This window comes from Haloferax sp. SDI50 (assembly GCF_059802635.1).
The window spans coordinates 115344-466683 of the sequence record NZ_JBPULL010000002.1; the positions used below are offsets into that span (position 1 = coordinate 115344).

At 65.1% G+C, this 351340-nt stretch carries 294 protein-coding genes and 12 pseudogenes (1 of these 306 running past the window's edge); 142 read left to right on the top strand and 164 right to left on the bottom strand.

Features of this window, described 5'->3' with window-relative positions; genetic code table 11:
* The 3 genes from ACSR87_RS15470 to ACSR87_RS15480 form a co-directional block, all read left to right on the top strand.
* Positions 1–1023: the 3' portion of an S-methyl thiohydantoin desulfurase family protein gene (locus ACSR87_RS15470; protein ID WP_498531154.1), read on the top strand. Its footprint begins 66 nt before the window's first position; only the last 1023 of its 1089 coding nucleotides appear in the window; the start codon falls outside the window, past its left edge; the stop codon is at positions 1021–1023.
* Positions 1020–2135: an S-methyl thiohydantoin desulfurase family protein gene (locus ACSR87_RS15475; protein WP_498531155.1), complete on the top strand. Its 1116-nt coding sequence runs from the start codon at positions 1020–1022 to the stop codon at positions 2133–2135. Before ACSR87_RS15470 ends, ACSR87_RS15475 begins: the two co-directional genes overlap by 4 nt.
* 212 nt (positions 2136–2347) lie before the next feature.
* Positions 2348–2878 (top strand): Lrp/AsnC family transcriptional regulator, encoded by a 531-nt coding sequence (locus ACSR87_RS15480; protein WP_498531156.1) that lies wholly within the window; start codon positions 2348–2350, stop codon positions 2876–2878.
* A gap of 33 nt (positions 2879–2911) precedes the next feature.
* On the opposite strand, the gene ACSR87_RS15485 is transcribed toward ACSR87_RS15480, so the two are convergent.
* Positions 2912–4222 carry an aspartate aminotransferase family protein gene (locus ACSR87_RS15485; RefSeq protein ID WP_498531157.1) on the bottom strand — a complete coding sequence of 437 codons (1311 nt, stop codon included), beginning with the start codon at positions 4220–4222 and terminating at the stop codon, positions 2912–2914.
* A gap of 258 nt (positions 4223–4480) precedes the next feature.
* Here ACSR87_RS15485 and ACSR87_RS15490 point away from each other — a divergent pair, with 258 nt between their 5' ends.
* Both ACSR87_RS15490 and ACSR87_RS15495 read left to right on the top strand, forming a co-directional pair.
* Entirely contained in the window at positions 4481–5860 is a 1380-nt protein-coding gene (locus tag ACSR87_RS15490; protein WP_498531158.1) for an NAD-dependent succinate-semialdehyde dehydrogenase, read from the top strand.
* Positions 5861–6124: 264 nt separating this feature from the next.
* The gene (locus tag ACSR87_RS15495; RefSeq protein WP_498531159.1) at positions 6125–7537 is read left to right on the top strand and encodes an APC family permease; all 1413 of its coding nucleotides are present in this window, start codon (positions 6125–6127) and stop codon (positions 7535–7537) included.
* Between the two features lie 69 nt (positions 7538–7606).
* On the opposite strand, the gene ACSR87_RS15500 is transcribed toward ACSR87_RS15495, so the two are convergent.
* From ACSR87_RS15500 to ACSR87_RS15515, 4 genes are all read right to left on the bottom strand, one after another.
* Positions 7607–8101, bottom strand: coding sequence for an Lrp/AsnC family transcriptional regulator (locus tag ACSR87_RS15500; RefSeq protein WP_004041088.1), 495 nt, complete (start codon positions 8099–8101; stop codon positions 7607–7609).
* Between the two features lie 124 nt (positions 8102–8225).
* Positions 8226–8567: a (2Fe-2S) ferredoxin domain-containing protein gene (locus ACSR87_RS15505; protein ID WP_004061738.1), complete on the bottom strand. Its 342-nt coding sequence runs from the start codon at positions 8565–8567 to the stop codon at positions 8226–8228.
* Positions 8567–9403, bottom strand: a complete 837-nt coding sequence (locus tag ACSR87_RS15510; protein WP_498531160.1) for a CbtA family protein — start codon at positions 9401–9403, stop codon at positions 8567–8569. The genes ACSR87_RS15505 and ACSR87_RS15510 overlap by 1 nt, the downstream gene beginning before the upstream one ends.
* 2 nt (positions 9404–9405) lie before the next feature.
* Positions 9406–9591 (bottom strand): CbtB domain-containing protein, encoded by a 186-nt coding sequence (locus ACSR87_RS15515; protein ID WP_498531161.1) that lies wholly within the window; start codon positions 9589–9591, stop codon positions 9406–9408.
* 169 nt (positions 9592–9760) lie between these two features.
* Here ACSR87_RS15515 and cbiT point away from each other — a divergent pair, with 169 nt between their 5' ends.
* The 11 genes from cbiT to ACSR87_RS15570 are packed head-to-tail and all read left to right on the top strand — an operon-like array spanning position 9761 to position 18472.
* Positions 9761–10315 (top strand): precorrin-6Y C5,15-methyltransferase (decarboxylating) subunit CbiT, encoded by a 555-nt coding sequence (cbiT, locus tag ACSR87_RS15520; protein ID WP_498531162.1) that lies wholly within the window; start codon positions 9761–9763, stop codon positions 10313–10315.
* Entirely contained in the window at positions 10312–11019 is a 708-nt protein-coding gene (locus ACSR87_RS15525) for a cobalt-factor II C(20)-methyltransferase (protein WP_004041093.1), read from the top strand. The genes cbiT and ACSR87_RS15525 overlap by 4 nt, the downstream gene beginning before the upstream one ends.
* Positions 11016–11855 carry a precorrin-4 C(11)-methyltransferase gene (cobM, locus tag ACSR87_RS15530; protein ID WP_498531163.1) on the top strand — a complete coding sequence of 280 codons (840 nt, stop codon included), beginning with the start codon at positions 11016–11018 and terminating at the stop codon, positions 11853–11855. Before ACSR87_RS15525 ends, cobM begins: the two co-directional genes overlap by 4 nt.
* A complete protein-coding gene (gene cbiG, locus ACSR87_RS15535) occupies positions 11848–12828 on the top strand; it encodes a cobalt-precorrin 5A hydrolase (protein WP_498531164.1) in 981 nt (326 codons plus the stop codon). Before cobM ends, cbiG begins: the two co-directional genes overlap by 8 nt.
* Positions 12825–13697 carry a precorrin-3B C(17)-methyltransferase gene (locus ACSR87_RS15540; protein ID WP_008573118.1) on the top strand — a complete coding sequence of 291 codons (873 nt, stop codon included), beginning with the start codon at positions 12825–12827 and terminating at the stop codon, positions 13695–13697. The genes cbiG and ACSR87_RS15540 overlap by 4 nt, the downstream gene beginning before the upstream one ends.
* Before the next feature lie 3 nt (positions 13698–13700).
* Positions 13701–14696: a precorrin-3B C(17)-methyltransferase gene (gene cobJ, locus ACSR87_RS15545; RefSeq protein ID WP_498531165.1), complete on the top strand. Its 996-nt coding sequence runs from the start codon at positions 13701–13703 to the stop codon at positions 14694–14696.
* 1 nt (position 14697) lies between these two features.
* Positions 14698–14952, top strand: coding sequence for a ferredoxin (locus tag ACSR87_RS15550; protein WP_405310787.1), 255 nt, complete (start codon positions 14698–14700; stop codon positions 14950–14952).
* Positions 14949–15626: a cobalamin biosynthesis protein gene (locus ACSR87_RS15555; RefSeq protein WP_498531166.1), complete on the top strand. Its 678-nt coding sequence runs from the start codon at positions 14949–14951 to the stop codon at positions 15624–15626. Before ACSR87_RS15550 ends, ACSR87_RS15555 begins: the two co-directional genes overlap by 4 nt.
* Positions 15623–16843: a CbiX/SirB N-terminal domain-containing protein gene (locus tag ACSR87_RS15560; protein ID WP_498531167.1), complete on the top strand. Its 1221-nt coding sequence runs from the start codon at positions 15623–15625 to the stop codon at positions 16841–16843. Before ACSR87_RS15555 ends, ACSR87_RS15560 begins: the two co-directional genes overlap by 4 nt.
* A gap of 2 nt (positions 16844–16845) precedes the next feature.
* Entirely contained in the window at positions 16846–17229 is a 384-nt protein-coding gene (locus tag ACSR87_RS15565) for a DUF3209 family protein (protein WP_498531168.1), read from the top strand.
* A gap of 4 nt (positions 17230–17233) precedes the next feature.
* Positions 17234–18472 carry an outer membrane protein assembly factor BamB family protein gene (locus tag ACSR87_RS15570; protein ID WP_498531169.1) on the top strand — a complete coding sequence of 413 codons (1239 nt, stop codon included), beginning with the start codon at positions 17234–17236 and terminating at the stop codon, positions 18470–18472.
* A 35-nt stretch (positions 18473–18507) separates the two neighbouring features.
* Here ACSR87_RS15570 and ACSR87_RS15575 read toward each other — a convergent pair whose 3' ends face one another.
* Entirely contained in the window at positions 18508–20640 is a 2133-nt protein-coding gene (locus tag ACSR87_RS15575; RefSeq protein WP_498531170.1) for a VWA domain-containing protein, read from the bottom strand.
* 44 nt (positions 20641–20684) lie between these two features.
* Between ACSR87_RS15575 and cobN the strand changes: the two genes are divergently transcribed.
* From cobN to xacR, 11 genes are all read left to right on the top strand, one after another.
* On the top strand, positions 20685–24545 hold the full coding sequence (cobN, locus tag ACSR87_RS15580) for a cobaltochelatase subunit CobN (protein ID WP_498531171.1): 3861 nt from the start codon (positions 20685–20687) through the stop codon (positions 24543–24545).
* Complete coding sequence (locus tag ACSR87_RS15585; protein WP_008573100.1) at positions 24538–25218, top strand: precorrin-8X methylmutase; 681 nt, start codon at positions 24538–24540, stop codon at positions 25216–25218. Before cobN ends, ACSR87_RS15585 begins: the two co-directional genes overlap by 8 nt.
* The gene (locus ACSR87_RS15590) at positions 25211–25999 is read left to right on the top strand and encodes a cobalt-precorrin-7 (C(5))-methyltransferase (protein WP_498531172.1); all 789 of its coding nucleotides are present in this window, start codon (positions 25211–25213) and stop codon (positions 25997–25999) included. Before ACSR87_RS15585 ends, ACSR87_RS15590 begins: the two co-directional genes overlap by 8 nt.
* An 88-nt stretch (positions 26000–26087) precedes the next feature.
* Positions 26088–27302 (top strand): ABC transporter substrate-binding protein, encoded by a 1215-nt coding sequence (locus ACSR87_RS15595; RefSeq protein WP_498531173.1) that lies wholly within the window; start codon positions 26088–26090, stop codon positions 27300–27302.
* A gap of 454 nt (positions 27303–27756) precedes the next feature.
* Complete coding sequence (locus ACSR87_RS15600; RefSeq protein ID WP_498531174.1) at positions 27757–29136, top strand: diaminobutyrate--2-oxoglutarate transaminase; 1380 nt, start codon at positions 27757–27759, stop codon at positions 29134–29136.
* Positions 29133–30689 carry a pyridoxal phosphate-dependent decarboxylase family protein gene (locus ACSR87_RS15605; RefSeq protein WP_498531175.1) on the top strand — a complete coding sequence of 519 codons (1557 nt, stop codon included), beginning with the start codon at positions 29133–29135 and terminating at the stop codon, positions 30687–30689. The genes ACSR87_RS15600 and ACSR87_RS15605 overlap by 4 nt, the downstream gene beginning before the upstream one ends.
* On the top strand, positions 30686–32467 hold the full coding sequence (locus ACSR87_RS15610; protein WP_498531176.1) for an IucA/IucC family protein: 1782 nt from the start codon (positions 30686–30688) through the stop codon (positions 32465–32467). Before ACSR87_RS15605 ends, ACSR87_RS15610 begins: the two co-directional genes overlap by 4 nt.
* Positions 32464–33105 carry a GNAT family N-acetyltransferase gene (locus ACSR87_RS15615; RefSeq protein ID WP_498531177.1) on the top strand — a complete coding sequence of 214 codons (642 nt, stop codon included), beginning with the start codon at positions 32464–32466 and terminating at the stop codon, positions 33103–33105. Before ACSR87_RS15610 ends, ACSR87_RS15615 begins: the two co-directional genes overlap by 4 nt.
* The gene (locus ACSR87_RS15620) at positions 33102–34475 is read left to right on the top strand and encodes a lysine N(6)-hydroxylase/L-ornithine N(5)-oxygenase family protein (RefSeq protein ID WP_498531178.1); all 1374 of its coding nucleotides are present in this window, start codon (positions 33102–33104) and stop codon (positions 34473–34475) included. Before ACSR87_RS15615 ends, ACSR87_RS15620 begins: the two co-directional genes overlap by 4 nt.
* A gap of 8 nt (positions 34476–34483) precedes the next feature.
* Positions 34484–36322 (top strand): IucA/IucC family protein, encoded by a 1839-nt coding sequence (locus tag ACSR87_RS15625; RefSeq protein WP_498531179.1) that lies wholly within the window; start codon positions 34484–34486, stop codon positions 36320–36322.
* A gap of 605 nt (positions 36323–36927) precedes the next feature.
* Positions 36928–37683 (top strand): HTH-type transcriptional regulator XacR, encoded by a 756-nt coding sequence (gene xacR / locus ACSR87_RS15630; protein WP_367996855.1) that lies wholly within the window; start codon positions 36928–36930, stop codon positions 37681–37683.
* Between the two features lie 291 nt (positions 37684–37974).
* Here xacR and xacF (ACSR87_RS15635) read toward each other — a convergent pair whose 3' ends face one another.
* The gene (gene xacF, locus ACSR87_RS15635) at positions 37975–39423 is read right to left on the bottom strand and encodes a 2,5-dioxovalerate dehydrogenase (protein ID WP_115861463.1); all 1449 of its coding nucleotides are present in this window, start codon (positions 39421–39423) and stop codon (positions 37975–37977) included.
* Between the two features lie 156 nt (positions 39424–39579).
* Here xacF (ACSR87_RS15635) and ACSR87_RS15640 point away from each other — a divergent pair, with 156 nt between their 5' ends.
* On the top strand, positions 39580–40818 hold the full coding sequence (locus tag ACSR87_RS15640) for a xylonate dehydratase (RefSeq protein WP_004972176.1): 1239 nt from the start codon (positions 39580–39582) through the stop codon (positions 40816–40818).
* Between the two features lie 261 nt (positions 40819–41079).
* On the opposite strand, the gene xacK is transcribed toward ACSR87_RS15640, so the two are convergent.
* From xacK to ACSR87_RS15670, 6 genes are all read right to left on the bottom strand, one after another.
* Positions 41080–42231 (bottom strand): xylose/arabinose ABC transporter ATP-binding protein XacK, encoded by a 1152-nt coding sequence (xacK, locus tag ACSR87_RS15645; RefSeq protein ID WP_498531180.1) that lies wholly within the window; start codon positions 42229–42231, stop codon positions 41080–41082.
* A gap of 2 nt (positions 42232–42233) precedes the next feature.
* On the bottom strand, positions 42234–43397 hold the full coding sequence (locus ACSR87_RS15650; protein WP_498531181.1) for an ABC transporter ATP-binding protein: 1164 nt from the start codon (positions 43395–43397) through the stop codon (positions 42234–42236).
* Between the two features lie 3 nt (positions 43398–43400).
* Positions 43401–44330, bottom strand: coding sequence for a xylose/arabinose ABC transporter permease XacI (gene xacI, locus ACSR87_RS15655; RefSeq protein ID WP_004061770.1), 930 nt, complete (start codon positions 44328–44330; stop codon positions 43401–43403).
* A 2-nt stretch (positions 44331–44332) separates the two neighbouring features.
* Positions 44333–45286 carry a xylose/arabinose ABC transporter permease XacH gene (gene xacH / locus ACSR87_RS15660; RefSeq protein WP_004061772.1) on the bottom strand — a complete coding sequence of 318 codons (954 nt, stop codon included), beginning with the start codon at positions 45284–45286 and terminating at the stop codon, positions 44333–44335.
* Between the two features lie 54 nt (positions 45287–45340).
* Positions 45341–46657 carry an ABC transporter substrate-binding protein gene (locus ACSR87_RS15665; RefSeq protein ID WP_498531182.1) on the bottom strand — a complete coding sequence of 439 codons (1317 nt, stop codon included), beginning with the start codon at positions 46655–46657 and terminating at the stop codon, positions 45341–45343.
* A gap of 318 nt (positions 46658–46975) precedes the next feature.
* On the bottom strand, positions 46976–47740 hold the full coding sequence (locus ACSR87_RS15670) for an NAD-dependent epimerase/dehydratase family protein (protein WP_498531183.1): 765 nt from the start codon (positions 47738–47740) through the stop codon (positions 46976–46978).
* 99 nt (positions 47741–47839) lie between these two features.
* Here ACSR87_RS15670 and ACSR87_RS15675 point away from each other — a divergent pair, with 99 nt between their 5' ends.
* Complete coding sequence (locus ACSR87_RS15675) at positions 47840–48601, top strand: SDR family oxidoreductase (RefSeq protein WP_498531184.1); 762 nt, start codon at positions 47840–47842, stop codon at positions 48599–48601.
* 143 nt (positions 48602–48744) lie between these two features.
* Entirely contained in the window at positions 48745–49620 is an 876-nt protein-coding gene (gene xacC, locus ACSR87_RS15680) for a pentonolactonase XacC (RefSeq protein ID WP_498531185.1), read from the top strand.
* Between the two features lie 24 nt (positions 49621–49644).
* Here the strand turns inward: xacC and ACSR87_RS15685 are convergent, their stop codons facing one another.
* From ACSR87_RS15685 to ACSR87_RS15700, 4 genes are all read right to left on the bottom strand, one after another.
* Positions 49645–50622, bottom strand: a complete 978-nt coding sequence (locus ACSR87_RS15685) for a D-xylose 1-dehydrogenase (RefSeq protein WP_498531186.1) — start codon at positions 50620–50622, stop codon at positions 49645–49647.
* A gap of 60 nt (positions 50623–50682) precedes the next feature.
* The gene (locus ACSR87_RS15690; protein WP_498531187.1) at positions 50683–51843 is read right to left on the bottom strand and encodes a D-xylose 1-dehydrogenase; all 1161 of its coding nucleotides are present in this window, start codon (positions 51841–51843) and stop codon (positions 50683–50685) included.
* On the bottom strand, positions 51840–52709 hold the full coding sequence (locus tag ACSR87_RS15695; protein WP_004061785.1) for a fumarylacetoacetate hydrolase family protein: 870 nt from the start codon (positions 52707–52709) through the stop codon (positions 51840–51842). Before ACSR87_RS15695 ends, ACSR87_RS15690 begins: the two co-directional genes overlap by 4 nt.
* A gap of 772 nt (positions 52710–53481) precedes the next feature.
* On the bottom strand, positions 53482–54255 hold the full coding sequence (locus ACSR87_RS15700) for an SDR family NAD(P)-dependent oxidoreductase (RefSeq protein WP_498531188.1): 774 nt from the start codon (positions 54253–54255) through the stop codon (positions 53482–53484).
* A gap of 98 nt (positions 54256–54353) precedes the next feature.
* Between ACSR87_RS15700 and ACSR87_RS15705 the strand changes: the two genes are divergently transcribed.
* Entirely contained in the window at positions 54354–55394 is a 1041-nt protein-coding gene (locus ACSR87_RS15705) for a zinc-dependent alcohol dehydrogenase (RefSeq protein ID WP_008573060.1), read from the top strand.
* Positions 55395–55788: 394 nt separating this feature from the next.
* Here the strand turns inward: ACSR87_RS15705 and ACSR87_RS15710 are convergent, their stop codons facing one another.
* The 6 genes from ACSR87_RS15710 to ACSR87_RS15735 form a co-directional block, all read right to left on the bottom strand.
* Positions 55789–57903, bottom strand: a complete 2115-nt coding sequence (locus ACSR87_RS15710; RefSeq protein WP_498531189.1) for a dipeptide ABC transporter ATP-binding protein — start codon at positions 57901–57903, stop codon at positions 55789–55791.
* Entirely contained in the window at positions 57900–58820 is a 921-nt protein-coding gene (locus ACSR87_RS15715; protein ID WP_498531190.1) for an ABC transporter permease, read from the bottom strand. The genes ACSR87_RS15710 and ACSR87_RS15715 overlap by 4 nt, the downstream gene beginning before the upstream one ends.
* Entirely contained in the window at positions 58817–59812 is a 996-nt protein-coding gene (locus tag ACSR87_RS15720; protein WP_498531191.1) for an ABC transporter permease, read from the bottom strand. The genes ACSR87_RS15715 and ACSR87_RS15720 overlap by 4 nt, the downstream gene beginning before the upstream one ends.
* Positions 59813–59863: 51 nt before the next feature.
* Positions 59864–61732, bottom strand: coding sequence for an ABC transporter substrate-binding protein (locus ACSR87_RS15725; protein ID WP_498531192.1), 1869 nt, complete (start codon positions 61730–61732; stop codon positions 59864–59866).
* Between the two features lie 183 nt (positions 61733–61915).
* Complete coding sequence (locus ACSR87_RS15730) at positions 61916–62569, bottom strand: helix-turn-helix domain-containing protein (RefSeq protein WP_498531193.1); 654 nt, start codon at positions 62567–62569, stop codon at positions 61916–61918.
* 158 nt (positions 62570–62727) lie between these two features.
* Positions 62728–64098 carry an SLC13 family permease gene (locus ACSR87_RS15735; protein WP_498531392.1) on the bottom strand — a complete coding sequence of 457 codons (1371 nt, stop codon included), beginning with the start codon at positions 64096–64098 and terminating at the stop codon, positions 62728–62730.
* A gap of 263 nt (positions 64099–64361) precedes the next feature.
* On the opposite strand from ACSR87_RS15735, the gene ACSR87_RS15740 reads away from it, so the two are divergent.
* The 4 genes from ACSR87_RS15740 to ACSR87_RS15755 all read left to right on the top strand — a co-directional run bounded on the left by ACSR87_RS15740 (position 64362) and on the right by ACSR87_RS15755 (position 66405).
* Positions 64362–65225, top strand: a complete 864-nt coding sequence (locus tag ACSR87_RS15740) for a ParA family protein (RefSeq protein ID WP_008573046.1) — start codon at positions 64362–64364, stop codon at positions 65223–65225.
* Positions 65222–65644, top strand: a complete 423-nt coding sequence (locus tag ACSR87_RS15745) for a DUF7970 domain-containing protein (protein ID WP_498531194.1) — start codon at positions 65222–65224, stop codon at positions 65642–65644. The genes ACSR87_RS15740 and ACSR87_RS15745 overlap by 4 nt, the downstream gene beginning before the upstream one ends.
* A 155-nt stretch (positions 65645–65799) precedes the next feature.
* Positions 65800–66030 (top strand): AbrB/MazE/SpoVT family DNA-binding domain-containing protein, encoded by a 231-nt coding sequence (locus tag ACSR87_RS15750; protein WP_004968458.1) that lies wholly within the window; start codon positions 65800–65802, stop codon positions 66028–66030.
* Positions 66031–66405: a type II toxin-antitoxin system VapC family toxin gene (locus tag ACSR87_RS15755; RefSeq protein WP_188424261.1), complete on the top strand. Its 375-nt coding sequence runs from the start codon at positions 66031–66033 to the stop codon at positions 66403–66405.
* 173 nt (positions 66406–66578) lie between these two features.
* Here ACSR87_RS15755 and ACSR87_RS15760 read toward each other — a convergent pair whose 3' ends face one another.
* The 4 genes from ACSR87_RS15760 to solA form a co-directional block, all read right to left on the bottom strand.
* Entirely contained in the window at positions 66579–69092 is a 2514-nt protein-coding gene (locus ACSR87_RS15760) for a GcvT family protein (protein WP_498531195.1), read from the bottom strand.
* Between the two features lie 213 nt (positions 69093–69305).
* Positions 69306–69464 carry a hypothetical protein gene (locus ACSR87_RS15765; RefSeq protein WP_008573039.1) on the bottom strand — a complete coding sequence of 53 codons (159 nt, stop codon included), beginning with the start codon at positions 69462–69464 and terminating at the stop codon, positions 69306–69308.
* Positions 69465–69500: 36 nt separating this feature from the next.
* A complete protein-coding gene (locus ACSR87_RS15770; protein WP_498531196.1) occupies positions 69501–71255 on the bottom strand; it encodes a BCCT family transporter in 1755 nt (584 codons plus the stop codon).
* A 290-nt stretch (positions 71256–71545) separates the two neighbouring features.
* Positions 71546–72688, bottom strand: coding sequence for an N-methyl-L-tryptophan oxidase (solA, locus tag ACSR87_RS15775; protein WP_498531197.1), 1143 nt, complete (start codon positions 72686–72688; stop codon positions 71546–71548).
* A gap of 197 nt (positions 72689–72885) precedes the next feature.
* Between solA and ACSR87_RS15780 the strand changes: the two genes are divergently transcribed.
* A complete protein-coding gene (locus tag ACSR87_RS15780; protein ID WP_498531198.1) occupies positions 72886–74028 on the top strand; it encodes an aromatic ring-hydroxylating oxygenase subunit alpha in 1143 nt (380 codons plus the stop codon).
* Positions 74021–74395 (top strand): hypothetical protein, encoded by a 375-nt coding sequence (locus tag ACSR87_RS15785; protein WP_498531199.1) that lies wholly within the window; start codon positions 74021–74023, stop codon positions 74393–74395. The genes ACSR87_RS15780 and ACSR87_RS15785 overlap by 8 nt, the downstream gene beginning before the upstream one ends.
* A gap of 29 nt (positions 74396–74424) precedes the next feature.
* Here the strand turns inward: ACSR87_RS15785 and ACSR87_RS15790 are convergent, their stop codons facing one another.
* On the bottom strand, positions 74425–75075 hold the full coding sequence (locus ACSR87_RS15790; protein ID WP_004061817.1) for a helix-turn-helix domain-containing protein: 651 nt from the start codon (positions 75073–75075) through the stop codon (positions 74425–74427).
* A 242-nt stretch (positions 75076–75317) separates the two neighbouring features.
* Between ACSR87_RS15790 and ACSR87_RS15795 the strand changes: the two genes are divergently transcribed.
* Entirely contained in the window at positions 75318–76196 is an 879-nt protein-coding gene (locus tag ACSR87_RS15795) for a DUF8073 domain-containing protein (RefSeq protein ID WP_498531200.1), read from the top strand.
* A 154-nt stretch (positions 76197–76350) separates the two neighbouring features.
* Here the strand turns inward: ACSR87_RS15795 and ilvA (ACSR87_RS15800) are convergent, their stop codons facing one another.
* Positions 76351–77592 (bottom strand): threonine ammonia-lyase, encoded by a 1242-nt coding sequence (gene ilvA, locus ACSR87_RS15800; RefSeq protein WP_498531201.1) that lies wholly within the window; start codon positions 77590–77592, stop codon positions 76351–76353.
* Between the two features lie 368 nt (positions 77593–77960).
* On the opposite strand from ilvA (ACSR87_RS15800), the gene glyA reads away from it, so the two are divergent.
* The gene (gene glyA / locus ACSR87_RS15805; protein ID WP_498531202.1) at positions 77961–79208 is read left to right on the top strand and encodes a serine hydroxymethyltransferase; all 1248 of its coding nucleotides are present in this window, start codon (positions 77961–77963) and stop codon (positions 79206–79208) included.
* A gap of 234 nt (positions 79209–79442) precedes the next feature.
* Complete coding sequence (locus ACSR87_RS15810) at positions 79443–79862, top strand: GlcG/HbpS family heme-binding protein (protein ID WP_008573024.1); 420 nt, start codon at positions 79443–79445, stop codon at positions 79860–79862.
* Between the two features lie 47 nt (positions 79863–79909).
* On the opposite strand, the gene ACSR87_RS15815 is transcribed toward ACSR87_RS15810, so the two are convergent.
* The 3 genes from ACSR87_RS15815 to ACSR87_RS15825 all read right to left on the bottom strand — a co-directional run bounded on the left by ACSR87_RS15815 (position 79910) and on the right by ACSR87_RS15825 (position 83786).
* On the bottom strand, positions 79910–81067 hold the full coding sequence (locus ACSR87_RS15815; RefSeq protein ID WP_498531203.1) for a M20 family metallopeptidase: 1158 nt from the start codon (positions 81065–81067) through the stop codon (positions 79910–79912).
* Positions 81068–81188: 121 nt separating this feature from the next.
* Positions 81189–82421, bottom strand: coding sequence for a Cdc6/Cdc18 family protein (locus ACSR87_RS15820; RefSeq protein ID WP_004041152.1), 1233 nt, complete (start codon positions 82419–82421; stop codon positions 81189–81191).
* Positions 82422–83219: 798 nt separating this feature from the next.
* Positions 83220–83786, bottom strand: coding sequence for a TATA-box-binding protein (locus tag ACSR87_RS15825; protein WP_498531204.1), 567 nt, complete (start codon positions 83784–83786; stop codon positions 83220–83222).
* Between the two features lie 284 nt (positions 83787–84070).
* Between ACSR87_RS15825 and tenA the strand changes: the two genes are divergently transcribed.
* Genes tenA through ACSR87_RS15840 form a run of 3 tightly spaced genes read left to right on the top strand, consistent with a single transcriptional unit; the run spans position 84071 to position 87041 of the window.
* Positions 84071–84736: a thiaminase II gene (gene tenA, locus ACSR87_RS15830; protein WP_498531205.1), complete on the top strand. Its 666-nt coding sequence runs from the start codon at positions 84071–84073 to the stop codon at positions 84734–84736.
* Positions 84733–85518 carry a TenA family protein gene (locus tag ACSR87_RS15835; RefSeq protein WP_498531206.1) on the top strand — a complete coding sequence of 262 codons (786 nt, stop codon included), beginning with the start codon at positions 84733–84735 and terminating at the stop codon, positions 85516–85518. Before tenA ends, ACSR87_RS15835 begins: the two co-directional genes overlap by 4 nt.
* The gene (locus tag ACSR87_RS15840) at positions 85512–87041 is read left to right on the top strand and encodes a sodium:solute symporter family transporter (protein ID WP_498531207.1); all 1530 of its coding nucleotides are present in this window, start codon (positions 85512–85514) and stop codon (positions 87039–87041) included. Before ACSR87_RS15835 ends, ACSR87_RS15840 begins: the two co-directional genes overlap by 7 nt.
* 43 nt (positions 87042–87084) lie before the next feature.
* On the opposite strand, the gene ACSR87_RS15845 is transcribed toward ACSR87_RS15840, so the two are convergent.
* Positions 87085–87477: a pyridoxamine 5'-phosphate oxidase family protein gene (locus tag ACSR87_RS15845; RefSeq protein WP_498531208.1), complete on the bottom strand. Its 393-nt coding sequence runs from the start codon at positions 87475–87477 to the stop codon at positions 87085–87087.
* 260 nt (positions 87478–87737) lie between these two features.
* Between ACSR87_RS15845 and ACSR87_RS15850 the strand changes: the two genes are divergently transcribed.
* Positions 87738–88757, top strand: a complete 1020-nt coding sequence (locus tag ACSR87_RS15850; protein WP_498531209.1) for a lipid II:glycine glycyltransferase FemX — start codon at positions 87738–87740, stop codon at positions 88755–88757.
* A gap of 18 nt (positions 88758–88775) precedes the next feature.
* Here ACSR87_RS15850 and ACSR87_RS15855 read toward each other — a convergent pair whose 3' ends face one another.
* From ACSR87_RS15855 to ACSR87_RS15865, 3 genes are all read right to left on the bottom strand, one after another.
* Positions 88776–89786: an aldo/keto reductase gene (locus ACSR87_RS15855; RefSeq protein ID WP_498531210.1), complete on the bottom strand. Its 1011-nt coding sequence runs from the start codon at positions 89784–89786 to the stop codon at positions 88776–88778.
* Between the two features lie 81 nt (positions 89787–89867).
* Positions 89868–90605 carry a sporulation protein gene (locus ACSR87_RS15860; protein ID WP_498531211.1) on the bottom strand — a complete coding sequence of 246 codons (738 nt, stop codon included), beginning with the start codon at positions 90603–90605 and terminating at the stop codon, positions 89868–89870.
* A 633-nt stretch (positions 90606–91238) separates the two neighbouring features.
* Complete coding sequence (locus tag ACSR87_RS15865; RefSeq protein ID WP_004061830.1) at positions 91239–91433, bottom strand: hypothetical protein; 195 nt, start codon at positions 91431–91433, stop codon at positions 91239–91241.
* 211 nt (positions 91434–91644) lie between these two features.
* Between ACSR87_RS15865 and ACSR87_RS15870 the strand changes: the two genes are divergently transcribed.
* On the top strand, positions 91645–93135 hold the full coding sequence (locus ACSR87_RS15870; protein WP_498531212.1) for an aldehyde dehydrogenase family protein: 1491 nt from the start codon (positions 91645–91647) through the stop codon (positions 93133–93135).
* 67 nt (positions 93136–93202) lie between these two features.
* Here ACSR87_RS15870 and ACSR87_RS15875 read toward each other — a convergent pair whose 3' ends face one another.
* The 11 genes from ACSR87_RS15875 to dmsR form a co-directional block, all read right to left on the bottom strand.
* The gene (locus ACSR87_RS15875) at positions 93203–93604 is read right to left on the bottom strand and encodes a MaoC/PaaZ C-terminal domain-containing protein (protein WP_498531213.1); all 402 of its coding nucleotides are present in this window, start codon (positions 93602–93604) and stop codon (positions 93203–93205) included.
* Positions 93605–93671: 67 nt separating this feature from the next.
* Positions 93672–94481: a molybdate ABC transporter permease subunit gene (locus ACSR87_RS15880; protein WP_498531214.1), complete on the bottom strand. Its 810-nt coding sequence runs from the start codon at positions 94479–94481 to the stop codon at positions 93672–93674.
* The gene (locus tag ACSR87_RS15885; RefSeq protein WP_498531215.1) at positions 94462–95379 is read right to left on the bottom strand and encodes an extracellular solute-binding protein; all 918 of its coding nucleotides are present in this window, start codon (positions 95377–95379) and stop codon (positions 94462–94464) included. Before ACSR87_RS15885 ends, ACSR87_RS15880 begins: the two co-directional genes overlap by 20 nt.
* Complete coding sequence (gene mobA / locus ACSR87_RS15890; RefSeq protein ID WP_498531216.1) at positions 95376–96122, bottom strand: molybdenum cofactor guanylyltransferase; 747 nt, start codon at positions 96120–96122, stop codon at positions 95376–95378. Before mobA ends, ACSR87_RS15885 begins: the two co-directional genes overlap by 4 nt.
* A 4-nt stretch (positions 96123–96126) precedes the next feature.
* Entirely contained in the window at positions 96127–96600 is a 474-nt protein-coding gene (locus ACSR87_RS15895; protein WP_498531217.1) for a molybdopterin-dependent oxidoreductase, read from the bottom strand.
* Between the two features lie 151 nt (positions 96601–96751).
* Positions 96752–97345, bottom strand: coding sequence for a TorD/DmsD family molecular chaperone (locus ACSR87_RS15900; protein ID WP_498531218.1), 594 nt, complete (start codon positions 97343–97345; stop codon positions 96752–96754).
* Positions 97342–98655, bottom strand: coding sequence for an NrfD/PsrC family molybdoenzyme membrane anchor subunit (gene nrfD / locus ACSR87_RS15905; protein WP_498531219.1), 1314 nt, complete (start codon positions 98653–98655; stop codon positions 97342–97344). Before nrfD ends, ACSR87_RS15900 begins: the two co-directional genes overlap by 4 nt.
* Positions 98655–99476, bottom strand: a complete 822-nt coding sequence (gene dsrO, locus ACSR87_RS15910) for a sulfate reduction electron transfer complex DsrMKJOP subunit DsrO (RefSeq protein WP_008572989.1) — start codon at positions 99474–99476, stop codon at positions 98655–98657. The genes nrfD and dsrO overlap by 1 nt, the downstream gene beginning before the upstream one ends.
* Before the next feature lie 2 nt (positions 99477–99478).
* The gene (locus ACSR87_RS15915; RefSeq protein WP_498531220.1) at positions 99479–102010 is read right to left on the bottom strand and encodes a molybdopterin-dependent oxidoreductase; all 2532 of its coding nucleotides are present in this window, start codon (positions 102008–102010) and stop codon (positions 99479–99481) included.
* On the bottom strand, positions 102003–102242 hold the full coding sequence (locus tag ACSR87_RS15920) for a 4Fe-4S ferredoxin N-terminal domain-containing protein (RefSeq protein ID WP_004041173.1): 240 nt from the start codon (positions 102240–102242) through the stop codon (positions 102003–102005). The genes ACSR87_RS15915 and ACSR87_RS15920 overlap by 8 nt, the downstream gene beginning before the upstream one ends.
* Positions 102243–102374: 132 nt before the next feature.
* The gene (gene dmsR, locus ACSR87_RS15925; protein ID WP_498531221.1) at positions 102375–103016 is read right to left on the bottom strand and encodes a dimethyl sulfoxide reductase transcriptional activator DmsR; all 642 of its coding nucleotides are present in this window, start codon (positions 103014–103016) and stop codon (positions 102375–102377) included.
* 158 nt (positions 103017–103174) lie between these two features.
* Between dmsR and ACSR87_RS15930 the strand changes: the two genes are divergently transcribed.
* From ACSR87_RS15930 to ACSR87_RS15960, 7 genes are all read left to right on the top strand, one after another.
* Positions 103175–104437, top strand: a complete 1263-nt coding sequence (locus tag ACSR87_RS15930; RefSeq protein ID WP_498531222.1) for a glycosyltransferase family 2 protein — start codon at positions 103175–103177, stop codon at positions 104435–104437.
* Positions 104438–104696: 259 nt separating this feature from the next.
* Positions 104697–105863 carry an aspartate-alanine antiporter-like transporter gene (locus ACSR87_RS15935; RefSeq protein WP_498531223.1) on the top strand — a complete coding sequence of 389 codons (1167 nt, stop codon included), beginning with the start codon at positions 104697–104699 and terminating at the stop codon, positions 105861–105863.
* A gap of 164 nt (positions 105864–106027) precedes the next feature.
* Positions 106028–106753: a hypothetical protein gene (locus tag ACSR87_RS15940; RefSeq protein WP_004041177.1), complete on the top strand. Its 726-nt coding sequence runs from the start codon at positions 106028–106030 to the stop codon at positions 106751–106753.
* A gap of 69 nt (positions 106754–106822) precedes the next feature.
* On the top strand, positions 106823–108649 hold the full coding sequence (locus tag ACSR87_RS15945) for a spermidine synthase (protein ID WP_498531224.1): 1827 nt from the start codon (positions 106823–106825) through the stop codon (positions 108647–108649).
* A gap of 6 nt (positions 108650–108655) precedes the next feature.
* Entirely contained in the window at positions 108656–109180 is a 525-nt protein-coding gene (locus ACSR87_RS15950) for a DUF2617 family protein (RefSeq protein WP_498531225.1), read from the top strand.
* Positions 109181–109222: 42 nt separating this feature from the next.
* Positions 109223–110194 (top strand): DUF8108 domain-containing protein, encoded by a 972-nt coding sequence (locus ACSR87_RS15955; protein ID WP_498531226.1) that lies wholly within the window; start codon positions 109223–109225, stop codon positions 110192–110194.
* 237 nt (positions 110195–110431) lie between these two features.
* Positions 110432–112735, top strand: a complete 2304-nt coding sequence (locus ACSR87_RS15960) for a pentapeptide repeat-containing protein (RefSeq protein WP_498531227.1) — start codon at positions 110432–110434, stop codon at positions 112733–112735.
* A gap of 21 nt (positions 112736–112756) precedes the next feature.
* Here ACSR87_RS15960 and ACSR87_RS15965 read toward each other — a convergent pair whose 3' ends face one another.
* Positions 112757–113581 carry a carbon-nitrogen hydrolase family protein gene (locus tag ACSR87_RS15965; RefSeq protein ID WP_498531228.1) on the bottom strand — a complete coding sequence of 275 codons (825 nt, stop codon included), beginning with the start codon at positions 113579–113581 and terminating at the stop codon, positions 112757–112759.
* 42 nt (positions 113582–113623) lie between these two features.
* Entirely contained in the window at positions 113624–113977 is a 354-nt protein-coding gene (locus ACSR87_RS15970) for a cupin domain-containing protein (RefSeq protein WP_498531229.1), read from the bottom strand.
* A 254-nt stretch (positions 113978–114231) separates the two neighbouring features.
* Here ACSR87_RS15970 and ACSR87_RS15975 point away from each other — a divergent pair, with 254 nt between their 5' ends.
* The gene (locus tag ACSR87_RS15975; RefSeq protein WP_498531230.1) at positions 114232–114657 is read left to right on the top strand and encodes a DUF5518 domain-containing protein; all 426 of its coding nucleotides are present in this window, start codon (positions 114232–114234) and stop codon (positions 114655–114657) included.
* Between the two features lie 200 nt (positions 114658–114857).
* Here ACSR87_RS15975 and ACSR87_RS15980 read toward each other — a convergent pair whose 3' ends face one another.
* The 3 genes from ACSR87_RS15980 to ACSR87_RS15990 form a co-directional block, all read right to left on the bottom strand.
* Positions 114858–115580 (bottom strand): ThuA domain-containing protein, encoded by a 723-nt coding sequence (locus ACSR87_RS15980; protein WP_004041191.1) that lies wholly within the window; start codon positions 115578–115580, stop codon positions 114858–114860.
* 486 nt (positions 115581–116066) lie between these two features.
* Positions 116067–118016, bottom strand: coding sequence for a DUF8034 domain-containing protein (locus ACSR87_RS15985; protein ID WP_498531231.1), 1950 nt, complete (start codon positions 118014–118016; stop codon positions 116067–116069).
* A 214-nt stretch (positions 118017–118230) separates the two neighbouring features.
* On the bottom strand, positions 118231–119169 hold the full coding sequence (locus tag ACSR87_RS15990; protein ID WP_498531232.1) for a dihydrodipicolinate synthase family protein: 939 nt from the start codon (positions 119167–119169) through the stop codon (positions 118231–118233).
* 114 nt (positions 119170–119283) lie between these two features.
* Between ACSR87_RS15990 and ACSR87_RS15995 the strand changes: the two genes are divergently transcribed.
* The 6 genes from ACSR87_RS15995 to ACSR87_RS16020 all read left to right on the top strand — a co-directional run bounded on the left by ACSR87_RS15995 (position 119284) and on the right by ACSR87_RS16020 (position 126148).
* Positions 119284–120336, top strand: coding sequence for a Gfo/Idh/MocA family protein (locus tag ACSR87_RS15995; RefSeq protein WP_498531233.1), 1053 nt, complete (start codon positions 119284–119286; stop codon positions 120334–120336).
* Between the two features lie 93 nt (positions 120337–120429).
* A complete protein-coding gene (locus tag ACSR87_RS16000) occupies positions 120430–121668 on the top strand; it encodes a mandelate racemase/muconate lactonizing enzyme family protein (RefSeq protein WP_498531234.1) in 1239 nt (412 codons plus the stop codon).
* Between the two features lie 98 nt (positions 121669–121766).
* Positions 121767–122903, top strand: coding sequence for a mandelate racemase/muconate lactonizing enzyme family protein (locus ACSR87_RS16005; protein WP_498531235.1), 1137 nt, complete (start codon positions 121767–121769; stop codon positions 122901–122903).
* Between the two features lie 132 nt (positions 122904–123035).
* Positions 123036–123485 (top strand): universal stress protein, encoded by a 450-nt coding sequence (locus tag ACSR87_RS16010; RefSeq protein ID WP_498531393.1) that lies wholly within the window; start codon positions 123036–123038, stop codon positions 123483–123485.
* Between the two features lie 63 nt (positions 123486–123548).
* Positions 123549–124982, top strand: coding sequence for a family 4 glycosyl hydrolase (locus ACSR87_RS16015; RefSeq protein WP_498531236.1), 1434 nt, complete (start codon positions 123549–123551; stop codon positions 124980–124982).
* A gap of 83 nt (positions 124983–125065) precedes the next feature.
* Positions 125066–126148 carry an LLM class flavin-dependent oxidoreductase gene (locus tag ACSR87_RS16020; RefSeq protein WP_498531237.1) on the top strand — a complete coding sequence of 361 codons (1083 nt, stop codon included), beginning with the start codon at positions 125066–125068 and terminating at the stop codon, positions 126146–126148.
* 57 nt (positions 126149–126205) lie between these two features.
* Here the strand turns inward: ACSR87_RS16020 and ACSR87_RS16025 are convergent, their stop codons facing one another.
* The 3 genes from ACSR87_RS16025 to ACSR87_RS16035 form a co-directional block, all read right to left on the bottom strand.
* Entirely contained in the window at positions 126206–126451 is a 246-nt protein-coding gene (locus tag ACSR87_RS16025; RefSeq protein WP_498531238.1) for a DUF8074 family membrane protein, read from the bottom strand.
* A 70-nt stretch (positions 126452–126521) separates the two neighbouring features.
* Positions 126522–127175, bottom strand: a complete 654-nt coding sequence (locus ACSR87_RS16030) for a ThuA domain-containing protein (RefSeq protein WP_498531239.1) — start codon at positions 127173–127175, stop codon at positions 126522–126524.
* A gap of 103 nt (positions 127176–127278) precedes the next feature.
* Complete coding sequence (locus tag ACSR87_RS16035) at positions 127279–127962, bottom strand: carbohydrate-binding family 9-like protein (protein WP_498531240.1); 684 nt, start codon at positions 127960–127962, stop codon at positions 127279–127281.
* An 86-nt stretch (positions 127963–128048) separates the two neighbouring features.
* Between ACSR87_RS16035 and ACSR87_RS16040 the strand changes: the two genes are divergently transcribed.
* The 6 genes from ACSR87_RS16040 to ACSR87_RS16065 all read left to right on the top strand — a co-directional run bounded on the left by ACSR87_RS16040 (position 128049) and on the right by ACSR87_RS16065 (position 134458).
* Positions 128049–129239: a UxaA family hydrolase gene (locus tag ACSR87_RS16040; protein WP_498531241.1), complete on the top strand. Its 1191-nt coding sequence runs from the start codon at positions 128049–128051 to the stop codon at positions 129237–129239.
* On the top strand, positions 129236–129547 hold the full coding sequence (locus ACSR87_RS16045; RefSeq protein ID WP_498531242.1) for a UxaA family hydrolase: 312 nt from the start codon (positions 129236–129238) through the stop codon (positions 129545–129547). Before ACSR87_RS16040 ends, ACSR87_RS16045 begins: the two co-directional genes overlap by 4 nt.
* Positions 129544–130767, top strand: coding sequence for a UxaA family hydrolase (locus ACSR87_RS16050; RefSeq protein WP_498531243.1), 1224 nt, complete (start codon positions 129544–129546; stop codon positions 130765–130767). The genes ACSR87_RS16045 and ACSR87_RS16050 overlap by 4 nt, the downstream gene beginning before the upstream one ends.
* Before the next feature lie 147 nt (positions 130768–130914).
* Complete coding sequence (locus ACSR87_RS16055) at positions 130915–132099, top strand: MFS transporter (protein WP_498531394.1); 1185 nt, start codon at positions 130915–130917, stop codon at positions 132097–132099.
* A 124-nt stretch (positions 132100–132223) separates the two neighbouring features.
* Positions 132224–133258: a Gfo/Idh/MocA family protein gene (locus tag ACSR87_RS16060; protein ID WP_498531244.1), complete on the top strand. Its 1035-nt coding sequence runs from the start codon at positions 132224–132226 to the stop codon at positions 133256–133258.
* A gap of 78 nt (positions 133259–133336) precedes the next feature.
* Entirely contained in the window at positions 133337–134458 is a 1122-nt protein-coding gene (locus tag ACSR87_RS16065) for a Gfo/Idh/MocA family protein (protein ID WP_498531245.1), read from the top strand.
* A 132-nt stretch (positions 134459–134590) separates the two neighbouring features.
* Here the strand turns inward: ACSR87_RS16065 and ACSR87_RS16070 are convergent, their stop codons facing one another.
* Entirely contained in the window at positions 134591–135706 is a 1116-nt protein-coding gene (locus ACSR87_RS16070) for an ABC transporter ATP-binding protein (RefSeq protein ID WP_498531246.1), read from the bottom strand.
* A complete protein-coding gene (locus ACSR87_RS16075) occupies positions 135703–136764 on the bottom strand; it encodes an ABC transporter ATP-binding protein (RefSeq protein ID WP_498531247.1) in 1062 nt (353 codons plus the stop codon). Before ACSR87_RS16075 ends, ACSR87_RS16070 begins: the two co-directional genes overlap by 4 nt.
* 215 nt (positions 136765–136979) lie before the next feature.
* Here ACSR87_RS16075 and ACSR87_RS16080 point away from each other — a divergent pair, with 215 nt between their 5' ends.
* Complete coding sequence (locus ACSR87_RS16080) at positions 136980–137198, top strand: hypothetical protein (RefSeq protein ID WP_498531248.1); 219 nt, start codon at positions 136980–136982, stop codon at positions 137196–137198.
* A 233-nt stretch (positions 137199–137431) separates the two neighbouring features.
* Here the strand turns inward: ACSR87_RS16080 and ACSR87_RS16085 are convergent, their stop codons facing one another.
* Positions 137432–139558 (bottom strand): ABC transporter permease subunit, encoded by a 2127-nt coding sequence (locus ACSR87_RS16085; protein ID WP_498531249.1) that lies wholly within the window; start codon positions 139556–139558, stop codon positions 137432–137434.
* Between the two features lie 206 nt (positions 139559–139764).
* Positions 139765–141858, bottom strand: a complete 2094-nt coding sequence (locus ACSR87_RS16090) for an ABC transporter substrate-binding protein (protein ID WP_498531395.1) — start codon at positions 141856–141858, stop codon at positions 139765–139767.
* Between the two features lie 159 nt (positions 141859–142017).
* Here ACSR87_RS16090 and ACSR87_RS16095 point away from each other — a divergent pair, with 159 nt between their 5' ends.
* The 3 genes from ACSR87_RS16095 to ACSR87_RS16105 all read left to right on the top strand — a co-directional run bounded on the left by ACSR87_RS16095 (position 142018) and on the right by ACSR87_RS16105 (position 145537).
* Positions 142018–142260: a hypothetical protein gene (locus ACSR87_RS16095; RefSeq protein WP_229722663.1), complete on the top strand. Its 243-nt coding sequence runs from the start codon at positions 142018–142020 to the stop codon at positions 142258–142260.
* A 565-nt stretch (positions 142261–142825) separates the two neighbouring features.
* Positions 142826–143890, top strand: coding sequence for an alpha/beta hydrolase family protein (locus ACSR87_RS16100; protein ID WP_498531250.1), 1065 nt, complete (start codon positions 142826–142828; stop codon positions 143888–143890).
* A 96-nt stretch (positions 143891–143986) separates the two neighbouring features.
* Positions 143987–145537, top strand: coding sequence for a glycoside hydrolase family 28 protein (locus ACSR87_RS16105; RefSeq protein ID WP_498531251.1), 1551 nt, complete (start codon positions 143987–143989; stop codon positions 145535–145537).
* Positions 145538–145583: 46 nt separating this feature from the next.
* Here ACSR87_RS16105 and ACSR87_RS16110 read toward each other — a convergent pair whose 3' ends face one another.
* Together ACSR87_RS16110 and ACSR87_RS16115 are read right to left on the bottom strand one after the other, a co-directional pair.
* Complete coding sequence (locus ACSR87_RS16110) at positions 145584–146933, bottom strand: nickel pincer cofactor-dependent isomerase, group 22 (RefSeq protein ID WP_498531252.1); 1350 nt, start codon at positions 146931–146933, stop codon at positions 145584–145586.
* Positions 146934–146982: 49 nt separating this feature from the next.
* Positions 146983–148131 carry a Gfo/Idh/MocA family protein gene (locus ACSR87_RS16115; RefSeq protein ID WP_498531253.1) on the bottom strand — a complete coding sequence of 383 codons (1149 nt, stop codon included), beginning with the start codon at positions 148129–148131 and terminating at the stop codon, positions 146983–146985.
* A 377-nt stretch (positions 148132–148508) separates the two neighbouring features.
* Here ACSR87_RS16115 and ACSR87_RS16120 point away from each other — a divergent pair, with 377 nt between their 5' ends.
* The 5 genes from ACSR87_RS16120 to ACSR87_RS16140 all read left to right on the top strand — a co-directional run bounded on the left by ACSR87_RS16120 (position 148509) and on the right by ACSR87_RS16140 (position 154068).
* Entirely contained in the window at positions 148509–150623 is a 2115-nt protein-coding gene (locus ACSR87_RS16120) for a pectate lyase (protein WP_498531254.1), read from the top strand.
* Between the two features lie 84 nt (positions 150624–150707).
* Entirely contained in the window at positions 150708–151814 is a 1107-nt protein-coding gene (locus ACSR87_RS16125) for a Gfo/Idh/MocA family protein (RefSeq protein WP_498531255.1), read from the top strand.
* Between the two features lie 109 nt (positions 151815–151923).
* Complete coding sequence (locus ACSR87_RS16130) at positions 151924–152691, top strand: IclR family transcriptional regulator (RefSeq protein ID WP_498531256.1); 768 nt, start codon at positions 151924–151926, stop codon at positions 152689–152691.
* 677 nt (positions 152692–153368) lie between these two features.
* A complete protein-coding gene (locus ACSR87_RS16135; protein ID WP_498531257.1) occupies positions 153369–153554 on the top strand; it encodes a hypothetical protein in 186 nt (61 codons plus the stop codon).
* Positions 153555–153666: 112 nt separating this feature from the next.
* Positions 153667–154068 (top strand): avidin-fold protein, encoded by a 402-nt coding sequence (locus ACSR87_RS16140; protein WP_498531258.1) that lies wholly within the window; start codon positions 153667–153669, stop codon positions 154066–154068.
* Between the two features lie 42 nt (positions 154069–154110).
* Here ACSR87_RS16140 and ACSR87_RS16145 read toward each other — a convergent pair whose 3' ends face one another.
* From ACSR87_RS16145 to ACSR87_RS16170, 6 genes are all read right to left on the bottom strand, one after another.
* The gene (locus ACSR87_RS16145) at positions 154111–155244 is read right to left on the bottom strand and encodes an ABC transporter ATP-binding protein (protein ID WP_498531259.1); all 1134 of its coding nucleotides are present in this window, start codon (positions 155242–155244) and stop codon (positions 154111–154113) included.
* A gap of 10 nt (positions 155245–155254) precedes the next feature.
* Entirely contained in the window at positions 155255–156121 is an 867-nt protein-coding gene (locus ACSR87_RS16150) for a carbohydrate ABC transporter permease (RefSeq protein ID WP_498531260.1), read from the bottom strand.
* Positions 156122–156125: 4 nt separating this feature from the next.
* Positions 156126–157019, bottom strand: a complete 894-nt coding sequence (locus ACSR87_RS16155; RefSeq protein ID WP_008572876.1) for a carbohydrate ABC transporter permease — start codon at positions 157017–157019, stop codon at positions 156126–156128.
* A 22-nt stretch (positions 157020–157041) separates the two neighbouring features.
* Complete coding sequence (locus ACSR87_RS16160; RefSeq protein WP_498531261.1) at positions 157042–158523, bottom strand: ABC transporter substrate-binding protein; 1482 nt, start codon at positions 158521–158523, stop codon at positions 157042–157044.
* 218 nt (positions 158524–158741) lie between these two features.
* Positions 158742–159800: a biotin synthase BioB gene (gene bioB / locus ACSR87_RS16165; protein WP_008572874.1), complete on the bottom strand. Its 1059-nt coding sequence runs from the start codon at positions 159798–159800 to the stop codon at positions 158742–158744.
* 141 nt (positions 159801–159941) lie between these two features.
* Positions 159942–160139: a hypothetical protein gene (locus ACSR87_RS16170; RefSeq protein ID WP_498531262.1), complete on the bottom strand. Its 198-nt coding sequence runs from the start codon at positions 160137–160139 to the stop codon at positions 159942–159944.
* Positions 160140–160289: 150 nt separating this feature from the next.
* Here ACSR87_RS16170 and ACSR87_RS16175 point away from each other — a divergent pair, with 150 nt between their 5' ends.
* Complete coding sequence (locus ACSR87_RS16175; protein WP_498531263.1) at positions 160290–160802, top strand: TRAM domain-containing protein; 513 nt, start codon at positions 160290–160292, stop codon at positions 160800–160802.
* 93 nt (positions 160803–160895) lie between these two features.
* Positions 160896–161339, top strand: coding sequence for a hypothetical protein (locus ACSR87_RS16180; RefSeq protein WP_498531264.1), 444 nt, complete (start codon positions 160896–160898; stop codon positions 161337–161339).
* Between the two features lie 139 nt (positions 161340–161478).
* Here the strand turns inward: ACSR87_RS16180 and ACSR87_RS16185 are convergent, their stop codons facing one another.
* The 4 genes from ACSR87_RS16185 to ACSR87_RS16200 all read right to left on the bottom strand — a co-directional run bounded on the left by ACSR87_RS16185 (position 161479) and on the right by ACSR87_RS16200 (position 165562).
* Positions 161479–162513: a transcription initiation factor IIB gene (locus tag ACSR87_RS16185; RefSeq protein ID WP_498531265.1), complete on the bottom strand. Its 1035-nt coding sequence runs from the start codon at positions 162511–162513 to the stop codon at positions 161479–161481.
* A gap of 170 nt (positions 162514–162683) precedes the next feature.
* A complete protein-coding gene (yciH, locus tag ACSR87_RS16190) occupies positions 162684–162986 on the bottom strand; it encodes a stress response translation initiation inhibitor YciH (protein WP_004041255.1) in 303 nt (100 codons plus the stop codon).
* 99 nt (positions 162987–163085) lie between these two features.
* Positions 163086–163859: a helix-turn-helix domain-containing protein gene (locus ACSR87_RS16195; protein WP_498531266.1), complete on the bottom strand. Its 774-nt coding sequence runs from the start codon at positions 163857–163859 to the stop codon at positions 163086–163088.
* 113 nt (positions 163860–163972) lie between these two features.
* A complete protein-coding gene (locus tag ACSR87_RS16200) occupies positions 163973–165562 on the bottom strand; it encodes a helix-turn-helix transcriptional regulator (protein WP_498531267.1) in 1590 nt (529 codons plus the stop codon).
* Positions 165563–165983: 421 nt separating this feature from the next.
* Here ACSR87_RS16200 and ACSR87_RS16205 point away from each other — a divergent pair, with 421 nt between their 5' ends.
* The 3 genes from ACSR87_RS16205 (at position 165984) to ACSR87_RS16215 (ending at position 167557) form a co-directional block, all read left to right on the top strand.
* The gene (locus tag ACSR87_RS16205) at positions 165984–166394 is read left to right on the top strand and encodes a hypothetical protein (RefSeq protein WP_498531268.1); all 411 of its coding nucleotides are present in this window, start codon (positions 165984–165986) and stop codon (positions 166392–166394) included.
* 316 nt (positions 166395–166710) lie between these two features.
* The gene (locus ACSR87_RS16210) at positions 166711–167328 is read left to right on the top strand and encodes a class I SAM-dependent methyltransferase (RefSeq protein WP_004061895.1); all 618 of its coding nucleotides are present in this window, start codon (positions 166711–166713) and stop codon (positions 167326–167328) included.
* 67 nt (positions 167329–167395) lie between these two features.
* Positions 167396–167557, top strand: a complete 162-nt coding sequence (locus ACSR87_RS16215) for a hypothetical protein (protein ID WP_004041260.1) — start codon at positions 167396–167398, stop codon at positions 167555–167557.
* A 99-nt stretch (positions 167558–167656) separates the two neighbouring features.
* Here ACSR87_RS16215 and ACSR87_RS16220 read toward each other — a convergent pair whose 3' ends face one another.
* Positions 167657–168445, bottom strand: coding sequence for a helix-turn-helix transcriptional regulator (locus ACSR87_RS16220; RefSeq protein ID WP_498531269.1), 789 nt, complete (start codon positions 168443–168445; stop codon positions 167657–167659).
* 199 nt (positions 168446–168644) lie between these two features.
* Here ACSR87_RS16220 and ACSR87_RS16225 point away from each other — a divergent pair, with 199 nt between their 5' ends.
* Positions 168645–169616 (top strand): DMT family transporter, encoded by a 972-nt coding sequence (locus tag ACSR87_RS16225; RefSeq protein WP_498531270.1) that lies wholly within the window; start codon positions 168645–168647, stop codon positions 169614–169616.
* A gap of 257 nt (positions 169617–169873) precedes the next feature.
* Here ACSR87_RS16225 and ACSR87_RS16230 read toward each other — a convergent pair whose 3' ends face one another.
* From ACSR87_RS16230 to ACSR87_RS16240, 3 genes are read right to left on the bottom strand one after another with little or no spacing between them, the layout of a single operon-like run.
* A complete protein-coding gene (locus ACSR87_RS16230; RefSeq protein WP_498531271.1) occupies positions 169874–170272 on the bottom strand; it encodes a hypothetical protein in 399 nt (132 codons plus the stop codon).
* Positions 170269–170634 (bottom strand): DUF8064 family membrane protein, encoded by a 366-nt coding sequence (locus ACSR87_RS16235; protein ID WP_498531272.1) that lies wholly within the window; start codon positions 170632–170634, stop codon positions 170269–170271. Before ACSR87_RS16235 ends, ACSR87_RS16230 begins: the two co-directional genes overlap by 4 nt.
* Before the next feature lie 57 nt (positions 170635–170691).
* Positions 170692–172398, bottom strand: a complete 1707-nt coding sequence (locus tag ACSR87_RS16240; protein ID WP_498531273.1) for a sensor histidine kinase — start codon at positions 172396–172398, stop codon at positions 170692–170694.
* A gap of 253 nt (positions 172399–172651) precedes the next feature.
* Between ACSR87_RS16240 and ACSR87_RS16245 the strand changes: the two genes are divergently transcribed.
* The 5 genes from ACSR87_RS16245 (at position 172652) to ACSR87_RS16265 (ending at position 179970) form a co-directional block, all read left to right on the top strand.
* On the top strand, positions 172652–174640 hold the full coding sequence (locus ACSR87_RS16245; protein ID WP_498531274.1) for a helix-turn-helix domain-containing protein: 1989 nt from the start codon (positions 172652–172654) through the stop codon (positions 174638–174640).
* A 198-nt stretch (positions 174641–174838) separates the two neighbouring features.
* A complete protein-coding gene (locus ACSR87_RS16250) occupies positions 174839–175471 on the top strand; it encodes a TasA family protein (RefSeq protein WP_498531275.1) in 633 nt (210 codons plus the stop codon).
* A gap of 176 nt (positions 175472–175647) precedes the next feature.
* Positions 175648–177357 (top strand): TasA family protein, encoded by a 1710-nt coding sequence (locus tag ACSR87_RS16255; RefSeq protein WP_498531276.1) that lies wholly within the window; start codon positions 175648–175650, stop codon positions 177355–177357.
* Positions 177354–178109 carry a signal peptidase I gene (locus ACSR87_RS16260; RefSeq protein ID WP_498531277.1) on the top strand — a complete coding sequence of 252 codons (756 nt, stop codon included), beginning with the start codon at positions 177354–177356 and terminating at the stop codon, positions 178107–178109. Before ACSR87_RS16255 ends, ACSR87_RS16260 begins: the two co-directional genes overlap by 4 nt.
* 7 nt (positions 178110–178116) lie before the next feature.
* Entirely contained in the window at positions 178117–179970 is a 1854-nt protein-coding gene (locus tag ACSR87_RS16265) for a hypothetical protein (RefSeq protein ID WP_498531278.1), read from the top strand.
* A gap of 34 nt (positions 179971–180004) precedes the next feature.
* Here ACSR87_RS16265 and ACSR87_RS16270 read toward each other — a convergent pair whose 3' ends face one another.
* Together ACSR87_RS16270 and ACSR87_RS16275 are read right to left on the bottom strand one after the other, a co-directional pair.
* Entirely contained in the window at positions 180005–180361 is a 357-nt protein-coding gene (locus tag ACSR87_RS16270; RefSeq protein WP_498531279.1) for a DUF5658 family protein, read from the bottom strand.
* Between the two features lie 65 nt (positions 180362–180426).
* Entirely contained in the window at positions 180427–181449 is a 1023-nt protein-coding gene (locus ACSR87_RS16275; RefSeq protein ID WP_498531280.1) for an LLM class flavin-dependent oxidoreductase, read from the bottom strand.
* 356 nt (positions 181450–181805) lie between these two features.
* Here ACSR87_RS16275 and ACSR87_RS16280 point away from each other — a divergent pair, with 356 nt between their 5' ends.
* Both ACSR87_RS16280 and gdhB read left to right on the top strand, forming a co-directional pair.
* A complete protein-coding gene (locus ACSR87_RS16280) occupies positions 181806–182984 on the top strand; it encodes a M24 family metallopeptidase (protein ID WP_498531281.1) in 1179 nt (392 codons plus the stop codon).
* A gap of 29 nt (positions 182985–183013) precedes the next feature.
* Positions 183014–184318 carry a glutamate dehydrogenase GdhB gene (gene gdhB, locus ACSR87_RS16285; protein WP_008572848.1) on the top strand — a complete coding sequence of 435 codons (1305 nt, stop codon included), beginning with the start codon at positions 183014–183016 and terminating at the stop codon, positions 184316–184318.
* Between the two features lie 86 nt (positions 184319–184404).
* Here gdhB and ACSR87_RS16290 read toward each other — a convergent pair whose 3' ends face one another.
* Both ACSR87_RS16290 and ACSR87_RS16295 read right to left on the bottom strand, forming a co-directional pair.
* Positions 184405–187563, bottom strand: coding sequence for an FAD-binding and (Fe-S)-binding domain-containing protein (locus ACSR87_RS16290; protein WP_498531282.1), 3159 nt, complete (start codon positions 187561–187563; stop codon positions 184405–184407).
* Between the two features lie 6 nt (positions 187564–187569).
* Positions 187570–188538: a D-2-hydroxyacid dehydrogenase gene (locus ACSR87_RS16295; RefSeq protein ID WP_498531283.1), complete on the bottom strand. Its 969-nt coding sequence runs from the start codon at positions 188536–188538 to the stop codon at positions 187570–187572.
* A gap of 129 nt (positions 188539–188667) precedes the next feature.
* Here ACSR87_RS16295 and ACSR87_RS16300 point away from each other — a divergent pair, with 129 nt between their 5' ends.
* The gene (locus ACSR87_RS16300) at positions 188668–189975 is read left to right on the top strand and encodes an amidohydrolase (RefSeq protein ID WP_498531284.1); all 1308 of its coding nucleotides are present in this window, start codon (positions 188668–188670) and stop codon (positions 189973–189975) included.
* Positions 189972–191275 (top strand): annotated as a pseudogene (ilvA, locus tag ACSR87_RS16305) (threonine ammonia-lyase). Before ACSR87_RS16300 ends, ilvA (ACSR87_RS16305) begins: the two are co-directional and overlap by 4 nt.
* A gap of 72 nt (positions 191276–191347) precedes the next feature.
* Here ilvA (ACSR87_RS16305) and ACSR87_RS16310 read toward each other — a convergent pair.
* Positions 191348–192706: an aminotransferase class III-fold pyridoxal phosphate-dependent enzyme gene (locus ACSR87_RS16310; protein ID WP_498531285.1), complete on the bottom strand. Its 1359-nt coding sequence runs from the start codon at positions 192704–192706 to the stop codon at positions 191348–191350.
* Between the two features lie 224 nt (positions 192707–192930).
* Positions 192931–194565: a BCCT family transporter gene (locus ACSR87_RS16315; RefSeq protein ID WP_498531286.1), complete on the bottom strand. Its 1635-nt coding sequence runs from the start codon at positions 194563–194565 to the stop codon at positions 192931–192933.
* 459 nt (positions 194566–195024) lie between these two features.
* On the opposite strand from ACSR87_RS16315, the gene ACSR87_RS16320 reads away from it, so the two are divergent.
* Positions 195025–195678 carry a DUF8102 family protein gene (locus ACSR87_RS16320; RefSeq protein ID WP_004041279.1) on the top strand — a complete coding sequence of 218 codons (654 nt, stop codon included), beginning with the start codon at positions 195025–195027 and terminating at the stop codon, positions 195676–195678.
* 75 nt (positions 195679–195753) lie between these two features.
* Here ACSR87_RS16320 and ACSR87_RS16325 read toward each other — a convergent pair whose 3' ends face one another.
* Together ACSR87_RS16325 and ACSR87_RS16330 are read right to left on the bottom strand one after the other, a co-directional pair.
* Positions 195754–196140 carry a Rid family detoxifying hydrolase gene (locus tag ACSR87_RS16325; RefSeq protein ID WP_498531287.1) on the bottom strand — a complete coding sequence of 129 codons (387 nt, stop codon included), beginning with the start codon at positions 196138–196140 and terminating at the stop codon, positions 195754–195756.
* Between the two features lie 15 nt (positions 196141–196155).
* A complete protein-coding gene (locus ACSR87_RS16330; protein WP_498531288.1) occupies positions 196156–197535 on the bottom strand; it encodes an aspartate aminotransferase family protein in 1380 nt (459 codons plus the stop codon).
* A gap of 158 nt (positions 197536–197693) precedes the next feature.
* Here ACSR87_RS16330 and ACSR87_RS16335 point away from each other — a divergent pair, with 158 nt between their 5' ends.
* Positions 197694–199361 carry an aldehyde ferredoxin oxidoreductase family protein gene (locus tag ACSR87_RS16335; RefSeq protein WP_498531289.1) on the top strand — a complete coding sequence of 556 codons (1668 nt, stop codon included), beginning with the start codon at positions 197694–197696 and terminating at the stop codon, positions 199359–199361.
* Positions 199362–199412: 51 nt separating this feature from the next.
* On the opposite strand, the gene ACSR87_RS16340 is transcribed toward ACSR87_RS16335, so the two are convergent.
* From ACSR87_RS16340 to ACSR87_RS16355, 4 genes are all read right to left on the bottom strand, one after another.
* Positions 199413–200210 carry an IclR family transcriptional regulator gene (locus tag ACSR87_RS16340; RefSeq protein ID WP_498531290.1) on the bottom strand — a complete coding sequence of 266 codons (798 nt, stop codon included), beginning with the start codon at positions 200208–200210 and terminating at the stop codon, positions 199413–199415.
* Positions 200211–200898: 688 nt separating this feature from the next.
* Entirely contained in the window at positions 200899–201702 is an 804-nt protein-coding gene (locus tag ACSR87_RS16345) for an inositol monophosphatase family protein (RefSeq protein ID WP_498531291.1), read from the bottom strand.
* A 562-nt stretch (positions 201703–202264) separates the two neighbouring features.
* The gene (locus tag ACSR87_RS16350; protein ID WP_498531292.1) at positions 202265–202765 is read right to left on the bottom strand and encodes a hypothetical protein; all 501 of its coding nucleotides are present in this window, start codon (positions 202763–202765) and stop codon (positions 202265–202267) included.
* 471 nt (positions 202766–203236) lie between these two features.
* Positions 203237–204001: an SDR family oxidoreductase gene (locus ACSR87_RS16355; RefSeq protein ID WP_498531293.1), complete on the bottom strand. Its 765-nt coding sequence runs from the start codon at positions 203999–204001 to the stop codon at positions 203237–203239.
* Positions 204002–205121: 1120 nt separating this feature from the next.
* Here ACSR87_RS16355 and ACSR87_RS16360 point away from each other — a divergent pair.
* Positions 205122–205733 carry a molybdenum cofactor guanylyltransferase gene (locus ACSR87_RS16360; RefSeq protein WP_498531294.1) on the top strand — a complete coding sequence of 204 codons (612 nt, stop codon included), beginning with the start codon at positions 205122–205124 and terminating at the stop codon, positions 205731–205733.
* Here the strand turns inward: ACSR87_RS16360 and yqeC are convergent.
* Together yqeC and ACSR87_RS16370 are read right to left on the bottom strand one after the other, a co-directional pair.
* Positions 205730–206461, bottom strand: coding sequence for a selenium cofactor biosynthesis protein YqeC (gene yqeC, locus ACSR87_RS16365; protein ID WP_498531295.1), 732 nt, complete (start codon positions 206459–206461; stop codon positions 205730–205732). The two genes, ACSR87_RS16360 and yqeC, sit on opposite strands and share 4 nt — an antisense overlap.
* Before the next feature lie 51 nt (positions 206462–206512).
* Positions 206513–208273: an aldehyde ferredoxin oxidoreductase family protein gene (locus tag ACSR87_RS16370; RefSeq protein WP_498531296.1), complete on the bottom strand. Its 1761-nt coding sequence runs from the start codon at positions 208271–208273 to the stop codon at positions 206513–206515.
* A gap of 278 nt (positions 208274–208551) precedes the next feature.
* On the opposite strand from ACSR87_RS16370, the gene ACSR87_RS16375 reads away from it, so the two are divergent.
* On the top strand, positions 208552–209685 hold the full coding sequence (locus ACSR87_RS16375) for a CobW family GTP-binding protein (protein WP_498531297.1): 1134 nt from the start codon (positions 208552–208554) through the stop codon (positions 209683–209685).
* Here ACSR87_RS16375 and ACSR87_RS16380 read toward each other — a convergent pair whose 3' ends face one another.
* Together ACSR87_RS16380 and ACSR87_RS16385 are read right to left on the bottom strand one after the other, a co-directional pair.
* A complete protein-coding gene (locus ACSR87_RS16380; RefSeq protein ID WP_498531298.1) occupies positions 209686–209847 on the bottom strand; it encodes a hypothetical protein in 162 nt (53 codons plus the stop codon).
* Positions 209848–209921: 74 nt separating this feature from the next.
* The gene (locus ACSR87_RS16385) at positions 209922–211079 is read right to left on the bottom strand and encodes a glutathione-independent formaldehyde dehydrogenase (RefSeq protein WP_498531396.1); all 1158 of its coding nucleotides are present in this window, start codon (positions 211077–211079) and stop codon (positions 209922–209924) included.
* 395 nt (positions 211080–211474) lie between these two features.
* Here ACSR87_RS16385 and ACSR87_RS16390 point away from each other — a divergent pair, with 395 nt between their 5' ends.
* The gene (locus tag ACSR87_RS16390; protein ID WP_008572820.1) at positions 211475–211855 is read left to right on the top strand and encodes a Rid family detoxifying hydrolase; all 381 of its coding nucleotides are present in this window, start codon (positions 211475–211477) and stop codon (positions 211853–211855) included.
* Positions 211856–211972: 117 nt separating this feature from the next.
* Here ACSR87_RS16390 and ACSR87_RS16395 read toward each other — a convergent pair whose 3' ends face one another.
* Complete coding sequence (locus tag ACSR87_RS16395; RefSeq protein WP_498531299.1) at positions 211973–212248, bottom strand: DUF8113 family protein; 276 nt, start codon at positions 212246–212248, stop codon at positions 211973–211975.
* A gap of 271 nt (positions 212249–212519) precedes the next feature.
* Here ACSR87_RS16395 and ACSR87_RS16400 point away from each other — a divergent pair, with 271 nt between their 5' ends.
* The 5 genes from ACSR87_RS16400 to ACSR87_RS16420 all read left to right on the top strand — a co-directional run bounded on the left by ACSR87_RS16400 (position 212520) and on the right by ACSR87_RS16420 (position 222493).
* On the top strand, positions 212520–213959 hold the full coding sequence (locus ACSR87_RS16400; protein WP_498531397.1) for an NADH-ubiquinone oxidoreductase-F iron-sulfur binding region domain-containing protein: 1440 nt from the start codon (positions 212520–212522) through the stop codon (positions 213957–213959).
* Positions 213956–217291 carry a formate dehydrogenase subunit alpha gene (fdhF, locus tag ACSR87_RS16405; protein ID WP_498531300.1) on the top strand — a complete coding sequence of 1112 codons (3336 nt, stop codon included), beginning with the start codon at positions 213956–213958 and terminating at the stop codon, positions 217289–217291. Before ACSR87_RS16400 ends, fdhF begins: the two co-directional genes overlap by 4 nt.
* 604 nt (positions 217292–217895) lie before the next feature.
* Complete coding sequence (locus ACSR87_RS16410; RefSeq protein ID WP_498531301.1) at positions 217896–218099, top strand: hypothetical protein; 204 nt, start codon at positions 217896–217898, stop codon at positions 218097–218099.
* Between the two features lie 1445 nt (positions 218100–219544).
* Positions 219545–221080 carry an alpha-N-arabinofuranosidase gene (locus ACSR87_RS16415; protein WP_498531302.1) on the top strand — a complete coding sequence of 512 codons (1536 nt, stop codon included), beginning with the start codon at positions 219545–219547 and terminating at the stop codon, positions 221078–221080.
* 78 nt (positions 221081–221158) lie between these two features.
* Entirely contained in the window at positions 221159–222493 is a 1335-nt protein-coding gene (locus tag ACSR87_RS16420) for a sialidase family protein (protein ID WP_498531303.1), read from the top strand.
* A 2-nt stretch (positions 222494–222495) separates the two neighbouring features.
* On the opposite strand, the gene ACSR87_RS16425 is transcribed toward ACSR87_RS16420, so the two are convergent.
* The 4 genes from ACSR87_RS16425 to ACSR87_RS16440 all read right to left on the bottom strand — a co-directional run bounded on the left by ACSR87_RS16425 (position 222496) and on the right by ACSR87_RS16440 (position 226398).
* A complete protein-coding gene (locus ACSR87_RS16425) occupies positions 222496–223215 on the bottom strand; it encodes a hypothetical protein (RefSeq protein WP_498531304.1) in 720 nt (239 codons plus the stop codon).
* A complete protein-coding gene (locus ACSR87_RS16430; RefSeq protein WP_008572806.1) occupies positions 223212–224087 on the bottom strand; it encodes a carbohydrate ABC transporter permease in 876 nt (291 codons plus the stop codon). Before ACSR87_RS16430 ends, ACSR87_RS16425 begins: the two co-directional genes overlap by 4 nt.
* On the bottom strand, positions 224080–224955 hold the full coding sequence (locus ACSR87_RS16435) for a carbohydrate ABC transporter permease (protein WP_006600104.1): 876 nt from the start codon (positions 224953–224955) through the stop codon (positions 224080–224082). Before ACSR87_RS16435 ends, ACSR87_RS16430 begins: the two co-directional genes overlap by 8 nt.
* A gap of 63 nt (positions 224956–225018) precedes the next feature.
* On the bottom strand, positions 225019–226398 hold the full coding sequence (locus ACSR87_RS16440) for an ABC transporter substrate-binding protein (RefSeq protein WP_498531305.1): 1380 nt from the start codon (positions 226396–226398) through the stop codon (positions 225019–225021).
* Between the two features lie 210 nt (positions 226399–226608).
* On the opposite strand from ACSR87_RS16440, the gene ACSR87_RS16445 reads away from it, so the two are divergent.
* From ACSR87_RS16445 to ACSR87_RS16460, 4 genes are all read left to right on the top strand, one after another.
* A complete protein-coding gene (locus ACSR87_RS16445; RefSeq protein ID WP_498531306.1) occupies positions 226609–227748 on the top strand; it encodes an ABC transporter ATP-binding protein in 1140 nt (379 codons plus the stop codon).
* A gap of 1485 nt (positions 227749–229233) precedes the next feature.
* Positions 229234–230187, top strand: a complete 954-nt coding sequence (locus ACSR87_RS16450) for an AEC family transporter (RefSeq protein WP_006600105.1) — start codon at positions 229234–229236, stop codon at positions 230185–230187.
* 929 nt (positions 230188–231116) lie between these two features.
* Positions 231117–231527 (top strand): cupin domain-containing protein, encoded by a 411-nt coding sequence (locus ACSR87_RS16455; protein WP_498531307.1) that lies wholly within the window; start codon positions 231117–231119, stop codon positions 231525–231527.
* Between the two features lie 119 nt (positions 231528–231646).
* Positions 231647–232480, top strand: a complete 834-nt coding sequence (locus ACSR87_RS16460; RefSeq protein WP_004041312.1) for a phosphoenolpyruvate hydrolase family protein — start codon at positions 231647–231649, stop codon at positions 232478–232480.
* A gap of 63 nt (positions 232481–232543) precedes the next feature.
* Here ACSR87_RS16460 and ACSR87_RS16465 read toward each other — a convergent pair whose 3' ends face one another.
* The 7 genes from ACSR87_RS16465 to ACSR87_RS16495 form a co-directional block, all read right to left on the bottom strand.
* Positions 232544–233803, bottom strand: a complete 1260-nt coding sequence (locus ACSR87_RS16465) for an outer membrane protein assembly factor BamB family protein (protein ID WP_498531308.1) — start codon at positions 233801–233803, stop codon at positions 232544–232546.
* A gap of 222 nt (positions 233804–234025) precedes the next feature.
* On the bottom strand, positions 234026–234769 hold the full coding sequence (locus tag ACSR87_RS16470; RefSeq protein WP_006600107.1) for an ABC transporter ATP-binding protein: 744 nt from the start codon (positions 234767–234769) through the stop codon (positions 234026–234028).
* The gene (locus ACSR87_RS16475; RefSeq protein WP_006600108.1) at positions 234766–235524 is read right to left on the bottom strand and encodes an ABC transporter ATP-binding protein; all 759 of its coding nucleotides are present in this window, start codon (positions 235522–235524) and stop codon (positions 234766–234768) included. The genes ACSR87_RS16470 and ACSR87_RS16475 overlap by 4 nt, the downstream gene beginning before the upstream one ends.
* Complete coding sequence (locus ACSR87_RS16480; protein WP_498531309.1) at positions 235524–236678, bottom strand: branched-chain amino acid ABC transporter permease; 1155 nt, start codon at positions 236676–236678, stop codon at positions 235524–235526. Before ACSR87_RS16480 ends, ACSR87_RS16475 begins: the two co-directional genes overlap by 1 nt.
* Positions 236675–237616, bottom strand: a complete 942-nt coding sequence (locus ACSR87_RS16485; RefSeq protein WP_004041317.1) for a branched-chain amino acid ABC transporter permease — start codon at positions 237614–237616, stop codon at positions 236675–236677. Before ACSR87_RS16485 ends, ACSR87_RS16480 begins: the two co-directional genes overlap by 4 nt.
* A gap of 283 nt (positions 237617–237899) precedes the next feature.
* Entirely contained in the window at positions 237900–239330 is a 1431-nt protein-coding gene (locus ACSR87_RS16490) for a substrate-binding protein (protein WP_498531310.1), read from the bottom strand.
* A 207-nt stretch (positions 239331–239537) separates the two neighbouring features.
* Positions 239538–240749, bottom strand: a complete 1212-nt coding sequence (locus tag ACSR87_RS16495) for a Tm-1-like ATP-binding domain-containing protein (protein WP_498531311.1) — start codon at positions 240747–240749, stop codon at positions 239538–239540.
* Positions 240750–241199: 450 nt separating this feature from the next.
* Here ACSR87_RS16495 and ACSR87_RS16500 point away from each other — a divergent pair, with 450 nt between their 5' ends.
* On the top strand, positions 241200–246422 hold the full coding sequence (locus tag ACSR87_RS16500; protein WP_498531312.1) for a PVC-type heme-binding CxxCH protein: 5223 nt from the start codon (positions 241200–241202) through the stop codon (positions 246420–246422).
* Between the two features lie 117 nt (positions 246423–246539).
* Here ACSR87_RS16500 and ACSR87_RS16505 read toward each other — a convergent pair whose 3' ends face one another.
* From ACSR87_RS16505 to ACSR87_RS16515, 3 genes are all read right to left on the bottom strand, one after another.
* A complete protein-coding gene (locus ACSR87_RS16505; protein ID WP_498531313.1) occupies positions 246540–247940 on the bottom strand; it encodes an alkaline phosphatase family protein in 1401 nt (466 codons plus the stop codon).
* The gene (locus ACSR87_RS16510) at positions 247937–249133 is read right to left on the bottom strand and encodes an inositol-3-phosphate synthase (RefSeq protein ID WP_498531314.1); all 1197 of its coding nucleotides are present in this window, start codon (positions 249131–249133) and stop codon (positions 247937–247939) included. Before ACSR87_RS16510 ends, ACSR87_RS16505 begins: the two co-directional genes overlap by 4 nt.
* A gap of 79 nt (positions 249134–249212) precedes the next feature.
* Positions 249213–249422: a hydrogenase expression protein HypA/HybF gene (locus ACSR87_RS16515; protein ID WP_498531315.1), complete on the bottom strand. Its 210-nt coding sequence runs from the start codon at positions 249420–249422 to the stop codon at positions 249213–249215.
* Positions 249423–249604: 182 nt separating this feature from the next.
* Between ACSR87_RS16515 and ACSR87_RS16520 the strand changes: the two genes are divergently transcribed.
* From ACSR87_RS16520 to ACSR87_RS16545, 6 genes and pseudogenes are all read left to right on the top strand, one after another.
* Positions 249605–250384 (top strand): TatD family hydrolase, encoded by a 780-nt coding sequence (locus ACSR87_RS16520; RefSeq protein WP_498531398.1) that lies wholly within the window; start codon positions 249605–249607, stop codon positions 250382–250384.
* Between the two features lie 3 nt (positions 250385–250387).
* Complete coding sequence (locus ACSR87_RS16525; RefSeq protein ID WP_498531316.1) at positions 250388–251263, top strand: sugar phosphate isomerase/epimerase family protein; 876 nt, start codon at positions 250388–250390, stop codon at positions 251261–251263.
* A 45-nt stretch (positions 251264–251308) separates the two neighbouring features.
* Complete coding sequence (locus ACSR87_RS16530) at positions 251309–252271, top strand: UbiA family prenyltransferase (RefSeq protein ID WP_498531317.1); 963 nt, start codon at positions 251309–251311, stop codon at positions 252269–252271.
* Positions 252272–252366: 95 nt separating this feature from the next.
* Positions 252367–253218: a sugar phosphate isomerase/epimerase family protein gene (locus ACSR87_RS16535; RefSeq protein WP_498531318.1), complete on the top strand. Its 852-nt coding sequence runs from the start codon at positions 252367–252369 to the stop codon at positions 253216–253218.
* Positions 253219–253749: 531 nt separating this feature from the next.
* Positions 253750–254499 (top strand): annotated as a pseudogene (locus ACSR87_RS16540) (PGF-CTERM sorting domain-containing protein); the annotation flags it as partial.
* Between the two features lie 219 nt (positions 254500–254718).
* The gene (locus ACSR87_RS16545; protein WP_498531399.1) at positions 254719–256374 is read left to right on the top strand and encodes a multicopper oxidase family protein; all 1656 of its coding nucleotides are present in this window, start codon (positions 254719–254721) and stop codon (positions 256372–256374) included.
* Between the two features lie 16 nt (positions 256375–256390).
* On the opposite strand, the gene ACSR87_RS16550 is transcribed toward ACSR87_RS16545, so the two are convergent.
* Positions 256391–256996 (bottom strand): YqaA family protein, encoded by a 606-nt coding sequence (locus tag ACSR87_RS16550; protein WP_405310869.1) that lies wholly within the window; start codon positions 256994–256996, stop codon positions 256391–256393.
* Positions 256997–257194: 198 nt separating this feature from the next.
* On the bottom strand, positions 257195–260221 hold the full coding sequence (locus ACSR87_RS16555; protein WP_498531319.1) for an FAD-binding and (Fe-S)-binding domain-containing protein: 3027 nt from the start codon (positions 260219–260221) through the stop codon (positions 257195–257197).
* 153 nt (positions 260222–260374) lie between these two features.
* Between ACSR87_RS16555 and ACSR87_RS16560 the strand changes: the two genes are divergently transcribed.
* On the top strand, positions 260375–261256 hold the full coding sequence (locus ACSR87_RS16560; RefSeq protein WP_498531400.1) for a GAF domain-containing protein: 882 nt from the start codon (positions 260375–260377) through the stop codon (positions 261254–261256).
* Positions 261257–261438: 182 nt separating this feature from the next.
* Positions 261439–262203, top strand: a complete 765-nt coding sequence (locus ACSR87_RS16565; RefSeq protein WP_498531320.1) for an IclR family transcriptional regulator — start codon at positions 261439–261441, stop codon at positions 262201–262203.
* An 87-nt stretch (positions 262204–262290) separates the two neighbouring features.
* Here ACSR87_RS16565 and aceB read toward each other — a convergent pair whose 3' ends face one another.
* Complete coding sequence (gene aceB, locus ACSR87_RS16570; RefSeq protein ID WP_498531321.1) at positions 262291–263601, bottom strand: malate synthase AceB; 1311 nt, start codon at positions 263599–263601, stop codon at positions 262291–262293.
* An 847-nt stretch (positions 263602–264448) separates the two neighbouring features.
* Positions 264449–264910 (bottom strand): nucleoside deaminase, encoded by a 462-nt coding sequence (locus tag ACSR87_RS16575; protein WP_498531322.1) that lies wholly within the window; start codon positions 264908–264910, stop codon positions 264449–264451.
* 1158 nt (positions 264911–266068) lie between these two features.
* Between ACSR87_RS16575 and ACSR87_RS16580 the strand changes: the two genes are divergently transcribed.
* A complete protein-coding gene (locus ACSR87_RS16580; protein ID WP_498531323.1) occupies positions 266069–267265 on the top strand; it encodes an ABC transporter substrate-binding protein in 1197 nt (398 codons plus the stop codon).
* 6 nt (positions 267266–267271) lie between these two features.
* The gene (locus ACSR87_RS16585; protein ID WP_498531324.1) at positions 267272–268384 is read left to right on the top strand and encodes a FecCD family ABC transporter permease; all 1113 of its coding nucleotides are present in this window, start codon (positions 267272–267274) and stop codon (positions 268382–268384) included.
* Positions 268385–268429: 45 nt separating this feature from the next.
* On the opposite strand, the gene ACSR87_RS16590 is transcribed toward ACSR87_RS16585, so the two are convergent.
* A complete protein-coding gene (locus ACSR87_RS16590) occupies positions 268430–269992 on the bottom strand; it encodes a PAS domain-containing sensor histidine kinase (protein ID WP_498531325.1) in 1563 nt (520 codons plus the stop codon).
* A 586-nt stretch (positions 269993–270578) separates the two neighbouring features.
* Between ACSR87_RS16590 and ACSR87_RS16595 the strand changes: the two genes are divergently transcribed.
* The 3 genes from ACSR87_RS16595 (at position 270579) to ACSR87_RS16605 (ending at position 272803) form a co-directional block, all read left to right on the top strand.
* Positions 270579–271766: a LolA family protein gene (locus ACSR87_RS16595; protein ID WP_498531326.1), complete on the top strand. Its 1188-nt coding sequence runs from the start codon at positions 270579–270581 to the stop codon at positions 271764–271766.
* Between the two features lie 352 nt (positions 271767–272118).
* Entirely contained in the window at positions 272119–272490 is a 372-nt protein-coding gene (locus ACSR87_RS16600; RefSeq protein WP_008572748.1) for an ArsR/SmtB family transcription factor, read from the top strand.
* Position 272491: 1 nt separating this feature from the next.
* A complete protein-coding gene (locus tag ACSR87_RS16605; RefSeq protein WP_008572747.1) occupies positions 272492–272803 on the top strand; it encodes a DUF7521 family protein in 312 nt (103 codons plus the stop codon).
* Between the two features lie 110 nt (positions 272804–272913).
* Here the strand turns inward: ACSR87_RS16605 and ACSR87_RS16610 are convergent, their stop codons facing one another.
* Complete coding sequence (locus ACSR87_RS16610) at positions 272914–274341, bottom strand: DUF6498-containing protein (RefSeq protein WP_498531327.1); 1428 nt, start codon at positions 274339–274341, stop codon at positions 272914–272916.
* Between the two features lie 73 nt (positions 274342–274414).
* Positions 274415–274762, bottom strand: a complete 348-nt coding sequence (locus ACSR87_RS16615; RefSeq protein ID WP_498531328.1) for a DUF8153 family protein — start codon at positions 274760–274762, stop codon at positions 274415–274417.
* 122 nt (positions 274763–274884) lie between these two features.
* Here ACSR87_RS16615 and ACSR87_RS16620 point away from each other — a divergent pair, with 122 nt between their 5' ends.
* Positions 274885–276198, top strand: a complete 1314-nt coding sequence (locus ACSR87_RS16620) for a DUF6498-containing protein (RefSeq protein WP_498531329.1) — start codon at positions 274885–274887, stop codon at positions 276196–276198.
* On the opposite strand, the gene ACSR87_RS16625 is transcribed toward ACSR87_RS16620, so the two are convergent.
* From ACSR87_RS16625 to ACSR87_RS16650, 6 genes are all read right to left on the bottom strand, one after another.
* A complete protein-coding gene (locus ACSR87_RS16625) occupies positions 276120–276860 on the bottom strand; it encodes an ABC transporter ATP-binding protein (RefSeq protein WP_498531330.1) in 741 nt (246 codons plus the stop codon). The genes ACSR87_RS16620 and ACSR87_RS16625 overlap by 79 nt on opposite strands.
* Positions 276860–277741 carry an ABC transporter permease gene (locus ACSR87_RS16630; protein ID WP_498531331.1) on the bottom strand — a complete coding sequence of 294 codons (882 nt, stop codon included), beginning with the start codon at positions 277739–277741 and terminating at the stop codon, positions 276860–276862. Before ACSR87_RS16630 ends, ACSR87_RS16625 begins: the two co-directional genes overlap by 1 nt.
* Positions 277738–278676, bottom strand: a complete 939-nt coding sequence (locus ACSR87_RS16635) for an ABC transporter permease (protein ID WP_498531332.1) — start codon at positions 278674–278676, stop codon at positions 277738–277740. Before ACSR87_RS16635 ends, ACSR87_RS16630 begins: the two co-directional genes overlap by 4 nt.
* A 2-nt stretch (positions 278677–278678) precedes the next feature.
* Positions 278679–279782, bottom strand: coding sequence for an extracellular solute-binding protein (locus tag ACSR87_RS16640; protein ID WP_498531401.1), 1104 nt, complete (start codon positions 279780–279782; stop codon positions 278679–278681).
* A gap of 168 nt (positions 279783–279950) precedes the next feature.
* Complete coding sequence (locus ACSR87_RS16645) at positions 279951–280925, bottom strand: deoxyhypusine synthase (RefSeq protein ID WP_498531333.1); 975 nt, start codon at positions 280923–280925, stop codon at positions 279951–279953.
* 97 nt (positions 280926–281022) lie between these two features.
* Positions 281023–281466 (bottom strand): DoxX family protein, encoded by a 444-nt coding sequence (locus ACSR87_RS16650; protein ID WP_498531334.1) that lies wholly within the window; start codon positions 281464–281466, stop codon positions 281023–281025.
* Positions 281467–282145: 679 nt separating this feature from the next.
* Between ACSR87_RS16650 and ACSR87_RS16655 the strand changes: the two genes are divergently transcribed.
* From ACSR87_RS16655 to ACSR87_RS16690, 8 genes are all read left to right on the top strand, one after another.
* The gene (locus ACSR87_RS16655; RefSeq protein WP_498531335.1) at positions 282146–282883 is read left to right on the top strand and encodes a 2-phosphosulfolactate phosphatase; all 738 of its coding nucleotides are present in this window, start codon (positions 282146–282148) and stop codon (positions 282881–282883) included.
* Positions 282876–283673: a sugar phosphate isomerase/epimerase family protein gene (locus tag ACSR87_RS16660; RefSeq protein WP_498531336.1), complete on the top strand. Its 798-nt coding sequence runs from the start codon at positions 282876–282878 to the stop codon at positions 283671–283673. Before ACSR87_RS16655 ends, ACSR87_RS16660 begins: the two co-directional genes overlap by 8 nt.
* 275 nt (positions 283674–283948) lie before the next feature.
* Positions 283949–284812: a DUF8171 family membrane protein gene (locus ACSR87_RS16665; RefSeq protein WP_498531337.1), complete on the top strand. Its 864-nt coding sequence runs from the start codon at positions 283949–283951 to the stop codon at positions 284810–284812.
* A 19-nt stretch (positions 284813–284831) separates the two neighbouring features.
* Entirely contained in the window at positions 284832–286673 is a 1842-nt protein-coding gene (locus tag ACSR87_RS16670; protein ID WP_498531338.1) for an ABC transporter ATP-binding protein, read from the top strand.
* Positions 286670–287629 carry an energy-coupling factor transporter transmembrane component T gene (locus tag ACSR87_RS16675; protein WP_498531339.1) on the top strand — a complete coding sequence of 320 codons (960 nt, stop codon included), beginning with the start codon at positions 286670–286672 and terminating at the stop codon, positions 287627–287629. The genes ACSR87_RS16670 and ACSR87_RS16675 overlap by 4 nt, the downstream gene beginning before the upstream one ends.
* Before the next feature lie 199 nt (positions 287630–287828).
* The gene (locus ACSR87_RS16680) at positions 287829–289094 is read left to right on the top strand and encodes a sensor histidine kinase (RefSeq protein ID WP_498531340.1); all 1266 of its coding nucleotides are present in this window, start codon (positions 287829–287831) and stop codon (positions 289092–289094) included.
* 120 nt (positions 289095–289214) lie between these two features.
* The gene (gene rdfA / locus ACSR87_RS16685) at positions 289215–289856 is read left to right on the top strand and encodes a rod-determining factor RdfA (protein WP_498531341.1); all 642 of its coding nucleotides are present in this window, start codon (positions 289215–289217) and stop codon (positions 289854–289856) included.
* A gap of 361 nt (positions 289857–290217) precedes the next feature.
* Positions 290218–292200 carry an archaea-specific SMC-related protein gene (locus ACSR87_RS16690; RefSeq protein WP_498531342.1) on the top strand — a complete coding sequence of 661 codons (1983 nt, stop codon included), beginning with the start codon at positions 290218–290220 and terminating at the stop codon, positions 292198–292200.
* A gap of 139 nt (positions 292201–292339) precedes the next feature.
* Here the strand turns inward: ACSR87_RS16690 and ACSR87_RS16695 are convergent, their stop codons facing one another.
* Positions 292340–292600 (bottom strand): Zn-dependent oxidoreductase/NADPH2:quinone reductase, encoded by a 261-nt coding sequence (locus tag ACSR87_RS16695; RefSeq protein WP_498531343.1) that lies wholly within the window; start codon positions 292598–292600, stop codon positions 292340–292342.
* Between the two features lie 586 nt (positions 292601–293186).
* Here ACSR87_RS16695 and ACSR87_RS16700 point away from each other — a divergent pair.
* On the top strand, positions 293187–294404 hold the full coding sequence (locus ACSR87_RS16700) for an inorganic phosphate transporter (protein ID WP_498531344.1): 1218 nt from the start codon (positions 293187–293189) through the stop codon (positions 294402–294404).
* On the opposite strand, the gene ACSR87_RS16705 is transcribed toward ACSR87_RS16700, so the two are convergent.
* The 12 genes from ACSR87_RS16705 to ACSR87_RS16760 all read right to left on the bottom strand — a co-directional run bounded on the left by ACSR87_RS16705 (position 294405) and on the right by ACSR87_RS16760 (position 306698).
* Entirely contained in the window at positions 294405–294728 is a 324-nt protein-coding gene (locus tag ACSR87_RS16705) for a hypothetical protein (protein ID WP_498531345.1), read from the bottom strand.
* A 395-nt stretch (positions 294729–295123) separates the two neighbouring features.
* Positions 295124–296422, bottom strand: a complete 1299-nt coding sequence (locus ACSR87_RS16710; protein WP_498531346.1) for a P-loop NTPase — start codon at positions 296420–296422, stop codon at positions 295124–295126.
* 2 nt (positions 296423–296424) lie between these two features.
* Positions 296425–297255, bottom strand: coding sequence for a HEAT repeat domain-containing protein (locus tag ACSR87_RS16715; protein ID WP_498531347.1), 831 nt, complete (start codon positions 297253–297255; stop codon positions 296425–296427).
* The gene (locus ACSR87_RS16720) at positions 297252–298151 is read right to left on the bottom strand and encodes a DUF8068 family protein (RefSeq protein ID WP_498531348.1); all 900 of its coding nucleotides are present in this window, start codon (positions 298149–298151) and stop codon (positions 297252–297254) included. The genes ACSR87_RS16715 and ACSR87_RS16720 overlap by 4 nt, the downstream gene beginning before the upstream one ends.
* The gene (locus ACSR87_RS16725; protein ID WP_498531349.1) at positions 298148–298918 is read right to left on the bottom strand and encodes a molecular chaperone TorD family protein; all 771 of its coding nucleotides are present in this window, start codon (positions 298916–298918) and stop codon (positions 298148–298150) included. The genes ACSR87_RS16720 and ACSR87_RS16725 overlap by 4 nt, the downstream gene beginning before the upstream one ends.
* Before the next feature lie 10 nt (positions 298919–298928).
* Positions 298929–299744, bottom strand: coding sequence for an ethylbenzene dehydrogenase-related protein (locus tag ACSR87_RS16730; protein WP_498531350.1), 816 nt, complete (start codon positions 299742–299744; stop codon positions 298929–298931).
* A 57-nt stretch (positions 299745–299801) separates the two neighbouring features.
* Positions 299802–300872 carry a nitrate reductase subunit beta gene (narH, locus tag ACSR87_RS16735; RefSeq protein WP_498531351.1) on the bottom strand — a complete coding sequence of 357 codons (1071 nt, stop codon included), beginning with the start codon at positions 300870–300872 and terminating at the stop codon, positions 299802–299804.
* The gene (gene narG / locus ACSR87_RS16740; protein WP_498531352.1) at positions 300869–303820 is read right to left on the bottom strand and encodes a nitrate reductase subunit alpha; all 2952 of its coding nucleotides are present in this window, start codon (positions 303818–303820) and stop codon (positions 300869–300871) included. Before narG ends, narH begins: the two co-directional genes overlap by 4 nt.
* A complete protein-coding gene (locus ACSR87_RS16745) occupies positions 303817–304029 on the bottom strand; it encodes a DUF8120 family protein (RefSeq protein WP_008572696.1) in 213 nt (70 codons plus the stop codon). The genes narG and ACSR87_RS16745 overlap by 4 nt, the downstream gene beginning before the upstream one ends.
* On the bottom strand, positions 304022–305470 hold the full coding sequence (locus ACSR87_RS16750; RefSeq protein ID WP_498531353.1) for a cytochrome b: 1449 nt from the start codon (positions 305468–305470) through the stop codon (positions 304022–304024). Before ACSR87_RS16750 ends, ACSR87_RS16745 begins: the two co-directional genes overlap by 8 nt.
* Positions 305470–306123, bottom strand: a complete 654-nt coding sequence (locus ACSR87_RS16755) for a QcrA and Rieske domain-containing protein (protein WP_498531354.1) — start codon at positions 306121–306123, stop codon at positions 305470–305472. Before ACSR87_RS16755 ends, ACSR87_RS16750 begins: the two co-directional genes overlap by 1 nt.
* Positions 306123–306698 (bottom strand): hypothetical protein, encoded by a 576-nt coding sequence (locus ACSR87_RS16760; RefSeq protein WP_498531355.1) that lies wholly within the window; start codon positions 306696–306698, stop codon positions 306123–306125. The genes ACSR87_RS16755 and ACSR87_RS16760 overlap by 1 nt, the downstream gene beginning before the upstream one ends.
* 264 nt (positions 306699–306962) lie before the next feature.
* Here ACSR87_RS16760 and narO point away from each other — a divergent pair, with 264 nt between their 5' ends.
* From narO to ACSR87_RS16775, 3 genes are all read left to right on the top strand, one after another.
* Complete coding sequence (gene narO / locus ACSR87_RS16765; RefSeq protein ID WP_498531356.1) at positions 306963–307598, top strand: transcriptional regulator NarO; 636 nt, start codon at positions 306963–306965, stop codon at positions 307596–307598.
* Between the two features lie 82 nt (positions 307599–307680).
* Positions 307681–307833 carry a DUF7560 family zinc ribbon protein gene (locus ACSR87_RS16770; RefSeq protein WP_163488315.1) on the top strand — a complete coding sequence of 51 codons (153 nt, stop codon included), beginning with the start codon at positions 307681–307683 and terminating at the stop codon, positions 307831–307833.
* Positions 307834–308982: 1149 nt separating this feature from the next.
* Entirely contained in the window at positions 308983–309669 is a 687-nt protein-coding gene (locus tag ACSR87_RS16775) for a hypothetical protein (protein WP_498531357.1), read from the top strand.
* A gap of 6 nt (positions 309670–309675) precedes the next feature.
* Here the strand turns inward: ACSR87_RS16775 and ACSR87_RS16780 are convergent, their stop codons facing one another.
* The gene (locus ACSR87_RS16780; protein ID WP_498531358.1) at positions 309676–310434 is read right to left on the bottom strand and encodes a DUF8170 family protein; all 759 of its coding nucleotides are present in this window, start codon (positions 310432–310434) and stop codon (positions 309676–309678) included.
* 121 nt (positions 310435–310555) lie between these two features.
* Between ACSR87_RS16780 and ACSR87_RS16785 the strand changes: the two genes are divergently transcribed.
* Positions 310556–311671 (top strand): hypothetical protein, encoded by a 1116-nt coding sequence (locus ACSR87_RS16785; RefSeq protein WP_498531359.1) that lies wholly within the window; start codon positions 310556–310558, stop codon positions 311669–311671.
* An 896-nt stretch (positions 311672–312567) separates the two neighbouring features.
* On the top strand, positions 312568–313173 hold the full coding sequence (locus ACSR87_RS16790; RefSeq protein ID WP_498531360.1) for a hypothetical protein: 606 nt from the start codon (positions 312568–312570) through the stop codon (positions 313171–313173).
* A gap of 98 nt (positions 313174–313271) precedes the next feature.
* Here the strand turns inward: ACSR87_RS16790 and ACSR87_RS16795 are convergent.
* The 10 genes and pseudogenes from ACSR87_RS16795 to ACSR87_RS16840 all read right to left on the bottom strand — a co-directional run bounded on the left by ACSR87_RS16795 (position 313272) and on the right by ACSR87_RS16840 (position 324919).
* Positions 313272–314558 (bottom strand): annotated as a pseudogene (locus ACSR87_RS16795) (tyrosine-type recombinase/integrase).
* Positions 314559–314953: 395 nt separating this feature from the next.
* Positions 314954–315214 (bottom strand): annotated as a pseudogene (locus ACSR87_RS16800) (transposase); the annotation flags it as partial.
* A gap of 774 nt (positions 315215–315988) precedes the next feature.
* Positions 315989–317632 carry a BCCT family transporter gene (locus tag ACSR87_RS16805; RefSeq protein WP_498531361.1) on the bottom strand — a complete coding sequence of 548 codons (1644 nt, stop codon included), beginning with the start codon at positions 317630–317632 and terminating at the stop codon, positions 315989–315991.
* A 226-nt stretch (positions 317633–317858) separates the two neighbouring features.
* Complete coding sequence (locus ACSR87_RS16810; RefSeq protein WP_498531362.1) at positions 317859–318617, bottom strand: HpcH/HpaI aldolase family protein; 759 nt, start codon at positions 318615–318617, stop codon at positions 317859–317861.
* Positions 318618–318768: 151 nt separating this feature from the next.
* A complete protein-coding gene (locus ACSR87_RS16815) occupies positions 318769–319533 on the bottom strand; it encodes an IclR family transcriptional regulator (RefSeq protein WP_498531363.1) in 765 nt (254 codons plus the stop codon).
* Positions 319534–319896: 363 nt separating this feature from the next.
* A complete protein-coding gene (gene xacF / locus ACSR87_RS16820; protein ID WP_498531364.1) occupies positions 319897–321345 on the bottom strand; it encodes a 2,5-dioxovalerate dehydrogenase in 1449 nt (482 codons plus the stop codon).
* Between the two features lie 124 nt (positions 321346–321469).
* A complete protein-coding gene (locus tag ACSR87_RS16825; RefSeq protein WP_089780658.1) occupies positions 321470–321916 on the bottom strand; it encodes a universal stress protein in 447 nt (148 codons plus the stop codon).
* A gap of 59 nt (positions 321917–321975) precedes the next feature.
* Positions 321976–322386, bottom strand: a complete 411-nt coding sequence (locus ACSR87_RS16830) for an EamA family transporter (RefSeq protein ID WP_042662600.1) — start codon at positions 322384–322386, stop codon at positions 321976–321978.
* A 341-nt stretch (positions 322387–322727) separates the two neighbouring features.
* Positions 322728–323975, bottom strand: a complete 1248-nt coding sequence (locus ACSR87_RS16835) for a saccharopine dehydrogenase family protein (RefSeq protein ID WP_498531365.1) — start codon at positions 323973–323975, stop codon at positions 322728–322730.
* Between the two features lie 137 nt (positions 323976–324112).
* A complete protein-coding gene (locus tag ACSR87_RS16840) occupies positions 324113–324919 on the bottom strand; it encodes an aldo/keto reductase (RefSeq protein WP_498531402.1) in 807 nt (268 codons plus the stop codon).
* A gap of 137 nt (positions 324920–325056) precedes the next feature.
* On the opposite strand from ACSR87_RS16840, the gene ACSR87_RS16845 reads away from it, so the two are divergent.
* Positions 325057–325401 carry a hypothetical protein gene (locus ACSR87_RS16845; RefSeq protein ID WP_498531366.1) on the top strand — a complete coding sequence of 115 codons (345 nt, stop codon included), beginning with the start codon at positions 325057–325059 and terminating at the stop codon, positions 325399–325401.
* A gap of 202 nt (positions 325402–325603) precedes the next feature.
* Complete coding sequence (locus tag ACSR87_RS16850) at positions 325604–326785, top strand: MFS transporter (RefSeq protein ID WP_498531367.1); 1182 nt, start codon at positions 325604–325606, stop codon at positions 326783–326785.
* 101 nt (positions 326786–326886) lie between these two features.
* On the opposite strand, the gene ACSR87_RS16855 is transcribed toward ACSR87_RS16850, so the two are convergent.
* From ACSR87_RS16855 to ACSR87_RS16895, 9 genes are all read right to left on the bottom strand, one after another.
* A complete protein-coding gene (locus ACSR87_RS16855; RefSeq protein WP_498531368.1) occupies positions 326887–327558 on the bottom strand; it encodes an ABC transporter permease in 672 nt (223 codons plus the stop codon).
* Positions 327551–328588, bottom strand: a complete 1038-nt coding sequence (locus ACSR87_RS16860; RefSeq protein WP_498531369.1) for an ABC transporter ATP-binding protein — start codon at positions 328586–328588, stop codon at positions 327551–327553. The genes ACSR87_RS16855 and ACSR87_RS16860 overlap by 8 nt, the downstream gene beginning before the upstream one ends.
* Entirely contained in the window at positions 328585–329334 is a 750-nt protein-coding gene (locus ACSR87_RS16865; RefSeq protein WP_498531370.1) for an ABC transporter permease, read from the bottom strand. The genes ACSR87_RS16860 and ACSR87_RS16865 overlap by 4 nt, the downstream gene beginning before the upstream one ends.
* A gap of 1 nt (position 329335) precedes the next feature.
* On the bottom strand, positions 329336–330277 hold the full coding sequence (locus tag ACSR87_RS16870; RefSeq protein ID WP_498531371.1) for a glycine betaine ABC transporter substrate-binding protein: 942 nt from the start codon (positions 330275–330277) through the stop codon (positions 329336–329338).
* A 342-nt stretch (positions 330278–330619) separates the two neighbouring features.
* The gene (locus tag ACSR87_RS16875) at positions 330620–331306 is read right to left on the bottom strand and encodes an RraA family protein (RefSeq protein ID WP_498531372.1); all 687 of its coding nucleotides are present in this window, start codon (positions 331304–331306) and stop codon (positions 330620–330622) included.
* 50 nt (positions 331307–331356) lie between these two features.
* Positions 331357–331755, bottom strand: a complete 399-nt coding sequence (locus ACSR87_RS16880; RefSeq protein WP_498531373.1) for a Rieske (2Fe-2S) protein — start codon at positions 331753–331755, stop codon at positions 331357–331359.
* Entirely contained in the window at positions 331752–332912 is a 1161-nt protein-coding gene (locus ACSR87_RS16885) for an amidohydrolase family protein (RefSeq protein ID WP_498531374.1), read from the bottom strand. Before ACSR87_RS16885 ends, ACSR87_RS16880 begins: the two co-directional genes overlap by 4 nt.
* 105 nt (positions 332913–333017) lie before the next feature.
* Positions 333018–333791, bottom strand: coding sequence for an IclR family transcriptional regulator (locus ACSR87_RS16890; protein WP_498531375.1), 774 nt, complete (start codon positions 333789–333791; stop codon positions 333018–333020).
* Between the two features lie 1411 nt (positions 333792–335202).
* Positions 335203–335649, bottom strand: coding sequence for a universal stress protein (locus ACSR87_RS16895; protein ID WP_498531376.1), 447 nt, complete (start codon positions 335647–335649; stop codon positions 335203–335205).
* Positions 335650–335802: 153 nt separating this feature from the next.
* On the opposite strand from ACSR87_RS16895, the gene ACSR87_RS16900 reads away from it, so the two are divergent.
* Positions 335803–337197 carry a GntP family permease gene (locus ACSR87_RS16900; RefSeq protein ID WP_498531377.1) on the top strand — a complete coding sequence of 465 codons (1395 nt, stop codon included), beginning with the start codon at positions 335803–335805 and terminating at the stop codon, positions 337195–337197.
* 209 nt (positions 337198–337406) lie between these two features.
* Here ACSR87_RS16900 and ACSR87_RS16905 read toward each other — a convergent pair whose 3' ends face one another.
* Positions 337407–338834 (bottom strand): family 43 glycosylhydrolase, encoded by a 1428-nt coding sequence (locus ACSR87_RS16905; RefSeq protein WP_498531403.1) that lies wholly within the window; start codon positions 338832–338834, stop codon positions 337407–337409.
* 414 nt (positions 338835–339248) lie between these two features.
* Between ACSR87_RS16905 and ACSR87_RS16910 the strand changes: the two genes are divergently transcribed.
* Both ACSR87_RS16910 and ACSR87_RS16915 read left to right on the top strand, forming a co-directional pair.
* Entirely contained in the window at positions 339249–340802 is a 1554-nt protein-coding gene (locus tag ACSR87_RS16910) for a family 43 glycosylhydrolase (RefSeq protein WP_498531378.1), read from the top strand.
* A gap of 414 nt (positions 340803–341216) precedes the next feature.
* Positions 341217–341654: pseudogene (locus ACSR87_RS16915) on the top strand (DDE-type integrase/transposase/recombinase); the annotation flags it as partial.
* 567 nt (positions 341655–342221) lie between these two features.
* Here ACSR87_RS16915 and ACSR87_RS16920 read toward each other — a convergent pair.
* Together ACSR87_RS16920 and ACSR87_RS16925 are read right to left on the bottom strand one after the other, a co-directional pair.
* Positions 342222–342534, bottom strand: a pseudogene (locus tag ACSR87_RS16920) (HD domain-containing protein); the annotation flags it as partial.
* A gap of 353 nt (positions 342535–342887) precedes the next feature.
* Positions 342888–343097 (bottom strand): annotated as a pseudogene (locus ACSR87_RS16925) (IS5/IS1182 family transposase); the annotation flags it as partial.
* Positions 343098–343235: 138 nt separating this feature from the next.
* Between ACSR87_RS16925 and ACSR87_RS16930 the strand changes: the two are divergent.
* A pseudogene (locus ACSR87_RS16930) lies at positions 343236–344056 on the top strand (IS5 family transposase).
* A gap of 13 nt (positions 344057–344069) precedes the next feature.
* On the opposite strand, the gene ACSR87_RS16935 reads toward ACSR87_RS16930, so the two are convergent.
* Complete coding sequence (locus tag ACSR87_RS16935; RefSeq protein WP_498531379.1) at positions 344070–344579, bottom strand: hypothetical protein; 510 nt, start codon at positions 344577–344579, stop codon at positions 344070–344072.
* A gap of 950 nt (positions 344580–345529) precedes the next feature.
* Here ACSR87_RS16935 and ACSR87_RS16940 point away from each other — a divergent pair.
* The gene (locus tag ACSR87_RS16940; protein ID WP_498531380.1) at positions 345530–345904 is read left to right on the top strand and encodes a hypothetical protein; all 375 of its coding nucleotides are present in this window, start codon (positions 345530–345532) and stop codon (positions 345902–345904) included.
* 146 nt (positions 345905–346050) lie between these two features.
* Here ACSR87_RS16940 and ACSR87_RS16945 read toward each other — a convergent pair.
* From ACSR87_RS16945 to ACSR87_RS16980, 8 genes and pseudogenes are all read right to left on the bottom strand, one after another.
* Positions 346051–346164, bottom strand: a pseudogene (locus ACSR87_RS16945) (DUF955 domain-containing protein); the annotation flags it as partial.
* A 74-nt stretch (positions 346165–346238) separates the two neighbouring features.
* A complete protein-coding gene (locus ACSR87_RS16950; RefSeq protein WP_498531381.1) occupies positions 346239–346577 on the bottom strand; it encodes a DUF8013 domain-containing protein in 339 nt (112 codons plus the stop codon).
* 98 nt (positions 346578–346675) lie between these two features.
* The gene (locus tag ACSR87_RS16955; protein ID WP_498531382.1) at positions 346676–347071 is read right to left on the bottom strand and encodes a DUF7567 family protein; all 396 of its coding nucleotides are present in this window, start codon (positions 347069–347071) and stop codon (positions 346676–346678) included.
* Positions 347072–347226: 155 nt separating this feature from the next.
* Positions 347227–347487 carry a hypothetical protein gene (locus ACSR87_RS16960; RefSeq protein WP_498531383.1) on the bottom strand — a complete coding sequence of 87 codons (261 nt, stop codon included), beginning with the start codon at positions 347485–347487 and terminating at the stop codon, positions 347227–347229.
* A 16-nt stretch (positions 347488–347503) separates the two neighbouring features.
* On the bottom strand, positions 347504–347995 hold the full coding sequence (locus ACSR87_RS16965) for a DUF7995 family protein (protein WP_498531384.1): 492 nt from the start codon (positions 347993–347995) through the stop codon (positions 347504–347506).
* A 96-nt stretch (positions 347996–348091) separates the two neighbouring features.
* Positions 348092–348532: pseudogene (locus tag ACSR87_RS16970) on the bottom strand (DUF8025 family protein).
* 168 nt (positions 348533–348700) lie between these two features.
* On the bottom strand, positions 348701–349150 hold the full coding sequence (locus tag ACSR87_RS16975) for a VOC family protein (RefSeq protein ID WP_498531385.1): 450 nt from the start codon (positions 349148–349150) through the stop codon (positions 348701–348703).
* A 122-nt stretch (positions 349151–349272) separates the two neighbouring features.
* A pseudogene (locus tag ACSR87_RS16980) lies at positions 349273–349452 on the bottom strand (hypothetical protein); the annotation flags it as partial.
* An 86-nt stretch (positions 349453–349538) separates the two neighbouring features.
* Here ACSR87_RS16980 and ACSR87_RS16985 point away from each other — a divergent pair.
* The 3 genes and pseudogenes from ACSR87_RS16985 to ACSR87_RS16995 all read left to right on the top strand — a co-directional run.
* Positions 349539–349697 (top strand): annotated as a pseudogene (locus tag ACSR87_RS16985) (Cdc6/Cdc18 family protein); the annotation flags it as partial.
* 474 nt (positions 349698–350171) lie between these two features.
* On the top strand, positions 350172–350993 hold the full coding sequence (locus tag ACSR87_RS16990) for a hypothetical protein (protein ID WP_498531386.1): 822 nt from the start codon (positions 350172–350174) through the stop codon (positions 350991–350993).
* Positions 350994–351099: 106 nt separating this feature from the next.
* Positions 351100–351340: hypothetical protein (locus ACSR87_RS16995; RefSeq protein WP_498531387.1), on the top strand; the 241-nt coding region annotated here is incomplete at its 3' end.

The window sequence follows — 351340 nt, forward strand, 5'->3', positions numbered from 1 at the left end:
GGCGGCGGGGGCGACCCCCACGTCGGCAAACTCGTCGCGAAGCAGGCCATCGAGGAGTTCGGCCCCGTCGAACTCGTCTCTCCGGACGAACTGGACGCCGAGGACTTCGTCGTCCCGACCGCCCAGATGGGCGCGCCGACCGTCTCGGTCGAAAAGCTCCCGAGCGGGCGGGAGGCCGTCACCTCGATGGAGCGCGTCGAGCGCGAACTCGGAAAAACCGCCGACGCGACGATGCCAATCGAGTGCGGCGGCATCAACTCGACGTTCCCCTTCGCCGTCGCGGCCCGACGCGGACTTCCCGTGGTCGACGCCGACGGCATGGGCCGGGCGTTCCCCGAACTCCAACACGAGACGTTCAACATCTACGGCGTCAGCGGGACGCCCGCGGCCGTCAGCGACGAGCGGGGAAACACCTGTCTCATCGAGACGGACGACAACGACCAGTTGGAGTGGCTGGCCCGCGGCGTCACGGTCAGGATGGGCGGCGTCGGCTACGTCTCCGACTACCCGATGACCGGCGCGCAGGTCAAAGAGACGGCCATTCCGGGCACGATGTCGCTCGCCCGCGACCTCGGCCGCGCGCTCCGGGTCGCCGAGGACGACGCGATGGACGCCGTCCGCGAGGTGACCCGCGAGTCGATTTACGGCGAGGCGCGGTCGCTGTTCGAGGGGAAAATCGTCGACGTACAGCGCCGCACCGAACGCGGCTTCGTCTTCGGCCACGTCGATATCGACGGCCTCGACGAAGACGCGGAGTCGGAGATGCGCATCGAGTTCCAAAACGAGAACCTCGGCGCGACCGTCGACGGGAGCTACGTGGCGACCGTCCCCGACCTCATCACCGTCCTCGACCGCGAGACGGGCGGGCCGATTCCGACCGAGAGCCTCCGGTACGGGGCGCGGGTCCGCGTCCTCGGCATCCGGACGCCCGAGATAATGCGGACGCCCGCCGCCCTCGACGTGTGGGGGCCGGCGTCGTTCGGCCTCGACGCGACCTACGAACCACTCGCGGACCTCCCATGAGTTTCGACATCCCACACCTGACGGAGATAACGCTCGACGACCTCGAAGCGCTCGGCATCGGCGCGGGCATCCTCGGCACGGGCGGCGGTGGCAACCCCCGTCTCGGCCGACTGCGCCTGCAAACGCTCCTCGAAGACGACGCCTACCCCGACGCGGTCGAACTGGTCGACCCGCGGGACCTGCCGGCCGACGCCACCGTGGCGAGCGTCGGCGGGATGGGCGCGCCCACCATCAGCGTCGAGAAGTTCGCCGGCGGCGACGAGGAGGTGCAGTCGCTCCGCGCCATCGAAGACCTCTCCGGCGAGACGGTCGACGCGCTCATCCCCGGCGAAATCGGCGGCGCGAACAGCATGGCCCCGCTGTGCGTGGCGGCGATGACCGACCTCCCCGTGGTCGACGCCGACGGCATGGGTCGGGCGTTCCCCGAACTCCAGATGGACACGTTCTTCATCTACGGCACGCCCGTGAACTACGCGGCGACGACCGACGAGCGCGGGAATCAGGTCATCTACCGGGACATCGACTCGGCCAAGCGCCTCGAAGACCTCGCGCGGGCCATCACCGTCCAGATGGGCGGCCGCTCGGGCTACGCCTTCCCGCTCATGGCCGGCGAGTTCGTCTCGGAGTACGCCGTTCCCCACACCGTCTCGCTCGCCACCGAACTCGGCCGGGAGGTCGAACGCGCCCGCGACGCCGGCACCGACCCCGTCGACGCCGGCCGCGAACTGCTCGGCGGCGAGGAACTGTTCGCCGGGAAAATCGTGGACGTCCACCGCCGCAACCGCGACGGCTTCGCCCTCGGGAGCGTCACGCTCGCCGGGGTGGACGAGGACGCGACCCTCGAAATCGAGTTCCAAAACGAGTTCCTCGTCGCGCGGGACGACGATGGCGAGCTTCTCACGACCGTCCCCGACCTCATCTGCCTCGTCGACACCGACACCGGCGCGCCGGTCATGACCGACGCCCTGCGGTACGGCCAGCGCGTCCGCGTCCTCGGCGTGCCCGCGCCCGAACTGCTCACGACGCCCGAGGCGCTCGACGTCATCGGCCCCGAAGCGTTCGGGTACGAGGTTCCGTACGACCCGCTGCCGCGGGACGAGACGGGGTGGTGACCGGGTGGTGACGCCTCGGCCGCGTCGGTGGCCTCGCCGCTGAACTTCCCTCGACGCCGCGTTTCGCGCGGCGTCCCACGACCCAATCGCTCGCCACCCACCACCCACCCACCGCAAGCCGCGGACTAGCCAATTCGGCACAACTGTTGTGTCGTTTTGGTTCGTTTACGCCACCCGCAGTTTCAAATCGAACCCCACCAATACATCCGACCATGGAAAACCCCGACCTCACGTCCGCCGACGCGCCGCCCGACCCGAACACGCCGGAGGCGGTCCTCGAAAACTACCTCGACGAGCACGACTACGAGATATTCCGCGCGCTCAACGAGAACGGCCGCATCTCCGACACCGAACTCGCAGAGCGCGTCGGACTCTCTCGGACCGCGGTCCGTCGCCGCCGCGAGAAGCTTCAAGAGAGCGACGTGCTCGAAATCCTCGCGGTCATCGTCCTCCAGGAGGCCGACCTCGCCGACGCGCAGATACTCGTCTCGTTCAACCAGCACGTCTCCTCCGAGGTGCGGACCGAGTTCATCACGATGCTCATCGACGAGGGACTCGTCTACAACGCGAGTTCCTGTCTCGGCGAGTACGACCTCGTGTTCAGCGCGTGGCACACCGACCTGAACACCCTGAAAGAGTACGTCTGGGACCTCTTCGACGGCGAGGAAATCGTCGACGACTACACCATCATCCCGCTTCTGAAGACGTGGAAGGCGTGGGACAAAGAGCTGGACCGTCCCTAAGTCGGTCGGTAGCGCGGTACGGAGGACTCCCGTTCAGGCCAAGTCGTCCAGCGCGATTCGGAGCGCGTCGACGGCCTCGCCGAGTTGCGCCTGCGAAATCGTCAGCGGGGGCTGGAACCGCATGACGTTCTTGTAGTAGCCGCCGACGCCCATGACGACGTTGGACTCCTCGCGGAGGTGCTCGCCGACCGCGGCCGCGAGTTCCTTGTCCGGGGCGGGCGCGACGTGCTGCGGGCCGGTCGTCTCGGGGTCCACGAGTTCGATGCCCTGCATCAGCCCGAGGCCGCGGGCCTCACCGACCACGTCGTAGTCGGATTCGAGCGTGGCGAGTTCGGCCGAGAGCCACTCGCCGTTCTCGCGGGCGTTGTCGACGATGCCGTTCTGGAGTTCCTCGATGGTCGCCAGCGCAGCTGCGCAAGCGACGGGGTTGCCGCCGAACGTCGAGAGGTGGTCGCCGGAGCCGAACGCGTCCGCGATGTCCGCGGGGGCCGTGAACGCGCCGAGCGGCAGGCCGTTGGCGATGCCTTTCGCCTGCGTCAGGATGTCGGGTTCGACGCCGAACTGCTCGCTGGCGAACAGTTCGCCGGTGCGGCCGTAGCCGGTCTGGACCTCGTCGGCGATGAGGAGCGCGCCGTGATCGTGGGCGATGTCCCGCACGCGCTTGAGCCACGCCTCCGAGGGGACGATGATGCCGGCCTCGCCCATGACGGGTTCGACGACGACCGCCGCGAGGTCGCCGCTGGTGTGCGACCCGATGACTCGTTCGAGCGCGTCGGCGCAGTCCGCGCCGCAGGTGTCGCCCTCACAGCGAGGACACCGGTAGGCGTACGGCGGCGCGGTGTGCGCCACGTCGTTGATGGTCGGGGCCATGTCCTGCTTGTAGGCCCGGTTGCCGGTGAGCGCGAGGCTGCCGAGGGTGCGGCCGTGGAAGCCCATCTCCAGCGAGATAACCTCCTTCGAGCCGGTGTACTTCCGGGCGAGTTTGATAGCGCCCTCGACGGCCTCCGTGCCGGAGTTACAGAAGAAGGTCTTCTGGAGGTCGCCCGGCGTCACCTCGGCGATGGTTTCTGCGAGGTCGGCCACCGGCCGGTTCGGGTGGACGTACGAACAGCCGTGGACGAACTCCTCCAACTGCTCCGCGGCGGCCTCGACGACCGCCTCGTTGTTGTGACCGACGTTCGTCACCGAGATGCCCGAGAACACGTCGAGATACTCGTTGCCGTCGAAGTCTTCGAGGGTACAGCCGGACGCCCGCGCGACCGGGACGTTCAGCGATTTCCAAATCGGCATGAGGTAGTCGTCGTACGCCGCCTCGACCGACGAGTTCGTCGTCCGTTCTCTCATGGGCACAAGTTCTAAACTGAATCCTAATAAATTATCCTATGTAGAACATCATCCAGAACACTGCGAGTGTGTCGGGACAAGAGCGGTCGTTCCAGACTCGAACGCGGCTGGGAGCCCCGTACTCGACTGCGTTCGTCACCGACGTATTTTGAACACAGTCCGAATATTCTGATGAGTCTGGAACATTTATCAACATATGGGACGACAGTGGGCCCAAGCGGGAGCGACGAGCGACCGCCGCGCTCCCGAGAGCCGACCATGAAATCCATCAACCCCGCGACCGAGGAGGTCATCGAGACGCACGAGGAACACGACGAAGCGACGGTCGACGCGCGCTTGGACGCCGCGTGGGACCGGTTCGAATCGTGGCGCGAGACGCCGATGTCCCGGCGCGAGAAGTTGCTCTCGTCCGCGGCCGACGTGCTGCGCGAGCACAGCGAGGAGTACGCGAGCCTGATGACCGAGGAGATGGGCAAACCCGTCGAACAGGCGGTCTCCGAGGTCGAAAAGTGCGCGTGGGTCTGCGACTACTACGCCGAACACGCGTCGGAGTTCCTGCAGGACGAGCACATCGGCACCGTGCCGGGGTCGAAAACGTACGTCTCCTACGAGCCCATCGGCCCGGTGCTCGCGGTGATGCCGTGGAACTTCCCGTTTTGGCAGGTGTTCCGGTTCGCCGCCCCGCACATCACCGCGGGTAACGTCGCCGTGCTCAAACACGCGCCGAACGTCTTCGGCTGCGCCGACGCCATCGCCTCCGTCTTCGAGCGGGCGGGCTATCCGGACGACGTATTCACGTCGTTGCAGATTCACGCCGAGCGCGTCGCCGGCGTCATCGAAGACGACCGAGTTCGGGGCGTCAGCCTGACGGGGAGCACCCGCGCCGGGCGGGCCGTCGCGGAGACGAGCGGGCGCGAACTCAAGCCGACGGTGCTCGAACTCGGCGGGAGCGACCCCTTTGTCGTCCTCGACGACGCGCCGCTCGAAGCGACCGCAAAGCAGGCCGCGCAGGCCCGAACGCAGAACAACGGCCAGTCGTGTATCGCCGCGAAGCGTTTTCTCGTCCACGAGGCCGTCTACGACGAGTTCGTCGAGCGCTTCACCGAGGAGATGCGGTCGCTGACCGTCGGCGACCCCACCGACCCCGAGACCGACGTGGGGCCGCAGGCGCGGGCGGACCTCATGGAGACGCTCCACGAGCAGGTCACGGCGTCCGTCGAGGCCGGCGCGACGCTCCGCCTCGGCGGCGAACCGCTGGACCGACCCGGCCACTACTACCCGCCGACGGTGCTTACCGACGTGCCGGAAGACGCGCCCGCCAGAACCGAGGAACTGTTCGGCCCCGTCGCCACCGTCGTCGAAGTCGAAGACGAGGCGGAGGCGGTCCGCGTGGCGAACGACACGCCCTACGGCCTCGGCGCGAGCGTCTGGACGGCCGACGCCGAACGCGGTGAGGCGCTCACGACGAAGCTCACCGCGGGTAACGTCGCGGTCAATCACGTCGTCGCGTCTGACCCGCGGGTCCCGTTCAGCGGGACGAAGGACTCGGGCTACGGGACCGAACTCTCCCGGCACGGGATTCGGGAGTTCGTCAACACGAAGACGGTCTGGGTCGAGGACGTACCCGCCGACGAGTAAGCGCGACGACGCCCGGCCCAGCACCCGGAGCGACACCCAACGCGACGCCCGCGACGACGCCCGGAACGCGAATCGAGCGCGGACGCCGTTTCTTTCTGCTCGACGGGTTGACTACTATTCGAACCGGCGGCCGTTTGGCGATTTTCCGGTGAATCGCCGCTCGATTTGTCGTCCCAGATGACGGATTACTATTGAACTGTGTTCCTAATAGAGACTAAAAATTGAACACAGTAAGATATATAGTGGGTAAGTTAGAATGTGGTGATGTCACTCATAACCATGACAGGAGAACTCTCACGCGTCCTCTCGAAGCGCGACGTGTTCGTGCTCGCACTCGGAGCGATGATCGGATGGGGTTGGATCGTGCAGACGGGGTATTTCATCGACCAAAGCGGCGTCACCGGCGCTATCTCGGCGTTCGTCCTCGGCGGGTTCATGGTGACCGTCGTCTCGCTCATCTACGGCGAACTCGCCTCCGCGATGCCGTTCGTCGGCGGCGAGCACGTTTACAGCATGCGGGCGTTGGGGCCGGCCGGCTCGTTCGCCTGTACGTGGGCGATAATCTTCGGCTACATCAGCGTCGTCGCGTTCGAGGCGGTCGCGCTGCCGAGCGCCCTCGCGTACATCGTCCCCGGCTTCAACGTGTTCGAACTCTGGACGGTCGCCGGACAGCCGGTCTACGGCACGTGGGTCGCGACGGGCGTCATCGGCTCCGTGGTTATCACGTACCTCAATTATCGGGGTGTCCGGCCGGCCGCGCAGTTCCAGGCGATTCTCGCGCTCGTCATCACGCTGTCCGGCCTGACGCTCCTCCTCGGCGCGCTGTTCAACGGCACGTCGCCGTCGTCGCCGCCGCTCGCGGGAGCCGGCATCGGCGGCGTGTTCACGGTCGCCATCATGACGCCGTTCATGTTCGTCGGCTTCGACGTGATTCCGCAGGCCGCCGGCGAGGCCGACGTGTCGCCGAAGCTCCTCGGCGGCCTCATCGGGCTCTCGGTCGCCTGCGCCGCCGCGTTCTACATCGCCGTCATCTGGGCGGCCGGGCAGGTCGCTACGGGCGCGACGCTCGTCGAGAGCTCGCTCCCCGCCGCGACGGCGATGGAGATTGCGTTCGATAGCGTGACCATCGGCCGCATCATGGCGCTGGCGGGTCTCGCGGGTATCCTCACGAGTTGGAACGGCTTCGTCCTCGGAGCCAGCCGCGCGATTTACGCGATGGCCGACTCGAACATGCTCCCCGAGCGGCTCGCGACGATTCACGACGACCACGACACGCCGTCGACCGCAATCGTGCTCGTCGGCGGGCTCGCGGCGCTCGCGCCCCTGTTCGGCGAGCAGATGCTCGTGTGGGTCGTCAACGCCGGCGGGCTCGGCATGGTGACGGCGTGGCTTCTCGTCGTCGTTTCGTTCCTCGTGCTCCGCTACCGCGACCCCGACTTCGACCGGCCGTTCAAGCTGCCGGCGGGCTACGCGGTCGGCGCGCTCGGGCTGCTGTTGACCGTGTTCTTCGTCGGCCTCTACCTCCCCGGCTCGCCATCGGCGCTGGCGTGGCCCTACGAGTGGGCGATGGTCGGCGGCTGGTGTCTGCTCGGCGTCGTCCTGCTGGCCGTCGCCGGCGGGCTGCCGACCCGGACGGAAGCGAAGGCGCACCTGAGCGCCCAGCAGCTCGAAGACTAATCGGCTTCCGTCCTTCCGGCGGTCGAAGCGCGGTGCGGCGGGATTCGTGCGGATACGGCACGGGCCGCGTTACGACACGTCGGGGAGAAGCGCCGCTTTCAGTTCTTCGAGTTCGTAGTCGTTCAGCGGGTTCGGCTCGTCCTTGATTGTCGTGATGACGAACGTCGAACTCGTCCGCGAAATCTCGTCTATCTCCTCGAACTCGGAGATGAGGTCCTCGACCATCGAGCGCGAGGCGAGATGCGAAATCAGGACGAAGTCGGTGTCGCCGAGCGTGAAGTAGACCTCGTTGACGCCGGGCACCTCCCCGAGTTTGTCGCCGACCTCCTTGTGGTACTCCGAGCCGTACTCGGCCCAGACCTCGGTGATGAGCGTGAGGTTCAGCCCGGCCTTCTCGAAGTCGATATCGAAGATGTCGTTTTTGATGATGCCCTGTTCTTGGAGCCGTTCGAGGCGGTAGTGAACGGTCGACTTCGGGATGCCCGTCTCCTCGGTTATCCGGTCGGGGCTCCCCGATTCGAGCGTCCCGATGGCCTTGAGGATTCGAAGGTCCTTCTCGTCCATGGACCGTAATCAGGTGTGCACCGATATTATTGTTCTGCGTTCAACCCCGTCCGCGTCGGGGAGGGAACGACAAGAGGCGGTGAGAACGGCGCGGTGCAGACACCGGCGGTCGTCCCCGAGACGGTCAGTCGCGGGGTCGAACGCCGAGGTTCGACGCGTCTGGGCCGAACTCCTCGGCCAACAGCGCCGGCACGTCGTCCGGGCGAACGTCCGAGTACCACCGGTTCCGGGGGTGGATGGCGACCGCGGCCCCGTCCGCACTACAGAGGCCGAGACAGCTCGTTTCTGCAACGTGGACCCGCGACCAGAAGACGCCACGGTCGCGCAACCACGAGGTCACCGCGTCGTACACCGCCGGGCCGTCGGCCTCGGCGCAGTCGGCGTACTCGGACTCGCGGCTGTTCGTACAGACCAACACGTGGTCCGTAAAGCCGTGCTCGCGGACCTCGTCGGTTCGGTCACGCATCAGTCGGCCGCGGGAGCCGAGTCCCGGCCGGCGGTCGGAATCCCCGGTTCGGACTCGGACTCACTCGACGGCCGGAACCGCGCGTGCGCCGCCGCGAGGACCAGCCACAGGAGGACCTGTCCGAACGCGAACAGGCCGATGAGCCCGGTTTCGAGCGCCGGCGACAGCGCCCCGTGAACCGCGTTTTCGGGGGCGACGACGGCCAGCACCGCGAGCAGGCCGAACGGGACGGCCGCGCCGACGAGAGCCGCACCGAGGCCCCGCGACTCGCGCAGGCGGGTGTAGACGTAGCCGGCCGAGAGGCAGGCGAGCGCCCCGGCGAGCATCATCCCGGCGTAGAGCGGGAGCCGCGTCGCCGTCGAGAGCGACTGTTCAGCCCCCGGCGCGACCGGCGGGAGGACCAGCCACGGCGCGCCCGAAACGGTGACGAATCCCGCGAGTCCCATCAGATAGCTCTTCGCGGCGTCGGGGCCGGGAATCGCCGGTTCGAGGAAGAAAAAGGCGACCCCGAAGAACGCGCCGCCGAGCACGACGCCCCACAGCCCGCCGGCCGCGACGCTCACGGCTTTCGTGACCGCCATCGACACCGCGGTGTCGTGATGGCCGCCGCTCTCGCTGGCGTGGGAGTCACCGGACTCGTGGCTGTGAGCGCCCTCGGAGTCGTGACTGTGGGCGCTTTCGGCCTCGTGACTGTGCCCGCTCTCCTCGACTGTCGCGTGGTTCAAGTCGTCCGCGTAGCCGACGAGCGGGTTGGCGACGACGGCCATGAACAGTCCGAACACCAGTCCGGCGACGACCCCCGCCTTCACTCCTCGCGTCAGGTACTCCCCGAACATCGTCAGTGGCAGGCGATGCCGGCCGCGTGGCGGAAGTTGTGCAGCGAGTCGTGGACGAGCGGGTCCTGCACGAACAGGAGCGTAAAGCCCAGCGCGACGATAAAGAGGGAACCGGCAGCCATCTGCGCGGGAGTCAGCTCCGTTCGTGCGCGTTCGATGCGACCGTTGACGGTGTTCGACGTAGCCATGGTAAACTCGGATTGATGAAAACCAAGCACAGTTGTAAAACTTTCGAGAACAAGCAAGGTTGTGTTTCAGCAATCTCGATTTAATAACTCGGAGGCGGATTTTGTGAAACCTTGTTTGTGGTACAACAAGCACAATTGTTTTCAAACCGCGCCGGGATTGTCGAGTCGAATGTCACAGGTAACGCTCCCGCACGACGCCAAGGCGGGACCCACGAAACCGGAGGTAAGAGCGGTCACGCTCGATAAACTCGGCTTGCGGCCGACGGACCACTTCGTCGACGTCGGCTCCTGTACCGGCTCGGTCACCATCGAGGCGGCCCGGCGGGTCGAGCGCGTGACCGCCGTCGAGCGCAAGCCGGACCGACTGGACGTGACGCGGAAGAACCTCGCGGCGAACGACTACGACGCCGACGTGACGCTCCGCGAGGCGGAGGCTCCCGACGGCCTCCCGTCCGACGCCGACGCGATGTTCGTCGGTGGGAGTCGGAACTTCGAGGCCGTGTTGGACCACGCCGTCGAGACCGGCGTCGATCGAATCGTCATGAACGTCTCGCGGGTCGAACCCGCCGGCGACGCCATCGAGGCGTTCCGCGAGCGCGACCTGCTCTCGGCGGTCGTCCAGATGCAGGTGAGCCACGGCTACGAACTCGCCGGCGCGACGAGTTTCCGGTCGAACAACCCGGTGTACGTCGTCGTCGGCCGACGCGACGCGGAGGGGCTATGACCGTCTACGGCATCGGTCTCGGCCCGGGCGAGGCCGACCTCGTGACGGTCAAGGGGAAACGCCTGCTCGAATCGGCGGCGGTGGTTTACTCGCCCGGCCGCCTCTCGCGGACGGTCGCGCTGAACCACGTCCCCGAGGAGCGCATCGGAGACCTCGACTTCCCGATGACGCGCGACCCCGACGAACTCCGCCGCGCGTGGAAGGAGGCCGCCGCCGAGGTGGCCGCCCGCGCCGACTCCGAGGACGTGGCGTTCGTGACCCTCGGCGACCCCAACGTCTACTCGACGTTCGGCCACCTCCGCCGCACCCTCGACGCGTTCCACCCCGAGGTCGACCTCGAAGTCGTCCCCGGCGTGAGCGCGATGACGGCCTTCACGACCGCGCTCGGCGTCGAAATCGAGTCCGGAACCGGGCTGGCGCTCCGCGAGGCCGCCAACGGTGCCGCGCCGACCGGCCCCGACCGCATGGTGCTGTTCAAGGTCACCGACGCGCCGGCGACCCACGAGAAACTGACCGAGGCGGGCTACGACGTTCGCTTCGGCCGCCGCCTGTTCATGGAGCAGGGCGAGACGGTCGTCACCGACGACCCCGACGAACTCGCGGAGCGCGACTACTACACGCTGGCCTACGCCGAGCGCGAGGGCGTCGAGCGCGACGTGGCGACCGCCGAGTTCGACGGCGTCGAATCGGGGGGGTCGGCGTGAGCGCGGACGGCGAGGCGGACACCGGCTTCACCGACGAGGAGGGAATCCCCTTCGTCGGCGCGGGCCCGGGCGACCCGGACCTGCTCACCGTCGCCGGGCGAAAGCTCGTCGAGGACGCCGACCTCGTGGTGCACGCGGGGTCGCTCGTCAACAGCGAGCTCTTAGAGGAGTTCTGCGCCGACGCCGAGCAGGTCAACAGCGTCGGCAAGGACCTCGAAGAGCTGATTCCGCTGATGACCGACGCCTACGAGTCGGGTCGGACCGTCGTCAGACTCCACAGCGGCGACCCGGCGATTTACGGGGCCGCCTTGGAGCAGATGGACGCGCTGGCCGAGGCTGGCGTGCCGAGCTACCTCGTTCCCGGCGTCACCTCGGCGTTCGCCGCGAGCGCGACGCTCCGCACCCAGTTGACGCTCAACGAGGTCTCGAATCACGTCGTCTTCACCCGGCCGCAGGGCCGGACGCTCTCGGCCGAGGAGGACCACATCAGCGACTTCGTCGGCTTCGGTGACACCACGGTCTGTATCTACCTCGGCACCCACGCCGTCTCGGAGACGATGGACCGACTGCTGGACGAGGGCCACGACCCCGACACGCCCGTGGCGGTCGTCTACCACGCCTCGTGGCCGGACGAAGACGTCATCGAGGGCACCATCGAGACCATCGGCGAGAAGGTCGAGGACGCGGGCTACCGAGCCTCGGCGCTCGTCATCATCGGCGAGGCGGTGAACGGCTCGAACTACGAGCGGTCGTTCCTCTACGGCGACTGGGCCCGCGGCGGCGACGCACCGAACGACGAACCCGACACCGAAACACAGGAGCCAGACAATGAGTGACACAGACTCCAACTCGGACACCGACTCCGGAAGCGGCCACTGTCAAACGCCAGACAGCGACGGCGAGGTCGCCGACGAAATCGCCATCGTCAGTTTCGAGCGAAAGCTCGACACGGCCGAGAAAATCAAGCGCGACCTCGCGGACGACTACGACCGGATAGACATCCTCACCTACCACGGCGACGTGTTCGCCGACCACTGGGGCGAGTACGACTGCTTCGTCGGCCTGATGGCCAGCGGTATCGCCATGCGGAAGACCGCCGGCCTCCTCGACGACAAGTGGGAGGACCCGGCGGTCGTCGTCGTCGACGAGGAACTGACGTGGGCGATTCCGCTCACCGGCGGCCACCACGGCGCGAATCAGGTCGCCCACGACCTCTCGAAGCTCGGGGCCGTCCCGGCGATGACGACCGCTTCGGAGGCCGCGGGCAAACAGGGCGTCGAGAGCAAGGCGAAGGCGCTCGACACTCACGTCGTCAACGGCGATTCGACCGTGGCGACGAACCTCGCCGTCCTCAACGACGAACTCGGTCCCGTCGCCCGACTCGACGGCCCGAAGGCGGTCCTCGTCGGCGACGACGTGACCGTCCTGAAGCGCAACAGCGACGACGGCGTCGTCCTCGGGACAGGAAGCGTCTCCGGCGCGAAGAAAACACAGTTCCTGACCGCGTGGGAGCAAGCGCTCGACGACGCCGACTGCGACTTCGACGACGTGGAGTTCGTCGCCACCGGCACGCGAAAGGCGGACGAACCCGGCATGCTCGACGCCGCCGAGGAAATCGGCGCGGGCGTCGTCTACTTCGAAAAGGAGACGCTGACCGAGTTCGAAGGGCCGACCCCCTCGCGGTCGAAGGAACTCATCGGCTGGCCCGGCATCGCCGAGGCGAGCGCCATCGCCGGCGGCCGCGACCACGAACTCGTCGTCGAAAAGCAACGCTACGACGACGCCGTGACCGTGGCGGTGGGACGATGAGCGACGGTCGCGAGCCGACCGAACCGGCGGCCGGCTCCAGCGGCCGCGACCGCGACGAGGTCCCGGACGACTACGGGACGCTCTACGTCGTCGGCATCGGTCCCGGCCTCCCCGACCACATGACGAAGCGGGCGAAGGAACTCATTTCCACCTCGGACTGCGTGGTCGCCTCGAACCTCTATCAGGAGTTCCTCCGCGACGACGGAACCCTCCCGCCCGAAGAGAGCGACGAGGGGCCGGAGGTCGTCCGCTCGTCGATGGGACAGCAGGTCGAACTGACCCGCGAGGCGTTCGAGCGCGTCCGAGACGGCGAGGACGTGGTCCACGTCTCCGGCGGCGACCCCAACGTCTACGGGAAGTCCGACCTCGTGTTCACGATGGCGAAAGGCGACGCGGCCACCGACGTGCCGATAGAAATCGTCCCCGGCGTCACCGCGGCGCTCGGCGGCGCGGCCATGATGGGCGCGCCGCTGTCGAACGACTTCTGTACGGTTTCGCTGTCCGACAAGTGGCGCGGCTGGGACGAAATCGAGGAGAAACTGCGCGCGGCCGCCATCAGCGGCTTCGTCATCGTCCTGTACAACTGCTGGCGCAACTACGAACGCGCCATCGACGTGGTCCGCGAGGAGCGGGCCGACGACGTGCCGGTCGGCATCTTCAACGACGCCGGCCGCGGCGAGGCCGGCCGGAATCTGGACGACGAGACGTTCTCGGTGACGACCCTCGGCGACGCGAAGGCCCACGACGACGACGTGGGCGGGATGGGAACCTCGATTCTCATCGGCACCCACGAGACCGAACCCTGGAGCAACGACTACCAAACGTACCTCGTCACGCCCCGCGGCGGGCGCGACGTCGACGACTTCTAACCCATGAGCGACTCAGACACGACGACCGAATCGAACTGCGGCGGAGCGACGACCGAATCGAAATCGGAATCGAAATCGAAGTGCGGCGGGACGAAGACGGAGGCCGAGTCGGACACGTCCTCGAACTGCGGCGCGTCGTCCTCGAAGTGCGGCGGCAGTTCGAGCGAATCGAAGAAGGAACAGACCGCCGAGAAGGTCGAAGCGACCATCGAGGACTTCGACGGCGAACCGGGGCAACTCGTCGCCGTCGGACTCGGACCGGGTCGCGCGAGCGAGATGACCACGCTGGCGAAAGACACGCTGCGGGAGGCCGACCACATCGTCGGCTACACGACCTACATCGAACTCCTCCCCGACGATATCGTCGAAGACGCCGAGGACATCTACTCGACGCCGATGTGCGGCGAGGTCTCCCGGACCGAGGAGGCGGTCGACCGGGCGCTCGCCGGCAACGACGTGGCCATCGTCGGCAGCGGCGACCCCAACGTCTACGCGCTGGCCGGCCTCGCGCTCGAAATCCTCGAATCGAAGGGCGCGACCGCGAGCATGGTCGATTTCGACGTAGTCGCGGGCGTCCCGGCGGCGCAGTCCTGCGCGGCACGGTTGGGCGCGCCGCTCGTCAACGACACCGTGACCATCAGCCTCTCGGACCACCTGACCTCGATGCCGACCATCGAGTCGCGCCTCCACGCGGCCGCCAAGGAGGGCTTCACCATCGCCATCTACAACCCGTGGAGCCGCAAGCGCCGGTCGAACTACGAGAAGTGCTGCGAGATTCTCCTCGAACACCGCGCGCCCGACACGCCGGTCGGCATCGTCCACGGCGCGGGCCGCGAGGACGAGGAGGTCGAAATCGTCGAACTCGGTGACCTGCCCGACCTCGGTGAGACCGACCTCGTGGACATGACGACGACGCTGCTCGTCGGCAACGAGGAGACGTACGTCTGGGACGACCGGATGGTGACCCCGCGGGGCTACGAGCAGAAGTACGAGTACTGAGATGTTCGAAATCGAAATCGACCGAGACGCCTGCGACGGCATCTTCGCCTGCCTCGCCCGCGACGGGCGGTTCGTCGAGGACGACGACGGACTCGCCACAATCGACCCCGACGCGGCCGGCGTCGTGCGCGTCGAGCGAACCGATGAGCGCGTCGTCGCCGTCCTCGAAGGCGACGCGGAGTCGGACGACGACGCGACGCTCGCGGCCCAAGCCTGCCCGCCGGGCGCGATTTCGGTCCGGGAGGTGGACGCGTGAGCGACGCGAACGCCGGCGTCGCCCCTGCGGACGACCTCCTCGAAAGCGCGCCCGAGACGGCCTATCTCTGGGGCCACGTCGCCGGCGGCGGCCAAATCGAACGAGCGCAGTTCACCGTCTCGACGGGCGACGAGACCTGCGCGAACCGCCTCGCGGTCATCGCCGGCGGCGGCGACATCGACCGCCGGGAGACGGCGCGGGAGTACGCCCACAACACCGCCGTCACCCGCGTCAAAGACGAGTACCGCGTGACGGTCGACGGCGACGTGGTACGAAGCGCGAGCGCCGCGTTCGGCCTCCCGGTCGGCGACGACGCCGGCGGCTACCGCTTCGACGTGTTCGAAGACCGGCGAAAACAGCTCCTCCGCGGACTGCTCGAATCCTGCGGGACGGTCTGTTTCAAATCCTCGTCGGGGACGGTCGGCATCTCGTTCGTCCACGACGACCGGGCGCTCCTCGAAACCGTTGACCGACTGCTCGACGCCTGCCCGGTGAACGCGCCGACCGGCGAGATTGGAGAGACCTCGTCGGGTGGCTACTGGTTCGGCGTCGACGACGACGCGGCCGCCGGCTTCGGCGAGTGGGTTTACGAGGGGAGCGACGAGACGAACCTGTTCGCGCCGACGCGGCGTCGAAAGCTCGTCCGCAGCCTCGAAGAGGCCGAGAACGCATGAGCCTCGAACGGTCCGACCCGGCGCTCGACGACGACGCGGTGCTCCTCGTCGGCCACGGTTCGCGCCGCGAGGAGTCCAACGAGCAGGTACGGACGCTCGCCGCGAAGCTGGAATCGCGGCTGTCGGTCCCGGTGGACGCGGCGTACATCGAACTCGCCGAGCCGTCGATAGACGACGCAATCGAGTCGATGGCACCGACCTGCCGGACGATGACCGTCGTTCCCCTCTCGCTTTTCGCCGCGAGCCACGTCAAAAACGACGTGCCGCTGGCGGTCCAGCGGGCCCGTGCGACCCACGACGACACCGAGTTTCGGTTCGGGTCGCACCTCGGCATCCACCCGTCGCTCGTCGACCTGCTGGACGAGCGGACACGGGCGGTCGAGTCCGACCTCGGCGTCGACCGCGAGGACGACGACGTGGCGGTCGTACTCTGCGCCCGCGGGTCGAGCGACCCCGACTCGAACGGCGACGTGCACAAACTGGCGCGCCTGCTGTACGAGGGCCGGGAGTTTACCCGCGTCGAATCGGCGTTCATCGGCGTCACCACGCCCCGACTGGAGGAGACGCTCCACACGGTTGCTAAGGACCGCCCGGACGCCGTCGTCGTCCTCCCGTACATGCTCGGTGACGGCGTGCTGACGGGGCGAATCGTGGACACCGCCGAGACGTTCGACGAGGAGTACCCCTACGTCGACGCCGGCGCATCGGGACCGCTCGGCACGGACGACCGGGTGGTCGAGACGCTGGCCGACCGCTATCAAGAGGCGCGGTCGGGGAGCGTCGAGATGTCCTGTGACACCTGCAAGTACAAGGTCGAACTCGCCGGCTACGAGGACGACGAGGGCGGCGCTCGGGCGATGCTCCGCTCGCTCGTCCACCAGGCCGAACACGCAGACCGGAGCGACGTGGACGACGACCCGCACGTCCACGACGCCCCCGAGAAGCACGTCGCGGTCTGTACGAACCAGACCTGCGCCGCGAGCGGCGCGGCGACCGTCCTCGAACAACTCAGACAGGGCGTGCGCGACGCCGACGACTGCGACGTGCACGTCTCGCGGAGTTCGTGTCTCGGCCAGTGCGGCGACGGCCCAATCGTCGCCGTCTACCCCGACAGCGTCTGGTACGGCGGCGTGACGCCCGACGACACCGACCGCATCGTCTCGTCCCACCTCGAACGGGACCGCATCGTCTCGAACCTCGTCCACCAATCACTCTAATCATGGCCTGTGCAGAACTCGAAGCGCTCCGACTGGCGCTGTTGAACATCACCGGAACGACCGACGAACACGCGAAGCGACACGCCGAAGCCGAACTCGAAGACTACCTCGGTGACGCCGACCCCGGCCCGATTCAGGCGCTCGCGAACGCGACCACCCTCGACGAGGCCCAGCGGCATCTCGACGCCGCGCTCGTGGACCTCGAAGAAGAGGCCACGCAAATCGACGATGACGACCCGCAATCGGGCTATCTTCGGGGACGGCTCGTCGCCGTCCGCGACGCCGAGCGGTCGCTTCGCCGCCTCCGCGAAGGCACGGACGCGCTGCTCGACGACCTCGGAGAGGCCCACCACACGCTTCACGACGCCTTCCCCGTCGAGGACTGAACCGATGCCATCGGCTCCACCCTCGGCCCGCCGCGACCTCGGGTCGGTCGACCCCGCGAGCAGTCGCCACAACTGGACGCGCTCGGCGGTCGCCGCGACCGACGACGCCGTCTTCGTCGGAACCGCGGCCGGCCGCGTCGTCGCGCTGGAATCCGCTGCCGACTCCGGGCCCGACTCCGACGACCGGTGGGAGGCGCGCGGCGACAACCCCGTCGTGTCGATGGCCGCCACCGACGACTTCCTCGTCGTCGGCGAGCGCGGCGGCGACGGACTCGTTCGCGTCCTCGACGCCGAGACGGGCGACGTGCGCTGGACGTACGCGACGACCGACGACGTGGGCACCGCGGCGAGAGATTCGCTGTTCTTCCGGCCCTACGTTGTCGACCTCGCGGTGACGGGCGACAGAGTCGTCGTCGCCGCCCGGCGGTACGAACGCGACGGCGACGAGCGAGTCTGGCGGAGCGTCGTCCTCGGGTTCGACCGCGACGGCCGGGTCGCGTGGCGCAGACGCGTCCACGCCTCGCCCATCGCGATCGCCGCCGAGGGAGACCGCGTCGCCGTCGCGTACAACCGCTGTCCGAACCCCGAACAGGACGGCCTCGTGCTCCTCGACGCCCACACCGGAGGGCGAGTCGCGTCGTGGGACCCCGGCACCGACGGCGACCGGCGGGTCGGGGACGTGGCCTTCGCGGGCGACGCGCTGGCCGTCGCCAGCCACGGCGACAAACGCGGCTACCTCCTCGATTTCGAGGGGGACGAACGGTGGCGACTCGACCTCGCCACCGAGCGCCGCGTCGGCGACGAGACCGTCTACGCCTATCCGACCCACGTCTGCGTCGCCGACGGAACCGCCGTCTTCGTCACGGGGAACACGTTCGCGGAGTCGACCCGTGACCCGGACGCGCGACATCCCGACGAACACACCGCGGTCGGCGTCTCGGTCGATGGGGGCGAGCGCCTGTGGACCCGCGACACCGGCGGGTTCGCGCGCTCGGCCGTCGCGGCCGGCTCGCGGGTGTTCGTGCCGTCCGCCCAGCACTTCCGGGAGCGAGAGGCCGAGCGCCACGGCGTCCACGCGTTCGAGTCGGCAGGAGGGCACGTCCGGACCGACAGCCTCCCCGGCATTCCGACCGCGGTCGCCGCCGGCGGGGGCGTCCTCGCGGTGGTCGAAGAGCCGGTCGAGTACCACGACGAGGGCGTCACGCGCGGAGCCTACCGACTCCGCACGCGACCGATTCGATAGAAGAAACCATGCGACACGAGACGAGCGACACCCCGCTACTGCCCGTCCGCGAAGCGCTCGGCCTCAGCGACCCGCTCGGCCGACAGGTCGGAAAGCGGGATGCGCCGCGCGCCCGTCTCGGAGACGAGGATGTCGGTCACGCCGATGCCGTCGTCGCCGGCGTCGACGACGACGACCGACGCGTCGGCGGTGGCGAGGCTCCGCGCCGCCGACCGGGTCTGTCCGGTGGGGCTGCCGTCAGCGACGGTAACCCGGCCGTCGGTGACGATGACAACGAGCGCGCTGTCGGCGTCCGAGCGGTCGATGACCCGGCGAGCGGCGTCCAACCCGGAGGGAAGCGGCGTCCGGTCGCCCGTCGGAAGCTCCTTCAGGTGCCGCGCCGCCAGCGTGACGCTGTCGGTCGGCGGGAGCAACACCTCGGCGTCGTCGCCGGCGACCGCGACGAACGCGACCTCGTCGCGTTGCTCGTAGGCGTCTTCGAGGAGCGACAGCACGGTTCCCTTCGCCTGCCGCATCGCGGCGCGCATCGACGCGCTCGCGTCCACGACGAACACGACGAGCGTCGCGGCCGACCCGCGGGAAACCGCGGTTCTGAGGTCCGACCGGGTGACGCGGGACCGACCGGCCGAGGCGGCGGCCCGGACCGACGCCGGCACGTCGATGTCGTCGGTCTCGGTCGCCGGTTCGGTTCGCACCCGCGAGCCTCGCCCCTGCCGCGACTCCCGCACCGCGGCGCGGCTGCCGTCACCCGGCGTCTCCGCGTCGAGGGCGGCGTCCTCGACCGGCGGGCGCTCGGAGTCACCGATAGCGGCCCGGCTCTGTCCGGGGAGAAGCGGCGTGGCCTCGTCGGGGCCGTCGCCGGAGTCGTCGGTATCACCGTCTTCGGAAGTTCCGTCTTCCGAATCGCCGTCCTCGGGTCCACTCTCGTCGGCTCCGCCGACTCCACCGTCTCGGTCGTCGCCGCCGGTATCGTCGCTTCCGGCGTCGGAATCGGGAGCCCCTCCCGTGGCGTCAGAGTCGTTTGCGTCGTCGGCATCGTCGTCTCCCTCGGCGCGTTCGCCGTCGTCTCCGCCGTCGCCACCGTCGCTATCGCCGTCGTCAGCACCTCCCGCATCGTCGCCGTCGTCAGCATCCTCGCCCTCATCCCGGTCTTCGTCCTCGTCGAAGTGGTCGTCGAGCACGTCGTCGAGGTCGGGGTCGTCGTCGAACGGGCGGCTCCGGAGTCGGTGGGGGAGCGCGAGCGCGGCCGCTTCGCGCACGTCGCTTTCGAGCACTTTCGTTCGGCCGTCGAGCGCCGCGAGGGTGCGGGCCGCGCGGGCGATGGCGATGTCGGCGCGGTGGCCCTCGACGCCGGCGTCGACGCAGAGTTCGGCGATGTCGCGCTTGAACTCGGTCGGGAGGGCGACCGAGTCGAGGCGGGCCGTCGCCTCGCGGAGCGCGGTTTCGAGTGCTGCGGTCTCCTCGCGGTGGGCGTCGGCGACCGTCGCCGGGTCGTCGCCGTCTCCAAGCGCCCGGTCGATAATCTCCACGCGGTCGTCGATGTCGCGGCTGCCGACGACGGTCGCCTGGAGGGCGAAGCGGTCCCGGAGTTGAGGGCGGAGGTCGCCTTCCTCGGGGTTCATCGTCCCGACGAGAGTGAACTCGGCGGGGTGTTCGACGCTCACCCCGTCGCGCTCGACGCGGTTGACGCCGCTCGCGGCCGCGTCCAAAAGCAGGTCGACGAGGTGGTCGTCGAGGAGGTTCACCTCGTCTACGTAGAGGATGCCGCGGTTCGCGCGGGCCAAGAGCCCGGGGTCGAACGACGCCTCGCCGTCGAGCGCGTCGGCAACGGAGAGCGTGCCCGCGACCCGGTCGCGGGTCGCGCCGAGCGGGAGCGTCACGAGCGGGACCGACCGGTGTTCGACCTCGTGGTCGTCGCGGGCGCGACACGAGTCGCACTGGCGGGCCGGGTCGTCCGGTTCGGGCGGGCAGCCGTACGGACAGTCCGCGACGACCGCCTGTTCGGGCAGGAGGTCCGAAAGCGCGCGGACCGCGGTCGACTTCGCGGTGCCCTTCTCGCCGCGGACGAGCAGGCCGTCGAGGTCGTCGTCGGCCCCGACGGCCAACAACGCCCGTTTCAGTTCGTCTTGGCCGACGATAGCCGAGAACGGAAGCGTCTGAGTCGTCATCGAATACGAAAACGTAGTTGCAGTAAGACAATAACACTTTATCAATGACACCGACAATCGGACTGTACACAGCGACCGAAAACGAGTTGGGCGCGGTCCAGCGGGCCGCGCGCCGACTCGACGGAATCGACCTCGTCGTCCGCTCCGCGAGCGATTTGGACGACGTGACCGACGCGGACGCCTTCGTCGACGAGTTGGAGTCGGCGACGGCGGCCGTCTTCTGGCTCCACGGGGCCGAAGACAGCATGCCCGGCTACGACCACGCGGTCGAACGACTCGAAGCCGCGGGCGTACCGCTCGTCGTCAAAGCCACCGGCGACGCCTTCGCGCGGCAGGACACGACTGTCACCGACGCGGACCGCGGGCGCGTCTGCGAGTATCTCGACCGCGGCGGCGCGGTGAACGTCGAGAACCTCTGTCGGTTCCTCGCCGCCGAGTACGCCGGCGTCGAGACCGAGGTCGACGACCCGGTCGAACTCCCGACCGAGGGCGTCTACCACCCGGACTACCCCGGCGTCGAGTACGACGAACTGCTCGACACGCACGACCCCGACAAGCCGACCATCGGCGTCTGGTTCTACGAGTCCCACTGGACGCACGCGAACACCCGATATGTGGACGCGCTCGTGGAGCGCCTCGAATCGCTCGGCGCGAACGTTCTGCCCGCGTTCTGCAACCCCGCGACCGACGAGGAGGGACAAGAAAACGCCGAGTGGGTGGCGCGAAACTGGTTTTCGGACGACGACGGTCCCGTCGTGGACGCCGTCGTCAGCTCCTTCATGTTCTCGCTGTCGATGAGCGAGCGGGGCCGCGACGCCGACGACGAGGGGTCGGCCGCCGAAGACGTGTTCCTCACCGAACTCGGCGTCCCCGTCTTACAGGCTATCACGACCATGCGCTCTCGAAGCCGGTACGAGTCGAGTGACACGGGCGTGATGGGCTTCGAACTCGCGCTGTCGGTCGCACTCCCCGAGTTCGACGGCAACGTCATCACCCACCCGATAAGCGGGAAAGAGCGGATGGAAGACGAAGCCGGCGTCGGGAGCGCGCCGAAGCAGCACTTCCCCATCGAGGACCGCGTGGACCACGTCGCCCGGCTCGCGGTCAACTGGGCGCGGCTCCGCCACCTGCCGAACGACGAGAAGAACGTCGCGGTCGTCCTCCACAACTACCCGCCGAGCGACGACGGCATCGGGACCGCCTTCGGGATGGACAGCCCCGAAAGCACGGTCAACCTCCTGTCCGAACTCCGGGAGCGGGGCTACGCCGTCGGTGACCTCCCCGCGGACGGGCAGGCGCTCATCGACGACCTCACCTCGCAGTTGACCCTCGACGACCGCTGGGTCGCCCCCGAGGACGTGCGGGACCTGAGCGTCGACGTGGTGTCGCCCGACCAGTACGCCGACTGGTTCGCTGACGCCGACGACCGCTTCCGCGACAACGTCGTCGAGGAGTGGGGCGACCCGCCCGAGCGACCCTTTGCCATTCCGGGCGTCGAGTTCGAGAACGTCCTCGTGACCGTCCAGCCCCCGCGCGGCTTCGGGATGGACCCCTCGAAGGTGTACCACGATTCGGACCTCCAGCCGCCGCACGACTACGTGGCGTTCTACGCGTGGCTCCGCGAGTCGTTCGAGGCCGACGCCGTGGTCCACCTCGGCACCCACGGGAGTCTCGAATGGCTCCCCGGCAAGACCGTCGGGCTGAACGGCGAGAGCGCGCCGGACCAACTAGTTTCTGACCTCCCGAACGTCTACCCGTACATCATCAACAACCCCGGCGAGGGGACGCAGGCCAAACGCCGGTCGTACGCGGCCATCGTGGACTACCTCACGCCGGTCATGCGCACCGCGGGAACCTACGACGACCTCGCGGACCTCGAAGAACTCGCCCGCGAGTACCGCGAGGCGGGCATGGACGAGGCCCGCCCCGAGCGCGGCGACCAACTCCGCGAACTCCTCCTCGACGCGGTCGATGACCTCGACCTCGCGGTCGAACTCGGGTTCGACGACACCGACGCAATCGACGGTGCGGATTCCGGTTCCGGCGTCGATGCCGACGCCGTCGAGTTCGACGAACTCGTCGAGCGCGTCCACGAGTACCTGACCGACGTGAAGACGACGCAGATTCGGATGGGCCTCCACACGATGGGCGAACCGCCCGAGCAGGACCGACTCGTGGAGTACCTCGTCGCGCTCACCCGACTCCCGAACGCGGACACGCCGAGCCTCCGCGAGAGCGTCGCGGGCGTCATGGGCGTCGACTACGACCGGATGCGCGACGAGCCGGGGACGTACGACGACGACCTCGGGATGTATCTCTCGGAGGCCGCAGACCGCGTCTACGACCAGTGCGTCGAACTGGTGTCGGCTCTCGCGGAACGCGACTTCGACGTGCCCGAGTCGGAGGCCGCCGCCGGCCCCGACGACGAGGTGAACATGAACCTGCTCGTGGTCGATATCGACCAACTCGGAGACGCGCGGGCCAAGCGCGGCGCGCACGACGACCTCCGCGAGGTGCTGGCGTTCATCTGCGACGAGGCGGCCCCGCGAATCGCGGCCGCCGAGGACGAGATTCCGCAGACTGCGGACGCCCTCGACGGCGAGTACGTCCGACCCGGCGGCTCCGGCGCGCCGACCCGCGGCGGGGTGGACCTGCTGCCGACCGGGCGGAACTTCTACACGCTCGACCCGCGGAAAGTCCCGGCCAAACCGGCGTGGAGCGTCGGCGAGCGCGTCGCTGAGGGTGTCCTCAACCGCCACTACGACGACCACGGCGAGTACCCCGAGGAGTTCGGAGTCGTCGCGTGGGGGACGCCGACGGTCCGAACCCGCGGCGAGACCATCGCGCAGGTGCTCGCGTTCATGGGCGTCGAACCGGTGTGGACCGACGCGGGCCGCGTCGACGACGTGGAGCCGATTCCGCTGGAGGAACTCGACCGGCCGCGAATCGACGTGACCACCCGCGTCTCGGGGCTGTTCCGCGACGCGTTCCCGCAGGCCGCGAGCGTCGTCAACGACGCCGTCGACGCGGTGGTCGAACTCGACGAACCCCACGAGCTGAACTACGTGAAAAAGCACGTCGAGGAGGATGTCGCCGAGTTCGAATCGGAGGGCGTCGACCCCGACGAGGCCGAGACACTGGCCAAACACCGCGTGTTCACGACGACGCCCGGCGGTTACGGCGCGGGGACGAACAAGGCCGTCGACGAGGGCGAGTGGGACGACCGGAGCGACCTCGCGGACGTGTTCGTCCAGTGGGGCGGCTACGCCCTCGGGAGCCGCGGGAAGGTGACCGAGGCCCACGACGCCTTCGAGCGCCGCTTGAGCGGCGTCGAGGCGACCGTGAAAATCGAAGACACCGCCGAGCAAGACGAGTTCGACTCCTCCGACTGGTACGCCTTCCACGGCGGGTTCGTCTCCGCGGTCGGTGAGATTTCCGGGAGCGACCCGGCGTCGTACGTCGGTGACTCCAGCGACCCCGACAACGTCAGCGTCTACACGAACGAGGAGAAGGTCCGCAAGGCGATGCGGGCGCGCGTCCTCAACCCCGACTGGCTCGACAGCATGGAAGAACACGGCTACAAGGGCGCGGGAGACCTCTCCACGACGGTCGACGTCGCGCTCGGCTGGGACGCGACCACGGGCGTCGTCAGCGACACGCTCTGGGAGAGTCTCGCGGACGCCTACGCCTTCGACGAGGACCGACAGGAGTGGATGCGCGACGTGAACCCGTGGGCGCTCGAAAGCATCACCGCGACGTTCCTCGAAGCCATCGACCGCGACCTGTGGGACGCCGACGACGACGTGCGAGAGCGGTTGCAGGACATCAACCTCTCGGTCGAAGGCGACCTCGAAGCGAACACGACGAACGCCATGACGCAGACCCAAACCCAATCCGATGACTGAACGAGACGCCTACGCCGACCTCGGCGCGACGACGCAGGAAGCGATGGATATCGCGGAGACGAGCATGGACATCGTCCGGACGTTCGTCCCCGACGAGACGCTGACCGACCGACTGCGACAGAAAGCCGTGCACTCGACCGGCGACATCGAGTTCCAACACCTCATCCGGTGTCAGAACGACCCGGTCGTCGCGGGCGCGAGGGCCGTCATCGACGAGCGCCCCATCGTGACCGACATCACGATGGCGAAAGCCGGCATCACCGGCCGCGGCCACGACTGCCCGGTGCGGAAGGCAATCGGCAACGGCGCCGAACTCGCCGCCGAGACCGGCATGACCCGGACCGCGGCCGCGGTGCTCGAACTCGACAAGGAGGGCGTCTACGACGGCGCTATCGCGGTCGTCGGCAACGCGCCGACCGCCGCGTTGGCGCTCTGCGACTGCATCGAAAACGGCACTCGCCCGGCGGCCGTCGTGGCGACGCCCGTCGGCTTCGTGAAGGCCGAAGAAAGCAGAAAGCGCGTCCGCGACGTAGCCGACGAGTACGGCGTGCCCGCGGTGACGAACGTCGGGAAACGCGGCGGGAGCGGTCTCGCGGCCGCGCTCACGAACGAACTGATTCACGTCGCCAGCGACGTGCGCAACGGCGACGTGGACCTCGCGGACCATGAGTGAGGACGACCCGTACGACCTCGATTCGGGGCCGGACCCCGCGACGTTCGCCGCGGCCGCGCCCGAGCAGGGCATGGATAAAGACACCGACGCACCGGTCTACGCGGTCGGCGTCGGCCCCGGCAACCCGGAGTACCTCACGCCCCGCGGGAAGCGGGCGATTCGGGAGGCCGACGTGGTCGTCGGCTTCGAGACGGTCGTCGACTTCGTCGCCGACGAGACCGACGCCGACCTGCTCACCTGCGGCTACGCCGACGAGGCCGACGCGCTGGCCGAGTTTGGGCGGCGCGTCGCGGCCGGCGACCGGGGGACGGCGGTGCTCATGGGTGACCCGAACCACTCGGGGTACCAGTTCCTCGGGAAGGTCGAGCGGGCCGTCGACCGGCCGGTGCGGGTGATTCCGGGCATCTCGTCGCTCCAGATAGCCGCGAGTCGCGCCCGGACGCCGATGGAGGATACGCGGTTCGTCACGCTCCACAAAAGCGGGTCGCTCGACGCCGACCTCGACCGATTGGCCGAGGTGGCCGGCGAGCGCCACCTGCTCGTCCTGCCGCGGCCGTTCGACTGGATGCCGGGCGACATCGCCGAGTTCCTCCTCGATGCGGGCGCGGACCCCTCGCTGGACGCGCTCGTGCTCGAACGACTGACCCACGACGACGAGCGAATCACCCGAACGACGCTCGGAAACCTGCGCGACTCGGCCGGCGGGAGCGGCCCCGACTCGACGCCGTACTCGGACCTCTCGGTGCTCGCCGTCAGAGCGCCCGTCGACGCGGCGGACTGAGCCGCCTCCTTCCCCCGTCCCGCGCGAAGGTAGTTAGGCTCGCCTAAATTCCGAAGACGTTTTAACCATTTAGGGAGGCCTAAAAGACATGGCAAACGACGGACAAAGCGGACGGGAATCGACGCGGCGCGAGTACCTCCAGTACGGCGGGGCGGTCATCGCAGGCGGCCTGCTCGCCGGCTGTACCGGCGGGGGCGGGTCGGGGACGACGACGACGGCGTCCGAGTCCGGGACGACCACGGCCGCGACGACCGAGGCGGCGACGGAGACCGAAACCGAGACAGAGACAGAGACGACGACCGAGGCGGCGGAGTCCTACTCGGTGTCGATAGAGCCGGTCGGCGAGGTCACTTTCGACTCGGTCCCCGAGACGTGGATTGCGAACAACGGCAGTTGGGCCGACATGGGCGTCGCGCTCGGGCTCGACGCGCCGGTGGGCGTTTGGCTCCCCGGCCGGTACCACACGCAGTACTACGACGAGATTCCGGACGTGAGCGTCGACAAGTCGTCCATCCGCCAGCTGTGGGGCGACAGCGGCGTCGGCAAAGAGCAGTTCTACGAGCTGAACGCGGACGTGCACATCGCCGACCCGAACTTCCTCCTGAACCGCGGCCAGTGGAGCGAGGCCGACATCGAGGAGATCAGCACGCAGGTCGGGCCGTTCTTCGGCAACAGCATCTTCTCGCGCGGCTACGCGTGGCACGAGGACTACCGCTACTACACCCTCTACGAGGCGTTCGAGAAGTTCGCGCAGGTGTTCCAGCGCGAGGACCGCTTCGAGGCGTTCGAACAGGTCCACGAGGAGTTCCAGTCGAACCTCGCGCCGGTCGTCCCCGCGCAGGGCGAGCGACCCTCGGCCGCCGTCGTCTGGGCCGGAGGCGACGAGCCAGAGGAGTTCTACCCCTACGTCATCGACGAGGGGACGAGCTTCAAGCATCTCAACGACCTGAAAGTCAACGACGCGCTCGCGACGACCGAGGTGCGGGACTTCTACAGCAACCGCGGCGCGGTCGACTTCGAGACGCTGCTTGAGGTCGACCCCGAAGTGCTCCTCGTGCGCGGACAGGAAGCCAAGACACGCGAGGAGTTCCAGAACACCGTGGTCTCGTTCATGGAAAACCACGAGGTGGCGGGCGAACTCACCGCCGTCCAGAACGACGACATCTACCGCGCCGGCGCGCTCTATCAGGGCCCCATCACGAACCTCGTCGTGACGGACCGCCTCGCGCGGACGCTGTACGACGCCGACGAACGCCTGTTCGACGCCCAGCGCGTCGCGGACATCGCCAACGGGAATCTGTAACTCGCTCCGAGCTCGCGGCCCCGCTTTCTCTCTTCGCCCAACCGTCGAGCGGTGCGTCCCGCCAGAACGCTTATCATATTTTAGGCTAGCCTAAAAACATGGCAGTGAGACAAGATGTGGGCGTGTCCCCGGTGGTCACCGCAGCGTGGCTCACCGAGGGAGAACCCCCGCTCATGGAGGTGTTCAGCCGAGCGAAAGCGAGATGAGTCAGCGGCGGGGCGGGGGGCGGACCCCGGCACGCGACCGACCACCGGCCTCGTCCGTCGAAAGAGCACCCAACTGGACCGTGGGACCGGTCGCCGCGAGTCGGCCGTCGCGGCCGACGAGCGGTTGCGCTGTCCCGAAATTTTCACTGAAAATCTGATTGCAGTAAACCTTTTGTGTTTTTAGGCCGGCCTAAATAATGCATGCTCGACAGCGATAGACTGACGACGAATCAACGGAGGGAAGCGCGATGACCGACCCGACAGCCGGCAACGAGGCGTTGCTCGAACAGCAGGCCGCCCGCGAGTCGAGCGCGCGGACCTATCCTCGGCACCTCCCGCACGCGATACGGGAGGCCTCGGGCGTCACCGTCACCGACATGGACGGCGAGGAGTACTACGACTGCCTCGCGGGGGCCGGCACGCTCGCGCTCGGACACAACCACCCGAGAGTGGTCGAGGCGATGGAACGCGTCCTCGCGGAGGACCGCCCGCTCCACACCCTCGACATCACGACGCCCGTCAAAGAGCGGTTCGTCGACACGCTGTTCGACAGCCTCCCCGACGAGTTCGCTGACAGCGCGCGGGTGCAGTTTTGTAGCCCCGCCGGGACCGACGCCGTCGAGGCCGCGCTCAAACTCGTCAAAACCGCGACGGGCAACCGGAGCGTTCTCGGGTTCCAGGGCGGCTACCACGGCATGACCAACGGCGCGCTGAGCCTGATGGGCGACACCGACCCGAAGGAGGACGTGCCCGGCCTGATGCCCGACGTACACCACCTTCCGTATCCGTACGAGTATCGGTGTCCGTTCGGCGTCGGCGGCGACGAGTGCCACGAACTCGCCGCCCGGTACGTCGAACGCACGCTCGACGACCCCGAAAGCGGCATCACCGAGCCCGCGGGGATGGTGGTCGAACTCGTGCAGGGCGAGGGCGGCGCGATTCCCGCGCCCGACGACTGGACCCGCGAGATTCGGCGGATGACCCGCGAGCGCGACATCCCGCTGGTCGTCGACGAGATTCAGACCGGTCTCGGCCGGACCGGCGAGCTGTACGCCTTCGAGCACGCCGACATCGTCCCGGACGCGGTCACGCTCTCGAAGGCCATCGGCGGGTCGCTCCCGCTTTCGGTCGTCGTCTACGACGAGTCGCTCGACGTCTGGGAACCGGGCGCGCACGCCGGCACCTTCCGGGGGAACCAGCTGGCGATGGCCGCCGGCATCGCCACCATCGAGCATGTGCTCGAACACGACCTCGACGACCACGCCGCGCGCATGGGCGAGCGGCTCCGTGGTCACCTCGACGCGACCGAGCGCGCCCACGACGCCGTCGGAGACGTGCGCGGTCGCGGGCTGATGCTCGGCGTCGAACTCGTCGACCCCGCGGGTGAACCCGACGCCTGCGGGCGCTACCCGGCGCATCCGGACCTCGCTGACGCCGTCCGCGAGGCGTGTTTCGACCGCGGTCTCATCGTCGAACTCGGCGGCCGCCACGGGAGCGTCGTCCGGTTCCTCCCGCCGCTCGTCGTCAGTCCGAGCGACGTGGACGCCATCGGGAGCATCTTCGCGGACGCCGTGGAAGCCGCAATCGAGGACGTCGACGCCGACGGCCGCCGGGAGGTCGCCGCATGAACGGCGTCGGCGATGTCGACGGCGTCGGCGAGCGCCGCGACCCGCGACCGGACGCCGCGAAGTGGTTCCTGAGCGGCGACGACGACGACCGGGCGCGCTACCGCGACGCGATGCGGCGGGCGTGCGACCTCGTCCTCGACGAGTTCGCCGCGGAGGCGACGCCGTACTCGGGGGCGACGCCCGAAGAACTCGACGACGCGCTCGCTCGGTTCGAGATGCTGCCCCACGAGGGCGACGGCGTGGCCGCGGCGCTCGACCGTACCGAGCCGATTCTGCGAAACTCGGTCGGCGTCTCCGACCCGACCTGCATCGCGCACCTCCAGTGTCCGCCGACGATTCCGGCGCTCGCGGCCGAGGTGCTCCTGACGGCGACGAACCAGTCGATGGACTCGTGGGACCAGAGCCCCGCCGCGACGCAGCTCGAACGGCGGTTCGTCGGGGAGTTGTGCGACCTGTTCGGCTACGAAGACGGCGACGGCGTGTTCACGAGCGGCGGCACGCAGTCGAACTTCGTCGGCCTGCTCCTCGCCCGCAACAAGGTCGTTTTGGAGGAGTACGGCGTCGACGTCCAGCGCGAGGGGCTGCCGCCGGAGGCGCGGGACCTGCGTATCCTCTGTTCGGCCGACGCCCACTTCACCGCCACGCAGGCCGCTTCGCACCTCGGCCTCGGTGAGAACGCCGTCGTCACCGTCCCGACCGACGACGACCGCCGCCTGTCGATGGCGGCGTTCGACGAGACGGTGGCGTCCCTCCGCGAGCGCGGCAAACGCCCGTTCGCAATCGTCGCCACCGCGGGGACGACGGACTTCGGCAGCATCGACCCGTTAGGCCCGCTGGCCGACCGCGCGGCCGAGCTCGACTGCTGGTACCACGTCGACGCCGCGTGGGGCGGCGCGCTCGCCCTGAGCGACGACCACGCCGACAAACTCGCCGGTATCGAGGCCGCGGACTCCGTCGCAGTGGACTTCCACAAGCTGTTCTACCAGCCGATTAGCTGCGGCGCGGTGCTCGTCCGCGACGCGTCGGCGTACGACCTCATCGACCGCAACGCAGCCTATCTGAACCCGGAGCGCGACGACGACGCGGGCGTGCCGAACCTCGTCTCGAAGTCGGTCCAGACCACCCGGCGGTTCGACGCGCTCAAACCCTTCGTGACGATGCAGGCGCTCGGCCGCGAGGGGTTGGCGTCGATGGTCGAGTACACCATCGACCTCGCCGACGACGCCGCGAGGCTCGTCGCGGCCGACCCCGACCTGCGGCTCGTCCACGACTCCGACCTGAACGTCGTCGTCTTCCGGTACGTCCCCGACCGGGAGCAGGGGGACGACCCGGCCGGCGGTTCGAGCGCCGACGACCTGAACGAGGCCATCCGCGACTCCCTCCTCGACGACGGCGAGGCCGTGGTGGCCCGCACCACCGTCGACGGCGAGACGTGCCTGAAGCTGACGCTCCTGAACCCCCGAACGACGCGCGAGGACCTCCGAGACCTCCTGCGCGAGATTTCGGCCCGCGGAACCGCTCTCGAACCGACGACCGACGACCGATACGCATGAATCCGAACGACACAGCCGAGTCAGCGACGATACACAGCTTCCTGAACTGCTACCTCCGGGAGACCGGCGACTACGCCGTCGTCCCAGCCGGGGACGTGCCGGTCGAGGCGGACGCCGAGGTAGTCGTCCACGCGCCGCTCTCTCAGCAGGGCGTGGACCTCTACGTCCCGCTTTCGTACCGCTCGCCGACGGGTCGCCACCAGTTCGACCTGCCCGGCGTCTACCGACTCCCTCACGGCGAGACGCTTCCCCTCGACTACACGGTGCTCGTGACCCTCGTCACGACCGAACTCAGACTCGACCGCGACGACACCGGCGCGGCCGACGAACTGCTCCTGCGGGTCGTCAAGAGCTGCCAGAACATCGAGCGGTTCGTCGAGGCCCGGCGCGGCGACGAGGAGCGACTGTACGGCTTCGACACCACCTTCCGCGACGCCGAACAGTCGCTCGTCTTCGGCCACCCGCTCCACCCGACGCCGAAGAGCAGACAGGGAATCCCGGCCCACGAGTCGCGGAGCTACGCGCCCGAACTCCGGGGGTCGTTCCCGCTCGCGTACTTCAGCGCCGACCCCGAGTTCGTCTCGCAGGACTCCACTCGCGAGGAGTCGGCGGCCGAGTGGGTCAAGTCGGCCCTCCGCGCGGACGACTCGGTCCCCGAGTCGTTCGTCACCGAACACGTCGAGGGCGACGAGGTGTTGCTTCCCGTCCACCCGTGGCAGGCGGACTACCTCCGCTCGCAACCCGAGGTGCGGGCGCACCTCGGCGACGGCCTCGAATACGTCGGCCAAGTCGGCCGGGAGTTCTACCCCACCTCGTCGGTGCGGACGCTGTACGCCCCGGACGCGCCGTTCATGGTCAAGGGGTCGCTGAACGTCAAAATCACCAACTCCGAGCGGACGAACAAGCGCCCGGAACTGGAGCGCGGCGTCGCCATCACGGAACTGCTGGACACCGAACTCGGCGGCGACCTCGAATCCCGCTTCCCGGCGTTCGACATCGTCCGCGACCCGGCGTATCTGACGGTCGACCTCGACGACGGCGAGTCCGGCTTCGAGACGGTCCTGCGCGAGAACCCCTTCCGCGGCAACGCGGCGGCGAACGCGACGCCCGTGGTCGGCCTCTGTCAGGACCACCTCGGAGACGGGTCGTCGCGGCTGGCGACGCTCGTGGAGGGCATCGCCGACCACGAGGGACGGGCCACTCCGGCGGTCGCAGAAGACTGGTTCAGACAGTATCTCGAACTGTCGGTGCGGCCGGTGTTGTGGCTCTATCTCGAACGCGGGCTAGGCGTCGAAGCCCACCAGCAGAACAGCGTGCTGACCCTCGACGGCGGCTATCCCGAGACGTTCCGCTACCGCGACAATCAGGGCTACTACCTCCCCGAGTCGATGTACGACGAGGTGGACGCGCTCCTGCCCGGCATCGGCGAGCGCGCCGACACGGTCTGTCCGGACGCCGTCGCCGACGAGCGCATCCGGTACTACGTCGTCATCAACAACGTCTTCGGCCTCGTCAACGCCTTCGGGACGGCCGGACTGGTGGACGAGCGACGCCTCCTGAGCGTCCTCCGCGACGAACTCGAATCGCTTCGTCGGTACGACCGGCCGTCGTCGTCGCTGCTCGACGACCTCCTCACCAACCCGACGATTCCGTGCAAGGCGAACCTGCTCACGCGGTTCCACGACATGGACGAACTGGAGGGGTCGCTGGCGAACCAGTCGGTGTACGCCGACATCGACAACCCGCTCGTCACGGAACTGGAGGTGCCAGCGCCATGACCGACGCACCGGCGACCGCGACCGCGAACGCGGCGACTGCCGACGCGGGCCGCGAGTACGCCTACCGCGTCCGCGACGAGTCCATCGACCGGACCATCGCCTTCGCGGAAGTCGACCCGGCGCTGGACGGCGACCGCCTCCACGCGTGGCTCGGCTCGGACCACGTGAAGCCGTACTGGCAACTCGACCTTCCGAAGCCGGCGTTTCGGGCGAAACTCGACGAGAAGCTGACCGATGACCATCTCACCCCGTACGTCGGCCTGCTCGATCACACGCCGATGAGCTACTGGGAGACGTACCGCGCGGCCGACGACGTGGTCGCAGACTGCTACGACGCCGCCCCCGAAGACCGCGGGGTCCACCTGCTCATCGGGCCGCCGGAGTATCTCGGACACGGCTACTCGATACCGCTCTTGCGGGCGATTACGGCGTTTCAGTTCCGCGCGACCGACGCGACTCGCGTCGTCAGCGAACCGGACGTGCGAAACGAGCGGGTCATCCACGTCTTCGAGCGATGCGGCTACGAGCCGCAGCGACGCATCGACCTCCCGGACAAGGAGGCCCTGCTGATGCACTGCGAGCGCGACCGGTTCTTCGACACGGTGGCCGAGAATGCGGAGACGGAGGTGGGCCGATGAGCGAGCCCCGCGTCCACGACGTGGTCGGAATCGGTCTCGGCCCGTTCAATCTCGGGCTGGCGGCCCTGCTCGACGGCGCGCCCGAGGACGTGGACGCGGCGTTCCTCGAACGGGACGCCGAGTTCGCGTGGCACGAAGGGATGCTCATCGAGGGGACGACCCTCGAAGTCCCGTTCCTCGCGGACCTCGTGACGCTGGCCGACCCGACGAACCCCCACAGCTACCTCAACTACCTGCGGGAGACCGGCCGCATCTACGAGTTCTACTTCTACGAGACGTTCCAGATTCCCCGGCGGGAGTACAACGACTACCTCCGGTGGGTGGTCGACCGACTCGACGCCTGCCGGTTCGAACGCGAAGTGACCGAGGTTCGCTGGGACGACCGCGAGGAGTGGTACGCGGTCACCGCGCGGAATCCGGACACCGGCGACCGCTTCGAGTATCGCGCCGAGAACCTCGCGCTCGGCATCGGCTCCCGGCCGCATGTTCCCGAACACCTCCGTGGACACCCGACCGAAGACGTGTTCCACACGGCGCGGTATCGTGGTTCCCGCGAGCGCGTCGTGGAGGCGGACACGGTCACCGTCGTCGGGTCCGGGCAGAGCGCCGCCGAGGTGTTTCAGGACCTCCTGGAGCGCCAGCCCGACCACGGCTACCGGCTCGATTGGCTGACTCGCTCTGACGGGTTTTTCCCCATGGAGTACTCGAAGCTCGGCCTCCAGCACTTCACCCCCGAGTACGAGCGGTACGTCTACGACCTGCCGCAGGCGGTGAAAGACGACCTCATCCCGAATCAGGACCTACTGTACAAGGGCATCGACCCGGAGACGAGCGCCGAGATTTACGACCTGCTCTACCGGCGCTCTGTCGGTGGCCGCGACCCCGACGTGGGGCTGTTTGCGATGACCGAAGTCCGCGACATCGAGGCCGTCAACGACGCGTACGCCCTCGACTGTCACCAGTGGCAGGCCGAGGAGTCGTTCGTCCACGAGAGCGAGGTCGTGATTCTCGGGACGGGCTACGAGCGACCGATTCCAGCGTTCCTCGAACCGCTGGAAGACGCCATCGACTGGGACGAACAGGACCGGTTCGGCGTGACCGAAGACCACCGGCTCGCGGTCGACGCGCCGGGTGACGTGTTCCTCCAGAACGCCGAGGTCCACACCCACGGCGTCGGAGTTCCGGACCTCGGGCTCGGGTGCTACCGGAACGCGAAGTTCGTCAACCGACTCGTCGGCCGCGAGGTGTATCCCGACGACGTCGACACCGTCTTTCAGGACTTCTCGGTGGCGCAGTTCCTCGACCACGCACCGAACGCTTCCCGCGCCGAGGGAGGCGAGACACCACCCACGCCGACGCAGGACGACTAACGATACCGATGAATCCGAACGACACCACGCTACGGGACGCACTGGACGCAGACGTCTGGGAGACGGTCGAACGCCGCCTCCTGACGAAGATGCTCGAAGAGTTCGCCTACGAGGAGATAATCGAGCCGCGGAAGGTCGACGCCGGCGACGACCGCCACGGCTACCGGTTCGACCTCGGCGAGGTGAGCTACCGGTTCGAGGCCGCCGACCGGCTGATGGACAGCCTCCACGTCTACGGCGACACGGTCGAGCGGCGGGCCGACGGGACGTGGGAGTCGCTCCGCGACCCCCTTCGACTGCTTCGCGACCTCGGAGAGACGACCGACCTCGACGGCCTGACCGAAGGGAACCTCGTCCGCGAGTACAAGCGGACGCTGCTCGCGGACGCCCACATCGAGTCGCGAAAGCGGGACCGGGAGGACTTCGACCCGACGGACCTCGACTACGCCCGCCTCGAAGGCGAGATGGAGGGCCACCCGTGGATTACGTACAACAAGGGGCGACTCGGCTGGGGCTACGACGACTACAAGCGGTACGCGCCCGAGCGCAAAGCGCCGGTGACGCTCTCGTGGGTGGCGGTCCGCAAGGAACACGCGACGTTCGTCGGGACCGAGGCGGTCGACCACGACTCGCTCGTCAGCGGCGAACTCGGTGATCACTACGAGCGCTTCCGAAGCCGTCTCGACGCGAAGGGGTACGACCCGGACGCCTACTTCTTCATGCCGGTGCACGACTGGCAGTGGGAACACACCGTCGTCCCGCTGTTTCCCGACCACATCGCGGCCGGCGATATCGTCCCGCTCGGTGACGGGCCGGACGAGTACCTCCCGCAACAGTCGGTCCGGACCTTCGTCAACGTCGACGACGCCGAGAAACACCACGTGAAGGTTCCGATGCGGATTCTCAACACGCTCGTCTGGCGGGGGCTTCCCGGCGAGCGGACCGAACTCGCGCCGACGGTCACGGAGTACATCAAAGGCATCTACGAGCGAGACGACTTCCTCCAAGAACAGGGGTTGATTCTCCCCGGCGAGATTGCGGGGCTCAACTACGACCACGCGGACTTCACCGACATCGACGGGTCGCCGTACCAGTACCACGAACTGCTGGGCGCGGTCTGGCGGGAGTCCATCTACACGTTCCTCGAAGACGACGAACGGGCGATTACGCTCTCGTCGCTGATGCACGTCGACGGCGCGGGCGAGCCCTTCGTCTCGCGGCTGGTCGAGCGGTCGGGGCTCAGCCTCGACGAGTGGCTGGGCGAGTTCTTCGACACCGTCTTGCCGCCGCTGTTGCACTTCCTCTATCGCTACGGAACGGTGTTCTCCCCGCACGGCCAAAACACCATCCTCGTCGTCGAAGACGGCGTCCCCACGCGACTCGCGGTCAAGGACTTCGCGGACGACGTGAACGTGAGCGACCAGTCGCTCCCGGAGTTGGAATCGCTCCCCGACGACGTGCACGACGTGCTTCGGAAAGAGCCGCCCGAAGGGCTCTGTCAGTTTATCTTCTCCGGGCTGTTCGTCTGCGTCCTCCGGTACGTCGCCGACGTGCTCGAAGAACACGAGTCATACCCCGAACGGGAGTTCTGGACGCACGCGCGACGCGCGATTCTCGACTATCAAGCGCAGTTCCCCGAACTCCAATCGCGGTTCGACCTGTTCGACCTGCTCCGACCGGAGTTCACGAAGCTCAGTCTCAACCGGAACCGCATCTTCGACTACGGCTACGACGACTCCCCCGGTCGTCCGCACGCTTCCGAACACGGAACGGTGACGAACGCGCTCTACGAAGTCACGGACGAGCGACCGGACGGCGCGAGTCAGACGGGCACGGCGGACGACTGACCCCCTGAGCGGGCCTCGAAACGTCGGCTCCGCCGACTGCCCTCTCCACTACCGAGTCACCACCGCGGAGCCAACCGTTCGTCCTCGACTACGGGTCACGACGAACGAGGGCCGTGGAACTGAACAATGGGGGCAAACCGATTCGAAAATGTCCATTAGACACACGATTACAGCATGAGACGGCATCTGCGTCCGCTAGTCGCGGCCACATATCCGAGACGAAAACAGCGCACGCAGGCACAAAAATAGACACCGGCAAGGACTGACAGAACCTCAACCCGGTGGTTACGGAAGATTCGAACAGCACCGGGAATTGTTTCGTCCGAGAAAGGGCAGAGAACAAGTGACGAGAGACAATCGTGAAATGAGGTGAGACCGACAATTGACCACAAGTAATATTGTGGTATGAGAGAATTATACTCGGGAGAGTAGTTGGTGGACAGACAGTAGTGACGTGATGAACCCCCGTTTCGAGAGACGGGTGACAACGGGAGGCGGTCGACCGGAGCACCCAGACCGGGGAGCCTCTAGAGAAACGTCCGCGTTCACCGCACCACCGTTCTCCCGACCAGAACACTTATTCAGATACTTGATAACGAATAATCATGGACGCCAAACACCCGGTTCGAACCACCGAGAAGACGCTGGCACTGGTCGAGGAGTTGATGCAGAAAGGACCCTGCGGGGTCACGGAACTGGCCGGCGACCTCGACATGGGAAAGAGCGCGGTCCACAACCACCTGACGACGCTCCAGAAACACGGGTACGTCCTCAAGGACGGCGACGACTACCGCGTCGGGTTGAAGTTTCTCGAAGTCGGCGGCCACAGTCGGAAGTCGATGGAAGTATATCAGGTCGCCGAGCCAGAGGTCAAATCGCTCGCCGCCGACACGGGCGAACTCGCCAACCTCCTCGTCGAAGAACAGGGGATGGGCGTCTACCTGATGCGAGCGAAAGGCGACGACGCCGTGGACCTCGACACCTACGCGGGCCTTCGGACGCACCTGCACACGACGGCCCTCGGGAAGGCGATTCTCGCGAACCTCCCGGAGTCGCGGGTGGACGAGATAATCGAGCGTCACGGGCTCGAACAGAAGACGCCGAAGAGCATCGGCACGCGGCAAGAGCTGTTTCAGGTGCTCGAAGGAGTTCGCGAGCGAGGCTACGCCATCGACGACGGCGAGCGTCTCGAAGGCCTGCGCTGTCTCGCCGCACCCATCAAATCGTCTTCCGGCGAAGTGCTCGGAGCCATCAGCGTCTCCGCTCCGGCTAGCCGCGTCAGCGACGAAGACCTCCACGGGGCGCTTCCCGAACGCGTCCTGAGCGCGGCGAACGTCGTCGAACTCAACATCAACTACTGACGCCCCTCGTTCGCTATCTCGGAACAGCAGCAGCCCCGCACGAATCATCGACGCAGGACCGTATTAACGTAGTTCCCGACGGACGATGACGATAGATGATTACACGAGTACGCTTGTAATTTTCACGACAATAGTTCTGTCCATGCTATTCTGATATAGAGAATAGGAAGGTGTCGAGCCGGAACGACAGCATCGGCGGGGGTGGGACACGAAGGAAGAGAGGAGAGGAGAGGAGGGAGCAAAATAACGAGGTGATGGCAGACGGTCGCCGTCGGTGACCGGGTGGGACGCTCAGTAGCTGTCGTAGACGGTCTTTTCGATGGTGTAGAAGTCGAGACCGGCGTCGCCCTGCTCGCGCCACGTCTCGGACGAGGAGCGCTTGAACCCGCCGAAGGGGACGTGGAGTTCGAGGCCGGTCGTCTTGTCGTTGACCTTCACCACGCCGGCTTCGACCTCGTCGACGAAGCGGTTCGCCTCGGTGTGGTCGTCGGTGACGATACTGGCCGACAGGCCGTAGTCGACGTCGTTCGCGACCGCCAGCCCCTCGTCGAAGTCACTCACTTCGATGACGGCGACGACCGGGCCGAAGACCTCCTCCTGTGCGATGCGCATGTCGGGGTCCACGTCGGTGAACACCGTCGGCTCGACGAAATGACCCGTCTCGACTGCCTCGCCCTCGGGGACGCCGCCGCCGGCGACGAGCGTCGCGCCCTCGGCCTCGGCGATGTCGATGTATTCGAGCGTCGAGGAGAGTTCGGACTCGCTGACCTGCGGACCCATCTCGTGGTCGGTACCGGGGCCGACGTCGAGGGACTCCGCGCGGTCGACGAGCTCGGCCACGAAGTCGTCGTACACGTCCTCGTGGACGATGGCACGGGAACAGGCCGTACACGACTGGCCGGTGGTTCCGAACCCGCCGTTGGCGACGATGTCGGCGGCTTCGGCGGGGTCCGCGGAGTCCGCGACGAGCGTCGGGTTCTTCCCGCCGAGTTCGGTCTGGACGCGCTTGCCGGCGTCTGTGGCCTGCTCGTACACCATCTCACCGACTTGACTGCTGCCGGTGAAGGAGACGAGGTCCGTGCCCTCGTTGCCGATGAACTCGCTGCCGACCGAGCTACCGGGTCCGGTGACGACGTTGAGGACGCCGTCCGGGAGGCCGGCCTCGTCGAGCGCGCGGGCGATTTCGATGACGACGCCGGGCGCGATGGAGGCGGGCTTGAGGACGACGGTGTTGCCGGCGGCGAGCGCCGGGGCGAGCTTCCACGCCGGAATCGCAATCGGGTAGTTCCACGGCGTGATGAGCGCCGCGACACCCACCGGCTCCTGCCGCGTGTAGAGGTTCGTGTTCGGCCCGCTCGCACCCTTCTTCGTACCGCCGAGGTCGGCCGCCTTCGACGAGAAGTAGTGGAAGATGTCGATGGCGCGCTGTACCTCGCCCGCCGCTTCGGGCCGCGCCTTCCCCTCCTCGGCGATGAGAATCTCCGTCAGTTCGTCCTTCCGCTGGGCGAGGAGCGTCCCCGCCTCGCGGAGGATGCGCCCGCGCTCGGGGCCGGGCGTGTTTCGCCACTCGTCTTCCGCCGCGACGGCGGCGTCAACGGCCGCCGCGGCGTCGTTCTCGTTCGAGTGCTGATACGCCGCGACCACTTCGCTCGGATTCGCGGGGTTCGTCACCTCGGTCGTCTCGCCGGTCTCCGAGGTCACCCATTCACCGTTGACGTAGTTTTTACTAGGGTCCGTCATCGGGTACACGTTCTGTCTTCCGACATACAACTCTTGCGAAGCTGTCACTATTTGTTGGCTGTCGACGACGGGGCGAGTTCGGGAGCGCGCGTCGGGGTGAGCGACGGACTACCGACCCACACACTTTTGTAGTGGCTTTCGAGATATACGTGCGCAATGGTTGAGCAAGCGAAGCTTAGCGACCCGAACGCGGAGTACACGATGCGCGACCTGTCCGCGGAGACGATGGATATCACGAATCCGCGAGGCGGCGTCCGCGACGCCGAAATCACGGACGTACAGACGACGATGGTCGACGGGAACTACCCGTGGATTCTCGTCCGCGTCTACACCGACGCGGGCGTCGTCGGCACCGGCGAGGCCTACTGGGGCGGCGGCGACACCGCCATCATCGAGCGGATGAAACCGTTCCTCGTCGGCGAGAACCCCCTCGACATCGACCGCCTCTACGAGCACCTCGTCCAGAAGATGTCCGGCGAAGGCTCCGTCTCGGGCAAGGTCATCTCCGCCATCTCGGGCATCGAAATCGCGCTCCACGACGTCGCCGGAAAGCTCCTCGACGTGCCCGCCTATCAGCTCGTCGGCGGGAAGTACCGCGACGAGGTGCGCGTCTACTGCGACCTCCACACCGAAGACGAAGCCAACCCGCAGGCCTGCGCCGAGGAGGGCGTCCGCGTGGTCGAGGAACTCGGCTACGACGCTATCAAGTTCGACCTCGACGTGCCCTCGGGCCACGAGAAGGACCGCGCGAACCGCCACCTCCGCAACCCCGAAATCGACCACAAGGTCGAAATCGTCGAGGCCGTCACCGAGGCCGTCGGCGACCGCGCGGACGTGGCGTTCGACTGCCACTGGTCCTTTACCGGCGGGAGCGCCAAGCGCCTCGCGTCCGAGCTGGAAGACTACGACGTGTGGTGGCTCGAAGACCCCGTGCCGCCGGAGAACCACGACGTGCAGAAGCTCGTGACACAGTCCACGACGACGCCCATCGCGGTCGGTGAGAACGTCTACCGGAAGTTCGGCCAGCGGACGCTGCTCGAACCGCAGGCGGTGGACATCATCGCGCCCGACCTGCCCCGCGTCGGCGGCATGCGCGAGACGCGGAAGATTGCCGACCTCGCGGACATGTACTACATCCCCGTGGCGATGCACAACGTCTCGTCGCCCATCGGGACGATGGCCTCCGCGCAGGTCGCCGCGGCCATCCCGAACTCGCTGGCCCTCGAATACCACTCCTACCAGCTCGGCTGGTGGGAGGACCTCGTCGAGGAAGACGACCTGATTCAGAACGGTCGCATGGAGATTCCCGAGAAGCCCGGCCTCGGGCTGACGCTCGACCTCGACGCCGTCGGAGAACACATGGTCGAAGGAGAGACGCTCTTCGACGAGGAGTAACGCGACACCGAGAGCGAGACTGTCCCACAGCGGCCGCGACAGCCTGACATACCACACCCATAACCCGGACGCACCACCGCGGGCGAGAACCGTGAGCATCTCTCGCCCCGCGGCGCGCCCGCCGCGGCCGCTTTTTCACTCGCCGGAGTTCGAGACCGGAGCGACGCGACTCGCAGTTGCAGTCGCGACGCTGACGGCAGATAACCTGACGGCTGACAGCGGCGCGCGAACCGCGGACGAAAAGGAAACCGCGGTGACCGGTCAGTTCGAGACGAACGCGTCGATGGCGCGGTTCGACGGGAGCTCTCGGTTCTTCAGCGCGTCGCCGGTCTCCCCGTCGAACAGGTGAATCGCGTCTTCGGGGAACGAGACGGTCGTGCGGTCGCCCGCTTCGACTCTCGACTGTCCGGTGGTGGTCGCGGTGAACTGGGTCCCCTCGTCCCCGTCGACGAATCGCAGGTGGACGGTGTTCTCGTTCCCCTGCGGCTCGACGACGACGACTTCGGCGTCGAAGGTGCGCTGGCCGGAGCGCCGCTCGCCAACGGTAACGTCCTCGGGTCGGATGCCGAGCGTGAGGCCGCTCGCGCCGCCGAGTTGGTCTCTGGTCGCGCCCGAAAGCGGGTAGTCGAAGCCGTCGCCGCGGAAGGTGTCGCCCGAAAGCGACCCGTCGAAGAAATTCATCGACGGCTCGCCGATGAAGCCCGCGACGAACAGGTTGTTCGGCCGATGATAGCAGTCCAGCGGCGTGCCGACCTGCTGGAGTTCGCCGTCGTCGAGGACGGCGACGCGGTCGCCCATCGTCATCGCCTCGGTCTGGTCGTGGGTGACGTAGACGGTCGTCACGCCGAGTTCGCCTTGCAGGCGCTGGAGTTCGGTCCGCATCTCCGCCCGCAGTTTGGCGTCCAAGTTGGACAACGGCTCGTCCATCAGGAACACCTCGGGGTCGCGAACGATGGCACGCCCGAGTGCGACCCGCTGCTGCTGACCGCCCGAAAGCTGTCCGGGTTTGCGGTCGAGCAAGTCGCTGATGCCGAGCATGTCGGTCGTCTCCTCGACCCGCTGGCGTATCTCGTCGTCCGGCAGGTCGGTCGACTCTTCGAGGCCGAACGACATGTTCCCGCGGACGCTCTTGTGCGGGTACAGCGCGTACGACTGGAACACCATCGCGATGTCCCGGTCCTGCGCGGACACGCCGTTGAGGACGCGGTCTTCGAGTCTGAGTTCGCCCTCGGTGACGGTTTCGAGCCCCGCCATCATCCGGAGCGTCGTCGATTTGCCGCAGCCCGAGGGCCCGACGAGCACGAGGAACTCCCCGTCGTCGATGTCGAGCGATATCTCTTCGACGGCGACGATGTCGCCGCCGCCCTCGTCGGTGTAAACCTTCGTTACGTCGTCGAGTGTCAATCGTGCCATGGCTACTGTTCGAGTTCTGTGAGGTCGGCTTCCTGGTCGTGTCGGCGGTTGTGCACCGCGGTTCCGGTCTCCGCGTCGAACACGTGAATCTTGTCCGGCGGAATCGTCACCGTGACGCGGTCGCCCCGCGTGACGAGGTGCATCCCCGCCGTGACCGCTTGCAGGGCGTCGTCGGCGGAGGGCTGGTCCGGGTGCGAGAGGTGGAGGACGTTCTGGTCGCCGTGGGGCTCCACGACGGTCACGTCCATCCGGAGTTCGTGGTCGCCCAGCGCGTCGTCGGCGGCGGTATCGTCGGTCGTCGCGTCAACGACCTCGATGTCTTCGGGGCGAATCCCCAAGACGAGGTCCTCGCGGCCGCCGACGGACTCCAGCACGTCCGCGTCGAGCGGGTACGAGAAATGCTCGCCGACGAACGTCGACTCCGAGCGCGTCCCGCGGATGAGGTTTATCATCGGCTCGCCGATGAACTCCGCGACGAACAGATTGTTCGGCTCGTGGTAGCACTCGAAGGGCGAGGCCACCTGCTGGAGTTCGCCGTCGTCCATGACGGCGATACGGTCGGCCATCGTCATCGCCTCCGTCTGGTTGTGGGTGACGTAGACGGTCGTGACCGCGAGTTGGTCTTGCAGGTTCTGGAGTTCGGTCCGCATCTCCGCCCGCAGTTTGGCGTCCAAGTTGGACAGCGGTTCGTCCATCAGGAACACCTCGGGGTCGCGCACGATAGCACGTCCGAGGGCGACCCGCTGTTGCTGGCCGCCCGAGAGTTCGTCGGGTTTGCGGTCGAGCAGGTCGGCGATGCCGAGCGTCTCCGCGACCTCGACGACGCGCTCGTCGCGTTCTTCAGACGTGTATCCCTCCTCTTCTTCCAGCCCGAACCGGATGTTCTGCCGGACGGTCATGTGGGGGTACAGCGCGTAGTCCTGAAACACCATCGCGATGTCGCGGTTCTGCGGGACGCGGTAGTTCATGTGGTCCCCGCCGATGTAGATGTCCCCGCTGGTCGGGGTCTCCAAGCCGGCGAGCATCCGGAGCGTCGTGGATTTGCCGCACCCCGAGGGACCGACGAGCACGAGGAACTCCTCGTCGTCGATGTCGAGCGAGAGGTCGTCGACGGCGACCGTGTCGCCGAAGCGCTTCGTCAGGTCGGTGAGTCGAATCTGTCCCATAGCTTAGGCCTCCGTGCGAAGTCCCTTCGCGAACTGTTCGGCGAACGCGACGTACAGGATGAGCGTCGGAACCGCCGCGAGGAACGCCGCGGACATCCTGATACCGAAGTCGATGCCGGAGGTCGACGCCCCGATTGCGGGCAGCACCAGCGTGACCGGTGCCGCGGGCGCGTCGGACCCGGTGACGAGCGTGAACGCGAAGAGGAACTCGTTGTAAATCTGCGTGAACTGGTAGATGAACACGACGCCGAACATCGGCTTCGAGATGGGCAGGATGACGCGCCGGTAAATCTTCGTGATGCTCGCGCCGTCGATTTTTCCGGCCTCCACGAGCGAGTTCGGGAGGCTCTGGTAGTACGACCGGAACAGTATCGTACAGATGGGAATTCCGTAGGCGATGTGGGTGATGACGAGCGGCACGAGTTCGGCGTGGTACCCCTGGAAGAAGGGTATCGACGCCACCATCGGCTCTAGCATCCGCGCGAGCGGGAAGATGTTGTTCCAGAAGCGCGCGAGCGGGACCAACACGGCCTGATAGGGGACGAAGACGCCGACGACGAACAGCATCAGCATACCCATCTGCGCCCGCCAGTTGACCATCGTGAGGCCGTAGGCGGCCATGCTCCCGAACAGGACGCTCCCGATGGTCGCCGGAATCGACATGATAAGCGAGTTGAAGAACGACCCCGAGAGCTGTTCGAGGGCGAACTGGATGTTCCCGAGGGTGAAGCCCTCACCGACCGGCGGGGCGAAGGGAAGCGAGCGAGCGACCGACTCGTTCGTCTTGATGGCGGTCATGATTCCCGTCTCCAGCGGGACGAGGAAGAACCCGAGGAAGAACACGACGAGCGCGTACTGGGCGACGCGCCGGAGGTTCACGTCCTCGACGAGCGATGCGACGTCGAAGCTGCCTGTGGATGACGACTGTGACATGGTCAGAGACTCCCCTGTTTGTACTGGTAGTAGAGGTACGGTCCGATGACGCCGAGCGCCATGATGAGAAGCATGGTCGCGATGGCGGCCGAGTAGGCCCACTCACCGAACTTGAACGCGCGGCGAACCATGAGCGTCGCCAGGATGTCCGTCCCGTTCGGCGGGCGGTAGCGGCCGACGAGGGCGTACAGGAAGGTGAAGGCCTTCAGCGCGAACACCATCAGCACGACGGCCGCGCTGACGGACGCCTCCTTCAGTTGCGGGACGATGATGCGGAGGTAGGTCCGGGTGATGCTCGCGCCGTCGACGCGGGCCGCCTCGAACTGGTCGTCGGGAATCGACTGGAGCCCCGCGAGGTAGACGACCATCGTGTACCCGCTGAACTGCCAGATGAGGGCGAATATCACCGCGCCGAGCGCGATTGATGGATTCCCCAGCCAGTCCACCGGATTGAACCCGAGTGTCGTCACCACGAGGTTGAGGATGCCGCTTTCGACGTTGAACATCCAGAGCCACAGTTGCGCGGTGACGACGAACGAGAGGCTCATCGGGAGGAGATAGACCGTCTGGAACTTCTCGGAAAACCGGATGCCGTGGTCCAACAGGATTGCGAGGAACAGGCCGAGTACCAGACAGATAGTCGTAAAGCCTACGAGGAGGACCAGATTGTTCTGCGCGGCGGCGATGAACGCGTCGCTCGACAGCGCCTGTGCGTACATCTCCAAGTCGAGCGTGGAGTAATCGGGAGTCCCGAGGCCCTCGTAGTCCGTAAACGAGATGGCGAAGTTGTAGCCGATGCCACCGTAGACGGCGATGCTCATGAGGACGAACGGTATTCCCCAGTACGGCGCGGAGCGGACGAAGTCGCTGTTGAGGAAATACCGGAGCTTCGACTCCCACCCGACCGCCTCGTCGGTCGCGTCAGAAACGTGCTCCGTGTTATCGTGTGTAGCCATGAATATACCTATATTTTATTTGTGTATACTGAGGGTGAAGTTTCAGCCGAGGTCTTACTCGGAGACCGCTGCGATGAGCGCGTCGGCGGTGGCTTCGACCTTGAACGGCCCCATGAAGTTATCGCCGAAGGCGGTCTTACACGCGCCCATCGTCTTGGGCGTGACGGCGAGACCGTGGGCGATGGTCGGCGGGTACGCCTCCGAGTCGGTGAGGTCCTCGTAGGTCATCGCGAGGAAGTCGGTCAGTTCGCTCGGGTCGATGTCGGTGCGGAGCGGAACCGACCCCTTGGGGTTGTTGAAGGCGATTTGCGCCTCCTTCGTGCCGACGAACTTCTGCCACGCGATGGTCTCCTCGCGGCTCGGGTTGTTGCTCGGTGCGACGATTGAGTCGACGTGGTAGAAGTAGATACCTTCCGTTCCCGGGAACGGTATCCAGTCCCACTGCTCTTTGTAGTTGAAGCTGTCGTCGGCGCGGAACATGCCGTACACCCAGTTGCCCTGATGGATGGTCGCCGCGTTCCCCGAGATGACCTTCTGGCCCGCCGTCGTGAAGCTGATGGACGAGGCGTCGGCGGTGATGTAGTTCTCGTTGATGGTCTTCAGCGCTTCGAGCGCCTCGACGACGGCCGCCCTGTCGGGGTTGCCCTCGATGAAGTTCGTGTACGCCTCGACGCCGCTCTGGCTCGTCAGAATCTGCGCCCAGAGCTGGAGGTTCGTCCACGGCGCGACCATCGCCTGCGCCATCGGTGTCACGTCCGTGTTCTGGTCGATGGCTTCGAGCGCGTCGAGGAGCGCGTCGACGCTGTCGAGGCTCGACGCGTCGATGCCGGCCTCCTCGAACACGGCGGTGTTGTAAAACAGGTTGTTCATCCGATGGGAGCCGATTGGGACCGCCGGCATCTGGTCGTTGAACTTACACAGTTCGACCGCGCGGGCCTGCATGGTGTCTTTGAACCCTTCGGCGTCCCACACGTCGGCTTCGAGGTCCATGAGCGCGCCCGAGTACCGTTCGAGGTTCTTGCCCGGCCAGTTGGCGAACGAACTCATCGGATTGTTGTTCGCGAGTCGCCGGAGAATCGTCGCGTTGAGGTTCACGTTCGCGCTCGCGCCGACCGCCTGGAAGTTCGTATCCATCTCGGGATGCTCCTCCTCGAAGGCCTCGATGAGCGCGGTGACCGCCGCCTCGCCGTCGCCGCCGGCCCAGCCGTGAAGCACTTCGAGCTGCGAATCCCACGAGCCACCGGAACTGCTCCCGCTCGTCTCGGTGTCGTCGGTGGAACCGCCGGAACCGTTCCCGTTTCCGCTCTCGGTGCTCTCCGTCTCGGTTCCGCCACCGCCGGTACACCCCGCGATGCCAGCGGCCGCACCCACGGTCAGGGCCTTCAAATATTTTCGGCGGTTTACACTTTCATCGCTACTATCATGCTCGACCATGTAGTACCCATGTTAGCTACCCACATATATAGGTTGTGGATAGCAGATAATGATATAAAAACGCTGGGTCCCAGCAACGCGCTGCGCGAGGAATTCGCCCCGAAAACTACCGAGCGAGAACCTGAACGGTCCTTCGAGAGGCGAACGAGACGCCGTTCGGGGTCGTGCGTCGTCGCCCGCGACACCGACTCGCAGTAGCAGTGCGTCGGCATCGACGAACGTCACTCCACGGTCGCTCAGCCACCTCCCTCTCGCTCACTCCACGACGGTCGCCGAGTTGTCTCGCGGGCGGTAGCCGATGGCGCGCATCGTCTCCGTGAGCGAGAGATATCGGTCGTCGTTCGCCGAGATGAGGTTGACCGCGAGCGGCGAATCGGGAAGCGACGCCTCGACGGCCCGGCGCATCCCCTGTTCGCAGTCGCCGGGGCTGAGCCACATCGCGCGGACGTAGCGCGCGACCGACTCCTCTTCGTCCATCTTCTCGCGGACCTCGTCGGCCGTCAGGAGCCATCCGATGCGGAGATTGAGCACTTCCAGTCCGTGTCGGTCCGCGTAGTAGTTGCCAAGCGCCTCACCGAACACCTTGCTCACGCCGTAGTACGAGTCGGGGCGCGGCGGGTCCGACACGCCGACCGCCTCGGCGTCGGCCGTTAGCGTCTCCGGTCGGGTCGCGTCCGCGATGTTGTACATCTGGTGGACGTGGTTCGTGCTGGCGAAGACGAGTCGGTCGATATCGGCCGCCAGCGCCGCCTCGTAGACGTTGTACGTGCCGCCGATGTTGACCTCGTAGACGCTGTCCCACGCCGCGTCGGGGTTCGGGTTGGCCGCGAGGTGGACGACGATGTCGTGGCCCTCGAACGCCTCGGTCAGCGCGTCTTCGTCGCGCACGTCGAGGATGACGCTGTCGAGTCCCTCGCGCTCGCGATGCGTGATAGGCGTCACGTCGTGGTCCGACGCCAGCGCTTCGACCGTGACTCTCCCGACGTTACCAGCCGCTCCGGTGACCGCAATACGTGCCATACGATGACAATCGACGGAAGTCTAATAAACGTGTTCCAAGCGGCCGTCACCAGATTCCCATGGGGAAACACGTATGCGGCAGGGTCACAATCACGGCGTATGGTCGACCGACCAACCGCCTTGGAAGACCCGCTCGACGGCCGGACGGCGCTCGTCACGGGTGCGAGTTCGGGAATCGGTGCGGCGACGGCGCGCGTGCTCGCCGAGGACGGCGCGGACGTGTGTCTCGCCGCCCGCAGAGTCGAACGACTGGAATCGCTCGCGGACGAGATTCGTGACGCCACGGACGCCGCCGTGAGCGTCGTGCCGACGGACGTGACCGACCCCGACGCGGTCCGGGCGCTCGTCGACGCGACCGTCGAGCGGTTCGGTTCGCTCGATATCGTCGTCTGCAACGCCGGCCTCGGCATCGACAAGCCGGTCGCGGAGCTGACCGACGAGGAGTACCGCCTGATGACCGGCGTCAACGTCGACGGGATGTTCTACACGGCCAGAGAGGCGCTTCCGCACCTCGAAGCGTCCGAGGGCAACCTCGTCTTCCTCGGGAGCATGTCGGGGAACCACCCGCGGCCGCACAACCCGGTGTACGCCGCGACGAAGTGGTGGGTCCGCGGGTTCGCGTCGAGCCTCCAAGGGGCCGTCGGTGAGGAGAACGTCGGCGTGACCTGCGTCAATCCGACCGAGGTTCGGACCGAGTTCGGCTCCGAGAGCGGCGAGACGCTCGAAGCGTCGTTCGAGGAGGGCGAAGTGACGGAGGCGATAGAGGTGGCCGACGCCGTCGCCTACGCGGTCCGCCAGCGGTCACCGAACACGGTGCTGTCGCTCGACCTCTATCGGCGCGACAAGCTCTCGCACTTCTGAGCGGCGAGAGCGCGGGGGTTCGGGGGTGCGACGGCACGGCGACACGGGGCGCGGTGGCGTAGCAGCACGGCGGCGCAGTGTCGGCGTGCCGCGCCTCGAAGACGAGGGAAGCGTATTTTGCGGTCGATTCCGAACGGTTGCTCATGACCGTCACGAAAGTGGTCGACACGTCGTGCCGACTCGGCGAGGGTCCGGTCTGGCATCCCGACGAAAAGCGGCTGTACTGGGTAGACATCGAATCCGGGCGACTCCACCGCTACGACCCCGAGACCGGGGCGCACGACTGTCCGGTCGAAACGTCGGTCATCGCCGGCGTGACGATACAGCGCGACGGGTCGCTCCTAGCGTTCATGGACCACGGGCGCGTCGGGCGCGTCGTCGACGGCGAACTCACGGGAGTGACCGAAATCGTCGACTCACCGACCCGGTTCAACGACGTCATCGCCGACCCCGCCGGGCGGGTGTTCTGCGGGACGATGCCGTCAGATACGGCGGGCGGGCGGCTGTTCCGCCTCGACACCGACGGAACGGTGACGACGGTCGAAACCGGCGTCGGAATCCCCAACGGGATGGGTTTCACCCGCGACCGCGAGCGGTTCTACTTCACGGAGACCGAGGCACACACCGTCTATCGGTACGCCTACGACGAAGAGACGGGAGCCGTCTCGGCCCGCGAGCGGTTCGTCGAATCGCCGGGGACGCCGGGGCTACCGGACGGCATGACGGTCGATTCGGCGGGGCACATCTGGTCGGCCCGCTGGGAGGGCGGCTGTGTGGTCGAGTACGACGCCGACGGCACCGAAATCGACCGGTTCGACGTGCCGACGGAGAAGGTGACGAGCGTCGCCTTCGGCGGGGCCGACCTCGATTCGCTCTACGTGACGACCGCCGGCGGCGACGGGGACGGGAGCGCTGGCGAGGGCGACGAGAGCACCGGCGACGATGCGGGCGCGTTGTTCCGCCTCGACGTGGCGGCGACCGGGCGGCCCGAGTTCCGCTCCGACGTTCGGTTGGGATGAGTCGAAACGGACAGCGGCGGGCGGTCAGTCCAACTCGACTGCGGCCCCGGTCTCGGCGCTCTCGTAAATCGCGTCGATGGTCCGCATGACCGACACGGATTCCTCGCGGTCGACGCGCGGCGTCTCGCCGGTCTCGACGGCGCGGGCGAACGCCTCGACCTCGCGGCGGTAGCTGTCTGTCGGGTCGAACGTCTCCGTGACGACGCGGCCGTCGGTCGCGTAAGTGAGTTCGGCCGCGGCCGTCGGGTCGACGTTGAACGCGGGGTTCGCCTCCAGCCAGCCGTCGGTGGTCTGGACGCGGTAGTACTGCGTCTCGGGCGTGTCGAACGACGATTCGACGCGGGCGGTCGCGCCGGAGTCGTACTCCAAGACGCCCGACATCCGGGTGTCGACGCCGCAGTCGCGCGTGTCGGTCGTGGTCGCGTACACCCGGTCGGGCGTCCCGAGGAAGAGTCGCGCCGCGCTGACGGCGTAGCAGCCCACGTCTATGACGCTCCCGCCGGCGAGGTCGGGGTCGATGCGGATGTCGTCGGCCCCCTCGGGCAGGCGGAACGAGAAGTTCGACGTGACAGAGACGACCGCGCCGAGCTCCGACGCGACGAGTTCCGCGGCCCGCTCGGTCAGCGGGTGGAAGCGGTACATGAACGCCTCCATCAGCGTGACGCCCGCGTCCTCGCAGTAGTCGAAGACGGCGGCCGTCTCGTCGGCGCTGGCGGTCAGCGGCTTCTCGCAGAGGACGTGCAGCCCGCGGTCGGCGGCCGCGCGAACCCAGTCGGCGTGGAGGCCGTTGGGGAGCGGGATGTAAACCGCGTCGAGGGAGTCGTCGGCCAACAGCGCCTCGTAGCTGCCGTAGGCGGTGGGGATGCCGAGTTCGTCGGCGACGGCGCTCGCCCGCGCCTCGTCGCGGGACGCGATGGCGGCCGCCTCGTGTTCGCTCGCCTGCACCGCGGGGATGATCGATTTGACGCCGATGCCTGCCGTGCCGAGGATGCCGAACTTCATGCGGGGAACTGCGGGAAACCCGATAATAAAACTGCGGGCGACGACGCGCCGAATCGAGTCCTACGTCCCGTCGGAATCGGGGTCGGCGTCGTGGTTGGCAGCGGCAGCGTCGGCGGAGTCGGAGTCGGCGGCGGCGTCGACGGCGACATCGGTCCCTCGCTCCGCCGCGGCGTAAATCGCGTCCATCGCGCGCATGTCCACGAGCGCGTGGTCGCCGTCGGGCGTGAGGTCGGCATCCGTCAGGAGCCGGGATGCGAAGTAGTCGAACTCCTCCGTCATCTGGTTCACCTGCTCGAAGTCGTAGTCGGCGGACTGGTCCCCCCACGACAGCCGGAATCCCCGCTTTTGGCGGTTGTAGAACGCGGGCTCGATTTCGAGTTCGCCCTCGGTGCCGGTCACCCGGAGGTGGCTCGACTGGTAAGCCGACTGGCTGGCGGTGCAGACCGCGAGCGTGCCGTCGTCGAAGTCGACGCCGAAACTGACGTGCTCGTCGCCGACGGCCTCGAACGCCTCGTCGTCGACGCGGGCGGTCGCCCTGACGCGGACGGGGTCGGCGTCGAGGACGAACCGGGCGGTGTTCAGCGGGTAGAGCCCGATGTCCATGACGGTCGCGCCGCCGGAGAGTTCGGGGTCGAGCCGCCACTGGTCGGGGTCGGGGACGACCTCGTCGAGCAGGCGCTGGGACATGTGGCCGTGGAGGAACACCGGCTCGCCGATGACGCCGGCCTCGACGAGTTCGCGGGCGCGCCGGACGGCCGGCTCGGTCTGCATCCGATAGGCGACCATCAGGGGCACGTCGGCGCGGTCGCAGGCGGCGACGAGCTTTTCGGCCCGCTCGACCGACGCTTCCAGCGGTTTCTCGCAGAGGACCGCCTTCCCCAACTCGGCCGCGGTCTCGACGTACGGGAGATGCAGACCGTTCGGCGTAACGACGTACACCGCGTCGTAGGCGTCGGCGGCGACCCCCTCGTGGAACTCGTCGTAGGTGAGGCCGTGGGTTATCGACTCGGTCAACGCCGTCGCGCCCTCGGCTTTCTCCTTCGAACTGCTGACGACGACCGTCGTCTCGCAGAACTCGGACGCCTCGACCGCGGGAATCGCCTCGTCGCGGGTCCACCAGCCGAGGCCGATCATGGCGACACGCACGGTGCCCGTCACGTCGTCTCCCTGCCAGTCGCGGCGCGTGAACTCCTCGACGATGTCGGTGGGGGCGGGGCTCATACGGTGGTGACGGAGTTCGAGAGGGTGCCGATACCTTCGATAGTGATGTCGACGTGGTCACCCTCTTGAAGGTCGAACGGCTGTTCGGGGACGAGCGACGTGCCCGTCAGGATGACCGCCAGTTCGGGCACCGTGTTGTGTCGCGTGAAGTACGACACGAGTTCGTCGCAGCTGCGGACCATCTCGCTGGTGTTCGTGGCGTCGTCGTAGATGACTTCGCCGTCGCGCTCGATAGTCATGCTCATCTCCAACTCGTGGGGGTCCTCCACGTCTTCGGGCGTAACCACACACGGGCCGATGGAACAACAGCGGTCGTACACTTTCGCCTGTGGGAGATACAGCGGGTTTTCGCCCTCTATCGACCGACTACTCACGTCGTTGCCGACGGTGTAGCCGACGATTTCCCCCCGGCGAAGCACGATACCCAGTTCGGGCTCCGGCACGTCCCATTCGGAGTCGCCTCTGACGCCGATGGCGTCGCCCGGTTCGACGGTCCGAGACGGCGTGGCCTTGAAGAAAACCTCCGGCCGGTCGGCGTCGTACACGTCGAAGTACATGTCCGGCATGGAACTCTCCTCCTCGCGCGCTTGCTCGCTTATCTGGTAGGTGACGCCCGCGGCCCAGATTTCCTCGGCGTCGACGGGGACCGTCGCGTGCCGGTCGACGAACGCGTCGTCGACTACGTCGGCGTCCTCGGTCAGTTCGGCGGCGAGTCGGTCGACCGAGGTCCGGGCGATACTCGCCACCCGAGCCAAGTCACCGAACGTCCGAAGGTCCGCGTCGGCGCTCGTGAGGTCGTACGTCGTGGAGTCGCGGCTTGCCGTGAGACGGCGCTCTCCCGACACCGCTAGCTGGTGGTAGTGCATTCAGTATCCTCATTACCAGCGATTGTAATAAAAGTACGTCCCGGTATGAGCGGCGCGGGGCAATGCAGAAAGCCTCGAGACGTCGGCGGGTTCGGTCCCGAACTCCCGGCCGGGTGTAGTTCGCTCGCCCGTTGGCGACGAGCGCCGACGAGCGCGAGATGACAGGCAGAGGAGGCGACGCGAGCCCGACGCGTGTGACGTAGAGAGACACACGAATTCCCAGTAACAGAACACACCGAGTCGGCGGGGCGAATCGGCAACGCGGCGACGAGACGGCCGTGTCGGAGCCCACGAGCGTGAGCTGACGACCCACATCGGTGTCGTCGAAAACGACCACCGAAAGAGACAAGTCGACCGCCAGGGCTCGTCTCGGCCGATAATCAGGAACGAGTGGATCGAGAGCTCGCCGGATACTCTCGTTTTCTATCACAGAATGCAATCACAGCACGCACGGACGGGAGAGTCCGGGAACAGCCCACGCGACGTGCGGTGCGTCGGTTTTAGATTACACGCGTATGCTTGTAATTCAGACGGCCGACGCCGGGAAGCGGGGCGGGTTCCCGAGAGGCCGGGGCAAGAGCGAACGCGGGGGACGGGTCACTCGACCTCGCCCCTCCGTTCCCTATCACAGAACGATTGTCCAGCAGTCTCCGGCGTCTACCGGCGGCAAGCTCGCCGGGAGCGACATCGAAGACTCCCGTCCGGAGGGGCTAGCGCGCGCTCACGAGAGCACGTCGATGGCGAAACGGGAGACGAGAGACGAAAGACGGGGTTAGAACGCGCTGTCCGCGAACCCGCCGTCGACGGTGACGACCTCACCAGTCACGAACGAGGCGGCGTCGCTCGCGAGGAAGACCGCCGCGCCGACGATTTCCTCCCGTTCCGCGACTCGGCCGAGCGGCGTTCGCTCGTCGATTCGCTCGCGCTTTTCGGTCCCCTCGGCGTAGGTGTCGGCGTTCTGCGGCGTGATGACGAAGCCCGGTGCGATGGCGTTGACGCGTATCTCGGGTGCGAGTTCCTTCGCGGACGCGCGGGTGAACGCCTCGACGCCGCCCTTCGCCGCCGAGTAGGCGGGGAGGTTCGCCATCGAGAGCCGCGCGGCCAACGAGGAGATGTTGATAATCGACCCGCCGTCGGCGACGGCCGGGGCCAGCTCCTGCGTCACGCGGCGGACGCCCCCGAGCGCGATGTCGGTGACGTGGTCCCACGCGTCGTCGTCGATGTCGCGGACCGTCTCGCGGGATATCGCGCCCTGCGAGGCGACGACCACGTCGACGCCGCCGAACTCCTCGACGGCGCGCTCGCGGACGCGTTCGAGCGAGGCCGGGTCTGTCACGTCGCAGGTCTCCCGAACCGCGTTCGCTCCCAAGTCCTCGATTGCATCGGCCGTCTCGTCGACCGCCGACTCGCGTCGGCTGGTGGCGAGGACGTCCGCGCCCTCGCTGGCGAATCCGAGGGCGATTGCCTGACCGATACCGCTCGTCCCGCCGACGACGACGACGCGCTTGTCACTGACGGAGACTGGCGTGTGCTCGTATGCGACCATGGTCTCAGTCCGCACGGTGCCGACATGATAGTTGCGGAACGCGCGACGGGAGTGCCGCATGCAATACGTTTTTACCGACCCGTGCCACATGTGCTCTCATGCGAGGACTTGCCAAAGTAGAGCGTAGCTCCGGCGCTATGGAGTTCGTCGAGCGACAGAAACCGGAACCGGGCGCCGGAGAGGTGCTCGTGGAGGTCGACTACGCCGGCCTCTGCGGAAGCGACGCGGGCATCTACGAGTTCGAATCCGCCTTCGAGCGGATGGAGCTGCCGACGGTCATCGGCCACGAGTACGCCGGGCGCGTGGTCGAAGTCGGCGACGGCGTGACGGAGTTCGGCGTCGGCGACCGCGTGGTCGAACGACCGATTCGGGGCTGCGGCGAGTGTTATCAGTGTCGCATCGGCGAGGAGAACGTCTGTCAGGACGCGGTCATCACCGGCGTCGACCACGACGGCGCGTACGAGCGGTTCATCGCCGTCCCGGAGCGCGCCCTCCACCCGATTCCCGACGACGTGAAACAGCAGCACGCCGCGGTCGCGGAGCCGACGAGCATCGCCGCGCGCGCCGTCATCGAGAACTCCCGGGTCGGCGCGGGCGACCGCGTGTTGGTCGAGGGGCCCGGGCCAATCGGTCTGCTCACGGCCCAAGTCGCGGCCGCGCAGGGCGGCACCGTCGTCGTTTCCGGCGTGGGACAGGACGCCGACTACCGGCTCCCGCTCGCGGAGGAACTCGGCTTCGAGACGGTCAACGTCGCCGACGACGATACCGAGGCGCGCCGCGAGCGCCACACCGGCGGCGTCGGCTACGACGTGGTGTTCGACACGACCGGACACCCCTCGGGACTCACGACGGCCGTCGACGAGGTCCGCAAGGGCGGCCAAATCGTCCTCGTCGGCCAGACCGGTGAGACTTCGATGCCCTACTCCCCGCTCGTCCGCGCGGAAATCGACCTCCAGTGTTCGTACGCCTCCATGTACGAGGACTTCGAGCGCTCGTTCCGACTGATTCGCGACGGCGACGTGGACTGCGAGACGTTCGTCGACACCCGGTTTTCGCTGTTCGAAGCCGACGAAGCCTTCGAGACGTTCATCGAGGGCGGGACGTGCAAGCCGGTGTTCGATATCTCGGAGTTGGCGTAATGGGGCCTTCGAACGGTCGTAACCCAAACCGAGATAGTAAATCAAAATAAGAACAATACTATATACGAGATAGATCAGAGAGAAGTCCCTAAATAAGCACATATTCCCCGCATATCTGCTTTTTAAACCAACTCTCATCAGCTATAAGTAGTTATTTCGAATGAAAGAGCAATTATGTCCAATAGAACAGGAAGTCATTCAGATATAGTCACTTTAGACCGCTAAAACAGAGAAATTTAGCCAATAGATTAGAAACTAGCCAATAGATTTTCTCGGTGATATTTTTTATTTCTCACAATCCTACTGCGGCGGACCAGACCTCGAATCCGAATCGAGACACAGCGCTACCGGGAGGTTGCCAAAGAGACGAAGCGAGGAGAGTCGAAGGGCGGCGTCAGTCGCTCACCGAATCGCCACTAGCCGGCGACGAGAACTCGGGGTCCCCGTATGTGCCGGAGCGGTCGTCGGCGAGGTCGTCCGCGGCGGGGGTCTCCCCGTCAGGGAAGTAGCACGCGGCGCGGTGGTCGCCGCTTCGGACGGTGTCGAGTCCGGGTTCGCTCTCTCGGCACTCGTCTTCGGCCTTCGGGCACCGCGGGGCGAAGACGCACCCCGACGGGAGGTCGACCGGGTTCGGAGGCTCGCCGTCGAGCAGGACGCGGTCGCGGTCGACCGTCGGGTCCTTTTCGGGGGCGGCCGCGAGGAGCGAGGTGGTGTACGGGTGTTTCGGCTCGGCTGCGACGGACTCGACGTCGCCCTCCTCGATGATCCGCCCGAGGTACATAATCGCGAGCCGGTCCGACACCTGCACCAGACTGGCGAGGTCGTGAGAGATGTAGACGATGCCGATGTCCTCCGTGTCCGCGAGTTCTCGAAGGAGGTTCAGCAGGTTCACCTTCAGCGACACGTCGAGCATCGACGCCGGTTCGTCGCAGATGAGGAAGTCGGGGTCGAGGACGAGCGCCTTGGCCACCGCGACGCGCTGACGTTGGCCCCCCGATAGCTGGTGCGGGTACTGGTCGAGGAACTTCCGCGCGGGCGTGAGCCCGACTTTCTCCAGCGTCTCGACGACGGCCCGTTCGCGCTCGTCGGTCCGGTAGTCGTGGATAGTGAGCGGTTCGCCGACCAACTGCCGAACCGTCTGTCTCGGGTTGAGCGAGTCGAAGGGGTCCTGGAAGATTATCTGCACCTTCCGGCGGAACTCGCGCATGTTCCCGTCGGCGTAGTGCTCGTAGGACTCGCCGTCGAAGACGAACTCGCCGCCGGTGGGCTGTTTGAGAAGCGCGATGGTCTCGCCGAGCGTCGACTTCCCACAGCCGGACTCGCCGGCGACGCCGAGGATTTCTGACCGCCGGACCCGCAGGGAGACGCCGTCGACGGCGCGGACGTAGTTCGGATCGTTGCCCCTGAGTTTCTCCAAGAGCGGCTGGCTCTGCTCGTAGTACTTCTCGAGGCCGTCGGTTTCGAGAAGCACCTCGCCGCGGTCCGATTCGTCGTGGCTGTCGGGGATGCCCCACGTCTCCGGGTCGGTGGCGTCACGCCGCATCTGGGCGGCTTTGGTGACGTGGTGGCACGCCGAGCGGTGGTTGCGGTTCGGCAGGTCGACGAGGTCCGGATGGGACGCCTCGCACTCTTCGGTGGCAAACGGACACCGGTCCTTGAACACACAGGCGCTGGGTTCCTCGCTCAGGTTCGGCGGCGACCCCGGAATCGAGACGGGGTCCTGGTCGCCCTCCTCAATCTCGGGGAAGGAGTTCTTCAGCCCCATCGTGTAGGGGTTCGTGGGGTTGACGAGGACGTTGTCGACGCTTCCCTGCTCCATCGCCTTCCCGCCGTAGAGGATGGACAACTCGTCGCACGTCTCGGCGATGACGCCGATTTCGTGGGTGATGAGCAGCAGCGAACTGTCCATCCGGTCCTGTATCTCCAGAATCTTGTCGATAATCTTGTCCTGGACGATGACGTCGAGCCCCGTGGTCGGCTCGTCGGCGATGATGAGGTCCGGTTCGAGCGCGAGTGCCATGGCGATGGTCACGCGCTGGCGCATCCCCCCGGAGAACTCGTGGGGATAGTCGTCGATGCGGTCGGGGTCGAGCCCGACGATTTCGAACAGTTCTCTGACCCGCGAACGCGCCTTGTCGTCGGTGACGTTCCGATGAGTCTGAATCGCCTGTCGAATCTGCGCGCCGGTGGACATCACCGGGTCGAGCGAGTCCATCGCGCTCTGGGGGATATAGGCGATGTCCTCCCAGAGCACGTCGCGGCGCTCGCGCTCGTTGAGGCCGGTCAGGTCGCGGCCCTGGAATTCGATGCTGCCGGATTCGACGGAGCCGTTGCTCGGGAGGAGACCGAGAACCGCCTCGGCCAGCGTCGATTTCCCCGAGCCGGATTCGCCGGCGAGGCCGTAGTTGACGCCCTCGTCGATGCTGAACGACACGTCGTTGACGGCGTGGACGGTTCCGCTGTCGGTCGAGTACGTGACCGTAAGGTCCGTGATGTCGAGGAGGCTCATTGTTCGGTCTGAATCTCCGGGTTGATGACTTCTTCGTAGGCGCGTCCGATGAGGAACACCGAGGTGGTGATGGCCGCGATGCCGAGTGCGGGCGGGAGCACCCACCACCAAGCGACGCGCATGTTGCCCGATTCGAACACCTGTCGGAGCATCCGGCCCCAACTGGTGACGGTCGGGTCGCCGAATCCGAGGAACGCCAGGCTGGCCTGCGCGGCGATGGCCCAGGCGATGCCGTAGGCCGTGTAGAGAAAGCCGATGGGAAGCACGTTCGGCGCGACGTGGTAGAGCATCGTCCGCAGGTCGCTCGCACCGCTGGCGCGCGCCGACTTCACGAAGGTGCGCTCCCTGACGGAGAGGACCTCGGAACGGACGACGCGCGCGGGCATCTTCCAGAGGAACGCGACGATGATTCCCGTCATGAGCCAGACGCTCGGCGTCACGAACGTCAGGAGCAACAGCGCCATCGGCGTGAACGGCAGGGAGAACGTGAGGTCCGTGAGGCGCATGAGGACCTCGTCGACCCAGCCGCCGTAGTACCCGCTGACGAGCCCCACGAGGAAGCCGAGCGCACCGGTCCCGATGCCGCCGAACAGCCCGACGATGAACGTCGGTTGCGCGCCGGCGAGGAACTGGCTCAGAACGTCTTTACCGTAGGCGGTCGTCCCGAATGGGGCCGCGCCGGTCGGTTCAGACAGCCGCAGCATCGAGCCCGCATCGTCGCGGACGGTGTGCTCGATGGGGTCGTGCGGGGCGAGCGCGGGGCCGAGGAGGCCGAGGAAGACGAACGCCGCGACGATGACGACGCCAGCGAACGCGAGGCGGTCGCGTCGCAGGAACGTGAACTGGTCGCGGAGCGTCTCCGCGAGCCCCTCGACCCGCTTTTTCAGTTCGGCTTCGGGCTTCGTCTCGGTGCTCACGCGGCACCACCTCCGCTGGTCGAGACGGTCGGGTCGAAGTAGGCGTACAGCACGTCGGCGACGAGGTTCGCCACGATGACCGCGAGCGCCATGATGAACACGGCCGCCTGCACCAGCGGGTAGTCCTGCTGTTGGATGGCGAGCACGAGTTCGCGGCCGATGCCGGGCCAGCCGAAGACGACTTCGAGCAGGATGAGTCCCTGGAATATCATCCCGAGACGCAGCGCGAAGTAGGTCAGAATCGGTAGCATGGAGTTCCGACCCGCCCGCGCGAGTTGCTGCATCTCCGAGAGCCCCTTCGCGCGGTGGAGCTTGAGGAACTCAGAGCCCCGCTTTTCGACGACGCCGTTACGCGCCAACAGCAGGAAGTCGCCGCTGTAGTACAGCACCGACACCGTAAACGGCAGGATGTAGTGGTGCAGGAAGTCGAGCGAGGCGAACGTCTCGACGTAGCCCTCCGGCGAGGCGCTGATAGAGCGCATCCCGAAGGCGGGCACCAGTTCGAGGTTGTACGCGAAGACGATGACGAACAGGATGCCCGTGATGAACACCGGCGTCGACCGGAGGAACGTCGTGGCGATGATGCTGAGCTTCTCCAGTTTACTCCCGCGGTTCCAACCGACGTACATCCCGAGCAGGGAACTCAGGACCGCCGTCGTCACTAACGCGGGGACGAGCAGGATGAGCGTGTTGACGAGCCGTGGGGCCAGTACCCCCCAGACGGGCTGGCTCCGCAGGATGGAGTAGCCGAACTGGAACAGCAGGATACTCTGGAGGTAGCTGAGGTACTGCCGCCACATCGGCTGGTCGAGGCCGTACATCGCTCGAATCTCGGAGATTTGCTGCTGGCTCAGGTTGCCCGCGGTGACGAGCGACTCGAACGGGCTCCCGGGAAGCAGCCGCAGGACGACGAAGATGACCGAGACGGCCACGAGGGTGAGCACGAAGGAGATGGCGAGTCGCTTCGCGAGAAAGCGCTGGAACTCGCTCATGGTCGGTCCCCCCGTCGGCGCGAATGGGTAGTGTTCGACATAGTGGTCACCTTACGAGAAGTCCGCCTGTCCGAGTTCGTCGCGGCGTTGGTGCATGTTTCCGGGCTGGATGCGCTCGACGAAGGCGGCCCACGCGTCCCCGTTGGGGAACCGGAGATTTCCGTCGTCGTCCCACGTGTAGCCGGCCTGTTCGAGGTTCGATTTCGCCCCGTCGATGTCGAACTCGTAGTGCGTCGTGTCCGACGTGTGCCACGGCGTGAGGTCCGAAATCGGGTTCTCCCCGCTCGGGACGGTCGCGCGGTCCTGCAGCACGTCGGCGGCGAAGCCCTCGGTGTCGACCGACTTGGCGAGGGCGACGCGGAACTCCTTGTCGCGAACGAGCGGACAGGAGAACATCAGCTTCGTGTCGAGCGGCGCGAAGTTGCCCGAGGTCATCTTCTCGACGCCGGCGGTGCTCGCGGCGCGGTCGGCCTGCGAGTTCGAGAGCGTCGTTCCGATGGCGTCGATTTCGCCGCCCTGCAGCGAGCCGATCATGGAGTCGATGTTGCCGACGTTTATCCAGATGACGCGGTCGACGCCCTCGCCGGTCGTGGCCTGGTCGCCGAGCACGTCTGCCCGCCAGTCGTCGTCGAACATCCAGTGGCCCTCGTTTTTCGACACCTCGAAGCGGGTTCCCTGCTCCCAGTTCTCGTGCGTGAACGGCCCCGTGCCGACGGGCGACTCGGGGTTGTGCTGGGACGGGTTCTCCACGTCCTCCCACTTGTGCTTGGGGATGATGACGCTGCGAACGACGCGCTGGGTCATGAACGCCGCGTCGGGGCCCTTCAGATTGAACCGAACCTCGTGGTCGCCGAGCACTTCGACCGACTCGACCGGCTCGTAGAACGGCGTCTGGCTGGTCGAGGAGTGTTCCTTGTACAGTTCGACGGTGAACTTCACGTCCTCCGCGGTGAACGGCTCGCCGTCGTGCCACTCGACGCCTTCGCGAAGAGTGAGTTCGACGGTGGTGTCGTCGACGAATCCGCCACCGGTCGCCAGCGCGGGGACGACTTCGAGGTCCGGCGTGGCGTCGAAGAGGCCGTCGTAGATGAACGTCAGTCGCTTCGCCTCCGCGCCCCCGGCGGCCCACGGGAGGTTCAGCGAGTTCATCGAGGTGGTCACACCCTTGATGTAAGTCCGGTCGTCGGTCTGGGGTTGCAGGTTCACCTCTGACCAGACGAACGAGTCCTTCGTCGGCCCGTTGCCCGGCGTCTGGACGTAGCCGCTCCAGCGCTCCGTGTTGACCGCGGTGATGATATCGGGGAACAGCGTGATGAGCGCGCCCACGTCCTCGCTGAAGATGCGCTGGGCCTCGGCGACGAGCTCCTCTCGCTCGGCGCGCTCGGTCGCCTGACTCTGTTCCGTCAGCACCTCCTGCAGGTCGGGGTGGTAGTAGTTGTCGTAGTTCGAGAGGCTCGTCTCGGTCCGCCGCATCAAAAGCGGGTTCGGGTCCAGTCCGCGTTGCGGGTCCGGACCGTGGGTACTCATCGAGATGATTGCTTCGAGTCCCTTCGTGTCCCAACTCTGGGCGTACAGTTGGTTCAGCGGCCGGTCGTTGAGTTGCGTCCCGATGCCGAGGGCGTCAAGCCCGCGCTGGACCATGAGCGCGTGTTCCCGCATCCACGGGTCGTCCTCGCTCGAAAATTCGAGCGGGACGGGGTCCAACACCGCGCCTGCGGTCGCGCTGTAATCGAGCGGCGGTTCGTCGGCGTCGATGGTCTCCCACTCGCGCCAGTACTTCGTCTCGACCGTCTCCGGGGTCCCGGAGGGGACATCGGGGGTGAGACTCGACCCGCCGTCGCTCCCGCCGCTCCCGCTGCCGCCGCCACCGGTACACCCCGCGAGTCCGGTCACGCCGAGGGCGGTCGCAGTCGCCGCCACGTAGTCGCGTCGCGTAAGGCCAGTTCCACGTTCGACACCCGAACTATCACGATTTTTCTTCGACATTGCGACCGCTTGTTATGGAGTATCTTCCATGGTGCTAATCCCGATAGGAGCCGATATTTATCGCTCTTTATATACTGTATCGGTGGAAGGCGGCAATATTATCCAACACGGTGGGAGCTACTCCTGTCGCGGACCGTAGATGAGTTCGAGCAGATTTCGCTCCGCGGTCCGGAGTCGTTCGCTCAGCGTGGACTGAGCGATACCCAGCTCCTCGGCGAGTTCGGTCTCAGAGGTCTCTCGCGGAATGTGGAAGTAGCCGTGATTGAATGCCGTCTCCAGAACCGCGAGCTGGTCGTCGGTCAGCTTGGAGATTAACACCTCCTTTAATCGGCCGCTATCGAGCGGTTCGCCGGGGGTTTCGTCCTGCGTCACGGAGCGGAGTTCGAACTCCCCGAGCGTCTCCTGAATCTCGTCGGCGAGTTCCCTGAAGTGGTCCCAGTCCTGTGCGGTGGCGACGACCTCGAAGACGCCGTCTTGGAGGACGATGCGGTTCGGAATCGTCTCCTGTCTGAGCACCAGTCCGAGGATGAACGGGTAGGACTCGTTGGCGAGAATCGTCACTCGGCGTATCTGCACGTCGGTCGAGGCGGTCGGAATCTCCTCGTCGTAGAAGACGGTCACGCCCGAGATTTCGGCGAGGAGGGACTCCACGTCGAAAGAGTCGTTCGAGGCGATGGTGAGCGACTCGATCCACGTCCCGTCCTCGACGTAAAACGCGTTGTCCAACTCGATGCTCCGGGCGTCTCGCAGACGGCGGTCTATCTTCGACATGACGCCGGTCGGAGCCGTCGTAAACTCAACACGTAAGATGCGAACTCACCCGTACCGGGCAGATACCGTTCACCTACAAATAGCCCGGTGGTTGTCGCAACGAGTGGCGGAACCGGAGTCCGGGTTCGCGCGGACGACCGCCCGTCGGCGTCGCTGATTCAGGCGACGAGCGGCCAGTAGAAGAGCCACGAGAGGGTCACGACGACGAGTGACAGGCCCATCGTCACGAACCCGAACAGCGTCACGTCCCGATTCGTCAGCGGGCCGCGGTCGAGCGAGACGAGCACGGCGGTCGTATTGAACGGGAGAATCGTGGTCGACCCCACCACCAGGAGGACCGCGAGTCCGAGATAGAGCCGCGTCACGCCGAACGTCTCCGCGAACCGCAGCACGATGGGGAGAATCACCACGATGGCGGCCGACCCGGTCGAAAAGAGCACGCGAACGGCGACCGCGAACCCGAGGAGCAGTCCGACGAGTTGCCAGTGGCTAAACGCCTCGAACGGGACGAACCGCGCGAGGAGGTCGACGACGAGCGCGATGGTTTGGGTCGCTTCCAAGGCGTCCAGAATCGACAGCGTCGCGCCGATGAGAAAGAGGACGCCCCAGCTGAGTCCCTTGACATCGTCGGCGTCGATGACGTCGACGCCCGGGAGCGCGAGGACGGTGACCGCGACGACCGCCGGGAGAATCTCGGGGAGGCCGACGAACGACCCGACGACCCACGCGAGGACGGTCCCGGCCATCACCGCCGCGACGAATCCCTGCTCGCGAGTCAACTCGCCGTCGGCGGACGCGTCCGCAATCCCCGGCTTGTCGGGGTCGACAGTCGAGTCGGCATCGACGGCGTTGAAGAGACCGGCGGCCACGGCGGCGAGTACGTAGAGAACCACTGTCGGCGGAATCATCAAGACGGCCCACTCGACCCACGAGAGCGGTCGGACGCTCGTCGCGAGGATGCCCGAGGTGACGAGCGCCATCCCGCCGCCGGTCATGAGCGCCATCGACGCGATGGGGTTGATGTGACCCAAGAGGAGGAACGACGCGCGCTCGAATCCGCTTCCCGACGGGAGGTCGAACTCCTCGGTCACCTCCTCGACGATGGGGATGAACGCGACCGCACGGGCCATCGCGGACGGCATGAACAGCGCCAGTACGAGCACGTTCCGGGTGATGGAACGAAACGCCCCACGAGGGGTGCTGTCCGGGGACAGCAGTCGGTTCGCTAACCGGGTATCCAACCCCACCGACCGGACCGCATTGCCGAGGAGTAACAACACGAGGAGGAAATACACGAGCGAGGAGGTGAAGCCGCTCACCGCGGCCTCGAAGGAGTCCACGACGCCGAGGGCGTACAACAGGGAGACGCAGGCCAGACTCGAAATCGCGTACGGAACCGGTTTGGTCAACCAAAGTAGGAGCGCGACGACGAAAACCGAAAGCGCGTACTGCGACCGGACCGGAAGGACGGAGACGGGGTGGAGCCCGACGACTGCGAGGAGCAAGGCGGCGGCGACCGCGAGCGTCACCGTCTGCGACGAGAGTTCCGGGGCGCGCAGCCCTCGACCGGGCAACCAATCTGTCACGAACGTACCTGCACACAACGGGTCCAAATAGCTACTGCCGGTGACAATTCGGGCCGCCAGTCGAGGTAAGAGCGCGAATCGAGTCGATAAAATAGCTATTTTAGATTATTTGAGATACTTAGATAATTTGGGTTGTCCAAAAGGCCGGAGTAACCATAATTATTTCAACTACGGCGAGAATCTCGATAGTACGGATATCCCCCATCATGTCACGTGCAGTCAGCGTCTGTCTCCTCAAAGGCGGTATCGGCAAGTCGACGACCTCCATCAACCTCGCCCGCGAGCTCGCACACCGGGGAAGCGACGTGCTGCTCGTGGACCTCGACCCGAACGGACACACCACGACGGGCCTCGGGTTCGGAGAAGAGTTCTACTCGGAGGCACATCTCGGAGACGTGCTCCTCGACGACGCCGAGTTGGAGCCGCGAGAGCTCATCTTGGAGACCGGGTTCGAAATCGACCTCCTCCCGTCGAACGACCGCATCGAACAGGTCGAATCCGACCTCGGCGGCGTGATGATGGGGTCGGCGCGGCTCAAACAGCGCGTCATCGACCCGCTTCTCGGGGACGACTACGACTACGTCGTCGTGGACTGCCCCGCGGCGCGCGGGAAGCTCAACGACAACGCGCTGTACGCCACGCAGAACCTCGTGTTGCCGATGCGCCCCGAGTCGGGCGCGCTGTCGGGGCTCGAAAAGACCGTCAAGCGACTCATCACACCCGCGCGCGAGCACTTCGACCTTGAAATCCTCGCGGTCGTGCCGACCGACCTGCGGGACCGAATCGACCACGACCGCCCGACGAGACGGCTCGTGGAGGCGCTCGTCTCGAAGCCGAACATCGCCTCGAAGCTCCCGAACTTCGCGTACACCGACCCTGACGTGTTCGAGGCCATCGACAACGGCGAGTGGGACGACGACCTGCCGAAGCCGGGGATTCGGCACCGCTCGGCCATCGACGCGTCGATTCGCGAGCACATGCCGCTGCGGGACTACGACAGCACCTGCGACCAGTTAGCGTGCTACGACGAACTCGCGCAAATCGTCGAAGAAGGCGAGGTGGCCCGATGAGCGAAGACCCCTTCGGTGACCTCGACGCCGCGATGGGGAGCGGCGAGACCGACTCTGGGCCGGAGCCGGAACCCGAACCGGCGGACGAAGACGCCGGGACCGACGACGCGGTCGAATCGGACGACGAGTCAGCGTCGGAATCCGCGTCCGCAGAGCCACTCGACCCCCGCGAACGCCCCGCCTTCGAGTTCGACGAAACCGTCCACAAGGCGCTGTACGTGCTCGAAGCGGTCGCCGACGAGTTCGACGACATCATCACCTACGACGTGGAGCGCGAACTGACCCGCGACCACGGGCTCAAGGGCGTCACGAAAAGCGAACTCCACAACGCCGCGCTCGCCGTGGCGACCGAACACCCCGAAGAAATCGTCGAACGCGTCCTCGAACAGCGCGGCGTCGGCGACGAGGATTCCGAATAACTCGAATAATCCGAAACCGTCGAAACTCGTAGCGCCGGACAGAAGGCGAGTGACACCGACAGCGGGAGCGTCCGGGAGCGGGAGGGTTCTATCCGAGTGGGTCGTGAATCGAGGTATGGGGAAAACTCTTCAGTCTACCCATCGTAGGAGGGCGTATGTCCGAAGCGACGCTGGACGGTCGCGGACGCCTCACGCTCCCCAAAGAGGTCAGAGAGCGGTACGGTGAACACTACCGCATCGTCCAACTGCACGACGGTATCAAGCTGATACCAATCGAGGACGACCCGCTCGATGCGCTCCGCACCGAGTTCGCGGACGTCGAGAAGACGGCCGAAGAACTCCGCCACGGAGCCCGGAACGCTGCGATAGACGAGGCCGGCCGCTGAATGTACGCCGAGACGGACTTCCTGCTGGCGCTCATCAAGGACGAAGACTGGCTCGGCGACGCCGCAGAGGCGGTCTACCGAGACCACCGAGACGAACTGTGGACGTCGCAGTTCACGCTCATCGAACTCCTCATGGTCGCGTACCGAGAAGAGCGGGACACGGAGCGGGTCGTCGCGAACGTCGCCGCGCTGTTAGAAGTGCGCGGAGACGTGGATACGGTTCTCACGGCCGCGACCTACGTGGAAGACCACGGCTTTACGCCCTTCGATGCGCTCCATCTCGTCGAGTCCGACGGCGACACCATCGTGTCGAGCGACGAGACGTACGAGTCGTTTGCCCCGCGGCTCGACCTGAAGGCCGTCGAAGACGAGTGACAGCGGTAGGCCAGTTATTCTTCAGACAGTCCCATTCACGACAAATCTGCCGAGTTCAGCACGGCCTCGACGGACTATCATCGACTGCGATTCGACAGCGCCGATAAACTGAGGCGGAGGCAGAGGCTGAAGCGGAAGCGAAGATGGTGACGGTGACGCGAGGGAGCCGGCAGTCACCGAATCATCTTGTCGCGGTCGGGGTCGAAAAGCGGTCCCGACCGGACTGTCGCGGGATGGGCGTCACCCTCGTACCGGATTTCGACATCCTGCCCGGAGTTAGCGTACTCCTCGGGGAGATACGCGTACGCGATGCCGGCGTCGATTGTGTAGCCGTAGTCGGCCCGACAGCAGTAGCCGACGAGGTCGCCGTCAGCGAACACCGGATGGCCCGCGTCGACGACGGCCTCCTCCTCGTCGAGCGTTATCGGGACGATGCGGTCGCTCGGGCTGTCGTCGTTTTTGTCCTCCACGAGCGCCGCTTTCCCGACGAAGTCGGTGTCGAGGTCGACCGCGAAGCCGATGCCGGCCTCGTACGGGTTGTGTTCGGGCGTGAGGTCCGTCCCCCAGAGGCGGAAGCCCTTCTCCATGCTCGTCGAGTCGAGGGCGGCCCAGCCGACGGGCGCGATGTCGTACTCCTCGCCGGCCTCGCGAATCGCGTCCCAGAGCTGGCTCCCGTACTCGGTCGGAGCGTAGATTTCCCAGCCGAGTTCGCCGGCGTACGAGAGTCGGAGCATCGTCACGGGGATGCTGCCGAGGTAGGTCTCCTGTGCCGAGTAGAACGGGAACTCGTCGTTCGCGAGGTCGGCCTCGACGAGGTCCGAAAGCACCTTCCGGGAGTCTGGGCCGAAGACGCCGATACCGGTCCGACTGGAGACGTGGGCGGTCACGTCGACGGAGCCGTCGTCGGGCGCGTGCTCTGTGACCCACCGCGAGTGGAGCGTCGCCGAGCTTCCGCCTCCGGTGAACAGCACGAACCGGTCGTCGTCGAACCGAGCGACCGTCAGGTCGGCGAGTACGCCGCCATCCTCGTTGAGCATCGCGGAGTAGCGCATCCGGCCCGGCGTGACATCCATGTCGTTCGTCAGGAGCCCTTGCAGGAACTCCAGCGCGCCCGAGCCCGACACTTCGATGGGCGTGAACGTCGTCATGTCGACCATGCCGACCTTCTCGCGGAGGTGCTGGTGTTCCGCGCCCTGGACCTTCGACCAGTTCTGCGAGAGCCAGTCGGGGCGGTCCGGCACGTCGTACGTTTCGAGGAGCGTCTCGTTGGACTCGTACCACTGCGGGACCTCCCAGCCGTCGCTGTCGTAGAACTCCGCGCCGAGGTCGGCCTGCCGGTCGTAAAACGGGCTCCGGCGGAGCGCGCGCTGTCCGTCCGGCTGTTCGCGCGGGTGGATGAGTTGGTACACCTCGCGGTACTGTTGCGCGCCGCGCCCGTAGGTGTACTCTCGGCTGCCCGCGTGCGACTGGAACCGGGAGACGTGCGCGCCGGAGGCGTTGACGCGGGAGCCGTCGAGCCGCGGCGTCCCGTCTTCCATCCAGCTGGCGACGATGTCGCCCGCGCCGCCGGACTGCGTGACCCAGACGGCGAGCGCCCACCAGAGTCCCTCGGTGTCCTCGTCCGGCCCGAGGATGGGCATGCCGTCGGGCGTGAACGAGAACATGCCGTTGATGGCGGAGGTCCACTCGCAGTCCTCGAAGCCGGGGACGAGTTCGCTGGCGGCGTCGAACGCCGACCGGTCGTGGTCCGGGTGAGTGTTCTCGTAGAAGTGCTCCTCCGTGAACTCTCGGAGCGACGGGTATTCGAGCCCGAGGTCGTCGAGCTTATCGGGACCGTAGATGTCCGCCGGGTCGACCAGCAGCGATTCGTGGTTGTACGAGCCGATGCCGTAGCGCTCGCCGTGCTGGCGGTAGTACAGCGAGTGGTCCTGATGCCGGAGCAGCGGCTGTTCGATTTCGCGCTCTGCACCTTCGAGTTCGTCCAGTTCGTCGGAGACGAGATACTGGTGCGCGCAGGGGACGAGCGGGATGTCCGTGCCGACCATCTCGCCGAACAGCGGCCCCCAGATGTTCGTGGCGACGAGCACCTCGTCGGCCTCGATTCGGCCGTGTTCGGTGTCGACCGCGTCGATGCTGCCGTCGGTAGTGTCGATGTCCGTGACCTCGGTGTGGCCGTAGAACTCGACGCCGGCCTCGCGCGCCTCCTCCGCCATCGACTCGGCGGCGCTGACGGCGTCAGCCTTCCCGTCCGACGGGACGTAGTAGCCGCCGTAGATGACATCGGCGTTTATTTGCGGGACGCGCGCTTCGACCTCCTCGGGCGTGAGCAGTTCGCCCTCGTCGATGCCGTAGGACTGGCCCCACTCGCGCTTGCGTTTGAGGAAGTCCCAGCGGTCTTCGGTGTAGGCGACTTCGATGCCGCCGCACGTCCGGAAGTCGCCGAACCCGTCGTAGAGGTCGCGCGTGTACGACGCCATCTCCGTCATCAGCTTGTTCCCGGCCGTCTGGAACACGAGTCCGGGGGCGTGAGAGGTCGACCCCCCGGTCTCGAACAGCGGACCCCGGTCGAGGACGACGACATCTTCGCGACCCGACTCGGCGAGGTGATACGCCGCGCTACAACCGACACAGCCGGCCCCGACGACGACCGTTTCGGCGCGTTCGGGAAACGTAGACCATGTGTGCATGTACCAAACAGTAGTGACTGCGGCCTTCGGATATCTCTCCGGGTCCACTATCTGAGGTGTATAGATACCGGGGGGTGACGAGGGAGGGGTCTCATCACGGGTGCGTCGCGTGGTTCGACGAGAATCAGAGTCGGAGAGCGACGAGTACACGCGCGGCGACGAAAGCCGTGCGCCGACGAGGAGCGCACTGACCGGAGTCGTCCGCCGACGAGGTCACTTGCCGACGAGGTGCTTCTCTCTGAGGTAGATGACGAGACTGGCGCTCAGGAACGCGAGGCCCGCGCCCCGTAGCTCACCGACCGTCATCGCGAACAGTGCAACGACGAAAAGGAAGACCGCGAACGCCGCCGAAACGACAGCGAGCGCGTTCATCGATAGCGTCGAGTCATCGGTTCGGTGGCTCCGCGGTCAGTCGTCCGTCGTGCCGGGGTTCTGCCGGATGTTGGTCACGACTGACGTCCGAGAGCGACCGACGTCGATGTCGATGTCCTCGTCCGCCAAGTCCTCGATTCGCTCAGCGAACTCCTCGGATTGCAGGAGTTCGTACTCCTTGTCGAGGCCGAGATAGACCGTGTAGCACATGATGACGAGGACGACGGCGAACGGGAACCCCGTCGCGATGGCCGCCGTCTGGAGCGCGCCGAGGCCCCCGCCGTAGAGGAGAAGCGACGCGACGAGGCCCTCGATGACCGCCCAGAAGATGCGTTGGGTCCGCGGCACGTTGTGCTTGCCGCCCGACGTGAGATGGTCGACGACGAGCGACCCCGAGTCCGAGGAGGTCACGAAGAACGTGACGATGAGCGTCACGGCGAGCAGCCCCGAAACGGCGCTGAACGGGAACTGTTCGAGGAGCGCGAACATGGCGACCGTCTGGCCGGCCTCGTTGTAGGTCGCGAGGACCGCGCCGTTACCCTGAAGGGAGTTGAACAGCGCGCTCCCGCCGAACGCCGAGAGCCAGACCGTCGAGAACAAAGACGGCAGGACGAACACGCCGAAGACGAACTCGCGGACCGTCCGCCCCTTCGAGATGCGCGCGACGAACATCCCGACGAACGGCGACCAAGCAATCCACCACGCCCAGTAGAACACCGTCCAGGCGTTGACGGTGGACGCGCCGTCGCCGAGCGTCCCGGTGAAGAACGCGAGCGAGAGGAAGTCGCTGAAGTAGTTCCCGAGGCCCTGCACCCACGCGCCGAAGATGCTCATCGTCGCGCCGGCGGCGAGCACGAACGTCAACAGCACGAACATCAGAAAGACGTTCACCGTGCTCAGACGCCGGATGCCGCCTTCGAGGCCGGCCGCGACGGAGGCGGTCGCGATGAGTGTAATCACGGCGATGAGCGCGATTTGCATTCCGGTGTTGTTCGGAACGCTCAGGACGCCGAGCATGCTCCCGCCGAGGATGTACGACAGCCCGGTGTTTATCTGTGCGACCCCGAGGCCGAGCGACGTGGCGAGGCCGAACAGCGTCGCGAACACCGCCACGAGGTCGATGAGGTGGCCCGGCCAGCCGTAGATTCGCTTGCCGAGGAGCGGCCAGAAAATCGACCGGAACGTGAGCGGCAGCCCCCGATTGAACGAAAAGAACGCGAGTCCCAAGCCGACGAGGCCGTAGATGGCCCACGGGTGGAACCCCCAATGGAAGAACGTCTGCGTCATCGCGGCGATACCCGCACCGCCGGACCCAGCCTCGGCGTCGAAGAAGCCAGGGACGTTACTGAAGTAGTACAGCGGCTCCGAGACGCTGTAAAACATGAGCCCGATACCCATGCCCGCGCTGAACAGCATCGCCATCCACGAGAAGTCGCTGAACTCCGTTTCGGCCTCGACGCCGCCGAGGGTTATCTTTCCGTACTTACTCAGCGCGAAGTACGCCAAGACCACGATAAAGAGGTTTACCGACAGGAGGAAGAACCACCCGAAGTTCCCCTCGAAAAAGCCCCTGATACCCGAATAGACGCTCGCCGCCTGCTCGCCGAGAATGAGCGTCGCCGCGACGAAGACGCCGATTATCAAGAGCGCGGCCGGGAAGACGACGGGATGGATGTCGAACCCCAACCCCTGGATGTTTCTGTCACCGGGTTCGCGCTCCATATCGGGATAAAACAGGTCTTCCTGTAACTCGCTCGTCGACCGACCGGTCGAGTCGTTGCTATTCGCCATTCGATACAGCCTCCATTGACGACCGCCAGATGAATTCGTGTTCGGTCATATCGTTGTCCCCGCTTTGGGGCCACCCACTGTCACCGTCGAGAGACGACCCGCGTCGGATTCGACGCGTCCGCTCCGACCGTGACACGAGTCCACACCCCTCACGATTCAACCAACCCATTGGTGTTACACATCATAACAAGTCGGCTTCGATAATAGTGGCATTTATACGGAAATGAAGAAAACTTACGGAAGTTATATCGTCAAATCGGTTGACGAGCGGCAAGCGCGACCGCCCGTCGTCACTCGAACCGGTCGAGCGAGAACATGTCGAGCGGCAGGTCGCTTTCGCCGTCGACGGCGAGGTCAGCGAGGATTTCGCCGATGACGCTGGCGAACTTGAAGCCGTGTCCCGAAAAGCCCGCGCCGACGGCGACCTGCGGGTGGTCCGGCAGCGTGTCGAGGATGAAGTGCTCGTCCGGCGAGTTCGTGAACATGCACGTCGCGAGCGACATCGTCGGCCCCGCGGCCTCCGGGAAGTACTTCTCCGTGACATCACGGAGTATCGCCTCGTCGGCGCGGTTCGGCTCGCGGTCGAAGTCGTCGGGGTCGACCTCCTCGTCGCGGTGGTGGTACTTGCCGAGCTTGAACCCCGGCACGTCGTGGACCGGGAAGCCGTAGAACCGACCCTCGGGGACGCTGAGGTTCCAGACGGGGAACTCCTCGGGCGCGAACGTCGCCGGCGACTCGGGTTGGAACCACGCGAGCGCCTGTCGCTCGGGAATTGCGAGGCCGTCGAGCGCGTCAGCGAGTTTGTAGTTCCACGCGCCCGCGGCGAGCACGAGCGCGTCCGCGACGTACACACCGCGGTCGGTGCGGACGCGCACGCCGCCGTCGTTCGTCTCCGCCCAGTCATCGACCTGTTCGCGGGCGCGGATTTCGGCACCCCGGGCCTGTGCCGCTTCGGTATAGCCGATAATCGACTGCTCGGGGACAACGAACCCGCCGTCTTCCTGATAGACCGCGCGGTAGTCCTCGGGGAGTTCGTAGCCGGGGAATCGTTCGTTGACCTCCGCGCCGGTCAGCACCTCGTGCGGGATGTCGTGTTCCTCACAGGAGCGTTTCGAACCCGCGAACACGTCGTTGTCGACGGGGCCGGCGTCGATGGAGCCGGTTCGGTGGATGATATCGCGGCCGGTCTCGTCGGCGAGGTCGTCCCAGAGGTCGTACGCCCGCTCGATGAGCGGGACGTACGACGGGTGTTCGTAGTACGCGCGGCGGATGATGCGGGTGATGCCGTGGGACGACCCCTGCGAGTGAGGGATGTCGTAGCGTTCGAGACCGACGACGTCGAGGCCGCGGTCGGCGAGGTGGTACGCGGTCGCGCTCCCCATCCCGCCGACCCCGACGACGGCGACATCGTATCGGTCGTCGCGGACACTCATTGTGCCCGGCGGTTCGGAACGTCCCCCCTTCACTCTTGACCTGTATCACGGAGCCCCTTTTTCCGAGGAACGATGCTCGGCCCGCTGAGAGCGGCGCTCGCGGCCGGACGGCGGCCGCTCGCGGATATCCACCGCCACTTATACGGGTCCACTATTTCCGACGAATCCTTTTCCACAGATGTGTGTTTCTTCCTCCCATGACACGGTGGAACAACAATCGTGACGAAATCGGTGCGGTGAGTGCCGACATCACCGCGGAAACGAACGCGCTGCCGGCGAGGTACTTCACCGACCCGGAAGTCCACGAGATGGAAAAGGAGAAAGTGTTCGGTCGGTACTGGGTCTACGCGGGCCACGAGACCCACATCCCGGACGCGGGCGACTACTTCACGCGAACCATCGGTGACAAGCAGATAATCGTCACCCGCGACGGCGAGGGCGACGTGCGGGCGTTCTACAACGTCTGTGCCCACCGCGGGTCGAAGATGCTCGACGACACGCCGATGACCGACCCCGGCAGCCTCAACCGCATCACCTGCCCGTACCACCTCTGGGCGTACGAACTCGACGGGTCGCTCCAGAGCACCCCCAAGAGCTTCGAGGAGGCGAGTCTGAACCCCGACCTCGACGACGACGCCGTCAGCGAACTCGACCCCGAAGAAAACGGCCTCATGGAGGTCAACACCGACGCCATCGGGCCGCTCGTGTTCGTCAACTTCGAGGACGAACCGAGCCTCTCGCTTGCCGAACAGGCCGGGAAGATGAAGACGGAACTCGAAGACCTGCCGCTCGGTGAGTACGAACACGCCCGGCGCTACGTCTCCGAAGTCGAGTGCAACTGGAAGACGTTCAGCGGGAACTACTCGGAGTGCGACCACTGTCAGGCGAACCACCAAGACTGGGTGCAGGGACTCGAACTCATGGAGTCCGAACTCGAAGTCAACGACTACCACTGGGTGCTTCACTACAAGCACAAAGAGGACGTCGACGACGAGATGCGCATCCACCCCGAACACGAGGCCAAGTTCTACTACTTCTGGCCGAACTTCACGGTCAACATGTACGGCACCGCCGACGGCTACGGCACGTACATCATCGACCCCATCGACGAGGGGCGCTTCCAGCTCATCGCGGACTACTACTTCCGCGACTCCGAGCTGTCGGAAGAAGAAGAGAACTTCGTCCAGACGAGCCGGCAGCTCCAAGAAGAGGACTTCGAACTCGTCGAACGCCAGTACGAGGGGCTCACGTCCGGCGCGCTCGGGCAGGCACAGCTCGGTCCGAACGAACACACCGTCCACAAACTGCACCGCCTCGCACAGGACGCGTACAATGCCTGACGACGAGAGTGCCAAACTAGCCGAAAAACCACGCGCCGGCGTCGTCACCTGCCCGGCGTGCGACCTCCACGTCTCCGTCACGGAGCCGAACGACGCCGTCGACCTGTACCGGCGACACGCGAACGTCACCGGCCACGACGTCGAGTGGGAGCGCGTCGCGTTCGACGTCGACGTCGAGAGCGACGACGTGAAAACGGCGCTCACCGACCTCGGTGAGGACCACCCCGACGGCGTCGAACTCGGGCGGCTCGCCGCGGCGCTCGCGGACAACGGCGTCGCCATCGGCGAAACGCTCGACGCCGTCCGCAACCTGCGGATGAGCGGCGAAATCTACGAACCGCAGGACGACTACGTCCTCGCGGTCTGACTCCCGCCTTTCTTCGGGGGGTTATTCCGTCACTCGTCGAGGAGAATCGACTCGACCAGCTCCGCGGTCCCCCGCCTGATGCGTCCGCTGACGGCCGTCGGCGAGATGTCGAGTACTTCGGAGAGGTCGTCTAGCGCCGCCTCTCGCGGCTCCTCGAAGTAGCCGTGTTCGTAGGCGGCGACGAGCGCGTCGCGCTGGGCGTCGGTCAGCTTGCTCGGCTCGCCGTTCATCCAGCCGTCCTGTCGGAACATCCGGTTCAGCTCGAAGGAGATGTCGTTCGCCTCGCAGTACTCCCACACCTCCGAGAGCGCCTCGCGGTCCGAAAGCTGGAGCCGGACCCGCCACCCCGCCGTGTCGTTGCTGCACGCGTCGAGCATGAGCCCGCCGAGTTCCGTGATGATAGGCGAGAGGAGAATCGTATCGGGCGTGTGTCCGATGCGATACACCGCCGACTCCTCCCGCTCGGAGACGAGCTGCCAGTCGCTGACCGTGTGGTCGACCTCCAGCGCCGCTTCGAACGCCGAGACGTCCGCGCCCTTCACGACGAAAAAAAACAGGCCGGTCTCGGGGTCGGTCGCGGATTGAGAGATGACGTCTATCTCGCTCGCGGCCTCCGACTGAATCGTCGGCGTCAGCGCGAGGTCGTCGTGCGCGATGTCGGCAACGGTTATCAGACTCATCGTGTCTTCACCTCGTGGATACAGAGATTCGACACCGGGGAAACCGGACTGCCGGTTCGGTTGAAGGTCGCGAACTCGCGTCGACGCTCGCGACAGAAGCGTTTCTCGTGGGCACGATATAGTAATGTGAACATTAGATTTTTGTTTATAGTTTTCGCCGCATATTCTGTGGGGTTATATAAACTGACTCAGTATTCCACACCGCTTTTCAGGGAGTCCCGGCGCGTCCGTCGAAACGAACAATGAGCGTGGGTACATCGCTTCGGCGACTGGGCGAATTCCTCGAAGAGTGCGAGCGGACGGACGCCGCGAGCGTCCGCAAGTCGTCCGTGACGGTCACGGACTCGGGCGCGTCCGCGGATGTCGAGTTCGCGCTCTCGTCGGACGCCGACGGCGACATTCCCGTTCGAATCCGAGGGGCGTCGCTCGACTCCGACGGGTCGATCGGGCTCACGCTCGGCGTCGACGACGTGCTGCCGAGCGACCGCGAGCACGTCGCCGTCGACGCCGCGGACGTCTCGCTCGACGGCGACCCGGCGGTCGTCGTCACGGTCGCGACCGATGCGCCGACGACGAGTGCAACCGAGACAGCCGACGACGACGCCGATGCCGAACCGCCCGGAGCCGTTCGGAACCCGAACGTGCCGGCGTTCGAAGACACGACGTACCTCGAAGCCGTGTACGCGCGGTACGAGACGTTCGAGCGGATGGCCGACGCCTTCGAGATGGACGTGACGGACGAGACGGTCCGCAGGTACATGATCGACCAAGGCGTCCACGAACCGTCGTCGTACGAAACGTCGCTCGCCGGCGACCCGACGGGCGTCGAGCGACCACCGGCACCCGCGACGGACGGCGACGGGTCGCCCGAGGCGCTCGCCGACGGCATCGGCCTCCCCGAGTCCGTCACAATCGACCAACTAGCCGACGCCGCCAACGACGCCAAGACCGTCTACGAGTTCGGTAAGGCGCTCGACCTCGAACGCATGGACGCGCTCGACCTGCTCCAAGACCTCGACCTACTCGAATTCGTGATGGGCCGACTCACGACCGACGACGACCCGGACGTGAGTCGGGAAGACGTCGTGGCGCGCATCCGGCAGTCGGCCGGAGAGACGTAGCGGACGCTTCGTCGGTATCGGTGAGTCGCTTCGCGGAGAGGACATCAGCGCGTTCGTCGTTCAAGCCGCGTCCCGCCGCGTCTCACACGTCGTGTCAAATTGAGAGGCATTCGAGATTCGGCTTCGAGAACGGTCGAGACCGGGGAACCGGGCGCTAGCTCGGCTCCGAAACGTCGTCGACCGCGTAGCCCGCGTCCTCTATCGTGTCCACGACGGCCGCCGCGTGTTCGGCCCCCTTGGTCTCGATGCGGAACAGGAGGTGGGCCTCGCCGACGTCGAGGGTGTCGACGGCGCGGACGTGGCGAACGTCGTGAATGTTCGCGTCGCGGTCGGCGATAAGCCGGGAGAGTCGCGCCATCTCGCCGGGTTCGTCCCGGATTCGAACCCGGAGACGGAGCGTCTGGCGACGGCTGGTCAGCGCGTGGACGAGCACCGTCTGGAGCATCGTCATGTCCAGATTGCCCCCGCAGAGAAGCGGCATAACGGTCTCGCCCTCGACGTCGAGGTCGTCGCTCAGCACGGCGGCGACGGAAGCCGCACCAGCACCCTCCACGACCTGCTTGGCGCGTTCGAGCAAGAGGAGGATAGCCTCCGCGATTTCCCCGTCGGAGACCGTGACGACCTCGTCGACGTGTTCCTCGATGGTTCGGAGCGTCAACTCGGAGATGCCGCCGGTGGCGATGCCGTCCGCGATGGTGTTGGTGTCGTCGAGCGTGACGGGAACACCCTTGTCGAGGCTCTCGTGGACCGTCTCCGCGCCCTCAGCCTGCACGCCGACGACGCGAATCTCGGGGTCGTGGTGCTTGATTGCGGTGGCGATGCCCGAGATGAGCCCGCCGCCGCCGATGGGGATGACCACGGTGTCCATCTCGGGGAGGTCGCGGTACATCTCGACGCCGAGCGTTCCCTGTCCGGCGACGATGTCGCAGTCGTCGTACGCGTGGACGAACTCGGCGTCCGATTCCTCGGCGAGCGACTGGGCGTACGCCATCGTCTCCTGGAAGTCCTCGCCGACGAGTTCGACTTCCGCGCCGTAGTCGCGCGTCGCGTCGATTTTCGTCTGCGGAGCGTTCTCCGGCATCACGACCGTGGAGTCGGCCCCGCACTCGGTTGCCGCGAGCGCGACGCCCTGCGCGTGGTTGCCGGCGCTCGCGGCCACGAACTCGTCGATGCCGCGGTCGGTATCCTGTCGAATCTTGTTGTACGCGCCCCGCGTCTTGAACGACCCCGTCCACTGGAGGTGTTCCATCTTCAGGTAGACGTCCGCGCCGACGAGGTCACCGAGCGAGGTGCTCCGCTCTATCGGCGTCCGCTTGACGACGCGGTCGTTTTCGAGTCGCTCGCTCGCGCGCTCGATGTCGCTGTACTGCACCGGGAGGGACTCGACCTCACTCATCGGCGGCTCACCTCGGCGGTCGGCCGAACGGCTCGCCGGGGCGGGCGCGTGTCCCCTCGGTTCCGGGGCGTTCCGTAGTCTGTGATAGTTCTTAGCACGGTATGTGAGAGACGTGACGAAGTTCCAATATAGAGCTATCGCCGGTGGGTACTCGTCTCGGTGAGAACTGAACACGTAATACGTCGATTTCGGCCGTGAACGAACCCAATTCAGGGTATCTTTCGAAGATATCCAAGCGGCACTCACCGCGCTCATCGACCCGAACACAGAACGTGCGCGTCCTGTCACGTTGTGGTTCTGGTGCGGCGTGCCGCCCTCGTCTCGGGGGACGGCGAAGCGTTATACCGCAGAGTCGAGATGCACCCACGATGCCTTACGACACCGTTCGAGAGACCGACCCGGCCGTCGCCGACGCGCTGGCGGGCGAACGCGATCGACAGAACGACACGCTCGCCATGATAGCGAGCGAGAACCACGTCAGCGAGGCGGTCATGGAGGCCCAAAGCTCGGAACTGACGAACAACTACGCCGAGGGCTACCCGGGAAGCCGGTACTACGGCGGCTGTGAGTACGCCGACGAGGTCGAACAGCTCGCCATCGACCGCGCCAAGGAGCTTTGGGGCGCCGACCACGTCAACGTCCAACCACACTCGGGCTCGCAGGCGAACATGGGCGTGTTCCTCGCCGTGCTCGAACCCGGTGACAAGATTCTCTCGCTGGATTTGACCCACGGCGGCCACCTGAGCCACGGCCACCCGGTGAACGTCGCGGGGAAGACGTACGAGGTCGAACAGTACGAGGTCGACGCCGAGACCGGCTACGTCGACTACGACCAACTCGCCGCGAAAGCCGAGGAGTTCGACCCGGACATCATCATCTCGGGCTACTCCGCGTACCCGCGAGAGGTCGAGTGGGAGCGCGTACAGGCCGCGGCCGACTCGGTCGACGCGTACCACCTCGCCGACATCGCCCACATCACGGGCCTCGTCGCCGCGGGCGAACACTCGTCGCCCGTCGGCACCGCGGACTTCGTCACCGGCTCGACCCACAAGACGATTCGGTCGGGTCGCGGCGGCATCATCATGTGCGACGAGGAACACGCCGACGACGTCGATTCCGCGGTCTTCCCCGGCCTCCAAGGCGGACCGATACTGCACAACGTCGCCGGGAAAGCCGTCGGCTTCGGAGAGGCGCTGACCCCCGAGTTCGAGGAGTACGCCTCGCAGGTCGTCGATAACGCCGCCGCCCTCGGCGAGCGGTTACAGGAACGCGGCCTCGAACTCGTCTCCGGGGGGACTGACACGCACTTAGTTCTTGTCGACCTCCGGCCGTCGCACCCGGACACGACGGGCAAGGACGTGGAAGCGGCGCTCGAAGAGGTCGGTATCGTCCTCAACGCCAACACGGTTCCCGGCGAGAGTCGTTCGGCGTTCAACCCGAGCGGGATTCGCGCCGGCACGCCCGCGTTGACGACCCGCGGCTTCGACGAGGAGGCCTGCCGGACCGTCGCGGACCTCATCTACGAAATCGTCGACGCGCCGCACGACGAGTCGGTCAAGGGGTTCGTCGACCAGAAGGTCGACGAACTGACCGCCGAGTACCCGCTGTACGACTGACCGGCTACCGGGTCGGTTCGCCTCGAACCGACCGTCTTCTCGATGCGTCTTCGACCCGATTCCGAGGGTTGACAAGAAGTGTAAGAAAACCAATATTTGTTGTTCTCTCGTCAGCGTCGTTCGAGGGTCACTCAGACGCCCGAAATCGGGAGAGAGGAGCGAAATCGGCAGCTCGTCCGAGACCCGCGGCGCACGTATAAGTAGGGCCGTCGAGACCGGTTTCGACGAAGCGATATGTCCGATACAATCAATCTCGAGACGGCGAAGACACTCATCGAAGCGGCGGAAGCGGAAGCCGAGTCGATGGGGCTGCGAATGGTGATTACGGTCGCGAACCCGGAGGGTAACCTCATCGCACAGCACCGAATGGACGACGCGTGGCTGGCGAGCGTCAACATCTCGCGAAACAAGGCGTACACGGCGGCCGCGCTGCAGATGCCCACGCACGAACTTGCCGAGGGGAGCCAGCCCGGCGAGTCGCTGTGGGGCCTCCAGACGACGGACGAGAATCGACTCGTCGTCTTCGGCGGCGGCTATCCGCTCGAAGTCGACGGCGAACTCGTCGGGACCGTCGGCGTCAGCGGCGGCGAAGTGTCCGAAGACATGGCGGTCGCGAGCGCCGCAGTCGAGCGGTTCGAAGAACTCGTCGAATAGCCGAACGCGGCGTCATGTTTTTTCAGCCCGTCAGCCGACAGTCGGTGTCAGTCTCCGCCGGCCTCGAACAGCCCGCGGAGCGCCGTGCGGAGGATGTCGTACCCCGCTTCGACCTCCGACAGTTCGATGTACTCGTCGTAGGCGTGGGCCTGCGCCATCGACCCCGGACCCCACGTAATCGCGTCCATCCCGGCGTCGTTGACGAGGTTCCGAACGTCGGTCGCCGCCCGAATCCCCCACGGTTCGGGGTCGATATCCGCCCGCTCGGCGGCCGCGTCCCGAAAGCGCGCCGCGATGTCGCTGTCGGTCGGAACCGCCGCCGATTCGTAGACTCGCGTTCGCGTCCACTCGACGTTCAGGTCGTGTTCGGCCGCCACGTCGGAGAGCAGCGCATCGATTTCGGCGTCGACTTCCTCGACGGTCTCCGCGGGGACGAACCGCCTGTCGACCGTTATCGTCGCGCCCTCCGGGACGACGTTCTCCTTCGTGCCCGCCTCGAACCGCGTGACGGTCGCGGTCGGATGACCGACGAGCGAGTCGGCGCGCGCCCGAATCTCCTCGTCGTACGCTTCGAGCGCGTCGAGAACGGGCCGGGCGTTCCCAATCGCGTTGTCCCCCTCGTCGGGCCGACTCGCGTGCGACGGGTCGCCGCCGACGGAGATTTCGTACCACCCGAGCCCCTTGGCGCTCGTCGCGGTCCGCAGCGCCGTCGGTTCGAGCACGACGCCGTAGGTGCCGTCGTAGCCGCGTTCGAGGAGCGTCTTCGTCCCCGGTTCGGCCGTCTCCTCGCCGACGGCGGCGTGGAACACGAGCGAGCCGTCGAGAGCCCCGGACTCGAACGCGTCGGCGAACTCGACCGTCGCGAGCATCGCGAGGGCGACGCCGCACTTCATGTCCGCGCTCCCGCGACCGTACAGTCTGCCGTCTCTGACGGTCGGGTCGTACGGTGGATGGGTCCACTGGTCTCGGTCGCCCGCCGGGACCACGTCGAGGTGGCCGTTGAGGACGACTGAGGGTTCGCCGTCGCCGACGCGGGCCGCGACCTGCGGTCGGTCGGGGAACGGTTCCTCGACGAGCGTCGCCGAGACGCCTCGGGAGTCGAGCCAGTCGGACACGAACTGCGCCGCCGTCGCCTCGTCCCCCGGCGGGTTCTCGGTCTCGATTTCGACGAGACTCGTAAGCAACGAGCGTAACTCTTCGTCCATGGTTTCGGTCGTCTATCGACAGAGACGGATGTGTGTTAAGGATTCGTGCGGTAGCTTTTTTCCGACGCGGCCGTCAGCATCGGAGACCTGTGCGGACGCAGGCGTCGCGTGCCGTGCGTCGCTATTCGAGCGTGGAGATACGGCTGTCCCGGAGGAGCACTCGCTTGACGATGTCCGGGTCTTCGAGCAGGCGGTGGGTCCCGTGGACGCCCTGTCCGCGGCCGCGCCCGCGGACCTCCGACTGGATGACGTTGAGGAAGTCGAGTTCTTGCAGGAGTTCCTGCACGCGGCGCTCGGAGAGTTGGTCCATGTCGAGGTCGTCGGCGACGGTGAGATACTGTCGGTAAATCTTGTTCGTCGTAATCTCGGCGGTCTTCCGGCCGCCGGTCTGGAGGACGAGCGAGTAGAGGACGGCCTTCGACTGCGTGGCGGTCCCTTCGAGGAGTTCGCTGAAGCGGTCGGCCTCGCTTTTCTCCTTGGCCGCCCGCACGTGGTCGTCGGTGACGGTCTCGGCGCTCTCGTTGCGCGCGATTCGGCCGGCGTTGCGCAGGATGTCGATGGCCTTCCGGGCGTCGCCGTGTTCCTGGGCGGCGAGCGCGCTCGCGAGGGGAATCACGTCGTCGGTGAGGACGCCGGGCTTGAACGCGTCCTTCCGGTTTTCGAGGATTTCGCGGAGTTGGTTCGCGTCGTACGACGGGAAGACGAGTTCGTCGTGGGCAAAACTCGACTTGACGCGCTCCGTGAGTTCCTCGGGGTAGTCGATTTTGTTCGAGATGCCGATAATGCCGATGCGCGAGTCGACTATCTTTTGATTCTCGCCCGCGCGCGAGAGCTTTCGGAGCACCTCGTCGTCGCGGAGCATATCGATTTCGTCGAGGATGACGATGGTCACGTCGGAGCAGGTGTCGAGCACCTGCCACAGGCGGTTGTAGTAGTCGCCGGTCGACAGCCCGCGCTCGGGAATCGTCATCCCGCTTTTCGACGGGTCGTTGACCTGCGAGGCGAGCGTCTTGATGACCGACGCCTCGGTGTGCTGTTCGCCGCAGTCGATGACGGCGATGCGGACGTCGACGTCCTCGCGGACCGCCTCGTGTTGGAGTCGCTCGCTCACGAGGCGAGCGGTGAGCGTCTTTCCCGACCCGGTCTTGCCGAAGATGAACAGATGGGTCGGTTCGCGTCCGAAGATGGCGGGGTTGAGCGCCTGTGCGACTTTCGACATATGCTCGTCGCGGCCGACAATCTTGTCGGGACCGGGGAGATGAGAGATTTTGAGGATATCCTCGTTCGCGAAGATGGGTTGGTCGTAGCGGAACAACGGGTCGCGAGTCCCACCCTCGCTCTCGTCCGATGTCATGTGAGTTCGGTATTCATACTCACCCGTAATAAATGTGAAGGGGTGGACTCGCGTTTGTAACAGCGACAAATACGGCCGTTTGAACGGCACTTCGGACCCAGTTTTGGATTCGACGATCAACGGGTAGTATCGCGCAAGTAAGACCGTCAGACACCACCCTCGCGTTTGTAACGGCCGAGGCGGTCACGAGGAAGACGCAGTCGGTGGGGGGTACACTCGCGTTTGTAACTCGGCCTCCGAGAGACCACCCTCGCGTTTGTAATCGAACGGGGGAGTACCGTCGCGTTTGTAACGTCGAGTGGTGAAAGCGGCAGTGCAGACACACCACCCTCGCGAATGTAACGCGAATCGGCGTGGGGGTAGGTCAGCGGGTGAGGTGTTGTCGGTTACTTTTGCCCCTAGATTTACAAACGCGAGGGGGGTGTGTCGAATCTCCCTAGGGACTGGCGTAGCCGTTACAAACGCGAGGGTGGTGTGTGTGTGTTCCCGAGGGTAGATGGTCTACTCGTGAGTGACACCCGGTCCTCGAAGAGTAGTCGAAGAGTAGTCATGGTATCTCGACATCACACTATCACTAGTAGCTAGACTACTAGTTCTACTACTCAATACAATGAAACAACAACAAAATAACACAACAACAACAACAACAACAACAACAACAACAACAAAACCCAATAACAAACAACGAACAACGAATCCGTGACTGATTTGCCGACTTCTAGTTCACTGCCCTCCAACGACGCCAACACGTCAGACGACACCCCGTCACTCACCGCCGACCGAGTACCCGACGAGTGCTCACCCGAGTAGTCCGAGTTCGCGAACGTCATCGTCGACGGTTTCGAGGGCCGTTTCGGCGTCGCTAACCCGCTTCGCCCCCGTAATCACGATTTTCCCGCTCCCGAACATGAGGACGACGACGCTCGGTTCGTCGAGGCGGTAGACGAGTCCGGGGAACTGCTCGGGTTCGTACTCGACGGCTTCGAGACCGAGACCGATGGCTAATGCGTTCAGGTTGAGCGCCGCCCCGAGGTCGGCGCTCGAAACGATGTTTTGGACGATGATATCCGGGTCGTCGGGAATCGGGATTCCGAGTTCGGTGAACTCGTCGAACAGCGTTTCGATGGCGGTACTCACGTCGTCGACGCTGTCCGCGCCGGTGCAGACGACTTTGCCCGACCGGAAGACGAGACACGCCGACTTGGGATTCCGAGTCCGATACACGAGTCCGGGGAAGTTCTCGGGGTCGTAATCGGTCCCGTTCATGTCGAGCGAGAGTCGTTCGAGGTCGAGTTCGACCGGAACTTCCGTCGAAGCGACGACGTTCTGAATCTCGATGGACCCGATGGCGTTCACCTGCGACATCTTGTGAAATCGTTGACACCCGTTCGCCTTAAACTACGGGGTCGTTTCTCCCGTTAACCACCGGACAGCTGGACAACCGGGCGACTAATCGACAGTCGACCGGACAACAGTCAAAACTGGACAACAGCCCGGATTTGGAAGTCCGGACTTAGAAACAGTCGAACGGTGGCGAACCCGCTGAACACATCCGATACGATGGTCCGAGACGCCCGCTCTCCCGCGCGAATAACTAATGAATACTACCCCATCATAATTCTTTTCAGCGTCTTCTTCGATTACTCGCTATGGCGTTCACAGACACGATTCACGACGAGGCCGACGAGTTCTGGTCGGCCATCCTCGACCATCCGATGGTCGTCCGACTCGGGGAGGGGAGCCTCGACGAGGAGCCGTTCCGCTACTGGGTGCGGCAGGACTACGTCTACCTCGTCGAGTACAGTCGCCTCTTCGCGCTCGGTGCCGCGAAGGCCCCGACGCTCGACTCGATGGGGACGTTCGCGAGCCTCCTCGAATCGACCGTCAACGAGGAGATGGACCTCCACCGGAGCTACGCCGCCGAGTTCGGCATCGACACCGACGAACTCGAAGCCACGACGCCGTCGCCGACGACCCGCGCATACACGGATTTCCTCGTTCGCACCGCGACGCTCGGGTCGTTCGGTGATATCGTCGCCGCCTTGCTCCCCTGTATGTGGGGGTTCAACGAGACGGGACGCCGCCTCGCGGACGCGGGGGTTCCGGATCACGACCAGTACGCCGCGTGGGTCGAGATGTACGCCGGCGACGAGTTCACCGAACTCACCGACTGGTGTAAGGCGCTCATGGACGACGTGGCCGCGAGCGCTACCGAGTCGGACCGCGAGCGCTACCGGAATCTGTTCCGCACGTCGGCGCAGTACGAGTACCTGTTTTGGGACGCCGCGTGGCGGCAAGAGGAGTGGCCGCTATGACCGACGGCGACCCGTCGGACTCGGTCGGCTCGCCCGGTGAGAGCCAGCCGGCCCCCGAGACGTACGACGACTTCGCCGCGTCGCGGTCGGACCCGCGCTTTACCGACTGGCTCCGCGAGCGCGCGGGCGAGTCGTGGGACGACGCGACCGCGCACCGACTGACGCGGGAACTCGCCGCCGACGAACTCGCGGACGACGTGTTCAGGCAGTATCTCGTGCAGGACTACGCCTTCGTGGAGACGCTCGTCGGCGTCTTCGGTCACGCCGTCGGCACCGCGCCGACTATGGCGTCGAAGTCCGAACTCGTCTCGTTTCTCGGCGTCCTGACCGACGACGAGGACGACTACTTCCTGCGGGCGTTCGACGCCCTCGACGTGCCCGAATCGGTCTACTCGGACCCGAAGACGACGCCGACGACGCGCGCCTTCATCGACCTCCTCGAACGCGCCGCGGGGCAGGGCGGGTACGCCGAGACGCTGGCGGTGCTCGTCCCCGCCGAGTGGGTCTACCTGTCGTGGGCGACCGCCGCGGCCGACGCTGACGACTCCCCGTCTCGATTTTACCTCTCCGAGTGGGTCGACCTCCACGCCATCGACGACTTCGCGTCGTTCGTCGAGTGGCTCCGGACCGAACTCGACCGCGAGGGCGCGGCCGCCTCCCCGCGTCGGCAACGGCGGCTCGAACAGCTGTTCCGTCGCACGGTCGAACTGGAGGTCACGTTCTTCGACGAGGCGTACGAACTGGGCCGAGGTTCGCCCCAACCGGGTGACGACCGATGGTGAGTTCGACCGTCGCGCTCGGGCTGACCGTCGCCACGCTCGTCGCGTTTACCGGCGTCGGCGTGTGGTTCTCCCGCGGCCGCGTCGGCTCCGTCGAGGACCTCATCAGCGCCCGCGACTCCGCGGGAAGCCGGCGGACGACGGCGACGCTCGTCGCGTCCGTCATGGGCGTCTGGGTGCTGTTTTCGGCCCCCGAAGCGGGCGCGAGCTTCGGTATCGCGGCCGTCGTCGGCTACGCGGTCGGCGAGGCCGTCCCGATGCTCGTCTACGCCCGCCTCGGCCCGCGAATCCGGGAGCTCATCCCCGAGGGACACTCGCTGACCGAGTACGCCCACGCCCGATACGGGACCGCGATGTACGCCTTCGTCCTCGTCGTGAGCGCGCTCTACATGTTCATCTTCCTCGCCGCCGAACTGACCGGCATCGCTGGCGCGCTCTCGCTCGTCGCCGGCGTCCCGCAGTGGCAGACCGCGCTCCTCGTCGGCGGCTTCGTCCTGCTCTACACGAGTTACGGCGGCCTCCGGGCCAGCATCGCGACCGACGCGGTCCAAGCGGTCGTCGTCATCCCGCTCCTCTTGCTCGCGTTCGCCGGCGCGCTCGTCGCGCTCGGCGGTCCCGCCGCCGCCATCGACGGTATCACGGCGACGAACCCCGCGCTCCTCGACCTCGGGGCGGTCGCCGGCCTCCAGTTCGGCCTCGCGCTCGCGTTCGCCATCCTCGGCGCGGAACTCATCAACCAGACGTGGTGGCAACGCATCTACGCGGCCGACTCGTCGGAGACGGTCGGGCGGAGCTTTCGAACCGCGGCGCTCGCCAACGGTGCCATCGTGTTCGTCACCGCCTTCTTCGGCGTCGTCGCGGTCGGCAACGCCGCCGTCGTCACCGACCCCGCGAGCGCGGGCTACAACGCCGACGCCGCCTTCTTCGTCCTCCTCGGCGAGGCGTTCCCCGAGTGGCTCGTCCTCGCGGCGGTCCTCCTCGCGCTCCTGCTCGTGATGAGCTCCATCGACACGCTGTTCAACGCGCTTTCGAGCCTCGTGACCGCGGACCTCGCCCGCCTGCTCGCGGAACCGAGCGACCGCCGCCTCGCCCTCGGGTCGCGGGCGCTCACCATCGTCGTCGCGGCCGCCGCGATTTACGTCAGCCTCCGTGCTCAGAGCGTCCTCCGACTGTTCTTCTTCGCTGACCTGCTCGGCGCGGCCGTCGCCTTCCCGCTCGTCTACGGGCTGTACTCGACGCGAATCACCGGGCTCGGCGCGCTCGCGAGCAGTCTCACCGGGCTCGCCGTCGGCCTCGCGTTCTTCCCCGACCTCCGCGGCGTCATCACGTCGATTCCGGTCGTCGGCGGCCTGCTCCCCGCCGCCGACCCGCTGTATCTCACCTCCTTCGGCGGCGCGTTCGTGGTGTCGACCGCGGCGGCGCTCGTCGCCGCCCGACTCACGGACGCCGGCTTCGACCTCGGCCGGCTCTCGCGGGAGATTCGTCGATTCGACGACGGCCGAACCGACGCGCGGTCGTCCGACTGAGACACCGTCGTCCCACTGACGCAGGCCCTTCCGGCTGTCCGCCTCAGTACTCGCTGACCGTCGCGGTTCCCACCGAGATGCGGACCAACTCGTTTTCGGGCCACGCCGACTCCTCGGCCCCGTATTTCCGGTTGATTCGCCGCGTGGCGTCTCGCAGGGCGTCGTCGTCGGTGACGACGGTGGCCGTCCCGAGAACCGTCACGTTCCACTGCGCCTGTCCGTTCTCGTCTTTCTGGATGGAGAGCGCGACGCGCGGGTTCTCGCGGATGTTAGCGAGCTTTCGGCCCGTGGTGAGCACTTCGATTACCCCGCGGTCGGCCGCGTAGTCGAACCAGACGGGCGCGACGTGGGGGTGGTCGTCGACGCTGGTCGCGAGGTGCGCCATGAGCGGTTCGCTCGTGACGAGCGACGCGGCGCGTTCGGAGAGGCCGGCCATAGTCGAAGTTCGGTCTCACCGCGTAAAACGGTGGCTTCGACCCGGCGTTACAAACGCGAGGGTAGTCCCCGCTTTGACGGTTTCCTCCCGACTCGTCGGCTTCCGACCGGCGAACGTTTGCACCTTCGTCGGGTTCTTATCAGAAATTTGCTGTTAACGACTGCCGTGATGCGGTTGTGAGCCGTCCAAAGCGGGTCAAATCACCCGCATAACGGGCGCATAACAAAGAGGTGTGACGCGACAGTTCAGGCACCTTACTCATGAGTATCGAGGTTCGGCGGGCGACTGGAGACGACGTCCGCGGTTGGGACGCGTTCGTCGAACAGTCACCGCACGGCAACGCGTTCCATCAGTACGACGCGCTGGAGATTCAGGCGGCGCACGCCGGCGCGGAGTTGGTTCCCCTCGTCGGACGAAAAGGCGAGGAGGTCGTCGGACTGTTTCCGGTGTTCCGAATCAACAAGGGGCCGATAGCGACGGTGTTTTCGCCGCCGCCGGAGCTTCGCGTCGCGTACCTCGGCCCGGTCCTGTTGAACATGGACCACATGAAACAGCGAAAGCGCGAGGGACGACACCACGAGTTCATCGACGGCTGTCTCGCATGGGTCCGCGACGAGATTCGGCCGCGCTACGCCCACATCCGACTCGACGGCCGGTACGACGACCTCAGGGCGTTCTCGTGGAACGACTACGCGATAACGCCGCAGTACACCTACCACGTCGACCTCTCGCCCGGCGTCGACGACGTGTTCATGAGCTTCAGCAGCGACGCCCGGTCGAACATCCGGAACGCGCCCGACGACGCGTACTCCATCGAGGAGGGCGGCCCCGAAGCAATCGAGCGCATCGTCGAACAGGTCGCCTCGCGCTACGAATCGCAGGGCATCTCCTATCGGTCGTCGCCGGAGTTCGTCAGGGACCTCTACGCCACCCTTCCCGAGGGACAGATTCGCCCCTACGTCCTCCGAATCGACGGCGAGTTCGCCGGCGGAATCCTCGCCGTCGACTACAAGGAGACGGTGTCGCGGTGGCAGGGCGGCGTCCGGGCCGACGTGGGCTCAGACCTCGCCATCAACGACCTGCTGGACTGGCGCATCATGCGCGATGCGATGGACCGCGGGCGGACGACTTACGACCTCGTCGGCGCGAACAACCGCCGTATCAACCGATACAAGGCGAAGTTCAACCCCGAACTTCACCCCTTCTATTCCCTCGAACGGAACGCGCCGGGGATGAAGACGCTCGCGCACCTCTACAAGACGATTCGCGAGGGGGTGTAACACTCCCCGGAAAGACCCTTAGAGCCCCGCGTAGGGGTCGGGCTTCGCCTCGGTCAGGCGGTCGACCTGCTCGTCGGTGAGGTCGATGGTCGCGGCTTCGAGGTTCTCGGTCAGCTGTTCGACCGTGCGAGCGCCGACGATGGGCGCGGTGACGCCGTCGCGGTGCATGAGCCACGCGAGCGCCGTCTGCGCGGGCGTCGCGTCGACTTCCTCGGCGACCGCATCGAGTTCGTCGTGCACGTCGAAGTTCTCCTCGGTCAGATACGACTCCTCGAACCGGCTGGACTCCGCGGCGCGGGACTCGCCGGTGAGACCGTCCTCGCGGGTGTACTTTCCGGTGAGAAAACCCTGTCCGAGCGGGCTCCACGGGCAGACCGCGATGCCGTACGAGCGGGTCATCTCGAGGTAGTCTCCCTCGATTTCGCGGTCGACGAGGTTGTACCGCGGCTGGGCGACGGTGAACGGCTCCCAGCCCTCGGCGCGGGCGATTTCGTTCGCCTTCGCTACCTTCCACGCGTTCGGTCGGAGGGTCGACGCACCGAGGTAGTGGACCTTCCCGTCTTCGACGAGGCCGTTGAGCGTCTTCATCATCTCGCGGGTGGGCGTCTCGTCGTCCCAGCGGTGGATGTAGAGTACGTCCACGTAGTCGGTGTCGAGGCGGTCGAGCAGGGCGTCGATGCGGTGGCGGACGTTCTTCCGGTTCGTCCCGCGGCTGTTCGGGTCGCCGTCGCGAATCTGCCAGTAGATTTTGGACGCGATGGTGAACCGCTCTCGGTCTCGGTCTTCGAGCCAGTCTCCGATCCAACGTTCGCTCGCGCCGCCGCCGTAGATGTCTGCGGTGTCGATGAAGCGTCCGCCGGCCGCCTCGTAAGCGTCGAGCAGTTCGTGCGCGCGCTCCTCACCGATTTCGACGTTCCCCTGTTCGGTCTCCTTGCCGAACCGCCACGTCCCGAACTGGAGTTCGCTCGTCTGGAGGCCCGTCTCGCCGAGCGGGACGAAGTCCAGGTCGATGTCTTCGAGTGTCGTCATGCCGGCAGAGATACGCCGAATCGACGCAAAAACGTTGGGTCGCCGGAAGCGAGTCGGGGTAATTCGCCCCGTGCGCCGCCGTCAGGCGTTGGCGCGAATCAGCGACTCCAGCTCGTCGCGCACTTCGCTCACGTCGGTGGTCCGAACCGTCGTCTGGACGGTCCGCTCGTCCAAGTCGCTGAGTTCGCTCAGCACGCCGCCGCGGCGGTCGACTTCGAGGAACAGTTCGAGCCCGTTTTCGCCCGGCCGCGGCACGACTTCGAGCTCGTCTACATCGCCGGCGAACGGTCCCGACGTGGGTCGGAACTCGAACTCTTGGACGAAGCGCCGCGACGAGGTGAACACGCCGTGGGGGTCGGCCTCGCACTCGGCGGTGTGCAGCGAGAAGCCGAGGTCGTCGAGCGCGTCGAAGACGGCTTGCAGCCGCGGCGTCGGCTGGACGTTCAGGTAGTCTTTGTCTTCGGGGTCGACGGCCAGTTCGATGTCGAGTTCGGTCTCGACCCACACGTCGACGTTCCCGAGTGTGACGGGCGTCCCGTGGGGAATGTCGAGTGACACGTCCCGTGTCTCTTGTTCGTCCGGTTGGATAGTGAGGCTTTCCGCGAGGGTGTACTGTGTGATATCGACCTCTCGGTAGCCGTCGTCGGTTCGGTAGCGGGTCTCCAGCTCGAACCGAACCCTCCCGATTTCCTGTTCCGCCGACCCGCCTTCGATGCGAACCTCGGCGTCGACCGTTTCGCCGGGGTGGACGGTGTCGGAGGGGAGGACGGTATCGACGGTTGCGTTGCCGATTCCGATTCGTGCGAGGACCTTCTTCATGATGCACCCCGCACGTCTCGCTCGCGGTGTAAGTATCTCGTGGCTCCTCTCGATTCTCGTGACGGATATGTGCGTCTCACGAGTCGCACGGGTGCTATATAGCCGAAAATCTTCGCGTGTCACAGGATAGTCGCACCCGACTCCCGCGAGCGGGTCGCGGTCGGCGCGGCCTCGCACTTCGTCGCGTCCGGTTCGGTGGTCCGCCTCCGCGTCCGGTCAGGCCGGCGCGGCAGCGCTCACGTCACGAACACGTCGCCTTCGACTTCGTAGAGATAGCCCTTGTTCAGGAGTTCGTCGACGGCTGCGGGGTCTTCACCCGCCGAGCGAACTCGTTGGCGGGCGTCCGCCACGGGCATCCCGGCATCGCGGTCAGCGACAAGGGGCCGAAGGTGCTCGAACGCTCGCGTCGCGCGAGGTGAAAGCGGTGTGTGTCCACCCTGTTTCGGTGTCATCGAGTCCTCTGTTCGCGACCACGGAACGCTCCGTAAAGAAGGTGGGTGTCGGTTCGGATGTTTCGCGGAACGGCGACTCGCCGTCGAGTGGGCAAACTTGAGGCGTACGGATGACGCCTCGCACTCGGCGGACGATTCTGATTCGTGACGCAGTACAGCACGCACCCTGAGCGGAATGCGCTCACCTCTCGGCGGACAGTTCGTCTCTTTTGACGAGCAGAACGACCGCAATAATCGCTGCGAATATCGTATGTGACTGCCGCAGCGTGCTGGTTTCGACGACAGCCGAAAACTGAGTTACCACGATTACGAACGCGGCAGCGTAGAGCAGACACGGAACGATGAGATACATCGTCAGCGCTCTGGTTCGCCTCATGGGAACTCATTTCTGTTAAAAAACATATATTTATCGACGGTCTGTCGTCTCCTCGTCGTCGTAGCTGTGGGCGACTCTCTCATTCGACACGTAAATACTGTCACCGCGCATCGCGCGTCGCAGGGACAGAGGCTTTTGAGGTTGTTGTAACGCGAGCAGTTCTCCCCATTACGGCCCCATTTATCCCGCCGTCCCCAACTCACGACTGCATATGGTCGACGACATCGCCACCGACGCCGATTGGAACGCGCTATACATCGACGGCGAGTGGACCGAAAGTGAGAGCGGCGAGAGCATCGCGGTCGAGGACCCGTCGACCCGCGAGACGGTCGCGCACGTCCCTCGCGGGACGGAGGCCGACGTGGACGCCGCCTACGAGGCGGCCGCCGAAGCCCAACAGTCGTGGGCCGAAGCGCCGCCCGCGCGGCGGCAGGAGGTCGTCGAGCAGTTCCTCCAGAAGCTGCGTGAGTACGAAGACGAGATTATCGACCTCCTCGCACACGAGGTCGGCGGCTCGCGCATCATGGGTGAGACCTCCATCCAAATCGCCTCCGACCACGCGAGCGAGGCCGCGACGCTGCCCCGTCGGATGCGGGGCGAGCACGTCGCCTCCAACATCCCCGGCAAGGAGAACATCGTGCAGAAGAACCCGAAGGGCGTGGTGACGGTTATCTCGCCCTGGAACTTCCCGCTGAATCTGTCGATGCGGGCGGTCGCGCCCGCCGTCGCCGCGGGGAACGCGGTCGTACTGAAGCCCTCGACCAACTCCCCAATCACGGGCGGGCTGCTGTTCGCCAAACTGTTCGAGGAGACCGACCTCCCCGACGGCGTCGTCAACGTCGTCACCGGCCGCGGCTCGGAAATCGGTGACCGCGTCGCCGGCCACCCCGAGAGCGACGTGGTGGCGTTCACCGGCTCCACCGAGGTCGGCAAGCGCGTCTCGGGTATCGCCGGCGAAAACCTCGCCGTGCCCGCCATGGAACTCGGCGGCAACAACGCCCACATCGTGACCGAGGACGCTGACGTCGACCGTGCGGTCGACGCCGCGGTCTTCGGGAGCTTCGTCCACCAGGGACAGGTCTGTATCTCCATCAACCGCCACATCGTCCACGAGTCGGTCTACGACGAGTACGTCGAGAAGCTGACCGCGCGGGCCGAGGAACTGCCCGTCGGCTCCGCCCACGAGGACGACACGGTCGTCGGCCCCATCATCGACGAGTCCCAGCGCGACGAGATGTTGGGCTACGTCGAGGAGACGGTCGACGCCGGCGCGACGCTGGAAACCGGCGGCTCGACGGCCGACCTCGACGGCGTCGACGACTCGCTTGTCGTCCGGCCGACCGTCCTCTCGGGCGTGACGAACGACATGGCCGCGGCCTGCAACGAGCACTTCGGTCCCATCGCGCCCGTCATCCCCTTCTCGGACGTCGACGAGGCGGTCGAACTCGCCAACGCGACCGAGTACGGCCTCTCCGGGTCGGTCCACGCCGGCAACCTCGCCGCCGGCAAGGAAATCGCCCTCCGGATGGAGACCGGCAACGTCCACGTCAACGACCAACCCATCAACGACGAGGCGCACGTCCCGTTCAGCGGTATCGGGGCGTCCGGCGTCGGCACCTACAACAGCGACGCCTTCCTCGACGAAATCACCGAGGACAAGTGGATTTCGCTCCAGCACGAACCCCGCGACTACCCGCTGTAAGCGGGACGACGCCGGTCTGAGAGCGAACCGCGATCGGTGGTCCGACTCCTCTTTTCGTTCCTTCCTCTCACGCCCCGTCGTGCGCTAGCGACAACACGACGGTCTCGCCGGAGACGACCGTCTCGTCGCCCGCGCTCGCGGTCGTCTCGACGGCGAGTCGGTCGCCGCCGAGCGACTCGACCACGGCCACCTCGGCGACCACCGTGTCACCGGGGCGGACCGGCCCCTCGAAGGACAGGTCCTGCGAGAGGTAGACAATATCGCCCGGAAGCCGCGCGAGCGCGGCGCTGACGACCGATGCGGCGAGCATCCCGTGGGCGATGCGCCCGCCGAACGTCGTCTCGGCGGCGTACTCCGCGTCAAGGTGAATCGGGTTCTCGTCGCCCGATACCTCGGCGAATCGGTCGATTGTCTCCTCGGTCACTGCGCGCTCCGCTTCCGCGCGGTCGCCGACGGTCGCGACTGGCATACGGTCGCTTCGACGGCCGCCGAACTCAATCCTCGGGTGCGGCGTGACGCCGATGTCTCGCCCGCTCTCACTCCCACGGGTTCGTCCCCAGCGCGTGGACCAGCAGAATCGCCCCGACGGCGATGCCGACGAGGACGAGCGCGACCGGGAACGCGGCGTCGAGGCCGGTCGAGAGATACGACACCCAGATTTGCACCGGGAGCGTCCGCGGGTAGTACGCCAGCATGAGCGTCGCGCCGAACTCGCCTATCGCCCGCGCGAACGTCAGGGTCACGCCGGCGAGGATGCCCTGCTTCGCCAGCGGGAGCGTCACGCGCCGGACGCTCCCGACGCGGTCCTCACCGAGCGAGCGGGCCGCCGCTTCGAGTTGCCTGTCCACGCCGTCGAAGGCCGTCTTCGCGGTCACGACCAGAAACGGCGAGGCGACGTAGGTCTGGGCGAGGACGACGCCGAAAAGCGAGCGCGTCAGCGGGACGCTCGTCAGTTGGCCGAGGCCGGCGGGGCCGACGAGTCTGAGCAGTAACATCCCGCTGACGACCGGCGGGAGGACGAGCGGGAGCATCACCAGCGCCAGAATCACGTCGCGGCCGCGGAACGACGTGCGCGAGAGCCAGTAGGCCAAGGGAACGCCGAAGGCGACGGCGACCAGCGTGCTGAGCGTCGCCGCGACGACGGAGTTGGTGGCGGCGGTCAGGACGACCTCGCTCGTCACGTCGGTGGCCAGCGACGCCGGCGACTGCGCGAAGACGAGCGCGCCGATTGGAAGCAGGTAGTAGAGGAGAAGCACCCCCGCGAGAAGCAGCGTCAGGCCTCGCCACGTCTCGGGCAGGAGTCGCGTGACGCCGCGCTCGCGGCGGTTAGGCTGTCGGTGGGACATCTCCGAAGTAGTGTGGGTGGCTCTCGCGCACGGTGAACCCGGAGGGTTCGAGGAAGTCGCCGGCGGTCCCGACGAGCGCCTCGAACACCGACTTCGCCGCCGCCGTGTCGGTGCGGCGCGTCGCGGCGTACCGAATCGGGCCGCCGCGGACGGTGACGCCGTCCGGGAGCGTGTAGGTGACTGTCGCGTACGCCGACGCGTGGTCGGGGTCGCTCAGGTTGATTGCCGCCGGGAGTTCGAGGTACGGGTAGTCGCGCTCGACGGCCATGCTCCGGTAGACGAACGCCGCGTCGACGCCGCCGGCGTCGAACTGCGCGAGCAGTTGCGTCTCGGGGTATATCTGGTCGCGGCGGAGCAGGTCCGCTGTGAGCGCCGGCCGGTCGTAGTGGTCGGCGGCGAGGGCGAGCGCGAACCGCGTCCGGTAGCCCAGCGGGTCGAGGTCGGGGTCGGTTCGGCCGAGGCTGACGGCGTCGTCGAGGAGGGCGTCGGGCCACGACGCGGCCTCGGTGACCCGCGCCCCGCCGTCGGTCTGGGGGTTGTACGCGACGACGAGCGCGTTGTTGGCGAACGTCGCGTACCACGGGACCGAAAGCGGTGCGTCGAACAGCGCCGGGTCCGCGAGCGCGACGATGTCGGGGTCGCGTTGGTCGTCGTCGACCATCCGGGCCACGCGCGCTGAGCCGTGGGCCTCGACCTCGACGCGGGTCCCTTCCGGCGCGTCGAACTCGGTGGTGAGCGCCCGCTGGAGGCTTCCGGCGGCGAGAATCGACACGGTCGGTGTTGCCCCCGCCCGACCGAGACAGCCCGCTGTCGCGGTGAGGCCGCCGGCCGCGACTCCGCCGACGGCCGCGAGGAACGCCCGCCTGCTCGACCGACCCGCGGCCGCGTCGGGGTTCATCGCCGCACCTCGTCCCCGGCGGCGACCCGCGCCAACTCCGTGCGCGTGTTCACGTTCGTCACCGACCGGTCGACGCTCTCGGGAAGCGCGTCGAATCCGACGTACTCGACGCCGTCGAGTCGGTCCAAAAGCGCCCCGAGGCCGTCGTCGGGAGCGAGTTCGGAGACGTGGTTTCGGACCGCAGACCGACGGTACAGGGCGTGAAGCGGTTCGTGGCCGTGCTCGGAGACGGGGACGACGGCTGGTGGGTCGAGTCGGTAGCCGTCTGCGGTGGCGGACCGACCGGGGTCGCCGTCTCGCCGCGCGGCGCACTCGAACAGCGCCGCCACCGCGTGCGGTTCGAGAAGCGGCATATCACAGCCGGCGACGAACAACCACGAAGTGGTGACTGTGTCGGCGGCCGCGGTGACGCCCGCGAGCGGCCCCGACAGACCCGGGTCGTCGCGGACGAACCGCGCGTCCCAGTCCCTCGGGAGCGCCGCGGCGAGGCGCTCGCGCTGGTCTGCGGTCCGAACCGCGACTATCGGGGGGTGGCCCGTCACGGCCCGGAGTGTCCCGACGACGCGCCGAATCAGCGGCTCCCCGTCGAGCGTCGCGAGAGCCTTGTGTCCGGGCCCGAAGCGGGTGCTCTCGCCGCCGGCGAGGACGACGGCTGTCGCGTCCGGCGCGGGCCGTGGACTCGGCGCGGCCGCCGCTGTCGGCGCGTCCGTCCGGCCCGGTCGGTTCTGTCTCTCTCGCGTCATCTGGTCAGGGCTTCTTGAAGATGTCTTCGAGCGATTCGGGGTCGGTGGCGGGGTCGAGCGCGAGCGCCTCGACGGCACGGACGCCTTTCACCGTCCGCGACCCGTCGACGTCGGGCGCGATAAAGCGCGTCTCGTAGTCGTGTTCTTCGCCTATCGGTGTCCCGTCGCGGGCGTAGGCGACGACCGCGTCGAGGGCGGCGTACACGTCGATGCAGACCCGATAGCCGTCGGCGCTCTCGACTAGGAGGTGCGTCGTCTCGTCGTCGAGGCCGGCGTCGGCAAAGAGGTCGAGGACCGGAACCCCGGTCCACGTCGCGGTGTGTCGCGTCCCCGACGCGCACGCGACCGTCACCGTTCGGTCCTCGGCGGGCAACCTGCGTAGCTCCGGGCCAGACAGCGACACCCTACTGTCGCCGCGGACGAGAATCGGCTCGGAGAGGGGGGTCACCGGCCGCGACCGGTCGTGTTGTGCGTGCATGCGTACTCACTAGTCCGATATTGGTTGACTCTAACGGTGTATATAACCGCTGATAATTAAGGCCTTTTAAAGAGTCCGGAAACCGAGTCGGCTCGGTACGAGAGCGAACTGGTGGTTCTATTCGGTTCGGTGGTTCAAACGCGGCTGAGTGTCAGTTCTTGACCACCTCCCGCGTCGTCCGGGCAAGCGCCGCGTAGAACGGCGACCGCGTCTCGGCTTCGACTCGGTCACAGAGGTCGTCGACCCACTGCGTGAGGTGTTCGTCGCGGAACTGGTCGAGGCGGTCGTCGCGGCCGTGTTCGGCGAGGTGCGCGCAGAACTCCAGTTCCGTCGCGACGTGGTCCGGCAGGTCGCGCTGCTCGGGTCGGTGCTCGACGCCGAACGCCTGATACCAGCGCTCGACGGCCGTCGTCGCCGGTCCCAGTACCTCTCCGAACTCGTCGTCGTCCGTCTTGTCGCGGTAGACGCTCTCGTAGGGCGGACACGGCGGGCCGGCCGGGCCGATGAACAGCCGGGCGTACTCGCTTCGCAGCGCGTGGAGTTCGAGCGACTCCAGCGGGCCGAAAAGCGCCGACAGTTCGCCGTCGTTTGCGACTTCGACCAGCCGCTCAGTCGGTTCGCGCCAGCAGGCCGCGAGGACCGCGTACGTCGCCGTCCGAGCCGATTCGAAGGCGTCGCCGGCCGCCGCGTGCTCCTCGTGCTTCTTGTCCCCCTCGCTCGGGCTTTGGGCGGCGGGTTCGCTCATCGGTTTTCCCTCCGCGTCTCGCCGCCGTCGGTCGCGACGGCGGTCGATTCGGGCTCCGCCTGAATCGGGACGTACCGGAGTCCGAGGGTGACGATGAGCGCGCCGATGGCGATGACGCCCGCGGTGACCGCAATCTCGACGAGCGTGGGCGTGTACGACCCCGCACTCGCCCAGATGTCGGTCGTCACGCCGGCGTACTCGCCGCCGACGGAGATGCCGGGCGCGGCGTCGATGTTGGCCGCGTCGTAGCCGGTGAAGACCAGTCGAACCCCCTCGAACGTCGTCCCGAACACCGCGAGGGCGCTGGCGGTGAAGATGACCGACACGCGCTTGCGGAACGACGGGAGCGCGAGCATGACAAGCGGGACCGCTCCGCCGACGACCGTCCAGAGCCAGAAGTACGCCGACTCACCGATGAGGAAGCTTTCGGTGATGGCCCAGAACCCGAAGTGGTCGGCCCACGCGTGCGGGAGGCGCTCGGCCGCGAGCAGGTAGACGACGTGGAACGCGAGGAAGATGCCGAGCACCTTCCCGAGACTCGTCAGCTCCTCGCGGTCGACGCTGAAGCGGGTGAACCGCGAGACGAGGATGGACACGACCAACAGCAGACCGAGCCCGGAGACGAGCGCCTTGGCGATGAACACCGGCGCGACGAGCGGGCTGAACCAGTCGCCGCGGCCGATTTGCGTCGCGAAAATCCACCCGGTGACCGAGTGGAGCGCGACCGCGGTCGGCAGCGCGACGGCGGCGGTCCAGAACATGAGCGTCCGGTCGCGCTCGCGGCCGGCGTCCGTGTCCTCGACGCCGAGCGCCAGCCGCGACCCGCGGGCCGCGAGGTCGCGGCGGGTCAGGAGCCAGAGATACCAGAGGTTCAGCGCGCCGTAGAGGATGACGATGCCGAAGTCCCACACCATCGGCGACCGGAAGTCCGGCGAGGTGAAAAACTGGTAGAGACGCTCGGGGCGGCCGATGTCGGGCAGGATGAGCAGCCCGGCGACGGTGATGCACGCGAGGCTCACCAGCACCCCGAGGCGCGCGAACCCCTCGTAGCGGTGCGAGTGGAAGAACTTCGGCGCGCTGGAGATGATGAGCCCGCCGGCCGACAGCCCGACGAACAGGACGAACATCATGATGTATAGCCCCCACGAGAACACGTTGCGCATCCCCGTGACGACGAGGCCGGTGGTGAGCTGGTAGGCCCACGCCGCGACGCCCACTAAGACGACGGCGGCGAGAAAGCCCACCCAGAGCTTCCCGGCGCTTCCGAACTCGGGGACGACGAACCGCGAGGTGGCGGTCTCTCTCGACATCAGTCGTCACCTCCCTCGAACGCGGGGACGTGCGGAAGCGCGTCGTTCGACAGCGAGCCGTGCGACCCGCCGCCGCCGCTTCCGCCGCTTTCCTCGACCGGACCGTTGTCCTTCGGCTCCGACCAGACCGACACGTCGTCGAGTTCGCTCTCCATCTTGTCGGAGGTCTGCGGGCGACCCGGACTCATCTCGCCGCGGATGTAGTACGTCTTCGGGTCGGTGCCGCGGTCTTCGAGCAGTCGCGTCGTCTGGTACTTCTTGATGTACTTCGAGACGGTGCTTTCCTCGTTGTCGAGGTCACCGAAGATGCGGGCGTCCGCCGGACAGTTCACGACGCAGGCGGGGTCGAGCCCCTCCTCGACGCGGTGTGAACAGAACGTACATTTCTCGACGACACCCTGCGGCCGGGCCGGCACGTCGCCGGTCCCGTCTTCGGGGACCGTCTGCGGTTCGTCCCAGTTGAACACGCGGGCGTTGTACGGGCAGGCGGCCATGCAGTAGCGACAGCCGATACACTTGTCGTAGTCGATTTCGACGATGCCGTCCTCGCGGGTGTAGGTCGCGTTGACCGGACACACCTTCACGCACGGCGCGTTGTCGCAGTGCTGGCAGGCCGTCGGCTGGTAGGACATCTCCAGCGTGCCGTCCTCGCCGTTCTCCGGGTACGTCCCGGCCGGCGTGTCCATCTTGTCGCCGCCCTCGGTGAGCACGCGGTTCCAGTACTGGCCGAGGCCGACGTTGTTCTCCTGTTTACACGTCACGGCGCAGGCGTGACAGCCGATACACCGCTCTTGGTCGATTACTAAGCCGTAGTTAGTCATGTTCAGTCACCTCCTGCCCCGGCGCTGGTCGCGCCCGAACCGGTCGGCTGGTCGCTCGTGTACTTGCTCGTGTCGACGTCGCTCGGTGCCGGTTCGACCTCGACTCTGGTGTCGTAGAACGCGAAGTTCCCCGTCACCTCACACACGTCCGTGTGGGTCAGGTCGTTGTGGTGGCCGCGGACGTAGTCGCTTCCCCACCAGCCCTGGTCGGTGTTCACCAGCCCGGGCTGCATCCCGTCGTTCACTTTCGCCTTTACGACCATCTCGCCGCGCTCGTTGTGGACGCGGACGTAGTCGCCGTCTTCGATGCCGCGGGCCGCGGCGTCCTTCGGGTTGATGTCCAACTGCGGCTCGTTGTTTATCTCCCGCAGCCAGTTTTGGTACTCGTACTGCGAGTGGATGCGCCACTTCGAGTGCTTCTGGATGAACATCAGCGGATACTCCTCCGCCGTGTCCCAGTCGTCGGCCGTCCGGCTCTCGATGTGCTTCGGCAGTTCCAGCGTGACGCCGCCTTCGGTCGGCGCGTCCTCGTCGTACAGTTCCAGCCGGCCCGACGGGGTGTTGAACTCCCCGGTGAACTTGACGACCGGCGTGCTCACCTTCACCGTTCCCTGTTCTTTCAGCGTCTCGTAGTCCACCTCGTCGTCGTTGGCGAGCAGTTCTCGGAGCGTCGCCGACTTGTCGCGGTTGAAGTAGTCGCCGAAGCCGAGGCGCTCGGCCAGCCTGACCAGCATCCAGTGGTCGGACTTCGACTCCCACAGCGGGTCGTGGGCCGGCTGGCGGTACATGATGTGCGGGTGGCCGCCCCACGTGTCGACGACGTCCTCGCGTTCGAACCAGTGGGACGCGGGCAGGATGATGTCCGCGTGCTGGACCGACGGCGTGTGGTGCATGTCGGCGACGGCGATGAGGTCGAGGTTCTTCGACGCCTCCAGCCACCGCTGCCTGTCCGGCATCTGGTTGGCGATGAAGTTCGACTCCTGTGAGTACATCACCTTTAGCTGGTAGGGGTCGCCGGACTCTATCGCGGTGAGGATGTCCGTCTGCGGGAGCGATGTGGTTCCGGGTCCGTCCTCGGGGGCGTCGTACCCGCCGTTGTCGTACGACCCGCCGAGCGGGTGGCTCCCCTGAATGCTCCCGTGGCGACCGAAGTCGCCGGTCAGCCCGAGGAGGATGGCGTACGCCTGCCCGAAGGTGTGGCCGTACTTGTAGCGGTCGACGCCGTAGCCGGAGGCGATGCCGCCGGGGCCGCGCGTTGCGAGCCAGCGCACCGCGGTCCGGATGTTGTCGGCGTTGATGCCGACCTCGGCGGCGACGGCGTCGGGGTCGTAGTCGGAGACGTGTTCTTCGAGGAGCGAAAGCGCCGTGTGGCAGTCGACGCCAGCGACGGTGTACTCACCGAACAGCGCGTACTCGCCGTACGTCTCCGGTTCGAGCGCGACCGGTTCGCCCGTCGATTCGTCGACCGCGACGGGCAGGTCCTCGGTCACGTCGTCGAACACGTCGCTCGCGTCGAGCAGTTCGCCCGTGTCGTCGCGGACGAGCGCCGGCCCGAGCGTCCGCTTCCGGAGGAACTCGGTGTCGTAGGTCTCGTCGTCGAGGACCGTCTTAATCATCGACAGGGTCAGGAGCGTGTCCTTCCCCGGCTTGATGGGGAGCCAGAGGTCGGCCTTCGCCGCGGTGTTCGTGAACACCGGGTCGACGCAGACGAGTTTCGCGCCGTTTTCGACCGCGTCGAGGAGCTTCGAGGCGTCCTGTTGGAGGTTGCTGGCGAAGATGTCGGACCCCCAGACGATGACCGTGTTCGCGTTCCGCCAGTCGACGACCTCGTTGGTCGGTACGTTGAAGAAGCCGGCCCCGGCGAGCCGACTGAATCCGAGGCCGACGTTGATGTCGATGGACCACGATTTTTGGGTCCCGCCGAACAGCGACGACAGCCGGCTCTGGATGGTGCCGCTGATGCCGTTGTTCCCCGACCCCGTCTCGAAGTAGACGCTCTCGGGACCGTAGTCGTCGCGGACGCGCTCCATCTCCGCGGCGATGTAGTCGAGCGCCTCGTCCCACGTGACGCGCTCGAACTCGGCGTCGTCGCCGCGGCCCTCGGGGTTCGGACTCCCCGGTTTCCAGCTGACGCGCTTCATCGGGTACTTGAGCCGCGTCGCGTTGTAGATGCGCTGGGTGTGCGACAGCCCGAGGGTACAGGCGCGTTTGTACCGCTCGTCTTCGGGAATCTGCGGCTCGATTTTCCTGACGCGCCCGTCGCGGACGTGCGCTTCGAGCGGGCATTTCCCGCGGCAGTTCGGCGCGCACGCCGTTCTGATAATCTCGTCCTGCCCGACGTAGCTCTCGATGCCGGGGTTCTGTCTCGACGCCGCCTCGTCGCCGGCCTCGGTCAGCGCGGAGGCGTAGCCGCCGCCCCCGAGTCCGAGCGCGACGGCCGCGGCCCCGCTGGCTTTCAGCACGTCGCGTCTGAACACGCCGTCGCCGTTGCCGTCGCCACCACCTCCCGTCGAGCCGCGTCCGTCGTCACTCATCGAACCCCTCCGGTTCGGTCGGGCGGGCGTCCTCACCGAACTCCGCGACGACCGCCTCGTGGTACTTCTCGTGGAACGCTTCGTCTGAGAGTTCGCCGTTCGAGACCCGAATCGCGTCGCGAGCCATCCGCAGTCCCAACTCGGCGTCGTAATCGCCCCCGTCGAGGATGTTCGCCGCTTCCGTCTCCCACTCGTCGAGCGGAGTCAGTCGCGGCTGTTGTGGGTCGTTCATGGTTACACACGTACCGAGGGTGGCGGCCTCGGTAGGCCACCCGCTGGATAATGAAGCGATTTATATACTCGACGTCGTACCGAGCCGTCTCGAACGTCAGCTGTCTGCCGTTTTTTCGGGGTGGTCGTGGGATTACTCGGAGTCGAACACCGCCGTCGCGAGCTTGGCTTCCACGGCGTTCAACCGCTGGGAGAGCGCCGACTTCGAGATGCCGAGCGCCTCGGCGAGCGTCGCCAACTCCGTCCGTCGCGGCGTCTCGTAGTAGCCGTGGTGGACGGCGATGAGCGCCGCCTCGCGCTGTTTCGCCGTGAGCGACGAGAGGTCGATAGTCGCCGTCTTCGACTCGGCCGAATCGCCGCGTCCGTCGGAGGTGAGTCGCCTGAGACAGACGCGCTCGGTCAGCTCGTCGAGCCGCTCCACGAGGTCGGCGATGACCGCGCGGTCCGAGAGATACGTCTCGACGACGATACACTCGCTGTCGGCGCGGCGGATTCGCGGTACGCACTCGAACTCGGCGAACGCCCGGCAGAGACAGTCGTCGCCGACGTTCGTCGTCGCGTGGACCACTTTCGAGGCGTCTCCGTCGTCGACGGTCACCTCGGCGTAACAGACGTCACCGTCGAGCTGCGTGTGGACGTCTTCGACCGCCGAGTCGGGGCCGGCTAACGGGCACGAACAGCGCTTTGCGGGCTCGATTTCCAGCAGGAGCTGGAGGTGTTGTTCCCGCAGTGTGTCGGCTTTCGTCTCCGCGACGCCGCTCGTGGAATCAGCCATCGGTAGTCAGTCGGTCAACACGGGGGAAGTGGGTTGTGCTGGTTCTCAGATTCCGGCACTGCTCTGTCTCGTCGCGGGCGACGGCTCTCGGCCCGCACCGAGTCGGTCGATTCCGTAGTCCGTACATTCATTACTCCAAAAATGTATATCTAATCTACATGTTCGAAGTCCAGTCCGAGCTGGCGATATTCGTCCTCCTGATGCTCGTCTGGACCGTCTTCGCGCTCTACTCGGCGTCGGTCTTCACGTGGTTCGTCGAGGTGCTCGTCCTCGCGTGGCGACAGACCGTCGCCGCCGACGACGTCGCCTACGGCTACGACGACATCCAAGTCCGTATCATCACCATCGACGCGGCGGGCATCGTCCAATCGACGGTCAACGCGGTCCCCGACGACCTCGCGGACGTTCGGGTCGTCGCTGAGAAGCCGATTTCGGTGGACGGTGCGTCGGTCCACGTCGTCCCCGAGGAGTTCACCTGTACGGCGACCCACAAGGGCCGGGCGCTCGAATGGGCGCGCCGCGAGATTCCCTGCGACAAGGAGTTCGTCCTTTATCTCGACGAGGACACGCTGATGGCGAACTTCGAGGGGTTGCCGGAGGGCGACATCGTCCAGATTACGGAACTCCCGCTGTACACCGGGTCGTGGGTGACGTATCTCTCGGAGGTGTTCCGCATCGGCTATCAGCGCGAGCAGCGGGCGTTCGGCCGGTTCAGATTCCCGCTGTACGCGTGGGGCGGCGGCATCGCGATTCGGACGCGCCTCGAAAACGACATCACGTGGGATTCCAAGACCATCACCGAGGACACGGACTTCGCGTGGCGCGCCGCTAGCGCGACGAACCTCGAGTTCAATGTGCTGGACTGCAAGTTCCGCAATCAGGCCCCACCGTCGGTGATGACGATGCTCAAACAGCGCCGTCGGTGGTTCTCGGGGACGCGACAGGATTCTGACCTCCTGCCGCTACATTATCAGGTGTTCCTCCAGTTCCGCCTCGTCGCGTGGGGCTTTTCGCCGCTCATCCCGCTGATAACGCTCCTCACGTTTCTCGTCCCCGGCGCGCTCCCCAACCTGTTGCTCTACCGAGTCGGCTCGCTCGTCGAGTTCGCCACCCTGTTCGTCGTGACGGGCGTCGGCGTCGCGAGCTACTGGTCCGAGTCGAAACTCACGCTCCTCGCGGTTCCGTGGACGCCGATTCTCGTCGTCCTGAACACCGCGGGCGCGCTCTGGGGGTTCGTCTCGCCGGTCGAACAGTTCACCGTCACGACCAAGGTGCCACTGGAGACGGTCGAAAAGCGCAACCCTGCGTTCGAACCCGGTTCGCTCACGGGACACGACGGCCGGAACGACCTGCCGGAGCGTCTGAACGTGGACCGGCTCGCGAGCGAACTCCGCGAATCATTTCACATAGATGATGATTGACAGTCTCCCGTCCGTGCCGCGTCGCTCCCGAAGTCGCGCCCGATAAGACCCCGACAAATACAGCGTGTTTCGCGGTATCGTACAGCGATTCTCGGTCGTCACCAGCCCGTGGGAATCGAATCAAGCCTTATCCGCCGTATCTGCGAACTTTCACGTGTATGTCACCGATAAGTCAAGTATGTCAGTACCCGTCACGCCGTTCGGCCGGGGGCGGCCCGACAACCCGCGTGTCCCGTCTCGGTATCGGTGGTGATGGCTCGTGGCGGTAGTCGAGTCGCTCGTCGGTAACGGGCTGTTCGTCCTGTTCCTCGCGGTGCTCGTCGGGATGGGACTCGGGAAGATTAGCTTCCGCGGCGTCAAGTTCGGCGTCGCGGGCCCGCTGTTCGCGGGGCTGGTGCTCGGCCACTTCGGCTTCACCGTCCCCGACGCGTACAGCGGCCTCACGCTGGCGCTGTTCGTCGCCGCGGTCGGCCTCATCGCGGCCCACGAAATCGAAGGAACCGTCAAGGCGTACGGGCTCAACTTCGTCGCCGTCGCGGTGCTGATGCCGAGCGTCGCGCTGGCGCTCACCTACGTCTGGACGCAGTTCGTCTTCCCCAACGCGTCGACGCCGCTCATCATGGGGTCGTTCTCGGGCGCGCTGACGAGCAGTCCGGGGCTGGGGTCGGCCATCGAGGCGCTTCCCGCGGCCGCCCGGCAGGACTACCAAATCGGCCACTCGGTCGGCTACGTCGTCGGCGTGCTCGTCATCGTCGTGTTCCAGCAGTTGTACCCCGTCATCGCCCGCCTCGACCTCGACGAGGAGAAACGCGGCTTCGACGAGGCCATCGGCGGGAGCGACGACGAGGACTCGGGGTCGTCGGTCACCGAAGTGACGTTCAGCGTGATGGGCTACGCGCTCGTCATCGTCGCCGGCGCGGTCGTCGGGTCGATTCCGATTCCGATGGGACCGTTCGGCACGCCCTCGCTCGGGACGACCGGCGGCGTCCTCGTCGCCGCGCTCGTCTTCGGCTACTTCGGCCGGGTGGGTCCCGTGCCGACGCGCATGGACACCGGCATCCTCTCGGAGATTCGGGCGTTCACGCTCGCGATGTTCCTCGCGGTCGTCGGCATCGGCGCCGGCGGCGGCTTCCTCGCCACCATCTCCGAGTACGGCCTCCAAATCGTGGCGGCCTCGGCGCTGACGAGCTTTATCGCCATCCTCGCCGGGCTCGCGCTCACTCGCTACGTCTGGGGCATGGACTGGATTAGCGCCGCCGGCGGTATCACGGGCGGCCACACCGACACGAAGGGTCTCGCGGCCGCCGTCGACGCCACCGGAGCCGACGAGGTCGCGGCGGGATACGGTAACACCTACCCCTTCGCGCTCCTGTTCATGGTCGTCTACGCGAAGCTCCTCGTTATCATCATCCCGCTGGCCGCGTAGCCGCTCGTGTGCGTTCGCCGCGACACGAGGCGGTCGGCGCGGTCGCGGGCCCACCGCGGCCCCGTTCCGAGACACGCAGCGACCGGCGCGATTTTCTCACGCCGAACGTATCGAACCACAAGACTGTTATCCTAGTTTTCTGATTGACAGAGACGAGAGTCCCCATGAAGCGCCGCACGTTCCTCCAACTGACCGGTCTCGGGGCCGCCGGCGGACTCGCCGGCTGTCTCGGCTCGAACTCCCCTCCCCCGCGAAAGTCCAGCGTCGTCTCCGACTTCGAGGTGTCCGACGGCTCGCTCGTCGTCGACCTCGCCGACCAGACGTGGGTGATGTCCCGCTACGAAGCCGCCGACCAGTCGTCGCTGTCGGGGTTCGACCCGCAGTCGCTCGCCGCTCTCAGCCCCGTCGGGGTCGCGAGCGCGAAAGGAAAGGGTGGCGGCGGTGGCGGCCGCGGTGCGACCGGTCGCGGCACGGGCGGCTACGCCTCCGCTCCGCGGACGGTTCACGGCCACGCGTGGTACCACGGCGGCGACTACGCCGACGACTGGTACGAGAACAACGCCGGCAAAGTGAGCCGGTTCCCGGTCGGCGTCGCCGCGCTCGGCATCGCCTACCTCGGGTCGACCGCGGCGATGCGCGACGACGCGCCCGACGCCGGCCCGGTGCCGTGGGACCGCGAGATACAGGACCCGAGCGGCACCGCCGAGTACGACATGTCCGACGGGAGCCAACTGGGTCGCGACGGCTGGTACCGCGTCGGCGCGCACATCGTTGGCGACGACGTGAACCACGACTTCCGCTGGGAGTGTTACGACCTCGAAGTCACCGACGGCATCGGTGACGCGGGGTACTCCATCGAGGAAGAGTGGAAAGTATCCCCGCGCATCTGAGCGGGACGAACCACGACGACCGCCGCGGCGACATCGTCGCGTCCGCCGCGACCGACTCGCCTTCCATCGATGTCTAACACACGAACCGACACGGCGACGCTCCTGACGCTCACCTTCGTGGTGTCCTTTTGTAGCTTCGCTTACGAGTTCGTCTACTCGGAGCTGCTGACGGTGATGTACGGCGGAACGGTCACCCAGTACGTCATCACGGTCGGGCTGTACTTCTTCAGCCTCGGCATCGGCGCGGCGCTTTCGGACGACCTCGACGGCGAGACCCTCGGCGGGAACTTCTTCCGCACCGAGGTGCTCTTGGCCGCGGCCGCACCCGCGGGCTTCCTGCTCATCGTCGGCCTCAACAGCGTCCGCATCCCGCAGGCGGTGCCCGCGGAACTCGTCTGGACCGTCGCCCGCCTGCCGGTCGTCGTCGTCGGGTTCCTCTCCGGGTTCGAACTCCCGCTTTTGACCCGCATGTTCGACGACCTCGACGACGACGGGTCAGCGACGCCCTCGTGGCTCCGAACCGCGGGCACGCGAATCCACGACCTCGTCGTGGCCGCCGTCGGCACTCTCTGGACCGTCGAGCGGACCGAGGGCCGCAGAAGCGGCCTCTCTGTCATCCTCGCGATGGACTACGTCGGCGGCCTCGCCGGTGCCGTCGTCTACGCCCGCGTCCTCTACCCGGGTCTCGGCCTCATCCCGACGATATTCGTGCTGGCGCTCCTCAACGGGGTCGCCGCGCTCGTCTTCGTCGCCCACTTCGGCGCGTGGTCGTGGTGGCCCCTCGGCGGCGACGAGGCGTCCGCCAGCGCCGGCACCGGCGGGAACGCGGCCGCCAGCGCCAGAACGGACGGCTCCGACCGCTCGCTTTCGGCCGCCCGCGTCTCGAAGACGCTCCTCGTGGTCTGCCTCCTCTTGACGGCGACCTACGCGGGCGTCGTCGCCAAACACGACGCCGCCGACGAGCGCCTGTCGCAGCTCTACCTCGAACAGCAGATAGAAAACGAGTATCCGCCGGGCGCGATGCGCGCGACGGTCACCTCACAGGGGACGACCGCCTACCAGCACGTCATCCGGTACGACCGAACCTGGACCGGCACCGGCCCGAACCCGCACTTCGACGGGCGGACAGAGCAGTGTCTCCGCCTCGGCGCGGCCGTCCAACTCTGCGAGAGTTGGGCCGACAGCTACCACGAGGGGCTGGTCGACGTGCCGATGTCGCTGGTCGACCCCGGCCCCGACACCAAGGTGCTCGTCGTCGGCGGCGGCGACTGGATCGCAATCGACCACCTGCGGGAGTACGGCGTCACCGTCGACCACGTCGATCTCGACGGCGAGTTCATGCGCGACGCGAAGACGGACCCGTTTTTCGCCCGCTGGCACGACGACGCCTACGAGTACGACCGACTGAACACGACGGTCTCAGACGGCTACCGCTATCTGCAAAAGACGAACGAGACGTACGACCTCGTGTTGCTCGACATCCCCGGCGCGACCGACGACGACCTGCTCACCCTCTACTCGACGGAGTTCTACCGCTCCGTCCGAACCCACCTCTCCGAGGACGGCGTCGCGGTGACGTGGGGCTACTCGCCCGACGCCTACCCCGAACACCACAAGGCGTTCGTCAACACCGTCGGGGCCGCGGGCTTCTCCCAAGAGCTTTCCTACTGGGTGCGCGAGGACCTCGACGACGACGGCGAGACCGAGCGCGTCGAGCAGTTCTACGTGCTCGCCCCCGGCGACCGCCCTCGACTCACCGGCGACGGCGCGACCCGGTACGTCCGCGCCCGCGAGGAACACTACGGCGCAGTCGAGTGGCACGCGGTCCCGCACTACCGCGGCGTCCGCGAGAACTCCATCTTCCACCCGAACTACGACATCCTCGTCGACACCTGACTCCCCATGCCCTCCCACCCACCTTCCACGACCGAATCGCCTTCCTCCGCCGACCCGTCGCCGCCGGCCGAGACACCGACGGAACTGTACTTCGGTTACAGCGCCGATGTCCCCGACCTGACGACCGTGGACGTGAAGACGGTCGCCCCGGCGACGCTCGCGGGCGAACCGGCGGTCCTCACCGTCATCGGCGAGTCCCACTACGTCGGCCTGCCGGCGTTCGACTTCCACGAACTGTGTTCGTGCAAGCCGCTACCGCACGAGCGGACGCACCGGACGCCGCTGTCCGCCGGCGCGGAACGCGAGTTCAGCTTCGAGAGCGACCGACTCGACGCCCGAACGGTCGTGGAGGGTCGGCCGCTCGACGCCTTCCCCGGCCCGGACGACGCGACGGTCGCCTACCGGTTCGACCCGGAGGCGTGGACCACCATCCGCATCGCAGACGGCGGTTACGAGACGTACCACACCTACCCGGAGTACGACCTCGCGCTGCACACGGAGACGACGATGAGACCCAAAACTCAGCGATGACGTCCGAACGAGCAACTCAGCGATGACGCCCAACACCCACCGATGACCCGAAACGCTTCCACCTACGACGGCGACGTGACGCTCAACGGCTCCGAACGACCCCCGGTCGAACTCCGCGACCCCGCGGACGTGTTCGTCGGCGGCGCGAGCGTCGCCGGCGACCTCGCGGTGCAGAACGCCGAGTACGTTTTCACCCACGCGCCGGTGACCGACGACGCGGCCGTCGGCGATGGAACGGGCGGCGACGCGGCCGTCGAGACCGAAATCCGCGGCAGTCTCGAAGACGGCTACGTCCAGTCGGTCGCCGGCGACGTGCTTCTCGGCGACGCCGAAGACGTGTTCATCGCCGCGGACGCCGCCGACGGAGCGGTTTCGGCACCCGGCGCGGAGAACGTCTACGCGGGCGAGGCAACGCCCGCGGCCGCTCCCGACGGCTACGACGTGTCCACCTTCGGCTGGAAGCAGTCGGGGAGCGCGACCGACCCGGACACGGGCGTCTACGCGGTCGGCATGGCCCACGATATCGACCTCACCAAAGTCACCTCCGACGTGGAGCTCTACCTCGTCGGCCACGGCCACGAGGTGCGGGTCGAGGGCCGAGGCGCGGCGGTTTCGATTCACTTCGTCGGCTACGACAACACCGTCAGCGTCGGCCCGTACCTCGCGTCGAGCGTCGAGACCGACACCGGCTTCGACAACGCGGTCGATTCCGACCCGTACCCCGCCGAGGACCTCGTCGAGATGTCCAGAAGCGAGGCCTACTCGAACGCCGGATTCGGCCGTCGGAAGGTGACGTTCCAAGAGCCGGCCGACGGCGACGAGTGGTGTCCGAACTGCGGCAAGCCCGCGGAGGCCATCATCGAGCGCCACCAGATGGAGGCGTTCTTCCTCTTCGGGTGGCCGCTTTGGACCTTCGAGCAGAGCACCAACCCCGCCCGCGAGTGCGAACACTGCTCGCCCAACGCGATTCACGCCGAACTCTCGGCGTCCGAGCGCCGCGAGATATTCGACTGACGCCGGCGGCGGTCCGAAGATATATATCAACACGCCGGACAATGTTGCACATACGACCGTCAGCGCGGTCGAGCGTCGCCCCGACGCCCGAGCGCGCTCGCCGCACCCGGTTCGGCCGCCGGACTCGCGGCATCCGCCACGCCCGCCGTCCTCAGCGCGTCCACCGCAGCCATCCGCCCCTCCCCAGCCATCCGCCCCTTCCCAGCCATGTCGAGAAATGAGTCCACGCCGGCGCTGATGTCCTCTTCGTCGTGTCGGTACACGTTCGACCCGTCGGTGCAGACCGACGCACACCTCCAGACGACGTGGGAGTGTCCGCACGAAGCCCACCCCGAAAGCGAGTTCTGCGTGTTCCACATGAGCCGCGACGAGCGCGCATCGCTCGACGTGACTGGCGACGACATCGTCGACGAACTCCGGGCGAACCTCCAGTCGCCCGACACCCGCGTCAACGAGTACGTCGGCGCGGACCTCCCGCATCTCTCGCTCACCTATCAGGACATCAACGGCGCGACGAACCACGTCCTCAACTTCCAGCACGCCGATATCGAGGGGTTGGACCTCACGCACGGCCGCCTCGACCAAGGGTTGATTCTCCGCGAGGCGACGGTCGACCGCCTCAAACTCGACGAGGCGGTCGTCACCGGCGACGTGGACGCCCGGGAAGTCACCGTGACCGGCGCGGTGACGGCCGACGAGGCGACGTTCGAACAGGACGTTCGCTTCTCGGGGGCGACCTTCCGCGGCGAGGTCCGGTGCGACGAGACGGTGTTTCAGGGCGACACGAGCTTCGTGGACGCCACGTTCCACGGCACGGCGCGCTTCCGCAACGTCGAGACCAGCGGGAGCAGTCACGTTCTGGAGGACCACATCACCTTCGCGGACGCGACGTTCCGCGACGACGCGAGCTTCAGACAGGCTATCTTCGACTACGTGACGTTCGAGGGCGCGCGGTTCACCGCCGGCTCGGACTTCGAACACGTCGAGTTCGAGGGCGACGCGCGGTTCGACGGCGTCCGCTTCGACGAGATGGCCGACTTCGACGAGGCGCGGTTCGACGACGACGCGAGCTTCGCAAACGCCCGATTCATGCAGTTGGCCGAGTTCCGCGGCGTCGAGTTCAACGGCGGCAGCCGGACGACCCACGACGACGTGACGTTCGAGGGCGCGACGTTCGAGGGCGAAGCCGACTACAAACTCGCTCGATTCCGCTATTCGGACTTCAAAGACGCCGTGTTTAAGGGCGCGGTCAGCTTCGACCGCGCGACGTTCACCGCCCGCACCGACTGCTATCGCCTCCGCGTCGACGGCGCGTTCGACCTCTCTTTGGCGTCGTTCGGCGGGCAAGCGAACTTCGACGACAGCGAGTTCCACGACGCCGTCGTCGCCGAGGAGGCCACGTTCGGCTCCGATGCCTCGTTCGAGGCGGTCGAGTTCCAATCGAACGCCCGGTTCGGTGAGGCCCGATTCGAAGAGGACGTGAGATTCAACGCCGCCACGTTCCACGGCCTCGCGTCCTTCCGCGGGGCGTTCTTCCAGGGCGAACTGCAACATCTCGAAGCCAACGCCTCGTTCAACGAGGCGACCTTCGAGGCCGGCGCGGAGTTCGAGGCCGCGAACTTCACGAGCGCGTCGTTCTGGGAGACGACGTTCCACGACCGGGCGGACTTCCGGCAGTCGGACTTCGAGACGGCGCGCTTCCGCGTGCTCGTCGGCGACCGCGACACCTACCTCGACTTCACCGACGCGACGCTCGACGGCGGCACGATTTCGCAGGGCTCCGGCGAGCCGACGCCGTACGATCTCACCCGCGCGACCATCGGCGACCTGACGCTGGAGGGCGACGGCAACGAACACCAGCTTTTGGACCACTTCCGCTTTTGCCTCACCGAGTTCGACTGCTTCGACTTCAGCGACCACCACGGCTATCTCGAACGCAACGACTGGACCATCCACGACTTCGTCGGCAACGGCGCGACCGGCCAGTTCGCCGTCGAGCTAACGCCCGATATCATCGAAGAAACGTACCGCAAAGCGCAGGACAGCGCCAACGCGGTCGGCGACACCCCCGCGAGCCGCGAGTTCGAGTTCAAGCGTTACTACTACAACCGACAGAAGAACTTCGACATCATCCTCAACGAGTACTCGCTGAACACGTGGGCCCGCGGCAAGAAGGTCGCCAGCGTGGGGCTGAACACGCTCATGCAGGTTACCTGCGGCTACGGCAACCGACTCCCGCGAATCGCGGCGTTTACGTTCCTCCTCCCGGCGCTGTTCGGACTGTGTTACGCCCTCGGTGGGCCGTTCCTGACGCAGGCGGGGAGCGTCTTCGACCCCGCCGCCGTCGACAAAACGACGATGGAAGTGCTTTTCGACAACGTCTATTACAGCTACATCAGCTTCAGCACGGTCGGCTACGGCGATATCAACCCGCTCGGGCCGGCGGCGCGCGTGCTCGCGGCGAGTCAGGGGATGTTGAACGGGCTGTTTTTCACCCTGCTCACGTTCACGCTGTTCAAGCGTGTCCTCGGCGGGAGCTAATTGCGCCGGGCGTCGTTGTCGTCATCGGCGCTCGTACACGTCCGGTCGCGCGTGCTGGAGCGTCTGCATGTCGCGGCGAATCTCGTCCAGATGCGACAGGTCGATGGTCGCCGTGACGACTTCCTCGCGGTCTCGCGCCTTCGAAATCACGTTCCCCCACGGGTCGACGACGAGCGTGCGGCCGTAGGTCTCGACCCACGACGGCTTGTCGCCGATTTGGCCGGGCGCGATGACGTACGCCTGATTCTCGATGGCGCGGGCGCGAAGGAGCGGTTCCCAGTGGTCTTTTCCGGTGTGCATCGTGAACGCCGACGGGACGAGCAGGACGTTCGCGCCCGACTGCGCCATCGTCCGGTAGAGCCCCGGGAACCGGAGGTCGTAACAGATAGAGAGGCCGAACGACGCGAGGTCGGTATCGACCGTCACCGGCCTATCGCCGGGGGCGACGTAGTCGGATTCGCGGTGTTCGACGCTGCCGTCGAGTTCGATGTCGAACAGGTGGACCTTCCGGTAGGTGTCGAGCACCTCGCCGCTCGGGCCGATGAGCGCCGACGTGTTGTAGACGCGGTCGCTGTCCGGAATCCGCTCGAAGAAACTGCCCGTGTGGACGAAGACGCCGTGCTCGCGGGCCTTCTCCGAGAACCGTTGTATCGTCGGGCCATCCAGCGCCTCCGCGACCTCTGCGAACCGCTCTTCCGGGCCGATGAAGGTCGTCATCTCCGGGAACGCCACGAAGTCAGCGCCGTCGGCCGCGGCCTCGTCAAGGAGGCCGAGCGCCCGCTCCACGTTCGCCGCCTTGTCGTCTCGCGAGTCTAGCTGGCACGCGGCCGCCACGAATCGGGACATCTCGTCGGAACGCTACGCGGACCGACGGTATGGTAGTCACGGTTACTTGCTCGGGTCGAACTCCAGATAGACGAGTCGCTCGTCTCCGACCGTCCAGCCGTGGTGCTCCGGCGGGATGGTCGCGGTACAGCCGGCGGTAATCTCCGTCCGTGTCCCGTCGTCCAGTTCGAGACCGAGCGTTCCCGAAACGACGTAGATGTCGTGTGCGTTCTGACAGTAGTCGGGTTCCGCGCTCCCGCGGTTGCCGTCGGTTCCCCACACCGGTTCTAGCGTCGCTCGCGTGACCGTCACGCCGTGCAGTTCGACGGACTCCGTACGGCCGGCTTCGAGCACCGTCGGCTTCGTGTCGGAAAGCTTCGTGACGACCAGTTCGTCAACTTCTGTACTGTCTGCCATAGAACACGTTCTGCGGGCATCGTAGTAGCTCTTGCGTCGGAACCGAAACCCCCCGATTACAATATATCAAAATACTTTATGAATTCTATTCATCTACTACTTATGATACTTATTGCTCCGAGGGTACTGTCGTCATCGCCGGCCCCACAGTCTGCGAACAGTACCACGAACGGCCTAGACGCCGAGTACAGTTCGAACCCCGCGGTCAAACCCCGCCAAATATATGACTTCTTAGCCGTCTTACATACGTACGTATGGTCTCGATTCCCCGCTTCAGTGCCCTCTCTCCGGAATGGAACGCCGCGCTCGTCGGGGCGATAGCCTCGCTCCCCATCAGTGCCGTGGTGAACTGGTTCCCGAACTCGGAGGCGACCGTCGGTGCTGGGATGATGATATTCGGGTCGGTCATCGCGGGAGCCGTCGCCGCGGTCCGCTCGGTGGATTCGGACGCCGCCGGACTCTGCGCCGGTTTTCTTGGCGGCGTTCTAGAACTGGGCATATTCGCGGTGACGACGGGAACGACGGTGGCGTGGCCGCTGTCCAGAGTCGCGTTCTTCGTATTCGCCGGCGGAGTCGTCCTCTGTCTCGCCTCCATGTTCGGTCTGGGGTGCGGTCGAATCGGCGGATGGCTGATGCGGACTGTCGGCTCACGGTGGAACCCCACCGCGAGCACGCCGTAGCCTCTTGTTGATGTTCTATGTTGAATTACCAATATCCAAATATATATCCAAATATGGTATGTGTGGCCACCCGCTGCTAGATTCGAGGTCGAACACCCTCCCAGTTCTCCCAGTGACGAAAGAGCGAATTCGTTCAGCAGCAGTTGTGGTCGTCGTTCTTCAGTGGGGAACAGTCTCCGCGCCGACGCGCGCCGCTCCGCTCACTCCTCGACGTGCTCGAGCGGGTCGGTCTTCCCCCACCGCGCCGACGCGCCCTCGGTCGGTGTCGCCCACTCGACGGCGTTGTCGATGACGCGTTTGACTTCGTCTTGGTGGAAGATGGGGTACTCCTCGTGGCCCGGTCGGAAGGCGAAGATTCGCCCGCGGCCGCGGCGGTAGCAGACGCCCGAGCGGAACACGTCGCCGCCTTCGAACCACGAGATGAAGACGGTTCTATCGGGTTCAGGGATGTCGTAGGGCTCGCCGTACGTCTCCGTCGCCGGGATGACGAACTGCTCGTCGAGGCCGTCGGCGATGGGGTGGCCGGGGTCCGCGACCCACACCCGCTCGCGCTCGCCGCCGTGGCGGTATTTGATGTTGCAGGTCGTCCCCATCAGTCGCGTGAACGGCTTCGAGTTCTTCCCCGAGTGCAGCGGGATGAAGCCCATCCCCTCGTGAACGCGGTCGACGACGCGCTCCGCGACGGCGTCTGTCACCTCGTCGTTGGCGCAGTGGGACCACCAGACTAACACGTCCGTCGCGTCCAGCGTCGCCTCGTCTAAGCCGTGTTCGGGTTCCTGTAACGTCGCCGTTCGTACCTCGCGGTCCGGCCCCTCCAAGTGCGCCGCGATGGTTCCGTGGATTCCCGTCGGATACCGCTCCGCAACGGCCGGTTCCTCCCGTTCGTGGACGTTCTCGTTCCAGACGGTGACTCGTGTGGGCATGCGCCATAGTGTTCGCCCCCGGTGATAAATTCTCTCACCACTCGTGACTGCGTTCCTCGTTCACGCGCAACATCCGTTCCCTCAAAGGGAACAATATGTTCTATCGAAGAAGAACGGCTATCAGCGACGAATCAGCCACTTCTGCGTTCGGAGCCGACGCACCACGAGATGCTGCCCCGATTTCCCGACTCACTTTCGTTACAGACATACGGGTGTAATCTATGTCTAATAGCTCCTCCCACGGCCCTCACTCCGGACTCGTAGAATATACTTCGATTAATAATTCCCAACACGGGAACACCGTTCCTCTCGGTGTCTCCGTCGTAGGACGACTTGGTAGCTAATCATCGGTTTCGGGACTTCTCAGTCGCTCTCTCGAATACTAAGATGCCACGCGACGAAACTGCCGTTCCCGTGACGGGAACGAATCGACGATTTTCGAGTCCTCGTACGCACCTCCCGAACCCGGCGCGGTCGGCGTGTCGCTTACGGCTCCGTCTCCGACCACGGGTGGTCGTAACTCGGGTCGTCGACGAAGCGGTCGAGGCCGGCGCGAATCGACATCCGGCTTCCGGCGGGGAGTCGGGCTCGGAGCGCATCCGCGCTGTTGTCCTCCCCGTCGCTCGCGCTCCCGGAGTCGTCCGCGCCGTCGTCGACACCGCGCTCCGCGCCGTCGGTCTCGACCGCGGTGAACCGGTGTTCGCCGTACGCGCCGGCTTGGACGACGACTTCCTCCCGCCTCGCGCCGGTGTTGACGAGCGTCAGTTCGAGTCCGTCGCTCGTCACCGACTCGACGAGCGCGGCGACGCCGGACGGGAGTCCCGGCCGCTCCCTGCGGGCGTCGAAGTGGCGCACCTGCGCCATCACGAGGCCGCCGTAGTAGACGGGCTGTGGCGCGCCCATCGTGAGTTGGAGGAGCGCCTTGTGGAACGCCGGGTTCCGGTCCCTGAGGTAGTCCTCGTCCACGGTCGTCGGTTCGTTCCCCTCGGCGTCGAACAGCCGCAGTCGTTCGTCGACGTGCTCGCGCGTCGCGTCGAGGATTCGGTCCGGGTAGTCCGGGAACTCCCCGTCCAGGTAGGCGAGCCACGCGTACTCGTGGCCGTCGCCGTGTTTCGTCTTCGCCCGCGGGTCGACGCGTCGCCAGTCCTGCGTCCCCCAGTCGCGGAGCCGACGAATCCGGTCTCGGTCCTCGTCGCGCATGGACATATACCAGAGGTGGACCGCGTAGGGGTCGTCCGTGTGCGGCTGGAACTCGTACCAGCCGTCCCGCCACAGTACCTCCCCGTCGTCCTCCGTGAGGACGCCCGACGCGTCGTAGTGGTAGTCGCCCTCGCCGCCGTACTTGTGCGGGATGTAGAGCGTGCTGTGTACGTCGTCTTCGGCCACCTCGATGCCGTTCTCCACGAGAACGTCGAGTTGCGACCGTGGGAAGTCGAGATACTCCCGGTCGCCTTCGAGCAGGACCGCGTTCTCGGCGGCGACCGTCGGCCCGATGCCGACGTAGTGCCACCCGCCCCACGACCAACCGTAGTAGCCGCCGTACCACGAGCCGTCGGTGTACTCACCGATTTCGCCGGAGCGCCCGACGTTGTCGGGGATGATGCCGCCGTTCTCGGCCGTCCGCTCCCGCCACGCGCCGAGGTAGTCGGTCACCCACTCGCGGTAGCGTTCCTCTCCGGTGTGGAGGTAGGCGTTCGTCATCAGGCTCGTGATGTTGAGGTTCAGCGGGATGTCGCCCTTCGCGCAGCGCTCGTTCAACACCTCGAACAGGCGCTCTTCGTTCGCCGGGTCGAGGAGGTCCGCGGCCTCGTCGAACTCCAAGTCTCGCCACGGGAGGCCGTGTCTGGCCCAGCGGTAGTCCGCGCCGTAGGGGTGGTGTTCGTAGGCGGAGAAGTCGCAGAACTCCGGGCCCATGCTCCCGTTCATCGGCCCGCGAACCACCCGCTCGTCGGCGTCGTAGTTTCCCGTCTCCGAGTTGGCGGTGTAGAGCTCCGCGAACTTCTTCGCCCGGTCGACGACCGCCTCGTCGTCGGGCGCGGCGAGGCCCATGTTGTACGTGTAGAGATTGCCCTCCCCGAGGTGGAACCAGTCGCGGCACTGTTCGAACCCGTCGACGACCATCGGATGGCCGAACGGCGTCTCGGTCGCCGCGCCGCGTTCGAGCGCGGCTTCGTACACGCGGCGGGCGTGGTCGAGCAGGCTTTCCTCGCCGCCCATCGCGTACAACAGCGGCCAGTTGGAGAACCCTTCGACCACGTCGTCGAAGCCGTCGACGCCCACGTGGTCGGCCGGCGGCCAGAACGGCTCCCTGTCGGGTCCGGTGTAGTCGTCGACGAAGCGGTCGACCGCGTCGGCCATCAGGTCGAACAGCACTCTTTGTTTGTGCGCCCACGTCGGCGGCTGAGTCGGCTCGGCGGTCGCTTCGAACTCGCGCATGCCAACATACCCCGCGTCTCGGGTGATGAATATTTGGGTCGCGCGAGATACTGGTAGCTGTCCGGTCCGGCCCGCGGTGCGCAGGCCGGCCGTCTCGTCGCTGAACCGTCGGTTCAGTCGTCACTCCCCGCGACGACACCACGACGCGACTCGACCTCGTCCGTGGCCGTCGCTCTCGCCGCTGTCGGTCGTCGGCGTCTTCTGTCGTCCCCACTCAGTCGATGAGACGTTCGATGTCGTCGTCGAGTTGGTCGTACAGTTCCTCGGCGCGGCGCTCGTCGTCGGCCGACAGCGACCGAATCGGCTCGCGGACTTCCCCGCCGCGCAGGCCGGCCAGTTCGAGCCCCTTCTTCACCGCTGGGACGCTAATAGCGCCGTTGAGGCTGTTGTTCTGCCCGGTCTGGTCGCGGAAGTTCTGGTAGGGCAGACAGATGTTCCGAAGCTCGCGGGCGCGCCCCCAGTTCTCCTCGGTGAGCGCCTCGAACAGCGCGAGGCCGACTTCCGGACGGAAGTTGCTCACGCCGGCGGAGAACCCCTCGATGCCCTCGTTCCAAAACGAGACGGCGAAGGGCTCCGCGAGGCCGTCCACCCAGACCACGTCGTCGCCGGTGGTGCTGGCGGCCGCGCCGAGTTTTACGGCGTCTTCGATGGCGTACTTGATGCCGACCACGCCGTCGAGTCCCGCGAGGTCACGGAGGTAGCCGATAGAGGGGTCGAACCCCTTGACGTACGGCACCAGCGGGGCCGTCGAGGCCTCGGCGAGCTTCTCGTAGTAGCGAAGCAGGCCGCGCTCGTGGACGTAGGTGTGGTCCGGCGGCATTATCATCATCCCGTCGACGCCGATGCGGTCGTAGGCGTCGATGAGTTCGCGCGCGCTCGCCGTGCTCCCGCCGACGCCGGCGAGGACGCACACGTCTGACGGGAGCGCGTCGACCGCCGTTTCCGTCACACCAACGCGTTCCTGCTGGGTCAGCGAGTGGTACTCGCTGATGTTCGCCGACGCGAGGAACGTGCGGATTCCCTCGTCGTAGAGCGTCGTCGCGTTCGCTGCCAGTTCGTCGTGTTCGATGTCGAGGTCGTCGTCGAACGGGGTGAGGAGCCCGGCGGCGACGCCGCGCAGGTGCTCGCGCACACCGCTCTCTGCGAGTGGCATACCCGAACCACCGGGCACTCGCGGATAAAATCTTCGGACAGGGGGGTCGCGCGCGGCGTCGAGCGCCTGATGACCGTCACAACAGTTATCTGCCCTATCTCTGTAATCGCATCCATGCCGCGTCAGACAGACCCGTCTCCAATCGCCGTCGGCGTCGTCGGCCTCGGTAGCCTCGGTCGTCGGCTCTGCCAACAGTTCGTCGAACTCCCCCGGTCGGACCTCGTCGCCATCTCCGACGTGGACTCCGACGGCCTCACCGAGGTCGGTGACTCCTTCGACGTTCCCGAGGCGCACCGCTACCGGTCGTTCGAGGCGTTCCTCGACTCGGCCCCGATGGACGCCGTCGCCGTCGCGACGCCCAACGGCCTCCACTACGAACAGACCTCGGCCGTGTTGGACCGCGGCCTGCACGTCCTCTGCGAGAAGCCGCTCGCGACCGACGCCGAGGAGGCCTACGAACTCACGACCCGCGCCGAGGCGAGCGACCAAACCGTGATGGTCGGCTACCAGCGACACTTCAATCCGGCCTACAAGCGCGCCCGCGACGAGTGGGCCGACGGCGACCGCGTCCCGCGGTTTATCACCGGCGAGGTGACCCACGACTGGCAGTCCTACTACGAACAGGAAGACGACTGGCGGATGAGCCCCGAGTTGAGCGGCGGCGGCCACCTCCTGAACGTCGGCACGCACGTCATCGACGCCATCCTCTGGACGACCGGCCTCACGCCCACGCACGTCAACGCCTACGTCGATTTCCACGACGACGAGCAGGTGTTCGACCGCCAGTCCTCCATCATCATCGAGTTCGCGGAGGGCGCGGTGGCGAACGTCTCGGACACGGGCGTCGTCGCGCGGACCCGCGAGCACGTCCACATCTGGGACGACGAGGGCGCGATATACCTCGAAGGCCACGAGTGGGACGACCGCACCGGATACGTCATCGACGACGAGGGGACCGAACACCACCCCTACGACGGCTACGAGCGGTGGCTGAGCAAGGGCACCGCGTTCCTCGACGCCATCGAGACCGGCGAGACGCCGCCTGCGACCGCCCGCGACGGCCTCAAGGCGGTGCTCATCACCATGGCGGCCTACGAGTCGGGCCGGCGCAACGAGCGCGTCGCCCTCGACGACCTCTACCCGTTCGCCGCCGACCTCTTCCAGTAGCGCGCTCGTTTCTCCCGCTTCTCTCGGCCGTCTCCTTCCCGTGTCTCCTGTTCCGAAGCGGAGTTTTATCGTGATGGCCGAGTCTGTTGAGATATGCGAATCGCGACTATCAGCGGCTACGCTCTCTCGTCACCCATCGAACCGCCGCAGGACCGCCCCTTCCACGGCGGCACCCGTCGCCTGCTCAAACGCGACGTGGTGCTCGTCGTCGTCGAATCGGTCGACGGCATCCGCGGCATCGCCACCGCGGGCGCGAGCAGTTCCGCGATGCGGGAGTACTTCGAGGGCGACTCGCAGGGGACCTTCGCGGACGTGGTAAACGGCGCGGTCGCCGACGCGCTCGAAGGCGAGTCAATCGAGGAAGTCGAAGACGCGCACGCGATGCTCCGCGACACCGACCTCCCCGACCGGCTCCGCCATCAGGCCATCTCGGCGCTCGACGTGGCGCTGTACGACATCCGCGGGAAGGAGGTCGGCGCGCCCATCTACGAACTCCTCGCCGACGACTACGGCACCGACCCGACGACGGAGATGCCCCTGTACGCCAGCGCCGGGATGTACATGGAACCCGAGGGCTACGCCGAACAGGCGGCGTCCATCCGCGACCTCGGCTTCTTCGGCTACAAGTACCGACCGGGAATCGGCCCCGACGGGGACCGCCGGACCATCGAACTGCTCTCCGATGTCGCGGGCGAGATGGAAGTGATGCTCGACGTGCACACGTGGTGGAAGATTCGCGACGGCTACGACCGCGAGACGGTCGAGGACCTCGTCACCTTCGCCGCCGAGCGGGACTGCTACTGGGTCGAAGAGCCGGTCTCGCCGGACGACCACGCGGGCTACGTCGACCTCGCGGCGACGGGCGCGCCGCTGGCCGGCGGCGAGAGCGAACCGACGCCAGACGGACTCGTCGCGCTCGGTGAGACGGGTGCGGTGGACTTCCTCCAGGGCGACGTTCGACACCACTGCGGTTACACTGGCTGTCGCCCTGCAGTCGAGTTCTGCGTCGGCCGCGACGTGGAGTTCGTCCCGCACAACTTCGGGACGTGGGTCGGCCTGCTCGCCAACGCGCACCTCGTCGCGGCCGCGCCCGAGGTGTCGCTCCTCGAATACCCGGTGTTCGAGGACGACCCGCTCCTCGACGCCGAGACCGACCCCGGGATGTACCCCTTCGACCTCGCGTTCGACATCATCGAGGGCCAACCCGCCATCGAGGACGGCGTCCTCTCGCTGTCCGACGAACCGGGACTGGGCGTCGAGGCGAACCTCGACGCGCTCGACGACTACCCCTTCGAGGAGGGGCCGTGGACCGAGTTCCACTACGACGACTGAGTCGGCGGTTCGGAACGCCTCGCCCTCTTCGTTCCGTCCGTCTCGCCGCGTTCGCCGTCTGCACAAGCTATAATGCGTCTCTCCGTGGTACACTTTTCATGCACGTAACCGACATCGAAGTCATCCCGATATCGCACCGCCTGCCCGACGGGCAGGGTCTCGGCGACGCGCGCGGGTTCGGCCACGACAGGGCGACGACGCTCATCCGCGTCGACACCGACACCGGCGACGTCGGCTGGGGCGAGGCGTTCGCGCCGGGGAGCGTCGTCGCGCCCGTCGTCGACGAGTTCTTCCGCGACGACGTGGTCGGCATGGACCCCTTCGACGTGCGGCGGCTCGCCGAGGAGTCGTACACGGACCCGTACCACTTCGGCGGGAGCGTCTTCGTCCAGAGCGCCCTCAGCGGCATCGACGTGGCGCTGTGGGACCTCGTCGGCAAGGCGACCGGGAAACCCGTCCACCGACTCCTCGGCGGGACGCCCCGCGAGACGCTCACGGCCTACGCCTCGACGATGTACTTCACCGAGGAAGACCGCGACATCGCCGACCCGATTCGCGACGCCGTCGACGAGGGCTTCTCGGCGGCCAAGATAAAAATCGGCAACGGCACGGACTCCGACGTGGAGCGGGTGCGGACCGCCCGCCAACTCCTCGGCGACGACGCGCGACTGATGGTCGACATCAACGGGAACTACCGGCCCCGACAGGCGATTCGCACCGCGAAGGCCATCGAGGAGTTCGACATCACGTGGATGGAAGAGCCGGTCCCGCCGGAGAACCTTTCGGGCTACCGAGAGGTCAAACGCGGCGTCGACGTACCCCTCGCGGCCGGCGAGGCGCACTACGGCCGCTTCGAGTTCAAGCGCCTCGTGGACGACCGGACGGTCGACGTGGTCCAGCCGAACCTCGGTCGGTGCGGCGGGCTCTCGGAGGCGAGCCGCATCGCCGACCTCGCCAGCACCGAGAACGTGGCGGTCCGGCCCCACATCTGGAACAGCGCTGTCGGCCTCGCCGCGGCGGTCCAGTTCGCGGCGTCGGTCTCGGACTACCCGCACACGCGGCACGTCCCGGACCCGATGATGGTCGAGTTCGACCGGAGCGAGAACCCGCTCCGCGACGAGCTTCTGACAACCCCGTTCGACCCGACCGGCGGCGAGGTGGACGTACCGCAGAAACCGGGGCTGGGCGTCGAAATCGACGAGGACGCGGTCGAGCGGTACCGAGCCGACAGCTGAGCGCGGGTCGCACGTTCGTCTCCCTCGCTCGTCCCCCTCGGTCACCGCGCCGCCGAATCGACGCCTCCACCCCGTCTCGCGGGATAGTTTTATGCGTCAAAGCACCGTGGCACCGGTATGCAGTCATCGTTAGTGGTAGTCGACAGTACGGACTCCAACGAGCGCCTCCTCGTCGAGGCGGGGCAAATCGCGGCCGGCACCGACACGCCGCTCGTGCTCCTCACGCGAATCACCGAGGACGAAATCGTCGAGAACGCCGAGACGTTGCAGGCGATGAGCGACGCCGCCAACACGCCGCTGGAGTCGAACTCCGCGCGGGAGGTCGCCACCCGATTCGCGTCGCAGGCGGCGGACGAGGCGTTCGAGTCGGTGGACGGAACCGTCGAGTACGACGCCGTCACCGTCGTGGCCGAGGAGGGCGAGTTCGCGGACGAGGTGATTCGCGTCGCTGCCGAGCGCGGCTGTGACCACGTCTATGTCGCCGGCCGACAGCGCTCGCCGACCGGGAAGGCGCTGTTCGGGGACACCGCACAGCGCGTCGTCCTCAACTTCGACGGACCGGTCACCATCCTGACCGAGTGACGGAGCATCCGGACCCCCCGAAACGACAGCTATTTGCGACCCTGTCTCGTCATATGTTATCACATGTATCAGCTGTCGGAGCAAGCGGAGCCTGTACCGTCGGGTTCGTCCCGAACCATCGACATCGGCTACATCGGCGGCGGGAGTCAGGGGTGGGCCCACACGCTCATCAACGACCTCGCGCAGTGTCCTGACCTCGCGGGGAGCGTCACGCTGTACGACGTGAACTACGAGATGGCGTCGAAGAACGCCCTCCTCGGCAACCGCGTGATGGACCGCGAGGAGGCGGTCGGCGACTGGTCGTTCGAGGCGACCCGGAGCATGGACAAGGCGCTCGACGGGGCCGACTTCGTCATCTGTTCGATTCAGGACCCGCCGGGCGAGACGTTCGTCCACGACATCGACGTGCCACAGGAGTACGGCATCTATCAGACGGTCGCCGACACCGTCGGTCCCGGCGGGGCGATTCGGGCGCTGCGCGCGATTCCGCAGTACCGCGACATCGCCGCGACGGTCCGCGAGCGCTGCCCGGACGCGTGGGTCATCAACTACACCAACCCGATGACGGTCTGCACGCGGGCGCTCTACGAGGAGTTCCCCGACATCAACGCCATCGGGCTCTGCCACGAGGTGTTCAAGACGCAGGAGCTGTTTGCCGACATGGCGGAGCGCTACATCGACGAGGCCGAGGACGTCGCCCGCGACGAGATTCGAGTGAACGTCAAGGGCGTCAACCACTTCACCTGGGTAGACGAGGCGCGGTGGCGCGACCGCGACGTGTTCCAGTACCTCGACGAGGAACTCGACCGCCGGAAGCCGCTTTTCGACCGCGAACCGGGCGACCTCGACGGCGAGTCCTACTGGGTGAACAACGAGGCGGTCGCCTTCGACCTCTACGACCGCTTCGGCGTCCTCGGCGCGGCCGGCGACCGTCACCTCGTGGAGTTCGTTCCGTGGTATCTGAGCATCGACGACCCCGAGGAAATCCAGCGGTACGGTATCCGGCTCACGCCGAGTTCGGCCCGCGTCTCCGACGACGAGGGCCCCGACGAGATGGAGCGCTACCTCGAAGGCGACGCGGCGTTCGAGTTCCGCGAGTCCGGTGAGGAGGCGGTCGACATCATGCGGGCGCTCGCCGGCGAGGGGACGTTCGTCACGCATCTCAACTACCCCAACGAGGGGCAGGTCGACGGCCTCCCCGAGGGCGCGGTCGTGGAGACGAACGCGCTCCTCTCCGGCGACGACGTGACGCCTCTCTGTGCGGGCGGCCTGCCCGACGAGGTCGAGAGCATGGTCCAAACCCACGTCACGAATCAGGAGACGCTCGTCCGCGCGGGCTTCGAGGGCGACCTCGACCTCGCGTTTCAGGCGTTCCTCAACGAACCGCTCGTCACCGTCTCGCGCGACGAGGCACAGGAGTTGTTCGCGAAACTCGTCGAACTGGAACGGGAGTACTTCACCGCCTACGACTTCGACGCGTCGGTCCTGCGGGCGTAAGTCGGCGTTTCGACCTCCCGCGAACACGTCACTTCCCGCTTTCGGGGGCAGCTATTTATCCCGCCGTTCAGTCGGTACACGCGATGTCGAGCACACCGAGCCGCGGCTTGAGCTTCGGCTGTCAAGTCGTCAGCTACGGAAACGTCGAGGAAACCATCGAGCGAGCGGTCAGAGCCGAGACGGCCGGGTTCGACACCGTCACCGTCCCGGACCACCTGTTTCACCCGACCGGCTCCGAGGAGTATCTGGTGGACCCGCCGTGGGAGGCGTTCTCCGTCCTCGGGGCGATAGCCCAGCGTACCGAGGAGGTGACGCTCATGCCCGGCGTCGCGGACTCGGTGCGCCGCCACCCGACCGAACTCGCGCACGTCACGGCCACGCTGGACCGGATGACCGACGGCCGCGCCGGTCTCGGCATCGGGGCCGGCGAGGCGTTCAACTTCGCGCCGATTGCGGACATCGACTGGGACGACCCGTACACCCGGTTCAGAGAGTGCGTCGCCGTCATCGACGGCCTGTGGAACTCGACGGCCGACGAGCCGTTTTCCTTCGCGGGCGACTACTTCGACCTCGACGACGCGCATCTGGGGCTGAAGCCCGCGCAGGAGCCGCGGCCGCCGCTCTGGATAGGCGGCTATGGCGAGAGTATGCGCGGCCTGACGGGCGCGGTCGCGGACGGTTGGTTCCCGTGGATTTACTCGCCCGACGAGTACGCGGCCGACCTGCGGAAGGTCCTCGACGTGGCCGCGGACCGCGGCCGCAACCCCGATGCCATCGACCGCGCCGTCATGGTCCCGACGACGGTCTCCGACGACGGCGACGAGGCCCGCGCGGCCGGTATCGAGCGCAACCGCGTGAACCTCGCGCTCCGGCCGCCGCTCCTCGCCGACATGGGCTACGAGGACATCGCGGCGTCGACGCCGGTTATGTGGCAGATGGCGTTCGACGAGGAACAGGAACGCCAGCTATCGGCGGCGGCCGAGCGCATCCCCGACGAGGCCGTCGACGAGGTCTGCGTCGCCGGCGACCCCGAGCGCGCCATCGAGCGCATCGAGGCGTTCCGCGAGGCGGGCGTCGACAACCTCGTTCTCATCCCCGTCGGTGACTACGAGACGACGATGCGCCACTACGAAGACGAGATTATCCCGTACTTCAGCGAGCGATAGCGGGCGGAGCGGCATCCGAGAACGCTGTTTTCCGGCGGTGGGACTCGGTGAGGTCGGTCACTCCCCCGCGCCGTCGCCGGCACCAGCCTCCTGTCGGTCGGTCTCGTCGTCCGCTCTGCTCGCGTCGATTCGCGGTTCCACGCCGAACCGGTAGTAGACGGTCCAGACGGCCGCGACGACGGCGACGATGGCGAACAGCATCGGCGACCACTGCATGCCGAACTGCTGGGCCAGCCACATCCCCGAGAGCAGGACGCCGAGGACGAACACGAACACGGTCAGGTCGGCGGCTCGAAGGTTCATGCCCCGACGTTCGGAATCGACCGGGATAAACGTTCACACGGTGACGCCGGCGACGCCGCGGCCGACCCGCTCAGTCGCGGACCAGCCAGCCGACGACGTTGCGGAGCAGTCGGCGGTAGTCCTCGTTCTCGAAGGCCTCGGCGGTGTGGCCGAGCGACGCGTAACCGACTCGGCCCGAACCGTACTCGCGGACCCACGCGACCGGGTAGTCGGTGAGGTCGGGGTGGGCCATGCGCGCGAGCACGGTCACGTCGTCGTCCACGTCGACCTGATACGGCTCGTCGAACACCTCGAAGCCGCCGACGCCGTCTGTCACGGCGTGGTCGGAGACGATTTCGACGCCGAACGTCGAGCGCTCGGGGTGGGTGAGGAAGTGACCGCCGAGGAGGTCGCGGAACTCGGGAAACGGCTCGTCGCGCGTGTCGAGGCCGCCGTCGCCGTCGTGGACGTTGATGAGGTCGGCTGCGCAGTGGAGACCGAGGTACGCCCCGCCGTCGCGGACGAACCCGAGGAGGCCGTCCAACTGCTCGTCTGTCAGGGTCGCGTCGGTCAGATAGTCCACGACGAGGTCGTAGTCCCCGAGGGCGGCGAGGGCGTCCTTGTCGGTCGTCGCGGTCACCGCGGCGGCGTCGCCGATGGCGGACTCGATGTGCGGTCGCATCTCCTCGAAGTCGTGGAACGAGAAGGTCGTCTCTCCGATGACTAGCGCTGACGGCTGTCGCATAGGCTGCCGTTCGCGACCCGCGCGAAAAGCCGTTTCGGTGACGGTGCCGCCCACCACGGCTTGCGCGGGATACCCGCCCGCCTCGCCAACTGGCGACGACCGCTCACTCGAACTCGATGCGCCCGAAGAACTCCGGCGAGTGGTACGTCGGCTTCGGCAGGTCGATGCGGTTCCACGTCCCCTTCTGCGCGTCGGGGAGGCCGCTCCGGTAGAAGTTCCCGCGCCAGACTGTCCCCGAGTCGAGTTCGAGCGGGAGGCCGGTCAGCGGCCGGAGCGTCGAAAGCGGGAGCCGCGCCGCGAGCCACCAGGAGTCGTCGTCCGGGGACGCGGTCTTCGTCGGGCCGGGAACTGATGTCTCGACCTCGACGGCCGCCGCGTCGGTCGGTGCGACGAGGTCGCGGCCGATGCCGCGCTCGCGCCAGTTCGGCTCCTGCCACGCGAGTTTGAACGCGCCGCAGCAGTTCGCCTCGAAGTTGAAGTACCGCCCCGGCGAGCCGTCGTCTGGCGGTTCTGGCGTGGCGAACAGTTCGACCGAACTGTCCTCGAACGTCGGCCCGTTCAGCTCCGTCACGTCGGCGGTTATCTCGCCGTCCTCGACGTGGAACTGGAGGTAGAGCGCCGCCGGGTCGAACAGCGCCCTGACCGTCGTCTCCGGGCCGGGTTCGTCGCCCCACGCGTACTCGTCCAGCCGGGCGACGCTCGCCCGCTCCCACACCGTCCCGTCGACCGCGCCGGTCAGCGGGACCGCTCTGGTCGCGTCGATGCGGCTGACTTCGTAGGTTCGCATACGACTCACTCACTCGACCCGCCCGCAAGAGCGTTCCGCCCGCGCCCGACGAAACCACTTTGTCGGGCGCTACCGAATCGCGTGGTATGAGACGAGAGTTCACCGGCTACCGCCGGGAGAGCGGCCGCATCGGGGTCAGAAACCACGTCGCCGTCCTTCCGACCTCGGTCGCGTCGTCCTGCGTCGCACGCGGCGTCGCGGCCGAAGCGGGGGCGTGGGCGCGCGCGACGCCGCACCAGATGGGAGCGAGCCAACCGGACGCGGCGCGGAAACAGACCGAGCGGGTGCTGGTCGGCGTCGGACGCAACCCGAACGTCGGCGCGGCGCTCGTCGTCGAGTTCGGAACCGAGGACATCGACGCCGACGACATCGCGGACCGAATCGCCCGAGGCGGAACGCCGGTCGAGACGCTGTCGGTCCGCGAGGTCGGCGGGACGGCCGCGGCCCTTCAGCGCGGACGTACCGCCCTCGACTCGTTGAACGAGGCGGCCGCGGACGCCCGCCGCGAGTCGGCCGACGCGAGCGAACTCGTCGTCGGCGTCGAGTGCGGCGGCAGCGACGCCACCTCGGGCATCGCCGCTAACCCCGCCGTCGGCGACGCCTGCGACCGCCTCGTCGCGGCCGGCGGGACGGCCTCGTTCAGCGAGACGCCGGAGTTCATCGGCGCGGAGCACGTCCTCGCGGAGCGGTGCGCCGACGAGGAGACCCGCCGCAGACTGCTCGACCGCGTCGAGCGCCGCGAGGCGACCGCCGACCTGATGGGCGTCGACCTCCGGGGCGCACAGCCCTCGCCCGGCAATCAGGAGGGCGGCCTCACGACCATCGAGGAAAAGAGCCTCGGAGCCATCTCGAAGGGCGGGACGACCCCCGTGCGCGGCATCGTCGACTACGCAGAGTGCCTGCCGGTCGGCGGCGGCCTCGTCCTGATGGACACGCCGGGCTACGACGTGGAGAGCGTCGTCGGCAAGGTCGCCGGCGGGGCGCAGGTTATCGTCTTCACGACCGGGCGCGGGAGCACCACCGGAAACCCCGTCGCGCCCGTGGTGAAGGTCACGGGCAACCCCCGGACGTGGGAGCGAATGCGGGCGAATATGGACGTGAACGCCGGGGCGGTGGTCGAGGGCGACGCGACGATTGCCGAGGCGGGCGAGCGCGTCTTCGACGAGGTGCTCGCCGTCGCCGACGGGAAGCGAACCGGGGCCGAGACGCGCCGGATGGAGGAGTTCGCCATCACCGAGGTCCACCCGCGCGAACTCGCGGAGGTGCGGGGCGCGTGAAGGGCCGCGTCCTCGACGGGGCCGCCCTCGTGCTGGCCGACGGCGACAGCGTGGCGACGGCGCTCGGAGACCTCGACGCCGGGCGCGAGGTCCGCGACGGAGACCGGACGGTGACGCTCGCGGACGACGTTCCGTTCGGCCACAAGTTCGCCCTCGAACCGCTGTCGGCGGGCGAGACGGTCCGCAAGTACGGCGAGGTCATCGGGCGGGCCACGGAGGCGGTCGCGGCCGGAGAATGGGTCCACACGCACAACTGCGAGAGCACCCGCGGCCGCGGCGACGTGGCGGCGACGGAGGCGGAGCGATGACCGAGAACCGCCTCACTGACCGACCCGACCGACCCGACCGAATCGGCCGCGACTCGTTCGCGGGCTACCGTCGCCCCGACGGCCGCCTCGGAATTCGAAACTGGGTGCTTGTCCTCCCGTCGGTCATCTGCTCGCACGTCGTCGCCGAGGAGATTGCCGCCCGCTCGCCGGGTGCGGTGGCCGCGCCCCACGACCACGGCTGCGGGCAGCTGGGCGCGGACGCCGAACAGACCGAGCGGACGCTCGTCGGCCTCGCCGGGAACCCGAACGTCGCGGGTACGGTCGTCGTCGGCCTCGGCTGCGAGACGGTCCGGAGCGACATCGTCGCCGCCGCGGTCGAGGAACGCGGGCTTCCGGTCCGCGAACTCACGATACAGGACGCCGGCGGGACCGACGCCTGCGTCGACCGCGGCGCGGCCGCCGTCGCCGACCTCCGCGAGTCGGCGGCCACGCAGGAGCCAGCGGAGGCAGACGACTCGACGGCGGCGGCCGACGACTCGGCGGCGACCCTCGGTGACCTCACGGTCGGCGTCGTCGTCGACGACCTCGCGGACTCGACCAGACGGCACGCCCACCCGCTCGTCGCCGCGTTCGTCGAGCGAGTCGCGGCGGCCGGCGGGCGGGTCGTCGTCGCCGGCAACGAACGGTTCGCCGCGCACCCCGAGGAGACGCGGGCGCTCGTCGGCGACGCGGCCGCCGACCGACTGCTCGACGCGGCGGGCAGGCCTGCGAGGGCGACGCGCGTCGGCACGGCGGCGGCGACCCGCGGCTTCGACGCGGCGACGGGGTTCCTCGGTGACGCGCCGGTCACGGGTGTCGTGGCGTACGGCGAGCGAGTCGGAGCCGGGGACGACCGAGGCGACGTGGACGCCGCGAACGGCACGAACGGCACGAACGCCGACGGCGGGGTGACGATTCTCGACGCGCCCTCCCGGGTCGAGGAGGCCGCCACCGGCCTCGCCGCCGCGGGCGCGCATCTGGTCCTCCACGTCACGGGACAGGGGACGCCGGCCGGCCATCCCGTCGTCCCGGTGGTGAAACTCTCGGGCGACGCGGACACCCTCGCGGCGGTTCCCGACGACATCGACCTCGATGCCCGCGAGACCGACGCCGCCGACCTCGAATCGTACCTTCTCGCCGTCGCGGACGGCGACCGAGCCTGCGCCGAGCGACACGGACTCACGGAGTTCGCCATCGCCCGCGCCGGCCCGTCGACCTGACGCACCTCCGAGTCCGCTCGCCGGGTCGGACGCGCCGCCTTCCGCCTCGCCAATCTTTATTGGGTGGTAGTGTCACACCCGGTCGTAGTGGGAGTCAATCAGCAGGCTCGACCAGCGAGTCGAGGGCAGCGGAGCGCACTCGCGCTCATCGGCGTCTCGCGCGTCGCGTGCGGGTCGCTTTTCGGCACGGCGATGGCGCTCTACATCGGCGAACAGGGGTCGCCGTTCGCGGTGAGCCTCGCGTACGCGGCGTTCTCCTTCGGACTGTTCGTGTTCGCCCCTGTCTGGGGCGCAATCGCCGACATCACGGGTCGCCGGCGGGCGATACTCATCGGCACCGCGTTCCTCTCGACGCTCGCGGTCGCCCCGCTGACCGTGACCGCGTCGGTCCCGCTCCAAATCGCCTGTCGCGGGCTGTTCGCGGTGTTCACCGCCGGCTTCCAGTCGGTGATTCTGACCATCGTGAGCGAGTCGGGCGGCGAGTCCGGCCGCGGGCGCTCCATCGGCTTTTACAGCAGCGCCCGCTCCTCGGGAGCCATCAGCGGTCGGCTGTTCGTCGGCTATCTCGTCGGCGTGCTCGTCCCGACAGACCTCTATCTCGTCGTCGTCGGCCTCGGACTCGTGGCGACCCTCCTCACGCTCCGCATCAGCGACCCGACGCCGCCGTCGGAGGCGACGCTGACCGCGGGTCGACTCCTGCGGGAGGTCCGCGGCCGACTCCTCCCCGGCGGCGCGCGGCGAGAACTGTTCGAGCGGACCGGACTCGGCTGGCTGTACGTCGGTATCGTCCTCCGGAACATGACCGAGAAGGGGTTCATCTCGGTCGTGCCGGTGTTCCTCGTCGCCGACGTGGGCCTCCCGAACGTCGTGATGGGTGCCGTCCTCGCGGTCAGCCCCGCGGTCCGAGTGGTCTCGATGTACGGCTTCGGCCGCCTGAGCGACAGTATCGGGCGGAAGAAGCTCATCGTCGGCGGTCTCGCCGGCAGCGGCGTGCAGGCGCTCGTCGTGGTGCTCGCGCTCGTCCCCGACGGACAGTTGGCCCGCATCGGTATCAGCAGCACCGCCTTCTTCGTCCACGCGGTGACGTTCTCCATGCTCACCGTGGGCACCATCGCCTTCGTCGCCGACGTGGCCCCCGTCGACCGCGAGTCCGAACTGATGGGCCTTCGCTCGACCGCTCGCGGCCTCGGCGGCGTGCTCGGCCCGCTCGTCGTCGGCGTGCTCGCCACCCGGTTCGACTACGCTACGGCGTTCGTCTGCACCAGCGTCCTCGCGTTCGTCGCCGCCGGACTCGTCGGGCGGACGCTCACCGAGAGCTTCTCGCCCGAGTGAGGCCGCGCGACCGCGCGACCCCGACCCCCGCTCGTAAACGCTTATCACGCCGCCCGCTGACGTTCGAATCGATGACGCCCACAGTCACAGTCACAGCCACTCTCTCGTCCGACGGTGAGCGCCGATGACCGAGACGCCGGTTCGGGTCGGTATCGTCGGCTGTTCGAGCATGGGCCGGTCCCACGCCGAAGCGCTCGCCGCCGTCGGCGGCGCGGACCTCGTCGGCTGCGCCGACCACACCGCGGAGACCGCTCGCTCGTTCGGTGAGACATACGGCTGTCCGTCGTACACCAACCACGCCGCCCTGTTAGCCGACGCCGACCTCGACGCCGTCTGCGTCTGCACGCCCAACGGTGCCCACCGCGACATCGTCGTCGACGCCGCGGCAGACGGCATCGACGTGCTCTGCGAGAAGCCGCTGGAAATCACGCCCGGCCGCGTCGACGACATGGTCGCCGCCTGCCGCGACGCGGGCGTCACCCTCGCCTGTGTCCTCCAGCGGCGGCTGTTCCCCACGATGCAGTTCGCCCGCGAGGTGGTCGACGACGGTCGACTCGGACGGCTCGTGTTCGCCGACGTGCGGGTGAAGTGGCACCGCGACCGGTCGTACTACGACGACTCCTCGTGGCACGGGAGCGCGGACCTCGACGGGGGCGTCCTGTTCACGCAGGCGCTCCACGGCATCGACCTGCTCCAGTGGGTCGCGGGTGACGTGACACAGGTCGCCGGGACGGGCAACGCCCTGTACCACGACATCGACGCGCCCGACACGGCGGCGCTCTCACTCCGGTTCGAAGACGGCGCGCTCGGGCAGGTGTCGGCGACGACGGCGACGCGGCCCCAACAGGCCATCAGCCTCGAATTCAACGGGACGGAGGGGACGCTCCGCGTCACCGAGACTGGCGTCGAACTGTTCGAAGTGAACGGGGAGCAACAGCCCGTTGAACTCCCCGAACCCCGCCCCGACGGCCCGCACGTCGCCCAGATACGCGACTTCGTCGAGGCCGTCTCCGAGGGGCGACCGCCGATGGTGCCGCCGGACGAGGCGAGAAAGGGAGTGGACATCATCTTCGCCGCCGAGGCATCGGACAGTCGCGGCGAGTGGGTGTCGGTGTCGTCGGTCGGCGGCCTCGGCAACCTCGAAGACGCGGACGACTGAGCGCGCTTCCCTGACCGACGACCCCTTCGCGCCCGCGCCCGGCAACAGCTATTTGAGCCTCTCCCGCGTCGCCCCGGTATGGAGAGTGTGTCTCTCGGTATCATCGGTTGCGGAGCCATCAGCGACGTCTACTTCGAGGCGGGGAACCGCTTCGACGCCCTCGACATCGTCGCCTGCGCCGACCTCGACGCGGAGCGCGCGGAGTCGAAGGCGGACGAGTACGGCGTGCCTCGCGTCCTCCCGACGGAGGACCTGCTCACCGACCCCGAAATCGACGTGGCGGTCGTGCTCACGCCGGCGGGAACCCACGGCGACCTCGTGTCGGCCGCGCTTCAGGCCGGCACGCACGCCTACACCGAAAAGCCGCTCGCGGCGACGAAGGCCGAAGGCGAGGCGATTTTGGAGACCGCCGCCGAGCGCGGACTGACCGTCGGCGTCGCGCCCGACACCGTCCTCGGAACCGGCATCCAGACCTGCCGCGACCTCATCGACGAGGGCCGCATCGGCGACCCAGTCGGCGCGACGGCGCTCTGGTCGAACCACGGCCACGAACACTGGCACCCGGACCCCGACGGATTTTACAAGGACGGCGGCGGCCCGCTTTTCGACATGGGGCCGTACTACCTCGCGTCGCTCGTGACGCTCCTCGGCCCGATTCAGTCGGTCGCCGGGACCGCGAACACCCCGTTCGAAGAGCGCGAGATAACGAGCGAACCGCGTCGCGGCGAGCGGATTCCGGTGTCGGTGCCGACCCACGAGACGGCCGTCGTGACCTTCGAAAACGGCGCGACGGGGACGCTCCTCACGAGTTTCGACGTGTGGGAGTCGGAACTGCCGGGGTTCGAGATTTACGGTACCGAGGGGACGCTGAGCGTCACCGACCCCAACCGGTTCGACGGGACGCCTCGCGTCCACCTCAGCGACGACGACGACGGCGAGTGGCGCGAGGTTCCCGTCGAGCGCGACCACCCCGGCCAACAGCGCGGTCTCGGCCTCGTCGACCTCGCGTACTCGCTTCGCTCCGACTGGGCCCACCGGACCAGCGGCGACCTCGGGTTTCACGTCCTCGAAGCGATGGATGGCATCCGCGAGTCCGCCGAGGAGGGCGCGTACGTCCAACTCTCGGCGCAGTGCGAGCGCCCGCCGTCGGTCCCCGACGGCTTCCCGACTGATGTCGGTCCGGCGGGCGACGCGGAGTGAACTCGGGAGTGAGCGCAGGCATCGGTGCGGGAGCGAAAACGGCAGTACGGGAGCGAAAACAGATGTCGATGCCGGCGGCGGTGTCGTCGTTGGTGCTGTCGTCCGAACGGCGGTTCCAATCGGGATTTTTGCTCAGTCGGCCGGCTGTTCCGCGTCGTCCGCGACGCCGATGTCGAGGTCGTCGGTGAGCGGTTCGCTGTTCCGGTAGTCGATGCTGTCGTGGGCGTCGAAGCAGGCCGCCTCGTGGCGGTCCGACGGGCCGCTCATGCCGGCGAGGTCGGGCGTGTTCGACGTGCAGTACTCCCGCGCCTCGGGACAGCGGGTGTGGAACCGACAGCCGCTCGGCGGGTTCTCCGGGTCCGGGATGTCGATTTTCCTGACCGGCGGCGTCTCGATGGGGTCGTTTATCTCCGAGAGGCCGGAGGTCGCCCACAGGAGGCTCTTGGTGTACGGATGCTGGGGGTTCTTGATAATCTCGTCCGCCGGGCCGATTTCGACGATGCGGCCGAGGTACATGACGGCGATGCGGCCGTCGGCGCGGCCGGCGAGGTACCGGGCGTTCGCCATGTTGTGCGAGATGAAGACGAACGAGGTGCTGAACATCTCCTGGAGTTCGAGAAGCAGGTCCATCAGGTTCACCCGGAGGCTCACGTCGAGGGCGCTCACGGCCTCGTCGGCGAGGATGAGGTCCGGTTCGAGCAGCATCGACCGGACGATGACGGTCCGCTGGGCCTCCCCGCCGCTCAGTTGGTGGGGATACCGAGACGCGTAGTCGTCCGCGGGGGTGAGCCCGACCGTATCGAGCATCTGGTGGACGAGTTCCCGCCGTTCGACGAGGTTGAGTTCCGGCCGCCACTTCTTCAGCGCCGGGTTGAGGTTCTTGAATATCGTCCGGTTGGGGTCCAGCGAGTTGCCGGCGTCCTGGTGGACCATCTGGAGCGACTTCCGAATCTCCTTGTACGGGGTGTCGCCGGGTTCGAGGTCGGACTTCCAGATGTCCTGTCCGCGGAAGCGGACCGTTCCCGAGGTGGGCCGTTGGAGGCCAATCATAGCCTTTCCGAGCGTCGTCTTGCCGCAGCCGGACTCGCCGACGAGCGCGACCACGTCGTTCTCGCCGATGTCGAGCGAGACGTTGTCGACGGCGCGGACGACGCCCTTGTCGTCACCGAGGAAGCGGTCGAGGATGCCTTGGTTGCCGCCGAAGTGAACGCTCAGGTCGTCCACCCGGAGCAGGGGGTCGGCGCTCATTTCGAGACCTCCTTCTTGAGGGGAATCGTCTCGCGGGCCTCGTCCGTGTAGAAGCACGCGGCCCCGTGGTCGTCGGACACTTCCATGAGGTCCGGGTTCGTCGCCCGGCACTGCTCGTCGGCGAGCGGGCATCGGGTGTGGTACGAACAGCCCTTCGGGACGTTCAACGGGTCCGGGCTCGTCCCCTCGATGGACGCCATCTCGTCGAGGTCGGCGTCGATGTCGGGTATCGAGTTGAGGAGTTCCCGCGTGTAGGGGTGGGCGGGGTCCATGACGATATCCTGCACCGGGCCGAGTTCCAGCAGTTCGAAGGCGTACATCACCGCGAGGCGGTCGGAGATGCGCGCGACGTGGCTCAGGTCGTGCGTCACGATGACGATGGTGAGGTCGTACTCGGCTTTCAGCTCCGAGAGGAGCTTCAGAATCGACTGCTGCATCAGCAGGTCGAGCGCGGCGGTCGGCTCGTCCATCACGAGCACGTCGGGGTCGAGGATGAGGCTCAGCGCGATGAGCGCGCGCTGTTTCATCCCGCCCGAAAGCTCGTGGGGGTAGGCGTCGAGGACGCGGTCGGGTTCGAGGTGTACGTCGGAGATGAGCTGTCGGGCGCGCTCCATCCCCTCCTGAATGTCGTAGTCGTGCGCTCGGAGCGTCTCGACGAAGTGGTCGCCGATGCTGAGCGTCGGGTTAAACGAATCGAGCGCCCCCTGTACGACCATCGAGACCCGTTCCCAGCGGAACCGACGAAGCTCCTCTTTGCTCAGCTCGTTGACCTTGATGGGCTCGCCCCCCTCCGGCGGGTTGAACACCACGTCGCCGGTGAGCGTCCCGGGCGAGTCGATGGCGTCGAGCATGGAGTCCGCCAGCATCGACTTGCCGGAGCCGGACTCGCCGACGACGCCGAGCACCTCGCCGCGGCGGACGTTTATCGACACGTCGTCGAGGACCCGCGCGTCCCCGCGCTCCATCGCGAACGCGACGCTCGCGTTCGTTATCTCTAAGACGTTGTGCTCGGCCGACGGCTCGTCCCGCGTCTTCCGTTTGGTGTGTTGTGTCGCCATGGTCAGTCCCTCTCGTCGGTTCGTACGGCGGGCGAGCGACCCCGCCCGTTACGCGTGCCTATCGTCAACATATGACCGTCGTGGGAATCTATCACGTTCAATCCTACTTAACACTTTCCGCCGGCGCAGTCGTCGCGTGCCGATTCCGCGGTCTTCGGGCAGTTCGACCGGCGATACCGGCAAACTATAAGTTCGTCCGCGATGTCCGTGCTGACATGGCGCAAGCGCAGACGCGACAGAACGTCCTGTGGACAGTTCGCTCCAAATTCGGCGGTATCACCTCGGCGGTGGTTCTCTTCGGCGTGCTGCTGATTCTCTTGGGTGCCGCCCTTCAGACCGGCGTCTGGGCGGGAATGTTCGGAATAATCGGCGGATTGCTGGTATTCGTGGCAGTCGCGTTCCGGGTCCTCATCTGGGTGTACCGGCTGTTCTGATCACATCATGGTGAACCCGTAGTACACCCCGACGAGCAGGAGTACGAGTATCACGAGGCCGAGCAGGTACCGCGTCGTATTTCCTTCTTTCTCCACTTTCATGGTTGAAGTCCGTTTGATAGGTCGATAGCGCGTGTGTTAACCTTTTCCCTGCTATCGAGTGGCACGGGTACGCTCGGCGCGAAACGACCGAAAAAACAGCAACGCAAAATCGACCGACTGGGGTGTGCTCGTCAGTCCGCAGCGGACGCGGCACCGTCGCCGCCTTCCGAGCCGCCGCGACCGCCTTCCATGTCGTCGGTCGAGACGGTGGCCGCGTGGCGGGCGCGCAGACGGGGGTTGAACAGTCGGTCCGTCCCCTGCGCGAACAGTTGGAGGCCGTACGTCATCGTGACGATGAACAGTATCGGCGCGAGCAGCCAGTGGAAGCGGTCCATGCCGGACAGCGCGCCGCCGTTGCGGGCGATGTTGAGAATGACGCCCCAGTTGCTCGTCGTGAACGGCAGCACGCCGATGAAGTACAGGCCGACGGACTCCATCAGGATGTTCCGCATGGAGCCGACGGTCCCCATCGTCAGCATCGGCATGAGCCGGGACATAACGTTCTTCGAGAGGATGCTCGACGTTGGCAGTCCGAGCACCCGCGAGGCCTCGACGTGGGACTCACCGCGGATGGTGAGCACCTGCGAGCGGAGCTGTCGGGCCAACCGCGGCCAGTTGTCGATTGCCAGCACGAACCCGACGAACACCGGACTCTTCGGTTCGAGAATCACCGCGAGGACGATGACGAGCGCCAGTCCGGGAATGTTCATCATCACGTCCGTCACCGTCATGAGTACCTTGTCGATGACGCCGCCGAGGTAGCCGGACGTGACGCCGAAGAAGATGGCGAGCCCCAGCGTGAACATGGCTCCCGACAGCATCATGATGAGCATCGGGCGGGTCGCGAGCACCTGCTGTGCGAGGAGGTCGCGGCCGATGTCGTCGGTGCCGAGCGGGTAGCGCATGTTCTCCAGCGGTTGCAGGAGAATCGGCCCCTGCATCGGCCTGACCTCGGGGACGATGTACGGCCCGAACAGCCCGAGGAACCCGAAGACGCCGAGGATTATCGCGCCGACCCGCGCCCGCGGCGAGGTCCAGATGATGCGGAACGGGGTCAGGAGGCTCTGGTCGATTCGCTCTCTGATGTACTCGCCGCGCGAGAAGTCGGAGCTATCGACGTCGAAGCTCATCGCGCCGCTCGCCGAGATGCGGTCTCCTTCGATGCGGTCGTCGATGGTCTCGGTCTCGTCCGCGCCGCCGCCCCGCAGGCGGTTGAGGAAGCGCTGGAAGCGCTCGCGGTACGACCGCGAGAAGGACTCGCGCTGGGTGTGGCCGGCGCGCGGGTCGATGAAGCCGTAGGTGAAGTCGGCGATGAGCAGACCGACGACGGTGACGATGGTAAAGAGGATGACCGCCGCCATGACCGTCGTGTAGTCCCGCGCCATCGTGGCCTCGTAGAAGTAAAAGCCCATGCCGCGGTAGCGGAATATCTGCTCCATGATGACCGACCCGCCGAACAGGCTGGCGAGGCCGGCCATGAGGCCCGTGTACATCGGCAGCATCGAGTTCCAGCCGATGTAGCGCAGTTGAATCCTGCTGTCGGGCAGTCCCCTGAGTTCCGCCACGTCGACGTAGTCCTCGCCGATGATGCGGGTACAGTGCGCCCGGAATTCGAGGCCGCCCCACGAGGTCAGCGCGAACGACATGATGGGGAGCGCCGCGTGTCGCAGCACGCTGGCCATGAACTCGACGTTGAAGCCGGGCGTGAGCGCGTTATCGTACCGGCCGCCGTTGGGGAAGAACTCGGTGCCGAACCCGAGCGTGAACAGCAGCACGAGGCCGACGATGTAGTACGGGACGGCGTCGGAGAAGATGACGAAGTAGCTCCCCACGATGTCCCAGGCGTCTCCCTCGTGGACGGCGAGGAAGCCGCCGATGAGAAACACCATGATGGTGCCGATGACGAGGGCGAAAAGCGAGACGAACATCGTCCACGGGATTGCCGGCCCGAGCACGTCCCAGACCGGCTGCGCGTAGAAGATAGACCGTCCGAAGTCAAACTGTGCGACCGATACGATGTATTCGACGTACGCTTGCAGCATCGGCTTGTCCGGGTTGACGTTCGAGTACATCTCGACCATCTGGTTGAGACGAGTCGACGAAACCGCCCCTCCGGACCGCTGTCTAATCTGCGCGGCGATGTAGTCCATCGGCCCGCCCGGTATGAGCCGAACCGTCGCGAACGAGAACGTGATCGCCGCCCAGACCGTTATCAGGGCCTGCGCTATCCGGCGCACGTAGTAATTTTTCTCGACCATCCTTGCTAGTTGTTAGCTCTCATGTGTGTACTTAATCATTATGAACGGGGCTACTTTCGACCGCACTCGACCGCACCGACCTCGCCGTCGTCGCGCCCGGAGGCGAATATCTCGGCCGCCGGACGGGGAGTTCACCGCATGGCTGATACGAGTGACTGTTTCGGTGAGACGACGGGTTCTGGTTCAGGTGGCGGCGCTCGGCGCGGTCACTGCCCTCCCGCCGGGTGGAAGTACTCGGTTCCCATCTTGGCCATGTACTGGCAGTAGGAGTACTGGCCGATTTCGACGATTTCGTAGCGGTACGCCGGGTTCAGATTGTTGTTCGGCGGCTTCGTCGCCCAGTTGTCGTGGTTCAGCCAGTAGCCACCGGTGCCGCCCTCCTCGTTGATGAGCATCATCGGCAACGACTGGTTGAATATCCACGAGACTTCGGCGACTTTCTGTCTGCGCTCGTCGTCCGACATCTGCGTCCGAAGCTCGTTGAGCTTGTCGATGACGTCGACCTCTTGGAGGTCGCCGCTCGGGTCACCGATGGGGTACGGCACCTCGACCACGCGGTCCATCGCCCAGTTGTCGTTGGTCGGCAGCGGCTGTCCGGACAGCGACTCCTGTACCCTGAACGAGTTCGAGAAGCCGAGGAACGGCGGACCGGATTTCGCGCCGCCCCAGTTGTCGAACAGCAGCTCCCAGTCGCCGGACTCCATCGTCTTGCCGGCGCGGATGGTCGCCTCCTGTGCGGTCACTTCGGTCTGGAGTCCGAAGTCGTCGAGGTAGGTCTTCGCGATTTGGGCGAACCGCAGGGCCATCGGCTCCTCGTCGGAGGTCGCGGTGTAGAACCGCAGGGTGACGTTCTCGCCGTTGGGGTCCTTCCAGCGGTTGCCCGGCTTCGTGAAGCCGGCGGCTTCGAGGAGTTCGGTCGCCCGCTGTTCGTCCACGTCGCTCTCCGTGTGTGCGTACCGTTCGAGCTCCGCGAGGTCCCCGCTCGGCCAGTTCGAGTTCCCGCCGAACCAGGGCACTTCCTTGTCCTGCCCGATGCCGGACGGAATGCGGTCTTCGACCCAGTAGGTGCCGTAGTCAGGGACCCACTCGACGAGCGGCTTCCGGGGGACGATGTGGTGAATCGCCTTCCGGACGCGCGGGTCGCCGGTGATGTCGCTCTGACAGTTGAGCAGGACGCCCATCGCCCCGCTGCGCATCTGCGGCGTAATCTGGTCCTCGGAGAGGCTGTCGGCCGGCCCCCAGCCGTTCTCCTTGAGTCGGTCCCGAGCGGACTGCGACTCCGGCGGGTAGCTCACGTCGATGACGCCCTCCTGCATCGCCTTGGTCCGCTGTTGTTGGTTCGGGTAGCGGTGCCAGTCGAGGTTGTAGTCTATCATGTCGCCCGTGATTTCGCCGCTCGACCACTCGGCGTCGCTGAAGGGGCTGACGTAGTCGTCGTAGGGTTCGAAGTGCGCGACGTTCTCCTCCCCGCTGACGAACTCCCAGACGGAGTTCCCCGGAACGTTCGCGTTGTCCCAAACGTCCTGCTGAATCGCCTGCATCATCTCCTGTTGGGCGGAGGTTCGCTCCGATTCGGTGGTGGCGTCGTCGAACATCTCGGCGTACTGCCCCCAGATGTCCCGGTGCGCCCAGAGCCACGCCCGGCGCTTCATGTGACCGAACTCGAATATCTCCCGGCTGATACCGGGCTCGACGAGGTCGAAGGTGAGTTCGTACTTCCCGGTCTGCTCTACGTTCTCGTACAGGGGCTGTGCGCCGTAGCCCTTGTGGACGGTCTGCATCAGCTGACCGATTTTGAGCTGCGTCGTCACGTCCTCCGCCGTCAGGTCGTCGCCGTTGTGCCACGTGTAGGTGTCGCGGATGTTCCACGTGACCTGCCCGTTGTCGGCGTACTCCCAGTCCTTGACGACCATCCCTTTCGTCTTGTTCGACACCTTGTCGTGGACGGCCAACTGGTCGAACATCGCCCAGTACCACCGGAACGAGAAGTTTGCGGCGTTGCCGTACGGGTTGAACCGGGCGTTCGTCGGTGCGAGCGAGATGATGTGGTTGAGCGTCCGCCCCGACGACTGGCCGGTCGACTCGCCGTCGGTCGTCGTGCTTCCACCGCCACCGCCCTCGTTTTCGAGGGGCGTCGGCGTGTCTTCGTTCCCGCCCTGACTACACCCGGCCAGCGCGGCGGCCCCGGCCGTGGCACCGAAGGCGTTTCGAAGCAGACGACGGCGCGTCTGTGACGACGCGTCTTCCCATTCATCGTCGCTGATCCACTTGTCGGACTCAGCGCTGCTTTGCGAATCCATCACACAGTACTCATTACGACTATTCTATATATACCCATCGATAATGCTGATTATTTAATGACATTAGGTTTGATTGCGCGGACGCGCTTGCGACTCTGGACCGAACCGCGAGATGGTGGCCCCAAAGGACTATTATCCCGTTTTGCGAAATCGCCGGTAATGGGAACCTCAGAACGGTCGTACTTCAAATGTTGGATCTGCCGAAAGAAGATGCTGTGGACCAGCGTGCTCTCGTTCACGCTCCTCATCGTCGTGCTCGGACTCCTCGCGATGACGGGCATCGAGCGCGGGACCGCCTCGTACGTCGTCCTCATGATGGACTTCGCCCTCGCCGGCGTGCTTCTCGCGACCGTCGGCGTCGTCTTCTGGCGGTGCGGCTACCTGAGCGACGCACTCGACTGACCGACTGACTCTCGGCCCGGTCTCGTCCGGTCTGCCCGTTCCGTTTCGGTCCGTCCCGGCAGGTCTCGGTTTCTTTCTCGCCCTCGCTCTCGACTCGCGTCGCCTCCGTTCTTCATACTACAATGCCCTGCTCTCCATACCACACTGATATTTTTGGCCTATCCCTCCGCTGTCTGTTGATTTCGGCGTCGAGTACACCTCCGAGACGGCCGTTTTTGTTCGCGTACGGGGAACTCAGACCCGTCGGCCGAGCGGGCGTCCTCCCCGAACCGACGCTCTGTCAGCGCCCCGTGTCCGAAAATACCCGCTCTCAGGACTCTTATCGGCAGAACTGCGGTCGGTGGGCGTCTGTCGCTGGCCGTGACGCCGCTACAACCGTAATGCTCATTTCCCCGCGTTCTGCTCGTTTCGTTACCCGCCAGATATCACCGAAAGCGGGTCGTAGACGGCCTCAGATGTGAGCTATCGCTTCTCTTTGTTCTGTTCGCCCACGGGGAACAATTCTCCCGGTCCGCGACGCCGACACGCACTTGTGAACCCGTCGCGTTCGTCGGAACGACACCGAATGACCGGCTTCGACTACGACGACTGGTTCGGCGGCGTCCTCCGAGCGAGCGACGGGAGCGACAGTTCGGTCGCGTCCGCGGGCACCCCCGGCCGGGCGTTCGCGGCGTGGCAGGCGTCGTTCCGCGGCGAACTGCGCGATGTACTCGGATTCCCGGCGATGCGTGACCGCGCCGTCGAGGGCATCGACCCGAGGCGACGGGAGCGCTCGGGAGCGACGGTTCAACACCGGAGTTACGAGCGACAGACGTGGAGCGTCCGCACGGAACGGGGGTTCCGAGTCCCGTTCTATCTGCTCGTCCCCGACTCGGTGGACCCGCCGTATCCCGTCGTCGTCGCGCTTCACGGCCACACCGAATACGGCAAGGACCTCGCCGCCGGTGTCGCAGATGGCGAGGCGGCCCGCCGTCACATCACCGACGACCGACGGGACATCGCGCGGCAGGCGGTTCGCCGTGGCTTCGCCGTCGTCGCCCCCGACATGCGCGCCTTCGGTGAGCTAGCCCCCGACGCGGCCGACGAATCGAACGCGTCCGACGCCGTCAGCGCGTGTACGTACTGGCAGAAGCGCGCCCAACTCGTCGGCCGGTCGCTCGTCGGCGAGCGCGTCTGGGACGTGTGCCGGCTGGTCGACTTCGTCGCGGACCACCCGCCCCTCGACGCGGAGCGACTGGCCGTCTGCGGCCACTCCGGCGGCGGAACCGTCGCGCTCCTCGCGGGCGCGCTCGACGAGCGACTCGGGTGCGTCGTCGCCTGCGCGTCGGTCTGTCCGTTCGAGGACTCTATCGTCCCCATCGACCACTGCCCGTGCAACTACGTCCCCGGCCTCCGACGCCTCGGTGAGGTGTGGGACATCGCCGGCCTCGTCGCTCCGCGGCCGCTCCGCGTCGTCGCTGGCGACGCCGACCCAATTTTCCCGATTGCCGGAACGAGACGCGCGTTCGACCGCATCCGCGAGCGGTACTGCGCCGCGGACGCCGACGGCGAGTGCAGTCTCTACGTCGGCGACGGCGGCCACCGCTTTTTCGAGGCCGGCGCGTGGCCCTTCCTGCGCGGCCGGCTCTGAGGCGACCTGCCGTCTTCCTCCCATCGGGCGACCGGCCGTACTGCGCCGTGGTACACCGGCACAACGTTTATCAATTCGCTCGCGGATGCTTGAGGCGTGACTCTCGAACAGCGGAACGTGCGCGACTACGGTATCGACGACGACGATTCGTTCGACACGGCGGCGATTCAGGCGGCGCTCGACGACTGCGCCGGAACGGGCGGCGAGGTGTATCTCCCGCCGGGGACGTACCGAAGCGCCCCGCTCCGCGTCGGCGACGACACGACGTTCAGGCTGGCCAACGGCGCGGAACTCCGGTTCGTCCAGGACTTCACCGCGTTCCCGACGGTCGAGAGCCGCTGGGAGGGGTGGAATCAGGACGGCTTCCACCCGTGTCTCCACGTGGCCGACGCCGCGAACGTCACCATCACCGGCGAGGGCGTCATCGACGGCGGCGGCTCCTACTGGTGGGAGTTCGTGTCGGTACCGCCCGAGCAGTACCCCTCCGAACTCACCGAGCGACTCGAAGAGATTCGGAGCGGCAACAAACAGGACGCGGTGAGCACGTTCACGGTGCGCCCGCCGCTGCTCCAGATAGACGGCTGCGAGAACGTGACCGTTTCCGGCGTGACGCTCCGGAACTCTCCGTTTTGGAACACGCACGTGGTCTACTCCGACGACGTGACGATTCACGACGTGTCGATTCGGAACCCGCCGGACGCCCCGAACGGCGACGGCATCGACATCGACTCCTCGCGATTCGTCAGGGTCAGCGACACCCACATCGACGCCGGCGACGACGCCATCTGCCTGAAGTCCGGGAAGGACGCCGAGGGCCGCGAGGTCGGCCGACCGACGGAGAACGTCGTCGTGACCAACTGCACGGTCGAACACGGCCACGGCGGCGTCGTCATCGGGAGCGAGACGGCCGGCGACGTGCGGCACGTCACCGTCACGAACTGCACGTTCACCGACACCGACCGCGGCATCCGCATCAAATCCAAGCGCGGCCGCGGCGGGACGGTCGAGGACCTCCGGTTCGACACCATCGTCATGCGCCGCGTCGCCTGCCCGTTCGTCATCAACGGCTACTACCAGACGGACATCGACAGCGACCCCGAGCCAGTTACCGAGGCGACGCCGAACGTCCGCAACGTCGACTTCCACCACATCACCGCCGAAGAAGTCGAGTCGGCGGCGTTCCTCGCCGGCCTCCCCGAACAGCGGTTCGAGGGCATCTCCTTTACCGACGTGGACATCGACGCGACCCGCCCGTTCGACGCGTCGGACCTCTCGCCGGCGATGGCGAAGGGCTACGACCAGCGCCACGGCGTCTTCTGTAAGTCGCTCGGCAGCGTCTCGTTCCGAGACGTTCGCGTAACGGTCCCCGACGGGAGCGGGACCCCGCTGACCGCGGAAGCGAGTTCGACGGTCGTCCTTGACGGCTTCGAAGCCCAGTCCGACGAGGGGCCGGCCGTCGTGGCTGACGGCGTCGAACACCTCCGAATCGGCGGCTGCGTCGCCCCCGAGGACGGCGAACCGTTCGCGCACGTCCGCGACGGCGCGGCTGGCGCGAATGACGGGGAGTCCTCGGTGCTCCTCGCCGGCAACTACGGCGACATGGCCGAGGCCGTCGTCTCGGTGCAGCCGGAAGCGGTCGAGCGGTAGGCGACGCCCGACGAACTCGTTTTTGCGAAAAACGCTCCTGCGCGCTTCAGTCTCGGAGCGACGGCGCGGCGAACTGGCCGTCGTCGAACGCAATCGGCGAGGGTTCTTCGACCACGCGCAGGTCGTCGCGGTCGCGGGCCTCCTCGACGAGCGCCGGCGAGGCGTACAGCCGGTGGAGGTGCATGGTGTCGGCGGCGCGGACGACCCGAACCGTGTCGAGGTCGACGACGCCGATAGTCGAGAGCGCGGCGACGACGCCCGCGCGGTCGGTCTCGACCACGGGCGGGAGCTTCACGCCGCGGATGGTGCTCGCGGTGAGCGCGTTGATGAGCGTCGTCCCCGCGTCCAACTCGGCGGCGATGTCCTCGTGGACCACGTCCGCCGACCCGACGCCCATCGCGTTGCCGTGGGTCTTCTCGGTCAGTCCGCGGGTGTAGATGCGCTTGATGTTCGGTTTTTCCGGGGCCGGTTCGTTGATGGAGAACGGCCGGCGGCCGATGACGTTCGTGTCCATCCCCTGCCCGCTGATCTCCTTGCCTTGCCGGTCGAACACGACCAAATCCAGTTCCTCGAACGGGAGCTTCGGCATCAGTTCGTACGCGGTTTCGAGCAGTTCGCGCTCGCGGTCGAGGAAGCCCGACGGCGGGACGCCCTCGACCAGCGTGGTGTCGTCGTGCTGGTCTTCCACGACGGCGACGCCGCCGACGATGGGAAGCGAGTCCAAGAGCTGCTCGGTTATCTCGGGAATCATCCGCCGGAACGACCAGTCGACGGCCCACTTGTGGGCGATTTGCGCGCCGCGCTGTTTGCCCATCCCGATGACGAGCATCTTCGACAGCCCGCTTTCGACCTCGCCGTCGAAGTCGGTGTGGGGCTTGACGCGGTTGACGGGGACGATGGCGTCCGCGGCCGCGGCGTTGGCGTCGGCGACGACGGGTACGTCGCGGTCCGGCGTGCGCCCGACCTCCACGACCTCCATGCTGGACCGAATCTCGCAGCCGATTCGCGCCTCGGTGACGCCGAGTTCGTTCAGCATCTCCCGCTGTCCCTCGCCGGTCGCGCCGCCGTGGCTCCCCATCGCGGGGAAGACGAACGGCTCGTAGCCCGCCTCGGAGACGGCGGCGACGACGCCCGCGACGATGGCGGGCAGGTTCGCGATACCGCGGCTTCCGACGCCGAGTGCGACCTCGCCGCCGTCGGGAACGTCCGCAAAGGACAGCGCGGCGACGGCGTCGGCGGCCGCCGCCGGCACGTCCGCGGCCGGAATCGGGTTCGTCTCCCACACCTGTTCGATGACACCTAACTCGGGGAGCGGGGGGTTACCGCACGCTTCGAGGATAACGTCTTCCGGGACTGAGAGCCAGTCTACGGGGTTCTCGTCGCCATCTGCGTCCATGCGGGACTCGACGGCCGAGTTCGACATAAAACTGTTCGTCGGGGGGTCGCTACACGCCGAGGTCGTCGAGGACGACGCGGCGGCCCTCCTCGGAGGACCGATAGCTCGCCTCGGTGAGTTGGACGCCGCGCGCCCCGGCGGTGAAGTCCCACGGGAACGGCTCGTCGGCGACGACGTGCCGGATGAACTTCTCCCACTGAAGCTTAAACGCGTTCTCGAACACCCGGTTGTTCGGGACGCCCGTCCAGTCCTCGTAGAAGTCGTGTTCCTTCGGCGTGTCGGGGTTCCACTCCGGTTTCGGCGTGTTCGCGTGGCCCTGCGTCTTGCAGTCGCGCAGGCCGGCGACCGCGCTTCCCTCGGTCCCGTCGACCTGAATCTCGAGGAGGTCGTCGCGGTTGACGCGGACGGTCCACGAGGAGTTGAGTTGGGCGACGATGTCGTCTTCCAGTTCCATGATGGCGTAGGCGGCGTCGTCGGCGGTCGCCTCGTACGGCTCGCCGTCCTCGTCGATTCGCTCGTCGATGTGGGTCTTCTGGAGACAGCGGACGGACTCCACCTCACCGAACAGGTTCTCCAGCACGTAGCTCCAATGGGAGAACATGTCGTCGACGATGCCGCCGCCGTCCTCGGCGCGGTAGTTCCACGAAGGGCGCTGTGCCTCCTGTCCGTGCCCGGTGAACACCCAGTAGCCGAACTCGACGCGCACCGAGAGGATGTCGCCGAAGAAGTCCTGTTCGATGAGCCGCTGGAGCTTCAACAGCCCGGGGAGCCAGAGTTTGTCCTGGACGATGCCGTGTTTCACGTCGCTCTCTTCGGCCATCCCGGCCACGTCGAGCGCGGCGCTGAGGTCGCTCGCCAGCGGTTTCTCGCAGTAGACGTGCTTTCCGGCATCGATAGCCTTCATGACGCTGTCAGGGCGGCGGGGTGTTATCTGCGAGTCGAAGTACACCTCGTCGTCGCCGTCGAGACACGTTTCGAGGTCGGGGTCGACGGTCCAGCGGTCGATGCCGTGTTCCTCGCTCAGTTCGCGGAGTTTGCGCTCGTTGCGGCCGACGAGAAGTGGGTCCGGCATGACTCGTTCCCCGCTGGAGAGTTCCACGCCGCCCTCCTCGCGTAGCGCGACGATAGAGCGGATGAGATGCTGATTCGTTCCCATCCGGCCGGTCACGCCGTTCATGATGATACCTAGCTCTTGCATGGGCTAACTCGTTGCACCAATCTGCTGGTCGGAGTGTAATAACCTTTTGCATGGTTCCGGGTTCCGCCGTGAACGATTCGCGCGTCTGACCGTCGCCAGCACCGTGAACAGCCGATTCGATGCCGAATGTGAGCGCGGAGCCGGCGACGTGCGTGACTCGGGCGACTCCGATTCGAGCATGTCGAACTTTATATGTACTACCCGATGTGTTACAAACATATGCTTGTAATATATCGGAGTTCACCTCGTCATTTCGTCACAGACACCGTTTCATTCGTTCGCCACTCTCGAACTTTATCTACTGCCGTCGCCCCAGTTCGGGACTACCATAAATTATAATAATCGTTGAATATGTTGTCTGGTCGAGTGATACGCTCATGAATCCTGACAGGAGAACGTTCCTCCGCGCGCTCGGAGCAGGCAGTATCGGCGCGACGACTGCTGGCCTCTTCGGTGGCGGCGCTGCGGCCGCGACCGTGATTTCGATGCGGGGCGGCGGCGACGACATCTGGGGCACGGCCGACGCGTTCCACTACCACTACACGGAGCTGAACGGCGACTTCGACGTCGCCGTCCAGAACACCGGCATCGACAACGTCGAAAGCTGGACGAAGGCGGGCCCGATGGTTCGCGAGTCGCTCGCCCCCGACGCGAAGAACGTCATGGTCCGCCGCCGCCCCAACGGCGAGGCGTCGATGCAGTACCGACCCGAAGACGGCGCTGAGACGGAGAGCGTCGGCGGCACGCCGGCCGACTGGCTCCGACTCAAGCGAAGCGGCGACACGATAGAGACGTACCACTCCACTGACGGCGAGACGTGGACCTCGATTACCACGCTCGGCGGCGACGACATCTCGCTGGGTGACAGCGTCTACGTCGGACTGGCCGTCACCAGCCACCTCTCCGGGACGCTCGCGACGGCGACGTTCCAGAACCTCTCGGGGGTCGAACCCGACCGGAACCGAGACATCGGCGACGTCGACGTCGCGGGGAGCGTGGAGAGTACGGCGGGCGTCCCGCTCGTCTCGACCGGCGGCGTGACCGTCATCGCCTCCGACGCCGCGACCCTCACCGGCGAACTGCGCGACCTCGGCGGTGCCGGTTCCGCGGCGTGTTATTTCGAGTACCGGGAGGTCCCGACCGAGTCGTGGAACACCACGGCATCGACGGAACGCTCCTCGCCGGGCGCGTTCAGCGTCGAGGCCGACGACCTGACGGAACGCCGCTACTACGAGGTTCGCGCGGTGGCCGACACGGCCGACGGAGACACCGCGAGAGGCGCAGTCTCCACGTTCAGCACGCCGAACCCGTCGAACAGCAAGGCCCCGGACAGCGCCGGCTCGGACCATGCCGGTCCGGACAGCGCGTCGCAGTTCGGACCGAGCGACGGGTTCGCCGAGGCCGCACCGTGGCTCGACGACGACACGCCGGTCATCGTGATAACCGAACCGACGCGCCACCAACTCGAAAAGGCGGTCACCGTCGACGGCGAGCGACTGGTCGTCTTCGAGACCAGCGGCACGGTCGACCTCGGCGTGCGCGACCTGCCGATTCCGTACGACAAGTGCTACATCGCCGGGCAGACCGCTCCCTCGCCGGGCGTCACGTTGGTCAGGGGCCGCGTGAACGTCGCGGCGAGCGACTGCGTCCTCCAGCACATCCGGGTCCGACTCGGTGACGCGGGAATCGAGGAGCCGACCGAGGACTGGGCGCTCGACACGGTCAACACGGCCGACGAGACGGAGAACAACGTCATCGACCACGTCTCCGCCTCGTGGAGCGTCGACGAGTGTCTCTCGGTCGGCTACGAGACCGCGGACACGACCGTCTCGAACTGCCTCGTCGCCGAGGCGCTCGACGACTCGGTCCACCCGAAAGGTGAACACGGCTACGGGTCGCTCATCGGCAACGACGCGACGAACGTCGCCATGCTGGGGAACGTCTGGGCGTTCAACACCGACCGCCACCCCCGACTCAAGGAGGGAACCGAGAGCGTCGTCGTCAACAACGTGATGTACGACTTCGAGGACGGAACGTGGCTTGACCCCGACACCGAGGCGAGCATCGTCGGCAACGCCTACCGCAAGCCCAACTCGGACAAGGCGAACGTGTTCGCCGAGGACGGTGTGGACACGGCCACCGCGTACCTCGAAGACAACGTCACCGACGACGACGTGCCGATGGTCGACGAGAACGTGACCGTCGTCGACGAGCGACCGCTGTGGCCCGACGGACTCGCGGCGATGCCGTCGGACCGGACGTTCGAACACAACCTCGAACACGTCGGCGCGCGCCCGGCCGACCGGACGGCGACCGACGAGCGCATCCTCGAACACGTCGAACTCGGCGCGAGCTATCTCGTCGACAGCCAAAAGCAGGTCGGCGGCTACCCGGACCTCCCGGTCAACAGCCACGAACTGAACGTCCCGAACGGCGGGACTCGACCGTGGCTTCGGTCGTGGTCTCGGCGGGTCGAATCGCCCGACGGCTGACTGCGCGGAGCCGACGCGCCGCCCGCGACCGGCTATATTGCTTGTACCCGTATCTTTTTACATTATTTTCGGTGAACTACGTGTATGGGTGCGAACATCGGATACATCGGTATCGACCACCACCACCGGGACCCCTACTTCGCCGTCGCGAGCGAGTTGGACGCGACGATTACCGCGGTCTGCGAACCCGGACGACGGGTCGACGTGGGGAACATCGCGGCGATGGACGACCGCCCCGACGAAATCACGACCGAGGGACAGGATATGGCGGATCTCGTCGGCGGCGCGGCGGTGTACGAGGACCCTCACGAACTCGTCTCCGACGCCGACATCGACGTGGTGTGGATAACCTACCGGAGCGACGAGACGCCGGCAATCATCGAGAGCGCCGTCGAGAACGGCGTTCACGTCATCAGCGAGAAACCCATCGCTCGGACCGCCGCCGACCTCGAAGATATCGCTGACCGCGCCAACGAGCTCGGCGTGACCGTCTCGCCGACGATGTACTACCGGCGCAACCCCGTCGCGATGACGCTCCGCGACCGGGTTTCGGAGGGCTTCTTCGGTGACGTGTGGACGCTTGACGGCCGCTTCAACGCCAGCCAACTCTCCTACCGGGACACCGACCACTACCTCTACGACCGCGAGACGAGCCGCGGCGGCGCGCTCCAGTGGATTGGCCCGCACTGGGTCGACGTGATGCCGTGGATTCTCGACGACCCCATCGTGCGGGTGAACGCCCGGTTCCACGACGCCGTCGAGGCGGACGTGGAAGCCGGTGCCGTCCTCCAGTTCGAGACCGAAAGCGGGACGCTCGGCACGTACCACACCGGCTACTACCTGAGCGACCGCGGCAAGGACACGCACCTCGGGCTCTACGGCACCGAGGGACAAGCGCTGACGCCGCTGCACCACGACTCGCTGCAGCACGAACCCACGGTCCCGCTCGATATCACATCGGAGCACCCCGACTGGACCGCCGCGCCGAAGCGGACCGTCGAGTTCGAGTTCACGTACGACCGCTTCCCGGCGTGGGGCGACTTCGTGCAGGACTACTTCGAGGACTACTTCGCGGGCTACGAGACCGGCGACGTGCCCGCGACGGTCGACGACGCCGTGCAACTGCTGCGCGTCCTCGACGCAGCGTACGAGTCCGGCGAGCGCGGCGGGTGGGTCGAAGTCGAGGGGTGACGTCGGTCGACGCCGCCCAGACGCCGCCCAACACCGTCTCGCTGAGACCGCGTCCGCTTAGCCGTTCGACCATCCTGAACTTTAAATATATAGCCGAAAACATTGGGGTATGCCAACGGATAACTCGTCAAAGACGCTCCGGACGACCGCCACCTCGATAGCGATTCTGAAGCAACTCGAAGCGATAGACGGCGCGCGAGTCTCCGAAATCGCCGAGCGGATGGACAAGCCCAAGAGCACGATTCACGGTCACCTCGCGACGCTCAAGCAGGAGCAGTTCGTCATCAAGGAGGGCGATTTCTACTTCATCGGCCCGGAACTACTTCGGTTGGGGAACCAAGTCCGGACGCGGGAACCGGCGTTCGTCCTCGCGCGGCAGTTCACCGAGCGACTGTTCGAAGAGACCCGCCTCCGGTCGATTTTCACCGTCGAGATGGGTGGGAAGGCCGTCTTCCTGCACACCGCCTCGGGGAGCAAGATGGGGTGGTCCCACGAGCAACTCGGCAATCGGTTGTTCCTGCACAACACCGCCGTCGGGAAGGCGATTCTCGCGGAACTCCCCGAGCCGCGCATCGAACAGATACTCGACCGGTGGGGCCTGCCGCAGGAGACGGAAAACACCACCACCGACCGCGAGGCGCTGTTCGAGGAACTGGAGCGCGTCCGCGAGCAGGGCTACGCCGTTAACCGCGCCGAGAACTTCAACGAACTCTACGCCATCGGCGTCGCCGCGACACGCCGTTCGGGCGACGTTATCGGCGGTTTCAGCGTCACGGGGCCGGCTCACTCGGTGACTGGTGAGGACAGGAAAGCCGAACTCGCGCACACGGTCAAAGACATCGTCAGCGAGTTCGAACTGGAACTCGCGCTCGCGTGACTGGGGTGGGGCCGCTCCGCGTCACTCCCCGCGGTCGAGCATCCTCGACCGTTCGAAACTGCCGAACATTATATACCCATGATTGTTACAGTCACTCTCTCCGCTGGATTATCACGACGAATCAACAAATTACGGTCGTACGTCTGTAATATATTCTCGTATCGCTCCACCTGTCTGAGCGGGCGCTCGGACGCGGTGACCGCACGCTCTCGATTACGGCCGGCGTAATCAAAATATCGAATAAAATACTAATCCACGATATCATCAGAACTCTATACTATTTCGCTTCTGAGGTGCCATCTCTTGACTCACGTTCGACGATGTCCGCGAAGCCACTATCCGATCTCTGAGACGGCGAAGGCGACCAGATAACCCGTTCGGACGGATTTTCGGCTCGGATTTCCGGTACCGGCCAACGCTGGTCTGTACCGTTACGACCTACCTCCGAAAAGAACCCGTGAACGTCGAACTAACAGCCGTTACGGCTCGTTCTCCTCTCGCGGCCGTTCGCTTGTACGCCCGAACCACGAATCGAGATTCGAGGTAATATCTCGAAAAATACCACTTTCAAATGTATATCTGATTATTTATATTTTATCGACGTATGCTCTCGAAACCAGCCGTGTTCGTTCGACGGCCACCACCTTTTCGTCCGAGGAGTCGCTACTGCCGACGCCATGAGCGTGGTGAGCAAGCTTCGACGGCTGCTCGGACTCGTAGAGGGCCACGAAGACGAAGTCGCCAAACAGGTCGGCAAGCGGACGAAGGTGAGCGAGGAGCAAGCCAAGAAAGGCATCGAAAAGGCGACTGACGCGGTCAAAAACGGCTCTGACTCCGGTTCGGGTGGTCGGAGTGGCTACTGACCGCTGGTGGTAGTGGTGGTGCGGGGGCCGCGACGGGCGGTCGACCGGGGGGAAGTCGGCCGCTCGCAGTTCTCGGCGGACCACTCATAACGGTCCGCCTCGCACACGGACTATGTCCGAATCTCACGCGCCGTCGCTCGACGGGCGCGTCTTCAAATCGGTCGCCAACGCCGAGAGCGGCGACGTCGGCGGCGACACTTACTTCTGGTTCGACCAGTCCGACGACCTGCTTCACGCGACGTACCGCGGCGGAACCGTCAGGCTGGGCCACCTCGTCGGCCTCCACCGCGGCGACACGCTCGACTTCCGATACTCCCACGTCACCGACGACGGGACGACCGCGACCGGGCACTCGACGGACCGCATCGAGCGACTGGAAGACGGCCGCCTCCGCCTCCACGAGGACTGGTCGTGGGACTCGAAACCGGGGTCCGGCACGAGCGTCCTCGAAGAACTCACCGACGAGGAGCGGGCGGGACTCGACCTGTCGCCCGAGGCGTTCGACGGGCGGTAGCGACGCGCCCCGCGCTCGCTTCGCCGCTCGCCGCTCGCCTCGTCAGTCGGCTACGACGCTCTCGGTCGCCCGCTCGGGAACCGACGAGTGGTAGACGGCGTCGCCGCTCGAATCGAACAGGTGCAGACGGTCCGTATCGACGGCGAGTTCGACGGTGTCTCCGGCCGCGATTCGGCTTCGCGGCTCGACTTTGACCCGAATCTCCTCGTCGCCGAGGCGACAGTGCAGAAGCAGGAGTTCGCCGAGCGGTTCGGTGACCGTCACCTCGGCGGTGAACGACTCCGACGCCCCGGCGGTGTTCGAGACGAGAGACACGTCTTCGGGCCTGACGCCGAGGGTGAGGCCGTCGTCGTCCACGTCGTCCAGCCCGGAGCCGTCGGGGAGCGTGAGCGAGAGGCCCGGCCCTTCGGCGACGAGTTCGCTCCTCCGCCGGCGGACCGTCACGGGAACAAAGTTCATCGCGGGCTCGCCGACGAAGCCGGCGACGAACCGGTTCGTCGGGTAGTCGTACAGTTCCTGCGGCGGCGCGACCTGCTGGAGTTTCCCGTCTTCGAGCACGGCGACTCTGTCGCCGAGCGTCATCGCCTCCGTCTGGTCGTGGGTGACGTAGACGGTCGTCGTATCGAGGTCGCGGTGGAGTTTGAGCAACTCGGCGCGCATCTGCACCCGGAGCTTCGCGTCGAGGTTCGAAAGCGGCTCGTCCAGCAGGAACACGTCCGGTTCGCGGACGAGCGCCCGGCCGATGGCAACCCGCTGTCGCTCCCCGCCGGAGAGTTCCTTCGGTTTCCGGTCGCGGAGGTGTGCGATACCGAGCGTCTCGGTGGCGTCTTCCACGCGCCGTTCGATTTCGTCGGCGGAGAAGTCGCTGGCCGATTTCATGCCGAACTTCATGTTCTCGGCCGCCGTCATGTGGGGGTACAGCGCGTAGTTCTGAAACACCATCGCGATGCTCCGGTCCTTCGGCGGCACCTCGTTGACGACGCGGTCGCCGATGGCGATGGAGCCGTCCGTCACCGATTCGAGGCCGGCGAGCATCCGGAGCGTCGTGGATTTCCCGCACCCCGAGGGGCCGACGACGACGAGGAACTCCCCGTCGTCGATGTCGAGGTCGATACCCTTCACGGCGCGCACGTCGTCGTACGTCTTCCGTAAGTTCTGAATCGTGATGTCTGACATGGTGAGTTCGCTATTTCTGTTGGATGGTGAGCGTTCGCAGGAGCGGTCGGTGCAGCACGACGAGCACCACGAGCGGCGGGAGCAACGCGAGGACCGCACCGGCCATGATGAGCCCCCACTGCGTCAGCCCCGCCTGCGCGGAGCCCTGGAGGTACCGAATCCCGACTTGGACGACCTGACTGCTCTTGTCGGTCACGACGACCAGCGGCCAGAGGAACTGGTTCCACGTGTAGATGAACGTGATAACGCACACTCCGGCGATCATCCCTCTCGACATCGGGACGAGCACCCTGAACAGGAAGGTGAGCGGGCCGACGCCGTCGAGGCGCGCGACCTCGACGAGCGAGGCCGGGATTCCCATGAACTGCTGGCGAAAGAGGAACACGGCCGTCGCGCTCGCGATGTACGGTCCGGTCAACGCCAACAGGGAGTTCGTCCAGCCGAGGTCGGCCATCAGCTGGAACAGCGGGACGATTCGAACCGGCACCGGCAACAACAGCGTCAGCAGGATGAACATGAACACCGCCCGCTCGTACGGGAAGCGGTAGTAGACGAGCGCGAGCGCCGCGAAAAGCGAGAGCGTGACTTTCCCGACGACGACGACGACGCTCATCACCAACGAGTTCAGCATGTACGTGCTGAAGTCGTAGTTCACGAGCGCGTCCGAGTAGTTCGACAGCCCCTTCGACCCGAGGCCGAGGTTCGTCACCTGATACACCTCCGATGTCGACTGCGTGCTCATGATAATCGCGAGCAGCAGCGGCGACGCCATCAGGAGAATCGAGAAGACGATGCCGCCGTGCAGCAGCGCGTCGTCCGGCAGTCGGTGCGCGAGTCTTCCCGCGTCGAACGTCGTTGTGTCTGTTTCTGTGGCCATCTCGTTATCCTCCGTACCGCCCGTAGCCCGACGCGAACCGAAGCTGGACGTACATCAGCACCGAGACGACGACGAACAGAATCACGGACTGCGCGGACGCCAGCCCGAGGCTGTTGAACTGGAAGGCGTCGCGGTAGAGCTTGAATATCAGGAAGTTCGTGGCGTCGCTCGGCCCGCCGCTCGTCATCAGGTCGACGAGCGGGAACGTCGAGAAGAACGCGTATATCGTGTTCATGACGACGAGGAACGTCATCGTCGGCGCAATCATCGGCACGTACACCTTGTACAGCATCCTGACCCGACCGACGCCGTCGAGGCGGGCGTTTTCGGTCAGTATCTCTGGGATGTTGTTCAGCGCGGCGACGATGAAGATGATGTTGTAGCCGAGCTGTTTCCAGACGGCGACGACCGCAAGGATGGCGAACGCCTGCGGGCCGTCGTTGAACCAGTCCAAGGTGAGCGGCGTCAGGAGTTCGAGGTAGTGGGTGAAGATGCCGAGGTTCGGGTGGAGAATGAAGTTCAGGAGAATCGCGGCGACCGCCGGCGGGAGCGCGTACGGCCAAATCGCGGCGACGAGATAGACGGACGACCGAACGTCGACGGAGAATATCAGGTAGCCGATCAGCAGCGAGACGCCGAGCGTCCCGAAGACGACGACCGCCGCGAACGCGACCGTGATGAAGAAGCTGTACTGGTAGGTGCCCGAGGTGAGCAGGGTGACGAAGTTCCCGAGCCCGGTCCACGTCTGTCGCTGTCCGAGAAACAGCGTCTCGTAGAGGCTGAGACGGAACGTTTCGAGCGCGGGGTAGTACAGAAACGCGACGAGTACCGCCGCTGTCGGGAGCAACAACAGCGCCGCCTGAAGCGTCGAATCGTACGGTTTTGTGGCAGTAGACATGTGGCTGACGTGTCGGGGGAGCCTACTGGCTCCCGTCGTAGTTGCCGTTGTACCCGGCGAGCGCCTCGCCGACCTGCGTGTCCATCCGCGACAGTCCCTCCTCGACGCCGAGTTGGTCGTTGATGATGCTGACCGATATCTCCTCGTTAATCGACCGAGTCTTGGGGAACACACCCATCACCGCGCCGCGAGTCGCGGGCGTGTCTTCGGTGTCTTGTAGCTGGTCGAACGCCGTGCTGAAGTTGGGGTTGTTCTCGAACCAGCCGTCGTCCGTGAGCCGGTCGATGGAGCTCTGTCGGACCGGGAAGTAGCCGCTGTTGCGGTGCCAGCGCGCCTGCTGTTCGGTCTGGGTGACGTAGGCGATGAACTCTCCCGCGGCCTGCTTTTTCTCGTCGGAGAGTGCGTCGGGCACCCACAGTGACCCCCCGCCGATGACGACGCCGGTGTTCGCGCCGTCGGGCGTCGGCAGGTAGCCGGAGCCGAGTTCGAAGCCGTTCTCCTTCGCGCCGGACTGCATCGAGACGATGTTGGACGTGGAGTCCCACAGCATCGGCACTTTCCCGGTGAGGAACGCCTGTCGCGCTTCGCCCCACGCCTCGATGCCGGGGTTGAGATAGAGGCCGTCTTGGGCCATCCCCTTCCACCAGGAGTAGACGCTGCGCCCCGCCTCGGAGTTGAAGAACGTCTGGTCGGGTCGTCCGTTGCGGCCGTTCTCTTGGTTCACGAGCACTTGGTCCTGTTTGGCGAACTGTTGTTCGACCTGCATCCAGGTGTGGTTCGGCCAGCTGATTCCGCTCTCCATGTCGGTCTGGTCGACGATGGTCTGTGCGGCCTGCCGGACCTCCGCGAGACTCCGCGGCGGGCTTTCGGGGTCGAGTCCGGCCGCCTCGAACGCGGTCTTGTTGTAGAGCATGATGGTGTTCGAGGAGTTGAACGGCATCGAGTTCAACGTCCCATCCATGCGGTAGTAGTTCAAGACTGACGGCAGGAAGTCGTCGAAGTCGATTTCGTCTTCCGGCAGAATCTCCTCGACCGGCGTGAACGAGCCGCTGTCGAGCGCGAGTCGCGTCCCGACCTCGAATATCTGGACGATACCCGGCGGGTCGCCGGCCCGCGACGCCTGCAACGACTGGTTGAGGTTCTGCCGGTAGCCGCCGTTGTTGACCGCCTCGATGGTGATTCCGTCGTTCTGCCGTGAGAACTCGGCGGCCATGTCTCCCAGCGTCTGGCCGAGTTCGCCGCCGAAGATGTGCCAAAACGAGACGGTCACGTCCTGCGCTCCGGATGTCCCGGCCGTCGTTCCCGACTGTTCGGTGCTCCCGCTTCCGCCCTCGGTCCCGGTCGGTGAGTCGCCCCCACCGCCGGAACAGCCCGCGAGTCCCGCGACGCCGACGGCCCCCGCCGTTGCGAGGAATCCGCGCCGACTGGTTGTGCGTCCGATAGCTCGGTTCGTCGTTTCGGCTCGCTCGCCGCCAGGGCCATTTTCAGGCATGTACCGGGACATATCCGAACATATAGTTTAAATTTTACTATTATAGACAAGATAATTAGACATATGTTGTTCTATGGTGTGCCCAATACTGCTCTGATTGATGTATAATATACGGACATCGTCGCGTCAAACCGAGCGCTCCATCGGCAGGACATCTCGCTCCTGTCTCGGCACAGCCTCCTCGGGTGAGCGGCGCGTCCTCCGGTGATGGTCCGATTCGGCCACACCGCTCAGTCGTCTCTGGACTCCCGGCGCTTGACCGCGTCCACGTCGAAGTCGTTGACCGCGCGGTTCGGTTCGAGCCCCGCCCGCTCGACGACCTCGATATCGGCCGCCGGCGACTGGCCGTCGGTCGTCAGGTAATCGCCGGTGAGGACGCCGTCCGCGCCGGCCTCGAACGGCAGGTGTTGCTCGTCGGGCGCGAGATTTACTTCCCGCCCGCCGGTCAAACGGACGCGCGCGTCGGGGTGGAGCAGTCGGTAGACTGCGACGGTCTTGACGAGTTCCGTCGTCGTGATGTCGGCGTGGTCGGCGTCGCCGAGCGGCGTGCCGGGGACGGGGTTGAGCACGTTCACCGGGAGCGACTCGACGCCGACTTTCTGGAGTTCGAGAGCGGCGTCGACCCGGTCCGCCGGCGTCTCGCCCATTCCGAGGATGACGCCGGCACAGAGGTCCATCCCGGCGTCTTTCGCCCGCCGGAGCGTCACAAGTCGGTCCTCGAAGTCGTGGGTTCCGACCACCTCGTCGAAGTATCGCGGTGAGGTTTCGATGTTGTGGTTGTAGTGGTTCACACCCTCCGCAGAGAGGATTCGCGCCTCCTCCTCGGTGAGCAGGCCGAGCGAGGCGTCGATTTCGACGCTCGTCTCGTCGCGAACGAGGCGAATCGCCGCCAGCACCTCCGCCCACTCGTCGGGGCGGCGCTCCTTCGAGACGCCCTTCTCGGCGACGACGATGCCGAACCGCTGTGCGCCGTCGCGTTCGGCGCGCCGCGCGGCGTCTAACACCGCCTCCGGCCCGAGAAAGCCGTGCGTCTCGATGCCGGTGTCGAAGTGCGCCGACTGCGCGCAGAAACCGCAGTCCTCGGCGCAATCGCCGGCCTTGGCGTTAACGATGGAACAGGCGTCGACGGTCCCGTCCGAGCGAACGGAACGGACGTAGTCGGCCCCCGCCGCGAGCGCCTCGACCGGCTGCGCGATGAGCGCTATCCCGTCGGTCCGGTCGAGTTCGTCGCCGTCGAGCACCCGCCGCACCGCGTCGTCGACAGTCGGGTTCCCAGTCTCGTAAACCATACACCGATACTTTGTTGACGAACTCAAAAATCCGTTGTCTCGTCGACATTCGTCTTCCCGGCGAGAAGTGCTCGGCCGTGTGTGGGGACGGCCGACCCCTCGGGCGGTTGCCCGGTCACGTTCGCGCCCGCGGATGCGTACTCACCGAGCGGCGTCGCTCGACTCCACGGCCGTCTGCTCGCCGTCGGATTCCTGTATCGACTCGTACTTGCCGCGGTAGTACAGCCACCCGAAGACGAGCAGCGTCAGGGGAAAGAACACGAGGGCGACGAGCGCCGCCGGCGGAAACAGGACGAACAGCGCGAACGTCTGCCACGAAACGAGTGTATCGCGTGCCATGCCCGATAGTTCAAATTGGGTTGACATGTGTCTTCGGGGACGATTCCGTTCGGGTCGAATCGGATTTCCGGGGGATTCTATCGTGTCTCGGCGACCGAAACGGTAGTCACTTTCACCACCTTTTATTTTGTTTGAGTCGAAGTAGCGGTAGTGACTGATATCTCAGATTCTCTTCGGCTCCTTTTCGAGACGTCGGTCGAGCGAGACGGCGACCGTTACGTGGTGTCGATTCCGACCGAACTCGTCGAAAACGGGTCGATTTCGACGGAGGAACTGTACCGCGTCGCGCTGCTTTCGAGTCCGCACGCCGCGTCGGCGACCGAGGCCGCTGTCGAATCGACGGCGGCGACGACGGCGGCGACGACGACGACCGCTGACGACCGTGACATCGATTCGGACCCCGCTCGAGAATCCGCCGCCGACACCGCGTCTGGACCCCGCGGAGCGCACTCCCAGCCGCGACAACCGCCCGTCGCGGAGGGCGACGTTCGGTCCGTCATCATCGACACGCTCGGTGACCAAGGCGACGGCATCGCGAAGGTCGAACGCGGATTCGTCATCATCGTCCCCGGCACGGAACCCGGCGACCGCGTCGAGGTCGAAGTCACCGACGTGAAACAGACCGTCGCGTTCGCGGAACCGGTGGACGGCGCGAGCGTCTGACCCGCGGGTCCGAACGCCGGCTCTGCCCTCGTGGTTGGTATATTCCAAACGAGACCACATTAGGTTCGGAACCGTAGCCGCCGATACCATTCTATGTCCGAACGAACGTTCCGTCACGCCTCCGCGCTCTCCGACGATGCGCGAGCCGAGTCCCATCGAACGGACCGCCCGGCGTCCGAACCGAGCGATGACGCCGGCATGGACGCCGCCGCTGACGTGCAGTCGCAGTCAGCGCGCACGAGCCGATGGTGTCCGACCATTCGGCAGGGAATCGCGCTGTGGGGGCTCATCGCGGTCGGCTGGGCGGTCATCCCCGCAGACCATCCGATGCAGATCGCCGTCGCCGTCAGCGGCGCGTACGCCTCGCTTCTCCTCCCGACGGCGCTCTACTTCGACTACCGGGAACGACGCGCCGAATCGAGCGCCGAGGGGGGAGTCCGCGAAACCGCGGGCGCACTCGCTAACCGCGTCCGCGACGCGCTGCCGGGTCGCGGCAGTTCGGCTCGCGCGTCGTCGTCGTGTTCGTGCAACCGCTGACGGCGTGAGAACGGCGCGCGTCGCCCGCGGTCGAACCCGCACAGTCTGAATGGGTGAACGGGTCGAGCAGTCCGAACGAGTCGCCTAAAAACGACGCGAATCGAAGAAAGAAGCGTCTTCTCGCGCTCGAAACGTCCGCTTAGGCGGTCGACCCGACGGCCCTTTCGCCCGGTTTCTGGGTCGCTTCGAGGAGTTCGCGGTAGCGGTTTCTGATGGTCACTTCGCTGATGTCGGTCACGTCGCTCACCTCGGACTGCGTCAGTTCCTCGTCGGCGAGGAGCGCGCCGGCGTAGATGGCCGCCGCCGCGAGTCCGACGGGGCTCTTGCCGCTGTGGATGCCCTGCCGCTTCGCGTTGTCGAGGAGCGACCGGGCGCGGCGCTCCACGTCGTCGCTCACGTCGAGTTCGGAGACGAACCGCGGGAGGTACTGCGCCGGGTCCGCCGGCTTCATATCCAGCCCCAGCTCGCGGGAGACGTAGCGGTACGTCCGGGTGAGTTCCATCTTGTCGACGCGGGAGACGCGCCGCACCTCGTCGAGGGAGCGCGGGACGCCGGCCTGCCGAGCGGCGGCGTAGATTGCGGCGGTGGCGACGCCCTCGATGGAGCGGCCGGGCAGCAGGTCGTCGTTGAGCGCGCGGCGGTAGATGACCGAAGCGGTCTCGCGGACGGTGTCCGGAAGCCCGAGCGCCGACCCCATCCGCTCGACCTCACCGAGCGCCTGCTTGAGGTTCCGCTCTTTGGAGTCGCGGGTTCGGAACCGCTCGTTCCACGTTCGGAGGCGCTGCATCTTCTGGCGCTGGCCCGTCGACAGGGAGTTGCCGTAGGCGTCTTTGTTCTGCCAGCCGATGTTAGTCGACAGTCCCTTGTCGTGCATCATGTTCGTCGTCGGCGACCCGACGCGGGATTTCTGGTCGCGCTCCGCGGCGTCGAACGCGCGCCATTCGGGGCCGCGGTCGATTTCGTCCTCGCGGAGAATTTCGCCCGTCTCGGGGTCGACCCACTCGCCGTGCTGCTCGTCGTAGACGAGGTCGGTCCGCTCCGCGACCGCCGCCTCGGCCGATTCGGTCTCGGCCTCGCCCTCGTCGCGCTCGTCGCCGGACTGTCGGGCCTCGGGTCCCGCCGCCGGTGCCGACTCGTCTCGCATCGAACGCCAGTCGACGTGTTTCGTGTCCATTGAGTACCTCTGTATTCCGGACCCAGGGTAATGGGCTCTCGTTTGGAATATACCAAATGCGTTCGTTTCCGGGATACGCAACCGGGAGACACTGGCCGCTCGCACGTCGGTTGCCGCGTCAGTTATCCGCCCCTTTCGGCCGCGAGAGCTATCGAATCACGACAACACGCTCAGCGCTCGACGCCGAAGCCCTCGTCGCGGAGCGCGGCTTCGAGGCGCTCGCCGTGTTCGCCCTGCAGTTCGATGCGCCCGTCGGTCACGGTCCCGCCGACCGCGAGCCGTCGCTTCAACGTCGACGCGAGGGCGTCCAGTTCGTCGGCCGGGAGGTCGAGACCGTCGACCACCGTCACGGGCTTGCCGTACCGTCGGGTGTCGACGCGAATCGACGCGCGCTGGTCCGCCCGCGCGAGGTCGTCGCCGATTCCGAGGTCGTCCGGCAGGCCGGTGATGTCGCTGAAAGTGTCCTTTCCCACGCATCGACGTACGCGTCCGCGGCGTATCAGGGTGTGGTTGGAATGTTCCAACCGTTCTGTGGCCACCTCTCGTCGAGCGTCCGGCCCGGGAGTCGCCGGTCAGGCGCTCGCTTCGAGCTGTTCGGGGTCGACGCGGTCTTCGACTTCGGTGCCGAGCGTGCCGGTGACGAACTGCCGGGCCAGCCACGCCTCGGCGCGGGTCAGGCGGTACTGGAGCGTCGAGTTCGGAATGTCGAGTTCCTCCGAGATTTCTTGGACGGTGTGCTGGCGCGGCGTCTCGTAGTAGCCGAACTCGACGGCGGCTTCGAGCGCGGCCTGCTGTTCCGGCGGGAGGCCGTCGGCGGAAACGCCCTCTTCGAGCCAGCACTCGGGTTCGCTGATGCGCTGGACGCTCAGCGAGAGGCCGTCGCTGAGGCTGTCTTTGACCTCCTCGTAAATCTCGCTCACCGTGTCGTCGTCGGAGATGAGCAGTCGCCACTGGTTCTGTGCCCCCCGGCGTTCGGCCTGCATCAGGAGGCCGTCACCGATGTGCTTCGCGGCGACGTGGGGAATCGACTGAATCCCGTCGCCCTCCTCGCGGCAGGAGTAGACGATGCGCCCGTTGGGCGTCTCCGAGAGCACCTCGTACTCCCACTCGACGACCGGCGCGCCGCACATCCCGAGGACGCCGTTGCACCGGGTGGCCTGCTCGATGACCTCGTCGAACGCTTCGAGCGCCTCCGTCGGCCCGGTGAGGCGGTCGAGCCGCCACATCGACTCGCTCGTGGCGTGTATCGCCATGGTCTTGGAGTGTAAGTCCGGGTTCTCGATGAAGAGGTCCATCACCTCGTCGGCACCCCGCTCGTACTCGACGGTGAAGACGAATTCTCGCATGAGTCTTCCCTAGTTCCCCGAGGCCTATATTCTTGGTTGGTATGTTCCAACTCCGTCCGCGGCTCGGGATTCCAACTCGCGGGCCGGGTCGTCCCGGCCGCCGCGTCGCCCGCTCAGGACTCGTCGAACGGCGACCGGGCGTGTTCGGGGACGTTCTCCGGGCGGGCGATGAGGTTCTCTCGGCCGAGATTTATCTTCGCGACGGTGCCCTCGTCGGCCATCCGCGAGAGGACGCGACTCACCTTCGACTTCGACCACTCCGTGCCCTCGACGACTTTCGACTGCCGGAGTTGGCCGCCGTTGTCGTCGAGGAGCCTGAGGACGCGTGTCTCGTCGTCGAGGAGTTCCTCGGCGGCGGGGGAGCCGTCGGCGGGGGAACTGTTGGCGGCCGACTGCGCACGCGCCGCACCGTCGCTTCCGCCAGTCTGGACCGCGTCCGCCGACGCTCCGTCTCCTCGGCCGTCGACGTGGTCCGCCGCGCGGGCGCGAACGTCGGACAGCCTCGCTCGCGCGTCGCTGTCGCGGACTCGCACGCCGACGACGAGCAGGGCGACCGCGATGGCCGCGACCGCGAGGACGAGCAGCCAGCCCTCGCCGCCGAGTTCCAGCGACCCGACGACCGCCCCCGGCGCGGCGTTCGGGTCAGTCCCCGCTTCGACCTCAGCACCGTCGCCGCGGCCGTCGCCGTCGGTGTCGCCGCGGTTCGGGTCGGTCCCGATGACGTTGACTTCGCGCCCGTCGTCGAGGCCGTCGCCGTCGGTGTCCGCCTCGGTCGGGTTCGTCTCGTATCGGTTGACTTCGGGGCCGTCTTCGAGGCCGTCGCCGTCGGTGTCGGCGGCAGTGGGGCTCGTCTCGTGGACGTTGACCTCGGGTCCGTCGTCGAGACCGTCGCCGTCGGTGTCGGTGGCTGTCGGGTTGGTTTCGTATCGGTTGACTTCCGCGCCGTCGTCGAGGCCGTCGCCGTCGGTGTCGGCGGTCGTCGGGTCCGTGCCGTGGGTCGTCACCTCCGCACCGTCGTCGAGACCGTCGCCGTCCGTGTCTATCTCGGTCGGGTTGCTCCCCTGCTCGTTGATTTCGACGCCGTCGCTGAGTTCGTCGCCGTCGGTGTCCGTGCTCGTCGGGTCGGTCTCGTAGCGGTTGACCTCCTCGCCGTCGGGTACGCCGTCGGTGTCGGTGTCAGCGACGAGCACGTCCGTGCCGCGGTCGAGTTCGTCCCGGTTGCCGAGGTTGTCGCCGTCGGCGTCGCCGGCCGGCGCGAGCACCGTGACGCCGTGACTCGCCTGCGCGACCGGCTCGCCGCCGTCGCCGGGTCTGACGACCGCTGTTACGGTGCGCTCGCCGGTCGCGTTCGCCGGCCACGCTGCGAACTCGAAGCCGACGCGCCGTTCGCCGGTCGCGTTCGCCCCCTCGCTTCTGAGCGGTTCGCACCCCAACAGCATCGTCGAGCCGTCGTCGCGGTCGGTCTGCAAGCAGACCTCGGTGTCGTTGCCGTCTCCCGCGACGGTCACCGAAACCGTCGAGGGTTGCCACGAGGCGACGTACGGCCGGCCGTTCTCGGTCGCGACGACGCCCGGGCCGCCGTGGTCGACCGCACGCACCTCGATGCCATCCGCGGCGACGACGACCGGTGAGACGGCGACCGCGACGACGAGTAACGCCGCGACGAGCGTCCATCCGACCCCCGAGACGCGTTTGACTGGCATGTGTTTGTTCTTTATCTGTCGACTCTGCTAGTGCATAATGTTTTGTTTATCTGCTCATTGAATATTTTTTACAATTATTCCGACAGTCAATTTGGTCTGACTATTTTCAAATACTGTATTTTCTGCTGGTCCGGGTGTCGGTATCGACAGTCGCCACCGAGGTTCACAGGCGGGTCTATCGCTTCTCGATGTCGTTCGTCGCCGTCCGCGACCACTCGGCCGCCGCCTCTCGACGGGTCGCTCCGGAGAGACGAGACAACCGCCGTACCGTGTTGCCCTCGTCGGCCCTCGGTTGGCTGGCGAACGTTCCGTTAATCTGACTGAAACGGTCGAAACAGTCACTCGAAACGGTTGTTCAGGGGGAGAACGGTCGGGACGACTCTCCCCCATTATCATCCGCCGAGCGAGACTGCTGACTGCGATGCGCGAAACGCTCACTCGACGGCAGTTCGGTGTCGGCGTCGCGGTAGCGACCGTCGCACTCGCCGGCTGTACGGACACGGGCGGTGGTGGTGGTCCCGTGAACGGTACGAACGGCACGGACGGCGAACCCGCGGTCGGCGGTACCGAGACGACAGCCGAGACCGGTGGTGTCGGGACGACGACCGAGGACGAGACGACGATAGCGACGACAGAAGACGAGACGGCGACGATAGAGACAGCCGAGGAAGAAACGACGGAAGACGCATCGACAACCGACGACGGAACGACCGACGACGAGATGACGGAAGACGAGACGATGACGGAAAGCGAGACGATGACCGAGAACGCGACGACGACCGAGAACGAGACGATGACCGAGAACGAGACGACGACCGACGACTCGGCGTAACGACCGCGGTCGACGACCCGCTGGCGCACGCGCCGCGAGCGAGGCACGGTACGCTCGACTGGTACACCCGACTGCTCGTGCCCGCGGCGGCGCTCACCCCTCCAGCCCTCCACGACACACTCGCTCCCAGTCCCTTCGCGGGGCAGCCGAATCCCCCCTGACGCACCCCTCCCAACCGCGCCCTCCTGTGCGCTCCCTTGCGCCCTCCAGCGCACTCGACCCGGGCGACCGCTCTGCGTTCTCGGACCCTCCTCGCGCGTCGCACCGCCGGCGCACACTCCGCGGAACATTTACCCGCCCGCTCGCTACTCGGGGTATGGACGCAGACGACAACCACCGCGGATGGGCCGAGCGCTCCGGCGACTTCTCGCCGGAGTACTACGCCCAGATCGGCCCGAACGAGGTCAGCGAGACGCTCGCGACCGTGTTCGAGCACTACGCGGCGGAGGACGCGTCGATTCTCGAACTCGGATGTAGCTCCGGTCGCCACCTCGCACACCTCCACGACCGCGGCTACGAGGACATCACCGGCATCGACATCAACGACGACTCCTTCGAGGTGATGGCCGAGTACTTCCCCGAACTCGTTGATACCGGCACGTTCCTCACCGGCGCAATCGAGGACCTGCTCCCCGACTTCCCCGACGACAAGTTCGACGTTATCTACTCCGTCGAGACGCTCCAGCACGTCCACCCCGACGACACCTGGGTGTTCGAGGAAATCGCCCGCGTCTCCTCGGACCTCGTGATAACCGCCGAAAACGAGGGCAACGGCCCGACCCGCGGGCGCGCCGGCTCCGAGGTGAGCTACGTCAACGACGACTTTCCGCTGTATCACCGCAACTGGAAAGACGAGTTTTCCGACCTCGGCCTCGCCCAACTGCTCTGCGAGCCGGGCAAGCGCGACACGGTTCGCGTCTTCCGGGTTCTCTGACGCCCCGCGCTCGTCTGCCACACTCACAACTTGTTTCAATGAAGCCGGCGAACAGGGCGTGCTGACCATGTACACGATGTCCAGCGACGACTTCAGCGTTCACCAACAGGACTGCGACGAGGCCGGGTCCGGGATTCCCATCACCAGCCTCCCGGACGAAGTCACCTCTCTGGACGACCTGCCGTGTTCCTGCTGGGACGAGGTCGACTCGTTCGACGAACTCGACTGACGGGTGGGACGAGGGCATCTGCTGGCATCTCGTAGGCCGCCGATATGTCTCGTGAGTCGGTTGACGGGGCGACGACGCGGTCGGTCGTGATACCCGCTTTCAGAGTCGGTCGAGGTCGAGCGGCTCCGCCGCCTCCCAGTAGCGTTCGAACAGTTCGTCGGCCCACGCGAGCACCTCAGGTTCCGTCACGTCGATGGACGCTTGCAGGATGCCGTTGTCGTCGCGGAGGAACAGGTGGACGGTCGTATCGGCGATGGTCGCCGCCATCGGAATCGGCTCGTCGGTGATGCGGACGGCGGCCGCGTCGGCGTCGAGGAGGTCGCGGAGCTGTTCGCGCAGCTGGGAGTCGTGGGCGAGCGCGTCGATGGCGGCCGACGAGAACACGCCCTCGAACCGCTGGTCGCCGGCGGCGGTCCGCTCCCTGACGATGTCGAGGTTCTGCTCGTTGAAGGCGTACGAGAAGATTCGCACGTCCTCGGCCTCGCTCAGGAGGGTCACGGCGCGTTTGACCGGCGCGTTCGGCCGGACCTGACTCGGCGTGGTAATCGTCGCCTCGGTGAGGTGTTCGAGGTCGAACGTGATGGCGTCGGTCGGGAGCCACTCGACGACCGGCCGGAGTTTGGCGTCGGTGTCGAGGATGTCGACGAGGTCGTCGAAGCCCCGCGAGACGAGTTCGCCCGTCACCGTCGCTCGGTACGCGCCGTCCTCGCGGACGAGCCACGACCGGTCTTCGAAGTCGCTGAGAATTCGCCCCATCGTCGGCTGCGACGCCCCGATTCGCTCGACCAGTTCGCGTCTGGAGTGCGGCCGCTCGGCGAGGTATCTGAGCGCGTCGACGCGGTTCTGCGAGAGCGCGAGGAATTCAATCTCGTCTAATGCCGACTCCATGCGGCGACGTTGTGCGCGCTCCATTAAACGCTTTTCGCGTCTCGAAATCATTTCATACCATGAATCATTCTCGACCGCCGCGGACTTTTCTTGCCGTGAATTGATTTCTGAATCAAACTATACGTGGGGGAGTCGTACGTGTATCCAAGATGCGTTCACTTCACTCTGCGTTCGGTCTCTCGCTCGGAGGTGTGGGACGGTGACGGCGACGCGCCGGCGGCTCGTCCTGTTCGTGTTGACGGCGTTCTTCTTCGGCGGGACGTTCGTCGCCGCGAAGGCGGGTCTCGACTACCTGCCGCCGCTTTTGTTCGTCGCGCTCCGGTTCGACATCGCGGCGGTGCTGCTCGTCGGCTACGTCGTCGCCACCCGCCCCCGCGCCGAACTGCTCCCGCGGTCGGTCCGCGACGTGGTCGGCATCCTCGCCACCGGCGTGTTCGTCATCGGCCTCGCCAACGCCCTCCTGTTCGTGGGGCAGGAACACGTCTCCAGCGGCGTCGGGTCGATTATCTTCAGTCTCAATCCGATTCTGACGCCCGTGTTCGCCATGGCGCTTCTCGCGGATGAGCGCCTCTCCACCCGCGGCGCGTTCGGAATGCTCATCGGTCTGCTCGGCGTCGGCCTCGTCGTCGGCGTCGACCCCGCGAACCTACTCGGCGGCGAGGCACTCTGGAAGGGCGTCGTCTTCCTCGGCGCGGTCAGCGGCGCGCTCGGGACCGTCCTCATCCGCTGGGCCGACACGTCGCTTTCGAGCACCGTCCGCACGGCGTGGGCGCTCCCCGTCAGCGCGGCGCTCACCCACGGCATGAGCGTCGCTTCCGGCGAGTCGCTCGCCGCGGCTACGTGGTCTCCGACGGCGCTCGTCGCGCTCGCCTACGTCGGCGTCTTCGCCGGCGCGGTGGCCTACCTCACCTACTTCGGCTTCCTCGACGACGTGGGGCCGATTCGCGGCAACCTCGTCTTCTACGCCGTGCCCATCGTCGCGACGCTCGGAGGGACGGTGCTCCTCGGTGAGTCGATTTCGACGCTCACCGTCGTCGGCTTCGCGACTATCTTCACCGGCTTCGCCGTCCTCGCGACGGAGTCGCTCCGCGGCACGGTCGTCCGCGTCTACGACGAACTCGGGTCCCGCGTGGCCGGTCTCGCCGGGGGCGCTGCTCCGGGGCGCGACTGAGTCGCAGGCCGGTCGCTCGCTGAACCGGCGGTAAGAGGGTAGAAATGTAGGGGCGGACCATCGGGCGGCAGTCCGAGGGGGCAGGGTCGGAGTACCGTTGGCACGGGATGGGCCGCCTGTCTGTGCAGATATGTCACCTGTCCGCCGACCAGACAGCGTCGTGCGGACATGCGAAACTCACCCGCTCCCGAAGTAGTCTTTTTGGCCGACGCCTCGAAAACCAGCGGACGGCGACGTGGTCGGTTCGGCTCTCTGCGCTATCTATCCGAGAGCGCGACCGCGGCCAGCGTGACAATCAGACAGAAGTTCCCGACGCCGACGAGGAACAACGTATTCGACCAGGACGTGTTGACCACGACGACCGCCGCGAACGCCGCGAGACCGAGGACGAACAGGACGACGCCGAGATACCGGTTGTACCGCGGGTCGTAGTCGATTTCGGCCAGACGCAGGAGGGGTCCCGGCTCGGGCGGCTCGTCGCTCCGAGCGTCGCGGATTTTCCCGCGAAGGTGCAGAAGCACCATGCCGGTCGCGCTGGTCCAGACGACCCCGCCCGCGAGGTTGACCTGCGGGCCACCGAAGGCAACGGCAAGTCCCACGACGAGCGACGCGGCGGCTATCGCCCCGGCGACGGCGGTTTCGCTTAGCCTCGTCATTCGAAATCCAACCGGAGATAGCTCGTTCCGTGCCGGTAGTTGTACGCCTCGACGACGACGCCGAGCGCCGAGAGGACGGCGAGGACGCCCCACAGGAGATTCGACAGCGCGCCGCTGGCGTACCCGCCGGCGAACAGGAGCGTCGTGTACACCGCGGAGGCGAGCGGGAAGCCGGGATGCTCGCGGACGGCATCGACCGCGGTCGAGGCTATGTAGACGATGGTGAGAAGCCCCATGGCCGCGAGCGCCGGACTGACCGGCTCGTCGGTGAGTGAGAATAGACCGGCGAGAACGACGGTGATGACCGCGAACACGGCCAGTCGCCACCGACTGACGCCGGTAGGTAGGACGGTGGAGGACATCGAATTCCTATCTGTGTTCTGACTTTTTGAGTGTTTGGGCGCTCGGTCGCCCCGCTCTCAGGCCTTCCGTAGGCGGACGACGAAGACCGCGCCGCGGGGCTCGTTGTCCTCGACCCACACGTCGCCGCCGTAGCCGCTCACGATGGTGTCGACGAGGTAGAGGCCGAGGCCGGTGCCGGGGCTTTCGAGCCCCTTTTCGCCGCGGCCGAACACCACCTCTTTTCGGTCGTCGAGGATGCCCGGTCCGTTGTCAGCGATGCGGACGACGGCGTCGTCGTCGCGGACCTCGACCGACACGTCGATTTCGGCCCGGTCGGTGTCGTTGTGCCGTACCGCGTTCGTGAGGAGGTTGCGGAAGACGGTTCCCAGCATGTCGTCGGCGACGACGGTCACGGTCGGCGGCTCGTCGGGGAGCGAGACCGCCGCGTCGGCGGTTCCGTCGCGGACCGCGCTCGCTTCCGCCCAGAGCGGTCCGGCGAGCGTCGTCGGGCGGTTCGTCTCCTCGTCGTCGAGCATCGTCGCCATGAGGTTCCGGACGTTCACCGTGAGTTCGGTGGCGTGCTCGCCGTTCCTGATTATCGTGTCGAGGCGCTCGCGCAGCGCCTCGTCGTCGACCGACTCCTCGACCAGTTGCGCGTTGCCGAGGATGACGGCCATGTCGTTTCGGATGTCGTGGCGGACGATCTGGTTGAGGAGCGTGAGCTTCTCGTTTTGGGAGAGAATCGTCTGCTTTTGGCGGTGTAACTCGGTCACGTCGCGGAGGACGATGACCCACCCGACGGTCTGGTCGCCCCGTTCGAGTCGCTGGGAACGGGCGCTGAGGTACACCGCCTCGCCGCCCTCTCGGGTGGTCTCGATGCTGTCGTTTTGCTCCGTCGTCAGGTCGAGGTCCGGCGAAACCGCGGTGACCGGGTCGCCGACGGCCGCGCCGAAGCGCTCTAAGAGCGCCGCACCGCGGGTGTTGACGTGGACGATTCGCTTGTCGGCGTCGAGGACGAACACGCCGTCGGGCGACTCCTCCATCGCGGTCGTGTAGGCGATGGGTGGCAGGTCGAGAAACCGGTAGCGAAAGAGCGCGATGCCGATGGCCGCGGAGGTGACTGCGGCCGAGGTCGGAACGAGGTTCACGCCGTCGTTGTTGAACGGCGGGATTCCGAGCGAACTGCACGCGACGAAGACGAACGGGGCGGCGAGACCGACGCTCACCAACACCGCCTGCGGGATGTACGTGCGACCCAGCCGGGCCGCTTCGTAGAGGATGAGCACGATAGCCAGCACGGAGAGCACCGCGTTGTAGAGCAACTGCAACACGACGTGACCGAGACCGACGTCGACCCGCAGGACGACGAGGCCGTTCGTCTCGACGAGGCGCGTCGCCTCGATGGCGAGGCCGTTCGGATTCGCAAACAGGACCGCCAGAAAGACGGCCGGCACGGTCATGACCGCCGCGACCAGTCCGGGCGTGATTCGGCTGACTCGGTCGGTGTGGAGGAGCGTAAAGAGGAACGCGAGCGCGCCGAGCGGCGCGACGCCGAAGTAGAGAAACCGGTAGAAAAGCAGCTTCAGCGCCGGGTCGGTGTGCAGGAGTTTGAGCGCCGCAAACCCGGTCCAGAGGGCGAGTCCGACGTTCACGGCGAAGAAGGTAACGAGCTCGGACGACTGCCCGTGGGCCTGCATGTGCCGGAGGCTGTACGCCCCGAGTAGGACCGCGGTACTCATCGCAAAGAGGGTCGGAAGGACCAAAACGGTGTACTGCCAGTCCATCTCTCACCGGGCCCGACCGCTGCTCGCGTCCATCGGTGCGTGTTCTGTGCCCGCTCTGGTATTTAGAGGTGTCTGTTTGCGAGCGATTATGGAAGTTTCAAGGCTAAAACCTCGCCCTTCAGGGCGGGGAGGATGTCAATCCCGTCGCTGTCGGCGCAAACCAAACGAACAGTCCATGTTTCTCAGGTTGCCGCCCGGACCCGTCACCCGAACAGCTTATCCCGGTCGGTGTGCCACGGACGGCCGAACCGCCGTGACCGAGACGACAGACGAGACGAGTGCGGACCCCGTCACGGTCCTCCTCGTCGACGATAACCGCGACTGGCTGGCGCTCGTCGTGCAGCGACTCCGCGAGGAGGCCCCTGACTTCGACGTTCGGGAGGCCAACAGTCCAGAGGGCGCACTCGACCGCCTCACCGACGACGTGGAGTGCGTCGTCAGCGACTACTACATGCCCGGGCGGACGGGCATCGAGCTGCTTTCCGAGGTCCGCGAGCTCCGACCGGACATCCCGTTTCTCCTCTTTACCGGCGCTGGCAACGAGGGACTCGCCAGCAGCGCGCTGTCGGCCGGCGCGAACGATTACATCGTCAAGACGAGCGTCGGTGACAGCGCCGCGGCGCTCGCCACGCGCGTCCGAACGGCCGTCGACAAGCACCGGACCGAGCGCGCGCTTGCCGAGAGCGAGGCGCGCTACCGGACGCTCGTCGAGAACGTCCGCGACGCCATCTTCGTCGCCCGCGACGGCGGGGTCGTCCTCGTCAACGAGGCGGCGACGACGCTCACCGGCTACGACCGCGCGGCGCTCACCGACGGCGACATCGTCGAGACGGTCGTCCACCCCGACGACCGGGCCCGCGTCCGCGACGCGCTCGCCCTGTCGGCCCCGCAGTCGCTCGATATTCGCATCCGCGACCGCGCCGGCGAGACGCGCCACTGCATCCTCGACGTCGACTACGTCGTCGACGACGGGTTGCCGGGGTCCATCGGCGTCCTCCGGGATATCACGGCGCAGGTCCACCACCGGCGCCGACTCGAACGCGAACGCGACACGAAGGAGGCGATTCGGGAGATTCTCGTCCGGCAGTCCTCGCGCGTGGAGGTCGCGGAGTCGTTCTGTCGGTACATCGGGAGCGACCCCGACGCCGTCGTCGCGTGGGTGGGCGAGCGGACCGCGGGCGGCGGACTCGACCCGCTGGCGGTCGTCGGCGACGTGTCGTATCTGCGCACAGCAGGCGTTCTCGACGCCGACGCGGCGGCCCGGCGCGACTCGACCGAACCGAGCCTGACCGCCTTCCGCGAGGGCACGACGGTCGTCCGCGGCGTCGAAGGCGTCGACGGACGCGAGTCCGACGCGACGGCGACCGCCCTCGCCGCCGGGTGGACGGCGGCCGCCGGCGCGGACGGTATCGAAACCGCGGTCGCCGTCCCGCTTCGGTACGGCGGCGTCGACTACGGCGTTCTCGGCGTCTACCACCGCGGTGCCGACGACGACCGGGAGCGACGGCGACTCGAAGAGTTGGCGGAGACGCTCGGCTACGCCCTCAGCACCGCCGAGAGCCGCGAGGCGCTCGTGGCCGACGAGGTCGTCCGCGTCAGCCTCCGCGTCCGCGACGCCGACGCGGGGATTCTGGCGGTCGTGGACGCGCTCGGTCACGACGCGGAACTCGTCGTCCACACGGTGTTGCCACGCGGCGACAGCGAGCGCTACTTCGTGACGGTTCGCGGCGCGTCCGAGGCCGCGGTGACGGACGTGCTTTCGAGCCTCGACGGGGTGACGCCCGGCGCCGTGACCGCCGACGGCGGGGTCGTCCGGGCGCAGTTCGACACGGCCGCGCCCTCGCTGGGAACGGCCGTCGCCGACGCGGGCGGCGTCCTCCACCGCGTCGTCGTGGCCGCCGGCGAGGCGACCGTCGTCGTCGACCTCCCCCGGCGGCGACCGGCCGGCCCGTTCGTCGAGGCGCTCGCGGCCGTCTTCGACAGCGTCACCATGACCGCGCGGCACCACCGGACCGTCGAGTCCGATATCGGCGCGAGCGTGCTGGCCGGACTCACCGACCGCCAGCGCGAGTCGCTCGAAGTCGCGTACCGGACGGGCTACTTCGAGCGCCCGAAACGCCGGAGCGCCGCCGAAGTCGCCGAGGCCATCGGCGTCTCGCGGTCGACGTTCACCCAACACCTCCGGGCGGCCCAGCGGAAGGTCTTCGCAGAACTGTTCGACGGCGAGCGCGGCGGTCGGTGAACCGACCGCTCCGATACGCGTTCGTCGGTTCCTCCGCGCTTCCGTGTCGGGAGCTATCACGTCGCTCGGTTTTTGCCGGATACCGCATAGTGGTGGTATCGAGTTATTGCCGCGTAATCGAGTAGAGATGTCTGAAGGTCACCCCACCCAGAATATCACGGACGGGAGTGGGTGTGCGGTGGCCGCACGGAGAACTCAATGGCAGACAAAGTATTCAAACTCACGCGACGCCGCGCCCTCGGGGGGCTCCTCACGATTGGTGCGGGAAGCGCCGCCGCCGGCGTGGGCACGTTCGCCCTGTTTAACGACACCGAATCGAGCACCGAGAACACGCTTCAGGCGGGGACGCTGAGCCTCGCCGACGGAGCCAGTTCCGCGAGCTTCAGCGCCGCGGGTCTCGCGCCCGGCGACGAGACCGACACCTTCGAAGTCGACCTCGAAAACGACGGGTCGCTCGACGGCAGTCTCGACATCGACCTCACGCTGACCGAAAACGACAGCGACGCCACGGCCGGCGACGACGGCGACGCGGACGCCTCGGTGGCGGACCTCGCGGGCGTCCTCGACGTGACGACGTTCGAAGTCGGGAGCCTCGACGTGCTCGACGACCGCTTCGGCGGCTCGGCCACCCTCGCCGACGTGGTCGCGGCGAACAGCGACGCGGCCGACGGCGACGACGACTCGAACGTCCAGGACATCGACCTCGAATCCGGCGAGACGAAGACGTTCTCCTTCGCGCTGGCGATGCAGGAAAGCGCCGGCAACGAGTTCCAGGCCGACGGGCTCGACATCCAGTTCGACTTCGAACTGAACCAGCGGGACAGCCAGTAACGACCCGGTAGAACCGCCGGTAACGACCCGGTAGAACCGCCGGTAACGACCCGGTAGCACAGCCAACAATCACCCTCGTTCGCGGGCGACGGGGACGACGCGACTCGGTCGCAGCCACTTCGACCGAGTCTCCTCTTTCGTCCCGGCCGTTCGGACGCACTCATCGACGCCACTCAATGCCGAAACAGACGCCAACGCTGACACTCACTCGACGCCGCTTCCTCGGCGGGCTCTTCACGATTAGCGCCGGAAGCGCCGCCGCGGGCGTCGGCACCTACTCGGCGTTTTCCGACACCGAGCGCGCCGACGCGTCGTTCGGCGTCGGCACGCTCGACCTGACGGTCGACGGCGACGACGAGCAACTCACGTTCCTCGAAGAGGTCGACATCGCGCCCGGCGACAGCGGCACCGCGTCGGTGACGCTCCGCAACCGCGGGTCGCTCACCGGCTTCCTCGACATCGACGTGCTCGGCGTCACCGACGACGAGAACGGCCAGTCGGAGCCCCCGTCGCAGAACGACCCCCGCGTCGGCGACGGCGAACTCGCGCAGGTGCTCGAAGTCCGCGCGTGGCTCGAAGCCCCCGACGGGTCGAAGACGTACCTCTGCGGGAGTTCGGACTACGCGACCCTCGACTCGATTTTCGTCGCGGACGAGACGTTCGACCTCGATTACGAACTCGCCTCCGGCGAGTCGGTGGAGTTCTCCATCGCGTGGCGACTCCCGTCGAGCGCCGGCAACGAAGTCGCCTCGGACATCGCGGGCGTCGACCTCCGGTTCGCGCTCGACCAGCGAGCCGACTCGGACGGCGGCGCGACCTGCGAGGCCGGCGATGACGACGGAGACGACGATTCGACGTCCGGCTCCGGCAGCGCCCGCGACGCGATGGGCGGCTGGGACTGGGCGACGGTCGCCCGCTACGGCGAGCCCTACGATGGGTTCGTGTTTGGCAACTCGGAGCCGGAGAACTACGAAGTCGCGGTGCTGAAGCGTTCCGGTCCCTTCGAGACCCGCCTCCACAAGCAGAACAACGACTGGCAGCGCGCGTGGGTCTCGGGCCGAACCGAATCGTTCCGCGTCGACTTCGACGGCAGCAAGGTGACGATGACCGTCGGCGACACGGAGTACCCGGACAAATACGGCCAGAAGGGGCAGGGCGTCGGCGCGGACGACGTGGTCGCGCTCGGCGTCACGGTCTCCGCCTCGGCCGCGTGGTCGTCGGTCGCGGTCTCGGACCTCGAACTCACCGCCGACGGGCGGACGAGCAGCCTCGCAGACGTTTCGGTCGACGCGACCGGCACGAACCACGTCCGCATTCGCCGCGAGATAGACGGGTCGTTCTCGCTCACCGGCAAACTCCGGTTCTCGTGGCACCACTACTCGCACGCCGACCCCGACGACCTCGTGATGCGCGTCGACGTCAAGACCGACGGCGGCAACCATCACCACACCAGCGCCGAAGACGATATCGAAGCGGCTGAAGTCGACACGGACGAACGCGACCCGGTCGAAAAAGCCGCTGAAGGCGACGAAGACGACGAGAGCGACGAAATCACCGAAGCAGACGGAGACGACGAGCCCCACTCGGAGGAAAAGGACGCAGCCGAAGCTGACGAGAGCGGCACGGTCAACGAAACAAGCGGAGACGACGAGAGTCGCACGAGCAAAGACGCAGGCGACGAACCCGACCAGAGCGGCACGGTCAACGATACAGTCGGAGAACCCGACCAGAGCGGCACAGCTGAAGCAGACGAGGGAACCGACGAGAAGCATCGCCCGGGCGAGGATGCAGATGGTGAGACCGACGAGCCTAGCACGCAGACCGAAGTTGACGACAGCGACGACGACAGTGAGCAGGCGATGACGACGGAGACGACCGACCAATGAACTGGTCTCGCCTCGCCGCGGCGGCCCGCGTCCTCGGCGGCGTCGTCCTCCTCGTCGCCGTCGCGCTCGTCGTCGTGCTCGCCGCGCCGCAGGCCTTCGGGGCCGACGCCAGTTACACCGTCCTCTCCGGGAGCATGTCACCGACGTTCGACGCCGGCGACGTGGTGGTCGTCCGCGACGTGCCGCCCGCGGACATCTCGGAGGGCGACATCATCACCTACCGAGCGGCCGGAAGCGCCATCACCGACGAGCGGACCGACCGCGTGACCCACCGGGTCGTCGCGATGGACCGAAGCGGCGACAGCCCGGTGTTCCGGACGAAAGGCGACGCCAACGAGGATATCGACTCGGACCCCGTCGCCGCCGACCGCGTCGTCGGCCGCGTCTGGTTCCACGTCCCGTACCTCGGCCTCGCCGCGCGGTTCGCCCAGTCGAGGCTCGGCTTGGTCCTGTTCGTCATCCTCCCCGGCGCGCTCCTCGTCGTGACCGAACTCTACTCGCTGTACGCCGACGCGGCGACCGAGACCGGAACTGGCTACGTCAGCGCCTCCGACGGCGGCGTCACGCTCTCCCCCGAGCGAACGGGCGTCCGTCTCTCGGAGCCCGTTGCGGTCGTCGACCCGTCGCCCTCGGCGTCCGCCTCCGCCTCCGCGTCCTCCGACTCGCCCGGCGACATGGTGTGGGTGACCGACCCAGCCGACCGCGCTTCTGACGCGACGGCGACCGACGAGCCCTCCGAGGACGGGCGGTGAATCTCTCGTGACCGGCTCGGACGACGGGGATGCGTTCGACTTCGACTGGACGCCGGAGCGGTCGCCCGAACTCCTGCTCGCCGACGCGACGCGGTGTCGCCGCCTCGTCGACGCGGCGGCGGCCGACCGCGACGACGACGCCGAGCGCTTCGAGGAGGTCGACTTCGACCGTCTCTCGCGGGGCGACCGCGTCCTCTGTCTCCCCGGCGAGCGTCTCCCCGTCCACGGCGTCGTCCGGGCGGTCCGGCGTTGGGACCCGCCGTCGGCGTCGTTCGTCGGCGTCGACGGTGACGCCACGCTCGTCGAACGCGAGCGCGAGCGGTCCTCTTCCGACGAGGGTGACGGGCCGCGGACCGAGACGCGTCCGGTCGGCGTCGGCGACGAAGTCGAACCTGGCGACCGGCCGACCGAGACGGCGCTGGTGGTCGAGTACCGCCCGCCGCGTGCGGGCCTGTTCCCGCTTCCGCTGTCGCTCGCCTCGCTCTTGCCGGCGAGACTTTTCGGCACGCTCTCGCCGCAGTTCTCGCAGGTCGTCGGCCGGGTGTTTCTCGTCTTCGTCGTCATCGGCATCGTGCTGGTCGGAACCGGCTTTGCCGCTCCCGGAAGCATCGACCGCGTCCTCGACGACCGCGGTATCAACGACGTGCTTTCGGACCTCCGTGGCGACGACCCCGAGCCGTCGCCGCCGACCGTCACCGTGACCCCCCCGCCGCCGACGCCGGACGCCCCACCGGAGGAAACGAACCAGTTCGAAGACCCGGACACTCCGACACCCGCGTCGACGCCGAGCGCGACCACAACGCCGAACCCGCCCCCGTCGTCGCCCACGCCAACGCCCGCGCCGACGAGCAGTTCAACCCCGACCACCACGGCACGCGCTGGAACTGGCGGTGGCGGCGGTGGCGGCGGTGGAGGTGGTGGCTCCGGCGACAGTCAAACGACGACGGCCGAATCGTCGGTGTCGCCCGACCCGACGCTGACGGTCGAGGCCGCGGACCCGGCGACGGTCCGCAGCGCCGACGGGACGGTCGGGACGCTCAGCGGCCCCGTGACCGGGACGCTCTCGTGGACCGGCACGGTCGACAGCGTGGTTCTCGTGGTGAACACGTGGGTTCCCGACGACGGCTGGCAGGAGGAGCGTCGCGTCACTCTCCGGGAACCGAGTCCGGTGGACATCGCTACCGCGCTCGGCTCCGACGTGACCTACGCCGACGGCAACCGAACCGCCGGCTTCGCCGCCACCGACGACGGCGAGACGACCGTCACGACGGGCTACGTCTCCGTGAGCGCGGTGTTGTTCCGCGACTCGACCGAGGTCGCCCGCACCGAGGAGACGGCGTCGTTCGACGTGACCGTCGAGAACACCGCCGGGAGCGCCCCGGCGGGCGTCGACCTCGAACTCGGCTCCGGCGGGGCGGGCGTCTCGCTTCTCGACACCCAGTCGGTCGCCCCCGGCTCCGCGGGCAACTCGACGGGGACGCTCACCAACCGCGGGCGCGACCCCGGCGTGTTGACGCTGGATTCGATGCCGTTCGAGTCCGCCGAAAACGGTCGCTCCGGCCCCGAGTTAGCGGTCGATTCGACCGGCGGGGCCGACGAGGGCGAACTCCACGAGGCGCTCGCCGTCAGACTCCGCGTCGAGCGAGCTAACGGGACGAGTTCCTACGTGCTCGGAAATGAGACGACGTATCTCGACTTCGCCGACGTGTGGAACGAATCCGTCTCGCTCGGCCGACTTGACGGCGGGGAGTCGCTGTCGCTCGTCGTCGAGTGGCAGATTCGGGAGACGGCAGGCAACGAGATACAGACCGACAGCGTCGACGTGGAGTTCGTCTTCACGCTCGAACAGGCGACCGACTGAGCCGTTCGCGCCTCGTTTTTCCGTCGCTCGTCGCTCAGCCGACGAAGAGCCGGAGGTTGAACGCCGTGGCGAACGCCCCGATGACGGCGAGCGTGACCGGCGGCAGGTAGTACAGCACCTTGTCGCCCACGCGAGCGCCGTAGACGCAGATGCCGAGACAGAGGAAGAACACCGCGAGCTTCGGGAGGACCAGCCCCCACCGTCCGAGAGCGTCCGTGCTCGCCACGAGGAGGGCGTTCGCCTCGTCGAACCGGCGCTCGTAGTAGAGAATCGTCAGCGTCGTGACGATGTCGCCGACGCCGTAGGTCGCCAGCGCGATGAGCCAGAGCAGCGAGAACTCTCTGACCTCGAACGGCGTGTCTTCGAGCCGGAGATGACGTAGGCGTGACACACCTCTCATTTCGGGGACTGGGATATGAATCGTCCGGGAGACGGACTGTCTCGGAGACCGGCGCGTCAGACGAGGCCGACGCCCTCTGCGAGCAGTTCGTGCGAGCGGAGGCCGTCTTCGTGATTGCCGACGACGTGTTGAATCATCATCTCGTCGGCCCCGACGCGCTCCGCGAGCTGGTCCAACAGCCCCGAAATCGTGTCGGGACTGCCGGAAATCGCGCGCGGCCACTCCTTCGCTCCGAGCGTCGCGGGCGTGGGCTCGGGGACGCCGCCGAGTTCGTCTATCGCCTCCTCGACGGTCGGCCTCGTACCGACTTCGCCGCGGCGCATCCGCTTGTACGTCGCCTCGGCCACCGCGCGGAGCCGCGCGGCCTCCTCGTCGGTCTCGGCGCAGACGGCGTTCACCGCGACCATGCCGTGTGGTTCGTCGATGCCGCCGGCGAGCGACGACGACTGGAAGCTCTCGCGGTACTCCTCGAAGGAGTGGACGGCGAACTGCGGCCTGATGAAGCCCGCGAAGCAGTAGGGGAGTCCGAGTTCGCCCGCGATGGTCGCACTCGACGGACTCGACCCGAGCACCCACGGGACCGGTAGGTCGCCATCGCCCCGCGGGATTTCGAGGTCGGCGTAGGGGTGTTCGTCGGGGTAGTCGTCGTAGAGATGGTTGACGACGGCCTCGACCTTCTCGGCGTGGTCGCCGTCGGGGTCCTCGACGTGCCGGTCCGTCCCGAGTGCCTGGTCCGCCGCCGGCGACCCGTTCGCCCGCCCGAGTCCCGCGTCGATGCGGCCGGGCGCGAGTCCGTCGAGCGCGCCGAACTGTTCTGCGACCTTGAACGGGCTGTAATGGTTGAGCAACACCGCGCCGGAACCGAGCCGAATCGAGTCCGTCTCGGCGGCGAGGTGGCCGAGCAACACTTCGGGCGTCGTCCCCGCCAGGGTGTTCGCCATGCCGTGGTGCTCGGCAACCCAGAAGCGCGAGTAACCCAGTCGCTCGGCTTGCTTGGCGGTTTCGACGGTGTTCGCGTACGCGTCGGTCGCGGTCCCACCCTTTGGAACCGGCGAGAGGTCGACGATAGAGAAGTCCATACCCCCGCTCCGAGACTGCGAGGAATAACGATTGGGCTCCCAGCAGATGCGTACTGTTCCTGCGATTTCTAAAACAGACAGTATTGCTCTAAATCATCTTTACTATAATCTGCATTTTTCAAATGTTCTAAATAATCTAGATTATCTAAATTTATATCTGGATAAGGAATGCGTACAATTCGGATATGGGAATCAGTCCCGATGACTCAATCATTAGACCCACAGGATATGGTTATGGTATTGTATATATAATACAATATTATGTCTCTCGAATATCGCCGGCGTACACAGTATCCGTCACCACGGTCCACAAAAAATTTTTACGGGCCCTATCCGATGGTTCGATAGAGGTTCCCATGCCAAGAGCCGTATTCGACAGCGCCGAGTACGACAGACGCATCGCCCGGACCAAAGAGCGGATGGCCGAGCGGGGACTGGACGCGCTTTTCGTGAGCGACCCCGCGAACATGAACTACCTCACCGGCTACGACGGCTGGTCCTTTTACGTCCGTCAGGGCGTCGTGGTCACGCGGGACCGCGACGAACCCGTGTGGGTCGGCCGCGACATGGACGCCAACGGCGCGCGCGCGACGACCACGCTGAGCGAGGAGAGCATCCGGCCGTACAGCGACGACCACGTCCAGTCGCCGCACGACCTCCACCCGATGGACTTCGTCGCGGCCGTGCTGGAGGACCTCGGCGTCGACGACGCTCGCGTCGGCCTCGAAATGGACGCCTACTACTTCACCGCGAAGTCGTACACGCGCCTGCAAAAGAACCTCCCCGAGGCGAGTTTCGAGGACACGACGCTCCTCGTCAATCGGGTTCGCATCAAGAAGTCCGACGCCGAACTCGACTATATGCGCGAGGCCGCCCGCATCTCCGAGAACGCGATGCAGGCCGGCCTCGACGTCATCGAGGAGGGCGTCCCCGAGTACGAGGCCGCCGAGGCCATCTACTCGGCGCTCATCGAGGGAACCGACGACTACGGCGGCGACTACCCGTCTATCGTCCCGCTGATGCCCTCGGGCGACCACACCGGCACGCCGCACCTCACGTGGACCGACCGCGAGTTCGAGGACGGCGACCCGGTCATCATCGAACTCTCCGGCTGTCGACACCGCTACCACTCGCCGCTCGCGCGGACGACGTTCGTCGGCGACCCGCCCGAAGAGCTGTCCCGGCGGGCCGACATCGTCGTCGAGGGGATGGAGGCCGCCCTCGACGCGGTCGAACCCGGCGTGACCTGCGAGGCCGTCGAGAAGGCGTGGCGCGACACCATCGCCGAGTACGGCATCGAGAAGAAAGACCGCATCGGCTACTCGATGGGGCTGGGCTACCCCCCGGACTGGGGCGAGCACACGGCGAGCCTCCGTCCCGGCGACGAGACCGTCCTCGAAGAGAACATGACGTTCCACACCATCCCCGGTCTCTGGTTCGACGACTTCGGCGTCGAACTCAGCGAGACGTTCGTCGTCACGTCCGACGGGGCGGAGCCGCTGGCCGACTTCCCCCGGCGACTATTCACAACCTAATTATGACTCCGGGTCACAGCCCTAATAGCATGAACGAAGATGGCAAAAATCGAAACGGCGAAGCGGTCACCGACGGCGGCTCGGGGTCCGAACCCGAGACGGCGCTGGCGACGGCGCGCAGACAGCTCGAACGCGCGGCGAGCCACGCCGACGTGGACGACGGCGTCGTCGCGCGCCTGAAGCACCCGACGCGAGTCCAGCAGGTGTCGGTCCCGCTCCGCCGCGACGACGGCTCGCTTGACGTGTTCACCGGCTTCCGCGCCCAGCACGACGACGTGCGCGGGCCGTACAAGGGCGGGCTTCGCTACCACCCGGAAGTGACCGCCGACGAGTGTATCGGCCTCTCGATGTGGATGACGTGGAAGTGCGCCGTGATGGACCTGCCGTTCGGCGGCGGCAAGGGCGGCGTCGCGGTCGACCCGAAGACGCTCTCCGACGAGGAGCGCGAGCGACTCACGCGCCGCTTCGCCGAGGAGATTCGCAACGTCGTCGGACCGAAGAAGGACGTTCCCGCGCCCGACATGGGAACCGGCCCGCAGGAGATGGCGTGGTTCATGGACGCCTACTCGATGCAGCAGGGCGAGACGACGCCCGGCGTCGTGACGGGCAAGCCGCCGGTTATCGGCGGCTCGTACGGCCGCGAGGAGGCTCCCGGTCGCTCCGTCGCTATCGTCACCCGCGAGGCCGTTGACTTCTACGACTGGAACATCGAAGACACGACCGTCGCGGTCCAAGGGTTCGGTTCCGTCGGCGCGAACGCCGCCCGCCTCCTCGACGAGTGGGGCGCGAAGGTGGTCGCCGTCTCCGACGTGGACGGAGCCATCTACGACCCCGACGGCCTCGACACGCAGGACGTCGAGGGCCACGACGAGCGCCCCGGCATGGTGTCGGGCTACGACGCCCCCGAGTCGCTTTCGAACGAGGAACTGCTCGAACTCGACGTGGACGTGCTCATCCCGGCGGCCATCGGGAACGTCATCACGACCGAGAACGTCGACGCCATCTCGGCGGAGATGGTCGTCGAGGGCGCGAACGGGCCGACGACGTTCGCGGCCGACGCCGTCCTCGAGGAGCGCGGGATTCCCGTCGTCCCCGACATCCTCGCCAACGCCGGCGGCGTGACGGTCTCGTACTTCGAGTGGCTCCAGGACATCAACCGCCGCCAGTGGTCGCTCGAACGCGTCCACGAGGAACTCGAAGCCGAGATGCTCAAGGCGTGGAACGCGGTCCGCGAACACGTCGAAGAACGCGACCTGACGTGGCGCGACGCGGCGTACGTGGTCGCGCTCTCCCGCATCGGCGGCGCGAAGGAGACGCGGGGCCTCTGGCCCTGAGCGACTGCGCGTCGCGCGACACGTAATCGACTCCGGCCCCGAGGCGAGGGCCGCGATGCGACCCGATTTCTTTTTCGGCGCGCGTCTCAGTCAGCGACCGCGTCGGCGACTTTCTCTATCGGGTGCGGCGGGTCGTCGGCCGCGCCGTCCATGTCCTCCAGTTGGGTCCGACACGACGCGCCGGGGGCGACGACGGTGTCGCCGCGGCTCCCGCTAATCTGGTCCGCGAGGATGCCGCCGATGGCCGTCGACAGCGAGTGGTGTTCGGCCTCGTAGCCAAAGCTCCCGGCCATGCCGCAACAGCCGGAATCGAGTGGGTCCACGTCGTAGCCGGCGCGCCGGAGGACACCGACAGCGTGGTGGTCTTTCCGCGTCGCCTTCTGGTGGCAGTGGCCGTGGTACGTCAGCGTCTCGTCGGCCGCGCCCGCCGACGCGTCGCGGTCGATATCCTCCACGAGGCGCTTCGCGTCGAGGTACTCCATGATGCCGTAGGTCTCGGCGGCGACGCGCTCGGCCGCCTCGCTCGAAAGCAGGTCGAGGTAGTCCGACTGGAGCATGACCGCGTCGGAGGGTTCGACGAGGACGACGCTCCAGCCGGCTTCGACGCGGGGCGCGAGCGCGTCGACGTTCGTCTCGGCGCGCGCCCGCGACCGGTCGAGGAAGCCCTTCGAGTGGGCCGGCCGGCCGGTCGCGGTCACGTCGTCGGGAATCGAGACGTGGACGCCGGCGGCTTCGAGGACGCGGACCGCGGCCTTTCCCGCGTCGGGGTGGTTGTAGTTGGTGTAGCTGTCGGGGAACAGAAGCACCTTGTCGGTCGCCTCGGCCGCGGGGACGCGAGCACCGCCCCGCGCCTCGAACCAGTCTTCCAGCGACTCGCGGTGGAACGTCGGAAGCGACCGCTCGCGGGCGATGCCGACGGCCTTCTCCATGACCGTCCGCGCGCCCGGCACCTTCGCCGCCCAGTTCGAAAGCGGAGCGAGCCGCGAGCCCAGCGCGTTCAGGCGGTCCACCTCAGCAAACAGGTGGTCTCGGAGGCTCGCGCCCTCGCGCTGGTGGTGGGCGTGTTCGACCTCGGCTTTGAGCTTCGCCATGTCGACTTCGCTCGGACAGTCGCGGGCACAGCCCTTACAGCCGACACAGAGGTCCAGCACCTCGCGCATGAACTCGGTGTCCGTCGCGTCGGCGTCGAGGTCGCCGCTCATCGCCTGTCTGAGCATGTTCGCCCGGCCGCGGGTCGACAATCCTTCCTCTTCCGTGGCGCGGTAGGTCGGACACATCACGCCGCCGGTGGTCGATTGGTCGCCCCGACAGCCGCCGCAGCCGTGGCAGAGTTCGGCCATCCCCTGAAAGCCGTTTTCGGTGTCCCACTCGAGTTCGGGGTCGAAACCGGCGTCGAACTCGTAGTCGGGGTCGAACCGGAGGTTCTCGGTCATCGACACGTCGCCGCAGACCTGCCCCAGATTCAGGAGCCAGTCGGGGTCGAATGCGGTCTTGAGGTCGCGGAAGGCGTTCCAGAGGCGGTCGCCGTACAGTTTCCGGTTCCATTGGGTCCGCGCGCGGCCGTCGCCGTGTTCGCCCGACACCGACCCGCCGGCCTCGACGACGAAGTCGGTCACCTCGTCGGCGATGGTCTCGAACGAATCGAGGCCGTCGAGCGTCTTCGTGTTGACCAGCGGGCGGACGTGCAGCACGCCCGGGCCCGCGTGAGCGTAGAAACTCGTGTTGGCGTCGTGGTCGTCGATGACCTCGCGGAAGCGTTCGACGTACCCCGGGAGTTCGTCGGCCGGCACGGCGCAGTCCTCGATAAAGGAGATGTGCTTCTCGTCGGTCGTCCGCGACAGCAGGATGGGCGCGGCGGCCTTGCGCATCTCCCAGAGCCCTGCGCGGGCCGCCTCGTCGTGGGCTTCCAGCGCGTCGAACGCGCGGGCGTCGTCGGCGACGCCGACGCCCTCCGAGGGCGTCGCCTCCGGCGTCACCGAAGGTGCGCGGGCCGTCAGCAGGTCAGCGACTTTCCGCCGGCCTTCGGCGTCGGAGTCGGCGTAGAACTCGACCAGCAGGGCCGCGCGGGTGCCGTCGGGGAGCGACGCGGCCACGTCGCGGAACTCGGCGGTGTCGAGCGCGAGGTCGATGAGCACGTCGTCGATGAGTTCGACCGCCGCGGGGTCGTGGTCGAGGATGGGGGCCACGTCGGCGGCGGCGTCGAACACGTCCTCGTAGGTGAGGAGCGCGACCGCCTTCGTCTCCGGGAGCGGTTCGAGCGAGACGGTCGCCTCGGTCACGACGGCGAGGGTGCCCTCGCTCCCGGCGAGCAGGCGCGCGAGATTCACGGTTCCCGGCTCGCAGTTCGGGTCGGTGTCGGTCCCGTCGGCAAGCGGGCGCTCCCCGCGAGCCTCATCGACCAGCACGTCGAGGTTGTAGCCCGAGACGTTGCGCTTGAGGTCCGGGTAGCGGGCGTCTATCTCCTCGCGCTCCTCGTCGAGCACGCGGACGACCTCGGCGTAGATTCGGGGGAGAAGCGGACTCTCCGGACCGTCGGCTCCCCACGCGTCGCTGTCGGGGTCGGCTTTCTCCCGGAGGTCGTCCACGCGCACCTCGCCAAACTGGTGGACGCTCCCGTCGGCGAGGACGACCTCGCACTCCTCGACGTAGTAGTCGGTCTTACCGTACTTCAGCGAGTGCGCGCCGGTGGAGTTGTTGCCGATAGCGCCTCCGAGGACGCTCCGGTCGCCCGCGGCGGGGTCCGGGCCGAACGTGAGACCATGGTCGGCCGCGGAGTTATTGAGGTCCGCGAGCGTGACCCCGGCCTGCGCGGTCGCCGTCGCCGCTTCAGGGTCTACCGACCGGACCCCGTCCATGTGCCGCGAGAGGTCGAGGACGACCGCCTCGTTGACGGCCTGTCCGGCGAGGCTCGTGCCGCCGCCGCGCGGGAGGACGGGTATCTCGCGGTCGGCGCAGTACTCCACGACGGTCGCCACGTCGGCGGTCGAGGTCGGCATGACGACGCCGACAGGAAGCACTTCGTACGCCGAGGCGTCGGTCGCGTACAGCTGTCGGGTGTACTCGTCGAACCGAACGTCGCCGTCGACGAGGCGGTCGAGGTCGGAGACGAGCGCCTCGCGGTCGGTGTCGCCGCCGACGTAGTCGTAGTCGGCGCGCGAGTCGTTACTGGGGTCGGCACGCTGGTCACCGGACGAGTCGGCCTGTCGGTCGCCGTGAGAGTCGTCGGGACGTTCCTGCGTCGCCATCGGGAGTCAGTTCGACTCGGCGGCCAGCACTTGGTTCTCCAGTTCCGCGCCCTCGTCGAGTCGTCCGAGGTTCCCGGCGACGATGTCGGCGAGGCGGTCCCAGTGTTTCGGCGTGTGGCCGCCCGTGTGGGGCGTGATGAGGCAGTTTTCCAGCCCCCACAGCGGGTGGTCGGCGGGGAGCGGTTCGGGGTCGGTCACGTCGAGGGCGGCCCCGCGAATCTTGTTCGACCGGAGCGCCGATACGAGCGCGTCGGTGTCGACGATGCCGCCGCGGGCGGCGTTGACGAGCACCGCGTCGGTCGGCAGCGTGGCGAACTCCGCCTCGCCGATGAGTCCGCGAGTCAGGTCGTTTAGCGGGCACGCGACCACGACGTAGTCGCTTCGGGAGAGCGCGTCGTGAATCGCGTCGGAGTCGAAGCCGGCGACTTCGTCGGTCGGCCCGCCCTTCGACGGGGTGTAGCGGATACCGATAGTCTCCACTTCGAAACCCTGTAACCGCTGAGCGACGGCCTGCCCGATGGAGCCGAGGCCGATAATCGTCACCGTGCTGTCGGTGAACTCGCCGGACTGGAAATGTCGCCACTCGGCGCTCTGCTTGCGCCGCCAGCCCTCGTGGAGGCGGCGGGCGAACACGAGCATGTTGCCGATGGCCTGCTCGGCGATGCCCGGCGCGTGGATGCCGCCGGCGTTGGTGACGGTGACGCCGTGGTCCGCGAGCGCGTCCATCGGGACGTGGTCGGTCCCGGCGAACGTGCAGGCGAACAGTTTGAGTCGGTCGGCGCGGTCCAGCAGGTCCTCGTCGATGGTGATGCCCGTGACCACGCGGGCGTCGGCGACGAGTTCGCGTTCCTGTTTCGGCGTCCGGGCGAGCGTCACGGTCCGGTCCGGGAGGCGCTCGCGGAGCGCGTTCGCGTACGATTCCATCGAAAGGCCCTCGGTCCCCTCGCGGAGGACGACGATGTCTGTCTCGGTCATGATATCGGTCGCGCGCGTCGCGGGCGCGGTTGCTACATCGATTGGGTGACGCTCCCTTAGTCTTTTTGTGTAGCCGGTGTCCACGGATACCGTTTATGCTTAAGTGGGTGGCGGGTGGTACGTGTACGCATGGCCGACGCCGTTCGAGCGCGATTAGCGGAGCTTCGCAGAGACCTCCATCGCCACCCCGAACCGGGCTGGTGCGAGTTCCGGACGACCGCGCGGCTCGTCGAGGAACTGCGCGCCATCGGCGTGGACGAACTCGCCGTCGGCGCGGACGCCTACGACCCCGCAGACCGGATGGCTGTCCCGAGCGACGACCGACTCGACGAGTGGTACGAACGGGCCCTCGACAGCGGGGTCGACCCTACCCTCCTCGAACCGCTCCGCGGCGGGGCGACCGGCTGCGTCGCCGTCCTCGACCGCGGTGAGGGGCCGACGGTCGGCCTCCGCGTCGACATCGACGGGCTGTTCATCGAGGAGTCGGACGACGCGGGCCACGCCCCCGCCGCCGAGGGCTTCCGCTCGGAGACGGGCGAGACGATGCACGCCTGCGGCCACGACACCCACATGACGTGGGGGCTGGCGACGCTCGAAGCCGTCAAGAAGAGCGATTTTTCGGGTCGGCTCGTCGTGTTCTTCCAGCCCGCGGAGGAGATTTCGGGCGGCGGCGCGCCGATGGCGAAAAGCGACTACGCCGCCGGCATCGACTACTTCTTCGCGGTCCACGTCGGCCTCGACCACCCGACGGGCGAAGTCGTCGCCGGCATCGAGAAACCGCTCGCCATGTGCCACATCGACGCGGAAATCGAGGGGACGACCGCCCACGCCGGGAAAGCGCCGGAGGCCGGCGCGAACGCCATCCACGCGCTCGGAACGGCCATCGAGAGCGTCTACGGGATTCCGCGGCACTCCGACGGGATGACCCGCGTCAACGTCGGCCGGGTCGAAGGCGGCACCGCGAGCAACGTCATCGCCGACGAGGTCGAGGCCGTCGCCGAGGCGCGCGGCGAGACCACCGAACTCATGGAGTACGCGAAGGCCGAACTCCGCCGGCGGTTCGAGAAGGCGGCCGAACTGCACGACTGCGAGGCGACCGTGGACGTGGTCAGCGAGAGCCCGCGGGCCGACAGCGACCCCGAACTCGTCGAGGCCGTCGCCGACGCCGCCGAGACCGTCGAGAGCGTCGACCGCGTCGTGCCGAGCGCCGACTTCGGCGCGAGCGAGGACGCGACGTTCCTCATGGAGCGCGTCCAGCGAGACGGCGGCCTCGCGTGTTACTCCATCGTCGGCACCGACCACCCGACGAGCCACCACACCGCGACGTTCGACGTGGACGAACGAAGCCTCGAAACCGGCGTCGAAGTCCTCACGCGGTCGATTCTGTCGGTCGCGGGAGTCGAGTCGGCACCGAAACTCGCGGGAGCCGACCGATGAGCGACGACCGCGTCACCGGCGAGTCGGCTCCTCCGGCGTCGGAAGTCGTCACCGCCGAGGACGTGGCGGACGCCCACGAGCGACTCGACGGCGTGGTCCACCGGACGCCGCTCGATAGCTCGCGGACTATCGCCGACCGCTGCGGGGCCGAGCGGGTCGACCTCAAACTGGAGAACGTCCAGCGGACGGGGTCGTTCAAGATTCGCGGCGCGTACAACGCGATGGCGCAACTCCCCGAGTCGGTGCGCGAGCGGGGCGTCGTCGCCTCCAGCGCCGGCAACCACGCGCAGGGCGTCGCGCTCGCCGGCGACCTGCTCGGTATCGACACGACCATCGTCGTCCCCGAAATCACCCCGGCGGTAAAAATCGACGCCACCCGCGGCTACGGCGCGACCGTCGTCGTCGAGGGCGACATCTACGAGGCGTCGTACGAACACGCCCTACAACTCGCAGAGGAGGAGGGGCTGGAGTTCGTCCATCCCTTCGACGACGCCGCCGTCATCGCCGGGCAGGGGACCGTCGGCCGGGAAATCGCGGCCGACGCGCCCGACGTGGACACGGTTCTCGTCTCCATCGGCGGCGGCGGCCTCATCTCCGGCATCGCCACCGCGATGAAGGCGCGGGACCCCGGCGTGCGCGTCATCGGCGTCCAACCCGAGGGCGCGGCCCACGTCAAGCCCTCGCTGGAGACGAGATTCGCATGCTCTCCGAAGTCGATACCGTCGCCGAGGGCATCGCTGACGCGCGGCTGTTAGAACGAACCTTCGCGGTCGTCCGCGACCGCGTCGACGACGTGGTCTTGGTCGATGACACGGACCTCGCAGTCGCCACGACGGTCCTCGCGGAGCGGGCGAAGACGGTCGCCGAACCGGCCGGCGCGGCCCCGGTCGCCGCGCTCCTCTCCGGTGCGGTCGACGTCGAGGGTGAGCACGTCGCGGCCGTCGTCTCCGGCGGCAACGTCGGCCTCTCCGAACACGCCGAACTGACCCGCGTCGGGATGCAGGCGCTCGGGCGCGCCGTCGAAGCCCGCCTCGAACTCGACGACTGGCCGGCGGCGCTGGGCGACCTCTCCGAGGCCGTCGCTGCCTCGGGAGCCGAACTCGACCGCGTCGAGCGCGCCGCCCGAACCGCGTCCGACGCGCCGAATCGGGTTCCGGTCGAGGTCCGACTCGACGGGAGCGGCACGGACCACCTCGCGGACGCGCTCGACTCGCTTTCGGCGCTCGACGGCGTCGAGGTCGTCTCGCACTCGCTGGGCGAGCGCAGCGGCGACTCTACTGAGCCATTCGGGTCATCCTGACGCGTCCGGAAACACGGGGGCGGCCCGTCTCGGGGCCGCGTCTGTCTCGTGCTGTTCGTCTTCCGCCGCCGCTCACGCGACCGCTTCGGTCGCCACGGCGTCCATCGCCTCGCAGAAGATGCCCACGCCCAGCTCGATTTCGCGCTCGGTGGAGTCGAGCGGGGGCAGGAGGCGAATCGTCTTCTTCCCGCAGCCGAGGGTGAGCAGGCCGCGGTCGAGCGCCGCTTCGACGACGGCGTCGCGGCGCTTCTTGGTGTCGAACTCGACGGCGAGCATCAGGCCCTTGCCGCGGATATCGACCACGTGGTCGGGTGCGTCGTCGGCGAGGAGTTCCTTCGCCTGCCGGCCGCGCTCGGTCGCGTTGTCGAGCAGGTCGTACTCCTCGATGGCGTCGAGCGTGAGCGCGCCCTGCATCGACGCGAGCAGGTCGCCGCCGCCGAACGTCGACCCGAGGCGGTTCTTCTCGGTCGGGAACACGTCGGACCGCGAGACGGTCGCGCCGACGCGGAGGCCCTTCGCGCTGGCGATGACGTCGGGTTCGATGGGGTAGTGGTCGGCGGCCCACATCTCGCCGGTGCGGCCGACGCCGGACTGAATCTCGTCCACGACGAGCGGGATGTCGTAGGTGTCGCAGACGTCGCCCACTTCGGCCATGAACTCCTCGCTCGGGAAGCGGTAGCCGCCGACGCCCTGAATCGGTTCGAGAATCGCGAACGCGACCTCGTCGGGGTTGACGTGGCCGCCCTCCGGCGAGAGCGAGTTCCGCAACTGCGACCCGCCGCCGGCGAAGAAGCCGCAGTCGCAGTCGTCGGCCGAACAACCCGCGTCCGCGCAGAACGGCACCGTCTCGATGCCCGCGACCTGCGGGTAGTGACGGGTGTAGACCTCCTTCGACTTCGTGAGCGAGAGCGTCCCGAGCGTCCGCCCGTGGAAGCTCCCCTCGAAGGCGTAGCCGTACTTCGCGGGGGCCTTGTGGTCGTGCGTTATCTTCATCGCGTTCTCGACGGCCTCGGCCCCGGAGTTCGACAGGAACACCGTGTCCATCCCGTAGTGAGAGGACACGTCGGTCAGCTTGTCCATCAGGTGGCTCGACCCGGGGAACTCGGCGGTCTCGGGGTCCGGTCCCGCGCCGAAGTACATGTCTTGGCCGGCGATTTTCATCGGCTCGACGAGGTCGAACTCCCGGAGCTTCGACAGCACCTTCTCGTTGTTGTAGCCGAGCGGGGCGGCCCCGATGTGGCAGGTGAAGTCCAAGAGGACGTTGCCGTCCACGTCGGTGACGAACGGGCCGTCGGCCTCGGCGGTCACGTCCCAGACGAACTCGTGGGAGTACTCGCTGGGCGCGGCGTGCTCGTGGTGGAACTCGACCCACTTCTCGGCGTTGGGTCCGGGCAGCGCTGCTGCGTCCGGCTCTGCGGTATCCCGATCCATACACAGGATTTGTTGATGCCGTACATTAAAACTTGGTATCACAAAAACTACCACACCAAACGATTCGCGATGGGGGTCGTCGCTCGGCCGCGCGTCCGAGACCGCAGCACGCCCGGTCAACGCTGGTCCTCGTAGAATGGAGAGCGACGGTGACAGGGGACGGAGACAGGGGACGGAGACGGGGACAGAGACGGGGACGGAACTGCGGTCGGCTGGACTCGGCGTCAGTCGTCGTCGTGGCTGGAGACGTTCACGGCCGGCGCTTGCCCGCCGGTCGACTCCGATTTCCCCCAGAGGTTCGTCTCGTCTTGGAGGAGGAGGCTGCCGTAGTCCTTTTGGAAGGTTCGGATGAGTCCGAGCGTCGCTATCACGCAGATAATCGCGAACGGCGCGCCCGTGATAATCGCCGCGGACTGCAAGGCGTTCACGCCGCCGACGACCATCAGGATGGACGCGACCGCACCCTGGAGGACGGCCCAGAAGATGCGGTTGAGCGCGGACGGCTCTTCTTTCCCGCCGGTGGTCATCATCGACACCGCGAGCGTCGAGGAGTCGGCCGAGGTGACGAAGAACGTCGTCACGAGCACGAGGAACGCGAACAGGAGGAGCGGCCCGGCGATGGGGAGATTGCCGAAGAGGACGTACCCCGAGACCGCCTCGCCGTACTCCGAGACCGGACCGAGGACGTTCGCCGCGCCCGTGTGCTGCATGATGACGCCCGCGCCGCCGACGATGGCGAACCACGGGACCGTCGCGAGCGAGGTCGCGCCGATGCCGGCGAACGCGACTTCGCGGACGCTCCGGCCGCGCGAGATGCGGGCGATGAACAGGCCCGCGAAGGGCGACCACGCCAGCGGCCAGAGCCAGTAGAAGACGGTCCACGCGTTGACCCACTTACTGGCGCTGGTCGCGGTGGCCTGCGTGAACAGGCTCATCTGGAAGAAGTCACCGACGAAGCCGCCGGTCGCCTGCGTACCGAGTTCGAGGATGCGGAAGGTCGGCCCGAATATCAGCGTCGCGAGCATCAATAGGCCGAACACGACCATGTTGAAGTTCGAGAGCCGGCGAATCCCCTTGTCGACGCCCAACACCAACGAGATGGTGAAGATGACCACCATACCCGTGATGACGAGGATGGTCCCCACGTCACCGAGCTGGATACCCCACTGGAAGTTCAGGCCGGTGATGAACTGGCTCCCGATGAAGCCCAGCGAAGTAGCGACGCCGCCGAGGGTCGCGAACACGGCGAGGATGTCGACGACCTTCCCGATTGCGCCGTCGACGTTGTCCGCGCCGAGAATCGGCGTCAGCACCGCCGACACGCGGAGCGGCGCGTCGTAGTTGTAGACGAAGTAGCCGATGGCGAGGCCCATCACGGTGAAACACGACCACTGGGTCAGACTCCAGTGGAAGATGGAGTACTGGACCGCCAGCGGCATCGCCGCCGAGGACTGGGCCTCGGCCCCGTACAGCGGCGGGACCGTCGAGTAGTGGAACAGCGCCTCCGCGGGCCCCCAGAAGACGATGCCCGCCGCGAGGCCGGCGGAGTACATCATCGCGAAGTACGAGAGGAAGCCGTACTCGGGGTCCTCGTCACCGAGTTTCAGGTTCCCCCACGGCCCGAAGATGACGAAGCCCAAGAACAGGACGAACCCGAGCATCGCTATCAGGAAGAACCAGTTGAACGTCGCGAGAATCCACCGGCGAATCCCGAGGACGAACTCGTAGGAGCCCTCGGGGTTGAGGCTGAACGCGCCGACGAAAAGCAGCGTTATCGCCGCGCCGAACGCGAATATCACCGGCTCGATTTCGTCGAGGAACTCGCTGACCGCGCCGTTGGAGGAACTCACCGCCGGCACCCCCCGTGAGTGACCGCGCCTCTCGACTCCGTCCGCACGGAGCCGTCACCTCCCGACTGACTGGTCGAGGCCCGCGCCCCGAACTGTGCGCCACGATGACCGTTGCACCCGTGTGCTGTAATGTGGTCTGTCATGCTATCGCTCCGACGGACACCGTGCTACCTGGTGTCTTACGTCACGACAAGTGCAAACATTACCATAAAATTTGTGGTTATCGGTGATACCGAGAACGGAATCCGTTTACAAACGGTCGAAAAACCGGTGGTCGGTTCGATTTCGGTGGGTCGTCGCGCCGTGGGCGAGCGCGTCGCTCCGAACGGTGCCTCCTCGTTCGCGCGCTCCCGGCGTTCTCACACGAATCGTAGACAGAATCCGAGGAATCCCGGATTTCCGGCCCGTATCGGCCGAATTTCCGGTCCGTTCGTAACGCTTAATCGAATTCGTACACGCGTTCTGTATATGGCAAACGACGCCGACGGAACGGACGGCACCGACGACCTCGCCTACGCCGCCGACCGCGGCCGCGGCATCCTCACGCCGAGCGACCGCGAGTTCCTGCTCGGTCGGAAGACCGACTACACCGACCACTCGAAAAAACAGAAGCGAAACCGGATTCGACGCCGCCTCCGCAACGCCATCCTCGATTTCACCATCCTGTTCGAGTCGCTCGAAGACCGCGACCGCGAGACGGTGTTCAACCCCGACGCCGCCGACCGCGAGGCGTACACGCGGGGCATCACCGACATGCTCGCCTTCCTCCACCTCGGGACGATGGGCTACTACACCCCGTTCAAGGACATGCTCGCCGAGGGCGTCAACAAGGCCGAACAGGAACTGGCCGGCTCCGACTACCGGATGGTCACGGTGGATTTTAACGTCGAACCGGTCGGCCAAATCGACGTCGACGCCGTCATCGACAAGCTCGAACGCGGCGCGTTCGACCAGCTCACAGACGAGGAGTTACAGGCGTTCGTCAGGCTCCTCGCGGAGTCCGACGACTTCTCTGCGACCGACCTGCGCGCCGACATGAAAGCGCAGATGTCCGAGTTCGTCGAGCGAATCGACGCCGCGAACGAGCGGCGCGACCGCCGAGTCGACGACCTGAACGACTGAACGGCGGGTCGCCGGTCCTCGGCACCCCGGCGGTCGCGCGGGTGCGTCCCCGCGTCCCGTCCCCGCATCCGCGACCTACCCGAGATACGCTATCGCGTCCATCTCGACTCGCACGTCGCCGGGGAGTTGCGCGACCTCGACGCAGACGCGGGCCGGCGGCGCCTCGTCGAACCGCGCGCCGTACGCTTCGTTCACCCGTTCGTAGTCGTCGAGGTCGGTGACGTACACCGTCAGTTTCACCGCGTCGTCGAGGCCGTCGCCGCCGGCCTCGGAGACGACGGCCGCGATGTTGTCGAGCACGCGCTCGGTCTGTGCTTCGATGTCGCCGTCGACCTCCTCGCCCGTCTCGGGGTCGACCGGGCCGTAGCCCGAGACGTAGAGCGTGTCGCCGGCGACGACGCCCTGCGAGTAGGGGTTGTCCGTGCGCGGGGCGTCGTCCGTGATGACTCGTTCGGGTGGCATCGGTGGTGAGGGTGGTTAGACTCGCTGCGTTTCGGCCGTGACCGCCTCGATACCGTCGGTGATGACGTCGAGCGCCGTCTCCGCGAGGTCGCGGGTGAGCACGAGCGGCGGGAGCAGGCGCAGGATGTTGCCGTGCCGGCCGGCCTTCCACACCAGCACGCCGCGCTCGAAGCAGTACTGCTGGAGCGCGTCGGCCGCGTCGCCGTCGGGGTTGTCCTCGGCGTCGACGAACTCCGCGCCGATGAACAGGCCCTTCCCGCGAACGTCCACGATTCGGGGGTTGTCCTCCGCGACCTCCGAGAGCCGGCCGCGGATGTACTGGCCGAGGTCGCGGGCGTGCGCGAGGAGGTCGTGTTCCTGGATGTACTCGATGGCGCGGGTGCCGGCGCGCATCCCGACGACGTGGCCGCGGTAGGTTCCCGCGTGGTCGCCCGACCCCCACGTGTCGAGGTCCTCGTGGTAGATGGTCGCTGACAGCGGGAAGCCGGTCCCGCCGAGCGCCTTCGCCGAGGTCATCACGTCCGGCGTGACGCCGTACCACTCGCTGGCCCACCACTTACCGGAGCGACCGAGACCGCTCTGAATCTCGTCGAACACCAGCGGCACGTCGTTGTCGTCGGCGATGTCGCGGAGGCCCTTCAGGAAGCCCTTCGGCGGGGTGACGACGCCGCCTTCGCCCTGAATCGGCTCGACGAAGATGCCCGCCGGGTTGGCGAGGCCGCCGTAGGGGTCCTCGAAGATGGCCTTGACCTCTTCCAGACAGTGGTCGACCGACTCCTGCGGCCCCTTGCCCATCTCGACCGTGTTCGGGTAGGGCGCGTGGACCACATCAGGGAGGAGCGGCGAGTAGTCGCCCTTGAACTTCTTGTTGCCGGTGAGACTCATCGCGCCGCTCGTCGCGCCGTGGTACGCGCCGCGGAAGGCGACGAGACCGGTTCCCTCGGTGTTGTACTTGGCGAGTTTGATAGACGCCTCGATGGCGTCGCTCCCCGTCGGGCCGCCGAAGACGACGCGGTTGTTCCCGCGCAGCCCCTCGGGCGCGATTTCGTCCAGCTTCTCGATGAGGTCGAGTCGGGCCTCCGTCGGGAAGTCGACGGTGTGGACGAACTTATCGGTCTGCTCGTGGACGGCGTCGAGGACGTACGGGTTCGAATGACCGACGTTCAGCACGCCGATACCGGCGAACATGTCGATGAAGGTGTTGCCGTCGGCGTCGCGCACCGTCGCGCCCTTGCCGCTTTCGAACGCGATGGGGATGTCTTCGGGGTACGAGACGGCGCTGCTGTCGATTCGCTGTTGCTTTTCGAGGAGTCGTGTCGACTTCGGCCCCGGAACGTCGTCCACGTTCGGCGCGTCGTCGAAGTGCAACTCGTGAATCGGCGGACCTGCGACCATGTCCCAACCCATGCAGAACAGTCATAAATAATTTGTCCACGATTCCCATTGATAACGTACACAGTATCCGGTTTCGAAGTCGACCTCACGCGGTGATTTGGTTAGCGACACAACAGTAACCACAATGGATTTGTGCGAGGCAACTCCTTCTTTTTCCAATGTTACACGCAAAAGGTCCGCTTCTCACGGTCGACCTGGGCGACGAGACGAGTCGGACGGAAGACATCGACGGGATTCTCGAATCCTACGTCGGCGGACGCGGGGTGGCCACCCGACTCGCCCACGAGCGCGTTCCCTTCGACGTGGACCCGTTCAGCCCGGACAACCGGGTGTACTTCAGCACCGGCCCGATGCAGGCGTCGAACATGAGCTTCACCGGCCGCACGAACTGCACCAGCGTCTCGCCGCTAACTGGCGGCCTCTGCTCGTCGAACGCCGGCGGGTTCGTCTCGCGGAACTTCGCTGACGCGGGCTACTCGGCGGTCGAACTGACGGGTGCGAGCGACGAACTGGTCGTCCTCCACGTCACCGACGAGGGCGTCGAGTTCGAGGCCGTCCCGGACCTCGCCGGCGCGACGGTCCCCGAGACGGTCGCGTACCTCGACGACGAACACGACATCGAGGCCGACCGGACGATGGTCGTCGGCCCCGCCGGCGAGAACCTCGTGCGCTTCGCCTCCATCATGACGAGCGAGGAGCGCGCGTTCGGTCGCGGCGGCCTCGGCGCGGTCCTCGGGTCGAAGAACGTGAAGGCGCTCACCTTCGGCGGCGACGCCGCGCCGGACATCGAGATTCCGTCGTCGCAGATGGAGATTCACCGCGAGGCCGCCACCGACGACCACATCATGAAGCGACAGGGAACCGTCGCCGTGCTGGACCTCGCCAACGAGATGGACGGGCTCCCGTCGTACTACTTCTCCGAGCGGCACTTCGAGGGCGCGGAGGGCATCAACGGCGACGCCATCGAGAAAAAGAAGTACAAGAAAGGCACCTGTTCGGCCTGCGCGTTCGCGTGCAAACTCCCCACGAGAGACGAGGACGCGGGCGTCGAGACCGAGGGCCCAGAGTTCGAGGTTACCATGGCGTTCGGGTCGAACTCCGGCGTCGACGACATCGTGGAAGTGATGAAGTCGAACGAACTGTGCGACCGCTACGGGCTCGACGCCATCTCGGCCGGCAACACCGTCGCGGCCTACCTCGCCAGCGAAGACGAGTTCGGCAACACCGACCTCATCCACGACCTCGTGGAGAAAATCGCGCTCCGGGAGGGCGTCGGCGACGACCTCGCGGAGGGTATCGCCCGCGTCCACGACGACCTCGGCGTGGAGAACTGGACGGTCAAGGGGATGGACTTCGCCGCCCACGAGGGGCGCGTCCTCCACGGACAGGGCCTGTCGTACGCCGTCGCCAACCGCGGCGCGGACCACATGTACGCGGTGTTCTACTCCCAGGAGTACCCGCTGGTCGGCAAGGACGACGCCTACCCCCCGGAGGGCTTCGAGGGCAAGCCCAAGCGCCTCATCGAGAAGGAAAACCAGATGGCGCTCAACGACAGCGGCATCGTCTGTAAGTTCTCGCGGGACTTCATGACGCCCGAACGCTACGAGATGCTGTTCGGAGCCGACTTCGAGGACCTGCTGGCCGTCGGCGACCGCATCGTCACGCTCGAACGCCACTTCAACAACCAGCGCGGCTTCGACCGCGGCGACGACACGCTCCCGTACGCCGACGAGCTAGACGGGTTCGAGGCGGCGCTCGACGCGTACTACGAGCGTCGCGGCTGGACCGACGACGGCGTCGTCCCGTCCGGAAACGTCCCGGCGTAACGCGTCCGACGAACGTTCCCCCCTTTTCATTTCTCACGTCCCGCCCTCTTCTCACTCTTCGTTCGGCTCGTTCGCTTGGGTCTGATACAGTTCCGCGACGCCCTGTTCGAACCGCTCGGCGGCGCGCTCGAGCAGTTCCATCTGCGTCGCACGCGTCTCCTCGTCGATGACGTAGGCGGGACCGCTCAGATTCAGCGACCCGTACACCTCGCCTCGCGGCGACTTTACGGCCTTCCCGATGGCCCAAAACCCCTCGACGGCCTCGCCGCTGTTTTCGGCGTAGCCCTGCTCGCGGACGGTCGCCAGCTCCGCGAACAGCTCGTCTTCGGTCGTGATGGAGTCGTCCGTCGCCGCCGGCAGTCCCCAGCGGTCGATGATTTCCTGCACTCGCGTCTCCGGGTACTCGGCGATAATCGCCTTGCCGGAACACGTCGTGTGGACGTGAAACGGACTGCCGTCGATGAGAAAGCGCGGCGAGTTCGCGAACTCGAGGTCGCCGTACAGCGAGACGATACGTCCGTGTTCTTCGACCGCGAAGTCCGCGTCCATCGACGACTCGCTGTCGAGCCACGAGACGGTCTCTTGGGCGACCCGGTAGTAGTCCTTGCGCGTCCTGACGTAGTCGCCGAGGTGGCAGAACTTCGCTCCCAGCTGGTACTCGTTGTCGATGTTCACGACGTAGCCGTACTCCGCGAGCGTCTTGAGGTGAGCGTGGACAGTGCTCTTCGCGAGGTCGGCCGCCTCGACCAGTTCGCTCATCGTCGCCCCCTCCAGTTCGAGGATGTGGTCGACGAGCGCCAGCGAGGCGGCGGTCGTCTTGAGCACGCCGGACGGGTCGTGTCTATTCATGGAGGGGAATCTACGGTCTGGGCTTAAAGATGTATCTCCGTCACGACTACTGTCGCGCTCACGACGGCCGCAACACCGGCGCTGCACGCTCGCGTACCCGTGACACCCCCCGACTGGTCGGCGCTCCGAGCGTTCCGCAAAGTCGAACGTTTATGTGCTCGCGCTTTGGTTGTCAATAGTTAACACGGTTTTCTATGATTATTACGACCTGTGAGGGTTGGAATCATCGGGGCCTCTGCGGGGTGACTGGCTCGTTCATATATACGTATTCGGAAGTTCGGAACACCGAGCCTTCCGAGACGCGTGAGAGTCGGTTTCTCGGGTGACTGAGCGGCTGAGACGACCGCTCTCGGCTCGTTTTTCGGACGCGTGAACGTTTAACTAGGTCGGTCGGCGGGTGAACAGCCCGGCTCGCTTGCCGTCTCATCCGTCGGCACGCTGCGGCCGCGCTGTCCGTCCGAGGTCGGTCCCTGTGCGGCTTCCCGTGCTCAGAACCATGTTTGAGTTGATATATCTTCCCGGTCGCTTGATGGTCCCCCGTCGTCGTCGGTCTCTCGTCCGCATCGCCATTACAGGCGTAACCGTGTAATTCAGTCGGTCGGGGGTCAGGGTCGAGGTCGCGGTCACGCCCACGCCGCCACGGACTCGGGTTGGGTCGGCGCGATGCCGCGTGATGCCGTTTGCGCCGTTATCGGGTCTCCTCGAACGCCGCCTGCGCCGCTTCGAGCACCTCGTCGTGTGCGCGTCCGTTCGACGCGACGAGACCGGACTGTCCCGGTCCCCACTCGTTTCCGTGAATGTCGGTTACCGTTCCGCCCGCGCGCTTGACGAGGTAGACCCCGGCGACGGTGTCCCACGCATTCGGGTGTTCGTCGAGTCCGATGACCGCGTCTATCGACCCGTCGGCGAGTCGCGAAAGTGTCAGTTGTGTCGTCCCGAGTTTCCGCATCTCGCCGAACGTCCCGAAGATATCGCCCGAGAGCCGTTCGATTCCCGGCCGGTCGCCGGCCTGATATCTGAGCGTCGAGGAGACGAGAAAGGCGCTGGTGTTCGATTCGTCGCTGACCGTCATGGGTTGGCCGTTCCGCTCGACGCGCGCCGCCGTCGCGACGTAGGTGTCTCCCGTCTCGGGAGAGACGTTTACCGCCGCAATCGGCGTCTGGTCCTCGACGACGGCGACGCTCGTCACCCACTCGCGGGCACCTCGCGTGTAGTTTTGCGTCCCGTCTATCGGGTCGATAATCCACGCGTACCCGGACTCGGGGACGGTCTTCAGTTCGTCTTCCTCCTCGCCGACGACCGCGTCCTCGGGGAACTGTTCTCGAATCGTCGAGATGACTCGCCGTTGTGTCTCGCGGTCGACCTCGGTCACGAGGTCTATCGCGTCGCTTTTCTGTTCGATGTCCAGTTCGGTTCTGAAACGCGCCGACGCGTGGTCGGCACCCACTTCCGCGGCGTCGATTGCGACTGCTTCGCGCGGGTCTGCATCCATGCCCGAACATCTCCCCACGGCGAAAAAAAGCCTCGGACAGCGGACAGCGCTTCTGTCTCTCTGTCGGCGCGACCGTCGAACCACCCGTGTCCGTTTCGGCTCCCGCGTCGGTCGCCGCCGCGCCGACGCGTCATAGAATATTGTTCGAATAGCGATCCACTAACCCGTCCCGATGTCGGCGGTTGAGCGCGGGTCTCGCGTGCAGGTAATCATTGACCTCACTGCCGGCAGCCGCCGTCAGCGAGGTCGGAATCGCTTGGCTCTCAGGCCGTCTCATACTGCCCGTTAGCGCATTGTGGCGGCGGATTACCCTCCTCTCCGAGCGTTGAGGCGGGCGGCGTTCCGACTCTCACCGACCAGTTCGATGAAGGCGTCTCGGGCGACTGACGCGGGTCGGTCCGGCGCGTCGTCGCCGGTCACCGAGTATCCGTTCCCGGACGTGATTCTTGTAGGTTAGATACATGTCTGCTGTGTCGTCGGTCGCGTCGCCGCAGGTACTCGTCGGCCGAACGCGCTTTTCTCACGGCCGCTCTCGTCGCGGTTCTGCGTAACACCGAGCGAGTCAGTCGAGGTAGCCGAGTTCGCGGAGTCGCGTCTCAACGGTCTCGTCGCGTTCAGCGGCGACCGTCCCGGTGAGGTCGATGGCGTCGCGGCGCTCGCGCAACTGACGGTACAGCGGTCGCCACTCGGGTCCCTCGGGGTTCGGAATCGGGGCGAGTTCGCCGGCGTCGGTCCGCAAGTCGAACCCGTACAGTTCGCCACCCTGCCACACGAGTTTGCGCGTGGGTAGTCTAACGCCGATTTGTAACGCGGATTCGTCGACGCGACCGGGCGTCTGCCGGGTCGACGCGACCTCCGTCACGGCAGGCAGTTCAGGAACCGAGCGACCCTCGATGGCGGGGCGAAGCGACTGCCCCCTGAACGACGGCGGGGCGTCGACGCCGGGGAACGACTCCTCGTCCGCGGTCGGGTAGTCGTCGGTCGAGCGCCCAGCGCGGCGGTGACGACACCGACCAACGAATGTCCCACACCTGCTTTCGTGGCCGGTTAGTACTCTCCTCACTCTCGATTCACGCCGACTCAACGCCCGATAGACGACTCACGGGCGGTGTCCTACGCCGATTCGAGATGATTCGCTCTCGTCCGCGAAACAGCTTCTCCGAGTCGTTCCGACCAGTATATTACAGACGTCACCGTGTAATTTCTCTTGGTTGAAGTCGCGGAATCCATGTCGGTTGTCATTGCCAGTAATGCTATCATTACCCTTCGGCGTGTGACCGCCCGGTATCCGTTTTAGTAACAGTATCCTTCGTCGGACGGCTCTTACGACGCTCACGCACGCGGCGGCTCAGTATCCCGAGCGTGCCGCTCGAACGGCGTGTACGGTCCGAACGACGACTCTACACGCGCCCGATAACATGGTTCGGATCGTCGAGTCTCGTCGCGCCGTCACCGCGGTATCGAAACGTCACCGCAGTATCGAGACGCGAAACGAGAGGTGAGGTGAGGTGAGGTGTTGGTCGTTCGACGCGGCTCAGGGCTGGACCTGGTCGAGGGGGCGGATGAGGACCTCGTTGATGTCAACGCGCCGCGGTTGGGTGACGACGAACGTAATCGTTCGCGCGATGTCTTCAGGCGCGAGCGCGTCCATCGACCCGACGTAGTCCTTGACGTTCTGCTGGACCTCCTCGTCGGGGATGTGGTCGAGCAGTTCGGTGTCGACCGCGCCCGGTTCGATCGACGAGACGTGGATTCCTTCCTCGGCGACGTCGAGTCGCAGCGAGTCGCTGAACATCTTGACGCCCGCCTTCGCGGCGTTGTAGTGCGAACTGTTCGCCTGCAGGAACCGGCCGACGACCGACGAGAGGTTGACGATGTGGCCGCTTTCCTGTTCAATCATCGTCGGGACAACCGCGTGGGTGAGTGTGATGAGTCCGGTGAGATTCACGTCGATAGTCGTCTGGAGCGTCTCGCGGTCCGCCTCGGCGATGTGCGCCAGCGGCATGAGACCGGCGTTGTTGACGAGGATGTCGATGCGGCCATACTCGTCGAGCGTCGCCTCGACGAGGGCGTCGATGTCGCCGTCGACCGTGATGTCCGTGGGGACGACGAGAGCGTCGCCGCCGTCGTCTTCGATGGCCGCGGCGAGTTCTTCGAGTTCGCCTTCGCGGCGGGCGGCGACGACGACGCTGGCCCCGCGAGAGGCGAGGGATTTGGCCGTCGCGCTGCCGATACCCGACGACGCGCCGGTGACGATTGCGACCTGTCCGTCCAGTTCCGAACCGAATTCTTCTGACATCAATTGTTAGTAGTCTCTTTACTGACTTCCCGGTTATGCTATCTGCAATGGGTGTTTAAGTACTGCTGTCTCCGAGCGGTGCACCAGCGGAGCGAAATACTGAGCCGATACGTCGCTGCACAGCGACCGTCGGGTGAGCTCAGTGCGCTAATCGAATCCTCGATTCGACGGTCTGGCGGTCGTTACTCCGTTTTCTACATCAGTAACACCCGATTGAGCCACGACCCGGAAACAACGCGAAAACGACAGTTCCGTCGAACCGTGTTCGGACCGATTCTCCTAATTTAATATAGCGATATACAATTCATTTAGTCTGTACGCGATTCCAGCAGCTATTCACTAAAGCTCATTGTCCATAGCAGACAACGACATTCGTATTATCATCAAATACATTTTACTACCGCTGATTGTCTCGAAAATCGCGTATTCAGTTTCGGATCGGTCGGCAGAGGTCCGCTTTGGGTGCTTCGACCCCAGGGTATGGGTCGCATAAACAGCCCGCGGATAAGAGATGGACCGAGGTCGATGAACTGCTCCCGGTACATCGCCGGAGTACTGAACTTACTGTCGAAACGTGACGCAGCCAGATTAGTTCTAACTGGACTGTTTCGGCCCTCACGACCCGATTCTGTGGTGACTCGGTGCTGACGGGGGTGTTGTCTCGTACTGCAAACCGACAGTCACCAATTTCATAAACTGTATGGCGCAATATCTATCGTTTCGTCTGCGGATGACGAACCGGCGTGATAGGACGAGCGGTGACTGAGTAGTGAAGAACGTCGTACGAGAGGTCAACAACTCCTCTACTGCGGCAGCGAGCATCGAGTGCACGATCCCGATTCAACAGTTATCACCGCCAGTCAGTTCCAATTCCCGTTATCTTTAAATACATTGGGAATCAGAATAACACAGCTAGCTGTGTAATGTGTACGGTTTCACCAACTCTCACGTCCCGAAATCGAAGGCTCTAACCTCTCAAAAGCGCCGACCGTCCCGAAATTCGAGCGACGGTAGACCGAAGATACCGCGCGGTGCGATAGCCGAGCCGACGCGAAACCGATGACGGACTACACGACTCGTAGCACAACTGCTTTGCGCGACGAACGTGAACACAGCCGGTATGCGAACTGGTGTCATCATTGCCGGCGGATACTCGACGCGATTCGGTGAGGAGGACAAAGCAGTCGCATCCCTCCTTGGAACACCTCTCATCCGCCGCGTCGCCGACCGGATGGCCGGCGTCATCGACAGCCTCGTCGTCAACTGCCGACCGGAGCAGACGGCTGCGCTCCGGGCCGCGCTCGACGGCTACGACCACCCGATAACGATTGCGGAAGATTCGGACTGCGACGAGGGCCCGATGGCGGGAATTATGACGGGTCTGCGGGCCGTCGAGACGGAGTACGCGTTCGTCGCCGCCTGCGACATGCCCTTTCTCGAACCCGCGCTCATCGACAGATTGTTCGAGCGGGCGGCCGGCCACGATGCCGCCGTGCCGCGGGTCGGTGACGGTTGGTTCCAGCCGACGCACGCGGTGTACCGGGCCTCGGCGATGGCCGACGCTTGCGAAGCCGCGCTGGCCGAGGGGAGCCACAAAATCATCGACCCGCTGTTCACGCTCGACTACGTCGTCCTCGAAGAGAGCGAGGTTCGCGAGTACGCGAGTCTCGATACCTTCGAGAACATCAACACCCCCGACGAGTTCGCTGACGCGGCCGAACAGTTGCGCTAGCGTTCTACGACGGATACGACGGGTTCCGACGCCGTCAACTGCGTCAGTACGACGCGTGGGACCGTTGACCGAGAGAGGATGTCCGAAGCAATCTCTCGTGCGACGGTTTCGAGGGCCGAATCGTCGACCTTGTTCAGCACGGGAACGACTGTCGCCCCGTCGGGAACGTCCGCGCGGCCGCCGCGCTCGCTGGTGAGTACGGTTGCGACGTCCGACGGGCGAATCGTGTCGCCGAGTTCGAGACCGGTGAGGGCGGCGACTCGTTCCGGGCGGTGGACGAACTCCTCGGTGAGCGGTTCACCGACGGCGTGGACGCTCGCGATGGGGAGGACGGTGTCGGCGGTCGCGGGGAGTTGTGGTTCGCGGTCACCCGGGGCCTTGAACTCGCGCATCCGCGCGCCGTCGGCTTTCACCAGCACCGTGTCGGCGACGTCCGAGTCCCTGATGGCATCGACCACGCCGGGGTCGTACCCGAGGTAGCGGTCGTCGCGGTCACGGTCGGGAACGACACCCACCGGCCAGTCAGTCGTGCGTTCGAGCGCGGCGACTGGAGTGTCGGTGACGACCACGTCGGCGACGTGTTGGTCGAAGATGGGGATGCGGACCGTCGCCGTCACGACGGCGCGGTCGAGCCGGCGCGCCAGCGCGTACAGCGTGGACTTTTTCCCGCCAGCGCCGACGACGCAGATCACGCCGCGTCGAGCGGAAAGCGCATCAGCGAGCGTCATGTTCGTGCCACGGGTCGCGCGCGGTTCGTCGTCCAGCCGTTCGTGCAGTGTTCAGTCATCGAAGGTGTCGAAGTCATCGGTGAGTGCAGTCAGGTCGAGGCGGTCGATGGTCTGCGTCGTCGGTACGCCGTCGTCGGTCCAGCCGCGGCGGCGGTAGTACGCGTCGAGCATCGAATCGAAGTCGTCGCGGTCGACAGTCGCACCGGCCCGGGGCCCCGATTCGAGCGGCTCTTGGAGCGCGGCCGGGAGGGAATCGTCCTCGCGCGAGATGCCTTCGCGGACGTTGAACAGCCGCGTCACGTTCCAAATCCGCTCGCCGGTCGTGGCGAGTCCGCCGGCGGGGTCGAGGCCGACCGATTCGAGCCACTCCCGGCCGAGGTCGTCGAGCGCGTCGCCGAAAAAGTCATCGGCGATGAGGCTCCAGAGCATCGACCGCCGGTCCTGTTCGCGGGTGACCTCCGCCGCGGTCCGGTCGGCTCCCCAGTCGCCGTCGAACACCTCGCGTTCGATGGGTCGCGCCCGCCGATGGCACGCACCCCGGTCGCTGGTCGCGTACGCGAGCGCCATGCTCTGCGCGCCGCGCGGGTCGTAGGCCGGTAGCTCCATCGACTTCACCGTGGGGACGAGGTCGCGCCCGCCGAACCGCGTCGCCGCCGCCTCGACCCCGTCCGCGAGCGCGTCACCGAGCTCCGACTCGCGCTCCGCAATCTCCTGTAAGAGGGCTCGCGCGCCATCGGGCTCACCGAACGAGAGCGAGCGGTCGAGCACGCCGGCGGCGTTGGCCTTGACCGTCCACGCGACCGAGCTTCCGGCGCTAATGAGGTCCATCCCGAGGCGGTCGCAGATCTGTCCCAACTCCGCGACGGCGTCGAAGTCGTCGATGTCGAGTCCCGCACCGAGCGTCATCGCGGTGGCACCGCGCGGGACGTGGTCGCCGTCCTCCGTGGCCACACGATACCCACCCGGAGTCTCCGTGTCGGCGCGTTCGCGGCCGACGGCCCGGTCTTCGACTGTCGTGATGCCCAACTCCGCCGCCGCTTCGAACTGTCCGTCGCTCCAGCCTCGCGTCGAGAGTGCACCGATTTCGTTCGCGAAATCGATTGTCTCGACGGTCCCGCTGGCACGTAGCCACCGCCCGGTGTCGGTCTCTCGGTACTTCGCCGCGTAGGCGTCTCGCAGGTCGTCCAACCCGTCGGCGTCAGGCGGGGCTCCCCGCGCGACGACGGCCTTCAGTCGCTTTGAGCCCATCACCGCTCCCGCTCCCCCGCGGCCCGCGTGGTGGTCGCCGGCGTCGGAGGCGATGGTGGCGTATGCGACCTGTCGTTCTCCCGCGGGGCCGATACACGCGACAGCCGCGTTCGGGAACGCCTGCGCCGTGTCGACCGTCCCGGACCCCCACGTCTCGGCGGGTTCGATTGTCGCGTCCCCGTCTTCGACGACGAGGCGAACGGGTTCGGACGCGACACCCGTCACGAGTAGGCCCATGTGCGACCCGAGCGCGCCGGCCAGGGTGTCGGGAAACGCGCCTCCTGCGTACGAATCGAGAAAACATCCCGTCAGCGGGGATTTCGTGATGGCGGCGTATCTCGACTCGCCCGGGAGATAGCCCGAAAGCGGGCCGAGCATGAATAGCATCGCGTTCTCCTCGCCGAGCGGGTCGACGCCGGCGTCGAGTTCGTCGTAGAGATAGCGGGCACCCAACCCTTTGCCGCCGACGTATCGCCGTCGCCACTCGTCCGGAATCGGCGTGCTCTCGACCGAGCCGGCGGACAAGTCGACCCGGAGGAGTCGGTCAGCGGTTGGAGGTGCCATCTGGTCGTTCGTCAGCACCGGCGACCAAAAAGATGTGCCGTTCTCGCGGACCACCGAGCGAGTGCGGCGGCGCGAACGCCTCCGCCAAAGCCGTACTCTTCGGTTCGCTCGGCGGTTCGCGGTGCCCGACGCGAACAGACGGGAAACCAGAAATGACAACTAGAATATATTTCGTGTTTTCACGGCGGGAGTCCGGAGCGCGTGGGTTCTGTCTCCCGTGTGGGTCGACCGACCCAGTCTTCATTACGACCACCCGCGAGGCGTCACACAGCATCGACATGTCTACAACGGAAATACCGATTACGGTCGTCAGCGGTCCGCTCGGCGCGGGGAAAACGACGCTGGTCAACCGACTCCTGAACGACCCCGGTGGCAGGGAGATAGCCGTCGTCGTCAACGACATGGGCGAACTGAACGTCGACGCGGAGTTAGTCGCGTCCGAATCGGACGACGGGGTTATCGACCTCTCGAACGGGTGTATCTGCTGTCGGCTTCAGGACGACCTCGTGACCGAAGTGACGCGGCTGGCGGAGAACCGCTCGTTCGACCTCCTGCTCATCGAGGCCTCGGGAATCAGCGAACCGCTCCCGATTGCGCGGGCGCTGACGGACGACTCGAGCGAGGGCGGTCTGCCGGACCACCTCCGGTTGGACACCACGGTCTCGGTCATCGACGCTTACGGGTTTTGGAAGGCGTTCGACCCGGCGGAATCGCTTCCGGACGCCGCCCCCGACCCGGAGCGCCCGTTGACGGAGGTGCTCGTCGAGCAAGTCGAGTTCTGTGACGTGCTGTTGCTGAACAAGTGCGATATGGTCCCCGACGATGCCTTGGACGCCGTCGAAGCGGAGATTCGAGAACTCCAGCCTCGCGCGAGCATCCATCGGACGACGTACAGCGAAGTCGACCCGACGCGGGTTCTCGACACGGGGCGCTTCGATTTCGAGGCGGCGAAGCGCCATCAGGGTTGGAAGCAGGCCCTCGCGAGCGACGGGGTCGAGGCGGACCACGAGCACGACCACGGCCACGACCACGACCATACCCACGACGGGGGCGTCTCGGCAGCGACGGCCCACGGCGTCGAGTCCTTCGTCTACCGTCGAGACCGTCCGTTCCATCCGCACCGACTCGACGCGTGGCTCGACGACTGGCGGGGGAACGTCGTCCGCGCGAAGGGGTTCGCGTGGGTCGCGAGTCGTCCCGAGACGGTTCTTGGCGTGAGTCAGGCGGGGCCGTCGGTGCAGGCCGGCCCCATCGGTCGGTGGGGAGACGATGCCCCCCAGACGCGACTCGTGTTCATCGGCCGCGACCTCGACGAGGACGCAGTGACCCGAGAACTCGACGACTGTCTGGCGACGGCGGACGAACGGGAGGCGGCGTACCCCGACGACCCGTTCCCTCGCGGCCCCGCCTGATTAAGCCGCGCCGAAGTCGACCTCGTCTCGGAGTTCGTCCCACGATTCGTGGAAGCCGTAGGTCGACTCCGACTCACCGCCGATGACCGTCTGATACACCTCGTCGTACTCCAACAACTGCGTCCAGCCGTCGTGGTACCGGTAACTGCAGTACTGACACATAGAACGGGATACCGGGCAAACCGGCAAAGGAGTATCGGTGGGAACCGAGTTGGGAGGCTCCGCTACTCCCGGTCCTAGGGTTCCAGCAGGACCTTGGTGACGCCCTCTTCGCGGTTGTCGAACTTCTCGTACATCTCGGGCGCGTCTTCGAGACCGACGCGGTGGGAGACGACCCAACTCGGGTCGGCGCGGCCCTCGATTATCATGTCGCGGAGCTTACGGTTGTACTCCTTGACGTTACACTGGCCGGTGCCGAGGGCTTGCCCCTTCTCGAACAGGAGGCCGAAGTCGATGCCGAGGCGACCCTGCGCGGCCATCTCGTCGGGCGCGCCGGGGTCGTCGGGCACGTAGAGACCGGGGATACCGAGTTCGCCGGTCGGCCGGACCGTCCGAATGAGGTTGTTGATGACGACGGCCGGGTTTTCCCGGGCGGGGTCGTACGCGGAGTCGGCTTCCTTGTCCGGGTCGATAGCCTGGTAGCCGACCGCGTCGACGCCTTTGTCGACGCCGCCGCCGTGAATCTCTTTGATCTGTTCGACGGGGTCGCCCTCCTCGAAGTTGATGGGCGTGGCGTCACAGTGTTCCTCGGCGAGCGCGAGGCGACTGGGAACGCGGTCGACGACGTAAATCTCGGCCGCGCCCTTGAGTTTGGCGCTGTAAGCGGCCATCAGGCCGACCGGACCCGCCCCGTAGATAGCGACGGAATCACCGGATTCGAGGTTGGCGAGTTCCGTGCCGTGCCAGCCCGTCGGGAAGATGTCCGCGAGCAGCGCGAACGAGTCCTCGTGTTCCCGCCCGTCCGGCAGTTTGAGCGCGTTGAAGTCGGCGTACGGAATGCGGAGCTTCTCGGCCTGTCCTCCCTGATAGGGACCCATGGCGACGTAGCCGTACGCTCCCCCGGCGAAGCCCGGATTCACGTTCGTACAGAAGCCGGTGTAGCCGTTCTCACAGTTCTCACAGAAGCCACAGGCGACGTTGAACGGCGCGACGACGCGGTCGCCCACTTCGAGACTGCTGACGGCATCGCCGACCTCTTTGACGATACCCATATTCTCGTGGCCGAACACGATTCCCGGCTCCGCGGCCGTCCGCCCCTCGTACATGTGCAGGTCGGACCCGCAGATACAGGTCGTCGTGATGTCGATGACGACGTCGTTCGGGTGCTGAATCCGGGGCTCTTCGACCGCTTCGACTGCGACCTCTCGTTCGCCTTTGTAGACGACTGCGTCCATAGACATTGTGTGGACTCCACTCGGCATCTGCGAACAGTCACTATTTATAGTTCGGGTGGGCTCGATTTCGACACAATCTGACACGTTACGGTTAGGTAGAGTGGTGTGGAGCATTCTCAAACCATCAGATAGGTTACTATCTGTGTTTTCTCCCGTCGTACTCTCCAGAGAACGCACCCGAACGACCCGGTTCCGAATCGCAATCGGCGGTCCCGGCCACGCTCGGCGCACCCTGCCGGACCGTCCGGTGACGCACCACTCCCCGGCCGCCGAACGGTCGTCGTCAACTCACGCGTGCGCCGAGACATTCCACAAACGCTCCGGTTTCTTACACGACGTGTGGCGGCTTCCGTCCCCGAACTGGATTTAATAGGAACCGCCCGGAAGGTCCGGCCATGAAGCGCACGATTAGCACTTCGGACGCTCCGGCGGCCGTTGGCGCGTACAGTCAAGCGACGACGAACGGCGAACTACTTCTCACCGCGGGACAGCTCCCGCTGACGCCCGACGGTGAGCTACTCGACGACGCCTCAGTCGGTGACCAGACGACGCAGTGTCTCGAAAACGTGGCGGCGATTCTCGCCGCCGAGGATGCATCCTTGGACGACGTGCTCAAAACGACAGTCTTCCTCGACGACATCGACGACTTCGAGGAGTTCAACGAGGTGTACGGCGAGTTCTTCGACGAAGACCCGCCGGCTCGGAGCGCGGTCGAAGTCGGCAACGTGCCGAAAGGAGCCGCGATAGAAATCGAAGCGGTCGCGGTGACCGAGTAGGCGACACGCCGCTGACCTCTGACGGGCGCTCGACGGACCCCGACGCGCCCGGTATTTTTCGAGCCGACACGTCTCGACGAGCGCGCGTTTCCGAGCAGCGGGTGCCGTAGCCGATAGCTACTCCAATCGCATACTCTCGGCTCGCTCGGCCGCGAGGTCGGTAATCTCCTCGATGTCGCTCTCGGAGCGGTCCGCGAGGACGCGAACCAACATTCCGAGTTGGACGGCCGCCGTCTCGCGTAACTCCGACGCCTCTTCGGTGTCGTTGGCGAAGTAGTACTCCTGTCGACCGTCGTCGTGGACGAGTCCGGTGTACACGGACTGGATGTCGTCTTCGCGAGTCGCGTCGGCCGCCTTCGCTCGCACGTCGTCGAACCGTGGGTTCGTCATCATCACGGTAGACGACGCGTCGCCGCCTTAGCTCTTTGCTCCGCTCGCTGTCCCGTCTGGAGCGGTCACCCGTCTCCCCGCCCACTCGCGCTCGCACCGGCTTCGTGTTCGGCTTCCCGAACGCCTCGAAATCGCACTCCGACGCGAGTGGGTTGGGGTGATTTTTTAACCCCGCCGTGTCTCTTCATCTGTGAGAATGAGTCGCACAGGAAACGCAGTCCGGTCGCCGGTACTCCGGGTCTCGGGAGCCGGCCGGACGGAGCGCGGAGCGCGTGTGTTGAGCGCCGCACGTAGCACCGCCGACTCCGTCACGGTCCTCCGAACGGGACCCACCGGAATCAGCGAGTACGACCCGTTGGTTCTCGCGACCGACGCGGGGCGGACCGCATTCTTCCCGACCCCGGAGACATCGAGAGTCCGAGACCTCGTCACCGCCATGGAAGACGGGGAGTTACCGACGGACGGTGCTGCGGCAGTCGTCGACCACGACGCCGAGCGGACGACGCTGCCAGTTCCGACCGACGGGCCGCTTGCGGTGGGAAAGCGGCGCGTCCTCGGCCCCTGCGGGTGGCTCGACCCGCTGGACCCGACAGCGTATCAGTTTCACTCGCTCGATAGGGACGCGAGCGCCGTCGCGGACGCCGGGCTCGTCGGTCGAGGTAGATGCGACGCCGCCGCCGACGAACCGGTCGCAGACGCCTGGCGACGCGCGCGAGAAACCGACGGCGACCCGGTCGTCGTCGTGAACGCGAACGACGCGGACGACCGCCAGCGCGCGGACCGAACGCTCCTCGCCGGGTCACCGATGTCGGTGCTCGACGGCGTGGCGGCCGTCGCCGAGTATCTCGGCACGGCCGACGCGGTCATCCACGTCGCCGAGACCGACACCGAACTCCGAGCGCGTCTTCGGGAGGCTATCGACGCCGCCGCGGACGGACTCCCGGTCGTACCGGTCGTCGCCACCGGTCCCGACGAGTACCGCGCCGGCGAACCGACGGCGGCGCTGGAAGCGATAGAGGGGGCGGACAGAATCGAGCCCCGTCTCCAGCCGCCGACGCCGGCCGAGTACGGGCTCTACGGTCGCCCGACGGTCATCCACACGCCGCGGACCTTCGCCCGGGTACGGCTCGCGCTCGCGGACCCAGAGGGCACCGATAGAGACGCCGCATCGACGACGCGACTGCTGACCGTCACCGGCGACGTAGCCGCGCCCGCGACGATAGAGGTCGGCTCGGACGCCCGCCTCTCGAAGGCTCGGAACGCCGTCGAACTGGAGGGGTCGTTCAAGATGGCCTGCGTCGGCGGGGTGTTCGGCGGTCTCACCCGGACGTTGGACATCACCCCGACCGCGGCCGAACTGACCGCGGCCGGCCTCGGAACGGAAGGCGTCGTCGAACTGTTGAACGACGAGCGGTGTGCGGTCGCAACGGCCGGAGAGCGGGCGCGCTTCGCCTCGGAAGCCAACAGCGGGCGGTGCGTACCGGGACGGGAGGGAACCGTCCAACTCACCGAACTGCTGCGAGCGGTCTACCGAGGCTCGTTCGACCGAGCGAAGATACGCGAACTCGGTCGGGTCATGTCCCGGTCGAGCAACTGCCTGCTTGGCGCTCATGCACCGCGTCCGGTGCTGACCGCGATGGACGAGTTCGAATCGAGTTTCGAAGCACACACCGACGGCCGCTGTCCGAGCGGCACCTGTTCTGACAAACTATGAGCACTGACGACCCACTCCCGGGCGTTCCAGAGTTGGACGACCCGCAGCACGAGACGCCGGTCACGGCGGAGTTCGAGACCGGGACCGCGAACGACCCGCCCGTCGGAACCGACGGCGAGGCCCCGACGACACTCAGCGTCAACGGCACACAGGTCACCGTCCCGCCGGGGTCGACCGTCATCGACGCCATGCAAGCCGTCGACGACGAGGTCGTGAGCGTGGACCCCGGTGCCGACAGCCTCGACGAGGACGCCGACGTTCCGGCGCTCTGCTACTACGACCGCGACGGCGACGCGAGCGACGAAATCGGCCCTCGGAGCGAGTGTCGAACCTGCATGGTCGAGACCGACGAACACGGGGTCGTCCCCTCCTGTTCGTTCCCGGCTACCGACGGGCTGACGGTCGAGACCGACACGTCCGCCGCCGAGGAATCCCGGAGCGTCAACCTCGACCTCGTCCTCTCCAACCACAACCTGCGCTGTACGACCTGTAACGGGAACGGGCGGTGTGAACTCCAGGAGACGGCCATCAACGAGGGTGTCGACCACCCGCGCTACGGCGTCTTCGACGACCGAAGCGAGTACGAACCGCTCGACGACAGCTCCTCGTTCATCCAAATCGACCGCAACAAGTGCATCCTCTGTAACCGGTGCGTCGAGGGCTGTAACGACGTGCAGGTCGAAGGCGTCCTCCGCATCGAGGGCTCGGGAGCGGACACCCGCATCGGCTTCCAGTCCGACGCCGAGACGATGGCCGACTCCGACTGCGTCTCCTGCGGACACTGCGCCACGGTCTGTCCGACCGGCGCGCTGACCGAGAAGGATATCGGTGGCGCGGGGACGCTCCCGCTTCCGGGGTTCACGCAGCGAAACTCCGTCGGGCGAGTCATCGAACACGAGGCGGTCGAGACCCTCGACGACACGACGGCACCGAACCGCTCGCCGGACCCCGGCAGTTCTGGGAGCGCTGGGGGCGAAGCCGAGGCGGGACAGGCGGGACGGGAAAAACGGAGCGGCGTCGCCCGATACATGGCCCAGAGCAAGCGCCGAGCGTCCGACTTCCTCGAAACATACGGCCGGAAGGCCATGCTCGCGGGCGAACACACCGCCGAGAACCTCGCGGCGCGGACGCTGCCGGAGGGCCGACTGTTCGATGTCGCGTCGCTCGTCAGCGACTACCGGCTGGGCAATCTCGACAAAGCGGAGACGACCTGCGGGTTCTGCGCGGTCGGCTGCCGGTTCGAGATGTGGGGCAAAGACGGCAACGCCATCGGCGTCCAGCCCGTCGACGACCCGGACAACGCCCCGGCGAACAACTTCTCGACGTGCGTGAAAGGGAAGTTCGGACACGAGTTCGCCAACAGCGAAAACCGGCTCACGAAGCCACTGATTCGAAACGACGACGGCGAGTTCGAGACGGCGTCGTGGGACGAAGCCCTCGACTACGTCGCCGGGCGACTCCGCGAGATTCAGGACGAACACGGCGTCGACGCGGTCAGTTGCCTCGCGTCGTCGAAGGGGAGCAACGAGGAGGCATATCTCGTCCAGAAGTTCGCGCGGCAGGTGCTCGGCACGAAGAACATCGACAACTGCGCCCGGCTCTGTCACTCGTCGACGGTGGCGGCGCTCCAACAGACGCTCGGCTACGGGGCGATGACGAACCGCATCAACGAGGACATCGGCGAGGCCGACGCCTACCTCATCAGCGGGTCGAACACGACCGAGTCGCATCCGGTGTTGGCGACTCGAATCAAGCAGAACGTCCGCGACGGGGCCGACCTCGTTGTGTTCGACCCCCGGAAAATCGGCATCGCCGAACACGCCGACCAGTACACGCGGACGACGCCCGGTTACGACGTGGCGTGGCTCAACGGGCTCATCCGATACCTCATCGAGCACGACCTGCACGACGAGGCGTTTATCGAACGGAATACGAAAGGGTTCGCGGAGGTCAAACAGAAGGTTCAGGCGTTCACTCCCGAGAAAGTCGAGGAGCTGGCCGGCGTCTCGCCCGACGAGTTGAAATCGGCCGCCGAGACGCTCGCCGACGCCGAGAACGTCGTCTTCGGCTGGGCGATGGGCATGACCCAATCCAGCCACGGGACGGAGAACCTCTTGGCGATGGCCGATCTCGCGCTCACCCTCGGGCAGGTCGGGAAACCGGGTGCCGGACTGTCGCCCTTCCGCGGCCAGAACAACGTACAAGGCGGCGGCGGCGACATGGGGACCCTGCCCGGGAGCCTCCCCGGCTACCAGGACCCGGCCGACGACGAGGTCGGTGAGAAATTCGCCGAGGTGTGGGGCGAGCGTCCACCGGCGGAACCCGGCCTCAAAGTGCCGGAGATGCTTTCGGAGGCCCACGAGGGCAATCTCCGCGGGATGTACATCGTCGGGGAGAACCCCGCGCTCTCGGAGCCCGACATCCAGCACGCCGGCGAGGCGCTCGAAAGCTTAGACTTCCTCGTCGTTCAGGACATCTTCATGACGGAGACCGCAGAGCACGCGGACGTGGTGTTGCCGGCGGCGACCTCGCCGGAGAAACACGGCACGTTCACCAACACCGAGCGTCGGGTCCAGCGGGTTCGAGCGTCCGCGGAGCCGCCCGGAAAGGCGCGTCAGGACTGGGAAATCACGCAGGAACTGGCGGCCAGACTGGGCTACGACTGGGGCTACGACCACCCGCGGGAAGTCATGGACGAGATTAGCGAGTTGACGCCCATCTACGGCGGCGTCAGCTACGAGCGACTCGACTCGGGCGACGAGCACGGACTCCAGTGGCCGTGCTGGGACGACGACCACCCCGGTACGCCGTATCTCTACGACTACGAGGGTGGGAACTTCAACTTCGACGACGGGCTGGCCCGCTTCGTGCCGGCTGACGGCGGCCACCCCGGCGAACTCCCCGACGAGGAGTACCCCCTCACGCTCACGTCCGGACGGGTCCTCTACCACTGGCACACCGGACAGATTACCCGACGCGTCGAGGGCCTCATGAGCCACGTCGGCGAGAGCTTCATCGAAATCAACCCGACGACCGCCGCGGAACTCGACGTTTCGGACGGCGAGTACGTCAGGGTCGAGTCCCGCCGTGGCGACATCGTCGTCAAGGCGACCGTGACCGACCGCGTCGGCGACGGGACGCTGTTCATCCCGATGCACTTCGCGGCCGGTGCGGTCAACAAACTCACGCAGGAAGTTTTCGACCCGCAGGCCGGTATTCCGGAGTTCAAAGTGTCGAGCGTGCGCGTCGAACCGCTCGGCCCGGACGCCGACCCGGACGTGCTGCGGACCCCGGACGCCGGCGCTGGGAGCGCCGCACGCGGCGACGACTGACCACGGGGGCGCTACGTTTCGCTGTACTCCTCTCCGGAGTGAACTGAGTGCCCCCGCGTGCCTGTGACGGCACTCCTGTCTGTACTCCGTTTCGGCCCGCGGGCGAGGCCCGAAAACGTCTATACATCGTATGTTGCTATATCTATTCCCCGATTCACTCACAGTTTCGGAGGATAGTTCTGGAACCGGCGTCTCACGTCAAAACTGAACAGCGAGGCTGCTACATACAAGCGGGATAGCGGACGTATCAGTCATTCGGGGCGTGGAGGTGACCATCCGTTTGTATATCTATTAGGGGAGCTCTGGTGTTCGTTCTTGCGCTGGTCTCCCTCACACTCAAGAGAAGATTCCGACTGACTACACAGTGGGCTCACGAGTAAATCGAGCGGATATCGGACTCTCGAACCGTTTGTAGCGGGTTTTAGTTTGCACTGAGCGATTCTTCCCCCCTCTCATTAGGGGAATCGGTTTGATGCGTTGCTTACTTGCAGCGTTATCTGGAGTGTATTAGCTGCGTAGTGTCGGGTGCATACTACCCGTGTCTATTCTCTGGCAACTACGTCCTAACCGATGCGAATTTGGGGATTCACCGACGAGTTCGGATATGGAGTTACGAAAGTTGGTCTCCGATTACCTTCCAAGCGCCGTAGTTGCTGCGACCATATTCACAATCTACAACACCTACGCTGGCGATATTGCCGACCCAGTCACGATTGGTGTCGAGTTCGTCTTCTACATTATTGCAATCTTTATCGGATTTATTGTTATTACTCCGATTTTGAACAAGGCATTCGATAGCGTTACATGATGAATGCCCGTACATCTCCTCTATTAAGCGGCTGATTTTCCGTACCGACGCTGCAAATAGTCACGATCAAAACCAGCCTCCGAGATTGCGTTCACACATCGTTGTGACTCCTCTTCCGGCGCTGCGGTCCGCGGCCGCGATTCAGCTCAGCGGTGTGGCTGGTCGGTTATCGGTTCGGCTACCTGTTCAATCTGCTCCCCGCGGAAGGACGTATCCACACGAGTCGCAGACGAAGGCGATGTCGTAAAACGAATCGTAGATGGCGAGACTGTGACTGCACTTTGGGCAACGCATGCGTTTCGTGTAACCATTCGATAGTCACTTAACCCTTACCACGACGATTGTCGTATCGCTCGAAGAGCAGTTGCGTTCAGCCCCGATATTAATATTTGCAGAGACGAAAAAATTAATGTCGGATTCAGTCGTCGAATCATATGGTCGATAGCGCAACCGACCAAGAGACTAACGTATCAGTCATGTCATAGACGTGGTGCTATGCGCAGAGTCGGTCTGTCCCGACCGAAGCTCATGAACACCTGACAGCACTACCACGTCGAGCTCAGCACACCACCCGCTGCCATCATTTTTTGGAACGTCGTGCCGGTTCCAGCACGGACGCTATACCGAGAGAACCCTCGTGCGCGCTTGCAACCGACCGGTCGCAGACCAGTTGGTCACCTGACTCACCTGAGTTCACGATGACGGCTCTGTCACGTTTGCCCCAGCCGGTCTGCTGTTCTCGATACCAGAAGCACAGGGCTCCTTCCCCGATGTGTGAATTGAAACGTACGCGTGTCGCGTCCTTGAGTCGGCCAAAACGCTCTCCACGGACAAAAGCCCGACCGCAACCGCCTGACAGCGCTCCAGAAACCATCCGCGTTACAGTCTGGAGACGGCTGCGTGACCGAGCTACGGTTTTCGCGAGCGCGGATGCGCTATCGACATCGACGAGTCCCTGTGGATTCCCGGTGCGTCCAACCTCTGAACGTCTCCGCGATGTCCCGTGAACGGCTCGTATCTCGCGTCGGCTCGTCGCTCGGTGAGGATAGATTTCGCGAGGAATCCGCTGGACGACTCCGAGAACGACGACTGTCGTCGAACTACCCATCCGCGACGATGGTTCCCGGTTATTTGCCGCTATTCACTATGCTGGAACAACACGTTGGTTCCTCGAAACCGGCCGAGAAGACCGGTTTCGGAGAGTATCCGCTTTGGGCGCCATGGGAATTACATATTTATCTTTGTAATTGTAATTCGTGGAACGACATTATCTGGTTCTGAAATAGGGAACCTTGGTGAGGTTGCACCGAACGTGTCTCTCACCGACTTGAGCTACCAACGCTCGACGCGGGTTCATCGCTTATCCGGACGGTTCCACGGCGCATCTCGTGCAAGCAGGGAACAAGGCACAATAGTTATCTAACCGGGTACTGATGAGGAAACGTATGCAGAGTGAAGTACGCGTTAGCAGTCACGAGCCGATAGACCGTATCTCGGAGAACATCTACGGCCACTTCGCCGAACACCTCGGACGCTGTATCTACGGCGGTCTCTGGGTCGGTGACGACGACAGAGTCGAGACCGAAGACGGCATCCGAATGGATACCGTCTCGCTGCTCCGCGGACTGAACATGCCGGTGCTTCGCTGGCCGGGTGGCTGTTTCGCCGACGACTATCACTGGGAGGACGGCGTCGGCCCGCGCGACGAGCGTCCCCGACGGCGGAATCTGTGGTGGACCCAGGGGCGCGAAAACATCCCCGAGGAGTCCAACGAGTTCGGGACGGACGAGTTCCTCCGCCTCTGCCAACTCCTCGATACCGACCCGTACATCGCGGTCAACGTCGGGTCGTCGACGCCGCAGGAGGCGCTCGACTGGATCGAATACTGCAACTACGGCGGCGACACGGAACTCGCTAACAGACGGCGAGAGAACGGCCAAGAAGAGCCGTACGGGGTGAAGTACTGGGGCATCGGGAACGAGAACTGGGGCTGTGGCGGCCGGTTCGCACCCGACGAGTACGCCGACGAGTACCGCCGGTTCGCGAACTACTTCAACGGCTTCGACAAGCTGATGAACGAGGAGTCGACGGAGTTCATCGCGTGCGGACACCTCACGGACGACTGGAACAAGGTCTTCTTCGACAGCCTCAACGGCGGCATGGAGTACGGTCCGGGCTCGTTCCTCGGCATGGGGTCGCCGTTCAACCTGATGGACCACTTCTCGGTCCACCGCTACTATCAGGCGGGCGGTGACACCGACTTCACCGACGAGCAGTACTACAAGATTTTCGCGCGCGCACAGAAGGTCGGCGGGGACATCGACCGGGCGGCCGAGACCATCTCGAAGTACGTCCCGGAGGACGAAATCGGCATCATCGTCGACGAGTGGGGCGTGTGGCATCCGGAGGCGCGGAGCGACAACGGATTGGAGCAGGAGAACACGGTTCGGGACGCGCTGACGACCGCCGGCGTCCTCGACCTCATCCACGAGCGGGCCGATGTCGTCTCGATGGCGAACATCGCACAGCTCGTCAACGTCCTGCAGTGTCTCGTCCAGACCGACGAGGAGTCCGCGTGGCGGACGCCGACGTATCGCGTCTTCGACCTGTACGAGAACCACGTCGGCCGGACGGCGCTCGAAACGAGCGTCGACACGGAACAGCGCACTATCGAAGGCGAAGAAAACGACGTACCGATGGTCTCGGCGTCGGCCTCTGAGGGCGACGGTGAGCTGTTCGTCACGGCCTCGAACCGCCGCCACGACGAACCGGAGACGCTCACCGTCGACGTCGGGTCGTCGGCGTACTCGGTGTCGTCGGCGACCGTTCTCTTCGAAGGCAACGACATCCGAGAGTACTCGACGAAGGAGAACGCGGACTCGTTCGAAGCCGATGTCTTGGACGTCACCGACGAGGGCGACGGCACGGTCACGTTCGACGCGCCGCCGGCGTCCGTCGTCGGTCTGACGCTGACCGAGTAACCGCGCCGCCGCCGTTCTATTTTGAGCTGACAGCGGGGGTACAGTTATTGTAGTCCCGTGTTAACATGCGGCTGCGTCATGAGCGAACGCAATTCAAGCCGCCAGCACAGCCGCCGGAAGTACCTCGCCGCGGTCGGCGCTGCCGGGGTCGCAGCAGTCGGGTCAACCGGCGTTATCGCGGGCCGCGGACGCGACGACGAACAGACAGACGTCGAAGGGACGCTGTACTCGCCCCCGTCGGGCGCGCCCGCGCCCGGCTCGCTGTATCCCCGCGTCACGCGACTGAAACACGGGTCGGGGAAGGGCGGCGAGAAGCAGTTGCTCGCGACGTTCGAGTACTATCCGTCGATGAGCGGCGGGTCGGAGCCGTACTTCCCCGTCTACCGAAGCACCGACGGGGGAGAGACCTGGTCGAAGTTCTCCGAGATTCACGACACGAGCGGGAAGGACTGGGGGCTTCGATACCAACCGACCCTGTTTGAGCTCCCGCACGCCGTCGGTCCGTGGCCGGCCGGGACGGTCCTCGCCGCCGGGAACTCCATTCCGATCCTCGACGACCCCGAAGACGTTCCCGAAGGTGAGGTCGGCGAACTCGGTGAGACGAGCATCGACCTGTACGCCAGCACCGACCGCGGGGAGTCCTGGGAGTTCGTGAGCACCGTCGTCACGGGCGGCAAAGCCGTCCCGTACGACGGGAACAGCCCCGTCTGGGAGCCGGAACTGGGGCTGGACGACGACGGAAACCTCGTCTGTTACTTCGCCGACGAGCGGATGGGGAGCGACGACGACTACAATCAGTTGGTCGCGTACAAGGCCTCGGAGGACGGCGGCCAGTCGTGGGGCGACGAGCAGTTCGTCGCGGCCGTCCCGGACGAGACGACGCGCCCGGGGATGCCCACCGTCACCCCGCTCCCCAACGGCACGTACATGATGAGCTACGAGGTCATCGGGCCGGACTACCTGTACGGCGAGGTCCACGTCAAGACCTCGCCCGACGGGCGCGACTGGGGCGACCCGACGGACGTGGGAACCCTCGTCTCGACGGCTGACGGTCGGCGGTTCATCAACGGCCCGTACGTGACGTGGACGCGGGCCGGCGGCAAAGACGGAACGATACTCGTGTCCGGAAAACAGCTCGTCGACGGGAACCGCGACCTCGCGGAGGGGAACGGCGAGGTCGTGCTCGCGAACTCGAACCTCGACGGGAGCGGCGACTGGGAGGCGGTCGACGCCCCGCTGTCGTTCGAGACGGAGGGCGACCTCGGCGGCCGGGCGTTCGTCGGTTGGACGACACCGCTGCTGCCCTCGCGCCACGGCGACGAGCTACTGCAGCTCACGTCGGTCGCGGACGGCCCGAATCTCTGTGAAATCAGTTACGGCGTCCAGTCGCTGCCCCTCGACGACGGGACGTAGCGTCACCGTCGAAACGTCGCGGAGAATTCGTTTTTCGGACTCTCACCGGAGACTGGACGGTCGGTCGGCGCGGTCGCGTCGGCCGTGTCGGCCGCGTCGGCCGCATCCTCTTCTCGGTCGCGCGTTTGGGCGGCCAGTTCCGTGTGGAACGCGGCCGCGAGCGCGGGAAACACGAGCGGGAGTGCGACCGTCAAGACCAGACACACGACGAGCAGCGTCGCAGTCACGACGCCGACCAGCACCGTCGCCACCGGCCGCTCGACGGACCACCGGTAGCCGTCGGTGACGGCGTCGAACGCGTCGTCACCCTGCGCGAGCGCGACGAATCCCAGCGCGAAGACGACCCACGCGTGGTACGCGAGATAGAACCCGACCATCCCGAGGACGCCCGCGAACACCGACCCGGAGGCGGAGAACCGGCCGAGATAGAAGACGGCGAGCGCCGGGAACGCGACCAGGAGTCCGCTGAACAGGAGCGCGTCGAGCCAGTGGTCCGAAAGCGTCTCTCTGACGGCGTCGCGGTCGATGTGGCCATGTTCGCGGACGGAAGCGACGGCGCCGTAGACGCCCAACGTCGCCGGCCCGATTGTGACCAGCGGGACCGATGCGAGCACCCACGCGACGCTGATAGCGACCATCTGAACGGGGTGATGGAACACTGTTCGGACCGCGGCGACGAGCGCGCGGTGGACGCCGACGGTCCCGTCCGCTGACTCGCTCATCCCGTCGCGCCCTGCATCTGCACTGCTCGCACGATCTGTCCCTGGAAGATGAGGTAGATGATGAACAGCGGCAAGGACCCCAGAATCGCGACCGCCATGTGGAGTCCGGGCGTGTCGATGTTCCCCTGATAGAGGTTCACCAGTCCGATGGGAAGCGTGTACGCCGTCTCGTTCGACAGCACGAGGAGGGGCCAGAGGAACGCGTTCCAGTTGTAGACGAACATGAACAGCGCCAGCGCCGAGAGAATCGGCTTCGCGAGCGGGAGGATGATTCGGGTGTACACTTGGAAGGTGGTGAACCCGTCGAGCCTCGCCGCCTCCTCGTACTCGGCCGGGATGTCCTTGAAGAACTGGTAGAGGAGGAACACGCCGAGCGGGCTGGCCACGGCCGGCAGTATCACACCCCAGTAGGAGTTGATGAGGCCGAGGTCCGAGACGATCTGGTACAGCGGGACGATGTTCATGTAGTACGGGACCATGAAGCTCGCGAGGATAACACCCATGACCAGCCCTTGCCCGGGCCAGTCGAGCCGCGTGAGCGAAAAGGCGATCATCGAGTCGATGACGACGATGAGCAGCGTCGCTCCGGCGGCGATGATGAACGTGTTGATGGTCCACTCGACGACGAGCGTGTTGTTCAGGAGGTACTGGTAGTGTTCGAGCGTTATCGGCTCGCCCGCGAGCGGCGGTATCCAGTAGGGTCGCGGGTCGCGCAACAGCTCGGTCGGCTGGAAGGACCGAGAGAGCGTGTACAGGTACGGGACCGCCATGAGAACGGCGAGGCCGTAGAGGAACGCGTGGAGCAACACGTTCCGAACCGTGTCGCCGTCGAGCCGTGCTCGTATCGAGTCCTGCGATGTCGTTTCAGTCATTTGAATCACCGATTACTTTGAAGTTCACGATTGCGATGACGATGAGGATGGCGACCAGCACGTACCCCATCGCCGCGCCGTAGCCGAACTGCTGTTGGGAGAAGGCGCTCCGGTAGAGATAGTAGACGAGCGTGTCCGAGGTGTCCTTCGGGCCGCCCTGCGTCATCACGTACGGCTGCGCGAACACCTGGAACTGGAGGATGAACTGCACCATCACCACGAACACGACCGAGTTTCGCATCTGGGGCAGCGTGATATCCTTGAAGGCTCGCCAGCCGGTCGCGCCGTCGAGCCGAGCGGCCTCGTACAGCCGTTCGGGGATGCTCTGTCGGGCCGCCAGGAAAATGACGAAGTTGAACCCGACCAGCCACCAGACGGTCATGAACGCGAGCGCCGCCATGACGAGGTCCGGCGACGTGAGCCACCCCGGTGGGTTGTCGATGAAGAAGCCGAGGTAGTAGTTTATCAGGCCGTAGCTCTGGGAGTACACCTGTCCCCACACCAGCGTCACGACCGCGACGGTGAGGACGTACGGACTGAAGTAGATGGCCCGAAGGGTCCGTTTCCCGGCCACGTCCCGGTTTACGCCGAGTGCCATTACCAAGCCGAGGATGACCAGCGCCGGAACCGAGATAGCGACGAAGAGGAGCGTTCCCTCCATCGCGTTGTAAAACACGGGGTCCTGAAACAGTTCCACGTAGTTCTGGAGGCCGACCCACTCCGTCTCGGTGAGGTCGAACTTGTTCGGGTACGTGTGGAGGCTCATGTAGAGCCCCTTCAGGGCCGGCCAGATGAGGAACACCGTGAACACGGCGAGGTACGGAAGCGACCAGACGATACCCTCGATGGTCTCCTTCCGCAGACCCATAACGGTCTTGCTGTTCGCCGCGGTCTCACCTCCCATGATGCGTTCTGTTATCCCCATCTTCGATTACTCCGAGATGCCGTTCGAGACCGTCTGGATTCCGGAATCGATAGCAGCCTGTGGCTCGGAGTTCTGCGCCCAGATGTCGACGAGCCACGTGTACCAGTTCTGCGCGTTCGGGTCGCCGTTCGGGACCTTCGGGTGGTAGAAGTAGTCGCCGTCTTCGGCCATCTCGACGTACTTGTTGAGCGTCTTATCGTAGTACGGGCTGTTCTGGAAGGTGTCGGACTCGTAGATGCTGTTCGCGGCGGGCAGGTGACCGGCTTCGGCACCCCACGAGGGGTTCTGCGTGGTCATCCAGTGGGCGACTTCGGCGGCAATCTCCGACTTGGCGTCGCTCCGGCCCTCCTTCTTCGGGAGGACGATGGAGTGGCCGTCGGCCCAGACCTTATCCTGCTGTTTGTTCGGGCCGACGGTCGGTTCGAAGAAGCCCCAGTTGAGGTCGTCGACGCCGGACAGGGCGGCGACGTACCACGTCCCGTTCATCGCCATCGCGCACGTTCCGTTCTGGAAGGCGTTGTTCCCCCACGTGTCCTCGCTCGTGGCGGGGGCCCATCCCATGTCGCCGGTCATGTCGGAGAAGAGTTGGGCGATGTTCATCCCGGCCTCGCTGTCGAACGTCGGGTTCCACTCGTCGTCGTAGAGGCTCCCGCCCTGCTGTTTGACCCAGGAACTCCACGTCCGGAACGACCCGAATCCGTCGTTGTACGGCGACTGCGTAAACGCGTGAGCGTCGGTGTTCTCGACGACCGCGTCACCCGCCTGCCGGAACTCCTCCCAGTTCGTCGGCGGGCTCTCGGGGTCCAAGCCGGCCTGCTCGAACAGGTCCTTGTTGTAGTACACGCCGATGGGATGCATGTCCATCGGCAGCGCGTTCACGTTGTCGTTGACGGTGACGAGGTCCCAGTGGCTTTCGGTGTAATCGCCTTTAATCGACGCCGTGTCGGCGTAGGACCCGATTGCGTCGATACCGCCGTCCCACGCTCGCAGGTACGCGGCGTGCATGACCGCCATGTCGGGCGCTTCGCCGCCGGAGAGGGCGGTGAACAGCTTGTTGTAGTACTCGTTCCACGGGGTGCGTTGGCGGTTGATGGTCACCTCCGCGTCCGTGTCGAGCGGCTGTTCCTCGTTGAACTTGTTGACGATGCTCTCCATAATCGGCCCTTCGCCGCCGCTGAACAGTTCCCAGAACGTGAGCTCGTAGGACTCACTCCGCGTGTTGCCGGAACTGCCGCCGTCACTGCTGTCGCCGTCACCGCCGCCACTTCCGCTACCTCCGCTGTTGTCGCTGTTACCGGCACAGCCCGCGAGTGCGACGGTTCCCGCGACTCCGGCAGATTTGATAAACTTCCGACGGGTCCTGCTAGTGATAGCTTCTCGAACCATGTGTCATGTGTGTATGTATGGGCATGGATTAAACTATTTTCCGTGACTAATTCTGCCGGTAGATGAAATCCGACGTACTACTCGCTCGCCCGTCTGTCGTGGCGGCGCAGAGAGCGAGCGCCGTTCAGACTGCGCTCGCGTCCCCGAATGACGCGACTTCGAGCGGAGGTAACCACAACTATTATTAGTTCTCTTGGCAACCCACGAACAATGAGTACTGTTAGCATCGAAAACGTGCGAAAAGTCTACGGTGGCGACTCGGATATTGTCGCCGTCGACGACATCAGCTTCGAGATAGCGGACGGTGAGTTTCTGACTATCGTCGGTCCATCGGGGTCGGGCAAGTCGACGTTGCTCCGTATGATTGCGGGTCTGGAAGATATCACAGAAGGGACGATACGTATCGGGGACCGGGTCGTCAACGGCGTCCAGCCGCAGGACCGGGACGTCGCGATGGTGTTTCAGAACTACGCGTTGTACCCGCACATGACCGCGCGCAAGAACATGAGTTACGGGTTGCAGTTGACGACCGACCTCCCCGAAGACGAGATAAACCAGCGGGTGATGGACGCGGCGGAGATGATGGGTGTCACGGACCAACTCGACAAGCATCCTGGAAACCTCTCTGGAGGACAGCAACAGCGTATCGCCACGGGCCGCGCCATCGTGCGCGAGCCGTCCGTCTTCCTGTTCGACGAACCGCTGTCGAACCTCGACGCCAAGCTCAGACTGCACATGCGGACGGAACTCCAGCAACTCCAGGACACGCTCGGGACGACGACGGTGTACGTCACTCACGACCAAGAGGAGGCGATGACGATGTCCGACCGCATCGCCGTTGTCGACGGCGGCGAACTCCAGCAGATAGGGACGCCGGAGGAGATATACAACGAACCTCGGAACCTGTTCGTGGGCGACTTCGTCGGGAACCCGCCGATGAACCAGTTCGAGGTGCGACTGTCGGGCACGTCGCTGGTCGCCGACGGCTTCAGTTACGACCTCTCCGAGCGAGTTCTCGAACATATCAAGCAGTACGCCGATGGCGTAGACGAGTTCGTACTCGGCATTCGGCCCGAGAACATCACCCTCACAGACAGCGACGAGCCCAACGCGGTTCGAGCGTTCCTCGACGTCCGCGAGCCGGTGGGGTCGGACAACTACCTCCACTTCGACATCGAGGGCGAGGAGTGCTGGGTCCGCGTGCCTGGCGATGTCAAACCCGACACGAACCAAGAGCTGTCGCTCGCCTTCGACGAGGAGCGGTTGCATCTCTTTCGGCAGTCTGACGGCATCAACATTCTCGCACAAGAAGAACCACCGTTAGAGGCGACGGCTGGGCAGAGCTCCTGATAGCGGCCCTGTGAAACGCAACGAACTCGGTTTTCCGGAGAGCTACGGCTGATACGTGGAGCTAGTTTTATCGGAGGGAGACGCGAGCGACGCGTCGGTTCGATTCGTCGGTGAAGGCCGTAGTCGGCACTACGGTTAGTCTCCGGCGAGGTGCGGCGACGCTATCGACGCCTCCCGAATCGCCGCCGATACAACCCGTGGATGACTGAACTTCCCATGCCCGCCCCGTGGTCTTGGGACGCACAACTACATTCTGAAATACAGAATAGGCTCCCCCCGAGTTGATCCGGCGGGACCGCCCGCAACGAACTAGTAGAAGCCGTCGGTTACTCCGGTGAACGATGGTTACACTGTACGTGCATAGACACGAAACCAAAGATAGTGTAAGAACGACTATACACAGTCCCTTTTTCCGGTGGGTGGTACGAGACCGGTGGTCGTATTACGGCCGACTGTCTCCGTCGGTTCGACTCCCGACCATCGAGCGGTACGCCGATGAGTACAGTCTCCATGGTGTTCTTAATCTCAGAAAGTAGTTTCCATACTCACGCTGTGTTTCTCCTCTCGGTCATCAATAAGTCCGGACAGTGCAATCCCATTACATCCGTATCGTTGTAATTTGGTTTATCTTTGCCCTCTCGGTTGGTACTGAAGAGGCCATAGAAGGCTGAAATCCCTCCCTCTCGAAGCTGTTCTCTAATACGGAATCCGTTTCCGTATCCATACCGGTCCGCCAACGTCCGACAAGCGTCCCACCGAACGTACCCCGAAGGAGTGGCCCGGTTGCGAGTCGACGTGGAGTGAGAGAGTGGCTACGCAGGCTGCGGGGTCGACGCAGATGACAAACCCCGGACACGAACCGGGAGAGCGTGTCGTCGGACTGTCGTAGTTCGCGTAGTGGCCTCACGGCTCGCAACTCCGCTCTCGACGACGTTTGCCGCGTACGCCTCCACCGACCGGAGGTGAGTCGATAGCATCCTGCCATGGTTCTGGTCGCATTCCCCGCTCAGCGAATCGCGGTGTCGTTTTCGAACGGATTTCGGTTCTTTATATTGCGACCCTACTGAAATAGCACTGGCCTATGAAGAAAATTCGAACATTCTGGATAATGTGAATTTTCCGGATAATTTAAAATACTGGTTGTATTGTGGAGGCTATGGGCCTTCGATACTCCTTTCAGTACGCTCTCACGGATAATCGTTGAGAAAATCTGGATTGTGGGCTGTCGTTTCTCTCTGTCCTTTGACTTTCCTATACTATCGTTGCATGAGATATGCATGGCTACGAGGTTTTCGAAGGGAAAAGACCGGGTCACATCGCTATGGCGGTCACTCTCGTGGGCAACGGTTTTTGACCCGCACGTAACCGTCTCCGATACTATTTATACCAGAAGCGATATTGAACTGATATGGGCCCACAGCGACAGCGTAGAGTCTCAGTTGAACCCGTTCGACCGCCGAAGCGACGTTCCCCGGGAGACCAACCATGTCGTTGACGGGGGCGTTCACGAACGCGATTCTCCCGATACTCGGCGTCGCCGTCGTCGGCTATCTCCTGGCGCGAACGACGGACATCGATGTCGAACCGATAAACACGCTCGGGCTGTACGTGCTCATCCCGGCGTTGGCGTTCCACAGCATCGCCACGACGACCCTCGGCGGCGGGGAGGTCCTCAAACTCGGCCTCGGCGTCGTCGGCTACTCCCTTCTCATGATCGTCATCGCGTGGGGCGTCGGCCGACTCGCGGGCGAGTCGGGCCCGCTCCTCGGCGCGCTCATGCTGGCGGCGGCGTTCCCGAACTCGGGCTTCGTCGGCATCCCGCTTTCCGGATTCGCCTTCGGTGAGGTCGGACGGACGACCGCCGTTATCTACCTCACCATCCAGAACGTCGTGGTCTACACGCTCGGCGTCTACATCGCGTCCAACGGCTCCGACGCGGGCGCACTCGACGCCGTCACCGAGATATTCCGTCTCCCGCTGCTGTACGCCATCGTCGCCGGCGTCGTCGCCCGCGCGCTCGGGGTCGTCCCGCCGGCCGACGCGGCGCTCATGGAGACCGTCGGCCTCGTTGGCGACGCGTCGATTCCGGTGATGTTGCTCATCCTCGGCATCCAACTGGCCGAGACCGACGTGTCCGCGATATCGCGGTCGGTCGCCCCGTCGGCGCTGAAGCTCGTCGTCGCGCCGCTCGTCGGATTCGGCCTCGCGCTCGCGTTGGGCTTCGGTGACCCGACAGTCGCAAAAGTGTTCGTTCTCGAATGCGCCACGCCCGCCGCGGTCATCCCGCTGGCGCTCACCATCGAGTACGCCGACGAGACGACAGTCGACGGCATCACCGCGCCCGAGTACCTCAGTACCACCATCTTCACCACCACCGTCGCCAGCGTCGGCGTCCTGACCGTCCTCGTGGCGGTCCTCCAAGCTGGTGCGCTGTTCTGAACCGACTCGCGACGGCCGTATTCGGGCTGTCGCCGTCGGACCCCGCTACTTCACGTCTCGAAAACAGCCTCTGCGGTGCGCTGCTTGCATCTCGTACACTTTCGGATACGCGTCTCGTCACCCGACGCGGAGTCGGTGCTGGTTGTGTTCTCGTAAACGGGGTGGGACCGAGCGGTCGCCACGTCTCGCGGGTATTCAGAGTACTGCCGGCGTACCAACGTCACGACATCGCTCGGCGCTCACGCGGGGCGGACGCACAGAACGGAACTCGACTGGCGACCACGACTGACCTCTCCTCGTCTCGTAAACGCTCGGTGACGGTGTAGCTATTACAGGCGTACTCTTGTAATGGATGTGTGACGAACGTACGTCAGTAATGCCGACCAAAGATGCGGGCGAGTACCGACACGACGCCGAGCCACCCGCGTGCCTGCTCACCTCATTTTCGATATGAAAACCCGTGTTTGAGGAGTCGCCCTCGGCCCCCCACGCGACTCGCGTTCGACACGCAAACGACGCCGTTCGTGGCGGTCGGAATCCGCATCTGCCGCGCGAGGCGAAAATCGTTCGGATCGACGAGACGGAACAGTCCGCCGATGTCGGTACGGTACCCTCGCTTCGGCCGCGTTTCTCGGTCAGCCACCGACTAATTCGCGCTCGCGTCGCCCTCGAATGTATATCTGTATTAATAATTTACAACACGAGAACGGAGCAGCCGCCGACGCGAGTGCCGACTGGGCAACTGGAGACGAACCGGAGTTTGAACCGCTCTTCCATCGGTTCAGTGGCAAAAAATCCACGACCTGCTGCTCCGAGCCACTGTTTCCCTCTCGAAAATCGCGGCTCGGCCACGGCCGCTCGGTGGGTCCGGCAAGCGCGTTCGGCCCACCAAAATATTTAATAATTGATACTGTTTGACTCAACACGTCATGGTATCCGAAAAGCGGTTCGTCCAGCCGGACGACGTGGAGACGATTCGATTAGACTGGGGCACGCTGAAGTGGATGAACGCCCCCGAAGTTACTGGCTCCGAGGGGTTCAGCGCCGGCATCGTGTTGCTCGAACCCGGGAAGGGCCACGAGCGACACACCCATCCCGACAGCGAGGAGATACTGTATTTCCTCGGCGGCGAGGGCGAACAGACCATCGAAGATGAGACGCGCACGGTCGGCGCGGGCGACATGGTTCACATCCCGAGCGGCGTCGAACACAGCACTATCAACACCTCGTGGGAGCCGCTTCGGTTCCTCGCGGTCTACTGTCCACCCGGCCCGGAAGCCGTGATTCGCGAGGACGACGACGCGACGGTCTTCCCGCCCGGCGAGTTCCCGGACAACTGATTCGAGCGCACGAGCGCCCCCGTATCGACGACGGCGCGGCCGCGTCGCTCGCCGGACACTCGGCTGCCGGTCGATTCTTCCGAAATATTAAAGTCGCACGCGATGGCCTGTCAATCCGGATGAAGTATACTCGTGCTGAATCACTCGACCGTATCGAAGCCACGATTGAAGCCGGTGACCCGGTCATCGGTGCCGGCGCCGGTACCGGCATCTCCGCCAAGTTCGCGGAGCGCGGCGGCGTCGACCTCCTCATCATCTACAACTCGGGACGCTACCGGATGAACGGTCGCGGCTCCCTCGCCGGCCTCCTGCCGTACGGCGACGCCAACGAAATCGTGGTCGAGATGGGCCACGAGGTCATTCCGGTCGTCGAGGACACGCCGGTGCTCGCCGGCGTCAACGGCACCGACCCCTTCCGCGACATGAGCGTGTTCATCGAAGACCTGCGTCGCCGCGGGTTCTCGGGCGTCCAGAACTTCCCGACGGTCGGACTCATCGACGAGGACAGCAGCTACCGGAAGAACCTCGAAGAGACCGGGATGGGCTACGACAAGGAAGTCGAGATGATTCGCGAGGCGAGCGAGCAGGGGATGCTGACGTGCCCGTACGTCTTCACCGAAGAGCAGGCCGCGGCGATGACCGAGGCCGGCGCGGACGTTATCGTCTCGCACATGGGGCTGACGACTTCGGGCGACATCGGGGCGGAGACGGCGCTCGACCTCGACGACGCGGCCGAGCGCGTGCAGGCGCACCACGACGCCGCCAAGGCGGTCCGCGACGACGTACACGTCATCTGCCACGGCGGCCCCATCGCGTGGCCCGACGACGCGGCGTACGTCCTCAACAACACCGAAGGCGTCGTCGGCTTCTTCGGCGCGTCGAGTATCGAGCGCCTCGCCACCGAGGAGGCCATCGAGAATCAGGCGCGCGAGTTCAAGGAAATCGAGTTCTAGAGGGGTCTCCAAGCCACAGCTACCGAATACGGACCGTCGTGAGGGCTGTTCCGCGCCGTCAAACTACTCGACTGCGTACACCTTCGCGTCCGTCCCGCCGAAGTACAGTCGCCCGTCGACGAGCGCCGGACTCGACCCGACGCCGCGCCCGTCGATTTCCATGAACCACTCTTCTTGCCCGTCCGTCGTGATGGCGTGGACGCCGACGCCGTCGCCGTCCGACTGCCGGTGCGTTCCGACGTAGAGCACGTCTTCAGTCAGGACGGGACTGCTCCCGACTTCCAGCGCCGGCGTCTCGAAGCTCCAGTTCTCAGCGCCGCTCCCGCGGTCGAAGCGGAACACCTTCGCGTGGTTGGTCGTCGGGTCGTCGAGCGTGTTGTACGGCGTGTGACCGACGTAGACGGCCTCCTCACCGACGGCGACTGACCCCGAGATGTACCGGCCCGCCGTGTCAGCGAGCCACTCCTGTTCGCCCGTCGCCGCGTCGGCGGCGTGGACGTTCCCGTTCCAGTCGGTGAAGTAGACGGAGCCGTAGGCGACCGCCGGACTCGACCATATCATATCGCGGGTCTCGTAGGTCCACTCGACCTCGCCGGTCGACCGCGACAGCGCGTACAGCGCCTCGTCGGAGGTGCCGACGTACACACGGTTGTTCGTAACGGCCGGAGTGCTGACGACCTCGTCACCGACTTCGTACCGCCACTCCGTCTCCCCCGTCTCGGCGTCGAGGGCGTACACCCAGCCGGTCTCCGAGACGTTGGCCTCCTCGGCGTACCACGCGCACGCGAGGTTGTGACAGCCGACCCCGGTGTAGACCGTGCCGTCCCAAACCGTCGGGCTCCCGCGAATCAGCCCGTCGAATCCCCGCGACCAGCGTTTCTCGCCGGTCTCGGCGTCGAGCGCGTACAGATGTTTGTCGTACGACCCGATGTAGACGACGCCGTCGGCGTAGGCCGGCGTCCCCTCGATTCGGTGTCCGGCCTCGAACGACCAGCGTTTCTCGCCGGTCTCGGCGTCGAGCGCGTACAGCGCGCTGTCCGCGCTCCCGATGTAGACGGTGCCGTTGGCGACGATTGGGCTCCCCCAGAACGCGTCGTCCGCCTCGAACGTCCACTCTACCGAGGGCTCCGAATCGAGGGGTGACACGTCGCCGATGTAGCCGGTGTTGTAGCGTCCTCCGCGGAACGTCGGCCACGAGGTGACGGGCTCGGACACGGGGTGGCGCTCGGACGCGGACGCCACCGGGCGTTGACATCCCGCGGTGAACGCGAACGCGGACGAGGAGAACGCGGCGAGAAACCGTCGTCGATTGGTCCGTTTCATGTCCCGTGTGTTCGAGTGTCACGAAATAATATTGTCGACTGGCTGACGGCGACCGGGGTGAAAAAACGACTTCGAAATGCGAGACTGAGCGCCGAGATAGAAACCGGAACGAGAGCCGAACGAGAGCCGCGGAGAACATCGAAACGAGAACGGACCGAAACGGAAGCGAGGTGGAAGAACGGAGCGCGGTCGGTCGCAGCGAGGGGCGCGAGGCCGGCGCGGTCAGACGACGAGGTACTCGTCGAGGTCTTCGGATTCGAGTTCGTCCACGGTGCCTCCGTAGACGATGTCGCCCTGGTCGAGCACGTAGCCGCGGTCCGCGATGCGGAGCGCCTCGCGGACGTTCTGCTCGATGAGAAGCACCGTCAGTCCCTGGTCGGCAATCTCCGTGATGGAGTCGCCCACCGCCTTGACGATTTGCGGGGCCAGTCCCTCGGTCGGCTCGTCCAGCAACAGCAGTTTCAGGTTCGGCAGCCTGAGCGTCCGCGCGATGGAGAGCATCTGCTGTTCGCCGCCCGAGAGCGTCCCCGCCTGTTGGGTGCGCCGCTCGTCGAGCCGCGGGAACAGGTCGTACAACTCGTCTATCGACATCGTGCTCTCGCCGCCGCCGAGGCCGCCCCGACGGATGGTGTTCCACCAGCCGCGCGTGATTTTCGACATTTCGAGGTTCTCCTCGACCGTCAGTTCGGTGAACAGCCGCCGCCCCTCGGGGACGACGCCGATGCCGCCCATGGCGATGTTGTCGGCCGGCCAGTCCGTGATGTCGTCGCCGTCGAACCGAATCGACCCCGAACGGATGGCGGGCGGTTCGGTCCCGGCGATGCTGCGGACCGTCGTCGTCTTCCCCGCGCCGTTGCGGCCGAGGAGCGTGACGACCTCGCCCTCGTCGATATCGAGCGAGACGCCGCGGAGAATGTGGCTCGGTCCGTAGTAGGCGTGCACGCCGTCGAGTTCGAGCAGGCTCATTGCTCTCCACCTCCGAGGTAGGCCTCGCGGACGGCCGGATTCTCCCGAATCTCCTCGGGAGTCCCCTGCGCGATGAGCCGTCCTTGGTGGAGCGTGAAGATGCGGTCGGACACGTCGAAGACGATGTCCATGTCGTGTTCGACGAGGAAGATGGTCATCCCCCAGTCGGCCAGCAGGTCGTGGATGAGGTTCACCGTCATCTGCGTCTCCGTCGGGGACATGCCGGCGGTCGGCTCGTCCATGAACAGCAGGTCGGGGTCGGTCGCCAGCCCGATGGCGACCTCCAAGCGCCGCTTGTCGCCGTACGGGAGCGAGCCGGCTTCCATCCGGGCCTTCGAATCGAGGCCGATGGTGTCGAGGATGTCGTTCGTTCGCGATTGGACCTCGTCGAACGAGTCCCGTCGGCGGAAGAAGTTGACCCGAAAGGAGCCGTGTTCGGCCGCGAACGACGCGACCTGCACGTTCTCGCGCACCGTGAGTTCGGGGAGAATCGACGCGGTCTGGAACGACCGGCCGACCCCGAGCTGTGCGATTTCGAACGGTTTCATCCCGACGAGCTCGGTGCCGGCGTAGGACACTTGGCCCTCGGTCGGGTGCAGGCGTCCGGTAATCGTGTTGATGAGCGTGGATTTGCCCGCCCCGTTGGGGCCGATGAGCGAGACGAGTTCGCCTTCTTCGACGTCGATGTCGACGTCGTCGAGCGCCGTGAGCCCGCCGAACTCCTTGGTGAGTCCGCGGGTTTCGAGCAGCGCCATCAGTCCTCACCTCCCGGGGCGTCGCCGGTCGAGTCGCCGCCCGTGACTCGGGCCCTGACCGCGGCGACCAGCTCTCGGGGGTCGCGGAGCGCGCCGGTGAGCGCGGTAATCATCCCCCAGATGCCGTCGCGGTAGACCCACACGACCGTGGTAAAGGAAAGCGACAGCAGGAGCAGCCAGTAGTTGCCGAGCGTCGGGAAGCCGTTGACGATGCCCTTGAAGTAGAAGAACACGAACGTCCCGATGACCGGGCCGGCGAGCGTCCCGAGGCCGCCGAGGACGGTCATGACGACCACGTCGCCGCTGACGGACCAGTAGAGGCGCTCGACGCCCGCGAACTGGGTGTTGACGGCCATCAGCCCGCCGGCGAGGCCGACGATGGCCGCAGAGAGGAGAAACGCCGCGAACTTGTAGCGCCAGACGTCGAGACCGACGAACGCCGTCCGCGTCTCGTTCTCGCGAATCGCCTTGAAGATGAGCCCGTAAGGCGACTTGCGGATGCGCGTGATGGAGGCGACGACGGCGACGAAGAAGACGCCGACGAAGAGATAGAGGTTGTTCACGACGAGTTCCCCGAGGAGGCCGCCGTACTGGTGTTCCAGTTCGAAGACCCCGAGAACGGCCGACCGCGGCACTTCGAGGCCGTTTATCCCCTTCGTGATTTCCACGAGCGGCTCGCGGGCGAGGAAGTAGAGGAACTGCCCGATGGCGAGCGCCACGATGGAGAAGTACACCGTGTGGAGGCGCAGGAGAATCAGCGCCGCGACCGCCCCGAGGGCGACCGCGGCCAGCGTCCCGACGACGATGACCGCCAGCGGGTCGTTGTACACGTGAATCGCGAACAGCGCCGCGGCGTAACTCGCGGTCCCGAAGAACATGGCGTGGCCGAACGAGAGGAGGCCGGTCTGTCCCAAAAGGAGGTTGAATCCGAGCGCGAATATCGACCAGATGAGGATGGTAATCGCCAGCCCGTGATAGCCCTGGAAGACGTCCGAGACGACCGGCGCGCGGCCGAATGCGTACGAGAACAGGAGGACGAAAAGCACCGACGACAGGAGGACGAACGACTCGGTGTGTTTGATTCGGTCCCAGGTGTCCCAGCTAATCAACGACGATGCTTCGGCTACGGTCTTGTGGATGTTGTCCGTGCTCATTGTCCGATCTCCGCCGAGGGGAAGATACCGCTCGGCCTAATCGTCAGCACCACGATAGCGAGCAGGTAGATGCTGGCCTGCGTCATGCTCGGTTCGAGTTCCGTCGCCACCGCGAAGGTGAGCCCGGCGAGGAGCGCGCCGACGACGGTCCCGCGCAAACTGCCGACGCCGCCCATGATGACGATGACCAGCGACGGGATGATTATCTCCATGCCGATTTCGGAGGTCACGTTGAAAAGCGACCCGCCGAGAACGCCCGCGAGTCCGGCGTACGCAGCTCCGACGGCGAATATCAGGAGGAACGGCCGCCCGATACGGATGCCGAGCATCTGCGTCATCTCGGAGTCTTCGGTCCCCGCCCGGACGGCGAGGCCGTAATCGGTGTACTTGAAGAACGCGAAGATACCGGCGACGAGCAACAGCGTGAGCGCGACGACGAGGACGCGTATCGTCGAAGCCGCGCTCATTCCCGGCGGCGTTCCGATGACGGGAAGGGATATCGCGCCCGTGAGCCACTCCGGACGCGGGTAGATGGTCCCCGTTCGGCCGAAGAGGATGGCGACCAGCTCTTGGGCGGCGATGAGGATGCCGAACGTGACGAGCAGTTGGTCGAGGAGTTCTCGTTCGTAGAACGGTTTCGCAATCCAGCGCTCCATCGCGACGCCGACGACGAAGATGACCACCGGCGTCAACACGAGCGCGGGGACGAACCCCCAGTCGAGGCCGACCTGCCCGAAGTCGCTCAACAGCCCGCCGTACTGTTCGCTCGACGCGATGAGAAGCCCGATGTACGCGCCGCTCAGGTAGAGGACGCCGTGGGCCATGTTCACGTACTTAAGCGACCCGAACACGATAGACAGGCCGACCGCGACGAGCAGATACAGCGACGCGACGCTCAGCGCGATGAAGAGGAATCCGACGACGCCGTCGACGTTCATCGCAGCCACCTCGGTACAGCTGTGAGTAAGCAGTTCATGGTGTGCACGATTATTCATGAATTCTTCAGTATGTTAATCTTGCGTTTCGCTGACTGTTGACACGGCAGCGGCCCGCTCTCCGGGTGCGGCGGGGGTCGTCTCCGGGCGTCAATGTGAGGCCCGTGCGACCGAGAAAAAGCGGCGTTCGAGCAGTCGAACGCGGGTGAAATGACCGCGGAGGGAGTCTCGACTGCCCAACAAGGGAGTTGGTACGTTGTATTCGTATCGAGGCGCGGTCAGGCTGTCACTCGTCTCCGTACTCGTTGTCGTCCATGGCGCAGTTGGACGCCGGGAACTCGCTGCACTCGTAGACGAGCGGGTCGGTCGTCTCGACGATTTCGGTCCGGATGCCGAGCTCCTCGGCGCGGTCGTCGCCGACGCCCTGCACCATGTACCACGGGCGTTCGACTTGGTGGTCGCACGTCCGGAACGCGGAGTCGCCCCACGCGAGACTCCACTCGAAGTCTTCGAGCGTTCGGACCACGGTCGGCGGGTGGAACGTGCCGGCCTCCTCGACGGCGGCGGCGTACACCATCATCGACTCGTAGGTGTGCAGCGAACTCTGATTCGGCGTCTCGTCGTACTCCGCCTGGTAGGACTCGACGAACGCTTGGCTCGCCTCGTTGTCGGCGTTCGGGTTCCACGGCTCCATGCCGAGGACGCCCTCGGCGTCCGCGCCGAGCGGGTCGAGGGTGAACGCGCTGACGTGCGGGATGATGACGTCGATGTCGTCGGTCAGGCCGGCGTCTCGCAGTTGCGCGAGGCCGCTGGCGGCGAAGTTGCCGAAGCTGGAGAAGTACAGCGTGTCGGCTCCCGAGTCTTCGAGCGCCTGAATCTGCGAGCTGTGGTCGGTCTCGCCCTCCGCGATGGCGGCACCGCCGGCGTCCTCCCAGGGCCCCTGCTCGGTGAGGTACTTGCGGGCGGCGTCGCGGTTCGACTGCCCGTAGGAGTAGTCCATGTAGATGTGGAACAGCGAGCGGTCCTCGCCGAGGACCGAGGGCGCGGCCTCGCCCATCGCCATCCCGATAATCTCCGCGTGGAACGTCGGGTGGAAGTAGTACCGCGAGCAGTTCTCGCCGGAGATGCCGGCGGACGTGGAGTTGCCGCCCATGAACGGGACCTTCTCCCGCTGGGCGACGTTCTGCATCGCCATCGTCACCGTACTGGACATCCCGCCCGTCCAGAACTGGATGTTGTCCCGCTGAATCATCCGCTCGATGTTGTCCTGTGCCGTGTCGGCGCTGCCGGCGGTGTCGGCCTTCGTCGGCTCGACCTGGTGGCCCATGATGCCGTCGCCGCTCAGTCGGTCCCAGTAGTCGACGAGGCCGCCGCCCTCGTTCAGGTGCTTCACCGCGAGGTCGAAGCCCTTCTCCTGGTCTTGGCCGTCGGGACCCAACGCGCCGGAGGTCGGCCCGTTGAAGCCGATGCTCACGGAGTTCCCCTCGGGCGGGAAGTTCCCGATTGCCTCGTAGTCTTCGCCGCCGCCGGAGGAGTCGTCACCCCCGCCGCCCCCGGCGTTGTTCTCGCCGTCAGAATCTCCGCCGCCGTCACCGCCGCCGCCGTTACCGCCGCCCCCGCCGGAACAGCCCGCGAGACCGGCGGTGAGTCCGGCCGTCCCGATTGCTTTCAGATAGCGTCGCCTGGATTCGTCAGTTAGCGCTGGTTGATCAGTCATGTTTCTTCGGAACGCTGGTAGTGACATGGTGGCATGGTATAGTTAAACTTTGTGATTATACAGGTAGAAAACAGGTCGAACGACCGACTGCGAGCGGGAAATTCCGCCGGTCGGTGTTTCGAGCGTCGCTGCTCGCGGGGCGACACGCGGCCGTCTCGGTGGAGCTATTGGGTCGTCGAAAGCGGCCTCACGTCGATGTCGGTCGTCTCACGCCGCGGCCCGCATCCGGCGGTCGATAGCTTCCGCGAGGGTGAGCGCGAACTCGTCGTCGTTGATGTTCGCCGGCGATTCGATGACTTCAACGTCGTCGTCGAGGTGTTCGCGGAGCGCGTCGAACAGCGCGTCGTCGGCCTCGGGGTCGTAGAACGCCTCGCCCTCCGCGTCGAGCATCGAGACGCCGCCGAGCGGGAGCGCGAGCGTGGTCGGCCCGGTCGCGGCGTTGAGTTTCTCCGCGATGATGCGGCCGAGTTCGGCGTTCTCCTCGGGCGTCGTCCGCATCAGCGTCACTTGCGGATTGTGGACGTGGAACTGCCGACCGTCGAACTCGTCTGAGATGGAGTCTTTCGGCCCGAAGTTGACCATGTCGAGCGCGCCGGTCGAGACGACCTGCGGGATGCCGCGCTCGGCCGCGGCGTCGAGTCGGTCGGGCCCCGCCGCGAGGACGCCGCCGACCAGTTCGTCGGCCCACTCGGTCGTCGTAACGTCGAGCACGCCGTCGATGACGCCCTCTTCGATGAGCGACTCCATCGCCCGGCCGCCGGTCCCGGTCGCGTGGAAGACGATGGTCTCGTAGCCGCGCGCTTCGAGCCAGTCGCGCGCCGTCTGGACGCACGGCGTGGTGACGCCGAACATCGTGATGCCGATGGTGGGCTTCTCCTCGGTCTCCACGTCCGGTTCGTTCGACACCATGCCGACCATCGCGAGCGCCGCGTTGGAGATGACGGTCCGCGAGAGCTGATTGAGCCCCTCGATGTCCGCGACGGAGTACATCATGGCGATGTCGTGGTGGCCGATGTACGGCTCCGTGTCGCCCGAGGCCATCGTCGACAGCATCAGTTTGGGGACGCCCATCGGCAGCGCGCGCATCGCGGCCGTCGCGACCGACGTGTTCCCCCCGCCGCCCAGCCCGAGGACGCCGTCGAGTCGGCCCTCGCTGTGGAGTCGGGACACGACGACGGCGGCACCGTCGCCCATGGTTTCGATGGCCTTGCCGCGGTCGCCGGCCTCCCGAAGCGTTTCGAGGGTGCTCCCGCCCGCCTCGGCGACGGCCGCGGCGTCGGTGTCCGGTTCGATTTCCGGATCGCCCAGCACGCCGACGTCGACGAGATGGACTTCGACCCCCTGTTCTTCGAGCACGTCGCGGGCGAACCCGATTTCCTCGCCTTTGGTGTCGAGCGTGCCGACGATGACGACGCTCATCGGCCACCCGCTTCGGGCCGCTCGCGCCGGGTCGGTCCGCCCCCGTGGTTCGAACCCTCGACGCCCCTTGGCGTCGCCGCCGGTACGACAGACTGTGTGTGTGCGCGGTTCATACGTGCAACGGAAGCAACACGACAGACAATAATTAACATTGGGGTTAGGCCAACGTTCACCGGCGACTGAGGCGGTGAACCGGGCGGTCGCTCCTTGCCGCCGGACAGTACATTCAAGTAATGTTAGTTCATGAAATTCGGTAGCCCACCACAATGAGCCTGCGGACGTAACGGCGATACACCCGTCACACCTCGTCGAGCGGTTCGGGCGAGCGCGCGGGGGGAGAGCCGTCTGTCCGCTCGGCCCGTTGGCGGGGGACGCGGCCGGGGTGCGCTCCCCGAGAGCAGCGCAACCCTGCATCGAACGGTAACCGACGATAGCGACCGACGCAACACTATGACACACGACGACACGACACGGGAATCGAACCCGAACGACGACGGCGACCGACTGAACATCAACAGACGCGACTTCATGAAGGTAAGCGGCGCGGGGGCGGCGAACTTCCTCGGGGCCAGCGGCGTCGCGCAGGCGCAACAGCTCACCGCCGACGACACGATTCGCCTCGTGGCGACGGAGGGCGACGTTCTCGCGGCGTACACGAACGAGGAGTCCGTCATCGAGGGGTCGGGTCTCGCGGACGCGATATCCGACTGGCGCGAGGGCGACCTGACGACCAACTCCCTGTTGACGGGCATCAACAGCTGGCGAAACGGGACGGAAATCGAGACCGCGGCGGACTCGTTTTCGTGGGTCGCGACCGCGCCCGACGAGATGGCGGACACGGCCAATCCGACGCTCGTCATGCACGAGGGCGAGGAGTACGAAATCGAGCTCTCGAACGCCATGGACGAGGACATCACGTTCATGCTCGCGGACCCGACCGGCGAGGTGATGGAGTCGTTCTCCACGATGGAGGGCTCCGGCGACTCGGAGACGGTCAGCTTCACCGCCGAGTCGTCGATGGCGATGTACTACGCCGAGGAACACCCCGAGCAGATGCGGGGAAGCGTCGAGATAACGCCGCCGCCGGCCGAGGACACCATCAGCGTCCTCATGATGGGCGGTCCGCAGGGCGGCAGCCACAACGCGCCCGCACGGCAGGTCCAGCTCACCGAGTACATGCTGGACCGCGGTATCGAGGTCCAGTACACCGACCGACTCGAAGACCTCGAACCCGACGTGCTCCACCGCTACGACGCCTGGGTTATGATAGACAACCGCGGCGCGAACTACGGTCAATCGCTGACCGCGGAACAGGAGCAGTCCATCGTCGAGTTCGTCGAGAACGGCGGCGGCTTCATCCCGATTCACAGCGCCTCGGCCTGTTTCACCGGCTCGGAAGCTTACATGAACCTCGTCGGCGGCGAGTTCGCTGCCCACAACTACGGCGAGATGACGACGAACTTCGCCCAGCCGAGCCACCCCATCCTGTCGACCCTCGACCCCATCACGGTCGAAGACGAGACGTATCGCCACACGAACCTCAACGACGACATCGACGTACTCGCCTACGCGCAGTTCCCCGAGGGCGACAGCATCCCCGAGTACGACGAGGGACGCGACCAAGGCGAACCGTGGTCGTGGACCCGCACGCAGGGCGACGGCCGCGTCTTCTACACCGCGTGGGGTCACGGCAGAGCGCCGTGGGCGACCGACGGCTTCAAGGCGCTCATCGAGAACGCGATTCGCTGGGTCACGAAGAACGAAGACACCATCGCCGACGACACCACGGTCCTCAACGACTTGGAGTTCATCGACGCCGACATCCCGTACTATCCGCCGCCGGAGGGGAGCCTCCTGACGCCGGAGGTCCCCGAAGAAGTCGGCAGCGGGACGAGTTGGAACAAGATGCAGCGGGCGCTGAACCCCAGCGAGACGGTCCGGCGGACGATTACGCCGGAGGGGTTCGACCTCGAACCGTTCGTCACCGAGGCCGACCTGCCGGACGACGCGCGGGGGAACATCCTCGACGCGAAGTTCGACGCGCGGGGTCGCGTCTGGCTGTCTGTCACCCGCGACTACCCCAACGAGCTCGGCCAGGGCCGCGACAAAATCGTCGTCTGCGAGGACACCGACGGCGACGGCGAGGCCGACGAGTTCACCGTCTTCGCGGACGGCCTCTCGATTCCGACGAGCATGGTGGTCGTCGACGACGGCGTCGTCGTTGCGGACCTCGATGACCCCGGCGAGAGCGGGAAGATGGTCCACCTCGCTGACACGGACGGCGACGGAGCGGCCGACGAACGGACGGTCCTGTTCTCCGGGTTCGGCAACGGCGACACCCACGCCGGCCCCAACGAACTGGCCCACGGCATCGACAACTGGATTTGGGGACAGGTCGGCTACTCCGGCTTCAGCGGCACCGTCGCCGGCGAGGAGCGAGACTTCAGCTCCTCGGTCTTCCGATTCAAGCTGGAAGACGGCTCAGTCACGGACTTCGAAATCGTCGGCACGCTCCCGGGGAACCAGGCCGGCCTCGGCTTCACCGAGGAGGGCCTCGCCTTCGGCTCGGCGGCGACCTCCGGGCGACCGAGCAACTACTTCGCCATCCCGCATCAGTACTACGACCTCATCGAGGGGACCGGGCCGAACGACTTCGGCGCGGCGTCCGACACGAACCGATTCCTCCCGGTCACGGACCGCGTCCGGCAGGTCGACCTCCACGGTGGCTACACCGCGGCGACCGGCCACACCATCTACACGGCGCGTGAATATCCCGAGAAGTACTGGAACAACACCGGCTTCGTCGGCGGCGGAACGGGTAATCTGCTCGGGACGTTCTTCCTCTCGCAGGACGGTGCGGGCTACACCAACCATTACGCCCACAACATCGCGGCCGCGACAGATGCGTGGTTCGCGCCGTCGTACTCCTCCGTCGGCCCGGACGGCATGCTCTGGTTCATCGACTGGTACAACTACATCTACCAGCACAACCCGACACCCGACGGCTTCGAGAACGGCCCCGGAAACGCGTACATGTCCGAGGTGCGCGACCACGCGACCGCCCGACTCTTCCGCGTCGTCTACGGCGACGACGACGGCTACGAGCCGACCGACCTCTCGGACGCGAGCGTCTCAGAACTCGTGGCGGCGCTGTCGAACACGAACATGTTCTGGCGGCGGACGGCCCAGCGGCTGTTGGTCGAACGGAACGAGACCGGCGCGCTCTCGGCGCTCGTCGACCTCGTCACGACGGAGACGCTCGACGAAACCGGCCTCGACCCGGCGGCGATTCACGCGCTGTGGACGATGCACGGCCTCGGCGCGCTCGACGCCGACACCGGAAACGCGACCGCGATTCAGGCCGCGCTCGGCGCGCTGACCCACTCCTCGGCGGGCGTCAGGCTCACCGCGCTCCGCGTCCTCCCGTCGACGGCGGAGACGCGGGGAGCGATTCTCGATAACGGCCTCCTCGACGACGAAGACGGGCGAGTCGCCATGTGGGCGCTCGTCGCGCTCGCGCAGACGCCGGCCGACGACGCGTCCGGCGAGGCGGTCTACGAGATGATTAGCGACGAGTCGAACTACCGGGACACGGTTCTCGTCGACGCGGCGTCGCTCGCCGGCGCGACCCACGCCGACGGCTTCATCCCGGCGTACGAGGCAAACGAGGACACGAGCGACGGCGGCGACGGCGGCGACGACCTGCCGAACCTCCTCGAAAACCCCTCGTTCGAGACGCCCGCTGGCGGCGACACCGGCGACACCGGCGACGCCGATGCGATGCCCGTCGGCTGGTCGAACACGGGCTACTCCGGGTCGCCCGAGTTCTCGTACGCCGAGACGGGCTACGAGGGCGACCGGAGCATTCAGGTGTCGTCCTCCGAGGGCGCGGACGCCTCGTGGAACACGACCGTCGCGGTCGACCCGAACACCGAGTACACCCTCTCCGCGTACGTCAGGACCGACGGCCTCGAACTCGTCGACGGGACCGCAATCGGTGAGGGACCGCTCGGCGCGACCATCAACGTCGAGCAGATAGCGAACACGGACTCGGGCACGCAGTGGGACACCATCCCGTCCGGACTGACCGGCACCAACGACTGGACGGAACTGAGCACCACCATCGACAGCGGCGACCTCGAAGAACTCCAGATTAACTGCCTGTTCGGCGGCTACGGCGAGGCGACGGGGACGGCGTGGTTCGACAGCGTCTCGTTGACCGACCCGGACGGCACCGACGTGCTCTCGAACGGTTCCTTCGAAGAGAGCACCGGCAGCAGCGAGCCGGCGATGCCCGCCGACTGGTCGACGAACACGTTCACGGGTACCGCCGAGTACACCTACGCGGACGTGGGCCAGGATGGCAGTCAGAGCGTCCAAGTCACGTCTTCGGAGGGCGCGGACGCGGTCTGGCTTGCCGACGGCATCTCGGTCCAGCCCGAGACGGAGTACACCCTCAGCGGCTGGATAAAGACCGAGAACGTGCAGGCGAGCGACTCGGCCCGCGGCGCGCTGTTCAACGTCCACAGCACGGACTTCGAGACGGAGCCGCTGACCGGAACGAACGACTGGACGGAGGTGAGCACCACGTTCACGACGGGTGCCGACACCTCGACAGTTCAGATTAACTGCCTGTTCGGCGGCTTCGGCACGGCGACGGGGACGGCGTGGTTCGACAACGTCTCGCTGACCGACCCCGACGGGAACAATCTCCTGCCGAACGCGTCGTTCGAGGAGGGAACCGGGACCGACTCCCCGTCGGACCCCGAGACCCCGGCGAACTGGGAGGGGACTACCTACGGCGGCACGGCCGAGTTCACCTACACCTCGGACGTGTCGCGGACGGGCGAGTACAGCGTCCGCGTCGACTCCACGGAGGGTGCGGATGCGTCGTGGACCCAGTACCGCGACGACCTCAAACCGAACTCCGAGTACCGATTCCGCGCATGGGTCAGGACCTCGGACGACTTCAGCAACTCCGAGGACGGAACCGGGGAAATCGGAAGCTCCTACGGCGTCACCATCAACGTCCACTCACTCGGACAGGGCTCTGTCACCGACTACTACACGGATCCCGTCGAGGGCTGGCAACTGCTCGAAACGACGTTCTCGACCGGCGCGTCGCCCGGCGAGTTCCAGCTTAACCTGCTGTTCGGCGGCTGGGGCGACGCCACCGGCACCGTCTGGTTCGACGACACCGAACTGACGCGCATCGGCGGCTCCGGCAACGGGCTGGAGCTCGTCTACGACCGCGTCACTGCGCACGTCGAGGCGACTAGTGGTGACGGCGGCGACGACGGCGGCGACGACGACGGCGGCAGCGATGTCATCCCGTCGGGCTCGACCATCGAACTCGAAGCCGAGAGCAACGAGGGCTGGACCGGCGTCGCGCCGTCCGGCATCGCGGACGCGACGAATCCGACGCTCACCCTCGAAGCCGGCGGCGAGTACACGTTCACGTGGACGAACCGCAACGGCGCGCCTCACAACATCGAAATCGTCAACGGCGACGACGCCGTCGTGAACGACCTCTCCACGTCGTACCTCGCGACCGAAGGCGAGTCACAGAGTATCACGTTCACCGTCACCGACGCGATGGCGGAGTACGTCTGTCGCGCCCACCAGCTACGGATGCGCGGCACCATCGAAATCGCGAGTTCGGGCGGGAACTGAGCGGCCGAGACGCGTTCCGACCGCGGTCCGCGGCGTCTTTTCTTTCGTGTCGAACTCGAACCGAGCGACGCGGAAAATCAGTGCGCCAAGCGCGTCGCGGCGATGGCGGTGGCGAAGCTACGCTCGCGGCCCGGCGAACAGCGATGGCCGCTCGAACGTGAGCGACACGTCGTCCGCGACGCCGAGGAGGTCAGCGACCGTCGGGGCGAACCGCCGGGCGTCGACGACGCCACCGGATGAGCCGTCGGGTGCCGCCGGCCCGCCGAAGCCGTAGAAGCCGCGCGTGTCTGGGTCGATGCGGCCGTGCGACCCGGACACCTTCGTCGGGTCGAGCGTCACGAGTCCCTCGTCGCCGAGGAACAGTTCGCAGGGGTCGAAGCCGGGTTTGGCGTGGATGTCCATCTCCGTCGCGTACGACGGCGCGTCAGCGTCGTCGGTCCACCAGTAGTACTGGAACCACGCGTCCGCGTCCGCGACGGCGACGAGGTCGCCGGCGTTCGGGTGGTCTGCGTCGCCCCGGGCCTCTCCTTCGAGCACCGCGTCGACGCCGGGGAGCGCTTCGAGCACCTTTCGGGCGGCCGCCGGGCGGTCGGTGTAGACGTGCGCGATTTGGTGGTCGACCATGGCGAACGCCGACGACCCGGCGATATCGACCGCCTCGCCGCCTTCGCCGTCGTCGCGCACGGCGAGCAGGCCCGCCTCGCGGAGCGCCCGGTTCGGAAACACCGGGGTATCGACCGCGTTGAAGCCGTACTCGTTGACGACGCCGACCGCCGTCTCGGCCCAGCGGGGGGTCGATTCGAGCCAGTCGAGGAACTCGCCGACGAGGTCGTCGACGACGCCGACGGCCTCCCGGAGTTCCGGGGAGTCGGGGCCGTGCCGCTGGGCGTCGTAGTCGAGGTGCGGCACGTACACCCACAGCAGGTCCGGGTCGGACCGCGCTATCGACTCCCGCGCGGCCGCGAGAATCCACTCGCTGCTCCGCTCGTCGGCGACCGGCCCCCAGTAGTTGTGCAGCGGGAAGTGGCCGTACTCCTCGCGGAGGTCGTCGTAGAAGCCGTCGGGGGTCGTCCAGCAGTCCATCTCGATGAGATTGTTGTCCTCGTCCTCGATGGGCGACGGCGTGACAGCCACGTCGGCGCTCGTCCCGATGAGGTGCTGGAAGAACAGCGCGCCCGTCGTGAGCCCCGCCTCGTCGCTCGCGGCCTCCCACAGCCGGGTTCGGCCTCCTCGGTCGCGCTCCCAGAACTCGGCGGCCTGTCGCTCGCGGTCGAACTCGCCGCTGGACACGTCGCCGTGCGCTGCGGGCGACTGTCCGGTCGAGAGCGTCGTCTGCGCGGGGACGGTGACGCTCGGAAACGAGGGTTCGAGCGGGCCGGACGGCTTGCCGGCCAGCAAGCCGGCGACGTTCGGTGCCAGCCCTTGGTCGAGATGCTCCTGTTGGAGGCCGACGATATCGAGGACGACGACGCGCCCGGCACCGGACGCGCCCGCGGCCGAGGGGTTGCGAGTCGTCACGCTCCCTCCGCGTGGCGCTCCGCGTAGTCGTAGAGGAGGCGGAACTGTTCGGACAGTTCGTGGCGGTCGACGCCCTCGGGCGACTTGAAGAAGGACGCGAGGTGGGGCATCGTCCCGCCCTCGCCGCGCTCGTCGGCAAAGGCGGCCAGCCGAACCAAGTCGAGGACGAGCGGGGCCGCGAGCGCCGAGTCAGCCCCCTCCCAGGTGAACTGCATCTTCATCTCCGTCCCGAGGAAGCCCTCGAAGTGGACGTGGTCCCACGCGGTCTTCCAGTCGCCGAGCGACGGCGTGTAGTCGATGCGGACCGCGTTGTGGGTCTCGTAGCCGAGGATGTCGTCCAGCAGGCTGCCCTTGCTCTCTATCTTCCCCGCCTTGTTCGCATCGTCTTCGAGGACGAGTCCGTCGCTGTTGCCGAGGATGTTGTGGCCCTCCCACGAGAGGACCCGCAGGTTCCGCCCCGCGAACATCGGCCCGAGCGCGGACTTCATCAGCGTCTCGCCGGTCTTCCCGTCGCGGCCCATGTGCGGCACCTCGTTTCGCTCCGCGAGTTCGCGGAGGCCGCCGAGCGAGGAGCCGGTGCTGGGGGTGAAGTTTACGTACGGGTGGCCGTCGAGCAGGGCCGCGTACGCGTACAGGGCGCTCGCGGGGAGGTTCGGGTCGTCGCGCTCGACCGCCGTCTCGAACGCCGCCAGCGTGTCGTAGTCGCCGGGCGTCGGAATCGGCGGCTCGGTCGACGCGGCGTTCACGACGACCAACCGGTCGACGCCCTGCGAGTCCGCGAATGCGGCGTAGTCGGTCCGTATCTCCTCGACGATGTCGGCAACCGACACGTCCTCTCCCGTCGTCTCCGAGGACATCCCTTCGACCGCCTCGCCGCACCGCCGGGCGGTCCCGAGTTCGACGCGCTCGTCGATTTCGCGGAGGTCCTCGCGGACCGCGTCGAGGGTGTCCGGTGCCACGACGCCGCCGTGACCCGCCATCTCCGCGGCGGTCTCCTCGATTCGCTGGGACCGGATGTCGTGGCCCCCGAACACGAGGTCGTCGACGGCGGGCAGGTCCAGCGCGGCCACCGGCTCGCGGGCCGTCACCATCCCGGTCGTGTCCGCGACTCCGCGAGCGATTGCGCGCGCGCCGGTCATCGAGACGCTCGCGACGTTACCTCTGGCTCCGATAATCCACACTCCGACTGTCATCGACTCACGATTGCGGTGGGCGATACATAACCTTGTCCGTCAATCATGTTGTTTCCCCGCCGATGCCGGGGGCGACCGCTCACCAGTCGAGGGAGGTGTCGGCGTCCCGTCTGTCGAGTTGATCGCCGTGCTTGCTGAAATCGAGAGACCGGTCGAGGACCGTCTCCTCGGGGTGTCGCCACGTCTCGTCGCAGTCGACACAGCGCCACTCCTCGTAGGGACGGCCGTCCTCGGGGGTGACGCGGGTCGATTCTATCGGCTCGCCGCAGAACGGACAGTGTTCCGGCATGTGACTACGGGGTCAGCGCGGACGAGTAAATAGCTGTCTCCGCCGTCGCTCGCGGCCGCGTCGGCCGGGCGTTGCGCGGCCGTGGCGCCCCCACCCCCCGGCCGTCACCGAATCCACCGAAACAATAATTAACTACTATCAGAGAGGTAGGTCACATGTCGATACCAATTATCGACCCGCACATGCACATGGTGTCTCGCTCGACGAGCGACTACGAGCGCGCCCGACTCGCGGGCGTGGAATGCTGCATCGAACCGGCGTTCTGGAGCGGGACGGACAAGCAACACGCGGCGTCGTTCTTCGACTACTTCGAGCAGATAATCGAGTTCGAGACCGACCGCGCGGAGCGGGCGGCGGGCATCGACCACTACGTCACGGTCGGCCTCGAACCGAAGGAGGCGAACTACCCCGAGATGGCCGAGGCCGTGATGGACGGCCTCCCCGAGTACCTCGACCGCGAGCACGTCGTCGGACTCGGTGAAATCGGGCTCGACCAGGGGACTAAGGCCGAGGAGAACGCGTTCAGACGCCAACTTAGGATGGCGGAGGAGCGCGAACTGCCGGTCATCATCCACACCCCGCACACCCAGAAGCCCGAGGGGACCGAGCGACTCGTCGAGATGATTCAAGACGAGGACGTGACCGAGGAGCGAATCGTCATCGACCACAACACCGAGCACACGGTCGACATCTCGCTGCAAACCGACTGCTGGCTCGGCTTCACCCTCTACCCCGGAAAGATAGACGCCGAGACGACCATCGACATCCTCGAAGAGTACGGCACCGACAAGATGCTGCTCAACAGCGCCGCCGACTGGGACCCCTCGGACCCGCTCGCGGTCCCGAAGGCCCGAGACAAGATGCTCGACCGCGGCTGGGACCGAGACGAGGTCCGGAAGGTCGTCTACGACAACCCCCGGGAGTTCTTCGGCCAGTCGCCGAACTTCCACTACGAGGTGTGACCGATGGAGTTTGGCTTCTCGATGAACGCGTTCCGGCAGCGAACTCTCACCGAAGGCGTCGAGGCAATCGCCGACGCCGGCTACGATGGCGTCGAAATCCTGCTCGACGACCCGCATCTGTTCCCGGGGACGGCCGACGGCGACGACCTCGAACGCGCTCGAACGCTCCTCGACGACTGCGGTATCGACGTCAGCAACTGTAACGCGTTCATGCTCAGCGCCATCGAGCCCTCCGCGGCGAGTCGGGCGGCGACGTTCAACCGCGACACCGAGGCGTTTCACCACCCCTCGTTCGTCGAACTCGCGGCCGAGGACCGACAGGCACGGGTCGAGCACACGCAGAACGCGCTCGCCACCGCGGCCGCGCTCGGCGCGGACAGCATCTCGGTCCCGCCGGGCGGCCCCGTCCCGGAGCGCATGACGCGGGCGGACGCGCTCGACGCCTTCGTCCGAGGGCTCCGCGAGGTCGCTGACACCGCGGAGAAACTCGGCGTCGACGTGCTGGTCGAACCCGAACCGCACCTGCTCATCGAGACCTCCGAGAACTTCCTCGAGCTCGTCGACCGGGTCGACTCGCCCCGAATCGGCTGTAACTTCGACGCGGGACACTTCTACTCGGTCGGCGAGGACCCGGTCGAACTGGTGGAGACGCTCGAACCCCACACGCCGCATTATCACCTCGAAGACATCCCCGCGGACCGCACCCACGAACACACCCAACTCGGTGAGGGGGCGATGGACATCGACGGCTTCCTCGACGCGGTCGAGGCGACCGGCTACGACGGCCACGTCACGGTCGAACTGTACCCCTATCAGGAGACCGCGGCGGAGACGGCTCGAACCGCGATGGAGTACCTCGAAGCGCATGACTGGGCCTGACCGCCCGAGTCGGACCCGAACTCCCGTGCGGGCGACTGACCGACGATGAACCGAACGAACGCTTCACCCGCGACCGGCGGTCTTCGACGCTCGCTTTCGAGCCTCGCCAGACTCGTCCGCATCCCGAATCTGTTCACCGCGCCGCCCGACGTTATCCTCGGGGCGGTGTTGGTCAGCGGCGGCCGCCCGTCGGTCCCGCTCTCATCGCTCGCCGGCGTCGCGCTCGCCTCGGTGCTGCTGTACGCGGCGGGCACGACGCTCAACGACTACGCCGACGCCGACGAGGACGCCCGGCTCCGCCCGGAGCGACCGATTCCGTCGGGAGACGTGTCGCGCACGCGAGCGAGAACTCTCGGCCTCGCGCTGCTCGGTGCCGGGGTCGTCGTCGCCGCGGCCGCCGGGGGACCGACCACCGGCCTCGTCGCCGCCGTCCTCGGCTCGCTCGTCGGGCTCTACGACGGCGCACTCAAGGGCACGCCGCTGGGCTTCGCCGCCATGGGTGGCTGTCGGGGGGCGAACGTCGCTCTCGGCATGGCGGTCGTCGCGGGGTCGCCCTCCGCTCCGACGACCCTGGCGGTCCCGGCGTGGGTGTTCTTCGTGCCGGTCGTCGTCGCGCTTTACATCGCCGGCGTCACGTACATGGCCGAGCGCGAGACCGGCGCGGGCGACTCGCGGGCGGTGCTGGTCGGAATGGCCGGTGTCGGACTTGCCGTCGGGTCGGTGGTCGCGGCCGGCGCGGCGGTCGGCGTCGGCCCGAGCGACACCGCGACGGTCGTCGTGGCCGGTGGCTCGCTCTGCTGGTTCACGGCGTGGACCGGCCGCGACCTCCTGACCGCCTACGCCGACCCTCGACCGAGCACTATCGGCCCCGCCGTCGGTACGTGCGTCCTCGGTCTCGTCGTCCTCAACGGGGCGCTTTCCGGACTGCTGACCCCCGTGTGGGGCGTCGTCGCGGCGGCGTTCGTCGTCCCGGCGGTCGGCCTCTCGTCGGCGTTCGACGTGTCGTGAACCGGCGGGCCCCCTCGGCGGCTCGGTTCACGTTTTTCGGCCCGAATGAGTGACAGTACCAAAACAATTATTCATGTGTAACTGTACCACGACGTATGGTACAGTTAGCCTTCTCCACGAACGCGTACACGCGTTTCGACCTGCCGGAGGCAATCAGACGAATCGCAGACCACGGCTACGACGGGGTCGAAATACTGGCGGACGTGCCGCACGCGTTCCTCGCTGATTTCGACGAGCGCGACCGCGAGCGCGTCTTGACCGCGCTGGACGAGACCGGTCTCTCCGTGTCGAACGTCAACGCGAACACGACCCGTGGCTACTACGACGACGCGCCGCCCTCGGCGTTCTTCGACCCGACGCTCATCTCGGGCGACGAGGAGGACCGCCGGTGGCGTATCGACTACACGAAGGCCGCGCTCGACTTCGCGGCGCTGGTCGGCGCGCCCGCGGCGTGCGTCGCGAGCGGGTCGGCGCTCCCCGGAACGCCGCCGGACGAGGCCTACGACCACCTGCTCGACTCGCTCGACGAACTCACCGACTACGCCGAACGCGTCGGCGTCGACCTCGGCATCGAGTTCGAACCCGAACTACTCGTCGAGGACACCGAGGAGGTGCTCACCCTCATCGACGACGTGGGGAGCGACGCGCTCGGCGTCAACTTCGACGTCGGCCACGCGGCCGTCTGCGGCGAGGACCCGGCCGAGAGCATCCGCCAGTGCGCCGGTCACATCACCGGCATCCACCTCGAAGACATCGCGGGCGGCCGCGGCGGGAAACACTACCACCTCGTCCCCGGCGAAGGTGACATCGACTTCGAACCCGTCTTCGGCGCGCTCGACGACATCGGGTACGACGGCTTCGCGACGTTCGAACTGTATACGTACCCCGACGACCCCGACGACGCGGCCCGGCGCGCGCGAGACGAACTGGCCGACTACGTCCGCTGACACGCCGAAAACGGGCCGGATTCGCGGTGCGACTCACCGAATATCGCCCCGAATGGGGCTCGGACCCTGACGAGCGGCGTCTCGCGAGTGGCGTCGCGGCCCGCCGAGCGCGGGACTGGATCAGATAATCGTTAACTATTTGCATGGCGATTTCGATTCACACGCTGATTGCATGCGTTCCAGCGAGAGCCAGCTATCCGCGTTCAGAGGTAGCGCGCGCCCGAGACGCCCGTCTCCAGACCGACGAGTCGAACAGACACCGCCGGCGGCCGCGACCCGTCACACCACCGCGACCCGCCGGGGCGAATCGAAGCCCCCGACGGCCGCTTCGCACGTCGCTCGCGGAACGAGTGACCCATCGGGACCGAACCCCGCTCGCTCACCATGAGACCGGACAGTTCACGCCCGAGGCTGTCGTCGGAGGTGCGCCGTGCGCTCCCCGTCGTCGTGATGGCGGCCCTTCTGGTGGTCGGGTCGCTCGGGCTGGGGGCGGCTATCGCGCCGGCCGCCGCGGACGCCCACGGCGGGACGCTCACTCGGACGGTCGACGAGTCGTCGCTCGCGCCCGGCGAGTCGACGACGGTCACGGTGGCGATAAACGCCTCCGAGCGGGGGAACTTCACGGTGGTCGAAGAGCTGAGTCCGGGCTTCGCGTCGGTCGAAATCGTCGACGCCGACGGCGCGGACTTCTCCGGCGTGCGCGACGCCAACGACGAACTGTTCGCGACCTACGGCGACCGCGAGAACGTCACGCTCCAGTATCGCGTGACCGCCGGCGAGGACGTGGACGAAGACGCCTCGTACCAGCTCAACGGGTTCACCCAGTTCGACGCCGACGGCAAGGAGATGAGCGTCGACGGCGTCGAGACGCTCGCGGTCGGTTCCGACGACGACGCCGGTGGCGGCGGTGGTGGTGGCGGCGGTGACGATGACGATAGAGATGACGACGATAACGACGAGAGTGATGATGACGATACGGACGACGAGAACTCCGACACGCCCGAGTCCACGGACTCCCCGGACGACGGCGACGATGACGACACTGGTGACGACAGCGACGACTCGAACGACGGTGACGACTCGAACGACGGTGACGACTCGAACGACGGTGACGACGCAGGCGACGGCGACTCGGGAGGGACTCCGGAGACGACGACGACGGACGATAACACGCCCGCGACGACCACGACCGACACGCCCGTCCCCGGGTTCGGCGTCTCGGTCGCGCTCGCCGCGCTGGTAATCGGCTCGGTCCTCCTCGCGCGCCGGCGAGCGAACTAGCGACGCGAGACGGCCCGCCCGTCTCGCCCTCGAATCGCCGCGGTCAGCCACGCTCTCGACGCCCGTTCTCGGGCCTGATTCGGACATTCAGAAGATTTAATATAATAACTCCCAAGTCGTAGTTCAGGGTCCATCATGACAGACTGGTCTAGGCGGCGGTTCTTACAGACAGGCGCAGCCCTCGGCATCGCCGGAACGCTCCCGCAGACGACGACGGAGGTGTCGGCGGCGTCACCGACGTTGGAGAAGTTCGTCCAACCGCTTCCGATTCCGTCGGTTCGAGAGCCCGACGGACAGCGAGACGGCGCGGACGCGTACGAGATAGCGGTCACCGAGTTCACCCAACAGCTTCACCCGGACCTGCCGGAGACGACGGTCTGGGGGTTCGACGGGTCGTATCCCGGCCCGACTATCGAGGCGGACGCCGGGAGCCCGGTCCACGTTCGCTTCGACAACAGCGGCCTCCCGAGCGAACACCTCTTTTCCGTCGACGACCGACTCGGCGGCACGACCGCGGAGAACCACCCCGGTTACGACGGTCCCGTGCCGGAGGTTCGGACCGTCACGCACTTCCACGGCCTCGAACTCGACCCGGCGAACGACGGGCAGTCCGATATGTGGACCTCGCCGGGCGGGGTCGAGGGACCGCGGTTCGACTCGGCGTGGCAGGAGCTCCCGATGGAACAGGGGCGAACGACGTCGACGTACCACGACCACACGCTGGGCATCACGCGACTCAACGCCTACGCCGGGCTCCTCGGTCTCTACTCGATTACGACCGACGCGGAGCGCGAACTCGGCCTGCCGTCGGGCGACTACGACATCCCGCTGTTGCTGCAAGACAAGGAGTTCAACGACGACGGCTCGCTGCACTACCCCGAGGAGTTCGTCTCGGCGTTCCTCGGCGATACCGCCGTCGTCAACGGGGCCGTGTGGCCGTACGTCGAGGTCGAACCGCGGCGGTACCGGTTCCGCATCCTGAACGGCGCAAATCACCGCTCGTTCGACCTGCAACTGGAGAGCGAAAGCGGGTCGGGCGTCCCGACGATGTACCAGTTCGCTCCCGGCCACGGCTTCCTCGAATCGGTCGTCCCCATCGGCCCGAACGGCGACCTCGACTCCCTGCTACTCACGCCGTTCGAGCGCGGCGAACTCGTCGTCGACTTCTCCGACCACGCGGGCGAGACGCTCACGCTCGCCAACGGGGCCGACATGGGTCCCGAACTAACCGACCTCGTCGAGTTCCGCGTCTCGGACCCGTCGACGCCGCCGGAGGACGCGAGCGCCGACCCGACGAGTCTGTCGCTTCCGACGCCGGCCTCGTACGACGAGAGCGACGCGCGGGTGACCCGCGAGATGACGCTCGGGACCGAGGTTCGAAACGGCCTCATCACGCACACGCTGAACGGCCACGTCTTCGGCGACGAGGACGCGCCGGTCTACCCGCAACTCGGGTCGACCGAGATATGGGAACTGCAGAACGAGTCGGGCGGGCGACACCCGATTCACCTGCATCTGGTCACTTTCAGAGTCATCGGCCGCGGACCCGACGGGACGCAACCGCCGGACCCCAACGAACTGGGGCCGAAAGACACCGTCCGCGTCGACCCCGGCGAACGCGTACGGATTCTCATGACGTTCGAGGGCTACACCGGACAGTTCCCGTGGCACTGCCACATGCTCGAACACGAGGACAACAAGATGATGATTCCGTTCGTCGTCGAGAACCCCATCGCGGACTACGCGAACGAGGAGAACGTCGTCGACGCGACGGGGCTGACCGACGCGGTCGGTGACTGGCGCAACGAAACCCTCGAAACCGAGGTGCTGCTCGAAGTCATCGACCAGTGGCGAAGCGGCGACGAAGTCGCCTGACCGCGGTTCCGCCGACTTACTGCACCGGTTCGGCCGAGCGGTCCGAGAACCACCGATTGCGGACGACGTACGCGACGAGGACGACCGCGGTGGCGACGCCGATAATCGAGTACACGTCGACCTCGGTGAGCGACCGGGCGGCTTCACCGAGGTAGACCGCCAGTATCGCTTCGAGAGTGTACCGCCCGCCGCGGCCGAGCACCGACGCCGCGAGATACGTCCGGAGGTCGAGGTCGAACACGCCCGACCCGATGGAGAGCAGTTCGTACCCCTCGGGAATCGGCGCGAACGCGCCGAACGCGACCGTCACGAACCCGGAGCGTTCGAAGTATCGCTCGACCTTGTGAATCCGCTCGCCGGCGAACCGCGAGTCCAGCGCGCGCCGGCCGCCTTTCTTGCCCGTGAGGAAGCCGACCAGCCCCGCCGACACCGACCCGACGGTCGCAACGACTGCGTACGGAAGCGCGAACTCGGGGTTCGTCGCCGACAGCGGGACCAGCACCAAGTCCGGCGGGACAGGGAGCAAGAAGAATTCGAGGAACGCCACGAGCAACAGCCCCGGCGCGCCGAGCGAGGCGAAAAACGCGGTCGATAGTTCGACAGTCTCCAGTACGTCTAGCATCGTCGTCTCTACGCAGCCGCTGCTGTCAGTAATAAGTATCGCCGGCCGTGAACGTCGGCTCCGTGGGTGGGTCCGGGGGCACGAAACGTCGCCGCGGGTGCAAGGCGGCGGGTTCGGTGCTGGTTCGTGAATCGCGTCAGGCTGGCTGGTCCGGGGGGAACGCGTCAGGCTATCGGCTGTCGGCTGTCGGTGACGTGGTCAGTCGAGGGCTTCGGCCAGCTTCTCGATGGGGTGCGGGGGGCGTGACTCGCCGGGTCTGTCGCCGAGTTGGGAGCGACACGACGCGCCGGGGGCGGTGACGACGTCGCCGGGGCTGTCGTCGACCTGTCCGAACAGGATTTCGCCGATGCCCTTCGAGAGTTCGTAGTGCTCTTCCTCGTAGCCGAACGACCCGGCCATCCCGCAGCAACTGGAGTCGAGCGGGTCGACGGCGTAGCCGGAGCGTCGCAGGACGCCCACGGCGTGGTGGTCCTTGTTCGTCGCCTTCTGGTTGCAGTGGCCGTGGTACGTCAGCGTCTCGGCGGGGGCGTCGAAGTCGAGGTGGTCGTCGGCGCGGACGGCGTCGAGGTACTCCATGACGCCGTAGGCCGACCCCGAGACGAGTTCGACGGCCGTCCCGTCGAGGAGGTCGAGATACTCGTCTTGGAACATCACCGCGTCGGAGGGCTCGACGAAGACGACCGACCAGCCGTCGTCGACGTAGGGGCGAAGTCGCCCGACGTTGTGCCGCGCTCGGTCGCGGGCCGTGTCGAGCATCCCCATCGAGAACGCGGCGCGACCGCTCGGTTCGAGGTCGCTCGGAATCCGGACGTGGACGTTCGCGGCTTCGAGCACCTCGACGGCGGCCTTGCCGGGTTCGGGGTAGTTGTAGTTGGTGTAGGTGTCGGGGAACAGAAGCACCTTCCCGCGGGCCTCGGCGGGCGGCACCGACGACCCGCCGCGAGCCTCGAACCACTCTTCCAACGATTCGCTGCTGAAGCTCGGCAGGTCGCGCTCGCTGGCGATGCCGAGGACCTTCTCCAGCAGGAGGCGACTCCCCGGAAGCTCCGCGGCGACGTTGGACAGCGGGGCGAGCTTGCTCCCGACTTTCGACAGCGTGTCGACGTTGGCGAACACCCGCGAGCGGAGGCTGGTGCCCTCTTTCTGGTGGTACTGGTGTTTCACCTCGGATTTCAGCTTCGCCATGTCGACGCCGGTCGGACAGTCGCTCTGACAGCCCTTACAGCCGACACAGAGGTCCAGCACCTCGGTCTGGAAGCGCTCGGAGTACAGTTCGTCCTCGGGGAGTTCGCCCGAGATGGCGGCCCGGAGCATGTTCGCGCGCCCGCGAGTGGTCTGGACTTCCTCCTTCGAGGCGCGGTAGGTCGGGCACATGGTGTTCGAGTCGGTCTGCCGGCAAGTGCCACAGCCGTTACAGAGTTCGACGAGGTGCGAGAAGCCGCCCTCGTCGTCGAAGTCGAGGTCGGTCTGCGGCTCGACGGACTGGTAATCAGGACCGTAGCGGAGGTTCTCGCGCATGTCCGCGCCGACGCCCCGGTCGCTGTCCGGGCCGGGGTCCGAGGGTCCGTCGCGGTAGACGACGTTGCCGGGGTTGAACAGCCAGTCGGGGTCGAACGCCGTCTTCAGCTCCTTGAACGCGCCCCAGAGTTCGGGGCCGTACATCTTCGGATTGAACTCGGTTCGGGCCATCCCATCGCCGTGCTCGCCCGAAAAGGCCCCGTGATGTTCGACGACGAGGTCGGTCACGTCGTCGGTGATGGAGTGCATCTTCTCGATGCCCTCGTTCTCCTTGAGGTTCAGAATCGGGCGGATGTGGAGCGTCCCCGACCCGGCGTGGGCGAAGTACGCGGCCGACGTGTCGTGGCTCTCAAGGACGTCCTCGAACTTCTGGACGTACTCCGCGAGTTCTTCGGGCGGGACGGTCGCGTCCTCGATGAACGGGTACGGCTTCGGGTCGCCTTCGAGGCTCATCAACAGCGGAATCGCCGCCTTACGGAGCTTCCACAGTCGGCCCTGGCTCTCTTCGGAGTAGGCTTCGAGCACGTCGAACGCAGCGCCGGAGTCGACGAAGTGGGCGTTCGTGTCCGCGACCGCGGCCTCGAAGTCGTCGACGAGTTCGTCGTCCCACTCCAGCATCAGCGCCGCCTTCGCGCCCTCGGGGATGGGTTCTGCGTACTCGGCGTAGCCCTCCGACTCGCGGGCGAGGCGGAACACCTCGTCGTCCATGAGTTCGACGGCGCTGACAGGGAATTCGAGCGCCTCCGGGACGGCCTCCATCGCGTCCACGAGGTCGTCGAAGCAGTACAGCGCGAGCGCCGTCTCGTCCGGCTTGGTGACGAGCGAGACGGTCGCCTCGACGATGACGCCGAGGGTGCCCTCCGCGCCGACGAACAGCTTCGAGAGGTTGATGACCTCCTCGCCGTCGTCGTTCTCGTAGATGACTTTCTGGAGGTTATACCCCGACACCGAGCGCTTGAGCGACGGATACTTGTTCTCTATCTCTGCCTCGTGGTTCTCGACGAGCGCCCGGACCGTCCGGTAGATATTCGCCTCCAGGTCATCTTGGGCGAGAATCGAGTCGTACTCGTCGCTGTCGAGGACGACCTCGCGAGTGTGTATCAGCGAGCCGTCGGCCAGAATCACCTCCAACTCCTCGGTGTAGGCGTCGGTGATGCCGTAGCGGACCGAGTGCGCGCCCGTGGAGTTGTTGCCGATGCCGCCGCCCACGGTCGAGCGATTCGAGGAGGCGGGGTCGGGCGCGAACTTGAGGCCGTGGTCCGCGAGCGCGGCGTCGAGGTGGTCCTGAACGCACCCCGGCTGGACGGTCGCACGCCTCGCCTGCGGGTCGATATCGACGATATCGTCCATGTACTTCGTGAAATCGATGACGACGCAGCCACGTCCGACGGTTTGGCCGCCCAGCGAGGAGCCCGTTCCGCGTGGCAGAACTGGGACGCCGTGGTTTGCCGCGGTCTCCACGGTGGCGCGAACGTCGTCGGCGTCTCTCGGCAGGACGACCCCCGCGGGTCGCGCCTGATAGATGCTGCCGTCGGTCGCGTACAGCACCTGCGCGTACTCGTCGAACTTCACGTCGCCGTCGACGCGGTCCCGTAACTCCGTCGCCAGTGCGGTGTACGCCGTCACGTCCGGACGGTCCACGTCGAGCGTCGTCGCCGATGTCTCTCCTCCCCGTGGGGAGTCGAGCACGTCTTCAACTGCCATCATCAATGATACACATACGCACGGATTAAATCCTCTGGTGTTGCGACACGTTCTCACCCTCGAACCGCCCGTCGCGGCCGACGTGGGGATTTATAGTCGCGTCCCCGGTACGTACCCTCATTCATGGTCAGGTCACCGAACTGGAATCAAACTGACGTGGCGCGCGCCATCCCGACGGCGTCCAAGGCGGAGGTCGACCAACTGCTCGCGAGCCTCCAGCGACTGACCGGTATCGGCGTGTGGTCCTACGACGTGTCGCGCGACGAACTGTGGTGGAGCGACGAGGCAAAGCGAATACACGGGTTCGACGCGGCGGCGACGCCGACCGTCTCGGACGTCGTCGAGCAGTACGCCGAAGGCGACCAAGACGGCGTGTTGGTTCGCCTCGGCGACGCTATCGAACACGGAGAGCCCTTTGCTATCGACGTGCAGTACGCGAGCGAGCGAACGACCGAGCGGTCGATACGGCTTTCGTGCGACCCGCTGGTAGAGGACGGTCAGACGGTCACGCTCTACGGCGTCGTGCGGGACGTGACGGACACGAAGCGTCAGGAACAGCGTATCGAGATTCTTCGCCGGACGAGCCAGGAGTTACGGAACGCGAGTTCGAAGGCGGAGGTGGCGGAGATACTGGCCGACGCGGCGAAGAACGTCCTCGGCCTCGTCAACACGACCGTCCGGTTGGTCGACGAGAACCGGAACATGCTCCAGACAATCGAGGCGACGGAGGAGTGTCTGGAACGCGCCGGCGACCGGCCGAACTACTCGGTCAGCGAGGACACGCCGGCCGCGCGGACGTACCGGACGGGCGAGCCGGTCATCCACGCGAACCACGAGCACACCGAAGACGACCACAGTCGGGGCGCGCTCCAATCGGGGCTGTACGTCCCCATCGGGAGCCACGGCGTGCTCAGCGCCGGCGACGTGGTCGTCGACGCGTTCGAGGAACACGACCTCGAAGCCGCGGGCCTCCTCGGCCAACTCGGAGCGGAGGCAATCACGCGAATCGGCTGGGTGAAACGGTCGCGGGCGATTTGACGGCCGACCGAACAGCCACGACGCACGCGAACCGAACAGCGTTCGACGTATTCCACCGTTCTATTTCGTTTGTTCCCGCGGGAATACGAGAGAAACATGCCCGGATTGACCGGGCTGGCGGGGTAGTTCAGCTGATTTACATTATGGCAACAGTTATGAACCATCATGATAATAATTGGTGTATGATTGAGAACGTGACCGGGCGACGGCTCAAGACGACCCAGGCCTCGCTGGAGATTCTCAGCCTCATTCTGGAACACGGCGGTCTCACACTCGCTGAACTGGACACGATGGTCGACAGTTCGAAAAGCTCCATTTGTAGTCACCTCAACACGCTCTTGGAGAGTCGATATCTGGTCAAGCGCGACGGCGTCTACCGCGTCAGTTTCAGGGTGGCGCTGTTGGGCGAGCGCGCCCGACATCGGTATCCGAGTGACGAGGTCGTCGAGCGGGTCGTCGACGAACTGGCCGACGCGACCGGCCAAGAGGCGAACTTCACTATCTTCGAACACGGTCGGCTGCTCATGTGTTACGGCTCGTCGACCGACGAGGGACGGGACGCGAACGGCATCCGCTACCGGTCGGAGTACCACCTGCACAACACGGCCGCGGGGAAAGCCATCCTCTCGGAACTAGACCGCGACGAGGTGGCGTCGATAGTCGACCACTGGGGCCTGCCGCGGGAGTCGGAGGGCACGATTACGAACGCCGACCGGCTGTTCGACGCGTTGGACGAAATCGCAACTCAGGAGTACGCCGTCGTCGACGAGGAGTTCGCACCGAATCTCATCGCCATCGGTGCACCGGTCCACGACGCCGACGGGCGAATCGTCGGCGGCCTCAGCGTCGGCGGACCGAAGTATCAGGTGGACATGACGCGACTCGAGCGCGAATTCGCCGACGAACTGCTGAACGCCGTCGAGTCGCTGGAATCGGCGCTCTCGTAGGCAAACACCGCCGTCTCAGGTACCAGGTACCAAGCGCGAAAATAGCAGGTGCGGGTTGGCTGGCGTTGTCAGGCTGACTGCTGGTCGTTAGTCGTCCGTCCCGACGGCCATCGCGCGCTCGACGATGCCCTCGCCGTACATCTCTTCGAGGGCGTCGTGTTGGTCCGGGCGGTGCTCGTACACGTCTTGGAACAGGGCGACGGGCGTCATCGCGGCCTGATAGGTCGCCTCGTCCCACATCCGGTCTTTGGCGATATCGACCTCGATGTCGTCGATGACCAGCGTCGTCGCCTGCGTCATCGCAATCGCGCCCTTGCCGGCCTCCTTGGCCGCCTCGAACTCCTCCATGGAGTCGACGATGTCGTCCATGCTCGGGACGTAGGTGGTCAGGTCGAGGAGTTCCTCGTGGAGTTCCTCGCCGTCGAGTTCCTGTTCTTCGCCGTCGACGCGGAGCACGTAGCTGTCGTCGCCGACCTGTTCGAGCGAGAGTTCGTCGCCGTCGTACACCTGACGGCCGTCCTCGTCGTCGAGTTCGATTTCGTCGTCGTCGAGTTCGAGGAGCCAACTGCCGGTCTTCGGCGGCAGCGGCGCCTCGTTGGCGGTGACGACCTGTCCGGGCGTGAGCGCCCAGATGCCCGTCATCCCCATGGCGCGGTTCTCGACCATGCGCTCGCGGTAGCCCTCCACGTCGCGGATGTCGTCGTAGGGGCCGTCAACGGCGATACAGCCGGCGGCGCTGGCCCCACGGGAGGTGTTGTGCCGCAGTTCGGCCCACGCCGGGAGTTCGCCCGTCGGCGTCATGGCGCGCATGTCCTTCGTGTAGTCGACCTGGCCGTCGACGAGGAGGAACAGTCGTTCGAGGTTGTTGGAGGGCTTGCCCTTCTCCGCGCGGAGGTCGCTCATCGCGAGTTCGGCCTCGCCGCTCTCGATGATGACCGACATCGAGAGGCTCCCCTCGTCGAGGCCGTGTTCGTTCTCGACGATGGTGAAGAACTCGTCGGCCTTCTTCCAGTCGTCGAGGTCACCGACCTCGGGGATGACGAAGCCGTCGATGTGCTCGACCGCGCCGTTTTCGGGGTCGGTGATTTCGAGCATCTGCTTGAAGCCCTCGTAGCGGGTCGAGGGGTCGTCGCGGTGCCACACGACGCGGGGATGAATCTCGCCGGGGAACTCCGCGCCGTGCTCGGAGACGACCTCGACGAGGTTCTGGACGCCTTCGTCGCGCATCGACGGTGCCGTAGCGTCCTCGTTGTCCGGAATCCATGTGTCGGGGGCCTGCATCCCCCGAAGTTGGGCCGCGCTCTGCAACATCTTCGCCGAGTTCTCGCCGCCGACCGCCGTCGGCGAGGTGAAGAACGTCCGTACGAACTCTCGTTCGTAGTTTCTGTCGCTACTCATATCGACGGTCGAAACGTCTCTCCCGAAACATATTAAACATTTAGACTCGCCCAACTTGGAGTCGCACTCGGGCGGTTCGACGTGATTTCGTTCCGGAACTCACCGACGAGTACGACCGACGATACACCCCCACCGTTCGGTCACCGCACCGCCTTATCCTCACCAACTTACATTATGTAAATGCGTATGATGTCATATGTTCACATTATACAGATATGTGGGGTTGAGTGAAAATTGATTACAAGCATATGTCTGTAATTCCTTGCGGTGCTTCGCCGTGAGGTAGACCATCGTTCGGATTATGTAAATACTCGGTGTCGCTCAGTCCGAGCGCAACGTCTCGATACCGGCCGACGACGGACCGGTCCGTAGCTTGACGTGGCTTCACCGAGTTGTCCGTTCGTGTCAACTCTCGATATTACTAAGAGAACTATTAGGTAGTCGGATGCGGGAGGCTCGGCTTGCGAACGACGGCCGTTGTCGAACGTACCTCATCGACCGCCGAACTGAGTAGTACACCCATTACAGAGCACAAACAGCCGTTTGGCGCACGAATGAGAGATTCGGAGACGAGATGGAGCGTTCCGAACACGTCGTTCGATTCAAACGCGTCCTCGTCAGTCGTGAATATACAGCTAGAGAAGATACACCGCCGGTATCGACATTCAGATTCAGCGAATGGGCCCGAACGTTCGTCGATACGGTATCGACTCGTGAATGTAGTTGTGATAGATATTAGATACGGGTATTCGAATGAATTATTTAATATCTAACTGTTCGAAACGCCGAAGCCCCGGGCGTTCGCGCTCCGGTCGAATCGGCGTTCGTCGCGGTGGTTGGTTGACTCTTACCAGTCGTACTCGCGGTGAACTCGGCGGGCTTCCTCGTTCAGCACCGGGCCGACTACCTCGGTGACGCCGTCGAGAATCGCCGCCGACCGGACGCCGGGACCCGAACCCGTGAACTCTCCGATTTCGTCGCCGCCGACGCCGAACACGACGCGCGCAAAGCCGGCGGTCGCCATCCCGCCGGCGCACATGGGACAGGGCTCCGTGCTGGTGTACATCACCGTCTCCGCCCGCTCGTCGGGGTCGTACTCTCGGCACGCCCGATAGGCGAGGTGTAACTCGGGGTGCCGACGAATGTCGGACTCCGTTACGATTCGGTTCGAGTCGCGCATGATGACCTCGTCGCCGCGGACGAGTACGGACCCGAACGGTTCGTCGCCGCGAGCGGCGGCCTCCCGTGCGAGTTCGAAACTCTCGCGCATGTGTCTCTCGTGGTCGAAGTCGTCGAAGTGCGTCGTCACGGTCGCCTGTGCTCACTCCCGAGACCGAGTTAAATCGAACGGCGAGTGGTAATCCGGGTTTGCTGAGTTATTTGAATTATCTTGATTTCGTGGGTTCTTTTGATATGCTGAGTTAGTAGGATTCTCCGGAAAATCGAACGCCACTGGATTACTCAACGATGTGCAGTTCCGGAGACATTCGAGTAATTCTGATAATTTAAATAAGTCACAGTATCTGAATGTGGAACAGTATCTCGACTGTGGGCCAGAGAGGTAACCGACGATAGCGAAATAATCTGAATAACGAGACGTATAAAGATAAGCCGAAGTAGACAGGGTATGCACCTCTTCTCAGCTGGGTGGATACCGCGACTGCGACGAACAAGCCACAGAATTGCAGTTAATTGAACTTCTCAACGAATCTAGATAATTCGGATTATCTATAATATTCTTGTTACGCACGTTTAGACAGTTGACTCCGTCGCGCCCGAATCCGCGGCCACGGTGATACACTCCGAGACTGTGAGCAGTGTAGATAATGTAAAGTATGTGGCTTAGGTAGAATATGTAAATAATGTAAAGTTGGTGGATAATGGACTGCTGTCGAATTATGTATCGACTCGATAGGGGCACCGTATCGACAGTACCGACATTACCGAAGTACTCCAGACAATCCACATTATTCACAAATCGAGGTAGTTCGGGAAATCTAAATTATTCGGATTACTCATATAGGGTAGATGTGGTCGGTCGAATACGCTCAGTGGGGAGGGTTGAGACTGGCACCGTGTCGCGCTGGACTGGACGGCGGCGCGGTGACGACAAACGCGAGAAAGGAGTCGGCCCAACTTCGACAGCAGTTTGCGACCGGTCCACCGGCCAACTCCCGGGAGGGGACGGCCATTCGACGCGACAGCACGACGTAACACGACCGACCGAACGCCCGTCACCGCGGACGCGAACGTCGAAAACCGACGCGAGAGTTGTTAGTAACCCCATCTGACAATTTAGATATTCGCTAGCTGGACAACCCGGATTGGAGATGGGTGATATCACAGTTATAATCATTACATCTGCGGTCGAAATATGCGTGTGACCCGATATTGTCGTGCGATATTCAGTTATTAGGTCTGCCTAAACTTCGAAACGGTTATCTGTCTTTAGGCAGGCCTAAATAATATGGTTCGAAGACGACAGATACTCGCAGGAAGTGCAGGACTCTTCGCATCGGCTCTCGCTGGCTGTACCGCGGGCGGGAGCGCGGATTCCGAGTCGACGGCCGCCGCGGAATCCGAAACCGAGGCCGCCACCGAGTCGACGACGACCGAACAGACGACCGAGAACGCCGGGCAGTACACCGTCGAGATAGAACCGAACGACCCGTACACGTTCGAAGCAGTGCCGGAGACGTACGGCGTCGTCTCCGGGCCCTTCCTCGATATGGGGATGGCGCTCGGTATCCACCCGAGTGCGACCACCGGCCTCGAACGCGCCCCGCTCAAGTTCTACGACCTCCTCGGGCTCGAATTCGACGAGAGTCGAATCACCAAGCTCGCGAGCGGCGCGGAATCCGGCTTCGACAAGGAGAACTTCTACGCCGCCGACGCCGGCGTGTGGCTCATCGCCCGCGCCACGCTCGGCCGGTACGTCAGTTGGGATGCGTCGGACTACGAGGAGGTCGAATCCCAGACCGGGCCCTTCCTCGGCACGACTCTCCGGTTCGCCCCGACGGCCGCCGTCAGCAACGAGCCGAATCCGTACACGCTCTACGAGGCGTTCGAGAAGGTCGCAACGGTGTTCCAGCGCCAACAGCAGTTCCAGGCGTGGCAGTCGTTCCACGACGACCTCATGAGCACTATCGAAGCCGGTCTCCCGCCGGAGGACGAACGCCCCACCGTCGCCGCCATCTGGCGCGGCGTCAGCCCCGACTCCGGCCAGTTCCGCGTCGCGCCCCTCCACCGCCTCGGCAACAACACCAAGTCGTACTTCCGGGTCGGCATGAAAGACGCCTTCGAGGGACGCTACCCCGAGGGACCCATCGGCTACGAGGAACTCATCAACGTCGACCCCGACTACATCGGCGCGGTGGGCGCGCTCACCTCCTCGACCCACGAGGAGTTCGTCGATACCGTCGTCGAGCCGTTCGAGAACAACGAGAGCGGACAGCGGCTCACGGCCGTTCAGGAGGGTAACCTCATCCGGAGCGCCGGGCAGTACATGGGCCCAATCGTCGATATGTTCTCGACGGAAGCCGTCGCCAAGATGGTGTATCCCGACCAGTTCGGTGAGTGGCCGGGTGCGGTCGGAGACGTGCCCGAAGACGAACAGCTGTTCGACCGCGAGCGCCTCGTCGACATCGTCAACGGGAACTTCTGACGCCCGATGAGCAAGGTCACAGACGCGGTCGGTGCGGTTCGCGCGGAGTGGCGCGACCGGTACGCCGACTCGATGCTCGCCCTCGTCATCGTCGGCAGCCTCGCGGTCCTCCTCGGGGCGACGCTCTTACAGGTGAGCTTCGGCGCGTACCCCCTCACCCTCTCCGAAGCGTGGGGTGCTGTCTTCGACTCGGCGGTCGTGTTCGACGCCGACGTGTGGCGGGCGTTCCTGCTCGGCGGCGACATCCCCGAATGGTTCACCCAGCGCCAGTTCGTCGTCTGGAACATTCGCCTGCCGCGGGTTCTCGTCGGCGTCCTCGTCGGTGCCAACCTCGCGGTCTCGGGCGCAATCTTCCAGGTCGTCACCCGAAACGAACTGGCGAGTCCGTACGTCCTCGGCATCAGCGACGGCGCGGGGCTCGTCGTGCTCGTCACCCTGACGTTCCTGTCGGGACTGCTCCCGCTCATGCCGGTGCTCGCCGCCGTCGGAGGCGCAATCGCGTTCCTCCTCGTCTACCTCATCGCGTGGAAAAACGGCACTTCGCCGGTCAGACTCGTCCTTGCGGGCGTCGTCGTCGGGACGGTCTTCGGCTCCGTCCAGCGCGCGATGTTCTTTTTCATCAACGACCTCGGCGTCGTGATGTCCGCGCAGGCGTGGCTGTCCGGGTCGCTGCTCGGAACCGACTGGGCGCAGGTGCGTATCGCGCTCCCGTTCACTATCGTCGCGCTCGGACTCGCGCTCGCGGTCACCAAGGAACTCGACGTGCTCCTCCTCGGCGAGGAGACCGCGCAGTCCCTCGGGATGCCCGTCGAGAAGGTCCGCTTCGCCGTCGCCGGTATCGCCATCCTCTCGACGGCGGCGGCGATAGCCGTCGCGGGACTGGTCGGCTTCGTCGGCCTCATCGTCCCGCACATGGTTCGGAATCTCGTCGGCAGCGACTCGAAGCGGCTCCTTATCGGCTGCGCGTTCCTCGGGCCGGCGCTCCTCGTCGGTGCCGACGTGGGCGCTCGGCTCGCGCTGAGCCCGATTCAGCTCCCGGTCGGCATCATCACCGGCCTCGTCGGGGGGCCGTACTTCCTCTACCTCATGCGGAAAAAAGAGGACATCGGGTCGGTCTGAGGCCGTCGGCCCGCGTTCTCGGGCGGCGAGGCCGATACAGTCGCGTCAGTGCTCCGGCGTGGGGAGCCTGACTTCGACCGTCGACCCACCGCCGGCGCGGTCGACGATAGAGACCTCGCCGTCGAACTGCGTGACGAACCAGGAGACGGTCCACAGTCCCATCCCGCTTCCGTGCGACAGCGGCGTTTCCTCCCCGCGTTCCAAGATTTCGCGTTCCGTCTGCGGGATTCCCGGTCCGTTGTCTTCGACCGTGATTTCGACTCGCTCGCCCGAGATGCGGCGCGACGCGACGGTGACCACGGGGTCATCCTCGTCGTTGTGTACGATGGCGTTCTGCACGAGTTCGTCGAGCGCGAGGGAGAGCGAGTGCGCGCTCGCGAGCACGGTCTGCTCGCCTAGCCGGAGTCGAATCGTCGCATCGGGATATCGCCGCTCGTACGTCCGCTTGATATCCGACAACACGTCGTCGACGCGAACCGGCTCCTTGTCAGTGGATTCCTCCACGACGTTCTCGAACCGCCGGGCCTTCTCGCCGGTCGACATGAGGTCGTCGGCGTTCTCGATGATTCGGTCCGTCTTCGAGACCATCGCCTCGACCGAAAACTGACTCGCCGCGGTGACTATCTCGTCGAGCGCTCGAAGTTCAGCATCGATACCGCTGGTCGTCTCGCTGAGGTTCGTCACCGTCTCGGCCAACCGGTCGTAGTCGCCCTTCTCCGTCGGGAGGTCGACCGCGTCGAGGTCCCGGCGCAACTCTCGCGCGTACCCGCTGACGATATTAAGATTGTTCCGCAGGTTGTGCCGAAGCACCCGATTCAGCACCATGAGTCGCTCTTCGCGCTCTTTTCGGTTCGAGATGTCGCGCACCGCGCCGCGGACGCTCATGCCGTCATCCGCTGCCTCGCCCCGGATTTGAACCCACCGCGTTCGACCCGAAGCCGTAATCACCCGCATCTCGATGTCGAACGACTCGCCGTCGGTCCGCGCGCTCTCGATAGCCTCATTGATAATCGTCCGGTCGTCCTCGTGAAAGAACTGTCTGAGCTCTTCGAGCGTCAGTTCCGTGTCGGGCGGGAGATCCACCAGTCGTTTCGTCCCGTCGGTCAGCTGTAAGTCGTTGGTCCCGTAATCGACTTCCCACCCTCCGATATCGGCCAGTTGTTCGGTGCGTTCGAGCCGGTCTCGATTCCGTTCTAGCTCTTGTCGGTACTCGTAGGTCTCGGTGATGTCCCGAACGATTTTCGTGAACCCGCGGAGCTCCCCGCGGTCGTTGGTCAACGCACGAACCGTGACGTGCGCGAGAATCCGCGACCCGTCTTTCCGGACGCGCCACCCTTTTTCCTCGTAGCTCCCCTCCGCTTCGGCGACTGCGAGCACCGTCTCGGGCGACGTGCCGTCGCCGCCGTCGGGGTAAAACACCGACAGATGGCGGCCGAGAATCTCGTCGCGCTCGTAGCCTTTGATTCGTCTCGCGCCCTCGTTCCACGTTGCGACGTATCCGTCCGCATCGAGGAGAAATATCGCGTATTCAGTCACCTCCTGAAAGAACTCTCGTAGGATGAGATCGGATTCGATGTGTTCGAACAGCTCTCTCCGCTCGCTTGACATTATTGGTTGAGTACCATCCGCACGCGCATAAACTCCCCGGAGGTTCGAGGCGTGTACGGTCGGAAGCGCCGTCGACCGGCCGTCGAGTCACCCGTCAGCGAGTCGAGCAACGAGCGTCGTCTCGGCGACGAACGCTAGAGACCCCGAAATCGCGAGCGACCCGACGATGGGAACGGCGGACACGACGACCGACGAGACGACGAACGCCGAGACGCGTCGAGACGGGCGCGAGCGTCGCCACTCCGGTCACGAGCGCCAACCCCGCCGACGAGGTGGCCGAGCGGGGCGGCGAACTGAATCGAGACCACCCAGTCGGGCGGGAACCGGGCTCCCGCCGTCGCGCGGTAGTAGTTCCGACGGAACCGGCCCAGCGTGTCGAGGACGAACGTCTGCACCAGACCCCACTGGAGGGCGCAGACCAACGCCCGCGTTCGTGTCGCAGGCGTCGTGGAGGGCGGCATATCCCACCCGTCTCGCGCCTTGCGCGTGTAGCTATCGGTCCGGTGGGCGCTCGGCCCGGCGTCCAGAAGTATTTAGCCGTCGGCACTCCGACACGCAGTCGAACTTCCGCCAGAGTGCTTCCAGTATGACTCGCCCCCCACTCCGACTCAACCGACGCACGCTCGCCGCGTTCGTGCTCGTCGCCGTCGCGCTCTCCGCGGTCCTCTGGACGACGGGGGGCGCGATAGGCGACGCGAGCCCCGCAGTCGACGCGAACGTGACCGAGCGCTACCGCGGCATCGACGCGCTCACCGGAACACAGACCGTCGAGGTCCGAGCCGACGACACGGTTACGTCTCGGACCGTCGCCGACGTGACGCTCGTCCCGGAGACGGAACGGAAGCGCGTGAACTTCCGGAACGCCGCGAATCGACGGTACGACCGGCAGGTCTCGAACGGATCGACGCTCTGGCTTCACGAGACAGACAGGGATGCGGTGACCGTCATCGAACTGACGGGGCCGCCGACCGAGTCGCGGACGGCCGAACGGCTCCAACTGCTCGTCGCGGCCGCGGGGCTGACCGACGACGCCGGTCGTCCGCAGTCCGTCGGCGTGTCACCGCTTCCCGTCGTACCGCGGCACGCCGGTGTCGCCCCCGGAGCCGACGCGAACCGTAGCTACGCAGTCGAGTTCGTCGAGACCGATACCGTCGGCGGGCGCGAGGCGTACGTCCTCGACATCGTACCCGAGACGAACCGGAGCGAGGCGGGCTACCGCCAGCGGTTGTGGCTCGACACCGAGCGGTTCTACCCGCTTCGCAAGCAGACGGCGTGGACGGCCGACGGGACTCGGCGGTCGGTGACGACGACGTACACGAACGTGACGTTCGACGCGGCGGTGTCGGCCGACACGTTCCGCCCGGACATCGACGCCGGCACGACCGTCGAGCGTCAGGAGACGCCGAACACGTCGTGGTTCCGGAGCAGGGCCGACTTGGTGGCGCGGAGTTCGATTTCGGTTCCCGAGCCGACGGTTCCGTCCGCGTACGAACTGGTCTACGCCACGCGAACCACCGGCCGCATCAACGGGGTCGGACTCCGCTACGCCGCCAGCGACGGCCGCGAACTCACGGTCGCGAAGTTCAACTACACCCTCGACATCGACGCCGACGAGCGCGACGCGACGGTCAGCGGCCGGCCGGCGACTATCGACTACGGACCGACTACTTCGGTGTCGTGGAACTGCGACGGCTACGGCTATACCGTCCGCGGGACCGGTGTCGAGACGGAGCGTCTCGTCGAAATCGGAGCCTCTGTGGGCTGTCGCGCCTGAGAATGGGCGAGTTTCTGGGTCAGAAACTGGCCCCCGTTTTATATGGGCTAACGGCGCGTCGGTCGAACTGCGATGGGCCCCGCCGAACTGACGCCGGACTGCCCTCCCGAGCAGTACCGGACTGTGCCCTCTGACAGCACCCCGGCACCCATCGCGGTCATCGCTGACGCAGCAGCCCCTCCACAGCATCGCCGTACTACCCCGCAGTACCGACGCACTAACCCGTACCATCGTGCTCTCTCGACAGCCCCGCCGTGCTCCAGCCCCGATTCGGACTCCAACTCGGTCGCCGCGACCAACAGGGGTGGAAACCCGTGGGCCTATTAACCCGACGAGCAGTCATTCGACCACCGTGAGTGAGGATCCGGCGCTGGGCGATATTCTCGACCTCCTCAGCGACGAGTACGCCCGAGACATCCTCGCAGCGACGAGTACCAAACCAATGTCCGCACAAGAGCTTGCCGACGAGTGTGAGATGTCCAAACCGACGGTCTACCGCCGGGTGGAACGATTACAAGCGTACGGACTCCTCGACGAGCAGACCGAGATTCGAACCAGTAACAACCATTACAGCGTCTACACCGCCACGCTCTCCGAGTTCTCCGTGGCGCTAGACGACGGGTCGTTCGAGTCGTCCCTGACGCGCACCGACGACGAGTCGTTCCCCGGCGAGGGGGAACCCGACACCGCCGACCGCTTCAAACGGATGTGGGAGGACCTCTGAGATGGCGACGCTGTCGGCCGTCCTCGACTGGCTTATCGTCTCGCTCGCCCTCGGGTCGACGCTCGTCGGGAGCTACGTCGGCTATCAGGCCTATCGCGGCTACCGCCGCCACGACAGCCGGACGATGCGGGCGCTGTCCGCGGGCCTGTTCTTCCTCACGGCCGTCGCGTTCGGCGTCGCCTTCGTCGGCTCGGTGCTCCTGCGTCAGGGCTACATCGGCCTCCAGTACCAACAGCCGCTCACGCTCGTCACGCGGCTGTTCCAGTTCTGCGGCGTGGTGCTCATCGCCTACTCGTTACATTCGCGAGGGTAGTCCGTCCGCGGGCCGTCGCGGGCGACCGTCGTCGTGACGCTACTCGTTCACTCACGCGCTTTCTGCTGCTCATCTTTTCGCTCGTCACAAACCGCTCTGGTCGTCTCGCCTCACGAGTGCGCGAGCGTCCAGAACCCCTTGGGCACGGCGGCGAAAACCGGGAACAGGAACAACGCGAGGAGCCAACTCGTGGACGGACCGAGCGGGGTAGTCACCACGGTGACGACGCCGGCCGCGGTGAGAACGACCGAAGCGACGGCGGCCCCGACGAAGCGCCGGTCGAGCGGCGCGAGGGCCACCGATTCGACCGGCAGATCGAACGCCTCGACGACTCTCTCGGCGTCCGCGACCGGCCCGAACGAGCGTTCCGTCTCGTCGTCGCCCCAGCCGACCGTCGCCGCGATGGTTCGCGTTCCGAGATAGCGGTCGGTGGGACGGGTCGCCACGACCTCGGCGTCGCGGAGGTCACCGACCGCCGCCGCCCACTGCGGTTCGCCGGTCAAGCGGTCGTGAGCGACGAGTCGGCCGCCGAACCGGCGGTAGGTCAGCCACCCGCTCGCGAGCGTGTCCTCGACCACGTCGCCGGCGAGCATGAACGCGAGGAGGGCGAGCCCGAAAAGGCCGAATCCGACCCAGACCGCGAGCGAGGCTTCCTCGGCGACGAAGGCGGTCCCGCCAATCCAGACCATCGCGGCCATGGTGACGTAGAACGGGCCCGTCGTCGTGACTGCGCGCCAGACCGCGGCCGTGACGACCGCACGGCGGTCCACGTTGATTTCGACCGCGGGTCGGCCGTCGGGAACGTCGAGCGAGTCGCGGGTCGCCTCGCTGTCGGGGCCGGCGAGCCAGCCAGTCAGTCGACCGCCGCCGCCCCGGTCCGCGCGGAAGCCGGACCACTCGAAGAGGAGTTTCACGAGCACGAACGCCGCGAGGGCGACCGTCGCGCCGCCGAGGACGACGACGAACAGGAAGCACGCGAGGAACATCGCTTGCCGGGCGGGGATTTCGACGAGGGCGTACGGCGAGCGCCCCGCGTATCGGTCGCCGCGGAGGAACGCGGCCGCCGTCTCACCGACCTGCCCGACGACGAGCGCGGCGACGCTGACGACCGCCTCCGGGCGGGCGAGCACGTCGAACACCGAGATGACCTCCGAGAGCGGCGCGAGGAGGAAGACGCCGACCCACGCGCCGCCGCCGACGACGGCCGTCGCGAAGGGGACGTTGCGGGGATACACCGGCGGGAGTCGGTCGTGAATAGTGACGCTCCCGCGCTTATCCACGAGGTCGCTTTCGGACCGGCTGAGCACGCCGCCCTCGCGGGACGAGCTCGGCGGTCGGCCGGCGAACAGCGCTTTCACACCCGAAAGCGGGAACAACAACAGCAGTTCGAGCGCGTAGACCGCGAGGAGGGTTTCGGGGTCCCAGCCGAACCACAGCACGCCGACGAGGGGGAGAAGGTTCGCGGAGAGCACCGGGAGAAATCCGATGCCGGCGGGGAGAGACGACAGTGAGGCGTCACCGTACCGTGGAGGGGCCATCGGATGCGTCGTTTTACGCATCCGGTCATATAGCTGATGAAACTCACTGTCGAACCGCCTCAGCGGCGCGCGACTACTCGGGGAGCGATTCGTAGTCCGCGACCGTGAGCGCCTGGCCGAAGAGCATCAGCCCGATTCCGACGAGGCCGGCGGGGACCGAGACGGCGAGCAGCAGCGAGAAACTCAACGCGCCGATGCCGCCCCCGAGCGCTCCCCGCTTTCGGTCGCTCCAGCGTTGGTCACCGAACCGAAAGAGTCGCTTCCACCCGTCGCGGTGGCGGAGGACGAGCACGGTGGTCGCCGCGTACAACGGGGCGATTGCCACGGGAAGGAACCCCGGCGCGTCGGCGGCCGAGACGGCCACACCGGCGACGACGAGGCCGACAATGAGCGAGACGAGGTATCGAAGCGAGGAACGCACGCGTTCTGGATAGTTCGCTGACAGTATCAACGCTTGGTTTCCAGTCGCGGAAGCGCGGTTCCGACCGCCCGACGCGAGTCAGACCACCAAACTGTTCCGAGCGAAATATCTCCCTATCAACAATGCTCACTCCCAGCGAGAGGCGGCGAGCGAAAGTGGCGGTGTTGCTGGCGGTCAACGCCGTGCCGCTCGTCGGCGTGCTCGCGCTCGACTGGTCGCTCGTGGCGCTGTTGGCGGTCTACTGGGTCGAACTCGGCGCGTGTCTCGTCGGTGCCGCGGTGAAGGCGCTGTTCGCGGAGGGCAAGCCGACCTACGAGGCGAACGGCTTCTCGTGGCTCGTGTTCGGTGCCCTGGCCGAAAAGCGCGGGCGCATCAGCCTTCCCGTCCTGCCGCTGTCGATTCAGGTCGCGAACCTCCCGGCCATCCTGATGGCGCTCGCCGTCGGCAGCGTGGGGTGGGCGCTCTTTGGCGCAATCGGCGTCGGCGGCGTCGGGGAGACCACGGGCGCGACGATGACCGACGCCGAATCGCTCTCTGTCGGCTTGGGCGTGCTCGCCGTCATCTTCGGCCGCGCCATCGACGTGGGCCGGTACTTGCTCGGCGGAACCCACGCGTCGGTGCCGCCGCAGCAGCCACTTCGGTCGGCGCTCATGTCGATGGCGGGAACCGGCTCGGCGCTCCTCGTCGGCGGGGGGTTCGTCATCGCGGGTGCCCCGCCGCCGTTCGTCCTTGCGTTCGTCCTCGCGGTGAAACTGCTCGCCGACATCGTCGACGTCTACCGCGACCGACTGGAGGCGTTCGACGAGCGCACGTCGGTCGAACTCGGATTCGCTCCCGACACCCCCGAGTGGGAGCGAATCGAGAGTTCGCGGGACGGGTCCGAAATCGTCCGTCCGAGGCCGTCGGCGGTCGTCGTTGGCGGGGTCGTCCGCGGGCTACGGTCTCCGCTCTCGGTCCTGCTGGTGGCCTCGCTGACGCTGGCCGGCCTGCTCAGCACCGCGACGACCCCCGGCGTCGCGGTCGAACTGCTCGGGGGAGCGGTGGTCGTCGCCGGAGCGTTCACCGCGCTGGGCGTCTTCGACCGGTCGTTCCGGTATCTGGCGATGGAGTACCGCGTTGACAACGCGGACGACGCGGACGACGCGGACGCCGACCCCGGGCGAGTCGTCGGCTACGACCGCCTGTTCGGGCCGCAGTGGCGACTCGCCTCCGAGTCGCGCGCCGAACTGGAGCGCGTCCGAAGCGCCACCGACCGCCTGTTCGGAACCGAGACGCTCCGCCTCGAACGCGATGACCGCGTGTACCGACTGCCGCATCTCTCCTCGGACGCCGTCGTACTCGCGTCGCTACGGTCGAATCACCAGCTGACGAACGGGAGGTCGGGCGCGTCGAGCGCGACGAACTCCGAGACGAACTCGGTCGCCGGCGACTCGTAGATCTCTCGGGGCGTGCCGACCTGTTCGACGCGACCCTCGTTCAGCACCGCGACGCGGTCGCACATCACCATCGCCTCCTCCTGGTCGTGGGTGACGTAGAGGCCGGTGACGTCCAACTCGGCGAGGAGCGCGCCGATTTCGGTCCGCAGGCGCGCCTTCAGTTGGGCGTCGAGTCCCGTCATCGGCTCGTCCAACAGGAGGACGTTCGGCTCGATGGCGAGCGCGCGCGCCAGCCCGACGCGCTGTTGTTGGCCGCCCGAGAGGGTCGTCGGGTCACGGTCGCCCATCGCGCCGATATCGAGCATCTCAAGCAACTCTCGGGCCCGTGTTCGTCGCTCGCGCTTCCCGACGCCCCGCATCTTCAGCCCGAACGCGACGTTCTCGGTGACCGTCATGTTATCGAACAGGGCGTACTCCTGGAACACCAACCCGACGTTGCGGTTCTCCGGGGGGACGTTCGTCACGTCCTCGCCGTCGAACCTGACCGTCCCGTCGGTCGGCGTCTCGAAGCCGGCGACGGTTCGCAGGGTCGTCGTCTTCCCGCACCCCGAGGGGCCGAGGACGCCCAGAATCTCGCCGTCCGAGACGGTGAGCGAAACGCCGTCCAGCGCCGTCGTGTCGTCGTAGTCCTTTCGGACCGCGTCTAGTGTCAGGTCTGCCATTAGCTACCTCTGGTGTCGAATCCGCGGCGACCGACCCGCTGCAAGAGGAGGGTGACCGCGACGATGATGAAAAAGAACATCGACACGGCGGCCGCCGCCTTGGTGAACGAGCTGTTCGAGATGTGTCGCTGCAAGAAGAGCGCCAGCGGCTGGGTGCCGTTCGCCCAGACGATGTACGAGAAGTTGAACTCCGCGGCCGCGAGCGCCCAACAGATGATGGCCCCCGAGACGATGCCCGAGCGGGCGTTCGGCACGATGACCGTCAGGAACGTCCGCGGCCACGACGCGCCCAGCGAGCGAGCCGATTCCTCCAGTTGTCGGAGCGGCATCGACTCGAACTCGCTTTGGACGGCCATCACCATGAACGGCGCTTTCAAGAGCGAGTAGCCGACGATGAGCCCGAAGCTCGTCGCCGAGAGGTCCGGATACGCCCGGAGGAACGCGACGCCCAAGATAACGCCCGGCACGAGCGGGAGCACCGAGACGGCGTTGACCCACTCTTTGCCCGGAAACTCGTAGCGGGAGACCGCGTACGCGATGGGGACGCCGACGACGAGGTTGATGAGGACGCCGCCGAGCGCCAAGCCGATGCTGAACGCCAGCTCCGCCGGGACCAACACCGTCAGCGTCTCGCCGCCGAGCGGGAGGCTGAGCAGGGGGCTCCATCCCATGCTGCGCTGTGAGCCGAGCGTGTCCGCGAGCCCCAGCACCGCCCGCCAGTTCTCGAAGGTGACGAACCCGGAGGGGAGGACGCCGGTCCAACTCGCGGCGAACGAGGCGACGACGGTGAGGACGATGGGCGCGATGAGGAACGCGACCGTCGCGAACAGGGTCAGCGCCACGACAGACCGCCCGAACCGGCGCGAGAGGGCCGGCCTCATATGCCGACCTCCGCGCTGGTGTACCGAAGCCCGACGACGGTGAACAGGAACGTGAACGCGAAGTAGACGGTCGCCATCGCGCCGGCGACCTGCACGTCGTAGCCGACGCCGAGTTCCCGCGAGAGCTGGAGCGTCCAGACGACGAGCGTCTGGATGACGACGAGCGTCCCGAAAATCGCCAGCCCCGTCCGGAACGTGAGAATCAGCGCGCCGGTGATGCCCGGTCGAATCTGCGGGAGGGTGACGTACCGAAACGTCTCGAACGGCGTCGCGCCGAGGGCTTGGGCGGCCTCCTCGGCGGCCGAGTCGACCTCGGCGTACGTCCCACGGAGGATGAGCGTCGCGCGCGGCACCATCGAGTACACGAAGGCGACGAACAGCCCCGGAACGCTGACCGCAAAGGCGAGGTCGGTGGGCCGACTCCCGGTGAGGGTGGCCGCGACCGCCGTGACGACGCCATTGTTCCCGAACAGCACCAGAATCATGAACGCGGCGACGATGCCGGGGAGGCTGATGGGAAACGAGACGAGCGTGACGAGGAGGCCCTCGCCGGACAGGTCGTACTTTTCGAGGGCGTGCGCGATGGGGACGGCGAGTCCGACCGAAACGAGCGTCGTTCCCGTGGTCAGCCACAGAGAGTCGAACGCCACCCGGCGGTAGTAGGGGTCCCCGAACAGCGTCGCGTAGGCGTCGAGCGAGAACCCGACCGACCGGTACTGGGCGGTCGAGACGCTGATGCGAACGACTTCGGAGAGGGGATACAGCCCCGCGACGAACACCAACGCGGCAAACGGCGCGCACAGCGCGACGATGCGGCGGTACTCGCGCTCCCGTTCGGTGACGGGGTTCGCGACGGCCTCGACCGCGCCGACGACTCGTGGCGTGAGCGCCCGGACTGTCGAGAGCGAGCTGTTCTCGGCGTGTCGGTCGGACATCCTCAGATGTTCGCGCCGCGCGTTATCTCTCGGATGATGTCTTCCTGCCGGTCGACCAACTGGCCGTAGTCGACTTGGAACTCCGTCCGGTCGTACTCGGCCGGGTCGATGAACTCCTCGGGAAGCTCCAGCTCCGAGGAGCGAATCGGCCTGACGTAGGCGTCGAGGAACTGCTGTTGGCCCTCCAGCGAGAGGACGTAGTCCATGAATAGCTTCCCCGCCGCCGGGTTCGGCGCGCCCTCCAAGAGCGCGTAGCCGTACGGCATGTTGAGCGCGCCTTTGTTCCCGTTTTCGCCGCCCAAGAGCGCGACGCCGACGTTCTCTTCTGCGACCTCGTCGTTGTTGTACTTGAGGTCGAGCCCGGAGTAGTCGTACCGGATGAACGTGGCGTACTCGCCGCGGGAGAACTGCGCGAGGAAGTTGTCGGTGAACTCAGCGCCGCCCTCCTGAATCCGCTCGTAGTAGTCGATGACGGGCTGGAGGTCGTCCATGCTACCGCCGCGGGCGTTGTTAATCGACAGCGCCGCTGCGAGTCCGACCGCCGCCTGCGGGGTCTGGAGCGCGAGGTCCTGCGTGATTTCGGGCCGGAGCAGGTCCTCCCACGTGGTCGGCTCGTCGAGGCCGCGCTCCTCGTAGATGTCCTTCCGGTAGGTCACGGCCGTCGTCACTCGACGGGTCGCCGTGACGTGGCCGTCGTCGGTCTTGAGCGAGTCAGGTACCTTGTCCCACCCCTGCGGCTTGTACGCCTGCGTGAAGCCCTCGTTCCGGGCGACGATGCCGTAGGTGTAGCCGCCGTTGTACCCCGAGTGGGTCATGTTGTTCGAGTGCGAGCGCATGTGCTGGAGCGCCTCGCCCGACGAGCGGTCGTCGTCGTGGACGGCCACGCCGTAGGAATCCTCGAACGACTGCATCAGCGACGGCCAGTTCATCCACCCGGACTGCACGCAGTAGAAGTACAGCATATCGGGGAACGCGGTGGCCTCGATGTTCGTCTGGAAGTCCTGATAGCCGACCTCGTACGTCTCCGCGTCGTCGCCACCGGAACCCGTCGCGTCGGCGTCACTCTCGGAACTGCTCGTCGTCAGACAGCCGGCGAGACCCGCCACCGCCGCGGCAGAACCCCCGATGAAACTCCGCCTTGTTGATACCATCACTCGGGCAACACGACCGGCCGCTAAAGGGAATTGCTATGAGCCTAACGTAGCCGTTTTCGACGGTTGGAACGCCCACATAGCGCTACAAAGGGGACAATAGGATGCGGAGGTGGAGACGCGCTAGTTCTTGAACGCGCCGGCGACGAGAAGCGGGAAGACGAGCGTCGCCTCGGCTTCGATTTGCGTGTAGTTCGTGTCGTGGTCCTTGATTTTCCCCCACGACACGGCTTCGTTCGGGGGCGCGCCCGACAGCGAACCGTCGCCCTCCATCCCCGTCGAAATGTAGACGACGTAGTCCGCGCCGCCGCGGAAGAGGTTCGTCATGATGGCGTGGTGCTTGGGGACGCCGCCGCCGACGGCGATGAGACCGGTTTCATCCGCGAGGAGGCCGTCTTGGATGAGCGAGTCGTAGTCGTCGAGAATCTCGATGCCGACCTCCTTGTCGTAGCCCTGCCGGTAGTAGTAGAGGAAGTTACCCACCTCGGCGTCGGTGAGCGCCGGACAGTAGACCGGCACGTCGTTGTCGGCCGCCTGCTTCAACACCGAATGTTCGTCGTCGAGCGTCGCGCCCAGTTCGCGGGCGAACGCCGTCGGCGTCCGCACTTTCTCCTCCGCGAAGAAGTCCTCGAAGAAGTCGTAGAGGTACTGTTCGAGCCAGACGTACCGGTCGGAGGGGACGTAGATGTTGCCGAGGCGGTTGATGCCGCGCTCGCGGAGTTCGCCCTCGTCGGCGTCCCACGAGCCCATCTTGAACGGTTTGGCGGTCTTGATGACGTCCTCGGTCAGCGAGCCGGAGGTCGTGATGAGCACGTCGACGAACCCCTCGCGGACGAGGTAGGCGACGGCCTCGCGCAGGCCCGACGAGATGATGTTCGAGGTGAACGTCAGATAGACGGTCGCATCCGCGTCCTGCATCTCCTCCGCGATGTCGATGGCTTCGGCGAGCTGCGTCGCCTGAAAGCCGGTCGTCGCGTACGCGTCGAGGAACTCGTCGAAGTCGAACGCGCCGTCGAAGTCGTAGCCCCGAACGTCGGCCGAGTCGATGGCCTCGTCGCTTCCGGGGACGACGTGGTCGTGAGTGTCGTCTTCGGTCATCGGGTACGGCTCGCACCGGCGCGCTTGAATCAGTTCCGTTTGGACGCGAAAAATCGCGTGATAGCGTGGTGATTCACACCAATTCGATCGGAGACAGTCACCGCACCGAAAGCGACTCGTCGGCCTCGACGGACTCGGGGCGAGTGTACCACCACGCCCACGCGACGAGTACGCCCTGGAGCGGCAGGCGAAGCCACAGCGCGGCGTCCGAGGGTTCCCGAAACGCCGCCGGAACGCCGTCGAGCACGATGTCGCTCGTCGCCATGTAGACGTTCGCGGGGAAGACCGCAATCAGCAGTGCGATGAGCCCCCACGCGGCGACGCGTTGGGTGCGGCGGACGACGACGCCGACGCCGAGGGCGATTTCGACGACGCCCGAGACGTAGACGAGCGCGAGCGCCGCCGGGAAGACGGGCGGAACGACCTGCGCGTACGCGTTCGGCACGACGAAATGCATCACGCCGGCGAGGACGTAGAGGTAACCCATCGCGTACCGGAGCGGCGTCTTGAATCGGCGGAGTCGTTCGGCGGCGAGAGTCATCCCGAATCGACGTTGGGCCGGCGATGGAAGACGCTGTCGGCGGCAACGACGCGGCGGCCACGGACGCTTTCGAAGCTCACTAATCAAACAGTAAGACAGTAGTTATACTGATATGTCCGTCTCTCCGTCTCGTGGCCGAAGCGACCGAAGTCGGGGCAAACCGCCGGCGGGCTGGGAGCCGACCACGGGACTCCCGCGTCGATAGTCCCAACCACGACGACGGCGCCGTTCGCCACGAACGGGTGAATTTCAGGCGATTTCGGGTGTTACGGTGATATCTTCGTGGCGGTGTGAACGCGGTCGCACGCGCCGCGGTGGAGTGGATGCGTTTCGGGGCATCAAACAATTCGGGAACGCGTCCAAATCACGACCGAAGTGGGACGTTCCCGACTGCTTGGCTCGCTCGAACGAAGAAACGCCGAGTGTGGTGCTGTACGCCCCCGAATCGACAGGGAGTGAGACGGACGGTTCGTCGGAAGAACGTCGTCGTTCCAAGCCGCGGTCGGGACCACGACTGGCGAGCAAAAATTATCAGAACATCTAGTAGAAAATAGTTTGTTTTCAGAGTATTCTCCGCGACCCCGGCGTCGTCGAACGAGGTGTTCGAGCTACTGATAGTACGGGTCGATATATATCGCTACTAGCAATTGACTTGTAGGTGTTGTCGAGAGCCTGGGTTATGTCCGTAGATGGACGACAGACAGAGCCGTTCGTAGAGACGTTGATAGAGGGTTGCGAGAACATCCCGGCGGAGCCGACGCCGGGCGACTACGTGGTGGTGGACGTGACCCACTTCTCGGCGACCGTCGCGGAACTGCTCGCGCTCGGCGCGGAGTACGTCCACGTGACCGACGAGCGCGGCGACGAACCGGCGTACCAGGAGGACCACCCCGACTGTCTCATCGGCGGCGGTAAGACCGACGACTACGAGCCGAACCCCGGCTACGACTTCTTCAACTCGCCGAGCTACGTCCAGCAGTTGGACCTCGACGGGCGGCCGACCGCGATGACCTCCACGAACGGCGGGCGCGCGGTCTCGACGCTCCGCGAGCGCGGCGGGTCCGATGTCGAGGTGTTCGTCGGCGGCTACACGAACGCCGCGGCGGTCGCGGACCTGCTCGAAGCCCGCGGGCGGCCGGTCACCATCGTCGCCAGCGGGTCGAGCGGCCAGCCGACGCCCGACGACACCCTCGGCGCGGCGCTCATCGACGAGTGCCTCCACGGCGACGGCCTCACCGACCGCGACCGCGAGCGGTACGCGCGCCTCCTCGTGACCGCGAAGGGGCCGCGATACGAGCAGAAACACGAGATTCGGCGGCGCGACCTCCACGAGTTCGAGACGGCTATCGACTCTCGGTCGGTCGTGCCCGTCCTCCGCGGCGACCGCCTCGTCCCCGCGAGCCGGGTCGATGTCTGAGGCGACGCCCGTCCAGCGACCGCGGTTCGGCGCGTCGATGGATATCCGCTACGCCGACGAGGTCGCGTCGTTCGCCGGGTTCCTCCGGCGGTTCGACCTGAACCACGTCGAACTCCGCGCGGGGTATCTGGACGTGCAACCGGGCGAGCGAGACGCCGAGCGCCTACGGGCGGTCGCCGAGGAGTTCGACGTGAGCTACACGGTCCACGGTCCGCACCTCGACGTCGCACCCGGAAACGTCAACGAGCGCCTTCGGAACGCCGCGGTCGCGGCGACGAAAGACGCCATCGAACTCGCCGCGGCAATCGACGCCCGCGGCGTCATCGTCCACGGAGGGACGATTCGGACGCGCTACCCCGACCACGTCCGCGAGCACACCCGCGAGCAGGCGGTCAGAACACTCCGCGAGTGCGCCGAGTTCGCCGCCGAAGTGGGCGTCCCGGTCTGCCTCGAAAACCAGCGCGACAAATCGGGCACGCGTCGGCACACGGCGACTCCGGACCGACTCGCGGCGTTCCTCGACGACGTCGGCGTCGGCGACGAGTTCCTGAAGCTGACGCTCGACGTGGGGCACGCGAAGGCGACCGACGTCGATTACGAGCGGTTCGTCGAGCGGTTCGGTGACCGCATTCACGTCGCGCACCTCCACGACAACGACGGGACGGAAGACGCACACGAGCCGCTCCCGTCGTTCCGGTCGGTCGCCGCGGACATCGGCGCTCCGTACAACGTCTTGGAGATGAAGTCCCGCGCCGACGTCGAGCGCTGCGTGAGCGCGACCGACGCCTGACGGTCGGCGTCGGTGTCGGCGTCAGCGTCGGCGTCGGCGGCGTCGCCACCGCTCGATTCCCGGTTCCGCGCCGTTCTTTTTTCGACGCGCGCAGTTCGTGCAGTCGCATCCGAATCGGTCCGCGAGCGCCGCGGCCGGCCGGCGTCCGGAGCGCGATATACTGCTGTGATTGCTATGTACTGCCACCGATTACTCCACAGAGTATAGTCGGATATACAGTCGTACGCTGTGCTCATACCAACGATTAACCAATTCGCTTAACGACCACCACCCGGATGGTGACAACGTCCAACAACTCGAGTAGTGCGTTCAGTTTCGACCACAGGGACATGATGGCGTTCATCCTCGTCATGTCGCTGCACGGTTTGCAGAGCATGATTACGGAACTCCTGCCGGAGTTCTCGATAGGCGGGTTAGGCGTCTCTATCGGACCGTTCTGGTTCGTCGCGATGTCGGTCGTTCTCCTCTTCCGGTCGTTTTGGGCCTGTCTCGCGATTCCGGTCGGTGGCATCGTCTTCGGTGAGATTCTCATCGGTGACTTCAGCGCGCTCGGCGCGGTCGAGGGCCTCATCGTCATCACGCTGTCGTGGTTCTTCGCGATGTCGCTCATCACGGACCCGAAGAACGTCAAGCAAATCGCGGCGGTGGGTTTCCTCGCGAAGGCGATGGAAGAGACCGCGGCGTGGTTCATCGACGTCGGGAAGTTCTACGTCGGCGTCGAAGAGCTCGAAGCGATTTCGTGGCTCCCCGAGACCGTGTGGGCAACCGAGGGAATCGGGGCGCTGCTCCAGATTATCATCGCCGGCGTCATTTTCGGGGCGATTCCGACGCTGTTTCTCTACCCGCGACTCCGCGGGAAAATCGAACCGCTACTCGGCATGAGCCCCGTCGAGGGCCGCGACGGTCCGATGTTCACGCGCACGTCGCTGAAGCGACTCATCGCGTGGGTGGCGCTGATACCCGTCGCGTTCGCGTTCGAGACGCTGAGCGAGACCAGCGGCGGGCTCATCACGTTCACGCCGGAGTTCGTCGAAACGTACGGCCAAGCGTTCCTGTTCGTGCCGATTGCCATCGCGGCGGTCGTCTCGTTCGGGCTCGTCGCCTACCGCCAGCGCAAGGTCGACGGCTTGCAGGACTGAACCCCCATCTTTTGTTTTCATGAGCAGCAACAACATCGTCGTCGAGGACCTGACGTTTCAGTACCCCGGCGGCGACGAGGCGGTACTGCGCGACGCGAGCGTGACGATAGAGCCGGGCGAGTTCACGGCCGTCGTCGGTGGCAACGGCAGCGGCAAGACGACCCTGTGTAAGACGTTCAACGGCCTCATCCCGCACTTCTTCGAGGGGACGTTCGACGGGCGCGTCAGCGTCGCCGGCACCGACACCCGCGAGTCGGACGTGGCCGAACTCTCGAAGACGGTCGGTTACGTCTTTCAGGACTTCGAGAACCAACTCGTTCAGGAGACGGTCCGCGACGACGTGGAGTTCGCGCCCCTCAACCACGGGCTCGACGACTACGCCGAACGGGCGACCCGCGCGCTCGAAACCCTCGGTCTCGACCACCTCGAAGACCGGTTCATCTGGGAGCTGAGCGGCGGCCAGCAACACCTCGTCGCGCTCGCGGGGGTGCTGGCGATGGACCCCGAGTTCATCTTCGTCGACGAGCCGGCCGCACAGCTCGACCCCCGAAACGCCCGCGAGACGTACGAACAGCTCCGACGACTCAACGAGGAGCGCGACAAGACGATAATCGTCATCGAACACCACTCCGAGTTCATCGCCGACTACTGCGACGAGATGGTGCTCGTCTCCGACGGCGGGGTCGCCTGGAAGGAACCGGTCGAAGTCGGGCTCAACAGGCTCGACGACCTACTCGCACACGACATCCACCCGCCGCAGGTCACGCAAATCGCCGACGGCCTGCCGGCCGAGGTCGGGACCCTGCCCGACGGACGGTATCCCGTGACCGTCGACGAGGCGGCGACGGCGTTTCAGCCCGCCACGGCGCGCGGGTCGCGGGCCGCGGTTGACGGCGGCGCGGTGGCGGCAGCCGGTGCGGGCACCGACGGCGCACCGACCGACCACGAGCGGGACGAGAGCGCGCTGGTGACGATGCGCGGTGTCGGCCACGGCTACCCCACGCTTCGAGAGGGGTACAACCACGTCCTCGATGGACTGGACCTCGAACTGTACGCGGGCGACCGTGTCGCGCTCGTCGGAGCCAACGGCTCCGGGAAGTCGACGCTGTTGCGGTTGCTGACGGGGCTGGAGTCCCCGGACCAAGGGGAGGTGACGGTCCTCGGCCGAGACACGAGCGAGACGCTTCCCGAGCAGTTGGCCGACGACACCGTCTACATCCACCAGAACCCCGAGGAGATGTTCGTCGAGGACACCGTCCGCAAGGACATCGCCTACTACCTCGAAAACCGCGACGCCCCGAACGTGGACGACCGCGTCGACGAGATTCTCGCGTATCTGGACCTCGAACACCTCGCGGACCGCGACGGCCGCCTGATGAGCCTCGGCCAACAGCGCCGCGCGTCGCTCGGCATCGGGCTCGCGACCGACCCGACGGTCGTCCTCTTGGACGAACCCACGGGCAGTCTCGACCTCCAGAGCCGCCGCGAGGTGACCGGCATGCTCCGGAAGGCCGAGAGCCGCGTCGAGACCGTCGTCGTCGCCTCGCACGACCTGCAACTGGTCGCGGCGTGGGCCAACCGCGTCCTCGTCATGGGTGAGGGCGAGGTGCTCGCGGACGCGCCGCCGGCGGCGGTGTTCTCCGACCCGGACCTCCTCGCCGAGACCGACCTGCGCCAGCCGCAGGTGGTCGAACTGAGCCGGCGACTCGGGCTGGAATCCCCCGCCCTCAGCACCGACGCGATGTGCGAAACGCTGGCGCGGTCGCTCGGCGACGACGTGGTCGCAGATGGCGGTGGCGGCGGCATCGACGAGGCCGGCGATAGCGACGACGAAGCCGAGTCCGATGGAGGGACGCGATGAAGTACGTCGACGCGCTCACCGACATCTCGGTCGCCGACGTCAAGGTCGATTTGATGCGGACGGCCTACGACAACGAGGACGCGCTGTTGAACAGCTTCGACCCGCGCGTGGTGCTCGTGTGGACCGTGCTGTTCATGATTATCCCGTGGCTGTTCTACGATACGCTCCCGCTGGCCATCCTGCTCGCGGCGGCCTTCGCGCTCGCCGCGCTCTCGCAGGTCAGCAAGTACCTCCTCGCGTTGCTCCTGTTCGGTCAAGTCACCAACGTCGGCTTCTTCGTGGTGTTGGTCCCGCTCATCGGCGGGGCGATGCGAGCGGTGGGCCACTTGGGTGACAACGCTGGTCGGGTCGTCGAAGGCGTCACGACGGGTGATGTGAGCGTGTTCGCCGAGACCGGGACTATCGTCGCAGCCGCGGTCGGCCGGGGTATCCACACCGCCACGACCAGTCAGGAAGTCGGAATCGACGCCGTCGGGGCGCTCGTCCCGTTCTTCCTCAAGCTCACGATTATCTCGGTCATCAGCCTCGCCGTCTTCTCGGCGATGAGCCCGCAGAAACTCAGCAAGGGGATGTTGCGTCTGGGCGTCCCCCGACAGCTCACGTTCGCCATCGCCTACGGCTACCGGATGATGCCGCTTCTCGTCGAGGAGTACCACGCGCTCATCAACTCCTTCCGCCTCCGGAGCAAGGTTCCCGAGAAACAGGGACTGTTCAGGTGGCGCTACTTCTCCTACCTGCTGACGCTCTCGGTCAAGGCGTTTTATCCGCTGATTTTCAACGTGGCGAAGCGCTCGCGGGTCACCGTGGAAGCGGTGGAGACGAAGGGGTTCTCGCGCTCGCTGGGCGACGAGCGGAGCCAAGCCCTCCGGACCGAGGGCATGATGGTGCGGACCCGAGACGTCACGTTCGTCTTCGGGTCGCTGCTGTTCGTCGCCGCGGTCTGGGTGTTCACCTGAGCTGACGGCATGCGTCGCCCCGCGAACTATTTTCGACTCCGTACGACTACCGAGCACGGGGGACGGCTACCGAACGGAAAGTGAGGCAGACAATCCACATAGCAACCACTTCATCGGACATCGCCGTCAACGAGCGTATGCACGCGAGACAGACGCCGCCGGTCGGACGCGGGAGACGCTCGGGGTGTGGTGAACCGAGATGAAACCCGAAACACGGACGCAAGGAGCGGACGACGAGTCAGCGGGGGCAAGCGAGGAACCCGCCGGAGCCACGCATCGATACCTCCCGTGGGCAGTCGCCGCCGGGTCGGCCGTCTCGGTCGTCGCGCAACTCGCGGCGCTCCCGCCGGACCCGACGACGACGGCGCTCGACCTCGTCGGCGAGGGCGTCGTCGTCGCCGTGCTCTTCGCGTGTCTGTTCGTGGTGCAACGAATCCGCGACCCATCGGTCTTCTATCCGCTGGCGGGCGGCGTCGCGGCCTCGTACCTGTTCGCGCTGACCGACTTCCTCGACGAGTTCGTCGAACAGCCCGTCTGGTTCAGCTACCTGTTCGAAGACGGCGCGCAGGCGGTCGGCGCGGTGCTCCTCGTGTTCGGCCTCTATCGGTGGACCGTCGCGCGCCAGCGACGGGAGACCGAACTCCGCCAACAGCGCGAACAGCTCGCCGTCCTCAACCGCGTCTTCCAACACGACATCCGCAACGACGCGCTGGTCATCCGCGGGTGGGCGTCGGTCGTGCGGAAGGAGGCGGGGTCGGCGGCCGACGAGCGACTGGAGAACATCGTCGCCGCGAGCAACGGCATCATCGACCTCACCGAGAGCACGGCGCAGTTTACCGACGTGCTCACCTCGGACCGCGCCGCCGACCTCGAACCGAAGCCGCTGGCCGAGACCGTCGAGACGGAGCTTCGGAAGGTCCGCGCGGGGCGCGACGCCGACGTGGTCGTCGCCGGCGACCTCCCCGAGGTGAACGTCCTCGCCCACAGCATGCTCTCCGCGGTCTTTCGGAACCTTCTCGTCACGGCCGTCGAGCGGGCGGACGCAGAGTGCCCGCAGGTCCGCCTGCGCGCCGAGCGCGGCGCGGAGACCGTGACCGTCCGCATCTCCGACGACGGAGCGTCGTTCCCCGAGGACGCCCTCCCGGACGCGGGCGAGACCGTCGCGGAGACGCCCGACTCCCGAACCGGTCTCTCGCTCGTCGCCGCGCTCGTCGAGCAGTTCGGCGGGAGCATCGCGGTCGAAAACGACCCCGACGGCGGCACGACCGTCGCAGTCACCCTCAGAACCGCCGAGGACGCGACGGAGTCTCCCACCGACCGGGTCGCTGAGAACGCCGGCGACGCCGAATCGACGCCCGCGGGGTCGCCTGCGACGAGCGTCGGCGGGGACGCCCGAGACGACTTCACCGCCGTACATTCGGACCGCGAATCGTCGGCCGGTCGCGGCGACGCCGCCAACTACTGAGGCTCCGTCTCGGCTTCTCGCTTGCACCCGCTGTCCTCTGTCTCCACCTTCGCACCCTCGCCCGGAACCACGTCTCCCCCCGCGTCAAGCATATGTGCACGCCCCGAATAGCAGTCGGTAGTGAGCGATTCACACGACTCCCCGGGCGGGAAACGCGGCCCCGAGAGCAAGGTCAGCCGACTGCTCCGCGAGCGCGGCTTCGACGGCTTCGGCGCGGAGCTCGAACGCCGCTGGACCGCTGAGGCGGGCGCGCGGTCGAGCCTCCGCGACCTCGCTGACGCGTTCAACCGCCGGCTCCTCCGCGCGGCGCTCGCCGAGCGGAACGAGCGCGCCCTCGACGGCGAAATCGAGACCCTGTACCGCGTGCTCACCGACGACGACGTGTCGAGCGGGGCGCGAACGAAAGCAGTCCACCGACTCGAACGCACCGGCGTCGATGTCGAGCGACTGGAGTCCGACTTCGTCTCGCATCGGGCGATGCGCACCTATCTCACCTCGTACCGCGGCGTGACGCCGCCCTCAGAGACCGACCGCGATGGCGGCGACCTCCGCGAGCGCCGCACCGAAACCATCCGACGCCTGCTTGGTCGCGTCGAGCGCGTCACCGAGAAGTCGCTGTCCGACCTCGCGGCCGCCGACGAACTCGACATCGACCCCGAGACCGCCGAACTGTACGTCGATGTTCGCGTCCACTGCCCGGACTGTAACGCTCACTACACCGTCGAATCCCTCATCGACCGCGGCGGTTGCGACTGCGACTAACGCCGCTTCGCGCATCGTCCTCCCCGATATCGAGCATCCCGAAGCGACTGGGTTCCGAGTTCGAAAGCCGTTCCGAAGCCCGCCGCGGTTCGAAACACGTTCCACCGATATCTGTGGAACGAGTTGTATGCCACCGCCGTCAGACGGAGATACGAGGCAGAAAGACGAATGGCACGAAGGCCGTCGCGGACGAATCAACGACTGAATCGACGATTGACTTCCCGAGACGGCTCAAACCGCGGTCTCGAGACGCCGATACGCGGATTCGAGCTCGGGGCGAGAAACACGTTCCAAAGATATCTATGGAACGAGTTTTGGACTTGTCACCAACTGTTTTCACGGACCCCGGTGTGGTCACTGCATGGCCACGACGAACGCACCGGCCCGCCTGACCGTCGCCGGAATCGGCGGCGTCGACGAGACCACCGTCGCGTTCGAACGCGGCGTCACCGTCCTCACGGCAGGGGATGCCGCCGACCGAACGTCGCTCCTTCGGGGTCTCGTGACCGCGCTGGGAAGCGACGAGCACTCGCCCGACTGCGACGCCGATACCGACGACAGCCGGGTCGAACTCGCCGTCGAGGGCGAGCGGTACGTGCGGACGTTCGCGGGAGAAGGCGACCGGGCCGTCGCGTCCGGCGACCCGTATCTCGACGACCCGGCGGCCGCCGACCTGTTCGCCTTCCTCCTCGGCTCGAACGAGGCCCGACAGGCGGTTACGGCCGAACGCGACCTGCGGAAACTCGTTATGCATTCGGTCGACATCGACGACGTCAACGAGGAAATCGCTGACCTCCGCGCCGAACGCGCCGAGTTAGACGACCGAATCGAGGCGCTCGCGGCGCTCGAATCCGACCGGCCGGGGCTCCGCGACCGCCGCGACGAACTCGACGCGACTATCGAGCGACTCGAAGCCGAGTTAGCGGACCGGCAGGCGACCCTCGACGGAATCGAATCGGCGGCGGTCGACGGCGACACCGACGCCGAGACGAACCCCGAACCCGACGCTAACGGGTCCGATGCAGAAGCGCGACAGGACCGGCGACGGGGGTTGTACGCGGCGCTCGACGACATCGAGTTCGAACTCGAAGCGGAGCGGGAGTCGCTGGACGCGCTCGACGCAGAAATCGACGACATCGAATCGGAACTGGACTCGCGTCCCGCCGACCCGGCCGCCGAACTCGACGACTTGACCGACGAACTCGCGGAGTCACGGGCGCGAAAACGACGACTGGATGCCGACATCACGGACGTGCAGCGGACGCTCCAGTTCAACGAGCAGTTCCTCACGTCGGAGACATCGCCCGTCGCCGCTGCGAGCGAGGTCGAACGCGAGAGCGAGAACGACGAAAGCGACGGCGAGTCGGACGACGGCGACAGCGTCGTCTGTTGGACGTGCGGAACGTCGGTTCCCGAAGCGAGCATCGAATCGACGCTTGACCAACTCCGAGCGCTCCGCGACGACCGCCGCGAGGAGCGCGCCGAACTCGCAGACCGCATCGAACGACTCCAAGAACGCCGGTCCGAACTCGAAGCCCTGCGAGAGCGACGACGGGACCTCGAAACCCGACGCGAGGAGTTACGCCGTGAGCGCGCCGAGCGTCGGTCCCGCGTCGAAGACCTTCAAGCCCGACGCGACGATGTCGAATCGGACATCGTCGACCTGCAACGCGACGCCGAGGACGCCGAGGCGGGCGAGGGCGACCGCGCCGCGCTCCTCGACGCCCACCGCGAGGTCAACCGCGTCGAATTCGAGTTGGAACGGCGGCGCGAGGAACGCAACGCCGTCGTCGACGAACTCGAAGCCCTCGACGCCGAACTCGACCGACGGACGGACTTCGAAACACGGACGGATGAAATCGACGACCGAATCGACGACCTCCGAGACCGCATCGAACGACTCGAACGCGCGACGGTCTCAGCGTTCAACGACCGTATGGCGGACGTTCTCGACGCCGTCGAACACGACCGACTCGCCCGTGTCTGGGTCGAACACCGGAACGACGGAGACGGCGGCGACGACGCGCTCTCGACCGGACGGTTCGTCCTCCACATCGAGCGCCGGACTGACGACGGGAAGACCTACGAAGACGTTATCGACCACCTCTCGGAGTCGGAGCGCGAACTCGTCGGCCTCGTGTTCGCCGTCGCCGGCTACCTCGTCCACGGGGTGTCCGACGACGTTCCATTCCTCGTTTTCGACTCGCTAGAAGCTGTCGACGCCGAGCGCGTCCGCCGACTCCTCGACTACGTCCGCCCGCACACCGACTATCTCGTCGTTGACGTGTCCGGCGAGAGCGCGCGAGCGCTCTCCGAGTCGTACCGACGACTTCGGGCTCTGTGACTCTGAACTGCCGGTCCAAAACGAGCCCGACCTGACAGACGTAGCTCTGTAATCGCAACCGCTGAAAACGAAGTACTCGGGGAGCTGCCCGAAGCCACGCAGGGGTTACACGGGCAGGTCTGTTATGCACGGCCGGTCTTCATCGAAACGACGACGCAGGCTCGGCCGCGCGGTCGAAGGTGGCCTGCGTGTCCTCGAACGATGACTCGAAGGTCACGATACTGTCCACGTCGAACCGGCCCGTTTCGATTCCCTCGATGGCCTCGGAGTACGTGTTACTGAACCTGAACGACCCCTTCAGGTCGTACTCTTGGCCGATGGTCTCGACGATGTCGGTGGGGAACTCGGGTTCGAAGGGGATACCGACGAAGACGACGGTGCAGCGCGCTGAGACCGTCAACGACTGACACCAAGAGAACGCCGAGGCGGGGTTACTACGGGGACCTATTTGTCATTAGTCATGTAGATAACTAGCATATCTAATATCGCCCCAGATGGGTCAGAATATATTTGTATCTCATAATTTGCTATATTAGCACCTCAAAAATACAAAATATAAGTTTGGCTCCGGTATTAGACATAACTACACTACCTTATTCAGATTATTCAAATTATTTAGATTCTTCAGATTATGTTTATTCATTCTCATCGCCAGTAATAATGTTGTTAGTGATCAATATTACTGGTCGCTAAAACCGTGTCGCCGTCGTTTCGAGCAGGCGCAACAGTACGGCGACCGTGAGTAGCTAGCCCGCTGTCGTCCGAAACACATCCCGACGAGGTTCTCACGTCGCGGACGGCCGGGGTCAGTTCCGCTATGAACTGCATTAGTTATCCAGATAATTCGCTCATTACCAGTCGATATACCCGAATTCGGAGGGTTCATCCGTCACCTACCACGGTTTTCTCATACATGGGCATACGTCGTTGTAGCCAGTGGCAGTCTCCCCCTTACCGTCAGCGACCGAGGAGGGAGCGTTGACAGCATGGCGTCGGTCATCGCCGTTCTCGCAATTGCACTCTTGGCGGCTCTGTTTATGTCGTTCACCGTCGGTGCAAACAGTAACTCGGCACCCGTCGCGCCCGCCGTCGGCGCGAACGCTCTTTCGGTTCTCCGAGCGGCCCTCCTCGTCGGTATCGTGGCCGGACTCGGAGCGATTCTCCAGGGTGGCAGTATCTCGGAAACCATCGGCAAGGACCTCGTCACCGGCGTGTCGATTACGCCGCTCGCGGCGGCGGCGGCCCTGCTGACCGCCGCGACGCTCATCACAATCGGCAACACCTACGGCTATCCAATCCCGTCGGCGTTCACCGTCACGGGGGCGATGATAGGTGCCGGTCTCGCCCTCGGCGGCGGCTTCGCCGTCGACGAGTACGTCGTCATCCTCGGGTTCTGGTTCGCGATTCCGCTCGTCGAGGGCGTCCTCGCGTACGGACTCGCGCGCGGCCTTCGAAGCGACGCCATCCCCGAAACCGTCGGGATTCCCGTCCTCGGTGGCACGGTCGGCTACGCGTTGGCCAACATCCAGCTCACGGTCATTCCAACCGCCGCCGGGACACAGGGTTCAGTCGCCCGATACCTCGCCACCACGTACCAGTTCCTTCCGACGGTCGTCGGCGGCTCGTACACCCTCGGGATGGTCGTCGTGAGCGTGGTCGGCGGGCTCGTTGCGCTCGTCGGGACACGGGCGTTGCTCCACCGCGACGAGACTGCGGGCATCAATCAGTTCCTCGTCGCGCTGGGGCTCATCGTCGTGTTCACGAGCGGCGGCACGCAAGTCGGCCTGGCGACCGGTCCGCTGGAAGCCGTGTTCGAGACTGACCTCCAGCTCTCGTCGATTTACCTGCTCGCGCTGGGTGGCGGCGGCATCCTCCTCGGGGCGTGGATTCGAGGGCCGCGACTCGTTCAAGCCGTCTCGAACGAATACGCGTCGCTCGGGCCGAGGCGGTCGATAGCCGCCCTGATTCCCGCCTTTCTGATCGCACAGCTCGCGATTGTACTTGGGATTCCAATCTCGTTCAACAAAGTGATGATTGCGAGTATCGTCGGAAGCGGACTCGCCGCCAGTTCGTCGGGCGGAAGCGGCGTCTCACCGCGGAAAGTCGGCATCACGATCGGGTCGTGGGTCGGGTCGATGCTGGGAGCGGGCGTCATCAGCTACGGCCTGTACCTCCTGTTGAACGCGGCCCCGTTCGTGGGATAGTCAGGAGACGAGTTGGTCGATAATCTCTTCCTCCGCGGCCTGCGTTTTCATCCCTTCCCACGTCTCGAAATCGGTCGTGGCGGCGATATACTCGTTGAGGCGGTCACGCGAGATGTCTTGGGCGTCGTCGATGTCGTCGAATGCCCACGGACTCTGCTCACAGAACCCGTCGAACGAGTCGAACTCGGTGTGGTCGCGCATGAACGACCGCGAGAAGAAGGCGTCCGACTGGACTCGGGCGCCCGCTTGCAGTTTATCGATTCGAGTGAGTGCGTCCCCGACTCTCTCTTCGAGGTCCTCCAGCCCGGTAATCTGAAGTTCCATAGCGGGAGTGGCGTCTCGACGCTGGTAAAAGCCACGACCACCCACTGGCGTCAGTTCAAGGAGACACACAGTCCCCGCGTCCGGTTCGCACCTCGTCGGACCGAAGGGCCTGAGGACTCGTCGGAGCCGGATAGATTCCGAGACACCGAAATGGGCTACGTTCTGGGGAGGCCGGTCAGGGCGTTTGTCCCACCTCTCAGCGTCGAGCGCGGCACAGCGGCCGGCGACGGGACCGGTACACTAGTTCGTGTTCGTGTCCGCAACGTACCGCACGGGCTCGCTGTCGCTCAGTACGCGGTCACGGCCGTGCGTTTGTCGCGCGGCCCCGCGGCGACGACCGGGCGGCGACGAGCACGAGACCGGTCGCCGGTGGCTGTCGTTCCATCGGCTCTCGCTTACGGTTTCGTCGCAGTCAACAGCCAGTCGTTCGGCGTTCGTCGTTCGACGTTGAACCCGTCGATTTCCGCGGGGTCGCGGTCGGTCAGCCCGCCGAGGAACCGCCGGACCGGCGTCGGGTCGCGGTCGCTGACGAGTGCGAACGCTTCGCCGCTCGCCAGCGCGGTGAACCGTTCTGCGACCCGCTCCTTCCGTCGTTCCGGCGGGTCCCCGCGGATGTCGAGTGCGCCGTCGGGAGCATCGACGTCCCACGCGGTCGCCGCCGCCTCGGAGACCGACTCCGCGAGTGTTTCGAACGCCGGTGCGGCGTCGCCGGGCGCGGGCGTCTCCTGAAACTGCGGGGAGAACGGAAGCTCGGCGAGCACCGTCGCATCAAGCCGTTCGCTGGCGGTCTCACCGGGAAAGAGCCGGTGGGTGTCGCCGCAGGAGGGGCAGGCAAACTCGCGCATATTGACGACCGCCCCGAGAACCGGAACCTCGTTGTCCCGGAAGAGTTCGATACTCCGCGCCGTGTCGTCAAGACTCGACTCGAAGGGCGTCGTCACGACGACGACGCCGTCGACGGAAATCTCTTGGAGCGTCGTCAGGACCACGTCGCCGGTACCCGGCGGCAGGTCCAACACGAGCGTGTCGTCAGCGCTCCAGGCGGTATCCGCGAACAGTTCGGTCAGCGCGTCGTGGGCCATCGCGCCCCGCCACGCCAGCGGCGCGCCCGACTCCATCAATCCGACGCTCATCACGTCGAGCGAGGCGTCGGGCCCCGCCACCGAGACGGGAAGCGGGTGGCCCTCGTCGTCCGAGTGCACGGGGCCTTCGACGTCGAGCAACGACGGGACGTTCGGGCCGTGGATGTCCGCGTCGAACAGCCCGGCTGAATGCTCGCCGGCGAGTGCGCACGCCAGACCGGTCGAAACGGTCGATTTCCCGACGCCACCCTTGGCACTGGCGACGGCGATAACGGTATCGAACGCGTCCACGCCCGTCGCACCGCCGCCGGACGACGGCGAGACGGGCTCGACGTGCGCGCTCTCGACCGCGGGCACGTCACGGACCGCCTGCGCCATCGCGCGCATGACCTGCGTCGCGTTCGCGTCGTCGAACTCCGTCACGGCCGCGCGGACGGTCACGCTCCCCCCGTCGACGGCTATCGATTCGACCAGCCCGGCCTCGAAAACGTCGAGGTCGGCATCGGGGTCTCGGACGGCTCGGAGCGCGGATTCGACACGGTCTCGAAGCTCGGACTCGGTGTCTGGCTCGTTGTTCGCCGGTTCGTGGTTCGTCGGGTCGTGTTCGTTCATGGTCAGAGGTTCGGCGTTCGATTGAGGTCGTCTTCGCCGGGCAGGGTGCGGTCGGTCTCGTCGAGGACGCCCGTGAACTGGCGTCGGAAGCTCCCGGAATCGACCGCTTGGGACCGGACCGCCGTTTCTCGCACGACGCTCTGTTCGTCGTCCGCGAGTCGGGACAGCGCCTCGGCCGCCCGGTCGGTTTCGACCCCGCCGAGTAAGTGTGCCGCCCACTCTCGCACCCGCTCGCTCGGGTCGTCGGCGGCAACAACGAGCGCATCGCACGCGTCCTCCCCGCGGAGTTTGAAAAGCGAGACGAGCGCGTTTCGCCGGGCGGCGTGGTGTTCGTCGTCGAGCGCGGCTTCGATGACCGCTTCGTGTTCTGCCCGGTCCAAGCGGTCGAGCGCGACGACGGCCTCGGCCCGAACCCACGGGTCGGGGTCGTCGGTCAGCGCCCGCGCGGTCTCGGCCGCGAGGTCGCCGCCGTGTTTCGCCAGCGCCTCCACGGCGAACTGCCGTACTTCGGCGTCCTCGTCTGTCGTCGCCGCGCGGGACAGCGCCTCCACGACGACCCTGTCGCCCTCCCGTTCGGCGAGCGCGAGTGCGGCCCGCCGACGTTCGACCGCGTCGTCGCCGGCGAGCGACGCAAGCAGGTCGGAGACCGGGTGGTCCTCGACGGGTTCCGTGTCGCTTGCACCGAGGTCGGAGAGCGTCGCCTCGCCGATGGTCACGTCGCGGTCGACCTCGATGTCTTCGAGGCCCGCAGGGTCGACGCCGAACCCGGGGCTCTGCTCGGGGTGGAGTTGGGGGTCCGGCGGTCCGTCGGTCGCCTCCTCTTCGTCTCTCACGCTCGCTCACCCCCGTCGTACGCGACCAACGCGGCCGCGACGACGACACCGGTCGCTCGGAGCACTGTCGCCGGGACGCCGGCCACGCAGAACAACGCGGCTCCGAGTGCGACGGCGGGTCGACCGTCGCGGAGCGCGGAGACGGCGCCGGCGGTTCCGCCGGCCGCGGCGAAGGCGACGAGACTCGTCGGAACGCCGACGACACCGCCGCCGACGAGCAGTACCGCCCCTGCGACGTACGGGGCGCTTGCGACGATTCCGAAGGTGGCGATTCCCGCGGTTATGCCGGCTAGCGCACTGATTCTATCCCAGCCGACAGCGAGCGGGACGACGCCGACCGCGGCGAGCGCGACCCCGGAGCCGAGCGGGCGAAGCGTCGCCGGCACCACGCCGGCGGCCGCCGCGAGCGAGGTCGCCACACCGACCGCGGCGAAGCCGACCGGCGCGGCTCGTCGGACTCCGTTCCACTCTCGTTTCCGTCCGGGCGCGACGAGCCTGTCCGCCGCGACGACCGCGAAGCCGACCGAAACGCCGATTGCAGCCGGCTGCCACGCCGCGGCCGCCGTCCCGAGTGCGAGGATTCCGAACCCGCCGGCGAAGGCGAGTCCCACGCGCTCGACTTTACTGTCGGCGGTCGCCGCGAGGAGCAGCCCCGCGAACGCCGGACCGGCAACGGCCAGCGCCGACCAGTCGGCCGCGAGCGTCGTGACGCCCGTCGGGAGGCCGCCGGGAACGTTGTGACCGACGCGGTACGCCGTCACCGCGGCGAGCGGGACGAGCGCGAGTACCCCTCCTAGTGTTCGAAGCGCTCCGTCGGGCGTTCGAGACCGGAGCGCGGCGACGCCGGACGACCGCGGGTTCGAGCCGACGGCGTCCTCGACACCCCGACCGCTCATGGCCCGTCACCTCCCTCGAACCGCGTGGCAAGCGCGCGTTGGTCGGCGGCGACGAAGCGGTCGAGGAAGCTCGCGATTTCGCCGTACAGACCCGCTCCGGACGTGTCAGCCGCTCGTTCAGCTAACCCCCCGGCGGCGACGTGGAGGTGGCGGTCGTGGAAATCGAGCCGCGCCCGCGCCGCGTCTTCGGCCCGCCCGTCGCCCGGGTCGGCCGCGGCCTCCAGCCGCGCGAGGTAGCTCGCGAACTCCAGTTCGTACGGGAGGTAGTCGTGGTTGTCGCGGGTCTCCCGGTCGATTTCGAGTCCGAAGTAGTCGTAGGCGCGCGCGAGGTCGAGGTTCACGTCGTTCCACGCCGCGTCCGGCCGGTACGACGACTCGTACAGCGAGATACGCGGCCCCTCGCTGTCGAGCGAACCGTCGGTCCGGTCCGCGTACTCGGCGTAGCCCACCGTGAACAGGTCGTTGAACCGGGCGCAGGCCGTCTCGTAGTCGTCGTCGACGGTCAGTTCCGGCGGGGCGACCGACAGCCCGGTCGCATCGAGAAGTTCTCGGACGGTCTCGTTGACCTCGCCGGCGACGAGTCGCTCGTGGAGTCGCTCGTCTGGCTCGTCGAGCAACGTCGCCAGCGCGGTATAGATTGCCGCCCGCGCCGCAGCGGGTCGGTCGACCCCGCTCGAATCGATGCGGTCGGTATCGTGGTTCGTGTCGTGGTTCGTGTCGCTGTTCGTATCGTCAGTTCGCGTCTCCGCGTGGGTGTTCGTGTCCATCTCAGTGACCTCAGTTCTTCCGCACCGCCTCGATAGTCACGAGCGCGACGCCGACGATGGCGAGGCCGGCGACGGTCCACAGTATCGACTCGTATGGCGGCCCCTGCGGTCCGGGGCCGAACGGGAAGTGATACCACTCGCTGACTGACTTCCGGCCGGAGCGCTCCATCTCGGAGCCGTTCCACACCGCGAACGCCACGTCAACGTCGTTGTCGACGGCGAACGAGGTCCGGTTGGCGGCGTCGGAATCGAGCGGGCGCGACATGACGACCGTCCACCGGCCGTCGTCGTGGCTCGCCGTCGTCTCCACCGCCGTCCGTTCGAACTCGGTCGTGGACCCCGGGCCGCCGGCGAGCAGTTCCTCGGTCTCCCCGTCGGCGCTCCAGTACCAGACGTTCACGAGGTTCCGCGTGCTCCCCATCGAAATCGGGGGGCGGGCCGAGGTGTTGACCGGCACCTGCACCGCGGCCGCGTCGAGGAACGACCTCGGACTGGTGGCGTTGCGGTCGGCGGTTCCGTCGGCCCACGAGAGTCGGAGATACAGCCGCTCGTCGGTCCGGGCCGACTGGACGCGAACCGATTCGACGGAGGTGTCGCTCGCGTTCGGAACGCCGCTGGGCGCGCTCGTCAGCGGGACGGTCACCGACGGAACGGTGTCCCACGCCTCGCTCGTGGGCTGTTGGGGTCGGTCGTCGGCAGCGACCGATCCGACGGGAATCTCGTTCGCGGGGCGCGCGGACACCGCCGCGGGGCCGGCCACCGCGGCGAGTAGGAGCACTACCACGACGGCGACTGCGGCGGCTGCGGCCGTTCGACGTTCACTCATCGTCGAACACCTCCGGAACGAGTCCCGGCGAGCCCGACTTCGCTCGCGTGGCTCGCATCAGTCGAACACCTCCAACCGGTACTTCCGGGCCGGGTTGGTGTCGGTCAGCATGTCGAGGAGTTCGCTTTCCCCGCCGCGGTCGACCTTGTCGCGTTCCTTCTCGATGGTGTCGAGCGCGTCGTGGACGCGGTCGCCGAACAGCTCTTCGAGGTAGTTTCGCGGGATGCGGTCCACGTCCACCGTCTCGCCGTCCTCGGAGTGCTGCGGCGGCGCGAACGGCGGGATGTAGTAGACGTTCGGTTGCGTCTGGTACTCCGGATGCAGCGGGAGTGCGACCTCGTACTCCTCGACGAGTTTGTGAATCGGCCCCTGTTCGTCGTCGAGGAACCCGACGAGTCGCAACTGCGGCGGACAGTCTTCCGCGCAGGCGGGGGCGAACGTCTCGCCGTCGGGGCCCTCGCCCTCGATGCGGGGGTAACAGAAGATGCACTTCTCGGAGGTCTTCTGCGTCGCGTTGTAGTACACCTTCTTGTACGGACAGCCCTCGACGCAGTAGCGGTAGCCGCGGCAGCGCTCCTGGTCGATGAGGACGATACCGTCCTCCTCGCGCTTGTAGATGGCCTTCCGCGGGCACGCCTCCACGCAGGAGGGGTGCGTGCAGTGGTTGCAGATGCGCGGGAGGTAGAAGTAATACGAGTTCGGATGCTCGCCCGCGCCTTGGTCTTCGTCCCAGTTCGGCCCCCACTCGGGGTCGCTGTCTGGACGCAGTGGCTGGTCGCCGCCGTTGTACATGACCTCCTCGTGGTTGAACGACCACGCGTCGCCGTAGTCCGCTTGGCCGGGGATGTCGCCGGGCTTTCGCTCGGTGTGTTCGGCGTCTTTCCAGCCGCCGCCGGAGTCCTCCCAGTCGCGCGGGTAGCCCTTCCCGGGCTTCGTCTCGACGTTGTTCCAGTACATGTAGTCGCGGCCGCCGCCCTCCGTCCAGAGCGACTTGCACGCGACCGTACAGGTCTGACAGCCGATGCACTTGTTCAGGTCCATCACCATGGCGACCTGATGGTCGACGCCGTCGGCGAGGTCGACCCCGTCGCCGTCGGCCTGTGCCGCCGGCCCGTCGTCGGCGCTCATTCGGCGTCACCCCCGCCTTTCCGCACGTCGACGCGGACGTCGCTGTTGACCCCCGTCGGCCCCCAGTAGTTGGGGAAGAAGTAGAGGTGTTCGCCGGAGTCCTCCGGGTACTGGACCAACTGCGTCGGCTTCATGTACATCGGGACCAGCGAGTTGAAGTTGGTGTCGCCGTCGAACTGGAACCGCTCCCAGGCGAAGTACATCCGCGCCGTGCCGCGCTGGCTGCTCGGGTAGAGCTTCGCCTGCAGTTCGACCGACGCGAGGTCGTTGAACACCTCGACGGTGTCGCCGTCTTCGATACCGCGCTCGGCGGCGTCCTCGGGATGGAGATAGACCACTGGCTCCCCGCGCTGGAGGCGGAGCAGTTTCTCGTTGTCACGCCAGGTGGAGTGGATCGACCACCGTCCGTGCGGCGTGTTGTACTCCATCGGGTAGTCGCCGCCCGTCTGCGTCGGCCCCTCCTTGTGCGTCGGCAACTGCTCACCGAGTTCGAGGAACCAGTCGTGGTCGATGTAGTACTGCTGTCTGCCGGTGACGGTCGGCCACGGATTCTTGTCTTGGACGAAGTCCTTCCACGGCGCGTACGCCTCGCCCTCCTCGATGTCGGAGGTCCAGTGGTCGCCGGCGGCCAAGAGCCGCTGGGGCTGTTCGACCGTGTCGGCGAACGTTATCTGGTCGTCGCTCTCGGACGGATTCGACTCCTCGGAGTGTTCGAGGATGTACTCGCAGGCGGCGCGGTCCCCGGCGAGCGCGTCGGCTTCGCCGGTTTCCCAGTCGCGGACGTAGTCGTCGTAGACGGACTGAAGGTCGATGTCGCGGTCGAACTTCCGGTCCGAAATCGGGGCGACGCCGCGCTCGGTTGCGACCTCCTGAATCTTCGCGGCGAGTTCACGGAATATCTGCCAGTCGGTCTTCGACTCCCCGAGCGGTTCGACCGCGGGCGTGAAGGGATGCACGTAGCTGTGCATGTCCGTCATCGAGAGGTCGTGTTTCTCGTAGTGGCTCGCGGTCGGCAACACGATGTCCGAGTACAGCGCCGTCGAGTCCATCCGGAAGTTGATGTCGACGACGAGGTCGAGTTTCGGCCACAGTTCCTCTTCGACGGCGACGTTCCCCTTCGCCTGGTTGAAGTAGTTGCCGCGCCAGACGAACATGGTCGTCGGGTCGGGACGAGAGCCGTCGGCGCGTTCCTCGGGGTAGACCGGCATCCACCCCTCGTCGATGGACTCCCGTATCTTCGCGGCCGTGTCGGCGTCGGTGTTGTCGAGGATGCCCGCGTGGTAGTAGGTCCACAGCGTCGTCGGCACCCCGCGGACGTTGCCCGTCGGGAACGACAGCGACTTCCAGCCGTGGAACGTCCATATCTTCTCTTGGCCGACGTAGTGGTCCAGCCCGGTCCCCTGCTCACCGAGGTTGCCCGTCAACGTGACGAGCAACTGGAGCGCGCGGTTCCCGAGGTCGTTGTGGTACCAGTCGTTGACGCCCTTGCCCTGGATTATCTTCGCCTTGTCGGCCTCGGCGAACTCGCGGGCGACGCGCTGGTACGTCTCTTCACCGACGCCGGTCTCGTCGTGGACCGTCTCCGGACCCCAGTTGTCGAGTTCGTCCCGCAGTTCGGCCCACACAGTCCGGACGCGGACGCGCCCGCTTTCGGTTCGGACCGCGGTTTCGCCGTCCAGTTGCGGGTCGAAGTCGAGTTCGATGCTCTTGGAGTAGTCCTTCTGCCCGTCGCGTTCACCGAGCGACCCCGGTGCCTCGCGGAGGCGTCCGTCGGAATCGAGCATGAGCAACATCCACTCCGGTCGGTCGGCGTCGGTCGAGACCGAGGAAACCTCGCTCGCGCGGAGGAACTTTCCGGTGTCCTGCCGGACCAAAAGCGGCATGTCGGTCTGCTCTTTGAGATGGGCCTCGTCGTACAGTTCCTCGTCGACGATGGTCCGGGCCATGCCGAGCGCGAGCGCGGTATCGGTGCCCGAATCGGGACTGAGCCACTCATCGGTGTGGATGGCCGTCTGCGAGTAGTCGGTGAAGACGCCGACGCGCTTCGTCCCGTTGTAGCCCGATTCGAGGAAGTACTTCGCGTCGGGGATGCGAGTGACGTTGATGTTCGACCCCCACGCGATGATGTAGTCGGCGTTGTACCAGTCGGCGCTCTCGGCGTTGTCGGTCTGGGTGCCCCACGTGATGGGCTGGCCCGGCGGCAGGTCGGAGTACCAGTCGTAAAACGAGTGGCTGACGCCGCCGAGGAGGTTGATGAGCCGCGACCCGCTGGCGAACGAGACGGGACTCATCGCCGGAATGGGAGTGAAGCCACTGATGGCGTCGTAGCGACCGGCCTGCACCTCGTCGACGACGTGCTCGGCGATTTCGGTGAGCGCCTCGTCCCACGAGATTCGCCGCCACTTCCCCTCGCCGCGCTCCCCGACGCGCTTCAGCGGGTGTTTGATTCGCTCGTCGGCGTTGACGTAGTCGGTGTAACACGCGCCCTTCTGACAGCCGCGGGGGTTCGGGTCGGGCAGGCTCTCGTCGAACCGCGGGTAGTCGCCGGCCTGCTCTTCGCGCCACACCTGCCCGTTTTTCACGTAGACGTTCCACGAGCAGCTGCCGGTGCAGTTGACGCTGTGCGTGGACCGAGAGACCGAGTCCCAGTCCCATTGCTCGCGGTAGAGGTCCTCCCAGTCCCGGTAGGGGTAGTTCCCGATGGGGTCGTCGACGGGGTTCAGCCCGCCCATCTGGAACAGCGGGTCGTCGTCGGCCGCGGACCGGCCGATACCGAGAAGTGAGGCGATTCCGACGCCTTCGAGGAACCGGCGACGGGAGACGCTCGTCCCTCCGGTCGCCGGCTCTCCCGGCGGGTCACCGACCGCCGGCGGGCCGTCCGTCTGTTCGGGTTGCGATTCGTCCGTTTCCGACTCGTCGTCGGGGGTCGAGGTGTTCGTTCGGTTCATGAATCTATCTGTAAAAAGACGGTCGTTAGTGCCAGTCCAGCGCCCAGAACGCCGAGCGAAATCCCTACGAGCGTGTCGCCGCCCGCGTCGAGGCCGACGGCGACGAGCGCCACGCCGAGAAGCTTACTCGCGCGGTCGAGGTGCCGGTACGTCCGAGGCGAGAGTTCGATGCGTCGCCGCGGAGCCCCGCCGGCGTTCGCGTCAGTCATCGCCGGCCTCCCCCGGAACGCGTCCGGTTCGGCTCTCGTCCGCGTCGTCACCCAGCACGCGGTAGACGAGAGCCGCGGAGCCGATGGGGACGACGAACAACGCGACGGTCAAAATCGGATTGACGACGCCGGTTCCGACGCCGAGCGCCCGGCCGAGGAGGTTGTTCATGCCCGCGATGGAGGCAATCATGATGAACTGAATCGCGGCGACGCCGACGGCGGTCTGCCACGGCCGGTCGAGAGGGTCGGCCGTGAAGTGGACCGACTCGTCGTGGTAATCGACGAACGGCCACACCGCCACCGCGCCGAACACGAGCGTCGGCAGGAAGACCCCTCCGACGAACTCCGTCGAGACGTGGATGTCGGTGAATGGAACGGTGAATCCCATCCACGACGGGAGCAGTTTCAGCAGACCGTAGACCCACATCAGGAACCAATCGGGCATGATGAGTTCCGGCGTCCCCGCGGGGTTGTTCGGCCCGTACTCGGCGATGTTGTGGACCGGGAGGAACCCGGCCAGCATCGCCAGCGTGGCCAGCGTGAGGAAGAACACGACCGCGCTCACGGCCGCCTGATTGGGGAACGCCGGGAGGCCGACGACGACGCTGTCGTCGTCTCTCGGGACGGTCTGTTCGGCGCCGCCGTCGCTCGACGGGGACCCCTCGACCGGGGGTTGCTCTCGGGTTTCGAGTCCTCGCACGTCGTCATCGCGGGGGGCCTCCGTGTGCTTCTGGCGGACGAGAATCGCCATGTGGACGGCGAGAAGCCCCCCGATTGCCACGGGAATGACGAGGACGTGGAGGAAGTAGAGCCGCGGTATCGTCGCGCTCGAGGGGAACTCCCCGCCGAAGAACGCCTTCCCGACCACGCCTCCGACGAGCGGAATCGACGTGGCGAGGTTGTAGCCGATGCCGGTGGCCGTCGCGGCGAACTCGTCGAAGGGTAACGCGTAGCCCGTATAGGCCGCGCCCATCGAGAGTCCGGCGAGGCCAGTGCCGACGACCCAGTTCGGTTCGCGCGGGTTGCGGTACGCCCCGGTGAAAAACACCCTGAGCATGTGCAGCCCGATGGATGCGACGAACAGGTGAGCCGCCCAGTGATGCATCCGCCGGATGAACATCCCGAAGGGGATGTCGTAGGTGATGTGCAGGACGCTCGCGAACGCCTCGGGCACCTCTTGGCCTTGGAACTTCGCGACGCTCCCCTCGTATTCGACGCCGCTCGTCGACGGTTCGAAGAACATCCCGAGGAATATCCCGGTGAGGACGAGAAGCAGGAAGCAGAACAGCGCCACCTCGCCGAGGAGAAAGGAGTCTTCGGCGGGGAACGCCTTCCCGAGGAACGCGCGGCCGCTGTCGAGGGCGAACCGCTCGTCTAACCAGTCGTACGCCTCGTTCCCGGCATCGCCGGCACGGTCAGCGAGGTTGTCGAGTCGAGACATCACTCGCCTCCCGGGCCGACCGGCCCGTTGAAGTCGCCCGTTGCGATGAGGTTCCCCTCGCTCGACAACGTGATTGGCAGTTGCGGGAGCGCCCTCGACGGCGGCCCGCCGACCACCTTCGCACCGGCAGTCGGGTCGAACTTGCCGAAGTGACACGGACAGACGAGCGTCTCTCCGTCCTCGTTCGAGACCATACAGCCGGCGTGGGTACAGACCTTCGAGTAGGCGGCGTAGCCCGACACCGTGTACTCCAGGTTCGTTGCGCCACCGTAGGCGTCCTCCGCGTGCCTCACGAGCAGCGTCGGTGCCTTTTCGATGCCCGGCCGGGGCTCCGGGAACACGGTCATCTTCTCACCTTCGCGCAGGGCGTTCTCGCCGATGCGCTCGCCGTCGCCGTCGACGAGGTAGATGCCGTCCGAGTACACGGGGCCGGTGTACGAACGCTCGAAGACGCGAGTCAGCCCCGCCAACGGCGCCGCGAGGCTCGCAACGGCGGTCAATCCCCCGACGCTGGCGAGCAGTTTCGCGTAGTCGCGACGGGCGAGCGAGGCGCGGTCGTCGGAGAAGATACTCGGCTGGTGGTTGCTGTCGTCCCCGCAGTCAGCGCAGTACTCGTCGCAGTCGTCCGATGCGTGCTGATTGTCGAGTCTCATTAGTGTCCCCTCCGTTCTGCGACCTCGACGTGGGGGAGGAACCACGCGTAGTACGATACGGTGAGCAAAGCGAGCGCGGTGAACATCCCCGCGGCGTAGACGCCGAAGTACTGGGTCCGCGCGAGCGTCAGATACTCGCCGGTGAACAGCGCCGCGAAGACGATGGCGAGGATGGTCAGCCCGCCCATCGCCACGATTCCCTCGATAGCGTCGGAGGCATCGTCGTACTCGACGACCCAGCGGTCCGCCGTCCAGAACCACGGGAGCCCGACCTGACCGCCATCTGCGACGGTCGATTCGTCGCTCGGACCGGCTCTGACCGCCGTGTCCATGAACCGGTGGACGGCGGCGAGGACGCCGACGAGCGCGAAGAGCGCGACCCACACGATGACGCCCACCTGACTCGGCGCGAGTTTCTCCGGCGTGTCGACGATCTCCTGCAGCGGTCGCATCTCGGTGACGCTCTGGTCGATTTCTATCTGTTCGCTCGGCGGCTCGCCGTGCAGCGCCACGTACCACGTCGGCAGGAGCACCGCGGCGACGAGCAGCAACACGACGACCGTCCCGCGTCTCACGGTGACTCACCCCGCGTCCCGACGCGCCGCCTCACGCTCCAAACGAGCGGCGCTCCATTCGCCCGCTTGGCCCCGAGTAAGCTCATGGATATCATACTTCGATTCGTTCGAAAATCTGTACCGAGGCCAGTAACACCCGAACCATAGGGTGCGGGGACTTTATCCCGCCACCGTCGAGAAATCGAATAGAATCCGAATCGAAACCACGTGACTGCGAACGGGTTCGCCAAAGGATATTTCAGAGCTACTGTCGTACGCCGGCCTATGAGTGAGGGCGTGCACGGTGAAATTCACGTGGCAGACCCGTCCATCTGTCGGGTGTCGGAGGCGTCGAAGGAGACCACTATCGACTCGGTCTCGCGGTCGGTCGGCGCGACCGGCGATACCGCCGCAGTCGAGTTCACCGCTCCCTCGTCGGCCGCGATTGACGACGCGAACGAGATATTTCACCACGAACAACAGACGATTTATCGCGTCACCCACTCTCCCACCGAGGAGTCGCGGTGTGCCTGCGAACTCGTCGAGGGTCACGGCTGTCCAGTCCGCCACCTCGAAGCGGACTGCGGCGCGGTCGTGCTGTCGTTCGTCGCCGCGGACCTCGAATCGTTCCGCGATATCGTCGTCAACCTCAAATCGGCGTTCGACGGCGTCTCACTCCGGCGACTCACACAGTCAGAGCCGGACTCCGCCACCGGCTCGCTCGTGTTCGTCGACCGCGACGAACTGACGGCGAGACAGCGGGAAGTCCTCGAGACGGCCCACGAGATGGGGTACTTCGAGCACCCCCGTGAGGCGAACGCGACGGAGGTCGCCGCGGCGCTCGATATCAACCGCTCGACGTTCACCGAACACCTTTCGGCCGCCCAGTCGAAGCTTCTCGATACGATTCTCGACGTGTAGTTGATAACTCGCCTATGTATTCCCGCCCTATGATGGGATGTGATAGATACTGCTAGGAGTCCGTGCTTCGGTCGTGATCGCCGTGCCAGGTCAGTTCGTCTTTGACTGCCCGGAGTGCAGCGTCGAGGTGTGTGTCGACGCGGGCATCCGCGAGCGGATTCTGGACGACGGGTGCGTGTTGTGCGCCTCGCCGGTCGAGACGGACGCATTCGACCCGCACCCGCGCAAGTCGTGACCCGGTCTGCCGACCCTCGCTTCGCGAACGGCGACGGAGATTTCTGTCGGTGACCGCGTTCATTCTTCGGTCGAGAGTCACCGCCTTGATTCCTTGGTCTTCGAGGGGACTCACCACGTACGCGCTTGCACCATCGCGCCGTCTCGTCGACAGCCTGAACTCAAAGCCAGCTCACCCTCTCTAGCCAGCCTCGTTGGAACTCCGAGTCCGACAGTACCAAACTACACCCTCGAAAGCTCCCGGGAGTACAGCATCTACTCGTCGATTCAATTGGGGCAACTCAAAATCAACGAGCAAAAGCACACGCTCCATTCGAGAGGCACAACCCGTGTTTCACGTCGAAAAGTCCCCAGAGTCCGCTCAGGAGCGCCATTGCACAAGATGGATCGTCGTCGAAAAGCCCAATACGAGCAGTCGTCGACGCCTCCCAATTTCGGCGTTGACGAAAATCGAATGCAGTCGATACACCTCACCAACGAGAGGGTGTACTGTCGAATTAGCGTATTGGCGTTGTGTTTAGTGAGCCATTACAGGAGGTGATGTTCTCACTGGCCAGTGTTGTATGTGGATGAGATTCGTGCAGCAGCAGGACTCCTGTGGGAAAACACAAGCGAATTAGAGCTCAGTACTGTCGACTATGGGTGCAGGGCTTGGAATCTAGTTCTCCCCCGAATTCAGGGGTGTAGAATTCCACTAGTTTTGGCCAAGGGTGTCTCCGTTGACTCGACTCGTGATTCCAACGAAGGGGGACATCTTAGAACACTCAGTCTTCCTCTGTGTGCTACTTCTTCTGTGTGTCCTCAGTTTGTCGGCTCTCTAGCTCAGTCGGCAGTGAATACACCGAGCGATAGTAGCGAGTTCACTGATAGTTCACACGAACTACATCGAACCGATGTGACGTGCTTCTGAACATCGCTGACGTAGGTGTGGTTGTCCGGATACCCTCGCTTAGATGGAGGATTTTGGTCATTGGTTTCGAATTACTATTATCTGACGGCGGGAGATACAATAACGTGTGGCAACCAAGGTGAAAGTAAAGCGATACTGAATGCCTCTCAGATCTGATGAGAGCGGTGCGGTATACTCTATGTTCTGAAGAAGTCGGGTGTTTCAGTACGTCTTTGTCCGAGGGTTGAAACAGGATGGTGTATGTACGTCACGACGTATTTTGAGGAGGAAGAGCATCACCATGATCGGAAGCCGCATCTGGTGTTCGTGCTCGCTGATGCGGAGTCGCATGGACTCGGTCGGATCGAGCCTGAACCGTACACGTGCGAATGTGGCGCGGACCTGACTCCAGAGACGCTTGATGCAGGTGATGAGGGGAAAGCTTCGTGGCCGAACTGTAAGTCGTGGCACAACGGGGGGCAGAAGCGCTGTCCGGAGTGCGGTGAGTACCCGTCTATCGGTCGGGAACAACATATTCGAGCGCGTGGCTATCGTCCTACTCCGAAGAGTGAAATCAAGCAGGTAACGGCCAAGCAGCGAGAAGGTGCGATGGAGAAGACGGAAGGTCGATGCTTGGTGTGCGGTGAGGAGGCGTCGTACGTTGTCCGAATGGTTCCGCCTCGATACGGTGGCTCCAGAGAGCTAGAGAATCTCGCGCCGCTGTGCGACCATCATTACGATGACTACGGTCACATGTTCGCAGACATCTTTGTCCCGCCAGAATGGAACAAAATTCACGGTGCTGAGTGGCGACCGCTCGCCTCTAAACTCAGAGATCAGTTCGACGAGATGGGCGTGGACGGGATGGTAGACACGCTGAATCAAGTACTGGCCGCAGACGAAGAGCAAGACTGGAATGACCCGTTCCTATACCTCAATCATCAGTGACCCGGTTCACGGGACTTCATCTACGATGTCGCGCAGTTCATCTGGGCTGGACCAGGCGAAGCATCGGCTGTGGAGTTCGAAGAGGCGGAATTCGTTGAGGTGAACCCAGCTGTAGGAGACGGGTGCGTGTTCGCTGTCGTCACGGTTTTTCAGCCGTTCGATGACGTCTGGTGTTGTGAGGCTGATATCGTTCTTGTTGGCTGTGGCGATGAGTGAGTCCAGTTCCTCTTTAGTAGCCGCTTCGTCGATATCGTCGTTGAAGTAGATGGTCGCAGCAGCGGCGATGACGTCTGCTTCTGTATCGAGGTTCTGATCGGTCATCCACGCGTAGTCCCGCGGGAGGACGTATGATTTGTTGAAGTACGGTGTCGTGCTGATTTTCCCGAGTTCGGTGACTTCACCGCCGGCGTCCTGTTCATACACGGCGACGATGGTGTCGGCGTGCGCGGTGAGGAGGGTGAAGCGGATGCGGAAGACAGGGAGGCGGTCGATATCCAATTCGGAGAGATCGGCCATCAGGAACGGGTATGTGCCGAGTCGCTTGTCCAGTTCGTTCTGGACGATGCGGAGTCGTCGAAGGTACGGGTCGCGGTAGCTGCCGAGGATAAAATACGAGTCTTCCGGGGTGTGGAGGTGCGGAAGTTCTCGGTTGGCGAACCCCAGTATTTCGGAGGTTTCGTGAGGTTCTAATTCGAGCCCTTGGAGCGCTTCGTTCACGCTCTCCATAATCGCTTTCGCGTTCGGAGGCGGGCCGGGGTCAGTCATACTGTGTGCTCCTTGGCGCGTGAATAAATAGGTTGCCAACCAGTATGCCTAATCTGCTGTTCGACCACATCGGTTGACCCAAAGTATTATTCGCGCCGCCGAAGTACTCTCAAGTGAGACTATGAGTGACGCACCTGCCGCAGAGGGTGGCGGCCCGTTCGAAGAGCAGCGGCAGATCTACGATCTCCTGTCCCAAGAGACGCGGCACTTGATCCTGCAGTTCATTCTTGGCCATCCGGAGCATCTCCCGTCACTCGATGAGTTGGCGTACATGATGCCGAAGAACAAGGCCGCAATCCGGGATCAGCTGGAAGTCCTCAGTGACAACGATATTATCGACTGTTACCGGTACCCGCCGAATGAGGATGCGCGTGACCTCCCCTCGCAGTTCTACGGCCTGACTGAATACGGGGTAGAGATTCTCTACGAATACAATTATCTCCGTGGGCTCCCCGTAGCGCGTGCACTCTACGACAACACGCGCCTGTCGGAGAAAGCCCAACGGCACCGTGACGCACCGCGTCCGGAACTCCCAGACAAGGTCAGAGATGCCCTCACGATTGAGGAGGATGACAGCACTGATTTCGACCGCTTGGAGCGGTATATCCGGGAACGAAAGGGGAATACACACAGCGTCGATGATCAGGTAGTCGTCGCAAAGGCGTTCTACAATGCGGAGATCGGTCCCGGCGAAGAGGGTATCAAGCGAACAGAGCTACTGGACTCGCTTGATGTCGACATTGAGTACCAACCGCGGACGGTACTGAATCACCTTGTTGATGCTGGAGTGCTCGCGCAAACCGCTCCTCCCGGGCCGGATGTCTTTGCGATTAGCGAACGGCTTGACGATATCGTAAACGGCCAAGTGACTGAAGAAGCGGAAGCGAACCTGGATGCGCTGATCGCGCATATCGACGATGAGCTGCAGGTCACAGCGCTTTCTGAGGACGCTGCGGAACAGGAAGGTCCACAGACTCGGGTGTCAGCACCGTCTGTCGCCGTCGCTGACGGGGCTGGTCGAACAATCCGTAGCATTTTAGCTTCGGAATTTGGTGTCGAGCCAGAGCAGGTAACCGATTTTCTGCGATCCGGTGATCCAGTGGATCGACTCAATACGGCTGTCGAAACGATCGAGTCCTCTGAAGAGGTCACGAAATCGGAAGATTACGGACAAATAGTGTTCGTTCGGCCGGCGTACCGCTATCGGCTAACTGAGCAGGTGATGGATCTCGTATAAGCGATTTCGTTGTTGGTTCAGATGTGTGCCAGCGGATGGCGTGATTCGACAGAGGAAACGAGACGGCTGCCTCGGGGCTTGACCTCCCGAGGCGGGACACAGGCGGGTGTCGGGGTGATGTCTGCGCAGACGTGCAGAGGACGCCTGGGACGCCTCTGGATGGGTATCCGACCCACCATTTCGTCAGTAATCATCGGGGCCTCGGGTTCCGTCGGCGCAGGACCGACCACCAATTCACTCTCACCTCTCTCGAAATTGTGTTCGTCCATTTGTCTTGTGACTCATCAGTATGGCATAACCCTAACTAGTTATCAATCACTCTAGTCCCGTACGCTATAATTGCTCAACAAGCTAGAGTGACTCTGTTGCCAATATTGACTCGCCTTAGCACTTATACCGGGGATGCTATATGAAAAGTTCAGAAAACAGTTATTTAATACCTTAGCAGGCATTCGTCTTTTATTATTCAAATTCTCGATATATCGTCGTGTAGGAGGTTGGTATTATATAAATTCATTGTATCACTCTATCGCAGCAGATTCCCCACCTGAACTCCTAAGTGGACTGTAATGGGACTGTATTGGAAGATATGTTCCGCTATCTTACTTATCCCGACATTGAGGCCCAAGCATTTATTATGAACCAGTAACTCAACTAGTCACAAGATAGGTTACCAGAAGCTCACGAAAGTGGAACCGAGGGCCCGATACCCGCGCCAACGGGTGCCGGGTTCCCCCGGCGGCACGAGCCCACAAGAACGTTTCCAATCAAACGCTTCTTTCGGGCGTTGATAAATCTGCCGCTGGTGAGATGCTTTACCCAACCCACAGGAGACAACTATCCCAATCAGCGATCTGATCGCGGAAGTTAGACTTGTAAACAGTGGACAGCCGAGTTTGGAAGACCAGGTGAGGGTCATCAAACTCATCGACGACGCAGTTCTTCCAGACGACCGAGACGGGTTCACCGAACGTGAACTCAAGGAGCTAGCAGACGAGCACGGATCCGTTTTCGACTGCGAACTCAAGACTGCGCTCACAAACCTCTGCTCGACTTCGGTCCCACAGACAGACGGTAAGGGCGAGACCAACGTCTTAACCCGGTGGTTCCCGCCTGGCCCCGAGACGTACGTTATCAGCGAACGGCTTGACGACGTCGTCAACGGCGAGTTCGAAGAAACCGTTGTCGATGACCGAGAGGCCCTTGTCGACCACATCCAAGACGACGATGCGCCCGATTCGGGTGACGAGCGAGCCGTCGCCGACGGTGGAGTAACCGTCCGTTCGGTCGTGAGCGAGGCGCTCGAGATTGACCCTGACGGTGTTGTTGACCACCTACGAGCCGGTGAACTAGGTGACCAGGTCGACCGAATCAACGGTGCGATCGATGGAATCGAGAACCACGATGAGGTCGACAGACGTGACACGTACGGACGAATCACGTTCCGGCACGTGGCGTATCGTTACTACTTCACAGAGGACGTCGCCGCGTACCTCCACTAGAGGCAAGCGGAGTACATCCCATTTTTCTGAGGCACACAGTTGTTACAGAGTCGCATGAATACACTCCTGCTCATCAGTATTAGGAAGGAAGGGTTGGGTCAGGATTCAAATGCCGCTTCCAACTTCTCGTACATCTTCCTCCGCCGAGCTTTCCGCTCTTGTTCCCTCGACAGATAGTTCCGAAGCACAACCTCCGTCGACGAACTTCCCTGGTCCTCAGCAACGCCCTCCAGTCCCTCAAGAACCTCACCAACAGCTTCCTGATACGCCGAGTACCAGAACCGACGTCCCATCTTTGGTGTCGGTGTCTCATCATCGACAATCACGCCAGCACGGTCAGCAAGTTGCTTGAATCGCCGCCGAACCGTACTCACGGACACATGACCTGTTGACGACGAGCGAGAGGGGAACAGATACCCGTTCCACGTCTCACGGTCAGAAAGCGAACCAACCCGACCGGCAACGATATCGACCCCATACAGCAACGTCACCTCTCCAGGTCCGTTCTTCCGCTCTCCATCACCGAACGACAGGTGGGGATCTTCTGCATCCAAAACCACTTGGTCCACGTGCAACGCGGCGACCTCGGAAGGCCGGAGTCCCCACCCAGCGAGCGCAACGACCAACAACTCTGCTTCCGGAGAGTCCGCCTCACGATAGATGCGTCGCACCTGCGACGCCGACAGCGCCTGTGGGTCTGGCTCACTGGCTTCCCAGCCGAACTCTTCACCGGCCTCGGCGAGTGGGTTGTATTTCGCGTACTTCCGGCGTTTCACGAACGCGTACCACACACTCTGGCGACGTGCAGGTACTCGAGCTTCGACCGATCAGTCGATAGCTCCTCGTCGAAGACGTCGAGGACGGCGAGACAGCGTTCTATCTCTCGTGGTTGCTGGTCTAACTCGGACAGTGGTTCGAGCAACGCATCTGTCTCGTGCAACTCTCGATACGTCCGAACCCACTTCGACAACCTCGTCCGGTGGGTCTCGACGGTACTCTTTGTACGTCCTCCACGGGTTTCTATCGACGTGAGATACGCTTCGAACGCGTTCACAGTGGCGTCGTGGTCGACGTTCCACTCCCACTCGTCTGAGTCTTCGTCTTCGAGGCCAACCACGTCGACGAAGAACTGTGTGGGCGTCAAATCGTGATGCTCGCGTAGCGCGTACGCGATACCACTGTATCCGTGTTCGGTGAGCCACTCGTAGGTCGGCACTTCGCGGTCCTCATCGAACCCATCTCGATATCGCTTCGGTGCGATGTCTTGCCAGTAGACGTCGGCGAGATCGTCGAGGCTCATCTGGGACCACTTGTACTTTTCTCGTCTCGTTCTTTGAAGCCGTATCTTCCGCGTCCAAACCCTTGGAGTCAGACTGCTGATTCACGCCTTCTCACCGGGGAGTAACCCGTTCGCTGCGTATTGGTGATTCTGAGTGCGAGATTTCCATTACTCTCCGACTTTCTTACATCTAGTTAATACTTTGGCTTATGGTGGAGTGGACCATACACAACCGTAATTAGTAAAATTAAGCAGTAGATTGCCGATAGTGTGGTATACTGCATTTCGCTATACAAAATTCTCGTGAGGACCGACCCCACAGTTTCGGAGGATGGGCAATTTTAGCGTTGATTTTCCACTGAGTTAGTCTAGATTACGGGGAAAGTGCGCTAGAAAACGTGCCAAATCCAGTTATAATCTGTGATTGTCAGAAATCATCCGAAGCATCTGCCCAGAAATAGTGCCACCGCTCACGAGGGGCAAGCCGGAGTGTTCGTTCACTTAGTCCGGCGGAAGCAGCGCCGAAGAGACCAACTCGACACACTCTCCAGCAGTCAAAATAGGAGCATAGTTCATCTCACCGTCAGCAGTAGCTTTCAACAGAAAGTCAGTGAGCCGCCAGATGTTATAGAGAAGCACTACGAACACGAAGTAGAATAATCGAACTCGATAATCCTTCGAGGAAGTCTTCGCGAGGAAATCATGCTTGATGCTCTTGTACTCGTTCTTGATCCGCCAGCGTCGGCTGTACCGACAAGTGAACGTCCCAGCAGCGCCCGACTCGGCTGAGAGATTGTAAAGACCGCTGTTCGTTTTTGTTTAGAATGAGCCAACCTCGGCAAACCAACTAAGACTATCAATTACTATGGCACTCGCTAGTATGACCCCGAGAACCGACGCTAGAAATACATTCAGAAGCGGATTGGAATGATCAATGTATGGGCCAATGGTAGCGTAGGTGCTGGCGGGAATCGTGACTACCGAGACGATGAAAATCTCCTGAGTATACCACTTGGATCTGTCAGTAGTTGCAAGCCTAGATACCACTAGAATTGCCAAGAGTCCTAGGGAGGGCCAACGTCCAAATCCCTGCCCCTGCCAGTTCGATAACCGGTGGCCATAGGATATCTGGACCGAGTGCAACGAACGAGATCCCCATTGCCAGGATAGCTGCGGAGAGGAGGGCCTCCACAGCTCTGCCATACTCGTGATATCGAGACTCAATACTCATATGAAGTATATAATAATTGAGGTCTATTCAATAACTGTTTTTTGGGCTATGAGGTGAGACGGCCCAACTCTTTACTTGACAAAACTTCTCTGGGAAATCTAGCGCGATAGTATTAAACAGATTCCGAGTTGTTCACGAGCAGTCATGACCGTGATGACTTCACCAGTCTCGGACAGTCGTCGACTATTCAAACGACATTCGGTCGTTGTTCGGTCGGTTCGTTCCCCGTTGGTGTGGAGAAACAATCGACCGAATCTGGGCGGAGTCCGGAACGACGTCAAATCGGATTCGGTATCGAAATTTGACTAATCACTGTCCGTGCTCTTGTCAGAATTACTTTGTGACTGTTTCGCCGACGAGACCCAGTTGACGAGCGTGTTCGACGACCCCCAGTCTTCCTCGCGCGTGAGTAGGACGGGACGGCTCTTCTCCAACTGGTATGCGAACCCGATCACGGTCATCAAGGCGAGAAGCGCCATCGGGAGCCCCGCGATAATCGTGAAGCTCTGGAGGATCCCGACACCGCCGATTATCAGGAGTAGCGACGTGAGAAGCCCAATGATCACGCCCCAGACGAACCGGTTGGCGATCGACGGATGCTGTGTTCCCCCGCTGGTGGTGAGGATAGCCAAGCTAATCGTCGCGGAGTCGATGGTCGTGATGAGGAACGTGAACACCAGCAGTAAGAACAGTACGACGAACAGTTCCCCGAACGGCAGTTGCGCCAGAATCGGATACGTAGCGACCGAGATTCCGTAGGAATCGATGATAGACAGCAGGTCGACCTGCCCCGAATGCTGGAGCAGCATGGAGTAGCCGCCCATGGTGACGAACCACGGCAGCGTCGCGGCGGTTCCGCCGACCATCGCACCGAAGATGACCTGTTTGAGTGTCCGACCACGACTGATCCGCGCGATGAAGATACCGGTCATCGGGGCGAAGCTAATCCACCACGCCCAGTAGAACACCGTCCAGGAACCGACCCACGACTGCCCGCCGCCCACGTTGACGTACAGCGACATATCGACGAAGTTCGCGATGTACTTCCCCATGCCCGCGGTCCCGAGGTTGAATATCGACGCGAACGGTGAGAAGACGAGAATGCAGACGAGGATGAACAGGAAGAGTATCACGTTGAACGTGGACACTCGCTTTATTCCCTTTTCGATTCCCAGCACGGCCGAAGCGGTATATCCGACCGTCAGCCCCGTCACGAGGGCGATGATCCCGAAGTCACCGACCGACACGCCGTAGTTGTACGAGAGGCCGGTGATGAACTGCTGGGCGGCGAGGCCGACGGTGACGGTCGCGCCGCCAGCCGCGGCGACCACGGCGATGATGTCGACGACTTTCAGCCAAGTCTTATCCAAGTTGTTCACGCCCAGGAAGGGGGCGAACACGGACGATGGCTTCATCGGTGCGTCCTTGCGGTGGACGTAGTACGCGAGTGGGACCGACAGTATCATGTGATTGACCCACGGCGAGATGCCCCAGTGGAACATCGTGTACTGCATCGCGCCAATCATCGCGCCGACCGATTGAGGCTGCGCGTTCACGAGCGGGGGGACAGTCTCGTAGTGAGACAGCGTCTCTGCGGCCCCCCAGAACACGATGCCCGCGCCGAACGTCGCCGCGAACACCATCATGATGTACGAACCGTAGCTGAACTCCGGTGACTCTTCCGGCTTGCCTAATTTAATCTCCCCCCACGGGCTGATCATCACGAACAGGAAGAATATCACGAGCGCGAAGATCAGCGCCTGGAAGTACCACGAGAGGTTCGTCGTGATGACCTCGTTGACGTTGCCAATCACGGTGCTCGACGCTTTCGGGTAAAAGGCTAACGCTGAGACGAGAACGCCCGTTAGGAAGACCCCGATCACGAACACGGGGGTGTCGATCTCGTCGTACAGGTTGGCGATCTCATCGCGGATTGGTGAGCCTGTCATTGGAATAGTTACGTCCGGGTGATGTTACTGCGCGCTGGCCCGAGTCGGTAGAACGTCTTCTGCGTCTCCGCGACTCGGAGACGGAGTATACGTTCCGCAGTTCCCACAAACTGCCTGTTAATACCTGACATACACTATGTGTGGTCAATCTTTATATATTTAAATCATTTGGATTTCTGCTCAAATTGGCAGTCGCGCACAGCGGTCGCCGCCGCGTCGAGACCGCTCAGCGCTCGACTGCGCCGGCCAGCTCCGCGAAGGCGTCGCGGAGGACGGGGGCGTCCTCGGCGAGCGTGACGTACTGAACACCCGTCTCGAGCCATCTTTCTGCCTGCGTTGGCGTGTCGGCGTACGTTCCCACGACCGTGCCTGAGTCCTTGGCCTTGCGGACGACGGACCGCATCGTCTCGACGACGTCATCGTGCTGCACGTCGCCGGGGACGCCCAGCGACTGCGAGAGGTCGTACGGTCCCAGAAAGAGGACGTCGATGCCGTCGACGTCGAGGATGGAATCGATGTTCTCGACCGCTTTAACGCCCTCTACCTGCAACGCCAGCACAGTCTCTTCGTTCTGCGTCGATTCGAACTCGGGTCCCCCCTCGTACGTTCCGGCGCGGCCGTAAGGCGAGAGCCCGCGCTCACCTACCGGGTGGAACTTGGCCGCGTTCACCGCGCGTCGAGCGTCGTCCGCGGTTTCCACCTGCGGGACCTGCACGCCGTCGGCGCCGACGTCCAGGGCCCGCTGGATTTCGCCCGGCGCGTTCTCCCGGACTCTGACGACCGCCGACCCACCCTGCGACTGCGCGCCGGCACAGGCGCGCATGGTCGACTGAGCGGTGGCGGGGCCGTGTTCTTGATCGATGACGACGAAGTCGAACCCCGCCACGGTCGCGATTTCGGAGACCATCATCGAGTTCACGATCTGAAACGTGCCGAGGACGGAATCACCGTCTACGATCCGCTCGCGGAGAGAGTTTTCATCCATATCGGGGACGTTTCGAGGGGCGAAGTATCAATCTGCCGCTGGCCGTACCGCACCCGAAATTTCGTGTGATAGAACGCGGTTCGGGGCACGGGGCGCTCCGCTCGTCGCCTTCGAGCGCGCCCGAGGGAGCGACGAACGGTAGGCCCGCGCGTCAGTAATCGCGGAGGTTCAACTCGATCCGGTTTCTGACCCGCTTGAGGCGCGTGGGAAGCTCCGTCGTTAACCGCTCACCGACGACCTCCGTCGCGGGCCCCGACGCGCTCAGCGCCCCGATAACCTTGTCATCGTCGTTCAGGACCGGAACCCCGACACACCGCAGCCCCTGTCCGTACTCCTCGTCGTCTACCGAGTATCCTTGTTCTCGTATCTCGGCTAACTCCGAGCGGAGCGTCTCGTGGTCCGTTATCGTGTTTTCCGACCGCTTCGGAAGGCCGTGTTGGTCGAGAATCGATTCGACCCGGCGCTCCGGCAAGTGCGCGAGAATCGCCTTTCCAGTGGCGGTGCAGTGTAGCTCGTGGACCTCGCCGGCTCGCGTCGACAGGCGGATGCGGTCATCGCCTCTCGTCCGGTAGAGGTACACTCCCTTCCCCCGGTCCTCGACGCTGATGTTGACGAGTAGTCCGGTCTCCCGAGAGAGCTCGTCGGCGTGCGGCCGAGCGACCCCGTATATCTCCGTGTTCATGCGGGCGCTCTCGCCGAGTTCCAGAAACCGGAGGCTGAGTTCGTAGCCCCGCTCGCCGTCGACCACGTAGCCGTGTTCGCGGAGCGTGCTCAGATGGTTGTGAGCCGTACTCTTCGAGACTCCCGCGTACGTGGCCACGTCGCTGACGCTCGGGGCCGTCCGCGCTTCCAGCGCCTCGAGTATCGCCAGCAGCGTTTCGTCCGACCGTATCGGCCGGGTCGCTTTCTCGGTCATGTGACTCCTACCGCGTCCAGCCCATAGAATGTTTCTCCCAACCGATAATCGTTCAGTGTGGTCGAACGCTCGTTTGAAAAATTATGGACGCCTTTGGTGACGGTTTGTGACACCGCTGGTGGACTGTTGTTTTGGTACGGATGTGTTTTACAGACATATGCTTGTAATGTATTTGGCGGGCAAACGACCGCTCAGCAGGCACGAATGCGTTCGATGTCATAGAACGCCCCGTCGAAGTCTCGTGGTCTCGTCGTGTTAGTACCCTGTCGAATGTTGGCGCGACACTCTGGAACACTGACGCGACGCTCTACGTGGTCGGGAAAAAAGCAAAAAAGTGCGGGGCGCGTGAACCCGGAACCGGGCTCAGTAGTTGAGGTACACTGTCTTCGACGTCGTGAAGAAGTCGAGGCCAGCGTCACCCTGCTCGCGCCACGTCTCGCTTGACGACGACTTCATGCCGCCGAAGGGCACGTGGAGTTCGAGACCAGTCGTCTTCTCGTTGACCTTGACGACGCCGGCTTCGACGTCGTCGGCGAACTGATGGGCCTCGCTGAGGTCTTGCGTGACGATACTGGCGGAGAGCCCGTATTTCGTGTCGTTGGCGAGCGTCACCGCTTCCTCGTAAGAACTCGCGGGGATGACACCCACGACCGGCCCGAAAATCTCTTCCTGTGCGATGCGCATCTCGCTGGAGACGTCCGAGAAGACCGTCGGCTCGACGAAGTAGCCCGACTCGTGGCGCGGTGCTTCGGGGACGGACCCACCGGTTTCGAGGGTCGCACCCTCCGAGACGCCGACGTCGACGTAGTCCAGCGTGCCTTCGAGCTCGGATTTACTGACGTGCGGCCCCATGTCGTAGCCGTCCAGCGCTGGTCCGATGGTGATGTCCTCCGCAGCGGCCACGAGTTCGTCGACGAACTCGTCGTAGACGTCTTCGTGGACGATAGCTCGGGACGCCGCAGTACAGGCCTGTCCGGTTCCGCCGAACGCGCCGCCGGAGACGATTTCCGCGGCGGTACTGACGTCGGCGCTCGGCATCACGACCGTCGGGTTCTTCCCACCCATCTCGAGTTGGATGCGCTTGCCGTCCGCCGCGGCCGTCTCGCCGACCTGCTGTCCCACGACCGTGCTCCCGGTGAAGGAAATCGCGTCGATATCGTCGTGGGTCGTGAGCGTGCCGCCGACCTCGCTGCCCGACCCGGTGATGACGTTGAGCACGCCGTCCGGAAGGCCGGCTTCGTCGAGGCACTTGGCCACTTCGTGTGCGACGGCGGGGGCTCGGGACGCGGGCTTGAGAACGACGGTGTTGCCGGTGACGAGCGCGGGGGCGAGCTTCCACGTCGGGATGGCGATGGGGTAGTTCCACGGCGTAATCAACCCGACCGTGCCCAGCGGCTCGGTCTTGGTTTCGAGGCGCGTGTCCTGTGAACTCGACGCTTTGACCTCGCCACCCAGGTCCAGCGCCTTCTCGGCGAAGTAGTACAGGATACCGACGGCCCGGCCGACTTCGCCCGTCGCCTCGGGGAGTGCTTTTCCTTCCTCCCGAGCGAGGAGTTCGGCGACCTCGTCGGACCGCGATTCGAGACGCGACGCGGCGCGGCGGAGAATCGCACCGCGCTCGGGCGCTGGGGTGTCTTCCCACGCCGCTTGAGCCGCGACCGCGGCATCGACCGCGTCTCGGGTGTCGTCGGCCGTCGACGACGGGAACTCGCCGATTACGTCGTCCGGGTCCGCGGGGTTCCGCACCTCGAACGTCTCGCCTGATTCAGAGCCTGTCCACTTGCCGTTACAGTAGTTATTGAACACCGGCATGTACTCTCATCCACAGAACCCTCATTATAATATCTGTCGGTCTCGTCAATACGGGCGCCGTCGCGGCCGTTCGCGGTCACCCTCTCTCACGGTCACGCCGGCGGTTTCGGAGTGGCGCGTACCGCTACTGGGAACTCGTTGGGACGTTGAGCACCGGTACTTCGGAACTGAGCATCACGCGCTGCGTGACGCTTCCGAACAGGGCCTTCCCCGTCGGCGACCTGCGTCGTCCCCCGACGACGATGTATCGGGTGTCGACGCTGTCGGCGTACGTCGTGATCTGTTCCGCCGGGTCGCCGACGCGGACGACGTTCTCGATCTCCGCTGTGTCGTGTTCGAGTTCTGCGTTCGCCGCCGCGCGCTCGATAATCTCGGCTCCGACGCGTCTGACTTCGCGGTTCTCGGTAACCGCCTGCCCCTCGACCTCCTTTTCGAGGGTGTCAACGAGATCCGTGCGCTGGAGCACGTGAAGCGAGTGAAGCGGTTCGCCGAGGTCCGCGGCGAGCGCCGATGCCCGCGCGAGAACGGTTGCTGCTCGGTTCGAGTCGTCGACTGCGGCTACGACCGTCATATCTCACGTATGAACGTCGGACAACAAATTTCCTTGGGAGGCGGTATGCTCCGCATCGCCTACTGTGCGAGCAGTATCACCGCGCCGACCGCCAGCGCGATGCCCGCGATTTTGACCTGCCCGAGCGACTCCTCCAGAAAGACGACCGCGAGGAGGGTCGTCCCGAGGAGGTACATCCCGCTGATGCTCGTCGCGACGGCGGCGGAGCCCTGACTGAGCGCGAGGTAGTAGCTGATCGTTCCGAGTCCGAGGAACAGTCCTCCCGCGAGCGCGAACCCGATTCCTCTCGTGGAGACGACGACCGGGCCGCCGCGCCACAGGAGATACGAGGCGGCGGCCGTGAGCCCGGCGACGTACGTGTAGATGACGGCTTGCTCCGCCGGCAGTGACTTCGTTGCGACCTTGGCGAGAAACGCCCAGCCCGCGTAGAGCGCCATCGACCCGAACGCGAAGATAACTGTCTTCGACATAGCGTGCGTTACCCGTATATCAGGGACAACCGGTATTGGTTCTCTGGCTGTCCGTGACGGAACTCACCCGGAAGAAAGCCTGCTCACGTCCCTCTCTCCCCCTCGCTCGGCCGGCGGCCGAGGAACGCGTCACTCGTCGGGTCAATCCGACCCCCGGGGGAGGTAGTACCCGCACGTTCTACAGACGAACTCGCTGTCGTGGTACGTCTCGACGGCGACGAGGGTTTCGTCGCAGTTTGGACATCGCATACAGGTCCACGTCGTTTCGACAGTATGTTAAATCTTTATACGACAAATGTCGAATTAAGAGGGACAGCGACCGATACTCTCGGCGCGTTCGCTTACGTGGACGTCGCGGCCTGCTTAGGCGGCGTCTGTTCTTCGGTCAGCTCGAAGCCGCGCGCTTCCATCATCTCGAAGTATCGGTCGGCGTCCATGCCGCTCGTCTCGGTCACGAAGATACCGTTCTTGTCCACGGCATCCTCGGCCATGAGCTGAAGCGTCACCGACAGCGGCACGCCGACGTAGCAGCCGTACTCTCGCATCATCGAGATTTCGTTGCCGTCGAAGAACGGGAACGGTTGTTCGAAGTGGTAGACTGCGGTCCCTACTTCTCCGCCCGCCGTCCCCGTGACCTCCGACGAGAGAATCGTCTGTGGCGTCCACTCCGTCTCGCTGGAGAGTTCCTCGGGAGCTTGCCACTCGGCGTCTCGCTGTTGGCCGGCGCGCTTGACTTGCGACTGGGCGACTTCGAGGGGGTCGACGGTCTCGCCTTCGACCTCGATGGGGTCGGCGTCGAACGCGTCCATCGCGTGGAGCGTCCGCTCGTATTCGGTCCACTCGTCGTGCCAGACGCCGCGGGTGATGATTCGGTCGACGTTCGTCTCCTGTGCGATGGGTGCCTTCGGGAACGTGATGGGTTCGGGATGGGAGATGACGTACGTCTCCTGTTCCCCGATGGGGCCGGGGAACTCGAACGTCCGCTCCTGAGAGAACGGCGGGAGGTCGTTGATGACCGCTCCGTCTTCCCAGCGGGCCCGCTCGTCGACGTTCGGGTCGTGTTCGTAGGTAACGGTGTCGGTGAGGCCGGCGGTCGTCTGGCTGAGGAGCCGCCACATCCCCCAGTAGAAGTTCACGTCCTCGACGTCGTCGAACTCGCCGCAGCCGACCATGCCGAGCGCGATTGTGCTGACGAGGCCACCATTCGCGAACCACAGCGCACAGCCCGCCTCAGCGAACTCGTCGGACCGGCTGAGTACGGCGTCGAAGTCGAAGGCGTTCAGGTCGACACCGGTGAGGTCGCCGACCTCGACGATGGCGTCGAGGACGTTCTCTTCGAACTGGTACGGGAGCCCGTTCACCACGTATGCCGCGTCGTCGAGGACGCGGGCGATGTCGTCTGCGCTCGTCGCGTCCACGGGTTCGAACGTGACGCGGTCGTCGTCGATTAGTTCGACGAGCCGACGGGCGTTCTTCTCGTCAGCGTCCGCGACGACGATTTCATCGAAGTCGCTGGTTTGGTACAGGTCGTACACGCAGGCGGAGGTCATCGCTCCGGAACCGCCAAGGACTACGGTCTTGCCGCTCATAATACAGTAGGATATGCATGATTAACCGACTTAATTCTATGGGGTATCGGTCCGCCGCAGTCCGCGCCTCCTACAGACCGGAACCCGACCCCCCGTGAATTGGCGAAAGCCACCCGCTGGTCGTCTCGAAGGCCCCGTTACACTTCTTCCCAGGGCATCGGCTCGTCGTGAATCATCAGACTCGACTCGCGCGTGACGGTCCGTCTCTCCTCGTTGATGGCGTCGATTTCGGCGATGTCTTCGGCTGCGAGTTCTAACTCTTTGGCAGCCCAGTTGTCCGCGACGTGGTCGCCTGTCGCCTTTGGAATGGCCGCGACCCGGTCTTTGCTCAGCAGCCAAGCCAGACTCACCCGCGTCGGTGTCGCGTCGTACTTGTCGGCGATATCGACGAGCGTCGGCACCTCCAGCACATCGCCTCCGATGAGCGGCCGATACGCGACCAGCCAGTAGTCGTGTCGCTGGGCGTGTTCGAGGAGATGCTGTTGCTGCAGGAGCGGATGCATCTCGACCTGATGGGCGAAGACGGGAGCGTCGAGAGCCCCCATCGCCTCGTCGAGCATCGGTATCGAGTAATTGCTGAGACCGACGTTGTCGATGAGTCCCTGTTCGTACAGCTCCGTGAACGCCGCCATCGTCTCTTCGACGTCGTAGGCCTTCAGTGGATAGTGGACGTACAGCAGGTCGATGGTCTCGACGCCGAGCGCGTCCAGGCTCTCCTTCGTGCTTTCGAGCACGCGGTCGTAGCTGAGGTTGCTCGGCCGGACCTTCGTCGCGACGAACACCTCTTCGCGCGGAACGTCCGACCGTCGGATGGCTTCACCGACGTACTCCTCCGTACCGTACTGCTGTGCAGTGTCTACGTATCGATACCCCTCGTCGAGCGCGGTGAGAACGCTGTCGATGCACTGCTGTCGCTGGTCCGGGTACCAGGTTCCGATACCCATCTCAAACGTGCTACTGTGACTCACGACGCTAACTACCAACGAGCAAGGTATAACGCTTTGCCCCTCGGAAGCACCTGACTCCGACCAAGTCGGGACCGAGGCGAAGTTTCTTTGCGGTTGCTTGACGAGGTGTGAGTATGACCGACAGTTTTGACACAGACCGCCCTGACGACGTTCCGCCGTGGTGGGACGAGAACGTGGAGATTCGCGAGGAACTCGACCTCCCGGGCTATGACGCACCGAAGTTCGAAGACGACGTCTACGTCCACACGGTCGTCGAGGAGCTCGAAGCGAGCCACAGCTGCAATATCCGGCTCGTCGACCCGTCGCCGTCGAAACTGAGCACGTGGCAGATACGGCTCGACGGCGAACCAATTGAGTCGGTCCACCGGTCGCGCGACAGTAGCGCGAACACCGTCTTCTCTGTCACGTCATCGGCGTTCAAATCGCTCGTCAAGGACGCGGTCGCCGAGCGAGAGTGACCGCGCGTCTTACTCGGCAATTTTAATTGCCAGCGCCGTGGACCGTGACATAACACGCTGCAAGCAGCGCCCGAGACGGTCGCTCGTCTCGTCACGCTCCGGGTGGAGTTCCTACCGCGGCGCGGGTCGCCTCCCCGACCGTGCGAGCAGTTAGCTTCCCGCCCCGACGACCGAGATTCACCCGACGACTCACCCAGACACCATGACACTCCCACACCAATGCCTAGAGACGTTTCGCGGTTACAACGGCAGACAACTGAACCTCCACGCGCTCGGTATCGTCGTATCGCTCTCCGGTCTGCTCGTCGTCGCACCGATGCTCCCGGAGATAATCGACTACTTCGGGGTCAGCGCGGCCGAGGCCGGCGTGTCCATCTCGTTCATGTGGGCGTGCAACGCCGTCGCGCAGTTCCCCGGCGGTCGGTACTCCGACCGCCTCTCTGCCGGCGTCGTGTTGCTCGGCAGTCAGGGCGTAATGATTCTCGGATTCCTCGTCTTGGCGGCGGCGACGACGTTCCTGGTGTTCGTCGCGGGGCTCGGCCTCATCGGCGCGGGCTACGGGCTGTTCGAACCCGCCGGATTCGTCCTGCTACAGACTCACTTCGAGGAGAACCGCGGGCGAGCTTTCGGTATCCGAGACGCGGCCGTCAACCTCGGAAGCGCGCTGTCGGCGGTGCTCGCGGTCGCCATCGTCGGGACGTTCTCGTGGCGAGACGCGTTCGTTCCGGTGGTCGTATTGCTGGCGCTCGTCGGCGCTGGCACGCACAGACTCAACCGCGGCGAGTTCGCCGTCTCGCGCGTGGCGCTCGACCCCAAAGCGGTGTGCTCTCGGCTCTTTCGGGAGCGCGAGACGTACGCCGTCCTCGTCGTCATGTCCATCTCGATGTTCCTCTGGCAGGGCAGCGCGAGTTTCCTCCCGGCGTATCTGCAGGCGGTGAAGTCCTTCTCGTCGTTCGAGGCGACGGTCGCCTTCGCGAGCATGTTCGTCGTCGGCATGGTGGTGACGCCCGTCGCCGGCGCGCTCAGCGACGCGTGGTCTCCCACCGGGATGGGCGTCGCCGCGATGGGATTCGGTGTCGTCGGGCTCTCGACGCTCGTACTCGTCGACACCCCCGTCGGCGTCGGGCTCGGACTCGTCGCTTACGCCGTCGCCATCACCGCCATCTGGCCGGTCATGTACGTCTATCTCAGCGACGTGCTGGCGACGGAGACGATCGGCGGCGACCTCGGCGTCCTCAGAACGGTGTACTTCGCCGTCGGCAGTCTCGGCCCCGCGTACATCGGGACCGCCGCCACGCGACTGGGCTACACGTCGGCGTTCGCGAGCCTGCTCGTCGGCTTCGGGCTTGCAGCGATACCGCTGGTGTGGCTCGGACGACGCTGATTCGAAACGGTTCGTCGGCTGTGTCGTGTCGCTGCCAACGATGCGGTGACAAGAGGGTACGAGGGGCAACCGTATCGGAGACTCGTTTGACTGGTGTCGGTTCAGGCTTCCGCGGCTGGACCGCCGCTTTGCGTGGTCTGTGTGTCGAGGTTCCGCTCGGCAACACCGAGAATTGTGTCGAGCGAAATTGCCAACACCGCGCCGGGAATCGCGCCGGCGAGAATCTGGGGCGTGTTGAACAGTTGGATGCCGGTGACGACCCAGTCACCGAGTCCCCCGGCACCGATGAAGATGGCGAGGTACGCCGTTCCGACGTTCATCACGGTGCTGGTCCTGATGCCGGCGAAGATGACTGGGACGGCCAACGGGAGTTGGATCTGACGGAGGATTTCGCGGTCGGTCATACCCATCCCTTCCGCCGCTCGGATGGTTCCCTCGTCGACATCCTCGATGCCGGCGATGGTGTTCGTGATGATGGGCAACAGCGCGTACACCCACATCGCGAGCAACGCCGAGTTGAAGCCGATGCCGACGAACGGGAAGACGAGCGCAATGACGGCCAGCGGCGGGACCGTCTGGGAGATGTTCCCCGACGAGAGGACCCATGTCTTCGCTCGCTCGTTTCGCGTCGCGAGGATACCTGCCGTCACCGCGACGACTATCGCACCGACCTGCGCGACGAGCACCAAGATGAGATGCTCGCGCAGCAGGTCGACGAACGTGTCGAAGTTGTTGAGCAGGTAGTTCGTCGCCTCGACGAGCAGGTTACTCATGCGTGAGTTCCTCCCGCGTTGGTCCGTTACTGTGGCGGAGGTGTTCGAGGGTCACCGTCCCGACGACGCTGTCGTCTCGGACGACCGGGAGGTCGTCGCAGTCGGATTCGAGCAGCACCGAGAGCGCCGTCTCGGCGCTTTGCCCGGCGGTGACGTACGGCGGCGTTCCCGCGCCGTCCGCCGCGGCGGCTTCGCACTCCGGGCGCTCCCGAGCCAGTTCGGAGACGGACTTCCCTACGAGCGAGTCGTCCGTGTCCATGATGTCTTCGACCGGCAGCACCTGCAGTTTCTTCAGGCCACGGTTCGACCCGATGAAGTCCTCGACGAACTCGTTCGCCGGGTTCTCGAGGATGTTCTCGGGCGTGTCGTATTGGACGACTTCGCCCACGTCGTAAATCGCGATTTTGTCACCCATCTTCAGCGCCTCGTCGATGTCGTGGGTGACGAACAGAATCGTGGTGTTGATCTGCTCTTGAATCTCGAGGAACTCGTCTTGGAGGTTGTCGCGGGTGATTGGGTCGAGCGCCCCGAACGGCTCGTCCATCAACATCAGGTCCGGGTCGGCCGCGAGGGCGCGGGCGACGCCGACACGCTGTCGCTGACCGCCGGACAGTTCCCGTGGGTAGTTCTCCCGGTACTGGTCCGGCGGGAGGTCCATGAGCGACAGGAGCTCGTCGACCCGGCTCTCGATGCGGTCTTCGTCCCAGCCTTTCAGCCGCGGGACCGTTCCCACGTTCTCCGCGACGGTCATGTGGTCGAACAGGCCGATGTCCTGGATGACGTAACCGATGCTTCGCCGAAGGCTCGTCTTCTCGACGTTCTGTACGTCTTCACCCTCGAACCGGACCGCTCCGTCGGTCGGGTCTTCGAGGCGGTTGACGAGCTTCATCGTGGTCGTCTTGCCGCAGCCCGACGGCCCGACGAGGACGGTCGTCGTCCCCGCTTCGACGCTGAAACTCACACCGTCGAGCGCCACTGTCTGCCCGTACTCTTTCCGAACGTTTTCGAACTCGATTGCGTGTTGACTCATGAGAGTATCCTCCAAATCGCGCGGGTCGGTCGTGCTTGGTCTATCTGCTCTCCGTTACGAAGTCTGAACAGCTGCTCGCTGACCGCGAAGCAGTAATCGAACGCCAGCGTCAGCACCACCAACACGACGGTCGTGACGACGATCATCGGGATGTTGCGCTCGCGGATGCCTTGGAAGATGAAATCCCCCAACCCGCCGGCTCCGACGAACGCCCCGATGGCGGCGACGCCGATGATGATGACGACGGCGTTTCGCAGTCCGGTCATGATGACCGGGAGCGCCATCGGAACCTGAATCTGTCGCAGGCGCTCGATACGGGTCATACCCAGCCCCCGACCGGACTGGATGACCGCGTCGTCGACACCGTTGAGCCCGACGTAGGTGTTCCTGACGAGCGGGAGCTGCGAGTATAACACCAGCGAGACGATGACCGGCGGTTCCCCGATTCCAAAGACGGGGATGAGCAGTCCGAACAGCGCGATGCTCGGGACGGTCATGGCGACGCCAGCCAGCCAGAGAACAACCGTGGCCGCGGTGTCGTTGAACGTTATCAGGACGCCGAGCGAGATACCGATGGGTATCGCGAGCAGCATCGAGATAGCGATGATATCAATGTGCTCCAGCGTCAACACGAGCAGGTCGCCGGCGTACCGGGAGACGAACGACTGGTACGCTCCGAGCGTGGAGTTCAACGTCACCGACGTGAGGACGGTGAGAGCCGCTTCGAGGGATGTCGTCGATGACATCTCAGATGAGTCCTTCGGAGCTCAGGTGGTCGCGAGCGATGCTCGCCGGGTCCTTGTCTTCCTCGCTGGCCTCAAGCGCCATCTGCTGCATCTTCTCGGTGGTGACGCTCGGTGCCACCTCGTCGAGCGTCTCCTTGACGACAGGGTTCTCCTCGACGGCAGCCTGCTGGATCATCGGAACGATCCAGTACTTCGAGAAGTGACCCTTGTCGTCGTCGAGGATGCGCAGGTCGTACTTGTATATCTGCGGCTGCGTCTGCCAGCCCGAGGTCGCGACGGCCTGGCCGTCGTTGAGAATCTGGTAGTTCAGACCGCCGTATCCGACCTTCCGCAGTTTCACCTCGTCCCACGCGGACTGCTCAATGCCGTAGTCGTCGATGAGGGCAGGGAGGCCGTCCTCTCGTTCCGCGTATTCCGTGTAGGACACGAACGTCATGTCCGTGTTCCCGTTGTTGACGTGCGAGGCGAAATCACTGATCGTTTCGATACCGTGTTCGCTCGCCCAATCGGGGCGGGCGACGATGGTCCACGACGCGTCAGCCCCCGTGGGTTCCGTCAGCGTCAGTCCCCACTCTTCTTCGGCGGCGCTCTTCGACTCGCTGTATATCTGCTCCCCGTCGGGGATGACGTTCGACTTCCCGAGAATCTGGTGCCAGAGCGTCCCGGTGTACGTCCAGTAGCAGTCGATTTCGTCGTTCTTGAGCGCGTTGAAACACTGGGAGGTCCCGCCGAGTCCCGTCTCGTCGTTGACCGTCAGGTCGGTGTTTTCCCGGAGGGCGGCAATCGCCATGTGCCCGAGAATCTCCTGTTCCGCGAACTGCTTCGAACCGATAGTGATACTGTCGCCGCTACCGCCGCCGTCTACGATACTGGAACAGCCCGCCATGCTTGCGATACCGATTGCTCCCGCTGACTGAAGGAACGCTCTCCTACTGTTGTGCATGATTCATCCTGATGAACTGGGTCGGAGATATTTATAATTTATCCTCAGACAGTTTTTGCCGCCCGAACTGGGCGAATCCTGCGCGTCTTAGATGATGTACGCACGCGCATCCAGAAATAGCAGCTAAGCAACATGAATATCCGCTCTCGCTCCCCGTCCAGCGGATCGGAGCAGCGCCGGACGACCTCGGGAGCCGGTCTCGCGGGAGCGGGTTCGCTCACGACCGCAATCCCGTCTCTCCGAGCGACTGAGTAGCGTGCTGCTCCGTGCTCACCCATTCGGGGTCGCGCCGTCGTCCTTCGCAGGTTGTTATGGGACGCTCCGCTGTCGTCTCAAAAACGCCTAGAACGTCTCGTGTTCCTCGTAGGCGTCGAACGCCTCAACGCCTTCTTCGAGAGCGGCGCGGACGGCGTCCTCGGACGACGCCATCTCGTGTGCGTCCTCGGCGACGTCCTCGGCGATTTCTTGCGGAACGACGACGACGCCGTCTCCGTCGCCGACGACGATGTCGCCGGGTGAGACTTCAACCCCGCCGACGACCGCGTCGGTGCCCCAGTCAAGCAGCTCCCAGCGGAAGATACAGTCTACGGGAGTGGTGTACCGATTGAACACGGGGAAGCCGCGATCTCGAATGACGCTCGTGTCGCGGACACCGCCGTCGATGACGGCACCGGCCACGCCCGACGGTTGGAGCGAGGTCACTTCGAGCTCGCCGAGGTGGGCCGAGTTCGTGTCGTTGGTGTCGTAGATCATGACGCCGTCTTTGGGGACGTCCTCGTGCATTTCGAGGAAGCGCTTGAGAACCTCGTCGGCGTTGACGCTTCGGTTCGGTCGCCCGACGATGGGGAACGCGCTCCCGACCACGGTCATGCCGTCGTCGAGCGGCGTGAGTTCGGGGTCGAGCGTCTGCTCTTCGTACCCGTACTCGTGCATCACGTCCGCCACCGCCGGCGTGTACAGGTCTTCGTACTTGGCGAGCAGTTCCTTGTCGACTTCTCGTCTTCTTTCTGTAGTGGATTGATTGCTCATCGGTTTGGGTTGGTGTGGTGTGGTTGGTGTGTGTGGTGTTCGGATAGCGATTACAGCGTGACGACGACGTAGCCGGACTCGTTACGAACGGGAATGGACCGGAGTTTACAGCCGTCGTCGACGAGGCAGTCGCCGGTCGTAGCGTCGAACTCCCAGCCGTGCCACGGACAGCTGAGAATCTCTCCTTCTCGGCACCACTCGAGCTCGGTCGTGAGCGTGTCCCGGTCGTGTTCCGCTTCGACGGTTCCGCTCACCATCCCCTCACAGAGGGGGCCGCCCTGGTGAGCACACCAGTTCGGGTAGGCGTACAGCTCGTCGTCGATGTTGAAGACGCCGATTTCTTTTCCATTCAGGAGCGCGATGACGCGCTCACCGTCGGTGAGTTCATCGGACCGCGCGACGACGTGCTCGTCGTCGTCGAGCGGCAGATTCTGTGCATTCTGGCTCATGAGACGTCGATGTCGAAGACTTCTGCCGAGTTTCCGTACAACACCTTGTTACGGTCCTCCTCGGAGAAGTTACCGAGGTATTTCAGCAGCGCTTCCGTGTTGTCGATGTCGAAGTGGGGGTGGTCCGTCGCGAACATGAGCACGTCGCCGCCCCACATCTCGACGAGCTGTTTCATCATGACGGGGTCGTTCGGCTCGTCGAGCGGCTGCGTGGCGAAGTAGAACTGGTCACGGACGTACTCTTCCGGCGTCTTCTCCAGCAGCGGGACCTCGCTCCGGCGCTGCTTGTACTCCCGGTTCAGACGGAAGATGAGCGAGAGCCACGCGATACCCGCCTCCTGGAACACGAAGTCGACGTCGGGGAACTTCGCCGGTGTCCCGTTCTCGAAGAGGCTCGTCAGCGTCAGGAACTGAGAGTAGACGTGTGCGAGCGCGTGGTTCGCCATGTACGTCTGTAGTTCGTGCTGGAGCGTGGGGAAGTCGAGGGCGAGCCCCGGAGCCGCCGCCCCGTGGAAGACGACCGGGAGGTCGTTATCCTCCGCCGCGCGGTAGATGGGGTCGTACTTCTCGTCGCCGAGTGGCGTCTTCGTCCCGGTCGAGTTCAGGAACACGCCGCAGATCTGGTCTTCCTTGGCGAATCGGTCGATTTCCTCCGCGGCGGCCGACGGGTCGTGTGGGACGACCGACGCCAGGCCATGGAAGTTGTCGTGTCCGTCGAGGAAGCGCTCGACGAGCACTTTGTTGGCTGCCTCGTTGAGCGCTACTGCCTTGTCGGTCTGCCGGACCATGTTGAGCTCCGGCAGCATGTTGACGATGGGGTAGTCGACGTGGAACTCCCTCGACAGCACGTCGTCGATGTCCTCTTTCGGCTCCGTGACCTGCATCAGTTCCGTCGGGAGTTTCCCGCTCAGGTCGCGGTTGTAGTTGTCCGTCGGGTACATCCCGTCGTACGAGGACGTGCCCGGTTGCAGGTAGTACTCGATTTCCCGCTTGTACGGGTCGTCGAGGTGTTTCAGTAGGTCTCGTTGGATTTCCTCGTTTCTGAAGGACGTGTGAACGTCCATGTCGATGACCGGCACTTCCTTGAGCTGGTCTGCGAGGGGGTTTGACCTGGCTTGCTCACTACGTTCGGCGAGTCGCTTGCTTTGGTCAGCCATACGATTCCAATGTTGGATACAATCGTTATAAATGTTCTCCTCAGACAGAGTGCCAGAGATGACCGGGGATGTTTTGTCACACGAAACAGATTCAGTTCCGAGCGGTTAGTACGTTCCCTCGGTCCGCGTGATATTGAGGCTGATAACGTTCGCCGCACTCTTGACGGCCTCCGCGAGCGTTTTGCGGTAGTCCCCGTTGAATTTCATCGCCGGCCCAGAGACGCTGATTGCGCCGAGCGCGCGGTCGTCCTTGTCGAGAATCGGAGAGGCGACGCACCGAAGCCCCTTCTCGTACTCCTCAAGGTCCAACGCGAGTTGGCGTTCGCGAACTGTTTCGAGGCTTTCTTCGAGTTCCGCGCGGTCCGTGATGGTGTTTTGGGTGTATCTCGTCAGGCCGTGGACGTCCTCGAATTCGTCTAACACCGACTCCGGCGAAAAGGCGAGTATCGCCTTTCCGGTCGCGGAGCAGTGGAGGTCGTGGTACTCGCCGGCGGCTGTCGAAAACCGCACTTCTTGCTCGCTCTGAGTTCGGTAGAGATAGACGCCACGGGCGTGTTCTACGGTCGATAAGTTGGTCAGCTCTCCTGTTTCGTTGGCGACTTTGTCCGCTTCCGGGCGACCGAACGAGAACAGCGGCCCGCGGTTTCGTGCGACCTCCCCCAGTTTGAGGAACCGTAGCCCCAGGTAGTACCGGTCTCCGTCTTTAACGATGAATCCCTGCTGACGGAGCGTACTGAGGTGATTGTGGACCGTGCTTTTCGTGATTCCCGTCTCGTCGGCGATGTCTTGGATGCGCCCTCCGCCCAGCTCGTCCAGTCCGTTGAGGATTTCGAGCAATGTCAAATCGGAGTTGATGGGATTCTTGGCTTTGTGTGGCATATGCTAGCGTCAGTTTCGTGGGGACTTTACTGTTTCGCATCACGAAATATGACGCATCGTGTTCTGAGACACCAGTTCAAACCACGCTTGGGCGCGGTTGTGTTCGTCCTCAGACGAGCATCTAACTGGAGACCGGTTCGGGGCTTTTGTGGATCACCCCGTCTGCCAACCGCGACCGTTTCATATCACGAAACACGAGGTCGCTATCCACTCTCGACACCTTCCGATGAGCGCTCTCGAGCCGAAGTCGCGTGACGAGTTACTGCCGCGGTGGATAGTCGCGCGGCCACCCGCAGTAGCCGAGACACAGATTACATTAGTACTGGTGTAATCTTCTGACCGCTATTTATCTCGCGACACGTCCTGAACTGGCCGGATAACATGGCACGAGACGTTCACGGGTCGTTGCGTGATTCCTGGTGCCGGCTCGTTCGGACGAGTTTGCCGTCAACCCGGCCGCTGCGTACCATTATCTGCACTCGATCAGTGCGATTCTCACTAGCGCACCGAAATTCGCGGACATGTCCGAAATATATCACTGTCTAGTTAAGTCAGTTTGAGAAGCGAGCAGGTCGTTGAGTTTGCTTGGGACAACGCTCACAGACCGACTCAGCGAGTGCTTTGCAGCGGATTTAGAAGAGACTTGGGAGCGTGAGCGGACGGCGACGCGACGAGACGTGCAGCGTCTCGTTTGCCCACCAGAAATCAAAGATTTCTGGGGACGTCCCAAACTCGCAGAGCGAGTTTGTGGGCTCGAAAGACGCCTGTCGGTCAGTTTCTCGGTGGGTGTACGCGTTCTGGGGGGTCACAACACGCCGACTTGCGGTATCTCGACTGTTCTTCCTCTCAGAACGACTATCTGCGGTTCGATACGAGTACGGCACCCCACAGAGCGGGGCTCTGCTCCCACCCGTGACCCTTCGTCCGAGGCCACGAGCTAGCGCGTGGCTGAAACCGGTCTCTGTAGCGCCTTATTCGCGACTCCACTATCTCTGAGATGAATCACCAAGCGAGCTCGCCGTTCGTGGGGAGCGTGCCGATAGGTGCGGTCGGAGAACCCGATATATTCTGTCTTCTGCGCGTATTGGAACTCTCGACGCAGCGCTCTCATCAGCGCCCAAAATATCGATATTCGGATGAAATCAGTCCAGTAAATCACACACATAATTATGTAAGGATTATCTGTGTACGGCCGATGAAAATTCTCAGATAGCAAACGAGGTGTTGGCAACCGATGCCGCTAGTCGAGGGGTCGCTTTCAATTTCGCGTGAGTCGGCTAGAGGTGGTCTCGAAGGAGAACAGAATCGACAGTGACCCGTGTGCTCACGTGTACTTCACCAACCGAACAGTCCGTGGTTGAGTTCTCTCGCCGGGCAAGCGATACTTACTGACGACTCCGGGAGACGAGGTTCACCGAGTAGTGACGGTGACGAATCCGTCGAACTCAAGGATGACTCGCTGCGTGGTGTCACCGAAGATAGCCTTACCCGCCGGCGACCGTTGACGTCCGGAGAGGAAAATATGGTCGCACTCGTTTTCGACTGCCGTATCGAGTACTTCGGTGGCCTTGTCGCCGAGGGACCCGACCGCCCGGTACTCCACCTCGAAATCAGCGAGTACTTCGCGTCCGAGGTCGTGAGCGAACTTCGTCGCCCCCTCTCGCGCGTCGTCGTGTGTGTAACTCCTCGAAGCGCTCAGGAGCGTCTCCATCGTCCCGCGTCGAGCTTTGTACTCGTCTTCCGTCGTCACGTGGATGAGGACCATTTCGGCATCCATCTGTTCGGCCACCGAACCGGCCTCGCGGACGACCTTCTTCGAGGTCTCCGATGGGTCTACGACGGCTAGGACTCGTTCCATACCTCCTACACGTGGGTCTTCTTTGAAGAAACCACGGGCAGCGACTTCGCAGATTGCCTCAGGGAACGGTATATTTCCCCGAACAGTACACATAATCAAGCAGTGACACATAGTAACAATTATTAACTAACATGATTGATCGGAAGACGGATCATGACGGTGGAGCTCGTCCATAGTCCGCTACTTACGTTCGTAGTCGGGCTCATACTAGTTGTACTGTTCCTCGTCGTGTGGGACCTCCCCGCGTTCGTGGGGTTAGGACTCGCCGCGTTCTCCGTCGGCATCGTCAACTCGGTGTTCGTCTCGGACTTCGCGCTCGTCGATGCGGCGACGAGAACGGCAGCGGCGTTCGGAAACGGGATGGAAGGTATCGGCATTCCGATCCTCATGGCGGCAATCATCGGCAAGTCGATGCTCGAAAGTGGGTCCGCTCAACGTATCGTGCGGACGTTCCAATCGCTCGTCGGGAGGGAGAACTCGGAATTTGCGCTGTGGGGGAGCAGCACGGTCCTCTCGATTCCGGTGTTCTTCGACAGCGTCCTGTTCCTTTTGGCTCCGCTCGCACGCTCGATGCGTGCACGCCGCGGAAAGAACTACGCGTTGTACCTCATCGCCGTGGGCGCCGGCGGCTCTGCGGCGCACGTGTTCATTCCACCGACTCCGGGACCGCTGGCAGTCGCTAGTCAAGTGCACGCCGACCTCACCATGACGATGGCTGTCGGTGTGGCCGTCGCGATTCCCTCGGCGACGATGTCCGGTCTCGTCTTCGGCCATTGGGCCAACTCTCGGATGGAGATTCCGCTGCGAGACTCGATGGGGACGACGACCGAAGAACTCGAAGAACGGGCACAGCAGAGCAGTAGCTCGCTTCCGGGAACGTTCGAGGCCGCGCTCCCGATAATCCTCGCGGTCGCGTTAGTGAGCTCGCTCACAATTCTCAACACGCTCGAACCGCTCTATCCGTCTCTCGCGGTCGTCAGACCAGGAATTGCATTCGTCGGAGACAAGAACGTCGCCATGACGCTTGCTGGGCTTACAGCGGCGCTCACGTACCTTCGCTGGTCTGACCTCTCGCGTTCGCTGTGGGAAGACGAGCTTACTGAGGCACTCAAGAGCGGTGGGAACATCGCTGCAATCACCGCGATGGGTGGCGCGTTCGGTGCGCTGCTCGCTGCGTCGGGAATCGGTCCGTACATCGCCGATAGCCTCCGTGGGATTGGCATCGGACTGCTGGTGACCGCGTGGCTTATCGCCGCTATCGTCCGCATCGCACAGGGGTCGGCAACGGCCGCGATGCTGACGACCGCGGGTATCATGGCACCGCTGACGAGCCAGCTCAACGTACACACCGCATACCTCGTTATGGCAATCGGCTCGGGCGGCATCATCTGTTCGTGGTACAACGACTCCGGTTTCTGGCTGATGAAGGAGATCGGCGGTCTGACGCAGATGGAGACGTTGAAAACGTGGACGGCGCTGACGACGATTATCTCGGTCACGGGAATCGCTTCGGTGCTCGTCTTCTCGACTATCGTTCCGCTCGCGTGAATTTCGGCCGTCGAAACCGAGCGTCAAACGGAAGTGATGCACGCACCGAGACCACAACCGCGTAATCTCTGGGTGTCTTTTTCCTCCGTCGCTCGGCAGTGAGCCGCTGTGGACTCCGGAGATGCACGGCGTCGGCGCGTCGTTCGTCACCAGCCACCTGCTGTACGTCGCCGGCGGCGACGCCGTGCTGTAGGCCGGTCGCTCGCTCGTCAGACCGAGGTGAACGTCCACCGCTGGTGTGAACCGCCGTTGTCGCTCCACTGCTGGACGTTGTCGCCGTCGGCGGTGCCCGCGTTCGCCACCTCGGCGAGCAGCCCGCTGTTCGCGTTGACGAGGCGGTACTCACCGCCGCCCGCGTCTTCGATAGTCCAGGCCTGAGTCGGGTGGGTGGTGTTGCTGTACTGCTGAATGTTGTCACCCTCTGCCGTGCCGGCGCTCGCGACCTCCAGCCAGAGGCCGCTGTTGACGTTCGTGATCGCGTAGGTGCCGTCGCCGTTCGCCGTGACGTCCCAGTCTTGACACGCGCTCCCGGTGTCGGCGTACTGGCGCACGTTGTCGCCGTCGGCCGTTCCGGCGTTGGCTACTTCGAGCAGTTTGCCGCTGTTGACGTTCGTGATCGCGTAGGTGCCGTCCGAAATGGGACCGCTTTCACAGCCCGAGGGCTCGCCGGGCACGGGGGCCTCGCTGCTCGGCACGCCGTTGCAGGCGATGACCGGCCAGTCGTTGTTGTCCCACTCGATGCGGTCTTGCATCATGTAGCGCGTTTCGTCGTCGGCGGTCGCCTCCACGTGGTAGAAACACCACCAGTCGCCGTCGGGGCCCCGGAAGACGTCGTTGTGGCCCGGCCCGGTGAACTCGCTGTTGCCCTCCAGAATCGGGACGCCCTGGTGGGTCTCCGTGAGGTCCCGCAGGTCCGTTCCGTTCTGGTTGTAGTACGGTCCCGTGAACGACGTCGCGCGGCCGCATTCGAGGCGGTAGGTGCTGTCGTACCCCTCACAGCACTGCCCCGAGGAGTAAAAGAGGTACCAGTACCCGTTGTCTTGGAACATCACCGGCCCCTCGATCATCTGACCCGCCATCTGGAACTCGGTGCCGGGGACGATATCGTCCATCGCGCCGTTCATCTGGACGGCGTAGATGCCTTCGTAACTGCCCCAAACTAGCCAGGGTTGCCCGTCGACGATTACCGTGTCCGCGTCGATGCAGTTCGTCAAGTCGAGGTCGCCACTCTCGATGACCGGTCCCTGGTCGGTGAAGGGACCGTCGGGTGTATCCGAGGTGGCCAGGCCGATTCCGGCGTTGTCGCTCCCCCAGACCGACAGCGAGTAGTAGAGGTGGTACTGGCCGTCGTGGTATCGGATATCCGGTGCCCAGCAGCCCGGGTCCGACTCCGTGGGGTGCCAGCCCGGCGTCTCCGTGAGCGCCGGCGCGATGTACGACCAGTTGTACATGTCCGTCGACTCCGCGATGGGGATGATGTCTTGGGGCGTCTCCGTTCCGTAGGCGTAGTAGGTCCCGTTGTCCTCGATGATCGACACGTCGCCGAAACCGATCGGCCCGACCGGGTTGTGGTAGTGCGTGGAACTCTCGTCCGCACTGACGGTCCCGCTCAGTCCGAGGCCGCCGACGGTCGCCACCGCACCCGCCCCGAGCGATTTGAGTACTGTCCGTCTATCGATATTGTTGCTGCCATGACGTTTAGTCATGTCTTCTAGCATACAGATGGCGGGTATATAATGCTTGTTGGTAACATTTGTGACGGCTCGGTCAGCGCCGCGGTGAGAAGACCGAACGGCAGGCTGAACAGCAGACCGAACTGCAGTTGAGAGAAGCAGCAAACGGTATCGAGTTGAACAGTCGGGGATACCGACGAGACTGTTTGCTCTGCGACGTTCGGGCCGACTCCAGAATCCGATTCGGCTCTCAGTGCCGGGTTTGCAACGGTTCCCCTGTCGTTACGGCTGAGAAAACGAGAACCGAAGCCAGAAGAAATGAGCCAGACAATAACAGCAAAAAGCATTATGTATGTGTGCCTATACTTTGGCAGTTGCATGCCAGAAGATGACAGTGGCGTGAACAGGCGGAACGTCTTGAAAAGCATCGGTATCGGCGCTCTCGGCTCGACTCTTGCAGTTGCGGGGAGCGGGTCAGTCTCCGCGACGACGGACGATTCGACACACTACCACAACGCGCTGTACGGCCCTCACTTCCCCGACCCCACGATTCATCGGGCGGGAGACGGAACCTGGTGGGCCTACGGAACGAACATGAATCGGAACAGCGACTCCGACGAGTTGCTCGTCCCGATTCTGCGCTCTGACAACCTCCACGAGTGGACCTACGTCGGGGAAGCCTTCGACTCCCGTCCGGGCTGGACGTACGGCTCCATCTGGGCACCGGACATCCACTACTACGACGGAGAGTGGGTGATGTTCTACTCGCTTTCGCCCCGCCCGTGGGAGAGCGGTGAGTTCGGTATCGGCCTCGCGAAGTCCGACACGCCGGACGGCCCCTTCACTGACTACGGCCAGATTATCGGCGACAACGACCACGCCGGCGGTGGGTCCATCGACGGGTACTTCGTCGACTACAACGGCACGCCGTATCTGTTCTGGGGGAGTTTCCAGGGAATCTATCTGGTGGAACTCACCTCGGACCTCCAGGACTGGAAGACGGGGACGCTCCAACAGGTCGCCGGTGACGCCTACGAGGGGACGACGGTCTTCTACCGCAACGGCTACTGGTACCTGTTTGTCGCAACCGGGACCTGCTGTAACGGCTACAGCAGCACCTACGAGGTAGAAGTCGGGCGCTCGACGAACTTCTTCGGGCCGTACACCGACGTATCCGGTACGGACATGATGAGCTACAACAGCGACAACGCCGGCATCGCGCAGCTCACCTCGAACGGTCGGTTCGTCGCGCCCGCCCACGGAGACATCACCACGGACGACAACGGGCAGGACTGGTTCGTGTATCACGCCTACGACCGTACTGGTCCGGAGTACGTAGACGGCGTTCCGGCCCGGCAGTTCTTCATCGACCGCGTCGAGTGGACAGACGACGATTGGCCGGTCATCGCCGGCGATAAGACCCCCAGTCTCCAGTCGGTCGAACCGAACACCAACGACAGCGGCATCCTCGCCGACGGCATCTACGAGATCCAGAACGTCAACAGCGGGAAAGTGATGGAGGTCGCAGATGCCAGCACGAGCGACGGGGCGAACGTTCGGCAGTGGACCGCGAACGACTGCACCTGCCAGCGATGGTGGGTCGAGTACATCGGTGGCGGCGAGTACCGCATCGTCAACGAGAACAGCAACCGCGCACTCAACGTGCCGGACGGGACGACCACGGACGGCGCGAGTCTCCAGCAGTGGCCGTGGTTCACCGGTGCCGCCCAGAAGTGGAACATCATCGACAACGGTGATGGGACCTACCGTATCGAAAACGTCGCGACTGGTGATGTAGCCGAGGTGTACAACGCCGGGACCGCTGACGGAGACGACGTGGTCCAGTGGCCGTGGAACGGCGGGGACCAGCAGCGATGGAACTTCAACTTCATCGGCGGCGTCCAACCCCTCTGGGACGGTCGCCCGTGGTGATCGGCAAGACAACACCGCAACGATGCTAAGCCAGCACGCAGCTTCTGACCCCGTTGCAACGACAGTCGCTGGGCATGGCTCGCGGTTCGGCGTCTCGTCGTTGCAGCGACGCACCTTTTTCGAACGTGGAATCCGCCCCGCACTCTACTACTGGCGCTCGGGCGCGTCTGCTTTAATACGCCACGGGCAGTGGTTCAGCAACTTGGGATTGCTATCTTAGTGATAGGCGTCGGTGTTGTGGTTTGGCCAAGAGATATTCTATCGTTGATACCCGATTCGAGGAACTGAAACCCCCTACACTTAGTGCGGAGACGCTGGCTATGACGACCGACTTGTAAGTTCAGCACGGCCTCTAAAAACTGTCACAGATTGGTACTTCGACGGGGTCAGTAGGTCTGAAGTTCACGAATCCATCCTGAGGCAGCGCCGAAGCGGGTTGCGGTCGACGAAACCGCTGTCAAAATCAATGACGAATGGTCTTGGTTGTGCGCTGCAATAGACATCGAGACAAAGCTGATTCTTGACGTCGGGTTGTTTGGACGACATGGTACTGATCCGGCTGCTGCGCTTCTCCATCGACTCTCGGAGAAACACGATCTCTCAGACGCGGTGATTCTCGTTGATGGCTACGGATATCTGCTGTTCTCTCTCAATTAGGGTGATCGGTTGACTTGACTACATCGAGCGAAATCTCATCGAAAGTGGTTTCACACCCTCAAGATGCGAGCCGACCGCTTCCATAATTCGTGGGTTGGTAGCCACGGTGTCGCCCGCAACTATTTCATATGGTTTGTACAATATACAACATTCAAAGACCTTGGCGAGTCTCGGTGGATAAATACTCGTAGATGAGACCACTAAATAGGCATTCGACTCCGTTGAAATTCTTCAACGTCGATATTAGATGAGCTATTCCTCCAACCGGATTTCGTCGATTCGGTTAGAAACGGCCTTTCAGCAACTCGACAGACGCGAAGTGGGTTTCAACAGAGCCAGGTATTCTTAAATTCGAGATCTATCACTAGGTGACTGTCTAGAGTCACACTCTCGATATCATTTTTGAATATCCACACAATGGAGTATTCACTCCAAGATTCCAAGTTGGAGTAGTCGCACTATTGATTATTAGTGCTAGCGTCGAGACCAGATTCACTTTAGCCCGGAACGCGGTCGAGTGACGGAGGAACGAGACCGCGACAGCCCGGAATGGTCGGTCGCGAGCGAAGCGAGACGCGACCGCAGGGGGTGTCTCGATGCGAACGGTGAGCAGCGCGAACCGTGAGCAAGCGGAGGGCGTCGAGCGGTGCGAGCCGTAACGGTAACACGGGAAAAGTAGACATCGGCTGCCCGCCTATCTGAAAACTCCTCGTGCTGAGATTCGTCTGCGGATTAGACAACGAACTCTTCAATACAGCTGTGTTACTGATCTACGTCCGCGTTGGTTTCGAGAGTAAACTGTTCAAAGAAGGACCCATAAAGTCCCACCGGGATTCTCCAAGGCGTCGGCCTTGGTCTGTATATAACGCGTCAAGTCGCTCGCGTGCCCAGTTACGTACGAGTTCGATGTCCGGTAAGTCGACGTGTTCTGTACCGGCGTGGATGCGTCATCGATAACGGCATACTGATCGCCAGCACGCCCCGAGCGTTCACCGACGATACAGGCGAGTCGAATGACTCCGACTGCACCGGTCGCATCGAGCTTATCAACATCGAAGAGAGGCTCTGTTGAAATCCTATTCTTCAAACATATTCTCACCTGAAACAGCCGGTCAATGAGAGTTGCGAATTGAGCGAACGGTAGCTTATTGTTGACCCAATAGAAGATGTTAGATCAGGACCATGTACCTGCGGAAATTGAAGTGGGGTTTCACCTCTCTGGTCACCCTTCTGGTTATAATGATGCCGATGGGAGCTGTCGCAAACTCCGTCTCGTACCGGAGCGGTCAGCTAATTGTCGTTCTGGGTATTCTCGCCTCTTTGTTTGTTGGATATACACTCACATATGAACTGAACGTATGGTAATTCTCCTTGCTCCGAAGACATCATTAGAGATTGATAGCTCACTACGGAGCCTATATCTAACGTTCAGAGTGCCTTGTCGATGTTGTGAGTAAGACAGCTAATAGCGAGTTCACGGAACTGCTTCCACCACCGCCGTGAGCGGACGAATGCGCCGTACTTCCGTTTAACCCGGGAGTTCACCGTCTCGTTCTGACTACGCTGACCGTAGACATCGGCGTCTAGTCGAGCGTTCTACGCCATGTGAAGTGACGAAAACTCGCGATGCTTGATGAGCGAGAGCGCGATGATGGGTTGGTCGTTGAGGAGAGCCACGGCTGGAGAGTTGTGGTGTCGGAAGAAGACGCCGAGTGAGCGTCTTCGGCTCTGTTGAAATCCTCAGAGAGTTACAGGTTCGACCAGTAGTGTGACCGAATGCAGGCCCTCCCAAAGTCGCGGTTGCTCCGATTTGTTGAGCAGGCATTTCACTTGGCTCGTCGTACGGTTGCTCGTTACTCCTCGAAATTCTCGAAACAACGGTACACACTTCACCAGCACATTGTCCTCCTCTGTCTCAAGGTGCAGAAGAACACGACGTACCGGACGCTTCTTGACGAACTTATCGAGATGCCTCGGATTCGGAGCGCCATCGACCTTGAGGAACTCCCCACACCTTCGACATTGTGTAAAGCGTTCAATCGCCTTGACATGGCTGTTTGGCGGGTTCTTCTCAATCTCTCAGTCACGTTCTCACAACCAACGGTGTCGTCGGCATCGACGCATCCGGATTTGACCGGAGCCACGCCTCAAAACCCTATACGAAGCGAACAAAGCTAACGATTCAGCAGTTGAAAGTTACACTTCTCGTTGATACGAGGGCGAATGCTATCATCGATTCACACGTGACAACGACACGAAAACACGACTCACAGATCGCGCCGTCGCTCATCAAGCGAGATACCGGTGAAGTGGCGATTCTCCTCGATGACAAGGGATACGATGACCAGAAGATTCGCGCGTTGGCTCGTGACGAGGGCGTTCGTCCGCTTATCAAACACCGAAAGTTCTCCTCACTTCACAAAGCGTGGAACGCTCGCTTGGATGCTGATATCTACGGACAACGGCGCCAGAGTGAGACAGTAAACTCTAATCTAAAGCGTAAATACGGCAACTTTGTTCGTTCACGACATTGGTGGAAACAATTCCGCGAGATAGCCATGAAGTGTCTCGTTCACAATCTTGATTCGGCTCTCTGAACGGGAAGGTGACTCACTCCGTGTGAGAACCTCCTCCCGAAGAGCGAAGTAAAGCCGCAACTGAATGATAGAGTTCAATCTCAAAGACATATGCCAAGAGATAGGCGAAGACAACTCCACCAAGATAACCAATAATAGCTGTAACTGACATAGCACGCGTGATGTAGTAATCTGGGAGTGGGTACAGACCAATATCTGACAGTACGATCGGTGCAAAGAGTGTGAGAGACAGGCCCCACACGACTAAGGCAAAGATAAACTCGACTCTTCTTTTATGATCTTGCCGTTCCTGTTGCTTAGACGATGTCTGTGTTGAAACCCAGAGAAATCCACCAATAAGTCCAATAACGGGTGTCCCAACCCAAAGAATCCGAAGGATCGACGCAACACCACTTTGCGAGAGGGGTTGGTAGCTGGTGAGGGTGCCAAATATTACATTAGCAAAAATCTCACCGAGAATTCCCCATTGGAGGGCACCAGTCAATCTTGCAGTGATTGATGTACGGTAATTGTTGGGGGCCATATAATGATGGATGAATGTACATACATATCATGACTTCGGAATGCCGAGAGTTACTTTTCCGTGACCAGCTGAAATCTGGAGATGGATCCAACAACTAATGTAGGCAAAGTAGATTTCAACAGAGCCGCGTGTTCAGGATTGCAGCAATGAGTAAGTAAGCACGTTACCGGTAATGAAGTTACGGACGGTGACTGAGCGAATGAACAGGAAGCAGACTGGGCGAACGCGGAGCCATTCGAAGTCGTCGATGAGACGCCAGAGTTCAGGCCGAGCATCGAACAGGAGACTTAGGCAAAGGTCGATACCCACTATCCAAATGCGCGCATCGAAGATGGACCGGATCATCTCCTCCCTCGATATGGAGACGATGCTCTTGACCTAGGATGGAGTGGCACGGGTTGACGAGAGGACTTAACAAGAGGTTGTCGCCACGGTTCGGGATGAATTGGCTTCGGATACATGATCGATTCGCGCTCTGTAATCAGCAGGGAGGGTCTGACAGATACCAATTAGTTCTGAGCAGCAAACATCGACTGACGCTCTGTCTCTAGAGTTTGAGCCAGTCTGAACGACGCTGAAAGAGAGACAATTTGTTCCAACCGCGGTCAACGTAACTCAGCTCCGAGAGACGGGCCGCAATTGTAGCAGTACGTACGAATACAGCTGCCCCCAACCCAGAGCTTCTGGAGTATGGCCCAGTCGATCGAGTTTTACGACCTCTTTGGTCTTCCGGGGAGGATATGGCGCGATGGTGGCTCTCGTCGCGTATTAGGGGTTCCAAACACAGACTCACACCGTATCTCAGAGCGTTGCAACTCCGCCAGAAAGTCTTCCTAAAATCGAGAGCAGAAGCACTAAAAAACCTCGAAACCGCACACTAAACCACCAACAATCTACGCTACAAGACCGAGGCCAAAAAATTAAATACGTATATAATTAATTCTAATGACATGAGTGTGTCGCTCGCGGACGTGGCTGTGCTATCCAGTTTTCCGGTCGGTATTACGTGTCTGTTGCTCTGTCACGAATTGGGACACGCGCTCCCGGTTCTACTCGCGGGCGGCCGTGCCCACCTCACCGTCGGCAGTCACGACGGACGGACGATAAGTCTGGGGCGACTGACGGTTACGTTGGGTATGAATGGCCTCGGAAGCGTCTTTACGTACGGGACGGTTGAGTCGACAGACATCGACTCGAAAGCCGTCACGGCAATAGGCATTCTCGGTGGACCGCTGGTGACCATGAGCGCGATCCTCGTCCTCGGCGGACTAGTGGTGACCGGTGTGACGGGTTGTGGCTCGTGGTCGTCGTCAATCTCCTCCTAAGCGAGAGTGTCAGGGCGTACCGGACCATCGTCCCGAGAACGTACTCCCGGGGGCGATACGAGGGGACCATGAGTGACGGTAAACGACTACTACAGTTACTTCGCTCGTAACTCGTTCTCCGATGTCTCCACGAGCTCGCCACAGCAGTCGTCGACGTCGGCAGCGAGGTCTGCAAGCCACTGCTCGATTGTGCGATGCATCTCATCGTGTCGGGTGTCGGTCTCGTCGAACGACACCGACGGGGAACTCGTTGTTGCCATTGCTTTCAGTTCTGACGCGTCCCTCCAGGACGCGCCGCACCCCTCTGGGGCGCAGAAAAAACAGGCGGGACGACCTACTGATTGGTGTCCTCGCGCTCGAGGCTACGAAGGTACTGTCGACACTCGCCGAACAGGCCGCTCGCAGTCGCCTCGCCGGTCGTGAGGTGGCGAACCCACTCAATCGCCCAGCAGTACACGGGATCGGACTCACCTGCGCCGTGGATGTACCACCAGCGAGCGGCTTTGAGCACGATGAGCGGGTTCGTCGGCGGTTGCTCGCCTAGGAGGTCCCACGTTATCGACTCGATTTTATCGGGAACGTCGACTCGGGAGAGGTCAGTACTATGTGCGAGTTCGATATCAACTGGAATCTCGTCGATCGAGGTGTCTGACTCTGTCTGTTGGTGACTCATGGAAATCACGTCACACGGACTGTGTCTTCAGCCCGCACCCATCACGGGCACAAAAAATCTCGATGTCGCGCGGGTACCGAGGAGTCTCTCGATCGACGCTATGCGAGGTGCGAGACCGCCTCGGGCTCGGACTCGTCAGCGAACTCGTTGGGCTCGACTGGCGTCCAGTCTTCGGTCGTGGTTGGTGCCCACCAATCGACGTGGTAGTCACCCGGTGCACTGAGAATCTTAACTTGTGCTTCGTCGTCGGGAAGCGGCCGGCGAAGTTTCTCGTCAACGTGGAGATTCCACGTCGTCGTCGCGTCGAATGTGATGATGACCGCCTCATCGTAGCCACGTGACTCGGGCGACTCACGGCACGTCACGCTGGTATTGCACTCTGTGCAGAACACCCCCTCGAAGGGGATGTGTGTAAACGCCTCGGTGCCACACACCGGACACCACAGAAACTCGAACAGCGCCTCGTCGTGACGGAACACGCGCTTGAGACTCATCGAATACTCACCTGCCTGGCGAGCATCGCGAGCGACTGGTGGTGAACACGGGACAACTCAACTGCGAATGTTGGAATCGGCATCTGTTACTGCGCCTCCGCCCCTTCGGGCGGCGCAAAAACAACACCAAGCGCACCCCCTTCCTACTCGGTCGCTCAGTCTGTGTCTGCTGCTAACCCCGCGAGGACGTCGTCGTGTGAGACCGTTCGGACGCGCTCGACAAATGCACGTGCAGCAGCGTCAGTCGCAAACACCGACGCATCGTAGCCGACGGACCCACCGAACACAGTCCACTTGTCGGTCACCGAACCGCCAGACAACGGCGTGTACTCAACTCGATACTTGGCAGTTGCGTCGTCAACGACGAGTCGAACACCGAGACCACGATCAGGAAGCGTCTCTCTCAGGGGCGTCATTGGGCACAGCGTCAACTTAGTAATGAACATCAGCAGGAACAATCCACAGATGGTCGTTCGACTCGACGAGTTGCTCAAGTCGCTCTCGATGCCGAACCCCATCAGCGAACTCGTCGTAGAGGTACACCGCCGGTCCGCGGTACGCCCCGAGATTGTGGCACGCATGCCTGACGAGGTTCTCATCGCGCATGATCGCTGCGGCGTCAAGGTCGTCAACACCCTCTCGAACGCGTTCGAGATTCCGCTCGAACTCACGAGTGGTCGCCTGCCACCCGCGCTCAAGCAGTTCTTGGCCGTCCTCCGAGGCAACAGGGACTGCAACCGGGAGGTCACCCCAGCGGGCGCTGCCGGCGACGGTCGTTGAATCGTCATCGAACGTCACATAGTAGTCGAACACCGCCTCGGCGTGCGGGGCAGCACCCACCAGTTGATCGAACACATCGGCGGCCCGCGAGAGGGCTTCGTCTGTTGTCGATGCAGTCACGAGTGCGTAGATTACCTGGTGCATTCGTCGTCACCTCACCAACTCATGAGTCGGAGTCTGTCCGACCCCCTGCGCCGGCGCCCATCGCCGGCGCTCAAAAAATAGTGCTGACGGCGCTGGCTAGATGTTCTCGATCTTCGACTGGTAGTCCTCCTCTTCGACGGTGATCGTCTGGTTTCCGCTCTCGTAGTCGGCCTCGAACTCAACTGAGAACGTATCCGAGTTGTAGGCGGCGTGGTACGCACGATGTCGCTTGAGCGACCCCGGTCGCCTTGAAGTGGAAGAAGGCAGCAGCCGTGTACGGTTTGCTTGCTGTTTCGATTTGCGCTTCGACTGATGCCGGGAGCGCGATGTGCGGCGTGTCACTGTCGATTCCGGCGGCGAAGGCTCGAGCTTCGTCGACGCTTGCTTGCGAATGTGCTGGAGTCTCACCGCTCAACACATTCACGGGTGTGTCTGTCTGGTCTGTGAACAGTACGTCTTCGAAGGTGTGAGTGCCGAGGATCGCGTCGGGACTCAGCTCACACCCTCAAACGGATCGTTCGATGATTGCTCAGACATTGAATCACGAAGCCCTGAGGGCTCAGTCATTCAGCCCTCGAAAAACAGGATGTCTGGCTCCGTTGAAGACCTCTGTTGCTGGTGGTTTGTTGAGGCCGTGCTGCGTACACAGTAGTGAGAATCAGACGCCTGGGGTCTGTTTGGGTCAGTAAGCGTAGGCCAGCGCCACTATAGGTCCAATTCGTCGAATGCCTGTCCAGGTGGTCGGGGTTTTGCGTTCAGTTCCCACTCCACGTCGTACTTGTCAAGAAAGCTCCGATGGTGAGGAGCATTCTCCTCTACGTTGCACCCGAGGGCGTTAGCACGTTCAGTAATCGCGTCAAATGCTTCCTCATCAACGGCCAGCGCGATGTGGTCGAGTCGGCCAGTTCCCTGTTGACCTGATGCACCCGCGACTGCTAGATAAAACTCATCGCGCCCAAGGAACGACATAGATGGTGTGACTCCCTCTCTAAGAGCTTCGTCCCAAGAGAGGTCGTCTGGAACGGTTCCAGATTCACCTTCGAGCGCTGCCTCGCGGAATAGTGTCTCAAGATCGAACAGTTCTTTGTAGTACGATTCACCGCCTGGAACGTCGTCAACAAGCAGAACGAGGTGATGGACACCGTTGACGTGCATACATACGGACTGTCGGCAAAGCGTATAGGTCTCTGGTATAGCTCACCTGTCCCGGCTGTCCTATCTTAAAAATGCTTCAACAGGTCCCGATTTCCACATTCCGTAGTGAAATCTGTTTTCAGCTACTCCTCTATCGGATTGAGGGTGCTGAGGTCCGCGTGGAGGACCTCACCGTCACGAACCACGTATCGCTTTGCCAGTACCGGGAACCGGCATTTCGTGTACCCCGCGGTCTGGATGTCGAGTTCTTCACCGGGGTCGAGATAGTTGGCCAGTTTTCGGAGGAACTCTTCACAGCGTATACTACCATGCCGGATGGCTGCCGGTATTGTGGATGTCCTACAGTCTCTACGTCGAAAATCAGTTATCGCCCTGATCTCAACACCACAAAATCCTCTATCAAGCTATCACCGAGCTCTCCCAAGAATCCGAGCCGGTCGTCAACACCGGCAGCATCTACAACCGATACGAGATAATCGCCGGAGAGCGTGGAAATAAACCGTTGTTAGGCCGTCGAATCAGCGACTACCTGAAACAACTTGAATAACTCAACCCGATCTCAGCCTACCACTACGGCGGAGAAAAAGGCAAAACACGAGAAATACGGCTTCACCAAGCCAACGGTTAAAACAGTTTAGACAACATACCGGTGACAAATGACTGAGGCCTCCAACACCCTTCACCGCCGTAAACTACTCACTGGAGTTGGGACAGCATTAGCGGCTGGGCTAGCAGGCTGCAACCAGATAACGGGAAGCGAGAGCTCTACTGACGACCAAACCACAAACAGGCCCAATAGCTCCTCCAGCAACCCTAATATCTCCGTAAGCATCTCTACCGAGGCCCAGCCACAGCAACTGCCTAGCATCTGGGAAGATCAGAGTATTGAAGACTTCCAGGCCGAGTTCAAGGTACAATCCACAGGAAACCCTAGCCAGGTAACGGTCAGTAGTGGAAAAGTCGAACTAGGACGGACTCCCAGCAGTGGAACGAGAACTCTGTTACCATCCAGCCAGGGCAGATGACTCCTGGAGAACAAGAATTCACAGTAACAGCCTCCAAAGGAGAAACACAGGCCACGGATACTACAACGGCTTCTAAGCCGACACCTGGCAACTACAAAGTCGATGTAGTACCGGAGAGAAACGAAGAACTACGCAACACTATCGAGAATAACAGTGATGAGGAAAACTACCCGGAAGACCGCGGAGAATTCACCGAACAAGACCCAGTATTCGATACTTACAGCAGCCACGAAGCCTTAGGATTCGACAAACTCGCCGTAGATTTGGTCGCCCAGGAATGGAGACACGACAACGACTACGAAAGCCTAAAAACTGGTAGTCCAGAAGCATCCCGAGAATTCATCCAAAGCATCGGCACCGACACCGGAAACCCTGACATACAGGCAATAAAGAACGCGAATTCAGGAACAACATGGTATCCAAACGGAAACTTCAGCCAGAGAGACGCAGGACACTTCGACTACCAAAAATTCGCAGACGCACAAACAGTAGGAGAAGCACTCGACCAAGTACATCCATACTACTTCAACTGGCAATCAGACATACTCGGCAGAGAACCAACCTCCGCAGTTGACTTCATCGACGCACCAGTCCTCGAACAAGTAATAGAACAAAAAAACCAATACAGAATTAGAAGCCCACGCCTGGGACTTCGACCTCGACGAACACGGCAACGGTCTCATCTACGGAAAGAACGCGGATGGCAGCGACGAACTCCGCATCATGGAAACAGTCGCCAACCCAGTAACAGCATCACCAGCAAACGTCCACGAACAATTCCACCCACTAGTCGAGGAATCAAACTACCTGAATCCTGATCACGACGAATTCAACCGGTACTGGCACCCACTCAGATTCGGATGGGAAGACCACAGCAACAGCACAAGATGGAACTTCGAAGAAGAGAAACGGCGCGCAAGTCAAATGATTCAAAACACGGCCACTTCCGGACACCTAGCCCGCACATCAGGCGAGGGCTCCGGAATGGAAACAACAAAAACAGTAGCACCAACAACAGAATACCTTCAGGACTTCACAGAAAAGCCACGAACATACAACCAAAAAGATACAAAATTCCAAAAACTATATAATCAGGCTAAGATAGCCAATGAACTCATCAGAAGAGACAGTAAAAATTTTGTAATCTACGGAGACACAGAGAACC

Coding starts and splice junctions, on each gene's coding strand:
- ACSR87_RS15475 (WP_498531155.1), top strand. CDS start 1,020: ATGAGTTTCGACATCCCACACCTGACGGAGATAACGCTCGACGACCTC.
- ACSR87_RS15480 (WP_498531156.1), top strand. CDS start 2,348: ATGGAAAACCCCGACCTCACGTCCGCCGACGCGCCGCCCGACCCGAAC.
- ACSR87_RS15485 (WP_498531157.1), bottom strand. CDS start 4,222: ATGAGAGAACGGACGACGAACTCGTCGGTCGAGGCGGCGTACGACGAC.
- ACSR87_RS15490 (WP_498531158.1), top strand. CDS start 4,481: ATGAAATCCATCAACCCCGCGACCGAGGAGGTCATCGAGACGCACGAG.
- ACSR87_RS15495 (WP_498531159.1), top strand. CDS start 6,125: ATGTCACTCATAACCATGACAGGAGAACTCTCACGCGTCCTCTCGAAG.
- ACSR87_RS15500 (WP_004041088.1), bottom strand. CDS start 8,101: ATGGACGAGAAGGACCTTCGAATCCTCAAGGCCATCGGGACGCTCGAA.
- ACSR87_RS15505 (WP_004061738.1), bottom strand. CDS start 8,567: ATGCGTGACCGAACCGACGAGGTCCGCGAGCACGGCTTTACGGACCAC.
- ACSR87_RS15510 (WP_498531160.1), bottom strand. CDS start 9,403: ATGTTCGGGGAGTACCTGACGCGAGGAGTGAAGGCGGGGGTCGTCGCC.
- ACSR87_RS15515 (WP_498531161.1), bottom strand. CDS start 9,591: ATGGCTACGTCGAACACCGTCAACGGTCGCATCGAACGCGCACGAACG.
- cbiT (WP_498531162.1), top strand. CDS start 9,761: ATGTCACAGGTAACGCTCCCGCACGACGCCAAGGCGGGACCCACGAAA.
- ACSR87_RS15525 (WP_004041093.1), top strand. CDS start 10,312: ATGACCGTCTACGGCATCGGTCTCGGCCCGGGCGAGGCCGACCTCGTG.
- cbiG (WP_498531164.1), top strand. CDS start 11,848: ATGAGTGACACAGACTCCAACTCGGACACCGACTCCGGAAGCGGCCAC.
- ACSR87_RS15540 (WP_008573118.1), top strand. CDS start 12,825: ATGAGCGACGGTCGCGAGCCGACCGAACCGGCGGCCGGCTCCAGCGGC.
- cobJ (WP_498531165.1), top strand. CDS start 13,701: ATGAGCGACTCAGACACGACGACCGAATCGAACTGCGGCGGAGCGACG.
- ACSR87_RS15550 (WP_405310787.1), top strand. CDS start 14,698: ATGTTCGAAATCGAAATCGACCGAGACGCCTGCGACGGCATCTTCGCC.
- ACSR87_RS15560 (WP_498531167.1), top strand. CDS start 15,623: ATGAGCCTCGAACGGTCCGACCCGGCGCTCGACGACGACGCGGTGCTC.
- ACSR87_RS15565 (WP_498531168.1), top strand. CDS start 16,846: ATGGCCTGTGCAGAACTCGAAGCGCTCCGACTGGCGCTGTTGAACATC.
- ACSR87_RS15570 (WP_498531169.1), top strand. CDS start 17,234: ATGCCATCGGCTCCACCCTCGGCCCGCCGCGACCTCGGGTCGGTCGAC.
- ACSR87_RS15575 (WP_498531170.1), bottom strand. CDS start 20,640: ATGACGACTCAGACGCTTCCGTTCTCGGCTATCGTCGGCCAAGACGAA.
- cobN (WP_498531171.1), top strand. CDS start 20,685: ATGACACCGACAATCGGACTGTACACAGCGACCGAAAACGAGTTGGGC.
- ACSR87_RS15585 (WP_008573100.1), top strand. CDS start 24,538: ATGACTGAACGAGACGCCTACGCCGACCTCGGCGCGACGACGCAGGAA.
- ACSR87_RS15590 (WP_498531172.1), top strand. CDS start 25,211: ATGAGTGAGGACGACCCGTACGACCTCGATTCGGGGCCGGACCCCGCG.
- ACSR87_RS15595 (WP_498531173.1), top strand. CDS start 26,088: ATGGCAAACGACGGACAAAGCGGACGGGAATCGACGCGGCGCGAGTAC.
- ACSR87_RS15600 (WP_498531174.1), top strand. CDS start 27,757: ATGACCGACCCGACAGCCGGCAACGAGGCGTTGCTCGAACAGCAGGCC.
- ACSR87_RS15605 (WP_498531175.1), top strand. CDS start 29,133: ATGAACGGCGTCGGCGATGTCGACGGCGTCGGCGAGCGCCGCGACCCG.
- ACSR87_RS15610 (WP_498531176.1), top strand. CDS start 30,686: ATGAATCCGAACGACACAGCCGAGTCAGCGACGATACACAGCTTCCTG.
- ACSR87_RS15615 (WP_498531177.1), top strand. CDS start 32,464: ATGACCGACGCACCGGCGACCGCGACCGCGAACGCGGCGACTGCCGAC.
- ACSR87_RS15620 (WP_498531178.1), top strand. CDS start 33,102: ATGAGCGAGCCCCGCGTCCACGACGTGGTCGGAATCGGTCTCGGCCCG.
- ACSR87_RS15625 (WP_498531179.1), top strand. CDS start 34,484: ATGAATCCGAACGACACCACGCTACGGGACGCACTGGACGCAGACGTC.
- xacR (WP_367996855.1), top strand. CDS start 36,928: ATGGACGCCAAACACCCGGTTCGAACCACCGAGAAGACGCTGGCACTG.
- xacF (WP_115861463.1), bottom strand. CDS start 39,423: ATGACGGACCCTAGTAAAAACTACGTCAACGGTGAATGGGTGACCTCG.
- ACSR87_RS15640 (WP_004972176.1), top strand. CDS start 39,580: ATGGTTGAGCAAGCGAAGCTTAGCGACCCGAACGCGGAGTACACGATG.
- xacK (WP_498531180.1), bottom strand. CDS start 42,231: ATGGCACGATTGACACTCGACGACGTAACGAAGGTTTACACCGACGAG.
- ACSR87_RS15650 (WP_498531181.1), bottom strand. CDS start 43,397: ATGGGACAGATTCGACTCACCGACCTGACGAAGCGCTTCGGCGACACG.
- xacI (WP_004061770.1), bottom strand. CDS start 44,330: ATGTCACAGTCGTCATCCACAGGCAGCTTCGACGTCGCATCGCTCGTC.
- xacH (WP_004061772.1), bottom strand. CDS start 45,286: ATGGCTACACACGATAACACGGAGCACGTTTCTGACGCGACCGACGAG.
- ACSR87_RS15670 (WP_498531183.1), bottom strand. CDS start 47,740: ATGGCACGTATTGCGGTCACCGGAGCGGCTGGTAACGTCGGGAGAGTC.
- ACSR87_RS15675 (WP_498531184.1), top strand. CDS start 47,840: ATGGTCGACCGACCAACCGCCTTGGAAGACCCGCTCGACGGCCGGACG.
- xacC (WP_498531185.1), top strand. CDS start 48,745: ATGACCGTCACGAAAGTGGTCGACACGTCGTGCCGACTCGGCGAGGGT.
- ACSR87_RS15685 (WP_498531186.1), bottom strand. CDS start 50,622: ATGAAGTTCGGCATCCTCGGCACGGCAGGCATCGGCGTCAAATCGATC.
- ACSR87_RS15690 (WP_498531187.1), bottom strand. CDS start 51,843: ATGAGCCCCGCCCCCACCGACATCGTCGAGGAGTTCACGCGCCGCGAC.
- ACSR87_RS15695 (WP_004061785.1), bottom strand. CDS start 52,709: ATGCACTACCACCAGCTAGCGGTGTCGGGAGAGCGCCGTCTCACGGCA.
- ACSR87_RS15700 (WP_498531188.1), bottom strand. CDS start 54,255: ATGGTCGCATACGAGCACACGCCAGTCTCCGTCAGTGACAAGCGCGTC.
- ACSR87_RS15705 (WP_008573060.1), top strand. CDS start 54,354: ATGCGAGGACTTGCCAAAGTAGAGCGTAGCTCCGGCGCTATGGAGTTC.
- ACSR87_RS15710 (WP_498531189.1), bottom strand. CDS start 57,903: ATGAGCCTCCTCGACATCACGGACCTTACGGTCACGTACTCGACCGAC.
- ACSR87_RS15720 (WP_498531191.1), bottom strand. CDS start 59,812: ATGAGCGAGTTCCAGCGCTTTCTCGCGAAGCGACTCGCCATCTCCTTC.
- ACSR87_RS15730 (WP_498531193.1), bottom strand. CDS start 62,569: ATGTCGAAGATAGACCGCCGTCTGCGAGACGCCCGGAGCATCGAGTTG.
- ACSR87_RS15740 (WP_008573046.1), top strand. CDS start 64,362: ATGTCACGTGCAGTCAGCGTCTGTCTCCTCAAAGGCGGTATCGGCAAG.
- ACSR87_RS15745 (WP_498531194.1), top strand. CDS start 65,222: ATGAGCGAAGACCCCTTCGGTGACCTCGACGCCGCGATGGGGAGCGGC.
- ACSR87_RS15750 (WP_004968458.1), top strand. CDS start 65,800: ATGTCCGAAGCGACGCTGGACGGTCGCGGACGCCTCACGCTCCCCAAA.
- ACSR87_RS15755 (WP_188424261.1), top strand. CDS start 66,031: ATGTACGCCGAGACGGACTTCCTGCTGGCGCTCATCAAGGACGAAGAC.
- ACSR87_RS15760 (WP_498531195.1), bottom strand. CDS start 69,092: ATGCACACATGGTCTACGTTTCCCGAACGCGCCGAAACGGTCGTCGTC.
- ACSR87_RS15765 (WP_008573039.1), bottom strand. CDS start 69,464: ATGAACGCGCTCGCTGTCGTTTCGGCGGCGTTCGCGGTCTTCCTTTTC.
- ACSR87_RS15770 (WP_498531196.1), bottom strand. CDS start 71,255: ATGGCGAATAGCAACGACTCGACCGGTCGGTCGACGAGCGAGTTACAG.
- solA (WP_498531197.1), bottom strand. CDS start 72,688: ATGAGTGTCCGCGACGACCGATACGATGTCGCCGTCGTCGGGGTCGGC.
- ACSR87_RS15780 (WP_498531198.1), top strand. CDS start 72,886: ATGACACGGTGGAACAACAATCGTGACGAAATCGGTGCGGTGAGTGCC.
- ACSR87_RS15785 (WP_498531199.1), top strand. CDS start 74,021: ATGCCTGACGACGAGAGTGCCAAACTAGCCGAAAAACCACGCGCCGGC.
- ACSR87_RS15790 (WP_004061817.1), bottom strand. CDS start 75,075: ATGAGTCTGATAACCGTTGCCGACATCGCGCACGACGACCTCGCGCTG.
- ACSR87_RS15795 (WP_498531200.1), top strand. CDS start 75,318: ATGAGCGTGGGTACATCGCTTCGGCGACTGGGCGAATTCCTCGAAGAG.
- ilvA (WP_498531201.1), bottom strand. CDS start 77,592: ATGAGTGAGGTCGAGTCCCTCCCGGTGCAGTACAGCGACATCGAGCGC.
- glyA (WP_498531202.1), top strand. CDS start 77,961: ATGCCTTACGACACCGTTCGAGAGACCGACCCGGCCGTCGCCGACGCG.
- ACSR87_RS15810 (WP_008573024.1), top strand. CDS start 79,443: ATGTCCGATACAATCAATCTCGAGACGGCGAAGACACTCATCGAAGCG.
- ACSR87_RS15815 (WP_498531203.1), bottom strand. CDS start 81,067: ATGGACGAAGAGTTACGCTCGTTGCTTACGAGTCTCGTCGAAATCGAG.
- ACSR87_RS15820 (WP_004041152.1), bottom strand. CDS start 82,421: ATGACATCGGACGAGAGCGAGGGTGGGACTCGCGACCCGTTGTTCCGC.
- ACSR87_RS15825 (WP_498531204.1), bottom strand. CDS start 83,786: ATGTCGCAGGTGAACGCCATCGGGTCCATCGAGATTCAGAACGTCGTC.
- tenA (WP_498531205.1), top strand. CDS start 84,071: ATGGCGTTCACAGACACGATTCACGACGAGGCCGACGAGTTCTGGTCG.
- ACSR87_RS15835 (WP_498531206.1), top strand. CDS start 84,733: ATGACCGACGGCGACCCGTCGGACTCGGTCGGCTCGCCCGGTGAGAGC.
- ACSR87_RS15840 (WP_498531207.1), top strand. CDS start 85,512: ATGGTGAGTTCGACCGTCGCGCTCGGGCTGACCGTCGCCACGCTCGTC.
- ACSR87_RS15845 (WP_498531208.1), bottom strand. CDS start 87,477: ATGGCCGGCCTCTCCGAACGCGCCGCGTCGCTCGTCACGAGCGAACCG.
- ACSR87_RS15850 (WP_498531209.1), top strand. CDS start 87,738: ATGAGTATCGAGGTTCGGCGGGCGACTGGAGACGACGTCCGCGGTTGG.
- ACSR87_RS15855 (WP_498531210.1), bottom strand. CDS start 89,786: ATGACGACACTCGAAGACATCGACCTGGACTTCGTCCCGCTCGGCGAG.
- ACSR87_RS15860 (WP_498531211.1), bottom strand. CDS start 90,605: ATGAAGAAGGTCCTCGCACGAATCGGAATCGGCAACGCAACCGTCGAT.
- ACSR87_RS15865 (WP_004061830.1), bottom strand. CDS start 91,433: ATGAGGCGAACCAGAGCGCTGACGATGTATCTCATCGTTCCGTGTCTG.
- ACSR87_RS15870 (WP_498531212.1), top strand. CDS start 91,645: ATGGTCGACGACATCGCCACCGACGCCGATTGGAACGCGCTATACATC.
- ACSR87_RS15875 (WP_498531213.1), bottom strand. CDS start 93,604: ATGCCAGTCGCGACCGTCGGCGACCGCGCGGAAGCGGAGCGCGCAGTG.
- ACSR87_RS15880 (WP_498531214.1), bottom strand. CDS start 94,481: ATGTCCCACCGACAGCCTAACCGCCGCGAGCGCGGCGTCACGCGACTC.
- ACSR87_RS15885 (WP_498531215.1), bottom strand. CDS start 95,379: ATGAACCCCGACGCGGCCGCGGGTCGGTCGAGCAGGCGGGCGTTCCTC.
- mobA (WP_498531216.1), bottom strand. CDS start 96,122: ATGACGCGAGAGAGACAGAACCGACCGGGCCGGACGGACGCGCCGACA.
- ACSR87_RS15895 (WP_498531217.1), bottom strand. CDS start 96,600: ATGCACGCACAACACGACCGGTCGCGGCCGGTGACCCCCCTCTCCGAG.
- ACSR87_RS15900 (WP_498531218.1), bottom strand. CDS start 97,345: ATGAGCGAACCCGCCGCCCAAAGCCCGAGCGAGGGGGACAAGAAGCAC.
- nrfD (WP_498531219.1), bottom strand. CDS start 98,655: ATGTCGAGAGAGACCGCCACCTCGCGGTTCGTCGTCCCCGAGTTCGGA.
- dsrO (WP_008572989.1), bottom strand. CDS start 99,476: ATGACTAACTACGGCTTAGTAATCGACCAAGAGCGGTGTATCGGCTGT.
- ACSR87_RS15915 (WP_498531220.1), bottom strand. CDS start 102,010: ATGAGTGACGACGGACGCGGCTCGACGGGAGGTGGTGGCGACGGCAAC.
- ACSR87_RS15920 (WP_004041173.1), bottom strand. CDS start 102,242: ATGAACGACCCACAACAGCCGCGACTGACTCCGCTCGACGAGTGGGAG.
- dmsR (WP_498531221.1), bottom strand. CDS start 103,016: ATGGCTGATTCCACGAGCGGCGTCGCGGAGACGAAAGCCGACACACTG.
- ACSR87_RS15930 (WP_498531222.1), top strand. CDS start 103,175: ATGTTCGAAGTCCAGTCCGAGCTGGCGATATTCGTCCTCCTGATGCTC.
- ACSR87_RS15940 (WP_004041177.1), top strand. CDS start 106,028: ATGAAGCGCCGCACGTTCCTCCAACTGACCGGTCTCGGGGCCGCCGGC.
- ACSR87_RS15945 (WP_498531224.1), top strand. CDS start 106,823: ATGTCTAACACACGAACCGACACGGCGACGCTCCTGACGCTCACCTTC.
- ACSR87_RS15950 (WP_498531225.1), top strand. CDS start 108,656: ATGCCCTCCCACCCACCTTCCACGACCGAATCGCCTTCCTCCGCCGAC.
- ACSR87_RS15955 (WP_498531226.1), top strand. CDS start 109,223: ATGACCCGAAACGCTTCCACCTACGACGGCGACGTGACGCTCAACGGC.
- ACSR87_RS15960 (WP_498531227.1), top strand. CDS start 110,432: ATGTCCTCTTCGTCGTGTCGGTACACGTTCGACCCGTCGGTGCAGACC.
- ACSR87_RS15965 (WP_498531228.1), bottom strand. CDS start 113,581: ATGTCCCGATTCGTGGCGGCCGCGTGCCAGCTAGACTCGCGAGACGAC.
- ACSR87_RS15970 (WP_498531229.1), bottom strand. CDS start 113,977: ATGGCAGACAGTACAGAAGTTGACGAACTGGTCGTCACGAAGCTTTCC.
- ACSR87_RS15975 (WP_498531230.1), top strand. CDS start 114,232: ATGGTCTCGATTCCCCGCTTCAGTGCCCTCTCTCCGGAATGGAACGCC.
- ACSR87_RS15980 (WP_004041191.1), bottom strand. CDS start 115,580: ATGCCCACACGAGTCACCGTCTGGAACGAGAACGTCCACGAACGGGAG.
- ACSR87_RS15985 (WP_498531231.1), bottom strand. CDS start 118,016: ATGCGCGAGTTCGAAGCGACCGCCGAGCCGACTCAGCCGCCGACGTGG.
- ACSR87_RS15990 (WP_498531232.1), bottom strand. CDS start 119,169: ATGCCACTCGCAGAGAGCGGTGTGCGCGAGCACCTGCGCGGCGTCGCC.
- ACSR87_RS15995 (WP_498531233.1), top strand. CDS start 119,284: ATGCCGCGTCAGACAGACCCGTCTCCAATCGCCGTCGGCGTCGTCGGC.
- ACSR87_RS16000 (WP_498531234.1), top strand. CDS start 120,430: ATGCGAATCGCGACTATCAGCGGCTACGCTCTCTCGTCACCCATCGAA.
- ACSR87_RS16005 (WP_498531235.1), top strand. CDS start 121,767: ATGCACGTAACCGACATCGAAGTCATCCCGATATCGCACCGCCTGCCC.
- ACSR87_RS16015 (WP_498531236.1), top strand. CDS start 123,549: ATGTATCAGCTGTCGGAGCAAGCGGAGCCTGTACCGTCGGGTTCGTCC.
- ACSR87_RS16020 (WP_498531237.1), top strand. CDS start 125,066: ATGTCGAGCACACCGAGCCGCGGCTTGAGCTTCGGCTGTCAAGTCGTC.
- ACSR87_RS16025 (WP_498531238.1), bottom strand. CDS start 126,451: ATGAACCTTCGAGCCGCCGACCTGACCGTGTTCGTGTTCGTCCTCGGC.
- ACSR87_RS16030 (WP_498531239.1), bottom strand. CDS start 127,175: ATGCGACAGCCGTCAGCGCTAGTCATCGGAGAGACGACCTTCTCGTTC.
- ACSR87_RS16035 (WP_498531240.1), bottom strand. CDS start 127,962: ATGCGAACCTACGAAGTCAGCCGCATCGACGCGACCAGAGCGGTCCCG.
- ACSR87_RS16040 (WP_498531241.1), top strand. CDS start 128,049: ATGAGACGAGAGTTCACCGGCTACCGCCGGGAGAGCGGCCGCATCGGG.
- ACSR87_RS16050 (WP_498531243.1), top strand. CDS start 129,544: ATGACCGAGAACCGCCTCACTGACCGACCCGACCGACCCGACCGAATC.
- ACSR87_RS16060 (WP_498531244.1), top strand. CDS start 132,224: ATGACCGAGACGCCGGTTCGGGTCGGTATCGTCGGCTGTTCGAGCATG.
- ACSR87_RS16065 (WP_498531245.1), top strand. CDS start 133,337: ATGGAGAGTGTGTCTCTCGGTATCATCGGTTGCGGAGCCATCAGCGAC.
- ACSR87_RS16070 (WP_498531246.1), bottom strand. CDS start 135,706: ATGAGCGCCGACCCCCTGCTCCGGGTGGACGACCTGAGCGTTCACTTC.
- ACSR87_RS16075 (WP_498531247.1), bottom strand. CDS start 136,764: ATGGCGACACAACACACCAAACGGAAGACGCGGGACGAGCCGTCGGCC.
- ACSR87_RS16080 (WP_498531248.1), top strand. CDS start 136,980: ATGGCGCAAGCGCAGACGCGACAGAACGTCCTGTGGACAGTTCGCTCC.
- ACSR87_RS16085 (WP_498531249.1), bottom strand. CDS start 139,558: ATGGTCGAGAAAAATTACTACGTGCGCCGGATAGCGCAGGCCCTGATA.
- ACSR87_RS16090 (WP_498531395.1), bottom strand. CDS start 141,858: ATGGATTCGCAAAGCAGCGCTGAGTCCGACAAGTGGATCAGCGACGAT.
- ACSR87_RS16095 (WP_229722663.1), top strand. CDS start 142,018: ATGGGAACCTCAGAACGGTCGTACTTCAAATGTTGGATCTGCCGAAAG.
- ACSR87_RS16100 (WP_498531250.1), top strand. CDS start 142,826: ATGACCGGCTTCGACTACGACGACTGGTTCGGCGGCGTCCTCCGAGCG.
- ACSR87_RS16110 (WP_498531252.1), bottom strand. CDS start 146,933: ATGGACGCAGATGGCGACGAGAACCCCGTAGACTGGCTCTCAGTCCCG.
- ACSR87_RS16115 (WP_498531253.1), bottom strand. CDS start 148,131: ATGCAAGAGCTAGGTATCATCATGAACGGCGTGACCGGCCGGATGGGA.
- ACSR87_RS16120 (WP_498531254.1), top strand. CDS start 148,509: ATGAATCCTGACAGGAGAACGTTCCTCCGCGCGCTCGGAGCAGGCAGT.
- ACSR87_RS16125 (WP_498531255.1), top strand. CDS start 150,708: ATGGGTGCGAACATCGGATACATCGGTATCGACCACCACCACCGGGAC.
- ACSR87_RS16130 (WP_498531256.1), top strand. CDS start 151,924: ATGCCAACGGATAACTCGTCAAAGACGCTCCGGACGACCGCCACCTCG.
- ACSR87_RS16135 (WP_498531257.1), top strand. CDS start 153,369: ATGAGCGTGGTGAGCAAGCTTCGACGGCTGCTCGGACTCGTAGAGGGC.
- ACSR87_RS16140 (WP_498531258.1), top strand. CDS start 153,667: ATGTCCGAATCTCACGCGCCGTCGCTCGACGGGCGCGTCTTCAAATCG.
- ACSR87_RS16145 (WP_498531259.1), bottom strand. CDS start 155,244: ATGTCAGACATCACGATTCAGAACTTACGGAAGACGTACGACGACGTG.
- ACSR87_RS16150 (WP_498531260.1), bottom strand. CDS start 156,121: ATGGCCACAGAAACAGACACAACGACGTTCGACGCGGGAAGACTCGCG.
- ACSR87_RS16155 (WP_008572876.1), bottom strand. CDS start 157,019: ATGTCTACTGCCACAAAACCGTACGATTCGACGCTTCAGGCGGCGCTG.
- ACSR87_RS16160 (WP_498531261.1), bottom strand. CDS start 158,523: ATGTCCCGGTACATGCCTGAAAATGGCCCTGGCGGCGAGCGAGCCGAA.
- bioB (WP_008572874.1), bottom strand. CDS start 159,800: ATGGTTTACGAGACTGGGAACCCGACTGTCGACGACGCGGTGCGGCGG.
- ACSR87_RS16170 (WP_498531262.1), bottom strand. CDS start 160,139: ATGGCACGCGATACACTCGTTTCGTGGCAGACGTTCGCGCTGTTCGTC.
- ACSR87_RS16180 (WP_498531264.1), top strand. CDS start 160,896: ATGTCCGAACGAACGTTCCGTCACGCCTCCGCGCTCTCCGACGATGCG.
- ACSR87_RS16185 (WP_498531265.1), bottom strand. CDS start 162,513: ATGGACACGAAACACGTCGACTGGCGTTCGATGCGAGACGAGTCGGCA.
- ACSR87_RS16195 (WP_498531266.1), bottom strand. CDS start 163,859: ATGCGAGAATTCGTCTTCACCGTCGAGTACGAGCGGGGTGCCGACGAG.
- ACSR87_RS16200 (WP_498531267.1), bottom strand. CDS start 165,562: ATGCCAGTCAAACGCGTCTCGGGGGTCGGATGGACGCTCGTCGCGGCG.
- ACSR87_RS16205 (WP_498531268.1), top strand. CDS start 165,984: ATGCGCGAAACGCTCACTCGACGGCAGTTCGGTGTCGGCGTCGCGGTA.
- ACSR87_RS16210 (WP_004061895.1), top strand. CDS start 166,711: ATGGACGCAGACGACAACCACCGCGGATGGGCCGAGCGCTCCGGCGAC.
- ACSR87_RS16215 (WP_004041260.1), top strand. CDS start 167,396: ATGTACACGATGTCCAGCGACGACTTCAGCGTTCACCAACAGGACTGC.
- ACSR87_RS16220 (WP_498531269.1), bottom strand. CDS start 168,445: ATGGAGTCGGCATTAGACGAGATTGAATTCCTCGCGCTCTCGCAGAAC.
- ACSR87_RS16230 (WP_498531271.1), bottom strand. CDS start 170,272: ATGACGAGGCTAAGCGAAACCGCCGTCGCCGGGGCGATAGCCGCCGCG.
- ACSR87_RS16235 (WP_498531272.1), bottom strand. CDS start 170,634: ATGTCCTCCACCGTCCTACCTACCGGCGTCAGTCGGTGGCGACTGGCC.
- ACSR87_RS16240 (WP_498531273.1), bottom strand. CDS start 172,398: ATGGACTGGCAGTACACCGTTTTGGTCCTTCCGACCCTCTTTGCGATG.
- ACSR87_RS16250 (WP_498531275.1), top strand. CDS start 174,839: ATGGCAGACAAAGTATTCAAACTCACGCGACGCCGCGCCCTCGGGGGG.
- ACSR87_RS16255 (WP_498531276.1), top strand. CDS start 175,648: ATGCCGAAACAGACGCCAACGCTGACACTCACTCGACGCCGCTTCCTC.
- ACSR87_RS16260 (WP_498531277.1), top strand. CDS start 177,354: ATGAACTGGTCTCGCCTCGCCGCGGCGGCCCGCGTCCTCGGCGGCGTC.
- ACSR87_RS16275 (WP_498531280.1), bottom strand. CDS start 181,449: ATGGACTTCTCTATCGTCGACCTCTCGCCGGTTCCAAAGGGTGGGACC.
- ACSR87_RS16280 (WP_498531281.1), top strand. CDS start 181,806: ATGCCAAGAGCCGTATTCGACAGCGCCGAGTACGACAGACGCATCGCC.
- gdhB (WP_008572848.1), top strand. CDS start 183,014: ATGAACGAAGATGGCAAAAATCGAAACGGCGAAGCGGTCACCGACGGC.
- ACSR87_RS16290 (WP_498531282.1), bottom strand. CDS start 187,563: ATGGCGACGCAGGAACGTCCCGACGACTCTCACGGCGACCGACAGGCC.
- ACSR87_RS16295 (WP_498531283.1), bottom strand. CDS start 188,538: ATGACCGAGACAGACATCGTCGTCCTCCGCGAGGGGACCGAGGGCCTT.
- ACSR87_RS16300 (WP_498531284.1), top strand. CDS start 188,668: ATGGCCGACGCCGTTCGAGCGCGATTAGCGGAGCTTCGCAGAGACCTC.
- ACSR87_RS16310 (WP_498531285.1), bottom strand. CDS start 192,706: ATGGATCGGGATACCGCAGAGCCGGACGCAGCAGCGCTGCCCGGACCC.
- ACSR87_RS16320 (WP_004041279.1), top strand. CDS start 195,025: ATGGCAAACGACGCCGACGGAACGGACGGCACCGACGACCTCGCCTAC.
- ACSR87_RS16325 (WP_498531287.1), bottom strand. CDS start 196,140: ATGCCACCCGAACGAGTCATCACGGACGACGCCCCGCGCACGGACAAC.
- ACSR87_RS16330 (WP_498531288.1), bottom strand. CDS start 197,535: ATGGTCGCAGGTCCGCCGATTCACGAGTTGCACTTCGACGACGCGCCG.
- ACSR87_RS16335 (WP_498531289.1), top strand. CDS start 197,694: ATGTTACACGCAAAAGGTCCGCTTCTCACGGTCGACCTGGGCGACGAG.
- ACSR87_RS16340 (WP_498531290.1), bottom strand. CDS start 200,210: ATGAATAGACACGACCCGTCCGGCGTGCTCAAGACGACCGCCGCCTCG.
- ACSR87_RS16345 (WP_498531291.1), bottom strand. CDS start 201,702: ATGGATGCAGACCCGCGCGAAGCAGTCGCAATCGACGCCGCGGAAGTG.
- ACSR87_RS16355 (WP_498531293.1), bottom strand. CDS start 204,001: ATGTCAGAAGAATTCGGTTCGGAACTGGACGGACAGGTCGCAATCGTC.
- ACSR87_RS16360 (WP_498531294.1), top strand. CDS start 205,122: ATGCGAACTGGTGTCATCATTGCCGGCGGATACTCGACGCGATTCGGT.
- yqeC (WP_498531295.1), bottom strand. CDS start 206,461: ATGACGCTCGCTGATGCGCTTTCCGCTCGACGCGGCGTGATCTGCGTC.
- ACSR87_RS16370 (WP_498531296.1), bottom strand. CDS start 208,273: ATGGCACCTCCAACCGCTGACCGACTCCTCCGGGTCGACTTGTCCGCC.
- ACSR87_RS16375 (WP_498531297.1), top strand. CDS start 208,552: ATGTCTACAACGGAAATACCGATTACGGTCGTCAGCGGTCCGCTCGGC.
- ACSR87_RS16380 (WP_498531298.1), bottom strand. CDS start 209,847: ATGTGTCAGTACTGCAGTTACCGGTACCACGACGGCTGGACGCAGTTG.
- ACSR87_RS16385 (WP_498531396.1), bottom strand. CDS start 211,079: ATGGACGCAGTCGTCTACAAAGGCGAACGAGAGGTCGCAGTCGAAGCG.
- ACSR87_RS16390 (WP_008572820.1), top strand. CDS start 211,475: ATGAAGCGCACGATTAGCACTTCGGACGCTCCGGCGGCCGTTGGCGCG.
- ACSR87_RS16395 (WP_498531299.1), bottom strand. CDS start 212,248: ATGATGACGAACCCACGGTTCGACGACGTGCGAGCGAAGGCGGCCGAC.
- fdhF (WP_498531300.1), top strand. CDS start 213,956: ATGAGCACTGACGACCCACTCCCGGGCGTTCCAGAGTTGGACGACCCG.
- ACSR87_RS16410 (WP_498531301.1), top strand. CDS start 217,896: ATGGAGTTACGAAAGTTGGTCTCCGATTACCTTCCAAGCGCCGTAGTT.
- ACSR87_RS16415 (WP_498531302.1), top strand. CDS start 219,545: ATGCAGAGTGAAGTACGCGTTAGCAGTCACGAGCCGATAGACCGTATC.
- ACSR87_RS16420 (WP_498531303.1), top strand. CDS start 221,159: ATGAGCGAACGCAATTCAAGCCGCCAGCACAGCCGCCGGAAGTACCTC.
- ACSR87_RS16425 (WP_498531304.1), bottom strand. CDS start 223,215: ATGAGCGAGTCAGCGGACGGGACCGTCGGCGTCCACCGCGCGCTCGTC.
- ACSR87_RS16430 (WP_008572806.1), bottom strand. CDS start 224,087: ATGACTGAAACGACATCGCAGGACTCGATACGAGCACGGCTCGACGGC.
- ACSR87_RS16435 (WP_006600104.1), bottom strand. CDS start 224,955: ATGGGTCTGCGGAAGGAGACCATCGAGGGTATCGTCTGGTCGCTTCCG.
- ACSR87_RS16440 (WP_498531305.1), bottom strand. CDS start 226,398: ATGGTTCGAGAAGCTATCACTAGCAGGACCCGTCGGAAGTTTATCAAA.
- ACSR87_RS16445 (WP_498531306.1), top strand. CDS start 226,609: ATGAGTACTGTTAGCATCGAAAACGTGCGAAAAGTCTACGGTGGCGAC.
- ACSR87_RS16450 (WP_006600105.1), top strand. CDS start 229,234: ATGTCGTTGACGGGGGCGTTCACGAACGCGATTCTCCCGATACTCGGC.
- ACSR87_RS16455 (WP_498531307.1), top strand. CDS start 231,117: ATGGTATCCGAAAAGCGGTTCGTCCAGCCGGACGACGTGGAGACGATT.
- ACSR87_RS16460 (WP_004041312.1), top strand. CDS start 231,647: ATGAAGTATACTCGTGCTGAATCACTCGACCGTATCGAAGCCACGATT.
- ACSR87_RS16465 (WP_498531308.1), bottom strand. CDS start 233,803: ATGAAACGGACCAATCGACGACGGTTTCTCGCCGCGTTCTCCTCGTCC.
- ACSR87_RS16470 (WP_006600107.1), bottom strand. CDS start 234,769: ATGAGCCTGCTCGAACTCGACGGCGTGCACGCCTACTACGGACCGAGC.
- ACSR87_RS16475 (WP_006600108.1), bottom strand. CDS start 235,524: ATGGCGCTGCTCGAAACCCGCGGACTCACCAAGGAGTTCGGCGGGCTC.
- ACSR87_RS16480 (WP_498531309.1), bottom strand. CDS start 236,678: ATGAGCACGGACAACATCCACAAGACCGTAGCCGAAGCATCGTCGTTG.
- ACSR87_RS16485 (WP_004041317.1), bottom strand. CDS start 237,616: ATGAACGTCGACGGCGTCGTCGGATTCCTCTTCATCGCGCTGAGCGTC.
- ACSR87_RS16490 (WP_498531310.1), bottom strand. CDS start 239,330: ATGACTGATCAACCAGCGCTAACTGACGAATCCAGGCGACGCTATCTG.
- ACSR87_RS16495 (WP_498531311.1), bottom strand. CDS start 240,749: ATGAGCGTCGTCATCGTCGGCACGCTCGACACCAAAGGCGAGGAAATC.
- ACSR87_RS16500 (WP_498531312.1), top strand. CDS start 241,200: ATGACACACGACGACACGACACGGGAATCGAACCCGAACGACGACGGC.
- ACSR87_RS16510 (WP_498531314.1), bottom strand. CDS start 249,133: ATGACAGTCGGAGTGTGGATTATCGGAGCCAGAGGTAACGTCGCGAGC.
- ACSR87_RS16515 (WP_498531315.1), bottom strand. CDS start 249,422: ATGCCGGAACACTGTCCGTTCTGCGGCGAGCCGATAGAATCGACCCGC.
- ACSR87_RS16520 (WP_498531398.1), top strand. CDS start 249,605: ATGCACATGGTGTCTCGCTCGACGAGCGACTACGAGCGCGCCCGACTC.
- ACSR87_RS16525 (WP_498531316.1), top strand. CDS start 250,388: ATGGAGTTTGGCTTCTCGATGAACGCGTTCCGGCAGCGAACTCTCACC.
- ACSR87_RS16530 (WP_498531317.1), top strand. CDS start 251,309: ATGAACCGAACGAACGCTTCACCCGCGACCGGCGGTCTTCGACGCTCG.
- ACSR87_RS16535 (WP_498531318.1), top strand. CDS start 252,367: ATGGTACAGTTAGCCTTCTCCACGAACGCGTACACGCGTTTCGACCTG.
- ACSR87_RS16550 (WP_405310869.1), bottom strand. CDS start 256,996: ATGCTAGACGTACTGGAGACTGTCGAACTATCGACCGCGTTTTTCGCC.
- ACSR87_RS16555 (WP_498531319.1), bottom strand. CDS start 260,221: ATGATGGCAGTTGAAGACGTGCTCGACTCCCCACGGGGAGGAGAGACA.
- ACSR87_RS16565 (WP_498531320.1), top strand. CDS start 261,439: ATGATTGAGAACGTGACCGGGCGACGGCTCAAGACGACCCAGGCCTCG.
- aceB (WP_498531321.1), bottom strand. CDS start 263,601: ATGAGTAGCGACAGAAACTACGAACGAGAGTTCGTACGGACGTTCTTC.
- ACSR87_RS16580 (WP_498531323.1), top strand. CDS start 266,069: ATGGTTCGAAGACGACAGATACTCGCAGGAAGTGCAGGACTCTTCGCA.
- ACSR87_RS16585 (WP_498531324.1), top strand. CDS start 267,272: ATGAGCAAGGTCACAGACGCGGTCGGTGCGGTTCGCGCGGAGTGGCGC.
- ACSR87_RS16590 (WP_498531325.1), bottom strand. CDS start 269,992: ATGTCAAGCGAGCGGAGAGAGCTGTTCGAACACATCGAATCCGATCTC.
- ACSR87_RS16595 (WP_498531326.1), top strand. CDS start 270,579: ATGACTCGCCCCCCACTCCGACTCAACCGACGCACGCTCGCCGCGTTC.
- ACSR87_RS16605 (WP_008572747.1), top strand. CDS start 272,492: ATGGCGACGCTGTCGGCCGTCCTCGACTGGCTTATCGTCTCGCTCGCC.
- ACSR87_RS16610 (WP_498531327.1), bottom strand. CDS start 274,341: ATGGCCCCTCCACGGTACGGTGACGCCTCACTGTCGTCTCTCCCCGCC.
- ACSR87_RS16620 (WP_498531329.1), top strand. CDS start 274,885: ATGCTCACTCCCAGCGAGAGGCGGCGAGCGAAAGTGGCGGTGTTGCTG.
- ACSR87_RS16625 (WP_498531330.1), bottom strand. CDS start 276,860: ATGGCAGACCTGACACTAGACGCGGTCCGAAAGGACTACGACGACACG.
- ACSR87_RS16630 (WP_498531331.1), bottom strand. CDS start 277,741: ATGAGGCCGGCCCTCTCGCGCCGGTTCGGGCGGTCTGTCGTGGCGCTG.
- ACSR87_RS16635 (WP_498531332.1), bottom strand. CDS start 278,676: ATGTCCGACCGACACGCCGAGAACAGCTCGCTCTCGACAGTCCGGGCG.
- ACSR87_RS16645 (WP_498531333.1), bottom strand. CDS start 280,925: ATGACCGAAGACGACACTCACGACCACGTCGTCCCCGGAAGCGACGAG.
- ACSR87_RS16650 (WP_498531334.1), bottom strand. CDS start 281,466: ATGACTCTCGCCGCCGAACGACTCCGCCGATTCAAGACGCCGCTCCGG.
- ACSR87_RS16655 (WP_498531335.1), top strand. CDS start 282,146: ATGTCCGTAGATGGACGACAGACAGAGCCGTTCGTAGAGACGTTGATA.
- ACSR87_RS16660 (WP_498531336.1), top strand. CDS start 282,876: ATGTCTGAGGCGACGCCCGTCCAGCGACCGCGGTTCGGCGCGTCGATG.
- ACSR87_RS16665 (WP_498531337.1), top strand. CDS start 283,949: ATGGTGACAACGTCCAACAACTCGAGTAGTGCGTTCAGTTTCGACCAC.
- ACSR87_RS16670 (WP_498531338.1), top strand. CDS start 284,832: ATGAGCAGCAACAACATCGTCGTCGAGGACCTGACGTTTCAGTACCCC.
- ACSR87_RS16675 (WP_498531339.1), top strand. CDS start 286,670: ATGAAGTACGTCGACGCGCTCACCGACATCTCGGTCGCCGACGTCAAG.
- ACSR87_RS16680 (WP_498531340.1), top strand. CDS start 287,829: ATGAAACCCGAAACACGGACGCAAGGAGCGGACGACGAGTCAGCGGGG.
- ACSR87_RS16690 (WP_498531342.1), top strand. CDS start 290,218: ATGGCCACGACGAACGCACCGGCCCGCCTGACCGTCGCCGGAATCGGC.
- ACSR87_RS16700 (WP_498531344.1), top strand. CDS start 293,187: ATGGCGTCGGTCATCGCCGTTCTCGCAATTGCACTCTTGGCGGCTCTG.
- ACSR87_RS16705 (WP_498531345.1), bottom strand. CDS start 294,728: ATGGAACTTCAGATTACCGGGCTGGAGGACCTCGAAGAGAGAGTCGGG.
- ACSR87_RS16710 (WP_498531346.1), bottom strand. CDS start 296,422: ATGAACGAACACGACCCGACGAACCACGAACCGGCGAACAACGAGCCA.
- ACSR87_RS16720 (WP_498531348.1), bottom strand. CDS start 298,151: ATGAGCGGTCGGGGTGTCGAGGACGCCGTCGGCTCGAACCCGCGGTCG.
- ACSR87_RS16725 (WP_498531349.1), bottom strand. CDS start 298,918: ATGGACACGAACACCCACGCGGAGACGCGAACTGACGATACGAACAGC.
- ACSR87_RS16730 (WP_498531350.1), bottom strand. CDS start 299,744: ATGAGTGAACGTCGAACGGCCGCAGCCGCCGCAGTCGCCGTCGTGGTA.
- narH (WP_498531351.1), bottom strand. CDS start 300,872: ATGAGCGCCGACGACGGGCCGGCGGCACAGGCCGACGGCGACGGGGTC.
- narG (WP_498531352.1), bottom strand. CDS start 303,820: ATGAACCGAACGAACACCTCGACCCCCGACGACGAGTCGGAAACGGAC.
- ACSR87_RS16745 (WP_008572696.1), bottom strand. CDS start 304,029: ATGACTGACGCGAACGCCGGCGGGGCTCCGCGGCGACGCATCGAACTC.
- ACSR87_RS16750 (WP_498531353.1), bottom strand. CDS start 305,470: ATGTCTCGACTCGACAACCTCGCTGACCGTGCCGGCGATGCCGGGAAC.
- ACSR87_RS16755 (WP_498531354.1), bottom strand. CDS start 306,123: ATGAGACTCGACAATCAGCACGCATCGGACGACTGCGACGAGTACTGC.
- narO (WP_498531356.1), top strand. CDS start 306,963: ATGAGTGAGGGCGTGCACGGTGAAATTCACGTGGCAGACCCGTCCATC.
- ACSR87_RS16775 (WP_498531357.1), top strand. CDS start 308,983: ATGTACGTCACGACGTATTTTGAGGAGGAAGAGCATCACCATGATCGG.
- ACSR87_RS16780 (WP_498531358.1), bottom strand. CDS start 310,434: ATGACTGACCCCGGCCCGCCTCCGAACGCGAAAGCGATTATGGAGAGC.
- ACSR87_RS16785 (WP_498531359.1), top strand. CDS start 310,556: ATGAGTGACGCACCTGCCGCAGAGGGTGGCGGCCCGTTCGAAGAGCAG.
- ACSR87_RS16805 (WP_498531361.1), bottom strand. CDS start 317,632: ATGACAGGCTCACCAATCCGCGATGAGATCGCCAACCTGTACGACGAG.
- ACSR87_RS16810 (WP_498531362.1), bottom strand. CDS start 318,617: ATGGATGAAAACTCTCTCCGCGAGCGGATCGTAGACGGTGATTCCGTC.
- ACSR87_RS16815 (WP_498531363.1), bottom strand. CDS start 319,533: ATGACCGAGAAAGCGACCCGGCCGATACGGTCGGACGAAACGCTGCTG.
- xacF (WP_498531364.1), bottom strand. CDS start 321,345: ATGCCGGTGTTCAATAACTACTGTAACGGCAAGTGGACAGGCTCTGAA.
- ACSR87_RS16825 (WP_089780658.1), bottom strand. CDS start 321,916: ATGACGGTCGTAGCCGCAGTCGACGACTCGAACCGAGCAGCAACCGTT.
- ACSR87_RS16830 (WP_042662600.1), bottom strand. CDS start 322,386: ATGTCGAAGACAGTTATCTTCGCGTTCGGGTCGATGGCGCTCTACGCG.
- ACSR87_RS16835 (WP_498531365.1), bottom strand. CDS start 323,975: ATGAGCGGCAAGACCGTAGTCCTTGGCGGTTCCGGAGCGATGACCTCC.
- ACSR87_RS16840 (WP_498531402.1), bottom strand. CDS start 324,919: ATGGGTATCGGAACCTGGTACCCGGACCAGCGACAGCAGTGCATCGAC.
- ACSR87_RS16845 (WP_498531366.1), top strand. CDS start 325,057: ATGACCGACAGTTTTGACACAGACCGCCCTGACGACGTTCCGCCGTGG.
- ACSR87_RS16850 (WP_498531367.1), top strand. CDS start 325,604: ATGACACTCCCACACCAATGCCTAGAGACGTTTCGCGGTTACAACGGC.
- ACSR87_RS16855 (WP_498531368.1), bottom strand. CDS start 327,558: ATGAGTAACCTGCTCGTCGAGGCGACGAACTACCTGCTCAACAACTTC.
- ACSR87_RS16860 (WP_498531369.1), bottom strand. CDS start 328,588: ATGAGTCAACACGCAATCGAGTTCGAAAACGTTCGGAAAGAGTACGGG.
- ACSR87_RS16865 (WP_498531370.1), bottom strand. CDS start 329,334: ATGTCATCGACGACATCCCTCGAAGCGGCTCTCACCGTCCTCACGTCG.
- ACSR87_RS16870 (WP_498531371.1), bottom strand. CDS start 330,277: ATGCACAACAGTAGGAGAGCGTTCCTTCAGTCAGCGGGAGCAATCGGT.
- ACSR87_RS16875 (WP_498531372.1), bottom strand. CDS start 331,306: ATGAGCAATCAATCCACTACAGAAAGAAGACGAGAAGTCGACAAGGAA.
- ACSR87_RS16880 (WP_498531373.1), bottom strand. CDS start 331,755: ATGAGCCAGAATGCACAGAATCTGCCGCTCGACGACGACGAGCACGTC.
- ACSR87_RS16885 (WP_498531374.1), bottom strand. CDS start 332,912: ATGGCTGACCAAAGCAAGCGACTCGCCGAACGTAGTGAGCAAGCCAGG.
- ACSR87_RS16890 (WP_498531375.1), bottom strand. CDS start 333,791: ATGCCACACAAAGCCAAGAATCCCATCAACTCCGATTTGACATTGCTC.
- ACSR87_RS16895 (WP_498531376.1), bottom strand. CDS start 335,649: ATGGAACGAGTCCTAGCCGTCGTAGACCCATCGGAGACCTCGAAGAAG.
- ACSR87_RS16900 (WP_498531377.1), top strand. CDS start 335,803: ATGACGGTGGAGCTCGTCCATAGTCCGCTACTTACGTTCGTAGTCGGG.
- ACSR87_RS16910 (WP_498531378.1), top strand. CDS start 339,249: ATGCCAGAAGATGACAGTGGCGTGAACAGGCGGAACGTCTTGAAAAGC.
- ACSR87_RS16935 (WP_498531379.1), bottom strand. CDS start 344,579: ATGGCCCCCAACAATTACCGTACATCAATCACTGCAAGATTGACTGGT.
- ACSR87_RS16940 (WP_498531380.1), top strand. CDS start 345,530: ATGAGTGTGTCGCTCGCGGACGTGGCTGTGCTATCCAGTTTTCCGGTC.
- ACSR87_RS16950 (WP_498531381.1), bottom strand. CDS start 346,577: ATGAGTCACCAACAGACAGAGTCAGACACCTCGATCGACGAGATTCCA.
- ACSR87_RS16955 (WP_498531382.1), bottom strand. CDS start 347,071: ATGAGTCTCAAGCGCGTGTTCCGTCACGACGAGGCGCTGTTCGAGTTT.
- ACSR87_RS16960 (WP_498531383.1), bottom strand. CDS start 347,487: ATGACGCCCCTGAGAGAGACGCTTCCTGATCGTGGTCTCGGTGTTCGA.
- ACSR87_RS16965 (WP_498531384.1), bottom strand. CDS start 347,995: ATGCACCAGGTAATCTACGCACTCGTGACTGCATCGACAACAGACGAA.
- ACSR87_RS16975 (WP_498531385.1), bottom strand. CDS start 349,150: ATGCACGTCAACGGTGTCCATCACCTCGTTCTGCTTGTTGACGACGTT.
- ACSR87_RS16990 (WP_498531386.1), top strand. CDS start 350,172: ATGACTCCTGGAGAACAAGAATTCACAGTAACAGCCTCCAAAGGAGAA.